The following is a 461,373-nucleotide window of genomic DNA, read 5'->3' as shown; positions in this document are numbered from 1 at the left end:
GCATTCCCGCCATGACTTCTTGGCGAATATTCAATATGGCTTTACGATAAACGGCATTACCCGATGCGCCAGCGGCGGACTCTAAGCCATCAATTAACGGCACACCTGCGGCAAAGGTGGTGGCTAAGGTGCGGGCGAAACGTGCCATGGCGCCTTTGTGTAAAATCGGTCCAATGGCTGGGATTTTAAGCACGGCTTCATCGACTCTATCCCGTAAAATTTGCGAGTTTCGATGTGCACGTACAAATAAAAATACACCGCCGACAATGGCAGCTAAAAAGATATACCAAGAGGATTGTAAGCCGCGGGAAATATGCAGTACCAGTTGCGTAAAGGCGGGTAGCTCTGCACCAAAGCCTTTAAAAATATCTTCAAACTGTGGCACCACAAAAAGAAGTAACAAAACCGTAACTAAAATAGCGACAATTACAACTGCAGCAGGATAAAACATGGCCTTCTTAATTTTTGATTTGAGCGCTTCCGTTTTTTCTCTGTAGGTTGCGACTCGATCGAAAACCAAATCGAGTGAACCTGAATGCTCACCCGCGGCGACTAAGTCTACATATAGTTCGTCGAAGTAACGTCTATGGGGGCGCATAGCATCGGATAAGGGAATACCCGATTGAATTTCGGTTAAAATAGTACCCAGTAATTCCCGCATTTTAGCTTTTTCATGGCCACGGCCGAGTAGTTCAAATGTCGTTACCAAAGGAACGCCTGCCGCCAACATAGTCGCGACTTGACGGGTCATCATGGCTATATCCATAGGGGTTATATTGGCTTCACCTAACTTAAATAGTGGAGATGACTGCTTACGAACGCTCTTAGGGTTTACTCCTTGTGATTTAAGCTGGCTACGGATTTCGGCTGCGGTAGCACCTCTAAGCTCTCCTGCCGTTTTTTTTCCATCGCGGTTAACGCCTTTCCATTCGAAGGTATAGATTTTGGGCTGGCTTTTTTGCTCGGCTTTCTTAGTTCGAGACTTTCTTGTTGTCGTTGCCGTAGCCATAAATTATCCCTGTAAATAAATCGTTCTAGATTTTTAGTTAACTGAACGCTGTGCTTGCGAAATAGTTTGGACTCTAAGATTCAAATATACGAGTAGTAATACGGTATTGCCTAAATTTTAGATATAAAAGATTGGATTTAGCCAAAACTGGTTACGCGATTGACTTCTGCAATACTAGTTACGCCGTGAATCACTTTCAATAATCCAGATTGACGTAAATCACGCATCCCTTGCGCTTTAGCTTGGGAGGCGATTTGTAAGGAGTTACCGCCTTCCATGATAGTACGCGCTATCTCATCGGACATCTTCATCACTTCGTAAATACCAACCCGGCCTTTGTAGCCTGCAGAGCAATGTTCACAGCCTACAGGTTTAAAGGTGGTAAAACCTTGTGTAATTTGTGTTTGAGAAAAACCTAAACGTAATAGTTCATGCTCAGGGATGATTTCAGCTTGCTTACATTCGGGGCAAAGTCGACGCGCCAAACGCTGGGCAATAATCAGGTTAACTGAGCTGGCGATGTTATAACCGGGCACGCCCATATTGATTAAACGGGTCAAGGTTTCGGCGGCCGAGTTTGTGTGCAAGGTCGATAGTACTAAGTGGCCAGTTTGTGCTGCTTTAATGGCTATCTCGGCGGTTTCAAGATCGCGAATTTCACCCACCATCACCACATCGGGATCTTGGCGTAGGAATGAACGTAAAGCGGAGGCGAAAGTCAGACCGGCTTTTAAGTTAATGTGGACTTGGTTTACGCCTTCAAGGTTTATTTCTACCGGATCTTCGGCGGTAGAAATATTACGCTCTTCAGTATTGAGAATATTTAACCCAGTATAGAGTGAGACGGTTTTACCTGAGCCTGTTGGGCCGGTCACTAAAATCATACCTTGGGGTTTTGCTAACATCTCAAGGTAAAGTTTTTCTTGGTCGGGCTCGTAGCCGAGCTTTTCAATGCCCAATTGTGCGGAGGAAGAATCCAAGATCCGCATTACAATTTTTTCGCCCCATAAGGTCGGTAGAGTGCTGACCCGAAAGTCGATGGACTTAGTGCGGGAAAGCTTCATCTTGATCCGACCGTCTTGCGGTACGCGGCGTTCGGCGATATCAAGTTTCGACATTACTTTTAGGCGCGCTGATAAACGACCTGCAAGGCTTATAGGGGGTTCAGAGACTTCGTGTAAAATACCGTCGATGCGAAAACGAATGCGGTAGCGCTTTTCATAGGGTTCAAAGTGTAAATCCGAGGCTCCTTTACGAATGGCATCGGTTAGAATTTTATTGATATAGATAACAATAGGTGCATCATCACTGGCCTCGCCTGCGGACTCTTCATTACGTCTGTCAGTGTCGGTAATTTCAATGCTCGCCAGTGCCGCTTCATCCATGCCGCCTAAATCTAGGCCGCTGATGTCTTCTTCGAGGATTTTTTCTAGCGCTTTAGCCAATTTATCTTCTTCAACCAGAATCGCTTCGGCGTGCAGGCCTGCACTAAATTGGAAATCTTCGAGGGCGGCAATATTGGTCGGGTCGGATGTGCCTATATAGAGGCGATTTCCCCGTTTAAACAGCGGTAAGCAACGGTGCTTTTCAATCAGTTTTTTGTTGAGGAAGTCCTCAGGAATGGAAGCAAGATCAAACTCATTGAGATCGAGTAGTGGCGTGCCATATTCCTCATAGCACATCTCAGCAATGGCACGGGCTGAAACCAGTTTACTTTGAACTAAAGTGCTTACTAACGCTTGCTTATTTTGACGGGATTTTGTGATGGCATTCGCCATCTGCTCTTCATTTAGCAGACCTTTACGGATAAACAGGGTCGATAACCCCAAATGCAGGCCTGTAGATGGCATAGAGACTCCAGTTGTAAACAAGTGTTGAAATAATAACGTCTTTATAGCATTTTGTCATATTTAGTCTAATGAAAAAGTTATCCTTGGAACAAACAAATTTATGGGTGCGGAAGTTCATTGATATAGTGAGGTTTAAAATATTATTTGCTTAATTTTCAACTTCTTGCTGTGGATCCCAATCGTTGTGGCCATCGTGAGTCTAGGAGCATACGTATAGCAAGGAAGCTCCGAGATGTACCGTATGACATTAATTTCTATTTTTAGCAAAAAAACTTTAAAAATTTTGAATTTTTAAAGTTTTAATAAAAAGAAGAAGTTATAAATTTTTATAGTCTTAGGTGAAAATTATGGAAGTGAATTAACATAAATCTGTATGATAATTAGTAAATTATAACGTTATAGCCACTAATTTTTTGAGGAAGTCTGTATATGCAATTGGGAGCTTATTCTTGGGGATTATTAATTACATTTGCATGTATTTTCCTGCTCGGGACTGTATTTTCTTTTAACTTTTCTTATCATGTTGGTATCGACAGTGAGTATGATCTAAAGCGTTTTCTTGTTATTGGCTTTATTTGGTTTGCTTCGTTGGGGTTATGTTTTGTTAAGGATGTTGAGTTCATAAGGCTTTCAAGGTTGACCAAGGTGTCTTTAACGATTTTTTTTGTATTGGCTATTGTATCTGCTTTTTTCAGTAAACATCCCTTTTGGGGAATTGTTGAAATGACTAATGTTGGAATACTCATAATAGCATTTTACTTGTTTGCTTTGAGTATTAACTCAATGAAGCGTAGCACCTTGTATTTTACAGTTTATGTGGGAGTTTTATTTTTTTCTGTATTGACGTTTGCTAAATATATTTTATTTTTATTCTTTTCTTATGCGGATGCACAAAGTTTCGATATTCATGGCTTGCTTACGGGTTATGTGAATGTCCGCTTTTTTAACCAACTGCAAGTAATGGTGACACCTCTGCTTTTTTTGCCTTTTTTTGTTCAAGATTTAGCTAAGTTCAAACGAGTCTCTATAGTTTTTGTTGCACTACATTGGGCTGTGTTGTTACAGACTGAAGCCCGGGGAGCTATGCTCTCGCTCATGTTAGTGGCAGGCGTGCTGTTGTTTTTTGTAGATGCAAATACCCGCAAACAATTCATTTCGACAATGTTGCAAACCATGTTATTTGGTATCTGCATATGGCTAGTGTTTATCATCATAATTCCATACTGGTTGATGGACAGTGTAAGTTTTCAGATTAGAACTGGGAGTTCTGGAAGGTTAGATTTATGGCTGTATGTTCTTAAATCTATTCCCGAATGTTTGTGGTTGGGTTTTGGGCCGATGAGTTTTACTTGGGCTGAAGGTAAACCATTACCACATGCTCATCCACATAACTCTATAATGCAATTACTTTATGAATACGGCGTTATCAGCAGTATCGTTTGCATAGCTTGGGTATTGAGTCGAATTTATAAGAAATTACGATATTTATATCTAGCAAACGACGTCGAGATCATTCCTATTATTTATGCTCTGCTATCTGGGCTTTGTTATTCTTTGTTTTGTGGTGTGGTTGTTATGCCTTTTGCGCAATTAATGTTGATATTTGTGGTCGCGATGCAAGTGCAATATGGTACATGTCGTGGCTATAAAGCAAGTGTCGTAGTTAGGGTGTTATTGTTTTTAGTCGTGAGTGTTATGGCGTTTGTGTTATTGAACACTTACAAGAATGAAGAGTTGCTCCCTGCCTTATTTCCTAGGATGTGGGTGAATGGATTGCTTGGTTATTGATTTTTAATTTGACTATCTTTAGAATTAAAATTTGATAAGTGCAAGAGCGTTTCTTTTTTATAAAAGAATTAATCCAACAATTAGATATGTTTTTAATATGAATACAACCATCAAATAGCATCTAGTTAACTAAAGTAAAAAAGAACACCTTAACTAGCAAGGTGTTCTTTCACCAAACAAGCCGCTGCTAGCTACCTGCCACACATGATGCTGTTGCCATGGTGCACGTAATATTTTTAACGGGATCCGCTTGAGATATGTAAGTTCTTGTTACATCAGTAGCTGCAAATGTTGCTGGTCCACTTTTGCAAGCTGATTTAGCATATGTAGGTAGAGGGGTGATATCACCAATTACAGCAGCTGCATATGCTTTTTCGAATGAAGCAGCTTCTGATAAGCATGAGTTCACTTTGCCTTTATTGACATAATCTTTGTAAGCGGGTAATGCGATTGCTGCCAAGATGCCGATAATAGCGACAACGATCATCAGTTCGATCAGAGTAAAACCCTGAGCTTTTTTATTTAATGCTTTGTTTAAATTCATGGCCTTCATTTTTCTCTCCAGCTAACTATTTAGTGACTTACTGTGGTTGAATAGAGTGTTTAACCTAACCGCTGTTTTACTCTATAAATTGTGTTATCTCATCAAACTTTATTACTCATTTATGTCAATAAAATCATTTATATGATCTATGTAACATTAACAGTACACCGATGATCTTGAATGACCCATGTGTAATGACTCATGCTGATTTATCCAAGCTAGCTTTGCTAAATTAGCACTAAGTTAATGCTGGGTTAGCGCTTGTTTGAATAAATTGTTTCGGCAACCGCACCTTAGGCTAACGTTTTCAAAAATATGCCTCTCAAAAAACGTGAACTAGGCAATTTTAAAAAGAATCCCAGTGCTGACCTTAGGTGAGGTTGACCAAACGGCCATCTCGCCTTGGTAAAAGTTAGTACAAAGTTAGGTAAAAGGAAACAAAAATTAAGTATAAAGTACTAATAAAGTGTTGTTTTTGTATAAAAGGCTAACTTATCGACAGGTTAGGTTATAACAACTTTTTGACAATATCAGTTTAGCTGGCGTGTCTCTCTATGTTGTCAAATTGGTGACATAAAATGGTGACGGGGTGAGTGCATCGTGAGGGGGAATGCTGAGTATGATAGTGCAGGCAGGATTTCGCATTTGGTTTGCAGGAGCCCTACAAAAAAAATGCATTTCGCCTTAATATTTTATGAGTGGAATGTGCTTACGGTACTTTGCGAGAACATTCCACTACCAGCTAACATCCAGCGGTTTTAAGCTTTTAATCTGAGTGATAAATCTAAGGCGCGAACATGCTTAGTGAGTGCGCCAACTGAGATATAGTCCACCCCTGTTTTGGCGAATTCGGCTAAGGTATCTAAGGTGACATTACCAGAGACTTCGAGCTTAGCGCCGGCGCCTTTAGCTTTATATTGATTGTTCATTTCAACCGCTTCGACCATCTTAGTGATGTCGAAGTTATCTAACATTATGATATCTGTGCCAGAGTCGAGTGCTAAGGCGAGCTCTTCGAGTGACTCCACTTCGACTTCAACGGGTTTATTCGGGTACAAGCTGCGGGCGGTATCTACGGCTTGGCGAATACCGCCACAGGCCATAATGTGGTTTTCTTTAATCAAAAAAGCATCATATAAACCAATACGATGGTTTTTTCCGCCACCGCAGGTGACGGCATATTTTTGTGCCGTGCGTAGGCCTGGAATTGTCTTGCGAGTATCTAACAAACGAGTGTGAGTCCCCGCCAGTTTATCGACATAATGTTTGGTTAAGGTGGCAACACCAGAAAGTGTTTGGATAAAGTTCATTGCCGTGCGTTCGCCAGTGAGAATAGCGCGCGCAGGACCTGATAATTCACATAATAGCTGGTTGGGTAATACTAGATCGCCATCATCCACATGCCAATGCAGTGCGACTTCACCACCGAGTTGGTTAAAAACCTGCTCTGCCCATGCTTTACCACAAAAAACGCCTTCTTCACGGGTGATTAAAGTGGCTTCAGCGTACTTATCGGCGGGGATCAACATTGCAGTGATGTCGCCATAAGCGATAGCTTTGGTTTGATCGTTGATTTCGGTGCCACCTAAGTCTTCACTGAGGGCAGATTTTACTGATTGGCGGATATCGTTTTCTAACATAAGCGGAGTCCTTGCATTACGGCCTACTTGCATTTTAGGTTAAGATTACCACGGCCTTAGGTCTCACGGAACAGGTTGGAAGATTGAGCAAAAGGAGTAAGCTGCAGCCTTATTTAAATTGAGAGTGGATGGTTTGCTCCATGATCTCAATGTTAAAAGAGAGCTCCGTCAGTAAGTTCCGTGCGCAGGGTTTCTTCTTTGCTTGGAGGAATACTGTTAGAGTAAGCCAGTATATGTGGCATAGAGGATAAGCTCATCATGCGGTTTGATTCGGGTTGGTGTGATAGTGCGAGGCGTTGTGAGTCGCCACATTTTAATCAACGTCCCTTGAATGAAGTGAGTTTGTTAGTGATCCACAATATTAGTCTGCCCGCAGGCTGCTTTGGATTACCTTACATTGATCAATTATTTCAAGGGTGTTTAGATACTAATGCCGATTCCAGCTTTGCACCGTTGCAGGGGTTGCAAGTGTCGGCGCACTTTTTGATCCGCCGCAATGGCGAGCGTGTCCAATATGTAAGCTGTAATGACAGGGCTTGGCATGCTGGGGTGTCTCGTTATGGCGAGAGAGAGAATTGTAATGATTTTTCCATTGGTATTGAACTGGAAGGCACAGATGCTGAGCCTTACACTCCTGAACAATATCAGTCACTTATCGAGTTAACACAAGCCATACTGGTAGAATATCCATTGCTGAGTATTGAACGGATTGTGGGTCATTGTGATATTGCGCCAATGCGGAAAACGGACCCAGGGCAAAGTTTTGATTGGGAAGGATATTTAGGCAAGTTAAAGGAATATACTCAGGCGTTGCGCTCTTAGTTAATCACTTAACTTTTTGGATTTTAGACGTATTCCATATAAACCTAGACTATTTATGGACAAATTATAGAGGTACAGCCCATGGCATTATTTTCACTCTTGGTCGCCATTTTAGTGGAGCGACTTAAATTTCTTCCTTCATCATGGCAATTTGATCGTTTACTGCAATCCTATCAGACAACATTTTTTGGTGATAAAGCATCACTGACAAGCGTAATGATGGCGTTGGCGTTAGTGCTACCAGCCTTGTTGGTATATGTTTTATCTTGGTTAGTGGCGGGAATGTTTTGGGGCTTATTAAGTTTAGCACTATGGATTGTTGTGGCCGTGGTTTGTTTTAACCATCAGAAACAGCGTGATATTTTCAAAAAGTATATGCAAGCGGCTTGTCGCTCAGATGTCCAAGCTTGTTACCATTATGCCGCCGAACTCGATTGTAGCGAGTGTTTAGATGCTGTGTCCGAGAAAGACCTAGGTGCCAAAGTGGGTCAAAGTGTTGCTTGGATTAACTATCGTTATTATGGTGCCGTGGCGCTGTTTTTCATTTTTTTAGGTCCAGTCGGTGCAGTACTGTATTGCACGGTACGTTTTTATGCCGAAGAGAATGCCCGTAAATCTCTAGAGCTACCCTTAGTCAACGAAGTGATTACGATACTGGATTGGTTACCGAGCCGGATTTTCGCCTTTGGTTATGCCTTAAGTGGTCAATTTAGTGAAGGTTTAGCGGCGTGGCGCCGTAATGGATTGACCTTAAATGTGAGCGCTCGTACTGTGGTGGCTGAAACTGCATTAGCGGCACAACCTTTACCTGAGGTCGCAAGTGCACCTATATGTGTACAATCAACCTTAGCATTATTAGTGCTCAGTAAACGTAACTTTACACTTATTGTTGCAATACTTTCATTACTGACCATTTTTGGATTGGTGAATTAAAAGAAGGATGCTTCGCAGCGAGAATCGAGAACGCTTCGCTGCTAGGGCGTCGCTGTGCTCCTTCTAGTCTAGAATCTAGAGCCTAGAATCTATCCGCTGCGCTTTTTGCAGCGCCTAGTAGGGCGAAGCCCGTGCTTTTGTCAAATGGTCTGACCCCATAAACATTTTTTTCCGCTATGCTCTCTCTTCGTGAGTGCTTTTGATCGAGATCGCTTTTAAGGAGTGATCTTCAATCTGGACATCAAAACGCTGATTTGATAAAGTGCGCTCACTCAAAAAAATTGGTAAGACCAATTTACAACGGAGCTGAGCGCCTGATGGCCTATAGTAAAATTAATCAGCCAAAAATTTCTGATGTGATCATGGCGCAATTAGAGCAAATGATCTTAGAGGGGAGTTTACAGCCCGGTCAGAAGTTACCGCCTGAACGCGAACTGGCGATCCAGTTTGAAGTGTCTCGACCTTCTTTGCGTGAAGCTATTCAAAAGCTTGAGGCAAAAGGACTGTTAATGCGCCGCCAAGGCGGTGGTACTTATGTCAAAGAACAACTCTGGCAGACCCTTGCCGATCCTATTGTTGAACTGATGAATTCAGATCCAGAGAGTCAGTACGACTTACTGGAGTTCCGCCATGCCACCGAAGGCATGATGGCCTATTTTGCGGCCCTGCGTGGTACCGACGCCGATATGCAAAATATCAAGCGTATGATCCTCGAGGTGGAAGCCGCCACCGATATCGAACAAAAAGCTGCTGCGATTGTGCGTTTTTATCGTGCTGTGGCGGAAGCGTCACATAACGTGGCTATGTTACACCTCGTTCTTAGTTTAACCCCTGTGCTGCATCAAAATGTGGCGCAAAACCTGGAGCTTTTAAGCCGCCGCGAAGAAGCTTCTACTATGGCTAACGATCACAGACGGGCCTTGCTCGCTGCCATCGTTCGTCGTGATCCCGACGCCGCCAGAGAAGCCTCGAATGAACACTTAAGTTACATCGAAGAGGTGATGTTATCTGTGCGGGAAGAAGATAGCCGGTTGCAGCGAAGCTTGCGCCGTTTAAAGAGTGGCGCTTAAGTTCTGTGATTTAGCTGCCAGCTAAATCGGAATATGCCGCAAACACCATTCATTATCATGTATATAGAGAAGGACAGTGTCATGTCTGAAGATATGCTACAAGACGTAGATCCGTTAGAGACTCAGGAATGGGTTGATGCCCTGCAAGCCGTGTTGGAACAGGAAGGCCCAGAGCGCGCGCATTTTTTACTAGAAAAGCTGATCGATAAAGCGCGTCGTAATGGCACTCACTTGCCTTATAACGCCACAACGGCTTACCTGAACACTATCCCTGCGGGTCAAGAGCCGCACATGCCTGGCAACCAAGAGATGGAACGTCGCATTCGCGCCATCATCCGTTGGAACGCTTTAGCTATGGTGCTTCGTGGTTCTAAGAAAGATTTAGAATTAGGCGGCCATATTTCAAGCTTCGCCTCAAGCGCGACTATTTATGACGTATGTTTTAACCACTTCTTCCGCGCACCCAATGAAAAAGACGGTGGCGATTTAGTGTATTTCCAAGGCCATATCGCCCCTGGTATTTATGCGCGTTCATTCTTAGAAGGTCGCTTAAGCGAAGACCAACTGGCTAACTTCCGTCAAGAAGTGGATGGCAAGGGTCTGTCTTCATACCCACATCCAAAACTGATGCCGGATTACTGGCAATTCCCAACAGTTTCTATGGGCTTAGGTCCTATCCAAGCGATTTATCAGGCGCGTTTCCTGAAATATCTGACTGACCGTGGTCTGAAAGATTGTTCAGCACAAACTGTTTACTGTTTCTTAGGTGACGGTGAGTGTGATGAGCCAGAAGCCTTAGGTGCGATTGGTTTAGCGGCCCGTGAAGAATTAGATAACTTAGTCTTCATCGTTAACTGTAACTTACAGCGTCTTGATGGCCCTGTACGTGGTAACGGTAAGATCATCCAAGAACTTGAAGGCGAATTCCGCGGTGCAGGCTGGGAAGTCGTTAAAGTGATTTGGGGTCGTTACTGGGATCCATTATTGGCCCGTGATACAAGCGGTAAGTTACTGCAGTTAATGGAAGAAACCGTTGACGGTGAATACCAAAACTGTAAAGCCAAAGGTGGCGCTTATACTCGCGAACACTTCTTTGGTAAGTATCCTGAAACGGCCGAAATGGTGGCTAACATGTCAGATGATGACATTTGGCGCTTAAACCGTGGCGGTCATGATCCAGTGAAAGTGTACGCTGCCTTAGATCACGCACAAAAAACCAAAGGTCGCCCAACGGTGATTTTAGCTAAAACCGTAAAAGGTTATGGCTTAGGTGATGCGGGTGAAGGTAAAAACATCGCTCACAACGTGAAGAAAATGGGTATCGAGTCTATCCGTTACTTCCGCGATCGCTTCAATATTCCGATCCCAGATGACCAGTTAGAAGATCTGCCTTTCTATCACCCAGGTCCAGATTCTGAAGAAGTGAAGTACATGATGAGCCGTCGTGAAGCGCTGCATGGTAGCGTGCCACAACGTCGTCAAAAGTTCACCGAAGAGATGGAAGTGCCGTCACTGAAGATTTTCGATTCGATTTTACAGGGCTCTAACGGCCGTGAAATTTCATCGACTATGGCATTCGTTCGTGTTCTGACTGCTCTGCTGAAAGACAAGAAAATTGGCAAAAATATTGTGCCAATTATTCCTGACGAAGCTCGTACTTTCGGTATGGAAGGTTTGTTCCGTCAAGTGGGTATTTATGCTCACGAAGGTCAAAAATATATTCCGCAGGATTCTGACCAAGTTGCTTACTACCGTGAAGATAAAACCGGCCAAGTATTGCAAGAAGGGATTAACGAACTCGGCGCTATGTCTTCATGGGTATCAGCAGCGACGAGCTACTCAGTCAACGATACACCTATGATCCCGTTCTACATCTACTACTCAATGTTCGGTTTCCAACGTATTGGCGACATGGCTTGGGCTGCGGGTGACATGCGTGCTCGTGGTTTCTTAGTCGGTGGTACTTCAGGTCGTACAACGCTTAACGGCGAAGGTTTACAGCATCAAGATGGTCATAGCCACGTATTGGCGAACACTATCCCTAACTGTATTACTTACGATCCAACCTACGGCTACGAAATCGCCGTTGTGGTACAAGATGGTATCCGTCGTATGTACGGCGAAAATCAAGAAGATATCTTCTACTACTTGACCACAATGAACGAAAACTATGAGCAACCAGCCATGCCAGAAGGCGCGGAAGTGGGCATAGTGAAAGGTATCTATAAGTTAGAAACGGTTGCGGGCTCAGGTAAAGGCAAAGTTCAGTTAATGAGCTGTGGCACTATCCTTGAACAAACCCGTAAAGCGGCGCAAGCACTGGCGAAAGACTTCGGTATTACTGCCGACGTATTTAGCGTAACTAGCTTCAACGAATTGACTCGCGATGGTCAAGCCGCTGAGCGTTGGAACATGCTGCACCCAACCGAAACGCCAAAACAAGCCTATATCAGCCAAGTGATTTCAAGTGATGCACCTGCAATCGTCGCGACTGACTATATGAAGATTTACGGCGAACAGTTACGTGCTTATATTCCTACCGATTACAAAGTGTTAGGTACTGACGGTTTCGGTCGTTCAGACAGCCGCGAGAATCTGCGTCACCACTTCGAAGTGGACGCTAAGTTTATCGTTATTGCGGCACTGAAATCACTGGTTGATCGCAAAGAGCTGCCTGTCGATGTGTTAGCAAAAGCCATTAAAGAATATGGTATCGACGCTGACAAGATCAATCCACAGTACGCGTAAGAGGCAATGAAAATGGCTGAATTAAAAGAAGTTTTTGTTCCTGATATCGGCGGCGATGAAGTGCAAGTGATCGAAATTTGTGTGGCTGTGGGTGATACCTTAGCTGCAGAAGAATCGATTCTTACCGTCGAAAGCGACAAGGCGACTATGGATATTCCAGCGCCTTTCGCCGGTGTTTTAGCCGAATTGAAAGTGGCTGTGGGCGATAAAGTATCTGAAGGTACTTTGATTGCTATGATGCAAGCGGCGGGCGCGGCAGCTGCCGCTCCGGCTCCAGTTGCAGCACCCGCTCAGGCGGCACCAGCATCTGCTCCAGTTGCAGCACCCGTTCAAGCGGCTCCTACTGCTTCGGCTCAAGCCGTTGAGACCAAAGTGGTTGAAGTGACAGTACCTGATATCGGTGGCGACACTGATGTATCGGTTATCGAAGTCTTGGTTGCTGTCGGTGACAAGATTGAAGTTGATAGCGGTTTAATTACCCTAGAAACAGACAAAGCGACGATGGACGTGCCATCACCTTTCGCGGGTGTGGTTAAAGACGTTAAAGTTGCGGTTGGCGATAAAGTGTCGCAAGGCTCTTTAGTCATCATGCTTGAAGTGGGCGGCGCTGCACCTGCAGCCGCGCCAACTGTTGCTGCCCAAGCTGCTCCTGCCGCTACGGTAGCGCCAGTGGCCGCAGCACCAGCTGCACCAGCTGCACCAGCGGCAAGTGTGGTTGCGGTAAAAGAAATTCAAGTGCCGGATATTGGCGATGCTAGCAATGTCGATGTGATCGAAGTGCTAGTCTCTGTCGGTGATGAAATCACTGCCGACCAAGGTTTGATTACGCTTGAAACTGACAAAGCCACCATGGAAGTGCCTGCGCCATTTGCCGGTAAACTGCTGTCTTTGACGGTTAAAGTGGGTGACAAGGTTTCTCAAGGTAGCGTCATTGCGACGATTGAGACGACTTCTGTTGCAACAGCAAGTGCTCCAGCACCTGCTGCACAAGCGGCGGCTCCTGCTCCAGTGAGCGCGGCGCCCGTTGCTGCACCTGCAAGCCGTCCACCAGTACCCCATCACCCAAGCGCAGGTACACCTGTGTCTACCGGTGCGGTACATGCGTCTCCTGCAGTACGTCGTTTAGCCCGTGAGTTTGGTGTCGACTTGACCCAAGTGACAGGTTCTGGCCGTAAAGGTCGCATCATGAAAGAAGACGTGCAGGCGTATGTGAAATACGAATTGTCGCGTCCGAAAGCGACTGCTGCAACTTCTGTTGGTTCAGGTAACGGCGGTGGTCTGCAAGTGATCGCGGCACCTAAAGTTGATTTCAGTAAGTTTGGTGAAGTGGAAGAAATCCCATTAAGCCGTATCCAGAAGATTTCCGGCCCTAACTTACACCGCAACTGGGTAACTATCCCTCATGTGACTCAGTTCGATGAAGCTGATATCACTGAAATGGAAGAGTTCCGCAAGCAGCAAAACGATGTAGCGGCGAAGAAAAAAGCCGATTACAAGATCACGCCTTTAGTGTTTATGCTGAAAGCTGTGGCTAAAACGCTGCAACAGTTCCCTGTGTTCAACTCTAGCTTAAGCTCTGATGGCGAATCACTGATCCAGAAGAAGTATTTCCACATCGGTGTGGCGGTTGATACGCCAAACGGTTTGGTTGTGCCAGTCGTGCGTGACGTGGATAAGAAAGGCATTATCGAGTTATCTCGTGAACTGGCTGATATCTCTATACGTGCCCGTGATGGCAAGCTGAAATCTGCTGATATGCAAGGTAGCTGTTTTACTATTTCAAGTTTAGGTGGTATTGGCGGTACGGCGTTTACGCCTATCGTGAACTACCCAGACGTGGCGATTTTAGGTGTGTCTAAATCTGAAATTAAGCCTAAGTGGAATGGTAAAGAGTTCGAACCTAAATTGATGTTGCCGCTGTCACTGTCATACGATCACCGTGTGATCGATGGTGCCATGGCTGCACGTTTTAGTGTGACGCTGTCAGGAATTCTGTCCGATATTCGTACTTTGGTTCTGTAAGCATATAAGGCTGCTCATCTTGAGCAGCCTTTTGTTTATTGTGATCAGTATCAAACACAGGTTAAAATGCGCCCACCTTACGCGCTGGCGCATTTTCGGTTGGCAGGATAGCTCCTCCAACGGATTGAATGAGAATTAGAGGAAAACATGAGTAACGAAATCAAAACTCAGGTAGTGGTATTAGGTGCAGGTCCTGCAGGTTATTCTGCGGCTTTCCGTGCTGCTGACTTAGGTCTGGAAACCATCATAGTTGAACGTTTTAGCACTTTAGGTGGCGTGTGTCTTAACGTGGGTTGTATCCCATCTAAAGCCTTACTGCACGTTGCTAAAGTTATCGAAGAAGCCAAAGCGGTTGCCGCTCACGGTGTGGTCTTCGGCGAGCCAACTATCGATTTAGATAAGTTACGTGGCTTTAAAGAAAAAGTCATTGGCCAATTAACTGGCGGCTTGGGCGGCATGTCCAAAATGCGTAAAGTTAACGTGGTTAACGGTTTTGGTAAATTCACTGGCCCTAACACGCTAGAAGTGACTGCTGAAGATGGCACTGTGACTAAAGTGACTTTCGAGCAAGCGATCATTGCTGCGGGTTCTCGCCCAATCAAACTGCCATTTATTCCGCATGAAGATCCACGTATTTGGGATTCGACTGACGCATTAGAACTGAAAGAAGTTCCAGGCAAGTTGTTAGTGATGGGGGGCGGTATTATCGGTCTAGAAATGGGTACTGTGTACGCTTCTTTAGGTAGCCAAATCGACGTGGTTGAGATGTTCGACCAAGTGATCCCTGCGGCTGATAAAGATGTGGTTCGCGTATTTACTAAGCAAATCAAGAAGAAGTTCAACCTGATCCTTGAAACTAAAGTCACAGCGGTCGAAGCCCGTGAAGACGGTATTTATGTTTCTATGGAAGGTAAGAGCGCGCCAACTGAAGCAGTTCGTTACGATGCCGTATTAGTGGCTATTGGCCGTGCACCTAATGGCAAGTCGTTAGATGCTGAAAAAGCAGGTGTTAACGTTGATGAGCGTGGCTTTATCAAGGTTGATAAGCAACTGCGCACTAACGTACCGCACATCTATGCAATTGGTGACATCGTTGGTCAACCAATGTTGGCTCACAAAGGCGTGCACGAAGGCCATGTAGCGGCTGAAGTTATCGCTGGCATGAAGCACTATTTCGATCCAAAAGTCATCCCATCAATTGCTTACACTGACCCTGAAGTAGCTTGGGTTGGTCTGACTGAGAAAGAAGCGAAAGAGCAAGGTATTGCTTACGAAACCGCAACTTTCCCATGGGCTGCAAGTGGTCGTGCTATCGCGTCTGATTGCTCTGAGGGCATGACTAAGCTGATTTTCGACAAAGACACTCACCGCGTGATCGGTGGTGCTATTGTGGGTGTTAACGGCGGCGAGCTGTTAGGTGAAATCGGTCTAGCGATTGAAATGGGTTGTGATGCTGAAGATTTAGCATTAACCATTCACGCTCACCCAACACTGCACGAATCAGTCGGCTTAGCGGCTGAAATGTACGAAGGTTCTATTACTGATTTGCCAAACCCAAAGGCAAAGAAAAAGTAATTTAGCTGTCGATTAAAAAAGCGCTCACTTGAGCGCTTTTTTATTGCCTGTATTTTTTTGTAACTTTTATGTAAACAAGCGGGTGAATTGAAGGGATTGAGCTGCTACAGTACAGATATACCCAAGCGACCTCAAAATACGAGTTTCAGAGCGCCGAGGGTGCTTCAATTCAAGGCGCATCAATGAAAAAATGTAGCTACCTTTTGAATTGATGCAACACGGAAGTGGAGTGCCCTGGGTGCTCCGTCCCGGCGGGTTTTAACGCACTTTATGCGGTGTTGGCTATTTTTGACTTAGCCCACTAGGCCTGCAAATAGCCGTCTTGCCTAAAGTGCGTTAAATTCCCGCTGAATCCTGCATTTTGAGGTGGTTTGGGTATATGTATGAAGTAAGTTGTCACATGCAAACAAAAATAATTAGAACAATTCTGACATGTTTCATCCTTTCACTGATTAGCGTCCATTCGGCTTGGGCGGGCGGCTTTGTGCAGCGTGTTTTTACCGATAGAGACGGTTTAGCTGTCACCAGCATCCGAGGTTTAGCCTTAGATGACTATGGTTTTGTATGGGCAGCGACTGAGCAGGGCTTGTATCGGGTCAGTAATTCTAAGGTGCGGCGCATTGATAAAATTGGCACGGAATCACGGCTTGCGGATGACTTTTTAACGACAGTGGTGAACATCGACCGAGACAAGTTATTGGTCAGCACCAATGCCGCGATTTACCTTTACGATATAGTACAAAATCAATTTACCGCGTTTGGTTCTCCCTATCTATTCCCGCAGTTTCCAGGTGGTGCGCTGATCTCGGCAGCCCGCAAGAATAGCAAAACATGGCGATTATTAATTGATAATGGTCAGATCTATGAGTTTTCCCCTTCAAAGTCAGAACTGCGCCTTATTACTCAATTAGCTGTTAATCGTGACCTTCCTTGGCGCAAGTTATTGCTTATGCCCAATGGACACATGTTGGTTGCGGGGCAGTTGCAACTAGAGCTCCTCGATAACAAGGGCGAACGGCTGTTCCAATACTCTTGGACCGAATCTATGGGCAGTATTCTCGATATGTTGGAGGATACTCAACATAGGATCTGGATTGCGACAGGGCGTGGTGTTTATCAATTAGATCAAATCGCTCATCAAATTACACCTGTGCCAGAATTACCCGATTGGAGCACAGCGATCATTGAAGATGCTAAAGGGTATTTGTGGTTTGCCAGTCGTATTGGCTTGTTAAAATGGTCGCCTGAGACGCGGTTGATTGAGAATTATCAGCAAGAGTTGAAGGCTAAGGCCAACATGGAAACGCTGAAAGCCATGTTGTTTGATGATGCAGGCTTGATGTGGGTTGGAGGCTCTGGTGATGGATTGGCATTGTTAGCGTCACCGCCTGATTTCATTCTTGATACTTATGCGGCAGATGAACCCTATCAGCTGAGCGATGCCATGACTTGGTCTGTACATGCCAGTGATGAAGGGGTTTGGCTCGGTTCTTCTAGTTTAGATTTTGTTGCTAAGGGCAGTAAAAAAGCGGTTAACATTCCGATTGAGGGGTTTAATCCCCACGAAAGTATTTATGATATTAGTGAGTTTGAGGACCATTATTTACTGATCTCAACAACCAGTGGTCTTTTTGTTATTGATAAAGAGACCTTGCAAGGCAGCAGTTTTTCTAAATGGACTCACGGTCAGGATGACTTTAAAAATAAGCTCATATATAAAACTTATCGGGATCCCAAACTGAAAGGACGCGTCTGGATTGCGACTACCACGGGACTCTATTTTTGGGAAATGGGACTCTATGAGCCCCAGCCATTTGATATTGATAAGTCATCGAACGAATTTGATGGCCCTAAGCGGCCAGTGATCCGCACGATTTATCGTACCTCTGACGGTCGTCTTTGGGTTGGCGGTAAAAAAGTCTTTGGTTACATAGACAGTCAAAACGAGTTTCATGATCAACGGCACTTATTTAATGCTTTTGCGGCGCAACCAACGATTAGCCATATTGAAGAAATGTCCCCGGGAATTATCTGGTTTGGTTCCTATGAAAAAGGTTTGTTTGAATATAATCAGCAGGCGGAATCGTTAGTTTCACTGACTTCCGAATGGCAATTAAATTGTAGTTCAGTGTTTTTTATTCAAAAGACCCCTAAGTCAAATCTTGTGGGTTGTGCTGATTCTTTGATTCGTCAGGATATTCAAACTGGCAATATCGCCATGTTTAATCAACTCGATGGTTTGATTTCCGATGAAATGAACGAGGGCGCTTATTTTTATTCGCCAAAAACAGGCTTTTACTTAGGAACACCTGAAGGTGTGATGCGACTCGATGTCAATAGGCTGGTCAATCGTATAACCGATGACCATGTGATGCTTGAATCTGTCTCTGTGTACTATAACAACACGACAGAAGTATCCTTGTTGCCGCGTAACCTGATGACCATCAAACCCGATGCGAATATGGTGAGTTTTCAAATCACTAACTTAGATTACCTCGATGATTCGCCAATCCAATTTAAATACCGATTACGCTATCAGGATGAAGATAGCCATTATGTCTTGTTGCAGGGGGAATCTCAGATCAACCTCGCAGGATTAGCTGCGGGTGGCTATGTGTTAGATATTTTGAGTCAAGTTAATGGGATATGGTCAGATAAGCCGTTCTCTTATCCTTTTTATGTTGAGCAGCATTGGTGGTTATCCCAAGGTTTTAAAGGTATTTTGCTGCTGTTATTTTCAATTATTGCTTTAAGTCTTGCTTGGTATCGACAACGACAGATCAATACATTTAAGCAGATGAATCTGGCATTAACGGAGAGTGAGGACAGGTTAAGGCAGTCTTTGCGCGGCAGTGACTCAGATCTCTGGGAGTGGCATAAAAATACTCAGGCATTTCACCTTGATAATCGCGGTTCGGTGCTTGGTACGCATGCCAATGAGATTGTGGTGAGCTTAGATGATTTGCCTGTGCATCCGCAGGATAGGGAGAAAGCTCTCGCTCAGTGGGACAACATGATGGCGGGTGAGATTGACCGATTCGAGGCCGAATATCGCTATCAGCGTAAGGACGGTAATTGGGGATGGCTGAGGGTTAGAGGGCGGCCAGTTGCTCGCAATAAGCACTCAAATGAAATTGAACGGGTCGCGGGTATTTATAGCGATATTACTGTGCAACGCCAGCTAGAAGATGAAATTAATTTATTGGCGAAAGCGTTTGGCAATACCTCTGAAGGTGTGTTGATTTTAGATGTCGAAGGCGGTATTCGCGTTGCGAATTACGCTGCGCAACAAATTATTGGTATAGATTCTGACGACTTAGTCGGGCAACCATTTGCACAATTCGTACAGATGAATGACGGATTAGCATCGGAGATTAAGCAACTTCTCCGTGATAGTCAGTCTTGGACCGGAGAGCGGGAGTTAATCCGCGCCAATCAGCAACTTTGTCCTGTGTGGCTAAACGTGTCGGTGATGCAAAGCATTAACGGGAAAGTAACCCACTATGTGGTGGTATTTTCTGATATTACGGAGCGTAAACGTACTGAAGCCGATTTACGCCGTTTGGCTAATTACGATGTGCTTACTGGGTTGCCAAATCGCTCCTTATTTTCTAGCCGTCTATTACAGTCGATTCAAGCTGCACAACAAACAGGTGAGAAACTGGCGCTACTGTTTTTAGATCTCGATAGATTTAAGCATGTTAATGATTCCTATGGTCATAGCATGGGCGATGCTCTGCTGGTCGAAGCATCAAGCCGACTGCAATCTTGTATTTCCAGCGAGCATTTACTCTGCCGTTTTGGTGGCGATGAATTTGTGATTTTACTCCGCAATGCAAACAGCATTGACGATATTAACCATGTCGCCGAGCGCCTGTTGGAGCAAATTGTCGCGCCTTTTAAGTTATATGGTCGGGAATTTTATATTTCGACCAGCATAGGCATCAGCATTTGGCCCGACGATGCGGTGCAGCCAGAGGCTTTTATCAAGAATGCCGATCTTGCTATGTACCATGCCAAAGAAGAAGGGCGAGGCAATTTCCAATATTATTCCTCGGAGCGTAATGCTCAAGCCCTCTATCATTTACGGCTTGAGGCCGATTTACGCAAAGCCATAGAACGGCAAGAGTTCGAGCTTTATTATCAGCCGCAAATTGATATTTTACGTAACGATAAGCTCATAGGAATGGAGGCATTAATTCGCTGGAAACATCCGCAAGACGGCTTTATTCGTCCCGATATTTTCATTAAAGTTGCTGAGGCTTGCGGTTTAATTGTTGATATTGACCGCTGGGTATTAAGACAAGCCTGTGTGCAGGGGGCCAATTGGACTAAGCGCTATGGCTCGGGCTTTAAGTTGTCGGTTAATATTTCGGCGGTGCATTTTAGGCAGCCAGATTTTATTGAAGATATCCAAAGAATTTTACAAGAAACCCAAATGCCAACAGCATCTTTAGGATTAGAAATCACCGAAGGCGTATTGATGAAGGAGTTGCATGTCGCTAAAGACCATCTTACACGATTGAAATCTTTGGGGATCGAGGTTGCCATCGATGACTTTGGTACTGGGTATTCTTCACTGGCTTATTTGCGTAATTTTGAAGTCAATACCCTAAAAATTGATCGCTCCTTTTTGATTGATATCGCCACTAATACCGCAGATCAGGCGATTGTGAGCAGTATTATTGAATTAGCCCGTAACCTTAAATTAAATGTGGTTGCTGAAGGGATTGAGACGGTTGAGCAGTTAGAGCAAGTATTTAGCCGTGGCTGTTATATTATTCAAGGGTATTATTTTGCTAAACCTATGTGCGTTGATGATTTTGAGCGCTATTTAGAGACAGATAACAAAATCGTCTCTATTGATCATTAAGCTAGAAACATAGTCTATATTTGTACAGCTGATGGGGAATCGTCTTCAGTGGTGATGGATATTTTGTTTAGCGGTTTATTCAATTAAACTTCATCTGTTTGTATAAAGAGTACACAAACTTATCACTAGTCGGTCCAGATAAAATATGACTGACGGTTAAATCGATAAGTTTGTTAATATAACTCGGATTTTTATCCCATAAAAAGTAGCCTCACATGATGCGTCAACTACTCGCTTCTATTATTTTGTGTTTGTGTGTTACCCCGTCTTTGGCTGCAGAGCGCCTTAAAATTGGTGTCGTACTCAGTGGTGGTGGTGCTAAAGGCGCCGCTCATGTGGGCGTGCTCAAAATATTAGAAGAACATAACATCCCCGTTGATTACATCGCGGGCACCAGCATAGGTGCCTATGTCGCTGGCATGTATTCACTGGGTTACAGTGCGAGTGAAGTTGAAGCTATCATGATGGGGGTCAACTGGGACAGTGGCTACTCGGACACCATACCGCGCAATATTTTGAGCTACAGGGATAAACAGTTACGCGACCGTTACAATATTCCGTTAAACATTGGCTATAACGAAGGCCAAGTGAGGGCGCCAAGTGGTCTGCTACGTGGACAGACTATGTCACAACTTTTACGTCAGTCGACAGATCTGGTGCAGCAATTTGGTCATTTTGATGATTTAGCCATTCCCTACCGAGCGGTTGCAACCGACTTAGAAACTAGCTTACCTGTGGTGATTAGTCATGGCAGTATGGTTAAAGCTATGCAAGCGTCTGCAACTGTACCTGGTGCACTTCAGCCCGCACAAATTGAAGGCAAGTTATTGGTCGATGGTGGTATTGCTAATAACATGCCCGTCGATGTGGTTAAGGCCATGGGAGCCGATATTATTATCGCCGTCGATATTGGCTCGCCTCTGGTCAAAAAAGATAAGTTAGACAGTACTATCGCAGTGCTCGATCAGCTCTCTAATTTTTTGACCAATGCCAGCACTGAAAAACAAAAACAATTGCTGACAGATAAAGATGTATTGATCCGACCCGCGATTGACGCCCTCAGCACCACTGATTTCACTATTATGCCGCTGGCATTAACCCTTGGAAAAGAAGCCGCTAATGGTCAGCTTTATAAGTTGAGCAGTATGAGCGTGAGCCCTGAGGAATATGCCGCCTACGTCGAGGCTAAAAAAGCCAAAGGTAAATTATTAATGGCGGATGTACGTCATCCCATTAATGAAATCGTATTTGAAAACCAATCTAAGGTGAGTTTGAATCTCTTGACGGAAACCTTGAATATTAAACCTGGGCAAGCTGTATCTAAAGACGAGCTTAATGAGGCGTTAAAGCGTATTTACTCCCTCAATAAATTTGAACGTGTCGATGCTGAATTTGTAGAAGGTGAGGATGGCCGTATACTCACAGTCACCACTAAGGCTAAGTCTTGGGGGCCGAATTATTTCCAACTGGGCTTTAATTGGGAGGATGATTTTAATTCAGAATCTGCCATCAGTTTTGACATGGCTTATACCATGACTGATTTGACCTTTAATGGTGGCGAGTGGCGCAATGAGGTCAAACTCGGCATTGAAAAGTTGTTTGCAACTGAGTTCTATCAGCCTTTAGACAGGGACCAACAGTTCTTTAGCCGTGCCCGCTATCAATACGATACCCGTGATTGGGACTTATACGATAATAACAGTCGTATCTTAACCTTCGACAAGAAAACCCACACTATTGAATTAGGCATAGGTTATAACTACACCTTACAAGGGATGATTGAGTTAGGCTTAGTCGCAGAGAAGGGGTCGATAGTCAATGATGTTTGGCTAACGCAGGACTTAGATTTTAGTTCCTATGGTGCTTACTTTAGGTTCGGTTACGATAGCTTAGATAGCATTAGCTTTCCAACATCAGGTAATCGCGTAACCTTAAACGTTTACGTGCGCAATGAAGATTTCAATGACAGTATCGACGATAATCAAAACCAATTTAGTGTGCAAATAGAGGCCGACTGGAAAGGTGCCTTGAGTGTCGGTAACCACGCTTTTGTTGGTAAGGCATCAATTGCTACTAACAATAATGATGGGGTCAATACGCTGCATTTATCTGAGCTGGGAGGATTCTTAAACCTGTCTGGTTACCATAAAGACTCCATTATGGGCGCACATAAAGTGTTTGGGGCCTTTATTTATCAATATGATCTCGGGCGTGATGCACTAGGTATGACAGATTATCCTCTATACCTAGGTTGGAGCTTAGAGGCGGGGAATGTCTGGGACGAGCGCACTGACGTTACCCTGACCGATCTGATTTATGCATCGAGTCTTTATATCGGTACAGATACTTCCATGGGACCTGCGGCACTTGGTTTTGGGATCACAGATCTTGGCGATAAGTCTTTCTATTTATTTGTGGGTAAAAACTTCTAGTTTGATATTTGTGTAAAGAACTTAAGGGCATGACTGAGGTTGTGCCCTTACTTTTTGGTCGATGGAAAAACTATAAGCGTCATCCTTATGGAAGTTAGCTTGCCGAAATAGCTAAGAGTGTCGCTAAAGTGTCATATCCTTTTACAAAATCTTACTACTGTGAGGCGTGCCAAGATGCTAAGGTTTTGCGGGAAAAATAATAACTCTCAACGGAAGCTGGGGAAAACAATGAAGAAGATAAGCACACTGGCACTGAGTATCGCCTTGAGTTTAGGTTTAGCGGCTTGTAGTACTGAGCCTAAAACTGAAGCCGTCGCGGTGTCTGGCATTGAATTGCAAAACTTTGATGCCTCAGTTCGCCATCAAGATGATTTCTATTACAGCGTTAACGGAAAATGGTTGGCAAATACGCCTATTCCTGCTGACAAATCTAACTATGGCGCGTTTTCTGTGTTGTACGACCAAAGCCAAGATGCATTGAAGAAAATTATCGACGAAGCGGCCGCTAAAAAGAATCCTGCTGCAGGCTCGAATGAGCAGAAAATCGGTGATTTCAATGCTAGCTTTATGAATACCGATTTGCTTGAAACATTAGGTGTTACTCCGCTTAAGCCATTGCTGGCCGATATCGCTGCCGCAAAAACGCACGCTGACTTACCCGCTGTGATGGGTCAATTACTGACGACGGGTTCTGGTATTCCTTTTGGTTTTTACGTCAATAATGACGCTAAAAACTCAACTCAGTATGCGGTGTATTTAAGCCAGTCAGGCCTCACGCTACCGGATCGAGATTATTACCTTAAAGATGACCCTAAATTTGCCGCTAATCGTCAAGCCATGGCGAAGTATGTGACAGAGATACTGACTGAAGCGGGTTACAAGGACGCTAAACGTGCGGCTAAAAACGTCGCCGACATCGAAATGATGATCGCCAAAAGTCAGTGGAGCCGAGTCGAATCCCGTGATGCCAACAAGGCATACAACAAGTTAGATCGTGCTGAACTGCAAAAGTTAACCGGTCAATTCGATTTTAATGCCTTTGCTGCGAGTGCTGGCTTAGGCGATAAAGTGACTGAAGTGATCGTGCGTCAGCTCTCTTATTTTGAAAAACTCGGCGCCAGTTTCGAGACATTCCCAGTATCGGCTTGGCAGGATTATCTGGCGTTCCACTTAGTGGATAGCTACGCCGAGTTACTGAGTAAAAACTTTGTTGATTTGAACTTCGCCTTTAAGAGCAAAACCTTAATGGGTATCGAAGAGCAGCAGCCACGCTGGAAAAAAGCGGTTGATGGCGCCGACCAAGTGATTGGTGAGTTAGTGGGTGAAGAGTACGTTAAGCAATACTTCAAGCCAGAAGCTAAAGCGCGCATGGAAACCATGATCAAAAACTTGATCAAAGGTTTTGAAGTCAGCATTAATGAACTTGAGTGGATGACGCCAGAAACCAAAGTCGCCGCCCAAGAAAAACTGGCTAAATTTACCTACAAAATTGGCTATCCAGATAAATGGAAAGATTACTCAGGTTTAGATATTAAGGCTGACGAGTTAGTGGGTAACTACATGCGTTACGCTCAGTTTGAATATCAAGACATGATCAACAAGCTAGGCAAGCCAATTGATCGGACCGAATGGGGCATGACACCACAAACGGTGAATGCTTATTACAGTCCAGTTAAAAACGAAATTGTGTTCCCTGCTGCGATTCTGCAACCGCCATTCTTTAATATGGATGCCGATGATGCCGTTAACTACGGTGGTATAGGTGCCGTAATCGGCCATGAAATTAGTCATGGTTTTGATGACCAAGGCGCTAAATACGATGGTGATGGCAACCTGCGTGATTGGTGGTCAGATAAAGACAGAGAAGAGTTCCAAAAACGCGGTAAGCAGTTGTCTGCCCAATACTCAGGTTATGAGGCAATGCCCGGCAAGTTTGTTAACGGTGATTTGACCTTAGGGGAGAACATCGGCGACTTAGGTGGTTTAACCGTAGCGGCACGTTCGTATTTGATGAGCCTTAACGGCAAACCTGCACCTGTGCTCGATGGTTTAACGGGCGAGCAACGCTTCTTTGTGGGTTGGTCGCAAGTATGGCGCCGTAATTACCGTGATGAAGAACTGAGTCGTCGTTTGCTGACAGATCCGCATTCACCGAGCCATTATCGTGCCATGGGTACGCCACGTAACGTGGAAGCCTTCTATAAGGCCTTCGAGATGAAAGAAGGCGATAAAATGTATTTAACACCAGATGAGCGTGTGAAAATTTGGTAATACATTCAGTAGATTGAAATAAGAAAAGCCAGACAATGTCTGGCTTTTTTATTGATGACCATAATCTAGGATGCTGCCGATTAATGTCCGTAACCTAAGGATTCAATTTTTGTGACTTTATTATCAGTGGCATACAGGCGGCGCATTAAGCGTGTTGGTCCAAAGTCATAGGTCCATTCTTGATACTCAGTCGGCAACTTGCTGGGATCGATCACCCTGTCTCCGTTAGCGTTGAGATAAGTCGCGGGCAAACTGTATTCTCGAATATCACTGGGCGAGCCGCATTTATCCTGCACAGTCGTTAAAGTATCGCCCGTATTGATCACTTGTTGTTTACAGTGCATGGTCTCACCTGCACTAGCGGGTAAACAGGTGGACATGAGTATTAAACCCATGGGCAGTATTAAGGATAGGTACTTCACATTGCATTCCTTCTGGTGCATACACCATTCTGGCATTTATCCGTAGGGCAAAGACTAAGCTTATCCGCCCTGCAGAAACTCGGTGTGTTGTGACGTTATTTCGCCAAAATTGTTGCTAATGCCAACAAACTCTCGGCCTGATGATGGGCGATAATCCATTTAGCATCGCCTCTTTGTTCTGGCGCAGGGATCGCGACCGTTTGCATGTTGGCTGCTCTGGCGGCAATTAAGCCGTTAAAGGAATCTTCGATGGCAAGACAACAACGGGGATCAACATCTAACGCCTTAGCGCAATTCAAATAAACTTCTGGGTGGGGTTTGCCATAGGTGAGTCCCTCGGCCGATTGTACTGCCATAAATTTATCACTGAGTCCTAGCTTAGAAAGAACTGCCTCAATAATAGTGTAGAACGACGAGGTCGCTAAGCCGATTTTAAGGCCAAGCGCTTGGCAGTGATCAATCGCTTCGTGGACGCCCAGCATAGCTTCGCCGCTAACCAGAATTTCATTTGCAACTTTATCAACAATCGTTTGGCTGACCTTGGCATTATCATAGTGTGGCCAAGGTGCCTTGTGGTACCAATAATCGACGCATTGATCGATGCGTAAGCCCGTGGTTTGTTGAATAGTTTCTATCGTCACTGGCACGCCGAGTGCGGATAACACTTCATACTCGACTCGCTGCCATAGGGGTTCTGAATCGATTAAAACGCCATCCATATCAAAAATAACGGCTTGAATGCTAAGGGATGTCATTGGTACTCCGATGGACTAAGGAAATAACTGAGATATGCAGTAAATTAAGCCTGAGTGTAAGTTCTCGCACTGCATCTTAAAAGCCAAAATGCCGCAAGATGAGAAAAATTTATACCTATTTGCTCTGGGGCGCGGAAAATTGCTTGTTCGATTTAAAATTAATGAAACATTGTTAACTATTTGTAGTGTATGGTTTTTTGTCTGTTTTCAAACTATTGTCTAATTTCACTTGTTTTAATCTTCCCGTAAGTTGGCATTCGCCGCCGGATTTAGTCCTTATTTCGCTTTTTGCCGAGTGTGACCTGATTCATACTTTTGCAAAGCTGTAGTATACTGCAGGCCGGAAATACGGGTCGATCATGTCGGACTGTCAGCTTCAATTAAGAAGACGTGCAGTTTCGTTGTTAGAGCGCCAAACAAAGAGGAATGTTGCCGTGCTAGAAGCATATCGTAAACACGTCGCAGAACGTGCTGCAGAGGGCGTAGTCCCTAAGCCATTAGATGCACATCAAGTGGCTGAACTGGTTAAGTTAGTTCAAAACCCACCCGCAGGTGAAGAGGCTTTCGTTCTCGACCTGCTTGAAAATCGAATTCCCCCAGGTGTTGATGAAGCCGCTTACGTTAAGGCTGCTTTTTTAGATGCGGTTGCCAAAGGCACTGAGAAATCACCGATTCTGTCTGCTGAGCGTGCTACTGAGTTATTAGGCACAATGCAAGGCGGCTACAACATCGAACCTCTGATCGCGCAGCTGGATAATCCAGCGTTAGCACCTTTAGCCGTTAAAGCGTTATCTCACACTCTGCTGATGTTTGATTCTTTCCACGATGTGGTTGAGAAGATGGAAGCGGGCAATGAGTTTGCGAAGCAAGTGGTTGAAGCGTGGGCGAATGCAGATTGGTATTTAAGCCGTCCAAAACTGGCCGACAAAGTCACTCTGACAGTATTTAAAGTTTCTGGTGAAACCAACACCGATGACTTGTCACCTGCACCAGATGCATGGTCACGTCCTGATATCCCATTGCACGCGTTAGCTATGCTGAAAAACGCCCGTGATGGTATCGAGCCTGATGTTGCTGGCGCCGTTGGCCCAGTGAAAAAAATCGAAGCATTAAAAGCACAAGGTCATCCATTAGTATATGTGGGTGACGTTGTGGGTACGGGTTCATCACGTAAATCTGCGACTAACTCAGTACTGTGGTTTATGGGTGATGATATTCCATTCGTACCTAACAAGCGCGCTGGCGGTTTCTGCCTTGGCGGTAAAATTGCACCGATTTTCTTCAACACTATGGAAGATGCGGGCGCACTGCCAATCGAGCTTGACGTAAACAAGATGGAAATGGGCGATGTGATTGACATCTACCCATACGCCGGTGTGGTTAAGCGTCACGATAGCGACGAAGTGATTTCAGAATTCAGCTTAAAAACTGAAGTCTTGTTAGACGAAGTTCGTGCTGGTGGTCGTATTCCATTGATCATCGGTCGTGGTTTAACGGACAAAGCCCGTGACGTATTAGGCTTAGGGTTATCTGACGTCTTTGTACGTTCTCAAGATGTCGCTGATACTGGCAAAGGTTATACACTTGCACAGAAGATGGTCGGTAAAGCTTGTGGCGTAGCGGGTGTGCGTCCTGGTCAATACTGCGAACCTAAGATGACGTCTGTCGGTTCACAAGATACCACTGGTCCTATGACCCGTGATGAGCTGAAAGATTTAGCTTGTTTAGGTTTTAGTGCTGATTTGACTATGCAGTCATTCTGCCACACTGCGGCTTATCCAAAGCCAGTTGATGTGAACACACATCATACTCTGCCTGATTTCATCATGAACCGCGGCGGTGTATCACTGCGTCCAGGTGACGGTGTTATCCACTCGTGGTTAAACCGTATGCTGCTACCAGATACCGTTGGTACGGGTGGTGACTCACATACGCGTTTCCCAATTGGTATTTCATTCCCAGCGGGTTCAGGCTTAGTAGCGTTTGCTGCTGCGACTGGCGTTATGCCACTCGACATGCCTGAATCAGTATTAGTGCGCTTCAAGGGCAAAATGCAACCGGGTATCACACTGCGTGATCTGGTTCATGCTATCCCATTAAAAGCCATTGAACTGGGCATGCTGACCGTTGAGAAGAAAGGTAAAGTAAACATCTTCTCTGGTCGCGTACTGGAAATCGAAGGTCTTGAAACCTTGAAAGTTGAACAAGCTTTCGAACTGTCTGATGCTTCAGCTGAGCGCTCTGCTGCCGGTTGTACCATCAAGTTAGACAAAGAACCTATCATTGAATACCTGAACTCCAACATCATCATGCTCAAGTGGATGATCGCTGAAGGTTATGGCGATCGTCGTACGATTGAACGTCGTATCAAAGGCATGCAAGAGTGGTTAGCCAATCCTGAGCTGATGAGCGCCGATAAAGATGCTGAGTACGCTGCAGTAATCGAAATCGACCTAAATGACATCAAAGAGCCAATCCTGTGTGCACCAAATGACCCTGATGATGCCGTTTTACTGTCATCTGTTGCGCAAACTAAGATTGATGAAGTGTTCGTAGGTTCTTGTATGACCAACATCGGTCACTTCCGCGCAACCGGTAAGATGCTAGACAAGTTTGCTAAAACTCTGCCAACACGTCTGTGGATTGCACCACCGACTAAAATGGATAGAGATCAACTGACTGAAGAAGGCTACTACGCGATTTTTGGTCGTGTAGGCGCGCGCATCGAGATCCCAGGGTGTTCACTGTGTATGGGTAACCAAGCACGTGTAGCAGAAGGTTCAACTGTGGTATCGACTTCTACCCGTAACTTCCCTAACCGTTTAGGTACAGGTGCTAACGTTTACTTAGCCTCTGCTGAACTGGCTGCGGTTGCTGCACTGTTAGGTCGTCTGCCGTCACCTGAAGAATATCAAGAATACGCAAAAGAGTTAGACGCAACTGCGGCTGACACTTACCGTTATTTGAACTTCGACCAAATCGAGTCTTACACAAAAAAAGCATCGGAAGTGATCTTCCAGACAGCTGTGTAATCGATTGCCGTTAAGGTAACTTGATGTAAAAAGCCAGCGTAAGCTGGCTTTTTTGTGGGTTTGTTTTATTTCTACATCTATATGCACCAATGAACCCTATCATAGTCATGCTTTAGGCCTTACATCACAAACTCGCTACTTACTAATGGTCACGTGTTGTCGCCATTAAAACAAATCCATTTAAGCCGTTCCGTCGGTCAATCTCGCGCTTAGCCCCATTTAATCTTCATTTTAAAAGAGAAAGTCTTCTATTTTTATAACTACCAACAAATCATCTAATGGCTTTTGGCTATACATAATGCGAAATAAAGGCGCAGTCTTGGCTGAGTTGTGGATAACTTTGGGGGTAAGTGGTGGGTATCTTGTGGCTAGATTAGATAATTAGAATTAACTGCAAATTTCCTTAAAATAGGGGTTGCACAAAATCTTCTGCTGCCTATAATGCGCATCCACTGACACGGCAGACAGCGAAAGCAGGCTGACGAGTTAGGTTAAATTGAGTCGCTTTTAAGCACTTAATTCAAGCGCAGCAAGAAGTTGAAAAATACTCCTTGACGCGAAACGGGAAATGCGTAGAATACGCAGCCCTAGCCAACTGGAAGCGTTCAACGCTCAGTGTGGTACTCAAGTTCTCTTACGAATATTGAGTTGCTCTTTAACAAGATAAAACAAGAAATCTGTGTGGACACTCACAGGTGTTGAGTTAATCGAAACTGCTTAACCTTCGGGTTGGCAGTCAAAAATTTAAATCAATGTAACAATGAGTGTTCATAGTAATATGTACAGTTTGTTTCTTTTAGCGAGAAACAAAAAAATCAGAATTCATTGAGCCGCTGAAGTCGCAAGACGGAAGCAACAAAACTTTAATTGAAGAGTTTGATCATGGCTCAGATTGAACGCTGGCGGCAGGCCTAACACATGCAAGTCGAGCGGCAGCGCAAGGGAGTTTACTCCTGAGGCGGCGAGCGGCGGACGGGTGAGTAATGCCTAGGGATCTGCCCAGTCGAGGGGGATAACAGTTGGAAACGACTGCTAATACCGCATACGCCCTACGGGGGAAAGGAGGGGACCTTCGGGCCTTCCGCGATTGGATGAACCTAGGTGGGATTAGCTAGTTGGTGAGGTAATGGCTCACCAAGGCGACGATCCCTAGCTGTTCTGAGAGGATGATCAGCCACACTGGGACTGAGACACGGCCCAGACTCCTACGGGAGGCAGCAGTGGGGAATATTGCACAATGGGGGAAACCCTGATGCAGCCATGCCGCGTGTGTGAAGAAGGCCTTCGGGTTGTAAAGCACTTTCAGTAGGGAGGAAAGGGTGTAACTTAATACGTTATATCTGTGACGTTACCTACAGAAGAAGGACCGGCTAACTCCGTGCCAGCAGCCGCGGTAATACGGAGGGTCCGAGCGTTAATCGGAATTACTGGGCGTAAAGCGTGCGCAGGCGGTTTGTTAAGCGAGATGTGAAAGCCCTGGGCTCAACCTAGGAATAGCATTTCGAACTGGCGAACTAGAGTCTTGTAGAGGGGGGTAGAATTCCAGGTGTAGCGGTGAAATGCGTAGAGATCTGGAGGAATACCGGTGGCGAAGGCGGCCCCCTGGACAAAGACTGACGCTCATGCACGAAAGCGTGGGGAGCAAACAGGATTAGATACCCTGGTAGTCCACGCCGTAAACGATGTCTACTCGGAGTTTGGTGTCTTGAACACTGGGCTCTCAAGCTAACGCATTAAGTAGACCGCCTGGGGAGTACGGCCGCAAGGTTAAAACTCAAATGAATTGACGGGGGCCCGCACAAGCGGTGGAGCATGTGGTTTAATTCGATGCAACGCGAAGAACCTTACCTACTCTTGACATCCACGGAATTCGCTAGAGATAGCTTAGTGCCTTCGGGAACCGTGAGACAGGTGCTGCATGGCTGTCGTCAGCTCGTGTTGTGAAATGTTGGGTTAAGTCCCGCAACGAGCGCAACCCCTATCCTTATTTGCCAGCACGTAATGGTGGGAACTCTAGGGAGACTGCCGGTGATAAACCGGAGGAAGGTGGGGACGACGTCAAGTCATCATGGCCCTTACGAGTAGGGCTACACACGTGCTACAATGGCGAGTACAGAGGGTTGCAAAGCCGCGAGGTGGAGCTAATCTCACAAAGCTCGTCGTAGTCCGGATTGGAGTCTGCAACTCGACTCCATGAAGTCGGAATCGCTAGTAATCGTGGATCAGAATGCCACGGTGAATACGTTCCCGGGCCTTGTACACACCGCCCGTCACACCATGGGAGTGGGCTGCAAAAGAAGTGGGTAGCTTAACCTTCGGGGGGCGCTCACCACTTTGTGGTTCATGACTGGGGTGAAGTCGTAACAAGGTAGCCCTAGGGGAACCTGGGGCTGGATCACCTCCTTACCTATACGACTAACTTAATGTTTGTTGAGTGTTCACACAGATTGCTTGTTTAGCTTCTCTCAGGAGAAGTCAGAGCGAAACATCCCTCTTGCAGGTAGATGTTGTTCTTTAACAATTTGGAAAGCTGATAGTATTTAATTACATGAGTCTGTCATGTGATTAATTACAAAACGTTTAATGCGAAAGCATTGAACATGAGTTCTCAAACACTTTATTAAGTGTCTTGAATATTCAATAGTAAATTATTCTTTGCTGAATAGTTTACGTCTAAGGCGCGTCCACTTCTTTGGTCAGAAGTGAGACAAGTAAAACCAAGCTGGTCGCAATGCGACTCAGGTGAGTGAAACTCATTTGGGTTGTATGGTTAAGCGACTAAGCGTATACGGTGGATGCCTTGGCAGTCAGAGGCGATGAAGGACGTAGTAACTTGCGAAAAGCGTTGGCGAGCTAGTAACAAGCATTTGAGCTAACGATGTCCGAATGGGGGAACCCAGCAGCATAAGCTGTTATCGCAACATGAATACATAGTGTTGCGAGGCGAACGAGGGGAACTGAAACATCTAAGTACCCTTAGGAAAAGAAATCAACCGAGATTCCCCTAGTAGCGGCGAGCGAACGGGGATTAGCCCTTAAGTCAGTGGGGTGTTAGTGGAATGCGTTGGAAAGCGCAGCGGCACAGGGTGATAGCCCCGTACATGAAAACTAACCATTGATGAAAACGAGTAAGGCGGGACACGTGACATCCTGTTTGAATATGGGGGGACCATCCTCCAAGGCTAAATACTCCTGACTGACCGATAGTGAACCAGTACCGTGAGGGAAAGGCGAAAAGAACCCCTGTGAGGGGAGTGAAATAGAACCTGAAACCGTATACGTACAAGCAGTGGGAGCGGTTCTTGAGACCGTGACTGCGTACCTTTTGTATAATGGGTCAGCGACTTACATTTTGTAGCGAGGTTAAGCGAATAGCGGAGCCGTAGGGAAACCGAGTGTTAACTGCGCGTTTAGTTGCAAGGTGTAGACCCGAAACCCGGTGATCTAGCCATGGGCAGGTTGAAGGTTGAGTAACATCAACTGGAGGACCGAACCGACTAATGTTGAAAAATTAGCGGATGACTTGTGGCTGGGGGTGAAAGGCCAATCAAACCGGGAGATATCTGGTTCTCCTCGAAAGCTATTTAGGTAGCGCCTCGAGCGAATACCATTGGGGGTAGAGCACTGTTAAGGCTAGGGGGTCATCCCGACTTACCAACCCTTTGCAAACTCCGAATACCAATGAGTACTACTCGGGAGACAGACGGCGGGTGCTAACGTCCGTCGTCAAAAGGGAAACAACCCAGACCGTCAGCTAAGGTCCCAAAGTACTAGCTAAGTGGGAAACGATGTGGGAAGGCTTAGACAGCTAGGATGTTGGCTTAGAAGCAGCCATCATTTAAAGAAAGCGTAATAGCTCACTAGTCGAGTCGGCCTGCGCGGAAGATGTAACGGGGCTAAGCTAGTCACCGAAGCTACGGGTGCACAGTTTACTGTGCGCGGTAGAGGAGCGTTCTGTAAGCCGTTGAAGGTGAAGGGGTAACCCACGCTGGAGGTATCAGAAGTGCGAATGCTGACATGAGTAACGATAAAGGGGGTGAAAAACCCCCTCGCCGAAAGACCAAGGGTTCCTGTCCAACGTTAATCGGGGCAGGGTGAGTCGACCCCTAAGGTGAGGCCGAAAGGCGTAATCGATGGGAAACAGATTAATATTTCTGTACTTCCGCTAACTGCGATGGAGAGACGGAGAAGGCTAGGCTAGCGCGGCGTTGGTAGTCCGCGTTTAAGGTGGTAGGTGGTGTTCTTAGGCAAATCCGGGGACACGTACTTTAATGTACACACTGAGAGCTGATGACGAGGTCCTAAGGGACTGAAGTAGTTGATGCCATGCTTCCAGGAAAATCTTCTAAGCTTCAGGTTAGTGGGAATCGTACCCCAAACCGACACAGGTGGTCGGGTAGAGAATACCAAGGCGCTTGAGAGAACTCGGCTGAAGGAACTAGGCAAAATGGTACCGTAACTTCGGGAGAAGGTACGCTCCTGTTGGTGATGAGACTTGCTCTCTAAGCTGACGGGAGTCGCAGATACCAGGTGGCTGCAACTGTTTATCAAAAACACAGCACTGTGCAAACTCGCAAGAGGAAGTATACGGTGTGACGCCTGCCCGGTGCCGGAAGGTTAATTGATTGGGTTATCGCAAGAGAAGCTCATGATCGAAGCCCCGGTAAACGGCGGCCGTAACTATAACGGTCCTAAGGTAGCGAAATTCCTTGTCGGGTAAGTTCCGACCTGCACGAATGGCGTAATGATGGCCACGCTGTCTCCAGCCGAGACTCAGTGAAGTTGAAATTGCGGTGAAGATGCCGTATACCCGCGGCTAGACGGAAAGACCCCGTGAACCTTTACTATAGCTTGGCACTGAACATTGAACCTACATGTGTAGGATAGGTGGGAGACTTTGAAGTTGTGACGCTAGTCATGATGGAGTCGTCCTTGAAATACCACCCTTGTAGTTTTGATGTTCTAACCTAGGTCCCTTATCGGGATTAGGGACAGTGCCTGGTGGGTAGTTTGACTGGGGCGGTCTCCTCCCAAAGAGTAACGGAGGAGCACGAAGGTTGGCTAAGTACGGTCGGACATCGTACGGTTAGTGCAATGGCATAAGCCAGCTTAACTGCGAGACATACACGTCGAGCAGGTACGAAAGTAGGTCATAGTGATCCGGTGGTTCTGAATGGAAGGGCCATCGCTCAACGGATAAAAGGTACTCCGGGGATAACAGGCTGATACCGCCCAAGAGTTCATATCGACGGCGGTGTTTGGCACCTCGATGTCGGCTCATCACATCCTGGGGCTGAAGTCGGTCCCAAGGGTATGGCTGTTCGCCATTTAAAGTGGTACGCGAGCTGGGTTCAGAACGTCGTGAGACAGTTCGGTCCCTATCTGCCGTGGGCGTTGGATGATTGAAGGGAGCTGCTCCTAGTACGAGAGGACCGGAGTGGACGAACCGCTGGTGTTCGGGTTGTCATGCCAATGGCATTGCCCGGTAGCTACGTTCGGAATCGATAACCGCTGAAAGCATCTAAGCGGGAAGCGAGCCCTAAGATGAGTCATCCCTAGGAATTTAATTCCTCTAAAGAGCCGTTCGAGACTAGGACGTTGATAGGCATGGTGTGTAAGCGTTGTGAGGCGTTGAGCTAACATGTACTAATGACTCGAGAGGCTTAACCATACAACCCAGATGGGTTTTACAAAGAAGCCTTAGACAGAATACAGATACTTGATAAAGTTTGAACTCAAACAAAGAAAATCAGCTTTCCGAATTATTATTAACGTGAGCCAGAGATGGACACGGTAATAAACAGAATTTGCTTGGTGACAATAGCCTTGTGGAACCACCTGATCCCATCCCGAACTCAGAAGTGAAACGCAAACGCGCCGATGGTAGTGTGGGGTCTCCCCATGTGAGAGTAGGTCATCGCCAAGCGCCTAATTTAGGTTAACGTGTAGACGTTAAGCTAAAGGAGCGGTAGTTCAGTTGGTTAGAATACCGGCCTGTCACGCCGGGGGTCGCGGGTTCGAGTCCCGTCCGCTCCGCCAACATTAAGAGATAAGCCTCATCGAAAGATGAGGCTTTTTTCGTTATGGCGTTGCTGATAATTCGTGTCAGTGACGCACATGCTTCGGGCTCGAAGCACATGGTTATCCTCATACTCGGCCATCATGTAGATGACATCCTTACCAGAATATGAATTTTTTGTTTTAAAGCTAAACCTATTCTATTAATTAGCAAAATTTATCCATTCCCGAAAGCCCAACTGGTCATCCTCTGTAGCTCCTCAATGCATTCAGGCTATCGAGCATTACATAACAATATCCGCCACACCTATTGAAACAACGATTTGCCAATGTGTGCTGCCTTGGCCATGACTACGTCTGCTCTATCGGATTCAATTTGATTCAAACGGTTGCTGTCTAATGGCACTAGGACGTGTTCCTGTTGTAGCCCAAAGCCATGCTACTTCATTTTCAAAAAGGGTAGATAAGCGCACAGATGCAGCAAGGTGCGCTTAGGAAGGGGGGCTACTGGTTGTGCTCAGAATGTTTGCGATGGAGAACTTCAAGTAGTTCATCTTCGAGTTCGAAGCGTGTTTCCATGTTATGGGCGAGCTCAGATAGGTCTTTATCGAGTTGATATAATACGAAATCGTCTTGTGTTTCCGCATATTTATCGTTGAAATCTAATGCTGCATTCGTGGTTGGCGTGATTTTGGGCAATACTTGTTGCGCGAGCGTTTTGCTTGATTCGCCATATTCACTGCAGGCATTAACGACTTTATCATAGACCTCGAAATGTCCTTCGGACACATAGTCAACTAATAAGTCACAGAAAGATTTAACATGTTCGAACGAGGGAAGCGATTTTTCTGATTTACCGTAAGGAGGAAGCCCAGCAATTTGGCAGTAATGCACTAACAGTTTTCGACGGTTTTTTAGCCATTGATCAATAAGCTTATTTGAACCGCCCCACTTCTGTTCTGCTTTTTCGAGTTCTCTCAGCATGATGCATTCCATTTAAGTGCCAGCACATAACTCTAATGTAGGGACAAGTTGCTAATCGATCAACTCTTTTCATGCGAATTTGCGAGAATGACGAAATGGACAAACCAGCTGTTTCGTATCGAAAAATGCAAATAAAAAGCCCAACGATAGAAACCTATCGTTGGGCGAGTAAAGTTTATAGCAGGCTCGATGCGACGAGCTTCTTGATTGTTCTTGCTAGCGCAGACTTTTTATACCAAAGGCGGGGAACCGGCGCAACTTTTTTCTGTCTGAGTGTGACTTCGTTACGAATAAATGAGCAGTATGTTAGCTGGATAACATTTTCCGGTTTATGCGGTCAAATCGACGCCAATGATGGGGAATAGCTCACATAAATTTGCACATAAAGGTTACATTATTCGCGTAAATGCTAAACTACCGACCCAGCGGATCTCAATAAGACTAGGAACCAAGCCCAATGGCAGAATTAAAGAATGATCGTTATTTACGCGCCCTACTAAAAGAGCCTGTCGATGTGACCCCTGTGTGGATGATGCGTCAAGCTGGCCGTTATCTTCCTGAATATAAAGCCACTCGCGCTCAAGCGGGTGACTTCATGTCTTTGTGTAAAAATCATGAGCTTGCCTGTGAAGTCACGCTGCAACCTTTACGTCGTTATGATCTCGATGCGGCGATTTTGTTTTCCGATATCCTAACAGTGCCCGATGCTATGGGTTTAGGTTTGTATTTTGAGGCGGGTGAAGGCCCACGTTTCGAGCGCCCAACAGACACTATCGATGCGATCAAAAAGCTATCAATTCCAGATCCAGAAGATGAGCTGGGTTATGTGATGAAAGCCGTTAGCACTATTCGCCGTGAACTGAATGGCGCAGTGCCGTTAATTGGCTTTTCTGGTTCACCTTGGACCTTAGCTACTTATATGGTTGAAGGTGGTTCGAGCAAAACCTTCGAAAAAATTAAGAAGATGGCTTACGCTGAGCCAATGGCATTACACATGCTGTTAGATAAATTAGCCGATTCAGTGATCTTATACCTGAATGCTCAAGTCGCGAATGGCGCACAATCTTTGATGATTTTTGACTCATGGGGCGGTGCGTTATCGCATTCTGCTTACCGTGAGTTTTCTTTGCGTTATATGCAGAAGATTATTGATGGTCTGACGCGTTTTGCCGATGGCCGTAAAGTGCCAGTGACTCTGTTCACTAAAGGCGGTGGTTTGTGGTTAGAAGCGATGGCAGAAACTGGCTGTGATGCGCTAGGTTTGGATTGGACGGTAGACATTGCCGATGCCCGTCGTCGTGTAGGCCATAAAGTTGCATTGCAAGGCAACATGGACCCATCTATGTTGTATGCGCCAATTCCACGTATCGAAGAGGAAGTTGGTCATATTTTAGCGGGTTATGGTGAAGGTACTGGCCATGTATTTAACCTAGGCCATGGTATTCACCAGCATGTCGATCCAGAACATGCTGGCGCCTTTATCAAGGCGGTTCATGCGCAATCAAAGCAATACCATAAATAATTTTTGGTTTGCGAAACAGGCCCGCTTGCGGGCCTGTTTTATATCCGACATTTGAATTTGATAGCGTTGGAGCTTCTGGCGAAGGTATCTTTATGGATTAGCGTATGCGGTGGTTTCTATCGTCTGCGAGCTTAATGAGTCTTACTTTTAAACAACGACTTGAATTCCCTATATTCACATACTGATTATGTGTGAATTATCTTGATAAAAAAGTAAAACTTATAATCGTTTAATTTATAAATTTTAATTTAAATCAAAGGTATAAAATTGATTTAATTGCATGAAAATGTCTACTTTAGCAACGACTAAAGCGAAGTGATGTTTAATACTATTCGCAAATGAGATATGTTGCATGGCGCAGTGAAGGATTATGCAAGGCCGTCAATCAATTTAGTCATAACAAGCCGTGGTAAGAGATGCACATTGGCAAGAAAATAATGGTATTTATTGCGGGCTTTTGTCTCCCTGCGGTGGTAATTGTCTCCTATTGTCTTGGTTATTGGTACGACCATCGCGTCGAGCTATTACGTCAAGATAGTGCTAACCGTGAGCTTGCCAATATCCAGCAGCAGTTTCAAATTGATGTCGATCGCTTAACCTTTCTCACTAATATCTATGCCTTACCTTTGTCTCAATTAGATGAAGACCAACTTAAAAAGCTTGAATCCTCGTGGCGCGATAGCTCAATGTCAGCCAATCTGAGTTGGTATATTCTACGGCAGGGTGAATTGCACCCTTTTTTCCCCAATGAACGTCCCTTTGAGAATGATAAGTTACGAGAAATCGCCAATGCTATTGTCAGTGCCGATAAGCCCAGTGTTGCTGGCGCTTATTTGATGGGCAAGTATGCTTATGTCGTTACTTCCGTGGCTTCTGCGCCCAATGAATCTGTGCTGCTTGTACGCCAACTGACTGATAAAGACTTACTGGAATATGCTCAGGCCTTATTGGTGACTAAGGTGAGCATGAGCCATTCTCGCGAAGTTACGCCAACAGTTGATGGTGTGCACAGTGACGCGATTAACATTCCAAGTCTGTTAAAAGATAAGCCTGTCTACCTGCAAGTACTGTTTTCCGATGGTCCCTTTAGGGAGGTTAAATTTCAACTCGATTGGGTATCGCTCGGATTTATTCTCTTTGGTGTGTTTATTGTTGGTCTTGGTTATATTTGGCTGCGTTCGGGCTTACTCAAACCCTTTAAAAATCTGATGCATCAATTGGCGCTGGTCGATCCTATGTCTAGTGTCTATCAACCCGTTACAAGCGAGGGTAATGAAGAATTAGAAGTGCTCGCCAGCCGTGTTAATAGCTTGCTGGCAAGAATTTATCAGCAAAAAGAACGCGCGAAAATCACCTTAGAATCCATTGCTGAAGCGGTGATTTTGACCGATGTCGATGCCAACGTGATTTATATGAATCCGCGGGCTGAGTTGCTTCTCGATGTTGCTAGTTGCTATGCCATAGGTCAGAGCCTTGCGAGTCTGTTAAAGGCTGGGGAGCAGTTGAATCAGGCGGTTTTTACCTGCATTCGTCTCGAAGAATCAGCACCGCAGGTCGAGAAAATCAAGCTATTAACTGCTTCGCCTCGGATTATGGAGCGCAGTATCAGCAATCTGCGTAATCACGATAAAGAAATTGTTGGTACTGTCGTGGTATTGCGGGATATCACTCAAGAAGAGTTGCTTAAACACCAGCTACAAAAAAGGGCAAATTTCGATAGCATTACAGGGCTGCTAAACCGTCAGGCATTTGATGAGCAGTTACCCCAATTTGCCGCTTCAGCCAAAACTATCGCCGTTTGTTACCTCGATTTGGAGCAATTCAAGTTGATTAACGACAGCTGTGGCCATACTGCAGGCGATCGTATGCTTGCTATGGTGGCTAAGGCAATGCAGGCTTGTCTTGGGCCACAGGAGCTATTGGCGCGCCTTGGTGGCGATGAGTTTGGTTTAGTGATTTGTAATCGTAGTGCCTTATCTGTGGCGCAATTACTGAAGCAAATGATCGCGCAAGTCTCCATGCAAGTGTTGAACGATAAAAACTGTAATTATAAAGTTGGCCTCAGCATAGGTGTCGCTTTTGGTCGTGCGCCCTATATTGATGCTCAAGAATTATTGAAAGACGCGGACATTGCCTGCATTGCCGCTAAAGCTAAAGGTGCTAATCAAATTCATTTTTACGATGATAAAGATAAAGAGCTCACCTACCAAAGAAATGCGCCTAAGTGGGCGGTACGTATCGCGCAAGCGATTGAAGAAAACGAGTTGATCCTGTATTACCAACCGATCCGCGGACTAGGCAGTGGTCCGCAGCGACAACGAATGGAAATCCTGTTACGAATTCAAGAGCCCTGTGGCCGCATTTTGGCGCCTGCGCAGTTTATAGCCGCCGCTGAACGTTTTAAGTTGATGCCTGATATTGATAAAGAAGTCATCCGCAAAGCTTTTTTATGGTTGTCTTTGAACCCCGTGCTTTGGCCTGATCATTGTATTTCGATCAACCTTTCGGGCAATAGTTTAGGCGCCGAAGGTATGGTGGAATATATCGCCCAGCAACAACACATTTTTGATATTCCAAGCCAATGTATTTGTTTTGAAATTACTGAAACCACCGCGATCCAAAATCGCAATCGTGGTATGGAAATGTTGAAGCAGTTACGTAAACTCGGTTTTTCATTTGCACTGGATGATTTTGGCAGTGGTTTTGCCTCTTATGGCTATCTGCGTGAGCTGCCGGTGGATTATGTCAAAATCGACGGCTGTTTTATTAAGAATCTCGCCGTGAATGCTAAAGACTACGCCATCGTTAAATCGATTCAGGATGTTTGTCGGGTTATGGGAATCGAGACTGTTGCTGAATTTGTTGAGAATCAGGATATTATTGACAGATTGTTGAGCATAGGCATTAACTATGCGCAAGGTTATGCGATAGGGCGCCCGCAACCCTTAGCTAATTATCGTGAGCAATATGAGATGAGGCTTGCACAACGCGCGTGAAGGATTGCGCTTTTAGCGTGATTATGCCAATTTAGCAAAAGGCGTAATTAACATGGCGATAACAAAGGAATGACTATGGATGGACTCACTGGCAAGGTCGTGATCATCACGGGTGCCTCAGAAGGTATTGGTCGGGCGCTCGCAGTGGCAATGGCGCGAATGGGCTGCCAACTGGTGCTCAGTGCGCGTAATGAAACACGTCTTGCCTCACTCGCTTTAGAAATCGCTAATTATGGTCCGCCTCCTTTTGTATTTGCCGCCGATGTCTCCAGTCCTGAACAGTGTGAAGCCTTAGTTGAAGCTGCAGTTGCGCATTATGGCCATCTCGATATTTTGATTAACAATGCTGGCATGACTATGTGGTCACGTTTTGATGAACTGACTCAGCTCTCGGTGCTTGAAGACATAATGCGGGTGAATTATCTTGGTCCTGCGTATTTAACCCATGCCGCGTTACCGCACTTGAAAGCCAGTAAAGGCCAAGTGGTGGTTGTGGCGTCAGTCGCTGGATTAACGGGCGTTCCTACTCGCAGCGGTTATGCTGCTTCTAAACATGCTGTGATTGGTTTTTTCGATTCTTTGCGGATTGAATTAGTGGATGATAATGTGGCCGTAACTGTTATTTGCCCCGATTTTGTAGTGTCACAAATTCACAAACGTGCCCTCGATAGTGCAGGTAATCCTTTAGGTAAATCTCCGATGCAGGAAGCTAAGATACTGACGGCTGAGCAATGCGCTAATATGATGTTGCCAGTGATTGCAACTCGAGGCCGTCAACTGATTACTTCACTTCGCGGTCGTTTGGGGCGTTGGCTTAAGCTGATCGCGCCAGGCTTAATCGACAAAATTGCCCGCAGGGCGATCGCCTCCGGGCACTAAAGTCTTTGCCACTACAAGCTATTTGCCACTCTTATTGAGGTGCTTAATGATTGATTGTTCTGCCTCACTTTGGGTCGCTTTGTCCCCATCGATATCGATAGTCACAGTCGCGTTATGGCCCGTCATATCCTCTGCAATATGAAACCAATCTGGATGCCAGTAAAAGCTGGCTCCTTCTAGGGTTTGCCAGTTATGTACGCCTGATTTTTCACCTTGATAAATAAGATCTTTTATCGAATAACCCATATATTTACCCCATTAATTTCATGATTGTTAAAAATATAAGAAGCTAAATGGTGCACGTCATCTGAACCTAGGTATGTGCTTTACATCACATTTTCAGGTAAACATAAACCTCGCCAGAGCGAGGTTTATGAATAGCGTTAGTATCTTAGCTAGATTAAGATTTATTAGTGCAATTAAGGTTTAGCACACTGGGTTGGCGAACCCACGCCTTTCCACTGTGTAGTGCCATCAGTGAGTGACAGGGGCACAAAGGTTAAACCTTGGCTCATATTGGCGGGTGGCAAGTCGGTTTCTAACTCATACATGCCCATGGGGATAGCCCCTGATGTGGCATTGGCGGCTGTTTGCGCGGCCGCAAGGCTTGAGTAGCGCAGGCCTAACATATCGAAATGGCTGCGCCAATCTTTGCCTGTGAGCTGACTCAAAGACACCAGCATAAAGTCGTTGCCCGGAATATCTTTCACCGTTTTGCCACCGTAGACACTATTGCCTTCAAACGAAAATTGGCCAAAGCCCAGTTTGCTACGATTCGCTTCCCAATCACTGGCGTTATTCGCATATTTACCGAAAATACGACTGTGTTGATACAGCAAGGTAAAGAGATTAAAGCCATTGTTCAGAGTGGTGCCGTCACTGAGCGTCATGCCGTGAGCCTTAAGCGCCATTTGGATGTGAAACGCCATGCGATAACCGTTATGGACGGCATAAGCATTGCTGGCCCAAGGCGCAGTGTATCTGTCTTCACCAGCATCGAGCACCTTACAATTGGCGCCAAACACTACGCGTTTACCACGGGTGTCTGTTGTACCTGCGGCATCGGACATAAACACATAAAAGAGATCCTTGTGGTTCATGTGACCATCGGTCACTGTGCCTGTATTGCCGTCGCGCAGATAATGGGTTTTCCACTTCACCACATAGGGGAAGATATTGTTGGAGTTTTCCCCTGCGCGGCTGCCATAACCTGCCCAGTTATCACTCTCGCTTACCGCAGCATATTGCACATTGAGACGGTTAGTTTGTAGATTGTGGCCTAACTCATGGTTATCACCCCAACCCGTTGGGTCGATATTCCATGCTGCGTCCCAAGGGTTACCGCTACAACCTCCACCGCACTGGGCATTTTGGTCATAATTCGCGTGTTGAATGATAGTGCGGGTATGCAGACTATTATCGATACAGTCGTCGCCAAACAGTCCTTTGCAGGCCGCTAGCACATCGGCGGGTAAGGATTCACTTAAGCTCTTGCCTTGGATCTTAAGTCCCGCAAGGGTGTAAACGCTGTTGATATGGTCATCGACAATACTTTTGAGTAGCGCGTTTACATCGGGCACATCCCCGCCGATGGCGTTTAAAAAGCGGTCGCGACGCAGATGCTGCTCGGCACCATCGGTACGTAAGTCCACATGGGGTAATTCGGTATTTTGGATGCGATCGTTAAAGGCTGCTATTTCTGCAGGGTTTGAAAAATCCATAATGGTCGGATGTTTAGCCACATGCTCAGCGTTGACTTCGACACTTAACGCGCCGCCATCAGTACTCGAAGTATCACCACTGATATACAGATAAATCGGCCCGCCGTAGGGGGAAGAAAATTCAAGACTTTGTCCTTGAGCTAAGCGCAGGCGTTGCTGCGCCAACTCCAATGGACCGCGGTAGATTTTCTGCTCATAGGCACGGTTGGTATTGCGTCTGTGGTAGTTGAGTTTGATCTCCACATTTGCAGCGCTGCTATCGAGACGAGTCAGTTTAATGGTTTGTCCTGGCAGCGCATACCAGCCTGTGGTCGTCCATTGGCCTGCATAGGGTACGCTAATGGTTTTATGTTCTGTGACAGTCGCAGGATAAGTGTAGTGCGCATTGCTGCCCTTGCTGAGGTTAGCTCTGTCGGTAACATATTCACCTAAATCTGGCTGGGCTAAGTTATGGACGCGGGCATAGCTGACAGTCCAATCGGCAAACAGGGCCTGCTGCCACTGGGCGTATTCGCTGTAGGCTATGGGGTAGTCAATCTCGCTGCGATACTTATCGGCGAGCAGCAGTCCGGCCTTCATCAAGGGGAAGTCTGCTTTGGTAAACACATCGATAGCATGGTTATCTAAGGTTTCAGCATTGGCTCGATACCAATCGGCACCCGCCTTGAATGAGTCAACAAAGGCGGCAGTATTACAGCTCAAGTAATTACCGCCGCAGTCGTTGAGTACTGAGGTGTCGAAGCGGCCTTCGTTAAGCTTACCGAGCAGATTATTCACCTTGGCCAGGGCGGTGTCTTCGACCAAAATATCGGTCACACTGAGGTTATTGGCATTGAGTTTTGACCAGTAATTGCCAGAGGTAGAAAGCCCCATCTCAAGGTAAAGTGGCGACAGTATTGGGCTTTCATTACGCCAGTAGTTAGAGAGCAACAAGGGAATTCCTGCCGCTTTGGCCTTAGCGATCGCGGCTTTTATGCCTGCAAAACCGAGTGACTGACGGTCTATGTCACTAATGATAATCAGATCCGGTTTCAGTGTGTTGATACAGTTGCTTAACTCACTGTAGTCACAGGTATTTGCTGTATTAATGCTATGGGCTGCGGGGTAGTTGTTTGTAAGCCACGTGCGGATCCCTTCATTATGGGGAAAGTACCAACTGTCAGCCTTGCTCGGCATTTGGGCGGTCACTATGCTGAGGCCGTCGGTTTTATCGGCACCTTTGGTCAGCCAGCCTAAAAGATTTTTCAATAAAGTATCAGTTTGCGCCGAAGTGTTGACGGAAAACAGATTCCCCGCCATGGCCGCATATCTTTGCCCCTGTTGCTCGCCCGCCATCACTAACCCACGAACGGCGCTTGCCCCACTGCCATCGACATTTGATGGCAAGATAGTAAAAGTGTTCTCCGGCATAAAGCTCGAAAAGGTAATTGAGTCATGGGTTGGATGCCAAGAGATGCTGCTACCGACACCTTGATATAGCTGATTTATCTGGGCTTTACGTTTGATGTCGATATTAGCGAGTTCGGCGATGCTGAAATCAATTAACTCACTCGCACTGACAAGCCTGTGGTCTTGGTGCTTAATGGCATTTTCGGCATTACTGATAAATGTCGGCGTGATAGAGCAATCGGCCGTCATGGCCGCGGTGGTGTAAGTCAGCACATTGAGCGTGCCACCACAGCCAGTAATGCCCTCAAGCGTAAAGCTGGTATCGGCAGTAATGCTAAAAATAGCGCTTTTGCCAAACTCCACTTTTTGGCTGCTTGGACTCAGTGCGCCACCTATTACCGATAGGCTGCTGGCGGTGTATTGTACCAGCGCGGGAGGTTGGACTGGCGGCTGAGTGGGTGGTGTTGTCGGGCCAGCATCTTCTGAGCCGCCACCGCATCCGCTAAGCAGTATGGCAATGTAGGCATAAAGTAGTCTAATCCTCATGGGGAGTCCTTGATCTTTGTGTATTTAACATTTGGTTGACATTGTATCTTGTTGCTCCTGTTTTCAATAGGATTAATTACATAATTTTATTGAAAATCATTATGTTATATTTGACGCTTGTCAAGAAATAGGCACAAAAAAACCGGCTTCTTGCCGGTTTTTTAATAGAGATATTAATTAATCTTGCTGTTCACGTGCGATTGCGCGATAACCAATATCGGTGCGGAAATACACATCATCCCAGTGGATTTCATCAACCAATTTATAGGCGGCTTTTTGTGCTTCGGTGACTGTGTTACCCAATGCCGTCGCACACAATACGCGACCGCCGTTGGTAACGACGTGGCCGTTTTTCATCTCAGTGCCCGCATGGAAAACTTTGCCGTCGTTATCGCCAAGGCTGAGACCGTCGATGACATCAAATTTGCGATACTCATCTGGGTAACCGCCAGCAGCCAATACCACACCCACGGCTGCGCGCTCGTCGTATTCAGCGGTCACTTTATCTAACTCGCCACGGGTGGCCGCTAAACACAGTTCCACTAAGTCAGACTTTAACCGCATCATGATTGGCTGAGTTTCTGGATCGCCGAAGCGGCAGTTGTACTCGAGCACTTTGGCACTGCCATCGGGTGATATCATCAAGCCAGCATACAAAAAGCCTGTGTAGATATTGCCTTCTGCCGCCATGCCATCAACTGTTGGGCGAATCACGTTTGCCACAGTCCAATCGTGTACCGCTTGAGTCACCACAGGTGCTGGCGAGTAAGCGCCCATGCCGCCCGTGTTTGGACCATAGTCGCCGTTATCACGGGCTTTATGATCTTGGCTGGTCGCCATTGGCAGAATGTTTTTGCCATCGACCATCACGATAAAGCTGGCTTCTTCGCCTTTAAGGAATTCTTCAATGACTACGCGCGAACCCGCTTCGCCAAACTTGTTACCGGCGAGCATGTTATCAATTGCAGCATCGGCTTCGGCTTGGTTTTGGGCGATGATCACGCCTTTTCCGGCGGCTAAACCGTCGGCTTTGATAACCACTGGATAACCCGTTGTGGCCGTTAATTCACGCACGAAGGCTTTGGCATCGCTGATTTCAGTGCAGTTTTTATAACCCGCCGTAGGAATATTGTGGCGGGCTAAAAAGTCTTTAGTGAAGGCTTTTGAACCTTCGAGTTGGGCTGCGGCCTTAGTTGGGCCAAAAATCGCTAAACCTGCGGCGTTGAAGGCATCGACGACACCGATAACGAGTGGTGCTTCTGGGCCGACTATGGTCAGTTCAATCTTATTGGTTTTGGCAAAATCGAGCAGAGCAGGGATGTCGGTGGCGCTGATCGCCAGATTTTCAACATTAGGTTCTAGGGCTGTGCCCGCATTGCCGGGTGCTACGTAAACGGTATCAACTTGAGCCGATTGAGCGGCTTTCCAAGCTAGGGCATGTTCGCGGCCGCCGCCACCAATGATTAACACTTTCATGGTTAAAACTCCCACACATCGCAAAGGAAAAGGCCCTAATCGCGAGGGCCAAGTTTGATTTAAGTTGTTATCAATGACGGAAGTGGCGCATGCCTGTCATCACCATGGCCATGCCGTGCTCGTCTGCTGCTGCGATGATTTCAGCATCGCGCATTGAGCCACCCGGTTGGATGATGCAGCTAATGCCCGCAGCCGCTGCGGCATCGATACCGTCACGGAAGGGGAAAAACGCATCGGATGCCATTACAGAGTTCACCACTTCTAAACCTTCATCGGCAGCCTTGATGCCGGCGATTTTAGCGCTGTAAACGCGGCTCATTTGGCCAGCGCCGACACCGATAGTCATGCCGTCTTTGGCGTAAACGATGGCGTTAGATTTAACGAACTTCGCCACTTTCCAGCAGAACATTAAGTCTTTCAGTTCGCTTGCAGTAGGTTGACGTTTAGAAACCACTTTGATGCCTTCTAAACCGACCATACCTTGATCGCGATCTTGCACCAGTAAGCCGCCGTTAACACGTTTGTAGTCTAAGGTTTGGGTCTTAGTATTCCACTGACCACATTCCAATAAACGCACGTTGGTCTTCTTGGCAACCACATCGCGCGCCGCTTGGCTGACGCTTGGGGCGATAATCACTTCAACGAATTGACGCTCAACGATCGCACTCGCCGTCGCAGCATCTAATTCGCCGTTGAAGGCGATAATGCCACCGAAGGCTGAGGTTGGGTCAGTTTGATAAGCGCGGTTATAGGCATCGAGCAAGTCTTTACCTAAGGCCACACCACAGGGGTTAGCGTGTTTAACGATAACGCAGGCGGGTTCCAAGAATTCTTTTACGCACTCAAGGGCGGCGTCGGTATCGGCAATGTTGTTGTAAGACAAGGCTTTGCCTTGCAACTGAATCGCGGTAGCCACAGAAGCTTCATCAATTTTAGTGTCAACATAGAAAGCCGCCGCTTGATGGCTGTTTTCGCCATAGCGTAAGTCTTGTTTCTTCACTAATTGGGTGTTGAACGTGCGTGGGAACTTAGAATCAGCAAAGCATTCGTCCGTGCTGTGTGCAGGAACCATAGTACCGAAGTAGTTGGCGATCATGCCATCGTAACCCGCAGTGTGCTCAAAGGCTGCAATCGCTAAGTCGAAACGCGTCGCATGGGTCGTGCTGCCATTGTTAGCCGTCATTTCTGCCAGTACGCGTGAGTAATCGGCGGCATTAACGACTATGGTAACGTCTTTGTGGTTTTTTGCCGCCGCGCGCACCATAGTTGGGCCGCCAATATCGATATTTTCGATAGCGTCTTCTAAGGTACAACCGGCTTTAGCCACAGTTTCAGCGAAGGGATAAAGGTTAACCGCAACTAGATCGATGGCATTGATATTGTTATCGGCCATCACGCTTTCATCAAGACCGCGGCGCGCTAAAATTCCGCCGTGCACTTTAGGGTGCAGCGTCTTAACACGACCGTCCATGATCTCAGGGTGTCCTGTGTAATCAGATACTTCGATAACAGGCACGCCGTTATCCGCTAACAAGCGAGCGGTGCCGCCAGTTGATAACAGTTCCACACCTTGGGCGTGAAGTGCTTTGGCGAACTCGAGAATTCCGGTTTTATCTGAAACGCTTAACAGCGCGCGACGAATGGGTCTGGCATTATTTGCAGCAGTCATTTGGGTACAGGGTCCAGTTATTTTAGTTTCAAGGATCTTTCGGAAAACAGAACAGCCTTAACGCTGTACTGCTTTCCAAAAGTCCCTTGGTCCTATTTTTACTTTATTAGTTAACTTTTTATCCCTTCGTCACAGCGCGCGTATTCTAGCGTAAAACTCGATTTACGGGTGTTTTTTCTGCGTGATTTCACAATATTCATATCAGAACAAAGCGGCATTGCCATGTTGGCTTTCAGTAAAGTTAAAATTACCTCTTGACCTTGGAGTAGGCTCCAAGGTTTATACTTGCATTATTGAGTTGTATGCTGGAAATGATCCCTGAGTTGTGGGCTATTTCGCAAAGGATGAAGACATGTATCGTATTGGTGAATTGGCGGATTTATGTGAGGTGAAAGCCGACACGTTAAGATTCTACGAGAAGCACGGCCTACTCGCGCCGTCGAGCCGTACAGAGTCTGGCTATCGAGTATATACCGAGGCCGATGCTGCGCGATTACGCTTTATTTTACGGGCGAAAGCTGTGGGTTTTACCCTCAATGAAATCAGTGAATTGCTGTCAATTGAACTCGATAAATCTAACCGAGTCTGTGCCGATGTAAAAGGCATGGTTGATTGTAAATTGGCTCAAGTACAGGCCAAAATTGCTGAGCTGAATCATTTTCAAGCGAGTTTACAAAGCTTGTCTGATGCTTGCTGTGGTGGGCCACGTAGCGCCGAACATTGCTCTATTTTAGAGGCGTTGGAGTCCAGCACTGAGCGGGTACGCGTTGAGCATCAGTCTCATAATGTAAATCAGTACCAAGCGCACCAGAATCATCACGGCAAAGCCATTTATGAAGAGTCAGGGAATTAATTATGTTACTGAAGAATTTTATTGATCTGTTTTTAGACTCGGCGCCTTGGCTGTTACTAGGCCTGATTTTAGCTGGGCTATTAAAAGTATTCGTGCCAATGGCGTGGATGCAAAAGCAGCTAGGTGGTCACGGTTTTAAAACCGTAGTGAAAGCGGCGCTGCTTGGCGCACCTTTACCTTTGTGTTCTTGTGGCGTTATTCCCGCAGCAGTTGGACTGCGCCGTTCTGGTGCCTCTAAAGCAGCAACGACTTCCTTTTTAGTGTCGACGCCAGAAACGGGCGTCGATTCCATCGCGGTTTCTTATGTGTTACTTGGTCCCTTTATGGCAATCATTAGACCGATTGCGGCCATTACCAGTGCGATTGTGGCGGGCTTACTCGTTGGCCGCGATGACGACGATGGCAAGTCAGTGGTTAAGGTAGATACTCAATCAGATAAGCCATTAGAGGGTGAGGCGTCAGTGGCGTCTTGCTGTGCCTCAAAATCAGTGGCTCAGCCAGAGATGGTAAAAGCCGAAGCGGTTAAAAGCTGCTGCTCATCGACTACGCCTACGATAACGCCCGTAAAGTCTTCCTGCTGTGGTAATGACAATGTTGATGCACCTGCAGCCGAGCCAAAGCCGAAGATCAAAATGACGCCTATGGCGGCGCCGAGCTTAATGGCGGGTCCTTCAAGTGTTATGGCTGTTGGCGGTCAAACCATGGGATCTGTTCAAACTATGGGTTCTGTGGTTAAGGTTAACGCTGTTAAAGTAGAAAGCGTGGGGTCATGTTGTGGCAGTCAAACCACAGAGCCTGAAAAAATAGTGGTGGTGAAAAAAGGCGCTTGCTGTGGTGGCAGTGCTAAGGATGCTGAGCAGGTTAGTGCTAACACTGCAGGCGATAGCTGCTGTGCCTCTACTCAAGATATGGCGACTGAATTTAAGTCGCAATCGGTACTCAGTCGTATCGGAATTGGCCTTAAATATGCGGCAACGGATTTAGTGCGTGATACTACGCTGTGGCTGCTGGTGGGCTTATTTTTCGCAGCTCTGGTACAAACCTATGTGCCGGCTGACTTTTTGGCTAAATGGGGCGATGGCATTTTAGCTATGTTAGTGATGGTGCTCGTTTCTGTGCCTATGTATATTTGTGCGACCGCATCGACACCGATTGCTGCTGGATTATTACTGGCGGGTGTGTCACCGGGGGCTGTACTCGTGTTTATGATGGCAGGTCCGGCAACCAATATCGCGACTTTAGGCATAGTGGCTAAAGAGCTAGGTAAACGTGCGCTGTGGGGCTACCTTGGCGGTGTGATTGGCGTGGCCTTAGTGGCCGGTATGTTGGTCAATTATCTGGTTAATACCTTTGGTTTTGTGGTGATGCCACAAATTGGTGAAGAGCACCAAATGTTACCTCAATGGTTAGTGGCAACCTCTGGCATAGTGCTGGCGTTACTCATGGCAAAAGTGGTTTTTGAGAAGATCCCAAGAAGCTGGGTTCGCCGCAACGATTGCTGTTCTTAGTCGATTCATATTCCGCTAAGCAGTATCAAACACATAAACATCCCAGTGTTGTTGCTAACACTGGGATTTTTTATGGGATTGATTTGCAAACCTATCAGTATTTGTTTGCTTTTTTAACGTCGATAAACGTAGGCGGCCTGTCGGCTTCAGCCTTGTTAATCAATTAGGATGTGAAGGAGCTTATCTCCGCCAAGGTTAAGTTGCGCCATTTCCCTACATCGATATCTAAGGTCACTGCGCCAATTTGCGCCCTGTGTAGGGCAACCACTTTATTGCCCACGGCGGCAAACATCCTTTTGACTTGATGAAACTTGCCTTCGGTTAGTGTGAGTAGCACGGTTTTTTCATCCACTTGCTGCAGTGTTGCTGGCAGAGTGAGGGCGGTTTCGCCCTGTAGATTTAGCCCAGCGTCAAACTTTGCGGCTATGGCTGCAGTCGCTTCGCTGTCGAGTGGATCTCGCAGTTGGACACGATAGATTTTTTCGCACTGATATTGAGGCGAGATAATATTAAACGACCAGCGGCCATCGTCAGTCAGTAGCACTAAGCCTGTGGTATCAGCATCTAGGCGGCCAACGATGTGCAGGTCAAATGCGCGTTCGATATCGAGCAGATGAAATAGCGAAGGGTAGGCTCCATCCACATTTGAGCATAAGGTATTAGCAGGTTTGTGCAACATGATATAGCGAGATGGGCGTGGCGCTAGCGGCTTTCCATTAAGGCTGACAGTATTATTTTCATGCACTTGCATTGCGCAGTCTGTCGCGATAGCGCCATTGACTGTGATTGAGCCGCTAAGAATGGTGACTCTTGCGGCTTTGCGATCAAGATCTGTGCTTTTACAGAGGAATTTATCGAGGCGCATAGTGAAATCTCAGGAAAAACAATCAGCACAGGTGTTTAAGTAAGCTGCATTATCGCGACTTAGGGAGGATAAGCAACTGCCCTGTCTGAATGTTAAAACTAAGCGTACTGATTTTTAACATTATGACTTTTGTGGATCATCTTGCTGTTCGTTTTGTGTTGATTTGACCGCAGATGTTTTCTATTTGAGCCACTCGATGAGCATGTCGTTTACTAAGTGGCTGCTTATTGAGTCGCAGTGCAATGTATTTTATGGGACTTGTTAAGGCGAGGAAAAACTTGGTTTAGTATTAATAAGTAATTGAGCAAAAATGTAAATACTGCTCAGAATACAGCATATTCCTAAATAAATGAGTAAGCCGAACTCCGTTTGGCCAAAACTGCTGGCCACTAATGGGCCTATTACTGACCCCACCGAATAGCTCAGTAGCATCACTTGAGTCGCTGAAACAATTTGGCTAGCAGGCAAGTCGTCACAAGCTAAGCTGATTGCAATCGGGTAAAGGGCAAAAGCGCTGGCGCCAAGCAAGAGAAATCCAATAATCAGCGTCATATTTGAATGCTGAGTGATCAGTAATAATGCTGCGAGACCCAGTAGGCAAAAGCTTACTATCAAGCCACTTTTGTTAACTCGAGGAGATAAATAACTGACTAAAGGTTGTACTAGCATGCCACCCACTATGATGAGGGCCATAAATTGTCCTGTTTGCTGATCAAGCCCCATATCCAGTGCCACATAGATGGGAAGTAAACCATAGATAGGGCCAAGCAATAATCCAGAGACTAAACCCCCCATAATGGCAGGCTGACTTAGGTTTTTTAGCGCAGACAATGACATTGATTGTTGTTCGCTTACCTGAGGTTGACCGCGTTTTACCAGTAGCGCGGGTAAACTTGCCGCGGCTAATAATCCCATGATCACTAGGTAAGGTAGATTGCCCTTTGTACCTAAATAATCAATGGCTAATTGTCCTAAGGCAGTGCCTCCATAAAGCGCTGTCATATAAAGTCCAAGCCGCTTAGCGCGTTGCTTTTGGGTATCGGCCATTAATAGCCATGATTCAACAACCACAAAAATCCCTGCAACCGCAAATCCCGCTATAAGTCGAGAGGCTAACCAGACTCCACTTTTGGGGATTAATATCATAGCGACAACGCTGCAAAGAAGGATATTCAAAAAAAGGATAAAGGCTTTACTGTGGCCGATACGGGCAACAACAGGAGCAATACAAGGCGCCCCCAGTAATAAACCTAAATAAAAAATACTGGCCAGTAATGGAGCAAGTGAGGTGCTGAGTTCGAAAAAAGTGAGCGACAGTGGGATTAAGCTCATCAAGTAGCCTGATGCCAAAGCAAACAAACTTAACCCTGCTACGGGGACGAAAAGGCTGGGCTTTTGAGCCGACTGAGTTAAGGCAATTTTTTCCACGGGCGGTTCCGAAAACAGACAAATAATATACAGCGGGCGGGGTTGCGGTCGCGACTTTAGGCTGGATCGCTGACAGGGTAAAGTGAGTTAGATTGACTGTGGTGGTGAATAATATTTGTGTTTACGATTCATGTAGATATTGGGTTTTCTATGTTGCCTTGTTGCAATACGTTTGTGTTGGTCGCTTGCTGTTCACTGCGTCGCAGTTTTAGTGCACATTCAACGATATCTAGATTCGATTTAGCGCTACACATTCAATTTTGTGCCAAATTGGGGGAATAATATCTAATCCTACCAATGATCAGAAGGTATGATTAATTAGTTGATTATCACCTTGGTAAAAAGTGTGGCGTGATCTATATCTCAGTTTTAAACATTAATTAAATTACAACGTGGGCAAGGTTTTGTTCGATCTTTGTCCGTTTGAAATTTTAAAACAAAGGTGTCGATCAGAATTTGGTGATTATTGTCGCTAATCGGCCGTTTGTGCGTGCTAGCTCAGCAATAAATGTTGTTGCCAAGTGATAAAATTACAAAATAAACCGCTTTGCCAAGTGTGATCTATGCCCTAAATTTGCGTCAAAATAAAATGGTATTAAGGTTGTAACCATGTCTTTAACAGATTCAAGTACTGCTCCACCTAATCAAGCTCCCGTCAGCGAGGGGCTCGATAAGAAAAAAATGCTGATCCTAGTGGCTGATATTGTGCTGTTATTTGCACTTTATTACGGTTTACCTTTCGAACAAGGGGTGAATACTGGGCTGGCCATTTTGTTCTTCGCCGCGATTCTTTGGCTGACCGAAGCGATTCATATCAGTATCACTGCGATTCTCGTTCCTATACTCGCCGTATTCTTTGGGGTGTTTGAAACCAAGGAGGCGATGAGTAACTTTGCCAATCCCATCATTTACTTATTCTTTGGGGGTTTCGTCTTGGCTGCGGCCTTGCACCATCAAAAGATTGATACCCTCATAGCGCAAAAGCTGCTGCTAGCCTCTAAAGGCAAACTCAGTATCGCCTGTTTGATGCTGTTTGGAGTAACTGCGCTGCTATCGATGTGGATCAGCAATACCGCGACCACGGCGATGATGTTGCCATTGGCTCTCGGGATTTTGCAGCAGCTCGACCGCGAAAAATACCACAGCACCTATGTATTTCTACTGCTCGGGATTGCCTATTCGGCCAACATCGGCGGTATTGGTACTTTAGTGGGTAGCCCACCGAATGCGATTGCTGCGGCTCAAGTGGGCTTAAGTTTTAGTGATTGGCTGAAGTTTGGTATTCCAACCGTTATCCTCATGCTACCTATGATGTTGATTGCCTTGTATTGGTATTTTAAGCCTGATCTTTCTGCCAAATTCGATGTGGATGTTGAAGCTCAGAAGCTGACATTTCAGGGGAAATTTACTCTGCTTATCTTCCTGACTACCGTATGTTGCTGGATTTTCAGTGTACCGTTAGCTAAGGCATTAGGTGGCATCACTCAGTTTGATACCATAGTCGCCTTAGGTGCAGTTGTTTTACTCTCGGGCTTAGGCTTGGTCGGCTGGAAGAAAATTGAATCGACCACAGATTGGGGTGTACTCATATTGTTTGGTGGCGGTTTAACACTGAGCGCAGTACTAAAAACGACTGGCACTAGCGTATTTTTAGCTCACTGGATGACAGATATTTTCGGTAGCACTCACATGTCGTTGTTCGTCTTTGCTGTGATTGCTTTTGTGGTGATGTTGACTGAATTTGCCAGTAACACCGCCAGCGCCGCACTATTAGTGCCTGTATTTGCTGCGATTGCTGAGGCATTAGGCATATCGCCTGTGATGTTATCTGTGCTGATTGGTATTGCAGCTTCTTGCGCCTTTATGCTGCCGGTGGCGACACCGCCCAATGCTATTGTTTATGGTTCTGGCCATATCAAGCAATCGGAAATGGTGCGAGTGGGTATGATCATCAACTTTATTAGTATGATAGTCTTGGGTATTATCGCCCATACCTTCTGGGATATTTAACACTGACATAGTTCATGGCAACTTTGTGTTTCAACGTTGCCGCTATAATAGTATTCGCCTTATGAAGAGCATAGGGCGGATACTGATTTTGTTTTTAGCTGAGTTGTCGTAACGAGTTTTTGGGCTTAGTGTTTCGAAGCTTACTCTATGCTTATGTTTTGCACTTAATTTGAGGTTAAGTTGCGACTAAAAGTGTTTGCGCTATAAATTGCTTGATGTTGATAACGTAGATAAAAGATTTCTTTTACGTTGATGATATCAATCTGTTCAATGTCATTTTTATATAATACGGGAGTGGTATCGCCTTCAGTGACATTAACGGCTTGTAAAATAATAGGCTTATCTGTTGTGGCAAAAAACACTTCTGCTTGCTGTAAATTCTCGGAAAGATAAACATAAGCTGTCTGAGGCTCGGCAGAATTATGATCACTGCGAGTAAAGGCTATCCCTTGTTCGAATGGACGAATGCATTGCTTAGTGTCATCGTTCCAAGTCCCTCCCTTGTCGAGACAAGTATCAATTGTGAGATGTTGTTGTAAACCCCATCCTGTCACCACTAGCAAGAGTACTGCGCCCAGTAAGAACATTGCTTTTTTCAATTTTCGTTACCTTTACAAATTAGCTCGGCTGAGCGGTTGTATCTTAGCTCAATCCTCTTATTTATAGGCATTTAACCATTGGTTAAACGCTGAGGAGGGTAAAGCTCCGGCTTGCTGGGCGAGTATGTGGCCTTGTTTAAAAATCATTAAGGTTGGAATAGATTGAATATTAAATTGAGCCGCGAGGGCTTGCTGTTCTTCAGTATTGATTTTACCGAAGCGAAATTGAGGCTCCCATGTCTTAGCTGCTGCAGAAAATATGGGCGCAAAACTTTTACAGGGCCCACACCAGCTGGCCCAAAAGTCAACGACTAGGGGGAGCTCTGATTTATTGGCATGGTTGGCAAAGTTTGTGCTATTGAGTTCAATTGGCGCAGCCGTAAAGACACTGAGCTTACATTTACCGCAAGTGGGTTGTTGGTTTAAACGCTCATCGGGAACGCGGTTTAACGTATCGCAATGGGGGCAGGCAATAATCATGGCAAAGCTCCAAAATAAAACGTTTATACGACTTATATATTGGGCTAACCGACAGTAATTTAAAGGGCGAGTGATGATGTTATCGCCCATGATGACCTTATTATTAAGGATTAAGCAGTGAACCGAGCTGCAGAAATGTTTAGATTGCGCCGACAAGCCCGCTCGTCGGTGATAAAATCCTGCGCAAAGTTGAATATCACGCCCTAAGTGCGAACAAGAAAAGAGAATGAAGATATGACTGAATTAGAAGTAATCGATCTGCAAGTGGGCGAAGGAAAAGAAGCGGTAAAAGGTGCACTGATCACTACCCAATATCGTGGATTTTTGCAGGATGGTACCCAATTCGATTCATCCTATGATCGTGGTCAGGCGTTTCAATGTGTAATTGGTACTGGCCGTGTGATTAAAGGCTGGGATCAAGGTATTATGGGGATGAAAGTCGGTGGCAAACGTAAGTTGTTAGTCCCAGCTCACTTAGCCTATGGCGAGCGTCAAGTGGGTGCTCATATCAAACCAAATTCTGATCTCACCTTTGAGATCGAATTGCTCGAAGTGCTGACTCGCGACTAAGCGTGACAGGACTGCGAGAGTCTGTGTAAGCTCGATTGAGCCAATATGATTCTGGCTCATCTTGCACTCCTCGCTATGTTGCTTCGGCATAGGGTGATTTACACTAGACTCAATTTTCCCACTTAAAGGAAAGATATTTGTCGTGGCTTCGGATACTGCAGCAGAGTTAATTGCGCAACTTCAGGCTGAGATCGCTCAGCTAAAAAGTGAAAACGCTCATTTAGCAGCGTTGAATTATCGTGCCGAAGAAAAACTCTTTGCAGCCCTCGATGGTAATGGTTTATGTCTATGGGAACAGCATATTCCAAGCGGAAATTTAACCATATTTAACATGCGCTGGGGCGAAATGCTCGGGTTTAGTCCTGAAGAGTTTGCTGCCCATGTTGATATCTGGAAAAGTAAATTACACCCCGAAGATAAAGAATGGGTGATAAAAGCCTTTGAAGATCATGTGAATGGTCAAGCCGATTACTATCAAGCAGTTCACAGAATGCTACACAAAGATGGCAGCATAACCTGGGTGTCCGATCGTGGGCGTATTGTCGAGCGCTTAGCTGATGGAACACCACTGCGAATGATGGGCAGCCATATCGATATTACTCAAGAAAAGCGCTACGAAATAGATTTAGCCCGTTTAGCCCACAGTGATCCACTCACCAACTTAATGAATCGCCAAGCTATTGCCAAAGTATTCGATGAATCTTCGCAACCAGATATTCGCGGTGCGTTATTTTTTATCGACCTTGATGGTTTTAAAGCGTTAAATGACCGTCACGGCCATAAGTTTGGTGACAGCCTGTTGATGCACGTTGCGCATACTTTGGTATCTCACGCAGGTGAATTCGCGCAGATCGCACGGTTAGGTGGCGACGAGTTTGTGATATTACTGCCGTCATTTGATCGTGAATCTTTAGGGGCGCTCGCACAATCATTGCTCGATGTTTATCAAGATAAATTCCTGCTAGAAGGTTGTGAAGTAGAGGTAGGCCTGAGTATCGGTATTGATATATTTGGCTATGGTGATAGTTTTGCCGATAGTTGTGATCGCGCGGATGCCGCCATGTATCGCGTGAAACACCAAGGAAAGCATGGATATTGTTTTTATCAGTCGTCGGAATAATGTTCCAAGCCTGCTGATCTTAGTAATACTTAATTTAGATTTGATTACAGTGCCTTATTCGAACAAAAAACCACCTTTAATGGTGGTTTTTTGTTTTTTAGCTTTTTAAGCGTAGTGTCATCAGCTTATGGAGTTACAAAATTAAATGGTTGATGGCAACTGACACAATAGTTTTCAGATTTTTTGTGTACATGGTGGCACTTACTGCAATCAGTTTCGGTGTCGAAGTGGCGATTTTTATGGGGATTGGTTGGTTTTACATCCGCCGTTTTTTCCGCTAATTTCTTAGTGTTGTGGCATTGTACACACTTGAGCATAGGGACTGCTTGTCGTTCTTCTGCACCATGGCAGCTTGCACATTTAAGGCCTTTCGCCATATGAGTTTGATCGAGTAAAGTACTCTCTTTAGCGAACGCGCTGCCAGCGAAAATACCCAAAATAATAGCCAATATAATTGTTAAGTTTTTCATTGTTTGATCCCATTATTCATTTCACAGGATGCCAAAATGTGAGGCATCCATTATTGATGACTATGTGTTCTATAGCTTTGCTACATATTTGCCAGCTAAATAGCCGAAGGTGTAGCAGCGACCTAAAGACAAGCCAAATACCGTTAATGGGTAGTCAACGCCACCGTAGAAACCTGCTCCTAGGTTACCAACAATGAATAAACCTGGAATTTCCTTACCATCGGCATCAAGTACTTGGTGGTTGTCGTTAACGAGAATTCCTGAACATAAAGTAGAAATACGCATACGACGGTGAATACCGTAAAACGGTGGTTTGAGCACTGGTACCATTTTGCTTCTAGGTTTACCGAAGTCCTCATCTTTACCTTTTTTGCACAGCTCGTTATAACGGTTAACGCTGGCAACAAAGGTTTTTGGATCGCACTCTAACTTCACAGCCAATTCTTCTAATGTGTTAGCTGAATGGGTGTTGATCAAAGAGGGAAATACTCCTGTTTTCTCACCAGGAACTTCAGGCATATAAACTTTAAGCTCTTCAGGAGAATAGAGGTGGCCAGGCCAATCCTTCGCTTGCGTCATATAGTCAGAATCAAATACTTGTGAGTAATGCCCCGCATTCTGCTCATCTTTCAAGTAGTTATTCATTAGAGACATCTCAACCTTCTCATTCACAAAGCGCTCACCTTTACGGTTTACCGCTAAGAATGGCATGTCACACATGGAAGCCGGGCCGGCATCGAAGTCGTGCAACATTTTGGTATGTCCAACAGGTTCAATAACGCCGCCAGCCCAATAGGCCATAGCAAAACCGTCACCGGTACGATCCATTTGTTTACGTTCAAAGTTTTTCAGTTCGGGGATGAAGAAGTCACACATGGCTTTGTTATTTTGATAGTCGCCAGAGGACAGAATGACACCTTTCTTCGCCATGTATTTGTGGTACTTACCATCACGAGTTTGAGCAATGACGCCGATAACTTTTCCTGACTCATCCTGGATTAATTGTTGTGCAGGAGTATTAAAGAAAAACTTAACGCCTGCTTTTTCCGCTGTTTTAGCTAATGCGCGGATAGCATCACCCGTGGTGTAGGGTTTAGGGCCGCAGAAAGAAGTGATAAAATTTAAACGGTCATCAGTATCAGCAATTCCGCGAATACCGTGCTGCACTTTAGTTCCTTGGTCAACAATCTGGCCGCCACCTTGTTTAACTCTATCGATAACCCAAGTGACAGCTTCACCTGAATTGTAAGCCCATTGCTTAAGAAGACCGGGATGTGAACGGTGCGCGTTATCCGCCATTAAACGGCTAACTAAAGCTTCAATTGCTGATTTATCACTGTTTTTCAGGTCAATCCCTGAACCAGTGTTTCCTTGAGAGACTGGAATGGCTTGCTTTTGTAAACACGCAACGGTTGCACCACTTTCTCTGGCGGATAGAGCCGCAGGCACACCAGAGGCTCCAGCACCGACGACGACGACATCAAAGGTTTGGGTTGTTGCAATATCTTTATCAGCAATAGGTTTTGGCTTAGGTAGAAAATTGAGCGTTGCGCCGCCAATTTCGCCATATTCAGTGCCAACTTGAAGTGGTGCAGCACTCGCTGAAGCAATACCAAGACTTGCAAAGGCTAAGCCACCACTTCCCACTGCAGCTCGAGTTAGGAAACTTCTTCGAGATATACCATTCTGAAGCACGCTAGCAGTGTATTGATCGATTTCTTTCGGTTTCTGTGAATGCTCTTTACTCATTTTGATACTCCTTGGGTCCTCATTGCTAAGGTCGATATGACATCGTTAGCAACGACAATGGATCTGGCCATAACCGCATGTGATTTGTTTGCTTTAAAAACTAGAAGTGCAGTTGCGTGAAAGTGATTAAATTCTCATTCATTAACAACATACGTTTAAATGTATGACATATGACAATAAACCAAAAGAGGTATTAATTACATCTTTGCAGTGCTTCACAAAATGCTGGAGTTTTGAGCTGTTAATATGATTATTCTTTTTAAAACAAGCTAATGTAGGACTTTCTTTATTAAATAATGCAGTGAATTTTTTGATGAAGATAATTTTCTTAAATACAGTGATCAAAATAAAATATGTGTTGTTAAGCTATTTCACTACATATATTTAGTGTTCCAGGTTTGCGGGAGTTAATTGTGGTAATGAGGCGTTAGAGTCATCGTTATTTCTGCATCCGCTAAATAAGACACATGAAATAGCCATGGCTGGAATAATTAAGAAATTATTTTTTCCATTTTTGATCTCAATAATTAAGTCAACGCATTCACCGCAACGTTTAAATGGAGATGAAAATTTTGCGGTGTAAAAACCGGGTGTATCCAACAAGGCTGATACACCCATATAAGTTTTGGTGCAGGGGAGTTAAAACTGATGAACTATTTACCTAAGGCAAATTTATAAGTGACATATAAACGCAGATCGTCAAGATCTTCGGCTTGATCAAAATCGACCATGGCATAACGCGCCTTAAGACCTAGGCCCGATAACATGCCTGAAAATTTATAGGCGATTGAAAAGTTTGTTTCATTAAAATCTGACGCAGTCCCCTCTGGCACATCGTACTGCCCATAAAAGGCATAGGCTTCTAATCCACTCGCCCCTAATTTTTCAAAGTCATAGGCCAGCTTTAACGCGTTGACCTCTTCATTCGCCCGTGCAGATTGATATACCTGTTGAATGACCACTTTTTCATCGCCCCATGGGGTCAGCACTGTGTCATCCCCGGTTTTGGCGTACATATAAGTGAGATCTGCCCCCGCCAATTTGGCGCCAAGATGGAAGCCATATTGATAGGTATCGAGTGGGCCGCCGGTTTCATCACCTATTGCCTGTTGAGTTAAATAGGAAGGTGTTAAGTACAAATTCGTTGGACCAACATCAGCGGCTAATTTCACTTTGGCATAGGTTTGATTGAAAACATCTTCCATGCTGTAGTGCCAAAGATGGGCTTCAGTTTGGACTGTCTTAAAGGGCAATTGATATTTAGCACCTAGGGCATAAACTGGGTTATCGGCAACATCTGCCACAATACCCGCTCTTGCTAATTCGCTTTGTACCGCCTCTTTTACGGATACGAAGCTATTATCAGACCACCCCATGGAATCTGTAATATAGAGTGCTGATAACGTTAGATTGTCAACACTCTTATTTTCTGCTGAAAAGCCGCGAAAAGTTCGTGGGATCGCACGAATGTCATGGGGATTCATCATTGGTGTGCGCAGTTCTTGTGCACCTAATTTGAATTGAGTATCCCACCAATTACCTTGGACAAAATACTCCTGTAAACGGTTGACGTTGTCATGGTCGCCTGCGGCATCGCGAGCAACTAGGCCGTAGACGTCATCTGAATCATTGGTCCAAATGGGATTTGCAGATGCGAAGCTGGTCCCAAAACTGAGGCCATTCACTTTTGCGGTATTGTAATAAAACAGTCCGCCAAATGACGTATCGTGTTTAGTGTTCGTCGTATTATCAAAGTCACGGGTAAAATCGAATAAGCGTAATTCCCCTTTTAACGTACCTTGGCTAAACATTTGATCAATGCTGGTATCTGCTGTAGCAGGAATCGCTAGCGTAGATAGCACAAGCAAAGATAAATAAGATTTTTTCATCATCATCTTCCCTATTATTAGTAAGCCCTGATCAGAATTGTCTGAGCTAGTTAAAGAAATTATGTTTAACATTCTTAGGTTAAATGTATGACGTATGACTAATGTCGACAACGAAGTTAGGATGAATATGAGAAACTAGTTACGAAATTCGCACAGATGTTACTTGGATCAACAAATGTGAATGTTTTTTAATCACTAATGTAGGAAAGATGAGAGTACTTTTTCTGCGTTAATGCGGTTTTATGCTAGTATGGCGACACTAAGCATATTTGGGATAATCAAGTGCATATCTTCAAGCCAATTAAGCAGATAAGAGCATCGAGTGAAGTCGGGCAGCAACTGAAAAATGCTATTTTAGATGGCGAATATAAGGCTGGCGATAAATTACCCTCTGAGCGCGAATTAATAGAATTATTTCAAGTTAGTCGCACTGTGGTGAGAGAGGCGATCAAAAGCCTCGAAGCGGGTGGATTAGTGGAGATTCGCCAAGGTGCAACAGGTGGCGCATTTGTTAAGCACTTAACCTTTGAACGTTTAAGTGATGCTTGCCAAGATTTATTTCTAATGGGGAAACTTTCCCTTCCTGAACTGTGTCAAGCACGCATGCTGATTGAACCGCAAGTGGCTAGAATGGCTGCTAAAAATTGCACTCCAGAGCAAGCTAAAGCTTTGCAAGAGGCGAATAGTCATGAAAGTGACTCATTGGCTTATCCCGAAACTGTCATATTGCGATCTCAAGTACATTATTTGCTCGCTGAAATGTCTGGAAATCGCTTTTTAGAAGCGATCGTAAAATCCTTGTTGGTTTTATTAAGTAATCAAACGACTAAGTTTCAGCCACCGACTGATGAAATTCATCCTTTAGGCTTGCATGATGTCATTGTCGAAGCGGTTATCGCAAAAGATGGGGCGAAAGCTGAGGCCGAAATGTTTGCACACCTTGAGGATTTTAATCAGCGCCTAATAGAAATTGAGCGTAAATATATGGATAAACGCACTTAAGGCAAAGAGTTGCAACCCCATAGTTCAACCGCGGCTGTTTGTTTGTTGGGTACGCCAATCCAATGACTCATGGCTTGGCATTGCACTTTTCCTGAGATTTGAGTGAAGCAAAGTTCAAAATCCCCTGCTTCGGGTGTGCGACCTAAGCGCAACACAGGCAAAATGGGCAGTTTGGGCTGATAATGCCAGCTGCCATTTTTAAGATAGGCATCATCTGGGATTTCCATTCCAGCACCCGTACCTTTCACTCTTGCTTCGACCAACACTAATCCTTGTGGGGTGACGTTATAGTCTTCCTCCCAGCGAATTTTTTCTATGCTATGGTTCCATGCCAAGGTGAAGTTGTCTGTGGGCACTTGGGCCCACAGTGTGCCCGCTAGGCCTAAGCACAGGCCTAGCATCTGTTTACCTTCAATGGCTGATTAACAACCAATAATCTCAAGAGCTTATCCTTGCTCTGCAAGACGTTTGAGTTTGCGTGCTCGCCAGCTGTGTTGCACGATAAATAGCAGCGCGAGCCCAAAGCCAATTTCATCACTCAACGGCGTAGCAAGAATTAAGCTCGCACCTGCAAGGAAGCCGATAACGCGTTCCCACCAGTAGAGTTTTTGTAATAGATATCCGGTAAAGATGACGCCCCAAATACCAATACCCACAGTCGCTTTTAGCAAGACAAACCCTGTAGCTAACCAGCTATCACCTTGAAGCATCAAAGCGGGATCGTAAACCGCCATAAAGGGGATCACAAAACCTGCAATGGCGATACGGATTGCCCAAAGGCTGATCTTAAGACCAGATTCCTTCGCGATTGGCGCTGCGGCAAAACAGGCTAAGGCAACGGGAGGCGTGAGATCGGCCATGATGCCGAAATAAAATACAAACATATGCGACACAATCAGTGGCACACCGAGATCGAGTAATGCGGGAGCGGCAATCGAGCTAGTAATTATGTAGTTAGGGATCGTGGGGATCCCCATTCCGAGCACTAGGCAAGTGACCATAGTTAACACGAGTGATAAGAACAAGTTATCTTGGCCAACGGCAAGAATATAGCTCGCGAAGGTCGAGGCAATTCCTGTCAGTGACACTATGCCGATAATCACACCGACTAAAGCACAGGCGATACCCACAGGCACGGCATGACGGGCGCCTTCTACCAGTGCATGCAAGCAGATGGTGAGAGTATCTCTGCCGCCTTTAATAAACCAACAAATGGCGACTAATAAGGCGATAACCCCAAATACGACCCCGATCCCGAGTTGGAAGAAGCCAGCGCAAAGGATGCCAAGGGCAATCCAAAAGGCAATGCGCATTGCCATTGAGGAAAGCCGCAGTACTATGGCTGAGCCTAAAATTACTATCGATGTGAGGGCGAGTCCTACCATGCCTGAGAACAGCGGCGTTCTACCCGAAAACAGCAAGTAGACTAAAATAAACAAGGGGATAAGGAGATACCAACGCTCTTTAATTGCCGCCCATGGATTAGGGCACTGATCTTTAGGCAGGCCACAGAGATTGGCGCGTTTGGCTTCTAAATGCACCATCCAAAATACGGAGCAGAAATAAAGTAGCGCAGGGATCAATGCCGCTTTGGCTATCTCGATAAAGGGGACGTTAATGGTTTCGGCCATGATAAAGGCCACTGCGCCCATGATCGGCGGCATGATTTGGCTGCCCATACTCGATGTTGCCTCTACCCCGCCGGCGAAGGCTGGACGATAACCGAATCGTTTCATGAGTGGAATGGTAAATTGGCCCGTTGTGACCACGTTGGCAACACCTGATCCTGTAATCGTCCCCATCAATGCCGATGACACTACTGCAACTTTTGCAGGACCGCCGAGCTTGTGGCCAAATAATCCCATGGCAAAGTCGGTAAATAAACGGATCATTCCGGCTTGTTCTAAAAAGGAGCCGAAGAGAATAAACAGGAATATATACGTCGCCGATACATAGGTTGGTGTGCCGTATAGCCCTTCGGTACCGAAGGCTAATTGATTGATGATCTGATCGAATCCATAGCCGCGGTGCATTAAGTCACCGGGTAAATATTGGCCAAATAAGCCATACATCAAAAAGATGCTACAGATGATAGGTAGCGCCCAGCCCATGACTCGGCGCGCTGCTTCAAACACTAATACGATCAAAGTGATACCTATCACTATATCCGCATCGGTCAGATCGCCTGAACGTTGAATTAAGTCGGCTTCGAAATACCACTGATAAGCCGCTGTGGCCATACCAGCTAGACCGAGTAGCCAAGCGAGTGGCTGCCAAGGCTGAGATTTTCTTCTAGCGGGATAACTTAAAAAAACCACTAACAGTAAAAAGCCCACATGGGTGGCGCGCAGCACTTGAGTCGAGACGGGATGAAAAGCGGCAGTGATGATTTGAAAAATAGAAAAAATTAGGGCTGTATAAAATAGAGCCTTGGGCCAATCGCCAGTATTTGCGCTGAGACCTTGTTGGGGATCACTCATATTATGCCTCACAGCATTAGACTACAGAGATGATATAAACGAGATGCCGTTATTCAACGGCATCTCAATTGCTTAGTTTGGAATAGGATGCACAGATACCAGTAAAATTTAGAGTGCACCAACTTCTTTGTAATAACGTTCTGCACCTGGGTGCAGTGGTATTGGCAGATTTTTCGTCGCTTTATCTACGCTGATGGTCTTCGCGGCGGAGTGCGCGTTACCGAGTCGGTCTAAGTGCTCGAACATGAGTTTTGTCATCTGATAGGCTAAATCATCCGATACACCGCTTTGAGTCACCAGCAAATTTTGAATGGCGACGGTAGAAACGTCGGTGGTTTGGCCTTCATAGGTGGATGCTGGGATCACGCCATGTTGATAGGCGGGATTGTTAATCTTAGCGATCACATCTTCTGGAATTTCAACAAAGTTGATTGCCATAGTCGCAGCTAAGTCACGGATAGCAGCCATGCCGAGACCGGAAGATTGTAACGTGGCGTCCAATTGACGATTTTTGATTAGCTCAACGGATTCGGCATAGGGTAAAAACTCGACTTTCCCCATGTCTTCGTAACTTAGTCCCGCAGCCTTGAAAATCGATCTGGCATTGAGTTCTGTCCCTGATTTAGGGGCACCCACTGAGATACGTTTTCCTTTTAAATCGGCCAAGGTTTTAATACCAGACTCTTTATTGGCGACGATTTGAATGTAGTTAGGATAAGCCGAGGCAAGTACTCGGATTTTATCCAGCGGCGTTTTAAAGCCTGCATCAATATCACCTTGATATGCTGCTGCGACTGAATCACCTAAAGCGAACGCTAATTCACCACGACCCGCTTGCAATAAATTGAGGTTTTCTACTGAGGCTTTAGTTGCTTGAACTGAGGTTTTAGAACCTTCGATTCCTGTGCCGTAGAGTTGCGACAGCGCAACGCCAATAGGGTAATACACACCACTGGTGCCGCCTGTGAGAATGTTGATAAAGGCGGGGGCAGCAGCCATAGCGGCAGCACTGAGTGTGAGGGTCACTGCTGCGCCGACGGCGACAAAACGTTTTTTGATTTTCATTATGAAATATCCTTATTTTTTATAGTGTTATGTAGGGTCTTTCGAGCGGTAAATACCGTAATCAGCTCAATATAACTACATAAAACCTGAAAAAGGTCAATTAGGCTATAGTCGATAGCTGCTACTTTTGTATCATAAAACTGAGATCTGAGACTGTTTTGAGCAAGGTTGTATTGTGAGGTAAAACTTGGTTGGTTCAATGAAGCGGGCAATAAAAAGGGCTAACCTAAGTTAACCCTATTTGTGTTATTAGAGGACAAACCTCCTAATAACAAGACACTATTTAGTGTTATCTAAGAAACCTTTAGTTGCGTTTTTCGCATGTTTTGCTGCTCTTTTCTCTTTAGGAGACATCAGCGGTTGTTTCTTCGATTCTTTACGGTTTTTTTGCTCTTTACTCATATAAAACTCCATGTACTCTTTGGTTATTCATCAGGCTAATCATGTAAGCCGTACTTAATTGAACCTATTCCATGACGTCCTGATTGAAGCGAAATTTTTATCTCGAATTACAACATTTTAAATTACAAATATCTAAAATCATTGATAATTATCTGTGAATTTATTTGCCTCAATGAGCGATTACAGCAAAATAATCTTATCACCGAATTCCGTACCATGATCCATCTATCACTTAGAATAATTAATGCTAATGCTAGCGTTAACCTGTATAAGAAATATGCGAACAAGGACACAGTACCTCTATTTTCGTCATTGTTTGTGGTTTTAGTGTGCCCTAATTGGAGGCTTAACTAAGTACCATATGCCTAACGTCGGCTCGATTTACCTAACATGCCACCTAATATACCGCGCAAAATTTGTTTACCTAATTGGCTGCCAACCGTGCGTGCCGCTTGTTTTGACAAGGTTTCAGCTAACCCTTGGCGGCGCTTATTGCCAAAAATGAGTTCACTGAACCAACCTTGTTCTTCGGCTTTTTGGCCCGTTTGAGCATCACTTGCTGTGGATGTGGTGTCGCTGGTGGCGTTACCAACTCGTCTTTGGTTAAGGCGTTCGTAGGCCGATTCGCGGTTGATTAACTGATCGTATTTACCTCCAATCGGGCTTTGGACACGGACTTGTTGTAACTCCTCACTTGTGGCGGGTCCCATGCGGCAACGTGGCGGTGCGATGAGCGCGCGCTCGACCATAGTTGGCACGCCTTTGTCGGCTAACATAGACACTAAGGCTTCACCTACAGCGAGCTGGGATATGACGTCGCTAACAACCAGTTTGGGGTTAGGCACAAAGGTTTCTGCGGCGGTTTTAACGGCCTTTTGATCCCTTGGCGTGTAAGCTCGCAGGGCATGTTGAATACGATTACCTAATTGCCCGAGAATTTCGTTTGGGACATCATCAGGAAATTGCGAGCAAAAATAAACGCCTATGCCTTTTGAGCGAATTAGGCGCATGATCTGTTCGACGCGTTTTAATAAACTCGGTGGGCAACCCTCAAAGAGTAAATGCGCCTCATCGATAAAAAACACTAGCTTAGGTTTTTCGGGATCGCCGACTTCGGGCAGATTCTCAAATAATTCTGAGAGTAGCCAGAGTAAAAAACTTGAATATAAACGGGGTGTTAAAATCAGTTTGTTCGCTGCTAATAAATTGATAATGCCGCGCCCTTGCAAATTAGTGCGCATTAAATCTTCAAGCTGTAACGCGGGTTCACCAAAAAAGTCTTTGCCACCATCGCGCTCTAATCCTAGTACCGAACGTTGAATTGCTGCGAGGGATTGGGCGCTGATTAAACCATATTTGGCGGAGATTTCTTTGCGTTCCTCGGCAACTAAGGCCAGCATGGCCCGCAGATCATCTAAGTCGAGCAGTAATAACCCTTGGTCGTCCGCTAGCTGAAAGACTATGTCTAAAATACCGCTCTGGGTGTCATTCAATTCTAAAATTCGGCCGAGTAAGGTTGGGCCCATTTCGCTGATGGTGGTACGCAGCGGGTGGCCTTGAACGCCCGCTAAATCCCATAACACCACAGGGTTGGCTTCGTTGTGATAATCCTCAATGCCAATTTGAGTTGCCCTTTGTAATAGCTTTTCACTTGGAGTGCCGGCCATAGCTAGACCCGAGATATCGCCTTTAACGTCTGTGATAAAAACTGGCACGCCTTGGCGTGAAAAACCTTCGGCAATACTCATCAGCGACACGGTTTTGCCTGTCCCTGTGGCACCGGCAATTAACCCATGGCGATTGGCATACTTAAGATTTAAGTGAACCTGTTGTTCACCTTTTCCTATTAATAGCGTATTCAAAGGCATTCCTTAATGTTAACGGTAGGGCTTATATTGGAATCGTTGCAGCATCCTTATTTTAGCCACTGTGTATTTAATCCACTTTAGTGTCGTCGTTCATGCGTATAAAAATTCATCATTGAGTGTTGGCCTTAGCGTAATTTATGTCAACATGGGGCCTGAATAAGCTTGATATCACTTAGCAAAAATGTGTGATTGGCAATATGGGCGTTACCTATGAATGAGGTGTGTTATTTGGGTCATTCACTGAGGCGTGCTTGATGGTGAAATTCCCTTTGATTATGCTGCTCTTGTTCTTTACTGTGCTGACATCTGCTTGCGCCGAATTAGAGTGTTCTGCCAGAACTGATGTCGATCCCTATGAGCCCATGCGAGATAAACAGCGCTGTGTTGCCGAGGCGGATAAAAATCTCGACGAGTACCAAAAGGCAAAAGCAGCGGAAGAAAAACAACGGCTGAAAACGGCCATAGAACAAGCCACTCAAAAATCGTTAATTTAGAAAGGATATCTATGAAAGGTGCGGGCGGAACACAGGGCGGGACGGGACAATTTTTTATGGGTCTTGCCATGATGTGTGGCGGATTTTATTTATTGTTCAATGCAATACAAGTGAGCTCTAGTTTTGGACTGGGCTATGGCTTATATCGAGTGAATGCCTTTGGGCAAGGCATGTCGATCACCACAGGCATGGTGATGCTACCGTTTATTATCGGCATTGTGATGGTGTTTTTTGACGCTAAGAGTAAGTTAGCTTGGCTGCTGAGTTTAGGTTCGCTAACGGCCTTGATTGTAGGGGTTATCAGCTCGATTCAATTCCACTTTAAATCTATGTCGGCCTTTGAACTTATCGTGATCCTCGTTTTGGCCTTTGGTGGTTTAGGATTGTTTTTACGTTCACTGAAAGACGCGCCCACAAGCGATACACAAGCGAAATAATCACTAGACTCTTAAGCACTAGGCGCTAGAGTGCAAATACGAAATCAGAGTTGTGCATCTAAGCGACTTTAATAGCGGTTTAATGAAAGTTTTAACTACAGAGTGAAGGAATGCGATGCGCTGGCGTGACACTGACAGAAGCTCCAATATCGAAGACAGACGCGGCCAGCAAATGGCATCTGCGGGTGTGCCGAGTGCCTTGTTACTCAGGTTCTTGCCCTTTTTGCTGAGAACTAAACTTGGCCGCGTGGTGTTGCTCATCGGCGGCATTTATATTGCTTTTCAGTATTTTACCGGTGGTCTGTCACTCGACCTAAATACTCAATCTCATCTTAGCCAAGCTCAATCTAGTTCAACAACAGCGGTACAGGATGAAAATGCCCAGTTTGTGGCGGCCATTTTAGGCACCACAGAAACCGTTTGGGGCCAGTTGCTCAAGGGGCAATATCGAGAGCCTAAGTTAGTGCTTTATCGCAATATGACCTCCACTGGCTGCGGTATGGGACAGGCGCAGTCTGGGCCTTTCTATTGCCCCGCCGATAGCAAGGTGTATATCGATCTTAGCTTTCTTGATGAGCTTAAAACCTTAGGCGCGCCCGGTGATTTTGCCTTTGCCTATGTGATTGCCCACGAGGTAGGCCACCATGTGCAAAACCTGCTGGGCACTAGCGCTAAGGTGCGCCAAGCCCAGCAATCTGGCAGTAAAGTGCAAGCAAATCAATTGAGTGTCGCACTTGAATTGCAGGCGGATTGCTACGCAGGGATTTGGGGGCATTATGTTAATCAACAACTTAACTTACTTGAAGCGGGCGATTTAGCGGAAGGTATTGCCGCCGCCAGTGCTGTGGGTGACGATCGTCTGCAAAAGATGGCGGGTCGCGCCGTACAGCCTGATGCTTTTACCCACGGCAGTTCGGCGCAGCGGGTGAAATGGTTTAAGACAGGGTTTGATTCGGGTAATCTCGCCAGTTGTAATACCTTTGCGGCGAAGTGATTTTGTGTGATATCTCAAATACGTACCGAACAGAAATGCAAGGATAACTGAGTGGCCTTTAACGATACCTTTAGATTGAGCAGCCACGCGGTTATCACTAATGCGCAGGGACAAGTGCTGTTGCTTAAGGCCAATTATGGTAATTTTGCTTGGGGTTTGCCCGGTGGCGCACTCGAGCCCGGTGAAACGATTCACGAGGCCTTGGTGCGCGAATGCCAAGAGGAATTGGGGTTAAGTGTGCGGGTTAACTATTTGAGCGGCGTGTATTATCACAGCGCCTATCAATCCCAAGCCTTTATTTTTCGTTGTGAACTGCTATTGCCTGATGGGCCTGATGTGGCAAAAAATGTGGCAGAAGACGAGTCTCTGCCAATCCAATTAAGCCACGAACATTCAGAGTTTGCCTTCCACGATATCGACACCCTTAGCGCAGTTCAGCAGCAAAGAATTAAAGATTGCCTTAATTTCAACGGGGTTGTCATGAGCGCAAAGTTTTAATGCTTTACTGGCAAACCGCTGGCCGTTAATCGACTTGGGTTTGCGCGAGCAAGGTTTCTAAGCAGTGTTCCTTGATCCCGTAATAGGCTTTAATGTCAGCTATTTGCGCGAGGATTGCGGCGCTGTCTTTCTGATTGTGTTGTGGCTTTTTAACGGCCAAAATCATCTTATTCTTATTGGTATGTTCTAGGCTGATAAACTCAAACACCTTAGTCGCATAACCATTGGCTTCCAAAAATAGCGCACGTAATGAATCCGTCACCATTTCAGCCTGTTGGCCCATGTGCACCCCATATTGCAGCATAGGTTTAAACAATTCTGGACTGTGCATCTGCGGGCGAATTTGTTTATGGCAGCAAGGCGAACACATGATGATGTCGGCATTGGCGCGAATACCATAATGAATCGCATAGTCAGTAGCGATATCGCAGGCGTGCAGCGCGATCATCACATCGGTTTGCTTAGGCGCGTGGGTTCTCACATCGCCGCAGACAAACGACAATCCTTGATGATCGAGCGTTGCCGCCGTTTCATTACATAAATCGGCCAAGGCTTGGCGTAATTCCACCCCAGTCACCTGCGCATCATTGTGAAGGCTGTGGCGAAGGTAATCATGGATTGCAAAGGTGAGATAACCTTTACCTGAACCAAAATCGACCACATTGATTGGTTGGTCATTCTTGTGGGGTGAGGCTTCGAGTGCTTGACTGAAAACCTCAATAAACTTATTGATTTGCTTCCATTTACGCGACATCGCAGGGATAAGATTATGTTGGCTGTCCGTCACCCCTAGCTTGGTCAGGAAGGGACGTTCAATATCCACAAAACGCTTTTTCTCACGGTCATGTTCTAACGGCGCCGCGACGGCTTGTTTAATGTTATGTGTGCTGATTTGGACTTTACCTTTTTTGCTGATCTCAAGCTGAACTTCTGCCTGCGCCGTAGCTAAGTGGGCACTTTTAAAATCGCTACCGAGTAACAGTTTTATGCTAGCTAACCCTTCGTCATAACTCAGGTTTTTAGTGATGTGATTCGTCTGGTGTTGATACACAAACGACAGCACTGGCTCATTTTGCAAACTAATCGGCCGAATCGTGATGCGCTGCAGGCTTTTATCAGCCCCTCGGTACTTACTCAACAATAGTTTGATCAGACTATTCTTCGCCAAGCTGTCTGCCAAAAGCTGGTAAAAATCATCAAAAGAATTAAGCGCTGAATGGGACATTATTGTTTCCGAAAAAGTAACCAAGAAAAACAGGGTGAGTATTCTAACCGCGATCCGCCGCTACCTAAAGTTATTCTCACCGAGAAGGGGGGTTGAGTTTCGATACATTACTATCTATTTCAGGTAGTCGTGTTAAGCACAGCTACTCCTGTTACAGTCCCAACTCTTGTTTGAATTATTTAATCAAAGTCAAAGTCGTGGGGCTTCACCCCACACCCGACCAAGGAGGACTGCTCGTCCTATCCTCCTTGGATGCTCCATGACGCCCCCAACGGAGTTGAAAGCCCCTTGGGCTCATTGCCAAATTTGCTATCGCTTCCGAAGGATGCGTCCCTGCACCTGCGAAAGCTAGCTCGCCATCCATGGCGAGACTCACGCAATTTGTCATTTCGCCCTGCGGCAACTCCGAGGGTATGGCGTATTCCTTTGATTGTTGAGTTATCTGATTACCATTAACAGCAATAAAGAGTTGTGGATCTCCTGTTTCACCATGCTTCATAGTCGGTAAATAATGATTTGATTTTATACCGCCAAAATTTAGTGAGCCAAAGATAGAAACGGTAAACATCTTCTCGCTTTCTTGGTGTAACAATGTATTGAACGTGATGCGATAGCAGTGATAACTTACTGTCATATATTAATTTTGCCCTAAAAGTTTAAACCTACTCGTATCTTTGTTTGGGTTTAACTATAAGTACGGGGGAAACTCCCCTTAGGCATTAAAGTCAAAGGCGCAGTACAAGGAATATTATGAAACCGCGTATGTTCATTCTGTTAACAGCCATCCCTCTGACAATTGCTATTACTGGTTGCAGTGAAGAACTTGCAAACAAGAAAGCCGAGCAAGCAAAATTACTGCAGCAACATATAAGCTCAATTGTTTCTGCTTGTACAGGAACACTATCTTTATCAACTCAGATAACTGGCGACTTTGAAAATCCGGCCACAACAACAATAAGCTGTTCTGAAATGGATAAAAAAAGTGATTTTTTTCATGAAATGACCGAAAAGGACTTAGAGGTAATAAAAAACAATGTCAAAAAACTCAATTAGCCTTAATCAAGACGCTTAATGTTTACAAATTAAAGATTGGATAGGCATGTTTTCCATAATAGCAACTATATTGGTTACTTTTGGAATCCAAGCTTCAATAGATATGTCTGTTGAGATTGCCGCCCCAGTCTTGTTATTGCAATCCGCTATGATTTAGTTATACAAGCGGGAACAAAGATAAGGGTTAGTTGCTTTTTCGCCTTTTATCTTTGGCTGACAGAGATACTCAAAGGTTAATAGGATTAAGCACTGTCATGGAAGTGACCGTTGACGGCATGGATGCCGTCGTCGAGCCCTCAGGGATGAGTTAATGGCGTGTCACTGGAATGACAGTGCTTAATCGCTGAAACAGAATGATGAACACCCTCTCTATGAGTAATTAATACAGCCTTGCATTTGTTCAATTCCAACCCTAAAAACAAAGATCTGTTACCGAAAAGCTGGATTCCCGCCCACAAGCATTGCGTGAATGACAGTGCTTAATCAATGTAGTTCGACATCAGTGCAAATCAAGGTGCGGCATCATGTCATTCGTCTTGTGGCCCTTGTCTAGTGGATCAAGCGCGCAGGCGGGTTTTCTTCTGTTATAATGCCCCCTCGATTTTTTGGAGGCGAGAATGGACGTATCTTCTTTACTAGACGGCCTGAATGACAAGCAGCGCGAGGCTGTCGCGGCACCGCAATCTAGCATGTTAGTGTTGGCGGGCGCGGGCAGTGGTAAAACTCGGGTGTTGACCCACCGCATTGCGTGGCTGATGCAGGTTGAACAGCAGAGTCCTTACTCGATTCTTGCGGTGACGTTTACCAATAAAGCTGCGGCTGAGATGCGCGAGCGAGTTGAAAAAGTCGCTGGCACCAATATGGGCCGCATGTGGATTGGCACTTTCCACGGCTTGGCGCATCGTTTGTTACGCACTCACTTCCAAGATGCGGGTTTACCGCAAAGCTTCCAAATCCTCGATTCTGACGATCAAGTGCGCTTGATCAAACGTATTCTTAAAAGCTTGAATTTGGATGAGAAACAATATCCTCCACGCCAAGCTCAGGGTTATATCAATGGTAAAAAAGACCAAGGATTACGCCCTAAACATATCGATGCGGGCGGTTTTCCGCTTGAGCAGAATCTGCTAAAAATCTATCAGGTCTACCAAGAGTCTTGCGACCGCGCGGGTTTAGTCGATTTTGCCGAAATCCTATTACGTGCCCATGAGTTATGGCTCAATAAGCCGCACTTGTTGGCCCATTATCAAGACAGATTTAAGCATATTTTGGTGGACGAGTTCCAAGATACCAACGCGATCCAATATGCGTGGATCCGCGTGCTTGCCGGTCAAACTGCCAATGTGATGATAGTGGGTGATGACGACCAATCGATTTACGGTTGGCGCGGTGCTCAGGTTGAAAACCTACACCGATTCTTAAAAGATTTCCCGAGTGCGACCACGATTCGCCTCGAGCAAAACTATCGCTCGAAGGGCAATATCCTTAAAGCGTCCAACGCCTTAATCGCCAATAACCCAGAACGTATGGGCAAAGAGTTGTGGACGGATGAAGCCGATGGCGATCCGATTTCGCTCTATTGCGCCTTTAATGAAATGGACGAGGCGCGCTTTATTGTCGGTCGAATTAATGATTGGCACGAAAAGGGCGGCAACCTCAGTGATTGTGCGATTTTATATCGTTCTAACGCTCAGTCGCGGGTATTGGAAGAAGCCTTGTTACACAAAGGCTTAGCCTATCGCATTTACGGCGGTTTACGCTTCTTCGAACGCCAAGAAATTAAAGATGCTATGGGTTACCTGCGGCTGATTAATAACAAAGACGACGATGCGGCATTTGAGCGTGTAGTTAACACACCGCCTCGTGGCATTGGCGATCGCACTTTGGATATTTTGCGCTCCACGGCGCGCCAGCATGAGTTAACCCTGTGGCAGGCGAGTGTGCGTTTGCTCGACGAGAAAGTGCTCGCGGGCCGCGCAGCAAATTCTGTGCGTGGTTTCATGGACTTAATCATGACGATGCGTGAAGACACCCAAGATATGGTGCTGTATCGCATGGCCGATACAGTGATCCAAGCTTCGGGCCTTAAGGCCATGTATGAAGCCGAAAAGGGCGAAAAAGCCCACGCTAGAATCGAAAACTTAGAAGAACTCGTCACGGCGGCGCGTACTTTTGAGCTACCAGAAGAGCTGGAGGACATGGGCGAACTTAACGGTTTCCTATCCCACGCGGCGCTCGAAGCGGGCGAGGGCCAAGCCGATGCCTTTACCGATGCGGTGCAGCTAATGACACTGCATTCTGCCAAAGGGTTAGAGTTCACTATGGTGTTCATGGCGGGTGTCGAAGAAGGGATCTTCCCGAGTAAAATGGCGCTCGAAGAGGGCGATAGACTCGATGAAGAACGCCGCCTCTGTTATGTGGGCATGACCCGCGCCATGGAAAAACTCTACATTACCTATGCGGAATCACGCCGTATTTATGGCCGCGAAGATTACGCGCGGCCATCGCGTTTTATCAAAGAGATTCCGCCGCAATATGTGGATGAAATTCGTCTAAAGGCGCAGGTTTCAACGCCGATGGCGAATAATCGTTTTAGCGCCCCAAAATCGGCTGCCACAAACGATACGGGTTTTAACGTCGGCCAACGAGTCAATCACCCTAAATTTGGTGAAGGTAAAGTGACCAACTTTGAGGGCAGCGGTGCCCAAGGGCGAGTACAAGTGAGCTTTACTGACTTTGGCAGCAAGTGGTTAGTGGTGGCTTACGCTCGGTTAGAGGCGCTTTAATACCAGCCCTGAACGCGATGAATGTCAGCTTTTTATGACACGCTTTCAGGGCGTAAATTCGCATCGGGAGAAGCATGGGTATATGATGCTAATCCTGAAACCGAGTGGAAACTTGAGGGTATTGGGAGTACCTAGTTAATGAATTTAAAGCAGAAGTGGGATGTGTATTCCCGTCTTACTCGAATCGACCGTCCCATAGGTACGCTATTGCTGATGTGGCCATGCTTGATGGCGCTGATGTTAGCGGCGGGTGGTATGCCCGATCTTAAGGTATTGATCATCTTTATTATTGGCGTGGTAATCATGCGTGCCTGTGGCTGCATTATTAACGACTATGCCGATCGCGATCTCGACTCTTTTGTGGAACGCACTAAATCTCGGCCGCTGGCCAGTGGCGAAATCAGCACTAAAGAAGCCTTGATACTGTTCGTCATTTTAGGTTTATCTGCTTTTGGTTTAGTCTTATTACTCAATGGATTAGTGGTTAAATTATCCGTTGTTGGTATTATCCTCACTATCATTTATCCCTTCACTAAACGCATCACCAATATGCCGCAGATGTTTCTAGGCGTGGTGTGGAGTTGGTCTATCCCTATGGCTTACGCCGCACAGACGGGTGAAGTACCCATCGAGGCTTGGTGGTTATTTGCGGCCAATTGGTTTTGGACTGTCGCCTACGATACCATGTATGCCATGGTCGATAGGGATGATGATTTAAAGGTGGGCATTAAATCCACTGCGATTTTGTTCGGTAAATATGACCGCCAAATCATAGGTTTATTTCAGCTTGCTGCGCTGGCTTGTTTTATCGCCGCCGGTTGGAGCGCCGATCGTGGTTTACTCTATGGCCTAGGTTTACTGACTTTTGTCGGTTTTAGTACTTACCAGCAAATGCTGATCTTTGATCGTGAACGAGCCCCTTGTTTTAAAGCGTTTCTCAATAACAATTGGGCAGGACTCGCATTATTTGTTGGGCTGGGCGCCGATTATTTAGTTTAGTGAGCATCATTTTTGTTGTGGAAGATCCTGATGGATCATCCACTGATTCTGTGGCGCTAATATTTGTTCTAAATCAATCTGGTGGATGTTGTCTTGGGAGATGACCTTGATAACTGGGCTCACTCTGTGGGGATAAGGCGCACCTTCGAGTGCGCGCACCGCCAGATCGATGGCAATCCGAGCCTGCAATACTGGTGAGTCGCTGACCGTCGCGAGTAACTGTTTTTTCTGCACTAATTCTATGGTCTGTGCATTCGAGTAGAATGCGATGACTTTTCCCGTTTTATTCCTACGCCCGTCTAAATAGCGCGCCGCGAAAGTGGCGGCAACTGCATTGGCGATTACATAATCTACACTTTGTTTAGTAAGCACTTTTCGCACTAAATCAGCTTGGATAAATAACTCCGTAGTGCCAAACCCTCCTTCAATCGTGTCGAATTCTTGTTTGGCTGCCGCCCGCCTAAATCCTTGTTCTGCTGCCATAACCCAAGAGGCGTCCTTAGGCCCTGGAAACCAAGCAACTTTAAGTTTCGTAGGCGCTTTATCGACAGGGTCTCGTTGCTGCGATGCAATATACTCAATCGCCGCCGCAGACATATCTTCAAAGCTGACTAAGGAGCGACTCGTGAGTTTGTCGGTCGCGATACCATTCACTAAATCAATAACAGGAATACCCGCAGCAGAGAGTTGTTCGATATCCGCAATCAGTCCGTCAGCCGTATTTGCAGCAATAATATAGGCTTGAGCTTTGAGGGCTTGGCAATCATAGAGTTGTTGTTTTTGTTGCTCAATATTGTCATATCCTCCAGCATCATAAATGCCGAGAGTTACACCTTGGCGCTCGGCTTCCTGCGATAACCCAAAGGCGACGCCCCACCAATATTGGTCTTTACCATGAGGAAGTAAGGCGCAGATCCGCCATGCTTTATTGGCTTGAGTAAGTGGTGTGTATGCCGTTTTTTTGCCATCAGCAATCACATCGGCGGGATACCAAGTTGCCTGCACTGCAAAGGCGAAACTATAGAGGATTAAGGTGAGGCAAATCCTGAGGGAGTAAGCGAAGAATGCAGTAAAGTGCATAGGATCATCATGTTAAGTTAACAATAGATTAAGCATAGATGAATGATCCATAGTTGCTAAGTCGATGCTAAATAAAGCTGATTTATTCTTAATAACCAGTGCCATGAAGTGTTATGGCACTTTTATGATGGGCTGCAGAGTGGTTGAAATTGTAGGGGCGTATTACATTAGCAGGCTTTACGCTTTGACTTGTTCACTGAATGCTTAAGTTTACATTTCACGCTTCAGGCTTAATTGCCACAGCTGGTTTTTGCCATAGTGCTTAGTCTATAGTCATTGGCTTATAGTGGTTTTTTATGATCAATTTCATGCTTAGGTAACAAGGAATCGTTATGTTTATTCCGTCAGGATTTGCACGGGTTAGCCCGTATATGATGATCGCTGATGCCGATAGTTTAGTGGTTTTTTTACAGCAAGCCTTTGATGCTAAAGCGCTACATATTTCCCGTCGGGCTGATGGCAAAATAGCTAATGCACAGATGCAAATCGGCGACTGTTTATTTATGTTGAGTGAGGCGAGTGAAGCTTTTCCGCCTATGCCCGCATCCTATTATTTATATGTGGAAAATGCTGATAAAACTGTGGCTCAGTCACTCGCCGCTGCGGGTGAATTAGTGATGGAAGTGGCGAATATGCCCTATGGCGATCGCCAAGGTGGGGTGCGGGATCCCGTGGGCAATCTGTGGTGGATCTCCCAGCGTTTAGCCGCAGGGCCATATCAGGATTGAGCATCAAGTGATAACAAGTCAAAGGAGGTGATGTATGCCGTGCCAGTTAACCCGATTATTTGGAATCGAATTACCAATTATTCAAGCGCCGATGGCGGGTGTTCAGGGCAGTGCCTTAGCTATTGCCGTGTCGCAAGCGGGGGCGTTGGGATCTTTGCCCTGCGCCATGTTATCCCTTGAAGCCTTAGATACCGCCTTGACACATATTCGCACCCAGACGACTAAGCCCATCAATGTAAACTTCTTTTGTCATCATGAACCTGAACCGCAAGCAGCGAAACAAGCCGCATGGCTTAATCAACTCGCGCCTTATTTTTCTGAGTTGGGTGTCAATTCTGATAGCCAAACCGTGGGGGCACAACGCGCGCCATATACCAGCACCCAGGCTGAAGTGTTAGCTAAATTTAAACCTGAGGTGGTGAGTTTTCATTTTGGCTTACCGAATGAAGATTTGTTGCTGGAGATAAAGTCTTGGGGTTCAAAAATCATTTCGACAGCGACAACTGTAGAAGAAGCCCTATGGCTTGAAGCGCGTGGTGCGGATGCCATTATTGCGCAGGGTTTAGAGGCCGGAGGTCACAGGGGGCATTTTTTATCCGATGATTTAACCGAGCAATTAGGCACTTTTAGTCTATTGCCGCAAATCATTGCCGCCGTTGATATTCCTGTTATTGCAGCGGGTGGCATAGTCGATGCAAAGACAGTGCGCGCTGCTATGGCGATGGGCGCTTCGGCGGTGCAAGTGGGGACGGCATACTTACTCTGTCCCGAATGCACCACCAGTGATATTCACCGTGCCGCCCTGCAAAGTGAGGCAGCACAGCATACGGCTCTGACTAACTTATTCACTGGTCGACCCGCCCGTGGAATTATGAATCGTTTTATGGCAGAGCTTGGCCCCATCAATAATGCCGCACCGGATTTTCCGCTCGCCTCAAGCGCCGTCGCAGTATTGCGAAGCGCCGCTGAACAACAAGGATTTGGTGATTTTAGCCCACTTTGGTGTGGCCAAAATGCAACCGGCTGTCAGGCTATTCCCGCTGCAGAGCTGACGAGGCAATTGGCGTTAGGTTTGATGGTCTAAGATATTGTTGGATAGGTTATTAATACTCATTGTTATGCTCATCAAGACTTACATTTAATATGGCTAAATTAGCGGCTTGTTAGTTTATACTCGTCGTTTAAGGTTGGTTGTTGGTGAGACTACCGCTTCTTTGAAATTATGTTTTTTCTGTACAAATGGCTGCAAATCACTAGCCCTATAGTCGTGGGTGCGAGTGATCTATAGATTTAAGGAAAACAATATGTTGTTACGTAAAATCATTGTTATGTGCCTTGCCGTTATGAGTTTTGCTACGTTTGCGGGCAATAAAGCCTATCAAGATATTGCACTTAAAACCTATCCAGATCAGCAGCAAGTGACTTTAGCCAGTGTTGCGGGTGACAAGCCGATATACCTAAAGTTTTGGGCAACCTGGTGCCAACCTTGTATGGAGCAAATGCCGCATTTTGAAGCCCTGCAGAAGAAATATCAGGACAAGATTAATATCGTCGCGGTGAACATCAATATTAATGAAGAGCAGCCTAAGATTGCTGACGTTATTGCGCGTTTCGGGCTCACTATGCCCGTGTGGTTGGATAATGAAGGCGAGCTGGGTGTGGCTTTAGGTTTGGTCGGTACACCCTATAGTGTATTAATCAATCGTGCTGGTGATGTGGTTTACACTAGCCATGAGTCTGATGCCAATTTAGATAAATTTATCGATATGTTGGCGAATGGCCAAGAGTTGACTGCGCAGACAACGGAGGCACCCAGTGCCGAACAAACAGCTAAGTTACTGAAACCTTGGGAACAAGGTGAGCATTTACTTTTTTTCACCGCAACATGGTGTGATTGGTATTTGGCTGATAGCCGCCCAGAAATGTCTAAAGAGTGTATTGCCGTTCAAAAAGGTTTAAATAATCTCGCGCAAAAAGTGCCTAATAAAGCGTGGCACGGTGTGGTCAATCATTTGTGGACAGACAATAAAGCGCTCGAAGATTTTAAGCAGCTTTATCAAACTCAAGTCGATTTTAGTATCGATGAATTAGGTGTGTTATTTAATCATTTTAAAATCCGCAATATTCCTACTTTACTGTGGGTTAAGGATGGTAAAGTTATTCAGCGTATTACCGATTTTAGCCAGCCAGAGAAAGTAGTTGAGCAGCTTTCGGCTCAATAAGCTCATTCCAAATGTTAGGCCTTTGATAGATATCGAAAGGCCTTTTGTCTTCAAAGATTGAATAGATACACAGCTCAATATTCGGTGTTAAAGTCATTGCCCATGGGAAGCACTGCGCAATAAACTGATTCGTAGAACGAGTTGGTTAAGCGTTAACCTTGTTTGGTGTAATGCAGAGTGTTTTCCATTTTATCGTTGAATTTTATTGTGGGGGGTTTTAGCACTATGACGCCGATTTTCAGTAATGCCGCTATTGGCCGTAGTTTGTTGGTTTTGCTCTTGTGTGCTGGCGTATTCTTTTTTATCGATTTTTTAGTGCCCGCCTTAGCTGCATTGATTGTGTGTTTTTCAAGTTGGCCTCTCTATCAAAAACTATTGGCAAAATGCGGTGGTCGCTCGGCGTTGGCGGCAACCATTGCCCTATGTTGTATTGTGCTCGGGCTGATTATTCCGCTGGTGTTTGTATTTTCCTATGCGTTACAAGAGATTAGAACTTGGGTTGATTGGTTGGTGTTCACTAACCAACATGGTTCGCCCGTGCCCTTGTGGATCAAAGACTTGCCTTGGGTGGGTGAATGGTTAACTCTGCAATGGCAGCAGTTTATTGGTGAACCCCATGAATTAGGTCAAATTATCAGTGCCATTAGTGGCCAGAATTTGAGTGGCATTTCCCGTTGGGTGCTGCAATTGGGTTGGAATACTTTAGGGTTGTTGTTGACCTTACTTTTTATGCTGATCACTTTGTTTTTCCTCTATAAAGATGGTCCGCAAGTGGCTAAGCAGTTGGATATCGTGGGTGAGCGAGTGCTGCCTGCTCGCTGGCATAGTTTTTCCCGTGTGGTGCCTGCAACAGTTAGTTCTACCGTGATAGGTATGACGCTTATCGCAATTGGTGAGGGCATAGTGCTGGGGATTGCCTATTGGATTGCGGGAGTACCTTCGGCCGTGGCTTTTGGGGTGTTAACCGCCTTTATGGCCTTGGTTCCTGGCGGCGCGCCAACCATGTTTACCTTGATTTCACTCTACCTTGTCGGCACTGGCGATATGACGGCGGGGGTCGGCTTGTTTCTTTGGGGCAGCATAGAGTTGTTTATTGTCGATAAAACCTTAAGGCCTAATCTTGTCGGTGGGCCGATTAAATTGCCTTTCTTACCGACTTTTTTCGGTTTGATCGGCGGCGTAAAAACCATGGGTTTTGTCGGTTTGTTTGTTGGTCCAGTATTGATGGCCCTGCTGGTGGCTATTTGGCGTGAGTGGTTAAGGGAAGAGCCCGAAACGATAATGGGTAAACAGGAGGATAAATAGTCGCTAAAGCTTCATTTCTCTAAGGTATTTTTGCGCTCATCGGTGTAAAACCACCAAGGTTTAGGATCTTCACCTGCCATAAAACGGGTGATGAAGATAAACACATCGAGCATACAGGGGTCGTGTCTTTTGCCCGTTTTGTCGCACAGCGTTTGATACAGCTCGTAGGGGTTTCTATCTAACAACTGCTCAGGCTTATCTATGCCAAGCAAACGTAAATCCGCCGCACAGGCTTTGCCAATATTTGGTAAATCAGTCAATTGCTTAACCTCAGCACGCACGACTTTTGCTGGATTCATTTTTATCTCTTGGGGTGTAGTCATACTTGATAGATTAGTCTATTGGCCCACAGTTAACCGCGTTAACCTGTTAAGATATTTCGCCTTCCTTGGCAAAATTGGTGTAGCACTTCTAACGCTTTATTAAGGTTACAGTTTTTCTATATCAACATTTAAGCTATTAAGATGTTCAAGCAAAGCTGGATTGACATTATTATCCACTTTTCCGCCTAAGTACTTACCAAAGAAACGTTCAGTCGCAATTATCGAGGCGAGCTTGTTGGCACGTTTGATAAATCCATGACCTTCATCTTTGGCGAGTAAGTATTCAACGGGTAACGATTTTTGGTACATTTTTTTCGCAATATTATCTGATTCAACTTGAGTCACTCGCGGATCATTCGCTCCTTGGATAAGCATCAGCGGTGCTTTTATGTTATCGACAAAATTAATTGGGGAGCGGTTCTCCATATCTTGTTTTTGTTCAGGAATTAACGGGTCTCCCACTGATTCAAACCATTGACCTAAATAGGGGCGCCAGTAATCGGGGAAAGACGCCATTAGCGTGACTAAGCTTGACGGCCCCACATAGGCGATCACAGCTTGGTAAAGATCTGGCGTAAAAGTCGCGCCGGATAAAGCCGCATAACCACCGTAAGATGCGCCAAAGATCCCCAAGCGATTTTTATCCGCAATCCCTTGTTCAACCAAGTAATTTGCACCATCAGTTAGGTCATCTTGCATACTGCCAGTGCCCCAATTGTTATTGCCTAAGTTGAGGAAGTGTTTGCCAAATCCTGTCGATGCGCGAAAGTTTGGCTGTAACACGGCATAACCACGGTTGGCATAGAACTGAGCAATCGCATGGAAGTAACCAGAGTCTAACGCCCAGTAGTCCCGAGCCCAAGGGCCGCCATGGGGCAGAATGATGGTGGGTAAATTGCGCTGGTTTCCCTTTGGTAATGTCAAATAAGCCTGAATTTTTACACCATCCCTTGCGGTATAGACTAGGGATTGTCTTGGTGATAACAGTTCTGCTTGTATGCTTGGAGGAATATCCGCGAGTAAGTGGATATCACCATTAATGGCATTGTATTGGTAATCTAAGCTCGATGCCCTATCGCTCGCGACGTTGATCTGCCAGAGATTATTTTTCTCGTTACGTTCGGTAATGGTTATTTCAACATCTTGATCAAAATGCTTATTGATCACATCCCAGTGCTTAGCAAACTCAGTATCAAGTGGATAGGTTCTTAAGCGCCCGCCGTAATAGGAAATGGCTAAAGGTTCACCAGCATCGTTAAACAATACCTGATAAACATCCGCTTCATCGTTAGGATCTTTATGTAAGGTTTCATATTTTCCCGTCATAAGATCAACTTTGAGCAGTTGTTGTTTATCCCGCTCACCGATGTTGGCACTGATATAGGCGAGTTTTTTCGCATCGTTTACTTTTAAGATATCAATGCTTTCACCCTTAGCAGTGTGGATTATTTTACGCCAAGTGCCATCAATGAGTGTGTAGAGGCTATAGCTGTTATCTAGATTAGTGCTACTGCCAATAACGGGATGCCCTTGTTTGTTAAACTTCATTTGCACCAAGTTTAAGTTGTTTTCAAAAATAGGCGTTAGCTTGCCATCATGGGTGTTGAGCCAATAGATATCCATCCGACTCGATTCATCGTGGTTCGCCATCACAACCAGCTGCTCAGGGTTATCCTTGGGCTGTTCCATGACGCTGTATTTCACCTTGTCATTGTGCGTGAGTTGCTGCTCTTTTGGCGCTATTTTGCCTTGGGGAGTTTCAAAGCTGAGTTTAAAAATTTGGGTGTTTTCATTCCCCCCTTTATCTTTCATAAAAAAGAGTTCGTTAGTGTTTGATGACCATTCAAATTCTTTAATAGGTTCAATGGACTGCGTTAAGAGTGTCGCACTTGCAAGATCGCTTTTATCCGCCATTACATAAATATTGCTCGCACCTTGGTATTCCTTTGTGAAGGCTAACCATTTACCGTCGGCGGACATTTTTAAATGGTGAATATTTTGCTCATTGAAAAAATCTTCGATGGGAATGAGCGGCATTTGGGCTTGCTGGCTGTTAAGCCTATTCGTATTGGCTTTTTGCTCAGTGGTTGAGGTTGAGCAGCTTGCGAGTAGCATAGCGGCAATAGCAGCACTGCATAACTGGCTTGTGAAGGAGGGTAATCGCATTGTTGTAACCTTGAGTTGTTAAAAGTGACATCATGTTAATACGAAAATTAATTATCGTAAAACAATAAAATTATATTTCTTTGCAATATATTTTACCGAACGAGTATACTAGCCAAGGTTAGAGAGCGCTGGGATTGAATTAAATCTAGGATTGAGTGATGAATAAAAACATAGAAAAGTTAATAAAAATCAGTGCATTTTTCCGGTGGGTGATTTTGTTAGCCGCTACGATTGTGGTGGTGTATCTGGGTTATAGCTACTTAGTTCATGATGAGATACGTTTTGGATCGAATAATGGATTGTTCCAAGCGCTATGGGTATCGCCTGACGCGAGTCAAACCCTGTTGCTGTTAATGTTAAGTCCATTGTTTATCACGTTTTTACTGGGTGTTTATTGGCTGCAAAAATTATTAGCCTACTATCAAGACGGCTTGTTTTTTAGCGACGAAAGTATGCATTGTTATCTGTGGTTGGTTTGGCTTAAGGTTGCCGCCTTAGTGATAGAGATACTGCAAACCTTAGGCGTAGGTTACTATCATAAGTCGCTTTTTGAGGATACCCGTATCGACTTGGCGCTCGATTTTGGCAATATCACTACGATTTTATTGATGTTGCTGATTGTTTATTTGCTTAAAGCTGCCCGAGATTTTGAGGCAGAAAACAAAGAGTTTGTGTAATTTTGGACATTATCGTTAATTTAGACGTCATGATGGCGATACGGAAGGTGAGTTCTAAGGAGCTTGCCAAAGCGGTTGGCATTACCGAAGCGAATTTATCCCTGCTAAAACGTGGCAAGGTGAAAGGCGTGCGTTTTGAAACACTGGCGAGTATTTGTGAGTACCTGTCGTGCCAGCCTGGGGATATTTTAGAATATCGTAAGAGTGATACATCGGACTGAGTTCTGCCGTTTTAGCCTTGTTCAACACATCCTAGGACGCACTTAGTTAAGTGCTATCCTAGGCTTGCCGTGGTTAGGCTTTAACCAGTGTTGTCAGATCCGCTGGGCGGTAGTAAACCGATTTTAGTACCTTACCTTGGCGAACCACTTTACCTGCCATTTCCACATCTTTAGCGCATTTGGCTATGATGAAATCACCTTGCTGACTACCGACAATTTCAACACCTTGTTTGGCATAGAAGGCAATGGTCTCGGCCAGTTCTTGCTCGTTACGGCACACTTTACTCATATTGCTCGAGTGGACTTCATCCCAGCAGCTAATAAAGTCGATTTCACGGTTTTGAGCCACGCAAAGCAACAAGTCAATCAGGTAACTGATTTCGAGTCTGTCCGTCATTGCTTGCGCGCCTAAGTGCACTAGACGGCCCATTAATACGTATACAGAATCGACTATGGCATCGGCCTGTTCGATACGGCTATCGGCTTCTGCAAGTTCAGTTAACTCCTCAATAATCAGTGAAGTATGTAAGGTGTCGGCCTTGTCATCTAAAGAATCAACATCATTAACGGGCAAGTCGAAGGTGCTACGAAACTCACTGATATCACGATATAAGTGGTCATAAATAGGTTGAGTTAAGCGGGTGAGTTTCATCTGATTTGCCTTGAAATAAAGAGTTTGGCGGCAATTTTAAAGAAATGCGTCGCAGAATACAAAGATGGGGTAGAGATAAAAATACCCGCAGCCAAATAGGCGGCAGCGGGTTTCGGTAAATTTTGGCGGATGACCGAATGGAGAAATATATTGTGAGCCTGTGTTATTTGGTGATTATTGGCCGTATTTGGCAATCAGTTGATCAAGATAAGGGCCAACGTCTTTATCAGCCCAATCGAGATATCCCCGCACAAAACCGACAAGATTACCTTTAGCATCAAAAATATAACTGGCGGGTACGACATTCGCGGGAATGATTTGTTCTATGTTTTGCTCTGGGTCAAGCCAAGTGGCGTAGCCGCTAAAGCCATGTTGGTTAAGAAAAGGGCGTACATCTTTAGATTCTTCATCGATAGAGATTGGAATGATGGCGATATTCTTCCCTTGATACTGCTGCTTAAGTTTTTGGAGTTCTGGAATTTCCCTTAAACAGGGGGCGCACCAGGTTGCCCAAAGATTAACTAAAACCAATTTTCCTTGGTGCTGTTTTAGGGTTTGGGTTTGTCCTGATTCATCAATAAAGGGAACTTCTGGTACGCCGCGTGCGTGCTGCATTTCTATAAAACCAGTCATCACAAGGGGCTTAGGGAGGGGCTCTCCCGTACTGTAGAGTTTATTGTCTAGTGAGTGGGCTGAGCTGCTATTAGAAAACAGACCCAAACACACGAGTAGAACAAAGGGAAAATAGTGTAATTTCATCTGGTTATCCTTTACTTTTAAATAGTCGTTTGTGTTTTTCTACGGGTTACCAATGCGAGACACAACCCAACACCAAGCACTAATAACAGCAGTGGCCCAAACCAAAGTGCGAAGGTGGAGGCTTTAAATTCAGGTTGATAACGGATTTTTTGACCATAGCGTTGCACCATAAAATCGATAATCTCATCTTGGCTTTGCCCCTGTTCCAGCATCGAGAATATTTGTGCTTTGAGCTCGTGGGCGATTGGCGCCTGTGATTCAAATAGGCTCTGATTCGTCGCCATAGGGCAACGCAGCACTTTACTGATATCTATTGCCTGTTGCTGGTAGGAAAGGCTTGATATGGGCTGAGCTTGCGCAACGGATAAGCATGGAATCCCTATCCCACATAAGGTGATAGGGAGCAGTAAGACTAAAAAGCGCAATATTGGATTCATTAGGCAAGCGTCTCCTGTGGTTTGTGATGGGATAGGTTAACTAAGGTTGTTAAATCAGCTTGGTAGCTAAAATGGCGAGTAGGCCAAGCGGCAATCGCCCCACCTAGCATCATTAATAGCGCACCAAGCCAGATCCAACTCGCAAGGGGTTTATAGCTGATGCGGATAAGGTATTCGCTGTCACTTAATTGCAGCCCCATAGACACATAAATATCCCGCCAGAATCCATGATCGATACCCGCGTGGGACATTTCCATCCCATTGCTTTTAAAGGTTTGCCGTTGTGGTGTGATATAGCCTAAAACCCGTTCATCATTCGCGGTATCGCGGATACTGATATTGGCTTGAATGGCGGTAAAGCTGTTGGTTTCAACATTCTCAGTGCTTTCATACACTAAGATATAACTCGCCAAAGGCTTACCTTGACCAGGCCCCATTCGTAGCAGGGCTTCCTGCTCAAAAAAGGAGACGGATGTTGCTCCAATAATAGTGATAGCCACCCCAAAGTGGGCGAATAGCATGGCGACAAACCCTTGTTTTGATGACTTAACGGGAGGATTTAAGCCGTGCTCACTGCGGGTTTGGGTTAATTGCCGGGCATATACTCGTCTACCCAATCCCGAGGCTACCAATATCGTGAGCAATAAACACACCAGCAACCAAAGTGCCGCGGCAGTGCCAAGGAGTAAAAATAAGCTACTGCCCGAGGCGGCTTGTAAGCTTACCCAGCCTGCGACGGCTAATATCACTAGGCTAGGAATGAGCAGGGAAGTAATACGAGTCTTTGAGGCATTTTGCCATTGCGCTATTTGCCATTGCACTAAGGGCGCAATGCCCATTAACAGGACAAGCAAGAAAGTGAGGGGGACAAATATAGCGTTGAAATATGGGGCCCCCACTGAAAGTGTGCCTAAATCCAGTAGCTCATAGATCAAAGGGTAAAATGTGCCGAGTAACACGGAAAACGCGGCAACGACTAAGATAACGATCCCGAGCAGTAACAGCGTTTCCTTGCTAAAAAGCGCGAAAGTCACATCCTGTTTTAAATGGTGAGCTTTGAGCGCAAAAATCAGTAACGCAGCCCCAACAAAAATCACTAATAAGCAGAGGATTGACATGCCACGGGTAGGATCGGCGGCAAAGGCATGTACCGATTGCACTATGCCGGAGCGCACCAAAAAGCTGCCGAGTAAACTGAGTGAAAATGCCAATAAGCACAGCAGTAAAGTCGTCAGTTTAAAGCCATGAGTACGTTGAGTGAGAATGAGGGAATGCACTAATGCTGTTGCCACAAGCCAAGGAATAAAGGAGGCGTTTTCTACCGGATCCCAAAACCACCAACCACCCCAACCCAGTTCGTTATAGGCCCACCAAGATCCAAAGGCATTGCCGCCCGTTAGAAACACCCACGCTAATAATACCCAAGGTCGTAAATAGCTAATTTGGCGAGTATTAAAACCACCACCGAGCAGTGATGCTAACGCTGCGGCAAAGCAAACCGTAAGGCCTACATAGCCAAGAAAGAGCATGGGGGGGTGCAGTATGAGTCCTATGTCTTGCAAAATGGGGTTAAGATCTCGCCCTTCAATCGGAATGTTAGGTAATAAGCGGGCAAAGGGATTAGAGGTAAAGAGTAAAAATAAGTTAAAACCAAGGATCACTAATGCTAAAATGGCCAACAGCCTCGCAAAATACAGGGCGTCTTGGTACTTATCGCTGGCCTTATCCTGAGTGCAATCCGCCATCTTTATGCGATAACTGATGATCGCCCCCCAAAGGGCAATCGCAAATATCCAAAACAGCATTGACCCTTCGTGGCTGCCCCAAACTGCGGCCACTTTATAACCCAAGGCTAATTGGCTATTCGAGTGGTTTGCGACATAAGCAACAGAAAAATCATCAGTCATAAAGCAATAAATTAAGCAAAGAAGTGAAACAAATACTGAGGTAAATATGGCTCTAAAGAGTATCGGGCTTAATCCCACCAGATAGGCATTATTCTGCTTAACACCGATTAAGGTCAGTGCTGCAGAAAATAATGCCAATACGCTACTGATGATCAGTAATATATGTCCAATTTCTGGAAGCATAGTTGTCATTTATTATGCCTTAGAATAATGTGGTCGCGGTAATATAGTGTTTACAGTTGGCTATTTTACCAGTGTTATTTTCGCATGCTGATTTTTATTCAATTCGCTCATAAACTTGAGTTGTTTTCTTGTGATTTTAAATTTACATATAAGACCTTATTGGAAAAAGTCAGTTTAATCACAAGCTTTAATCACTGTTGATTTTAAGATTAGTCGAGTTTTGTATTTAATAATGTGATCTTATCCGTTATTAAATCATTCCTTTTTACGCTTGATGTTTTTTGAAAAGTAAAATGAATTTTTAGTTTTTTTTATAACTGAAATGTGCTTTTTAACTTCTAAAAAACAAATGACATTAATTTTGTAAGTTATTGTATTTTATTTGTTTTAGTTGATTTTATTCATCTTGATTTATCAGCGAAAATTTAGTGTGCTCTAGCTCTGATTTTTAATGGTTTTTTGCCTCCACCATGCTGTAACTGGTCAATTGTTTATGTCGTTCAGTGAGCAATTAGGTTCAGTGGAAAATAAAAAACTAATGATAATTAGGAGTGAATGATGAAACGATGGAAATCCAAAATAGCACTCAGCGTGCTGTTTTGTTTAGGTACTATCGTCAGTGTGGCCGGAATAGCATCAGATGCTAAACCGGGCGAGGTAAAGCCTGGCTATGGTAATAAACAACAGAGTGCGGAAGCTCAGGGAATTATGGCTAATCCCGATCTAACACTAGAGTCCCGTGGTGTAAGAACACTGCAGGATTATATTGTTCAGGAAAAAGAGTTGTTTGATTTTCTTTTTGAAAATCATCCGGTATTTAAATATGCCGAGCAAGGTCGTTTAAAAGGAACCTATAAGGTCAGTGACCGTGGTGAAGAATACTTACACGGTGGTGATAGCCAAAAATATAGCCAACATCAAGAGGGCAATCGCCCTATGGCATTGCAATATCGCCTCGGTGCCAAGTCGATTTTGGATTTCCCAAATAAGTTTGTTGGTCCTGAAAAATGTGGTGAGTGCCACGGCCCACAATATGAAAAGTGGAAACGTTCACGCCATTCAAAAACCTTACGTTTTCCGGGGAGTCATCCCGAAGTCGATAACGATTTAAACAAAACCATGTATGGCACTAAGGATACTTCTATCCTGCCAGACGGCATTACCCCTGATGCAATTTATGCGACGGTGGGAACACCAAGAACCAAATACGGCTTTATCGATAGCTACTTAGTACGCGGTACTTTCCATGTGAAAGACGGTTTACTCAAAGATGGTACTGGCACTATGGTCGCCGGTGGTAATCAATTCTCCCGTGGTTGGGCTGAATGGTTAACCCCTGAAATGGCGAAGAAAATTCAGAAAGTTATTCCTGAATTTCCAACTAAAATGGAAGATTTTGGCGCGAGTGGTTCACACCAGTGGGGTATGAGCTCCTATGGTGCTAAATACGAGAAGGAATTCTTATTCCAACCTGCGAGTTCCTATTGCGAAATGTGCCACACCTTTAAGTTTGATTTTAAAACTAAAGATGAGTTTTTTGCAGCCCTTGGTAATCCTAAAGAGCTACAAAAACATACAGTGTCACTCGGTATTACCTGTGAAGAGTGTCATGGCGCAGGTGGTCATTTAGACGGCGGTATCGGTGGTGGTATGCCTTCTAACTGTGAGCGTTGTCACCAGCGTTTTAACTTCGTAGAAGAGCTTGCGCAAACCCCACAGGGTAAAGAAAAACTGGAATATGCCTTTAACGTGAAGATGAAATCTTCGTGCCCATCTTGTGGTACAGAAGGTTCGCAAATGTTTGCCTCATCTCACTACGATAAGGGTATGCGTTGTTCTACCTGTCATGATCCACACGAAGTGACTGATGGTGATTGGAAATCCGGTATTACTAAACCAAAACTCATCAAAGAATGTACCGATTGCCATACGGCACAGGCTGAAATTGCTAGTAATACCAAGACCCACAGTAAACAAACTTGTCAAAGCTGTCACATGCCAAACATGGGTAGTTGTGAAAACTTCACCGCGATCCAGTTCCCTGATATGGCCGGTTTCGACAACGTTCGTAAGTCGCACATGTGGAAAATCGATGTCGATCCATTGCGTAAGACGCTTAACCCACCTGAAGGTAAGTCTCGCGACTCATCCACTAAGGGCTGGACTGTGGCGAAGGACGAAAATGGCCATAACTACCTCGATCTCATGTGGACCTGTGCTCGTACTTCCGCTTCTGATCACGATGTAGTGGATAACAAAGGCTGCCATAGCCAATTCCAATCTAAGTTGGGTGAGGGTCTGCACTTTAAAGATCAACAGCAAATCTACGGCAAAGTTCAGAAGTGGCAAAAACCAGTGAAAGAAACCTATGCCAAAGTAGAAAAAGCCCTTATTAGCATCGATAAGTCGCCCAATATGGCGAAGTTATCGGTAGAAGATAAGACACAAGTGCTGTTGTTGACCGATAAAGCTCAAGATGTCCTCAAGCTGATTAAAGCCGATGGTTCATGGGGTGTTCATGGTGCGCGTTACTCACAAAAACGCTTAGATGCCGCCTTGACCTATGTGACCCAAGCCCAAGCCATTATTGATGGTAATGCGCTGAGTGCGAAGAAAATATAGTTTAACTTGAGTCCTAGTTATCCCCGACACCTTTGGGTGTCGGGGAATATGAGAGCCTAATTATGCATAACATGCTTCGTCAAAGTGTAAGCCGAATATTGATGGTGTTGGCCTTAGGCGTGACTGCGATGCCAGTCATCGCCGGTGGTGGCTCAGAAATGTCTGAAGTGTCCTATAACGAAATCCAATTAAATCCCATTTCGATGATGGAAGCGGAAACCTTAGTCGGCAAGCAAGGCGTTTATTTTTTCGACGTAAATACACTGGAGATATGGGCAGAAGGTTTTATCCCCGGAGCAGTTTTTTTCAATGTTCAGAATTGGAGAGAGTTACTTCCAAAGAATAAAGATGCAGTCATGGTGTTTTACTGCGCTAACCGCCTTTGCACTAGCAGCAATATGGCGGCGAGAGAAACCATGAAGCTAGGTTACACAGGTGTGCGTCATATGGCCGATGGTATTTATGGCTGGCGTATGTCAGGTCGAGTAACAGAAAAACCTTAGTAACACACAGGACCGATGTTTTATCGGTTTGGTTTGCAGGGCCAAAAGGCGAAACCCACAGGGTTAACATTGTAGAGAACATAAAATGAAAACACGTATGCCAACTTCTTTTATCCCCAAAAGCATCACAGTGGCGACCTGCGCCGCATTATTTGTTTCAGTAGCCAGTTTTGCTGGCACAAGTTTGAAAACCGATGCAGATAAAACCTCTTACAGCATTGGCGCTTCCATTGGTAATTACATTTCTGGTCAAGTCTACAACCAAGTTGAATTGGGTTCAGAGGTGAATGTCGACTTAGTCGTGCAAGGTTTTGTGGATGCGCTTAAAGATAAACAGCAATTAACCGACGAAGAAGTGCTGACCTACCTGAACCAAAGAGCAGAACAACTCAATGCCGCAAGAACTGTCGTTGCTGAAAAACAAATGGCAGAAACTAAAAAGGCAAGTGCGGCATATCTTGCTGAAAATCAAAAAAAGTCTGGCGTTAAAGTTACCGCCTCTGGTCTTCAATACGAAGTCTTAACCCAAGGTAAAGGTCATAAACCCAATCCAGAAGATGTGGTCACAGTGGAATATGTTGGCACTCTTATCGATGGGACTGAGTTTGAAAATACGGTTGGACGTAAAGAGCCCACTCGGTTTGCATTAATGTCGGTGATCCCCGCTTGGGAAGAGGGATTAAAGTTGATGCCTGTGGGGTCTAAATACCGTTTTGTGGTACCAGCAAGCCTTGCCTATGGCACTGAAGCTGTAGGTATTATTCCTCCTGAGTCAGCACTTATCTTTGAAATTGAACTGAAAAATATTGAGAAACCCAGCGAAATGAAAGAGATGAAAAATAAAAAGATGATGCCTGCACACGGTTAATCAAGCTCCTAAAACGAGTTGTTTGGAGAGTGAAATGGAGACTGGAATGGTGAGCTTAGGACTAGGCATTGGCATCAGTTTACTGTTGTTTGTTGCTTACATTTATTGGCAGCACATGCGTCTAAACCTAGTAATGGGAATCGCACAGTTGCCAAACATGTCGAGCAAAGTGCCCTTTGCGATGGGAATCGTCCTAGTGCTGCTGACCCTTGCTATCTACAGTCAAACAGGCCGTTTTAGGGATTGGGATCAAGGTCGGCTTGATGAAAATATTGATTATTTAATGGCGGCCGAGATCACCAAAGCCAGTCGTTGGGCTCAGAGTGAGCCGCAAAATACCTTGGCACTTATGTCATTAGCTCAGGCTTACAATGCGGGAGGTTTGTACTCAGATACGGTGCTGACCTTAGATAAATTACTCGAAATAGGGGGAGAAGATGCCGAAGTGTTAGGGGCAAAAGCTAACGCGCTTTATTACCGCGAGCTTCGGCAAATGACACCTGAAACCCAAGAGGTGATTGCCAAAGCATTAGCACTTTCTCCCTTTGAGCCTCAAACCCATATGTTACTCGCGGCAGATGCTTACTTGCATGCTCGTAACCAAGAGGCCATTGACCATTGGCAGCTTTTGCTCAAACACAATGGGGACAGTATCAACCGTGAAGCAATCAATAATGCGATTGCAAAAGCACAAAGCAAAATGAATGAAAGATGAAACCCGTTTCTATCAACCCTCGCCGTAAAGATCTGTCCCTGCAAGGCATCTGGCGAGGTGTTGATATTTTAATAAAAGGATAAATAGGATGAAGAAATACTATGCATTGTTGCTGTTAGTGCCTTTGCTATTTGGCTGTAATAAAAGCGAGGCCACAGACCATGTTCATAAAGCCGAGATGATCCACGAGCATGACCGTTGTCATTTATGTGGCATGGTGATCACTAAATATCCCGGACCTAAAGGGCAAGTGCACCTCAAGGCTGAGAAAACGGTACCTAAGTTTTGTTCTAGCCGCGATATGTTTAACTTTGCATTACAGCCTGAAAATAAAAGACAAATTGATTACATGATGGTGCATGACGCGGGCACGACCGATTGGGATCAGCCAGACGATGGCGCCTTTATTGATGCTCAAAGTGCCTTCTATGTTTACGGTACGACCAAGAAAGCTGTGATGGGACCTGCCGTTGCCCCTTTTAGTACCAAAGCTGCCGCCGAAGCCTTTGCTAAGGAATACGGTGGCCGAGTGCTGAGATTTGATGACATCACCCTAGAACTGCTCGCGGGTGATAAATAAGGTTGTGATGATGAAGCTGCGTCTCGTCCTTATCTGGCTGCTGTGCTTTGCCTCTTTCGGTACTTGGGCAGCACTTATTCGGGTAACAGATACAGATTCACTCACTCTTGCCCTTAACAAAGCTCAAGAAGGTGACACCCTAGTGCTGGCCACTGGGGTGTATGAAGGCTCCTTTAAGGTGACGCAATCCATTTCGCTAAAGGGGGAAGTAGGCGCGACATTAGATGCACTGCGCCAAGGCAGTGCATTGGTCATTGAGGCGCCTCAGGTGAGTATTGAGGGGCTCAATATCCGCCACTGGGGACGGGATCTGTATTACCGTGATGCCGCCATTTTACTCAAAAAAGGGGCGGATAATGCGTTGATTAAGGGAAACCGCTTGGTGGGTGAGGGTTTTGGTATTTATGGCGAACAGCTAAATTCGCCCACCATCTCGGACAACAGTATTAGTGGCAACGGCGCCATTCATGTGCTTGATCGGGGTGATGGCATTTATCTTAAGCATGTTAATTCGCCACAAATTGACCGGAATCAGCTCATTTTTGTCCGTGATGGTGTGTATTTAGAGTCCGTTACCCACAGCCGCATTTATGAAAATCAATTCACTAAGCTGCAATATGGTATTCACTACATGTATACCCAAGCCGACGAAGCGTGGCAAAACCAAGCGATTGCCGTCGATGGCGGTTATGCCCTAATGAATTCAACCAATATTTACTTGCACCACAACCGTGTGACTCAGGCGCGGGACTTTGGCATTTTGCTCAACATTACTGAGGCATCCTATGTGCAAGCCAATGTTGCGAGTCAAATCCATAACCCTAAGGGCACTGTGGAGCTTGGCAATGAGGGGAAAGGTATTTTTATTTACGCCGCTCAACATAACCGTATTCAAGATAACGAGTTTAGCCACAGCGATACCGGGATCAGTATGGCCATGGGCGGAGAGGAAAATCGCCTTTGGCATAATCGTATTATGGCCAATCAAACCCAAGTTAAATATGTCGGAGAAACTCAACTTGAATGGAGTTATCAGGGGCAGGGGAATTACTGGTCGGAATATCAAGGTTGGGATCTGAATGGCGATGGATTCGGGGATATTGTCCATAGGCCGAATGACAGTTTAGATAAACTGTTTTGGCTTTATCCTGAAGCCAAACTGTTGATGGAAAGCCCCGTTGTGTTGTTACTGTGCTGGGTGGAACGCCAATTTAAGCCCCAAGTGACGAGCGGTATAAGTGATAGTTTTCCCCTAATGCAAAGTGGCGCGCATGTACTGATTGATGGAGGTTCGCGATGAATCATCAAACTTTGACCTGCTCAGCGAATAAGCCTGTAGTGAATGCTGATGTGGTTGTTAAAGCGACAAATATCAGTAAATGCTATGGCAAGTTTAAGGCACTGGATGATGTGAGTTTTGAGGTGTTAGCGGGTCAAGTGATCGCACTCCTTGGGCATAATGGTGCGGGTAAATCTACGTTACTCAAGCTTATTTTGGGATTACTTACCCCCACAAGTGGTCTGCTCCAAGTTCAAGGTCATAGTGTGAGCTCCCAACAGGTGCGGCAGAGTTTGTCTTTAGGCTATTTACCTGAAAATGTGAGTTTTTATGACAATATGACCGCCAATGAGCTGCTGCGATATTTCGCTAAGCTTAAGGGCGTTGCCTTGCCTAAAGTACATGAATTACTTGCTGAATTTGGTTTAGAGGCCGCTAAAGATAAGCGTTTGAGTACTTTTTCTAAGGGGATGCGGCAACGTCTTGGGCTCGCGCAGGCGATATTGGCTGAGCCTAAGGTACTGTTACTCGATGAACCGACAGTTGGCTTAGATCCCTTGGCATCGGCTTTCCTGTATCAAAAAATCGCTCAGCTCAGGGCGCAGGGCTGCGCCATTATTATCAGTACCCATGAGTTGGGATTAGTACAAGATCAGATGGATCGCGCTTTGATCTTAGGTCGAGGGCGAATGTTGGCTTCGGGAAGCTTAACCTCCCTGAGGGCGGCGACTCAGTTGCCAAATCATATCTTGTTGCATTTTCTATCTAATACTCAAAGGCAAGCATTGCTAGCGGATCCCATTTTAGCGGCATGTGTTAAGGCAAACGCGGGGCAGGGACTCACGCTCGCTGTGTCACAGGAGCAAAAGTCAGCCGTGTTAAATCACTTATTACAAAAAGTGCCCGTGGGGGATTTTTCTATTGAACCTCCTAGTTTGCAGAGTGTGTTTCATCATTACATGGAAAGTCTTTGCCCCCTTCAGTCGTCAAAAATACCCACAAAGACTATTAACATAACCGATATAAATCAGGCGATTAATTTGGAATCAGTCCTATGAACCGTTCCGAGGTTTTGCACCATCGTTTAAGTGCCATGAGTATAGTGAGCATCATAGCCGCCAAAGAGTTTAAGGATAATGTACGTAATCGTTGGTTATGGATGATGGCGGGAATCTTGTTGCTGCTATCTCTGTGTGTGAGTTTTATGGGCAGCGCTGTGTCCGGCAACTTAGTGGTATTTGAGCCTGCCCAAATCCTTTCTGGGTTAGTCACTTTATCGGTATTTATGCTCCCTTTAGGTGCGATTTTGTTGAGTTATGACAGCTTTGTTGGTGAAAAAGAATCCGGCACTCTGTTGTTACTGCTGACCTATCCATTAGCACGTTGGCATCTCGTGTGCGGCAAGTTTTTAGGCCATGCCTGTGTGATGACCATTGCCTGCATTTTGGGCTTTGGTTTAACAGGATTAATACTGATATCACTGGGCGATACTCAGACCCAGTTATCCATAGCTATTGGGTTTACCCATTTGATTATGAGCAGTATTTTACTGTCATTAGTGTTCGTGCTCTTGGGTTATTGGGTTAGCTTGTGTGTGCGAGAAAAAGCCAAGGCACTGGGGATATTACTCATTTTATGGTTTGTGCTTGTGCTGGTTTATGATCTTATTTTACTCAGTGCTGTGGTTGGAATGAGTGAGATGTTTAATCGTACTGTATTCAATCTACTGATTTTGTTGAATCCTACTGATCTGTTCCGTGCTTTAAATTTACTCGCGACTCCCTCGGATACACTCGCGGCTAAAAGTAGTCTCACTCTGCTTGCTCAAACTGGGCTTGGCTTACCCTTAATGTATGGTTTGCTGGGTGGCTGGATTGGTGCATTACTTTTGTGTTGTTCTTGGATCTTTAAATACCAAGAAATCTAGTTTAGCGACCTCTGTATTAGTCTAACTTTGTACTTATTAAACAATGACTAAACTGAGTATAGAGTCACACTCTTATATGTTGTTAAAAGGTAAAATTAACCATCTTGACTTGGTGATTGCATATCATCGTTTTCTTGGAAAGAAACAATGTCACATGATGATTGCATGTTGTTAGTGTAATCAAACTTTATCAGTATTGGCTGATCTTTCAGGCGTTTAACATGCATAAAATCACATCTTATTTAATGTTAGATGAACAGGCTAAGGAATTAGTCGATCATGTGAATGGGACAACCATCAGCCTGACTTTTTCCGAAACGGCCTTATTAGTGCTGCTGTTATCATCCACGAATGCCATTTTTACTAAGGAAGAATTGCTGCAGGTCGGCTGGCCTGAAAGGGTGGTTGCTCCTACCTCTTTAACACAATGCATCAGTACCTTACGTAAAAAGCTCGAACCCTATACCGAAGTGCAGCTTAAAACCGTGGCACGCCGCGGTTATCAATTGCATATCTCTGAACAATCCCATGTAAAGATGCTGGCGATCAATGATGCGAATGCAATTCGTGATGCCTTAGTGGGGGTGTCGGTTTGGACTAAAGTTGCTGGTATTGCCCTCTTGTGCGCTATCTTGGCAATCGTTTGGTATGTGAGCGACCATCATGCGGTGGTTAAACAGGTGGCTAAATGGCATGCCGATAAATATATCAGCCTCAATATTGGTGGCACGCTGGGGACGGCGCGAACCTTCTATATTGGTGATGAGGATCGTTTACATCCTTCATGGTGGCAAAAACATTTAGCGCCAGAGGGAAATCACATCAATAACCTTAATTACTTCAGTGCATTTACCTCAACAGATGGCAAAAATTATTCGATGGCGATTTGCCCTGAGCTGGACGCCGATGCCTGCAGTGGTCACGGCATCATCAATGTCACGGCGATAGATGCAAAACCCGCAGGATTAAATATGGCGGAGTTCATTCCGCTGAGCCAAATAATGGAGCAGCGCATTCGCTATAACCGTATTGTCCTCCCTGCGGATGATAAAGGAATGGGTGAGCTACTTGAGCATAATTACCATGCGGATATTTATTTTCCCGTCGCGGGCGAACTCTTAGTTCGTAACGATCTCAGTATGTCTCTGGTCTATGAAGGGCAAAATAAGGGTAAGTTTTATTCAACCTCCTGTATTACAGATCAAGATTGTTTAACGACGCCGATTAAATACACTATCCGCGGTGAGTTTGAGCAGTACCAGACCACAATTGATGACCTTAAAGTCGATGTTTTTCACGTTAAAGTGTTACAAAAAGAACTGACAAAACCGGATGAAGTCAGCCATTCTGCTATGCAGTTCTACCGTGAAATTCGTAAGCATGATATCCGTGATGAAGATTTATTTTATTATCGTGTTTATCAAAATGAGCACACGGCAGTATGGATCATTCCTCAGATGGGACAAGTGCTTGCGTGGACTCAGTACACTCAGATCAAATTATAAAGTAGTCGTTAGCCAAACTTGATTAAGCCGACATAGCGTCGGCTTTTTTGTGCCTGCAGTTGAGCGCGGTCGTGATGATGCTAAGCTGCGTGTTTCAGCGTCTGGCTCAAATTGTTTGCATTAACTTTCTATCATAAAAATTGGCTTTGTTTTACTTCTTCATTCAGTGCCAGTTACACTGCCAAACTTAGATAAATACAATAATAAAAGAGAGAGGAGTCATTCATGTCGGACCGTCTTATTCCCGTGCTATTACTGTCAACTTCAGTACTGGCTGGGCTCACTGCTTGCAGTGATAACACCACAGAAAACACAGTTAAAACCAGCGAAAACGCGCCAAAAAGTCAAGACGTTGCGGCTCAAATGCCGATTGGCATTAATGTCGCGGCTATGACGCCAACGGTAAAACCAGGGGATGATTTTTATACCTACGCCAATGGCGAATGGATGAAAACAACGATGATCCCCGCCGATCGCTCCAGCACTGGCGCTTTCCTCGTTGCCTTTGAAGCAACCGAAAAGCATAAAACCAGTTTGATTGCCGATCTGGTGAAAGCGCAACATGCGGCGGGGAGCGACGAAGCGCGTATCGCCGATTTCTACAAGGCTTACACAGATACCGCCGCTATTGATACCGCAGGAATGAAGCCTGCCGAGGCGGATATTGCCCGTTATGAGGCCATTGCGAGCAAGCAGGATTTATCTGCGGCGTTAGGCGGAAATCTGCGCGCCGATGTCGACCCTCTCAACGCGACTGACTTTTATACCGAAAACCTATTTGGGATCTTCGTCACCCAAGGTTTAGCCACGCCGGGCGAAGTCTTACCTTACTTTTTACAGGGTGGTTTAGGCTTACCTGAGCGCGAATATTACCTGTCTGCCGATCCTAAAATGGTCGACATTCGCACCGCTTACCGCGCTTACATTGAAACCTTGCTCAAAGATGCGGGTGTGAGCGATGCCGCTGTCCGTGCCGATCGTATTTTCGCCCTTGAAAACAAGATTGCCGCAGCCCACGCCAGCCGTGAAGCAAGCGAGGATTTTACTCAGTCTTCGGGGGTATGGAGCCGTGCTGACTTTGATGCTAAAGCACCGGGCATCGATTGGACTGCCTTTCTAGCGGCGGCGCAACTGGGCAATCAGCCTAAATTTGCGGCCTACCATGCAACGGCGATTACGGGACTTTCTGCGCTTGTGGCCTCTGAGCCTTTAGAAGCATGGAAAGATTGGCTCGTGTTCCACCATATCAACAGCCATGCTGATGTGTTGCCATCGGCAATCGACAACGCTTCGTTTGCCTTTAATGGCACTAAGCTTTCTGGCACGCCAGAGCAGCGCAGTCGCGATAAACGTGCCTTAGCGGCACTCGACCAATATTTAGGTGATGCCGTAGGCCATGCCTATGCCGAGCAATATTTCCCTGCTTCGGCCAAAGCAGAAGTCAGCGCTATGGTGGATAACATAGTGGCCGCCTTCGGTCAGCGAGTGGAAAAACTCGATTGGATGGACCCTTCAACCAAGAAAGAAGCCCTAGCAAAAGTGGCCACTATGGCGGTGGGCGTGGGTTATCCCGACAAATGGCGCAATTACGATAGCTATGCTGTGATTGCGACTAATGCCTACGCCAATGCCATCAATGGTGAAAAAGTAGAGTACAGCCATCAGCTAGCCAAGATTGGCAAACCAATGGATAAAGGCGAGTGGTGGATGACGCCGCAAGTGGTGAATGCGGTGAACTTGCCAGTGCAGAATGCGCTTAACTTCCCTGCGGGTATTTTGCAACCGCCATTCTTTGATGCTAAGGCCGATGCCGCTTACAACTATGGCGCGATTGGCGCTGTAATTGGTCATGAAATCAGCCATAGTTTTGATAACAATGGTGCGGCATTCGACTCGACTGGGGCTATGCGTAACTGGTGGACGCCCGCTGACTTTGCTCAATTTGATAAGCAAGGCGATGCGTTAGCGCAGCAGTTTGATGCTTATGCGCCTTTCCCTGATTTACACGTGAATGGCAAGTTGACCTTAGGTGAAAACATTGCCGACGTAGCAGGTTTAGCCGCCGCTTATGATGCTTACCACGCCTCGCTTAAAGGCAAAGATGCCCCAGTGATTGGAGGCTTTACGGGTGATCAACGCTTCTTTATCGGCTTTGCGCAAACCTGGGCCACTAAGATGCGTGACGAAGCCCTGCGTGCTCGGGTGGCAACCGATGGACATGCCCCTGGCATGTACCGCGCGCTAACCGTGCGTAACTTAGATGCTTGGTATACTGCATTCGATGTTAAGCCTGGCGATAAGCTGTATTTGGCTCCAGAAGATCGCGTTAAGATCTGGTAAGTTTACTGGGTTGATTTGAAAGGAAGGGGAACACTAACGTTCCCCTTTTTATTAACGATTTTGCAGTCGGTTGTAATCCAGCCACCCACATTCTATCGGGTGATTGTCGAAAAAGATCTGATTGAGTTCGTCACTAAAGGCCCAAAACTTCGGATCAGTACGGCGTACACCCACCATATCTAACAGTGCTTCATAGTCTTTTTCAGTTTGCATTTTCTCTATTGTCGCCACGACGTTAGGCAAGTCTTGTTCTTTCACTCGCCAAAATGCCTCAGGATAACTACCCAATAAGCCATGCACTAAAGTGACATCATCTTTAGCGGGTTCGCGGTTATTCGCCTCATTAAACAGGCTCGAAATATTCCGATGGGCGCTATTGCGAACTAAGGTAAATATCTCAGCTTTACCCGCTTTTTCAGGTTCGACCATGATCATGGTTAGTTCAGGTAACAGGGTCGCTTGTGTGCCTTTTAATCGATCTAATGTGTGTAAAAGTGCTTTGCTATGTATTTGCAAGCTACTATTTTCTATGTGATATCGATTGGGTTGAACCTTAGCAACCTTCTGTCCGAGTTTTTGATACAGCTCGCCCTTTAGATCGTCGCTAAAGTAGAGTACGCCCGTAGGCTGATGAAAGGTGTTGATATCCCCTGCGATAAAGGCCGTGAGCTGAGTACCTGCCCCTTGATACCAATCACTCAACTGCTTGCGTCTTTCCTCCTGCGGCAATAGGGTCAGGAAATTCGATTCCCCCTCCATCCGTAAAAAATCCATGTATAAGCGAGTTAATAGCTGGTGGCCGTAGTTACCATAAACATCGAAACCCGCGACCAATAAATAGTGGATACGCTCCAGCAAGGCATAATCGATAATCCAAGCCGTTTTGGGCGGTTCGCCGACTAAGCCTTTGACCACAGTGGCATTGTCGAAGTGACGAAATACTGTCAGGCTGGCATTATCATTGGTGTCGTCGCCATCCCAGAGTCCGTCTATGGTAAGGTGCTGGCCGTTTTTGAATTTCTCGTTCAAGAATTGATTACGCGCCCGCATATATTTGCCTTGCTTGGCGGCATATTTCACCCAAGTTACTGCGAGTGCAGTGCTTTCTTCCTCTGCAGGCATACGTAGATTTTCAAGTTGGGAATGGTAAAAGGCGCTAAAGTCAGTGTCGTCCATATAATCTGGAGTCACAAAGTACACCCAGAATCTATCGTTAATGACATTGAGCGCCACCTGACCACGGCACACTGGGCCTTTGATAAAGCCCATAATGGTATCTTGGGCGCGGGTCAGCATAAATCGATAGCGCGCACTGGCAGGAATTTGAATAAAGGCTTCAAAGGGATTGGCCGCAACGCTCGGCTTGTAGCTCGGCAGTTGAGTGACTGAGTAATCCGCATCGATAAACCATTGTTGCCAGTTATCCAGCAAGCCGGTATTCAAAGCGTAGGGGATATGGGTTTTATCGACTATGGTTGCCCGATAAGGCCGAAAGCGGTAATAGACTCGCTCCACCTTAGGATCATCGAAGGGACGACGGGAGGCGATAATATCTAGCGCTTGCCCCGGCGGCGTCCGAGAACGCACTAACTCGAAGAATAAAGGCTGGGCGTTTGGTTGATTCAAAGACTCAAAATATAAATGGAAGGCAAACAAATGCTCATAAATGTAACGTGCACTTAATTGGCTTTTTAAACTGTCGCCGTTTAAAAACTCTTCCCAGTGGGTTATTTCTGCAATAAATTCAGGTGTAAGCGCTTGTGCAAACGGCAGTGGCGCACCTTGCTCGAGCCAGTGCATCAACACTTGATGTTCATTAGCATTCAGTGCTGGCAAGCCATAAGGCATACCTGCAAGGGGCTGGCTTTGCTCGTATTTGTCCATTTCCTCTAGGCTGGCGCATTGCTGAACTCTGTCTAGGCTGAAATCAAAACGCTTATCTAAAATCTTGTCTTCGGGCAGGGGATGCATTTGCTTAAGCGTGAGCATTCTGGCTAATACTGAGGCTTGGGTATTAGCTTCTGGGGTTTGATCGCGCTCGTTTAGCATGGGGTAAAACCCGCGTTGACGCCAAGCTTCTGGGGTAAAGGCATCGACAAATAAGCGATTAGGTGTGGCAGCGACTAAGCGTGTGCCTTGGTAGACCTTTTCCTTACTTGCCCCACGCTCTATACCTTCGCTTGAGGTCATTTTTAACTGACAGGGGGCATCGTAACAGGCATGACATACCACGCAGCGGCTATTGAGAATAGGCTCAACTTGTGTGTGCACAAACTCGGCTTGTTGAATAAATTGGCCGTTCAGCTGTGCATTTTCGACGCGTTTTTGCGGTGAGCTAGTGCCAAACAGAGCATTGAAATCGATTTGCGCTACGCTGGCACAACCCGTCGCCAACAGCACTGCGACCAACAACAACCTCTTCCATCCCCCTTTTATCGCGCCCATTCACCGCTCCTTCATTTGTCACATGCTATTTAGCAGAGTTAGGCTTTTTAGCCCACTGATAAGTATCACTTTAGCAGAAGAGTGTGTTGGATTTGAAATTTGCAGCCAGATGTTGTTCAAGGAGTTTACTTAAGTTGCCCTACAGACTTTTGGTCGCTGCTCGAAACTTGGGTAAGATAGCGGCTATAAAAGCGTACCTGTGATGGCTGTATTAATTGCACCAGTATTGTTGTGGCAATAACAAAAGGATGAAGTATGACTGCTGATAACCGCTATTTTTACGAACCGAGCAAAGGCCATGGCCTTGCACACGATCCTTTAAATGCGATTGTGGGGCCTCGACCGATCGGCTGGATTTCATCACGGAATGCCGAGGGGCAACGCAATCTCGCACCTTACAGCTTTTTCAATTGTTTCAACTACAAACCGCCCATCATTGGCTTTGCCAGCACAGGCTGGAAAGACAGTGTCGCCAATATTGTCGAAACAGGGGAGTTTGTGTGGAACCTCACCACTCGCGGCTTAGCCGAGCAGATGAATCAAACCTCCGCCATGCTGCCACGCGGTCAAGATGAGTTTAGCTTTGCCGGACTCACGGCTAAAGCAGGCACCATTGTTAAGGCAGACTTAGTGGCTGAAAGCCCAGTAAACTTCGAATGCAAATTATCCCAATGTATCCAGTTAACTGCCGCTAATGGCGACAAGATCGATACTTGGTTAGTGTTAGGAGAAGTGGTGGCCGTGCATATCGCCAAGCATTTACTCAATGCCGAGGGGATTTATCAAACCGCCCTTGCCGAGCCCGTATTACGTGCCGGCGGCCCATCGGCTTATTATGGGATCTCAGAAGATCTGCGTTTCGATCTACATAGACCACAAGTGTAGCGGCTGCTCAGTCGCCGCAGGGCTTTGGGTTTTTAAACTTCGTTTGAGTTTTTGACTTATGAGTTTTGGTATCTCATGGCAGAGCAATCTAAAGCTTTTTTTAAAATCAAAGTCAAAGTCGTGGGGCTTCACCCCACACCCGACCAAGGAGGACTGCTCGTCCTATCCTCCTTGGATTCTCCAAGACGCCCTTAGCGAAGTTACATGCATTAGATGCTAGCTTCGTGCTTATTCGAAAATAGCTAACGCTTCCGATGGGGCGTCCCTTCCCCCCGAAAGCTACGCAGACGTCCTGTCTGCGTCACGCTATTTTCTTCAACGCCCTTCAGCAACTTCGCAGGGAAGGTGTATCCCTTGAAATCTGGCGTTGTCTTCTATTTATTAAAGCAAAAAGAGTTGTGAGTTTCCCGTCTATTCTATGAATTTTCAGAGCTTAGAAGTAAAGATTCGACAACTAACTTTAATGTTCTCCACCATACATAAATTGCGGCATTACTTGATGATGAACCATCACACAAAAGTCCATGAGCTAGATCATTTCTCAAGTTTGGGCCTCTTGGATCTGTTAATAAAACTTTAAACTCAAAAAGTAAGTTTTCATCAAAAATATCCGTAGCCTCCTTTTTGTCTAATAATGTGCTTAGCCCAACTTCCATTTCTATACCATTCAGATCTAGAGTTGTCGTTAATATGTCATGTGATTTAAGGATAACTCTAACCAAGTTTTCTAATTGAGGGGTCAAAAGATATATTGCTGATGAGAAATCGAATTCAAATCCTTCGTGCAAAGACTTCGCAAATAAATACTGTCTATTACTAGGTATTAATGGTGATTGATGACACAAGTCTAGCAGTAAACCAAATGGTATTCTATGCTCACTTAAAAGTGTTTTTAGTGCTGGTAATATCTGTATGTCGATAATAAAGTCAATTTTATTGTATATATTTTGAAATACTTGATTCATAACTGAATCATCTGAAGATTCGCTATCCTTGCAAAATCCATAAGCTGTTGTTTTTGATATTATTCTCGCATCATTTGAGAACTGTGTACTTGGCATTAGGCTTGTAAGTATGTTTTGTGACATAATTTTTTTGTTTCATCAATAATATTATTTCTTTTAAAGCTTTCTGCAATAGTTACAAATTTATATATAGCCTCTACTACACTGTCAACATTACTTACATAACTTGAGCATGTGCTTGCAATGCTAGACATCTCATGAATATCTTCTTGTGAAAAAGTATGGCTTATCCTAACCATCTGGTTTATAGCATTCGTATTAGCTTCATTAATGCCTAATCTAAGCTTGTTTATTTCATATTCAACACCTAATTTATCACGATATATAATTGGTATTTTTCTAAGGACTTGAATCGCATTGTTGTAAAATTCACTAGCAATAGCGCCTGAATCACTGAGCCTATTATTACCTTCTTTTGCCCATGATTTCGCAAGATGAAATAAGGAGTTATTTGATTTTTCTGATTGATCAGATGATGCATATAATCTTGATGATAGCTCTAAGTATGCCCTTGCTGAAAGGTGGTTAGAGAGAGCTAAATATTCGAGACCTTTTGAATATGTTTTATCTGCAAAATATTTTATTCTTGAGTTATTGAAGCCAAGATCTAAATAAAAGTCACATAGCCAAAGATACATAAATCCGTCTTTTTTCTCATATTGTAACAAGGCTTTAATTAGCTTTTCTTCAATTACAGATAACTTGTCTTGACCACTGCTTCTTAACTGGATAGCTAATCTTACTCCTCGTTCATAAAAGTGGTTCACTCCAAATTTCCATGATTTTTCATCAATTTCTCCTGAAGAGTAACTATCTATAGCATCATAGGCATAAGTTAAATTTTTGGGGCGAATTAAAAGCCATAAGATATCAGTAATTCGAGATTTTAATTCTGGGATTACAATGGGTTTCAATAAGTATCTTAATAAAGTCAAGTCATTATTGGTTAGGTTTTCTATGCTAAATGACTGATTGAATAGTGGGGCGTATGGTGCATTTATACTGTTTGGTTTGAGTTTTAATGAACTGATAGAACCTAATAGATATAGTATTTTTGCAGATCTTAGATCTCCTTCTTTTTCCGCGCATTCTGCTAATTGATATAATTTGTAATACTGTGAATCGATTATTATATTTTTAGGAATGATTTCAAATTTGAAATTATCAATAAATTCGCTAGATACATCTAGCTCGTCTGCATATTTACGAGTGTCCATTCAAGCAGTCTCTATATTTTTCTATTTATGATCTAGCTAGACTTTATCACAATCTTGCTTTAATCGTATTTAAATAGAAGATACAGTTACTGATAGTATTGGCTGCAGGTTACACCAATCCCCTGGGAAGTTGCTGCGGGGCGTTGGAATAAATTGCGTGAGTCCGGTCATGGATGACCGGCTAGCTTCCGTAGGTACAGGGACGTTGCCTTCGGAAGCGATAGCAATTTATCCATAAGACCAAGGCTAGTATCTAATGCATGTAACTTCGCTAGGGGCGGCAAGGGAGTTCCAAGAGGGGATTGCTGTTGATCCCCTCTTGGTCGGGTGTGGGGTGAAGCCCCACGACTTTAATCCAAACGAAGTTTGGGTAAACTCAATTGACCGCCATCTGCAAGATAGAAAAACAAAACCCCAGTAAAAACTGGGGTTTATTATTTGCAGCTCAACTGGCAAAGGTTAGCCAGCCAAGCTAACAAATTATCGCATTATTTGATAAACGCGAACGCATCACCGTAGAGATGTGCTTCTTCTACACCAATCTCACGGAAGATTTCCCGTGCTGCACCCACCATATCGAAACGACCGGCGATATAGATGTCGTAGCCATTTAAGCTGACAAAATCTTGTTTGATTTGCGCTAACAGATTGGCGGTTTTGCCTTGCCAATTGGCTGGCGCTTCTTCGATGACTGGGACGAAGTGTAACCAAGGGTGAGCGTCGTGCCACTCGCGGGCGATGGTTTCAAAATACATAGCATCTTGGGTGCGACAACCCCAATACAGCATAGTTTCAACCTGTTGGCCGAGGGCGATTTGGTGCTCGATGATACTTTTAATGTAAGAGAAACCTGTGCCGCCGGCGATTAACAGGCGAGGGCGAATGCTTTCGTGACGCAGGTGGGCTTCGCCGCCTGGGGCTTCGATATCGATAGTGCTGCCATCAATAGCGCAGGCTTTCAGGCGCTCGACCACTTGCATTGGGTAGCTTTCACTGACGGCTGCGCCAATGTGTAATTCGATCAGCTCGGCGTTTGGCGCTGATGCGATAGAGAAGGGGCGTTTATCTTTTTCACCCATGACAACACATAAGTATTGCCCCGCTTGGAAATCGAAGGCGGTTTCAGGCCTTAACAATACTTGATATACGGCATCGTTAAATGGGTTAACTTTCTCTATCTTACAACGTATGGTTTTCATCAAACTTCCTTTGCACCTTTCTTCAACAGTATGTGTCTAGGTGTCGCTTTAGAGGCCTGTTATTGGCCTATTCTCTTGGCTAAAGCCGATACTTGAGTAATGGCTTAAGCTGAATTATAGGGTTGGGCTGTCGTCTATGCCTAACTCATCCCAGATTGAGTCGATCTTTTGTTTTACTTTTGGATCCATCACGATTGGCGTGCCCCATTCGCGGTTGGTTTCACCTTCCCACTTATTGGTGGCATCGAGTCCCATTTTTGAGCCTAAGCCCGCAACGGGTGAAGCAAAATCGAGGTAGTCGATCGGGGTGTTTTCGATCATCACAGTATCGCGTTTAGGGTCCATGCGGGTGGTGATCGCCCAGATCACATCCTGCCAGTCACGGCAGTTCACATCTTCATCCACTATGACAATAAACTTAGTGTACATAAATTGGCGCAGGAAAGACCAAGCGCCCATCATCACTCGTTTGGCATGTCCCGGATATTGTTTGCGAATGGAGATCACTGCCATGCGGTACGAACAGCCCTCAGGTGGCAGATAAAAATCAACGATCTCAGGATATTGCTTACGCAAAATCGGCACAAACACTTCGTTTAATGCAACCCCCAGCATGGCAGGCTCATCCGGTGGACGGCCAGTGTAAGTGCTGTGGTAGATGGCATCTTTACGCTGAGTGATGTGGGTAACGGTAAATACTGGAAACTTATCGGTTTCGTTGTAGTAACCCGTGTGATCGCCGTAGGGGCCTTCTTCCGCCAGTTCCTCAGGATCGATATAGCCTTCGAGGATGATTTCACTGGTGGCGGGCACTTCTAAGTCGCAGCTTAATGCCTTACAGACTTCGGTACGTTCACCGCGCAGTAAACCGGCAAAAGCGTATTCGCTCATGGAATCGGGGACTGGGGTGACGGCGCCTAAAATGGTCACAGGATCGGCGCCGAGTGCGACCACAACCGGATAACGCTCACCGGGGAATTGTTGTTTAAAATCAGCAAAATCTAACGCGCCGCCACGGTGGGACAACCAGCGCATAATCAGCTTGTTTTTACCCAGTAATTGTTGGCGATAAATGCCTAAATTCTGACGACTCTTACGCGGGCCTTTGGTGATGGTTAAGCCCCAGGTCACCAGTGGCGCGACATCGCCCGGCCAGCAATGCTGAATAGGCAATTGGGTTAAGTCGACCTCATCGCCGGTTTTGATCACTTGTTGGCAAGGCGGATTACGCACTGTCTTTGGCGGCATATTCAAGGCTTGCTTGAACATAGGGATCTTAGCGATCGCGTCTTTAAAACCGCGTGGTGGCTCAGGTTCCTTTAAAAAGGCTAACAGTTCGCCCACTTCGCGCAGGGCTAATGGGTCGTCTTTGCCGAGTGCCATGGCCACACGTTTTGGCGTACCGAACAGGTTTACCAACACGGGCATGTGATGATTTTTGGGATTTTCAAATAATAGCGCAGGGCCTTGAGCGCGTAATACGCGGTCGGCGATCTCTGTCATTTCTAAATGAGGATCAACTGGGTAGCTAATGCGTTTGAGTTCGCCATTGGCTTCTAAGTGATCAATAAAGCTGCGTAAATCCTTAAAACTCATGTGGAAATAGCCTCTGCGGTGAAAATCCGTGTGGCGCGCACTATAGCATTTTTCTGTTTTAGGGTTAACCAATTCAGTGATCTTCAAGCTTAGGAAGCGTAAAATGGTTACCAGTAAGTCGCGATAGATCTCGCTTACGCCCTTTATTTCGAGGTTTATATGAATATTCCTGTATGGTTTGCTCAAGAAAAGTGTGTTCAAAGTCAATCACATGGCGCGGATAAGCGGTCGCTAAAGTGCTTGGTTTTATCGCTTGCCGTGGGGATCTCACTTTTGGGGGCGCTCAGTGTGCCGACTGTCGCGGTGGCCGGAAATAGAGGCTATTCGGATCAAGACGAACGCCACGGTCATCGTGATAGCTACAGTCGTGGCGATAGTCATTACAACAATCGTCATGACAATTATTACGACAACCGCCATGTGCGCAAAGATAATCGCCATTATCGTCCCTATTATCGACCTTATTACCCTTGGGGTTTAGGACTGGGTTTAGGGCTCGCTACGGGGTGGGGATCGGGTTGGAATGTCGGTTACGGTGTGAACACCCATTGGAACAATGATTGGGGTTGGAATACGTCGCGTGATGCCTACGCTCGAAATTACTGGAACTCGCCCTATTCGGGCATAGGTTTGTCGATTCCTATGGCCTATGACGATGAACCTGTGGCGATTTCTGCACCTGTACGGGTAACAACCAGTATGCAGTATTCTGCGAGTGAAGGCCGTATGGTGTCGAGTATGCCTGCAAATCTGGCCGGCCAATCGACTGGGCAACTGGTGTCGCAAACTAGTAACGGCACAGGCAAAACAGTTGCAACTCCGCGTCCTCGCGCACCGCACAGTGTGTCTAGCTTGCCGAGCAATGCTAGGGTTGTGCAGCAGGATGGTCGTACACTTTACGAGTGGCAAGGAACGCTTTACGCCTACGACTGGAACAGTCAAACCTATCAAGAACAGTTAGTCAGATAGATTTACATTAGGTAAATGACTGAGAAATTGGAGCCCCTTAGTGGGCTCCAATTTATTTATCATCTTTTATTATCTTTTTATTAGGGTCTGTTGATCTTTCGAGAGTGATTTTTAGACAGCATGGCAAGACGTTATAATTTGCTTCGCCAAAAGTAACCATAACCTCAAGCCATGCCAAGACTTATGCTAACCGATGCACGCTGGGAAAAGCTATTTCATTTAATGAAAAGCACAGGCCGTGTTTATGACAAACCTGAACATAGACAAACATTCGAAGGTATTCTTTACCGCCTTAGAACAGGTATCCCTTGGCGAGATTTACCTAAAGAGTTCGGTCATTGGAGCACGGTCTTTAGACGGTTTCATTTATGGTCTAAGAAAGGCGTTCTAGCACATTTATTCAAGGCCTTAGCCAACCTTGCTGATATAGAATGGGTCTTTATTGATGGCTCGATAGTGCGGGCTCACCAGCACAGTGCAGGTGCAGCGACGCTAAGTAATGAGAGTATTGGTAAAAGTCGAGGCGGTAATTCAACCAAAATTCACTTAGCCGTCGACAGCGGAGGATTACCGATTTATTTCGAATTATCAGAAGGCCAAAAACACGATATTACACACGCCCCCAGCTTAATTGAGCACCTGAAGCAGGTTGATACCGTCATTGCAGATAAAGGTTATGACAGCGATGCTTTTCGTGAACTTATCGCAAATAAAGGCGGGAAATCTGTTATTCCAAGGCGCCGCTATAAGAATACACCTCAAGAAAGAGTCGATTGGTGCTTATATCGGTATCGACATTTAGTGGAGAATGCTTTTGGAAGAATTAAGCACTATCGAGCAATATCAACAAGATATGACAAGCTAGCAAGAAATTACGCCAGTATGGTGTCACTGGCGTTTATGTTAATGTGGCTGCCGATGTATTGCTGAACAACATTTGTACAGCAAAGATCAACAGACCCTAGTTATTTATTAGCTAGTTGTCGTTTTATAGCATAGCGGAGAAGAGGTTTGAATACTGTTAGAAATCAGGCTGCCCAAAATCAGCATAAGGGCGCCAGTACATTATGGGTGTTACTTGCTTTAGCACTCGGAACATTCGCTTTAGGCACTACAGAATTTGCTTCCATGACCTTAGTGCCTTATATCGCGAGCGATTTAGGGGTAGAGGTTGCACATGTGAGTTATGCCATTAGTGCCTATGCGCTGGGGGTTGTGGTCGGTTCGCCAATTATCATGGTGCTGGCCGTTAGGGTCAGACGGCGAACACTCTTGATTGCTTTAGCCGGGTTAATGGCGGTGGCCAATGGCTTAAGTGCGTTAGCGCCATCATTGAATTGGTTAATCTTTTTTCGTTTTCTCAGCGGCTTGCCCCACGGCGCTTATTTCGGCGTGGCTATGTTGCTCGCTGCCTCTTTAGTGCCGCCAGAAATGAAGGCCCGCGCCGTATCGCGGGTGATTATTGGCCTTACGCTGGCGACGATTATCGGTGTGCCGTTTGCGACTTGGATGGGGCAAACTGTGGGCTGGCGCTCGGGCATTGGCATAGTGGCAATTCTGGCGACCATTACCGCGATAATGGTGTATTTTTTAGCACCTAATCAAGCAGTGCCCGCTGATGCGAGTCCCAAAAAAGAGCTACAAACCCTTAAAAATCGTGAAGTCTGGCTGACGCTCGGTATCGCGGCCATTGGCTTTGGCGGTATCTTCTGCGTGTATACCTATCTGGCTGAAACCTTAATCCAAGTGACACAAGTCGAGCCGTTTAAGATCCCAATCATGATGGCGGTATTTGGTATTGGCGCAACACTCGGGACATTGGTGTGTGGTTGGGCGGCGGATAAGTCGGCCTTAGCGGCGGCGTTTTGGTCGTTAGTGTTAAGCACTGTGGTGTTGGCGATTTACCCGAGTTTGACCGGACATTACTGGGCGCTGATGCCCGTGGTATTTTTTGTCGGTTGTGGGTTAGGGCTTGCCACTATTGTGCAAGCCAGATTGATGGATGTGGCGCCAGATGGGCAAGCCATGACAGGCGCTTTAGTGCAATGCGCCTTTAATCTTGCCAATGCAATTGGCCCTTGGGTGGGCAGTTTAGTGATACTGTCTGGACAAGGCATTGCCGCGACAGGTTATGCGGCGTCTTTGTTGTCATTGGGGGGACTGCTGATGTGGTGGCTGACCCATAGAGAAAGCCGTCGCGTCGTTACCCTAAACACAGCGAACTGCGCCGACTAGCGAGTGCTAAGGAAGAGACGCAGTGGTCATATTCTGCGTCTCGAATCCGCACATTTAGCCCCTTTGTATGGTGATATCGGCGATATAACCATGCTCTGTGGCAACCAAGGCTTGTTTGAGCATGCCCGCCGCTTCATCGGCGGACATAAAGCTTGAGGTATCTAAAGCCTTACCGCTACTGGGCCAAAAGCCTGTGTCCATGCCGCCGGGATACACGGCAATCAACTTCATTGGGCTTTGTTTAAGCTCTAATCGCACCGACTCGATAAATCCCCGCACCGCCCATTTTACCGCGCAGTAAGTGGATTCTCCCGCCTTGGCGGCCAGTGCTGCGGTGGACATGACCACAACCACAGTGACTGCTTGATCTTTATAGCGTTTCACTAATTCCCGCACTAACAGAATCGTCGAAGTGACATTGTTATTGAGCAGGCTTTGGATATCGCTCGCCCCTTGGGTTTCAATTGCACCAAAGTAGCCGCTGCCCGCGCAATGGATCACGGTTTTAGGGGCTTGCGTTAGGCCATCGAACAGGGCTTCGAGACTCGATTCACTGGCGAGATCGGCGGTGATAGCAGCGATCGTTTTGTTGGAGAAAGGCGTTAATGCATTGGCGACGGTTTGCAGGCGCTCGGCATGGCGACCTGTGAGTGTCAGTGCTTCATTCTCTTTGGCGTAGAGCGATGCGAGCGCCGCGCCTAAACCACTGCTGGCGCCGGTAATTAATATCATAGTGACCTCGGTTAATGCTGTCTTGGTTTGAAAACCGCATCTTAAATCTAAGTGCGCTTCAATTCATGGGAAGGCGAGCGGTTAGATTAAGGTAAATAGTGGCTGATCGAATGCCACTTCATCGCCGTCTTTGGCCCAAATAGTGCTGACCACGCCATCGCGCTCGGCTTGGATGGGATTCATCATTCTCATCGCTTCGATAATGCAGATCACTTCACCTTGGCTCACACGTTGACCGACTTTAACCAGCGGCACATCATCGAGTTCTGCCGCCGCGTAAAAAGTGCCGACCATAGGTGAGACTTGTAAAAAACCTTCTGTACTTGGCGAAATGCCTGTCTGCTTTGCCTGTTCATTCAAAGGCGCCACAGGTGCTCTGGGGATCGCTTGCTGTGATTGCACATTGGCTGGCATAGGGCTGTAGCGGGTGATGCGAATTGATTCTTCACCTTCGGTGATCGCCAGTTCTGCTATGTCAGATTCTTGTACTAACTCAATGAGTTTTTTAATTTTACGAAGATCCATTGCCATTTATCTGCCCTTGCAAAGCACGCTATTGAATAGAATTTACTGTGGCTGGTTGAGCCGCTTAATGGCCGCCGCCAGCGCAAACTCATAACCCTGTGAACCGAAACCGCAAATCACACCTATCGCCTTATCGGAAAAATAGGAATGGTGGCGAAAGGCTTCACGGGCGTGCACATTGGATAAATGCACTTCAAAGAACGGAATTGCCACCCCAAGCAGGGCATCACGCAGGGCGACGCTAGTATGGGTAAAGGCGGCGGGATTGATAATAATCATCTGGGCATCGGTTGCATGAATCGCATTGATTAGCTCAAATTCGGCGTTGGACTGAATATGCTCGAGCTCAACTCCCGCCAACTTTGCCTGCTGGTTTAACTCCGCCACTATGTCGGCTAAGGTTTGATGACCGTAAACGCTGGGCTCGCGGCGGCCTAAGAGGTTGAGATTGGGGCCATTGACGAGCAAAATTTTGTGACTCATTGCGCTTTCCTTTACGACATACCTTGGGATTAATGCTGGGATTAAAGTTGGAAAAATTTATTTCAGTTTTCTACATAGGCCATTAACTTAACCTGTTCAAATCGATTTTGCATTATTCGTTAGTCAATTGTGTGCGAGCTGATCATGTGCGAGCCGATTATACCTTTGAAATCCTGTGCCATTGTTGGCTGTCAGTTGAGTTAATTGTCATCTAAGTTAACTGTCACCTAAGTTAATAGTCACTCTTCTGTTGACGCATGGCCTTAGTGGCACCTTTTTGTTTCTTGGTCTCTAATCGCCGCGTTTGGCTGCCTTTAGTGGCGCGGGTGGGGATGCGTTTTTTCTGCACTTCACCGACACTGGCAACCAAGGCGATAAATTGCTCCAAGGCTGTTTGGCGGTTGGCATCTTGGCTGCGGCTCGCTTGGCATTTGATGATGATTTTGCCGCTTTTAGTGATGCGGTGATCCGCCTTGTTGAGTAAGCGTTCTTGGTAAAACTCGGGTAATGATGAGCTTTTAATATCGAAAATCAGCTGCGCAGCGGTGGACACTTTATTTAAGTGCTGGCCGCCTGCACCACTCGAACGGATAAATTGCCACTCGATTTCATTTTCCTGAAGTTCCACACGGTTTGAGATTTTTATCATGGCAAACTTAGGCATTTTTCAGCATGGATTGAGAAGCCATCAATAATGACTTATGGCTTTCCAATAGATTTGTTATCATCGGACGCATTCTTTGCCGCTGCATTGGCTAAAGCCATTGCCTGCAAAAGTGTTCTCGATTCGGAGTGCCTCTATGTTATGCCAAATCCCCGATATTGCTAAGGGTGTTATCAGTCTTTTTGCCAGTGGCCGACTATCCTCCACCGATTATCGGACCCGTTTACAGCCTGCGATTAAGAGTTATCGTAAGGATTGGGGCCAAGTTTGCCTGTATATTGAGGCGGATGTGTTACTCGAAGGCTGGGAATTTGAGTCGCTGACCGGTAGTGGTGAAGTTCAGTTACCGAATTTTGAAGCCTTAGTGTTTGTGGGCGGCCCTGATTGGGTAGGAAATGCGGTGCGCTTACTCGGACCTTTTATGCAGGGCGAAGTGGCTTGGTTTCCACTCGAACAGAAAGCCAAAGCGATTGCTTGGATCACTAAGCGTTCGAATATTTAATGGTCTAATTTAGGCCATATTTACAAGGAATTAAGTATGTCATTATTGAAATCGGGCTCTTTTTCTTCGCTGACAGTTTCTAAGGTCAGTGCGATTGCGTTAGTGTTGGCATTTACCGCTGGACTGAGTGCCTGCGCGCCAGAAGTGGGCAGTGATGCTTGGTGTAAACAGATGAAAAATAAGCCGTCTGGCGATTGGACTGCTAACGAAGCCGCTGATTATGCTAAGCACTGTGTATTTAAATAAGCACTGTGTATTTAAATAAGTGCTGTGTGTTTAAATAAGCACTGAGTGTTTAAGTCAGCGTTAGCCTTTAGAGATCACAGCTTGAAAGACTTTGCTTGCGAGCTGTGAACTTATGTTTATCATACGGGTCAGATGTTCGGTTATCCGTTATCCGTTATTTGCTATAGGTGATATTTGAATTCTACCGCTAAGCCATTTTTTACTCGAATGGTGACCCTACTGATAGCCATTATCGTGCTGCAATTTGCCGGCGCGAATTTGGGTGCGCATCAGTTACATGCGGGCAATGGCGCGGAAGAAGCTGAGAATCATCCCCATCTGCAATTTAGTGCTCAAGTGACCACTTTGGCTCAATGTATTGAGTGTGTTTGTCCAAGCGAGCAAGCCTTAGGTTTTGCGGACTCCACGGGTGTCACCAGTAATCACGCGGGTGAAAACCAAAGCAACGGATTTCATTCCCACTTAGTGAAAACCACTGAAATACAAGATTTTGATCTATGCCTCGACTGCCAATGCCATGGCGGTCATGTGGCGCTGTTATCTCAGGCTGTGAGTCAGCCTGTACAGGCGTTAGAAAGCGTCTATCTGCCTACCGATGTATCCTATTTTCCGCCTGAAAATTTACCTAAATACCGCCCTCCTATCGCTTAATTCTCCAATATTCGGCTTATTTCTCGGCTTAGGACGATTGATTCATCTGATTGGATCTCATTCTATTTTGCCGCGTGATAAGCCCGTTATGTTCATCCCTCAAAAGATACGCTTGAACTGATGCTCGCAGCGTTAACTGTTGGAGCCGTCATTGGCTTTTTAGCCGTTACTGTATCGCTTGGCGGGATGATTCGATCGGCGCTTATTTGCCATGTCCAGAACGATATGATTGCTTTGCATTGAGCTATTTAAATGAAGCTCACATCTAGCCGTTTCGCTTTGGGCGCAAAAGCCAGCCGATCCACATTTGATATTGTTAGGATTTGCGATGAAAAAAACGATTCTCGCCCGTACTTTAGTTTGTCTGTTTAGATCGGGCTTGTTTAGCTGCGGATTAGTATTGGCCGCCGGATTGGTAGCCTTTGCCCTCGCGGCAGAAAATGACTCTCTTGAAGTCAACGTCCTTGAAGTCAAGGTCCTTGAAACCAAAGCCTCTGAAGCTAATGCCCCTGAAATCAAAGCCGCTGAAGTTGAGGCATTTAAGGCGCAATCACTGGGCTTACCCGCCAAAGAAACCGACACGGCACATGTCAACTTTGGCCAATGGTTGCCTGAGTTACTCACACAGTTCAATCAGTTACCTGAAGTTCAGGCACAGCTTGTAAGGCAGCAACAGGCCAAACTGGCCATTCAGGCGGCAGATCGCGCTGTGTATAACCCAGAACTTGGGCTTAATTATCAAAATGCTGATACAGATGCTTATAGCTTAGGGCTGAGTCAAACCCTCGATTGGGGTGACAAGCGCGGCGTGGCGACACAGCGTGCCGAGCTTGAAGCGCAAATCCTTTTAGCGGACATAGGGTTAGAGCGTAGCCAAATGTTAGCCGAACGCTTGCTGGCCTTGGCAGAACAGGCGCAAAGCCGTAAGGCGCTGACCTTTGCCGAGCAGCAATTAAGGTTCACCAAGGCGCAGCTCAATATTGCTGAGCAGCGATTGGCGGCGGGGGATTTATCCAACGTCGAGCTGCAATTGATACAACTCGAAGTCGCCTCGAATACTGCCGACTACGCCTTAGCCGAGCAGGTGGCCTTAGTGGCCGATGGCAAAGTAATTGAATTACTGGGGGATAATAATTTCGCTTTTAGTGAGTTTATCAAAGAGATCCATTTCTTTGTGACTCAGACTAAGCAAGCGCCAGCGGCCGAGTTGGGCACCTCTACATCAGCCTTGCCAGCCTTGGCGAGTGCTTATCAGCAAGTGCTGCTCGCCAGAGTTAATGTCATGCAAGTCAAAGCGGAAGCTTCAGCTGACCCGACTATTAGCCTAGGCGCTGAAAAGGAGGGCACGGACAATAAGCTCGGTGTCGGTGTGTCGATTCCTCTACAAGTTCGCAATAACTATAGTGAGTTACAAGCCGTAGCCGATAAGGGCATCGCTATCGCGGAGCAAGGTTATCTTGCCCGTGAGCGAGTGCTTACCGCTAAGCAGAAACAATTCCTCTATGCCTTACCGCGTTTACTCGAATGTTACCAAGACTGGCGCGAGTTAGTGCAAGTGTCAGGTGCTAAAGCCGCTAAATCCTTAAGCCAACAATGGCAGGCGGGGGATGTGAGTACTAGCGAGTACTTACAGAGCCGTCGGCAGTTAGCCGCCAGTTATTTGGTGGGCTTAAACCTAGAAACGGCTATCTATCAAAGTTGGTTAAATTGGATGGGCGAAAGCGGCCAGCTTATGCCTTTTATCGAAAAGCTCATTATAGAAAAGCTAAATGCAGCCCCTTCGATAACATCTAATGCCGCCGCACGCACAGTAAACCCATGAGGTCACAATAATGAATTCAAATACTCACCACGAAAATGTCCTTCAACTGGATGCTGTAACGGCGCCTGAAAAGCGTCGGTTTAACCTATCAAAAATCGCTCTCGCATTATTCGTGCTGAGCACGCTGGCCTTTCTCGCTCAGCCTGTATTGGCTGGCGGTGATCACGCACCCGTCGCTAAGGAAAGCGGCGATTCGGTAACGCAAACGGCGTCGACGGATGAACACGGCGAACAAGCGCTGAAATTGACCGAAGCGCAGCAAGCCTTGGCGGGGATTAGCTTATTACCTTTGTCGAGCGATAGCTTGAACCTCGCCAATTTGAATCTCGATATTAGGGCGACGGCAACCTTAGTGGTGGATCGCGATCGAACCGCGACCCTTGCGCCGCAGCTCGATGTGCGTGTGTTGGCGCGCCATGTAGTGCCGGGACAAGAAGTGAAAAAAGGTGAGCCTTTACTTACCTTGGGTGGCGCAGCCGTTGCGCAGGCACAGGCGGACTACATTAATGCCGCTGCCGAATGGAGTCGAGTCAAACGCATGAGTGAAGGTGTGGTTAGCGTCAGTCGGCGGATGCAGGCGCAGGTGGATGCCGAACTTAAACGGGCGATTTTAGAGGCAATTAAGATGACGCCTGCGCAAATTCGTGCACTGGAATTGACGCCCGAAGCCATAGGCAGTTATCAACTCTTAGCGCCAATTGACGGTCGAGTGCAGCAGGATATCGCCATGCTAGGTCAAGTTTTTAGCGCGGGCACACCCTTAATGCAACTGACCGATGAATCCTATTTATGGGTTGAGGCGCAGTTAACCCCAACTCAAACTACGTATATCCAGGTTGGCAGTTCAGCTTTAGTGCAAGTAGGGGATAAGACGTTGGCAGGTAAGATAATCGGTCGCTCCCATGAACTCGATAGCGTAACGCGCACCGAGCAAGTGCTGGTGAGTATGCCCAATCCTGATCATGTGTTGCATGCGGGGCAATTTGCTGAATTGTACTTTGCTGGCTCTACTACCGATCCAAACGGCAGTGGCATAGTGCTGCCCGATGCGGCGTTGACCCGTGGCGGCGATGGCGATTGGCAGATTTTTATTCAAGATGAGGATGGCTTTGAGTCCATTGAGGTAGAAGTGGTGCAACGTCAACGCGGCTTGAGTCTAGTGCGTGGACCTGAGCTTGAAAAAGCCCAACAGGCACAGCTCAAGGTTGTGGTGGCTGGCGCGTTCTTCTTGGCATCCGAGCAGGCGAAAGCGGGCTTTGATATTCACGCCCACTAATATGAGCGCCCTCATTTTGGAGATTTTCTATGTTGCAAAAGTTAATCGAAGCCGCGATTAAAAATCGGCTGTTAGTGGTATTGGCTCTGCTCGCCGTGATTGTGGGCTGTGTGGCCATGCTACCAAAGTTGAATCTCGATGCCTTTCCTGATGTGACGAACGTGCAAGTGACCATCAATACTGCGGCCGAAGGCTTAGCCGCTGAAGAGGTGGAAAAACTTATCAGTTATCCGGTGGAATCGGCCATGTACGCCTTGCCAGCCGTGACTGAGGTGCGCTCGTTATCGCGTACTGGCTTGTCGATTGTGACTGTGGTATTTGCCGAGGGGACGGATATTTACTTCGCTCGTCAGCAAGTGTTTGAACAGTTACAGGCGGCGCGGGAGATGATCCCAAGCGGTGTCGGAGTGCCTGAAATCGGCCCCAATACCTCGGGATTAGGGCAGATTTATCAGTATATTCTGCGTGCAGAACCTAACTCTGGCATTAATGCCGCCGAGCTGCGTAGCTTAAATGATTATCTGGTGAAGTTGATATTGATGCCCGTGGGCGGCGTGACTGAAGTCTTGTCTTTTGGTGGCGATGTGCGCCAATACCAAGTGCAGGTCGACCCGAATAAACTGCGTGCCTATGGCTTGTCTATGGCGCAGGTGACCGAAGCGCTAGAGAGCAATAACCGCAACGCTGGCGGTTGGTTTATGGACCAAGGCCAAGAGCAACTAGTGGTGCGCGGCTATGGCATGTTGCCCGCAGGAGACGCGGGATTGGCGGCGATCGCGCAGATCCCTCTGACCGAAGCCAGCGGTACGCCAGTGCGTATTGGCGATATCGCTCAGGTGGATTTCGGCAGCGAGATCCGTGTCGGGGCAGTGACTATGACGCGCCGCGATGAATCTGGCCAAGTGCAAAATCTCGGTGAAGTGGTGGCTGGTGTCGTGCTCAAACGCATGGGGGCAAACACTAAGGCGACGATTGACGATATTGGTGCACGGGTGAGCCTTATCGAGCAGGCCTTGCCCGATGGTGTGTCCTTTGAGGTGTTTTACGACCAAGCGGATCTGGTCGATAAGGCTGTGACCACAGTGCGCGACGCGCTGCTAATGGCCTTTGTGTTTATCGTGGTGATCTTGGCGTTGTTCCTCGTCAATATCCGCGCGACCTTGCTGGTGCTGCTGTCGATTCCAGTGTCTATCGGGCTCGCACTTATGGTGATGTCCTATTATGGTCTGTCGGCAAACCTGATGTCGCTCGGCGGCTTAGCAGTGGCGATTGGTATGTTAGTCGATGGCTCTGTGGTGATGGTAGAGAATATTTTCAAACACTTAACCCAACCGGATCGCCGCCATTTACCTGAGGCGAGGGCGCGTGCCGATGGTGAGGACGATCCCTATCACAGTGAGGAGGATGGCGCTAAAGCCAGTGGTGATGTCAGTGAATCGAATATGGTTATTCGGATAATGCTCGCGGCAAAAGAGGTGTGTAGTCCAATCTTCTTCGCCACCGCCATTATTATCGTCGTATTTGCGCCGCTGTTTGCACTCGAAGGCGTTGAAGGCAAGCTGTTCCAGCCGATGGCGGTCAGTATTATTTTGGCTATGATGTCGGCGCTGCTGGTGGCGCTGATCGCCGTGCCAGCCCTTGCCGTGTATCTGTTTAAGCGCGGTGTGGTGCTCAAACAAAGTGTGGTTTTAGCACCGCTGGATGCCGCTTATCGCAAGCTACTCACGGCAACGCTTGCTAGGCCAAAGGTGGTGATGCTCAGCGCCTTGGTGATGTTCGGCTTGAGTCTATTATTGCTACCAAGGCTGGGTACCGAATTTGTGCCTGAACTGGAGGAAGGCACGATTAACTTGAGGGTGACGCTGGCACCGACGGCGAGTTTAGGTACTTCGCTCCAAGTCGCACCTAAGCTTGAGGCTATTTTGCTAGCATTTCCCGAGGTGGAATATGCCTTGAGCCGCATTGGTGCGCCTGAACTGGGCGGCGATCCTGAGCCTGTGAGTAATATTGAAGTCTATATTGGCTTGAAACCGATAGCAGAGTGGCAGTCGGCAAGCTCGCGCTTGGAACTGCAACGCTTGATGGAGGAAAAGCTCAGCGTGTTCCCCGGACTCTTGTTGACCTTTTCGCAGCCGATTGCGACTCGGGTAGATGAATTACTTTCGGGGGTAAAAGCCCAGCTAGCGATTAAAATCTTCGGCCCTGATTTAGCAGTATTGTCACAGAAAGGCCAAGCGCTTACCGATCTCGTCGCGAAAATCCCCGGTGCCGTGGATGTGTCGCTTGAGCAAGTGAGCGGCGAGGCGCAATTGGTCGTGCGCCCCAAACGCGAGCTATTGGCACGCTACGGCATCAGTGTTGATCAAGTGATGAGCCTCGTCAGCCAAGGTATTGGTGGCGCGAGTGCAGGGCAAGTGATCGATGGCAATGCCAGATACGACATCAATGTGCGACTCGCGGCCGAGTTTCGCCAAAGCCCTGATGCGATTAAAGACTTATTACTTAGTGGCACAAATGGCGCCACAGTGCGCTTAGGGGAAGTCGCCAGCGTTGAAGTGGAAATGGCGCCGCCGAATATTCGCCGTGACGATGTGCAGCGCCGTGTTGTGGTGCAGGCCAACGTGGCGGGACGCGATATGGGCTCGGTCGTGAAAGATATTTATGCCCTAGTGCCAAAGGCGGATTTACCTGCGGGATATACAGTGATCATTGGCGGCCAGTATGAGAATCAGCAGCGAGCGCAGCAAAAGTTGATGCTAGTGGTGCCGATTTCTATCGCCTTGATTGCCTTGCTGTTGTACTTCTCCTTTGGTTCATTCAAGCAAGTGTTGCTCATCATGGCGAACGTGCCCTTAGCTTTGATTGGCGGCATAGTGGCCCTGTATGTCAGTGGTACTTATTTGTCTGTGCCTAGCTCTATTGGCTTTATCACGCTATTTGGGGTGGCGGTGCTCAACGGTGTGGTGCTGGTGGATTCGATTAATCAGCGCAGGCAAAGCGGCGAAGCACTCTATGATTGTGTTTATGAGGGCACGGTTGGGCGTTTACGACCCGTATTGATGACGGCACTGACCTCGGCCTTAGGTTTGATCCCGATTTTATTGTCGTCGGGTGTCGGCAGTGAGATCCAAAAGCCCTTGGCAGTGGTGATTATCGGTGGCTTGTTTAGCTCGACGGCGCTGACCTTACTCGTCTTGCCGACCTTGTATCGCTGGTTATATCGCGGCGATAAGCGCATTGATGAGCTCGGTTAATCACAAGTAAGCCGTCATCGTGGGCAATAACTTGTTATGTTTCGGGTTATTGCCTTCGTTGTAGACAGGGTTATCACATTGACTAAAAGGCTTAAAATCAGCGAGCTATCGCGCCCTGGTTGGGCTAGTCTTAGAGTCGACATTAAGGACATTCATTTCTGGAGAACATTATGATTGCGGTAATTTTTGAAGTCATCCCGACAAAGGAAGGGAAGGAAGAGTATCTGCACGTGGCGGCTGAAATGCGCCAATATTTAGAAGGCCGCAAGGGATTGATTTCGATCGAACGTTTTCAGAGCTTAACCGACGATGGCAAAGTACTAAGCCTGTCGTTTTGGGAGGACCAAGCCTCTATTACCCAATGGCGCAATCAGATGGCCCACAGCATTGCCGAGCAAACGGGTATAGTGCCCTGTTTGTTTAACTCTTATCGCATTCGGGTGGCAGAAGTAGTGCAAGATTACAGTGAAACTGTGCATGTTGAAGCTGAGTAATCACTTATCTCGCTGAGGTAAAAACAAAACCCATCTCTAGAGATGGGTTTTTTATGCGTGACACTTAAGTTTGAGATTATTTTTCTTGTTGAGCTTTCAATAGATCGCGGATTTCAGACAGCAACTCTTCTTCTTTGGTCGGTGCTGGTGGCGCTTTAGGCGCATCTTCTTCCTTGCGTTTTAGGGTGTTAATGGCTTTTAAACCCATAAAAATGGCGAAGGCGATAATCGTAAAGTCGATAATAGTCTGAATGAATTTGCCATAGGCAATGACCACAGAAGGCGCATCGCCTTGAGCTGCCTGTAGCACTATGCTCAAATCACTAAAATTCACGCCGCCTAGGATGATGCCAATTGGTGGCATGATGACATCGGCCACGAAGGACGAGACGATTTTGCCGAATGCGGCACCTATGATGATACCAACGGCCATGTCTATCACATTGCCACGGGACGCAAAAGCCTTGAACTCTTTAATTAAGCTCATTAGGTTTCCTCCAAAATTGAGATTAAATGTTAAATTTTATTGTGCAAACTGTATCAGGAAAACCTAAGGTCTTTTGCAGCCTGTTACCTTGCCAAGCTTATAGGGGCTTATGGATTAAGGCAATTCTGACATAGAGGATTTATCCTCAAGGCAATGATTTACACTTTACAAAGTAACAATTGTTACTGTTTGGGGTATTCGATTTATTCATCTAGATCGGCATGGCCGATAAAATCAGGGACTTCTAAGACTTGCGATCCCCAACGTTTAAATAGGGAGCTATAGATGAATTCGATAAAGACGCGGTATTTTCGCGGTAGATACGCCCGCTGTGGATAGCTAAGCACTACCTTAGTTTGCACCATTGGATAGTCATCTAGTAGCGGGATTAAATCGCCTTTTTCTAATGCGACTTGGGCTATGATGGATGGCACCGCAGTGATCCCAAGCCCCGCTATGGCGGCCTCGCGAGCGAGGGTGACATTGTTTACCGTCAGTTGAGTCCTGGGCTCGGCGACAATCCAAGTTTTGCCATCGAATAATTTCCACGCACCTTCGATATGCGCCGACTGCAAGCGAATCGCTTTATGTTTGGCTAAGTCCTGTGGCACCTTGGGTGTTCCATGGGCAGCTAAATAAGCTGGGCTTGCCATAAGCGATTTATGGGCGTTGACTAAGGCATAGCTTTGCAAGCGAGTGTCGCCAGAATCGGCAATTTGAAATAACAGATCTATGCCTTCTTCTATCACATCAACCTTTCGATTGGTGAGTTCAGCCTCTATGGTGATTTCGGGATAAAGCGTTAAAAACTGCGCGAAAATCGGCCCTAAAAACAATTGGCCTAATTCAATTGGGCAGACAATTTTTAGATTGCCTTTAATCAATTGCTGTTGGGCGCTGAGCTGATTTTCGGCGCTCTGCAGATCGCTGAGGATCTTATTGATCCTGTTGTAATAACTCGATCCAGCTTCGGTGAGTTTTAGGGCTCTGGTGGTGCGAAACAGCAGTTGTGTGCCAGTATCGGCTTCGAGCTCGGCTATCTTGCGACTGACGGTTGCCTTAGTGAGCCCAAGGGCTTTAGCTGCGCCAGTAAAGCTACCTTGTTCGACCACTTGAGCGAAAATTTGCACGCGATTGAGATCCATCATTGTTACACCTGTGAAACAGTGGGTTGATTTTTTACTGACTAATAAACTTAGTGAGACAGTAGTACACTAGATATCACTAATCAAGGAGTCATTCATGTCCAAAAGTAAACTCATTATCGCCGTTCCACTGTTACTCGCTGCAGTTGCGGGAGGCGGTTATTACTGGTGGACACAGGTACGTTTTATCGAAACCACGGATAACGCTTATGTTGAGGCCGATATTTCCCATATCAGCGTGAAAGTGCCCGGCTACGTTGTGTTAAGCGATGTAACTGATAACCAGCATGTGCAGAAGGGTGAGTTATTAGCTCAGCTGGAAGATAACCAGTTTAGTGCCAAAGTGAGTCAAGCTGAAGCCTCACAGGCGAGTGCGAAGGCGGACTTGCAAACTTTAGCCGCAAAGGTGGAGTTGCAACGGGCTTTAATCACTCAAGCCAGCGCAGGCGTGGTAGCGGCAAAGGCTGATAAAATACGGGCACAACAGCAATTGAGCCGTTCGAAAAAGCTCAAAGTCAGTAATTACAGCTCCCAAGATGATGTCGACCAACTACAGGCAGGATTTGATTCTGCCGCCGCCCGCCTCGATGAAGCTCAAGCCGTGTTAGTGGCAAAGCAACGGGAGTTAGCGGTTTTTAATGCCCAATTAGATCAGGCGGGTTCAGTAGTAGAGCAGGCCGATGCGACTTTAGAACTGGCGAAAATTCAATTAAATGATACCCGCGTGACCGCACCTTTTTCTGGGGTGATTGGTAAACGTGGCGCTATGGTGGGGCAGTACGTGCAGCCCGGCCAAGCACTCTACAGTTTGGTTCCGGATGGGGCAGTGTGGATCACGGCGAACTATAAAGAGACCCAGATCCAACATATGCAACCAGGACAGTCGGTGCAGGTCAGTCTCGATGCGTTTCCCGACAAAACCTTTATAGGTGTTATCGATAGTCTGTCACCGGCGTCCGGAGCCAAATTTAGTCTATTGCCAGCGGAAAACGCTACAGGTAATTTCACTAAAATCGTCCAGCGTATTCCCGTGCGTATTCGCTTAGATTTGTCTGAGGAAGAAGCACACATGCTACCGGGCTTAAGTGCGGTCGTGAAAGTGGATACGGCGTCGGGTACTGCAATATCGGCAATCGCTGCAAATACAGGTCGTTAGTATGAGCGCAACTGGCTCTATCACTGCGTCTGCCGATATGGAGGCGCAGGGCATCAGTGTACCTAAAAAGCCTACCGATTATGAGCGTGGCAGTCGCCGTTCATGGATTGCGGTATTTGGTGGTTTGATCGGCGCCTTTATGGCGATCCTCGATATTCAAATCACCAATGCATCGATGAAGGAGATTCAAGGCAGTCTTGGGGCAACGCTCGAAGAAGGCAGCTGGATTTCAACCGCGTATCTGGTGGCTGAGATGATCGCGATCCCGCTTTCTGGCTGGCTCAGTACGGGATTGTCGGTCAGGCGTTATCTGTTATGGACCACGGCCGCCTTTATCTTTGCTTCCGTACTTTGTTCTATGGCGTGGAACTTAGAGGCCATGATCGCCTTTCGGGCGCTACAGGGCTTCTTTGGCGGTGCGCTTATTCCGCTGGCCTTTAGGCTTATCCTTGAGTTTTTACCCGATAACAAGCGTGCCGTCGGCATGGCGTTATTTGGCGTGACGGCGACCTTTGCGCCTTCAATCGGCCCGACCTTAGGCGGTTGGTTGACTGAGCAATTTAGCTGGCATTATCTGTTTTATATCAATGTGCCACCGGGTTTGTTGGTGATGGCCATGTTGGCCTACGGTTTAGAGAAGCAGTCGGTCGTTTGGGATAAGCTGAAGAATGTCGATCTGGCGGGCATAGTCACTATGGCGCTGGGTATGGGTTGTCTTGAAGTGGTGCTCGAAGAAGGTAACCGCAAGGACTGGTTTGGTTCAGAACTCATTCGTAATCTGGCCATTATTGCCGTCGTGAATCTGGTGTTATTTGTTTGGATCCAGTTAAGGCGTAAAGAGCCGTTAGTGAATTTGCGCCTGCTCGGTAAGCGTGATTTTGTGCTCTCTACCGTGGCGTATTTTTTACTGGGCATGGCATTATTCGGTGCTATTTATTTGATCCCGCTTTACCTATCGCAAGTCCATGATTACACACCGTTAGAAATTGGTGGTGTGATTATGTGGATGGGATTTCCGCAGCTATTGGTCTTGCCCTTAGTGCCGAAATTGATGGAGCGCTTCGATAGTCGTTATCTCGCTGCCTTTGGCTTTTTAATGTTCGCTATTAGCTATTACATGAATAGCCAGATGACCGCAGATTATGCCGGACCGCAGATGATCGCCTCGCAAGTAGTGCGGGCATTAGGTCAGCCTTTTATTCTGGTGCCAATTGGAATGCTTGCGACCATGCATTTAAAACCCCATGAAAATGCCTCGGCATCGACGGTATTAAACGTGATGCGTAACTTAGGTGGTGCTTTTGGTATCGCGCTGGTGGCGACCCTGACTGACACTTTGTCGCGCGGGCATTTGGCTCATATTAAGGAATCTTTACCCGCAGTGAGCACACAAGCACAGGATTATTTAACCCAAAGCGCAAGCATGTTGCAGGCGGGAGGTTCAGATCCCTATACCGCTGCCGCGCAGGCGAAAGCTTTACTGGGCAAAACCATGAGTCAGCAAGCTTATATTCAGGCCTATAACGATGTGTTTTACATCATGGGCGCTCTGCTACTCATCGCCGTATTCGCTGTGCTGCTGATCCGTAAACCGACAGGGCCTGTGGCCCACGATGCCATGGTTGAGTAATAACGTTTTTCGTTATCCTGTTGTTGCCATAGATTTCCCCAGATCTATTGGTTTGCGCAACAGCTTTGCGCCTTAGTCCTCACGGATTAAGGCGCTTTTTTATGGTCTTTATGCTGTGGTAGACTCAAAGCTCTTTTTCGATGATTTGCAGAGGGATATCGTTTGCAGTGGCAAAATCTTACATTTAATCAATTAAATGCCAATAGGCTATACGACATATTGAAGCTAAGAGTCGATGTGTTTGTGGTAGAGCAGACCTGTGCGTATCCAGAGCTTGACGATAAGGATAGGCATCCAGAAACCCAGCATTTATTCGGCTTATCGTCAGACGGGGAACTGCTTGCCTACGCGCGTATTTTACCGCCGGGGTTGAGTTATCCAGAGGCGAGTATCGGCCGTGTGGTGGTATCGCCAGCGGGTCGAGGCAAAGGGCTAGCCATGCCTTTAATGCAGCACGCCATCGAATCTGCACTGACGACATGGCCCGACGCGGGGATCCAAATCGGGGCTCAAGATTACCTCAAAGCTTTCTATCAAAAACTCGGCTTTGTCGCCTGCTCTGAGATGTACTTAGAAGATGGTATTCCCCATTTAGATATGCGCTACCAATCAGCATAAGCGGCTATCAATATGAGTTATCTACATCAATTATCAACATAAACGATCAACAAAATCTTGGCACATAAACATTCAATATTAAGCCAATAAGGAACTGAGATGTCGACTTCAACGGACTATAGAATCAATCAACAACAAATTGCCTGCGTGGCGAGTTTTCTGGCTAAAGAGGGCAAAACCGAAGCGCTAATCTCTGCGCTCGCGAGCCTTATTCCTGATACGCGCCGTGAAGCGGGTTGTATTCGTTACGAACTCAATGTGAGCCGTGATGAACCACGTCGCGTGACGTTTGTAGAGAAGTTTGTCGATATTGCCGCCTTTGATGAGCACTGCGCTAAAGATGCAATTCAACACTATTTCCACCAAGTGATGCCCGAATTAGTCGAGTCATACCATGTGGAAACCTATCATCAAGTGATTGTTTAGCCATGAGATAAACGATTAGGAGCTTGCAGTGTTGATTAATGCTATCGAGCCAGTATTTAGATCTCTATCCGAATGGATCTCATTGATACTGCAAGTGACTAATGGCCGCAGCTGGAACCATTGCACTTTAACTCTTTAGTGCTAAAAGGCGTATTAGGTAAGGATAAGGCGAAATTGCTGGCTTAAGTTGCATTTGTCATCAATGTACCTGGTATTTATCTACGACAAGAATGACAAGCTGGACTTTGATTGTTTGACTTCACTGGGATTAATAAAGCTGCCTTGCTACTTTGCTTAATTGAACCCATTTTAACTTCATCGCAGAGTGAGTTTTATATCCATTCCAATCTAAAAAGCCGAGTGGTTTATCACTCGGCTTTTAATATATCTTAGATATCGTTTTATTTAGTGAAAAACACTAATGTCCAAGGGACTACGTATGCTTGGAGTACTGTGATCACGCCAATGAAAGTACAGAAAAATAGACTGTGCTTTAGCGTAAAGCGGAAAAGATCTGATTCTTTACCCGCCAATCCCGTTGCAGCGCAAGCAACGGCAATAGATTGTGGCGAAATCATTTTGCCCGTTACTCCTCCCGTAGTGTTTGCGGCGACTAATAACTCCGGTGTTACACCTATTTGGTTTGCTGTATTGGCTTGCAGCGCACCAAATAGGGCATTTGATGAGGTGTCTGAACCTGTTAAAAACACACCTAACCAACCTAAGAATGGCGAAAAGAAGGGGAATGCTACGCCAGTGCCTGCGAGCACGAGTGCTAAGGTTGAAGATAGACCTGAATAGTTTGCGACAAAGGCAAATGCTAATACTAATCCAATTGACAATATCGGGAATTTTAATTCAATTAAAGTGTCTTTAAAGGATGTCAGTGCATTACTTACTGACATTTTAAGGACCACAATTGAGATCATTGCTGCGATTAAAATTGCTGTTCCAACAGCGCCTAATAAATTAAGTTTATATATTGCTGCATAAGGGGTTTCCTTAGCGACAATAGGTGCACTTTTGATAACGAGATTATGTAAGTAAGGTACTTCAATACTGATAGTGGCAAAACTTAATGCCAGTTGTACATCTTTAAGACTCCACAGGGTTACAATCGCTGTGAGAATAATAAATGGAGACCATGCTTTAAATATCTGGCTATTAGAAAAAGTAGATTTAGGGGTAGTAACTCTTTGTTTCATGCCTGAGAAAGTGAATATTTCTTTTGGTTGCCAGACTTTTAAAAATAACGTTAAACAAATTAGACTGACTAACGCCGAAGTAATATCGGGTAATTCGGGGCCGATAAAGTTTGAGGTTAAAAATTGGGTGATCGCAAATGAAACGCCTGCTACTAATGTTGCGGGCCAAGTTTGACGTATTCCCCTGATGCCATCCATCATTGCGATGAGCCAGAAGGGGACAATAATCGATAATATTGGCAACTGACGGCCAGCGAGTTGTCCAATATGGAATGGGTCTAGTGATGAAACCTGACCTGCTACGATAATTGGGATACCCATAGCTCCAAAGGCGACGGGTGCCGTGTTTGCGATTAAGCAAAGTCCTGCTGCATACAATGGATTGAATCCAAGCCCGACAAGTAACGCAGCTGTAATAGCAACAGGTGCACCAAAACCAGCAGCACCTTCGAGGAAGGCTCCAAATGAAAAGCCAACCAATAGCATTTGTAATCGTTGATCTTCCGTGACTGAGATGACTGACGAGCGAATAACCTCAAATTGACCTGTTTTAACGGTGATTTTATATAAAAATACTGCGGTAATAATAATCCAAGCAATTGGCCATAGCCCATAACTAAAACCATATATAGCAGAAGAAAGCGCGATACTAATAGGCATTTTGTAGGCGAGTATCGCGACTGCTAAGGCTATTAATAAGGTTAATGCCCCAGCGATATAGCCTTTAAGTTTTAACACAGTTAAGGCTAGGAAGAAAAACACAATAGGCAGTAAAGCAACCATTGCGGTTAGCCACAAGCTACCGAGTGGCGTGTATGTTTGGGTCCAGATCATAGGGAGGTTTCCGTATTGTTATAATATGTTGATAAATCGTGTTGCAGTCGCAACATAGCAGATACTAGTGTTTAGTGATGTAGGATCAATCTTAAATGTTGTAATAAGTGATATGAGTCACGAGATGTGTGGATAAATGATGACGGGGAAATACCTAAATAATAATAAAGTAAAATATTGACTGTTTTAGCTATATTCACCAAACATCTAATTTAGGTTGTATTAATATTTATTGTGTTATCAAGATTATTTTTTTGAGTCGTGAAATTAACTAGAGTATTGAGATTTTATGAAAAACTAGGCTGTACTTTTTTAGTTTTTTGGTAGTGTTTATAACAGATGGTTTATAAATATTTGTTTATATTTATATATAGAAATTAATAGCAATCAATGTAATGCAACTAATAATGCAGTTATCTTATTGTGGCCTGAATTGAGCTATAGATGTTGCCATACTCTTGTCTATGAGTTTGCTTGGCTGGAAATTTACCTTGCTATATGTGGCTGCGAGTATGACAGTAGGTTGAAATTTTTAATTTTGCAGCACAGTTCGTTAAGGAAGTAACATGAAACAAGTCAAAGTATTAGGCAGTGGTTGCGCTAAATGTAGCAAAACCGCTGAGATGATTGCGGACATATCAGAAGAAATGGGTGTGGATGTGATTGTAAAAAAGGACACAGATCCTCAAAGCCTATTGAAATTTAAAGTGATGAAAACCCCTGCGGTAGTGATCGATGGTGAGCTCATACATAGCGGCTCAGTACCGACGCGCGATGAAGTTGAGGGGTGGTTAAGGGACTAGCTGTTGTAAATACAGGCTTATATTAGGTTAGAAAGCGCTTAAGCTAAAAATGCACACCATTGTCATCCTGAATCCTTGGCAATGGTGGTGTAATATCATCAGTATACGATTAATGATATTAAATATAATGTTTTTAAAAACAATGCATTGATGCTTTGTGTAGTAATTTTATTATGGGGTTTTATTGGCAACGGTTTAGTCGGCATTGCATTATCTGGGCGAGTTTATTAAGTCTATGTTGTATGAGATTGTTTGCAGATTTCGACTTCTTTTATCAGTATCACTGCTATGATTTTGATTCAGTGACCTCGTCAAGTTGCGGGATGAGTGCCAATGCAAAAGTGGCTTAGGGTATTAACACGTTTCTACAGTTGGTTATTTTTTACTGCACGTCTGTTTCGTTTAGGGCTTTTTCTAGCGCTAAGTTTATTCGCTTTGCCTTTGTTTGCTGCTCAAACATCTCCCGGATTAACCCAAGTATTAACGCCCGCTACGGATTGGAAAAACTCCGCTTATATCACCCAAGCATTTAGTGAAGTCGCCCTACAAAATGAGTATGACCTTGCTAAACATAGCGTGCGTAAGTGGCGCATACCGGTACGAGTGTTTATTGAGCATCAAGTGGGTGATAAGGCGCTGCACACTCAATTAGTGTTGATGCACTTAACACACTTAGGCCAGATTACCGGCCTCGATATTCAACGGGTAGATACGCTCTCTGAGGCGAATCTGCACTTAGTTTTTACCCGTCAATCCCTATGGGCAAGTGAGGTGATGCGCTTAATGGGACCGAGCTCGGCGAAAAATGTCCATGGCTCTGTGTGTATGGCAAAATTTGCTCTCAATTCACGGCAAGAGATTGAACGTGCTTGGATTATTATTCCTGTAGATCAAGCCAAAATGCACGGTAAGTTAGTGGCTTGCGTAGTGGAAGAGATAACCCAAGTGCTTGGTTTACCCAATGATTCAGAGAAAGTATTTCCCTCCATCTTTAACGACAAAACCCCGCAGGACTTACTCACTGGACTCGATTTCATTTTGCTTAAATTACTCTATAGCCCAAGTATTAGCGCTGGAATGACGGCGGCAGAAGTCAAACAGCCTTTGCAGATCTTGCTCGAACAATGGCTGCGCGATGGCACTATTGCTAACGCTGGCAAAACGGTACGTCAAGGTCAGTTGTACCCATTGTTAGGTTATTGATGACTAAGCATTACAGCTAAAGTTGACATTGCTCGCATGTGACTAATTAATCCTTTTTGTTTTAGGAATAAGGGCATAGTCTATCTTTATATGAGATAAACACCTTGGAGGGACACCATGCGAATGACATTGCAGTTTTTAGGGGCGACAGAGGAAGTGACGGGTTCGTGTCATTTACTCTCGGTTGATCATGAACACTTATTGCTCGACTGTGGTTTGATCCAAGGCGGTAAATCTGATGAGTTGCGTAATCATGATCCCTTCGCATTTGATCCTGAGTCTATTTCTGCTGTCGTGCTTAGCCATGCCCATATCGATCATTCTGGGCGTTTACCACTCTTAGTCAAAGCGGGTTTTGATGGGCCTATCTACACCCATAAAGCCACGGCAGAGCTGTGCGCCATCATGCTCAAAGATGCGGCTATGCTGCAGACCCGCGATACCGAAAGAGTCAATAAAAAGCGTGCTAAACATGATCTTGAACCCCTAGAACCGCTATTCACCGTTGAAGATGCTGAACTCGCGATAACCCAATTTGTACCATTGGAATATGGTCAAGTGACTCGGGTTATTCCCCATGTGGATATTTGCCTCTCAGATGCAGGGCATATTTTAGGTTCCGCCTTAGTCGAATTGTGGTTAGGTGAGGGAAAATCACAGAAGAAAATCGTCTTCAGTGGCGATCTTGGCCGTGCAGGTATGCCGATTTTACGTAATCCTACCTTAGTGGATACGGCAGATTTAGTCTTAATGGAAAGCACCTATGGCAATCGTTTTCACCGCAGTTGGACGGATACCTTAGCCGAATTGAAAGCCATTTTTGCTAAGACAGTCAACGAGAGCCAAGGCAATATATTGCTGCCCGCTTTTTCGGTTGGACGAGCACAGGAGTTATTATATCTATTTCATTTATATGCTAAAGAATGGGATCTCGGCCGTTGGAAAATCTGCCTAGACAGCCCGATGGCAATTGAGGCGACCCGCGTCTACGTTAATAATTATCCGCTGATGGATGAGGACTTTAAACGCTTTACCCGCCAACATCCTGGGCAGCATCCGCTGTTGTCGAATGTCGAATTTATCCAAACGACCGAAGAGTCGATAGCGCTGAACGATGTGCATAAGGGATTGATCATTATCGCAGGGAGCGGCATGTGTAACGGTGGACGTATTCGTAGCCACTTAGAGCATAATTTATGGCGCCCAGAATGTGATGTGATTATTTGTGGTTATCAAGCGCTTGGAACACCGGGGCGTGCCCTCGTCGATGGCGCTGAGGAACTGTCTATTCATGGTAACAGCATTAAAGTCGCGGCTAAGTTACACACAGTGGGTGGACTTTCAGCCCATGCGGATCAAGCAGAGTTATTACGTTGGTATCACCATTTTGAAGGCCAGCCGCCGTTAATTTTAGTCCATGGAGAACCCGAGGCGCAGCATGGATTAGTCGATGTGATTAACCAAGATCCTCAGACTAAACCAAAGGCTATAGCAATCGCGACCCAGGGTGACCGATTGGATTTAAATGCACTGCCGCAGTTAGTGTGGAAGCCTTAAAAGATTTGAAAGTGCAAGTTCAAAAGTTGGGTCGAAATGCCATTATCTTCTACACGTGTGGCAAAGCGAGCTCGCGATGAGTTGTATTTTGAATGTAATGGTGAAGGTTTTTCTATCGAAGATTAGCGTTTAGTTTTATAAAAAAGCTCACATAGTTGTGAGCTTTTTTATTTTAAATCAATCAGGTTACTGTATTAGTCCGAGTTGTTGTCAAATTCAGTATCATCGAGTAACTCAAAGGTCGGGACGACATTCGGTACGTCTTTAAATAAGCGTGTGAAATGGCGCTGTACACCTTTCAAATCGATTCCTGCTAAACCTGATGCAAAACCAAACCAAGCATAAAGGCCACTAAAGTTATCAAACATGGGCGGTAGATATTTAGGCGTAGTCAGAATGCCCTCTTGGCAAGCTTGGTATAACACGGGGATATCTTCAATCGCTAATTTACCGAGGAATAGCATAGGGATGAGTTCAGGAAGGCCTGAGGTGATGGCGCTGCGGATAAAGTTAATGTTTTCCACATAACCACGCACATAGGAAATATCCTTAGTGAAGAAACTGCCGCCTTCCACCATGCCCCCACGGAAAACCCTTTGAGTGACACGGTAACTGTCTGTCGCACTTAGATTCAATCCTCTGAAATAATTGAATACCTCTATAAAGTCAGCACCATTTTCAGCCATATCGACTGCGGCAACACGGTCACTAATTCGCCGAGCCCGTCCTGGATTTGAGCTTAGCGTCAGCATTTCCAGTAAAACGGCTAGACCTTCTTGGGTTGCTGCTACGCGGGGAGAACCGACACTGAGCCAAGTGGCGTGGGGTTGAGCTCGGCCGTTTAGCGTTGTGCCGACATGCACCCAACCTTCGTGAACTTCATATACATTAAGATCCGATTCGCTGAACATTGCTTTGCTATTGAGCTTAACAGTGTCGCCACCGACTGCAGCGTCAGAGACGATACCGTCACTAAGGCGTACACGCATATCATCGCTATGAAAGTACTTTTCTAAACGTTGGCTGAGCACGTTAACCGCTTCTGGCGCGCTAATAATTTTAGGGTGGTGTTTATTCATGTGCCTCGCCGCGGGCAGCGAGAAAATGTAGCTGAGTTTATCGCCTAACTGGCGCAAGGTATGGCGATCGCCATGCAGTTTATGGCTAGCACTGCCGTACAATTCTTGGCTGAGCTTACCAAAGGTTGGCGTGCCTCTATTCCCCAACATATCAATGACAAGGCGATACTGATCGACGTTTGCCACTAATATTTTGCCGAGTTTGTCTCGTTTACCCAAACGTCTATGGATGTCCTGCTTTAGGGAAGCTAGCTCAGCTTGGGTTTTAACAGGATCAAAAGGTAAAGCAATGTTTTGATAGAACTCTTGCTTGATAGCCGGAAGTACCGTGCCCTTATTGGAGAGAAAACGTTCCTCCATTTCCCGCGGCCATTTAATGGCATCTAAGATTTTTATTGGCGTTTGAATGCGAATTAATTCATCGGAAAAACGGCGTAGATCTTGTTGATATTGGGCTAACGACTCAGACATTCCCGTATATCCTGCAGGTAATTTCAGCGAGAGAGATGTGGCTAATCATAGCCTTAAACCTCATTTATTCATATTGATTCGCAGGCTAGCTGAGAAAATATACCGATTAAATAAATTAGCTGTTATCGATTTTGTGAATCATTTTGGTGCACTTGTTACAATTCTAGCGCTATGTCTATGGGACATAAATAAGTAACCATCTGTTTAATAATATTTTATTGATATGACATTAAAGCTGCTTTGTTCTTGATATAGAAATAGATTGGTTGGAGCAAACATGGCCGCGATGAGTTATTTGAGTGTGCTAAGGCTGAATGCTTGTTAATCAAAACTCAAGCTGACAAGAGTGGTAAAAATGACCGTGATGACGCGATATTAAATCTGGAGGTTAGTGAGCTAGAGCAGAGTCACACCCAGCACTGTTGGCTGGGTGAGATATTCGATTTTAGTGGGCCAAAACTCAGTGAGTTCGAAACAAATGATCACCGACTGAGATCATCATCCCATTATTTTGACCACTAGATAGCGAGATAGAATTGGCTAGAAAAAATCGTCATCTCCTAATGCACGTTTTAACTCCGCCCGCTCGAGGTAGTCTTCTAAACGCTTTTTGACTTCGCGTCTATGCTGCATTGCCTCGGCGGCTTTGCTGTTTCTTGGTGTGGTCATTGCCTCAAGTTCAGTATCGTTGGGCACGACTTCAGTAATATGAGCCATAACGAATTCCTCTTGTTGTTCCTAACGACTTTCTAACTAAAAAGAGTATGGTAGAAAAGCAAATAATTTTGTGAGTTAGGGTGAAAAATTCTTCCCGTGAGTCGGATGATTCAGCTTACCGCTGTTTGGCGTAGGCACTAGACTGCAATTGAATATTTGATTAATTTAGTTTTTGCTTATTTTGTGATTAAGAGCACGGTATCGTCATAGATATATTCGCGTTAATTCCGAGTTAAATAGTAGGATAAACTTGAATTTAGTCATAATTACAACAACACTTGTACCTGTGTTTGTTGTTAATCGTTTGCTAGGGAATTGGCTTACATGGACAAGGATCAGTTTTCTAAATCACTCCCCCCATCTAATAATATCTACTTTAGCGTGCTGAGCTCTAGCTGGCTGATGATAGTGGCTGCCTTACTTTTCATGGGGATCTCTTGGTATGTGCTTGAGCAATATCTTAGGGATAGAGGTGAAGAGCGTTTCGAAAATAGCGTTCAAGAATTAACAGAAGCCGTGAATCGCAGAATGCTTGCCTATGAGCAAGTCTTACGTGGTGGCGTTGGCTTATTATTATCGTCGAGTAATGTGACACGTCAGGAATGGCAAACTTATGTCATCAATGCTCATTTATCTGAGTATTACCCAGGTTTTCAAGGTTTTGGCTATGCTCAGTTACTTCAACCTGAAGCATTAAGTGCACACATCCAAGAAGTTCAAGCTGAAGGTTTTAAAGACTATAAAGTTTACCCAGAAGGAACGCGTGATCAGTATTGCGTGATTGTGTACTTAGAACCCTTTGATTGGCGTAATCAAAGAGCCTTGGGTTATGACATGTGCTCCGAGTCTAATCGATATAAAGCCATCACTCGCGCTATTACCACTGGACTGCCGACAGTTTCTGGCAAAGTCGTATTAGTTCAAGATACTTCTGATGATGCGAAAGCGGGCTTTTTAATGTATTTACCGCTTTATCAAGGCACCACAACAACAGAGGCTGAGCGTAAACAGCACGTGTTTGGACTTGTGTATGCAGCGTTTAGGATGGATGACCTCATGCAAGGGATTATGGGGGAGCGATTCTCAGGCTTGAAACTTGCCATTTATGAAAGTCCGCAGGCAAGCGCTGACAGTTTAATGTTTACCAGCAGCAAAGTGGCCCCGAATGAGCAGGATGTGTTTTATCACTCGCAGACTGACTTAGTTGGAGGGCAGTTGTGGCGTTTAGACATTTCATCACAATCGCGTTTTATCTCGAGAGCGGAACAGACCCAAGGTATGTGGCTCCAATTTATCGGTTGTGGTTTTATTTTGGCATTGTTTTACTCAGTGTTAATTATGGCGCGTAATCGATATAAGGAGTCTTTACTGACTTCAGAGTTAATTGCTAACGAAAAACGCTTTAGATTAGTAATTGAAGCCTCTCCAAGTGCGCTATTTATGGTGGATAAATCTGGATTTATTACTTTAGTGAATACCCATGCTGAACGTTTGTTCGGCTATACCAGAGACGAGTTACTCGGTCGTTCCATCAATATGTTATTGCCCGAAACCCTAAGGGATGCTCATCAGCAGCACATGAGTAACTATTTAGTGCAGCCTATTGCGAAAAATATGTCGATGCGGGATGACCTGTTTGGCTGTTGTAAAGATGGCAGTCGACTCGCAATTGAAGTGGGGTTAACGCCTATTCATTTTAGTAATGGCATTTCTATTCTCGCGACAATTAACAATGTCTCTGAACGTAAACGTATTGAAGTTCAGCGTGCAGAACATATGCTTGAGCTTGAGCGTATCAATCAAGAATTAGACAGGTTCGCCTATATTGCTTCCCATGATTTGAAATCCCCATTACGTGGTATCGAGCAGCTAACCTCTTGGTTATCTGAGGATTTAGTCGATAACACCAATGAAAATGTACAGAAATACCTAGGGCTTATCCAAAGTCGTATTCATCGAATGGTGTTATTACTCGATGGACTATTGATGTTTTCTCGGATTGGTCGTGTCGATACCGAAACCACTGAAGTGAAAAGTCGGCAACTGGTTGAAGACATGTTTGCGCTCGTCGCGCCGCCACAGGGATTTGAATTAGTCCTAAAAGGTGAATTTCCAAATTTTTATACCGTAAGACCATTGTTGGAATTAGTTATACGAAATTTAATCAGTAACGCCATAAAACACCATGACTTAGGTACAGGTGTGATTACGGTTTCATGTGAGGCGGTTGATCAGCAGTATCGATTCAGTGTGATAGATGATGGTCCGGGGATATCAAGCTCATATCATGAAAAAGTCTTCGAGATGTTTCAAACACTTAAACCAAGGGATGAAGTTGAAGGCAGTGGTTTAGGCTTATCACTTGTGAGGAAAACGGTTGAAAGTTTAGGTGGAGAGATTCAGCTTAAATCGCAGGGCCGAGGTTGTTGTTTTTGCTTTAGTTGGCCTAAGCAAATAGTGAAAAAGGAGCTTCTATGAGCGCAGCAAATCACTATCAACAGGTCACCATTTTATTGGTTGATGACGATGACGTGGATTACATGGCCGTGCAGCGGGCGATGAGACAATTGAGGTTACTCAATCCCTTAGTGCGTGCTCGGGATGGGATCGAAGCATTAACTATTCTAACGAGTTTAGACACGATCAAAGGTCCGTATCTTATTTTGCTGGATCTTAATATGCCAAGAATGAATGGGTTTGAGTTCCTTGAGCGAATACGTTCAGATCCTTCTCTTTCTTCGTCTGTCGTTTTTATGCTCACCACGTCGAGTACCGATGAAGATAGGATGAAAGCCTATAGCCATCATGTGGCTGGTTATATGGTTAAAACTGATATGAAAGATGGTTTTAACAATATTTTTAATATGCTTGAAGGTTACTGGCGAATAGTGGAGCTCCCATCCGCATAAGGTGAGTATATGGATTTACTACTGATCGATGATGATGAAGTTGATAGAACTGCGATCATCCGAGCACTCAGACAGTCAAAGTTGACTTTTAATGTGGTCGAAGCAAATTGTGCATTTGATGGTTTAAATCTCGCATTAGAACGTCATTTTGACGGTATTCTATTGGATTATTTATTACCCGATGCTAATGGCTTAGAAGTGTTGATCAAGCTCAATGCCATGACGCAAGATCAGACCGTAGTCGTTATGCTGAGTCGCTATGAAGATGAGAAACTGGCTCAGCGCTGTATTGAACTAGGGGCACAGGACTTCTTGCTTAAAGATGAGGTCAACTCGCGGATACTAACCCGTGCAATTCGTTATGCGAAACAAAGATCTTCAATGGCGTTGGCGTTACGTAATAGTCACCAAAAACTAAAAGAGCTAGCTGAACACGATTCGTTGACTAAGCTGGTTAATCGCTATGGTTTTGAACTTTGTCTTAATCGAGCGATAGCAAGGGCCAAACGTTGTCACGACTATTTAGCCGTTATCTTGCTCGATTTAGATGATTTTAAAGCGATCAATGACACTCTAGGCCATCAGACGGGGGATATTCTTTTAGTTAAAGTAGCCGCTCGATTAAGTGAAGTATTACGAGATGGCGACATTATTGCCCGTTTAGGTGGGGACGAATTTGTCGTGCTAGTCACTGATAATGATTATAAATATTTCCCTATGATTGTGGCTAATCGATTGCTCAAAGTGTTTGAGGACGTATTTTGTCTCGGTGATAACGATGTGCTTATTGGTGCCAGTATCGGTGTGGCTTTTTATAATGAAGCGGCTTCGAATAGTTCTGAGCTGATGAAATGTGCCGATATTGCCATGTATCGCGCTAAAAAAATGGGCCGAAACCAAATTCAGTTTTACTCAGAAGCTTTAGATAAAGAGGTGCGTTACCGTAATCATATCGAGTCGAGTTTGCGTACTGCCTTAAAAAGAAATGAATTTAAGGTTCATTATCAAGCGCAAGTGAATGCGAAAACCCATCAGCTGGTGGGGATGGAAGCCCTTATCCGATGGCAGCATCCTGTAGACGGCATTATCACCCCAGATCAATTTTTACCCATAGCCGAAGAAATTGGATTAATGGAGGACATTGATGATTGGGTGCTTGAACAAGCCTGTATTCAGGCACAGGTTTGGTTAACCCAATTACAGCCAACAGGGAGAGAATTTACCATTGCCGTTAACCTGTCTGCATCGCAAATTGGAAATGAGAACCTGTTTGATAAAATAGCGAATACGCTGACTAAGACAGGACTTCCTGCTGTAGCATTAGAGCTTGAAATTACTGAGAATTGCCTTATTGAAGATCCCCATGAACATGCCAAAATGCTCGATAGAATCGCCGAGTTAGGGGTGCGTTTTGCCCTTGATGATTTTGGGACGGGTTTTTCGTCCTTAGAACATATCAAATTGTTTCCCATTAGCGTGCTGAAAATCGATAAAAGCTTTGTCGCTTCCTATGATAAGGATGATAAAGACACTCGTTTGCTCGCTGCATTACTTAACTTCGCCCATGGGTTTAATGTCATATCAGTAGCTGAGGGCGTTGAAACAATTGAGCAGGCTGAGTTTTGTACTTCTCGCCATTGTACTGTATTACAAGGTTATTTGTTTTCTCGTCCCTTAGATGCAACGGAGTTTGAGGCTAAGTATATTCTGCCGCTGTTAATTTAAACGAGTTCCGAATGTGATAGGTCTTGAAGTATTTCATTAGCATAATGATTTCGTCTGGTGAGGAATATTTTCTTGCATTACACTGAGCAATAGACAAATATCAGCCCCTTTTTCTGTCGCTGTGCTTTTGGTGCCGCAGAACGGTTTATTCACTCATGCTTAAGTTGGTCACTCAGCAATGAAAATAGGTATTTTATCCCAATTCCCCCAGTTGTATTCGACACAACGTTTAGTCGCGGCTTGCCAAAGTCGTGGACATGAAGCTGTCGTGATCAATACGCTGAATTGCTACATGAATATTAATTCTATTAAACCTAGCATTCATTATGAAGGTACTGAATTAATTGGGTTTGATGCCATCATTCCGCGTATTCATGCTAGCGTGACTTTTTATGGTTGTGCCGTTGTTCGTCAGTTTGAAATGATGGGCGTATATGCCGCGAATGATTCAATCTCCATTGCGCGTTCGCGGGACAAATTGCGGGCACTGCAACTACTTTCCCGCAAAGGGATTGGCATGCCAGTGACGGGTTTTGCCAATAAGCCAAATGATATCCCAGATCTCATCAATATGGTGGGCGGCGCTCCGTTAGTCATTAAATTACTCGAAGGCACTCAAGGGATTGGTGTCGTACTCGCTGAAACTAAAACGGCTGCTGAGAGCGTGATTGAAGCATTCTTGGGGCTCAAAGCGAATATCTTAGTACAGGAATACATTAAAGAATCCAATGGTAGTGATATTCGTTGTTTTGTTGTCGGTGACAAGGTTGTTGCTTCGATGAAGCGTCAAGGCCCCGAGGGTGATTTTCGCTCAAATCTGCATTTAGGGGGTTGTGGTGAGGTGGTAAAAATCACCTCTGTTGAGCGTAAAATGGCTATTGCCGCTGTGAAGGCGATGGGATTGGTTGTCGCGGGAGTCGATATTTTACGTTCTAACCGTGGCCCACTGATCCTTGAGGTTAATTCGGCGCCTGGCATTGAAGGGATTGAGCAAACAACAGGGATTTCAGTGACTGAGCCCATTGTTGAGTATATCGAGAAAATGGTTGCGGCCCGTAAAACAAACCGGTCAATTATTGCCTAATAGGTGATAGTGATAAAACGACGCCACTTTTTAAGGTGGCGTTTTGTTATGCTTAGAGCCTATAGATCAAAACTGTAGGAATATCCGAGTACTAGTTTGGCATCATCATCGGTGAGATCGGTATCAGAGACCATAAATGACACTGTGCCTATACTGGTATCAGCGCTGAGAGTCACGTTATAGTCGGCATAATTATCTTCGCCAAACCAAGATTGGACGACATCACCGTTTGAGTAACCATAGTGCACTGATAAACTCAGCTTTTCAGTGAGAGGAACGGATACCGTCGCGGCAAGATAACTGAGATCTTTATTATCTAAAGGATCGGCGGCCAGATCGTCACCGGCATTGATGACTTGGGAGTAAGCCAGTTCGAGCCATTTCCACGTGACAGCAGCATGGAGCTCACCAAAATCAATACTGCCCGGCGCGTCTGGATAGGCGTAGTAGAGATAGCCAAAGTCGTAGCTGATGTCTTCGGTAATACTGCCGCCATAACCCGCATATAGATCAAGCTCGTAGCTAGTATCATCACCAAAATCCACATTCGATGCCCAAGTTCCCGCATAAAATCCAGAATCGTGGCTGTAGTCAAGGCCACCTTGGATTGCGACCGCATCTTTAGTTTGGGTCGCACCGCGCCATAGATAATTAGAGGTACCGCCAATGTTGCCTGATACGGCTGCAAAGGCGTTGCCTGCCAGTAACATTCCCGTCGATAAGGCCAAAACGCTGTACAGTGATTTCTTCATGCTCATCCCCTCGATTGACTTATTTATCGATTCACCATTGGCACACTCAAAGTCAGCTGTGGTCATTAGTGCATCTTGGTTTTTTTCTAAGGAAGGATTTGCTAATCACATGCCACTATTACAATGCCATGTAAAACAAGGTATTAGAACTCGTAATGTTAATGAAATGTTTTTACTTGCCAGTTTGTGGGGCAGAGGCGCACTTTTGTTGTGCAAAAAACATTCAGTACTTCACTGGGATTGGGCAAAAAAAAACGCCTCACAATGGAGGCGTTGTATTGAATTTTATAACTTAGTTTACGCTGTCACGTAGGGTTTTACCTGCTTTAAACTTAGGCACTGTCGCTTCAGCAATTTGAATTTCTTTACCCGTTTGTGGGTTACGGCCAGTGCGAGCGGCACGAGTCGCTGTTTCAAAAGAACCGAAACCTACGATGGAGATTTTGTCACCATTTTTCATTGATTCGGTAATAGCTGCTTCAAAAGACTTCAATGCGCGTGCTGCTTCTACTTTCGTTAGATCGGCATTTTCTGCAATTTTGGCGATTAGTTCAGTTTTGTTCATTTTTATTGTCTCTTCTTTCCGTAGATTTATTTGAAATAAGCGTGCCTAACATGCCATAAGGTTTAGCACTTGGAAAGCCTTTTGCGTCTAGCGTGCAGCAGGATGTTCAGTAAAGCGCAGAATATTTACTCAGTTCGTGATTTAAGTTTTATTCTGGTTTTATTCTTCTAACAGTTGATAGAGTAATTTTTTAACAAGTTTGGGTTCAAAGGGTTTGTCACATAAGGCATTTACACCCGCTTGGGACACATTGCTGAGGTGGGTATCGTTGGCTTCGGAAGACACCATCAAGATGGGAATGTGTGATTGTTGGCTTTCATTGCGGATAAATTGTGTCAAAGCTAGCCCATCTACACTCGGCATATTGTAATCAGTGATCACTAAGTCGAACATATTGTGTTTCATTAACGCTATGGCTTGCGCGCCATCCTCGGCCTCGGTAATTAGCTTCATCCCTAAGTTACCAATCGTGCGTTTAATGACGTTTCTTGCCATACGGCTATCATCGACCACTAATACACGCACATCTTGTACATCGAAATTACTCAGGTCGAGTTCATCGTGGCTGAGTAAATCAATCGTGGCATTCAATGCTGTGCCTAAATGGTCGGCACTGAAGGGTTTAGGTAGAATCGCTACTACACCCGATTGGCGGAATATTTCAAGTTGCTCACGGCGGCACTCACTCGAGACCAGCATAAATTGGATATCTTTGCAGTCAGCGTTGGCCCTTAAGTAGCCCAAGAGATCGATGGCAGTGCCATCATCGAAATGCATGGCGCTCGCAATAAGGTCAGGTTTATGGCGAGCAATAATATCTTTAGCGGCTTCTATGTTTTCTGCGGTTTGAATGCTGAGAATGCCTTCTTGTTGTAAGCGCTGAATAATAATTCGACGCTGTGTCTCTGAAGGTTCTACTAAAAGAATGGAAAGTTCACTGGGCGATAAATGGCTCATAGTCTACTTCAAGTTAAGAGTCGTAAGTATTTTACTGGGTCGCTAAGCTACGCTATTGATAACAGCTTAGCAACAAAGTCCATTACTGAGTTTGGCGGGTCAAATAGTGTCTCGTGACCTTAGAAAATGCGATCCAATACTGCACGAGTAAAATAACAATAATGCTCACTGTGAGTGGCAACATAGGAATGTTGTGGCCAGAAACAACTACTTTTACATCCTCAGGGGTAATGCGATAGGCAATAATTGCTGTAATCCCCAGTGCCGAGAATCCTAAGGTTTGCATGCCAATATAAATCTTCAACACTAAGCTAGACCACGGCGCCCGTATGAGTATGCCAACGAGCACGGGGAGGACACCTAGGGTGAATACATCAAGGGATTGAGTCATCACAGTACGCCAAAGTGCAGCAATGCTGAAGAGGCAATATAACGTGATCAGTAGTATAAGACGTTTAGGCATAGATTGAAGTGCACACCAGTAGCAAAGAAGATGAGCAAGTGTAGGAAATGCCCTAATCCGAGTCCAGTATAACCGTAATATCGTGTAGAATATGCCTTTTTGCTAGAGGCTCTAATAGGTGACGTTTATGACAGAAGTTGAGTTTTGGGGTTTAGTCACGCGAACGGAAGCGGCGCAATCACAGGAGTCTTTGACTCAAGCACTGAAGCAGAAACTTGCCGAATTGAGTAATGAAGAGTTAAAAGCTTTCGATAAAATCTTTGGTCAGCAGATGCGCCGTAGTTATCTGTGGTCTGTTTGGGGGGCGGCTTACATTATTACGGGCTGTGATTCTGAATATGCTTTTGCCGAGTTTAGGTGTTTTTTGATTTCACTCGGTAAAGAAATTTTCGAAGGTGTGGTTAATCAGCCTGACACCCTAGCACGTTTAGCCGCTTGGCCAGAGCGAGATGCCTATGCTTACCCTTTTGTAGATGAATACGACCTTATCGCAGGGCAATTATACGAAGATAGAACCAGTGAGGAACTGCCCTTTATGCCATCGGGCAAGGCGACGCCCGCGGGTAAAAAATTTAGCACTAAGCCCAAGGATTTAAAGCGGCAATACCCTGAGCTGAGTGCCCGTTTTCCATTTTAGTCTTGGCAATACCTTATGAGCGTAAGCAAGCGTTGGTAGTGACATCGAAGGTCATGCCGTATTTAGGGCAGATGTCGCTCATAAACTCATGTTCTTGCGCGGTTAATTGTTGACTAAAATCTTGCTTAAGCTGCTCTGTCATTTGATGTTCAGCCGCATTTTGCATCTGAGCCAATTTGCTCAAATGAGTGTTAACTGCCTGTTGCTGGCTGATGGTCAATGGCGCAGCTTGGCTTGAAATACTTGCGCTAGTTCCGATTGTCAGCAGTGCCAATAAAGCGAGTTTTCGTGAATATGGGTTGAATAGATAAGCCGTTTTTAGGTTCATAGGTAAGCTCCAAGTTAAAAATTACGTTTAACACGTTAGTTCTAAATCGTGCATCCTTAGATGGTAAAGAAAACGAGTTGTACTGTGAGGAGTGGAGTTTATTGTATAAATATTGAACCTATGCTGAATGGTTAGTTAGTGCTCATTCTTCATTTCTTCGCATTGAAATCCTTGCTTACGAGTATCGAACTGGCACATAGATCCACATTCCCAAGGCACATTGTCGTAGAAGGCAGATTGTTCGCGTGCAAAATCGCGGCAAGTATTATAGCTGTCAAAGTTATCGGTTTTTTTATATTTTCCTGAATCATAGCCATGGTTGTAGATAAAGGCTGACCAAGTTTTAGGGCCAGTATTTTTGTCACTCGGGGAGATAAACCAAATCGCACTTACGACGCAGGTAAACAGGATAAGAATGAACACAGGTACAACAGGGAATTTCATTTTTTATTAAGTGGGCAATGTAAACAATAGCGGAAGGATAACGCTTTTTTTGTCGTTATGCGCGTGAAATGTTCACAAATTGATAACTATGCACTTACTTGGTGCAATTTCGATACAAAAAGATACGTATCGGTTGTGATGGTTAAATAATATTTACTTAATTATACAAAAGCTTACGACACATTTGCTGTACTTATATCAGTTTTGCGTTAAGCTCTAGTTCAGGTTAGATTTTGTACTGTGGTTCTCAGAAAGTTATCTAGGCCTTGGAGGCAAACATGAAAATTCAGTCCCTTTTACTCGCAGGTGTATTAAGTTGCAGTGCGGCTTGGGCGGCCGATGAAGCGCCTGTGGATCCCGTCACCGAAGATGGTGTGGTTAAAATTGTTTGGCAAAGTCCTAAAGATTATCGCGATATAAAATCATCAGGGGAGCTCCAATCCCGTTATGAGAAGCGCTTATTTGAGACCTTAACTGAAAACATCAATAAAGAAGCCGCAAAGATTTTAAAACCAAATCAAAAGCTTGAAATGACCATTACCGATGTTGATCTTGCGGGTGATATGCGTCCAACATTTGGTGCGACCGCCAATGATTTACGCATTATCAAAGACATTTATCCGCCACGTATGACTTTTTCTTATCAAGTCTTAGAAAATGATAAAGTGATTATCGCGGGCGATGAAAAACTGTCGGATATGGGGTTTATGGGGGGGATCCAATCTTTAAATGATAAACCTTTTATGTATGAAACCAAAATGTTAACCGAGTGGTTAAAGAAGACGATTGCACCACAACTTTAATGACTCATATCGGGCGGTAATGCTGAGGATTTAAGCTGTTTAGCTATGCCGTTAGTGCCTGAGTGTCGATAATTAGATGATTTTCTAACAGGTAAAATCCATTATTTGCGGATTTTGCCTGTTTTTTTGCCCTAGCGCTTAAGGTCGATAGACTATGTTCATGGGCGTTAAAGGTGAGTGCGGGTGGTAAAATGCCTACACACAGACTGATCAATTGATGGTAACAGGCTTCACCTTTTCTATCGTCGGCGAGCATTTCCTGGGCCAGCCAGTGATCTGCGCTATAAAACAAATGCTTATGGGTTTCAAAATCCGCTAGAATTCGCTGGCAACGGCTGATCATATGCTCACAGGTGCTGATAATTACAAAGTCATCGCCGCCGACATGGCCGACAAAACAATTGTCGCTTTTATACTTCAGTAACAGATTCGCCACTTCACAAATCACTTCATCGCCACGGCAAAATCCATAAATATCGTTATAGGGCTTAAAGTTACACAAATCAAAATAGGCTAGATAAAAATGTTTCTTTTGGATCTTAAGGCGTTTTAATTCCTCTTGAATGGGCACATTGCCCGGCAAGTCTGTCAGAGGATTCGCATGGCGGGCCATCTTAATTCTGTGCTCTGTGATCCTTTGCAGTAAATCTTTGGTGTGACCTATGCCGAGTAGTTTACCACGGCGAAGGATAATGAACTGTTGCGCGACCGTATTAGCACTCTCTGAGGTCAGTAATTGACTTACGGTGGATAACGGTTCGTTGGCCTCAATCTGGATGACTTGCGGGTCCATCACTTCACTCACAGCATGATTTTCATGTAAGGCGCGACCATAGGGTGTGCTGAAGAGTTCAAGTAAGGTCGCGCGGCTGATAATACCGAGTGGCAACAGGTTATCTACCACTACAACCGCCTGTAATGCAGGTTGCGAGATAAAGGTGTCACTTAAAAATTTGAGTTTAAGTGTGGGCACTACGGTTATGGCACTCGTGCACAGGCTCTCGGCCGATTCGCTGTATCTAGGTTGAATTTGAGTATTGCTTGGCACTAAGGTCGCTTTCATCGCACGGCAGGGGAGCACTTCTGGACGACCGAGTAAGTAGCCTTGGCAATAGACGATACCCAGTTGTTTGAGTACGGCTAATTCCTCTTGCGTTTCAATTCCTTCGGCTATCACTTTGCAGGTTAAACTTTGGCATAACTCCACAATCGAGCGGACAAATTCCTGTTTGACGGGAGTCGAATCAATCTGATGGATAAAGTGACGGTCGATTTTGACATAGTCAGGTGACAATTCTGACCAGAGTCTCAGACCCGAATAACCTGCACCTAAGTCATCGATCGCCGTTAAAAAACCTTGGCTACGATAGTGATTCAAGCAGGATTTGAGTAAATCGATATCATCGGCGGGGTATTGCTCTGACAGTTCAATCACAACCTGTGATGGCGCTATGCCGAGTTGTTGCAGCAGTTGTAAGGTCATGCCCTTGGGGTGGGCGGGATCTAATAATGCCTTGGGCGAGATATTTATAAACAGCTTGCCTTGAAACTGGCGCAACTTAAATTGCTCGAGTGAAATACGGCGACAAAGGGTTTCTAGCTCGCTTAATTTACCTTGATGTTCGGCGGTCTGAAATAGCGGGACTGGGGAGTATAACGGGCTGTGTTCAGGGCCACGGCTTAACGCCTCAAAACCATGAATTTTATGTTCTAATATATTGAAAATTGGCTGAAATAAGGGACTGATTGCAGCTTTAGAGATTATTTTATCGAGCTCTTTAGCCAGATCTAAACTTGTCATTACGTCAGCCCCTTCGTCTATGTGAGCGGAGTCTATGACTTAGAAATGACAAAATGATGACAGTTTTGGGGAAGCTTAGTGCTATCTATCTGTGTTGGTGGGCTTGATTAGATATGCTATGGAAAGAGCTGAAATCTAAGATGAGTTTCAGCTCCTAATCTCGGTTTAGCTTTGCTTCTTAAAGGCCTGCAACGTTTGCAGTAATGCGCCTAACTGACGCACATAGGTTTCGAGTTCTTTAGGATCGAGCGTTTGATGTTCTTCCATGCGAGTTAAGTCATCGACCAACTCTTGCACATAGGGCAGAAAGCGATTACTCGAAGCGATAAAACCTTGTTCTGCCGTGAATATGCTGGTGAAGTTTCCATGGCCAGCTTTCTTTAGCTCATCTAACTTAGCGTCGGCGTCTATGGCTTGGCGATAGGCGATTTGAAGATTTTCTTTCAGTTGCTCTATAACCTTGGTATGTGGCATAACAGCGTCTCATTGCAAAATTTGCAGGAATTATAAGGGGCAAAGGATATGGCAACAAGCCAATGGCGACTAATTGCATCAATCAGTTTTCTGGCGTTAGCGGGTTTGAGCACAAAAGTGGTGGGTGCAGAAACCGATAAACCACCATTTTATCAAGTGCAATGGCAAGGCAAGAGTGCGTATTTGCTAGGTTCGATTCATATTGGACGTGCCGACTTTTATCCTTTACCCACCCAAATTGAAACCGCGTTGGGTAAAGCTAAGGGCTTAGTTGTAGAAGTCGATATCAATAAAGTCGATAGCACAGCCTTACTGCAACAATACGGCCGCGCCGATAAAACTAAGGGTTTAGATTGGCAGAGCCGAGATAAGCAAACGGTCGAGAGCATGACGCCCTATTGCGCGGCCACGGCAAATGTTTGTCAGTCGATACAATCTTTTGCACCTTGGCTGCAGGCTACTCAAGTTAACTTATTGCGTTATAACTACTTAGGTTACAGCACGGATTATGGCGTTGATATGCAGTTGATGGCTCGATATGCGACTTTGCCTGTGTATCCGTTGGAAACTGCAGAGTCACAATTTCAATTGTTAGCGTCTTTTAATAGTCAAGAGCAGTGGTCTATGGTGCGTGAGGCGATTAGTGCATCGGATGCGGAGCTTTTATCGTTAATAACGGCTTGGCGTTCAGGTAATGAAACTGAGCTTGATACCATAATGCAGGAGCAAATGGGCGGCGAGGGCGACACTAAAATGCTAGAGAAAATCCTCTGGCAGCGAAATCATGTGATGGCCGATGGCATTATAAAATTAATGGGCTCGACTGACGTGACTTCACCTTTGTTTGTGGTGGTTGGTGCTGGCCATGTGGTGGGGGATAAAAGCGTGGTGCAATTGCTAGAGCAAGCAGGCGCCAAAGTGAGCGCCTGCTGGAAACAGACTTGTCAGTAATTGTTTAGGCAGCGCGTTTGTAACGACGCGCGCTCACACTGCAGAGCTTTGCCCTAAAAAGTGCACATATCGGCCGAGGGAAATATAGGGTTCGCGTTGCGAGTACTCCAGCTCCATTTGTAGCAGCTTGTGATAGTCGAAATCCGCGGGCTGACTCTTTTTCAAATAGTCGTGGATTACACGCACGCCAGACTGGCTGATGAGCGACATTCGCCACTCGCTAAACCAATCTTTAACTTCTTGAATATAAAGCGGATGAGTGGGAGTTAGTCGCACTTTCTTCTTCACTTTTAAATCAGCGGCGACGTAATCGAAATTGCCCGACACTAAAGCATGAAAGCGCATGGCTTCTTTGTTGTAAAACATCAAAGAGAATAATCCGCCGGGTTTTAGCATAGTAAGTAAACCCGCTACAGTGGGCTTAGCATCCGTTAACCATTCAACGACCGCATGACACAGTATGATATCGAAATAACCATGGTTATCGACCGATAATGCTTGGATAGGCGCATGGATAAGCTGGATAGCTAATGGTTCAGGGGAGGCATCAATTTGTTCTTTGGCTTGAGCCAGCATCTCAGCAGAGATATCGCAGAGTACAACTTCGTGGCCGAGGCGCGCTAATCTTTGGCTAAAATAACCAAAACCACCGCCCGCATCTAATACTCTGAGTTTTTTATCCCCCAGTTTTGCCAGCGCGGGGACGAGGTCGCGCCATAGCACTGCGGCACGTATTTCGCCCTTGGGCGTACCATAGATGTTTTTCGCAAATTTTTGCGCGAGCTTATCAAAATTCTTATCTTGCACGTGATAACTAGGTTAAAGAGAGTGGAACGATAGTGTGGCACAGTCGTAAATTTTTCGCACTCTGGAGATGTTATTGCCGAGTTGAGATGGATAAATTTGCATCGTTAATTCTTAATGTATTGATTTTATTGGTAGTAATTATTCCTACTAAACTTAGGGATACACAGAACTCTGTGCTCTGGGTTATAATCACGCCGTTTTCACCAAACCTGACTCTATATACCCAAGCGACCTGAAGATACGAGTTTCAGAGCGCCTAGGGTGCTTCAATTCAAGGCGCATCAATGACAGAATGTCGGCCACCTTTTAAATTGATGCAACACGGAAGTGAAGCACCCTAGGCGCTCCGTCCCGGCGGGTTTTAACGCACTTTATGCTGTGTTGGTTATTTTGAACTTAGTCCACTAGGTCCGCAAATAACCGCAATCGCCATGGATGGCGTGAATGCCATTTATGCAGGAGCAATAAAGGGCCTTGCCTAAAGTGCGTTAAATTCCCGCTGAATCCTGCATTTTCAGGTTGTTTGGGTATAGTTGTCCATTCGGAGAGTCAGCATCAGCCCTTATTAAGACGCAGCACTGCCTGTTTTACACTCGTTATCAGCTTGATTGATCAGACGTTACTCGTCTGTGCGGGGTAATTTATGGCAATGTATTTTTGTGCCAAGGGATAGTTAATTAAAAGGTACTCAGACTTGAATAATGCATATTGTGTTGAATTGAACGCGATGCCGTCGCTGTTTTCTCTTTATCGCAAGATCTTCTTTGGCCGTAAGCCTGGTTGGGATCAACAGCCGTTGCCCCAAATCAAGGTGACCGCGCCGCATGTGACTGTGTCTGAAGCTAAAGTAAGCCAATATGCGCAGGTGTGTGGTTTTCAATTTGACGGTAAAGTTCTACCGCCAACCTATCTCTACGTGATGGCATTTCGCCTGCATGCGGTGATCTTTACCCACGATGGGATCACTTTCCCACTGCTTGGCATGATCCACCTAAAGAACCGCATTCAAGTGTATCGGCCTGTGACGGTTGACGAGACTTTCTCCCTCGAGTGCGCCTTGACCACGAGCCGCGAGACGGATTCTGGCTTAGAGTTTGAATTTGTGTCTAAGGCGTTTGTCGGTGAAGAACTCGTCTGGGAATCGCTATCCACCTATTTATATCGTATCGATGTTGCTGGGCGTCGCGTTCGCCCACCTAAAGCCATTGATATGGCATGGGAAACACCACAAAGCTGGAGTTTGAGTGAAGATTTAGGTCGTCGTTATGCTAAGGCATCTGGCGACTATAACTTGATCCATCTGCATCCTGTGCTTTCAAAGCGTTTTGGCTTTGATCGAGTGCTCGCCCATGGCATGTGGTCTAAGGCCCGTTGTTTAGCAGAGTTGATGCCAAGTATTGGCGATCGTCCATTCACTGTGGACGTGACCTTTAAGCTGCCACTTTTGATGCCTGCCGATGTTGGATTTGGCTATGAGCAGAATGCTAATAATATGGTATTTGAATTACGTGACAGCAAAGGCCGTCGCCCACATTTAAGTGGCGATGTGCAGTTTTAAGCCGCACTCAATAATACATACAACCACGGCGCCTTCTGGCGCCGTTGTTGTTTATGGTTGTTGCTTTTGAGAAACAAAAATCAAGGTACGCTGTGACCCATAGATGCCTGCCAGATACTGAACCATTGCTGGCGTCGAGCTGGATCTCATTTGAGGCAACGGCACTCTTGAGCCGCTCGGACGCAGGGCAGATTATTTGATGCAGATTAAGGAATCGCTCATTAACCCTTTCGACGGCTATATATCTTAAAGCCAATCACCTAATATCCGCCCTATTCAATGAGTGTTGTGCTTAGCAACCCCTCATACTAAACCAAAGCGTATTTGAAAGGGAGAAATCGACGCATGCTGACAGATATGGATATTTCGAATCGCGCTAGCCTAAAAGACATTAATGAACTGGGCGCCGACTTAGGTCTATTACCCGAAGAGATGATGCAATTTGGTCACACTAAAGCCAAGGTTGAGCTCAGTGTGTTGCAGCGTTTAGCTGGGCAGCGCAAAGGCAAATTGATTATCGTCACCGCAGTCACGCCTACGCCCCACGGTGAAGGTAAAACGGTGACTAGCATTGGCTTAACGCAATCGTTAAATGCCATAGGCAAAAAGGCCTGTGCCTGTATTCGCCAGCCCAGCATGGGGCCTGTATTTGGGGTGAAAGGTGGCGCTGCGGGTGGCGGTTATGCGCAAGTGGTGCCCATGCAGGAGATGAATTTGCATCTCACGGGTGATATTCATGCCGTGAGCAGTGCCCACAATTTAGGGGCTGCGGCGATTGCGGCGCGGCTATTTCATGAAGCGCGCTTAGGTAAGGCGGAATTTGAGGCGCAATCTGGGCAAGCGTTTTTGGATATAGATCCCAGTGAGATCCGTTGGCACCGAGTGGTCGATCATAATGATCGCTGTCTTAGGCAAATCCAGGTGGGCTTAGGCGATAATAACGGCCCAGAGTACGAATCCAGTTTTGATATTACCGCCGCCTCTGAGTTGATGGCGATTTTAGCCTTAAGTCATAATTTGGCGGATATGCGGGCGCGGATCGGTCGTTTAGTGTTGGCATTAAATACCCAAGGGCAAGTGATTACCGCCGAAGACTTAGGTGTCGCTGGTGCGATGACGGCCATCATGGCGGATGCGATAAAGCCGACGTTAATGCAGACTTTAAATGGTTCACCTTGCTTGATCCATGCGGGACCCTTTGCCAATATTGCCCACGGTAATTCATCCATTATTGCTGATGATATCGCCCTCAGACTGGCGGATTTTGTGGTGACTGAAGCTGGTTTTGGATCAGATATGGGCTTTGAAAAGTTCTGTAATATCAAAGTGCGTCAATCGGGTCAGGTGCCGGCTGCCGCTGTGCTGGTCACCACCTTAAAAGCGCTGAAGGCCAATAGTGGTTTGGTGTCTGAGTCAGATATCAATCTACCAGATCAGGCTCGACTCGAAGCAGGCTTTGCAAATTTAAACTGGCATATCAACAATGTGGCTCGCTATGGTATTCCTGTGGTGGTTGCCATTAACCGTTTCGCCACTGATACTGATGCCGAGTTGCAATGGCTAACTGCGGCTGTTAACGCGAGCAACGCCTTTGGCTGTGAGGTTAGCGATGCTTTTAGTCAAGGGGAGGCGGGCGCTGTCGCCTTAGCGCAGACTGTGGTTCGCGCCGCTGAAACCGAGAGTCAGTTCAAGCTGTTATATTCAGATGAAGCCTCATTGGAGGCTAAGTTATCCACCTTAGCCGAGGTAGGGTATGGCGCAGCGGGCGTTAGCCTTTCTATCGAGGCCAAACAACAGGCGCAGCAGCTGACTGTATTAGGTTATGGACATTTGCCCCTGTGTATGGCCAAAACGCCGTTATCAATTAGTCACGATCCTAGCTTAAAGGGCGTTCCTCAGGACTTTGAGATCCCGGTGCGGGGTTTAGTCTTGCATGCTGGTGCGGGGTTTATCACCGCCTTGGTGGGGAATGTGATGACTATGCCAGGACTAGGGCTAAAACCGGGTTACTTAAAAATTGATATTGATGCGCAAGGTGAGATAGTCGGCTTAGGCTAACACTGATGCAGAGATTTATAGGCCAGAGATAAAAATAAGGGCGAGCTCATTGCAACGCCCTTCTTCTCTCGTTTAACGCTGGTTTAAAGCGGTGATTTCGAGGTTTGATAGATATGCACATCACGCTGTGGGAAGGGAATACTGATCCCTTCGGCGTCAAAGCGCATTTTCACTTCGCGGGTAATGTCCCAATACACTTCCCAGTAATCTTCCGGTTTTGCCCAAGGGCGAACGATAAAGTCGACCGAAGATTCGCTCAATAGATGTAGTTTAATCGTCGGTTCTGGTAATGGTTGTACCTTAGGATGCGCTTCGACGATAGACTTGAGAATCGCTTCAGCCTGTTCGATGCTGTCGCTATAACTGATCCCAAAGGTCATATCGACTCGACGTTGATGCTCAGCTGTGATGTTGTTAATTGTGTCACCCCAAATCTTATTATTAGGAATAATAAGACGTTGGTTATCCATGGTTTTAATCGTGGTGGAGACAAGGCTCATGTGACTGACGCGTCCAGTGACGCCAGCGGCGTTGATCAAATCGCCCACATCATAGGGACGGTAAATTAAGATCATCATGCCTGAGGCGAAATTCGACAGGGTATCTTGCAGGGCAAAACCAATAATAACACCCGCGATACCAAAGCCTGCGAGCAAGGGACCAAGTTCGATCCCAAGCTGTGAAAGGGCGATTAATAGCCCGATAGTAAAGACGGCTTTACCTGATAGCGAGGTGAAGAAGTCTTGTAATAACTTACTTAAATTCAACTTAGAATTGCTAACGGTATTTTTTACTATCTGTTTGGCTAACTTGCCGGCGAGACCCGCAATAAACAAGATCAAACAGAAAACAAATAACTTAAACACGACGGTTGGGCCGTGATTAATCGCTTGTTCTTGTGCCGTATTTAGCCACTGCTCAACGAGACTTGATGCCACATCAAAGTTCAACACATCTTGAGTTATATCACCTGAAACACTAAAGAGTGTCTTTTTCAGCGCGGCGGTATCATGGCCTAAGGCGTCGAGTAGGCTGATGTCGATATTTAAGCTCTGACTATTCTGTGCTAAGCGTTCCTTTAGCATCATTACGTGGCTGGTTTGCGCCGAAGTGACATCTTTACCTGCATTGGTTGCGATATCGATTGCTGCTTGTAGTTGCTGCTGGGTATAAGTCACTAAACTTTCTAGCGTATCGGCACGTGCTACTAAAATTTGCATCAGTGATTTTTGTGCTTCGCTAATATCTTGGCCAACTTGTTCGAGCCAAGTGAGCGTCTCGAGTTGTTGCTTGTAATAGGTGTCTTTTTCTAATTCGCGCTTTGATATTTCCAGCAGAGTCGCATCATCTGTGCTCGAACCTAATTGCTGTTCTAATTTACTAATGTTGTCATCGATATAAGCATCAATTTGTTGGATGTAGTTAAGTTGTCCTTGGATTAATGGTTGCAGAAAAGCTTTGTCGATTGGCGTTGCTTCGAGCAGATCTTTAATCTTATTACGTAACTGTAAGGTTTTGTTTTGAATTCGATATTCAACAATTGTCTTCAATTCGCCTTTGGCATTTTTTAGTTTACGTATATCCGTATCGATAGCCTGTTGCAGCATTGCCAGTTCTGTCTTGAGCGTTACAGGAGTGCTGGATGGGCTTTCGGTTGCAGCGACAGGTTCAGTTTGCGCTTGGGATGAAAGGCTGAGTAGTGGTATTAGCAGGGCAAACACGAGAGCGAGGTAGCGGTGCATAGGAGTGATCTTAAGTAGAAATATGTCTGAGTATGATAGATGTTGCCGGATTTACTGTAAAATATCTGTGAGTGAAATAGCCCTTGGAATTAAACTTTTTTAGGGTGGGGTTGATTTGAGCTTAACCTTGAGTGCGGTGCTTTATCTGCTTTTTCCGACATTTTGGGTATTTACAGGCCGAACTCTAGTCGGTATCTGCTAAACTTGCGCATCGTTATTTAGGAATCGTGTTTTCATGTTGTGTTCCCATTGTAATCAGTACATCAAGGTCAGTGACATTAGCCAGCAAAGAGGCAAAGGTTTCGACGCTCAAGTGCGTTGCCCCCATTGTTCGGCTTGGTTAGGCCGCAGTCCAACATTGGCTAAACTCAAGTTATTAGGATTTTATTTGAGTGTATTTACGGCGGGATACAGTTACTTTGATGCCTCTGTGCGGTATTTTGCGATCCCTGTAATGATTTTTTCGTTGATGTTGTTGTTTGTGAGCCATTTTATGGATCAAGTCATCACCATTGAAGCGCCAGAGCAGGTCGATGATAGCGATCAAAGACAGAAGTATCGTTAGGCTAATAGTGGATTCGTCATGGATAGGAAAATCGGCGGTACAATTTTCCAGAGACGAACATCATTTGAGCGCCTTTAGCAGGCGCTCAAAATGCAACGAAGAGGGTTTAAGGGGTGAACTGCAGCCGCGTCTTTGTTTACTGCACGACTTGTTCTTGGCTCGTTAAGGAGTGCTCAACGTAATAAATACCACCAAATATCACCGCGCTGAAGATGACTATCCCTAAGATAAGCCCTAAGTTTTCACGAAAAAATGCTAGCATAATAGTTGCCTTTAGGTGGATAAAACGGAGCCATATCGAGCTTGATTTCGTCATTGTGCTCGCAGACATAAAAACCAAATACACTATAGTTACACTCACTTAAGCTAATCTTAAATGCGTTTTTTTACCTGAGTTCTCGCAAGATCCTACCGCTATTGATACAAGGAGTTATTGGTAAGACTGGGTACCTCAAATATCTTGTAACCTTTTGCAAAGCGATTACCTTATTGCAACTTGCTATGGCACTGACATAGACTTATGCAACTTTTTAACTATGGGGACGACTGAGTGAGACTTAAAAGTCACATTAGACGCACAATTTCGATATGGCTTGCTGCCGTACTGATATTGCTGTCTCTTGCTGCCTCAGCCCATAGTGTGACCCATCTTGATGATGGCGCTAAGACTCACTGTACCCTGTGCTTCCATCAACACCAACTCAACAAGATTTTATTGACCCATCCGCTGACGCTGAATTTAGCTATACAGCATTTCGATGTGGTCGAATTTATTTTACCTTCCTCTATTTTTAAACACGTCAGTGTTTATCGCAGTCGTGCGCCTCCCTTCGCTCTCTAAATCAACTTAAAATTTTAACTTATTGTATTTCTTGATGACTTTATATCAGTCGTCGAGTGCTAGTTGTATTTTGGAGATATCATGACTGTTTTAAATACCCGAATTTCTTTGGTGGCTTTGGCGTGTGCGCTCGTTTCGCCTAGCTTATTTGCAGAAGACTCGAGCTTGACCAACCCTAATATCAGTGGTGTGCTAAATGGATATTATCAGACGGGAGAGCGCCCATTAGCCGAGAGTCCAGATGGCTTTGGTTTAGGTGAAACTGAACTGGCGATGAGTGCCAATATCGATGATATGTTTTACGGTAAAATCACCGCAGTAGTTGAAATGCATGACGGTGAGACTGAACTGAATCTGGAAGAAGCCTTTATTCAAACCATGGCGATGCCAGCGGGTTTTTCTATCCGTGGTGGCCGTTTCTTATCGGACATTGGTTACCTCAATAACCAACATTTACATACTGATTCCTTCACCGACCGTCCTGTGGTTTACCGTGCATTCTTAGGGGGACATTATTTTGATGACGGTATACGTTTTAACTACGTAGCGCCGACGGACTTGTATTGGACCATGGGCGTTGAAGCCTTTAAAGGCGATAGTTTACGTGCTGCCGATGAGCATGGTGAGCGTGAGTTTAAGAAGGTCGGTGTTTATACCTTGTACTCAAAAATAGGTGGCGACATAGGCGATAACAGCTCATGGCAAGCGGGGTTGAGTTACTTGCGCAACGAAAATGGCCAAGTGACTGCCCATGAAGAAGGGGAACATGAAGATGAGCATGCCCATGGTGATGAGCACGAAGGTCATAGCCATGCCGCATCTTACACAGGTAAAAATACCTATGGTGCTGATTTTGTTTATAAGTGGGCGCCTAACGGTAACTACAAATATCAAAATCTCACTGTGAGCGGTGAGTACTATCGCGTGAGCGATTTTACACCTATCGATTTACATCCTGAGGATGCACCGAGCCAAGATTACCACCAAGGTTGGTATCTGAGCAGTGTGTATCAATTCACGCCGAGCTGGTCAGCGGGGGTGCGTTATGGTGAAGCTGATACGCAAGAGCTCCATGGCGATCATTTTCATGGGCAAAAGTTGAAGGAATCTGAGGTGAGTTTGGCTTGGCATTCTAGCCACTTCTCGACGGTTCGTTTCCAGTATACCAATCAAAAGGGTACTAATTTCGATGGAATAGAAGACGATAACATCTTCACTATTCAATACATTATGTCTCTGGGGGCTCACGGTGCGCATCAATTCTAATTTAGCTAAATTGGCCGCAGTGGCCTTATCTGTCACTTATACTGGTTTGGCCCATGCCGAGCTGAATGTGTTTGCCTGTGAACCTGAATACGCGGCATTGACCAAGGAGCTGGCTCCAACGGCTAGCATCTATTCGGCAACGACGGCATTACAAGACCCTCACCAAGTGCAGGCGCGCCCGAGCTTGATCGCCAAAATGCGTCAGGCGGATCTTGTGGTCTGCGCCGGTGCCGATCTTGAGGTGGGTTGGTTGCCTATGCTGCAGATGAAGTCGGCAAACGCAAAAGTGCGCTCGACCGAGCAAGGCTTATTTTTCGCTGCCGATCAAATCGAAACTTTAGATAAACTGGCCAGTGTCGATCGCAGCATGGGTGATGTGCATGCCCAAGGTAATCCACATATTCATTTTGACCCGACGCGACTGTTAAAAGTCGCCACGGCATTGAGTGCTAAGCTGACTCAGTTAGATCCTGCTGGTGCGGCCGATTATCAACAATCACTGGCAGATTTTACCACTCGCTGGCAAGCCGCAGTCCCGCGTTGGGAAGCGCAAGCTAAGGGATTACAAGGTAAAAAAGTGATCGCTTACCACTCAAGTTTTAGATACTTATTCAACTGGATTGGTATCGAGCAAGTGGCAGATTTAGAGCCAAAACCGGGTTTAGCTCCCACTAGCGGTCACTTAGCGAGTCTGCTGACGCGCGCCGAGCAGGGGGATATTCTGGCCGTAGTTGTGGCATCTTATCAGGATGAGCGCGGTGCAAAATGGCTGGGTGAAAAAGCGAACTTGCCCGTGGTAATGCTGCCTATGTCTGTGGGTGGTAATGATAAGAGCCAAGATTTATTTAGCCTGTATGACAGCGTGATTTCCCTCTTAAATGGAGTGAAATAAACCTATGTTTGATCTTGAGCTGATGTCGATTCTGTTGCCTGCATTGGCAGCGGGGATGTTAGTGTTGTCGACGCATATTGTACTCGGGAGACAAGTGCTTAAGCGCGGCATCATCTTTATTGATTTAGCGATAGCGCAAGTAGCAGCCTTAGGTGCCATCGTTGCTCACATGGACCACAGATTAGAAGACATGCCGTTTGCTAATGTGTGGATGCCAGCGCTGTTTGCCCTTGCGGGTGCAGGTTTTATCGCTTGGTTAGCTAAGCGGATGGCGGGTGAGTTAGAGGCTATGATTGGCTGCTTTTATGTCTTGTCTGCGGTGGCCGCAATGCTGTTGCTGGCAAACGACCCACATGGCGCCGAGTTGTTAAAGCAATTGATGTCAGGTCAGATCCTGTGGGTGAGTTGGTCACAACTGATTTTGCCGGCTGTGGTGTATTCACTGGTGTTATTAGCGATATTCCTACGCCCCCAGATGTTGGACGGGGCAGGATTTTATCTGCTATTTGCGCTAGTGATTACCTTATCAGTTGAATTAGTAGGTGTTTATCTGGTGTTCAGCACCTTGATATTGCCAGCTTTAGCGTTGAACAAGTACCGTGGTAAAGGTCGGCTATTTTACGCTTACCTCGTAGGTTTACTGGGCTATGTTTTGGGCTTAGTTCTGTCGGCGACCTTAGATCTCCCTAGTGGTGCGGCAATTGTCGCGACTTTGGCCGTGAGTGCCTTAGTGATCCGCTTTGTGTTAAGTAAAGTCTCACCTCAGGCAACTGAGCCTGAAATCTTACCCAAGCACCACGCTTAGTTCGATATTAATATTAAAGCCCATCGATACACTGGAGGTTCAGTATATCGATGGGCTTTTTTTGCTTGCTTGTTAGCAAGTCAGCTTACAGATGTAAACAATATATTGAGTCCCAAAGCCATGGTGGCTATACTGTCGCCACTTTTACAGTCGGAGTAAATCGTGCTTTTAATCGTCAGATCAATGTTGTTGGCGGTATCCTTGTTGCTTGCCTTTATTTTTGGTGGCTTAGTGTGTTTATTAAGGCCTCGCCATCGCGACAATGTACATATGTTCGCCAAGATCTTCTCATCGGTTGCGCCAATCCTTGGGATTAAAGTGATTGTTCGCCGGCACGAAGATGTGCAGGACGGCCCGTATATTTTCTTAGCAAATCATCAGAATAACTTTGATCTCTTTACTCATACGACAGCAGTTCCTAAAGGTACAGTGAGTTTAGGCAAGAAGAGTTTGGCGTGGATGCCGCTATTCGGTCAAATCTATTGGTTGTCAGGAAATATTCTTATCGACCGTAAAAACCGTCACAGTGCCTTTGATACTATGGCTAAAACGGTTGAAAAAATTAAGCAGAAGAATCTATCCGTATGGATTTTTCCTGAAGGTACACGTTCGCGTGGTCGTGGTCTGTTACCTTTTAAAGCGGGAGCTTTCCATACTGCAATCGCGGCGGGAGTGCCAGTGGTGCCAGTGGTTGCTTCGTGTCAGAGCCATATTAAGTTAAATCGCTGGAATAACGGTGTCGTCATCATCGATATGATGGCACCTGTGCCGACCGCAGGTTTAGATAAAGCCGATGTGAAAAACTTCTCTGCGCAAATCCATGCCAGCATGTCGGCGAGATTTGCTGAGATAAATCAAGAAGCGGCAGCACTTATGGGTAAAACTCTCGCGAGTGATGACGTATAATGCCAATTTGAGCCAGATTTACCTTAACGGAGACAAATCCATGTCTATTGAAAGTCAGTTAAAAGCCCAACTTGCAGAGAATCGTGACATAGTGCAAGCCCTGCTTGACGATGGCTCAGAGCCTGATGCGGAATATGTTATTGAGCATCACTTTTCATCGACCAATTTTGACCGTCTTGAAAAAGCGGCTGTGGATGCCTTCAAATTAGGTTTTGAGGTAAACGACGCTGAAGAAATGGAACTAGAAGATGGTTCAATTATTTTCTGTTTCGATGCTGTCGCGCACCACAAACTAGAAGTTGAATTACTGGATAAAGCCGCAGAACAACTGCTGCAATTAGCGGTAAAACAGAAAGTGGAATATGACGGTTGGGGCACCTATTTCGTCGGCGATGAAATGGATGACGAAGAAGATGAAGAAGATGAAGACGATGGTTTCCCTCATTAATTCGTTGGCGGATCTCTAGTTTAATCTTCACTTGTTTTAAATAAAAATGCCCATCATTGATGGGCATTTTTATTGGGTATACTTAGGATTTATTTGTTTTACTCGTATGTAAAACACTGCAGTTACGACCTTTTTGTTTCGCTTCGTACAGGGCTTTATCGGAGCAGGAGATCCAGCTAGAACTGCTGGTAATATGGGAGCCAATTTCACATACGCCTAAACTTACCGTCACAGTAATCTTAAGGCTTTCATACACTATGACGGATGCGGCGATTTTCTCCCTGAGTCGCTCGGTAAAGTTCATCGCATCTGCGCCGCTGGTTTTAGGCAATACAACCGCAAATTCTTCGCCGCCATAACGTCCTGCACAGTCGGTATCACGTAAGGATTGGCTGAGTAAGTGCGCAATATGCTGAATGACTTTATCACCCGCCACATGACCATAGCTGTCGTTGATATGTTTAAAGTTATCGATATCTATCATGACTAAACTTGCCATACCTGAGTAGCGGGCATACAAGTCGTACTCGTGGTCTAAGCACTCTTGCCAATGACGACGATTATGCAACTGAGTTAGACCATCGGTTTGGCTAAGGCGTTCGAGTTGCTCGTTGGCAGCTTTAAGTTGCAATTTGTTGATGGCGATATCTGTCACGTCATAAATAATCACACTGATATGGGTCACTTGTCCCGTGAGCGATGCCAGCGGCAGCAGGGTCACGTTCTGGTACATATAGTCTGCACGGCCTGTAATCGGGCGATAGTTTTTAAATTGGAAAACGTACGGACGTTGTTCCCAGCTGATAAAAGCACGGTTTTTAAGCATGAAAACCGATTCCATTTTCTGCTTTAACCAAGTGGCAGGCAGATCGGGGAAGCGGGTAAATAGGTTTTGACCTTTGATCGAATTAGGGGAAACACCGCTGTGATTCTCCATAAAACCGTTCCACAGCTGGATATTGTAATGGCGATCTAATACCACTAATCCCACCTCTATGGTTTGTACCATATCGATGAGCCAGTGTAGTTCGTTCATTGCGCTTTGGTCATTTGACATAGGATAAAATCCAACTGGTTAATCGAGTAAATAGCCGAGTTTATAGCTAAGTGTGGGGATAGAATCCTCGGTGAAGAGCAGTAGCAAATCGCATTGAATATTATGATCTTCAATCCGATAGTTGATCTCCATTGCCAAAGTTCGGTGCCATTTCTCTGAATTATCATGGATCAGATCGTTAACCGTGCAGTGCCGTCCCAACACGACAGGGTGAGCCTGACTAAATTTCATATCGAGCTGTTCAGAAATGCCGTTAAGGAAGGCGCCTATCAGTACGTTTCCAGTATCAATTAGGACTTCTATCTCAGTATTTTTGTCTTCTGGATTAGCTAATCCCATCAGCTTTGCCATGTCCTTAAAGCTGGAATCATGGAACAAGAGCAGGGCCTCTCCTGCAATACCCGCACCGATAAAACCTTGGCAGAGCGCGGATACAGTTGAGCTTTCTTCCGTGGCTTTGAGCGCCATGGTTAACTCACTGACTTCAAGCACGTTCACATTAGGGATAGGTAGTAACACGAATACATCGAGTAACTTAGCTAACAGATCGGCGGCGCGTCCCATGGCAACGTTGGCTATTTCTTGGCAAGCGTCGCGCATGTCGACTTTGATCATCGGGACTTCGTCGGTGAGATCTTTCTGCGTCAGCGTTAAGATGCCGTAATCTTGCAAAATGTTGCTGATGGCATCGGCACTCACCGGTTTTTGAATAAAATCTAACGCACCCAAGGCTTTAACTCGCTCGTGAGCTTTGATTTGAATATCGCCGGATACCACAATAATCAGCGCGGGTAAGTCCTGTTGCTGCACGGTTTGCAGTACTTCATAACCGTCCATTACAGGCATGTTGAGATCGAGAAACACCACTTCGCCTTTTCCAGCGCGGATAGCATCAAGGCCTTCGGCACCATTGGTCGCATAAGTTATTTCCACATCCCACTCTTTGGGTAGTGTGCGGGCCATTTGCTTACGTGCCATGGCGGAATCGTCACAGATGAGTACAGATATTGACATGCTGACTAGTGATCCTTATTTGCCCATTTATTGAAGATAACACTTATTTTTTAGGTCTGACTGACGAATTGCGTTCTTCGGGCAAGTCTGATTAATATCTTTTATATGTAACTTATAGATATCATTGATAAATTTATATTTTCTGATGGCATTAAAATTTGAATCATTGTTGAATCAAATCATGCAGAATCTTAAATCGAACTGGCTAATGTTGAGTAAATAACAAGGATATAGTGACTAAAAAAGGACTATAGAATCCATATATTGCTGCCCAATCATCCTTCGCAGCAGGTAGCATTGCGATACTGGTGTCGGTTATTAGCAGTTAAATAGCTAGCGGTTAAATACGCTTAATTATTGAGCTTGCTAAGGCTATCTAATCGAAAAATACATTAGGATTACTGCACGTAGTGATGACAGCCTAACATAAGTTGCCTTCAATCCATGATGGAATTGGCAATATTTTGACTCAAGTCAAAAAACAGGCTCATGTTATATCTTTTAGTGAATTATGCCAAACGTGTTAACATTTATTCTGGACTGACCAGTAACGGAATATTTCATGAGTGGCCAAAGTGTACAAGTTAAAATCGATGATGGCATCGCCTATGTGTTGCTTAATCGTCCTGAAAAAATGAATGCTATTAACTATTTAATGTTTAGTGAGCTTGACTGCGCGATTAAAAGTATTAAATCCAATCGTGCGGTGCGAGCCGTGCTCCTCTCGGGAGCGGGTGGGCATTTTAGCTCTGGGCTCGATGTCAAAAGCGTCATGTCGGCACCGATGCAGGCAGTTAAGTTACTGTTTAAGGGCTTACCAGGGAATGCGAATTTGGCACAGCGGGTGTCACTAGGTTGGCAAACCTTGCCTGTGCCAGTGATTGCCGTGCTTGAGGGCTGTTGCTATGGCGGCGGTATGCAGATCGCTTTAGGCGCAGATGTGCGTATTGCTAGCCACGACAGTAAGTTATCTATCATGGAAGCGAAATGGGGACTTGTGCCAGATATGGCGGGGTTAGTCGCATTAAGGCAAATTATGCCTAAGGATCAAGCCATGTTACTTAGCCTGACGGCAAAAGTGCTTGAGAGTCATGAAGCGCTGGCCTTAGGACTCGTGACACAAGTGAGTGAGACGCCCATGGAAGCGGCGCAACAACTGGCGCGGCAACTGATGCAAACCTCACCGGATGCGGCTGCGGCCATCAAACTTAGTATTAATCACAGTTGGACTGCTTCTATTCGTAGCCTGCTGTGCCGCGAGTCTATTAGTCAGATTCGGTTATTGTTAGGCAAAAATAGCAAGATAGCGGCGACGCGTCAGTTGAAAGATCCGCAGAAACCCTATCGGGATCGCCAATCGGGTTGGTAATACTATTTTGTCTGAATTAGCTTAAATCGCCGTTTTTACTGCGCGCCGCTCATTCGGGCTGAAAAGCCTTTAATCGCATTTAAGCAATTCTGCCATGCGCTCTCGTTATCTAAATTGAGCGCTAGGGTAGTTTGGCGATAGTTAGGGCTTTCTAAGGTCACCGCGAGTTTTTTGCGATTGTCGGCCGTCTCCAATGAGGCTGGGTGACCGTCTGGCGATTGAATATCTAAAATGGGCAGCGTGAGTTTTGCCAGTTGTTCTGCGAGTGCTTGATTACGCTGTTCGTCTTCTCGATAGGGATTGATGACGATCAGCACATCAGGATCGGCAATCTTCTTCTGGCTTAATAGGCTAATCAATAATCCTGCACTTTGGTCGGCGGTGATCAAAATACGTTTTCCCGCATAATCTGCACCGACGGCATCTAACTGCGACATGCTTTTGACGAGAAAATCTTCCTGCTCTTGCTGGTGCTTGCTGTTATCTTCGGGCTTGATTTTAGGGCTTGGTTTGTTGGACGGTGAGCTTAATTGCGCGGCGCCAGGCGAGGTCACTTCAGTAGCGGCGGTAGCAAAGTTAGCTGTGGGCATTTCAGTTGGCGGAGTTAAACTTAAGCTGGCCCAACCGGCAGGATTGATATTGCGGCGTACAAACGCCATCAATCCAGGCGCGTCTGCGGTACCATTGGTGGCGGGCAGGATTATCGCCGCACCGAGTTTCTTTTTACCTTCCCATGGTCGCACTAACAAATCGTAGGGCTGATTATCAATCGTGATTTGTTTAATTTCATTTGTGGGTAGATAGCTGTGATTCGACTTTTTGGCACTGATTTCGGCTGGCGCAGATGTTGGCGGAGTTGTTGTAGTGTCAGCCGCGTAGGTAGCGATGGTTGTGATGCCGAAAATGAGGCAAAAGAGGAGTGAAAGAATGCGCGGCATAGAATTGATAACCACCTGTGTAGTCTCATAAATTCATCAGTGTTTGAGTATAACCTGAACAATTACCAAAAAGTGAATTTTCCTCGCCAAAGAATTGCACTTGTCATTTAGTATAAAAAGCCACAGGGCATAAAAAAGCCCAACGCTGAGGCTGGGCTAATTGATTGAAACCTGCTGTTCCGCTTGGGTTTATACGTGGCTGACGAGCACCATACGGATCGCATCGAGTTGTAACTGGCTGGCATCCAAATAAGTGTTTAACTCTTGCATCTGATTACGCAGGTATTCCAATTCTTCCTCACGGATATTGGGGTTCACAGCCTTAAGTGACTCTAAACGATCAAGCTCTGCGCTCAGTTGCTGAGTCATTTTCTCTCTGGCTTGGGCTACCATTTCATCGACAACCACTTGAGCATATTCTTCACCCTTAGCAAATAACGGATGCAAAATAGGCTGAGATGCCGTGACTAACTTGCCGCCAATGTGACGATTCACTGCGCTTAATTGCTTATCGAAACTGGCGTAATCCACTTTAGCCGATAGATCGTTACCGTTTTTATCCAACAACACGCGAATGGGGGTAGGCGGTAAATAACGGTACAACTGGCTCGACTTAGGTGCAGAAGCATCGGCCATGTAGATGAGTTCTAAGAATAAGGTGCCTGCTGGCAGGGCTTTATTCTTTAGAATTGCGACGCTGGTGGTGCCAGTTTCAGAACCTGTGATCAGATCTAGCCCCGTTTGCACCAGCGGATGCTCTTGGGTGATCAGCGCAATATCATCGCGTGATAACGCTGTGTCACGATCAAAGGTCACTGTTACGCCATCTTCTGGCAAGCCAGGATAAGTTGGGAACATCATGTGCTCACTCGGGCGCAGAATAATCGAGTTTTCACCCTTATCTTCTTGATCAACACCGATAATATCCCACAGACGGATCATTGAGCCGATTAAATGAGTATCACCGTCACTTTGGGCAAGGCGGTTTACGATTGCCAGTGCCTTCTCGCCGCCGTGTGAGTTGATTTCCAGCAGCTTGTCGCGGCCTTGCTCCATGGCGTGCTTGAGTTCTTTATAACGGCTCTGGGTGTGATTGAGCAGGTTTGTCAGCTCGTCGCTGTCGTCACCCACAAGCACGTTTAGCAGATCTTCGGCAAATTCACTGTAAAGCACATGACCACTCGGACAAGTGAGTTCAAAGGCGTTCAGCCCTTGGTGATACCACTGCATCAAACGTTCTTGGGCGGTATCTTCAAGGTATGGCAAGTGAATTTGGATATCATTTTTCTGGCCGATACGGTCTAAACGACCGATTCGCTGTTCCAATAGATCGGGGTTTAGTGGCAGATCGAACAGCACTAAGTGGCTGGCAAACTGGAAGTTACGACCTTCAGAACCAATTTCAGAACAGATCAGCGCCTGTGCGCCGCCTTCCTCTTGGGCAAAGTAAGCGCCGGCTTTATCGCGCTCGATAATCGACATGCCTTCGTGGAATACTGTTGCTTGAATCCCTTCGCGGGTACGCAGGGCTTCTTCTAGGCTAAGGGCCGTTTCCGCTTGGCTGGCGATGATCAGCACTTTTTTGCTGCGGTGTGATTTTAAGAACTCGATTAACCAATCCACACGGGGATCGAACTTCCACCAACTGGCGCTGTTATCTTCAAATTCTTGATACAGTTTTTCAGGACTCAGGGCTTGCGCCGCTTTCGCCTCTAATGACTTGTGTCCGCCCATCATGCCGCTGACGCGTGCGGCTGTTTGATATTGATCTGGCATGGCGTGTGGGTAAGCGTTAAAGAAACGCTTTGGAAAGCCTTTTACCGAGGCGCGGCTGTTTCGGTATAACACGCGGCCAGTACCGTGACGGTCAAGTAATTCTTGCAGTAATTCGCTACGGGCGGCCTGTTGTATTTCGGCATCAATACCGTCGGCTTGGATTAAACGAATACTTGGGCTGATGTCTTTCTCGCCCAGTAATTCGGTCAAGCTGTTGATGGCGGCATCGGGTAATTTAGCGTTGCCAGCTAAGGCTTCGGCCGCAATGGCGACGTCTTTATAACTGTCTTCTTCAGCTAAGAAAGCATCGTAATCGTAGAAACGATCCGGATCGAGCAGACGCAAACGGGCGAAGTGACTCTCATGGCCGAGTTGATCGGGTGTTGCGGTTAACAGCAAAACGCCTGGGATGACTTCGCTTAATGCTTCAACCACTTGATAGGCGCGGCTTGGCGCTTCTTCGGTCCATTCTAAGTGGTGCGCTTCGTCAACGACTAACAGATCCCAATCGGCATCTAGGGCTTGATCAAGACGTTTTTTCTTACGCAGTAATTCGAGTGAACAAATCACTAACTGTTCTGTGTAGAAAGGATTGTCGTGATCGGCATAGGCTTCTACACAACGGTCTTCATCGAATACCGAAAAGCGCAGATTAAAGCGGCGCAGCATTTCCACTAACCACTGATGGCGCAGAGTATCGGGAACGATAATTAGAATGCGTTCGGCGCGGCCAGTAAGCAGTTGTTGGTGAATAATCAGACCCGCTTCAATAGTTTTACCTAAACCCACTTCGTCGGCTAACAGTACACGCGGTGCATAGCGACGGCCGACTTCATGGGCAATCCACATTTGATGCGGAATAAGTCCAACACGTGGACCTTGCAGACCAAGCAAATCCGATGAGGCCAGTTTGTGGCGCAACATTTGGCATTGATAACGCACACCAAAACGGTCGAGGCGATCGATTTGGCCAGCAAATAAACGGTCTTGGGGTTTGTTGAAACGAATATTGTGGTTCAGCAGGGTTTCACGCAGTGTAGCTTGCTCGCCTGTCTCACTGTGAATGCCGTGATAGATCACTATCCCGTCTTTCTCGGTCAATTCACTGACCGCAAGGCTCCAGCCTTCATGGCTTTCAACTGAATCGCCGGGATTGTATATAACGCGTGTCAGAGGGGCTTCTGCTCGGGAGAACATACGGTTCTCACCCGTGGCAGGGAATAATACAGTGACCATACGGCCTTCTACTTGAACCACAGTTCCTAAACCAAGCTCTGACTCGGTATCACTTATCCAACGTTGACCTAAGGCGAACGGCATCTTAAATTCTCATTTCTAGGCGGACTCTAACAAAGGGCGCGTATGTTATACCAATACTCGTGATATTTAAATCGCCCTCTCACCCGTTAGAGCCTAATTCCCAGAGTGCTAGATTACAAATTGTACAAGCGACAAAATTGTCGTGGCAGTACATGAAACTGTCACGCTAATGTCACATCCGCGGTTATACACTGCTTCGAGTCTGTAAGGTAAACAATGGTTGCTGTATTGTTATCTCGTGAGTTTGGTGCCAATATCAACTTAAGGTTTAAGTGCGAGTAAAGTGCTATCAACTTGAACCTTATGATCATTCTTTGCCATATGTTTAGCCAGTATTAGGAGCCGTATAACTTTTATTGAGACTCAAAAGTGTGTTTAAACTTTAATGAAGCACTCTGGAGGCGCCATGGAACAAGACGACAGAAAGTTGTTTGTACTGGATACCAATGTGTTACTACATGAACCTTTGGCGATCTATTCGTTTAAAGAGCACGATGTGGTCATTCCGATGACAGTGCTAGAAGAGTTGGACCAGATTAAAGATCGAAAGAGTGATGTGAGTCGTGATGCTCGGGTTGCTATCAGGGCATTGGAAGATACCCTAGGCGGTGAAACTACCCCTGAGCAGATTATCAATGGCGTCCCTTTACCCAGCCGAGAGGGTCATGCCGATGCCGTCGGTTCGCTCTCAATTTTCCCTGATCACCTTGTCGATTTTACCTTAGGCGCACTGCCTGGAGATGGAAACGACAATCGCATTATCAATACCGCGCTACATCTACAAAACCTACATCATCCCCGTACCGTTGTCTTAGTCACCAAAGATATCAATATGCGCCTTAAAGCCAAAGGTGCGGGTATTCAATTGGTTGAGGATTATCGAACTGACCAGTTGATTGATGATATCCGCTTCCTCAGTAAAGGCTTTTACCAGTTTGAAGGTAATTTTTGGGAGCACTTGAACAAGGTCTCCACCGAGCGCCACGGTAGACATACAGTGCATGAAGTACCGCTCAAAGACCTCGAAAATGATAATTTCTATATCAACCAATATCTTATCGACACAGAGTCTGATTTTTGCGGTCGTGTTATCGAGCGCACAGACACCCATTTACATATTTTAGATTTAGGCCGTGAGCGGGTGAAAAACCTCGAGGCATGGGGTGTTAAACCTAAAAACGTCTATCAAGGCATGGCATTGCAGGCGCTGCTCGATCCCGATATCGATCTGGTGATCTTAACTGGCCCAGCGGGTTGCGGTAAAACCTTGCTCGCCATGGCGGCGGCGTTGGAACTGGTGGTCGAGCGTAATCGCTACGACAAAGTGATTGTCACCCGTAACACCCCTGAAATCGCCGAATCTATCGGCTTCTTGCCCGGCACGGAAGAGGAGAAGATGATGCCGTGGCTGGCCGCCATTACTGATACGCTCGAAGTACTGCATAAGAATGATGTGAATCCCACGGGCAGCATGAATTACATCATGGAGAAGGCTAACATTCAGTTTAAGTCGATAAACTTTATGCGCGGGCGGTCGATCCAAAACTCCATAGTGCTATTAGATGAATGCCAAAACCTCACTGCCTCGCAGATCAAAACTATGATCACCCGTATGGGCGAAGGCACAAAACTGATTTGTTGCGGTAACTTAGCGCAAATCGACTCTAACTACTTAACCGCTGTTACCTCAGGTTTAACCTATATTGTCGAACGTTTTAAAGACTTTGAAGGCAGTGCCAACGTGTATCTGAATGGCGTGGTGCGTTCACGCTTAGCGGAATACGCCGAAGAGCATCTGTAAAGCAGGTCGGTTTAATTTTGGGTAATGACTAAGGCCTCTGATATGGAGGCCTTAATTTTATGGAGTAGTAGATTTTTAATCGACTTATCAGTGGTATGAGTAGGCTTTATCTGACAATTATTTTATGTGATTGGCAGTTCCTTCCTGCTACTATATGGAGCTCATAGTTTTTGCCGCAGTAGGCTGAAATTAAGCGCTGCAATCAAGGGTAGTGGATGAAATCGAGTGAGCCGGATCTCCAACTAAAATCGCCGATCCAGAAGAACTACAACCGTGCCGTTTTTTATACGTACATCGGCGTTATCGTCATGTCTTTGTTGACCGCATGGATGTTTTTCGACCGCCAAAAAGCACAGCAGATGGAACAGCGTGAAGAGCAGGTTCAGCGCCATGTATTACAAATCGATTTGCTACTTGAGTCGAGCATTAGAGCGGTAAAAAGCTTACGCAACGTTGCTGTGGATCATTTACGTTTGGGCGAACTCGTGCGTAAAGAACGCTTACCCCAATACGGTAAATTCAACGAAAGCGGCCAGTATTTTACCTTAGAACCTAGCTACGCCCAGAGCGGTGAGCCTTTTACCAACATGGGGAGGATTACTGGCGCGGGTTCCCTCGACGGCCGCGACGACAAGTTCTATCAAGAACTTGAGATGTTGTTTGAGCTGTCACTGTCCTTCCCCGTCGCCAAAGAAGCCGCCCCGAAAGCCTCGGCGATCTATTACCTGTCGAAACGTAGGATCATGTCCTATTTCCCTTGGTCGAATGACGATCAACGTTTTAGGGACGAATTACTCAACAAGAAACAGTTCCAATACGCCACCCCAGCAATGAATCCGCAGCGCAGTGTATTTTGGAGTGAAGCCTATGTTGACTCCACGGGCAAAGGCTTATTGACCACTTTAGGTGTGCCCATTTATTTGGATGATGAGTTCATTGGCTCAATCAACTTAGACATGACGCTTGCCTCGTTAGCGCGGCAAATTCGGGTTTACTTTAAGATGCCGGGCACAGTGATTTTGCTCGACCAACAGAACAATATTTTATCCCACAGCGATTTTGATAGCTCAGATATCAATCGGGTCTATCACATCAGCCAACGTATTCCCTCTGAGCTGCATTCTTTACCTGAGTCGGAATTGTTCGATGCCCACGATGGCATCATTCGTAACGGCTATTACATTCACTCGGTTGCCCTGCATAACGCGCCTTGGCGTTTACTGTATTTGCAGGATGAAGACGACCTATTCCAAGACTCGTGGGAAAAACTGCAGCTGACCTTTATTTTAGTGGTTATCGCCCTGTCGGTGTTGGTGACCATAGTGCATTGGCAGACGCGTCGATCTTTTGTGAGTCCAGCCTCGCGATTACTGTCGCACCTTGAAGGTTGCTCCCAAGAGCCACGTAAACCACCGGAGAAAATCACCCGTGGCTGGGAGCCTTGGTTCTTGTTGGTCAGTCGGATCTTTGAGGAAAACAAACAATATACCCACCATCTGGCTGAGCAGAATAAGCGGATCGATAAGCTAGTGGCGCGGCGTACTGAACGCTTAAAAGACACCACAGAGCGGCGTGAGCGCGAATATGCGCTACTGCGATCCCTGCTTGACTCGATTCCTGAAGCGATTGTCTTTAAAGATAAAGAAGGCAACTATTTAGGTTGTAACAAGGCGGCTGAACGCATGCTGGGTTACACAGAGAGCGAGATGATAGGTTTATCATCTGAGGATCTGACCTCGCCTGAAATGGGCATACGTATCCGCGCCGAAGACGAACAAGTCTTAAAAGATCGCACGCCGCTGCGCTACCAAGAAAAGGTCGAGCTTGCGGGCAAACCTGTGTTGCTCGATACCCTTAAGCTGCCTTTCTACAATCGCCGCGGCGAACTGCAGGGATTGATTGCCGTGTGGCGTGATGTGACGCGGGAATACGAATCCGCCGAACAATTACGCCTGTCCGAAGAGCGTTATCACTTAGCTATGGATGCGGTGGAAGATGGCCTGTGGGACTGGTATTTAGACTCTGAACAGATCATTTGTAACCCTGCGTATTATTCTATGTTGGGTTATAAAACCAATGAATTCCCAGCTTTAGTATCGACGATTGATGAATTATCCCACCCCGACGATCGTATTCGCGTCGAGGAATACCGTGCTCAGTATCTTGCTGATCCCGTCGGTGCTTTCGAAATTGAATTCCGTATGTTAGGTAAAAATGGCGGCTATCACTGGGTGTTATCCCGTGGTCGTGTGGTGGAGTTCACCGCCGAAGGTCAGCCCAAACGTATGCTTGGTACCCATAAGGATATTACCCGCCATAAGAGTAACGAAGTGGCGTTGCTTGAAGCCAAGCAAGACGCCGAACTCGCTAACCTCTACAAGAGTGAATTCTTGGCCAACATGAGCCATGAGATCCGCACGCCGATGAACGCCATTATCGGTATGTTGCAGTTGGCACAGCGCACCTCGTTAACTGCGCAGCAGAAAGATTACCTCGAAAAAGCTGGTTTCTCGGCACAATCGCTGCTGAGGATCATCAACGATATTCTCGACTTCTCTAAAATTGAGGCGGGTAAGTTGGAGCTTGAGCGGGTGCCATTCCCGCTGGATAAAGTGCTCGATCACGCTCTGGATCTCAATGCGCTCAAGGCACAAGAACAAGGCGTCGAATTACTCTTATATGCTCCAGTGACGGCGGGACTCATTCTTAAGGGCGATCCGCTACGTTTAGGCCAAGTGCTGATTAACCTGTTATCGAATGCGGTGAAATTTACTCAATCTGGCGAGATTGAGCTGGGTTGTGAAGATGTCGGCGAGCGGGATCATCGGATTACCTTGAAGTTCTGGGTGCGCGATACGGGTATCGGCATAGGTAAAGATCAACAGGATAAGTTATTCGATGCCTTCGCCCAAGCCGACGGTTCGACCACCCGTAAATACGGCGGCACTGGCTTAGGTTTGTCGATCAGTAAGCATCTGGTGTCTATGATGGGCGGCAAGATGCAAGTGCAGAGTGAGCTTGGGGTCGGTAGTACCTTTAGCTTCACCATCAGTTTTGAAATTGCCGAAGCCGCTAAGATTGAGCCTTTGGTCGTGCCGGAAAAACTCAATAGTCTACGCACCTTAGTCGTTGACGATAACCCGACGGCACTACAAATTTATTCGACCTTGATGCGAGATTTCCACTTCGACGTCGATACTGCCGCCAGTGGCGCCGAAGCGCTTTACAAACTGTCGCGGGCACCAATCGATCTGTTATTGCTCGACTGGATGATGCCAGAAATGGACGGTAGCGATGTGGTCAGTGCCATAGATACTATGGTCGCCGAAGGCCGCTTAGCGAAACGGCCTGTGATTATCATGATGACGGCCTATGCGGCAGAGCCCTTGCAGCATGAAGTCGATAGTGCCAATGTGTTTGCCGTACTGCAAAAACCCTTCAAGGCATCGAGTCTGTTCGATGAGATCATTGCCGCCTTTGCCGATGAACCGAGATTGAATGTGGTTCAGCCTATGGTTGAAGTTCAAGTTGAGGAAGGAGAGCACACAGGTTTAGTGCTGCTGGTGGAGGATAACTTTATTAACCAGCAAGTGGCCACCGAACTCCTTAAGAGCGCTGGCTACGAAGTGGTGCTGGCCGACAATGGTCAAGTGGCGCTGGATACTATCGACTCGCGGCCGTTTGATGCCGTGTTGATGGATATTCAAATGCCAGTGATGGACGGGTTAACGGCCGCAAGGGCATTGCGTGAGCGTTTTAGTGCCGATGAACTGCCTATCATTGCCATGACAGCCCATGCCATGTCGGGCGACAGGGAAAAGAGTTTAGCAGCGGGGATGAATGCCCACATCACTAAACCCATAGTGCTCAACGAATTATTTGAAACATTAAATCACTGGATCAAACACAAGAACCAGCATCAGAATCGTTAATTTATTTGCTCGGGGCCAGTGATGGCCTCGCATTATTTACTTTAAATCAATCGCTTGAGATAAGCAGTCATCAAAGATGCTTATGACATAAATGACTTAATAAGGTAAATAACGCAGCCAGCCGAATCAGGAGGAAAGATGAAACCCCAAAGTGTAGCCTTAGCCTTATTTATAGCGCTGTTAGGATTTCCCACCGTTACGGTCGCGGCAGCCGCGCCTAGCGCCAAGATCATTAAGCAGGGCCAAGAGGCGAAAGGGTTTCTTAATCTCTATTACGAGGAGTCTGAGGGAGAGCTATATCTTGAGGTCAATCGTTTAAATCAACCTTTTATCTTAGTTACTAGCCTGCCACAGGGCGTAGGATCAAACGACATTGGTCTCGATCGCGGCCAACTGGGTCAGACCCGTATGGTGCAGTTTGAGCGCCAAGGTCCCTATGTTTTACTCAAGCAACTCAATACTCAATATCGTGCGAATACCTCTGATGCCGCCGAGCAAAGAGCGGTTGAAGAAGCCTTTGCCGATTCTGTGTTATGGCAAGGCAAAGTGATTGAGGGCAAGCCAGATTTGGTAGCGATCAACGATCTGGTGCTCAATGATTTACACGGCGTGTCTTCCGTATTGCAACAAACAGAGCAGGGCAATTATCAGCTCGATTTGAGCCGTTCTGTCATCTTACCCAAAGGGATTAAATCCTTTGAGAAAAACGCCGATGTGGATGTGCAACTGACGTTCAAAGGCGATGTTGCTGGCGCGCAGGTCGCACAGGTAACACCCGATGGCACCTTAATGTCGGTGCGGATGCGTTATTCTTTTGTTGAGCTTCCCGATGAGGATTACCAGCCGCGGGCTTATCATCCTATGAGCGGTTATTTGTCCGATGAGTATCGCGATTATGCCACGCCCTTTGACCAGCCTTTAGTGCAGCGTTTTATCCTACGCCACCGTTTACAGAAAGTGCATCCGGGCCCAGCGCCAAGCGAAGTCGTTAAACCTATTACTTATTATCTTGATCCCGGTGTGCCAGAGCCGATACGTTCGGCCTTGCTCGATGGCGCGCGCTGGTGGGAGACGGCTTTTACTCGCGCCGGATTTATCAACGGCTTTAAAGTTGAGTTATTGCCTGTAGATGCCGATCCGCAGGATATTCGCTACAACATGATCCAATGGGTGCACAGGGCGACGCGGGGTTGGTCCTATGGCGCCGCGCTGACCGATCCACGTACCGGTGAAATCATTAAGGGTCAAGTCACGCTCGGCAGTTTGCGTGTGCGTCAGGATTACTTGATTGCTAAAGGCTTAACCGCAGGCTGGCAGGATAGAGTGGCGGCCGAGAAAGCGGCGACAGCCTTGTCGCTCGCGCGTATTCGCCAACTGGCCGCCCATGAAGTTGGCCATACCTTAGGGCTCGATCATAACTTTGCTGCTTCGACTAATCAGGATGCCTCTGTGATGGATTATCCCCATCCGAAAATCCAGTTGAAGGGCAATGATATTGATATTTCAGCACCTTACACTACAGGTGTTGGCCCTTGGGATGATTTTACTATCGCCTATGGTTATAGCGATCAAGGTGATGCCCGTACCCAACAAGCACTGCAAGTCGACTTGCTGGCCGATGTGGCGAAACGTGGCTTACGTTATATCGGTGAGGCCGATTCCCGCCAAAAGGATGCGAGTCAGGCCTATGCCAGTTTGTGGGATAGTGGTGACGATCCGATCGATCAGCTGGGTAAGTTAAATAAAATTCGTACTAAGGCGATTGCGGATTTCTCCAGTGCGGCCTTGTTACCCAATGAGCCACTGGGCGAGCTAGCCGATGCCTTTGCACCAATTTATTTGTTGACGCGTTATCAAATCGATGCGGTCGCGAAGTTTATTGGTGGTACTGACTATAACTATCAATCTATTGGTGAAGGCAGCCGCTGGAGCTATATTGCGCCGCAGTTGCAGTTAACGGGCTTAGACGCGCTACTTAACACTCTCGATGCGGCGAGTTTAACTGTGCCGCAAACCTTGCTCGACAGTTTAGTGCCAAAGGCGGGGAATTATCATGTTACGCGGGAATCCTTCAATTCAGGTCTAGGTGCAATTAACGACCCTCTCGGTATGGCTGAAGTGTTTAGCCGTCATACCTTGAGCTTGCTATTGATGCCTAAACGCTTGAATCGTGTCAGCCAAGCATCCATGGCCGATAGCGAGCAGTTATCGGTGACGACATTACTGGATAAGTTATTTGCGGCGACCTTGTATCAAGAGGATAAGCTCGCGCTGGTCGAAGGCGTATGGATGCGAGTGAACGCTGTGGTGATTGATGAAGTGCTGGCAACGCTGCACGATCCTCAAACCTCACCAGAAGTGAGGGCAGCGATCAACGATCGCGCTCAGTTTGTGATTAAGCAATTGAAAGCGAAGTCGAATCGAGCGAATGTGAGTCTTGCGGCGCACTATACTTGGTTGCAACAGGGTCTGGCTGCGGGTTTGACCGATGCTAAGGTTAAGCTTATTCCTATGCCGTTAACCCTACCGCCGGGATCACCGATTTAATCCGATGAACATAGGCGCCATTAGGCGCCTATTTCTTTTGGATTTTTCGGATAAAAGTGATCGGCTTTACGCTCTAGATGAGTAAAGCGGCGGGTGTTTTTGTAGGGCAGTTTCATAAAGCCCGATACGCCGTGACCTTGGATTTTTCCGACATGATGCAAGATGCGATCGAGGCTCGCGCGAAACGCTGCTTGCTTACGTGGATTGAGCAGCTTCAAGTAACTGTGAATTTTTAAGTGATTCGGCAGCGCCTCAAAAATGATGCAGCCTGTGTGGTGAATTTGGTTGATGCGGGCTAATTCTTCCATGATTTCATGGGGTAATTCGAGGTTCTCATCGGGATCTTTACCGTCTTCAAAATAAGAATGTAACCGCGACTTATCTTCTAAGGTGGGTACGTCACCGACTTCGAATGGCAACTGCAGTGCGGCACTGGCGACAAAAGGTTCGCTAGTGTCAGCTCGCTCGATATGCAGTGTGTCTTTGGCGTTAAAGAAACAGGCCTTAAACACCCCTATACGTTTAATTCCCCGCGCGAGATCCACCATATTGTTGACTGCAATGATTAACGCACTTTTTTGCTTTGCATCGTAAATCGCAAGATTGGAGTCGATAAACACGCCGGTTTCCTGCCAATGAATAGCCAGACCACCCACGATCGGATATTGCGCTAAACGACCCACTGCGGCGATAAAGCCTTTTTCGGTATCGCCCATGCCAGCGAGGAAGTTACGGTAATATTTTTCGAGCTGAATATCATCCATCTTAGCGATGGGATCTTGGGCGTTGTGTTCCTTTAAAAAGGATTTACGCGAACTGTAGCTGACGGTTTCAACATCTTTGTCGCGGGATTGTACCCATACAGGAATTTCACCCTGTAAATCAGCTTTGGGCAGTTCAGGTAAATGTAATCTGTGGCTGTGGCGCATACTTTTTAAAAAGTAATCGCCGGCAATGTTGCGCTGCTGCGGATCAGTGCTGAGCATGCCTTCTAAGGTACGGGCTAATTCTATCGGTAAGCCAATGCTGGTGGGCGAGATCACTTGTGCACCGAAGCGGCTTGCTTGCCCAGAAGCGAGGGCATACAGAGTCGCGGCAACTCCTTGCTCGTCAAAGCGCGGGCTGGAGAGTGCTCCATTGAGTTGCTCTTCGCCGATAAAGTACACATCACCCATGCGGGCGTTGGTATGTTGTTGATCGCTAGACATTAACGCCATCACATTGTCTTCGACGGGTTTGTTATGTTCATCCCGCTGCGCAAATACCGCTGAGCCCCAATCGATTAACGATAAGTGTTGTTGTTCAATATCGTAAACTAGATTCGAAGGTTTGATATCGCCGTGCACTAATGGCTTGCCCGTGCGCAGGTAATACAAGATATCGGCGAGTTGGCGGGCGATGCTCATGACCATAGCGGTCGGTAGGGCGCCCATGCGGCGGCAAAGTTGGTCGAGATCTTCCCCTTTTGCCCGTTCCATCACGAGTATTCCCTGTTTACCTACTCGCTCAAATTTGATCGCTCCCGGCACATTGGGGTGCTTGAGTAAGGAGAGCATAAAGGCTTCTTCTTCGAGCCGATCTTGAATATGTTGCGGCAAATTAATCCGTGAAAACTTAAACACATGGGCATCGCCCGCTTGATTGATACCCGCAAACACGAAACCGTAGGCGCCTTTACCGACCAATTCGATATCGGTATAACCTAATTTGCTCAGCTGTTGTTTACAGAGGCGGATCCACGCCTTGTGTTTACGGGCATCATTGGCTTTGAGCAAGTAAATGGATTGCTCTTCAGAAATATAAAAATGCTGCAGCTGCGGTGTTTGCAAATTGTGCTCCTTGTTTTGTTCATTTAACCAGTAAGCGGGGGAGATAATCAAATAGCGGGCGGCTTTATTTTAGTATTTTGAATGGCATTGATGATCAGCGTCAGGCGCGGCTTACCTAACCGATCATTTCGTCACTGACTTTGACTTACATCAAATTAAATCCTCGCGACTATAGGTAATCTTTGGGGCATTAGATGGAATCAATTTTTGTTAATTAACCCACAGACAAAGTGCAGCTAAGGAGGGCGTATGCCCACCCAATATAAAGCCTTGTTGATCGAACTTTTGGAATATCCGCGTAAGCGTATTTTACAGTCAATGGAAGTGACCCATTGCCCGCATGCGGTATTTTTTAATGATAGAGACGAGCAATGTTTAACGTGTCATCAGGGCATGGAATGTATCTGGATGAACCAGAATGACGAGCTGGTGGCCGTGAACGAAAAATCGATTGCCGAGTTAAAACAGCAGTTGTTGATCGCCGTGGACTTTATCGACTCATCTTTAAGCCCACATCATTTATCACGCCGTCAATGCCAATGCGATAACTGTGTTTGGTTGCGTAAAGTGCAAGCCACTTTAGATCAGTAAGTTAGTCTTTACATTGCCGAGTTTGCCGAATGGCAGGAGGTTTTGCATCCACTTTAAAATGTCATTAGAGTAAGGACAACATTAGCGAATAGAGATAAACCCATGGAACCCGGTTTTTGGCATGAAAAGTGGCAGCAGCAACAGATAGGTTTTCATCAGCAAGACATCAATCCTTTCCTCGTTAAGTATTGGCAGCAGCTTGCATTACCCGCAGATACTAAGGTTTTTGTGCCCTTATGTGGTAAGTCGCTAGACATGTGTTTCCTCGCAGAACAGGGGCATCAGGTCATAGGGTGTGAGTTGAATGAATTGGCTGTACAGCAATTTTTTAGCGATAACCAACTCGAGATGACGAAAACGGCCGTGGGTGAACACCAGCATTATCAAACCGAACAGATCAGCTTGTATCAGGGTGATATTTTCACCCTACCTAAGACTATCACCCAAGCGGTGACGGCATTTTACGATCGCGCGGCTTTGATCGCATGGCCAGAAAGTATGCGTGCACAATATGCCAAGCAGTTAGCGAGCTTATTACCTAGCGGCAGTGTCGGTTTATTAGTGACTTTAGATTATCCGCAAGAATCCCTTATCGGCCCGCCTTTTGCGGTATCCCCTACTTGGGTAGAGCAGCATCTGAGCGAGGATTTTGATATTGAAGTATTAGCGTCGCAAGATGTGTTGGCCGACAATCCACGTTTTATTAAGAAAGCAGTGCCTTGGCTTAATGAAGCGGCCTATTTGTTGAAACGTAAGTAGGCTTGACTCGGAAGTTGGATCTGTAACCCCATTGAATTATTCGCGGCTTTCGAGCTTGGAGTTCAGTGGGGCTTGTCATTAAAACATCATATCTAAAGATTAGGCTGGCAAAACTATTTAAGACGAAGTGACGAATAGAAAGCTTTGTTGTCGCGGGACTTTTTGGATTGAGTTTGCTTGAGTCAGCGTGGTTTTAGCTTGTCGGAAGTGTATTCGTTAGCGGGTTACCCATTACCACTCTATTCGCGATTCAATTTACGCGACTTCGTAATAATTAGGCTCAAGCTCTAGTTGATTTTGAATGATCTGCACCGCCATTCTGGCGCATTTACCACATTGATCGGCAACACCTAAGCGCTTTTTTACGTCAGCAAGCGAGCTATCGCCCTGGCTTACTGCGTTTTTAATTTGCGTATCAGTGATCGCATGGCAAAGACAAACGTACATATATTAGTCTCCAATCGAATTGCGCTAATTCTAAATGAAAACGCTTATCAAATGCAATCATGTTTTTTGGGTGATTTTCATACTTTAACGCTTTTGTTACATGGCGCACGTTTTATCGTCTATGCTAGGTGTGTTTTAGCATTAAAAAGCTAGGCAGTTTTAGAAGTAGGTTTAGGAATACAGAGTCAGGGTGATGATGCCTCACGGATGGATAACTCATGGATGAATAACGAAGAATTAATCAAAGATCCATAAGGTTTCATGAGAACAAATCTACCAGTTACACAGCGAGAATATGATTACCCAGCGGATTGGATTTTATTGTCGACCACGGATACTCAAAGTCATATCACTTACGCCAATCAATCTTTCTGTACCGTTGCCGGTTACGACCTCGATGCCATGCTAGGCAAGCCACACAACATGGTGCGTCATCCAGATATGCCTCCGCAAGCGTTTGAAGATCTGTGGCGATGCATCAAAAAAGGCGAGCCTTGGAAAGGGATAGTAAAAAACCGCTGCGCCAATGGCGATCACTATTGGGTCGATGCCTATGTCTCACCGATTTCAGTTAATGGCAAAGTCGTCGAGTTTCAATCAGTACGCACTAAACCCACACGCGATCAGGTTAAGCGTGCAGAAATAGCCTATGCGGAGTTGAACAAAAAGGGCAGCGTCAGTGCGTTAAAACGTACTTTGGATATGCCAGTTAAATTGCTGTTACTCGCATTGGTTGGCATGCTACCTATGCTTTACCTTGCTCTGCAAATTGGCTTAATGGGCTTTATTGCCCTAGCGATAAGTGTCCTAGTATTGCTGGTGGGCGGTAATCTGGTGCTGAATCGCTATTACGCGATAGTGGCTAAGGCAAAGCATATCTACGATAATCCGCTGATGGCGCATATTTATAGTGGAAGCAGTGATGATCTTGGCGCGATTGATTTAGCACTGCAAATGCAGAATTCAGAGCTTAAGTCGATTCTTGGGCGTGCATCGGATTCCTGTTATAACGTGTCAGAACAGGCCAAAATATCTGCCGCCAAGGGCAAACAAATCCAGAGTACCAGTCAGGCTCAACTGTCTGAAATAGAACAAGTTGCTACAGCGATGCAGGAAATGACCGCCACATTAGGCGATATGTCCTCCAATTGTGCCGATGCGGCGAGTGCCACGCAAATGGCATCCGCTGAAACCATCAATGGTGATAAAACGGTGTCGAGCACTATTCGCTCGATTCAAGCCATGGCGGAGCAACTGCAACAAACGTCAAAAGTGATTACTGAGTTAGAAGCCCACAGTAAAGATATTGGCACAGTGCTCGATGTGATTCAGAGTATTGCGGGGCAGACGAATTTGCTGGCATTGAATGCAGCAATTGAAGCGGCTCGAGCGGGTGAGCAAGGTCGTGGCTTCGCTGTCGTTGCCGACGAAGTACGGGCGCTGGCACAACGTACTCACGATGCCACCAAAGAAATCCACAGTATGATTAATCTGTTGCAGCAGGGGACGAATAAAGCTGTTATCAGTATGCAGCAAGGAGTGGTTGCCGCTTCCGAATGTATTTCAACGGCGGATTTAGCGGGTACGGCATTACGTACGATTCGTGAGGCCATTTCGACCATTACCGATATGACGCACCATATTGCCAGCGCGGTTGAAGAGCAATCGAGTGTGGCAAATGAGATGAATCGCAGCGTGGTGAATGTGTCGCAATTTACCCATTCTAGCCATCAACTCGGCAGTGAAATGGTCGGCTTGAATGACGAAGTGACTCGCGAGATGGATTCTCACTCGGTATTAGTCGAGCAATTCTTAAAGCGCAGCTTTAGGATTTAACTGACTAAAATTTAAGATAAAAAAGGCAATAGTCTGACTATTGCCTTTTCTTTTACTGATTTCTAACTCAATTTCTTATCTTTGATCTAATAACCTTTACTAAAGTCGACTCGATTCTGCAGTGGCTCACCCATGATGTAGCGGCGATAGTTTTGGCTAAAGATATCGACGATTTGTGCAGGATGGCTTGGCGCCGAAATATGCGGCGTGATCACGACATTTTCCCGTTCCCAAATAGGATGGCTATTGGGCAAAGGTTCCTGAGCAAATACATCGAGGATCGCTTGCTGACTAGGATTAGCGATAAGCTGGGTATTTAGCACATCGAGATCGAGTGCATCACCGCGGCCAACATTAAACAGCACTGCATCAGTTTTTAACATAGCTAACATGTCAGCATTGAGAAGATTGTACGTTGCAGGAGTGCTTGGCAGTAGATTTACAACCACATCGGCCTGTGTTAACACTTGGCCGCTTCTATGGCATCAAAACCTTCAACGGTATTACCGCTGCTATTGATACCAGTAACATGCATGCCAAAGTGTTTTGCCGTTTTCGCTAAATGCTGGGCTATTGACCCTGTGCCAAGCAAGAGCAATCGCATGCCCTGTAAACTTGAGTGGCGCTGCTGGGGTTGAATCAGCCACTGTTTTTGCTGTTGCTGCTGGCGATAAAAACCATGGCCGCGGATATGCGCGAGTAAATAGCCGAATAGATACTCGCTCATCAGCGGGCCGAAAATGCCTTTAATATTGGTGAGTTGATAGTCTTTTCTGCCCCTTGGACTCATCAGGGCATCTATGCCAGCAAAGCTTGATTGTAGCCATTGCAGATTTTTAGCATGGGGCAATAGGGGCGCGGCAAGTTTAGGTTCGGCTAACCAAATATCTGCATCAATTATGCTCGCAGGATTATCGTCGAGTAACGTTAAATCAGGGAGACTCTGCGCCTCAATCAAGTCGCGGTACTGTTGATTTGCCTTTGTTAGCAAGAGTAACTTGTGCCCCATGGCGTCTCCCTTTATGCTTGGTTATTGTTATTTTTCAATACGCTGTCGCGGCCACGCTGATGGATTGCGCTGCATCTTTTTAGGTTAAGTCTATGTTTGAGCAATTAGTCGCCATTATTGCCCAGTTAGGTAATATGCTTCGCCCTTGGGCCTTCGATATTGCTACCGCTATGGTGGTGTGTCTTATTTTGGTTTTTTCAGCGGATGTAAATCGTATCTTAAGGCGTCATTTGTTGGGGCATTCTTTTGTGCTGCGAACATTTGTTTTTATTATTGTGAATGCCTTTGGCTATGGACTATTGATCGTGAAAGCCACGCCTTGGGTGGCAAGACACATAGTGGCTATGCCATCCCATTGGATGTTTCTGTTAATTGTGGCCATGTTTATTTTTATCGGTTATTGGGCTCAGCGAAATAGCCAAGCTTAATATCATGATTATTTTGGCCGTTACTCAAAGTAGCCAGAGTAATTGGCCATTGCCTTTTGAGTTAAGGCTTGCATGGCGCGATCGGGGTAATTGCTGAACACGCCATCGACACCTATCTGCTTAAGCGCATGAATATCATCAATATGATCGACAGTATAAACATAAACCTTGGCACCTCGGTTATGGGCGTCGTCTACTAGCGCTTGGCTGATAAAACTCACATCTAAATGCAATGAATAGGCACTTAGGTCGCTTACTACCGCAGCCCCTTCGAGTGGAATACTGGCAAGCAGTGGTGCGACTAAAGCATCTGGCAACGCCTGTTTAAGTTCATACAGATAGGGGTGATTAAAAGAAGAGATCAGTAACTGCTCCTTATTAAAACCAAGCTGACTCATAGCCTTTGGATATAAGTCGATTAACGGCGTGACGGTATTAATGCCTTTTAACTCTATATTGACTATGCAGCGCCCCGCAATCAGTTCAAGTACTTGCCATAACGTCGGAATGGATTCACCTTTCACATTGATGCTTGCTAGATAGTCCTTGCTCGCTAAGTGAATGACGCCTGTGCCCGAGCTTTTATTATCGAGTCGTCTGTCGTGAAACACGACTAACTCACCTTCGACATTATGTACATCGAGTTCGACGGCTTGCGCACCCAATTCTAACGCTTTAGCCATGGCGGCTAAGGTATTTTCGGCCTGATAACCGCTGGCGCCGCGGTGAGCAAAAATAAGCATGGTCTACGATCCTATTAGCTTCTAATAATGCCTTGTTGCTCGCGATTTTGACCATTCTTAATATGGATTTCCATCTGCGGGTAGGCGAGTTCGAGATTGTTTTCTTTGAGTTTTTTAGTCACTCGTTTATGTAAATCATGGCGCAGTGGCCAGCGTGCCGACATATCTTTCGCATAGGCGCGCACTTCATAATCTTGGGTATGCTTACCAAAGCCTGCAAACCAGACTTCAGGTTCTGGGCTGGCAAGTGCATCTTCACACTCTTGCACCGCTTGATACAGGGTCGCTTCAACTTTGGCAGGGTCTGAATCCCGCGCCACCGACACATAAACAATGACCCGAGTAATAGGATCTGACAAGGACCAGTTGATCAGCTGCTCTGTGATAAAGGCCTTGTTCGGAATGATAATTTCCTTTCTATCCCAGTCAATAATGGTGGTCGCCCGAATTTGGATTTTACTGACTGTCCCTGTTAAATCACGAATTGTCACTGTGTCGCCAATCCGCACGGGTTTCTCAAACAAAATGATCAAACCTGAGATAAAGTTGGCGAAAATTTCTTGCAAACCAAAACCTAAACCGAGCGACAGTGCGGCAATCAGCCATTGAAGCTTAGACCATTCCATCCCGAGATTAGAGAAGCCGATTAATAGTCCGAGGAAAACCACCAGATAACGACTGACGGTTGTGATCGCAAAACCCGTTCCAGGCGAGAGATCAAGCCTTTGCAGGATCATTAGCTCAAGTAGGCCGGGTAAATTGGTGGCAATCATTAACGAGAAACCCACCACTATCAGCCCAAACATCAGTGATTTCATGGTAATGGGTAATTGTTGCTCTAAGCCATTCACACTGGTATTGGTCGTCCACAGCGTAATGCCATCGAGGAAAGAAAACAGCGCCGTATGGGTTTGAGTCCACAGACCAATCAAACTGGCTAAAAAGGCCAATAACAAGAGTGAACGCACTAGACCAAGGGATTGGCTCGAAATGGTTTCGAGATCGACCACGGGTTCTTCGTAGGTATCGAGTCCATCAACGGAAGGGTGATGCGTTTCGCCTTTTTCCCTTTGTGCTAAGCGCTCTGCACGTTTTGCCTTCGCGCGATCGAAGGCGATACGGCGGCGTTCGATTAACATCCACCGTTTGATCAATTGGTATAAGAGCAAGAAACCCAGACCCAGCACGATCGATAATTGCAGTTGTAACAGCATTTGGAAAGCGGTGAAGTAGTAACCCCTAAAGGCTAACACTGCGCTTAAAAGCGGCACAGAAATCAGCAAGGTCCAGAGCATTTTCTGAATGAGTTTTTTGTTTTTACCGTCTTTTTTGGCATCTGAGTTTTTACGGCTCAGGATTAAAATATCTTTGTATAACAAGAATAAAACGATACAGAAAATAATGAATGCGCCGCGGCCTATGCTATTACGCACCAGTGATGTGTCGAGCACTTCGGTAAAGCCCATCAGACCCAATAATGGGCTAGCAATCAGCACAAAGTGTCTGAGCCGTGATTGTCCCGCTTGGATGAGTTTTGAGGGGCGTTTGAAATGGCCCACGAGTACGCCTTTGTCGAGCGTCAGAATAAAGATGAAGCGATATAAGAGATACACTAAACCAATCGCCAGTATGCCCATACCCACTGCTTGCACAAAATTGCGATCGGAATGATAGAAAATCAATCCCGCCATGATCACTGGGAAAGGTTTTATCAACGCATAGCTGATACTGCAGGCGAGCGCTTTGAGAGTGTAAATGAATTTATCTTGGGTCACATTGCCCACATAAGTAGTGTAATGATTTAGCAAGCGATTGAATTTAGGAGTGATCAAGTCTTGTACGACTAAACACAGCACCAGCAATATGATCCACCAAGACCAATAATCGTTTTGTTCATCCCAGGCTTTTCCCAGTTCATCCCACTGTGCTTGTTGCACAAGCCAAACCGTGCTGCGCTCAAGATCCGTAAGCCATAACTTACTGATACTTGCAGCGTTAGGCACCCAGAATAAATGTTCGTTAAGGGTATTTTTGAGGGTGAGATTCTGTTGACTCAGTTGTTGGTAATTGACCTTCAGCTTGCCTAATTCACTCAAGTATTGGTCATAGCTTTGCATCAACTGCGAGATCAAACTCTGTTGCGAGTGCAGTAGTTTAATCTGCTGCTCATTGTACAAGCCGGGCTGTTCTAATTCTTGCTCATTGAGGGCTTGTTGCTGCTCTAAATGGTATCTGTCTAAGCGCGCATCGGCGATCAGCGTTTGCAGTTTTTCGTGATTAGGTGGTTTAGGCAGTGATTGCAACATCTGCAAAAAGCGCTCACCAAAGGCGGAGTTCATTTTGACCCAAGTGATCTGCTCTTGGATGTTTGCCAGTTGTTTGGCTTGGGATTGATATTGGGTTTCTGCCTGTTCCTGCTGTTCGACCACATTATTGATCTGCAAAGTTAACGTTTGCAGCTTTTGGCCGTAAATCTGGTTAGTGTCGGCAATATTACGGGTGATAGGATCGATAACTTTTTCGGTATTAACTAAGTTTTTGGCTAGGGTGGCATCCGTTTGTTGCTGACGTTGTTTATTGATTGCCTTGTTGATGGTTTCGATCAAGGCTTCTTGCTGCACCAGTTGTTGGCGGACTAGCTGTAATTGTAATTGCGTCAGTTCAATGCGTTTTTGGCTGCTGGCAAGTTCTGCTTCATCGGTGGCAAGGCTTTGTTCAAAGAAAAGTCGTTGAGTTTGCTGTAACTCTCCCGTTGGGGTATCTAGCGGGGCGAGTTCTGCTTTTTTGTTTTGGGCGACAGTTTGCCTCGCGCTGGCGATAACTGTAGGTAAGTCATTGTGACGTAGCAATAAATCGTTAACTTGTCGGCCAAGGGTGGATTCGCTTTCTTTAAGTTCAGACAAGCGGATATAGGCCATGGAAGCCTGCTGGCTGAGGTCAGTACCTTTTTCCAGAGATAAAGGCTTATAGGCGTCTTTCAGTGCTTGGTTAGTGCGCTTCTTATGTTGTTCAAAATCAATCTGCGCTTGTTGGAAACTGGCTGCGTTGGCGGCGAGTTTTTCTATGTTAATTTTTAGTTCGTTAATTTGTTCGTCAATGCTGAGATTTTGTTGCTGATCTTGCTTGTTCATGCCAAGACGTTTGTCCAACTGCAAAGGCGAATTGGCAAGTGCGGAAAATGTGAAAAAAGCAATAATGAACAATAAAATACGTGGCATATAGGCTAAAGACATTTAGGGGCGAAAGACGCTCCATATTAGCCAAATTGCGTTGAGATTGGTATGTTTCAGGCGTTCTTTTTTCGCCGCTGTGATTGGTGCGATTGATGGGTTTCGAAGATGGCGGTAGCGACTATGATAGTGCCACCAATTAGGGTGTTGAGATTGAGCTCTTCACCTAAAATGATCAGCGCTAACATGGCGCCATAAAAGGGTTGTAAGCAAGAGACTAGCCCAACCGTTTTGGCGCTGAGTTGCCTCAGCGCAGAAGTAAATAGCGCATGTGGCGCAGCGGTAAAGACAACGCCGAGTAAAATAATTAATCCCCACACTTCTAATGAGATACTGCCCAGTTCCGTTTGGTGCCAAGGCATCAGGAACACCACAGCGACCAAAGTTTGATAGAACATGGCATGGGGGCCGCTGTACTGGGAAAAGTAGCGTTTGTGCAATAAGTTACGGGTGGTGAACAGCATGGCGGACACTATGCCGATGGCAATGCCCAGCGTAGTGTCGTTACCTAAATTGGCTTCAGGGATGAGTAATATCACCCCAATCAGCACTAACACGCCACTGAGCATATCGTGTAATTTTATCTTATTACCTGTCAGCAACGGCTCAGCAATGACTGTCATCACCGGATAGGTGAAAAATGCAATCATGCCAATGGCGACCGACGATAATTGCATGGCCGCAAAATAAGTCACCCAATGCAGGCTGACGATAACCCCAAGCCCGATGGCGACTAGATAATCTTGTTTGCTTGCCAGCGTTAAACGTTTGCGGCTGAATTTGACTAGCAAACCTAACACAGTGGCGGCGACGATACAGCGTAGGAAGGTGATGTCGAGGGCGTTGAGTGGGATTAATTTAGAAAACAAAGCTGTGCCGCCAAATAGCAGCACAGCCAGATGCAATTCAATTAATCCCGAAGGTTTAGCAGAACTCAAGAAAGCTTAATCCGCTTGCTTAACGTCTTTCAGGTTAGCGAAGGCTTGTCCCATACGAGTCACTGCTTCGGCTTCGACACCTTCAGCAAAGGTCGCGATAGCATCTTTAGCAAACAACATCACTACAGTACTGCCTAACTTGAAGCGACCCATTTCCTCACCTTTGTCTAAGGTGATGGCATCTGGACCTTGGGTTGGATATTCCCAAGTGAAGACTTGCTTACCTGTCGGCGGTGTGACTGTGCCAGCCCATACGGTTTCAATACTGGCAACAATCGTTGCGCCAACCAATACCATGGCCAATGGACCTAATTCGGTTTCAAAAATCGCCACAACGCGTTCGTTACGGGCAAATAGACCGGGTACGTGTCTCGCCGTTAACGGATTCACCGAAAACAGTTCGCCAGGTACATAGGTCATTTTTGATAACGTGCCTTTAATCGGCATGTGGATACGGTGATAGTCTTTAGGCGCCAGATAGATAGTCGCAAAATCACCGCCTTCGAAGCGTTTAGCATCTTCGGCTTGATCGCCAAGTAAGGTTAACGAGGAATAGTGATGACCCTTAGCTTGGAAGATGCGACCGTTTTTGATGGGGCCTAACTGACTTACCGCACCATCGACGGGATGCACCATGATATCGGCGTCCATATCTAACGGACGAATACCGGGTTTAAGGGCGCGGGTAAAAAAAGCATTAAAGCTTTTATAAGCTTCTGGTTCGCTCTGCGCCGCTTCGCTCATGTCGATTTTATATTGTTTGATAAACCATTTGATGGCGGCAGTGGTCAAGGCGCCAGCTTCGGCTGCAGCGAGTTTACCCACTAAACGAGATAATAAGTGTTTCGGCAGCATGTACTGCAGCGCTATTTTGACTTTATCCAATTTCAATTCCTTTTCTTACTGCTCAATCTTTGCTGAGACTGTTGTTATTTATCAATAAGTCGTTATTCGTCAGTGGCCGCGCGGAAATGGCGGGCATGACGTTGTTCATCTAAGCTGGCGATAATTTTATGGTAATTATTAAAGCGATCTGCGCTGATCTTACCTTGGCTCAGGGCTTCTTGAAGTGCACAGCCGGGATCGTCACCGTGTTTACAATCGCGGAATTTACACGCGCCCAGATATTCGCGAAACTCGATAAAGCACCAGCCGACACGTTGTGCAGGAAGATGCCATAGAGCGAATTCGCGCACGCCCGGGGAGTCAATCAAATCGCCACCACTAGGCAAGTGCAACAGTTTAGCTGTGGTAGTAGTGTGTTGACCTAAACCTGAGTTGTCGGAAACATCGCCGATAATAAGCTCTGCATCGGGTAGTAATGCATTGATGATCGATGACTTACCCACACCAGATTGACCGGCAAACACGCTGACTTTATCTTTGAGTATGCCTTTGATGGTATCGATACCATCGCCAAGCTTGCTGCTGACCTTATAAACCGGATAGCCAATGTCTTTGTAGCGCTGTAGCGCTTCGTCGATTGCCTGCGCTTCATCGGGATTGAGCAAGTCAATTTTATTCAAAATGATGATAGGCGGAATATCGGTATCTTCGGCAGCCACTAAATAACGGTCGATGATCTGGGTGGTAAAGCTGGGTAATACCGAGGAGACAATCAAAATCTGGTCGATATTCGAGGCAATGATTTTCACGCCATCGTATAAATCTGGGCGTGTAAGTGATGAGCGACGTGGATGAACGGCTTCAACAATACCTGCGATGCCGCTATTGGCTTGGCTCTCAATGGCTAAGCGTACGATCACTTTATCGCCAGTCACTAAACTTGTGACGGCACGGCGAATATTACAGCGCACAATTTGGCCGCTTTCAGTTTCTATGTCTGCATGTTGGCCAAAACGTGAAATCACAGTACCGGGCTGTTCTTGCCCCAATGAACTATCCTGTAACTCTGGCGTATTTTTATCGCCACTATCACGATTGAGTCGCTTCTCGTGATTAGCGCGCATGCGGCGTAATTGACCTTGGCTTAGGGGTTTCTTTTTACTCACTGATTCGTCTTCGTCAATTAGGTGATTTTTTGTGTTGGAAAAAAGCAGTATGATACACGCTCTTGAATAAAAAAGCCTGAATTTAGGCTAACTGACACGATAAGGCTGATTTATGACGGCAGATGTAAATAATCTCATTTGGATCGATTTGGAAATGACAGGGTTAGAGCCCGACGTCGACAGGATCATTGAAATTGCCACTTTAGTGACAGATCAAGAACTCAATATTATCGGTCAAGGTCCGGTTATCGCGATTCATCAATCGGATGACGTGCTAGCTGCTATGGATGATTGGAATCAAAAGCATCATGGTGAGTCTGGGTTGATTGATCGCGTTCGTGCTAGCCAAGAAACCGAAGCGCAAGCCGTGGCTAAGACTATTGCCTTCTTAGAACAGTATGTTCCTAAGGGCGCCTCTCCAATGTGTGGTAACAGCATTGGTCAAGATAGACGCTTTTTAAATCGTTATATGCGCGAGTTGGAAGATTATTTCCACTACCGCAATGTGGATGTCAGTACGATTAAAGAGCTAGTGAAGCGTTGGAGCCCAGAAACTATGGCGGGCTTTAAGAAGCAAAACACTCACCAAGCACTGCAGGATATCCAAGAGTCGATCGCTGAATTGCAGTATTATCGCAGCAAAGTATTTAAAATTTGACCGATCAGTAGATAAATATGCAAGAAGGGGTTGCAGCCGCATGAATTTTTCATATAATGCGGCCTCAACTTTTTGATGCGAACAGAGATGTGCGGTCATTTAGATTGAATGCGACATTAGCTCAGCTGATAGAGGTTGATAGACGATACCTTTGTTAATGTTGAAGGCAAATGTAGCAGCGATACAAAAGGCGACATTAGCTCAGTTGGTAGAGCGATACCTTGCCAAGGTATAGGTCATCGGTTCGAACCCGATATGTCGCTCCAAATTAAAATTTAGTGATTTGCCAAATCATTAATACAGATTATGCGACATTAGCTCAGTTGGTAGAGCGATACCTTGCCAAGGTATAGGTCATCGGTTCGAACCCGATATGTCGCTCCAAAGTAAAACTTAGTGATTTACCAATCATTAATACAGATTATGCGACATTAGCTCAGTTGGTAGAGCGATACCTTGCCAAGGTATAGGTCATCGGTTCGAACCCGATATGTCGCTCCAAATTAAAACTTAGTGATTTACCAAATCATTAATACAGATTATGCGACATTAGCTCAGTTGGTAGAGCGATACCTTGCCAAGGTATAGGTCATCGGTTCGAACCCGATATGTCGCTCCAATTTCCTAAATATTCCACTATCAGATTACTCAATTGACATTAGATCAGTTGCGGACTTGATATGGCGATACCTTCTTTTTTGCCAAGGTATAGGTCATCGGTTCGAACCGTTCTTGATCAAAATCATGTCGCTCCAATTCCCTGAATCTTCCATTATCACATTACTCAATTGACATTAGCTCAGTTGCGGACTTGATATGGCTATACCTTCTTTTTGCCAAGGTATAGGTCATCGGTTCGAACCGCTCTTGATAAAAATCATGTCGCTCCAATTTCGATAAATCCCTCCAAAACTATTTTATCCAACATCATTTCAATCGTGTTGCTCATATTGCTATCACTTACAATGCTTAAGCCGTTAACTAAGGCATAGATTATTGCTCGACCACTTCCGATAAAATCATTTCGCTGTACTTCCGTTAACCCCCCCAACAGCGACTTTTTCGTGTCATTCCCTCAATTGGCTCATCTATATTTGTCTTGATTCACTGCCATCTACTTCAAGCACTCTATCTCAGATTCACCATGCACAACCAAAGACTTACGAATACCCTTTGGGAAAAGTGCGTTGAGATCTCTTTTGGCTTTTCTCTTTTATACAAAACAGTGTGATAGGATTTAGATGCGTGATCTATAGCGTGTTTCTTCAAGTTTTCCTAAATTAGATAGCTGCGCGAAAGTTAAATTATGACCTTGTTCAAATATTCGTAACGCTTTTACTCACATAATGGAATTAGACAAAATTAATAGCGCCAAGTAGTTGGCCTGACAATGGAGTGCATTATATGCGTATTCAACAATTACGTGATCTACTCGAGTATGTGGCAAATTGCCGCTTAGATATGGCGCAACTCTATGGCCGACTCAACAATCAAGCTGACTCGGCTCGTGTGAAAATGATGTTGGAGTATTTTGAATCACACCAAAAAACCATGGCAGAAAAACTGCGTGATTATATGGATGAAGCACCACATCGTATTCTTGATACTTGGTATAAAGACTTCACTTTTGAAGACTTTACTAAGCGTTGCCAAGATACTATGTTGCCCGCAAACATGAATGAAGATGATGTGCTCAACTTACATTTAGACCTAGAGAATCGTCTGATTGGTTTGTTAGAAAAAACAGTTAACTCAACCACGGCGGAAGATGCGCGCAATGCGTTAGCCAATTTGATCCGAGTAGAGAAAACTCAGCAGCAACGTCTAGTCCACAGTACGATTCGGATGGACGATATCTAAACCGTCATTTCTTCTTGATTCTCAAAGCCAGCTCAGCGCTGGCTTTGGTTTTTATGTCGACTTTGTATCGGCAACTTTTACTCTACTTTGCTCCATTTGGGCGGGTTTCTGCGCCTGAACTGATTTACGTCATAATTTCTCGCTGCTTTTTTTGCTACTTTCTTGATCTATTGGCTGATTTTTATTGGCCTTGCTCAATTCTGCCAAGACTTCTATGGTGAGATTACTCATTGTGAAATGGAGTCATTGGTGTCTAAGGAGATCCTTCATGGCACAAGATCTATCGCAATTTCCCAAAGCTCTATACACCCAAACACAAGTTCGCGAAGCGGAACTGAGTGCAGTGTCTCAGGGAGTATCTAGTCTCTATGAATTGGTCGAGCGTGCTGGCGCGGCGGCTTTTGAGTGTTTAGCGAAACATAGCTCCAAAGTCTTACCTGTGTTAATTCTTGCTGGCAGCGGTAACAATGGTGCCGATGCTTTAGTGTGCGCCCGTCTAGCCCGTGCCAGTGGTATGGACGTTTCTGTGATGATGACGTCAGCGGCAGGCACGCCTGAGTGTCAGCAAGCATTGACCCATTATCTTGCTGAAGGTGGAAAATTACTGCCGTTAGAGGTTGAACCTATTCTCGCAGCGAAAATCATAGTCGATGGTCTGTTAGGTACGGGGGTACGTGATGCTGTACGCGACGATATGGCTAAATATATCCGTGCCATCAATGACAATTCGGCTTGGGTATTGAGTCTTGATTTACCCTCTGGAGTCATTGCTGATACAGGCGCCGTAGTAGGTGTTGCTGTGATGGCGGATATCACCTTATGTTTTGGTGGTGTAAAGCAAGGTGTGTTAACAGGTAAGGCGCGGCATTACAGTGGCGAGCTTGAATTTGCAGATTTAGGATTAACGCCTTTCTTTGCTGAAGCGAGCGCACAAAGAGTTGGAAGAGAGACTCTTAAGGACTATTTTGCCGCCCGAGCACGGGATAGCCATAAAGGCCAATCGGGAAAAGTCACTGTCATCGGCGGTGATATAGGCATGGCTGGGGCTGTGAGACTGGCAAGTGAGGCTTGCCTACGTGCAGGCGCGGGATTAGTCACTGTGATCAGTCGACCTGAGCATCAACTGACGGTGAATGTCTCCCGCCCTGAACTGATGTTTTGGGGCTGTGATTTAGTCGATATGGAAGTGTATCTGCGCCTTGGTTGGGCGCAGGTTATCGTGCTTGGCCCTGGTTTAGGTAAGCATGATTGGGGGTATAACTTGTTTAAAGCCGTGGGCTTGAGTGATAAGCCTTGTGTTTTAGATGCCGATGCGTTGAATCTGCTCAGTAATGAACCAAGGCGCCAAACGAATTGGGTACTAACACCACATCCGGGCGAGGCGGCGCGTTTACTTGGTTGTACCGTGGTCGATATTGAACTGGATAGATTTGCCGCTGTTCGCGCGATACAGCAAAAGTACGGCGGTGTTGTATTGCTAAAGGGGGCTGGAACGGTCATTTTTGATGGTCAGCAAATGGTAGTGGCACCAGTCGGCAACCCTGGGCTTGCTAGTGGTGGGTGTGGCGATGTGTTATCTGGTATTATAGGCGCGCTCATGGCTCAGGGAATGGATAATATGCAGGCAACTGTGCTTGGCGTAGTCGTACATGGTTGCGCTGCCGATCTTGCGGCAATACAGGGAGAACGTGGCATGTTAGCGAGCGATTTAATGCCTTTTATTCGCCAATTAGTGAATAGTGATTTACTCTAGGCGGAATGTGAGACTTAAGCGGGGCTGGACTTTGTTATGTGCCCTGTGCCTTTTTAGGATTGAGTCGCTTCTCCATCAATAACAGCAGTGATATAAGCGGATATGACAGAGTTAACTTTTTTCTTAGACAACGAAGACGACACTATTGCGGTTGGGCAAAAATTAGCCCGCCATGTCCAAGCGCCTTTGACTCTGTATCTTACGGGTGATTTAGGAGCCGGTAAAACGACGCTGAGTCGTGGCTTAATTCAGGGATTGGGCCATAAAGGTGCCGTTAAAAGCCCGACTTACACTTTAGTTGAACCTTATGAGTTAGAAGGTGTCGAAGTTTATCATTTTGATTTGTATCGTTTAAACGATCCAGAAGAACTCGAGTTTATGGGGATCCGCGATTACTTTACGGATAAGAGTCTGTGCATTGTTGAATGGCCAGATAAGGGAGAGGGTTTACTGCCCGCTGCCGATGTCCATATGCATTTAAGTTATCAAAATAGTGGGCGAGAAATACGCATAGAGGCCTTGTCTGAGCCAGGTGAAAAGTTATTAAAAGCGATAAAATAAAAACTAAAATGATAAAAAATAACCCGTATTTTCAAATTATTATTCTTTCTTTATGTTCTTTTTTCTCTGTGGCGGCCCATGCTGCTAATCAGTTAGAAAGCGTACGTATTTGGGCAGCGCCTGAGTCAACTCGAATCGTGTTTGACTTGAGTGGAGTGCCTGATTACACCTATTTCTCTTTAGATGGCCCTAATCGTTTAGTGGTGGATTTAAAAAAGACCACTGCTAAAGTTGTGCTTAAAAATCTTGAAAACAACAGTAAGTTAGTTAAGGGCGTGCGGATCAGTAAGTCACCGACTAAAGGTGATTTGCGCTTAGTGATCGATCTCGTAAAGCCACTGAATGCAAGCTTGTTTTCTTTGCCTGTTACTGCGCCCTATGGCAATCGTCTAGTGGTTGATTTAGAAGATAAAACGTTAACTACGGCAACGGCTATCGTGTCATCTACACCCGTCAAAACTGTCACCCAAGCGGCGCAATCATCCCGCGATATTGTCATTGCTATTGATGCGGGTCATGGTGGCGACGATCCTGGCTCCATTGGTCCTTCTGGTGTTTATGAAAAAAAGGTCGCCCTAGAAATCGCCAGACGTGTTTCCAGCAAAATCAATGACACGCCAGGCATGCGTGCTGTGATGATCCGTACTGGTGATTATTTTGTGAATTTAAATAAACGCTCTGAACTGGCGCGCAACAGTAAGGCAGATCTGCTGATTTCTATCCATGCGGATGCCTTTACCTCGCCCAATCCACGTGGCGCCTCCGTATGGGTGCTATCAATGCGTCGTGCTAATAGTGAAATTGGTCGTTGGTTAGAGCAAAAAGAGAAACACTCTGAGCTGCTGGGCGGCGCGGGTGAGATTATCCAAAACACGGATAATGAACAGTATTTGGCCATGACGCTGCTCGATATGTCAATGAACAGTTCGATGGCAATTGGCCATTCTGTTGCGGGGGATATTTTAAAAGATTTAGGTGGCGTGACTCAATTGCATAAAAGTCGCCCTGAGTCCGCGAGTTTAGCCGTGCTGAAGTCACCGGATATTCCTTCAATCTTGGTTGAAACGGGCTTTATTTCAAACCCTAAAGAAGAGCGTTTACTGTCGAGTAGTCGCCATCAAGAGAGCATTGCCAATGCTATTTATAAGGGTGTGAGCCGTTACTATCACAACAATCCGCCAGCGGATACTTTGCTTGCCCAAAGAAGGGGAGGAAGCTCTAGCAGTGCTAAGCCAGCCAAAACCACAGCAAAAGCATCAGCAAAAGCATCAGCAGAAAGAACGCCTACAGCCTATGTTGGTGATGCGGTATCGACAAAGGTTAAACATAAGGTCCGTCGTGGAGAATCTTTATCTGCAATCGCGCAACGTTACAGTGTGCCTATGTCCAGCATCAAACAAGCGAATGGAATGAAGTCCGATGTGGTGCAGTTAGGGCAAACGCTAGTCATACCCCAGAGTTAAATAGGAAAGCATGATGGGCATTCAGATCCTGCCTCCGCAATTAGCCAACCAAATTGCGGCGGGGGAAGTGGTTGAGAGACCCGCTTCCGTAGTCAAAGAATTGGTCGAGAATAGCCTCGACGCAGGAGCGAGCCGAGTCGATATTGAAATCGACAAAGGCGGCAGCAAGCTGATTAAAATTCGCGATAACGGCTCTGGCATACCTAAAGATGAACTCGCGCTAGCCTTATCGCGCCATGCGACCTCAAAGCTGTACACTTTAGACGATCTTGAAGCGATCCTTAGTTTTGGTTTCCGTGGTGAAGCGCTAGCCAGTATCAGCTCAGTTTCACGTTTAACTTTAACTTCACGCACGGCTGAGCAAACCGAAGCGTGGCAAGCCCATGCAGAAGGTGCCGACATGGCAGTTAAAGTGATGCCCGCCGCGCATCCAGTAGGTTCGACGATTGAAGTGGTGGATTTATTCTTTAATACACCGGCTCGCAGACGCTTTTTAAAGAGTGACAAAACCGAATTTACTCATATCGATGAATGGTTAAAGCGCATTGCATTAGTGCGCGGCGATATCCATTTCACGCTGACGCATAACGGTAAGATAGTACGTAATTATCGTCCCGCCATGAATGAAGCCCAGTATTTACAGCGTTTGACGCAAGTGTGTGGCCGTCCATTTGCCGAGCAAGCGCTTAAGATTGAATGCCAACACGATGATTTGCGCCTCAGTGGCTATTTGCAGTCACCTTGGTCACCGGTTATCAGCGATACCCATTACTTTTATGTCAATGGACGCCTTATCCGTGATCGCTTGGTCAATCATGCAGTGCGTCAAGCCTTTGCCCAAAAAGCAGAACTTGAGCAACCCGGCTACGTGCTGATGTTGGATATCGATCCCCATCAAGTGGATGTTAACGTGCATCCCGCTAAGCATGAGGTGCGATTCCATCAGAGTCGCTATGTGCATGATTATATTCTGCAAGCATTGCAATCGGCGCTGGAAGAAGCAGGAGAGCTTAACTTCGTTCACTCTAGTTCTTTGGATGAGGTTGAAGATGTGCTTGTGGATGCTCCAACAAGCGCAGCTGAAATATCTGTTCCTTTTGCACTTGGCGCAGATTCAGCTCTAGTTAATGCGCAAACTGATACACTTGAGTCTGCTCAAGATTCAGTAGCCCCTGCAGTTCAAGTAAAGTCTCTAGGCGCAGGACGAGAAGGCGCCAGTTTTGGCACTCAAACCAATGCTTTTGGCAGCATGACAATGCCAAGAGACAGCAGCCGTGGCAGTTATTCTGTAGGTGAATCTCGACAACGTACTGAATTACCGTCAAAGGCGGCAATAGCAAGTTATGGTGCTTTACTGCAAACCCCTTCTTACAGTGTAAAAGATCAAGATTATCAGCCTGTGTTACCTATGCCATCGATATTAGATGGGCAATATTGGGTGATGACGTCGGAAGATAAACTCAGTCTATTATCAATAAAATCAGTAGCATTGGCGACGCGATGCCAAGACATTGAAGCTAAGCTAGCGACTGGGTTAATTGGTCAGCCTTTATTGATGCCAGTGTCTGTCGCAGCTGATGCGGATTGGCAGGCTGTGCTGACTGAACACGATACGCTGATCCGCCAATTAGGTTTAGAACTAACAATTCGTTACCAGCAGTTGATTATTAAAAAAGTGCCCCCATATATCAGAGAGAGCCAGTTAGCCAAAGTGATCCCTGAATGGCTACAATCACTACGTTTTGAAACACCTGCGCCGAGCGCATTGGCATTTTGGTTGGCAAAACACAGTTTAACGGGATTCGTTTCGGCACCAGAAGTCTGGGCAGCATTTTCGCAGTTAGCTGAAGAGAAAAAACAGCTTATTGCCAACAAAGCGATATTCTTACCTTGGCAATCGTGGCTAGAAGAGCAAGCAAGTGAATAAAGAATTACAGCCTAAAGTGTTATTTTTGATGGGGCCAACGGCCTCAGGTAAGACAGCTTTAGCATTAGAATTGGCCGAAAAGCATAACTGTGAAATTATTTCGGTCGATTCGGCATTAATTTATCGTGGTATGGACATTGGTAGTGCCAAGCCTTCAGCAGACGAACTTGCTCGCGGGCCGCACAGATTAATTGATATTCGAGATCCCAGTGAAAGCTATTCGGCAGCAGACTTTAGAGCCGATGCAATAGCCCAGATAGAAGAGATTGTCAGTATGGGGAAAACGCCAGTATTAGTTGGCGGAACCATGATGTATTTCAAAGCGTTACTCGAAGGTTTGTCACCTTTGCCGAGTGCGGACGAGGCCATTAGGGCTGAGATCCAAGCGGAGGCGGATGAAAAGGGATGGGAAGCACTGCATGACCAATTAAGGGAGATAGATCCCGTGTCGGCAGAAAGAATTCATCCTAATGATCCACAAAGACTTTCAAGAGCGCTGGAAGTCTATAGAATAAGCGGCAAGAGCATGACTGAGTTGACTCAGACCAAGTCTGCTCCCTTGCCTTATGACGTAGTGCAATTTGCTATTGCACCGCGCGAGCGCAAAGTGTTACATGACTTAATAGCGCAACGTTTTGCGATTATGCTCAAACAGGGCTTTATTGAGGAAGTCACAGAGCTAAAAGCCCGCGGAGACTTGCATTTAGACTTGCCTTCAATGCGTTGTGTCGGTTACCGACAGTGCTGGCAATACCTAGATGGTGAGTTTGACTATGATACTATGGTCGAAAAAGCGGTTGCTGCTACTAGGCAATTGGCTAAGCGTCAATTAACATGGTTGCGGAGTTGGCCAGAGTTGAATTGGCTTGAAAGTGGTGCTGAGGGGAATTTAGTTATACTTATGCGTCAATGCCGCTAGCTTATTAGCCCTTGCTGTATAATACTAAAACTAAACAAAAAACTATCACTGATATCGATTTATTTTATATAAATTAAAAAGGAAATAATAAAATGGCTAAGGGGCAATCTTTACAAGACCCATTTTTGAACGCATTGCGTCGCGAGCGCGTTCCTGTATCAATTTACTTGGTTAACGGCATTAAACTCCAAGGACAGGTAGAGTCGTTTGATCAATTTGTCATTCTGTTGAAAAATACAGTGAGCCAAATGGTTTATAAACACGCTATTTCTACTGTTGTGCCAGCACGCCCATTCAACGTTACTGGTCACCAAAATGCCCAAGGCGGATATGGTGCTCAAGATGATGCGCCTAGTGGCGAATAAGTATTATCTGAGGAGTTTGCTTCTTGTTTGATCGTTATGAGGCGGGAGAAACTGCGGTTCTTGTCCATATCGACTTTTCCGATGAGGAACGCCGAGAAGATTTAGTCGAGCTGCAGCTATTAGTAGAATCAGCTGGGGCAAGATCAGTCGGGGTGATTACTGGAAGTCGACGTTCACCGGATCGCAAATTTTTTGTGGGTTCTGGTAAAGCCGAAGAGTTAGCTGCATTAGTGGCGGCGACTGAAGCCAATGTGGTGATTTTTAATCATGCATTGAGTCCAGCCCAAGAGCGTAATCTTGAGCAAGTATGTCAGTGTCGTGTGCTCGACCGTACGACACTTATTCTCGATATTTTTGCCCAAAGAGCGCGAACTCACGAAGGTAAGTTACAGGTGGAGCTAGCGCAATTGCGCCATATGTCGACTCGCCTGATCCGTGGTTGGACGCATCTTGAAAGGCAAAAGGGCGGTATTGGTTTACGTGGTCCAGGGGAAACCCAGCTCGAAACCGATAGACGTTTGCTCAGAGGACGGATTAAAAATATCAACAAACGCTTAGAGCGAGTTGATAAGCAACGTGAACAGAGTCGACGTGCACGTAAGCGTAGTGATTTGTCGACAGTTTCATTAGTCGGCTACACAAACGCGGGTAAATCAACGCTGTTTAATGCCCTAACATCATCTGATGTTTATGCTGCAGATCAGCTATTTGCCACACTCGATCCTACGCTAAGAAAGTTAGATTTACCTGATGGTGCCGTGATATTAGCGGATACTGTCGGGTTTATTCGTCATTTGCCCCATGATCTCGTTGCTGCATTTAAGGCAACCTTACAAGAGACAAGGCAAGCTGAGTTATTACTACACATAGTTGATTGTGCAGATGAAAACATGGCGGATAATTTTGATCAGGTTCAATCTGTACTGAAAGACATCCAAGCCGATGAAGTCATGCAACTCGTGGTCTGTAACAAAATCGATTTACTCGAAGATGTGACGCCAAGAATTGAATATAACGACATAGGCAAACCCGTTCGAGTTTGGGTTTCAGCACAGAAGCGTTTAGGATTTGATTTGCTATTGAAAGCCATCACTGAGCTTATTGGTGAGGTGATTAAAGAGCTAACACTTAGAATTCCGGCAACTGCTGGACATTATCTTGGCCAGTTTTATCGACTGGATGCGATACAGCAGAAAGAGTACGACGATCTGGGGAACTGTATTTTGTCTGTTCGTTTATCGGACGCCGATTGGCGCCGATTAACAAAACAGAGTCAGGGTGAGTTAGAAACCTTCATCTTCGAAGATTCGATAGATGAAGCTGTTTGTTAATAATCTAATTTATTTCATCCACTTATGGAGTGCTAAATGGCTTGGAACGAGCCCGGTAACAAGGGTAATGATCCTTGGGGAAATAAAGGTGGTAACGACAAAGGACCACCGGACCTTGACGAGGTTTTTCGTAATCTTTCAAAGCGCTTTGGCGGCAAAGGAAATGGCTCAGGCCAGTCTTTTAGTTCGTTTAGCCTAATCATCATTCTTGCTGTTGCTGTAGTTGTTTGGGGACTTTCGGGTTTTTATACAATTAAAGAAGCTGAGCGTGGTGTGGCACTGCGATTTGGTAAACACGCTGGCGAAATTGGTCCTGGACTTCATTGGAAAGCCACATTTATCGACCAAATTTATCCCGTCGACATTCAATCGGTTCGCTCTATTCCTGCGTCTGGTAGCATGCTGACATCCGATGAAAACGTCGTGAAAGTTGAGCTTGATGTTCAGTATCGTATTTTAGATGCTTACTCATATCTATTTAGTGCCGTCGATGCGAACGCCAGTTTGCGTGAAGCGACTGACAGTGCACTGCGTTATGTCATTGGACATAACAAGATGGATGATATTCTGACTACGGGCCGTGATGCTATTCGTCGCGATACGTGGAAAGAGTTAGAGCGCATTCTTGAACCGTACAAATTGGGTCTTGCTGTTGTTGACGTTAACTTCTTACCGGCACGTCCGCCAGAAGAAGTGAAAGACGCCTTCGATGATGCGATTTCTGCCCAAGAAGATGAACAACGTTTTATTCGTGAAGCTGAAGCTTATGCCCGTGAAATTGAACCAAAAGCTCGTGGTGAAGTTGAACGTATGGCACAACAAGCGAATGCTTACAAAGAGCGTGAAGTCTTAGAAGCTCGCGGTAAAGTGGCTCGTTTTGAGTTGTTATTACCAGAGTATCAAGCTGCGCCTGAAGTGACTCGTAAGCGTTTGTATCTTGATACAATGCAGCAAGTGATGACAGATACGAATAAAGTGCTGATTGATGCTAAGAACAACGGCAACTTAATGTACCTACCGCTAGATAAGTTAATTCAGCAGAAGCCTGCGACAAATGAGCTGGAAGCTAAGCCACAGCAAAATGTTAATTCTTCATCTGTATCAACGACTCGCGCGAATGAACCTTTGAGTGGACGTCCATCCCGCGATGATCGTACTCGCCAAGGGAGGGAGTAATCTATGGGTAGATTAAGCGTTATTCTTATCGCCGTGCTCTTAGGTATTGGTTTGTCATCTTTAATGGTGGTGAATGAAGGCGAGCGCGCTATTGTGGCGCGTTTCGGTGAAATTTTAAAAGACGACGTTGACGGTAAGCAAGTCACCCGCGTCTATGATCCTGGTTTGCATCTCAAAGTGCCTGTGATCGATAAAGTAAAATTACTCGATGCCCGTATTCAAACACTCGATGGTGCAGCTGATCGTTTTGTAACTTCAGAGAAGAAAGACCTTATGGTCGATTCCTATGTGAAGTGGCGCATTATGGATTTCGAAAAATATTACCTGTCTACAAACGGTGGTATTAAGTCGAATGCAGAATCGCTATTACAACGTAAGATCAACAACGATTTACGCACAGAGTTTGGTCGTCGCACTATCAGAGAGATTGTTTCTGGTAAGCGTGATGAACTGCAAAATGATGCGTTATCCAATGCCTCAGAAAGTGCAAAAGATCTAGGTATTGAAGTTGTTGATGTGCGTGTAAAGCAAATCAATCTACCGGCTAACGTCAGTAACAGTATTTACCAGCGTATGCGTGCAGAGCGTCAAGCTGTGGCAAAAGAGCATAGAGCGCAAGGTAAAGAACAGTCTGAAATTATTCGTGCAACGATAGATGCCAATGTGACGGTGAAGATTGCCGAAGCTGAACGTAAAGCCTTAACCATTCGAGGTGAAGGAGATGCGTTAGCAGCGAAGATATATTCTGATGCTTACAACAAAGATGCTGAGTTCTTCGGTTTTGTTCGTAGCTTAGAGGCTTATCGAGCCAGCTTCTCAGGCAAGTCCGATATTATGGTGTTAGAGCCTGATAGCGAGTTCTTCAAGTATATGAAGAGCACTGCACCTAAGAAGTAATGCATTAAAAGTATTGATTTAATAGGTCCTGTTACTCAGGGCCTATTTTTTTATCTGGCGATTGTTAACTTAGTTTGAAAAGTCTGGGCTAATTTATATTAGCGATGCATGCTTTATGCCGATATCACAGACAAGAAGCTTAAAATATGATCCAAATGAATTAAAATGGGTTAATAGTTGGGTCTTTTTTAGGCTTTTTTTAAAAAACACGCAATCTCCCTAACTTACTTGCGTGTTTTCACTATGATCTGCTTCTAATTTTTAGCTATAATGAGCCCCGCTTCAAACTTCGATTTTTGACCCTAGTGATGACTAAGGGCTGAAAGTCTTTGAAATATAAAAATTCCAACACCCTCTGGGAGATAAGTGGATGAGCAATGCGCCAGTCGATACCGGACGTCGCAGATTCCTGACAGCCGCAACCGCCGTAGTAGGTGGTGCTGGTGCCGTCGCTGTAGCGGTTCCTTTCATCAAGTCATGGAATCCGAGTGCCAAAGCGAAAGCTGCAGGTGCACCGGTCGAAGTAAATATCAGTAAAGTAGAGCCAGGTCAGCTGATCCGTGTTGAGTGGCGTGGAAAACCTGTATGGGTTGTCCGTCGCACAGATGCTGTGATCAATGAACTGCCAACACATGATGATAAGTTAAGAGATCCTGCTTCTGCTGAGATGCAGCAGCCTGATTATGCAACAAATCCTTTGCGCTCAATCAAGCCAGAGTATTTTATTGCTGTCGGTATTTGTACCCACCTCGGATGTTCACCTACTTATTTGCCAGATTCATTTGGTGAGCAAGTTGAAGGTGTCACTTCTGGTTTCTTCTGTCCATGTCATGGCTCTAAGTTCGATATGGCTGGTCGCGTTTTCCAAGGCGTACCTGCTCCATTGAACCTAGTTATCCCTCCACATCAATATGTTGATGATGGCACCGTGATTATCGGTGTAGATAAAGGAGTGGCGTAATGGTTAAGAATTTAATTAATTGGATTGATGCGCGTATCCCAATGACGGCGACTTATAACCGTCACGTGGGCCAGTACGCTACGCCAACTAACTTTAACTTTTGGTATTTTTTCGGTTCGCTAGCGATGTTGGTATTGGTTAACCAATTACTGACAGGTATCTGGTTGACGATGAACTATGTACCAACAGCAGAAGGCGCATTTGCCTCTGTTGAATACATAATGCGTGATGTTGAATACGGTTGGTTGCTGCGTTATATGCACTCAACGGGTGCATCAGCCTTCTTCGTCGTGATCTATCTGCACATGTTCCGTGGTTTAATTTACGGTTCATATCAGAAACCTAGAGAACTACTGTGGCTGTTCGGTATGTTAATTTTCCTCGTGTTGATGGCCGAAGCCTTTATGGGTTATTTGCTGCCATGGGGTCAAATGTCATATTGGGGTGCGCAGGTAATTATCTCTCTGTTCGGTGCGATTCCAGTTATTGGTGACGACTTAACCCTGTGGATCCGTGGTGACTATGTGATCTCTGGCGCAACGCTGAACCGTTTCTTTGCGCTGCACGTTATTGCTCTGCCGCTAGTATTAGTCGTACTCGTGTTTCTACACTTAATTGCGCTGCATGAAGTGGGTTCTAACAACCCTGACGGTATCGAAATCAAGAAGAACAAAGACGAAAATGGCTGGCCAGTTGACGGTATTCCATTCCACCCATATTACACTGTAAAAGACATCATGGGCGTCGCGGGCTTCCTGATAGTGTTCTGCTATGTGTTGTTCTTTATTCCTGAAGGCGGTGGTTACTTCCTTGAAAAGCCAAACTTTGAAGCGGCTAACTCGATGAAGACACCTGAACACATTGCACCCGTTTGGTACTTTACTCCTTTTTACGCCATTTTACGTGCTGTGCCTGATAAATTGGGTGGCGTGATAATGATGGGTCTGTCGATTGCAGTACTGTTCGTATTGCCTTGGTTAGATCGCTGTAAAGTGAAGTCAGTTCGCTACCGTAGTACGCTACATAAGTTGAACATTGCTCAATTTGCTATATCTTTCATAGTATTGGGTTATTTAGGGGTAGTGCCTGCCACGCCGACGCTGACGATAGTTGCACAGGTGTTTACTTTCACTTACTTTGGTTTCTTTGTGGCGCTGTGGGTATACAGCAAGAATGAAAAAACTAAACCTGTTCCAGCGAGGTTGACACACTAATGAAAAAATTATTGATTGCATTAGTTACCTTGTTGCCGACGTTGGCTATGGCCGCGAGCGGACATAAAATTCATTTAGAAGATGCCAATGTTGATCTGCATGATAAAGCTTCTTTAGAGCGTGGTGTGGACCTGTTCCAACATTACTGTTCTGGTTGCCACAGCACTCAGTATCAACGTTATGAACGTGTAGCGACCGATATCGGTATCTCTGCGGATGATATGCGTAATAAGTATATGTTCACCGATGCTAAAATTGGTGAGTTGATGCAAAACGCTATTCCACCTAAAGATGCTGCTAAATGGTTTGGTGCTACACCGCCAGACTTAACTTTAGTTGCTCGCGTGCGTGGTGAAGATTGGGTTTATTCCTATCTGAAAGGCTTCTATAAAGATCCAAGTCGCCCATTTGGTGTGAATAACACAGTATTCCCATCTGTTGGTATGCCACATGTACTTGAAGAGTTACAAGGCACACCAGTTAAACAAGAAGATGGCACTATTGTGGTGACTGGCGGTAAATTGAATGCGGAAGAATACGACCAAGCAGTACGTGATATCACTGGCTTCTTAGTTTATTCGGCTGAACCTGTTAAGCTAGAGCGTCAAGCTATGGGCTGGTGGGTACTCGGATTCCTATTTATATTCTTTATTGTGGCCTACCTCTTGAAGAAAGAGTATTGGAAAGATGTACACTAGGCACCAATAACGGGTAAAATGTAATATCCGCATAGTGTAAACGGGGGGCTTTGCCCCTCGTTTACTTTTGTTTTATTTCGATTCTGGAGGGTATCAATGGCTGTTGCTGCCAACAAACGCTCTATCATGACACTGTTTTCAGGTGCTGATGATCTGTATAGCCATCAAGTACGTATCGTGTTAGCTGAGAAAGGGGTTACTGTTGATGTTTTACAGGTCGACCCTAACGAAATGCCTGAGGATTTGCTCGAAGTAAATCCATATAACTCAGTGCCAACTTTGGTAGACCGTGAACTCGTTTTATACGAATCACGCATTATCATGGAATATTTGGATGAGCGTTTTCCTCATCCGCCTTTGATGCCAGTTTATCCAGTGTCTCGCGGCCAAAGCCGTTTGATGATGCATCGCATCGATACTGACTGGTATTCGCTTGTTGACCGTATCCGTAAAGGTGATCGTGTTGAAGCGGCTCGTAAAGAGTTGACTGAAAGCCTGATCGCAATTGCGCCTATCTTCGGTGAAGTGCCTTACTTCATGAGCGAAGAATTTGGTCTAGCGGATTGCTACCTTGGCCCATTGTTGTGGCGCTTACCTGTATTAGGTATTGAGCTAGATAGCCGTGTAGCTAAAGATATCAAAGCGTATATGACACGTATTTTTGAGCGTGAATCGTTTAAAGCTTCTTTAACTGAAGCCGAACGCGAAATGCGCATGGGTATGTAATGAAACCTTTGACTCCAAATCGTCCTTATTTACTAAGGGCTTACTATGATTGGTTGATGGACAACCAATTGACTCCTCACGTTGTGGTTGATGCCTTTGTTGAAGGCACTCAAGTACCGCAGCAATACGTGAAGGATGGCCAGATAGTGTTAAATATCGCTGCTGGCGCAGTGGGCAATTTGCAAATTAGCAATGAGTGTGTGGAGTTCAATGCGCGTTTTGGTGGTGTTCCTCAGCAGGTGATGTTGCCAATGGCGTCGATTGTCGCTATTTATGCCCGTGAAAATGGTGCTGGCACTGTCTTCGATATCGAAGATGCTTACCTGATGGACGATGAAGTCGATTCATCTTTATCTGTTGTTGAAACAACAGATAAAGCGTTTGAACCGACAGATGAGCCTCCTAAGCGTCGCAGTCATTTAACAGTGGTTAAATAACTGTGGTGAAATGCCCAAGTCGTTTAAAAACTAAGCCAGTCTAATGACTGGCTTTTTTGTCGCTGTATTTTAATCCCCACAATTGGTTAAACCTTAAGTACAAGGTGTGATAGCATTTGCGCCCGCATTCATCCGTTAGATATGCGTTACCTTTACCCATTTAGACCAATGGATCTTGTATGTTGCTAATGATCGATAATTACGACTCTTTCACCTTTAACTTAGTGCAGTATTTTCAGCAGCTAGGGCAAGAGATAGTGGTTAAGCGTAATGACGAAATTAGCCTAGCCGACATCGAGGCGCTTGCGCCTAGTCATTTGGTGATTTCGCCCGGCCCTTGCACTCCCAATGAGGCGGGGATTTCCCTTGCGGCGATTGAGCATTTTGCCACGTGCATGCCGATCCTAGGTGTCTGTTTGGGACATCAGGCGATGGCGCAGGTTTTTGGTGCCAATGTCGTGCGTGCCGAACGGGTGATGCACGGCAAGGTCAGTGCAATTACGCACACTGGACAGCGGTTATTTAAGGGATTAAATCAGCCTTTAACCGTGACACGTTATCACTCGTTACTGGTTGATGCTGTGCCTGAAGGTTTTGTACTCGATGCTTGGTTTGACGATGCAATTCACGGCCGAGAAATCATGGCCATGAGCCATCAAGACTTACCGCTTTATGGGGTGCAATTTCATCCCGAATCAATTCTCACCGAGCAAGGTCTCGAACTGTTAGCCAATTTTTTAGCGCAACCGGCTGTGCCTGTATAATTTCCTCGCCTTAAAAACTCTCCACACTATCAATTTCTGTTACAAGATTTATCCTTCTTTTAAGCAAGTTTAGCGATTAACTATGCTATAACTGCCGCAAAACTACGCGAATAGGCAAAACCAGCAGATAAGTAGACTGGGTCATTTAGCCATTGCGATAACAATAAAAGGAAGGATAAATGAGAAGCGTAATGCGAAATTTGGGTTTTAGTGCGTTAGCGGTTGCCGTATTGGCTGGGTGTGCAGCGACATCGACTGAAACTGCAACTCCCGTAATAGCTCCGCCAGCATTCCAAGTTCTCTTAGCCCAACCGCCACAAGTTTCTCAGGCGCTTACGCTTAATCAAATTATGGCAAATCCTGATTGGATGGGGATCTTTGCCAAAGAGGCTTACTGGAGCGACGATAGCCAAAGCGTGCTGTTTGCCCGCCAAGCGAGTGCTTCACCTCTGCGTAGCTATTATCAGCAAGGCATCAATGACAGTCGCGCCGTCGAGCTAGCTCTCGATAAGTTACATGCCGCAGATCAGCATTTTGGTGTGTTTGATCGCACTAAGTCACACAAGGCTTACCTATATCAAGGCAACATTTTTGTTAAGCAATTAAGCACGGGTAAGATCTGCCAATTGACTCGCCAGCGCACCGCCATCGATGGTGTGCGTTATCTCAATAATGGCGATATTGCCTATTGGCAGGGCGACAATGTTTTCCAAATTCATCAAGATTCAGGCTTAGTCGAGCAACTTGCTGAAATTAAAATGGCGAAAGCACCAGAAGCGGTAAAAGAGCCGACGTCTTATATTGCGAAACAACAGCACAGATTGATTCAGTATGTAGCGCTGCAGCAAGAAAATGCTAAAGCTAAAGCGCAGTACCAAGATGAATTACAAAAAAACGATCCAACGCTCGCCGCCAGCACTTGGTATTTAGGCGATAGCGAAGTGGTGTCAGAGCTGAGTTTATCACCCGATGGACGCTATATTTTAGTCGCGCTTACAGATAAAAATTACACAAGTAGCAGCGAACACGACATCATGCCTAATTACTTAGGTAGCGAAGGTTATATCGACCCAGTGCCAGTGCGCGCGCGCGTGGCTGAAGATACGCCACCAGGGCAACGTTTTGTTGTGCTTGATTTAAACCAACATAAAAAAGTCGATATCACAATCGAGGGCCTTACTGGTTTTGATGAAGATGTGCTAGCCAAAGTGAAAGCTGAAAATGCTAAAGCGAAAGGCGAAACTTATCAAAGCACTAAATCGCCACGTAAAATTCAGTTGATGCAGGATTGGGGCTGGACTCAGAGTGCGATTCAATGGCATGAGTCGGAAAATAAATTAGCCCTGATGCTAGAAGCAACTGATAACAAAGATCGCTGGATCGCCAGTGTCGATCTTGCTAAGGGTAAATTCATTACCGAACATCGTTTGCATGATGATGCATGGGTGAATTACGACTACAACCAATTCGGTTGGTTACCGAATACGGATACCTTGTATTACTTGTCAGAAGAGTCCGGTTATTCGCAGCTTTATATTAAAGCTCAAGGCGAAAAGCCGCGTGCGTTAACCCAAGGCAAGTTTGTGGTGAGTGATATTACGCTGTCACCGGATGCCAATTACATCTATTACAAAGCGAACCAGAGTCACCCCGGTATTTATAATGTTCACCGCGTGAATCTTGCCACAGGTAAAAATGAACAACTAACTCAGTGGGATGGAAACTTAGATTACAGCTTAAGCCCCGATGGCACTCAGCTATTACTCAATGCCTCACGCCGTACTCAGCCTAATGAGCTTTATGTTCAACCCATTGGCGGCGAGTTAAAGCAGCTGACGTCTTATACCAGTGATGCCTTCAAAAATTACCCATGGCAAGCGCCAGAAGTGGTAGCAGTACCTTCAAATCATGGTGCTGGCAATGTGTACGCTCGAGTTTATCTGCCGCAAGGCTATGATAAGTCCCGCGCTGAGAAATACCCTGCGGTGATTTTCAACCACGGCGCAGGTTATCTGCAAAATGCTGACTATGGCTTTAGCGGTTACTTCCGCGAGTTTATGTTCCACAACCTGCTGACTCAACAAGGTTATGTTGTGATGGACATGGATTACCGTGGCTCTAAAGGTTACGGCCGAGATTGGCGCACCGCTATTTATCGCAATATGGGTCATCCAGAAGTGGAAGACTTAAAGGATGGCGTGACGTGGATGGCGACTCATACCCATGTCGATACTAAGCGTGTCGGGACTTATGGTGGCTCTTACGGTGGGTTCTTAACCTTCATGTCTTTGTTTACCGCGCCAGACTTGTTCCAAGCTGGAGCGGCATTGCGTCCTGTGGCGGACTGGGCACATTATAATGCGCCTTATACCTCTAATATCTTAAATACGCCTGATGTCGATCCTATCGCCTATGAGCGCAGCTCTCCTATTGAGCATGCCCAAGGATTAACGAAACCACTGCTTATCATGAGTGGCGTAATGGACGACAACGTTTTCTTCCAAGACAGTGTGCGTATGGTACAGCGCCTCATTGAACTGGAAAAACCAACCTTTGAAATGGCGATTTATCCTGTTGAGCCCCATGGTTTCCGTCAACCTTCTAGCTGGTTAGATGAATACCGCCGCATCTATAAGTTATTTGAACAAGAACTCAAATAATTCAGTTCGATTTCTTTTAAAGGTCTCCTAGTCGAGGCCTTTTTATTGGGTAACTGACTAGGAAATATCCGATATAACTCTTTGTTTGCGTTCTGCGACTTTGCATTATTGCTAAGATTAAGTGTATGTGCTGAAATTGTAATGATTTTGAGAGTTTGATTGTGTTGACGTCACTCGGGCATTAGCGATATAGGAAAGATTTATAGTGGCGATTTCGGTTGCGGGCGGTGTAAGACCCGGCAAAATTATAGAGATAGAACATAGACTCTATCAACAATTGATCCTCGGAAAGCAAAAAGCGAGCCCGACTCTTTTGGATGAACTCGACCTTGAATTAGAGGCCGATGCAAATAAGTTAGATGTTGAACGCGAAGCGATTTTGGTGCGTTTGATGAAACAAATTAAAGCTAAAGAAGTGTTTGAAGCCGTATCGAGCCAGTTGCATGAAACTGTCATTAACGCCATCGAGCATCAACTCGCGTCCCCTGAATCTGTTCTGGCTAAGTCAGATATCAATGAGTCGCAAATCCTCTTGCTGGAATTATTGCTGGCAAAAAATCTCGATGCAACGCGATTAAGACCACTGATCAGTAACTTAAGTTGGTTGTGCCGCGACTTAACCAACATGGTCAACAGCCCATCTTTTCGCGCTCGCCGGTCTCAGAGCTCAGATGTGCGGGTCACTGATATCAAATTAGTGATGAATTACATCGGTATCGAAAACCTTCGCACCATTATCCCTTACTTTTGTTTGCGAAATTGGCTTCCTAGTGGCAATGCTAAGTTGTTATGGACTACCCGTAAATTATGGCGCTACAGCATAGTCAGTGGCATAGCTGCAAATGCTTTAGCTCAGCTTCATAATACTGACTCAGCCTTGGTTTATAGTAGTGCCTTACTTAATCAGTTAGGCACATCCGTTGTATTGAGTTTAAGTGCCCGTTTATTCGATCAAACATGGGGATCTTGGATAAGAGAAGCCAGTAGCAGCCGTGATAAGGAAGTGTATGATGCGGTGATTGCCACTGAGTTTCCTGCTAAGGCCGTGTTTGAACAAGTGTTAAGCCATGGTCTTAAACTTAATTGGCAATTATTAGAGTTACTTAAGTTTGAAGCGAGTCCCTTAACTCGGTTGTTAAAGGAGTTAGATCAAACCTTAAGTTATCGAGAATTGTCGCCTCAGTCGGCATTAGTCGCACGGGCAAACTGTTATGCTAAAGTGGTATTGCTCGAAGAAATGCGTCAAATCGATCCCCAAGAAAAGCGCTTAATGTTTGATTATTATGAGTTAACTGAGCAAGAAGTACTGCGCTTAAAAGCACAAAACTATAGGAAGTTAGATCTGCTGTAATCCTCGGTCTGCTACGTAGCGCCATGATTGCGGCGTTTAAGTAGAGGAAGGGATATGCCAAGCTGGCAAGCATCTGTACTAAATACCATTTTATCCTATGTCGCTAGGCCATCCATCAGTCGTGGACAGGCAAAAATGCCCTTAGCGCAAGTGCGTGAAAAGTTGCTTGAGCTTGATAGACGTTGGCTTCCTTGGCCGGATAAGTTAGTCAGCGCTACCATCCCCTTACAACACTCAAACTTGTTACATTATGTGCTTCTCAACGAACCTCCTCGCCTTGGAAGTCTGTTTTATATCCGTGGCGGAGGCTTCTGTTTTAAAACGCCCCATGCCCATGCAAAACTGGTCGCAGATATCTGCCAGCGTTGTCAATTAGATGCTTATATTCCTGATTATCGTCTCGCTCCTGAGCATCCTTTCCCCGCACCATTTGATGATGTGCTTGAAGCCTATAGGCGGTTAATTGAGCTGAAAGGCACGGAGAATTTGATCCTCATGGGTGACTCGGCGGGCGGCAATTTAGCACTGAGTTTGTTGCTGGAATTAAAGCGCTTAGCCCTGCCTTTACCGACCGCCTGTATCTTGCTATCGCCCGCGTTAGACTTAGCACTTACGGGGGATACTGAGTTGATACTCGCAGCCGACGATCCCTTCTTTACCATAGAGGCATTGCTGCGCTTACGTGGCGCTTATCTTGCGGGGGCCGATCCTATGTCGGCAAAAGTGTCCCCCTTACAGGGAAACTTGGCAGACCTGCCGCCTATCTTAGTGATTGCGGGTACGCGGGAGTTATTATTACAGGATTCTGAACGTTTAGTCGCCCAAATAAAAGCCTGTGGTGGTGAGATAACGGGCTGCTTTTACCCTAACATGCCCCATGTGTTTCCTCTGTTCAATTTATTACCCGAAGCCCTTGAAGTGAGGTCGAAAATTGGCCATTTTGTGCTTTCACACTTGATTCGTTAAAATGGTGTAGTTATTCACATTCAGTGAATAGCTAGCAAAATGAGGGGCAAATAACTTTTTTTCTGACTAATTATGCTGCAAGCCATGGGCTTAACCGCTTGTATAGTTCTTAAACTGCAATCTTTATGCACTTTGGGTGGAAGTGCGTGGATTGATGTTTGTGAAAAACTGGTATTTTGATCACATTTTCGCTAATAATGGTTATTAATAGACACAAGCAATCCCAGTATCACTAACTCTAGATAAAGATACCTATGGGACTCTGACGGTGCAAGGCGCCGTTAAACAAACACAAAGGACGAAGAAGAATGAGCGTTGATATGAAGTTGGACCGTGCCCAGTTTGACGCAGTGATGGTGCCTAATTATGCGCCTGCTGCCGTGATCCCTGTTCGTGGCGAAGGAAGCCGAGTTTGGGACCAAGAGGGCAACGAGTTTATCGATTTTGCTGGCGGTATTGCGGTAAATTGCTTAGGTCACTGTCATCCAGCCCTTGTGAATGCCCTTAAGACACAAGGTGAAAAATTATGGCATCTATCAAACGTAATGACGAATGAGCCAGCCTTGGCATTAGCGACTAAATTAGTTAATAGCACGTTTGCCGACAAAGTGTATTTTGCCAACTCTGGCGCCGAAGCCAACGAAGCCGCATTAAAACTTGCCCGTCGTTATGCCTTAGAAAAACATGGCGTTGAGAAAGATGAAATCATAGCGTTCGATAAAGCTTTCCACGGCCGTACATTCTTCACCGTCAGTGTCGGTGGACAAGCTGCCTATTCCGATGGTTTTGGTCCTAAGCCGCAGAGTATTACTCACCTGCCATTTAACGATGTTGCCGCCTTAGAAGCCGCAGTAACGGATAAGACTTGCGCCATCATGCTTGAGCCGCTGCAAGGCGAGGGCGGTATTATCGATGCCGATCCTGCATTCCTAAAAGCCGTGCGTGAATTAGCGAACAAGCACAATGCACTAGTGATTTTTGATGAAGTCCAAACGGGTGTGGGCCGTACTGGTGAACTGTACGCTTACATGGGTACTGAAATCGTGCCTGACATCTTAACCACAGCTAAAGCGCTCGGTGGTGGTTTCCCTATCGCAGCTATGCTGACAACGGCTGAGATTGCTGAACATCTAAAAGTGGGCACTCACGGTTCTACCTACGGTGGTAACCCATTAGCCTGCGCTATCGGTAATGCTGTATTAGATGTAGTGAACACACCTGAAGTGTTAGATGGCGTAAAACATCGCGAGCAGTTATTGCGTGATGGTTTGAACAAAATCAATGAAAAATATCATGTTTTTTCAGAAGTACGCGGTAAAGGTTTACTCTTAGGGGCCGTTCTTAATGAACAATACCAAGGTCGTTCACGCGACTTTTTGGTGGCCTCTGTCGCTGAAGGCTTAATGAGCCTGATGGCGGGTGCTAACGTGGTGCGTTTTGCTCCTTCTCTGGTGATCCCTGAGGCAGATATTGCTGAAGGTCTAGCTCGTTTTGAACGTGCTGTGGCGAGCATAGCTGCCGCCTAAATGACCAAAGGAGTGCTGAATTTATTCGCACTCCTTTTTTGTCAGGGAATACTTACCTGCATCACTGCCTGTCTTTTTGAAGAGAGGTGCCTTGATGCACGGTAAGCCAAAGTGAGGAGACACTAAGATGTTAATCATACGTCCTATTCAGGCTGGTGATTTTGAGGCCTTATATCAAATTGCCGAAGAGTCTGGTCATGGTTTTACGTCATTACCTGTGAATGCGGATCTGCTCAGACATAAAATTGCTCGAGCAGAAGCCTCATTCGTCAAAGCCGTAGAGACTCCCTTCGATGAAGGTTATCTAATGGTGCTGGAAGATACCGATACCCGTGAAGTGGTGGGAACGTGCGCCATCGAAGCGGCGGTGGGAATGGAAGATGCGTTCTACCATTATCGACTCGGTACCGAAGTCTATCATTCTGAGCAAATTGACGTGCGTAACGAGGTCGAAACACTCACCCTTTGCCATGACTACACTGGCGCTGCTGAGATGTGTACGCTGTTTTTGCGTGAAGCATATCGCAAGGGCAACAATGGCCGCATGTTATCCCGCAGTCGATTTCTGTTTTTAGCTCAACATGCGAAGCGTTTTGGCGAAACTGTGATTGCCGAAATGCGCGGTGTAAGCGACGCTGAGGGGCATTCACCTTTTTATGGTTGGTTGCAAAAACACTTTTTAGGCATAGATTTTATTCAGGCGGATTATCTTTCTGGCTTAGGTAAAAAGGCATTTATGGCCGAAATGATGCCACGAAATCCTGTCTACGTTTGTCTGTTGCCTGAAGAAGCGCAGAAAGTGATTGGCGAAGTGCATACCAATACCCGTCCCGCATTAAGTTTGCTGCAGGCCGAAGGCTTTCGATGCCGCGGTTATGTGGATATTTTTGATGGTGGTCCAACGGTTGAGTGTCGTTTATCGGACATTCGCGGCGTGCGTGAAAGTCGTTTATTGACCGTCGATATTGGTGACATGGTCGAAGCCGACACTCAATTTATTATCTCAAATACCCAATTAGCCAATTACCGAGCGACGTCTGCTGCACTGGCCGTGGACGACAAATCCGAACATATCATCATTAGCCCTGAGCTGGCAGCGGGTTTGCTACTCGCAAAAGGCGATCAAATCCGTATTTTGGCAATGTAGGAATAACCAATGACACATTATATTCAAGGCCAGTGGCATGCTGGCAAAGGTCATGACGTGACCTCAATTAACCCTGCCAATGCACAATCTATTTGGACCGGTAAAACGGCCACTGCAGAACAAGTTAATGCCGCCGTTGATGCCGCGCGCGCCGCACAGTTTGATTGGTTTATGTTAGGTTTCGATGCGCGTTTAGCCATAGTTGAAGCGTATCGCACCCAACTCGAAGCCAATAAAGCGGAACTGGCTGAAACGATTGCCCAAGAAACGGGTAAACCTCAGTGGGAAACCGCGACTGAAGTCGGTGCCATGATAGGCAAAATTGCTTTATCGGCTGCGGCTTACAATAAACGTACGGGCACAGAAGCCAACGATACGCCAGCAGGACGTGCGGTTATCCGCCATAAGCCCCACGGTGTTGTGGCTGTGTTCGGTCCTTACAACTTCCCTGGTCATTTGCCGAACGGCCACATAGTCCCTGCGCTGCTGGCTGGGAATACCGTGATTTTCAAACCTTCAGAGCTCACGCCTAAAGTCGCCGAGTTGATGGTCAGCCTATGGGATAAAGCGGGTCTGCTTGCTGGCGTGCTTAACTTAGTCCAAGGTGAGGTTGATACGGGTAAGGCACTGGCTTCTCACCCGCAGCTCGATGGTCTGTTCTTTACCGGTAGCTCACGCACGGGTCATTTTTTACATCAACAATATGCCGGTCATCCAGGCAAGATTTTAGCACTTGAGATGGGGGGTAATAACCCACTGATCATCAAAGGTGTGCAGGATATTAAGGCCGCAGTGCACGATATTTTGCAGTCGGCTTATATTTCATCTGGCCAACGTTGTACTTGTGCGCGCCGTTTATATGTCGAGCAAGGCGAGCAGGGCGATGCGCTGATTGCCATGTTAGTCGATTCGGTTAAACAGATTAAAGTCGGTCCTTGGAATGCGCAGCCACAACCTTTTATGGGCTCAATGATTTCTGAAACTGCCGCTAAGGGTATGGTTGCGGCGCAGGCGAATCTGTTGAACTTAGGCGGCGTGTCTTTGGTCGAGTTGACCCATCTAGAAGCGGGTACAGGCTTAGTGTCTCCTGGCCTTATCGATGTGACAGCGATCGATGCATTGCCGGATGAAGAATACTTCGGACCTCTACTGCAGCTGGTGCGTTACAGTGATTTCGATCAAGCGATCAAATTGGCTAACCAAACGCGTTACGGCTTGTCTGCGGGATTACTTGCCGATAGCCGTGAAGATTATGACTATTTCCTCGCGCGTATTCGTGCTGGCATTGTTAACTGGAACAAACAAATCACTGGCGCATCGGGCGCGGCACCTTTTGGTGGCGTAGGGGCTTCGGGTAACCACAGAGCGAGTGCTTTCTATGCCGCCGATTACTGTGCTTATCCTGTCGCTTCGGTCGAGGCTGATGCCGTGAGTTTACCCGCGACATTAAGCCCAGGTTTGAGCTTGTAAGCGGGTAGAGATTTGACTTTTATGCGGTAAAGAATATGTGGGAAAGAGGAGGAAGGACTAATGTTCTTCCTTTTTAATAACAAGCAGTAACGTTACTTGAGTTTCTACTGTGGGTATGTGTGACGCTACAACAGTAGCATTTAGGTCGTTACATTTAGTGTTTGCGGCAAAATAACAGCAATAACCGCAGCACAATAAAAGGAGTTTTTATGCATACCGACATCAACGCGTTATTTGCCGCTCTGTGGCAAGACTATATTCAAATGACCCCTTCAGCGGCAAAAGTGCACGCGTTGTTGGGTCATGGTAAACCGATCATCAACGACCATATTGCCCTGCGTACTTTCAATATCGCTAAGGTGAATTTGGACGTGCTGGCTAAGCATTTCACTTCGCTAGGTTATGTACCTTGCGGTGATTATAAGTTTGAACAGAAAAAACTGATCGCTAAGCATTTTGAGCATCCAGACTCGACTCAGCCTAAAGTGTTTATCTCTGAGCTGTTGGTTGAAGAATTTAGCCCTGCGTTGCAAAAAACTATTCAAGGCTTAATCGCCCAAGTGGATGCTGCAGCGATAACGGCGGACAACTTTATTTACTCCGGCCGTCATTGGTCTTTAGATGCTAAAACCTATCAGGACTTATTAACTGAAAGTGAATATGCAGCTTGGGTAGCGGCTTTTGGTTATCGCGCTAACCATTTCACTGTGTCTATCAATCACCTCGATGGTTTTGAGACTTTAGAGTCAGTGAATGAAGCTCTGAAGCAAGCGGGCTTTGTGCTCAATAGTTCAGGTGGTGAGATCAAAGGTTCGCCAGAAGTCTTGTTAGAACAGTCTTCGACTATGGCTGATAAGATTGGTGTTGAATTTACTGACGCGACAGTGGAAATCCCAAGCTGTTTTTATGAGTTTGCGCTACGTTATCCTATGGCTAATGGCGAGCTCTACACAGGCTTTGTGGCGGCATCTGCCGATAAGATTTTTGAAAGCACCAATGTGAATAAAGCCTAACGTCCTCAAATTGCTTTCTGCATAAAAAAACGCCATCAATTCGATGGCGTTTTTTATGGATATTTCAAACAAGGTATTTAATACGATTGGCATAACCTGGGGCTAGCTAAATGTCAGCTCGATCCTCAATCCACCTAAGCGAGTGCTGTGATTAAACTGCAGCTCAATCTCGTATTGCTCGGCAATTTCTTTCACTATTGATAATCCTAAACCGTGACCCATTACAGACTCATCAAGCCTTGTTCCTCTTTGTGTGAGCTTATCTAGCTCATCATCAGCAACCCCTGGACCATCATCATCAATACAAAGGCAGAGACGCTCTTGCTGACGCGATAGCTGAATGCTGACTCGGCTCTGGGCCCATTTAAAGGCGTTGTCTAGCAGGTTGCCTAAGAGCTCCATGCCATCTTCCCTGTGAATAGGCAGTCTGAGAATATTGGGATCGAGTTCGAAATCACATTCAATGGACTTGTTGCGGTGAACCTTATTTAGCGTGTTGGCTAGGCTATGTAAATCCCTAGGGATCACCAATTGCGCTGCGGGGAGCATGTCGCCAGTGATCCTCGCGGCAGCCAGTTTTCGCTCGACCATCTTGTGAATCGAATCAAGTTGCTGCTGCAGGGCAATGGCAGTTTCAGGATCTTTGAGGCCAAGAGCTTCAACCTGTTGCTGCATCACGGCAAGTGGCGTTTTGAGCCCATGGCTCAAATTACCTAAGTTATTGCGGCTACGTTCAATTTGCTTGGCTGTGTACTCAAGTAGTTCATTATAGGTTTTTGCTAATGGTTGTACTTCGGGGGGAATATTATTGAGCTCAAGCGCGTTAATTTCCCCTTGTCTTAGCCGAGAAAGTGCGTGCTGTATGTGCTTAACTGGCTTAAAGGATTGACGTAGGATCAAGAATATCCCCGCGATCATAGCAACTAACATCGCCAGATTGACACCAAGCTTAGTGCCATAAACCTCGCTAAACACACGTCTACCGATACTCAAATCTTGCGCAACGGTTAAGGTGGCGCTGACATTGGCACTGCTGGAATTTAACCCTAATGATAACAACTGCATATCGTTATTTTTTGGCCCTTTAGCTTGCCAGACGCGGGTTTGATTCGGTGCCTGTGGCTCGATATCTAACTGCATATCCCACAGGGAGCGTGAGCGAATCACTTCATTTGGCAGGTTAAGCTGAAAATAACGGCCTGAATAGGCGGGCTTGTAGAAACTGGAAAGCTGGCTTTGATCTATGCTGATCTCCCCATCGTGGATATGGGTTGCCAGCATGATATGTTCGAGATCTTCTTCTAAGCGATTGATAATAGAGTCGTGGAAGGCCTGACGTAGCATGGACTCAAACAGTATCAGTCCAATCACAGTACCTAACACGAGTAAGCCAGTTAACCATAAACTGAGCTTAGTGCGGATCGAGATCATTCAATAATGCCGTGGAAGATGTAACCTTGTCCGCGACGGGTTTCGATCGTGGTTTTACCCAGTTTCTTGCGTAGATGGGTGACATAAACCTCGACCACATTACTCTCTTTTTCATCGTCAAACTGATAGAGCTTATCGGTTAGCTGCGTCTTAGATAACAGCTTCTTAGGTGACATGAGGAAGATTTTTAACAGCCTAAATTCCATTGCTGTTAGTTCATACAGCTGCTCGGCCACTTTTACTGTTTGTTCTGCTTCATCTAAAACCACGCCACCATAACTCAATTGTTTACTTGAGGTGTTTAGACGACCATGTGCACGGTGGATTAAAGCTTGGATTCGGGCCAATAATTCCTGGGCGTGGAAAGGTTTACCTAAGTAATCGTCGGCGCCAGCATTAAAACCTTCTACTTTTTCATGCCATTGGCTGCGGGCAGTCAGCATGATGATTGGAGTGCTGATCCCTTGATTTCGCCAGCCTTCGAGCAGTTCGAGGCCGTTGCCATCGGGCAAACCTATGTCTAAGATTACGCAATCGTATTGGGTTTCTTTGATCAGATAATCGGCTTCAAGCGCTTTGTCTGTAATATCGGTTACATAGCCAGCGAGTTTGAGTTGTTTCTCCAGCTCGGTGACTAGCATTGGGTTATCTTCAACGAGTAACAGTTTCATGTTTTCGACATTCGCTCGGTAGTGCTATTGATTGATCGGCTTGACCATTAGTCGCATCAATACTGAGATTAACGATTTGGCCACGCTGAACTTTGATTTGCAAATCATAGCGCCATTTATGATCTTCTTGATAGAGATGAGCATCAATTAGTTCACCTTGGCAAAATTGGTTTACTACGGCGAGTGTACCGTTTAAGGACAATATTTGCCCAGAGTTAACTAACGCCTTGGCTTGATAATGTTCTAATTCAATAGGTTCGGCATGCAAGATTATTGGATGCACCAGCGTGAATAGGCTGAAAAAACAGATTAAAAACAGCCGTTTCATTTGAGCTCCCCAATAAAAAATGGCCTAGAATTTATTCTAGGCCACTTTAATAAGGCAGGCTTAAATCAAGCTGAAGACTAACTTAACGGGTACCGTATACCACGATTGTCTTACCATGAGCTTGGATCAAATTCTGTTCTTCTAACATCTTCAAGATACGACCCACAGTTTCCCGTGAACAGCCAACGATTTGGCCTATCTCTTGACGAGTGATCTTAATCTGCATGCCATCAGGGTGTGTCATAGCATCAGGTTGTTTAGCCAGATGTAATAGAGTTTGAGCAATACGGCCTGCAACGTCTAAGAATGCAAGGTTACCCACTTTCTGGCTGGTACTTTGTAGGCGATAGGCCATTTGCGCAGACAGCTTCATCAGAATTTCAGGGTTAACTTGAATTAACTGTCTGAATTTCTTATATGAAATCTCAGCGATTTCACAAGCTTGCTTAGCACGAACCCAAGCGGTACGTTCGGCTTGTTCTTCAAACAAACCTAGTTCACCGATAAAGTCACCTTGATTCAGATAAGAAAGGATCATCTCCTTACCTTCTTCATCTTTAATCAATACCGCTACAGAACCTTTTACTATGTAATAAAGGGTATCTGAGTCTTCACCAGCATGGATAAGAGTGCTCTTTGCAGGGTACTTATGAATGTGACAGTGTGATAAAAACCATTCCAAAGTTGGATCAGGTTTTGGCTTACCAATCAGAGCCATGTTGGTGTTCCTCGATTGATTAAAACGAAAGTAAGAGTATTCTAAATAAGCATTTTACGTCAATTAAACTCACAAAAACTTGATGGAAGTCTTAGTTTAGAATAAGTGAATAAATGCAATTAACCATCTAAAATTAGAGCTTATTTTGCTACTTTAGTGATTTAAGTCAACTAAATCGATATGAAACTCGCTGGATTCACTTAACTCTGTCGAGTTAATCACATCTTACCAGTCTATTTCAGCAGTTTTATTATAGATTATGAATAAAATATGCCACTAAATTACACAATAACATGTTTCACTTTTTAAATTTGACATTCCATTTGGCTTAGCTTCCCCCATTATCCTGAGGTTTGTGTGTATTTAGGCTCGACTTATGGGGTTAATTCTGGCTAACTTTGAGGGCAGTTGTTTTTAAGAGAGGTAAGCAAGTGAAATACAGATTATGGGTTTTAGGTGCAGGTTTAAGCTTAACAATAGGGCTGAGCTCTGCGGCGCACGCATTTTCTATCCCGCAGCCAGCAGCTGAACTTGCGGCCAGTAAGTTTGTGCATATTCAAGTGACGGCAGAGCAAGGTGATGCCGATGCCCAATTTTTGCTGGGATTAATGTATCTCTCCGGACGTTTTGTGTCGCAAGAAGTGCCGACTGGATTGCACTGGATTTCACTTGCCGCCGAACAACAACATGAAAAAGCGCAGCAAACCTTAGCGGATCTGTCATTTGAAGGCCAATTGATCAAGCGTGACTTGTCAGTCGCTGAGCATTGGTATAAAGCGTTGAGTGAGCAGGGGAGTCGTTGGGCTCAATTCCGTTTAGGCTTTATTTATGCGTCTGGCGGTGACGGTGTGCAGCGCAACTGCGGTAAAGCGGTCGAGCAATTTTCCCAAGTGGGTGATGATGTTGCTTTGGGTAATGTGGCGTGGATTTTAGCAACTTGCCCAGAAGCAGAATATCGTGATGGCAATAAAGCGGTCGAGTTGTCCTTAAAATTACTCAAAGTGAATGAAAACGATCCTACAAATCTTGATAATTTAGCCGCGGCTTATGCGGAGTTAGGCGATTTTGGTGCTGCTATTTCGACGCAGCAGAAAGCGATCGAAGCGTTGAAAATGAATGCTGAAATGACTAAGACTGATGAGTTTATGCTGCGGTTACAAACCTACGAGCAAAAGCGTGCCTATCGCGAAACCTTACGTTTACTCGAATAGGTATTTCTTCATCATCGCTCTCTAGTTAACTGCTATTTTTATTCTAGTATTGATTAATGGATTGATTCATAAGTTTAAAAATAAAGCCTGAGTGAATACTCGGGCTTTTTGTTTTTGATTTAAAGCTCACCGAGCGCCCACGAATCTAGGATGTGATATTCGACACCCGTGCTTGTGCTTTTTGAATGATATAAATGCAAATTATCGGGCGTTAACGTCAGCGTATTCATACCTTTGAGTTGCAATAAAGCCGACTCATCTAGTGTCCATTGTTTTGCTTTTCTAAATAAACTGATGTGCGGGTAAAAGCTGTGCTCACTCCGATGTAATTGCAGTCGGTCGGCAATTTCTTGCGTCTGTTTAGCTAATTGCACTAACGGCGGCTCAATATCATCGCCTTTCAAGCAACATACTTGCGCATTAGGCCATACATCGAACCGGTTAAGCCGAACGCTAAATCTTGGTTTCACTAAGCGGTCAACCGCATCAAGGAGAGCGATTTTTTGCTTGTTGTTAGCTTGACCCATAAAGCAGAGCGTTAAATGCAAATTGTTGACACTCACCGCTTTCGCCTCAGGATTAAGGTGGCATATCAATTGCTGCTGCAATTCACTTAGATATCCCCTTTGGCTATCTGTGGGAGCGAAGCCGAGAAATAGCCTTTGTTGCATCGGTTTATCATCCTTTTGGAGGGCTTAATATGGATTATCTTAGCGAGCACTTTGACGTTAAGCGCATTTGAGCGTTAATCTAGCTGTTGAATTTATCAGCTAATTTGTGACTCAAGCAGACGTTTAATTCACTGTGAGCCTATACTTAATGCACGTCGATAATACCTTAAATGGATTTTTAGGTAAGGAAGATACTTTTCATGTCAGTAGGTTTAGCTAATCCACTCCAACAGGCTTTGGTCAGTATTTTTAGTGAATCCCCGCTAGAAACCTTAGAGCAGAATGTTGACAGAGCGCTTGAGACTATTACTTTGCAACTGCATTGTGACGGGGTATTTGTATTAACTGGAAGCCAGTCACTGGATCGTTTACGCACGCGTAATCTGTATTTAAAACCTCAATTTGCCCAAGGCCAACAAACCCGAGTCTGGCCCTTGGCACGAATGCCATTTTTTCGCTCTCTTGTCCGTACTCCGCGTCTATTAAATCTGGCTGATGTGAATACCTTGCCTGCCGATGCTCAGGCTGAGCGAGCTTTATTAAGGGATTGGGACGTCAAGAGTCTATTAGTATTGCCGCCAGTCGTGTTTGGTGAAACCCGTATTGCCTTGGGGGCCGTCAATTGCTCAGAATGTTGTGAATGGAGCGAAGAGTTTATAAGTGAGTTTAATCACGCCGCTGTGATGATTGGCTCTGCGATGGAATTGACGCGTATCGCTTTGAGCATGCTTGCCAGTGAACATAAATACTGTGAAGTATTCAACCAGTTGCCCTTAGCTTGCGCCTTGTTAGATAAGCATGATCAATTGACTATGCTGAATAAAGTCGCTCTGCAAACCCTGCCAATTCAACATGGCTATGATTTATTCGACATGGTGCGTGAGGAAGAACACGCCATGCTAACCGATACCTTACATGTGGTACGAGAAGGTGTGCTCGGCCAAGCTTGGTGTGAATTACCTTTAAAATCAATTCATCAATTAACTTGGTTGAAACTGAGTTTTAGCCAGATTAGCGGCGATAAAGATACTTTAGTCATGATTGCCGAAGATGTCAGTGAAAAGTACCGCTTAGCCGATGAGTTATCCTTCCATGCCAATTATGATGCACTTACGGGTTTACCTAATCGGCTACATTTTGAAGCCCTATTAGAAAACCTACTACACGCCCACGATGATATGCCTATTTGCGTGGCATTTCTCGATTTAGACCAATTCCAAGTCATTAACAATATCAGTGGCCACCAGGCGGGCGATAAACTGCTTTGCCAAGTCGCATTACGTTTGAAACAGCTCGTACGTAAAGGCGATATTGTTGCCCGTTTAGGGGGCGATGAGTTTGGTATCCTGATGCATTACTGCAATGTGGACTCTGCGAAACAGATTGCTAAGCGGATTTGTACCCAGTTAGCAAATCATGAGTTTATTTGGGAAAGTCGTAGTCACAATGTCAGTGTCAGTATGGGGATTGCTAGGCTAGATAAAAAATCCGCCGATATTTATACCGTCATGAGTCAAGCTGACGCTGCTTGTCGATTGGCGAAGGATCAAGGTCGTAATGGCTGGCATTTATACAGTGCGAGCGATCCTAAAATGAACCGTCTCTACACCGAGATGATGGCCTCTGTAGATATCGTCGGCGCACTCGCATTAAACCAATTTGAGCTTTATTTTCAAAGCATAGTGCCGTTAAACCGCGATGAAACTGGCTTACATTTAGAGATCCTACTGCGTATGGTGCAGACTAACGGCACTATAGTGTCTCCTGCTATCTTCTTACCCGCCGCCGAGCGATACAACTTGGCTTCTAAGGTTGATCTTTGGGTGATCGATAATTTGCTCAAGTGGGGTGGTAGTCATTTAGATATTTGGCAGCAATTGGATCTAGTGTCTGTGAATCTGTCGGCAACTTCTTTGGGCGATCATGAGTTTATGAATTGGCTAGAAATGCGTTTGATGGCCGAACCTGAGCTGGTGGATAAGCTTTGCATCGAGATCACAGAAACCGCGGCTGTGAGTCAGCTCGATCAAGCCACAAAGTTACTCGAGATACTTCGTCCGCTCAATTGTAAATTAGCCCTCGATGACTTTGGTGCAGGCTTTTCTAGCTTTGCCTACCTTAAGCGCCTCAATGTGGATTTTGTAAAGGTTGATGGCCAATTTGTCGTCAATATTTGCGAAGACTCTGCGGATCAGGCGATCGTAAAATCCATCTGCCAACTTGGTCAAGATATGGGGTTTGATGTGGTTGCTGAATTTGTCGAATCCCAAGAAATAGGTTGGAAATTGCAAGCCTTAGGCGTCGACTATGCTCAAGGTTACGCCATCAATAAACCGATACGCTTAGCTGAACTACAGTCAGGGCTCAGTCAACCTTGGCTCGAAAAGCGTGAGATTTTTGCTCCCTATCCACAGCTGTAATCTTGGGCATGGCAGCCTTGAGCTGTTACTTATGTCAGCACTGACTTGATAATGTTTGCTGCGAAATGGTACTCAAAGCCGATTGTTAGTACACTGACGCCCTGTGTTGGCCGCTGATGTCTTTTTCTTGAACTCTCTACCTATTCATAGCTTATTAGCACCGCTGCGCGCGGCTTTTTCTCGTCACGCTCAAGTGATCCTCGAGGCACCGACAGGTGCGGGTAAATCAACGGCGTTACCTTTGGCTATGTTGGATTGGCCAGAAATCAGCGGACGCATTTTAATGCTCGAACCGCGGCGTGTCGCGGCGCGTAGTGTGGCGCACTATATTGCCAGCTGTCGCCAGCAAAAGGTGGGGCAAGAAGTCGGCTATCGCGTCCGCGGTGAAGCTAAAGTCAGCGCCAATACCCGTTTAGAAATTGTCACCGAAGGCATACTGACGCGAATGATCCAACAAGATCCCGAGTTAACTGGGATTGGAATGATCATCTTCGATGAAATTCATGAACGTCACCTCACCACTGATTTAGGTCTTGCCCTAGCGCTCGAAGTGCAAGCTTCACTGCGGGACGATTTAAAGATATTAGCTATGTCAGCGACTCTATCTGGTCTTGCCTTAGCTGAACTCATGCCTGAAGCGGTGACCTTGCACAGCGAAGGCCGGAGTTTTCCTGTCGACATCGAATATCGCCCTGTGCCAACTCAGCAGCATTGGATCGATCACCTCGGCCGCTGCGTGCTCGAACTGGTCTCGGCCAGCAGCAGTGCCGGTGTTGATAAAACGGCTGCCAATAATGCCGTGCTCGTGTTTTTACCCGGTAAAGGGGAGATCTTACGATTACAGCAGTTTTTGCGTGAGCGCTTAGCGGACGATGCCTTTTTGATTTGCCCTCTTTATGGTGAACTTTCAGGTGCCGAGCAAGATAGCGCGATCGCTGCAACTATAGATGGCAGGCGCAAAATTGTGCTAGCCACTAACGTGGCGGAATCGAGTTTAACTATTGAAGACATAGGGTTTGTCATCGACAGTGGCTATAAACGACAAGCGAGTTTTAACCCTAAAACCGGTGTCACCCGCTTAGGCTTGAAACGTATAAGCCAAGCCTCCGCAACTCAGCGTAGTGGTCGCGCCGGGCGTTTATCAGCGGGTGTTTGTGTTCGCCTGTGGAGCCAAGAAGAACATGGTCGCATGCTCAGGGTCGATGAACCCGAGATCAGCCAAGCGGATCTGGTGGCTATGGCCCACGATTGTGCTTACTGGGGCGCAAAATCCTTTAGCGACTTGATGTTGTTAACGCCGCCACCAAGTGTGCATGAGGCGTTGGCGTGGAAACTGTTACAAGATTTAGGCATGGTCGATGCTCAAAATAAACTCACTCCCCACGGTAAAGCGGCCTACGAGCTAGGGTGTCACCCAAGGCTTGCACATATGTTATTGGGCGCAAAAAGTTTGGGCGCAAACAATGGGGGAGTCAATAATGCTAACGAACAAGCAACGCAATTGGGCAGTTTGGCCTGCTTGTTGTCGGGGGTTTTAGAGGCGCGCGGTTTGCCTAAAAAGGGCGCCGATATCATGAATTACCTGCACTTTGCCTGTCATGGAGAAGCTGGGCAACAGGCAAAACAGTGGCAGAAAAAGCTAGGATTAGCGGCGGATTTGTCTAAGATAGCGACCCATGCACACCACAGCGATGTGGGGTTATTATTAGCACTTGCTTATCCGGATCGTATCGCTAAGGCCCGCGGTGTTGAGGGCTACCAATTAGCCAATGGTACTGGCGTCGTGCTCGCAGCCGAAGATGCATTGGCGCAAACGCCGTGGATGGTGGTGGCGGATTTTCAAGAAACTGAAGGCAGAAACGCTGGGCGGATTTACTTAGCGAGTCAGCTTCAGCCAAGCTTGTTCGACGGCGAGTTAAAAGGTTTGCTGGACATTCATGAGATTTGTGGCTGGGATGAAGCTAAAGGTCGAGTGATTGCGCAGCGCCAATACAAGGTCGGACAAATTTTAGTAAAAACCGAGACGATTGCTAAGCCTGAACGTAAGCAAATTGTTGCGGCCTTACTGGGCTATATTCGCCAGCAAGGATTACAAATCCTCAATTGGAACGCTAACTTAGAGCAATTTCAATATAGGCTCAAACTGGCAACTGAGTTTGACGTGGGCAGTGACTGGCCCAAGGTTGATGATGAAGCATTATTAGCGAGCCTAGAAACTTGGCTGGCGCCTTACCTCGAAAATGTGAATAATCTGCCGCAATTAGTTAAGCTCGATTGCTTTGGTTTTGTGGCAAACTGTTTGAGCTGGCAGCAGAAACAGCGACTTGACGAGTTATTGCCAACCTCCTGGCCGTTAGTGACTGGTACCTCTGCGCCAATAGCATACGACGAGTCTGGGCGTGCGCTACTGCGTGTACGTCTGCAAGAAACCTTTGGCATGGCGCAGAGTCCTATGTTGGCGCAGGGCAAACTAAAGGTGACGATGGAATTACTCTCTCCGGCCCAGCGTCCATTAGCCTTGACGGCAGATTTAGCCAGCTTTTGGCAGGGACCTTATGTGGAAGTTAAGAAGGAAATGCGCGGTCGATATCCAAAACATCTGTGGCCAGACGATCCTGTGAATACACTGCCGACAAAATTTACCAAGAAGAAAACCTTGGGTTTAGCTCAGCCCTAGCACCACGCCGCTGGTTTTATAACATTTTGTTATGAAACACTTTGATTCGCACCACGTTAGCTTTGTGCCTATGGCTGATGTCTTTAAATGCATGAATGATGAAGTAGATATGACAACTAAGACGACAAAAAAATCACCCGCTTCCCGTCGGGCTAATCATGGCCGCGGTTTATTTCGACGAATTTGGTCTATCAGTTGGAAATTAGGCTTGGCTGGATTAGCTGTAGTGACTTTTTACAGTATTTATCTTGATCAAATTATTGCGCAAAAATTTGAAGGCCAAAAATGGCATTTGCCCGCGCAGGTGTTTAGCCGCTCTATGGCGCTGTACCCCGGTGCGGCAGTCAGCCATCCACAAATGATGGCTGAGCTTAAGTTGCTCGGCTATCGCAAAGTCGCTAACCCACGCCAAGTGGGAGAGTTTTCGGCATCGAGCACTCGTATTGAATTGTGGCGTCGACCGTTTTTGCATCCTGAAGGCGATCAAGTCGAACAAAGAGTCATGATCAGCTTCGACAGCAATGGCATCAGTTCGGTCACTCGAGTCTCAGACAAGCGTCAACTCGCCGTATTCCACCTTGAGCCTGTATTGCTCGACCGTATTATTACTGGCGATGGTGAAGACAGGCTGTTTGTGCCGACCGAAGAAATGCCAAAGTCGATCGTGCAGGCGTTACTGCTGGTGGAAGATCGTAGTTTTTATGAACACCATGGTGTGAATCCCTTCGCGATTGCGCGCGCGGCTTTTGTGAACATCAGCGCCGGTCGCACTGTGCAAGGTGGCTCGACGTTAACTCAGCAGTTAGCGAAAAACTTTTTCCTTTCGAGTGAGCGTTCCTTGCTGCGTAAGGTGCGCGAAGCCTTAATGGCGGTCATTATTGATTTTCGTTATAGCAAAGACGAAATCCTCGAAGCGTATCTTAACGAAGTGTATATGGGGCAGGATAAATCCCGCGCCGTCCATGGTATGGGTTTGGCCTCACGTTTCTATTTCGGCCGTCCTATCAGTGAGTTGACTATTTCCCAGCAGGCATTCTTAGTGGCTGCGATTAAGGGACCGTCTTACTACAATCCATGGAAATATCCGGATCGTATTCAAGAACGCCGTGATCTAGTATTGCGCTTACTCATGGATGCGGGGGATTTAACCACGGCTGAGTACAAGGTGGCGGTAGAGTCACCCTTAGGGATCCGTAATCTCAATAAACCAGCACACCAGAAATTGCCGTCCTTCTTCGCTCTGGTAAAACAGGAAGTGAACGAGCGTTATGGCGATGCGCTATTAAAGCAATCTGGGGTGAAAATCTATACCACGCTCGATCCTATGGCCCAAGAAGCCGCCGAAATTGCGGTGACTCAAACCCTCAAGAGTTTAGATAAGAGCAATAAATCATTGCAGATTGGTATGGTCGTGACCGACAAATACACGGGCGGTATTGCGGCTATGGTCGGCGATAAAACCCCAGGATTTGATGGCTTTAACCGCGCGGTTGAAATTCGTCGTCCTATTGGCTCGTTAATTAAGCCTTTTGTGTATGCTACGGCTTTGGCACCTAATAGCCAATTTACCTTAGCGACACCTCTTAAAGATCAGCCTATTACCTTAAAAAGCGAGCAAGGTAAGACATGGTCACCACAAAACTTTGATAAGAAGTTCAGTGGTCAGGTGCCTTTGTTAACGGCATTGAAAAAGTCGATGAACGTACCGACGGTAAACCTTGGGATTGCTGTGGGTGTGGATGCGGTCGCAACAACATTGGCTAAATCGGGTTGGCAGGAGCCGTTAAACGAGTATCCCTCCATGTTACTCGGCGCCGTCAATGGCTCGCCATTAATGGTAGCGCAAGTGTACCAAACCTTAGCTGATAGCGGTGTTTATCGTAAGTTAACCACAGTGACCGCTGTGCTAGATTCTGATAAGAACCCATTGCCAGTGACGCGATTGCCTAAAGAGCAAGCTATAGCACCTGAGACAGATTTCTTAATTCAATTTGCTATGCAGCAAGTAGTGAATACGGGAACGGCAACGCGTTTAGGTAATGCCTTCCCTGGCGTTGGACTTGCGGGTAAGACTGGCACCAGTAACGACAGCCGCGACTCTTGGTTTGCGGGCTTCGATGAGCGTAATGTCGCCGCCATTTGGGTTGGTCGTGACGATAACGGCAAAACCAGTTTGTATGGTAGCAGTGGTGCCATGGCCGTGTATCTTGCCTTCTTAAAGGAACGTCCACCTATTAGTCTGCGCTCAATCCCTGTGAACGGCGTAGTGAAGGGCTTTTTTGACCGAGATACAGGTGTTGCTAAGGAATCCACTTGCAGCAATGTCGATGCGCTTCCTGCATTAGCTGCGACCTATCGTCCAGTGAATAACTGCGGCGACCCTTTGCAGTGGTGGCAGAAAATTTTCTAGGTTAATAGGGTCGATAATGGGCCAATAACGCACTTATGCGTTGGATATAAAACCTTTTAGTCAGTATAACCTGCGCCGATGGAAGTGGTGTGATCGAGGGCAAACTCGGGGCGCCAATCTTCCCTTTGCACGGGACGTTAATCCAAAGTGAGAAATGACATGTTTAAAACCGCTGCTGCTGTGCATATTTTAGTTAAACACAAAGAACAGGCTGAGGATATTGTTAAGCAGCTGAATAATGGTGCTAATTTTGCTGTGCTCGCTAAGCGTTTTTCCTCTTGCCCTTCGGCCAAAAAAGGTGGCGATTTAGGCGAGTTCAAAAAAGGCCAAATGGTGCCACAGTTCGATAAGGTTGCATTTTCAGGTGAATTACTGGTGCCACATATAGTGAAAACTAAGTTTGGCTGGCATGTGGTTAAAGTGCTGTATCGCACTTAATACCCCAGTAATAAGCGCATCTTCACCGAACGTTATTTTCGACTAATCAAATAGATTGGAAGATTAGGGAGCGATCAGCATGAAATTTAGTTTTAACACCGAAGATGCGAGTCAAGTTTGCGTAGGAGCTTTTGCCCTTGCGGTCCCCGTTGCATTTTCTGAGGAAGCGTGGCATCTCGGTGAGACTTTACCTTTATTGAATATCGGTATGCTTTTTAGTTTATCGCTGCTCTTTCTTGGGGTATTCACCTATCACAGCGTGTTCCAACAGAATATTGCTTCCCGCGTTCCTGTGTTTATTTTTCGTATCGTGGTGGCGTATTTGCTCACTGCCCTCGTGGTTTTCCTCGTGCTACTTTGCCTCGATAAAGTGCCATTTTTTGAGGACCCACTAACCTCTATAAAACGGATCATAGTGATCACTATGCCAGCCTCTATGGGCGCTATTGTTGTGGATAGTTTTGATAAAGAATGACACTGTTTCGCTAAATCTCATGACTTTTGTCACTGGTTGATTGTGGTTGTCTTGCGCATACTTATTTCCATGTTCTGACTTTGACATTGATTAAGCGTCATAAGCAGATCTAAATTTTGAGCTTGATAACGATAACGCCAATAGATAAAGGAAATGACTATGAACACTGGTGCCCTCGCTTTACTTATCCCAATATTTGCAATTGTTGGCGGATATGTGGTCGCTATAATGAAAATTCGCAACAAACAAGGTGTGTCGACGCGTGAGCAAGTGGCAGAAAACCAAGCTTTTCAGACCGAGTTAGCCATCCTTCGTCAGCGTATCGAAGTGCTAGAGCAGTTAGCCACTGACGATGGTTTTCAGTTAAAGCGTGAATTTAAAAAGGTCTAACGATTTATTCCTTGGCTTATCGGTGGCTAGGCAATACTTACGTTTTAGATGTTATTTGTTCTGACAAGGTATTGCTCGCCAAACGATAAATGATGTTGAGTTATTTTAAATGAGTCACGAGTGATGAAAATGGCCTTATTTAGCTAACATTTCTGCGGCATTATCGGCTGTTATATGTCGCGTTATCACGCCATAAAGGCTCTATCTTGCATAAAATTCCGCCTAATATCTGCAGAATAAACCTGAAACGTCAACAGATCCTGATACCCCTGTCATTTGTTTGGCTTTACAAATGTGGGCAGGGTGTTACTTTGTACGCCTTACGTGGGTCAAGTCATCGGGTGAGTTAAATACCTAATTTAAGGTAAACTCGTGATAATTTTGTTATCCATCCCTGTATTGAGTTATTACAAATAGAGTTTATATGTTTCTAGCGCCTTATTTTTCTAAGCAAAATCAAGCTATTTCCGTTTCAGCACAACAAGCCAGTGACTTCGCGAAGAAAATTGCGCAGGACTTTAATCCTATCCACGATGTGGGGGCAAAACGCTTTTGCGTACCGGGAGATTTACTGTTTGCCCTAGTATTGACTCAATATGGTTTGAGCCAGAGCATGAAGTTTAGCTTTGCGGGTATGGTGGGTGATAGCGTCGAACTGCAATTCCCTGAACAAGTGAACGAGAGTTTTTCGATTCGCGATAGTCGTGAAAAAACCTATCTTAATGTCAGCCGTCATGGCGATGTGAGTTGTTGCGATGCGCAGACCGAATCCTTTATTCGTCAATATGTTGCTTTCTCTGGGCATAATTTTATCGATATTCTGATCCCTTTGATGAAACAACATCAAGTGATGATCAACCCAGAACGGCCTTTAGTGATTTACGAAAGTATGTCGTTTGACTTAACCACTCTCGATTTTGTGCAAGTGACCTTATCACTCGTTGGCCAAGATTTAAAAATCGACGGTAAACGTGGCGATGTGACATTGCATTTTGAATTACACAGTGGCGACACTTTAGTTGGCACAGGTATAAAAACCTTAGTGATGAGTGGATTACGTGCTTACGATGAGGTTCTTGTACAGCAAATGCGTGCCACCTATGAAGGTCGTAAAACTGATTATTGATTGACGTAAAAGCAATAGGTTGGCGTTTTGTCTTTTAGATAAAGCGCCATGCAATCCTTGATAGCGCGATTAAATGCTAGCAATTAATTGTTATTGACTGATAGCTGCGACACGATTGCTGAGACGTTTTCCGCGCCGCTACGTATTTCTCCCATCACCAATGTTACCTCCGCTAACTGTTGTTTTCCTTCCAGTGCAATACCTTCAACTTCGTTCATCATGCTAGTTGCACTTGTGGTGAGTTGTGTATTTTTAGTGACGACGGCGGCAATCTCACTGGTTGATTTACTGGTTCTGGAAGCAAGCTGCCTCACTTCATCGGCGACAACGGCAAAACCTCGGCCTTGTTCCCCCGCTCGTGCGGCCTCAATTGCGGCATTTAATGCCAGTAAATTAGTTTGATCGGCAATCGAACTAATGGTCGCGACTATGGCTTGAATACTTTGAGATTGTTCATTGAGTTGAGTTATCGCCAAGGTCGCTTTATGGGTTTGCTCGGCAATAGCATTAGAGGTATTTACCGTCGCATTGAGTAAATGTACGCCTTGTTCTGCTTGCTCGACGGTACGTTGTGACGTGGTCAGTGCAATATTGGCGGCTTCACGTACAGCGTGGCTTTGCTCGATCCGCTTGCTGATATCGCTCGCAAATTTAATCACTTTAACCACTTTACCTTGCTCATCCATAATAGGATTGTATGCCGCTTCTAACCAAATCGAATCGCCATAAGCATTTTTACGTTCAAAGAGACCGCTGCTATATCGACCTTGCTTTAGATCGTCCCAAAAGTGTGGATTTTGTCGATAAAACTCATCAAAACAGAAAATACGATGGTGTTTACCAATAATCTGCTCTTTGCTAAAGCCCATTGTCTTTAAGAAGTTAGTATTGGCTTTCAAAATCGTGCCATCGGTAGTGAATTCAATAATGGCTTGCGAGCGATTCAAGGCATTAAAAATGGCCGCTTGGTCGTCAAGTTGATGCTTATCTTGGGTGATATCAACGGCTGTTTTCATTATTTTAACGACTTTACCTGCCTGTTTGATTGGGAAGTAAGTGGCTCTAAGCCAGATCTCTTGGCCATTTTTATTCACTCGTGCAAAATTGCCTTCCTGTGGATGACCTGCTTTTAGATTGCTCCAAAATTGCTGGTAGGTAGCAGAATTACCATAAGCCGCCGAGCAAAATAGCTTGTGATGTTGGCCTACGACTTCATTAAGTGAATAACCTACCGTTTTTAAAAACAACGCATTAGCATCGAGAATAATTCCATCAGGCGTAAATTCTACTGTGGCAATACTGTGCTTAATCGAGTCGATGATCGACTCCGCCTCTTGGCGTTTACTTTCGCTCACTTCTAGGCTTTTACGTAATGAAGAGTTGAACACTGAGATACTCCTGATGAGTCTAACTGACTCAAAAACTGCAGTTCTTTATTGAAAGCTCGATATTTCGAGCTAGATATACAGATAAATATAGCTGTGATTTTAATATGTGGTTTATTTCTATGAAACGCGTGATCGGGATCTATATACCTAGATTGAGTAAAAAAGATCACTATTCCTCGGTTTATTCGCGAATAGGCATAGCTAGAAAGCATTAATGATGCGATTAGGCTTAATCAGATTGAATTAAGGCCATAGAAAAAGCTGCCAAAGGGCAGCTTCTTAAGTGTCATCTATGCTCGGCGGTTAGCTTAGTTTTTCAATCTTAGCTGGCAGCCCTTGTCTGGCCGAAGCGCCACTTGCCCAATCCACCAGCGGGTAGCGGCCGTGGCGACTCGGATCAAACAGATTCAAGTCGTTCATATTGATGCCGACTCGGATCAGCGGATTGGCGGCGATTTTAAGGTTGTCGATCACTACGTCCCGCGCGCCGAGTTCCTTATGGCCATAACCGTGTTCGATAGCGATGCAGTCAGGGTGCACTCCGGCAACACATTCCACTAAGGCAATCACGCTGCCGTTGGGCGTGCTGATCTTGACCGTGTCACCTGTGCTGATCCCAAGTCGACTGGCGGTCTTCTCGTTCAGCCGCACCGGATTATTAGGGTGCACTTGGCGCAAACGATCCGAGCCAATACTCATAGAGCTCATGGTGTGGGATTTGTAACTACTGATCAGCAAAGGCCATTGTGATTTATTAAACGCCTTATCGAGCGGTGTGCCATTGGCTAAGGCGGGTTGATATAAGCGCGGACAGCCACTCATAAATTCCCCTGTGAGACTGTTACGCCGGCTACCCACTTCGGGATTCCACAGCATCATAGGTTTTGGCCAAACCTTGGTTGGATTACCCACTTCATCCCGCGCACCGCTCATATTTTCAAAGCGGCCACCGCGGGCAAATAAGTAGCTGACTTTTTTAACTTCATCTGGCTTGAGTCTGGCATTGAGCTCACTTTGGATACGACTCACACCGCTAAGATACATGTCCTCAGCGTTAATATCGGCGACGGCTTTACCCAAATAGGCCACGTTGGCGGCGCCGTAAAGTGAGTAATCCGCTGCGCGCGTTAACGGATGTAAGCTGCCATCGGCGGCCTTAACGGCATTTTCGCCAAAGCCGGGTAGTGCGAGTTTTATTGCCACTTGGCTTAAGAAAGACTCCATGCACACCACATCACCACTGGCCATCTTTGTGACCCTTGGTTCGACAATCGGCCAGCGACCTGTCGTTTCCTTCGTCAGAGTCCCATGCCACGAAGGGCTCCAACCCCATGACTCGTAAGTTAATGTGTCGGGCACGATATAATCCGATAGCGCCGAGGTTTCGTTAATAAAGCTGTCGATACTGATAAACAGTGGCAGCACTTTGGGATCTTTCAGTTGTTCACCAATGGCTTCACCTAGGCCCGCTTGACCATAAATCGGATTGCCCATGTGGTTAATCCATGCTTTGAGTCGATAGGGATAACCGTGCACCGCCGCCGTTAAATGTTCGCCAAGCAAGGGCGATGAAATCGGAAACCAAGGCTCCTTTGCAGGATAAGGCGATTCGCCCGCTTCGACTTTACGGCGATACTCTGAGGTTTTCTCGTAGGGGAATTTAGATCGCGATAGGAATACGCCCTTAGGCTCGACCATGCCGTCAAACTCTTGCAGATTATACCTTGGGCCTTTACCAAAGGCGGGAAAGGAACCGCCGGAAGCTAATGCGCCACCTTTTAAATTGATGTTACCTATCATGGCGTTGAGCATCATGATTGCCCACGCGCTATAAAAACCATTGGCGCTCATTGTGCCGCCGTGGGAGATCACTGCGGCCTTAGTGCCATGGCTGGTAAATTTATCCGCGAGGGCGATAATTTGCGCCTCGCTGATATCGCACTCCTTGGCATAGTGTGCCATCTCGAAGCTCTGCGCCGCTTCACTTAACAGTTGGAAGCTAGATTTAACCGCAATCACCCCCTTAGGTGTGTCGACGTTTTGGTCCACGTCGAGCTTGGCTTTCAGGCTTTGGCTCGCCAAAACTATCTTGCCACTCGCGGCATCGACAACCAACTGCGAGTCTTGCTCGCCGTAGGCTTTGCCGTCGAAAGGTAAGCCAAGATCGCTGGCAAAGAGATATTGGCCATATCTTGAATGGGTAGGTTCGCTGACGATCAAGAAGCCTGCGTTACTAAAACCACGGTAACCTGATGCTTTTGCGGCATCGACATTGGGCGCACTCAAAAAATCGGCGGCATAGCGCTGGTTATCAATAATCCAGCGCAACATGCCCATGGCGAGTGCCGAGTCGGTGGCGGGGCGGATCGGCAGCCAAGTATTGTTACCCGCGCAAGGTTGATTCGAGGTATTGGGTAGCATGGGCGACACCACCACATAACTGAAATTGGTGTTATTCACACGCGCGTTAGCCAATTGTCTTGCTTGGCGTTTAAAGGGATTGCCCGATTGCTGCGGTGAAGTGCCGATAAAGAGTAAAAATTCGCTATGGTCCCAATCGGGTTTCAAGTGGGCGTATTTTTTCAAATCATCCAATAAAGCGCCCGCTCCAGCACGGTAGGTAAATCCACAGTAAGCGCCGTGGTTGGCAAAGTTGCGCGTGCCAAAGCTGTTGAAGGTGAAGCGTTTGATAATGGCATCGCGGCCTTCATCTGATGCGTTTGAGACCAGTAACTGATTAGCTTTAGGGCCGTATTCTGGATTATTGGCGTCGAGCGGCGTGGCGATATCACGAATCGCTCTTAAGCCTTCGACTTGGCCCTCACCAAATAAATCACCACCTTCGACGACTTCATTCAGCAATTGCTCAAAGCTAATGCTCTGCCATTGGCCGCTGCCGCGCTTACCCACGCGTTTAAGACATTGGGTGACGCGATGTGGGCTATCTAATTGTTCTAGCATGGCATTACCGCGGGCGCAGGCGGTGGAACGTCCTTGTAGACCCTGTTCTTGAAAGGCGCTAAGCCCAACAAAGGCGGTTTTGATCGGTGTATCGAAATCGATATGTTCCCGCGATGACAGCGGGTGATAAGGATTACCGCTGATACGGATGATTTTATCGGTTTTTTGATCGATACGAGCGCGCACGCCGCATTTGGTCCAGCAACCTAAGCACATAGTATTGGCTATGCGTTGATCGTCATTGCTGATTAACTGGCCTGACTGTAAATCGACTTTGTATTCAGGTGCTAAGGAATTGCCATGCAGCGGATCTTGGGTTGGTTTTCCTGAGGTACCATTGACGACACCTTTACCTATTTGCGCTAATGTATGGCTATAACCCGCGGCAAATAATCCCACACCACCCGTTACAGCGGCCCCTTTGATAAAACGACGTTTACTCTTATCCATGATGGACTCCTTAATTCTGTAAACTAATTGGGTGCTCAGCGAGCAAGTTTTGCCGCAGGCGTGTGGCGAATAAGTTCGGAGACCAGCGCCATTAATGCTAACCAGAGGCCGAAGGTCCCAGCTATGCCTAATAGCCCTTCGGGTCCCCAAGGCAGTTGATAGAGATAAGTCCCTGCGCCGTATTTAGGATCGGTTTGCGCTTGAATTAGCACTATCCAGCGAAACCCCCACGCGAGATGAATAGCTGTGAGGCTGACGACGAGCATTGCCACATTGGGTAAGTGACGAATGGCGAGCATCAGTGCCAGCACGGCGAGTGTGACCAGTACCCAGATTGCAGCAAGTTGCCAGCTTGGGCTGGTTTCAAGCAATAATGCGGCTTCAGGGGCCGAGCCCTTATCGAATAACGCCCAGCCGATAAGGCATAGGGCGAATAGACCAAAACTTGCTCTTACCCAGAGTAATAGGCTGTCTTGGGTGCGCTGTTGGTAGCCCTTTAATAGTCGATTCAGTACCACCAAAGTGCCGCAGGCGGCGAGCAGGGCACTCATTGCCATCAAAGGTGGCAGCCAATAGGTATGCCACAGTGGCCGCGCCTTAATGGCCATGGTTTCCATGCCAGTGTAGAGGGCAATACTGCAGGCACTCAGGGCCGTGATCAGTGCGATCGGCTTGATGAATTTGTCACTGTTCCAATCACCGAATCTCAATAATTGGCCTATTTTATTCACCCAATCGGAGTCTTGATTCGTGGTGCGCTTAGGCAGATATTGACGCAGTAGCAGCCAAGCAAACACTGCGCTGGTGCCCGAGAATACGGGCAGTAAAAAGGCGCCATACCACATCCAAGAATCAGGGCGAACTTGCGCATAAAAATGCCAAGCCCGCAGCGGTTGGTGTAAATCGGCGAGTAAGGCGATAGGAGCGACTATGCCCGCGGTTAACATTAAACAGGCGCAGAGCTTCAGCAATCTGTCATCGGGTTTGGGTTGGCTAAACAAGTGTATTGTCGCTACCCATACGCTGGCGTAGGCGAGCCCCATCATAAAAAAGTATTGCACTGCCCAAGGTAGCCAAGTAATAGCGATATCTGGGGTAAAGATTTCTTTAATGACCATGGTGGATCTCCTCGCCAGTATCGGTAAGTAAGGTTCTAACGGGGGCTTGGCCGCTAATCTTGTCCTCAAAAGCGCTGCTCATGCCGATGTAGAACACCCGTGGCGCAGTGTTGGCCGTCGGTTTGAGCACCTTGATATCGGTTTTGTTGGTGGCGAGCAGTTGGCTTATCTGGCTGTTGGGATTATTTAGATCGCCAATCACACGGGCTTCTCCTACGCAGGTTTCGACACAGGCGGGCAGTAACCCTGCATCTAACCTGTGGGCGCAGAAGGTACATTTGTCGGCGGTATTGGTGTCGTGGTTGATAAAGCGCGCATCATAGGGGCAGGCTTGCACGCAATAGCCACAACCAACACACCATTCATTGTTGACGACCACTATGCCGTCCTTGCGCTGGAAGGTCGCGCCCGTAGGACAAACTGGGATGCAGGGCGGGTTTTCGCAGTGATTACAAAGTCTTGGTAGCATTAAAAACGCAGGCGGAGTGGTATCTTCCTGCTGCGAGACTTCATACTGCTGCACTGTGGTGCGAAATTGCCCGAGGGGTGGTTGATTCTCGATAGTGCAAGCGACGGTACAGGCTTGGCAGCCCACACAGCGGCGCAAGTCAATTACCATACCGTAACGTTTACCCACTTGGCCTTCGCTGGCACTGTGCATTTGAGGGCTGCGCTTATCATCCTGTGCATACACTTGCACGACAGGGATGAGTGCGGCGCCAACACTGACGCTGGCCATTTTGCCGAGAAACTGGCGTTTACTCTTGTCCATACAGATTTCCTTCACTACTTGCAGATGGTGAATAAACTGGCTCATAGACCTAGAGTTAAGGTTTATGGCGAGGTTTACAGGCATTCTGTAAAAGGGGAGGCGGCATAACTATAGTGGTTTTCCACATATCGGGTGTGGACTTGATCTAGCGCAACAAATATCCGTTAGAATAGCCTTCAAAATGCTAGGGTTTTATTTTTTGTTACTTGAGTTTGGCCTTTTCTTAGCTTGAGTTGGACTTGATTTTAGTTTGAGTGAATGGGGATAAAGGATTGCACTTCATGTTATTGAGGATGATGAAAACGGTGTTTCGCTTCGCTGTATCGGTCAAGTGGCCGTTATCGATTCTAAGCACTCCACATTCCGTGGCAATACCGAGAAAAAAGCCAAGGAACGCAGTGTTATTCCTATGCTTGCTGGCTTCAGTTAAGGTGTTTGCTGCGGAGCCACTGAATCAAAGCGTACATTCGGGCTTAACTGACCCTGAGGTTGTTGCTCAAGTTGCTATCGAAGAGCCCAGTTATCAAGTGGTCGATGTTGGCGTGTTAGCCATCCGCGGTTATAAGGCAACCATCAACCGCTGGCAACCTTTGATGGGGTGGCTCGAAACCCAAATTCCCAACAGTTACTTTAGGTTACATCCTCTCACCCTCGATGAGCTAGCTAAGGGCGTTGAAACCCAAGGGCTCGATTTTGTGATCACCAACCCAGGGCAATCCGTGTTGCTGGCGCGGCAATATTCCCTCACTTGGTTGGCGACCCTGCGTAGTCCGTTAAATAATGGCGCGGCAATGCAAGTGGGTTCGGCGCTGGTGGTGCGCGCCGATTCACCCTATCACACCTTAAGTGATCTTAAGGGGCGTCGACTCGGGATCGTATCGAAAAATGCCTTTGGTGGTTACTTGACCTTAGTGTACGAAGCGCAGCTAAAGGGCATAGATTTGCCTCGCTTTGTGGGTGAGATTATTCCGCTGGGGTTTCCGCTAGACAACTTGATTTATCAGTTAGATAACAAAAAAACTTCCACAGAGCGACATCAACAGTTAGATGCTGCGGTCGTGCCTGTGTGTCAGCTTGAGCAGATGCAAACGGAAGGTCTTATTAACATCGCCCATTATCGAGTGATCGATAATCAAGCGCCTGCGGGATTTAATTGCCAAGTCTCGACCCACCTTTATCCCAACTGGTCTATGGCAAAGACCAATCGCGCCTCCCAGTCTCTGGCTAAAAGTGTGACTCAAGCTTTGCTGGCGCTGCCTGAAGATCATTTCGCCGCTAAGTCTGCCGATTCTGCGGGCTGGACCACGGCCGTGAGTCAGCTTGCGATCGATCAACTGCTTAAAGATCTCGATATGCATCCTTTGCAGGCACCATGGTGGCAAAGGGCGTGGCAGTGGATCAAGCTACATCAACAATGGGCTTGGCTTGTTTTGGGGATTTTGGTTTTACTCAATGTGTATCATTTTTGGCTTGAATACCGCTTTAGTCGCCGCGGCCGTGAGTTGATTAACACTCAGCGTCAGCTCAATGAAAACCGCGCGTTACTGGAACATGCCCAGCGTATTGCAATCGCGGGCGAGCTTGGCGCGAGTCTCTCCCATGAACTCAATCAACCTTTGGCGGCGATTGGCCATTATTGTCATGGCGCCGAAGTGCGATTACAGCGGGGGATGAGCCCTGAGGAGTTGCAATCTGTATTGGCGCTGATCCAGCAGGAAGTCACGCGCGCCGACAATATTATCAGTCGCTTACGTAATTTATTGAAGAAGCGACCTGTGTCGAAACAGCCTTTGTATTTGCATGAGTTGGTCAATGATACTGTGCCGCTGCTTGCCTATGAGTTTGAACAACATCAGATAAACCTTGCCGTCAATGTGAATGGTGAACCTTATTTACAGTCCCTCGATGAAGTTGGTATGCAGCAGTTGTTGCTTAACTTGCTGAAAAACGCCTTTGACGCCTGCGTTCAGCGGTTAGAGCTTGAATCCAGTGGCACCGAACAGAGCATCACGCAAAAGCCATACACACCCACGATCGATATCGATCTTCGCTATCAAGAATGCACGCTCTTGCTGACAGTCACAGATAATGGCACAGGGTTAACCGAAGAGACCAGTCTGCTGATGCAAGCATTTTATTCCACTAAATCAGAGGGGTTAGGTTTAGGCTTAGTGATTTGCCGTGATATTGCCGAGAGCCATGGTGGGACGTTTAGCCTAGAAAGCGCTATGGGTGGCGGTTGCCAAGCGCAGGTGGCTATACCGCATAAACCTGAGCCCAATGGAGCACAATAATGAGTCTTGCCTTACCTGTGTATTTAATCGATGACGATGACTCAGTGCGTCGTTCTTTGCGTTTTATGCTTGAAAGTTATGGCCTTAAGATCACCGACTTTGATAGCGCCGAAGCCTTTTTTACCGCCGTAGACTTAACACTACCGGGTTGTGCGCTGGTCGATGTGCGAATGCCGGGTTTGAGTGGTCAGCAGTTGCACCTTGAATTAGTGGCAAAAAATAGTCCGCTAGCGGTGATTTATCTCACTGGCCATGGCGATGTGCCAATGGCGGTAGATGCGCTTAAATTAGGTGCGGTGGATTTTTTCCAAAAGCCCGCCGATGGCGCTAAGTTAGCCGAGGCGGTCGTCAAAGCGCTGGAACATACCAAGGCGCATCATCAAGACAATCAGTATTTTGAGACTTATCAAGCGCTCACGCCAAGGGAGCGGGAAATACTCAACCTGATTGCCCAAGGCCTGAAGAACCAAGAGATCGCCGATAGCCTCTGTATTGCCATGCGCACGGTCGAGATCCACCGAGCCAATTTGATGAAAGGCATGCAAGTGGGATCGCTGGCGGAAATGATGCTGATCTACAGTCGGATTGCCGAACGCCTGCGTCTTGAATAAATCCGCTGGAATTTACCTTTTATCGCGCTAATTGCCGCTTTGTTAGCCGCCTATTTTGGCTAAGTTGTCGTATCATTGGCCGTTTGATTTGAGCCTAGCTATAGGGTTATGTTTTTGCTGAGCAATGGGCTGAGATGTGAGCCAAGGCATTAGTGCATCGCCGCTTAATTGCCAATACACTGTGATTGCCTTATTTTAGGGGCACTATTTTTAGGCCACGATTTTTAACATCACTTTTTAGTCACTTTTTTAAAGTGTTTATTTACAGTGACGATTTTAATGTCAGTGGCCCTCTTGGATTGTTTTCTCTTATTTGTGTAGAAGCTTCTGCAGCTTAGATAAGACTCTCCTGTTTGCATAAGGAATGAAATGGCAAGCTTGATTCGTATTGTGCTGATTGATACGCACCTTCCGGGCGTGGTGGAACTCGCCCTCAATGGTCATACCAACATTTGTGGTACTAACGCCTCGGGTAAAACGACATTACAACGTCTAGTCCCTGTTTTTTATGGTGAATACCCAAGCCGCGTGGTGCCTTCGACCCGCGACAGTTTCGAGCGTTGGTATTTGCCACACGATTCAAGCTACATCATTTACGAATATCAAAAGGCCGATGGCTTACTGTATCAAGCCGTGTTGGCCTCGGCGGGCGATGGTAAGGGCGTTAACTATCGCTTTATCGCTAAAGGTTTTGAGCTAAGCGATTATATTAAATCGCAAAATGGCGACACTATTCTGTGCCACACCATGGCGGAATTAGGCCGTGATTTAAAACGTGCCGGCATCGCGACCACTAATTTGCTTAATACCCGTGAATATCGCGCCATTATTCAAAACGATCGCACCCTATTAAGCACGGGCAGCAACCGCAGCGAACTACGCGGTTATGCACGCCAATTTGCTCTGTGTGAGGGTGAGCATTCCCTGCGCCACATCGAAAAACTCGCTAAAGCGGTGCACTCCAAAGAAGGCAAGATGGAGACGGTCAAATCCATGATCGCCGCCATTTTAGAGGAGGACGGGGTTAATCCGCCCAGCTCACGCTTAAACCCACAGCGCGTTGAGGCGTGGATCCGTGAGAGCCAACTTATCCAAGGCTTTGAAGTCATTCGTCCTGAGTTTGAAAAACTCGAGCAAGAATTTAACCAACTGCTCAGCGCCGAACTGCGTTTATCGAGTCTGTCCCGCGGTTATCGCAACGATGAAACCTTAGAAGCCGATCGCCAAGATATTCAGCAAACCTTATCTAAAGAGCTGAATTTAAAACTCAGATTGCTTGATGATGAATGGAAAGAGCAGCGCGATGAGCTCAATCTCGATTTATCGGCAGCTAAGGGCGATGTGGCAAAGTGCGAGTATGAGCTCGATGCCATTGAAGATCAGCATGCTGCCTTTTTAGATGCCAACATAGAGCAAGCCAAGGCCGATCTTGAGATGCTGCCGAACTGGCGCACCGATGTTGAAAACCTAAGTGAACGCCATAAGCTGCAAACCGAGAAGCACCAAGACATTGAGGCGGCGTACAATGCCCGTCGCAGTAAGATTGGCGAGCAGTTAAACCGCGAGCTTGAAGGTTTGCATGCCGACCAAGACAAGCAGCGTGAAGCCCGCGATAAACAACGTGAAGTGGCGCGCACCGATATTGACGCCCTAGAGCTGCAATGGCGCAACCAAATGGATGCGGGCAAGGCTAGCTTTAGCGAGCAGGAATACCAATTCAAACTCACTGCCGCCGAGCTTAAATTACGTGTCGATGGCGTGACTTACACTGAAGAAGAAAAGCTGAGTCTCGCAATTTTCGATGAGCGTATTCACTGCGCCGACGAAGAACAAGAAAGCTGCAATGCCAAGGTTGAGCGCTTAAGCAGTGATGAGCGCAAGCTCAGAGCCAAACGTGACCAAGCCAACGAAGCCTTGCGTATCGCCACCTTAAGGGTGAATGAGCGTCAAACTGCGCTGGATGAACTGCACCACATGCTGTTCCCGCAATCCCACACCCTATTGGAGTTTCTGCGTAAAGAATCCCAAGGCTGGGAGCAAAGTTTAGGGAAAGTGATCGCGCCTGAACTACTGCATCGCACTGATTTACATCCAAGCTTAGTGACTGAATCGAGCGAAGCTTTCTTTGGCGTGCATTTAGATCTTAAAGCGATCGATGTGCCTGAATATGCCGCCTCCGAACAAGAGCTGCGTATTCGGTTAAGCAAAGCCGAAGAAGCCCACACTAGTGCCCAAGAAATGCAGGCCGAGGCCGAATCTCAGCTGGTGGCCATTAATGGCGAGTTGGATAATCTCAGCCGTGAACTGACCTTTGCCCGCACGGCGTACAAAAATAGCCGTGACGATCTGCGTCGCCTATTTGATGAAAAGCGCAGCGAGCAAGAGAAAATCAACAAAGCATTGAGCGAGCGCAAAGCCCATGCGGGACAAAGACTGACTCAACTCGATGGTGAGCTAAAACAACTTAAACATCAGCACGAACTCTGGCTCGAAGATCAAAAAGAGCAAGCGCTCGAAGCGCGCATGGAAAAGAATGCCTATTGGCAGGAAGTCATCGGCGCGCTCGACAACCAACTCGGCCAAATTAAAGCGACTATTGAAGGACGCCGCGAAAGCGCCAAAATCGAGCAGAAAGCCTGCGAGACTTGGTACAAAAACGAGCTTAAATCCCGTGGTGTGGATGAGGATAATATCCTCAAACTCAAGCAACAAATTCGTGATTTAGAAACCAAAATCAGCCGCGCCGAGCAGCGTCGCAGCGACGTACTGCGCTTCGACGATTGGTATCAACACACTTGGCTTGCGCGCAAACCTAAACTGCAAACTCAGCTTAGCGATGTGAAGCGCGCGGTATCGGAAATCGATCAACAGCTTAAGGCGAAAACTCAGGATGTTAAGGCCCGCCGTCAACAACTCGAAACCGAGCGTAAAGCGTCCGATGCGGCGCAGGTTGAAGCTTCTGAAAACTTAACTAAATTACGTGCCGTGATGCGCAAATTGGCCGAGCTTAAGTTACCGACCAATAACGAAGAAGCCCAAGGCAGCCTAGGCGAGCGTCTGCGCCAAGGTGAAGACTTGCTGCTGAAACGCGATTACCTGATGGGGTCAGTGAAGCAATATGTGGAGCATTTTGACTCAGTGATCGCCAGCAAGTCAGGTTCGGGCCTTGCCGAAACCTGGGAGCGTGCCCGAGAAGAATCGAGCTTTATCAACGACAAAGGCATTCGTCTGCTGGATTACCGTAAGTTAGTGCCACAGCTTGAGCAATTGCTGAACGTGATCGTGCCGCAATCGATTACTGCGCTGCGTGAGCAAGGACGGATTTTTGGTGTCGACTTAACTGCCTTCTACGATGTGTTAGCCGATATCGACCGCCGCATTGCCTCCCAAAGTGCGCGTATTACCCGCGAAGTGGGCGAAGAGTTATTCCTCGATGGTGTGTCTGAATCGGCTGTACGTATTCGTTCGCGTATCAGTGAGTTAGAGTTCTGGCCTGAGCTTGAGCAGTTCGTCAAAGCCTTTAAGCATTGGAAAGCCGATGGCTTTAATGGCTTGCCCGATGAGGATTATACCAACAGTATGCGCCGCGCCTTAGACATTATCGGTCGCGCCGCATTAACGGGGGGAATCTCTAAGTTACTGGAAATCGAGCTGCGCCTCAAAGAAGGTAACAGCGATTTGATCATCCGCACCGACAGACAGCTTAACGAATCCTCAAGCCACGGTATGGCGTATCTGATTTTGTGTAAGTTCTTGTTGGCATTCACGCGCTTGCTGCGTGGCCGCGCCGATGTGACCATTCACTGGCCAATTGATGAGTTGGGCACTTTGCACCATACCAACGTGAAGAAGATTTTCGATGCCTGCGAAAATAACAATATTTGTGTGCTGGGCGCCTTCCCGAACCCTGAGTCTGAGGTGCTGAACTTGTTCGCTAATCGTTACATTATCAACAAACAAACTAAGAAGTTGCAGGTGGTGAAGCCTAAGGTCAACCCAATAGCAGACATGTTGAACAAGCGTTTGTCGAAGGAGGCCATCTAATCATGCTTGAATTAAAACAAACCAAGATGTTGCAGCTGGTAAAACCTAAGGCTAACGTGAAAAGCGCAATTGCCGACATGTTGAACAAGCGTTTGTCGAAGGAGGCCATCTAATGAGTGATGCAACCCAAACCGTATTAGTTGGCACTGGCGCTTTGATTGAGCTGTTACTCAAGGGCGAGTTTATTTGCCGCACCACCAATGAAGAAGGCTGGCGCGCCCTTAAAAATAGCAGCACCCGCGAGCGGGTTGAAGCCTACTTAAACCAGATCAACCGTACCGTGGCGTCTGCCGCCGAAGGTGATGTGTTCTTCTGCGGTTATTTGCAGCTCGGCGATGCCGAACGCAAAGTGATTTCATCGCAGTTTAAAGATATCTGTCAGGCATTGATCCCGCTGGTGGAATGGTTGGTATTAGTGCAAGAAGCCAGTGGCCAAGATGCGCCGCTGAGCGAAGGTGCGCCCGTGCGTTTAACCGAGCTGCAAAGCCGTATCGAAGACACGCCGGCGTTCCGTGAGCAGTTAGCCAAACTCAGCCAATATCGTCTATTTGGCTCGACCAGTACCAACAGCGATGCGCAAATCAAATTAGTCTTCAAACGCTTAGTCGAACTCGGCTATTTAGTACGACCCAATGCGGAGAAGCAAATCTATATCGCCACGGGCAAGCTGGATTACCTGTATGAAGTCATTCGTTTTATCGATGAAACCGAAGGTTTAAGCCTAGAAGCGCAGGCAGAAACGGCGACTCAGCGGGACTTAATCTAATGTTGGCACGATTAAACCTAGGTAAAAGCTGCGACCAAGGAGGCCGTGATGAGCAGTAACTTACATCAGGCGGGGGTTAAGCTGCTCAAGCAGTTAGGTCGCCATGCTGACATCATTATGGACGCCTATTTAGCGGGCTCTCTTAACGAGGATGCGCACGATCCAAGCGTGGTCGAAAAGCTTAAACAGGCAGGGATTTTATGGCGGCCAGAGCCAGATCAAGAGCTGCGGCTTAAGCGTTCTGTGCGAGCCTTGCTTGAAGAAGGCTTAAGTGACGAGCGCAATCGCCAAATCGACTCTAATGTCGGTTCGGCCTTAGCGACCATTAAAACCTTGGCCGACCATTATAAAGAGGCGCGTCATAGCTCAGACTACAGCGCGGCCGAGGCCTACTTGTCTGATTTGAGCGAGCATGTTTATAGTTTCGCCGACAGTCTGCGTTATTCGATCCGTGTGCTCTGGGGCCGGATCAACAACGAGTTCGGTTACGTCGGTACGATCAACGCTAAGATCCGCGAAAACGAATTAGCCCAAAGCCAAGTGTCTGAATTACTTAATGGCTTAGAGATGTTCCAGTTTAGTGAGCTAGGCGAAATTGCTGGCGATATCCGTGAACTGCGCAAGCTCTTAGTGACGACTTTGCAGGAAACTATGAGCGACTGCGCCCAGGAACTGAGCGTAGTGCAGGGGCGTTTACTCGAACTCTTAGGACGCTTCAGACAAATCCGTGGGCGTACCCGTTTGCTTAAGGGCTGGTTACTCTACACTGACTTGCATCCGGATTATCGTCCTGCAGACCATGTGTCCCACAAGGAAATCCCGAGTCTATTCAATCGCGCCGAAATCTTGCTCGCCCCTGCATCGGTAGATGTGCACAACGCCAGCCAAGAACTGGAGTTGATGGGCATAGTCGCGCACATTAAAGCTATCAGCCGTCATCCCGTGATTGCGGCGGTGCGTGAGCATGATGTGTCCGTTTCTATCACCCAAAGTGAAGACTTTGATGTGCCGGATAATCCACTCAAACAAGCGGTGGATGAGTATTTCGTCGATGTGATTGAGTCTGGCCTGCGCCAATCGGCGCTGGAATATCTGGCGGATAAAGCGCTGCCTTGGGACGCCGAAAGCTGGATTTATCAAGTGATTGGTGGCTACGAAGGTCTGCCCGATGAACACAAAGCGTATTTTGAGCTTGAGCCCTTGGGCGAACCGCATCCCATCTATAGCGGCAACTTTATTATTCGCGATGTTGAGTTATGGCTCGCCTAGGCCAGCAACAATTACAACTGTTGGAGAACGCTTTTATTAAGCGTTCTCCCAAGGTTAAGCTCACGGCTAACTGGCGCGCGATTCATCGCGAGTTAGAAGTGGGTGAGTTAGACGGATCCGAAAAGTATCTGTGTTTTGCGCCCAAAGATTTTGAACTGCTAAGGCAAAGCGTGTTGGCGTTAATGGGGCTTGATTTAAGGCAGCTTGATTTCAATGTCGATCGCATGGCGATGTCCGCCAAAAGTCACGATGAAAAGCTCGCTAAGATCCGCCCCGAAGCCGAATACGTTTTGATGAAATATCTAGGTTTCGAATCTTCACCAACTGGGATTTCAACTCGCACATCACTGCGAATTCCATTGGATGAAGCACAAAAGCATTGCCATGAACTCAATGTCGCAGCCATCCTAGTGGTTGAAAACTTAGATGTATTTGATGTTATCCATCAAGCGCGTTTGCCACAGGATTTAACTCATGTGATGGTTATCTACCGTGGTAGCGGTCATCATTCCCCGATTGGCGTGCGGCATTTTTTGCAAGCGATGGCAGATAAATTGCCGATCATTGCCTTTACCGACTTAGATCCCGCAGGACTACAAATCGCCCATACCTTAACGGGCGTGACCCACTGCCTTGTGCCACAACTTGTGCTGACAGCACCTGCTGAGTTATTGGCGAGAGCACAAATTAATTCTACTGATGATTTCGACAAGCAAGCGAAACAGGCTAAGTATTTGCAAAATGCCGAGTTAAAGCATTGGCAAAAATTAGCCGTTTGGTTAAATCAACACCGTATTAGTATCAAACAGCAACACCTGCTGGCTCACGGACTTGAACTAGTGTTAGTGCCATATATTTAGTTGTCATCCATTTCATCTCTCTGCTTTACTGTAATTAACTGGTTTTAAATCCTGTTATAAATTTAAATTCAGTTATTAAGTCTGAGTTTTATTTGGCTTTTGTTTCTTATATGTTTAATTTGATGTTATTTGGTGTTTATTTTGTTTTTTATACTGGTTTAAATATATTTCGTTAGTGCTCAAATATTGTGCTGGTAAATTTTTTATGTTTTAAAATCAGTTTATTACTGTTTTTCTGTGATAGTGTTAACTTAATTCAAGATGAAAAAATGAAATTTATTCATTGAATTAACGGCTAGCATGTTTCACTATCCCCGCCTGAGCCAAAAATGGATTGGCAATTGTGCTCATCATGGAAGATGAATAACAAATAAATGACCTTTCTGGGGAAATCACAAGCATGATGAAATCACTTTCGACGCGGATCTTTATTGGTCTGTTTGCCGGCCTTATTTTCGGCACAATAGTGCAATACTTCTTAAACGATATCGGTTTTTTCTCGGGTAATTTAGTCGAGCTTGCCGGTGGCGTTGGTACTATGTTCGTCAATATGATCATGATGCTGGTTGTGCCACTCGTGTTTGTGAGCATCGTTTGTGGTGTCTGTGAGCTGCAAGATCTCAAAAGTTTTGGCCGCTTGGGCGGTAAGACCTTCGGTTTTTATATCATCAATACCTTTGTCGCAATCGCGACCGCATTATTCGTGGTGCTGCTACTCGAACCCGGTAAAGGTGTAGATATGGGCAGCACGGATGGCGTAGCGATTACAGCAACTGAATTGCCAAGCCTGATGGCGTTGGTGATCGACATAGTCCCACGTAATCCTGTGACGGCTTTTATGTCGGGCAATATGCTACAAGTGATCTTTATGGCCTTGTTGCTTGGCGGTGTGATTAAGTCCCTTGGTGAGCATGTTGCGGGTGCTGTCCAAGGTTTTCAAACCGCCAATAAAATCATGATGAAACTGATTTCTGTGGTGATGAGTCTTGCGCCCTATGGTGTATTTGCCTTGATGTTTAAACTCGGCGCGACCTTAGATGCAGGTGTGTTTATGAGTGTGGTTGAGTATATGGTGCTGATCCTCGCGCTGCTGCTACTGTGGATTTTTGTGGTTTATCCTATGGCAGTGGGGATATTTACCCCAATTTCAGCCAAAACCTTCCGCGAGAAGACCCAAGAGCAAGTGCTGTTTTCACTCTCGACCGCAAGCTCAAATGCGACTATTCCCGTGACCATGCGTACTTTAACTGACAAGTTAGGCGTGAACCGTGCTGTTGCTGGTTTTGGTGTACCGCTGGGTGCAACCATGAACATGGGCGGTGTGGCGATTTATATCACTATTGCGATTTTCTTTGTTGCCAATGCTTTTGGCATGCCCATTACCTCTGAGCAATTGCCTTCGCTGTTATTTAGTGTCTTCCTATTATCTGTCGGTGCGGGCGGTGTTCCCGGTGGCGGCATGGTGATGATAGGTGTGTTAATCCATCAAATGGGATTACCGATTGAAGCCTTTGCGATTGTGGCAGCGCTGGATCGTATTATTGATATGGTGCTGACGTCCTGTAACGTGGTTGGTGATACTGCGGTGTTGACCATAGTGGATCAAACCGAGAAAGTGCATCAGCTTGAGTCGGCGAAGAGTTAATGTGCCATTAAGTCGTATTTTATAAAAACAAAAGCCACTGAAAACAGTGGCTTTTGTTTAATATTCTCTATGCTGGTATTGATGCGTTGATAGGTTGGCATCAACTATGTTAGCCCATTACTTAGTGCGAGTAATTTTATCTAGATAGCCCATGGCAAAGGCTGATAATACAAAGGTGATGTGTATTAACAGATACCACATGATTTTGTCGTTATCGATATTCTTCACATCCATAAAGATTTTCAGTAGGTGAATAGACGAAATCGCCACAATCGACGCCGCCACTTTGTTTTTCAGTGAGCCAGAATCTAATTTACCCAGCCAACTTAGCTTCTCACTGTCTTCGCCCACATCCAGCTGCGAGACGAAATTCTCATAGCCAGAAAACATCACCATCACAATCAGGCCGCCCACGAGGGTGATATCAATCAAGGACAGGGTCACCAGCACTAAATCCACTTCAGTCATCTCAAAAATGATCGGCAGAATATGGAAGATCTCTTGGAAGAATTTAATGCCTAAGCCCAATAAAACAAAGCTGAGTCCCAAATAAATTGGCGCCATAATCCAGCGCGATGCATACATTAATTTTTCAAATATTTGTTCCATAATCCATTAAACCCTTTATCTAAAATGCGGTAAAAAATCGAGTCACTAATGACTAAAACAGTAACATAATGCACTTTATGCGCGCTATTACCCAATCACAAGGGCGTGAGTTATATGCTGTTATTGTGTTTTTTTTGTAACCTCTGTGGTTATTTAAACCCTATGTTAGGTGTTAGTAGCGCCACATCGTTTAATTTGCACTGCCTTTGATATGTCTGATCGTCGCTTTTTTCAACCTAATACTAAGCAAATTCAGCCATGGATGATCATTTTTCTTGGCATTTTAGGGCTTTGATGAAGGAAGTGACATTTGTCATCCTAGATTGCTGACAACTCACACTGCCGTGATGGACATTTTACGCAGATACTTAAGTCATCTAAACAAGGAGGCTTAATCATGCAACATAAATCACTGGACCAACAATTAATCGAATACCGTCAACAACGTGCTTTAGCTATGCCCTTATCTGGCATGATTGTGTGGAGCCTACTGTTTGTATTGAGCTTTGTATTACCTCCTTCGCAGTTGGTGATGGCGGTCTTTATCGGTACTGGTTCTATTATCTACCTTGCCATGGGTATTTCGCGGCTGACAGGCGAGAATATCTCGTTTAAGAAAAGCGCTGAGCGTAATTGGTTTGAGACTATGTTTCTCGCTGCGATGGGGATGAGCTTTTTAACCTTTAGCATCAGTATTCCCTTTTTTATGGAAAATTATCTAACTTTGCCTTTCGCCCTTGCGGTGCAAACAGGTTTAATGTGGTTAGTCCACGGTGTTTTAGCTGCGCAAAAGGTGGCCATAGTGCATGCGATAGTGCGCACTTTAGCCTGTGTGGCAGCTTTCATGCTCTGGCCCGAGCTGAGCTTTCAAATTCAGCCTCTAATCGTGGTGTTTTGTTATGGTTTTTCAATTCCTGTGATGCAGCGCCGTTGGAAGATTCAGCAAAATCTGTGTGCTAGCAATTAGTGGGTTATCTTTGGGATATTGTGTAGATTTTGGCTTTGCGGCCTAATGGCCGAGGTGAATCAAAGTCGTGGGGCTTCACACCTGACGCTTAATCAAGAGTCTAACAAGGTGATCTCGCCCTAGATCGATTTGTATGTCTGCCAGCGCACAGAGCTCAAACTGGTGTTATTGCATTATGGTTATTACCCTGCACTTTTTGCAGTGTGAAGGAGCTTATAATGCAAACCATGAAACTTACGTTCGTTACCGCTGGTGTTGTACTCGTTGGTAGTTTGCTGCTTAACGGTTGTGATAGTGGCAATGTGAATACTCAAACAGGTACACCAGACTTAACTGTAACAACCGAGGATGGTACTGGTGATGATATTAAAATTGCCACAGCAGTTAATACTGCGTTGATCGCTGATCAGCAGCTACAAAATTTAGATATTCAGATAGAAACCCGCAAGGGCGATGTCACCATTTCCGGCAATGTAAATAGCCAAGCTCAGAAAGACCAAGCTGAACGGGTGACGGCAGCAACCTCTGGTGTGCACTCGGTAAATAATCGGTTGGAAGTAAAATAGCAATGTCAGTAAAGCCGCCTGTTTGATGTATTCAATTGACAGACGACAAACAGGAGCGGCAGCTCTTATCTGGCTTTAATTCACCGCTTATGCCACAAAATACCAATCCCCGCCAACCATGCTGCGGGGCGTTGGCCTTCTTGATTTATAAATGTGTGAGTCCAGCTATGGTCACTCACGCTGGCCTTGTGGCTGCTGTGGCAGATTTGTGCTTTGGAGTTTGTACCCGTCGTGACTTTCTTTGCGCCACATTTCGCACTTGCTACGTAGCTTTTGGCTTTGTGGCCTTACGGCCGAGAAAGTCCTAGGGCTTCACCCCTGACGTTTAATCAAGAGTCGACCAAGGAGGACTGCTCGTCCTATCCTCCTTGGATTCTCCAAGACGCCCCCAACGGAGTTGAAAGCCCCTTGGGCATTTAGCGTCCTTATGCTATCGCGTCAGACGCTCGTCCCTGATTCGACTGACGCTATCTCGGCATCCATGCCTCGATCACGCAACGAACGCAAATGCCCTGCGGCAACTCCGAGGGGAGTGTAAACTTCTGTGATCTCGGTGTTGGCCGTTAATCCCAAAAGAGTTATGCCTGTCCAGATTCTATTTTCTTAATGGCCCAATAAATTTCCCAATGTATTTTAGCTTGCCAGAGTTCATAAGCCAAAAATGTCATAATAGTAGCGAACATCATTAAGAAACCTTTTAATAGGTCTGTTTTGACACTATTAAATTCGAGATGCTGTGATGCTACAAATAAAGTGATGTTATTATTCTCTAGTGTATCGCTGCTAACTACACGTTTTAAAGCATTTAAATAACCGCTATTTTCAAAGGCGAAACTACTTTTCTTGAAGTATTTGATATCACTAGTTGATGTTTTATTACACTTATGAACACTATCACTGATTAGCTTGTCTATTTTTTCACTTGGGTGTTTTTCTGTTTTTTCAACAGAAAATGGGTAGTTGAAACCTGCCCAAAATTGGCCACTGCTATCAAGGCTAATAACACAAAACACATCTATCGCTTTACCATATTTTTGTGATGGACTTAATTGAATGTGTACTGATTTCTGTCCAGATAAATCTACCGTATTGATGTTGAAATATATAGGCATTCCTTTTTCTTGCCATTCGGTTAGATTATCTAACTCTGATAGCCTTGATAAACCCAATGAACTTAATAAAAAAGCAGATATTAATAAAAGTGACTGCAGTGAGAAAATTGATACCCACATTGAATTTTTATATCTTGGCTTTTTAAATTCAACAAATGAAAAAGGCTTTTTTATCAAGCTAGTCGAGAAATATGATACTAAACCTGAAATGCAGAATAGGCTCACAATCCCATTCCATTCAATGCTAGTTAGATAGGTTTGATAGAAGTGACTATGACTAATTAACTCGGATAGATACTTTGTGAAGAATATAGATGATAAGAAAAACAATAGCGTAATGCAGCTCATATGCAGTAGCACTGGTAATAAAAAGTACCTCAACTTAATTTGATAGGGCTTCATGTTCGGTGTAGTAGACAAAATTATGAGTATCCTAATTGATTTCGTTTAGATAACCCTATAAAGATTATCACAATCATTACAATGTAGTGTGTAGGCTTCTTTAGCTTTAGTTATTTTCGTTTGTGTGCTTTGGCACTGTGGACAGGCTTGTTTCATTGGCGTGTTTTTAGTGCATTGGTTGCATTTGATGTAGTAACCAAACTTACCGTACATTGGGGTGTAGTTTGTTGATTCTCCGCAATGTTTACAGCTAAGAATGCTGTGTGTGACAGATTGAGTTATTGCAGGGGGTTTAGCTTCAACTGCTTTGTTAACTTCAAAGTGTGCAACAGGCTCATTGATTTGTTGTGTCTGCGAGAGCGTTATTTCATTGGTTGATTTATGTGGTTCTATATGTCGATCGATTAAGAAATTGGTAATGGAATTGAGTTCTTGTTGATTAAAGTCGGGGCGGGTGTCGCTTACATTTATAATGCGCATGAACTTACTTTTAAGATTCATGATTTTTTCAAGTTTATCGACTAAAAACTCTGTTTTAACTAACAACTCAGAAATGGCCGTTGGCATAGTATCTCTGTTGATTACCGCATCACTTGAGACCGCGCACACATGGTTCCAGCAACGCATACCAAAACTTTGTTGTCTTATACCAAGTAATTTTCCTAGAATTTCACTTCTATGCTGTTTTAGCATTTCTTTAAGCAGTGCTTGTTGTAGTTCAACTTGCTTGATAGGAGATGGCATACCAAACCATTTACTTCCGTGACTACGCGTCCATTCACCCTGTTGGTTCACATCCACATGGCCTTTTATACTTTTAGATTCAATTAAAACAAAGCCGTAGGGGTAAATAATTAAGTGATCAACTTGCGCGGTTTCGTCATTAAAGGTGAATCGAAAATCATTGATGACCAACACTTCTGGATGATCTTTGAAGGCGCGGCGTAAATAGAAGGCAACATCCTGTTCTTGTTTTTGACCCGCAATCGTTTGTGGTGTTTGGGTATTTTGAAGTGATTTGGTTTTTAGAATCATTTATCAACAGCATCCATTCATAACTTGATAATAATCAGCCTCATAATACCCACTTTGCAGTTCAAAGATAAAGACAAAAATAGCTAATCATTAACGCTGGGAGTGTCATTATTGACTATCAGATATACACAGGGTTTAGCTGGATTAAAAAAGATGGTTCAGGAACCAATCTTTTGGGATTAACAGCTAACCCTGAGATTGAAGAAGTTCATCTTTCCCTGCGAAGTTGCAGAAGGGCATTGAAGACTCTTTATTAAAGGCAAAAGAGCAAATAGGCTTCATTTTTATGCCTTGATTACTTTCCAATAACTCTAGTGTTTGAGGAATACACCATCCCCTCGGAGTTGCCGCAGGGCGAATAGACAAATTGCGTGAGTCTCGGCATGGATGCCGAGCTAGCTTTCGCAGGTGCAGGGACGCATCCTTCGGAAGCGATAGCAGATTTGGCAATAAGCACAAGGGGCTTTCAACTCCGTTGGGGACGTCATGGAGCATCCAAGGAGGATAGGACGAGCAGTCCTCCTTGGTCGGGTGTGGGGTGAAGCCCCACGACCTTCTCGGCCGCAAGGCCGTATAAATAACAAAAAAGCCACTGTGGTCAGTGGCTTTTATCCTAAAAATCAAAATCTAAGCGATTCTGCTTAGTCCAGACTTGGTTCTTCGCTGTAATCAATACCGTGGTAGCTCAGGCAAGCGTCGACTTCGTTGCTGCTGCCTAGGATGACGGCAACACGTTGGTGAATGTGCGTTGGTTGAATATCCAAAATGGTTTCATAACCGGTAGAAGCCTTACCGCCAGCTTGTTCGACTAAGAAGGCCATTGGGTTGGCTTCGTACATCAAGCGCAGTTTGTACGGTTTTTTAGGATCTTTATTGTCGGTTGGGTAAGTGAAAATACCACCGCGAGATAGCACGCGGTGTACATCGCCAACCATGGCCGCAATCCAGCGCATGTTGAATGATTTTTCGCGTGGGCCAATTTTACCGAGCAGTAAATCGGCAATATAGGTTTGCATTGGCGCTTCCCAAAAACGCTGGTTCGACATGTTAATGGCAAACTCTTGGGTATCTGGGCTAATGCTCATGGCGGCGTTAGTCAGTAAAAACTCATTGGTTTCTGGATGCAAAGTAAAGAGTTGCACGCCTTGGCCTGTGGTCAATGCCAGCATGGTCGATGGACCATAAAGTACATAACCTGCGGCTAATTGTGCGCGGCCAGATTGTAAAAAACTAGTTTCAGTCAGCTCGCCAGCAGGCGCGGGCAGGATAGAGAAAATGGTGCCTACTAACGAGTTGATATCGATATTAGATGAGCCGTCTAGCGGATCGAAACACACTAGGTATTGACCATTTTGGCTGACTTCAACCACATGATCTTCTTCTTCCGACGCCAAACCACGCACTGTACCGTCAGCTTTTAATGCATCTTTGAGCATGTCGTTGGTGATGATATCCAGTTTTTTCTGGGTTTCACCTTGGACGTTTTCTTGCTCAGTCGCGCCTAACACGCCCGCAAGTGCACCGTGGCGAACGGCATGGCTAATGGCTTTTGAGGTGTCGGCTAAGGTTAAAATTAGGTGGGAGAGGGAGTCGTTCACTGCCTGTGAGGTCAGGTGCTGGGCCAGAGTCTGCATGTTATGTCCTTTAGAGGTTCAACAATGAGGTCAATTTCGTTATTTGCCGCGAATGATAACTCAGTTAGTCGACAATTTCAGCGATGTTGCTGATGCTTTTAGCGAATATTAAGGCTTTTTGGGATTATTTGGATTGAGCTTGGCGCAAGGGCCTAATTTGTATCGGCATATTGCATGCTCTTTCTATTTATAGGCGGCCTCTGGCACAATGTCGGCTTGTTTTTAATCGCTGACATCTTAGGCGATTATGCTCCCAAGGAATAATAATGATTAAAAATAGGTTAACTTGGTTCCCTGCGTGCTCACTTAAGGTGCGCGCCGTTCCCCTACTGATAGCGAGCCAAATGGCCATGATTTCGACAGCTATGTTTTCAATTACCCCAGCTTTTGCAATGGAAGGCGGCAAACTGCCACTGACGATTGAGCGAATGAATGCCTCGCCCGCATTAGCGGGCACCAGTCCTCGTGGTTTGAAATTGTCACCCGATGGTCAGCGTGTCACTTATCTTGCGGGCCGTAAAGACAATCAAAACTTTTATGATCTCTGGCAGATGGATGTAAAGACGGGTAAATCTAGCCTATTGCTCAATGCCGATAAGTTGGCAAGCAATGAATTATCCGATGAAGAAAAGGCCCGCCGCGAACGCCAACGTATTTATGGCGAAGGCATTATGGAGTACTTCTGGGCCGATGATAGCCAAGCGCTATTAATTCCGGCTGCTGGTAATCTGTATTATTTTTCATTAGTGGATAACAGAGTCAGCCAACTTCCCATTGGCGAAGGGTTTGCCACAGATGCGCGCCTATCACCCAAGGGACATTTTGTGTCTTTCGTGCGGGATCAAAATCTGTATGTGTTAGATCTGGCGACCAAAAAACTCCAAGCTATGACGAGCGATGGCGGCGGGGCGATTAAAAATGCCATGGCCGAGTTTGTCGCTCAGGAGGAAATGGATCGCATGACAGGTTATTGGTGGGCGCCCGATGAATCGGCCATCGCCTTTACCCGTATTGATGAGTCCGGTGTCGAGCAAGTAACCCGTAACGAAATCTATGCTGATGGTATTAAACTTACTGAACAGCGCTATCCCTATGCCGGCAAAAACAACGTCGATATCGCCCTCGGTGTGGTCACGTTAAAAGATAAGGCTATCAATTGGGTGAAGTTGCGCGAAGAGAACAGCGAAGACAAGAGCAAAGATATTTACCTGCCGAGGGTCGATTGGCTGCCCGATAGCAAACATTTGTCGTTCCAGTGGCAGAGTCGCGATCAACATAAGCTAGATTTGCAACTGGTGGCGTTAGATTCACTGACTAAGCCAAAAACCTTAGTGAAAGAACGCAGTAACGCTTGGGTGAACCTCAATAACGATCTGCACTTCTTAAAGCAGCAGTCTGCCTTTATTTGGGCGTCTGAGCGCGACGGCTTTAATCATCTGTATCTTTTTGACTTAAAAGGCAAACTTAAAACCCAATTGACTCAGGGCGAGTGGGCAGTCGATGCGTTGGAATACATAGATGAAACCGCTGGTTGGGTATATTTCACTGGCCGCAAAGATACGCCAATCGAGAAACAACTTTATCGCGTGCCTTTAGCGGGTGGCAAGGTTGAGCGGGTAAGCAAGCAAGCGGGCATGCACGACCCTGTGTTTGCCGACAATCAAAGTGTGTATCTGGATTATTTCAATAGCTTATCTCAGCCACCGCAGATCAGTTTACACGGTGACAAGGGCCAGCAACTGGCTTGGGTTGAGCAAAATGAAGTCAAGCAAGGCCATCCTTTATATGACTATGCGGGTCTGTGGCAAATCCCTGAATTTGGTGAACTGAAAGCCGAAGATGGCCAAGTGTTACAAACCCGTTTATTCAAACCTGTTCCCTTCGATGCGAGCAAGAAATACCCTGTCGTAGTGCGGGTTTACGGTGGGCCGCACGCACAGTTAGTGACCAACAGTTGGAGCGAGCAGGACTACTTTACCCAGTATCTGGTGCAACAAGGCTATGTGGTGTTCCAGTTGGATAACCGCGGCAGCGCCCACAGGGGCACAAAGTTTGAGCAAGTGATTTATCGTCACTTGGGCGAAGTTGAAGTCAAGGATCAAAAAGTGGGAGTGGACTATTTACGGAGTCTGCCATTTGTCGATGCCGATAATGTGGCAATTTACGGCCACAGTTACGGTGGTTATATGGCCTTGATGAGTTTATTTAAGGCGCCGGATTACTTTAAAGCCGCGATTTCGGGTGCACCTGTAACCGACTGGCGCTTATATGACACCCATTATACTGAGCGTTACTTAGCCCATCCTGAGGGGAATGAAAAGGGTTATGAAGCCAGCAGCGTGTTTCCCTATGTGAAAAATTATCAATCGGGTCTGTTGATGTATCACGGTATGGCCGATGATAACGTCTTGTTTGAAAACAGCACTCGGGTTTATAAGGCGTTGCAGGATGAAGGGAAATTATTCCAGATGATCGATTATCCTGGATCTAAACATTCGATGCGTGGCGAGAAAGTACGTAATCACTTATATCGCTCACTGGCAGATTTCCTCGATAGGCAGTTGAAAAACGCCAAATAGCAGGCATAAAAAAACCAGATCCTAGGATCTGGTTTTTTTGAATCGATTCTTATCAAACCAATTAATGCGGATGTCGCTTAGCGGGCGATTAGCCTTCTAAGTTACCGCAAAAACGATAGCCTTCACCGTGAATAGTCGCGATGATTTCTGGCGTATCTGGCAAGCTTTCGAAATGCTTACGGATACGACGGATAGTCACGTCTACAGTACGATCGTGTGGCTTAAGTTCACGGCCAGTCATTTTCATCAGTAGATCGGCACGAGTCAAAATTTTGCCTGGGTTTTCAACAAAGTGCAGCATAGCGCGGAACTCGCTACGTGGCAGTTTGTAAGATTCACCCTGTGGGCTCACTAATGAACGGCTGTTGATCTCTAAGCTCCAATCATTGAAGCGGTAGTATTCTACTGAGCTCTTTTCTTCGACTTCAGCGCCAGCGCTGTTGACACGAGTCAGAAGGTTACGAGCACGAATCGTTAATTCACGTGGGTTGAACGGCTTGGTAATATAATCGTCCGCGCCAATTTCAAGTCCAAGAATTTTGTCGACTTCGTTGTCACGACCTGTCAGGAAGATAAGACCGATGTTGTTGATTTCACGTAGTTCACGTGCCAACAATAGACCATTCTTACCTGGCAAGTTAATGTCCATAACGACCAAGTTAATTTTGTTTTCCTGCATAGCCTTATGCATTTCTGCGCCATCATTGGCCTCAGTTACCACATACCCTTCTGCCTCGAAAATACTTCTCAGCGTGTTACGGGTAACGGCTTCATCTTCAACGATCAGAATGTGCGGATTTTGCATATTATTTACCTAAATTTTAATCAGTTTATACTAACCAATAAGAGCAACTTACTTCGGGCTCTTATATTCATAAAAGCGTTGATACTTCCTTGAACTGCTTTGTGCTCAAAAGGAAAATCTTTACGGTGACATCTATATCTGGATGTAGATTAAGTGCACGTTTAAGTGTAATACGAGAAAACGTAATCAGTACCAACTTCGATAAGCAATAGTTAGAATAAGTTCCTTAACTATTGTTTTTTTTAAATGTTTAAAAGACAAATCAAATGTAGAACAGATTTTAAACAGATGCCCGGTCAGTTCACGTTACTTTAAGCGATATATGTAACAAACTGTATTGAACGATAAGCATCTTGCTCAATCTGTTTCAACTCACCAGTACGTACATTGTACTCGTTTTAGTCATTTGTTAACAAATGAAATGTTAACAAATTTTAGGTGAGCAGGGGTTTTTACCATGATATTTACTTTAGCTATTGATTAGTATAACTAATGTATTTCTTATTCCTGTGAGCCAGTTCACGCCTCTTTGGATTTTACAATCACTCTGCTACACTAGCTTGGGTTCATTTTTCGACTAGACTACCAATGGACAATACGACTCAAAATTTGTGGCAATGTTACCAAGCGCCGTTGTTTTTGCTGACTCAAGCATTATCCTGTGATTTTTCCTTTGCTGTTATTACCGCTCATAATCCTGCTTCAAAGCTTCTCTTTCCTAGCCAAAACCGTTTACTCGATCGCCAACTTCTTCGTGAAATTGAATTACTCGGTAGCCCTTATCGTGCTTTAGTGGGCGCAGCACCGGATTTATCCCACATGGAAAAAAGTTGGGCCGTGTTTATCGATAGAACGATGGCATTGCAATTGGGTAAGAAATTTAATCAATATGCGATTTATGTTGTCGAACAAGGGGATGTGAGCTTAGTGCCTTGCACCTTGGATGGACATGATGAAGTGTGTTTAGGCAAATTTAGAGATTATGTGCAGCTGGTATACGAGCTACCCGATTTGAACACTTAGTTGTTTTCAAAAGATTTTATTTAAATTGTTCATTTGTTATGAAATTAGCATTGACTTCATTAGGGGTTTATTGCTACTTTTTTCGTCCCTTTCCTAGGAAAGGAACAGAAGAGGAGCGTTAACTAGGTAGTCGGTCAGAGGAGCACAAACTCCAGCGATGACTGATGAGGGAGATTAACGCCGAGGCATAGATATGGTTGCTGCATGTTTATGTCGGTCGCTCAGGCTGAATCCTGACGATTGTCACCTGTAATTGGTGGAGAGCTTCTGGTGACGATTGCTGTTTCCCTTCTTTTGGGGTGCGTTATCATTGAGCACCAGGCTCTTCGAACGAAGTCAGTTCGGAGTGTGATCATGTTAGTTAATCAATATCTTATTCAATCTGCATTTATTTGTTGCCCTACGTGTTTCACGGAGGTGCGCTAATGTCCCTCGTTGTCGCAAAATTTGGTGGCACCTCAGTCGCCGACTATAACGCTATGAATCGCTGTGCCGACATAGTGTTAGCTAATCCTCATTGCCGTTTAGTTGTGGTCAGCGCTTCGAGCGGCGTGACGAATCTACTAGTGGAATTGACCCAAGAATCGATCAACGACGATGGACGATTACAGCGATTAAAACAAATTGCCCAAATTCAATATGCGATTTTAGATAAGCTCGGTCGTCCTAATGATGTGGCCGCCGCATTAGATAAATTATTGAGTCGTATGTCGGTATTGAGTGAAGCGCTTGCATCACAACGCAGCAAAGCGACCATGGATGAGTTGTTGTCCCTCGGTGAGCAATGTTCTTCAGCGTTGTTTTCGGCTGTGATCCGTGAGAAAGGTGTTAACTCAAGTGCCTTCGATGTGCGCCGAGTATTACGTACTGACAGTCACTTTGGCCGCGCCGAACCTCAGGTCGAGCAGATTGCGACTTTAGCTAGTGATTATCTACAGCCACTGTTAGCGGAACAAGTGATTGTCACGCAAGGCTTTATCGGTGCCGATGACGCCGGTCAAACGACCACGTTAGGTCGCGGCGGTAGTGATTATTCTGCTGCGTTGTTAGCCGAAGCGCTACGCGCCTCAGCGGTCGAAATTTGGACTGATGTTGCGGGGATTTATACAACGGATCCTCGTTTGGCGCCCAATGCCTTTCCGATTGCAGAGATCAGTTTCAATGAGGCTGCCGAGATGGCGACCTTTGGTGCCAAGGTATTGCATCCAGCGACTATTCTTCCTGCCGTTCGTCAGCAAATTCAAGTGTTTGTAGGTTCAAGTAAAGAGCCTGAAAAAGGCGGGACTTGGATCCGTCACCAAGTGGAAGATGCGCCCGTATTCCGCGCTGTGGCTTTGCGCCGCGATCAAACTCTGTTAAATCTGCACAGCTTGCAAATGCTGCATGCGCAGGGCTTTTTAGCGGAAACCTTTGCGACATTAGCGCGACATAAGATCAGTGTGGATTTGATTACCACATCAGAAGTGAATGTGTCTCTAACCCTAGATAAAACTGGTTCAGATTCAAGTGGTCAAGGTCTGTTGAGTGAGGCATTGCTACAAGAATTATCACAGCATTGTCGTGTGCGAGTTGAAGATGGATTGGCCTTAGTGGCGATTATCGGTAACCGCATCGCGACGACGCCGGGTATTTGTCGTCGTGTGTTTGAAGTGTTAGAGCCACACAATGTGCGGATGATTTGCCAAGGTGCCAGCCCACATAATCTGTGCGTGTTAGTGGCAGAATCGGAAGCGGCGCAAGTGGTTAAATCGCTGCATCAAAATCTATTCGAAGGCGTTTAGTATGTTGCCGACAACATCGTCTCTGCAAATCGGGGAGCTTGCCGCAGGGCAAGCACTCACTTTGCCTATCTACCATTTCAAGCCGAGTGACGATAAGGCAACTGGCCCCAAAGTGTATATTCAGGCCAATGTCCACGGTGCTGAAGTACAAGGTAATGCGGTGATTTATCAGTTGATGAAGCAGCTTGAACACTGTGATATCCGCGGCGAAATCACCTTAGTGCCATTGGCGAATCCACTCGGGATCAACCAAAAAAGTGGTGAGTTTACCCTTGGCCGATTTGATCCTATTACGGGCGCGAATTGGAATCGTGAGTATTTGAATCATGCTATTGATTTGCCGACTTGGTATGGCGAACATGCCAAGCTGAGTGATAGCGAGCTGCTCCAAGCCTATCGCAGTACTTTGGTTGAAGCCTGTCAGCAAAAATTGCGTCATGAATGGGGCATTACTACTGGCCATAGGCTCGCGGTTAATCTGCAGATTATGGCCCATGGCGCGGATATAGTGCTCGATCTGCATACGGGTCCTAAATCCTGTAAACATTTGTATTGTCCCGAATATGACTTAGCTGCTGCGCAGTTTTTGTCGATCCCTTATACGCTCATTATCCCCAATGCCTTTGGTGGCGCCATGGATGAGGCTGCGTTTTGTCCTTGGTGGCAATTGAGTGATTTTGCAAAATCTCAAGGGCGCGATTTAGGAGTTGCAGTGTCAGCGTTAACCTTGGAATTGGCGAGCCAAGAGCGCGTCTGTCTTGAGGATGCACGGGTCGATGCCCAAGGGATTCTGGCGTATTTAAGCCACCGAGGCGTGATCGCTGAAACCCTTGCACCTGCTAAAATGCGCCGTTTTGGTTGTTACCTTAAAGACTATAAAAAGTATCACGCTCCGAGCGCGGGTTTAGTGGAATACCTCGCGCCTGTGGGCGAGCCATTAACCGCCGGCAAACCCTTAGTGAATTTGCTGCGTATGGATTTATACGGCACGGCGGGTGAGCTAAAAACGGTTAGTTTGCCGCAGGACTGCGTGCCTATTTTGCACTTTGCTTCGGCGTCAGTGCACCAAGGAACTGAGCTTTATAAAGTGATGACCAATGTGTTTGAGTTGCCGACATTCCAGCCTAAATCATAAAAATTAGCTCGTAAGCATTAGCTCATAACAATTAGCTTAAGGAACTGAGAGAAAACAACGCCAATCCTAATCGATTGGCTTTGTTGTTTTAAGGTAGCTATAACCACTTAAATCGATAAAACAGCGCCATTTGCAGGGCGACGAGTGAGATTAATATGCCGCAGAAGGTGGCGAAGGCCCAAGTGTTGTCCGCGCCCGGTATTCCGCCAATATTGACCCCAAGTAAGCCTGTTAAAAAGCCCAACGGTAAGAAGATTGCTGACACTAAGGATAAGAAGTATAAGCGTTTGTTGAGTTGCTCCGACTGCTGACTGAGTAATTCTTCTTGAGTCACATTGGCCCTATCGCGTAGGGCATCGAGATCTTCAATAGTGCGGATAAGTTTATCGTTTGTTTCCCTCAGCTTGAGTCGCTCAGTATCTTTAAATAGGCTAAATTGCTCAGAAATCATTTTCGAGAATGCTTCGCGCTGTGGGGCTAAATAGCGGCGAATGGCCACAGTTTGACGGCGCAGTTCGGCGATATCGGTACGTAAGTCTTTCACATTGCCTGAGACGACTAGCTCTTCTAAATCAGAGAGCTGTTCTTCCAATTTATCAATAAACTCGACTTTACGATTGGTCAGTCGCTCGCAGATTGCGACGATAAAGTCCCCCGTAGTTGTAGGCCCATTGCCCTCAAGGATTAGCTCGGCGACATCTTTGACCGACTGTAACTCGCGATCGCAGGTGGAAATGATCCGCTGTTTATCGGCATAGATACGCACAGCCACCATGTCTTCGGGAGCAGAATTGGGGTTGAGGTTAACGCCGCGTAATGCGAGTAATATGCCTTCACCTGTAATCACAGCGCGGGGACGAGTGTCTTGGGCGAGTAGGGCATCACTTTCGACCTTAGGCAGACCGCTATTGAGTATCCAGTGGCGTGCCTTTTTATTACGATAGCGAAGGTGTAACCAGAGTAGGCCATCCTCAGGATCCCATTTTTCGATCTGTTCTAGGCTCAAGGTGGAACCCGCTTGGGCGCCGCTTAGCACTAAACTGTAGATAAACCCTTCGTGCATATCGCATTCCATTTAACTTTCAAAATCATCCAAACAAACTAACTGATTTTGCCATGAAAATGAAGTCAGTACTTATGCTTAACGACATGAGACAAACGTAAATTGACATAAATTTGATGTGCTGAGGGATGCAAGCAACTTAGCCAAGGATAGGTTAAAATTAGCATTAGTAGGCTTAGATCAAAGAGACAATAAAATGGAATACGAATTTCGGCGTAACAGTTTAACTGGCACTTTTTTGGCTAGCTTTAGCATGGATCATGAAGTGCTTGGGCAATGGTTTACGGAAGAATTAGGGACTGAGTTAGCTAAAATTCAGCAAGTGTTGGGTGTGATAAAAGAAATTCAAGCCGATAAACGAGGTTCATGGCGTCTTGTTGGTAATGATTTTACCTTAGAGTTAGAGCGTGAACAGGCGCGAGTCTTTGCCAATACCTTAGGCTTTGAGCAAGAATATGAATTGGAAGAGGCTATGTCACTCTATGATGCTGAGTCAGAAGCTTATTGTGGCCTTGAGGATTTTGAACAGGCGCTATTGAGTTGGCAGCAATTTATTGAGAAAGGTTTGTAATCATTTATTTAATCTCTATTTGATAAAAACATAAAGGCAATCATGGGATTGCCTTTATTGTTTGCGTGATACCAAGCTCATTTTCGTATCTTTAATTATTAAGGTAGCGCACCGCCATTTCGGTTCTCGATTTAGCATTGGCTTTACGCAGTAGGTTTTTCACGTGCACTTTAACAGTGCCTTCACTAATGTGTAAATGCTCTGAAATCATGCGATTGCTTAAGCCTTCCGCCAGTTGCTGTAGAATTTGCAGCTCCCTTGGGGTTAGGCTCGAAATCCATTCTTGTTCATCGGTCGCATCTTTAAGTTCGTAAAGGTATTCCTCGACTTCATCGCTGATCACCCTGTGGCCAAGCATGGCATTTTTGAGTTTTTCGAGCAACAAATCTGGCTCAGTATCTTTAAGCAAATAGCCGTCTGCTCCAGCGCGAAGTAAACGGATAACATCCTGTTTTGCATCTGAAACGGTGAGAATTACTATGCGTGAGGTAACACCTTCTTGGCGCATGGCGTTGAGGGTATCTAGGCCTGTCATGCCTTTCATATTCAGATCGAGCAATATGATGTCGGGTTCATCGGTGACCACTGCGGTTAATGCGTCTAAACCACTACCGGCTTCGCCAAATAGGCTGAAGTCAGGATCTGAAGCGATGAGCTGGCAGATGCCTTTGCGCAAGAGGGGATGGTCATCGACCACCAGTACTGAATAAGGTTTACCCATTTGAAGGCTCCTGTTGAGATGGGAAAATAAGCGTCACTCTAGTGCCACTTGACCCTTTGCTGTGCTGCACAAGGTTTAATGGGCTGTTAGGTTTGAGTGCGTCGTCTTGTGCATTGCATCCTTGCTCAGTTGTGGTTGCCATAGCAGGTTTAAATCTCTTTAAATCATTGTCGCTGAACACGACTTTACCTGAAAGCTTACTGGCTCGTTCATGCATTATACCTATGCCAAAATGTTGATCTCGTTCTTTTAAATGTCCAATACCTATGCCGTTATCACAAACATCAATATTGACCATACCCTCGTCATCCTTATAGCAATGGATGTTAATGAGGCTGGCCTCAGCATGTTTGATGGCGTTTAACGTCGCTTCTCGCGTGATCTGCAGTATGTGGATGTGTTGCTTTGCCTCTAGCCATTGTGGCGCAAGTTTATAGTCTAAGGTTATCTTTATATTCGTCTTTGTCCTGAGTTGCTCAAGCATAGCCTCTAAAGCACTTTTTAGATCGGGCTCTTTAATTGTGAGCCTAAAGGTGGATAGTAACTCCCTGAGCTGCACGTAGGCAGTGCTTACACCTTCGTTGATTTCGGTTAGCTGCGCCTCAACGATTGGACTGCGGCAACTGCAATCTAAGTTTTTGCGTAATAAGCTAATTTGGATTTTTAGGAAAGATAGCACTTGACCTAAAGAGTCGTGCAGCTCCCGGGCAATTACGCCACGTTCCTCCATTAGCGCCAGTTGCTGTCTTTGCTCTGTGGCATTGTGGATCACGATTGAGCGCGTCAACATAATTGCGAAATTGTTAAACAAGGCGATATTGGGTGTTTGGTCGGCAATTAACTCTAAATAGCCTAAATTAGCCTGCTCAAATTGCAGTGGGAAACGGGTGCTCTCTTGAGTCATATCTGGCCAACCGCCATCGGCCTCAATCACTTCTAACTCTTGCTCTGGGTATTGAATGATGAGTCTTAGGTAGTCGAGTGATTCATAGCCTTTTAACTGATTCAGCGCCGCCTTGAGAGCCTTGTAATCGAGTTTATTTGCGTTTAATGTCAGTAGGTTATCATATAAGAATGCCAGCTCGTTGTTGGCCCTTGTCAGCGCTAAGGTTTTTTCTGCTACCTGCGATTCTAAGTTGCCATAAAGCGTCGCGAGTTCCTTCGCCGTTTTTTGTAGGGCATGGGTCAGCGCTGTAAGTTCAATATATTCGGTCTCGGGCATTTCTATTTCAAAATTACCCTTAGAAATCGTGTTGGCCGATTCCATCAGTTTTTGCAGCGGGATCACCACTTTCTTCTTTGTAAAACGCACGGCCACAAAAGCGATAATGAGCATGACGCCTAAGCCTAATATTTGGCTGGCGGCAAGGAGCCTGAGTTTAAAGGCGGCGTAGTGCTCCATCTCAAGCACCAGTAAATCAATGGTATCAACAAAGTCCTTCAGTGAGGCGACATAATCGCGGGAGTTTTCTTGTTCTATGTAGTGTTTCATCACCAGCCATTTATCGATGACAAGCTGATATTGAGCGGCAATTTCTGGCGGACTAAACCAACTTTCCGAGGGCTTTAATGTGTCGGAATTGAGCGTATTTTCGAATTCGGTGATTTTATCCTGCGCAGCATCACTGCCTGAGTTGGCGTAAAACATTAACCGATAGCTTTGCATCCTCAGCGACCCTGAGGCATTAATCGCCTTGGCGTCGCCTAAGCTGTAGGACAAATTGATGATAGCAAAAGTCGATAAACTACTAGAGAGCAGAATAAGGACTAACATTAATCCTAAGATTTTTGAGGTTAGACTACCTCGTTTCATTAATCCGCTGTTCATTTTGATGGCCGCTGTTATGGCACTTTGCAGTGGTTTTTACATTAGAAAATAATGTAATACATTAACAAAAGTATAGAAATGTGAACAACAACACCTTTACATTTTGATCTAGCGCAAACTTCAACCTAGATACCCCCTAAGAGGTATATTTTTAGCAGGGTTAAATCACTAAGTTTGACCATGGAGATGTCGTGATTTACAACAATAATGCAACACGGAGATGAGATGATGAAGAAGATGACAGGTAAGTCCTTTGCACTGAGTGCACTGGTTGCCGCCAGCTTCATGGCAGCGGGCGCAATGGCGAGTGATAAAACAGAGCCTCGCAACGAAGTTTATAAAGATAAATTTAAGAATCAATATAATAGCTGGCATGATACCGCAAAGAGTGAAGAACTTGTCGATGCGATTGGGCAGGATCCTAATATGGTGATCCTGTGGGCTGGCTATGCATTCGCAAAAGATTACAACGCTCCTCGCGGCCATATGTATGCCGTGACCGACGTGCGTAATACCCTACGTACTGGTGCGCCGAAAAATGCGGAAGATGGTCCATTGCCTATGGCATGTTGGAGTTGTAAGAGCCCTGATGTACCTCGCTTGATTGAAGAGCAAGGCGAAGATGGTTACTTCAAAGGTAAGTGGTCAAAGGGTGGCCCTGAAGTGACAAATACCATTGGTTGTGGTGATTGCCATGAAAAAAGCTCTCCAAAGTTACGTATTTCACGCCCTTATGCAGACCGTGCTTTTGAAGCTATAGGTACACCTTTCAGCAAAGCGTCTAAACAAGATAAAGAATCAATGGTATGTGCTCAGTGCCACGTTGAGTATTATTTTGAGAAAACTGACGACAAAAAGAATTTTGTTAAATTCCCTTGGGATATGGGTACAACAGTTGAAAAAATGGAAGTCTACTATGACTCAATCCAATTTTCTGATTGGACACACGCCCTTTCTAAGACACCAATGTTAAAAGCCCAGCATCCAGAGTATGAAACTTGGAAAATGGGTATTCACGGCATGAATAATGTGAGTTGCGTTGACTGTCACATGCCAAAAGTGACCAGTGCTGAAGGTAAGAAGTTTACCGATCATAAAGTGGGCAATCCATTCGACCGTTTTGAAGAAATCTGTGCAACTTGCCATAGCCAGACTAAAGAGTTTTTGGTTGGCGTGACTAATGAGCGTAAAGCCAAAGTCAAAGAAATGAAGTTGAAAGCGGAAGAGCAATTAGTCAAAGCACACTTTGAAGCAGAGGCTGCGTGGAAAGCTGGCGCAACTGAAGAAGAAATGAAACCCATACTGACAGATATTCGCCACTCACAATGGCGTTGGGATTTAGCGATTGCTTCCCATGGTGTTGCAGCTCACGCACCGGATGAAGCATTGCGTATTCTGGGTACTTCGGTAAGTAAAGCTGCTGATGCTCGTGTGAAGTTAGCGCAATTACTCGGTAAAAAAGGCATCACAGATCCTGTTGCGATTCCTGATATCTCTACTAAAGCTAAAGCACAAGCAGCCTTAGGTATGGACATGAAAAAGATGAATGCTGAGAAAGAAGCATTTAAGAAAGACATGTTACCTAAGTGGGATGAAGAAGCGAAAAAACGCGAAGCCACTTATAAGTAGGTTTTAATCAATCGCGGTTGAGTTTTCGATATGAGCTAACCCCTCATGCAAACAAAAGCCCTCGCTGATTCAGCGGGGGCTTTTTTATGGAAAAAAATATCGAGTAATGTCAGGCGTTGGTCATGCTGGCTGAAGAAATATCACGGGCTAAATTGCTATTTGATCAGTTTTAATAACGCCCTAAACCGCTCGCCTTGGGCTTGATGTTGTAATTCAAATAATAGCGATTCCACGTTAGTTAATAGGGCGCCTCTGGCCGTCATCATTTGGATCCCGAGTTGTTTATTCTCAGCACTGCGTGACGATACGCAATCGGCGACTAAATGCACCGAATATTGCTGTTCGATAAGGTCACAACAGGTTTGGTAAACACACACATGGGTTTCAATACCCGCGAGTATGACGTGTTTGCGATTCGTCTTAGTTAATGCCTTTGCAAACGTGTCACAGTGCCAGCCGCTAAAATGCTGCTTAGCAATGGGTGAGCTGGTTTTCGCAAGTAAGGTTTGCAGCTCAGGGCTAGTTGCTCCGAGTTTATCGGGTAGCTGTTCTAACCAGAGTATGGGAATTTCAAATAATTGTGCACCTTGAATTAAGGTCTGTAGTTGTTGGTGCAGCTTGTCACTGTTATCCATGATTTGTGCAAGTTTTCCCTGCACATCGACGATAACGAGAACACATTCTTCAGGTTTTAACATCGGGCCTTCCTTCTGCGCTTGATGATTGTCTTAGTGATGATCTTCGCTTTTGTCTAAGAGCTTGTGTTGTGATGCTCAGATTTCATCTCGATTTACGCTTCCCCCAGTAGACCCTAATTTAACCTTGTTACCAATAGGCCTAAGGTCGAATAGCTGTCGCACTTAAACTGCTCACTAAAAGAGTGCATCGCACCAGTTAGTGCTCGATTATGGTGCATTTTTAACCTTGAAAAATAGTGTTAAACAATTTAAACCAATAATAATCAATAGATTAAATTGTTGGCCTAATGATTGAATTACCTTTGATACAAGTTAATAACAATCGCGTGTTTTTGGAGGTCAGGATGAAACTAGTCAGCGCTATCATCAAGCCGTTTAAGTTGGATGATGTCCGTGAAGCTATCGCCGGAATTGGTATTGAGGGCATGACGGTGACCGAAGTGAAAGGTTTTGGCCGTCAGAAAGGGCATACAGAGTTGTATCGCGGCGCCGAGTATCAGGTGGATTTTTTGCCAAAAGTAAAACTAGAAATTGCCACTAAGGCTGAAAATCTCGACATGTTGATTGAGGCCATTACCACTGCGGCCCATACGGGGAAAATTGGTGACGGTAAGATCTTCGTCGTTGATTTAGAACATGCTATCCGTATCCGTACGGGTGAACTTGATACTGAAGCGCTATAAGGGGCTGACAATGGAAGAATTAACGAAATTAGGCGGCACAGTCACTGAACTACGCTTTGCACTCGATACCTTTTACTTTTTGATTTCTGGCGCTTTAGTCATGTGGATGGCGGCGGGATTCGCCATGTTAGAAGCGGGTTTAGTTCGCTCTAAAAATACCACTGAAATTTTAACTAAGAACGTTGTGCTGTACGCGATTGCCTGTGTGATGTATCTGTTGGTTGGCTATAACATCATGTATGTGGATAACACTGAAGGTGGCTGGTTACCGTCAATTGGCACCTTAATTGGTTCGCAATCAGCAGATGCGAGCCATGCATTAGAATCTGACTTCTTCTTCCAAGTTGTATTTGTGGCAACGGCGATGTCAATTGTCTCTGGTGCTGTGGCGGAACGGATGAAGTTGTGGGCTTTCTTGTTCTTCTCTGTGGTGATGACAGCGGTTATCTATCCAGTAGAAGGTTATTGGACTTGGGGCCAAGGTTTTATCGCTAAACTGGGCTTTGTAGACTTTGCCGGTAGCGGTATTGTGCATATGACGGGGGCGACCGCGGCGATTGCTGGCGTAATATTGCTCGGTGCGCGTAAGGGTAAATACGGGCCTAACGGCCAAGTGAATCCTATTCCAGGCTCTAACTTGCCAATGGCAACCTTAGGTATGTTTATTCTGTGGATGGGCTGGTTTGGCTTTAACGGCGGATCGCAATTAATGGTGTCGGATGCGGCGAATGCAAGCTCAGTGGCGAAAGTGTTTGTGAATACTAATACTGCAGCGGCTTTTGGTGCCATCTCAGCTCTTATCGTGTGTAAGATGATTTGGGGTAAAGCGGATTTGACCATGATCCTTAACGGTATTTTGGCTGGATTAGTGGCGATTACGGCAGATCCTCTCTCGCCTTCATTGTTAATGGCGGGTGTGATTGGTTTAGTGGCGGGCGGTGTGGTGGTGTTCTCGATTGTGGGCTTAGATCGCATTAAGATTGACGATCCCGTCGGTGCGATTTCAGTACACGGTGTGGCTGGTTTCCTCGGCTTAATGTGTGTGCCATTATCCAATGCCAATGCAACTATTACCGGACAGTTGACGGGGGCAGCGATCATTTTCACTTGGGTATTCTGCTCATCATTTGCTGTCTGGTATGTGATTAAGATAACCATGGGGATCCGTGTTACTGAGGAAGAAGAATACAACGGTATGGATGCTTCTGACTGCGGTATTGATGCCTATCCTGAGTTTGTTACGGTCAAAAATGCGGGCTGATTAAACTTGCACATTAATGCGTGATTCACCTTGATGCTTAGCTTGGATCGAGGGATAGTGAAGCAGAGCCTAGGCTCTGCTTTTTTATGGGTAATCACTGTGATTGAAGTTTTAGCACAGGGTCATAAGCTTAATTACTGAGCAATTCTGTTTTCTTGCATAAATTAAGGAGTGTTCTATGAGCTTGAATATAAAAACAATAGGTCAATTTTCGCGACTAAGTCTTATCGTCATTTCTGGCTGGATATCGGTTTCTGCCTTTGCAGGAGAAGTGATCGTTAATCGCTCAAGTGAGCCTGTCGATGCCTTTGCCGTGCGTGATCAAGTGCTCAAGGATTTTGAATGGCAGGAGTCGCTTCGTCGCCAGCAGCAAATCCAAATTCTGCAGGCTTTACCCTCAGGTTGCGTTACGGTCATGAAACCCTATCGACATTTTACCTGTGGAGAGCATAACTATCGGCCGTATCATTATCAGCAGCGTGAGTTATACATAGAAGTTGACCGACCTTCACAATAGTTAATTCATTAAATTATTTGCGATTATTTTCAATCGATCGCGATTATCATTTTTTGTAACCATTTTATGTCGTCTTTTTCGCCATTTGTAATAAGCTCAAATAGGAGCTAATGGTGTGGGAGGGCGTATGTCGAAACTATTCCGAGCCGTATACTTGAGTACGATCTTGAGCGTTGTATTCAGTCAATTGTTTGCTTGTAGCTCGACGACCATTGAGCCTAATCCGTCGGATCTTGAGTCGTTACTTGCCGATTCACTGTTTACCCCTGTGGCCGATATTCCTTCTGTTGCGGATATTTTTTATCTGCCACCCGAGGTAGTGACAGACGTAAAACGTCGCTATGGGATATACACTTTTTCACATAATAACAACATGTTAGCCAACGAGTGGTTAGCTAGTTATATCAATGCGAGTCAAACCAATAGCGCTAACATTGATTTTCGATATCAAGATAATCTGACCCAAATTGCCCGTGAAACCTATGCCCAAAGGGCGGGTAATTGCATGTCTTTAGTGGTCATGACTTCTGCGTTAGCGGACATATTGAATGTGAGTGCTGAGTATCAAGATATTGCGATAGAACCGGTATGGGATAAGCAAGGTGATTTCTATTTAATCAATGGGCATGTGAATTTACGCTTACTTCCACCTGAAAACGCACATTCAGTTTATGTGTCATCTACCGCAGTTTTAGTGGACTTTATGCCAGAGCGAGCTCTACGGGGATACGGTAAAACCCAAGTGGATCGGCAGACCTTAATCAGCATGTTTTACAACAATATGGCGGCAGAGTCTTTGGTGAACGGTGATTTAGACAGGGCCTATGCCTTGATTAAAGTGGGTTTAAAAGTCGGCCAGTTTGTTCCTTCACTCAACACGCTCGCCATTATTTACCGGCATAAAGGTGATGAAAAGCGGGCCGAACAGGTTTATCGCTATGCACTCAAGTTTGATGCGAAAAATCTGACAACGCTTTATAACTTAGCCTTGATTTTAGGGGAGCAGGGGCGGCTTGATGAATGGGCCGAAATTAATAAAGTGCTTGAATTAGCACGAATACGTAATCCCTATTATTACTATGACATGGGGCAGCAAGCTTATGATGAGCATCAATACGACGAGGCCTTGGCTTGGTATCAAAGGGCGTTGGCAAAAGCGGATTATCGTCATGAGTTCTTCTTCGGTTTATCTAAAACCTACTGGGCGCTGGGGGACGAAAAGCGTGCCAAACTGAATATGGATAAAGCCTTGGCTTTGAGCCGAGATGAGTCAGAGCGTCAACGCTATCAGAGCAAGTTACAAGTCATGTTACAGCATTAGCATTTGCCCGCTCTTTTCTATAGAGCGCTGGCCATCAATTAAGCTTATTACGGGTAAACATCTTTGCTTGCTAACATAGGGCGCCTAAATACACTTGCAGCAAATATGTTTATTCCTTTTTATCCGCCATATTCGATTTTGTTAATCAAGGCTGTGAGTTAGCTGGCATATTTGAATTTTTATTTTTTTAAAATATATTAAAACAATAAGTTATATTTGATTTTTTGAAATGGAGACAACTTGGTTGCATTGGCGCCTGAGACTCGATAAATTGAACTCAGTATTGCAGTTGAGATCCCTTATCGCAGCGATAGAAATAGCCTAAAACACCAGCGTTGGAGCAGTAAAATTATGTATTACCAAAATGATGACGTTCGCATTAAAGAAGTAAAAGAGTTACTTCCACCTATCGCGATTCTTGAACGATTTCCTGCTTCCGAAAAAGCCTCTGCGACTGTGTTTAATGCGCGTAATAGTATCCATAATATTCTGGCTAAGTCTGATGATCGTCTATTAGTGGTGATTGGGCCTTGTTCTATCCACGATCCCAAAGCTGCGTTGGAATATGGACAGCGTTTGGTCTCACTGCGTGAACGTTATAAAGATCAACTCGAAATTGTGATGCGAGTGTATTTTGAAAAACCAAGAACCACAGTGGGTTGGAAAGGGCTGATTAACGATCCTTACATGGATAACAGCTTTAAACTCAATGATGGTTTACGCACCGCCCGTAAATTATTAGTGGATTTGAACGACAGCGGTATGCCAACCGCGGGTGAGTTTCTTGACATGATCACCCCACAATATATGGCTGATTTAATGTGCTGGGGAGCCATTGGCGCCCGTACGACAGAATCTCAAGTACACAGAGAGTTAGCCTCGGGTCTTTCTTGTCCGGTCGGTTTTAAAAATGGTACTGATGGCACGATTAAAGTTGCTATTGATGCGATAGGTGCTGCCAATGCACCACACCATTTTTTATCTGTGACTAAGTTGGGCCATTCGGCGATCGTTTCGACTAAGGGCAATCCTGATTGCCACATTATTTTACGGGGTGGCCGCGAGCCCAATTATAGCGCGCCGCATGTCACTGAGATTAGCCAGCAGTTGTTAAAAGCCAAGCTTGCCGACAACATCATGATCGACTTTAGCCATGCGAATAGTAGTAAAGAGTATCAACGTCAGTTAGTGGTTGCTGAAGATGTTGCTGGACAAGTGGCGGCGGGAAATACTGCTATTTTTGGTGTTATGGTAGAAAGCCATTTAGTGGAAGGTCGTCAAGATCTTATTGAAGGTCAAGATTTATGCTATGGGCAGAGTATTACCGATGCGTGTATTGGTTGGGATGATACCGAGCGTCTGTTAGCCATTTTGAATCAAAGCATTATCGAACGCCGTCAGGTTTAATTGTCTGCTCGAGCGAACATAAATCGCAACTATACCTGAGTTAGCCGTTAACGATTGTGGGTTAAGTAAAAACAAAGGCGCTATCCCGGCGCCTTTGTTTTATCTATTTATTGCTTATTTCAACAATGTATTCATTTGCTTTGGCTAAGCTACCAAAGGCGGCAATAAGGTTGTTTCTACCTTTATCTTGTATCTCTGGATTGCCTGATTCGATCATCATCCACACCCAAGTTTGGATCAGTGGTAATGGCGGGTATTGAACTTTAGCGGAATCCAACATAAAGCTTCCTTTGATCTTAATTTAATTTGTTTATCTTAATATTCTCGCTAGAACTTGGGCGTATGAATCGCAAAATCTAGCGCGTAGAGGTTAACAAATTCTATTGATTTGTATAACCGCCTCCATGGCATTTTGGGCAAAACGGCAAAAATAATCAACAGCAGCAACTTTGTGCCAAGCCTTCTTCCATTGCACTCTTATCCTCTTACATACGGCTCTGAGGTTAAGTAAAACGGTACATGCCTGAACACAAATCAGTATAAATTCATTTATTGTGAATACGCCAGTGTAATGCGTAAGTATGATGTTTTGGCTTTAAATACAATCAAAATAGCAGATGAGTATGTCGTGAATAAGTCTATTTGTCTGTCAGGAAAATCTGATTGATTTTATTCAGACTTTGCTAGTTTCGCTTAGCTTATGTCCGGTGTGAACTGTTACAATTGGCATAACTCATTCAAGGTTATGTCCTATGCGCCCAACGTTATATTTTGAAGGTCCAGTCGATAAATTAAACTGGCACGTCATGAAACTGCTTTGGCCTTACTTATTGGAATACAAAGGCCGTATTGCGTTGGCGATGTCATGCCTCATCATCGCTAAGCTGACCAGCGTGGCTCTGCCTTTTATTCTGAAGCATTTGGTCGACACCTTAGATGCCGATAAAACTGCGCAAGCCCTCAGTGTGCCCGTAGGATTAGTGTTGGCCTATGGCGCGGTACGTCTACTAACGGCGATTACGGGGGAGATCCGCGATACCTTGTTTGGCCGCGTAACAGAGCGGGCGATCCGCCGTTTAGGTTTAGCGGTATTCGACCATTTACACCGACTTGACCTCGATTTTCATCTAGAGCGCAAAACCGGCGGCCTATCCCGCGATATTGAACGCGGCACCAGCGGCGTGAGTTTCCTCATGCGTTTTATGGTGTTCAACATAGTGCCAACCTTGCTCGAAATTGTCATGGTGATTGGCATTTTCTTCTATAACTACGGGATTGCGTTTGCGGCAATCACCTTTATTGCTGTGTTGGCTTATATTATTTTTTCTGTGGTCGCGACCGAATGGCGTACTGAGTATGTTCGTGATGCGGCCAAGGCTGACTCGTTATCGAATACCCGCGCCATCGACAGCTTGCTGAACTATGAAACGGTAAAGTATTTTAATAATGAAAAGTATGAGTCGCAGCGCTATGACCAAGCGCTTGAACAGTGGGAAGTCGCCAAACGTAAAAACCGCTTATCTTTGTTTGCGCTCAATGGTGGACAAGCTGTGATTATCGCTTTGGCGATGACGGCTATGATGGCGCTGGCGGCATACAGAGTTACCTATGGCGATATGACCTTAGGTGATTTTGTGTTGATTAATGCGTTTATGATGCAGCTCTTTTTACCCCTTAACTTCTTAGGTTTTGTGTATCGTGAAATTCGCGGCGCGTTAGCCAATATTGAGCGCATGTTTAGCCTGCTCGATAAACATCCTATGATAGTCGACTTACCCCAAGCACTCGATTTTCAACCCACTAAGGGTGAATTGATATTTGAAAATGTTAATTTTAGCTACGATGAGCGGCAAATTCTGCGGGACGTGAGCTTTAAGGTTGAAGCCGGTAAAAAGGTGGCTGTTGTAGGTGATAGTGGTGCAGGTAAATCGACCCTGATTAAACTGCTATTTCGATTTTACGATGTGGACCAAGGTGCGATTAAAATCGATGGACAAGATATCCGCCATCTCACCCAAGATGCGCTGCGGCGTGCCATTGCCATAGTGCCGCAGGATACTGTGCTGTTTAACGATTCATTAGTCGAAAATATACGTTATGGTCGCCCAAGCGCGACGGATGAAGAGGTGCGTAACGCGATAAAACTGGCGCACTTAGAGCAATTTATTGCATCACTTGCCCTTGGTTGGGGCACAAAGGTGGGTGAGCGCGGCTTAAAGCTATCTGGCGGAGAAAAACAGCGGGTCGCGATAGCAAGGGCAATTTTGAAGGGCTCGCCCGTGCTGGTGTTTGATGAGGCAACATCTTCACTTGATAGTCGCTCCGAGCAAGCTATTTTGTCGGCACTGCGGGAAGTCGCTAAGGGGCACACTAGCCTAGTGGTGGCTCATAGGCTATCGACCATAGTCGATGCCGATCAAATAGTCGTATTAAGCCAAGGAGAAATAGTTGAGCAAGGTAATCATCAGACTTTGCTGTTGGCAAATGGTCTCTATGCCAAATTATGGCGGATACAAAATGAGCAACAACATACTCCTCTGAGCAGTTAATAGCGTAATACAGTTCAGTCTTTATTCAGCTTCGGCTCTCTATACTCAATGCCAACACATCAATCGGAAGAGATCTGGCATGGAAAATATTACACTGAGAGCTAATATTGAAGGCAAAGAAGAAAAAGTCGCCACTGATTGGTATGCCATCATGGCGACATTGAAAAAACGTGGTGTTGATTATGATTCATTGCAACGCATTCATGCTGAGTTGAACGCGGGCCTGTTGGTTACAACTCGGCGACTTACCTTGGCTAAAGTCAATCCAGAAATGGTGCTGGCAGGTGTGATCCGCGATATGAACGCGCCGACAAGTGACTTTATGGGTATGCGTTAGGTGTGTTCGCTAGTGCTTTAGTACAGTTTAGGTGAGAACGTCCGAGAATAGAGGTGAGCCTCTATTCTTGATGCTCTAGAGAGACTCCAGAGATAAAATATGGCTGAATTAAGCTACGCCGTTCAGCTTCCCCGCTTTCCAACCTTCACATAAAAGATTCAATTTAGGTACTGACTCATCTATCAAAGTGAGTCGAATGATCTGCCCTTCGCGAAAACACACCAGTTCACCTTCGATCTCGGTCAGGCGATTACAGCTCTTACAGCTAGTGCTTACAGTTTTACTGGCGGGCAGTTGGCTTACGAAGCTAGATTTCAAAGTGTTTCCTTAAGTTCAATTGTGGGTAAGACATTTGAATAATGTCTCACGTCACGGATCTTACCTCTTTTGTGATACGCATTCAAATATACCTTATGTAAACCCTATATAGACGAAAGTTGTATTCGCCATTAACCGCGAGGGTTCGCGGCTACTTATCCATATGTGCATAGTATTTATCGAGTGAAATGGATAAACCGCTATCGAGTACAATTCGGACATGTGAGGGTTTGAGTTGTCTTGGTTCTGTCACTCCGCAAGAGTGCGCAATTAAGGCTAAGTCATGGTGTAAATTATGATTATAGTTAGCAACACGAGCCGATTTATCCCTAGGATCGAGTCCTTGTTGTAGCTTGGGATTGTGCGTTGTGATGCCCGTTGGGCAGGTATCTCTATTGCACTGTAAGGCTTGAATACAACCGAGGGCGAACATATTGCCACGGGCCGATGCGATGAAGTCGGCACCTAATGCCAAAGCCCAAGCGACTCTTGATGGCACTATGAGTTTACCCGAAGCGATGACTTTGATACGTTTACGCAAGCCTCGTTGGATCAAGACATTAACTAGGATAGGTAAGCTTTCCTTCAGTGGTAATCCTACATAATCCATTAAAGGTTGTGGTGCTGCGCCTGTGCCGCCATCGGCACTGTCTAAGGTAAAGAAGTCGGGGGCAGAGTCTTCGCCACGACGTTCAATTTCATCACATAAATCTTCGAGCCACTGCACGTCACCGAGTACGGCCTTAATGCCCGTTGGTTTACCTGTAACTTCACGTACTCGTTCAACCATATCCAAAATATCGTTCACGGATTTGAACTCAATATGACCATTAGGGCTAATAGAGTCATAACCCTGAGGAATACCGCGAATATGGGCAATTTCAGCCGTGACTTTGATCCCAGGTAAAATGCCACCTTTACCCGGTTTAGCTCCTTGACTCATTTTAATTTCGAACATTTTGACTTCGGGATGAATGGCTATCGACTTGAGCTTTTCATCGTCTAAATGTCCGTGCTCATTACGTACACCGTATTTGGCCGTTCCAATTTGAAAGACGATATCGCAGCCACCTTTTAGATGATAAGGGCTCAAGCCGCCTTCACCTGTGTTAAGCCAGCAACCCGCCTGCGCTGCACCGTGGGAAAGGGCGGTAATTGCTGGGCGCGATAGAGCCCCAAAGCTCATGGCTGAAATATGACAAATGGCTTGAGTCGTATAGGGTTGGCGGCAATTGGTGCCAATTGTCAGTGGATGAATGGGTGTGATCTCTTCATCTTGGGTTGGGAAGGCGGTATTCATAAACATAATGGTACCGGCGTTATCTAAGGGGCGAGTCGAACCAAAGGCGATAGTTCTATCGACATTTTTAGCCGCGCGGTAAACCCAACTGCGTTCTGCACGGTTGAATGGTAGTTCTTCTCTGTCTTGGGCAAAAAAGTATTGTCTAAAGAACTCGCCTTGTTTCTCGAACAGATACCGAAAGCGACCAATTACAGGATAGTTATGTCTTACCGCTTGTTTGGTCTGCATTTTATCTGCGATATACATGTAAATAACCGCGAGTACTGCGAGTCCTATTACAATTAAAAACAACCCTGAAAATAGATCGAGTCCCCACATAAACCAATTGAGTTCACTCATGTTATTTATCCTTATTCTTGTCCGTAACGGGTGGCGATCAAGCTCGCAGGTTGGTCATCATTAAGAGAGAGTAAAAACAGCTGGCTATAGTCATCTTCACTTATCGCTTGGATCTCAGGTCCACCAAGGGCTTTAATGATCAGTGGGACAGTGTTTGAATGCCCAACGATGAGTGTATTGCCCTTTACAGCATGCACTTGTTCAACAATGTGTTGGATATGTCCTTCGATAGGTTTGGCTGCTTCTACTATCGTCACAGGTAAATGGCGAGCCTCGGCGATGGGCGCGAGTGTTTGCTGGGTTCTTAGGTATTGAGTCGCAATAAGTTGCGAAAGCGGCGTGCGGCTCAAGGCAGTGATCAGTGATGTTGCGCGCATTTCTCCCTTGGGTGATAACTGCGGGTTATTGGCTGGCGTGTCGCCTTTTTCGGCATGTCTGACTAAAATAATTAGTCTGCTCTCCGCATGAGCTTGGCTAATGGGAGTAAAGCCGAGGCAAGTGAATATGACGAGGATTGTTAGCAGGCTAAAGCGTTTTATATTGATACCCAGATTATGCTTAAAATAGTGCTTAAGGATTAGTGTAAACCCGTGAAAGCGGAAATGACTCAAACTGCGGCCTGCTGCCATGGTGTAACATCCTTTTCTATTGGCTTATGTCTAAGCTCAGCGATAGTAATGATCTGCATTGCGGTGGGTTGGCGCTTTATGCACCTTATTAAAGAATGAACCCACTTAATTTATGTGGGCCTTATCATGGCCTTGTGGTCAGATGGTACTTCAATTCTAAAAATTACTAAAGCTGGTTAAATTTTGGTCGATAATTAAGTCGACCCGAATTGAATGGATAGTCATCATGGAAATCAATAAACCCCCTCAAGTGCAAAGTACCCCTTTGCCACAGAAAAAATATGCTGAAAACGCGGCGTCTAAGGGCACCGAAGTGAGTGATTCGAAGGACGCGAAAGCCACAGAAGTAACCTCGAAGCAAACTGCGCAGCAAACGAGTAAGCAGCTGATGAATCAAGCGATTTTATCGGCACAGCAAGATGTGAATATCAAGTCAGGCGATCAGTCTATGGCCTTGCTTTATCGCGCAGCGATAGAGTCGATTAATAAAGAATTAGCGCCCACTATGGGCGAGAACGCGATTCAGACGGCTTACGATAATGGCGTAGATACTTCTCCAGAAGCGACTGCAGATCGTATCGTGAGTTTTGCGACGCAGTTTTTTAGCATTCACCAACAACAAAATTCGGGTATGAGTCTAAGTGATCAACTCGATAGCTTTATGGGGATTATTGGCGGTGCCATCGACAATGGCTTTAAAGAGGCTAAAGATATTCTGTCCGGCCTTAAAGTATTGCAGGGTGATATTGCCGATGGTGTCGATAAAACCTACAGCTTAGTGCAAGAGGGGCTGCAAGCCTTTAGAGATAGCTTTAACAAGAAGACTGATGAGACAGTATCGAGTCCGAGTTAATACCTCAGTATTTTCAGTTCTATATTCAGCGTTATAGTCATAAGCCCCTTATATAAGGGGTTTTTGTTGTGCAGAAAAAAGTCTATGCTGGAAGCCTATTTAACGTTTCGCTTGAGGGCAAGTTATGTGGATTAGGGGACAAGTGATAGAACGTATTGATTGGAGTGATAAGTTATTCTCATTGCGCATTGCTGCCGAGTTAGCTCCATTTATTCCTGGTCAGTTTATCAAGTTAAGTCAAATGCAAGATGATAAGCGTGTGGCTAGAGCCTACTCCTTAGTAAATTCTCCCGATAAACCCTATGCCGAGGTGCTCGCCGTTGCAGTAGAGGATGGCCTGTTATCGCCTCAATTACACAACCTTGCAATAGGCGATGAAATTGAAATTACCTCAACCGCGACCGGTTTTATGACCTTAGCTGAAATTCCTAAGGGTGAACTCCAAGGGAAGCATTTGTGGTTTTTAGCCACAGGAACAGCAGTAGGGCCATTTTTGTCTATGCTCGACACCGATGAACCTTGGGAGCGTTTTGAAAAAGTCGTGCTTGTGTATGGCGTGCGCGAAGCACAGGATTTGGCATATCTTGATAAGCTGCGTAATTTAGAACGCAAATACCCTGAACAATTTACATTAGTCTTGAGTGTGACCCGTAAACCCTTTGCCGATGCTTTGCAGTGTCGCATTCCCGAGGGGATAGTCTCGGGTGAAATCGAAAAAAAGGCAGGATTAACCTTAAACGCAGCTGACTCTCAAGTTATGATCTGCGGCAATCCGGGTATGATTAATGGTGCGCAAGCCGCTTTACTCGATAAAGGGTTAGTGAAGAATTTACGCCGTGCTCCTGGGCAAATTACCGTTGAAAAATACTGGTAATCTCAATTTTACATAGAAGGCGAGAGTAAACTTGTTGCCGTTCTTGCCCCTAAAAAGCCATAGCGTTTAATGCAAACAAAAGGAAATTTTTGATGAAGTTGTTAAGTTCTCAAGCTTCGCCCTATGCCCGTTGTGTAAGAGCCTTAATCCAGTATCTAGGGATTAACAATATTGAAGAGCAGTTAGTTAATCCCTTTGAAAACAGCGCAGAATTACTCGATGCTAACCCGTTAGGACAGATCCCGTGTCTTATTACCAACGATGGTGTTGCACTATTCGATAGTGAAGTGATCATGCGTTACCTAGATACAGAGCTTGGCGATCGTAAGATGTTTGGGATCTCAAATAATAACTGGGTGCTGGAGTGTCAGTATTCTTTAGTCAAAGGCTTAATCGATAGCGCGGTGAAATTACGCCAAGAGCAAATGCGTGAAGAAGAAGGCGTGAGGTCAATATTTTGGACTGCACGTTTTGAACAAGCACTGCTGCGCGGCCTTATGCAGATTGAGCTTCAAACTGTGATCACCCAAACCACGATTCAAGCACCGCAATTAGCCTTGATTTGCTTACTCGATTATGTGGATTTTAGACATCCAGAGCTAGATTGGCGTAAGGTTGCACCTGCGACAGCACTTTGGTTCAGTGAAATGCGTGATTTACCTGCATTTATTCAAACTCGTCCCCAATAATCCGCAGAGGATGCTCAACCGTCGGTTGCGCGTCTTCCTTTTGGCCTATCACGGCGATTTTGTTCACCAAAAGCGCCGAATAACTCACGAGTAACCCCATATTCTACTCTGCGATCATTGCCTAGTTGGCGCCTGTCTTCATGATGTTGATAGCGGCATTGGCAGTTTGCCATAGTGCATTCTTCCATCGGAATTTCGGGCGCATCTTTTGATAAAAATCGTTTTCCAGAAAGCGCTTCAATCTGCTCACAGCAACTGCCGTTATTCACTATGCTCACACTGTGAAAACTGTGAGTCTTATTAATGCTGGGATCAGCAGCTTGAGAAGAGTGTTTATGTCTTTTGGGACGACTATTGAGTTTGAATAAGCCAAATAGCGCAATTGCGGCTACGCCTAGCAGCAAAACAGTTAACATAACGCCTCCTGAAAGCATTTTTATCAAATTAAGGTTCAGTTTAGTTTGATTTGAGATAATCTCAAATTTTCAGATTAATACCATTAAAAACATAAAGTTAATTAGCTGCTTGCTCTCAAGTTCTGTATCTATTACTCTTGCGAAACTGATAAGCATTATCATTAATGCGTTAGTGTTCAAATTTTACTGAACACGTCATCACTTTGGGGAGAATTCGGTAATGAAATGGGTAACTTGCGCGGCTGTTTTTGGGTTAATGTCGGTTGGGCATTCAGCGAATGCAGATGATAAATTAACCGTTTATTCTTATCGCCAAGCTTTCTTGGTGGAGCCTATCCTGACGCGTTTCACCGAAGAAACTGGCATAGGTGTGAATTTGGTATTTGCTAAAGACGGTATTGCCGAGCGTCTCGTCCGTGAAGGCCGTTTATCCCCAGCAGATCTTGTGCTGACGTCTGATTTTTCACGTTTAGTTGAATTAGTGGATAAAGATCTAACCTCTCCAGTCAAAAATCCCCTGCTAGAGAGCAATATTCCTGCGCAGTATCGCGATCCCGATGGCCAGTGGTATGCCCTGACTATGCGGGTGCGAAATCTCTATACAGCCAAGGCTCGTTTAGGCCTGCAGCAATTGACCTATGAAGAATTAGCCGATCCCAAATATAAAGGAAAGATTTGTACTCGCAGTGGTAAGCATCCATACAACATAGCGTTAGTCGCATCTATGATTGCTCATCACGGTGAAGCTGAGGCAAAAACTTGGTTACAAGGCGTGAAAACTAATTTAGCCCGCAAACCTCAGGGGAACGACAGGGGGCAAATTGCCGCAGTAAAAGAAGGTGTGTGTGAGATCGCCATTGGTAATAGCTACTATTACGGCAATATGTTGCAGGATCCTGAGCAAAAGGCGATTGCCGAAGCTGTGACGCTCAACTTCCCGAACCAAGCTGACCGCGGTGCCCATGTGAATGTGTCTGGTATGGTACTCACTCGCCATGCGCCTAATAAAGCCAATGCGATCAAATTGATGGAGTTCTTATCCGCCGATGTGGCTCAGAAGGCTTATGCCGATGTGAATATGGAATATCCAGTGAAAGCCGATGTGGCACCTTCATCTTTAGTGGCTTCATGGGGTAAGTTTAAGTCAGATCAATTGCCCATTTTTAAGTTGGCAGAATATCACCAAGCGGCGGTTAAGCTATTAGATGAAGTGCAGTTTGATCTCTAGCTCCAGTACTAGCGACAAAATGCAGATTTAGGTTATCAGCGCCAGTGATTGGCGCTGTGACGTTTTAAGGATTGACATGATTTTAGGATTAGCCAGAAGCTGGTCGCTTGCTGGTTATGCCGTGGCCGCCTTGCTGGTATTGCCACTATTTGCGTTGATATTTCAAGCTTTTCAGCCTGACGAAGCCGTGTTTGGGCACTTGATGGCAACGGTTCTGCCGACATATATCATTAATAGTTTATTGCTGATTTTCTGGGTGAGTCTGGGGGCGTTATTACTCGCGTTACCTTGCGCTTGGTTGATGGCTCGTTGTGACTTTGTAGGCAGGCGATATTTGCAATGGGCGCTATTATTGCCCCTCGCTATGCCTGCGTATATTGTTGCCTACGTCTATACCGATTTACTCGATTATGCGGGGCCAGTGCAGCGCGGTCTTCGTTCGATATTTGGCTGGGACTCACCGCAGGATTATTTCTTCCCCGATATTCGTACCTTAGGCGGCGCGGCGTGTATGTTGTCGCTGGTATTGTTTCCCTATATTTATCTCTTGGCGCGTACCGCTTTTATGGAGCAATCCTTAAGTTTGGCGCATGCTTCGCGCATTATGGGCTGTTCACCGTGGCAAAGTTTTTGGCGTTTATCTTTGCCTATGGCAAGGCCTGCGCTCGCCGTTGGGGTGGCTTTAGTGGCGATGGAGACGGCCGCTGATTTTGCAACGGTTAACTATTTTGCCGTGCCCACCTTAACGACAGCCGTGTACGACACTTGGTTGGGTTATGGCAATTTGACCGCCGCCGCTAAGTTATCGGCGATTATCTTGCTGGTGGTATTTAGCCTGATTGGATTTGAGCGTTTTGCCCGTCGTAAACAGCAGTTATTCCAAAAACAATCACGTATACAAGTCACTGACTTGTATCGACTCTCGATGACTCAAACCTTGGTCGCACTCAGCTTTTGCGGCATGCTATTGCTATTAGCCTTTCTGTTACCTTTCGGGATTTTATTATCCTATGCCATTGGTTACTTTGAACAAAGCTGGGATAAGAGTTTCTGGCAATTGAGTCTTAACAGCCTCAGTCTTGCGCTGATCACCAGTTTACTCTGTTGCTTAATCGCCTTACTGCTTATGTTCGTTCGCCGGATAAGCCCAAGACAGAGTGATGCTTTGCCCTCACGGTTAGCTTCGACGGGCTACGCCTTACCAGGCACTGTGCTGGCTATTGGGGTATTAGTGCCTTTAACTATGCTAGATTTTGCGATTAACGATCTGGCGGATCTTGTCGGCATCACAGGTCCTGGTCTTATCCTTACAGGCAGTGTGATGGCATTGATTTTTGCTTTTTGTGTACGTTTCGTGGCAATTGCGATTGGCAGTGTTGAAAGCAGTTATAAACGCATCTCGCCATCGCTAGACATGGTGAGCCTGACCATGGGGCAAACTCCTAGGCAACTTTTGCGGCGGGTGCATTTGCCTTTACTTGCTAAGGGATTATTTGCGGGCGCTTTATTGGTGTTTATCGAAAGCATGAAGGAACTGCCCGCTGCGTTATTGCTGCGGCCTATCGGTTTTGAGAATCTTGCAACTTATGTATTCCAGTTTGCATCCGATGAAAAACTCGAGCACGGCGCATTAGCTGCTATTGTGATTGTACTGGTGGGTTTAGTGCCGCTTATTTATTTAAACCGTTCATTGGAGCATCACAGCTGATGACAAGTACGCTCAAGCTTAAGCAAATTCATAGCGATTATCAGGGCCAGCAAGTACTTAAAGGTTTGAGTTTAACGCTCGCCCAAGGGGAAATCCTGGCGTTGTTAGGCCCAAGCGGTTGTGGCAAGACGACCTTATTGCGTGCAGTTGCTGGATTACAGGCCATAAGCCAAGGTGAAATCCAGATTAATGGCCGCATAGTGAGTGGCGATAGCCAGTTTGTACCTAGCGAGCAGCGCGGCATCGGCATGATTTTTCAAGACTATGCGCTTTTCCCTCATTTGACTGTGGCGGAAAATATCCTCTTTGGGGTGGCTAGATTGTCGGGCGCAGAACGTCAGGCACGTTTGGATGAAATGCTAGCCTTGGTCAAACTTGAAGGGTTGGCACAGCGTTATCCCCATGAATTATCTGGCGGTCAGCAGCAGCGAGTTTCGATTGCGCGGGCACTTGCCTATGAGCCGCAGTTATTGCTGCTCGATGAGCCTTTTTCCAATATTGATGCCCAAGTGCGCTACGAGATGATGGCGGAAATTCGCAGCATCTTAAAACAGCGTAATGTCAGCGCGGTGTTTGTTACTCATAGCAAGGATGAAGCCTTTGTATTTGCAGATACTTTAGCCATCTTTAATCAAGGCATCATAGTGCAGCATGGTAGTGCCGAAGCTTTATATGCCGCCCCAAACAGCCGCTATGTGGCGGACTTTTTAGGTAGCGGTAATTACTTACCTGCAGCAGTGTTTGATGGGCACAGTGTTGTCACTCCCATAGGTCATTTAACGAGCCTCACGCCATTAAATTTGCCGAGCGAGTTCAGCGGAACAGTATTCTTGCGACCACAGCAATTGACGCTCAGCGCCGATGAACAGGGCGTTGGTACTATCACTGAGCGACGTTTCTTAGGCGCCTTTTGTCATTATTGGGTCAAAATTGAAGCCGCTTCCCATGCTTATTATGTGGAGGTGCGTAGCCAAATGATGCAGCTCACTATCGGCCAAAAAGTTGGGGTAACGACTGAGCCGCATTCGCTCGTGTTGTTTGAATCTTCAGCATATTCAAACTGTGGGGACCCAATCTAAGCGATGAGTATTTATTCAATGCTGATATAGCATAGCCAACTAAAGTACGACATTTTTGCTTACGTTAAACTTGGGTCTATGCGGTATTGGTTGGTGATATTTTCGACCATCCTTGCTACTTTTATCCTCCGGTTTTGGAGGAATTATGATAAAAACAATAAATTCAATTTGCACCCTCGTTATTGTAGCAACGGCAATATCGTCTTCAGGAGTGATGGCCATGGATAGGATCACAGGTAAAGCCTTCGCAACGCGATCAGAAGTGTATGCAACCCAAGGGATGGCGGCGACCAGTCAGCCTTTAGCCACGCAAGTCGCTATTGATATACTCAAACAGGGCGGCAGTGCGGTCGATGCAGCGATTGCCGCTAACGCTATGTTAGGATTAGTCGAGCCAACGGGCTCGGGTGTCGGCGGGGACTTATTTGCTATCGTTTGGAGCGCAAAAGATAAACGCCTCTATGGTCTAAATGCATCGGGGCGCAGTCCCAAATCCTTAAGTTTAGAAAAGCTTAAATCCCTCGGATTAGACTATTTACCGCCGCTTGGACCTTTGCCTGTTTCTGTACCGGGCACTGTGGACGGTTGGTACGAGCTGCATAATAAGTTTGGTCAATTAGCTATGGCTGATAACCTCGCGCCTGCAATTCATTACGCCCGTGATGGTTTCCCTGTGTCAGAGTTGATTGCCTATTACCTTGATGGCAGTGGTAAAAAACTGGCTAAATTCCCCGGTTTTAAAGAAACCTATATGCCTAATGGTAAGATGCCTACCGTAGGGGAAATCTTTAAAAATCCCGCGCTTGCTAACACCTATGAGAAAATTGCCAAGGGCGGTCGCGATGCTTTCTATAAAGGTGATATTGCCAAAAATATTGATAAGTACATGAAATCCCAAGGTGGTTATTTAAGTTATGATGACTTAGCGAGCCATACTAGCGACTGGATAGATCCCGTTTCGGTGAACTACCGTGGTTACGATGTGTGGGAACTGCCACCTAATGGTCAAGGCATTGCGGCGCTACAAATCTTAAAAACTATGGAGCCCTTTAATGTGGCTGCCATGGGCTTTAATAGTCCTGAATATGTTCATTTATTTGTCGAAGCAAAGAAACTCGCCTTTGCCGACAGAGCTAAGTTTTATGCCGACATGGCCTTTAATAAAGTGCCCGTTACCGAGCTTATCTCACAGAAATATAACTATGATCGCGCTAAGTTGATTGACCCTACAAAAGCCGCCAAAAGTGTCGATGCGGGTAATCCAGCGTTGCAACATGGCGATACTGTGTACCTGACTACTGCCGACAAAGATGGCAACATGGTGTCACTCATTCAGAGTAATTACCGTGGTATGGGGTCAGGGATGACACCGCCGGATCTCGGCTTTGTGCTGCAAGACCGCGGGCAAATGTTTGATTTAACGGAAGGGCGTTTTAATACCTACGCACCGGGCAAGCGTCCATTCCATACCATTATTCCTGCTTTTGTGACCAAAGACGGTAAACCTTGGCTGAGCTTTGGGGTGATGGGCGGCGCGACTCAGCCACAAATGCACGCGCAGATTGTAATGAATCTGATTGATTTTAAAATGAACTTGCAAGAAGCGGGCGATGCCCCCAGAATTTTGCATATGGGGTCAACCGAGCCCACAGGCGAAGTGATGAATGATGGCGGCTACGTTAGTCTGGAATCAGGTTTTCCGGTAGAAACCCGTCGTGAGTTGATTAAGAAAGGCCATGTGCTGCGTGATGGACTTGGGGAGTTTGGTGGCTATCAAGCCATTGGATTTAATGCCGAAACCGGCGTATATCGTGCGGCCTCTGAGAGTCGCAAGGATGGTCACGCCGCAGGCTATTAACACTAAGATAAATGCTAAGGTAAACTCAACACTGAGTGAACCTGACGTCATTGATTCGATTTAACTGATTGGCGAGACTTTAATGGTCTCGTCAATTTTTATGTTTAAGGGTCTGGGGTGGGATAATGCTCCGCTATTGGCATTATCATAAACAGATCAGAGCAAACTGTGCGTTAGTTAATGTCATTTTTAGGTAAAGTTGCGGATAATATTGCCGAAAATGAATTTAGAAAAAGGGTGATAACCAAATGGATATTCAAAATATGCCGCGTGAACAGTTGGGTGTGTGTGCAGAGGGAAACTTACACAGTGTCTATTTGATGTTTAATGCCAATGACAATGTCGAGTCGCAATTACGTCCCTGTCTTGCCAACGTTGCGCAGTATATTTATGAGCTGACAGATCAATATTCCGACAGTGCATTCAATGGTTTTGTTGGTATTGGTGCTAATTATTGGGATAGCCTCTATCCTACTGCTCGCCCAGAACTGCTTAAACCTTTCCCTGCGATGCAAGTGGGCAGTCGTGAAGCACCTGCAATTGAATATGATTTATTCGTGCATATTCGCAGTGATCGTTACGATATTCTGCATTTAGTGGCGAATGAAATCAGCCAAATGTTTGAAGATTTAGTGGAGTTAGTTGAAGAAGAACGTGGCTTTAGATTTATGGATAGCCGTGATTTAACCGGCTTTGTCGATGGTACCGAAAACCCTAAGGGGCGCCACCGCCAGGAAGTGGCACTTGTGGGTGATGAGGATACTGAGTTTAAGGGTGGCAGCTATATTCATGTGCAAAAGTATGCCCATAACTTGAGTAAGTGGCATAGATTGCCAGTTAAAAAACAAGAGGATATTATCGGCCGTACTAAGCAAGATAATATCGAGTATGAATCTGAAGATAAGCCACTGACCAGCCATATCAAGCGCGTTAATCTTAAAGATGCCGATGGTAAATCAATGGAGATCCTGCGTCAGAGTATGCCCTATGGTTCGCTGAAGGAGCAGGGATTAATGTTTATCTCTAACTGCCGCACGCCAGAACATTTTGAAAAGATGCTGCATAGTATGATGTTTGGCGATGGCGCAGGCAATCATGATCACTTGATGCATTTTACTAAGGCGATGACAGGTTCATCTTTCTTTGCCCCCGCACTAGATTTTATGCTGCAGTTCGACGAATAAGCTTTCTATAATCAAGCCGGATTAGCATCAATCGAGACGCACTTAAGCTAACGCCTAAGTGCGTTTTTTATGCTAATGCGCGGGAACCCATTTTTTGATATCGAGCTGCCATTGCAGGGCGGTGAAATCGATAAAGGCGCGCACTAGATTTTGCTGATAACTGCGGGACAAATATACCGCCCACAGGGTTTGGCCTGGTGTCGTAAATTCGGGTAAGACTTCTTTGAGCTGACCACTGGCAAGGTATTGGTTAGCCAAGTCACAGGGTAAACGCACTATGCCATGTCCACGTAGCGCTGCACTGACCAACACTCCCATATCGTTAGCCCTAAGATTCCCTGTAACTTTGACGTGCTCGGCTTGCAGTTCTTTTAGAAAAGGCCAGTTTTGTTGCGCTGAGTGTATGAGGCAGTTGTGGGCCAGTAGATCAATGGGTTCGAGGAGTGGCGTTGCGCTATCAAGATAGCTCGGCGCCGCGCAAAGTACCGCATCTATGGTCATCAAACGCCGAGCTATGAGATTCTCATCGGGCTGCTCAGTATAACGTAGCGCCACGTCGACTCTTTCATCTACCAATTGCGCAAAACTGTCCGACATCACCAGTTGAATGTTGACCTTAGGATGCATTTTAATAAAGCGATCGACGACATCAAACAGACTGTGCTGCCCAAGGCCAATAGGTGTAGCGATACGAATACTGCCTACCAGTTCACTGTTATGGCTGTGGGCACGGCTCTCCATGGCCGCAACTTCACTTAAGATCCGCTGGCAAAATTGTAGCGCTTCCTCACCCTGCAAAGTCAAGCTGGCGCTGCGCGTGGTGCGGTGTAATAAGCGTAAACTCAACCACTGCTCCACTTCTTGAATATGACGGGAAACCTGCAGGCGGCTGAGGTCTAAATGTTCGGCAGCTTTGGTAAAGCTGCCACAGTTTGCGACTTCGACGAAACTGCGTATTGCGGCAATTTTATCCACATTAGTATCCTATATTGAAACAATCATGCTCAATTATTGATGTTTATTAGGTGAAAAACTGCAAGTAAACTGGATCCAATGTAAATCATCTGAGTGGGACAATGAAATGAAAATCGCAATTTTAGGTGCAACGGGTTGGATTGGTGGTGCAATTTTAAAAGAAGCACAGAGTCGTGGACATCAAGTGACAGCGTTAGTGCGTGATCCAAGCAAGTTATCCGTGGCTGACGTGGCAGTACGTGCCGTGGATTTAGAGCAGCCATTGGTCGCCGATACCTTTGCTGGCGTAGATGTCGTGATTGCCGCCGTTGGTGGCCGCGCCCAACAAAATCATGGTCTAGTGGCGAGTACGGTTCAGCATTTACTGGATGTGCTGCCTAACGCTAACGTGCCACGTTTATTGTGGGTCGGTGGTGCAGGGAGTTTAGAAGTGGCGCCGGGTGTGACGCTGGTATCTAGCCCAGATTTCCCCGCAGCATATAAAGATGAGGCGTTAGCTCAGGGTGAAGCCTTGAAGGTATTCCGTGCGGCGCAAACGGCAATCAATTGGACGTTTGTGAGCCCAGCCGCTGAGATTTATCCCGGTGAGAGTGAAAGCCCGTACCGTCTTGGTGGCGACAGCTTCTTTACCGATGCTAATGGTCAAAGCCGAATCTCTGTAACAGATTACGCAAAAGCCATGGTAGATGAAGCCGAAAAGGGCGCTCACCCAAACCAGCGCATCAGTGTGGCTTACTGATATCGTTATAGTTGAGTTAGATATTGTGAGTTAGATATTGTGCTGGAATGTGTAACGTAATCGGGACAATGGCCAAATAACCAGCGCTATATTGCACTTCAAAATGTACAGATAAAATAGAACAGGTCAGCTCACTGACCTGTTTTTTTATTCTGCGTAATTGAATAAAGATTTGATGGTTTCTAAGGTATCGGCGATATCTTGGATGCTCGATGGGCAAATAAAGATAGTGTCATCACCGGCAATCGTACCCAAAATGCCTTCTGGTTTACCGATAGAATCCAACAAGCGGGCAATCAGCTGCGCGGCACCTGGGCTAGTTCGCACGACGATCATAGCTTGGTTGTGATCGACGTCGAGTACCAAATTCTTCAGTGGGCTACCCGCGGTGGGTACGCCTAATTCGGCAGGTAAGCAATACACCATCTCTTGCTTAGCGTTGCGAGTCCGCACTGCGCCGAACTTGCTGAGCATGCGTGACACTTTTGATTGGTTAATATTACCAAAGCCTTCAGCTTGCAAGGCGGTGACGATTTCACTCTGAGAGCCAAAGCGCTCTTCTTTTAAAATCGACTTAAAAATTCTAACAAGGTCATCCTGATTCTTGGTCGTTTGCATAATATTATTATTCGTTATTCAAAAAAACAGGCCCATTTTGAATATTTTTAGAAAAATTGTCAACAAATAACCAGATTGGTTGAATAAAAATTCACTAAGCCCCAGTGGTTAAGCGTTTGCTGGGGGCGTAAAAATCCCAATTTGAGTAATTGTTCTACATTGCTTCTGCGTTATTCCGGAATTCTTTTGTCCCACGACTAAGGGATAATTGAAATTGTTGTGACATTCCAGTAATGTGACGCCAACGCAAATTAGATCCATGTCACACATATCCGAGAAATAACGGAGATAACTATGAAAGTTGCTGTACTTGGTGCTGCTGGTGGTATCGGCCAGGCTCTTGCCCTACTGTTAAAAACTCAATTGCCTGCGGGTTCACAATTGTCTCTATATGATATCGCACCGGTAACTCCGGGTGTTGCGGTTGACTTGAGCCACATTCCAACTGCTGTTGAAATCAAAGGTTTTGCTGGTGAAGATCCAACGCCTGCCCTAGTGGGTGCTGACGTTGTTCTAATTTCTGCTGGTGTTGCACGTAAGCCTGGTATGGATCGTTCTGATCTGTTCAATATCAATGCGGGTATCGTTCGCAACCTGATCGAAAAAGTAGCGGCAACTTGCCCTACGGCTTTGGTTGGCATTATCACTAACCCAGTCAACACGACCGTAGCTATCGCTGCTGAAGTGATGAAAAAAGCGGGTGTTTATGATAAAAACCGTCTGTTCGGTATCACGACATTAGACGTGATCCGCTCTGAAACTTTCATCGCTGAATTAAAAGGCCTGAACGTTGCTGACGTTAAAGTGAATGTGATCGGCGGCCACAGCGGCGTGACTATTCTGCCATTACTGTCTCAAGTTGAAGGCGCGACTTTCACTGACGAAGAAGTGGCAAGTCTGACGACTCGCATCCAAAACGCGGGTACCGAAGTGGTTGAAGCTAAAGCCGGTGGCGGAAGCGCTACTCTGTCTATGGGTCAAGCGGCTTGCCGTTTCGGTCTGTCTTTGGTTCGTGGTCTGCAAGGCGAAGCTAACATCGTTGAATGCGCTTATGTTGACGGCGGCAGCGAGCATGCTGAATTCTTCGCACAACCTGTACTGTTAGGCAAAAACGGTATTGAAAAAGTACTGCCTTACGGTGAAGTGAGTGCATTCGAAGCTAACGCTCGTGATTCTATGTTAGATACGCTGAAAGGCGATATCAAACTAGGCGTTGATTTCGTTAAATAATCTTTCGGATAATCTTTTTAGATTATGACGAATTAAAAACGGAGCCATGAGCTCCGTTTTTTTATGCCTGGGTTTTATACTTTACTAAGCTAATTCAGTTGATCAGCGGCGCTTAGTGGGAATTTGGCAGTTATCATCGCAGCGGGCTTTGCCCGTCAGTAAATAAGAGATGCGATATCTGTGTTTTGCGAATCTGAGATAGCACCAATCGGCCACAGTTTTAATCACGGGCAGGCGTAATAGTTGGATCCAAGCGCGTGTTTCTGTCAGTGCCCACGCTTTGCAAGTGACATCTAACCCGAGTAACACTTCGCCCGTTGCGGTTTCGCCATGGAGAATCGTATTGGCGTAGTCTCTATCGATATGGCTGAAGCGCTCACTAAAGTCTGGCGCATTTAAATCTTCAAGCGCAATCAAGTTCTTCGGATCGCGCGCTTTCAGTTGGCGCATCTCGGCGCTACATAATGGACAATTTCCATCGTAAAAAATCCGCAGTTCCATCGGTATTACCTCTGATGACTTGATCACAATACTTGGTCTAAGCTCTTGGCTTGAGTACTTAAGCTTGGTTTTCTTCTACCCTATACGCAGAAGAAAGGGTTTTAGATCGAGGTGATTGTAGAACGGATCAGCATCTCATTTGGCTTTTTGTTAGGTTAAATTCAAATGAGTGCAGTAACATCTTGGTTATTCATCAGTTTAACTTGATTGCTGATTTTTAAGCGAACAAGGTAAAGCCTGACAAATAACGACTCAAAAGGATAGGTATGACATCTCCCATCATTATCACTGGCGTGGGTAAACGCATAGGTTACGCCTTAGCCAAACATTTTCTTGCCCAAGGTCAGCGCGTGATTGGTACTTATCGCAGCCATTACGCTAGCATTGATGAGCTTACCACCTTAGGTGCGACCCTGTATCCCTGCGATTTTTATGACGATGCCCAAGTGCGAACCTTAATTGCTGAGTTAGCTAAATTGCCGCAAATTCGCGCCATTATTCACAATGCCTCTGACTGGCTGCCTGATCCTGTGCTTACAAAGAATGAATCTTTAAAGAGTACCACTTTTGCGCCGAGCCAAGTGCTGCAGCGCATGATGCAAGTGCATGTGAGCGTACCCTATCAGTTGAACTTGGCCTTAGAGGCGCAGCTACGTGCGCCTGCTGGCGATGAAATCGGCGGCAGTGATGTGATTCATATTACTGACTATGTGGCAGAGAAGGGCAGTCAGAAGCATATCGCCTATGCCGCCAGTAAAGCCGCGCTGCACAATATGACGCTATCCTTTGCCGCCAAATTTGCGCCCGAGGTCAAAGTGAATTCGATTGCGCCTGCGATGATCCTATTTAATGCAGGAGATGATGTTGCCTATCAGCAAAAAACCTTAGCCAAAGCGCTGTTGCCGAAAGAGGCGGGGAATGAGGAAATTATCGACTTAGTGGAATATCTGCTGAATAGCCGCTACGTCACTGGTCGTTGCCATAATGTCGATGGTGGCCGGCATTTAAGGTAGAGAAGGCTCTAGAACGCCACTGCATGGCTGTAGAATCTAGCTTCTAGATCCTTCTTTTTCAAAATGTCAGTACCCGACTTGGGGTGATGATGAACGGTAAAGGCACATCCCAATACTCGCAGGGTAAACTCGTCACTTGCTGACAGTCGTGGGCGTAACCCATAGGCAAAGGTTTACCCTTAAGCTGCCAGTTCGCCAGCGTCCTATCGTAATAACCGCCGCCCATGCCCATGCGATTGCCCATTAAATCAAACGCCACTAATGGTGTGATAACCACATCTAATTCTGTCACTGGGATAATGGCGCGCACATCTAATTTAGGTTCTAAGATGCCGAATTGATTCGCCTGCATGGGGGTGTCTGCGGTGTAATGCAGGAATAACAATTGTCCGGCATTGAAGGGATGCAACCTAGGCAGATAGGTGTTTATGCCCAACTGCCACAGCGCAGCGATCAGCGGCGGCGTGGCGAGTTCGCCATCATGGGTGAGATATAATCCCACATGTTGCGCTTTGTTGGTCTGCAATGCATCGAGCATTCGCTGGCAGGCGTTTAAACTTGCTTGGGTTTGTTCTATTTCGGAGAGAGATTTACGGGCGGTGCGAATGGTTTTGCGTAACTGATTGCGGCTTTCTTTTGTATGGAGTGCGATATTTGCCGCATAGCTTGCGACATCTACGGCATCAGCGATTTCTACGGCAAGGTGCGCCGTGTCGCTTTTGGCATTCAAATGAGAAAGTTTGGAAGATGTAGACATAGAATTAAGATGCTCCCCAGAATGCCGCTACCGGTGTAGCCCTTGAACCGTAGGTTCAAGGCGGGTAAATGATTACCTCCTAAGGCTTCTCGGTACAAGCCGAGCATGCACAATGTCAGTAAAGCATTCACCCTGAGATAAAAATTATCGGCACAGGGACATTACCAGTTGGCATGCATCCCAGGGAGCAAAACGGTATTGAATCGCTAAAGCATTGGTTTATTTAAATAAGCCAGTTTAGCCATTCACTGTGCGTCAGTTGGTTTAACTCAATGAGTGTTAAATCACTAAGGTGCACAGTTTAAATCTATTTAGTTGAACGCTCAACTAAGGCACTTTCGAGGGTCGACTGCAACAAGCTGATCCTGTCGTCCATCTGTTGCATGTAGTGCTTATTTTTTTGCTTTTCTTGGAACAACTCGTGTCCAATATTCAGCGCCGCCATGATCGCAATTTCTTCACGGCTTAGGCTATTGGTTCGGGTTTTTAACGCACTGAGTTGTTGTTCAACTCCCAACGCTACCGTACGTAAGGCATCCTCTTGACCTTTCGGGCAAGCGATAGAGTAGGTGCGCCCAAGTAGGGTAATTTCAACAGCACTGTTACTCATGTCGCGGGTGATCCTTTCGTTAGCCTCTTAGGGCGGACTATATAGGGCTGATCTTAAAAGTGCAAGGTAAGCCGCAAATGGATTGGTCTTTGACGGTTTTGTTTGCTGTTTGTGTGAGCAGTTGGATAGTTTTTTATCAGGGCGTGGCCGATTTCGCCATTATTGGGATTCAGTATTGGTTCAAGTCTTTATCTCTGCTAGCATTGCTGCTGGAAAAATCTTATTGGGATCTGATATGGCAACCCCTCCTTCGTTACGTATCGACAGCTTAAAACTCGCCTTAGATGCGGCTGAAATCGGCCAGCATCCGGTAGAAGTTCACGGTGCTTTAGTCGGTTTAATCTGCGGTGGTGTAGAGCAAACTGGCGACACTTGGATCAAGCCTTTATTCGACCTGATGAACGATGGTCAACCTTTGCCAGCGCAGTTGCACCAATTAGTGTGTGATTTGTTTAACGATTCAGTGACGCGTTTAGTGGATTTTGAATTTGGTTTCATGCCGCTGTTGCCTGAAGAAGAAGAGCCGCTCAGCCAACGTGTTGAAGCCTTGTCTCTGTGGACCCAGAGTTTTTTGACTGGCATGGCGATTATTCAGCCGAAACTGAATCAAGCCTCGGCAGAAGTACGTGAAGTGATCAAAGACTTGGCGGAAATTGCTCAAGTGGAATTTGATGTTGCCGACGATGAAGAATCCGAAGCCGCTTACACTGAATTACTCGAGTTTGTACGTATTGCAGCCATCATGTGTTACTCGGAGTTTGGTCCTGAGCTTCCCCATGGTGAGGCTGACGATACTGCGGTTGTACATTAATTTACCGCAGTTGTTTAATGTTCAATAAGTTAACACAGTAGTGGCTTCATTAGATGTCAAAGGTGGGCAAACCTGCCTTTGAGTCCATAGCACTGGTGTTTTTGAGTGCATAGCATTGATGTTTACATCTTTTCTGTTTACATGCCTTAGTGTTATGCCAAAGCTTGAATGAGATCCCCATGACGGCCACAAATCACATGGATACTTCAGTTCAACACGTCGACATCGCGATTGTAGGCGGTGCGATGGCGGGGGCGACCCTAGCGTTAGCTCTCGCGCGTCTTTCTTTATCCGCAGCTCGGCCACTTTCTATCGCCTTAATCGAAGCGCACCTTCCCGATAAGCAACACCCCGGGTTCGATGCCCGCTCTATTGCTATCGCCCACGGTTCTATTTTCGAATTATCCCGTTTAGGTTTATGGCAAAAGCTCGCCCATTTGGGCACGGCGATTGAAAATATCCATGTGTCGGATCGCGGCCACTTTGGCATGACAGAACTCAATGCGGCGCAGTTTCATTTAGATGCCCTAGGCCAAGTGGTTGAGCTTAAACGGGTTGGCCAAGTGCTGTTTAACGAGTTGAATAAGAGTAATGTCAAACTCTATTGCCCCGCCAAGCTTGCCCAAGTAGAACCCGCCGTTGAAGGTCACACCTTAGTGCTCGATACGGGCGAGCGAATTCAAGCCAAACTTGTGGTCGCAGCCGATGGTTTGCAATCCAAAGTGCGCAGCAGTTTTAATTTGCCCGTGACCCAAGTGGCCTTTGAGCAAACGGCCATTATTGCCAATATTCAAACTGCCGATTTGCCAACCAATAGGCCTCACAAACATTGGGCCTATGAGCGCTTTACCCAAACAGGTCCCTTAGCGTTGTTGCCTATGGCCGATATTCAAGGTCAACCTCGCTTTTCTCTCGTGTGGGCGCTCGATGATGCGCGGGCTAAACAGATGCAAGACGCGCCTAAGGCTGAGTTTTTAGCGGCGCTGCAACATGCCTTTGGTTATCGTGCGGGCACGTTTATCGATGTCAGCGTGCGCCATGCGTATCCGCTTAATTTGTCCTATATGCCAAGGCCTATTCATCACAGATGTGTGTTTATCGGCAATGCGGCGCAGACACTGCATCCGATTGCGGGGCAAGGGTTTAACTTAGGGTTGAGGGATGTGGTGAGTTTGCTCGAGGTGATCCAAACGGCGCTCGCGCAGGGTGACGATATCGGCTCCGCCGCTGTGACCCATGCGTACCTTAATGCCCGCGAGCACGACAGAAACAGCACTATCCGAAATATCGAATTTTTAGTCCGTGGCTTTTCAAACCAATATTGGCCGATGGCGCTGGGGCGTAACTTAGGATTACGGCTCTTGTCTTGGTTTCCGCCACTGAAAACCCCCGTCGCTCAAAAGGCAATGGGCTGGAAATAACTCAGTAATTTACTGGTATCGCAACGCGAAAAGGATGTACCCATGTTAAGTTCACAAGCCTATGACATCGCCATTGTGGGTGGCGGCATGGTGGGACTCGCCACCGCGATTGGATTGGCGCAGGCCGATCTGAATGTCGTCGTTATCGATGCGGGCCACACCGAGGCCGTGAGCGGCGAGCCGCGTTTACGGGTGAGCGCCATCAATAAGGCGAGCCAGCGCTTGTTAGAAAACTTAGGGGCATGGAGTTATTTAGACACTTCCCGCGCCACGCCTTATCAAAAAATGTCGGTGTGGGATAAAGACGGTTTCGGTAAAATTGCCTTTGATGCCAACAGCATCAGCGAAACCAGTCTCGGCGCGATTATCGAAAACGATGCCATTAGCTTTGCCCTCGCCAAACGCGCAAGTGAGTTTGACAATATCACCCATATTCAAAACCAACGCTTAGAGCGCATTGCTTTTGGTGAGCGCGAAGCTTGGTTGACCCTTGCCAATGGCGTCGATTCTGAAATAGAAAGTGTCAGTGCTGCACTTGTGATAGCCGCTGATGGCGCCAACTCTTGGGTGCGCGAGCAATGCAAGATCCCGCTGACCTTTTGGGATTATGGCCACCACGCAATCGTCGCAACTATTCGTACCGAAATGCCACACCTTGCCACCGCCCGCCAAGTGTTTTTGCAGGACGGCCCGCTAGCATTTTTACCTCTGTATGAAGACAATCTCTGCTCCATCGTTTGGTCGGTGCCGCCCGAGCGCGCCACTGAATTATTGGCAATGGATAAAGTGCAATTCGAGCGCAACTTAACCGCGGCTTTCGACGGACGTTTAGGGATTTGCAAGCTGGAAAGCGAGCGCCAAGCCTTCCCATTACGGATGCGTTATGCCCGCCATTTTGCCCGTCACCGTTTAGTATTAGCAGGCGATGCTGCCCATACTATTCATCCGCTGGCTGGCCAAGGGGTGAATCTCGGCTTTTTAGATGCGGCCAGCATTATCGAAGTGATCAGCGAATTACAGCAAGCGGGTAAAGATATCGGCGATTATGCGCAGCTGCGTGCACTTGAACGTTGGCGCAAAGCCGATGCAATGGAGATGATCGCAGCGATGGAGGGCTTTAAACGCCTATTCGAAGGTTCAAACCCAGTCAAAAAGGCGATTCGCGATCTGGGATTAAATCTCGTTGATAATGTCGCTGGGCTGAAAACAGTGTTCATACAACAGGCCATGGGCAATAAGTCGGCACTGCCTAAGTTGTGCCGTTAGCCTAGGTTGCGCTAATGTGATCAGAATTGCCGAAAATATCTGTATACCCAAACAACCAGAAGATACGAGTTTCAGAGCGCCTAGGGTGCGCCAATTCAAGGCGCATAAATGAGAAAATGTCGGGCACCTTTTGAATTGATGCAACACAGAAGTGGCGCGCCCTAGACGCTCCGTCCCGGCGGGTTTTAACGCACTTTATGCTGTGTTGGTTATTCTTAACTTAGCCCACTAGGTCTGCAAATAGCCGCCTTGCCTAAAGTGCGTGACATTCCCGCTGAATCCGGCATCTTCGGGTTATTTGGGTATATATATTGAGTGCAAGCTGCGCAAATCTGGCCTTCGCATGTAAAAAAATTACATGTTGAAGATGAGAAAATCTAATGACAATGGCTTCGGATTAGAAAAATCTCCTGTATACAAATTTGTGACGCAAGGTATAATTTCGCCGCATTTTAGACCCTAGTATCTACACCCTACACTAGGCAGAGACCTGAAAAAGGCCGCAAAAAGGGATAACAATGGCTAACAAAACTATTCTGTTTAACAAGCACTTAGAATCAAACGCTAAGATGGTCGACTTCCACGGTTGGGATATGCCCCTCAACTATGGTTCACAAATCGAAGAACACAACGCTGTGCGTCAAGACGCGGGTATGTTCGACGTATCCCACATGACTGTGGTTGATGTGATAGGTAGCGACGCTGGTGCATTTCTACGTAAGTTGCTGGCGAACGATGTGGCTAGACTTAAAGTGCCAGGTAAAGCCTTATACAGCGGCATGTTAGATGACAATGCCGGTATCATCGACGACCTCATCACTTATTACCTCACTGACACTAACTACCGTGTGGTAGTGAACTCAGCGACCCGCGAAAAAGATCTCGCTTGGATCGCCAAGCAATCCCAAGGTTTTGATGTCACTGTGACTGAGCGTCCTGAGCTGGCGATGATTGCCGTTCAAGGTCCTAACGCAAAAGCGAAAGCCGCGGCCGTGTTCAGTGCCGAGCAAAACGCCGCCATCGAAGGCATGAAACCTTTCTTCGGTAAGCAAGCTGGCTCACTGTTTATTGCGACTACGGGTTACACAGGCGAAGCGGGCTACGAAATTATCGTCCCAGAAGATGAAGCCCAAGCCTTGTGGCAAGCATTGTTAGATCAAGGGGTTAAACCTTGTGGTCTCGGTGCCCGTGACACGCTGCGTCTCGAAGCCGGTATGAACCTTTACGGCTTAGACATGGACGAAACCATCAACCCATTGGCCGCCAACATGGGCTGGACTATTGCATGGGAACCAAACGACCGCGACTTCATCGGCCGTAAAGCCCTCGAAACACTTCGCGATGCCGGAACCAGCAAACTTGTTGGTCTAGTGATGGAAGAAAAGGGCGTGTTACGCCATGATATGCCAGTATTTTTCACCGACTCAGCCGGTGCAGAGCAACAAGGCGTGATCACCAGCGGGACTTTCTCGCCAACATTGGGCTATTCTATTGCGATGGCACGTGTTCCTAGTTCGATTGGGGATACTGCGGAAGTCGAAATGCGTAAAAAACGTGTGGCTGTTAGAGTAGTGGCGCCAAACTTTGTGCGCAACGGTAAACAAGCATTTTAAAAAAAACGGAACAAGGAACAAGAACAATGAGCAATATTCCGACAGAACTGAAATACGCCTCTTCACACGAATGGATCCGCAAGGAAGAAGACGGTAGCTACACAGTAGGTATCACTGAGCACGCCCAAGAGCTGTTAGGTGACATGGTTTTCGTTGAACTCCCAGAAGTTGGCGACACTGTGACTGCGGGTGAAGACTGTGCTGTAGCTGAATCAGTAAAAGCGGCGTCTGACATTTATGCCCCCATTTCTGGTGAAGTGATTGCCGTGAACGAAGCGCTGGAAGATTCGCCAGAACTCGTTAACAGCAGTGCTTACGGCGAAGGCTGGTTCTTCCGCGTAATGCCTTCTGACGAATCAGAAGTCGACGCTCTGCTGGATGCTGAAGGCTACCAAGCTGTCATCGACGAAGAATAATCGTCGACGCTAACGAAGCCCTAAGGGGCTTCGTTTGTTTTAGCGCAAGATTGACATAACAACAGTCCGTTAATCAGTACCCTACAGTTCTGAATTTCGGCAAATCTGGAACAAGGTTTATCATGACCAAGCAAACCCTCACTCAGTTAGAACAGCACGATTTATTCCTACGTCGTCATATCGGCCCAGATAGCAGCCAACAGCAAGCCATGCTGAACTATGTTGGTGCTGAGTCTCTGGACGATCTGACCGCGCAAATTGTGCCTGAGTCGATCCGTTTAAGCCAAGATCTGAGCATTGGTGATTCCTGCGGCGAAGCCGAAGGCATTGCTTACATTCGTGGTTTAGCGAAACAAAACCAAGTATTTAAGAGCTACATAGGTATGGGTTACTACGGCACTCAAGTGCCAAACGTGATCCTGCGTAACGTATTTGAAAACCCAGGTTGGTACACGGCTTATACGCCATATCAGCCAGAAATCGCCCAAGGCCGTTTAGAAGCCATTCTAAACTTCCAACAAGTGTCGATGGACTTAACGGGTTTAGATTTGGCTTCTGCTTCTTTATTAGATGAAGCAACTGCTGCTGCCGAAGCAATGGCGCTGGCAAAGCGCGTTTCTAAAGCGAAAAAAGCCAATATCTTCTTCGTTGCCGATGATGTGTTCCCGCAAACCTTAGACGTAGTGAAAACCCGCGCTGAGTGTTTTGGTTTTGAAGTGGTGGTTGGCCCTGCATCTGAGGCCGTTAACCATGAGCTGTTTGGTGCTTTGTTCCAATATACTAACCGTTTTGGTCAAATCACTGACTTCACTGAATTATTCGCAACTCTGCGTGCGAAGAATGTGGTTGTGACTGTCGCCGCCGACATTATGTCTTTGGTATTACTGAAATCACCGGGCGCTATGGGTGCCGATGTGGTATTTGGTAGTGCACAGCGTTTTGGCGTGCCAATGGGCTTTGGTGGTCCACACGCGGCCTTCTTCGTTGCCCGTGACGAGCACAAACGTTCTATGCCTGGCCGCATCATTGGTGTGTCAAAAGACGCCCGTGGTAACCGCGCACTGCGTATGGCAATGCAAACTCGTGAGCAACATATCCGCCGCGAAAAAGCCAACTCAAACATTTGTACTGCACAAATTCTGTTAGCGAATATGGCGTCTTTCTACGCCGTATTCCACGGCCCAGATGGCCTGAAAACTATCGCATCACGTATTCACCGTTTCGCCGACATTTTAGCGGCAGGTTTAAAAGCGAAGGGCGTGAACTTAGTCAACAGCACTTGGTTTGATACTGTTAGCATCAAAGGCTTAGATGTTGCTGCCGTCAATGCACGCGCACTGGCTGCTGAAATGAATCTACGTTTCGATGCCGATGGTATTGTGGGCGTGAGCTTAGACGAAACCACATTACGCACAGATATCGAAGCCCTGTTCGATGTGATCTTAGGTGCCGGCCATGGTTTAGATGTTGCCGCGTTAGACGCGCAAATCGTTAGCCAAGGTAGCCAATCGATTCCGGCGGCACTCGTGCGCCAAGATGCGATTTTAAGCCACCCAACCTTCAATCGCTATCAAAGCGAAACCGAGATGATGCGTTATATCAAACGTCTCGAAAGCAAAGACTTAGCACTTAACTACTCGATGATTTCACTGGGCTCATGCACCATGAAGTTAAACGCAGCGGTTGAAATGCTCCCTGTGAGCTGGCCAGAATTTGCCAACATGCACCCATTCAGCCCACTGGTTCAAGCCAAAGGCTTTACTCAGTTGATTGAAGAGTTGTCGACTTGGTTAGTGAACATCACAGGCTACGACGCTGTGTGTATCCAACCTAACTCTGGCGCTCAAGGTGAATACGCTGGCTTGTTAGCCATCAAGAAATACCATGAGTCACGCGGCGATGCGCACAGAAACATCTGTTTGATCCCGCAATCTGCCCACGGTACTAACCCGGCATCGGCGCAATTAGCCGGTATGCAAGTGGTAGTTACGGCCTGTGACAAGCAAGGTAACGTCGATTTAGAAGATCTGAAGACGAAAGCTGCCGAAGTGGCTGAAAACCTGTCTTGCATCATGATCACTTACCCATCGACCCACGGTGTGTATGAAGAATCTATCCGCGAAATTTGCAACATAGTGCATCAGCACGGCGGTCAAGTGTACTTAGACGGCGCTAACATGAACGCTCAGGTCGGCTTAACGTCTCCTGGCTTTATTGGTGCCGACGTATCACACCTTAACTTGCATAAAACCTTCGCGATTCCACACGGCGGTGGTGGTCCAGGTATGGGCCCAATCGGCGTCAAATCACACTTAGCCCCATTTGTTGCGGGTCACGTTGTGGTTAAACCGGGCCGCGTTAGCGACAACAACGGCGCCGTATCAGCCGCACCTTACGGTAGCGCTGGCATTCTGCCGATCAGCTGGATGTACATCAAGCTGCTTGGTTCAAAGGGCCTGAAAAAGTCGACCCAAACTGCGCTGTTAAACGCTAACTATGTGATGAAGAAGCTGTCTGAACACTACCCAGTATTGTTCCGTGGCCGTAACGATCGCGTCGCGCACGAATGTATTATCGACCTACGCCCACTGAAAGAAGCCTCAGGCGTGACCGAAATGGATATCGCTAAGCGTTTGAATGACTACGGTTTCCATGCACCAACCATGAGCTTCCCTGTTGCGGGAACCCTGATGATTGAGCCGACGGAATCTGAGTCTAAGGTGGAACTCGATCGTTTCATCGACGCTATGGTGTCAATCCGCGCTGAAATCGCCAAAGTGGAATCGGGTGAATGGCCTGCGGACAACAACCCGCTGCACAACGCACCGCACACTATGGCCGATATCATGGACCCAGAGTTCGATACGCGTCCATACAGCCGCGAAGTGGCCGTGTTCCCAAGTGCAGCAGTACGCACTAACAAGTTCTGGCCAACCGTGAATCGTATTGATGATGTCTATGGCGACCGGAACTTAATGTGTTCGTGTGCACCATTATCAGACTACGAATAATTAATAATGGCTACTTGGCCTAGATAATTCGGCGTCAGCCAACACTTTTCGCTACTCATTGACACCAGTCAACTCCGTGGCGAAAAGCATCGGCTTCCTTGCCTTATCGTCGGCAGTAACGCCATTATTATTCTTCGGCTTCAGTGAATTTTTAGCATGAAAAAGCGACCGAAAGGTCGCTTTTTTCAATAGTGAACTTACTTATCTAAGTGATAAATATGGGAAAAATATTAAATATTCTAGTGTATTCAATTTTATCGGTGTTATTTTTTATTATATTAGCGAATATCAAAGCACTTAATAATGCTTATGGGTTATGGGTTGAACTGTACAGTAATGTTCCTTATTTCTTTCAGTGCAGTTTAATAGTTTTTGGTGGTTTTTTATCAACAAAAATATTTACAAAATTAGGTGCTTATTATGTTGAGTTTGATAATGAAACACTAGAAAAGAAACAGCAAAAAGGTGTATCTGTATTACGAACAAGTGTTTTGTTTTCGATGTTGTTTTTTATTCTAATGAATGCATATTTGAATTCTTTAAATTTTTTTTTAATACAGCTTTAATATTTTCATTTTTATATTTAGGTAAGTTGATTGCTTGTCCTGAGTATTTCATTTTTTATGCAAAGAAAATTATTTATATATATAATTACCCAAAATTAATAAAAAGGAAAAAGTGTCACTCTGGAGAATGTCTACTAGAAAAACCTATAAGTACACTCTCTGAAGATAAGTATCAACGTGAGCAAGTGATAATGCGCTTAAAAGGGTATTTAATAGGAGTTCCTGAACCTAGTGCTATTTTTAGGCGAATTGCTTTAGTTGGTCCATTTGGTTCTGGTAAGTCTAGTGTGCTAAATATGCTTGAACATCAAATCAACATGGAGCAAGAACTAGCAGAGTTAAAGCAAAAATGGTTGTTTGTTCATTTTGATGCATGGGGCAGAGCTGACCATACTGGTGGAGTACAAGGGGTATTATTAGGAAGTATTATTAATGCCATTAGTAAGGTCGTTGAAACATCATCAGTTCAGTCTATTCCAAGTAACTATATGACTGCTCTAAGGAATGTAAATGCGACAAAATTTATATTTGATCTTATTGATAATAACTATTCTCCAACAGAGCAGTTAACTAAACTCAATAGATTGTTGAAAAATAACAATTTTAAAGTGTGCGTTTTTATTGAGGATATGGACAGAAATGAAGATCCTCGCAGGGCGATAAATTCAATTGCTCCCTTGTTAAACAATTTTAGGGATGAACATCAAATTAGTTTTATTTTTACTTTGGGTTATAGTTCTGAATCTTCTGATATAATTTCTCGTGTTACTGATTATCGAGAAGACTTACTTCCTATTGATATAAAAACTCAACTCACATCTTTCGTTAAGGCTCAGCATGCTTGTGCTGAAAATGTTGAATTATTTTATGAGCTTGAAAGCGGAGGCGGGTCAAATTGGCTTCTACGGAATGGTCAATTTATACCTTCAACTGGTTTAGTTACTGTAAATACGCATAACATTATAAACGTTCTAGATGATGTAATTGAAACGGCTAGAGATTTTTCTGCGATAAAAAGAGAAGTTGAAAGTAAATGGCAATGGTTACGAGGTGAAGTGAATTTCGATGATTTGTTAATAGTGACAACTTTAAAAATAACTGATCCTATAGCGTATGATTTCATTGCTGTAAATATTAAACAATTACAGGATGGGGGGAGTGAAACTGGGAAATTGCTTGATGATCTGTGGAGTAAACTTACAGGAATTAAAAATAGCGAATCAGGTAAAAAACTAATAAAGTATATTTTTCCTTTATGGTCGTCTGGCAGTAATAATGCTAGTTATATGCGGTGTCAGTCTTTTTCATGTAAGTATTCGTTTAAAAATTACTGGGAAGTTTATTTAAAATCTGGAAGTGCTCAAATTTTAGATTATAGCGACCAAAAGTTATTTTTGGATATGAAGAATTTTGATCTTTACAAGGAAATGAAAATTGCAAATTTTATTGATCGAATGGTTGGTAGTGAAGAATTTATAAAATATATTAGAGTCTTTTGGTCTTGTAGGGAAAGTTTTTTTGGATATAATTTTTGGAACCGAATTTTCGATGCTGTTCAAATGAAATCAACGCAAGTAAAATACTTATTAAGTAGTCGAGATAGTGAACCAGAGCATGGAGAGGCTTATAAACAGTGTCAGGCTTTGATGTATATATATTCTATTTTTATTGACAGAGAGAATGAGCGTTCGAGAAAACATATTTCTTGGGCTTTAGAACAATCTATTTATTATTTTATACGTTTGAGTCGTAAATTTTCGAGTGATTTTTTTAAAGATATCTTTTTTAAAGAAATAAATGAAATTCAGTTTTTGAAGTTGCTTGATAATAAAAATGATTGTATATCGGAACTGTTTTCAATTTTTAAACTTGCATCTCTTGAAGTTGAGCCTCGTGATGACGACATACCGAAAGTTACTTCTAGTCCTGATGATGAAATTCATTATAAAAAACTCTGCTCTTGGGTTTGCAATCTTAGTGATAATGAAACTAAGGAATGTTTTTATTATGAAATATTATTCAAAAACGTTGAATTTAATGCTAATCAGTCAAGTTATTATGTAATACATAAAGTTTTAGATATAGGAGTTTTGAGATTATTGACTAAAGATAATAGATCTGATCTTTATTATATTTCTCGTTCGGCTACTAAACCTCATTGGATTGATTCCGTAGTAAGTAAACTAGAAAATTATCACAAGTATTAAATGGGGTCGGAATAGTAAATTATGTCACCATTGTTCATCGCGCCTCTCAAACACTATGGGATGATTTACTTCTTCTGAAATACGCCATTTTTAATAAATTAGCTCAATCTTTTGCTTTATATGTCGTATTTGCCATGTTTCATGGCACTAGTTCAAACAATGTTAGCTACTAGAGATGTAGGTGAGCCAAAAGAGTATTATATTGTTGGTTTATTATGGGTGGTCATTTATTTACTATTTGCAATCTGCTTACAAAAAATGTTCTCAAGCAATAAGTCCACCTATCATACTCAAACTATAAAATCAAAAAAACTATCTCGTGCTTAGTCATGTAAAGTGTGCCACTCATTTTAAATCTTTTTTTAACAATTATTCATCTGGATTTTCAGCGAACCATCTTATAGAAGTCATAATACTGTGGTATACATTATAGATAAAAACTAGACAGCTCATTAATATTAAATTTAATAACGATTGGATAATTGAAAGCATAAATATTAGTAGGTAAACTAAATAGGTCGTGGAGTCATAATTTTTTATGAATATTTGGATTGAGGTTGAGTCGAGAGTAATCTTTGTAAAAAATATTATTACACAAATTATTGTGATTTCAATAATTACTTTTATGAAAACCAAATGTATATACATAAGATAAGACATCTCATAACTTGGATGTCTTATCATTGCTAAAGCAATGTTTAATTTTTTATCGGTTAATGTTGCATAAATTGAATATCCTGCAAGAATAAATCCAAGTATTGATATTCCCCAGTTTATCAAGTTTTCAGAATATTCAACAATTTTGCTTGCAACCGCATTTGCCTCGGTGTTACTGTCAAAGTTGACGGTTGTTATCAATACTAAAACTATAAAAAACGCTTTTATTAATAACTTACTAGTTTTTATCTCTCTAGTTTTTCTGTAAAGTTTAACGAAACTGTTTAGTGAGGTTATTTCTTCTATAAAGTTAGTATGTTCTAGCTCTTTTGTCTTTTTGAACTTCATAATATTCTCATTTAAACGTATCCATAATGTATTTTAATTTCCTTTTAATTTCATTTAAGTCTGTAATTCTGGGTTCTGTAATTATTCCGTCTTTTACAAGGTTCATAAATGATTCATAGACAGACTTCACAAGCATAGTTGGTGAATCAGTAATTTCATCAATATTTTTTGTAAGTTTGAAATCCTCCTCAGTACCATTTAATTTATCATCTTTCATATCTGTTCCGTTTAGGTTTAGAACAATGTTACCATCTTTCACTGCCTCTCTTGATAAATTTGCTACATCCTCGTGTGGAAGGGTTTTCTTTGTACCGGATGGAGTGAATTCAATCTTTGAGTTAGATTGATTTAGTTGTCCTTTAATATTCCTCCATTGCTTAAAGAAGGGATTCATGTCCGCCTCATCATTAGGGGTAATTAACTTTAATGTAAATTTTTTAATAAGCTTCATCCCTTTAATGAACTCTGTAATGCTCGCGTCGGATGACAGTGGGACAAGGGTTATATCTGGCTCAGGATAACTTATTTGTAAATTTTTCTTTTTTGTCACTTTATAGTTACCATCGCGTTCTTTTCTAATCTCTTGCTCTGCTTTATATATGCTGTCTATTAAGTTATTTCTTTCTATTTTTATAAAATGCTCTAGAGTAACTTTAAAACTCTCCGCTGAAGGTGAGTCAGTTTGTTCTTTTATGTGAAATAGTCGATGATCTCTAAGTGAAAGTATAAATATTGATGATGGAGCGTTTGGAACGAACAATGGTTTTTCAACTAGTTCGTCGCCTTCCATTACTTGTTCTCGCTCAAATATAGTATCTTTGACATGTCTACCAAAAATAAACGGTATCATTTCACCTTCAAATTCAAGATTGATAATTGTTACACCATAAAACTTATAGTTTGTTTCTGCGCGAGTTCTTGTATGTCCCTTAGTAAAAGCAGGGTGTACAAAATCAATGTATTTATCTAAAAGTTTATGATTCCCAAAATGGCAAACTAAATTCCAAAACTCTAAGTTATAACTTTTCTTCATTTCTCATCTCTAATTTTAATTAATTTATACTATGATATTTTCTTGTTTCTATTACTTCCCCACCTCGATTTTACTTAGGCATCTTTGGGCGACTTGGTAGATGATGGTGTCGACTTGTTGCTGGGTAAGATCTTGGGTTCGCAGGGTTGGGATCGTTCCGACTAATTGTTTGTGGTTGAGGATCGGGAACGGTGGTTTTGATTGACAGGTAACATACCAGCCAGGGAATACGAGGACTGGGGTTGAGGTGACTGGTGTCCCTGTGGCTTTGGTTAACCATTGACTGACCCACTTGGCCTGACGTTCGGCTTGTTCGATTGGCTTGGTTTCTGTCCACGAGGGGAAGTTTAAGCGCCCGTCTTTGTAAAATACTTGATAGCCTTTTTTACCAGAGCCTGGGCCAGTTCCATTGGTTTGGAGTAGGTCTTTGTTCCGTTTATGGCGGCCTTTGGTTTCAATGGCAAATACGCCATTTTTGCCTACGACAAGATGGTCGATATTAAAGCCGTCGGCTTGGACATCGTGAAACACTTGATAACCCAATGCTTGTAAGCCTATGAGCTCATTGGCTGTGGCAATTTCTGCTGTATGGCCGAGGCGTAATTTGATGAGCTTGGAAAAGAGTTTCCAGGTTTTAATGCCGAAGTAAATTACTCCTATTAAACCTGTTAAGGCGAACAACCAAGGGAATTTTCCGACTGTGATATGCGCTTGGATGCTGCTGGCGGCAAATGGAAGGCAAACAATCAATAGTCCCATCATCATGCAGCCGATTAAATCTAATTGCAGATCATGGATTTGCTCTTGTAAGCCATAGGCGGGGATACGGGTCAGTTGCTCACGATCAACGGGCAGCTTGACGGTTGCATCGCGATGTTTGAGCAACACATACATCACACCCACTGTGACAAGAAGGCCAGACAGAAGTATCCCGTAGGATAAAAGAATGCTGCTGAAATCGGTCATTTACGTCCCTGAAGTAATGCGAGTCAATAGTTAACCCGATGACATAACCCGCTAATAAAATGTACTTATTATTTTGGAAAGTGGTGGCAGACTTGTCTGCTTAGAGTTTGGGCGCACATTGCTGATTTGCTTCTTCTTCCCTAAATGGCGTGCTCGATGATTGAGTTCGAGTTTGCCCTGCATTTTCCTGAGTGCTCACACTTTAACCCGCTCAATACGGTTTAATCAATGCGTTTTATCACAAAAACGTATTTTAAATAACAACTTGTATACAAGTTACTCTGGGGAAAAGATCTGATAGGCATCATTTGTCGCGTCGCGTTTTTAGATTCTGATATTTTTCCTTACTAAACTTGCAGATCTACACAAGTGTTAAACAAGATTAAGCACTTCATGTAAATAACTGCCCCTAGTAAGGATATTTTATATTGCCTCATCGGACCAGTTTCAAGTGTCAACATACTAATTATAATATTTTTTTGAGTTTTTTATCATTATTCTCCCATACTTAATATTTATTCTGATATTGGCTGTGACAAAACTTATTAGTCTGTTGAATGACTAGGTTTCTCAATTTTAAATTTATGGCCAATTTATGTGTGTTGATTTTATTTTTTTTAAGGAAATGTATGAATAAGGCTTTATTATTTTTTTCATTAACCCTACCTTTTTCAGCTGCTTGGGCTGCTAATGAAACGTTTAGGGATGATATGGAGAGCCAAACTAGCATATTGGAAACGCTTAGATCTGCGGATATCGATGAGATAGATGATATAGATGAGACAGATGGTCCAGATAACCATTTGGAAGCTGGTCACAGTCATACTTATATTCGTTGTTGGTATCGATTAGATCAAACGCATAATAATCCTGCAACTGAACATAGGTGGGCAAAGCAAAAGGACAGTGATGAATATTATTCTATTCAAGGTGCTTGGAGACATAAGCTTTCGGGTAAAAATATGTTTTATACAGAGACGTCACAAGATGAAATCATGCAACGGTGTGTCGATACATTAGGGGTTTCAAACAACGAAGTCGCAGACATTACCTTCTTTGCTGCTAATGAAAAATTGTCATTTAATCAGACTATCTGGACGCAAGATAAGGCGGATCAAGGGAATAAAATTAACAAAATTATCGCATTTGGTGATAGTTTGTCTGATACGGGAAATCTATTTAATGGTTCTGAGTGGCGATTTCCAAATCCTAACTCTTGGTTTTTAGGGCATTTTTCTAATGGATTTGTATGGCCGGAATATTTAGCTAAATCGCAGAATATTCCTCTGTATAATTGGTCTGTTGGCGGGGCCGCAGGTATTGATGAATATAAGATTATTCCCGGTTTAGGTCATCAAATACAATCCTATTTTCATTATTTAAAAAAGGCTGAAAATTACCAGCCTGCAAATACGTTATTTACACTTGAAATTGGCCTTAATGATTTTATGAATTATAATCGTGAGGTTAAAGATGTGAGTCAGAACTTAAGTGATGGGTTAAAACGTTTAGTTGATGAAGGCGGAGCTCAGCATATTATTTTATTCACATTGCCTGATGCTACGCGCGCACCACAGTTCAAGTATTCTACTCAAGATAATATTGTAAAAATAAAATCAAAAATTGAAGAGTTCAATGGCTTTATTAAACAGCAAGCTCTGTTGTATCAAGCAAAAGGTATAGATCTTGTGTTGTTTGATGCTCATTCTATCTTTGATGAAATTATTCAAAATCCTAAAGAGTATGGTTTTGTTAATGTCACAGATGCTTGCTTAGATATCAATAGAGATAGTAGTAAGGATTATTTGTTGTCACACAGCTTAACAAAAGATTGCGCCTACTATGGCTCTGATAAGTATCTGTTTTGGGGGATCACTCATCCAACGACTGCAGTGCATAAAGTTTTTGCGGATAAGATTATTGAAACAGGTTTTTTTAATCGTCATTAACAGAATAGTCGGCGAGTAAGATATTGTGGTTAAATATATCTCTAAATAATCAATAATATGGAGGTAAGCCAGTCAAAGCTGCTTTACCTCCATGAGTCAATTGAGTCAGTTATAATTTAAGCCAGTAAAGCCACATCTTTTTGCATTTTTTAGCACAGCTTTTAAATTGCCCGAATAATGCTGATACTTTGAACTGTGGTGAAATCATGTTACTTGACGTGTTGCTCGCCGAGTAGAATGAGCTGCTAAGTAGTATTAGCTAGCTTATGCTTTGTTTTATTGAAGGAATTGCTCACAAGGCCAATCGTGAAGACAAGTATTAAAGATGCGTTTGGGGAAGGCCGCTTTAAATCTCAAGCGCTGTTAGACGAGTAAGCGCTGCCCGCTTACATGATGTACATGAATTCAAAAAGCAGCATAAGGGTAAAAAATCGAGTCAAGCTTAACATCCTCAAACTCAGGATGTGTAGTGTTCATGGATTTAGTTTATGTTTAGTCCGCGGTCAGTATGATTGGCGACTCTTCAGCTGCGTGAGCTTTTGCTGGTAAGGCTGCATGTATAGTGCTGCGAATAAGCTCTAGCTGATAGCTGCGTTTGGCATCGAAGCGGATTAATGGCAGTTTGGCGCTTTCGCAGGCTTGCTCGATGAGGAGGTCGCGTTGCTGAGTACGTGTTTGCTTATGGCTTTTATCGTCGAGTTCGATGGCGGCGATAACTTCAAGTGTGTTTTTGTCGCAGAGTAAGTAATCGAAGTGCTTGGCTGAAATTCTATTAAAGGCAATTTGCCAGTGTTTGCGGTTCATGCCTTTTTCTGGGGTGATAACGTCGGCGATAAGCACTTTGCCCAGAACTCGGAATTGTTCGCCTACAGCTTGATCTAATATCCCGAGAAAGGAGCGTTCAGCACTGGAAAATAGGGCGTCTTGTTTACGGTAGCGATAGTTATTATCTGAAGATGGGATAAGCAGATTAGTGAAAATGCGTAAGAGTAGCGGCACGAAAATGATAATCGCCAAACCCAGCCCGATAAGTATTAATTGATTCGAATTCATCATTACATCCTTGTTTAGTATTGTCATTGTAACTTGCTAAGTACATATCCGTTAGCTGCTAGTACTTTTATGCCAAAAATAATGAGTCTTTGAGTGTAGTGATTACATCTTGTTAGCCACTACATCAACAGTCGTACCGATATTATCAGTACGCATACGTCTTAACGATAAAACGCTTCAACTGTGCCTTTTACTGTGAGTAAAAGAGGTTGGCCGCGACGCTCTAAGATTCATTATTGATGGCCATTTATTTTAATGTTTTATGCACTTTAGTTTTCGATTTTTTGAGTTATGCTAAATGCAACATATAAATTTGCGGGTATCTCTATGTATTTTAAAAGTATCCTTGTTTCGTTGCCTTCTGTTTACGCAATTTTGTGTGTGCTTGGTTGTGGTTTTTTCGCGGGCATCATTGTCGCCGCTGAGCTGCAATCGGCTACTTTTTCTAACGTGTTGCGTGCCGATTTTCGGCATCGTCCTCCGGAGATGGTGCTTGATGAGCGAACTAATACTATGACGAGTCCGTTAAAGGATATTCTTGAGGAAGCGGCGGCTAAGGTCGGTTATCGCGTCGAATGGAGCGCGCGTCCTTTTGCTCGCAGCATTCATGAGTTGCGGGTAGGCACGGTCGACATTGTGCCGCGCACGATACGAGACGAAGAGCGAGAGGCATTTGTACGGTTTCTTGGTCCTATCGGCACTCAGACTCGCGATATTTTGTTTCTCGTAAAAGCCGGCGAGGAAGGACGGATTAAGTCCTATGAGGATTTGTATCAGCTTACTGTAGGGGTTAAACGGGGCACAGTTTATTTTGAGCGTTTTAATACGGATCCCGCGCTACGTAAAATTGAGTCTACCGATGATGAAAACATGGCTCGCATGTTTATCATGGGGCGTTTCGACACTATGGTGGTGCTCGATCGTGCCGCCATTGAGAATGCCTTCAAGCAGCTCGGTTACGATCGTTTTAGCTATGCCGATTACCGTCAGTCAAATCGGATCGAACATTATTTTGGTATGTCCCGTAACTCTACCCATGCTGCTATTTTCGATGAACTTAATCGGGCGCTGCTTGATATGGCTGCATCGGGCCGTGTAAAACAGATTTACCAGGCCTATGGTTTAGCCGCAGAAGTAGAATAGGCAAACAAAAACGGCCAATATTAATTGGCCGTTTTTGTGATCTAGCTCTTTGCAAGCTTAACGATAAAAGGCTTCAACTGTGCCTTTTACTGCGAGTAGCAGTGGTTGGCCGTGGCGGTCCATGATTTATTGCGGATGACCATTTATTTTGTCTTTATTTTGTCTGCCATTTATTTTTTTATAAACAAAATGCTTGCTGCGATAGGGATGATTTGTTATTACTGGCGCATGAAAAAAATATACGTAAGCGCAATTAACACCACCACTACCACCACGAGAATTCTCGGGGGGTAGTTTTTTGCGTCTTTAAAAAAACCCTCTGAGCGAAATCGCCAGAGGGTTTTTTTATACCTTGGTTTTGTATTTCGCTCAGATTTTACTCAGGAGAGAATGATGAAAACACATCGCGAAATTGCAGAACAACTTGACCTATTTCACTCTGAACCACAGGCGCCGGGTATGATTTTTTGGCACCCGAATGGCTGGGCGTTATTCCGAGATATTCAAGAGCACATGAGGCGCGTGTATCGCCGAAATGGTTTTGAGGAAGTGAACACGCCTGTTTTTATGAAGAAGGAGTTATGGCAAACGTCTGGGCATATGGACATGTTTGCAGAGAACATGTTTTTCGGTGGCGGAAAGGAAAACATGGATGAATATGTTTTAAAACCTATGTCTTGTCCTGCCCATATTTTGCTGTTTAAGCGCGGGGTACATAGCCATAGAGATTTGCCACTGCGACTATTTGAGTTTGGCTTGGTGCACCGTAATGAATCCTCAGGCTCGTTAAATGGTTGCCTGCGCGCACGCCAGTTCACTCAGGATGATGCCCATGTTTTTTGCTGTTGGTCTCAGGCAGAGGAGGAGATACGTGGTTTTCTCCAGCGTGCAAAGCAGGTTTATGGTGATTACGGCTACCATAATTTAGACGTAAAAATATCGACTAAACCTGAGAAGGCATTAGGCAGCGATGAGCAATGGTGCCGAGCACAAAAGCTATTGGATTCAGCCTGTCAGATTGAGGGCTTTGATGCCGAGTATCAAGCTGGCGAAGGGGCTTTTTATGGTCCCAAAATTGAATTGTCACTGACAGATTCTATGGGAAGACGCTGGCAGTGTGGCACTATCCAGTTTGATTTCAATTTGCCTGAAAGATTCGATGTTCAGTACACAAATGAGCAAGGTGAATTCGAACGGCCAGTGATTATGCACCAAGCTATGTATGGCTCTATCGAGCGTTGGTTGGGGATTCTCTTGGAAGTCTCACAGGGTAACCTTCCTGTTTGGTTACATCCTGTACCTGTTGCTATTGCCTCTGTAAATGAATCAAACAGCCAATTTGTCCGTCAGTTAGCCGCACTATGTTTAGCACGAGACATGCGAGTGTTGGTTGATATCAGTCAAAACTCAGTTGCCCGCAAAATGAAACGCTTTCACAAGCAAAAAGTGCCTTATATCTTAACGGTTGGGGATAAAGAAGAGGCCGAGAAGTGTGTGTCAGTTAAGTGCCGCAAAGACGGTGTGATGACTCATATCCCTCTTGCTGAATTAGCTGACTATCTTGCGGATAAACTATTGCGCAAACAATAACCTAAGGAAGGCGGTGTTTGTTATCTAAGGCTAGCTAGGGTTCCCATCGCTAGCCTTTACTCATTTTATGATCCGGCTCTTTGCGCTAAAGCTTAACGATAAAAGGCTTCAACTGTGCCTTTTACTGCGAGTAGCAGTGGTTGGCCGTGGCGGTCCATGATTTATTGCGGATGACCATTTATTTTTTGTTTAAATTTTTTCAAAGGTAACATTTTTAGGAGGGAAACTATTAGGTAATGATCCTGATCTTATTTTTCTTAACAATAAACCAGTCAATAGAGAGGTTATATTTTCATCAAAATATTCTACATCTGGCGATCTAGATGCGATTATTGCAGTGCCCCATGTCTCACTGTCTTTTAGATCGGAAACAACCCAAAATATGCAATCACCATTATCCGTTACGCCTACTGGTAAAAGGCCATTAATGTCTGGATAGAGGTTATATTTAAAATACTCTGGGTCTTCATTATTAAGGTAATTGAAATCCTCAATGATTGATTTCTTCTGCTCAAAAAAATCAAGGTCACAATTCGTAGTAAATGGATTGAATATCGCTATAAAATCGGCAATTCTTCCTGTGCCATAACGATTAATAAACGCAATGTAATCCCGGGGAAAACTAAGACCTTCATCTATAGAAGGCCAAACGTTACCAATCCCAGATTCATTAGGGAAGTTAGGGGGAACTAAAATGCTATTTAATACAGATAGGGTCATGATCTACATTCCACGAGGATTAAGAAGAGTAATGCTTTCAAAGAAACCACCACTACCTTGAGCATTCACTGTTATACCTGCCGGTATTCTGGAAGGACCTTTATATATTGGAGTTACCGAGACATCAACTATTTCTCCTCTCTCTCTAACGCTTTTCTCTAGCGAATCCCCAAATAAACTTAATGATATTCAAATAAGTAGGCATGCATAATGCTATTTGATTTAATCCATTTCGCCAAAAACCGACTAGATAGCTGTTCCGAATAGTCGTTCACTGCACTGGTGCAGTTTCAGCAAGTAGTATTGAATTAGTATCATTTGCTGCTGGGCAAACAAAAACGGCCAATTAGATTGGCCGTTTTTATGATCCAGCTCTTTGCACTAAAGCTTAACGATAAAAGGCTTCAACTGTGCCTTTTACTGTGAGCAAAAGAGGTTGGCCGCGACGGTCTAAGGATTTGCTTGGCACTTTTACCCAACCTTCACTGATGCAATATTCTTCGACATCAAAACGCTCTTTGCCGTTGAGCTTAATACCGATATCGTGCTCGAAAATTTCTGCCACATGGTGTGGGCTGCGTGGGTTAACGGAAAGGCGATCCGGTAAAGCAGGTAATGATGTTGTGTCGGTCATGGTCGTGATCTGTCGTTGTCTATAGTGAAAAAGCGTGCGCTATTGTAGGCAATCCCAGCGCAACGCTCAAGACTTTAACTGTGACTGATTACGCGCCTTGCGTTACAAGGTTCGGTTGTCCTGTTAGGACACCGCTGTTAGGACACTGCTGTTAGGACACTGCTGTTAAGACACTGTGCCGCAGCTGGAAAAGGCTTTCAGCACTCGGCCGTTTTCTCTGCCCATGACTGAGCGCAAATAAACCTTGGCTAATGTGTCGGCATTGATTGCACTAAAACCGGAAAAATAGTCCTGATAGCTCGCTAACGATTCGCTTAATACCGTTGGGCTGACAATGTTTATTCGCTGCTGTGCAGGTAATTCTCCCGCGACGGCGGTAACAAAATGCTCAAGTGCGCCATTGATTGTGGCGGCACTGATGCCATCTTTTACTGGGACATCGGCAATAATGCCACTGGTTAGCGTAAAACTGCCCCCAGCGTTGAGGTATTGGCTACCTATTTGCACTAACTGTATTTGCCCCAATAACTTACTTTGGAGCCCTGTGTACCAGTCTGCTTGGGTCATAGCGTTGAAGGGTTTAAACACGACATCACCCATGGCCGAAATTATTGCATCGACTTTACCGATTTTTTCTAGCCCTTGATGAAGTGAATGTTCATCCCGAATGTCTATCAGGACATCCCCCGTTGTTCGCCCTACCTGAATAACTTCATGCTGAGTTGAATGAAATAAACTGACTATGGCTTGTCCGATTGTGCCTGATGCACCCACTACGACTATTTTCATGACATGCTCCTAAATTGAATACGAATTGAGGATAGTCTGGTTAATTAAATAGAAAAAGCGCATATAATCACCACATTGTTTCGTTAATGGGTTTAATTGATGAATCTCACTCATCTGCAGTCATTTATGCTGGTTGCCAAAATGCACAGTTTTAGCGCTGCGTCTGAACAACTCGGCGCTTCTAAAGGCTTAGTGTCGCGGCATGTTAAATCCCTTGAAGATGAAATGGGTTGTCAATTACTCCACCGAACCACTCGGCGAGTATCAATGACCGAAGCAGGGCAAGCGTTATATGGTAAAGCCTGCGAAATCGAGAGGCTAGCCAATGAAGCTGGACGTTTAGTGCAGGATTTAACGCAGGACTCCTGTGGCACTTTAAAATTCACCGCTCCAACGGAACTGGGCAAAAAATTGCTGAGTCCTATGCTGCTTCAGTTTATTGCTGAGTATCCTCAAGTGAAACTCGAACTGTGTTTTGAGCAGAATATTCAAGATGTTGAGTTCGGCAAGTTTGATCTCGCCTTAAGAACAAGCATTGCGCACAGCGATAATCTGATCGCCAGATATCTTGGCAGAATTCGTCATGTCTTAGTGGTTTCGCCCGCACATCCCGCAGCCGCCGAAGTTCGTCACCCTGATGATTTACGCCATTATCGTCTATTGTCTTCGGGCGAAACTCAGTGGGTGTTTGAACCGCTCGCAGGGGACAGTCTCACGCTCACTTTTGAGCCTGCACTGTGCAGTTCAAACTATGCCACTACGCATCAGCTTACTTTGAGTGGTACAGGTATCGCTAGCCTGCCTTATTATTTGGTAGAGGAGGATATCGCTCAGCACAAACTCACTTTGCTCGTTCCCCAATGGCAATGCTATCCACATGAGTTGTATATGGTTTATGCCAAGCAGAGCCATTACCCAAAGAAACTGCGCGATTTACAACATAAGCTACAAACTTGGTGCGAAACTCACTCAAAATATGTGGGTTAATGAGTAAAAGCATAATCGCATCAAATCTTATCCGGCAGAGGGCGGAGCTTTTAGAATAAAGTGAGTCAGAGTACACTGCCGCGCATTGAATTTTTGTATTTGAATGTAAAGTCGAGCGGGCTTTTACTTACCCATGCAGGCATAAAAGAGCGGCGATGAACCAAGCGTTATGAACGACGACATTAGTATCTCGCTGCCCTCGCTTATTCATCGAATTGGGCGGGAGGCGGTTAAACAAGCTCAAGCGATTGCAACCCAATATGATTGCGAGCTTAAGCGTGTGCGGCGTTCGAGGAATTGGTGCATGGTTGGCGCGGCGATCAAGATCCAATCCTGCAGTGCTCGTTTACAAGCCGAGCAGCTACAGGCAGAGCAGTTAACGGCCAAAGATGACCAGTTTGGTTATCTTATCAAAAAGTTGGAGTCAGCCTTGCTGCAACATGCGGATAAGCTAGAGCCCTTAGACGCTAAGCTGATTCGGCTTATCACAGACAATCCTGCGATTACCTTAGGTGAGTTGATGCAATTGACTCAATGCACAGTCACAGAGGCCAGATTGGCACGTTTTCAAGCTGACTCTTGGTAGTTTGTCTGCTGAGTGTTTTTGCTTTGAAGGTTTATTTATGGCTTGTTGTTTCTAACACTTTTAATTGATTTTCGATTTGCTCGGCTTCAGCGGTCAGCATTGAGTAGGATCTAATATCGCCTTTTCTCTGGGCATGCATAGCTTGTTCAAGCTTGGCGTTATATTGCTGAGTTAATTTTTTTAAGGGATTTTTCTTAAATATTGAGAACATGGCCATTTCTATTGGATTGGGTATTTGGACTTATATACGTAGGCAATGGGATTTAAGTTTTACTTTTTGAAATTAAAAAATCCCACGATCCCACAATCCTTCAATTCCACTGCCATCGGCCTCAGCAAGGCTGAGACCTTATCTTACATTTGCAGCAAACTAATGGGTTGCTATGTCTTATTTAGCTTACAACCCATTGAAAATATTTTAAATCTTAAACTGACCGACGAGCTTACCTAAGTTAATTCCTTCCTGCGACACGGTCTGGCTGACTCTGGCAGCATCTTCGCTGGAATGGAGTAACTCATTCACTATCTCTTGGATGGCGAACACATTACGGTTGATTTCTTCGGTTACAGAGCTTTGTTCCGTGGCCGCCGTCGCAATTTGGGTGCTCATGTCGTTAATAGCCGTGACCGCCGATGTCACTGAGCCTAGGCTTTCAGAAATTGCACGGGAAGAGTCTACCGAGCGCACGCAGCTTTGCTGACTTTCTTCCATCGTTTTTACTGCCAGTGCGACAAGCTTGTGCAGTTCAGTTAGCATCTCATTGATTTCCAAAGTGCTTGATTGGGTTCGGCTCGCTAAGTTACGCACTTCATCGGCCACCACGGCAAAGCCTCGGCCCTGTTCTCCGGCGCGGGCAGCTTCGATGGCTGCATTTAATGCCAATAGGTTAGTTTGCTCAGCAATACCGCCAATCACTGACAGCACGTTGTTGATTTTTTTAGACTGTTCGCTCAAAGATTGAATACTGCCCGCCGCATTGTTGATTTGCGCCATGAGAGCCGAAATTTCTTCTAAAGAAGCATCGACGCAGCGCTGAGCATTGGCTACATCGCCAGTGGCAGCGTGAGTCGCTTCAGCCACTTGCGTAGTATTTTGCGCTACTTCGCTGGCGGTGGCTGACATTTCAGTGATGGCGGTAACCACTTGATCAGTTTCATTGTTATGGCTGATGAGTTGGCTCGACATGACTTTGGTTTGATCGTGAATCGCGTTGGCGGCGGTTTTAACTTTAGCCGTCGCGTTTGCCACATCGCCTATGATGGTTTGGAGTTTATCGACAAACAGGTTAAAGGATTGGCCGAGTTGTGCAATTTCATCTTCACCTTTCACAATAAGACGTTTGGTTAAATCGCCTTCGCCTTTAGCGATATCGTTTAAGTTATTCGCCATATTTTTAATTGGTGCGACCATACGTTGGGCGGTGATCAGAATAACAACGGTAGTAATCGCGGCGAGTAACAGCGCAATTAACAGAATGGCATAGGATTTTTCGATCATCTGCTCAGTGACCGTCGCACGATAATCCTCAACGACAGTGTCGATATCATCGATATAGACTCCCGTGCCTAGCATCCAGTCTGTGCCAGGGATCATCATGGAGTAACCGATTTTTTCAATTTGCTCATTGGTATTGGGTTTTTGAAAGTAGAACGAGAAGTTACCGTCCCCTTTTTTAGCGGCATCGAGTAAACCGACAATGATTTTAGTGCCGCGGGGATCTGTCATATCAATTTTATTTTGCCCTTCGAGGTTAGGCATGACGGCATGGAACAGGTTTTTACCTTGGGAGTCGTAAATAAAGAAGTAACCAGAACTGCCAAAACGGATATCACGTAGCGCTTGGTTTACATTGCCATTTTCTTTTAAAGACAACTGATACTGCACTATTCCTGCGGCAATTTCGGTGGCTTCTTTTATTTGTGTTTTACGTTCACCGATGAGCTTAGTTCTAAAGGTCGTCACTTCATCTGCAAGGGCGTCTTTTTCGACATAGTAAGAAACTGTCATGAGTACGAACAAAGTAAAAATTAAAGGGAATAACGACAACAGCAGTAATTTATTACGTAGGCTGAAATTAGACATGCTTGACGACTCCATGATGAACATCTCTTTTATTGCAGGGCAGTATAGCTAATTTCCCGCATTCTTAAGTGCTTAAGTTAACAAAAAATTAATGGAAATCGATAAAATGCGCGCTGTTGATTTATTCCAAAATCGTTAACTATGCTGTGAATCTAGGCCTTTCTTTTGATCTTTATCAACACTTTATGGGCCCAATGAGTTCACTATATTAGCTAAAGTTGATGCAAAATTAGCTAGAGCTGGTGCAGGCTGGTGTAGATAGTGGCGAACAGTAAGGGCAGGGTTGTGACGAATGAAAAGCTGATCCTAACGTTGAAAATCTGCATTAGTGTGGGTATTTGTCTTATTGCGCTGGGCATCTACTTGCATAACTTTAATGAAACTGTTGAGGCGATGGGCGTGCAAGGGATTATTATCAGCGCTATGTGTGTCGCCTTTGGCATGGCGTTGTCATTACCGACTAAGATGTATTTAACCTTTCTGTTGGTTAAACGAGAAACTGAAAAACATCCATAATGTGTTTTTGCACAGAGTGTTACTCTGCGACTCATTGGTTTCCTCGCCTTCTTGAGACTCAATCTAAGTACTCGCTTAACTCTGCTATTCAAACCGCCAAGCTCAGCCGTAAATGCCCTGATTATGGTTTTTAACATAATTAACCCAAGACTAATGGGCCAAAAACACCGATAATTCCCCCCTTAATGACTCATTACCAATGACGCGACTTGGTCGATGGGCTGCTACAGACTCGCATATTTAGTGGAAATCATATTCAATGGAAATCAAAGTTAATTTTCTCGACAATCTTAGACTTGAAGCCAAGTTTGATGATTTTACCGTGACCGCCGATCAGCCAATCCGCTACAAAGGTGATGGTTCTGCCCCTAGTCCGTTTGACTATTTCTTAGCGTCGTCAGCCCTGTGTGCGGCCTATTTCGTGAAGGTATATTGCAAAGCCCGTGATATTCCAACGGATAACATTAGACTGTCGCAGAATAATATTGTTGATCCAGAAGATCGCTACAATCAGATTTTCCAAATTCAAGTTGAGTTACCCGAAGATATTTCGGAGAAAGATCGCGAAGGTATTTTGCGCTCGATTGACCGTTGTACCGTTAAAAAAGTGGTGCAAACTGGCCCAGAATTTAAAATTGAAACCGTTGAGAACCTAGATTCAGACGCCAATGCCATGTTAATGGGTCAGCCTAATGGCGCATCGAGCACCTTTATTCTGGGTAAAGATCTGCCGCTGGAGCAAACCATTGCCAATATGACGGGCATGCTCGCCGATCTTGGAATGAAGATAGAGATCTCATCATGGCGCAATATCGTGCCGAATGTGTGGTCACTACACATTCGTGATGCGGCTTCGCCAATGTGTTTCACCAATGGTAAAGGCGCGACCAAAGAAAGCGCGCTGTGCTCGGCACTCGGCGAGTTTATTGAGCGTCTGAATAACAACTTTTTTTATAATGATCAATTCTTCGGGACTGAAATCGCCAATAGCGAATTTGTGCATTATCCCAATGAAAAGTGGTTTGCGTTAGAGGAAGATGATGCGCTGCCAGCGGGTATTTTGGATGACTATTGCTTAGAGATTTATAATCCAGATGAGGAGCTTTGCGGCTCGCACTTGATTGATACTAACTCAGGTAATATTAAGCGCGGTATCTGTGCGATTCCTTACACCCGTAAATCTGACGGTGAAACGGTTTACTTCCCATCGAACCTGATTGAAAACCTGTTCTTAAGCAATGGTATGAGTGCGGGTAATAACCTGCAAGAAGCCCATGTGCAGTGCTTGTCAGAGATTTTTGAGCGCGCTGTAAAACGTCAAATCATTGAGCAAGAAATTGTTCTGCCCGATGTGCCTATGTCTGTACTAGAAAAGTACCCAAGCATCCTCGCGGGCGTTAACGGTTTAGAGGAGCAAGGTTTCCCGGTTGTGGTTAAAGATGCCTCACTCGGCGGCCAGTTCCCAGTGATGTGCGTCACCCTGATGAACCCGAAAACTGGCGGTGTATTCGCCTCTTTTGGCGCGCACCCAAGCTTTGAAGTGGCGTTAGAGCGTAGCTTAACTGAATTGCTGCAAGGCCGTAGCTTCGAAGGCTTAAATGATGTGCCAAAACCGACCTTTAACAGTATGGCGGTTAGCGAGCCAGAAAACTTTGTTGAGCACTTTATTGATTCAACAGGAGTGATTTCATGGCGCTTCTTTAGCAGTAAATTTGATTATGAATTCTGCGAATGGGATTTTTCTGGCACTAGCGAAGAAGAAGCTGACGGCCTGTTTGGGATCTTAGAAGCGTTAGGTAAAGAGGTGTATATCGCCGAGTTTACCGATTTAGGCGCATCGGCGTGCCGTATTTTAGTACCTGATTACTCTGAGATTTATCCAGTTGATGATTTGATTTGGGATAACACCAACAAGGCGCTGGCGTACCGTGAAGATATCTTAAATCTACATTCGTTAAGCACTAAGCAATTGGCTAATTTGGTCAACCGTTTAGAAGAAAGCCAACTCGATAACTACACGGATATTCGCACCTTAATCGGCATTGTATTTGATGAAAATACCGTGTGGGGAAAACTGACGATTATTGAGCTTAAGATCCTGATTTATTTGGCACTCGGTGCACATGAAGACGCGATTGAGCTGGTCGGTGAGTTCCTGCAGTTTAACGACAATACCGTTAAACGTGGCCTGTTCTACCAAGCCATGAATGCTGTGCTGGAAGTGACCTTAGATGAAGAGTTAGAACTTGATGATTTTATCCATAACTTCAACCGTATGTTCGGTAAAGAAGTGATGGACAACGTCGTTGGCTCAGTCACAGGAAAAGTGCGTTTTTATGGCTTAACTAAGACCAGCATGCAGCTCGAAGGCATTGAGCCGCATTTAAGATTGATTGAAAGCTATAAGAAGTTGCATCAAGCCCGTAAAGCTGCGAAAGACCTGAATTAATTCTGTTATTTGGCATTAGCTTAATGTGTTTAAAAGCGAACCTTTTGGTTCGCTTTTTTGTTTGTTGCTCTTTTGATTCGCGCTTCTTATGAGCACTTGTGGCTATCATTTATTAAGGGCGCTTGTTATTGCTATGTGTGGTTTGAAATGTTCAGCCCGCTTAGGCTGTATTTGATATAACTCGATTTTTACCGTTACGTTTAGCTTGATACAAGGCCGCATCGGCCCGCTTAAGCGTTTCTTCATAGGACTTATCCAATGGTTCGATAGAGGCGACTCCAATGCTTACGGTGGCAAACAAGCCATTGACCGCATATTTTTGCAGTTCAGTGTAAAAGCAATCGCAGAGGTATTCTGCAAATTCAACCGCTTGCGAATGCTCTACCCCAGGTAGGGCAATCACAAATTCATCGCCACCAAAACGATACGCGCTATCGGTTTTTCTAAATTGAGTTCGGCAGGTTTCGGCAACTGCGATGATGATTTGATCGCCTGCATAGTGACCCAACTGATCATTGATGGACTTTAAGTGGTCTAAATCGAGGATCAAGATTGAGGTGGGAATACGGTGGCGCTGAAATATATCGAATTGGAAGGTTAAATCACGTTCTAAGCGGCGACGGTTATAAAGCCCTGTCAGTTGATCGGTATCGCTTAGTTGACGAAGTTGCAGTTCAAGCTCATGCCGCTTGGAAATATTACTGGCGACCCAAAGCACCACTGGCTCATCATCAACCAGAAAGTCTAGTGCTTGAATGCGTCCCTCAAACCAAATGGGTTGTTCAGGGCCTATATCGGGTAAGCCTTTGACATCTTTATTGCTCAATTCATATTCTTCGATCAGTAATTTTCGGCTGGTTAATGCACTTTCGATAACCTGTAAAAAGTATTTGAGTTTATCAGCCTTTAACACATCGCTAAGATACAAGCCGATTAGGCCACTACCATCGTGGTAATAACGGTCATCTTTACCACCGAAGACGGCAATGTATTTACCACTTTTTGACAGAACAAAAGTAGGATCAGGAAGTGCATCAAGGACTAAAGCCATTTCTTCTATTTTGATCATCGATTAAAATCCCTGTGGAAAATCACCCAACCTTAAGTCCGCGTGTCCAAGTCATCATAGATAAACTACTCTTTGGCGCTTTAGCCGCGAATGCATCCTGCGAACTCATTACAATTTAGCTGCTTTTGTGGGTAACAACAAACCATAACAATATGCCGTACAATTTATTTGTCGTCGCGATTTTACCAAGGCATCAGAGCGTTCGATGGCGCAGAGTTGTATCCCTGTTGAGGCTTAAAACCTAAGCCCTGCAATCGTATCTTGAACTTTAGCGTTTGTGCTTATGTTCAAAAAGCTTCATTGCAGTGCTTAGTGGACAGATGATTTTCGAGTAGAATCTAGGGCCTTAATTGTGGTTTTAATTTTACACAGGGATTTATAATGCATACTGCAGATGATTTTATTAAACATTTAGCGCTAGAGCAGCATGTTGAAGGCGGTTATTACCGCTCATCCTATCGTTCAGAAACGGCATTTGATCAGACTCGGGCATTATGGAGCAGTATCTATTTTTTGCTGCGTACGGGAGAGGCTTCCCATTTCCATCGTCTGACAGCTGATGAAATGTGGTATTTCCATGCGGGGCAATCGCTGACGATTTACATGATTGATCCTGATGGGGGGCTAACGACGGCGCAATTAGGGCTTAATATAGCTGCGGGCGAGCGGCCACAGTTTTTAGTCCCTAAGGGCTGTATCTTTGGTTCAGCCATGAATCAAGATGGTTTTTCATTAGTGGGTTGCATGGTATCGCCCGGTTTTACCTTTGATGATTTTGAGCTGTTTAGCCAACAAACTTTGTTAGCCCAATATCCACAGCATAGTGACATCATCCAACGTCTGAGCCGTTAGGGGGGGCTAAAGTCAGTTAAATTTAGCCAGTTGATTCGTTAAATGGTAACTTGGCTGACATTGCCTCATTCGGCTAAACCAAGGTCGCTCAGAGTCATTAAATTTGACTCAATAGTAAGATATCCCCGCGACAAGGCTTGTCTATTGGCGTTTAACCACGTAAAACATGCTTTTTGGCGTACCTCTATGTACCAAGTGTTATGGAGTAATTGAATTTGGAACACTTAGTGTGGGAGCTCGATCCTGTATTAATCTCGTTTATGGGACTAAAAATACATTGGTATGGAGTCCTGTTTGCTCTTGCTATTACTGCTGGTTTTCAGGTGATGAAGCGGATTTATATCAAGGAAAATCTCGATCTTGAGTCCCTTGATAATTTACTGATTTATTGTGTGGTTGGCATTATTGTGGGCGCGCGTTTGGCCCATTGTATGTTCTACGATCCGACTTATTACTTTGCTCATCCGCTTAAAATCTTGGCGATTTGGGAAGGCGGACTCGCCAGCCACGGTGGTGGTTTAGGCGCGATTCTTGCCTTGTATTATTACCAACGTAAAGTGAAGCTACCCTTCCTGTTTTTGTTGGACAGACTCGCTATCGCCACTGCCATTTTTGGCTTTTTTGTGCGTATGGCAAACTTCGCCAACTCAGAGATTTTAGGCGATCCTACGACTCAACCTTGGGGCATTATATTTGCCCGTGTCGACATGTTGCCAAGACATCCAGCACAGCTCTATGAGGCTTTCGCTTATTTAGCTATCTTTATTGGTCTGTATGCTTTGTATCAATACACGCAGATTAAACAAAGACATGGGGCTATTTTCGGCCTGTTTCTGGTGTCGGTGTTTAGTGCGCGAATTGCGATTGAGTCGATTAAAGTTAGCCAAGCGGCTTACTCTGAAACTTTCTTAAGTGCGGGACAACTTTTGAGCTTACCGTTTTTAGCCGTAGGTATAGTCTTGTTGTTCTTGGCGTATCGAAAGAAAACCGTTTAAATCTGAATATCAAACGGTTAAAAAAGGCTTTCTATCTAGATAGAAAGCCTTTTTTATGAATGAATTAATCATCAAGTATGACGTTAGGCTGTCTTCACTATATTGGTCACCTGCACCATGGCATCCCGAGCGGAACGGCTCACGCCCGAGAGTTGGAAGAAGCCATGGATGACGCCAAGATAACGACGGCAGTGGGCATTGACGCCAGCCTCTAATAGATTCTTAAATAGCTGTTCACCTTCATCGACGAGTGGATCGAATTCGGCGGTGATGATATGGGTTTCGGGTAAGCCTGCTAAGTCATCACGGCGTAGTGGACTGGCTTCGGCATCGGTTCTGGGGTGCCAATCTAAATACAGATCGAAACCTGTTAGCAAGGTGTCGCGGGTGATGATGTATTTCTCGCCATTGTCGCTATAGCTTTGGCTCTTCGCGGTGGCATCGAGCATAGGATAGATAAGTACTTGTTTCTGTGGCAACCATTGCCCTTTGGCTTTTAAACGTAGGCAAGTGACTAGGGCTAAATGGCCGCCGGCGCTGTCGCCCATTAGGGTGATCTTGGTGTTATCACCGCCCCATTGGTGGCAATGTTGATAGATGACTTCTGCTGCATGGCAGGCATCGTCGTGGGCAGCGGGATAAACATGTTCTGGGGCGAGGCGATAGCGAACGGCGATCACCAGTGCGCCAGAATCATTGGCGAGTTTTCGCAGTTGTTGATTGTGGGTTTCAACGCCGCCACTGACAAAACAGCCACCATGGTAGTAAATGACGATAGGTAAATTGTTTGCCGCCGAGGGTTTGAACAGAGTTAATTCTGCGCCATCGATGGAAATAGATCTAACCTCGAACACCTCTTCAGGCTCACCTGCGAGTACAGTGCTGGCGATATAACCTTGCCTACGTTGCTCAATGGTTTGCTCTCGCACCGATGGGCAACCCGCCGCGATAAACTCGCTAACCAATTGTTTAATTCCCTCTTCTAAATAGAGTTGGCTCATTTAATACTCCCTCAATTTTTAGTGCGCTCGGCTGTTCTGCAATGGGCTGAGTTTATCGGCAGCTTAATTGAATTGGTAGCCTAGATTCACACTCAGCCATGAGCTCTATCATGATTGCGGAAATTAACTTTGGTATTAACTTAGTAATGAATACGGTTGCAGTCGGCATCTTTTTCACTATTACAGATTGAGTTGTAGGGTATCTTGTAAGAAAATTACCAACTTAATTGACTGTCAGGCTTAATGCGCTTAAATGTCCGCCTGATTGTGCGTTAGATAGCACTTTGATGTCTATTTGTGAAAGTGGGTTTCAGTCTATTGGCTAAAATATAGGTTGCCAAGATGCTGTTTGAGCGACACATTGAGCCAGCGATCACACTCGTTATTCGTTCTCTATTTGCAGGAATCTTTCGTGGCAAAAGCACCCAAAACATTGCAACAGCGCATGGGCATAGTTGCCCTGACGTGGCCGATTTTTATCGAGACCTTGTTGCAATCTCTGCTTGGGATCAGCGATATCTTTATGCTGAGCCATTATTCCGATAATGCGGTTGCCGCGGTGGGACTAACGACTCAGTTGATGTTCTTCATGATGGTCATGTCCATGATGGTGAGTACGGGCGCAAGTATTTTGATTAGCCAAAGCAATGGGGCAGGCCAACCGCAGCAGGCTGTCGATATCGGGGTGGCGAGTGTCGTATTGAGCTTGGTATTAGCCTTGGTCATGGGCGCATCTATGTTCTTTGGTGCTAAGAGCATTATCGGCTTATTTGCGCTTGAGCACGATGTGGCTGGTTTTGGATATGACTATTTAGTGATTTGCGGCAGCTTGAGCATAGGGCTAGTGATGAACATTGCCTTCGCTGCTATTTTGCGTAGTTACGGTTTTACCCGCTCGGCCATGTTAGTCACCTCGAGCACAGGCTTAATGAACGTGATCGGTAATTATATTGCCCTGTATTCACCCTTTGGTTTACCTGTTTATGGAGTAACTGGGGTGGCGATATCGACAGTGACCAGCCAGATCATCGGTGCGTGTATCATGTTGATGGTGATCCGGCATAAGCAAATTCCGCTGCCACTGCAAAGACTTAAGCTTTTACCGCGCAGCACTTATTGGAGTGTGATGCGTATTGGCCTGCTCAATGCTGGCGAGATGCTGTCTTACAATGTGGCTCAGATGACCATCATCTACTTTATCAGCCAGATGGGCACTTTATCGCTCACGGCCTACACCTATGGCTTGAATATTAGCCGTTTTATCTATTGTTTTGCGGTAGCACTCGGGCAGGCGACGCAAATTCAGACTGGATACTATGTAGGTAAACAATGGTTCGATGAAATCACCACTCGGGTGCAGCGTTACTGTTTGGTGGGCTTTGTCGCTTCACTGACCATAGTATTAGTCTTCTACTGGCAGCGATTCGTTATTGTCGGCTGGTTGAGTGAAAACGAAGAAGTCATCCAATTAACAGCGTTATTGCTCGCAGGTTCTATCGCCCTTGAAACTGGGCGAGTGTTTAATCTGGTAATTATCTCGGCGCTCAAGGGCGCCGGTGATGTGGCGTTCCCTGTGCGTATAGGTCTTTTTAGCATGTGGGGTATTGGGGTATTTTTTGCTTGGTTCTTTGGCTTGCATTTAGGTTATGGCGTGTTGGCTGCTTGGCTTGCCGTTGCGGCAGATGAGTGGGTGCGTGGATTGATTATGGTGCAGCGTTGGCGCTCGGGTCGCTGGCAGCGTTTTACGCGTATTCCGCCAGTAACCCTAGCTTAAACCGCGCTGATAACAAAAGGTCAGCACTTATTGGTTGCCCCATTTGCCCGATTTCAGTAGTTCATTTTTAAATTGTAGATACCTTGGATGCCCTTCATAGGTTTCGATTTCCATAGTGCTGTAGGGGGCAAAAATAGCCCCTGGAATTTGGCATCCTCTAGTAAGAACGTCTTCTAATGAGGGCATAAAACATTCTTTAATCGGGTCAAAATGGATTTTATAACTGGCATAGCCGCGCTCAACAAATCTATCGGTTATGGTTTTGAATAGCTGTCCAAAAGGTGTATCGAGCGTCTCTGGCGTGGAGTAATAAAAGCCTTGTCCGTACCAGTAGAGTAATAAGGCGGTACCTGCGTCGCAGAGTGGATGTTCGATAATCGCCCTGACCATGTCGGGATCATCGTTATCCCAATTCAAGTTGGCCGCGACAAAATGCAATTCCTCCATACTTTGTAAGTCACTGATACAGGTGATTTGCGTCGCCGCTTTGCCAAAGTAGGTACTGTCTTGATGTAAAAAGTCGTAATCGGGATCGGCGAGTAATTTGGCGAGTTGTTGTTGATTGGCAAAACAGCCAAATTCTGCGCATTCATAGGCGCGAATAAATTGTTCCTGGGAGAGTAATTTAGCCAAGGGAATCCTTTCTTTTTATAGAAAATACAGTTTATAAAAAATACAACGCCAGCCTTTACGTAGTAAAAGGCTGACATAGAAGAAAAGGAGCGTAAAACGTTACGCTTGCTGTTGCAGTAGGGTACGGCACAGCTTAATAAAGTCCGATGAAGTGACGATACCGAGCACTTTTTTATCGGCATCGACGACGGGCAGGCAACCAAGTTTGTTCTCGATAAAATATTCCACCACCACAGTTAAGGGCTCGTCGGCGGTGAGATGCTGATACTCTTTATCCATCACTGTCGTGATTGGCGTGTATCGCTCTTTACGTTCGAGCGCGCCTTGGCCGTACTTGTTCAACATAGTCATCACGCTGGCGATCATCTTTTTATGGGTGAGTACGCCAACGAGGGTGCCATCAATTTCAGAAATCACGGGTAAGTGGCGTACGCCACGGGTTTGCATCAGATGGTGGGCATCTTTCAAGCTGGCGCCATCGCTGATGCAGATGACTTGATCACTCATAATATCGCTGACTTTCATTGTTAAATTCCTTTTCTTGCCATTCTTAGGCGTGCATTTAACACGCTGCGTTAGCTTGCACCGATGTTAGCAGCTTCTCTGTAAGCTACGCCAGTCCTGCATAAATAAAGTACGCCATTCAGTATAAGTGTTTGAATTGATAGATATCATAAAAGGCTGACAAAGATGTCACAAATATGTAACAGTGATATCTCACAATCGTGGTCTTATTAGACCTCATACCAGTGAAGCCTTATCTAACAAGGAATAATAATAATGAATCGTACCGTAACTCGTCGTGATTTTTTGGCTATGTCGGCCAAAGGTGTTGGTGTTGCTGTGATCTCTTACGGCTTGATGGGCTGTAGTGATAGTAATGATGATAATTCTGTACCCGCGCAATTTTTACATGGAATTGCCAGTGGCGATCCGGCAGTCGATGCCGTGATCCTCTGGACCCGTGTCACGCCTGAGTCTGAGGGCGATGTAAAAGTGAGTTGGCAAGTGGCAAGCGATACGGCCTTTAGTCAATTAGTGACCACAGGTGAGACTGTCACTAATGCGAGCCGTGACTACACGGTTAAGATTGATGCCCGTGGTTTACGTGCCGGGCAAACCTACTTTTATCGCTTTATGACGGGTGATAAAACCTCAGTTGTGGGTAAAACCCGCACTCTGCCTGAGGGTGACGTAAGCTCAGTCAAATTAGCCGTGATGTCCTGTGCTAACTTTCCTGCCGGTTATTTTAACGTCTATGAGTTAGCGGCGGCGCAGGATGATTTAGATGCTGTGGTGCATTTAGGCGATTACATCTATGAATATGCCCGCGGTGGTTATGCCAGTGAGCATGCTGCCGAATTGGGCCGTGAAGTGTTACCGGCCAATGAGTTGCTGACGTTGAGCGATTACCGCACTCGCCATGGTCAGTACCATACCGATGCGAGTCTGCAAAAGTTACACGCGAAAGTGCCTTTTATTACAGTGTGGGATGATCATGAAGTGGCCAATGATACTTGGCGTGATAGTGCCGAGAATCACAACGAAGGCGAAGGGGATTTTGCCGTTCGTAAAGAAGCTGCACTACAAGCTTATTTCGAGTGGTTACCGATTCGCCCATGGCGTGAAGGGAACCATGAAGAGATTTACCGCAGCTTCAGTTACGGCAATCTCGTCGATCTGCATATGCTGGATACTCGCGTATTAGCCCGTGATAAACAGCTCGATTATGCCGATTATATGGATCCTACCACGGGCTCGTTTGCGGGAGATCGTTTCCTTGCTGATGTCACTTCGACCACTCGCACTATGCTGGGGTTGACGCAATTATTATGGCTGCAGGGCACATTGCTACAGTCGACAGGCAAGTGGCAGGTACTGGGACAGCAGGTATTAATGGGTAAGATGTCATTGCCGGCGGCGATTGCCACTCAGCAGATGAGCATTCCCCAATTTGCCATGTTAGGGGCTTTAGCTAAGTTAGCAGCCCGTGCGGCGGCAAATGATCCCACGCTGACCGCCCAAGAGCTGCAATATCTTCAAGCCAATCAAGTCTTACTCACGCCAGAAGTGATCGGACTGCTGCAATTACCTGCAATCCCGTACAACTTAGATGCTTGGGATGGTTATGCCTATGAGCGTGAAGTGATTTTAGGTACGGCTAAATCGAAAAATCTTAACCTAGTTGTGATCGCGGGTGACACCCATAATGCATGGGCAAACGAGCTTAAAGACGTGCAAGGCGATACTGTGGGTGTTGAGTTTGCGACTAGCTCAGTATCATCGCCAGGCCTTGAATATTACTTGAATCTGCCAGCGGAACAGATCCCCGCGACCGAGGCGGCAATCGTCGAGTTAGTGCCAGATCTTAAGTACGCTAACTTAAAAGACCGAGGCTTTATGACGCTCACCTTTACTGCTGATGAGGTGCGCAGCGACTGGCATTATGTGGATACCATTTTGTCGAAGGATTTCCAAGTCGCAACGGCCCGTGGTTATAGCGCTAAGACAAAAGTAGGCGAGCATGTGATTACGCCTATCGTTTAATGCGGTATTGTTCGCTTGTTTATCGGCCACCTTAGGGTGGCCTTTTTGTTGCTTTTGGCTTTAAAAGGCAAAATAAATGTCTGTTGTCACGCAAGTTCTTACTATTACTGCAGCACATCGCATTTTTTTGGTATAAAATTCGCTCCCAAAATTCGGCGGCTGCCTACACTTGCTAAGGCAAAGCTGTTCTAGTGTTTTGGGAACCTTTACCCGCCGAACAGACCTTACAGGGGTCATAAGCTTTAACGACCTAAGAATAAAATCAATGTGATGGGGACTGTGTCATGTCAGAAAAGTATTTTGTTACCGCGCAGCAATTGCTGGAAGATTCATTTTTATTAGCTTCGCAAGTGTATGAGAGTGGCTTTCGTCCGCAATTTATCGTGGGTATTTGGCGTGGCGGTGCTCCAATCGGGATCGCGGTACAGGAGTTTTTCGATTTTAAACAAGTTGAAACCGATCACATTGCCGTGCGTACCTCTTCTTATTATGGGATTGGCACCGACAAACAAAGCAAAGAAATCAAAGTGCATGGCCTGCATTACATCGTTGAAAATGCGAACGCGAGTGACGGTTTGTTGATTGTGGATGACGTGTTTGACTCTGGCCGTAGTATTCATGCATTAAAAGAAAAACTCAGCCAACTGATGCGCTTGAATATGCCAACCGATATCCGTATCGCTTGCCCTTATTACAAGCCAAAAAATACCGCAGTGCCTTTAAAACCCGACTATTACATTCATGCCTCTGAAGACTGGTTAGTTTTCCCGCACGAAGTTACAGGTTTAACGCCTGAAGAAATTGCCGAAGGTAAGGGCGATTTAAAGAATATCCAGCACCTGTTTAAATAGCTTGCTCGCGGGCGAGATAAAGACTATTTTCGCAATAAAAAAATGCGTTAACGATTAATCGTTAACGCATTTTTGTTTCTGTTTTAAAACTTATAAATCCATACAGTTAGCATAGTAAGTCACTGTGGCGGGCCAGTCGGAGAACACTCCAATCACGCCGACATCTTTCGCAAGTACATCAAGTAATTCAAAGGTATCGCCTTCATTATCTATCGCTTCGGTAATGCTTTGATAGTAAAAGCCGCCGCCATTTTTTAATAAACCAGAACGTTCTAGCGACCAAGTGATGATCTTAAGCCCTGCGCCTTTGGCGGCCTTAGCGTATTCCGAAGGAATGATCTTTTTGTCCGCATCTAAGGCGACTAATACCCAGAGTGGCGGCGCAATAATTTCGACGCCTTGGGTCTTTAAATCCGCCATTGATGGTGACCAAGTGGCAGAGTTCTGCGGATCAAAGGCGCTGTTATAATCGTATCTGTCATCGAGAAACACGGCTTGCTTCGCAAATTCAGGTGCGTTGGCGACCCAGTATTTGATGTCATCCAAAATAAATGATTGGGGGAATACTTGCGAAACATCGACGCCCGCCGCTGTGTATTCATCTAACATTTTTTGCGCGTAATCCTGCTGAGTAAAACCATCGAAGGGCATAGATACGCTGGCGGCTTTTAGCTCAGGCGTCATCTTTACACCGGCTTTTTTAAACATTTCAATACTTTCTGCGTGGGTCATCAAGGTGCCATTGCCAGCATAAAGATCGGTGCGCCAGCTTGGGGTACCATTGATGAATTCGGCCGCAGTGGTCGCTTTTGGATTGTTGCCTTCCATCTTACCCTTGAGAGTTTTAAATTCGGCGAGGGTGATATCGCTAGTGCAACAGGTTGCCGATGCGCTGACGCCATTGGCGGGATCAGCTGGAATGAATGGGCTCGAACATTTATTGGCAAGTTCAGGTATGGCTAAAATGTTGGTCGTGCTAGCAAGATCGCACTGTGAGTGGCGGCAAACTAAAGCTTTATCGGCGGTGAAGGTGACATCACACTCGACTATGCCTGCGCCCGAATCGATAGCCGCTTGGTAGGATTCCTTTGTATGCTCAGGGAATTTCATTGGCGCGCCACGGTGACCTATGGAAAATTCGCTGCGATAAAAACTGTCAGTGGTGCATTGTTCTAAGCGGGTTTTAAGTGTGCTGTCTTGCATCTGACGTACGAGGAATAAGGGTCTTTCTCCCACTTGAGCAGGAACGGGTTTGCTGGTGGGTGGCGTGACTGCGGCGTTATCATCGTCATTATTGCAACCGGCTAATAAAGCGCTCGTGGCAATTAACAGGCCGAGTGAGAGCGACGAAATAGGGTGTAGTTTCATCAGATTTACCTATGAGTAATGATGTAAATTATTAATATTAATCAGAAACTCTAAAGTGTTAATGTGACTGAAAAAGCCTATTTGTATGACATAAACAAGAATATATACCGTTTGCACGACGATTATCTAAGGCACGCTAGCTTACAATAAACTGCCTTAGACAGAGGACGGTCGGGATATATGCACAGTGTTGCTTTAGATGTGAGTATTGACTCCACTGAGCGAGTCGATGAAACTGGCATGAATATTTTCATCTGGGCGATCTTTCTGGGCCGAAATCAAGTACACTGCGCTCCTTTTGTTTTATGATGAGCGTTTGGTTCGCTTGATAAGACAAACGTGACAAGCATCATTTAGGAAATAGAGCAGAATGAGCAAGGGCAAAAAATACGATTTTCGCGTGACACAGGGCGACAACGGTTGGAAAACTGAAATCACTCGTCGCATGACATCAACTAAAACAGTTGTGTCTAAGAGCCACGATGGCTTTGCGACTGAAGCCGAAGCGCAAGCTTGGGGCTTAACTGAATTACAAGTGTTTTTAGGCACGTTAACTGAGCGCAATAAACGTCGTTCAGAGAAACAAGCTAAAGCAAAATTAGCCGCAGCATTAGCGGCTGAAGCGGCTACTGATGCCGAAGATCTTGATGAAGATGATTTCGACGAAGAGTAACACTCATTCGTTTAACCTTGTCTTATCAAGCCAGTGTGATCGTAAGGGAGCGTTCAAAGCGTTCTGAAACGTCACTCTGGCGATGAACAGCAAAAGGCAGATCTTAAGATCTGCCTTTTGTGTTTTTGTCGCTCGCGAAACTGTGCATATCAATTCATTTCATTCTATTTCCTCGTTTCTCTTCATACACACTGTTCGGCTGGACTGATCTACTGATGCTGTCATTAGCTTGTTTTTATCGCATTTAGTCGGGATTACGTACCCTATACCATTAATAATTAACGATAACTATTATCATTTGATTTACTTAGATGCTGCTCTGTGCTCATATGTAAGTAATTCGAACGCACGTTTAACTTTATCAAGGTAAGGGAACTCCTATGAAACTACTTCAATCCAGTTTATTGCTGTGTTTGTCGGCTTCGGCAACCCTGAGTTATGGCCAAGCCTTAGATGGAGAGGCGTTACGCTTACTACAAGCGTCGCTAAAGGATTCGACTTTGGATGCACAAGCGCAGTTAACCAATACTAAGCGGGCATTGGCGTTAGATTTAAGCCATCAATATGCGCAGCTCGCGCCTATCTTACAGACTGAAATAAACCAGTATCAGTTGGCAGTAAATGCCGATGATATTCTGTCTCAGCATAGGCTCAATGATAATGTGATCACCAAAGCCGATGCATCAATTCGCCGAGTGAAGGGCTTAAGTGCCAAAGCGGATTCTCTGGTGCAAGTGCGTCTAGCGGATGAAGCCATGTTAACCCCATGGCAGCAAGGTGAGTCTCCTTTATTTGCCTATGAGCCCGATGGTGACGAGAGTCAGTGGGATTATATTGAAGCCTTTGATATTCATGGGCAAGTGCATCAATTAGACGTGTATAACCTGCCGCAGCAGCCAGTGTTTGTGGTCGGTATCGATAGCAAAAAAGCCTTTGTGGCTGGCTTAGAGGTGATGCGGGCGACATTTGCCGAGGTGCAGTCAGCGAAAAAAGAGGGCGCGCTACTGAGCCGTGCGCAAACACAGGCGGTAGCTGACAAGCCGATTTCAACCACAGTGATCAAACAAATATCCTTGAAAGATGACCATGAGCCGTGGATTTCTGGTCGTGCCGAAATTTACGGCATAGTGACTGGGGTTGATCCAAGCCGTGAAGAGCCTGTGCTCGATATCGTCGAAATGCCCTATTTAGATTATGCGGATACGACCTATTATCCGAATCAAATCACCATACATTGGGAGCGTTATCGTTGGGCGGCTGCGGACATGATCTTAATGGAGCATGACGATGGTACTAACTATAAAGTGTTGGCCACTAAGCTATTGGAAGCGGCGGAGCAGATCTTAAAGTCGATCCCCGATCCTGAAGCTCAGGGTTATGCGCTGATCCCGCAAATCACCAATGGTATTTTAAGTGTGATGCCGGATGCTTGGTTCACCAATGACGATGACTTTGTCGACGCGTATTACACCTTACAGGAAGGGGTTGAATATCCTAACTTGAACGGAGCTAACGGTAATGCGGTGACGAGCTTTGCGCCATTAGTCATCCAACCAAGACCATGATGGATTAGTGCGGCTAAATGCAATGGCTGAAATGTAAAAGCGGATCCTAAGATCCGCTTTTTATTGGCTAACTTAAGGTAAGGCTAGGCTATTCCTTTAAGCTTTTAACTTGAAACTGCCTTGCATAATCGCCCAGTGACCTGGGAAGCTGCAGAAGAATTGGTAGGCTTCGGTAGCGCTCATACCGGCAGTGCTAAAGGTGATAGACGTTGATTCGCCACCGCCCACTAAATCTGTGTGTGCGATAACGCGCGTATCACCCGCTTTGACATAGGCTGCATCAGGACCTGCACTCATACCTTCGGTCGCTACGGCTGACATATCGGCTGCCTTAGTTAATACCCAGTTATGGCCCATCGCTGCTTTTGGCAAAGTGCCTGAGTGGGTTAAGGTTAAGGTCACTTCTTTACAGCTTGCAGGTACAGACAGCTCTTTAGTGTCAAATTGCATTGCATCAGTGGCGGCAATTTTCAGTTCACATTCGTTGGCACTCGCTTGGCTAGCGAATAATAATCCTAGGCCGATTAGGCTAGTGCTGGTCACGTTACGTAAAGCTGTGCTTTTTGCTTTCATCTGGTACTTCCTTATTTGAACAAGGGTAGCCGAGCCGTTTTGACTCGGACATGCACCTGCTAGCATAAGCAATCTTCATTAAATGGGAATGAAATCAGCGTGTAAATTATGTATATGCAACTTTAGGTTGAAAGCTTGCATCGTTATTGGCGGCAAAATTGTTAGCGGTAAACATAGGTGAGTACTTATTTGGAGTGAACTAAGTACTCAGGAACTATTATTTATGTGTTTGATTTATAGATTATAATTTTTTGTTCTAACGCAGGGCGTCTACTTCAGAACTTCTTACGTTTTTAGTACGAAAGCTCCTGTCGATAGGGAATCGCACGTTGTGCACCTGGGCGAGTGACAGTAATGGCACTGGCTGCATTGGCAAATCCCACGGCTGCAGCAATCGACATGCCCTCGCTTAAGCCCACAACTAAGGCGCCATTGAAGGTATCCCCTGCGGCGACTGTGTCTATGGCCTGCACTTCAAACGCAGGTATTAGCCCATTAAAACCTGGGCTGCTGATATATGCGCCACGGCTACCTAAGGTTATGACCACAATCTTTACTCCCTGCTGGTGGAGAAGTTGCGCTGCCATTTGTGCATCATCAATATGGTTGATCTCAACTCCCGTTAAGGCTTCTGCTTCGGTTTCATTGGGGGTAATAATATCTACCCACTTGAGTACATCTTGGCCAAGTGCCGTCGCTGGAGCAGGATTTAGTACAGTCGTCACGCCAAGATTCTTGGCTATTTGCAGCGCCTTTGCCACTGTGGCAGCGGGCGTTTCCAATTGTGCTAACAAGTACTCCGCATTAGCAAACAGAGCGTAATGAGCTTCTAAGTCATCGGGTGAAAGGCTGGCGTTGGCACCTGCGGCAACGCCAATCGTATTCTCACCGTTATCACCGATAAAAATCATGGCAGTGCCAGTGCTCAGTCCGGCTATTTGGCGGATCCCTTCCGCGCTGATGCCATCTTTCATCCAGCTTTGACGCATATCATCGCCGATACTGTCTTGGCCGAGGTGACAGATAAAATCAGTGCGTGAACCTGATTTGGCTAAGCGCGCGCAGGCGACGGCTTGGTTGGCCCCCTTACCGCCCAGTTCGAGGCGATAATCTCGGCTCATTAAGGTTTGCCCTGCAGCGGGCAGGTACTCAAATTTCATCACATGGTCGGCATTTGCACTGCCGATAACGAGTATCTGGCTCATAGAAGACTCACTGTCATTTTTATCTGCGATTGAGATAAGTTGCATCATAGACGCGTAAACTGTCTACCAGTAAATCGACAAAGCCTTGCCTATCGATCCCAAACAGCACAGTCGCATTGGCGGCTTTACCTGTTAGCTGATAGCGATCGACCACTGTCATGCCTAAGGTCAACTCACTTTGGGTTTCAATACTTACCCAGCAATCTTGCGCCTCAAATAGCTCAGGTTTGAGCAACCAAGCGATAGTGCAGGGGTCGTGCAATGGCGCACCAATAAAGCCCCATTTAGGATCTCTGTGGTAAATCATAAAGAAATCCAATAATTCGGCGACGCACTGAGCAATTGGATTTTGAATCGCGCGAATGCGTTCTATGTCTTCATCCATGATTTGCGCCTGATGAGTCACATCGAGCCCACACATAGTAATGGGAATACCGGATTTAAAGACAATATCGGCGGCTTCGGGGTCGACAAAAATATTAAATTCGGCGGCAGGCGTCCAATTACCGACACCGGCTGCACCGCCCATTAGCACTATGCGTTCGATCTTGGCGTGTAATTCGTGGTGGCTGGCGAGCAAAAGCGCGATATTGGTGAGTGGTCCTGTGGGAATTAAGGTTACTGGCTGATGACTTTGGCGAATTTGCTGCGCCATTAATTCAACTGCGGTAATGGCTTGAGGACTAAAACTTGGATTAGGCAATGCAGGGCCGTCGAGTCCGGTTTCACCATGAACATTGTCGGCAATGATTAATTCGCGAGCTAATGGCTTGACGGCGCCGCCAGCGACAGGAATATCACTGCGATTTAATAAGGTTAAGATCCGCAGGGCATTATTGAGCGTTTTATCCGGCGTTTGGTTACCGGCGCTGGTGGTGACGGCCAGTGGAACCAGCTCTGGATGGGCGAGAGCTAAAATGAGCGCAATAGCGTCGTCATGGCCGGGATCGCAATCCAGAATAATAGGGCGAGTCATACTGTTATTCCTTTAAACAGCGGTGATGGGTGCTTAGAATAGCATGCCATCAGTTAGGCGCTAGCCTGTGGAGGGGACTTGCAGAGTAAACTGTGAGCATTTTCGTCTTTTTATCAACAAGCTGCTAGAATTCTGCCCATTTTTGACACTAGGCGATGTTAGGTAAATCCATTCTCGCTCTGTTCGCTGCACAACATTGAATGACATATCCAAGCAAATACAAGGAAATAAGTAATGCTCACTTATCGAATCACTTGGCCTAAGGCTTTACTCGCGGGCATGGTTGCCATGCAGATCTCTGGCTGTAGCGATCCTCAACCTATGGCCGTTCTGGAAAGTAATAACGAGTCATTGCTGCAGTTTGATAACGGCAAACTGCTCCAATTTAAGGAAAATCCGAGTCCACAGTATCGCCATATTCCCTGTGATTTACCCGCAGTCGAGACTGTGGTCACCAACAGTTCGGCCTTTGCGGCGTTAACACAATCTGGTGAGGTGATCACTTGGGGTGACAGTTATGCTGGCGGTGATAGCCGGGAAGTAACGGAGCAGCTTAAGCAAGTTAAGCAAATCGTCCCAGTTAAGGACGGGTTTGCCGCGCTACGTCAAGATGGCACTGTGGTGTACTGGGGCAATGCGGGGAAATATAGCCTCGACAAAGCCCTACAAAACCGCATGATCAATATTACCAAGTTGTTCGCCAATCAAGAGGCCATTGCCGCCCTTGATGCCAATGGCAAGGTGCATACTTGGGGTTATGGCCCCTACGGCGGCAATAGCTTACATGTGCAGGATCAATTAGTTGATGTTGTCGATATCTTCGCCAGAGGACGCAGTTTTGTCGCCCTCAAAAAAGAAGGTAGCGCGGTGATTTGGGGGCAGGTTGAAGAGTCGACCAATATGAAAAAGTTACTCCCGCAGCTTACGGATGTAGCGAAGATCGAATATTTTCAACACACCTATGCCGCCTTGAAAAAGGACGGCACTGTGGTGAGTTGGGGTTGGCGCAGTGATGCTTACTCGATCCGCAGCGCCTTAAAGGATGTGGCGAGTATGACGGCAAACAATTGTGCCTTTGCGATTTTAAGCCCTACGGGGGATGCGCATTTTTGGGGCGATGGGATTAACTGTGGTGTCGATTGGATTAAAAAAACCAATATCACAGGGGTAAAAGAGATTATCAGCATCGGCTCAGGCTTTTTATTACTGCGGGATAAGGCCGTGCCGCAAATAGTGGCCGACGATACTGATTACGCTCATATGTTTGGGTTTCACTATGCCCAAGAGATTCTTGATAAATATTGGCAGGAAGGCAGCATCATTACCCAAGGGCCTGCCTCCTTTGTGTTTACGCGTCCCGATGGCAAAGTGGTGCCTGTTGGTTATCGCGCCAACCGTGAAAATGTGGAGAAGTTGATTGCACGTATTCCGCGCCTTACTTGGTTAGATGGCGCAAATGACGGTTATGTTGGCATCAGCGAAAAGGGGGAGCTGGTCTCTTGGTCGATGAATTTGCCAATGTTCGACAAGTCGCCAGTGCAACCTGCTGACTCGTTAGTGATTAAACCGCTGGATTTTACTCCCGTTGCCCAATGCGAAACCCCTGAGCAGCGTCAGGCGATTTTTAGCAAAGACAGACCAAAACCTGCGGCAAAAAACTGGGATGGTGTTTTCTAGCTCATGTGAGTTTTCTCGCTAACTTGAGATTAATGGACTTTCATCCGTATAGACGTCTATAATGCGCGCGCTCAGGTCTGATATGCTCTGAGCCTTGTTGGGCGTTAACAGATTGTACGCCCTTTGAACCTAATTTTGAGTCAACCTTCTGTGGTGCTTACGATGATAGTGTCGTGAGATAATCGGGAAGCCAGTGAAATTCTGGCACTGCCCCCGCAACGGTAAAAGGTGAGAGAAGACCGCGTTTGATTGGTGTGTTCAAGAGTGAACCCGAAAGTCAGAATGTGAAAGGTCAGTCTCGCGTTAATCTAACTTTTAATGGATTAACATAGCCTAAGTCCGGAGACCGGCCCTAAAGGTGTTTTTGAGATTTCGGTGGGCAGATCTCAAAATGCGATAATCACCGTCAGTATTTACGACTGAATTAACGGTATCGTGGCGTCAATGCCCCGTTTTCCTTGCAGGAGTTAAAGGTAAAATGGGAACAAATCCAACAAAAATCGCGCTGCTGATCGGCAGCCTTTGCAGTTTTTCAATTATCGCGCCCGTTATGGCGGCTGACGATACCAGCACAGCTAAAGTTGACGAGCATCTTGTCGTGATCGGCCGCTCTGATAAGACCCCCTTAAATATTGCCGCCAATGTGAATGTGATTGATGCAGCCGCGATTGAAATGAGCGGCGCGACTAATTTGACCGACGTCTTACGCGGTCAAAGCGGTATTCAAATTTCGGATAACAATATTGGAACTAGCTTTGCGATGCGTGGTTTTAGCGCCAGCACTGCCGTTAATAACACGCTTATTTTACTTGATGGTCGTCGTCTCAATAATATCGATATCGCCGCACCTAGCCTTAATGCCATTCCGCTTAATCAAGTGGATCGTATTGAAATTTTATCGGGTAGTGCAGGTGTACTTTATGGCGATCAAGCCGTGGGTGGGGTGATTAATATTGTCACTAAGTCCCCTGAAAATACTGGCGGCAGCGTGCAGTTATCTGGCGGTAGTTTTGATACCTATGAAGGTCGTGGTGATGTGTCTGGCGCGATCAACAAAGATTGGCGTTACTTTTTCACCGGTAGTTACAACCAAGGTGACAACTATCGCCAGCATAATGCCAACGAAACCGGCTCTATTCTTGGCCGCATTCAATATAAAACAGCCACAGACTCGTTCTTTGTTGAAACCAGCTACTACGATAACGATCGTGAAAATCCGGGCTCGCTTACTGAAAAGCAATTTAAAGACGATCCCCGTGCTTCATCAAATAAGGTAGAGTATGCCCACGAGATGACCACTGCGGCGCGAACGGGTTACCAGCATCAGCTTAATCAAAACTGGGCGCTGGCGGCTGATTTAGATTACAGCGATACCTTAGTGTCTTCTCTTAATTGGGGGGCGAACAGCCATAACACACGCTCACTGTTAATGTTTAGCCCTAAAGCGTTAGCGAATTACAGCACGCGTCAAGGCGAGCTAAACCTAGTCACAGGTTTAGACATCAGCCGTGGTAAGGCTGATTTTGACACTATGGCGCGCAGTAATGTGCAGCAAATGCAAAGCGCCTATCTACAAGCTACAGTGCCTTTAAGTCATACTTTAAGTTACGTTGTGGGTGGACGATATGCGCGGGTGACCGATGAGTTAGTCGATGGCAATGTCTATCCTAATGGCATGGATTTAGACGAAAATGCCCACGCATTCGAACTGGGTTTAAATTACCGCCCAACTGCGGAGCACAGACTCTATGTGCGCGCCGATGATAACTTCCGTTTTGCCAAAGTGGATGAGCAAGCTTATACATCGCCGGGCGTATTTGGCTTAAAGCCGCAAACAGGCCGTTCCTATGAGGCGGGTTGGGATTGGGCTGTCGCTAGTCAAACCCTGCGAGTCAGCCTATATCGTCTCGATTTAGAGGATGAAATTGTTTATGACTCGAGTGCAGTTAAACCCATAGGTGGAAATTTCAACGGCGCAAACGTTAATGCCGACGCTTCTCTTCGTTATGGCGCGGGTGCCGATTGGGATTGGCAGGTGACTAAAGCGCTGCAGCTAGGGCTGGAATATAACTATACCGACGCCGAATTTACCGATGGTGCTAACGATGGCAAAGAGCTGTCTTGGGTGGCAAAACACACGGGACGCGGTTATGTCAGCATGGATTTTGCTGAGCATTTCCAAGTATTTGCCGAAGCTATCTACACGGGGGATCGTTTTATCGAAGGCGATAACGCTAATCAAGGTGATAAGCTAGCAAGTTACGTGCTTGGTAATTTAGCCTTGAATTATAATCGTGATGCTTGGCTTGCCAGTCTGCGTATCGATAATGTATTCAATAAAGATTATGTCAGTGCAGGTTATTACGGTGGCGATTGGGGGGATAGTTACTATTCTGGTCGAGGTCGCGATATTCGTTTCACTGTGGGCTACCGCTTCTAAATATTAATGAGCTATCTAATAACAAAGCCAGACTCAGTCTGGCTTTTTATTTTTTACGCTGAGTTCAAAGAATAAATCTTAAAATAGGTATAGTCTTGAATATCGTTTTAGTAGAGTGGTTTAATTGTCGTTATCTATAGTGTGTTAGCGGGCAGTCATCACTAAATAGGAGTAATTTATATTTTACTCTGCTGTTTATGGCTGAAATTCTTAGTATTTTAGGTATGATGTGAGCTGTAACCGAATCATCTTATTGTTAATAAACAGGTGTAAAGTGTCTTATGACTGATCTTGAGCAACAGGTTTTTACTCAAGTTAGAGCTATCATAGCGAACGAAGAGCAAGTGATTGGCCGCCGAGGAATTCTAATTCCACTCAAAAAAGCGATCCTTGCTGAAGGCGACATTCGTAATGTGATTGACATTATCTCGAGCGATCCCGCATTGGCAGCGCACATGCTTATGCGCAGTAATTCCGCACAGGCTGCTGTAGTGGAAAATCACAAAACTCGTTCGTTGAAAGAAGCTTTGATCCGCTTAGGTCAAGTTAATATCTATCGCTACGCTTTTACGTTCTATTTAAAAGAACGCCTCGATGAACTGCCACAGCCCTATAAAAAGTTGGTCCAAGGTTATTGGAAGCTGACTGAAGATATTGCAACGGATGCGGTAGATAGCTTAGCGGATATGGAAGGTGTGGAGGTTGATGCTGACGAAGTACAAACCTTAGCTCTGTTCAGTGTGTTCGGCCAAATTATCGCACTGACCGCATTTGCCTATTTAAATGCTAATGCCGAACAGTCATTTCCTTTAAGTGTGATTAAGTCATTGATTGATAATCAACAACAGACCTTAACCATCGAAGCGTTCGAGGCGTTAGATCTCGATCAGGATCTGCGTCAAGAATTTATGATCGCCCATAATTTGCGTCAGACCCGTAATCCTAATTCATCAGGGTTGATACTGCGCCGTGTCTTGTCTATGCGTGGATTGTTGATGAATCCGCTGTAATTTGTCGATGCTATGAAATAGTCATTTGACTCAATAAACAAGCCTGCATTCGCAGGCTTTTTACTCTATGTCACCCGCATTAATTCGTCTTCTGCTGGCGGGATAAACCTTCCCTCGCCACCAGTTGTAACCAATTTTGGATCAATGCAGAGTTAGCACTGTGGCGGCGATAGGCACCAAATAGCGGTCGTTTCAGGCCTTCTTGGCCGAGTTTTACCGTAGCGAGACTCAGTCCATGTCCTTCATTAATCGACCAGCTTGGCAGTGCGGCTATGCCGTCTTTACAGGCGATGCGTTGCAATAACATCATGGTTAAATCACAGGTTTTTTGCTCGCCCGCCTCTATGCCCGCAGGCTCTAAAAAGTGGCGATAAATATCTAAACGTGTCAACGGCACTGGATAACTGATAATAGGCAAGTGTGCTAATTGCTTAGGGGTGACATAGGCTTCTTTCGCTAAAGGATGATCCTTAGCAACCACTAACTTCACTTCAAAATCAAACAAATGCTGGTAGGCGAGTGAATGCCCAGGCACAGGATCTGAGGTTAATACAATATCCAGTTCACCCATTTCTAAGGCATTGAGCGAGTCGAACAGATGACGGCTCGACAAGTCTAACTCGGCTGCCGGATGATCTTGCCTAAATTGCTCCATTACAGGCATTAACCAGCGAAAACAGCTATGGCACTCAATGCCGACACGCAACTGATTGGTTTCGGTTTCCAGCCCATTCTTCAAATCTGTCTCTGTTTCTAACACCTTAGGCAAAATTTCTTCGGCCAGATGCAGCAGGCGTGCACCTTCTTGGGTGAATGACAGTGGCTTACTCTTACGCACAAAAATGGGCGAGTTAATCCTTTGCTCCAGCTCCTTAATCTGGTGGGAGAGGGCGGATTGAGTGACAAAACGTTTTTTGGCTGCGCCCGCCAAACTGCCGCTTTCTTTCAGGGCCATTAAGGTTCGCAGGTGTCTTAGTTCGATCATGTTCACTCCAAGTGAATTTCGCTCATGTTGTGCTTGAAATCAATTCGGTTGCTGGCATAGAGACTAACACAATAAACTTCTAGACGTCCAGACGCCCATTGTTATTTATCAAGGCTGAAATGCTGAAAAGCGCCAAGAGAAAACAATCTGGTGGGTGCAAGTGCCGAATATGGCTTATCTCAAATAAAGGAAGATAGAGTATGCAATTAAATAGTCTTGGGTTTCCCCGTATTGGGCGTCGTCGTGAATTGAAATTTGCCTTAGAAAAATACTGGCGTGGTGAGAGCACTCAGGCGCAATTGCGTGAAGTGGCGAGTGAACTTCGCCGCACCCATTGGCAGTGGCAAACGGCTGTTGGCATTGAGCAAGTTCCCGTAGGTGATTTTGCCTTTTATGATCAAGTGCTGACCTTAAGCGCGACTTTAAATGCCATTCCTGATCGTCATCGTGGTGAAGGGGCAATCGATCTCGATACTTTATTCCGCGTTGCCCGCGGCAGAGCGCCAACGGGCCAAGATGCGCCAGCCTCTGAAATGACCAAGTATTTCAATACTAACTATCACTATCTGGTACCTGAGCTTAGCCAAAACCAAGAGTTTTCGATTGCCTATGAGCAGTTTTTTGAGGAAGTCAGCGAAGCGCAAGCGCTAGGCTATAAAGCCAAACCTGTGCTACTCGGCCCTGTTAGCTACTTGTTCCTTGCTAAAACTGTGGGCCAAGAGTTTGATAAGTTAAGCTTATTACCCAATTTATTAGCTGCTTATGCTGACATTTTGGCTCGTTTTGCTACTCAGGGAGTGCAATGGGTACAGCTCGATGAGCCCATTCTCGCATTGGAATTGGATGGCGAATGGCAAGCGGCGATCACTGAGGCGTATCAAGTCCTCAGCACTGCGAAGGTGAAGATCCTTCTTACCAGTTATTACGGCGGTATCGCACACCATCAAGCGCTGGTATCGGCCTTGCCGGTCGCGGGGTTGCATGTCGATTTAGTCACTGCGCCGGATCAATTGGCAGTCTTTGCCAATGCGCTTGGTCAAGATCAAATTCTGTCGGCGGGTGTGGTCAATGGTCGCAACGTGTGGGCGGCAGAGGTGGATTTGATTGCCGAATGCATAGGCGCGGTTGCCCGTGATCTCGGAGATCGCTTGTGGATCGGTACTTCTTGCTCACTCCTGCACAGCCCTGTGGATTTAGAGGTGGAAGCCACGCTTGAGTTCGCGCTGCGTCAACAACTCGCGTTTGCGAAGCAAAAATTACTCGAACTGGCCAATGTGCGCCAATTGCTACTGGCACCTGAATCTATCGCGGCAAAAGAGATTGTGCAAACCTGTTTGGCACGCCGTGAGGCGAAAGCGCAGGCCGCCGACAGTCAAGTGATTGCCCGCGTTGCCGCGTTGACATCTGCCGATTATGAGCGCGTCAGTGATTTCAGCGTACGCCAAGCAGTGCAGCAGCAGAAATACCGTTTACCTCTGTTGCCGACCACCACCATTGGCTCCTTCCCACAAACACCTGCAATCCGTGGACTACGCAGTCGTTGGCGCAAGGGCGATCTGAGTGATGCACAATATACAGAGCAATTACAACAAGTCACCCGCGATACTATCGACCGCCAGCTTAAACTCGGTATCGATGTACTGGTTCATGGTGAGGCCGAGCGCAACGATATGGTGGAATACTTTGGTGAGCAGCTTGCGGGCGTTGGCTTTACCAAAAATGGTTGGGTGCAAAGTTATGGCTCACGCTGTGTTAAGCCGCCGTTGATCTATGGTGATGTTAGTCGTCCAAAGGCGATGACGGTCGATTGGGCCGAGTTTGCCCAAAGTCTCACCGACAAGCCTGTAAAAGGCATGCTGACTGGCCCTGTGACGATTCTGCATTGGTCATTCGCCCGTGAAGATATCGGCCGTGATGTGATTGCGACTCAGCTGGCGCTGGCGATCCGTGATGAAGTGGTGGACTTACAAAATGCCGGTATTGGTATTATACAAATCGATGAGCCCGCCTTCCGTGAAGGTCTGCCATTGAAACAAAGTGAGTGGCAAGCCTATTTAGATTGGGCGGTGAATGCCTTTAAACTCAGTGCTGCTGGGGTGATTGATGAGACTCAAATCCACACCCACATGTGTTACAGCGAGTTTAACGATACGATTGCCGCGATTGCCGCCATGGATGCCGATGTGATTACTATCGAGACTTCGCGTTCACGGATGGAGTTACTCAACGCCTTTGAAGATTTTGAGTATCCCAATGAAATCGGCCCAGGTGTGTATGACATTCATTCGCCAAACACCCCAAGTGTGGAGGCCATGGTGCACTTAATCGAGAAAGCGGCGCAAAAAGTGCCCGTACGTCAGCTGTGGGTCAACCCAGATTGTGGCCTAAAAACCCGTACTTGGGATGAAGTCGAACCCGCTTTGAAAAACATGGTCGATGCCACGCGAGAACTACGTCGCCGCCTTGGTTAATATTATGCTTGAGTGAAATATTTTTTTACTGAGTTTATTGAGTTAGTAACAGCGGATGCTTATGCATCCGTTGTTTATTGCTTGCCGATTGACTTAAGCATCTCGCGGTAAGCCTTTTTCGATAATGCGAACCATGCGCTCGGTTTTGCGGCGGGCTTTTTGTTGTTCAGTTGCTGCGCTTTCAGCAAGGCGCGATTGCTGGGCATTAAGCGCCCATTCAATATGCTCACGCACTATCTCATCGATATCTTCGCTGTGATTGCGGGCGTTAAGTGCGGCAATAATGCTTGGGCTCGCGGGAGCGTTACCCAGTGCTACTGCAATATTACGTAGCCAACGTTTATGTCCAATGCGACGAATGGCGCTGCCTTCAGTTTGTTTAAGAAACTCGGCCTCGCTCCAAGCAAAAAGGCTGAGAAGGTCAGGTTGCTTTAACTGCGGACGAATATGAAAGTCAGTTTCTTCAGTCAGCGGCGCTTGGCGATTGATGGGACACGCGAGTTGGCAATCATCGCAGCCATAGATGCGATTGCCCATGAGTGGCCTAAATTCTTCGGGAATAGCGCCCTGCAGTTCAATGGTGAGATAGGAAATACAGCGTCTGCCATCGACCACATAAGGTTCTACGATTGCACCCGTTGGGCAGGAGGTGATGCAGGCGACACAAGTGTTACAGCCTTCTTGAATGGGAATATCCACAGGTAGAGGCAAATTGATCAGTAGCTCACCTAAAAAGAACCAACTGCCAGCCTCATTGTTGAGTATGAGTGAGTGTTTACCTGTCCAGCCTATACCGGCTTTTTCGGCTAAGGGGCGCTCAAGTACAGGAGCTGAGTCAACAAAGGGGCGAAAGTCAGCGGCATCGAAACCGAGAGACACTAACTCTGCACTGATTTGATCTCCGAGCTTTTTAAGTCGAGCGCGGATCAACTTGTGATAGTCGCGACCTCCGGCATAACGTGAAATATAACCTAAGTTGGGATCGGTAAGATTCGTTGCAAAGCCAGCTTCGGGTGGCAAATAGTCCATTCGTACGGAGATCACCCGCACTGTGCCCGGATGCAGTTCTTGCGGGCGAGCGCGCATCATGCCATGGGTAGCCATATAGGCCATTTCGCCATGAAAACCTTTGTCTAGCCATGCTTGGAGTTTGGCTTCTTCAGCGGTTAAATCCGTATCGCAAATGCCAACCTGCGCAAATCCGAGTGCTTTTCCCCACGTTTTAATTTGCAGAGCGAGCCGCGACAGCATGCTGGCATAGGATTGGCTTGGGGTTTGATTGGCTAAAGTTGACATGAATTGATTGCAGCGAGGCTCTTGGCTAGGTGGCAATATGATAGCAGTTTTCACTTATTGAGGACGAGTTTACTCAGAAGGGGGCGTGAGGCGATATTTTCTTTGGGGTATTTGTTTATTTGCTGTTGGGATTGAGTCTATGATTAGGTCTAATGTTTATCGTTTGGTATTCGTATGCTGAGTGCGTTTCCCCTTAGGGTGTGTTTTCTTGCGATGAGCTTATTAGGCCTGATGCCTAATCTTGTTTTTGCGGCGCCTGAGAAGTTGAAATTGGTGACCGAAGCTTGGCCTCCCATGAGTTACGAGCAAAATGGTGTGCCGCAAGGTTTTGCGGTGGACTTAGTCAATACCTTGCAATCAAGACTGGGTCAGAGTGAAAAAATTGATGTGTTACCTTGGGCCCGGGCGTATTCGATTGCCAAAACCTCAGCGAACGTTTTACTTTTTGCTACGTCAATTAATGATGAGCGAGCTGAGCAGTTTGATTTTATCGGTCCTATTGCGACCAGTAAAATTGCATTGTACGCAAGGGCGGCAGATCCTATCGCTCTCGATCAACTTGCTGAACTTCAATCGACAGATATTGTGGGGGTTTATCGGGAATCGGCGGGTGCGCAGTTGCTACAACAAGCGGGCGTGGATAATTTGCTGGTGGCGAGTTTTCCGCAGCAATCGGCGAAACAGTTGCTGTTTTCTCGAATTCGTTTTTGGTGCCAGGCGGATCTTGCGGTAAAGCAGATACTCGAAGAAGTGGGTGCGAGTGAGACAGATATCCGCCAAGTGTTTGTAGTATCGGAGATTAATCTCTATTTAGCTTTTTCTAAAGGGACATCGGCGGCAACCGTTATCAGTTGGCAAGCAGAGCTTGAGAAAATGAAAGACTCAGGTGAATTTAGTCGTCTGTATCAGACATGGTTTGGCACTTTGCCACCGCCATTACAACATCAAGTGTTTTGGCATAAGGCCGTTTAATTCTCTCTTAAAGCCTCATTCTTGGCTGATTTCACACAATTTCTGCCCGCATTTTTAGCCTCATAAAGAGCATTGTCGGCTCGCTTTAGCAGGGTGGCAAAATCTTTATCTTGATATGCATCTTCCGTATTATTTTGTGGTTCTAAAGTGGCGACACCAGCACTAACGGTCAATTTAAGTTCTGCTGGTAAATTCTGTGCGCTAAGGCGGCTAATATGGTTCTGCAATTGATGCGCCAGCGCTAACGCACCTGTGGCATCAGTGTTAGGCAATAGGATTAAAAACTCTTCACCACCGATGCGGCCAACGAGGTCTTTATTACCCGATAAGGCTCGGCCTGCATTTGCAATGGTCATAAGGGCGCGATCGCCTAATTCATGGCCGAAGTTATCGTTGATTTTTTTGAAGTGATCCGCATCAAAAATAATCACTGAAAAAGGGCTTTGATGTTTTAAGGCTTGCTGAAAATATTTCGCGGCTTGGGCATAAATATGCCGACGATTAGGGAGTTTGGTAAGGTAATCCGTGAGGGCAATAACTTGCAGTTGGCGATTTCTATGTACTTGTTTATAAGCGAATATAGACACTATCGTCAGGATAAAGCCCGCTAGTAATAGGATAATGTGTTGCAGTGATTTGTTCTTTTCGAGTAGCGCGAGCTCTTGTTCTTTAAGGTTTTGGTTTTCAATCAAGCGTTGATTTTCAGATTCAATCCGACTGGTATCAAACTTGACCTTTAATTCTGTCGTATGATGGGAGAGAGAATTGCCATCGACTTTTTTTGTTAGGGTAACAAATTCTTGCAGCGCTCCGTAGGCGGCAGATAAATCATTCATAGCCACATATATGTTACTTTTAAGCTGCAGCAGTTGAGTGAGTCCCCGATTATTCTGCAGAGTGCGAAAGGCTTTTTCCCCTTGCTCAAGTTCGGTAAGCGCCTCTTTATAGCGAGCTTGTTGAAACTTTATATCGGCCATAAAAAGCTTCATGAAGCTGTAATCGGTCAGATCTTTTTCATTAATAACAGTATCGGCTTCGATTAAATACTTTTCGGCTTCGTTTAGACGATTGAGTTTGATTAAGCTGTAGGCAATATTCGTTGCCATAGTTGCTGCCACTTTTTCCTGCTGATGTTCCTTGAAGTATTGATAACTTACTAAGAAATTATCTACGGCCTGTTGATGTTCACCGAGTTCATCTAAGGCAAGGCCAATGTCCGAGTTGACATACATTGCCTGTTCTTGGTTATTGTTTTTTAGATAGAGAGCTTTGAGTTTGGTGTAATAGCGGATTGCACTTTGGGGATCGCCATAACGTCTAAAACTGGTAGCAACATCGGCAAGGTTAATGTTAGCCCAACCGCTTAAATTGAGTGATTCATAGAGATCTTGTGCAGTGACGAGATCGTCTAATGCCGCAGAAAAATCGCCAATATAAGAGTAAAGTGCGCCGCGAATGCTGCGCGAGTCGGCGATTAGCTTAAGGTCTTCATGCTCATAGGCACGTTTAACACTGAGATTATAGCCTTCCATCGCGCCATCCATATCACCACTTAATTGCAGAAACCAAGAGCGGCAGAGCGTGAGGTCGGTAATGAAATGGGGGGAGGCGGTTGGCGGAATATTGCTCAGTGCTTGGTTAGTATTTTTAAGTGCCAGTGCAATAGCGGTGTCGTTTTCTGTATTCTGATCCCAGCATTTAAGCAGTTGCAGCTTTTCATGACGGGTGACATCGTCAGTTGAAATTAGTTTGCTTAATAACACTAGATTGCTTTCGATTTCTTCACGGGTCATAGGGACGCCGCTTTCAAATCTTGCAAATATTTTATCAACCTGAGTTTTTTCTTCTGCCATAGTGTTGCTAAGCGGCAGTAGAAGCAGCAATAAGGAGAATGATAAATACCTAAGTTTATGTAGCAAAAAAGATTCCTGTTCGCATTAAAATCAATAGCTAATTATTAGCTTAGCATAACTTGTTTGTTCATTTTTAATATAGATGTATAGCAATTTTGCATTCGGTTAATGATCAAGGTATAAACTCCGCCTTGGTTATTATCCCACAAAGGAATCACCCTTGAAGAAATTACTCTGTGCCGCATTATTCATGATGAGTGGCACTAGCTGGGCAGGCTCAGATTTAGAAACCTCTGGCGATGTATTGCATTTATTATTACCCGCTACTGCGATGGGCGCGACCTTGTTTTATGAAGAGGGTTATGACGGTAGTTGGCAGTTAATTCAGGCAGCGGTGTCGAGTCGGTTAATTGTTGAAGGTCTTAAGTATAGTGTGAGTAAAGACAGGCCAGACGATAGTGGCGATGATTCGTTTCCATCGGGTCATACCTCAGACAGCTTTATGGCGGCGACGTTTATTCAGCAGCGCTATGGTTGGCAATATGGTTTACCTGCCTATGTTGCCGCATCTTATGTGGGTTACACACGAGTGGCGAGCGACCAACATTATCTCGAGGATGTGTTAGCTGGCGCGGCGATTGGAGCGCTGGCGGGTTGGTATTTTACTCAACCCTATGAGGGGATTACAGTTACGCCGATTGCGGGTAACGGCGTTTATGGTTTATATGTGAGTGGTCAGTTTTAAGACTATTTTTTGGGATGTGAATCGAGATTTTTATGAGCGAATTATCAGCTGTTTACCGCGAAACTGCCGAGCAGATTTCTTACAATGTTGCGAATAAAGTATTACCAATGGCTAAATTACCGGGTGACTTATTAGCAGCGTACCAAGGTTTGTGTGCCGAACTGTTGGAAGACAGGGAAGGTAAATTTAGCCAAGCTTGGGCATCTTTACCTGCCAGTGCACGTAATCTAATGGAACAAGCCGCATTCCACGGTTTCTATATCGCGAATGCTTGGTTGCAATTGAGTCGTGTCGCCCAAGAAATTTCTGAGCAAGCCGATACCGATAGTGCAATCCAAGAGCAAGAATATAATGGCATTTTTACGCGCTTAGCCGATGAATCGCTCAAAGAAAGCCTACGTAAGTTGAAGAAAGCGCGTACCGATCGCGCTTTGCTCAATAGCTTTAAACAGGTGATGGCACCTTAGTGTTCTATTGAAATGAAAAACTGTGCCTGAAATGAAAAAGCCCGTTACTGCAAAGTAACGGGCTTTTTGCTGGCTAGCACAAACGCTCAACTAAGCTGTTTTACTGCAACTTGAGTCGCGGCAACGCTATGCTTAGAACGAAGTGCGTTTGTAACGGCGATATTCTGGACTCCAGAAATTGCCTTCAATCGACTGCTGTAAGATCTCATCGCTCATTGGCAGCGTTAACCCTTGTTCAACTGCGACTTTACCTACGGCGAAAGCAATATGCTTACTCACCGCATGGATATCTTCGAGTTTAGGCAGTAGTGGACCTGTACCATCGATTGCCAGTGGCGAACATTCGGCAAGTGCGCGACTTGAAGCCATCAACATGGCATCGGATACGTGACGTGCGCCAGACGCTAATACGCCTAAGCCAATACCTGGGAAGATAAAGCTGTTGTTGCACTGGGCAATTTCATAGGTTTCACCATCGACAACCACAGGCTCGAATGGGCTGCCCGTAGCGACGAGTGCTTGACCTGAGGTCCAATGCAAAATGTCCTTCGGTGTCGCTTCTACGCGGCTGGTGGGGTTCGACATAGGGAAAATAATCGGCCGAGCACAATGGCTGTGCATAGCACGGATGATTTCTTCGGTGAAGAGTCCTGGAACGCCAGATACCCCAATCAGCACTGTCGGCTTGGCGTTGTTAACCACATCGAGCAGTGAAATATTGTCGCTGAAATTGCTCCAATTTTGGATGTTGGTGCATTTCTGCGCCAATTTTTGCTGGAATGGCAACAGGTTAGGCATGTTGTCGAGCAATAAGCCCCAACGGTCAACCATACACACTTGAGTGCGAGCTTGCTCGTCGCTGATCCCTTCAGACACCATTTGTGCCACGATAGCTTCGGCAATACCGCAACCGGCACTACCAGCACCAAGGAAGGCGATACGTTGTTGATTCAATTCAGTGCCCGCAGCCTTACACGCGGCGAGCAAGCAACCAACGGCAACCGCAGCAGTACCTTGAATATCATCGTTAAAGCAGCAATAGCGATCCTTATACCGCTCTAGGATCGGCATGGCATTCTTTTGGGCAAAGTCTTCGAACTGGATCAAAGTATCCGGCCAACGCACGTGGACGGCTTGCATAAAGGCTTCGATAAACTCGGCATATTCTTCGCCACCGATGCGTGGATGGCGCCAACCCATATACATAGGATCTTCTAACAACTGCGGATTATCTGTACCTACATCTAAGGTAATAGGCAGGGTATAAGCCGGACTGATACCGCCACAGCTAGTGTAGAGTGACAGCTTACCGATAGGGATCCCCATGCCGCCAATACCTTGATCGCCAAGGCCTAAAATACGTTCACCATCAGTGACTACTATGATTTTAACTTTTTGACGAGTCGAGTTATTGAGGATGTCATCGATCCTATCTTTGTTCGGATAGGAGATAAACAAACCACGGTTGCGGCGATAGTTTTTCGAGAAACGTTCACAAGCTAAACCTACCGTCGGCGTATAGATGATGGGCATCATCTCGCTGATGTTATTTTGCACTAAACGATAAAATAAGGTCTCGTTTGTGTCTTGGATATTACGTAGGTAAATGTGCTTGTCTAAGTCGTTATTGAAACTTCTAAATTGATCGTAGGCGCGAGAAGCCTGCTCCTCAATCGTTTCAATGGCATAGGGGACTAAGCCTTCGAGGTTAAAGAAAATACGCTCTTCTTCAGAAAATGCACTGCCCTTGTTAATCAGTGGGGCTTCAAGAATGGCAGGTCCTGCAAACGGAAGATAGAGGGGGCGTTTATTATCGTCCATGGGTAACCTTTTGAGTTATTGTTTAAGTGGTCAATACGTGCTGTAAGTCACGTAAGGTTATCATGAAATGTGATCTTTGTTGTCCGTGGAACGAGGTATTTGTGGTTTTTTTTGCAGCAGTAAAAAAGTCAGCTGTTTTAAACAGGATTTCTGAGGTTGTTGAGATGGAATTGTTAAGGTCTTGTTTATATCCAAACAAGCTCAGGTGTAGATAAAAACGGATATAAAAAAACGCAGCCTAAGCTGCGTTTTATGTCATAAGTTTAGCGTTATACGCCGCGATACTTAAGTGATAAGCCGCGGATAAAGTTACGCAGTATTTGATCGCCACACTCTTTAAAATTCTTGTGGTCTGGATTGCGGAACAGGGCGCTTAGCTCTGATTTTGACATTTGCACTTCGGCTAAAGCCAAAGCTGCTACTATGTCTTCCTCACGCATTTCGAGGGCAACTCTCAGCTTTTTAAAGATGAGGTTGTTGTTTAAACGTGAAACGGGCGCTGGAATTTCTGCACCTTCACGTAGACCGCGCTTCTCTATGATAAGACCATCTAAAAACTGACATAAGGTCGTGTCGTTACAAGCTTTATAACCTTCTTCCTCTTCTTTACGTAGAAGATCAATCATCTCTTCGACAGGCACTTCTCTTCCAGCTTTAGCAAAAATTTTAATCATTTTTGCATTGCTAAAATCAAACACGAAGCGCAAACGGCGCAAAATATCATTATTAATCATGGTCATCTCTTGGCGCGGCTGCGCTATCTGGTTTAAGAGCCCGCATTATATACCCAAACCACCTTAATTGCAGAATTCAGCGGGAATTTAATGGCAGTTAGTTAAGGCCATTTATTGCTCCGGCATAAACATTCTGGGCAATTAACCTTTAATGATGTTGTACCAATAGATAAACAGTGCCGCGAAAATCAGTAGATAAATCAGGCCAAACCAAGAGAGGAGTTTCATCTTAGTGCCGTATCTATCGGCCTCGGGGAGCTGTTTGCTGGTCATTAAGCGGTAATTTAACCAAGCAAAAATGACTGTGGTCATAAAGGCCAAGATCATCACAAACTCGAGTAACGGTAAGAGTGCACCTTTAAAGAAGAGGATCAGCAATAAGCCAAAGGCACTGATGGCGAGCATAATCCCAGTGAGGCGTTTGTCTGAACTGGTCTTTGAGGTGAGTAACTGCCAGCCCATATCTAAGGTACGGCTATAGCCATCAATCACTGTTACTGTTGTGCTGAAAATACACAGAAATGCCACAATACCAATAAGATAACGACTCTCGCCGCCCATCACTTGGCTGTAAAGATTAATCAATTGATTAGCAAACTGTGCGCCGGAATCTGAAAAGTGTTCGCCACTGCCGTGCATCACTAAAGCGCCCAAGGACAAAAACACGATCGCGAGGATCGCAGTGATGATATAGCCTAAGTTAAAGTCGAGCAGTGCCTGCGCTTTCGTGACCGTCTGGCTTTTTTGTTTTTCGAGCAACCAGAGAGAATTCCAAGCGCTGACTTCAATCGGTGCTGGCATCCAACCCATCATGGCGACCAAAAATCCCACATGGGCCCATTGCCAAGGTGAAGGAGAGACAAAATTGCTCGCTAATGGTTGAGCGTGATCCCAAGCCAAGGCCACGGCAATTAAGGTGGTTAAGGTTAGGGCGAACATGATGATCTTAGTGAGTCTATCAAGCAGTTGATAATGGCCTAAAATCAGTAAAGCCAATGAACTCAGCAATACCAGTAGGGCTAACCAATCGATGGGGAGCGGAATAAATTGGGTCAACATAGCGGCGGTTAACATGCACACCCCTGCTGTACTGGCAATGGCGGCGATCACATTGAGCCCAGTAAACAGCAGTAAGTAACCTCGGCCCTGTTTTTGGTAGCCGTGCAGTAGACTCTCTCCTGTGGCAGCTGTGTAGCGTGCGCCAGCTGCAAAGAAGGGATACTTAAGTAAATTCACCCCAAGAATAACCCAAGCCAGTTGCCAACCAAATTCGGCGCCCGCCCGAGTCGAGGCGACTAAATGGGATGCGCCAATCGCCGCGGCGGCCATAAGTACACCTGGGCCCATGGCTTTAATGCCGAGAGTTAGGTGTGTCATCCAAGAAGATGAAGGAGAAGTTACTGAAGATTCTGTCATGTCGTTATTAAAAATGCCTGTTGAAAATTAATCTGGGGAATCGAACACTCCATCATGCTAAGGCTGCGCTCATGTAAAAGCTGCGCTAACGCTAAGTGAGTGGCTCAACATTAAAGGTAAAGTGATTGAACTAAAAGTCGTTTTATTCAATTTATCTGTTTAATTTTTGGCTGAGTAAAGTTTCAATGCGTTTTAAGCTTGCAGCCATTTCGACTACGATTTGTAATAGCGTATTATCTGGCTGTGCCGATGGGATTGTTGGGTGCAAGGGTTGGGTAAGCCGTTCTTTTTGTTCTAATACGCGGGTTCTAAATTGAGGCGCATCGACTATGCCGACTAAGCTTATCAATGCGCCTGTGCCCGATTGCCCTGCGGTTTCTACCGTGAGTTTATGCAGACCAAATAGGCGCATAATTGGGCCTTGGATCAATGCCATATCGGTAATTTTGTCCAAAGGCACAGTGTTTTCAGTACGAGTTAATATGCCCCTCCTGACAATAAGTTTATTGCTGGTGAGCTCGGCACTCATATTGCGAATATAGCGGCGAGTCCCCCACAGCCCGATTGGAAACCAAAGCAATAACAAGGGAATACCTATTATGCTCAGGCTGAAATAGGCGGCCCCTGAAAGCAACCAATACAGACCTAAATGGGTTTCAAACTCTGCTTGATAAATAATCTTGTCTTCCATCTTTCTTCCTTTAATTCTGATATTCAAATACTGCGACTTGTCTTGTAGGTTGAATTTTTAGTGCCTAGACCTTCTTTGATTCTCGTATGAGAAAAATACACTGTCTCAAATGTAACAAAAGTTTAACTTTTATTTCTCTGCCATTGACTTTGGTTTGTAACTCATTACCTTGTGTATTGTTAATTTAGGGTTTTCTTATTGTTAAAATAATTTTAATGAGATAAATAAAACAAGGGAAATGTATGAACAGACCTCAGATTCTACCCAGTGCTTGTGCAATCGCAATTGCTATGGCATGTGCGCCAACAGTGGCCCATGCTGCCGATAAAGGTGCAGAAAAAGTTGAACGTATTGAAGTAACGGGTTCCCGTATTAAACGTACCGATATTGAAGGCCCTTCCCCTATTCAATCGATCAGTAAAGACGATATTGCCAATATGGGATTTGATAACCTGCAGCAATTACTTGAACGCATGCCTGCCAATGGTGCTGGCGCGTTTTCTACCCGAGGAAACAGCCAAGATTCAACCGCCAACGGCGGCGCATCTATCAGTCTACGTGGTTTAGGCCCAGACGCGACCTTAGTGTTAATTAACGGTCGTCGTGTTGCGGCGAGTGCTTTTGCCGAAGGTATCACTAATTCCTTTGTTGATATCAATAATATTCCGGTATCAGCTATTGAACGTATCGACATACTGAAGGATGGTGCATCGGCTATTTATGGTTCTGATGCGATCGCGGGTGTGGTTAACATTGTTCTGAAAAAAGATATTGAAGGCATTGAGGTCAATCTTGGCTACGGTGATGCTTCAGGCACTGGCTACGATGAAACGACAGCGAATATGGTGTGGGGGATGAAGTCCGATAAGGGCAGTGCTTCCGTTATCCTCGACTATTTCAAAAATGACACTTTAGCTGCGACTGATTTAGGACGTTTTGGTGTTTCAAATCAATCACCTTATGGTGGTGAAGATTTTCGTTCTTCCCGTGGCTTTCCTGGGTATTTCTATGTTGATGGTGTTAAAACTATCGACCCTGCTTGTCCTGCTGATAGTGCAACCGCGAGTGGAAGTTGTTTATTTGAGTACGGCTCATACAATTTTGTTGCACCGGCTGCGGAGCGCGTAGGGGCTATTGGCCAATTTGACTATCATTTTAATGATGATTTAACAGCATTTTTAGAGTTAGCGGCGCAGCACAATACCTCAATCGCAGGTGGAGCACCGACACCACTTGACGAGGATGCTGGTTTAACTGTACCTGGATCTCACCCGAATAATCCTTGGGGGAAAGATATTGAAATTGGTCGCTTCCGTACGGTTGATGCGGGGGCGCGACGTTGGGATATTGAATCCGATAGTTTACGTTTAGTTGCTGGTTTACGCGGTGTAGTAAAAGAGTGGGATTGGGAAGCTTCTGTTCAAAAAGGTCGCAGTGAGTCGACTCAAACGGGTGATCGCAGCCAAGGCTGGGTAAGAACAGATTATTTGCAACGTGAAATTGATGCGGGTCGTTACAATCCTTTCGGCGGCACGATGAACTCACAAGAGGTCATTGACGCTATTACCACCAGTTTAGTACGCCAAGGTTTGTCAAACATGACATCTTATGCGGCTAACATATCTGGTCAAGCATTTACCTTGGCTGGTCGCGACATCATGATGGCGGCGGGAGCTGAATATCGCGAAGAAGATGTCAGTGATGTGCCCGATGAGCAATTCCAACGTGGATTGATTTTTGGTACTGAAGCTGTCTCTGCGGCGGCATCCCGTGAGCAATATGCCGCTTATATGGAATTATCTATTCCAGTCACGGATAACTTCGAGTTGCAACTCGCTGGTCGATATGATCATTACAGCGATTTTGGTTCAACGACTAACCCTAAAGTCGCCTTTCAATGGGGAGTGACTGACGAGCTAACGGCGCGCGCGTCTTGGTCTACGGGCTTCCGTGCACCCTCGTTAGCGCAGATAGGTCTTGGTCCATCTCGCGAAAGTAGTTTCTTTGTCGATACTTACCGTTGCGCTGCCGATAATGTTGATTGTGAAGCCTTAGATTACAACACTGAATTTGAAGGTAACTCTGAGCTGGATGCTGAAGAATCCGAAACTTGGAACGTCGGTATGATCTGGGCGCCGAGTCAGACGTTTGATGTGGGTTTTGATATCTTTAGCATCACGCAAGACAACAAAATTGATAAACAGCCATTAGGCGATATCTATACTGCAAATTGTAACGATCAAAATAGCACAGTGTGCGAGCGCTTAGCGCCACAGCTAGGTCAAACTTTAGGTCCGATCAGTATTATCCATTCAAGCTTTATCAACTTAAGCTCTCAAGATGTACAAGGGATGGATGTCTCTAGTCATTATGGTTTTGAGTTAGATAGCTATGGGGATTTGAAGTTTGGCTTAGAGTACAGCTACTTACATAATTTTGAGGAAGATGGTCTGGATTACACGGGTGAGTATAAGTTCCCTCAACATCGCTGGTTACTCACCACTAACTGGACTATGGATAATTTTGCCGCCAATATTAATTTGAGTTACATCGGTGAATTTGAAGATACTCCAGATATCAATTTCGATGGTGTACTTGATTTTGAAAGTAATAAGTCTCGTATGATCGACTCTCAATTATTGGTCGACATGTCTGGTACTTATCGCTTCAATGAAATGTTCAAGCTGACACTAGGCGTGAACAACGTATTTGATGAAGAGCCACCATTTGCTATCGGTGACGGTGATACGGATCTCTACGGCTATGTTATTTCAGTACATAATCCTATGGGCCGCTACATTTACACTAAATTCACGATGAACTTCTAACTACCGCTTAGCGTCATTTAATTCGGAATGGCGCGTCATTTATGATGGGGGGTGTGATCTCTAATAAAAAAGGCCAATAATGATATTGGCCTTTATTTTTATAGGGTTAAAACTTGTGACGGTTGAGTTTATAACTGAGTCGCTGCCCACTTTGCGCGACTTTCACGGCTTTCACTCATTTTGGTCGGTTCACGGAAGGCTTTGTAGGCCTCCACGTCGAGAGCCACTAGGCTGACGTCGACTTCTAGGACCAGTTTGCACTCTTTCTTAATGCGCCAAGCTGCAGTGTTGTACAGCTCAGTAAAAGGCAGTGAACTTAAGAATTCGGGGTTGTATTGTGTGTAAACCGCTTGAGTGGGGTAGACCACGAAGGCTAAGTGACGTTTAGGTTCTTTCTTAAATAGTTCTTCGATACCATCGCAGGTGTTGAGCACTTGCATCTCAATGATGTCATCAATATCAAGCAGTTTCTTTTGCGCCAGCTCAGGTGCCAGTTGTTCACCGCTTTCCCAGGCGAGTACATCGGCTTCGCTATGGTTAGTCAGAGCACCAACTTGAGCCACGCTTAAGCTGAGTGACTGGCGTAAGTAGCTCATTTCGATGGCATTCAAGCCAATGTTCTTAGACATAATCGTGTTCTCAATGCAATAAAAGTAAAATTAGTATTTGATCTTTAACCAGATTTCTTCAACCCATTCCCAAAACGACTCCCAATAGATATCGGTAAAGTCGCCGTTTTTCCAGAAATGTACTTGACCATCTTGGTCGATACAGTAAAAAGCATCACCCAGCTGACATATGGCAATCATGTCCCTTGGCATACCGATGGACCACGCATAGCAAGTCACTTCGGGCAGGTAGGTGTGCGAGTAGGGATCCGATGCTGTTACTGGCTCTATCGTGCCGTAAATTACATCACTGGCATACAACAGGTATTCTTTTAGCTCCCTTGGCAATGAAATCAGGATTTGCTCTTCGACTTCGACGAGCTGCTCAAATGTGGGTAATTCGAGTGGTACAGGAACAGTTTCGCTGCGTTCTTGGAGTTGCTCAATAATGTCGTGCATGGCATTTCCTGCTGATAGGGCTATGGCGCGGGATTATATACTTAAAAAGACGTTCGATGCGAGAGAGTGCATTTTTCAGCTTATTTTTAATATGTTTTTTCAGGCACTGTAAAATATAAAAAAAGGCGCTGGCACCTTTACAGATAACCAGCGCAAGAGTGGAAGCTTTTTAGTTAAGCGACTGAGGCTCTTAATAAACTGGCTTCATCAACCCGTTTATAGTTAAGCCATGCCTTGTGGTACAACTTATGTGATTCTTGACGTAATTGGGCAATCTGCGCGAGTTCAAACTCACTTAGTGAACGTTGTTGTTTACGAGCATTGGCCTCAATCCTTTGTACTTTTTCATATACCTTGTGTTCAGGACCATTTTTGATATCAGCGATATCCTGTAGGTGTAACTGCACTTCAGCAATCATGCCTGATTGGGGTAAGCGTACCAGTAGATTGAGATCGCGATAGCCAGAGGCTTTAGGTTCAGCAAAGCGGTTTTTTTGTTTCACAACTTGGGTGTGCTCATTCAAAGTTTGGTAGGCATGCATCAGATCTTGAATGCTGTCGGTCACAATACTTGCCCTTGCAAGGTCGGTAATTTGGCTGGCATCACCGTTAAATTTTGTGGCCACTTTATCGGCAGCTCTTTGGTAACTCTTTACTGGCGGAACAATCACTTGTGCCTGTGAATAATGGGCAATATTGGTGAGTAATTGGGCGAGTTCAGCTTGTGCATCATAGGCTTGGTGATGGAGCACGGATAAGTCATTCGAGGATTGATGAGGCGCATCGAAGGTCTGACTGCTGAGTGCATATAGACCTTGTAGGTCATGGCTTGATGCCTGTCTTGCACTGTAATTACCACGTTCTGCTTTACTGTCACTAATGTCGAGAGGATTTGCTACACCAGCGCGGCTTGATAATAAGAGTAGAAAAATAAAAAAAGTACGAAATAACTTAGTCATGCGGCCTACTTCCTTATGGGTGAGTTATTCAGGTCACGCACCCACCATAGGCTTCTATTGCTTAATTAAAGCTGAACCAACCATGAAGACTTGTTCATCTTGCGCATGGGGCTCAGTGGTTTAAGGAAATAAAAATGGCGCCACCTGTAACAGTGAGCGCCATTGTTGGCCAGCTTATGCCACTGAACAGTGATTTAAATTTGGCTTACCAAATTTTTACGCGTTTCTCTGGTGCGATATACATAGCATCGCCAGGTTTTACATCATATGTAGTGTAGAACTCAGGCATGTTAGATAGTGCACCCAGTGCGCGGAATTCCGCAGGTGAGTGTGGATCGGTCGCTACGCGGTTACGCATTGCTTCTTCTTTAGCTTTTGCGCGCCAAATTTGCGTGAAGCCGATGAAGAAACGTTGATCGCCCGTTAAGCCATCGATAACAGGTGCATCTTTACCGTTAAGCGATTTTTTATAAGCACGATAAGCGATAGTCACACCTGACAAGTCACCAATGTTCTCGCCTAAGGTTAAGCTGCCGTTGACATGCAGATCATCAAACACTGCGTAACCATCGTATTGTGCGATTAGCGCTTTGCCGCGAGCAGAGAACTCTTTCAAGTCTTGCTCTGTCCACCAATCACGCATGTTGCCTTCGCCATCGAATTTAGCGCCTTGGTCGTCAAAACCGTGGCCCATTTCATGGCCGATCACCGCACCAATACCACCGTAGTTGACTGCATCGTCAGCCGCCAAATTGAAGAAGGGTGGTTGCAGAATGGCAGCAGGGAACACGATTTCATTCATGGTTGGGTTGTAGTAAGCGTTAACCGTTTGTGGCGTCATGTGCCATTCGTCTTTATCGATTGGCGCGCCCAGTTTGGCTAGTGATTTAGCATGTTCAACTTCGCTGGCACGCATAGCGTTACCGACTAAGTCGTCTGCCTTGATGGTCAGCTTACTGTAATCTTCCCATTTGTTCGGGTAACCGATTTTCGGGTTGAATTTTGCTAATTTATCCGCCGCAGCCACTTTAGTGCTGTCGCTCATCCAAGTTAATTCTTTGATGCTGTCGCCGTAAGCACCACGCAGGTTTTCAACCAGTGCTTGCATACGGTCTTTGGCTTCTGGAGTGAAGTGACGTTTGACATACACTTTACCCACAACTTCACCAAGAACGCCATTGACGGCTGCAACGCCACGCTTCCAACGAGGTTCTTGTTCTTCTTGACCATTTAAGGTTTTAGAGAAGAAAGCGAAGTTTTCATTGTCTAACGCTTCACTTAGATTGCTCGCCGCGTGCGTCAGCACTTGCCATTGCATATAGGTTTTCCAAGTGGCTAACTCAGTCGTTTTTAAAACTTCGTTTAACCCTTGGATATAGCTAGGTTGGTTAACTATGATATCAGTTTGCTTGTCAGCGCCAAGAGCGGCTAAGTAGCCTGCCCAATCGATATCCGGTGCCAGTGTTGGCAGATCTTTGACTTGATATAGATTATAGGTCTTAGTGCTGTCGCGGTTTTCAACCACATCCCAGTGCTTGGCAGCAATGGCCGTTTCTAAGGCTAAAATAGCTTCAGCACTGGCTTTAGGATTAGCAAGACCCGCAAGGGTAAACATTTTTTCGATATGGGCGACATATGCCTTACGGATATTAACGAAGCGTTCTGATTCGTTAAAGTAGTAGTCTTTCTCTGGCAGGCTTAGGCCATATTGATAGAGATGCGTTGCGTAACGGCTAGAGTTTTTCGCATCGATATCGATATAAAATGCTATTGGGGTACCCGCGCCAGCGATTTGGCTGTGGGCGAAGTACTTCACTAATTCATTCTTATCTTTTAAGGCATTAATAGCATCAAATTCGCCTTGGATTGGTGTGACTCCCAGTTTATTGAGTGTCTCAGTATCCATAAATGAACGATATAAATCGGCTACTTTTTGCTCGTCTGTACCAGCGGCGAGATTGGGCGTTGCAGCCACTTCTTCGATAATAGCTTTTACGTCGTCACGTGATTTTTCACGTAAATCGTAGAAAGTGCCAATGCTAGTGCGATCGGCTGGGATCTCAGTGTTTTTTAGCCAAGTGCCGTTAACGTATTTATAGAAATCGTCTTGTGGACGAATCGCTTTATCAAAATTAGCAAATTCAATTCCAGAACCTAGTGCTTGAGTCACTGCCGCTGCGGTGGCTGTTTTAGCAGTTTCAGGTGCTTTAACTTCGGCAGCCTTGTCATTACAGGCAGTCAGGCCTGCGATAAGTGAGGCACACAGTCCCCCAATGAGTACTTTTCTCATGTTGTTTCCTTCGAGTTTATTATTGTGCCCATTATTGGGGCTGTTATTTTGGCAAAATGGGATTGCTTCAGGCGCAATGAACTATGTTAATGCCTTACTAGGAATCGAAACAAGGTCATTACAGTGTTTATCGTGGATTTATCTTGAGTGATATGTAACTAAAGGTTACCAGTGAGCATATTTAAGTCAGTCGCTGCAAAGTTACCGTATGCAGGCCTTTTCAGGTAAGTGAGCACTTCGATTTATCATTTTAAAATAGGGTTAATTCAGTTGCCTAATTAGTTTTGCAGGGTTACCTGCAACCACTGTTTTGGCTGCGACATTTTTAGTCACTACGGCGCCAGCACCGATGACGGCATCATCACCAATATTGATTCCTGGCATTATGATTGCGCCGCCGCCAATCCATACCCGTTTACCGATGTGAATCGCTTTAGCGGTTTCCAAACCTGAGCAACGTAGCTCGGCATCAAGTGGGTGACTTGAGGTATAAAACTGTACATTGGGGCCAATCATAGTCTGTTCATCAATAAAAATGGGGGCATTATCCTGTAAGGTGACATTGATATTGATGAACACTCTGTCAGCAAGAGTAAGATTAATGCCATAACTGATAAAAATCGGCGTGGAGATAGTTGCGACTGGCGATTTAAGGGGTATAAGTTGTTGGCAGAGTTGGGCGTACTCAGTGCTATTTTGAGCAATCGTTTGATTTAATTGTCGATTCAGTCGCTGCTGTTGTGCTCTTAAACTTAAGAGTTCGCTGTCAAGACAATCATATTCTTGGCCTGTGATCATCTTTTGGAATTCAGTCATAGCATCTTTCCCTATGGTGATTACTGTCAATGCGTAAGGGCTAAATAGAAACACAGCTCGTGTTGAGCAGCAATTCTTTGCCCTTTGAACGGGTCGGCTTCATAATACGGCAGTTTTCTTTATTGAAGTTGAGTATTAACGTGCGTTTAGACAAATTTATCTGTGAGAGTACCTCATTGACTCGCTCATTAGCGAAAAAAGCCCTGCATCGCGGTGATATTACTTGTGATGGCTTAGTCGTTAAAGACTCGGGTTTTAAAGTGACTGAAGGTATGTGTGTTTGCCTTGAAGGCGAGCCGATTGTCTTAGTGGGCGAGCGTTATTTAATGCTTAACAAACCGGTAGACACTATTTGCTCGACGATAGATGAAACCTACCCTTCGGTATTGAGCTTAGTGGATGTACCTAAGCCAGAAACTCTGCACATTGCTGGTCGTTTAGATGCCGATACTACAGGGCTAGTGTTGATTACCAGTGATGGTCAATGGTCGCATAAGATCACCTCACCGAAGAAAGAATGTGGCAAACGCTATTTAGTGCAACTCGCTGAGCCTGTGGATGCTAGTTTGATTGCGGTATTTGCCGCTGGCGTTGAATTGCGCGGTGAAGATGGTCTAACTAAGCCAGCGTTACTGGAGATTATTGATCCACAATTAGTGCGATTAACCATCACCGAAGGTAAGTATCATCAAGTGAAGCGTATGTTTGCCGCTGTGGGCAATCATGTGCAAGGGTTGCATCGTGAAAGTGTAGGGCAAATTGAATTAGACCCCACCTTAGCACTGGGTGAATGGCGATATTTGACGGCTGAAGAGATAGCTTCAGTCTGATGAGTTTGATATAAAAAATGCCGCCCGAGTTTTACTTTGGCGGCATTTTTATTTGTGCTAAATAGCTTTTATTACTGTTTCTTTAAAATCAGATGACCGCTGATGGTATTCATCTTCACGTTGGCTGCACCAGAGCCTGTTTGGAATGATAACTCTGTGCTTGGTACATATTTTTGTTTTTGCGGTACATCTTGGGTTAAACCGTTGTTGATTTTTCCACCAGGACCACCATTTAAGTTGAAGCTTGCATCGGGAACATCATTAAAGATCACGGTAATATCGCCACTCACACTTTCTAAATTCGCTTTGTTGAAGTTTTTAGCGAGTGACACTTGTGAATCTCCGCTGACGGTTCTGAGCTCGATTTCCTTGGTGACACTAAAGTTAGCATTCACTTCACCTGAGACTTGTTCAATCGTGACTTTTTCTGCTTGAGTGTGGCTTTTTAAGTCACCGCTAACGAGGCGATAATTCATTTCTCCTTTACTGTCAGTGTCCTGAATCGTGCCGGATACGGTTTCTAATTTGATTTTTCCATCAAGTGCTTTGGTCGTGATATCACCAGAGACTGTATGTAACTCAGGTTTACCACTTAAGTTGTTGGCGTTGATATTGCCGCTTACCGTATTCAAATCTAGTTCACCTTGAGTTTCGGCAACTTGCAGATTGGCAGAGATGGTATCTGCACTGAGTTTAACCGTTTTTGGGACTTTAATGGTGAGCTGTGATCCTTTGTCATTATTGCCATTATAGTGGCGAGGCATCTTGTCTTCGATATTGAGACTATTTCCCTGTTGCTCAAACACAAAGCCTTCGCTCAATTCATCTAATGTGCCAGTGACACTCACTTCACTCTTATCCCATGTTTGAATGGTCACATCACCGCGTTGGACTTTGATCTGCAGTTGAGTGTCGCTGCTGACACTTAACTGTTTATCAACGCTTTGTGCTGCTAACACATTGCCCATTAAGCCTAAACAGAGTGTCGAAACCAATAGGCTAGCTTTAGTGAGATTGCGGTTGCTCATAGGGTGTTTCCTTGTGTCGAGTTTCTAATGGGTAATTTTTGGCCCTGTTGTAATAGGTCGAGCTCACGCTGCTGCACCCAAAGCCAGAGTTGCCAAAGTTGTTTATCGGTTGGATTCGCTTGTAAAGCTTGGTAAATCTGTGTTGCCGCGAGCCTTAGCTCAGTTAAACCTTGCTCAACGGGTGCGCTGAAACTGCTCGTTTGCCACATTAGCGCATTTGGCGCCTGTTCTAGGTTGTCCACTTGCGCTTGGTGTGATGTTGCAATTTGGGTGAGTAATAAATGTAAGGCCGCATCCCCTGGTTGCTCTGGCATAGCTTGGTTCTGGGCAAGCTCTGTCTGCTGCATTATGAATGAGTTGAAATAGGGCAATTGGGTATATCCCAATGCCGCTAGAATAATAAACGAAGCCGCTATCGCCCAAGCGTGACTCTTCTGGGATTTGTACGTTTGGGCTATCAGCGTTTTATCCATGCGTTTTTCAATGCCTTGCCACAGATCATGTGTAGGCGACATCTCTTTGGGCGCGCTATTGATCAATTGCTCAAGCTGTTGTTCACGGGAAAGCGGCGTTAACGTCATTACAGCATCTCCTGTAGTAGTTGCTTAGCTCTATGGTATTGGGTCTTGCTGGTGCCGACGGCAATGCCAAGTAAGTCAGCGATTTCATCATGTTGATAACCTTCGATTGCACAGAGTACGAAAACCATGCGAGCGCGTTCTGGCAGTTTGAAAATTAACTTATCTAATCCGCTATAGCTGCTATCAGAGCTTAAGGGCTCAGTTTCATGTTCCAGCGGAATAAATCGTGACCAAAAGGACTTTTGTTTACGAATGCTGCTCAATGCTTGATTGACACAAATACTGTGTAACCAAGTGGAAAACTGACTCTCACCTCGAAATTGTGGCAACTTCTGCCACACTAAAATAAAACACTCTTGGGTAATTTCTTCGGCCATAGCGCTATGGCCGCAAAGGCGCAGTGATAGGGCGTAAATACGTTGGTAATGGCTTTGATACAGCAACTTGAAGGCAGTTTTGTCTCCTTGGCTCGCTAAGGTGACCAGTTCAAAGTCAGACATTGAGCCATTGAGTGGGAGGATCCCTGCTGTCACTGTAATTTCCTGCCATAATGATTGAGTGTTGTAGTTTTGACGCAGTGGGCGCTACAAAAGGTTTGGAACCTTAAAAAATATATTTTATTTAGATCAATTATCCAGCGTAACATTTTTGTAATTTGTAGTAGAATTCGCCCGAAAAAGTACTGCTAAGCTAATGAAGTAATTCATTTTATATCAATTGATATTATGACACTTACATCTGCTTTGAGACGGTATATTTAACGTAATTAAAACGAAATACTTTGTAGTAACGGTAGGGTATCACCTTGAAGAACTAAGTTAAAAATAATGCGGTACTCACAGTATGGGAGCTTAAATCGACAAGCTATCAAAGTATTTGATGTGAACTTTTAATGTATTGCTATGTTTGCGCTGTTAAAGGCTTAATTTCCAGCTATCTTTTTAAGATAGATTATATATTCGGGGACTTTCTATGCTAATCCGCTCAAAGTTGTTACTCAGTGCTGCAGTGTCTATTTCGGCACTAATTGCCATGTTTGGATTACAACTCTATTCAAATTCGGTGAAATCGGAACTTTCTAACGCGGCTCAAAGTGTGCTTGATTTAGAGCGCGACGTCTTAATTTTGCGTAAAAATGAAAAGGACTTTTTCGCTCGCAAGGATTTGAAATATGTCGAGCTGCATAAGCAAAGCCACATGGCTATCGACAGTATTGTCCCTGAGTTAGAGAAAGTCTTTAAAGAATATGGGGTATCGACTGCCTCACTTGAAAGTTTTGACCGTAATTTAAATCAGTATCAAGCCGCTTTTTCTGAAGTGGTGCAGCTACAACAAGAGATTGGCTTAACACCTAAAACAGGTTTGTACGGTACGTTACGAGCTGCGGTGCATAACGTTGAAACGCTACTCAAGGAATTTGATCAGCCCGCACTCGAAGCCGCAATGCTGCAACTTAGGCGTAACGAAAAGGATTTTATGCTGCGTCGTGAGCTAAGTTATGTCGAAACCTTCGATACTAATATTGGTAAGTTTAATGACAAGCTTCGTGCCTCGAGTATCGATATTGATACTCAACGAAAAATTGAAGAGCTTATTACTCAATATCAAAAGGATTTCAAAAGCTTAATTAATAAAGAACAGCAGCTTGGTTTGACCGAAAATGACGGTACTATGGCGCGAGTTTTAGCTGCAAACCAGCAAACTGAGAGCAGTACGAGTGACTTGAAAAACTTAGCTCTTAAGGCCATTGATGATGCTGAGAGTAGTAGTGTTAATGTCGGTATTACTGTGTTTATCTTTATTGCGTTACTACTATCAATCATTACCTACTTGATTATCCGCAGTATTATCGCGCCTGTTGAGCGTATCACGCAGATCATTTCTCGCATCGAGGTGAGTAAAGATCTGACATTGAGGTGCGATGCCTCCACCCAAGATGAACTTGGTGAAATTGCACAGCATTTCAATAGCATGGTGAGTAGCTTCCAACAACTGATTGAGCAAGTGATTGAGTCGGTCGCAACGATTAACACTTCCTGTAAACGTGTTTCAGAAAATGCCATGCTCGCCTCCGAAGGTGTGGGTCAACAACTTAATGAGACCGACATGGTCGCAACAGCAATCACTGAGATGGGCGCAACGATTGAGGAAATCGCTAAAACAACCGAATTAGCGGCATCAAAAGCGGGTCAGACCCACGATAATGCCCAAAGTGGTCAATTAGAGGTTGAGCAAACGATACATAAAATCCAGTCACTTGCTGAGCAGTTGAATAGCTCAGCAGCGGTCGTTAACGAATTGGAACGTGACAGCGAGACTATCGGTAGCGTGCTAGATGTGATCCGCGGCATTGCTGAGCAGACTAACCTTTTAGCCTTGAACGCCGCGATTGAAGCGGCGCGTGCGGGTGAGCAGGGCCGTGGTTTTGCTGTGGTTGCCGATGAAGTGCGTAACTTAGCGATGCGGACGCAATCGTCAACCCAAGAGATTGCTAACATCATTCAAACCCTGCAGACGCGTACCCGATCGATTGTGCAATTGATGGAATCTAGCCAAAAACAAGGCGTTGAAAGCGCTGAACAAGCGGCAAGTGCTGGCGCTTTATTGAAGCTTATCAATAACGACGTGCGTAATATTATGGACATGAGCACTCAAATTGCGGCGGCTATTGAAGAGCAAAGTATGGTGGCGGCTGAAGTGAACAAGAACGTGGTGGTGATCCGCGATATCGCTGAGGAGTCATCCCATGCGGCAGATGCAAATGCGTCCGCATCGGATGAGCTTAAGGCGCAGGCTGAGTTCTTATTCCGTGCGGTCAGTAATTTTAAAATCTAATATTTAAAAGCCAACTCTAATCTGATGAGCAAAAGCTAGCTTAAAAAATACATTAATAAAAACGCACTCCGAGGAGTGCGTTTTTATGTCTGAGTGATGAGCTCTGCAAGCTTAGTGATTCGTTAAAACAGCAAACTGTGCATTGTACAACTCAGATTAGTCAGAACGTTCAGTAACAGAACTATTAGTGACGGAACTATTAGTGACGGAACATGGCAGAAATAGACTCTTCGTTGCTTACGCGACGAATTGCCTCAGCCAGTACCGCAGACATAGTTAACTGAGTTACTTTAGCCACTTTCAACATTTCTGGGCTTAAAGGAACAGTGTCAGTCACAATCACTTCATCAATCACTGAGTTAGCGATATTTTCAGCCGCTTTGCCAGAGAACACTGGGTGAGTTGCGTAAGCAAATACGCGGTTCGCACCATGTTCTTTTAAGGCTTCAGCCGCTTTACACAGAGTGCCGCCTGTGTCGATCATATCGTCAACGATAATGCAGTCACGACCTTGAACATCACCAATGATGTGCATAACTTGCGCAACGTTCGCTTGTGGGCGACGTTTATCAATGATCGCTAAATCAGAATCATCCAACAGTTTTGCTACTGCGCGAGCGCGAACAACACCACCGATGTCTGGAGAAACAACGACTGGATTATCTAAGTTCTTCGCTAACATATCTTCTAGTAGCACTGGGCTACCAAATACGTTATCAACAGGAACGTCGAAGAAACCTTGGATTTGCTCAGCGTGCAGGTCACAGGTCAGAACGCGGTCAACACCCACGCTAGACAGGAAATCGGCAACCACTTTTGCAGTAATAGGTACACGGGCGCTACGAACGCGACGGTCTTGACGAGCATAACCAAAGTAAGGAATAACAGCTGTGATACGGCCAGCAGATGCACGGCGCAGCGCGTCAACCATCACGATGAGTTCCATCAGGTTGTCGTTTGTCGGCGCACAAGTGGATTGGATGATGAACACATCGGCCCCACGTACATTTTCGTTAATTTGGACACTGATTTCACCATCGCTGAAACGACCAACCACTGCGTCTCCGAGTTTGCAAAATAGACGATCGGCTATCTTTTTAGCGAGACTGGGGGTGGCGTTCCCAGCAAAGAGCTTGATGTCGGGCACTGTATGAACCTCAGGCGTTTGCTTTATATTTTAGTGGCTAGAGTAACGACGATGTAGGGACGGGAGGAACCCGAGGCGTTATCGTTAAGTGGTTACTCTAGAAGAAAGTAGTTTAAGGGTGACTGAGTCGCGTGATGAGCGGCGAAAGATTCATCCCTTGTGCAACAAATCCTTGCATTTCAGACGGTAATTTCGCCAAGGCTGCGAGAGCTTGTTGCTTTTGTGTGAATTCCCCGAACACGCATGCGCCTGTTCCTGTCATTCTCGACGGCGCATATTCTAGCAGCCAGCCTAATGCCTTGGCAACTTGAGGGTATTTAGAAACGACTAGTTTTTGACAATCATTTGCCCAAGGTTGGTTCATTAAGGTATCTATGGCCAGTTTCGGGGTATCACGTGGTAAAAGTGGATCTTGGAATACTTCAGCGGTGGATACATGGGCATCGGGTGCGATGATTAAGTACCAAGGCTCACTCGGATTTACCGCTTGTAAGCGTTCACCTACACCTTCGGCAAAAGCGGCGAAACCATGAATAAAAACAGGAATATCGGCACCAAGTTTAAGGCCGATTTTAGCCAGTTCTTCGGTCGATAATTGGGTGTTCCATAACGTGTTCAGTGCCACTAAGGTGGTGGCAGCATCTGACGAGCCGCCACCTAAACCTCCGCCCATGGGTAGACGTTTATCCAACCAGATTTCGGCGCCGCCAGTATAGCCTGTGGTTTGTTGTAATGATTTTGCGGCTCGCAGAATTAAGTTATCGCTATCGGCGACAACATTAGAGATATTGGAGTGCAAAATCAGTTCTGCGGTTTCAGTGATCTTAAAATCGAGCATGTCACAGTAATCAATAAACTGAAACAAGGTTTGCAGTTCATGATAACCATCTGCGCGGCGACCATTCACGTGTAAGAATAAGTTAAGCTTGGCTGGTGCTGGCCAATGGCGTGAAATTGCTGCGGGCATGCTAAGGTTTCTCTTCGAGTATGATTGCAGGCTTGCCGAGGGCTTGCCATTGATTCAATTGTAGTTTGAGTTGTAAGTCACCACGCTCAAGCTTTAATTGATGGGGCACGTTGGCGCCGCTCTGGGATTGCCAACTTAAAAATGTGACCTGCCAAGGCGGTGGGGTTTGAGTGTTTGTGAGCTGTTTAGGTTTGCCTTGGCTATCGCTTTCAAGTACTTGATCATTCTGGCCAACTTGACCAGTGATCCACAAAGGTAAATCGGCCAAGGGGATGGACCAACCGCTGACTCGCTCGAGTAAACGCTGGGCATTATCGTCGCGAAAATCTTTGCCATCGATATGTAAATGGGCAGAGTTCGAGGTTGAATTAAGCGTCAACACAGTTGTACCTAGCATAGTCGTGAGTGTGAGTTCATCGCGATCTTCACTGTGGCGCCAGTAGATATTGGCACTGAGTTTATCGTCGGGAGTTTTTATCGCTAGTTTTCCCTGTAATTCCCAAGCTTTGGCTTGGCGCGCATCATTGACTGTGATTGGGCTTAAGTCAGTCATCGGCGGCAAGGTTTCACACCCCGCCAGTAAGAGTAGGGCGCTTAAGGTAAAACAAGAGAAAATGGTTTTTGTGAGGCGCTTCAAATTATTCATCTATGACTGATATACCAAAGTCCTTATGATACGAGGGCTTGGAAAGAATACCAATGCCAAACGTAAAATTTCCATCGGCGGTCACTTAGATTTGCTCCCTTGGGGCAAATTTTGCCTTACCTATTATTGATAGAAAATTTAGGTAAGAAGTTAGACCTTTATTCGGTTTTGTTAAGCGTATTCTGTTTTTAGTTGGGCCAATTCAGTAGAATGCCCTTATTAAGAGAGTCGCCAAGAATCTAGAAAGAGTCAGATGAGCCTTGTAGCAATCGGTATTAACCATAAAACAGCCACGGTAGACCTGCGTGAGAAAGTCGCCTTCTCTCCGGACAAAATTCATGACGCTATGAAGAGTCTGGCCAGTCGTACACGCTCGGGTGAAGCCGTTATTGTCTCGACCTGTAATCGCACTGAGTTGTATTGCAACAACGGCGATGAGGCCGACATTATTGCGTGGCTTGAAGAATATCACGGCCTAGATCATGAGGATGTAGCACCTTGTCTCTATAACTATCACGGTCAAGATGCCGTCAGGCATTTGATGCGCGTAGCCTCTGGGCTCGATTCTTTGATCCTTGGTGAGCCGCAGATTCTCGGTCAAGTAAAGCAAGCGTTCGTTAAGGCCAAAGAGGCTGGTACGGTTGCGCTAACCATAGATAGACTCTTTCAGAATACTTTTTCAGTCGCTAAGAAAGTCCGCACTGACACTGAAATTGGCGCCGCCGCAGTTTCAGTGGCATTTGCCGCGGTAAGCATGGCGAAACATATTTTCTCATCGATATCGACCACTAAAGTGCTGTTAATTGGTGCGGGTGAAACCATAGAACTGGTTGCGAAGCATCTTAAAGATAACGGCGTGGCTTCAATGGTCGTAGCAAATCGGACGTTAGAACGTGCCCAAGGCATGTGCGAGGAGTTTGGCGCAACAGCAATTACACTGGCGCAGATACCAGATTATCTCCCAAAAGCCGATATCGTGATATCCTCTACCGCCAGCCCTCTGCCTATCCTAGGTAAAGGCATGGTCGAAAAAGCGCTAAAGCAGCGTCGCCATCAACCTATGTTATTGGTTGATATAGCAGTTCCCCGGGATATTGAGCCGGAAGTCGCCGATTTGGATGACGCGTTTCTGTATACAGTGGACGACCTGCATAGCATTATTGAACAGAATATGGCTTCTCGAAAAGAAGCCGCCGAGCAAGCTGAAGTAATTACTGAAGAACAATCTTTCCTATTTATGGATTGGATCCGTTCTTTAGAGTCGGTCGACAGTATTCGCGAGTATCGCAGCCAGAGCATGGCGGTAAAAGATGAGTTAGTGGAACGCGCCTTGAATAAATTAGCTCAGGGCTCAGACACTGAGCAGGTATTGATTGAACTAGCCAATCGCCTGACCAACAAACTTATCCACGCACCGACACAGGCCCTCACGGCAGCGAGTCGTCAGGGCGATTTGAATACTCTCGGTCAGTTAAGATCAGCGCTTGGATTAGATAAAAACTAAGGTTAGCGAGTTAAATGAAGGAATCCGTTATCCGCAAGCTGGAAGGCTTGCTCGAGCGCAATGAAGAAGTCATGGCTTTGCTGGGTGATGCTAGCGTCATTTCTGATCAAGACAGGTTTCGTGCGTTATCGAAAGAATATGCCCAGTTAGAAGACGTTGTTGCTGGCTTTAAAGCCTATCAGCAAGCGCAGGCCGATCTCGATTCTGCCAAAGAAATGCTGGAAGAAGACGATGCTGAAATGCGTGAAATGGCGCAGGAAGAGATGAAAGCCGCTAAGGCCAAACTCGAGCAGCTCGAAGACGAATTGCAAATTCTATTATTGCCAAAAGATCCTGACGACGATAAAAATGCGTTCGTTGAGATCCGCGCTGGTGCTGGCGGCGATGAAGCGGCTATTTTCGCCGGTGACTTATTCCGCATGTACAGCCGTTATGCTGAAGCAAATCGCTGGCAGATCGAAATCATGAGCTGTAACGAAGGTGAACATGGTGGCTTTAAAGAAGTGATCATGAAGGTCAGCGGTGAAGGCGTATACGGCAAACTTAAGTTTGAATCCGGCGGCCATCGTGTACAGCGTGTGCCAGAAACCGAATCCCAAGGACGTGTGCATACTTCAGCGGTTACTGTTGTGGTACTCCACGAAGTGCCTGAAGCCGAAGCGATTTTAATCAATCCAGCCGATCTGAAAGTCGATACTTATCGTTCATCGGGCGCGGGTGGTCAGCACGTTAACAAAACTGACTCAGCTATTCGAATCACCCATATTCCTACTGGGATCGTGGTGGAATGCCAAGATCAACGTTCGCAACACAAGAACCGTGCCCAAGCCATGAGTGTACTGGCCGCACGTATTCAAGCTGTTGAAGACGAAAAACGCCGTAGCGCCGAAGAATCGACCCGTCGTAGTCTGGTTGCCAGTGGCGATCGCTCCGAACGTGTACGTACTTACAACTTCCCGCAAGGCCGCGTGAGCGAACACCGCATCAACTTGACCTTATATCGCTTGAACGAAGTAATGGAAGGCGATCTCGATGCTATTTTATTGCCTCTGATGCAAGAGCATCAAGCCGATCAGTTAGCCGCACTGGCTGACGAGCAGGGGTAATTTTGTCAGATCAATCTAGCATAGCCGAAGCCCTGCAATGGGCTTATGTGCAGTTAGCATCAACCTCTGAATCCGCTCATCTGGATGCAGAGGTTTTGTTGTTATATTGCCTCAATAAAAGTCGCAGCTATTTATACACTTGGCCTGAAAAATCCTTGACGGTTGAGCAGTGGAAACGCTTCCAGCAAATGGTACAGAAACGCCAAAAAGGCGTACCTGTGGCACATATTGTCGGTGAGCGCGAATTTTGGTCGTTGTCTTTTATCGTCAACGACACCACTTTGATCCCACGTCCTGATACGGAAATTCTGGTTGAAACCGCCTTGAACATGCCGCTTTCTACCTACGCCAAAGTGCTCGATTTAGGCACAGGCACTGGGGCGATTGCGCTGGCGTTGGCGTCTGAGCGTGAGTCATGGCAAATCACCGCGGTCGATAAAGTCGATGATGCCGTGGCTTTGGCTATCGCGAACCGCGAGAACTTAAAGCTGCCACAGGTCGAAATTCTCCAGAGTGACTGGTTCAGTGCCGTAAAGTCGCGAGACTTTGATTTAATCGTCTCAAATCCGCCCTATATTGATGAAGCTGACGAACACTTGCACCAAGGTGACGTGCGTTTCGAGCCCCAAAGCGCGTTAACCGCCGCCGAGGAAGGCTTTGCCGATCTTTATTATATTGCCAACACAGCTCGAGATTACTTAAAGCCTAACGGCTATATCCTGCTCGAACATGGTTTTGAGCAAGCTGTAAAACTCCGGGCTAAGCTTATCGAACTGGGCTATGAAAATGTTGCCACAGTGCGAGACTTTGGCAGTAATGACAGATGCACTATGGGTAAATGGGCTGAGTAATAACTCTGCTTTAAGTGAAGATATTTACCCAGTTATACCGATTTATCGAACGCCATTGGTTATTGCCAATGGCGTTTTTGTTTTCGATAGGGCGACCTTAAGTTGGTGTAAGGTGAAGATCCTAAACCTTAAACATCACAACGCTTTCACCATAAAGAATTTACTGCCGGTTTCTGGGTAGGCTTGTTGTATCCATTGCACGCGATAGCCGTGGCGATCATAAAAGGGCTTAGCTTGAAAATCTAAGGTATCGAGTAGGGCAAATTGGCAGCCGCGCGTTTTTGCTTGGCTTTCTGCCTCTAATAGCAAGCGCGTGCCGATTTTTTGGTGTCTTAGGGCGTCATCGACCCACAGGTAATCAATTAACAACCAATTACCGAAGGTTTTACCGCTGATCCCTGCTAACAGTTTACCTTCGGAGTCCTGTAGTTTGAGTCCGAGATTTTTACGGCTAAGCCCCTGCCATTGGACTTGGTTGAACTCGACAATTTTTTGTTTTACAGCGTCGGAGAACTCGGTTGATTCATCATTAATTAAGCTTAAATTCATCGTCACTTCTCGTTTGATTTTTTATGATGTTAGCTCTGAATATCTAGGCTGATAGGCATTGGTATGCCGCCAAGGATTAGGGTAAACTAGCGCCTTTGTCACTGGCCATAAGTATCGTAATGGAAACTTTTTACAGTCTATATCCTGCGGTTAAACATCTGCATTTTACCTTTATCGCGTTGAGCGTGTTACTGCTTACCGTGCGCTTTGTCCTGCATCTGCGCCAATCGGCTCTGATGGAGAAGAAGCTGCTCAAGATAGCGCCCCATGTTATCGACACTTTCCTACTGCTGTCGGGCTTAACTTTGTGTTTTATGATCCAGCAATTTCCTTTTGTGGATCCTTGGATGACCGAAAAAATCGGTGCTGTAGTTGCTTACATTGTCCTAGGCGCCATTGCCATAAAAGCGAACAGAAACAAATTGTTCAAAGTGTTTGCTTACTTAGGCGCGATTGGTTGGTTGGTTTATGCTGCAAAATTGGCTCATTTTAAACAAGCGGTATTATTGGGTTAATGGGTAACTACACTCTGCAAGATGGCATTTCATTGCCCGAGTCGGCATTGGATGTAGGTGCGCACCTTGGATTTTCTAAACTTGAAGCCGCTAAATGGGCTTGGTTTGAAATGGCGGGAGCCGTATTAAGTCATTACTTGGTTGATCAACAACAGCGTTTTAATGCGCTGTTGCATTGGTTTTACGAGGATTTAGGTTTTTGTGTTCGTGAGAACTACTTCAGTACAGAGGCGGCAGATTTAGGTACTTGCTTAATTAGTCGCCAAGGTAATAGTACAACGCTGGCGACGGTATTGATGTTGCTGGCGAAGCAGTTAGATCTTGAACTCGAACCCATATTGCTACCTGGCAATACGGTTCTGCGTTGTAAGATTGGCGGTGAAGTGAGTTATTTGGATCCTTTAACGGGCAAGGAACTCACCCGTCACCAGTTGCACGTGTTAGTGCGCGGCGAGTTAGGTAATGCTGCTGAGCTTAAGGCAAGTTACTTAAAGCCTGCAACGGTGAAAAAACTGCTGACGCGTATGCTGCATGAGCTTAAGGCGGGTTGCATAGTGTCGCATCAATTTGAGGCAGCGATGGAGTGTTGTAGTCTGCTGTTGCAATGGCATGTTGACGATGTACATTTGAATCGTGAGCGGGCATTTATTGCACAGCAGTTGGGTTGTATTAATGTGGCCGCCGCCGATCTGCAGCATTTTGTTGATAATAGTCCTCACGATCCCGTGATCGAGATAGTGAAGATGCAGCTCAAAGAATTAAACGAACACGCCGAGGTTTATCACTAAAGCAGAGCCTTTCGGGGCTCTTCTTATTTATTCAACTTTTATTAACGAATTCAATCCGCAAAAATAATAACACTGGGCAGATGGAAGTTTGACCCAGGGACTTAAAAGTTAAGTCTCTAATAAAAATAATAACTGTATCAACAGGGAGAAATTAGCATGACAAGCACGGCTTTAGTGACGAACGATGCCACGGCGTTAGGAATACTCGCGACAATTCTAGGTTTTGTATTTTATACCAGTAGCAGTAGTCATCCTTTTTGGCAGAAGTTTTATCGTTTTATTCCCGCTCTTTTATTGTGCTATTTCTTGCCATCGTTATTGAATACCTTTGGGGTAATCGATGGTAATACCTCACAACTGTATTTTGTAGCATCCCGTTATTTGCTGCCAGCTTGTTTAGTCTTATTGATTTTAAGCGTTGATTTAAAAGCTATTTTAAGTTTAGGGCCGAAAGCTTTGATCATGTTTTTAACTGGCACTGTCGGTATCGTTATCGGCGGCCCTATCGCCTTGTTGCTGGTGTCGGTTATTGAACCTTCTTTAATTGGGGTCGATGGCCCCGATGCGGTATGGCGTGGTATGACGACCTTAGCGGGGAGCTGGATTGGTGGCGGCGCAAACCAAGCTGCAATGAAAGAAATTTATGACGTGGGCGGTAATATTTTCTCTGTGATGGTGACAGTCGATGTGATAGTCGCCAATATTTGGATGGCAGTACTGCTGTTTCTGGCCTCAAAAGCGAAAGAGATCGATGCTAAAACCGGTGCGGATACTTCTGCTATTGAAGCGTTAAAAGATAAAGTTGAGAAGTATCACGCTGAAAATGCACGCATTCCTAATCTGCGCGATCTTATGCTGATTGTCGCTGTAGGCTTTGGTATCACAGGTATTGCTCATATCGCCGCTGATTTTCTGGGGCCATTTTTTGAAGTGAACTATCCTTGGACTGCAGATTACAGTTTAACCTCTAAATTTTTCTGGCTAGTGGTGATAGTCACAACGATTGGTTTGGCGATGTCATTCAGCCCAGTGCGTCATTTAGAGGCGGCGGGGGCATCAAAAGTGGCTTCAGCCTTCCTTTACATCTTAGTTGCGACCATTGGTCTACATATGGATGTGAGTAAGGTGCTTGATACGCCATTGTACTTTTTAATTGGTATTGTGTGGATGATCGTTCACGCAAGCTTTATGTTATTGGTGGCTAAGCTGATTAAAGCCCCGTTATTTTATATGGCCGTAGGCAGCCAAGCGAATGTGGGCGGTGCTGCGTCGGCCCCTGTAGTTGCGGCGGCATTTCACCCCGCATTAGCACCCGTGGGCGTACTGTTAGCCGTATTAGGTTATGCGTTAGGAACCTATATGGCATGGATTTGTGGTCAAATTTTACAGTTAGTTGCGGTATAACCGCCTTAGCTCCTATTCACCGCTGGGAAAGGTTCCAGCATTTTAGAGAGAAGTTGCGATGAGTAATAAAATCATAAACCTAGGTTCAATCGAGATTGCCAACGATAAACCTTTCGTGTTGTTTGGTGGCATGAATGTGCTTGAGTCTCGCGATCTTGCTATGTCGATTGCTGAAACCTACGCCGAAGTGACTCAAAAGCTGGGGATCCCTTATATATTTAAGGCGTCTTTTGATAAGGCGAATCGTTCTTCGATTAACTCTTACCGCGGTCCAGGTATGGAAGAAGGCTTAAAGATTTTTGAAGAGATTAAAAAGACCTTTAATTTACCTTTGATCACCGATGTGCATGAAGTGCATCAGTGTGCGCCAGTGGCAGAAGTAGTTGATATTATTCAGTTACCTGCATTTCTAGCACGCCAGACTGATTTGGTTGTCGCGATGGCAAAAACTGGCGCTATCATCAATGTGAAAAAGCCACAGTTTTTAGCACCACATGAAATGCGCCATATCATCACTAAGTTTAACGAAGCGGGTAATGACGAGATCATCCTGTGTGAACGTGGTTCAAGCTTTGGATATAACAACTTAGTCGTTGATATGTTGGGCATGGATGAGATGAAGCAATCTGGCTACCCAGTGATTTTTGATGCGACTCATGCGCTGCAACGCCCTGGTGGTCGTGCAGATTCAGCGGGTGGACGTCGCGCACAGGCGACCGAGTTAGCGCGCAGTGGTATGGCGCTGGGTTTAGCGGGTCTATTCATTGAGGCGCACCCCGATCCTGATAACGCTAAGTGTGATGGCCCATGTGCGCTACCTTTGCATCAGTTAGAAAATTATCTGAAGCAAATGAAAGCGATCGACGATTTGGTGAAATCCTTCGAGCCAATCGATACCAGTAAGTAATCGCAAGCTAAGACTTAATGAATTAGTGACTTAATCCCAAAGCCTCGACTCGTTCGGGGCTTTTGTTTTTCAGTCGAGGAATGTGATTGGTATAGCCCCGTAGCTATCTGAAACATTAATGTTTTATGATGGGCTTTGCCTAACAATCTTGTTTTTATAGCCGATCAGATTCTTTACGGAATACCTTTATGTGGATCTTACTCACTTTGCTGGCGGCATTTATGCAGGCTTGGCGTAATGCGTTTCAAAGCCAGCTGAGTAAAGAAGTGAGTGTTGCGGGCGTGACCTTAGCGCGTTTTATTTGGGCTGGGCCGATTGCCGCCGTGTATTTGGCGAGCTTATATCTTTGGCAGGATGTCGGAATCCCCGATTTTAGCGACCGTTTTATCGGTTTTATTCTCGGAGCATCGGCGATGCAAATTCTCGCGACGGGCTTGATGGTGAAATTGTTCAAGCAACAGAACTTTGCCGTTGGTGCTGGGTTAGCCAAGAGTGAAGCTGTGGTCGCGGCGATCTTAGGCACAGTGTTTTTTGGGACGCATTTATCCCTTTTAGGTTGGTCGGGAGTGTTGTTGGGGGGTGTGGCAATTTTTCTCATGAGTGCCAAACAAGGCCTGCGAAGTCTGTCGCTCAATACGGTATTGATTGGTTTAGCCTGTGGTACTTCGTTTGCGCTGACATCGCTTTGGGTACGAGAAGCGAGTTTATGTTTGAATATTGGTTTCCCCCATAGCGCAGCTTGGGTGTTGCTATTTGTGATAGGCCTACAAACTTTGCTGTTAGTCAGTTATTTGTTGCTTAAGGATAAATTTACGCTGATAGCATTATGGCAACGACCTAAGTTGACTTTACTGACAAGCATCGCCAGTTGTTTAGGTTCTATCGGTTGGTTTAGTGCTATGTCGTTGCAGGCTGTGCCCTATGTTAAAACTTTAGGTCAAGTTGAAGTTTTCTTTATGATCTTGATTGCCACCTTTTGGCTGAAGGAAAAAGTAAAGATAAAAGATATGCTAGGGTTAGTCTTAATCGCTATCGCCGCCATTTTGGTGATGTGGGAATAGACTAAATTAATAGAAGGTATGCTGGTTTTTTAGACTAAAATAGAACTCGATTCAGTGTGTTTATATCAAGCAAACATTCGCTGAGATACAAATATACACACGTCTTGCTCCATAGATTTTGATACTATTTTTAACCGAGCGCAGTGCGAGTTAAGGATATATGCGAAAAAAGTTAGCAAAATTAAATCTGCCATTATGGCAATGGCTGGCAGTCATATTGTTTCCAATTGGAATTGCTGCTGTCGCAAGTTATCTCTCTGCACAGTATTTTGTTGAAGATAAAGTCAAAGGTGTGGGGGCTATTTATGTGAGTCATATTGATACTTTGGTGTCCCATGCTAATGAAATCAGCCATTATGCATTGGCATTGAAGGATTCTGAGTGTCAAGAGTTATACAACTATATGTTGTTCCAACCCTACTTTCGCTCGGCTTTAATATATGATTCACAACATGTTTATTGCTCTTCTAAAACCGGTGATATTGATACTCCCCTGAGCATTGTTAGTGCTACCGAAAATCTTGAAATATCTAACCAGTTTATTATTACGGGCACGCCTTTTATGCCTGAGGTGCCCGCGATAGTGTCATCTAAATGGGACCCTAAATCTAAACACGGCGCTGCTGTCATTATTGAAGGACAATATTTATTAGATTCCTTTGTACAGCCCGATGTGTTTCCTAGCGCAGTTATCAATGTCGCTTTATCCATCAATGGTAAAACGATTCCTGAATCACTCGAGTTTATCAAAAATGAGGTAATGACTTTAGATTCTGAGGATCATCGTTTTTCGGTGTTACTAGAAATGTCACCTGCTTTTTTTAGGCATTTTTTTTGGATATTTTTTGCTATCTCATTACCCTTTAGTATTATTTTGATTACGGGTTCTATCTTGTTTGTGCTCTATTCACGGTTATCTCGTCACTCCCTTGCTGATGATATTCGTAGCGGGATAGAGAACGAAGAGTTCTTTTTGGTTTATCAACCTGTGATCTGTGCTGAGGACGGTAAGGCCAAAGGAGTCGAGGCATTAGTGCGTTGGCAGCACCCACAAATGGGCTTAGTACGGCCTGATTTGTTTATTCCTATCGCCGAAGAGAGCAAGTTGATTGTTCCATTGACCAATTATATCTTCGAAAAGGCATTAAAAGATTTTGCTAATATGAAGGTTGAATCGGGCTTTAGAGTCGCGTTTAACGTGGCGCCAGAGCATTTTACCCAAGATGATATCGAGTCGAAATTTATTCATCTGCGGGATTCTTTGGATCGTATTGGCGTTAAGCCTTTAATCGAAATCACCGAACGGCAATTATTAACGCCGGATATTTGCCAGCGCATTGAAAGCTTACGCCAGTTGGGGATTTTAGTGGCTATCGATGACTTTGGTACTGGGCAAACAACCTTATCTTTGTTACAAACCATGCCATTAGATTACTTGAAAATCGATAAATGCTTCATCGATACCATAGGGCAGGATTCCGTGACTTCCCACGTGCTCGATACCATTATTGAGCTCTCTCATAAGATGAATTATGTGGTGGTGGCTGAAGGGGTTGAAACCCAGGAGCAGGCAGATTATTTGACCAGTCGCCAAGTCCATTTTTTACAAGGTTATCTCTTTGCTAAGCCGATGAAGTTGGGGGATTTAAAGTTATGGTTAGTCGAACATTTCAAAAAGTAGCATCATGATGTAAGTCAGCCATAAGGGCGCCTTGGTACCCTTATGGCTATTCAACTGTCTTAACTAAAGGTTCTGGCTAGAGGTTCTGATTAAAGGCTATAACCCGTTTCTTCGTGTTCCGATAAATCTAAGCCGTTAACTTCTTGTTCTGTGCTGACGCGAAGGCCGCCAAGTAGCTTACGGATGATCACAAACAGCAACCAAGTGACCACCGCAGTATAAGTGAATGTCGCCGCAACCCCGATAATCTGTACCCCAAGTTGGTCTATCATAGTGTCGTTCACTGCCGCAAAACCGTAGCCGCTAAAGACGCCTAATTGGGTCGAGCTAAATACTCCTGCCAAAAGGGTACCGAGAATACCGCCGACACCGTGCACGGGGAAAACGTCTAAGGAGTCATCGATTTTAAGTTTCTGTTTGATATAAACCGTTGAGTAAAAACACACGATTCCACCGAGTAAACCTATGACTAAGGCGCCTGCTGGGCCAACATAACCTGAGGCGGGAGTGATAGTGCCTAAGCCCGCTACCATACCTGTGACTATGCCAAGGGCGCTGGGTTTACCAAACTTAATCCACTCAATTGCCGCCCATGTCATCGCGCCCATAGAAGCGGCGAGATGAGTGGCTAGAATCGCCATGGCTGCGGTGCCGTTAGCGCCGAGCGCACTGCCACCGTTAAAACCGAACCAACCCACCCACAGCATGCCCGCACCTGTGACTGTCATCGTCAGGTTGTGCGGCATAATGGCCGAGTTTAAAAATCCTTTGCGTGGACCTAGCACTTTAGCGGCCACGAGCGCAGCAACCCCTGCGGTGATATGCACCACGGTTCCGCCCGCGAAATCATACAGTCCTAGCTGTGCTAACCAGCCACCGCCCCAAACCCAGTGGGTGATCGGCGTATAAACCATTAATAACCAAGCACCTGAAAAGATAAGCACAGCTGAAAACTTCATTCGCTCGGCAAAGCCACCGATGATTAAAGCTGGCGTTATGATGGCAAAGGTCATTTGAAATAGCATAAACAGCGGCTCGGGAATATCCCCGCTAAGACTATCGCGACCAATACCTGACAGTAGTGCTTTGTCTAAGCCACCGATGAAACTGTTACCTGTGTCGAATGCGAGTGAGTAACCTAGCCCGAACCATAAAACTGACACTAGGGCGGCAATAGAGAAGCATTGCATCAATATTGAAAGCACGTTTTTACTGCGAACTAAACCGCCGTAAAACAAGGCTAATCCTGGCAGGGTCATCAACAACACTAATGCGGATGAGCTTAAGATCCACGCTGTATTTGCAGCGCTAAATTGACCATCATCGGCGACGGCGTTCATCGTCAATATACTGAATAATATCAATAGGTATTTAATACTGAGTCTGAAGCTCACTAGCATCATAGGGCATCAACTCCTTCTTCCGAAGTGCGAATGCGCACCACTTGTTCTAACGAAGTCACAAAGATTTTGCCATCACCCACTTTGCCCGTATGGGCTGCAGCAATAATGGCATCAATAACGGCATCTTCTTGATCGGAATGAATGGCAACTTCGAGTTTAATCTTAGGTAAAAAGTCCACTGCATATTCAGCACCACGATACAATTCCGTATGGCCCTTTTGGCGGCCAAAACCGCGTACTTCAGTGACTGTCATGCCATGGACGCTGAGCTGGGTTAAAGCTTCACGTACATCGTCTAATTTAAATGGTTTAATGATTGCGGTGACCAGTTTCAATTTTCTCTCCAACAAGCTGCAGACTCAATTTATTGGAATAAAGCAGGAATTAGGCCATATAGATAAAGCATTTATTATCATTGCGTTAACATTAAAACGCACCGAAATAGCTTAAAATTTTGGTGCAAAACAGTGCAAAGCAAAGTTAATCTGCCCTGATTTGGTGCGTATTGTTGGTGCAAGGTAAATTTGCTTGACTAGCATGAGTGCAGCAAAAGCCGAGTGAGTATGGCGCTAGGGTAATTCGCGTTTTAATGTGGTAAATAAAAAGTGAGGATTCAGCAAAAAATTAAAAATTATTTAAATTAAACATACTGTTATATTTAGTTTTGTTATGTGAGTTTTCTTGCTTAAGCTTCTAGCTGTTTGATACGCGCCCAGAGGTCAGCATTAACTGGCGCACTTAAACCGTGCGCTTGTGCACGCTCACAGATATAACCATTAATTTGGTCTATCTCAGTTCGTCTTTGGTGTGCAATATCTTGGTGCATCGATGAGGAATTCCCCGCAGTGAGGCGGATCACCTGATAGACCCTGTCGTGTAACAATTGTTTATCGAGAGGCACGCCCTCGAGTGTGGCAACCGTGACTAACTCGTCGAGAATGCCTTTAATCATGTCACTAAAACCTGGCTCGGCGAGTGTGCCATTAGGACATTGATATAGTGCTGTAAGTGGATTAATCGCGGCATTAACGGCGAGTTTCTGCCATAGACAAGGCACAATGGCATCCACCCATTCACTGTTTGGGATAGCCGCCAGTAAAGCATTGCGATAATGCTCAGTGAGCTCTGTACCTGCAAAATGCCCAAATTGAGTTAGCCCTTGTCCAGTTTGCCTAATTTGCCAACGGGCTTGACGTAACACCCCTTGGGAAGTTGTCCCTAGGCTTAGCCCTCTGCCATCAGCTTGCGCATCAATTAGCGGCGCTAGGGCTAAATGAGGTCCCATTCCATTGTGTAACAACAAAATGTGGCATTGTCTGGGCAGTTGGTTGAGTAAGGGCAAAAGTGCATCGAGCACTTGATAGGCTTTGACGCAGACAATCACGAGGCGGATATTATCGAGCGCATTGGCCGCTAAGATAGGCACAGAATACTGGAGTGCTTGTGTTTTCTGTTGATTATCATTGGCCGGCGCTAATGGAGTGACGCTAAGTGTCTGCTGTATAGATGCAATTGAATCGCGGCCGATAAGACCAACACCCATGCCCGCTGTCGTCAGTTGGTGGCAAATAAGCTGTCCAACGGCACCAGCACCTAAAATCGCAATATCCACCACGCGATTTATGTTCACAGCATGAGTCATATGTGTAGCCTTAAGGTATCTGTTATCAGTACCAGTTTGAAGCGCCTGAGTTAATCTTCTCGTAATTGCGCTGCGCGGAAGTATTTGCCATAGGCCCAATTGCAAAAGTAAAACAGTGCAATACCCGAAAAGTCGGCAATAACATCACCCACAGAAGCGCTACGGTAGGGCAAACGTGATTGCACTAACTCAATTAAAATGGCGTAGCTTGCCAGTGTGAGAGATAACCAATACCACTTAGGTTTGAAAGCAAGATAGGTGAGATAGGAGAGGCAAAAAAAGCTCCCAAGATGGCCTACCTTGTCGATATTCGGAATACTTTGCGAATAGGTTGGTCTGGAAAATACCAGATAACTGATCACGACAAAGGCTACGGCTAAAGCCAGCTTAAATAGGGTATTTTTAGTTATCACAAATATGTTTGTATTAGCTTAGAGTGGGGCAATGATAGGAAAATGTGTGGCTAAAGTCACCCATGATTACGCTTTTATTCTAGGCTTTACCTTCAACTTAGGCCTGTGTGTGGGTAAACTAGCTGCATATTAATTTGATATGGGACATAAAAACTATGCCTTCAATGGATATTGTGTCAGAAGTGAATGAAGTTGAACTGCGTAATGCGGTTGATAATACTAAGCGTGAGCTGGCGACACGTTTCGATTTTCGCGGTAAAACGGCTGACGTGGAATATAAGGACCATGTGGTCACGTTAACCGCTGAAGATGACTTCCAATGCCAACAATTAGTGGACATTTTACGTATGCAACTGAGCAAACGTAATGTGGATCCGTCTTCGATGGAAGTCGATGAGAAAGCCATCCACAGCGGTAAAACCTTCTCCCTAAAAGTGAAGTTTAAAGAAGGTATAGAAACCTTAATTGCTAAAAAACTGGTCAAGCTAATTAAAGACAGCAAACTTAAAGTGCAAGCGTCTATTCAGGGCGAGAAAGTACGAGTTACAGGTAAAAAACGTGACGATTTACAAGCTGTCATGGCGTTGGCACGTGAGTCTGAGTTAGGCCAGCCTTTCCAATTTGATAACTTTAAAGATTAATCGAGCAGAATTGGTTTAACGTGATGCAGTATCGCGTTTGCCATTTCGTCTTTAAATGTAAAAGCCCTCACACTAAGGTGTGAGGGCTTTTTTATATTGATGACATAAGTGCTATGAGACCTTAATCCGATTTTGTTGGTGCACTTTTTGACGAATCATCCATTAATGATGTGCTTGGATGCGGCGCATACTTGTTGACTAAGACAACCAAAAACAACACTGGAAAGCCAATAACACTGGCGGCGACAAAGAAGTTCACATAACCAAATGCGTCGACATAAGCGCCCGAGAAGCCCGCGATAAATTTAGGGAAAAGCAACATAATCGAAGACAGTAAGGCATATTGCGTTGCACTGTAGCCGTTGCTAGTGAGACTCGAGAGATAGGCAATAAATGCCGCCGTGGCTATCCCAGCGCTGAAGTTATCCACTGAAATAGCAAAGGTTAAAAAGGGCACGTTGTAGCCAATCACTGCCTGCCACGCGAATAGCAGATTGGTTACGGCAACCAGTAAGGCCCCGAGGAAAAGGATTTTCATAGTTCCGAAGCGAGCTAACAGAACGCCGCCAAAGGCTGCGCCGACTAAGGTCATGATCAGGCCATAGATTTTACTTAAATAGGCAATTTCTTCCTTAGTGAATCCCATGTCCACATAAAAGACGTTCGCCATAATCCCCATCACAATATCCGAGATCCGGTAGCAAGAAATCAGTAATAAGATAAGGATAGCGCTGCGGCCATAGCGTTTGAAAAAGTCGATAAAGGGTAAAATACTGGCCGTATATACCCAAGATATGCCCGCTGCGATAATTCTAGGATAACGTGCACTTAAGCGTTGTTTTAGCGCTAATTCAGTGGCATCGGCGGCGCGGGTATCGACTTCGGGTTCGCGGCTAAAAAGCGTGGTCAAAATCCCAACAGACATCAATCCTGCCATAATCAGGTAAGAAGTTTGCCATGCCACTAAGTTGTATGCTGTGTTACCGGGTTCAACCCAAGCCGCTATGGTGAGTGCGCCTGCGGTGGCGATAATCATGGCGCTGCGATAACCCACTTGATAGGCCGCTGCTAGTGCGGCTTGCATCTTTTCTGGGGCTGATTCAATCCGAAAGGCATCAATAACAATATCTTGGGTGGCTGAGGCAAAGGCGACCATTAACGCGAACAGTGCCAAGCGCTCGAGATCTTTGAGAGGGTCACTAAAAGACATGCCTAAGATGGCACCAACCAATAACAACTGAGCGAACAGCATCCAGCTACGGCGGCGGCCTAGAAATCGAGTTAGCAGCGGCAATGAAAGCCGATCGACTAAGGGTGACCAAGCCCATTTAAACGCATAGGCTAAGGCTATCCAGCTGAAATAACCGATTGAAGTGCGATCAACACCAGCTTCACGCAACCAAAAGGATAACGTTGAAAATACCAGCATTAATGGTAGACCAGCAGAAAAACCCAGTAATAACAGGATCAAAACCCGCTTGTGATAATAGACACTGAGGGCATCGAGTGTACGTTGAATAAAACCTGTTGCGGACATAGGCATGAGTCTAAGTGTTTAATCCGCTTAGCTTACGGGTAAGGTGCCATAGGGTTCAAGGGCTAATGGTATTCCTTTTACTTTGGAGTCCCGTTTAGCACTATAAGATGGTTGAATATGGCTCGAGAGTTAACTGCTTGTAGCTAAAAGTTTACCGCTTATCTTTATCGCTAGCATAGATCTTGATAGTAAGGAGATCGTAATAATGTACACACGAGGAATTGGTTTACGAAATAAAAAAGGCCCTATTACAGGCCATTTTTTATCGATAGGAATGCTGAACTTAAGGTCTTATCCCGATGCATCCCTGCGGCACTCGGCCGCCTAAACTCAGGTAGTCACAGCAATCATTTACTTGCTTACGCAGATATTGATTACCGCGGATCACACAGTCAGGCCACCTGTTAAAGCTGTGGAGCAAGTGCCAAAACACTTTTTCAGTTTCCGTTTGCGCTTCGCCAGTCGAATTCAGTTGCTGCCATTCTTCTAACGTGTCCCATAAGTAAAGTTGCACTTCATGGAAGTCGAGTTCTTCACTCAAAAACGCTTTTCCATAGAAGGCGAGTTGGGGCGCTTTATTATCGATGAACTCAGTTGCCGTCATCGTTTGCCTCCTTTCTGTTTACTATCACAGTATAGATGCAAAATTAGCGCTTTTGCTCGAAATTATATTTTGATTACTGTTTTGGTAATAACTTGGCTTTTTTCAATATGATAGGGGTAACAGGAACATCGGGCCAATTGAGCTTAGTGTTAGTTCCTGTCTCAACGACAGCCATAGCTTCGAGGACAGTTTTACCTTCAATCACTTCACCAAATACGGCATAACCCCAACGACGTTTAGAGGGATCGAGCTTAGTGTTGTCGGCTACGTTAAAGTAGAACTGACGAGTGGCTGAGTGCGGCTCGTTTTCACGTGCCATGGCGATCGTGCCCATGCTATTTGTTAGGCCATTTCCTGATTCGTTGACTATCGGCTTACCCTCAGGCAGCTCTTCATACTTGGGGGTGAGTCCGCCGCCTTGCACCACAAAGTCACTGATCACGCGGTGAAATATTGTGTTGTCGTATTCGCCTTTAACGACATGAGTTAAAAAGTTATCGACAGTGATTGGTGCACGAGTTCTATCTAGCTCGACCACGATTTTGCCTAAGCTAGTATCAAATTCGACTCTGGGATACAAGGTATCGGCCTGAATGTCGAGTGCGAGGCTATGATGACTCATAAAGATGAGTAAGAGGGCTGATATCCAACGGAGCATATTGATTTCCTTATAATAAACTGACGCTGTTATTTTTGTAGAAACTGATTAAGCTCAGGATCGTTTAGAATCTCGCCGGTAAGTTGGCCGAGCAATTTGTTCATATCCAGTTCTAAGGTTGCAAAATCGGGCGTTAAAGGACCTTTTAAAGTGCCTTTGGCTTTATAGCGTTTAACCAGCTCTTGGGTGGAGTTTTTGGCTTGAACTGCGATTAACACACTGTGTTTTGCCTCATAGCCAAAGGTCTTTTTAGTGATATCCATTTGCAATTCTTCTAATTGAATTTGCACTGAATTAGTTGCGCTTGGGTCGATTTGGTAGCCTGCTTGAGCAAAACCTGCGCGGAATACTTCATCAAGTAACAGTTTAGGCGGTTCGCTCGGGCCAACTAAACGTGTTTTTGTCCCTTCTTCAATAAAACGAGCAACATAATCGACTGTGCGTGTATCTACCGTTTCAAGAGCGATAGGTACAAGTTGCGCCGTTTGTTGGCTGATATTGGGCACTTGAGGGCTGAAAGCCATATGAGTCGGATTTTGGCTGGCACAGCCCGCGAAGAGCAGGGGGAAAGTCAAGGTCAGTAATAGCCGTTTCATGGGATCTCTCGTACAAGTAAAAGTGGCTACAGCATACCAGAAATCACTTTTGATGCCACAGAACAGCGTGATTCAGTTGAGGTACAGCTTTTATTGCTAATATCTTGTGCTCATTATTCACATCCGTGTTTTCTGTGCATTCACATCATTTATTCGCATAGTTACAAGGCATGGAAGGCAGGTTAAATATGGAAAAAATATCATTCACTTCGTTATTTGTTGGCCTGATGCTGGCGTCAGGCATGATGAGCTCCAATGCGCTCGCGGGCGATTCTGCCCATATACTGGGTGGTAGTTTAGGTTACGGTACCCAAGAATTTGAAACTAAGAACGGTAAATATGATGCGGGTGACACCTTAACCAGCGACTTATATTACCGCTATATGCTCAACGAGCATTTTGGGTTTGAGGCGGGTTATTTAGCGGGTTCAGGTGGGGTGGCGAGTGCGCTTGTTAGCGTCATCAGTGAGATAAAAGATTTACGTTACCAAGGTGTTAGAACCGCCGCTTACGGTGAGTATGCTTTGTCTCGTGGTAACAGCCTGTATGCCAAATTAGGCGCTGCTTACACTCAAGTCAGCTATGAGATAGATAAACAAGATATGGACTCGGATGATGTCGGTTTTTATGGCGCTGCAGGCTGGCAATATCGATTTAAGTCAGGATTCGGTTTGAATTTGGAATACCAATATATCCCGATGAAAGAGCTTGAATTACAGGGGATCAACTTTGGTATTAGCTACCGATTCTAATCTTTCCTTATCCAACGATTAAAGCGCCTTTAGGCGCTTTAATCGTTTTACAAACAAGGAATTTAAAACATTAAACCGAATACTGGCTGGCAACAAAATGACAACATTTTGTCCTTGCACTCTTTTAATGCAATGGGGGACAGGTTAGAGTAAAAATTCGATGTTTAGAATGAGAGAGCATAGATGCTCCCGCGTCCTTTTTGTAAGGCTTAGTCATGTTAACGATAGCAACGCAAATCGCCCCAGATAACCTGATCAATCCGAAGGGGTTACCCCATTTCGGTCATTTCGATGGCATAGTCAAAACCTTAGGTTTAGCGGACTTTGCCTATTTCGATACTATGGATAAACCTGCTTCAGCGTGGGCTAAGCATTTCGATTATAAACAATTTCAGTTTGTCTCTTTGGTCACGCCGCGTTATGTCCTAGGCATCGCGCTTGCCGATATTGCCTACGTCGGCAGTGCTTTTTGTTATTTATACGACATAAAAACCAACACACTCACCCAGCTTGATTGGTTAAAACCTTTGAGGTTTGGCTATCAGATGACACCATCGCCAGCCGAGGGCCGAAGTAGTATTGGCCGTAAAGGGGCGCAGTTAAGCTTTGAGATTGTAGAGGGCGGTTGGCGGTTAGTGATTGATACTAAAAATATTCAAGCCGATGTGACTTTACACTCAGCCCCCTTAAGTTTGCCTATGGCTATGTGTAGTCCTACTGGATACAACGGCTGGACTTACACACAAAAGCATAATGGTTTGACCGTTAAAGGTAGTTTGACTGTGGGTCATGAGCCGCAGCCGCTGAATCAAGCTTTAGCAGGCTATGACTTTTCAGCGGGTTACATGCGCCGTGATACCAGTTGGCGCTGGGCGTCAATTAACGCGCGGATCCATGAGGGCATTATGGGGCTTAATTTAGCGGCGGGTGTTAATGAAACTGGGGCTACTGAAAATGTCTTTTGGATTAATGGCGAGCGTCATTTACTCGGGCCAGTGCAATTTGAGTTTGATCGCCATGCCACGCTCGGCGCCGAGGTTTGGCGAGTCTACAGTCAAAATGGCCAAGTGGATTTGCAGTTTGCGGCGCGCAATTGTCGCAGTGAAAAGCGTAATTTGCTCTTGCTTAAGAGTAATTTCCGCCAATTCATCGGTCATTTCAGTGGCACGATTACCGATAATCAAGGGCACAGTTACCAGTTAAATAATGTTCTGGGACTCGCCGAAGATCACTATGCTCGCTGGTAGCTAACGGCGACTAACGGATCGCAGCTGCCTGCGTTGTGGCGTTGAATGCGGTTTATAGAATGTAGTCAGAGTTTTTATAAAAGTAACAATAAAAATAATCATAAAATAAAAATAGAACAGGATGATCTTATATGGATATCGCCTCGCTGATCCAGCACCCAGAATTGTTACTGCTGGTGCTTGCACCTTTGTTTTTCGTGTGTATTTTGCTGGAATGGTACTTTGGCGATAAAAGACAAAAGCTACCGTTAAGTGCACGTTATCGCGGCCAAGAAGTGCTGTGTAATTTCAGCCTCGCGGCCATGCACCAAGGTGCCGATCTGTTCACTGGTTTGCTGATCGCTAAGCTGTATTTGGCGATTTTTGGTTGGAAGTTATTCGATATTGAAATGGGCCCATTGAGCTTTATTGCCTTGATGGTCGCGCAGGACTTTTGTTATTACTGGTTCCACAGGGCGAGCCACAGAGTCCGCTGGATGTGGGCGGCTCACGTGGTGCATCATAGCTCTGAGAATATGAATTTTAGCACTGCGTTTCGTCAGAGTTTAATGTATCCCTTTGCAGGCATGTGGGTATTTTGGTTACCGCTGGTGGTCATAGGTTTCGATCCAAACTGGGTGGTGTTTGTGGTATTACTCAATCTGGGATTGCAATTTTTTGTGCATACCCAAGCGATTAAATCACTCGGACCGCTGGAATGGGTCTTCAATACTCCATCACATCACAGGGTGCACCACGGTCGTAATCCCCAATATATAGATAAAAACTATGCGGGTGTGTTGATTATTTGGGACAAGCTGTTTGGCACTTTTGAGCCCGAGGTAGAGACTGTGATTTACGGCATCACTAAGCCAGTGAATAGTTTTAATCCCTTTAAAGTGACTTTTAGTGAATGGCGAGACATGTTTGCAGAGGTCACAGCGACAGGCTTGAGTGTTAAACAACGACTGCGTATCTTGTTTGCTCCACCTTCCAGCAGTTTAAAAAGCGAGGAATAACAATCCACTGCATTTTCCAAGTTAAATAGCGCAAATGGCTAATAGAGTCTTGAATTTAGCCTTGCTAGCATATATTCCGTTTTTTGCCACTGTTTTGGTGTAAAAATGTACAATCCCATACTTTGGTGGTACTTTTTGGGGTAAGGAGTTTAACTCGGGAGGACTTATCATGATGGATGAACCTCGATTATCCGCGGAGGAGCTTGCTTGTTTTAGCGAACTTTTTTCGCCGACTCGTGTGGGCACAGCCTTGACTAACGATCCCCTAGTCAATCACGTGCTCACAGTCACAACTGAAGTACCGCAAGTTATCGCCTCGATTCTCGGTAAGGCAAAACTCACTCTATTGGCCGAAGTCGGACCCTATAAACTCTGGTTTCCGCTACTGATGAAAGTGGATGACTTTGGTCAGTTTCAACCCACTTTAGGTGTACCTGAAGTGCTAGATGCCTCGGGAGTGGAGCGCAGTTGGCGGTTAACTCAAGCCGATGATGTGTGGATATTCGACCACGATCAAGGTGAGCAATGGTCTGTTGCCTCGCTATCTAGTTCTGGCATGGCCATTCGTGCTAAATCACAGCAGCAATTTAAACAATTGTTAGGCAGTAAAGACTTGCAATTACAATTGCCCAATGGCGAGACTATGCGCGTCGATATCGAGCCTATTCGTAGCGAGAAAGGTCTGGCTTTCGTTAAGTTTCAGGCCGAAACCGAAGAGCGTGAAGCGTTGCGTCAATTCTTATTTAGTCGCCACCGTAGCCAGCACGCTCAGCTCTACCGAGACTTACGCTATACCCAAGCAACCTGAAGATACGAGTTTCAGAGCGCCTAGGGTGCTTCAATTCAAGGCGCATCAATGACAGAATGTCGGCCACCTTTTGAATTGATGCAACACGGAAGTGAAGTGCCCTAGGCGCTCCGTTCCGGCGGGTTTTAACGCACTTTATGCTGCGTTGGTTATTTTTAACTTAGCCCGCTAGGTCTGCAAATAACCGCCTTGCCTAAAGTGCGTTAAACTCCCGCTGAATCCTGCATCTTCAGGTTGTTTGGGTATAGTCCCCTGCATTGCGACAGTTTTCGGCCTTGTGTTAGTTGACCTGTTATCTAAAAATCTCAGTTCTGCAGCTCAAATGTGAAATCTACTGATTTTGAAACTGTCATTTGTGATTGCTGTGCTTTTCCCCGATTGTTACCTGCCAATCTGCCGCTCGATGGATTAGAATGGCGGTGAATTCAACACATCAGAGCGAGCGGTATGCACGTACATATTTTAGGGATTTGTGGAACCTTCATGGGTGGTCTAGCGTTATTGGCTAGGGCAAAAGGGCACAGAGTGACGGGCTCGGATGCCAATGTCTATCCTCCAATGAGCACGCAACTAGAGGACCAAGGCATTGAGCTTATTCAAGGTTTTGATCCTAGCCAGCTGGGTGAAGCTGGGCACTATCCTGACTTAGTTGTCATTGGTAATGCCATGAGCCGGGGTAATCTTTGTGTGGAAGCTGTGTTGAACATTGGCATCCCTTATACCTCTGGCCCGCAGTTTTTAGCCGATCATATTTTGCCAGAGCGTTGGGTGCTGGCAGTGTCTGGCACTCACGGTAAAACCTCGACATCTAGCATGTTAGCCTGGATTTTAGATGATTGTGGTTATGAGCCTGGGTTCTTAATCGGTGGCGTACCGCAAAACTTTGGTGTGTCGGCACGTTTAGGCAAGACCGCTTTCTTTGTCGTTGAGGCTGACGAATACGACAGTGCCTTCTTCGATAAACGTTCGAAATTCGTGCATTATCATCCGCGTACCTTAGTGATCAACAATCTTGAGTTCGATCATGCCGATATTTTTGCCGATCTGGCTGCGATTCAAAAACAGTTTAACCACTTAGTTCGCACCGTTCCTGGTGAAGGCAAGATCATTTGGCCCGCCGATTCCCATGCCGTTAAGCAAACGATTGATATGGGTTGTTGGAGTGAGCAAGAAACCTATCATTTAGCCGAATCGACCAGCGGTTGGTATGGCAAAGCGTTAAGTGATGATTGCCATCGCTTTGAAGTATTTTTTGATGGCGAATCTCAAGGCATTCTCGAATGGGATTTGATTGGTCAACACAATATTGAAAACGCCATGATGGCCATTGCTGCCGCACGCCACGTGGGCGTTAAGCCGAGTGCTGCAATTGAAGCTTTAGCTAAGTTTATGCCACCTAAGCGTCGACTCGAATTACTCGGAACCGTTAATGGTGTGAGCGTATACGACGACTTTGCACACCATCCAACGGCGATTGCGACCACGTTAAAAGGCATGCGGGCTAAGGTTGGGCAGAGCAAAATTACTGTGGTACTCGAGCCGCGCTCAAATACCATGAAGAGCGGTGTCCATAAAGACACTTTAGCTTTTTCTATGATGCAAGCCGACGAAGCCTTTTTATATCAAGCCGATACCATCGACTGGAATATGAAAGAAGCCATGGAAGCGGCGGTGATCCCTGTGACTGTGTTACATCAAATTGATGATGTGGTCGCTAAAGTCGCAGCAACCGCCAAAGCAGGCGACACCATTGTGGTGATGAGTAACGGTGGTTTTGGTGGGTTACATAAGAAGCTGTTGGCCGCATTAGAACAGGCTTCAACTGTAGAGCAGGTTAGCTAAGATGGCCTACACAAAGTCGACTAAGGCGATTAGCTTAGCTTGGACGGGCGCCTCTGGTGCTCCCTATGGGCTTAAGTTACTCGAGTGTCTGTTGGTATCGGGTTATCAAGTGTTTTTGATGATCTCCAGTGCCGCTCGGGTGGTATTGGCGACGGAACACGGCTTACAGTTAAGCGCCAACAGTGACAAAGCCCATGCCCAGCTGTTGGCTTTGCTGCACGAAAAAGGCGTGATTATTGCTGGCGAGTTAGTGGTATTAGGCAAAGATGAGTGGTTTTCGCCGCCTGCATCGGGTAGCGCTGCACCTAAACAAATGGTGATTTGTCCTTGCTCTACGGGGACGTTAGCGGCAGTTGCTACCGGAATGAGTAATAATTTACTCGAACGCGCCGCCGATGTGGTGATTAAAGAGCGCGGCCAACTTATCCTAGTACCGAGGGAAACTCCTTTTAGTGCCATACACTTAGAGCATATGTTAAGCCTTTCTCGCCTCGGCGCGACCATTATGCCCGCTGCACCCGGCTTTTATCACAATCCCAAATCGGTAGAAGATCTGGTAGACTTCATGGTCGCTCGAATTCTCGATCATTTGGGCGTTGACCATGCATTAACGAGTCGCTGGGGTTATGACAAACAGTCTAACCGCGACCTCGACAATTGAGACTTATATGAAACACACCACCGAAGTGATGATCTCTGCTGAAGAGATAAGCCAGAAATTGGATCAAATGGCCGAGCTAATCAATGCCCATTATGCCCACAGTGAACGTCTGCTGATGGTAGGCTTGTTAAAAGGCTCAGTGGTCTTTATGGCTGACCTATGTCGCCGCATTAAAGGCCATGTTGAAATCGATTTTATGTCGGTTTCCAGTTATGGCAATACTATGACCAGCTCACGGGATGTGAAAGTGCTGAAAGATGTGCAATCTGATATCGCCGGTCGCGATGTGCTGATTGTGGAAGACTTGATTGACTCAGGTAATACGTTAAGTAAAGTGCGCGAAATGCTGTTGCTGCGTGAGCCTAAGAGTCTTGCACTGTGCACCCTGTTGGATAAACCTGAGCGTCGTGAAGTGGATGTGAAGGTTGATTTTATCGGTTTTACTATCCCTGATGAGTTTATCGTAGGTTATGGTATTGATTATGCCGAGCAGTATCGCAATCTACCTTATATCGCCAAAGTCGTACCACTCGATTAAGTGTCCGATACAGTTTAAAACTCCCGCAACAGGCGGGAGTTTTGCTTTTTGCGGCAATATAAAAAGCATTAATGATTGAATCATTAAATTTTTTCTTTTCAATCAATTAGCTAATTTTTTGCTTTAGTTCTGCAACCCATCATTGTAATTGTGTTTTTTAGCACCATCTTATTACTTTCTAATGTGTAAGGATCGGTACAAATATGGCGAATATTACCCATGCTCTGGTACTCGAAGGGCTTAAAAAAACCTATAAAGGCGGCGTAGAAGCGGTCAAAGGCATTAGCCTCACCGTCAATCAAGGGGATTTCTTTGCCTTGCTCGGCCCCAATGGTGCGGGTAAATCCACCACGATTGGTATTATTAGCTCCTTAGTGCAGAAGAGTTCAGGTACGGTCAAAGTCTTTGATTATGATATCGATAAGCAGCTAGAACACGCCAAGCTCTGCATTGGTTTAGTGCCACAAGAGTTTAACTTCAACCAGTTTGAAACCGTGCTGCAAATTGTGGTGAATCAAGCGGGTTACTATGGTGTGCCAAAACCTATCGCCCTTGAGCGTGCCAAAAAATATTTAAGTCAACTGGATCTGTGGGAAAAGCGCAATAGCCCTTCGCGAGAATTATCTGGCGGCATGAAGCGACGGTTAATGATTGCGCGCGCTCTGATGCACGAACCTAAATTATTGATTTTAGATGAACCTACCGCAGGTGTGGATATTGAACTGCGCCGCTCTATGTGGGAGTTCCTCAAACAAATAAACCAGCAGGGCGTGACGATCATCCTGACCACTCATTACCTTGAAGAAGCGGAAATGCTTTGCCGTAATATCGGCATTATTGATAAAGGTATTTTAGTGGAATGCACTAGCATGAAGGCGTTGCTGAGTAAGCTGAATATGGAGACTTTTATTCTCGATCTTCGTCGCGATACTGAAACGGCTCCCGTGCTCGATGGCATGGCTTGTCGCTTAACCGACTCTCATACCTTAGAGGTGGATGTAGCGAAAGAGCATAATCTTAACGATGTCTTTAGCCAATTGAGCGCAGCTAATATTGAAGTGCTATCGATGCGTAACAAGTCTAATCGGTTAGAAGAACTCTTCGTCGAACTCGTGAAGAAAACTCAGGGAGCCTCAGCATGAATCAGCTCTACTTTATTGCCTTTAAAAGTATTTTAAGTAAAGAGATCAATCGTTTTACGCGAATTTGGATCCAGACCTTAGTCCCGCCAGCGATTACCATGACCTTGTATTTTTTGATTTTTGGTAACTTAGTCGGCAGCCGGATTGGAGAAATGGGCGGCGTATCTTATATGGAGTTTATCGCCCCTGGTTTGATCATGATGTCGGTGATCACTAACTCTTACTCGAATGTTGCTAGCTCATTTTACAGTGCCAAGTTTCAACGTAATTTAGAAGAGCTGATGGTGGCACCTGTGCCCCATTATGTGCTGATTGCTGGCTACGTAGGCGGCGGCGTGGCGCGCGGTTTGTGTGTTGGCCTAATAGTGACGCTTGTGGCCATGTTCTTTGTCGACATTAGCTTGCATCATGCCGGTTTAGTGGTTATGACGGTATTTTTAACCTCAGTGCTATTCTCATTGGGTGGCTTAATTAACGCTGTTTTTGCCAAAAGCTTCGACGATATCAGTATCATCCCCACCTTTGTGCTTACCCCATTAACTTACCTTGGCGGCGTATTTTATTCCCTGTCACTCTTGCCCCCATTTTGGCAAGGCGTATCGGCACTCAATCCTGTGGTTTATATGATCAACGTGTTCCGCTATGGCTTTTTAGGCTTCGCCGATATCAGCGTGCCATTATCCATCGCCATTATGATCGGTTTCTGTGTCGCACTTTGGACCTTAGCGTATTACTTAGTCTCGCGCGGAATAGGCCTGCGTTCCTAGACATATTTCTTTAGAGCGTAATAGAAAAAGGGAGCCATTAAGGCTCCCTTTTTAGTGTCAACAACTCGTTACTTCATACGACGACGCATTGCCGCCAGTGGTAACAATAAGGCGGTTAACCAACCTAATGCTCCGCCATCATCTTTTTTAGCTGGAGGTATTGGTTTTGCCGTTACTTTAACCGTTACTGTACTAGGATTGCTTTCTAATTTTCCGTCAGACGCTGTTACTGTAAAGACCAGATCTTGTGCTCCACTAGGTGCGGTGAAACTTATTACCTCTCCACCATTGGTGAAGGTCACTGGAGTTCCACTCGTCTGAGTCCAAGTATAAGTCAAAGTATCTTGATCTATATCCGCGCCATTAGCTTTTGCTGTTAACACAGAACCTTCAACACCAGTTGAACCGACTGGAGCGACTGTTGGTGCGTCATTTACATTTTTTACGTCAATGGTCACAATTGCCGCAGCGCCAGTATTGCCATCTTCGTCTGCAGATGTATAGCTAAGCATATCCGGACCAAAGTAATTCTCTGCAGGTGTATAATCAATTCCACCTGTTGAATTGATTGAAGCAGTGCCGTGTGAAGGTGCTTGTACAATAGCTAAGCTGCCTAATGCTCCTTTTGGCATGATATCAATAATGCGTTGGGCATTTGCCGTAATGCCATCACCTGTAATTGATACTCGAGCAACTTTCATATCTGGTTTGATATCATTTTTTAAGACATCAATTGAGACTAAAGCTTCTTCGTTGGTTTCAATTACATCAGCTTGTCCAACATTGAGTGATGTCGCTGTAACATCGTAGTTAATAGTGACATTTCCTGCCGTTGTATTCTTTAAGGTTAATGCATCACCTGTAGAAATATTGCCACCTGTACCATTAAAGTTATAAGTCGTCCCAATAGTACCGCCTACGTTTTCAGCACCAATAGTGACGTTTGCAGGTATATTTGGAATATTGATATAGTTGAAGACAACCTCTTCAGTATCACCTGTCCTAATCCAAACACTGAATGTATAAGCTGTACCAGATGTGTCGCCATAGAGTTGGCCTTTATTCCACTCTAAAGCTAACCATTTCACTCCTGCGCCATCTGTGAATACTCCAACGGCTAAATCACCGCCACCAGTATCGCCGACAGACTTATCTGATAAGTCGAAATCAGACCAGAATGGAGCAAGGATGTTATTTGGGTTACTACCATCTGGTAATTGTTTATTTGCAAAAGTACCACTTGCACTTCCGCCTCCAACAATCGCTAAACCATTGTCTGATATTGTTATTTTGCTGTAGCTCACGCCGTTGTATTTAAAGCTTGGAACTGTAAAAGTAAAGGCTTGTTCATCACAGCCTTCAGGACAAGTTATGGGAACAACACCTAAGCCAACGATACTTGGAAATCTTTGAGCACCTTTGGTTGTTGCCATTTTAGGTAAATTTAGTTGGCCTACCCATGTCACTAAGCCCAAATCTTCATTTACCTGCAATCCATTTTGTGTTGCACCTGCTAAAGTGATTTTTACATCATCTTTTGAGGTTAGTTTAGTGCCTTTAGGTGCTTGCGCTGTTACTGTGACTGTATTTGCAAATACATTATTGTTCACAGTTGCAACCAATGGGATCACGTCACTCGCAGTAATATCTGTTTTGGTTGTTAGTGTAGAAATTAAGGATGCATTACTTGATTCTTTAGCCAAAACAGCTAGAGGTAAATGAGCATTTTGTAACCCTTCCGCGCTGTTGATTAATATGTTTCCGAAGATCCACTCGCCATATTCAGCGAAAGTTGAGTCAACGGTTACAGTAAACGTGGCAGAGGCTCCTGCGGCAAGCTCTAAGGTAGAGGGGGATACTGTGATGCCTGTGCTATCTGATGAAGTTGATAAGCTCCAAGATGTCGTTGCATCGCTTTTGTTATAGACAGTACGAGTGAAGGTGCATGGACCAACGCAAGAGTCTGAAGCAATTGAAGGTTTGTCAAAGGTTAATACTGCCTTGGCTGCAGCATCTAAATCCATGCGACCTGCACCCATGTCAAATGGAGTTGCTGGGGTTGTTGCATCATCATCGAGAATGTCTTCATATTTAGCCGTAGAAGTGAGAGCCGTTTTTATATCATTTGCGCTCCACTCTGGGTGCAGTTGGCTCATAAGAGCTGCTGCACCTGCAACATGAGGGCTTGCCATACTGGTGCCAGAGATCATATTAAAGTCTTCACCACCATCATCAGGAGAAAAAGCTGACAGAATGTTGGTACCAGGTGCTGCGATATCCGGTTTAAGAATATTTTGGTTGCCATCAGGACCGCGTGAACTGGTGCTATTTAGATTATCAGCAAGTTCAGTAACCATGATGCGTTTAGTTTTTGCAACTATAGTACCAGTTGTTGCAGTATCTCCCATTGCTTCGATTACAGCTAAACCTGCATCTTTCGTAATCATGACTGCAGGGAATGGTTCGCCAGGCATAGACATAGTCGTCGGTGCACCTGCCGCATTGTTATAAACTACAAGGGCTTTAGCGCCTGCAGCTTTTGCGTTTGTTGCTTTCAATGAAAAGTTACATGTTCCGCGAGAAATCAATGCAATGCCATCTTTGAACGAATCAGCAGCAAAGGCATCACAACCATTGGCATTTTCAGCATCTAAATTAAAGGCCGCAATCACTGGAGCGGTAATATCTTCTGAGAGCACTGCATCAGAACTTGGAATAGCAAGTAAATCATCACCACCGGTATTAAAGCTATTAGCGAAAAAACGCCCTGTTGTAGTGTTAGCAACAGTTATTCCTGATTCAATACAAGCAGGGCAGCCGATAGTTTGAGGACCATTACCATCGTTACCGGCAGCGCTAACTACAACAACCCCCGCAGCTTCTGCAGCTTCAAACATGGTTTTGTATGGGCTGCTAGCTGGATCACTACCAGCACTCCCCCCCCATGAGTTGTTGATTACATCTGCGCCATCATTAACAGCATGTTCTAAGGCTTCCATTAACATGATGTTTGAACCACTACCACCAGTGCAGTCAGCTTTACTATAAAGAGCTTTATAAACCATTAAGTAAGCAGCTGGAGCAACACCTGATAACTCAACAGGGATTTCTTTGAAGGTTGTTGATACTTTATTGCCAACGGCGGTTCCTGCTACGTGAGTACCATGGCCACCAAAACCGAGTGGGCTCATGTATTCATCAGCGCAAACAGGGAATGTAGGTTGCGACCAACGCGCAACGATCAGTTTGTTATTACAGAAAGATGCATCAACAGTCGAGCAATAGTCATCCGATGGTAAATTTCCACTTGGTGCGGTAAAGCCAGCGTCAGTAAACATGGGGTTTTCAGGACGAATGCCACCATCAATGATTGCGACTTTAATTCCTTTACCTGCATTTTCCATCCCAGAAACTGCTTCCCACATTGCTTGGGAATTAATAACTTGGTGAGAAGCATCCATGTTTATTTCATACATGGTTTCTGGATAGACTGATTTAACACCTGGCATTTGAGCCAGTTTTTCAGCGGTTAATCCTTGGCCAACAACAGTGACACCATTAAATAATGTTTGAAAATGGCGTTCTATTTTTGCATTAGGTACTGTTTTAGCTAGAGCAGAAGAAAAATTGTTCTGCTCTTTTGTAAGATGATTGGCGTAGCTTTTTACTTCAGATGACTGTACGTTGATTTTTTGACCTTTTTTTGCTGAAGCTGTTGCAGCAAACGAGCCAATACCACCTTGGTATTTAGCGAGTGCAGGAGATTCCATTTCAACAATAAAACGTTGTGGTGCACCTAAATTTGTTGTTGCCACTTTAGGTTTGCTAAATTTATCGTGAGATGTGATCTCGGGTGAGTAAGGTTTAAATGTAAATTCACTGTTAGCAATAGCTGCGCTTGAGAGTAGTGCAGCAGAGATAGCGATCGATAGTTTTGTCTTCACAACTTCTTCCTTGTCAATTAATGCTTTCAGCACTTTATTAAACGTGCCTGTAGCTGAATTGTTATAGTTTCTGCTGCGCTCTTTGGCGGCAGCAATGAAGTTGTAACACAAAAGTATCGTATGGTTAACACTTTTGCGGTAAAAAAGATGTTAATCACACTTTGGTATTTGTTATGTTGTTTGTAGGTGTTTGCTGTTTTTCCTGTTTAAGGTTTAACCGCTCTGACGATTGGGTTTTGTAGGCTGATCAAGGTTTCTGTCGACTGGATTTCATCGATAGATTGAATGCGATTGATGAGCACGTGTTGTAAGCCGTCGATGGATTGGCACATGACCTTTACGAAAATGCTGTAGTTGCCTGTGGTGTAATAGGCTTCGACGACTTCTTCGAGAGCGTTGAGTTTGGCGATAGCGGCGGGGTAATCGCCAGCACTTTTAAGGTTGATACCGATAAAACAGCAAACGTCATAGCCTAGGGCTTTAGGGTTTACCGTGATCTGCGCACCTGTAATGATCCCCGCTTGCTTCATTTTTTCTACCCGAACATGGATAGTGCCGGCGCTCACGCTAAAGCGTTTAGCGAGTTCGGCAAAGGGTGTGCGGGCATCCTGCATTAGGGCTTCGAGGATATGATTATCGAGTTGATCGCGCTGAAATGCGGTATCCATAAATAAACTCTCTATAACGTAGTGAATTGTCATAAAGTTACGTTTTTTTATGGAGAATTGCTACCGATTTTGCCCGTATTATTTGATTTTAGTGATCATTGTTCGCCCAAAGGCTCACAAAAAGGGACTTTTGCGCTAAAAGTCATACTGACACCCGAGTAGGGATGTTTGATGGTGAGCTCTGCTGCATGTAGTAATAGTCGAGGCGCTAAGGATTTTGCCAGTGAGTCGGCATAAAAACCATCGCCTAAAATCGGATGTCCTAGCGCCATCATATGCACCCGTAATTGGTGTGAGCGGCCTGTGATTGGCATCAGTTTAACCAGCGTTGAGCGTTTGGCGCGGCTCATTACTTGGTAGTGAGTCAAAGACGGTTTGCCAACAAGATGATCGACTTTCTGTTTAGGGCGATTTGGCCAGTCGCAGATCAGTGGATAATCAACGCTGCCAGTGTCATTTTTGAAATGGCCTGCGACCCTTGCATAATAGGTCTTACTGGTTTCTCTATCGTGGAACTGACGTTTTAATTCCCGCTCGGCGCTACGAATAAGGGCGACAACTATCACGCCTGAGGTCGCCATATCGAGGCGATGGACGATTTGGCAATGTGGATGCTCTGCTTTTACCCGGGCATAGACACTGTCGTAATGGGCGGGGTCGCGACCTGGCACAGACAACAATCCTGAAGGTTTGTTGATGACGATAATGTCTTTATCTTGATAAAGAATATCGAGCCAAGGAGTGGTCGGTGGTTGGTAAATAAAATCAGTCATAAATAGTGCCTATTCGTCAATGCGGGGCAAAGATACTCTGCTCGGCTTGAGGGTGCAAGTGTGAGGCCCAAAGATCGGCTGTGCCATTATCCTCGCTGGCAAAAGTAAAGCGGATTAGTTGATGATTTGCTGATAGAGCTGTATTTGAGTTTTTGTTATACTCCCGTCCTTTTCGTTAATGATAATTTTGAGTCTGTGAAGCCATGAGCCAGCCAGAGATATACACTCCCGAGAATCTTTCTCACGTCCATAACCGTCTTGAGTTATTGGCGCCTGCAAAAAATGCTGACTACGGTATCGAAGCCATACGCCATGGTGCCGATGCGGTATACATAGGTGGTCCTGCGTTTGGTGCGCGGGCAACGGCGGGTAACAGTGTTGAAGATATCGCGCGCCTGTGCACTTATGCTCATCAATACCATGCTCAGGTATTTGTCGCCCTCAATACCATTTTGATGGATAACGAACTGGCCGACGCCGAAAAACTCATTTGGCAATTGTACGAAGCGGGAGCTGACGCGCTGATTGTGCAGGACATGGGCGTATTACAACTCAATTTGCCGCCGATTGCCCTGCATGCCAGTACCCAAATGGATAACCGCAGTCCAGAAAAAGTGGCGTTTTTAGAGCAAGTTGGTTTTTCTCAGGTGGTGCTTGCCCGTGAATTGGGTTTGAGCCAAATCCGTGATGTCGCCGCGCATACTAATATGCAGCTCGAATTCTTTATCCACGGTGCTTTGTGTGTGGCTTACAGTGGCTTATGTAACTTGAGTCATTCCTTTAGTAACCGCAGTGCTAACCGCGGTGAATGCTCGCAAATGTGCCGTCTGCCGGGCAATCTTAAAACCCGTCAAGGGGATGTGTTAGCGCAGAACGAACATTTATTGTCTTTAAAAGACAATAACCAAACCGAAAACCTTGAGGCGCTCATCGATGCGGGCATTCGCTCGTTTAAGATTGAAGGTCGCTTAAAAGATTTAAGTTACGTTAAAAACGTCACTGCGCATTATCGCCAAAAGTTGGATGCGATTATGGCGCGTCGTCCTGAGTTTAAGGCTTCGTCCCACGGCCGCTGTGAACATAGTTTTACCCCTGATCCTGAAAAGACCTTTAACCGTGGCAGCACAGATTACTTTGTTAACGAACGTAGCCAAGGAATTAAAGATTTCCGCTCGCCCAAATACATAGGCGAAGAAGTCGGTAAAGTGGTCAGCATAGGTAAAGACTTTATCCAAGTGAGCTCGACCCATGAGTTTAATAACGGCGATGGCTTAGCGTTTTTCCCCGCGAATTTTGCTATGGCAAAACAATCCGATGACAAGCTGCAAGGCCTGCGGGTTAACCGTGCCGAAGGGTTAAAACTGCATATATTGCAGGTGCCAAAGGATTTAAAGGTCGGCATGACTTTATATCGTAACCATAACCAAGCCTTCGAAGCCCTGCTATCGAAAGAATCTTCTAAGCGGATTATCGGCGTCGATTTACGGTTGAGCGACACCCAAGATGGACTGGCGCTGACCTTGACGGATATCTATGGCCTTACAGCCACAGTGAATTTAGTGGTCGAGAAGACGCCTGCGACAGATGTCGATAAGACCTTACAAAATACTCGCACTCAGCTAGGTAAGCTCGGCAGTACCGACTTTGTTGCCCGTAGCATCAGTATCGATACGGCCCAAGCTTGGTTCTTGCCCGCATCAGTGTTAAATGGTCTGCGCCGTGATGGTGTGGCCGCCTTAGAGGCTGCTCGTGTGCAAGGCTATGTGCGTCCACTGCCGTGGAAGCATAATCAAGATGCAGTCTATCCCGTCAAGCATTTGAGTTACTTAGGCAACGTTGCCAACGAAAAGGCCAAGGATTTTTATCAACGCCATGGCGTGATTGAAATCCAAGATACCTATGAGAAAAATGGCGTCACTGAAGACGTGCCATTGATGATCACTAAGCATTGCTTACGCTTTAACTTCAATCTGTGTCCGAAAGAAGTGCCAGGGATCAAGGCCGATCCTATGGTGCTTGAAATCGGCAATGATGTGCTCAAGTTGGTATTCGACTGCCCTAAATGCGAAATGATGGTGGTCGGCGAAAACCGTCAAGTGCGAGGCCGGAAGCACCTTTAATATTTGTCATTAGGAGCATTGTCCGAGTGCAATGCTCCTAGCACCTATTCAGCTTGCATCCGCGCACTTACAACAGCTTACCTTTCATTGATGTTGCCCTCACCATTGCCACTCTCATATTTTCATCAAAGCCTTATATTGCACATGCGGTAATGAGCAGATATCTTATTGAAAATAATATCAATAATAAGGGATGTTAAAATGGGATTGTTAGACGGTTTACTCGGTAATGCTGCTGAGGTTGATTTACAGGAATTAGCCGAGGAATTAAGGCCTATCATGGGCATTCAAGAAGAATTAAAACTCGCCTACAAAGTGATCCGTGATTTGTTTATTTTCACCAATAAACGCCTGATCTTAATTGATAAGCAGGGACTTACAGGCAAGAAGGTTACTTACCATTCAATACCTTATAAATCCATTACCCATTTTGAAGTGGAAACGACAGGGCATTTTGATATGGATGCCGAGCTTAAAATTTGGATCTCAGGCCAGAGCGAACCTTTAGTCAAAGAGCTCAAGCGTGGCACGGATGTCGTGGGTATTCAAAAGACTATTGCCACTTTTGCACTTTAGTTTTTTTGCACTTTAGTTTTAGTGCCGTGGCCTAAGTTTTAGTGCTGCGACTTAGATTCATTTAGTGCTATCAAGCTTGGAATTGTTATCGCAAGCTAACGGTTAATTGTGAGTAAGGTAAGCCAAGTTTTATCTGGGCTTACCTATCCTCGCTATCGAGTGTGATTCAAATCTGCTTGATTAATTTAACACTATCCTACTTGTGCTAGTGGAGTGCTCTATCGGTTCGCCCGCCATAGTATAGGTTTCGGAAAGCTTGAGTTTGCCTTGCTCATCGTATTGATTGTGGATGCCGACCCAGAATTGCTCCTGTCCCTGAATTTGTAAATTACCTTCTTCGGCAATCTGGCGATTGGGATGATAGCGTTTCATTGCATAAAGCTTGCTTTCATTATCAAATTTTAAGTGATAAGCCAATATGGGTTCTTCGGTGTGAGCGGCGACATCTGCTATTGTTTTATCTTCTCGCTGTTTTGTCGTGGTATTGCCATTGGGTGCGTGATACTTCTGACGAGATAAATATGCGTTATTTCTACTATTGCTAGCATGATGTTCGCTGTCATCCGTACGGTTATTTGGTCCGTTACTTTGCCCATCAGCATCGTCTTCATCATAGTCATAACTAGGATTTTCTGGGCTATCCCATTCAGGTTCTTCATCTTCCTGAGTTGCTATATTTTCATGAAAATCAAAGTAGTGACGGCTTTCTATCAGTTGGCCTTGTTCATCTAGCCAGGCTTCGCGGTACACTTTTCCTTGGGGCGTAAAACGTTGCCAATGGCCGATATCGAGGTAACGACCATTAGTAATTTGGATTGTGCCCGTTTCTAAAATTAAACCTTGAGGGGACAAGGATTTAGAGCTAAATAAATCCCCTTGCGTACGGGTGAGTAACCAGCGAATGGCGCCATCTTCATAGTATTCGATGCGAGTATCGGCAATACCTTCTTGATAGTATTCCCTTTGATTATTATCAAGATTATAGCCGCAGCGGGTATCCGAGTGACTCTGATAGGATTCGAGGATCCCTTTGTTATTATAAAAGCTGGACTCTTTGAGGTAGCCTTGGCCATCACGAACTTCATATTCAGAAATTGTACGTATCGTGCCATCTTCATAAAACCAGCGAGCTGTGCCATCACGGTTGCCCTGTGTGTGCGGTAAGTACATCTGAATTTGCTGGTTTTCGTGGTATTCAATAAAAGGGGCTACCGAGATATTATTTTTATATTGGCCTTCGGCCGAAAGCACGCCACTTTTATAATAGCTTCTAAATAGACCTTCCCTGAGTCCCTTTTCAAGATAGATCTCAAGGGCGAGTTGACCATTGTCATGATACCAAAGGGCCATGCCTTGTTCTTTGCCATCCTCAAAATAGATTTTTTCTTCAATTTGGCCATTGGGATACCATTTTACATGTTCGCCATGTAATTGGCCTTCGGTATTGAAGGGTTCACGCCATGCAGGCTTACCTGAGTCGTAAAACTCTTCAATGACTTTGCCCGTCACATCGTTACACACTTTTTGTTTAATTGCTCCATTGGGATGATACCAAACGGCTTCATATTCATAGCCTTGGTTGTAATATCTTTCAGCTTCTAGTGAACCATCAGGGTAATATTGTTTTTCAATTCCGTGGATAACATCTTGCACTAAGGGCCGGATCAGCTGTATTTGTCCAGATTCATAGTAGCGAGTTAACGTATTGATATAATAGCTATTGCTATCTTGTTCGGCGGTTTCTTTAAGCTGACCATTGCCATAAAAGTATTGAATAAATTGGCCTTGGGGATGGCGATCTTCTATTTGATTGATCTTGCCCTCATGGTCGTACCACGTTTGTGTTCCAAGTTGCTGATCATTAATAAAGTTGCCTTCAAATAACAGAGTTCCTAGGGCATTGAATTGGCGGGTCACGCCATTACGTTCGCCAAAATAGTTTGAATCGACGGCTTGGGTAAGCCCTGGGCTTTGGGTGATGATTCTAAGTATACCCGCACCATCTTCAGTATTGAGTTGGTGAAAAGTGCGGTGCAGTTGGCCTGTTAGGCTGGCGTAATCTTGAATATCGCCTTGCACTATATTGTCTGCATCGAGGGTAAAGTGGCTTATCAATAATGCATCGAGATTGTTAAGCTCAACTTGCCACAACGCCTTTATTTGGCTGTTCTTTTTTGGGGTGATACTGCACACTTTTACCTTGTCGAGCCAAAAGTGCTGCTCGGGGAAAGGGAATTGATTGCTGATTTCGAGGCTGTCAAATTCGGTATGGTGGAATTCGCAGCATTCATTGACGTTTTCCCAGCCCAAGAGTTCTATGACTTGGGGCGTATCGTAGTGATAGAGAGTTAAGCCGTGGTCGGCATTTTCTTCGCAAGAAGTCGCGTCTGCCTTTGTCACATGAATTTTTAAGCTGAAATGACGCTGGAATAGCGGCGCAGCAACTGACGGTTCCTGCGTTAAATCTTGTTCTTGGCTGAGTGTTTGTGATTCAGTTTGAAGATGAATGTCTTTTGGATCGCGGCTAGTTTGGTTTGAGGGAAATAACTTGGCTTTGAGTGCGCGAAACAACGACATTGGGGAAAATCTCCATATCCATATGTAAAACAATAAGCTTATCTGAGGAATACTCATGGTAACTGAGTATTTTTGTGCGCATATCATAGCGGTTTATGGATTCGTTTCTCAATGCTTGATTGCTCAAAATACCGTTTAATCAGAGTGGCACATTAATAAAAGCAGAGGAATAAAGACAAAATGCTTGATAACTTTTTTGCAAAATTACCCACAGATTTATCGGCGGAAACTTTTGAAAACAGGCGGGCAATAACACTGTGACCATTGAGCGCATCGTTTCCAATGGGCAATATACCCAAGCTACCTGAAGATACGAGTTTCAGAGCGCTTAGGGTGCTTCAATTCAAGGCGCATCAATGACAGAATGTCGGCCACCTTCTGAATTGATGCAACACGGAAGTGGAGTGCCCTAAGCGCTCCGTCCCGGCGGGTTTTAACGCACTCTATGCCGTGTTGGCTATTTTTAACTTAGTCCACTAGGTCTGCAAATAGCCGCCTTGCCTAAAGTGCGTTAAATTCCCGCTGAATCCTGTATCTTCAGGTGGTTTGGGTATCTACCCGAAGCTCAATGGTACGATCAAACTCAACATGAATGGGTGATGCTGCTCAAAGGCGAGGCGACACTCGAATTTGAACAAGGTGAACCCGTTACGCTAACTCCAGGTGACTATTTAACGATTTCGCCCCATCAAAAACATCGAGTCGCTTCGACTTCTATAAGTTCAGAAACCCTATGGCTCGCGGTATTTTACGATTGATTAAGGCTATAGGTTAACGATTCTGCCATAGCCAACTGGGCGTATTGAGTAAGTCTTGGCCTTGGATCTGCGTTTGGCCTAAGATTTTGTCTAAGGCCAAGGTATTGCAGTGTTCAAATTGACTTAAGGCATTAATAAGCCGATTAGCATGGGAAACCACCCACAACTGGCACTCTTCCGATACCTTAGCGATTAAGCGTGCAAGCGCAGGTAATAAGTCGGGATGTAGGCTAGTTTCTGGCTCGTTTAGCACCATAAGCTCTGGCGGCCTTGGGGTGAGTAGGGCGGCAATTAATAGCAAATAACGCAAGGTGCCATCCGACAATTCACTGGCATTGAGTGGCCTTAATAAGCCATTTTGATGAAATGCGAGTACTAAAATACCGCCAGCTTGGGGCTCAATGCGAACTTTAGCTCCGGGAAACGCATCGCTCACTGCATGATCAAAAGCCGCTTTATCACCTATCTCAAAAATGGTTTGAATTGCTGATGCAAGGTCGCGCCCATCGTGGTGCAATACTGGCGTGGCTGTACCTAATTGTGGACGACGGGCTGGCGCTTCTGCATCGGTTCTGAAGTGATCGTAAAAGCGCCATGCGCGGATACTATCGCGAAGTTTTAGCACTTCAGGGCTGCGCTCTGGATCGGCAAGTTCGGTAAAAATACTGTCGCCGGTTTGCAGGTGTGCGCCTAAGGTTATCCAGCCTTGTCCGTCAGCACTGCGACTCTTCACCATAGGACCACGGCGCTCAACCAATACTGTTGAGGGTCGATACTTAGGCCCGTTCCAAATGGCTTCGCGCTTGATTTGTGGATCTAAGCCAAACAGCGTAGTGGCGTCGGGTTTGGGTAAACCGAGTTCAATAAGATAGCTAAAATCTTCGCCAGCAAATCCAAGCTTTAGGCGTTTTGGCGCTTGCCTGACGGTGGCTTCAATGGCGGTGTCGCCTGCTAGCATACTTTTGGTGGGGTTTTCTGGTCCCGCCCAAAAGCTGGAGTCGAGTCCGCCTTCTTGGGCTAAAGCATTGACAACGCCGCCTTGCGCCGTTTGTGCGAGTAAACGTAGTGCCTTGTATAGATTCGATTTACCACTGCCATTCGCCCCTGTGATCAAATTGAGTTGCCCTAGGGGTAAGACGATTTCACGCAGAGAGCGATAATTGAAAATAGCGAGTGTGGTCAGCATAGAATATCCAAGACTGAAACAAGCTGATAAGCCAGTAAATTTATCGACAAAGTAAATTAAACATGACGATAAAACAATGGCATTTACAGTAGCACTTTGTTGAGCACTCTTTGCCAGTTACCACCCATAAAACGGTCGCGGTCAGTAGATTTAAAGCGTGCCTTGGCTAAGGCATCGTCGATACGGCTCATGCGATCGATATGATTCAGCTCGGGGATTACTACATGCCTTGGCTCTGCATCAAAACCTAGCACGCCTTTCGCCCTCAGGCTGTACCACCATTCTTGATATTCTTTAATGCCTTTGGCGTTGTCATTGCCGAGTGCCAGTAGGTTTTCTTGGCCTCGGAGCGGGAAGTCATTAGCGATTGCCACGCAGTCCACTCCACCAACACGCATAACGTATTCCAGTTGTCGAATATAATCATCAATCGTGGGCACGGCATTATTGGTAAGCCAGAAACTCATCATAAATACGCCGAATACGCCGCCGCTATCGCCGATGGCGCGGATCACTTCATCGGGGGAACAACGGGCATGGTTTACTATACCGCGCGCTGCGCCGTGGCTTTGCACTATGGGTGATTTAGTGATTTTTGCGACATCTAAAGCGGTTTGAGCGCTGGAGTGACTCACATCGACTAAGATATTGGCGTGATTGAGTTTGGCGATAAGCTCGTGCCCGTGGGCCGTGAGTGGTTTATTGAGTCCGCCACTGGCATCATTATCTAAGGCGCCACCGGCAAAGGTATTGCCGTAATGGTGGGTGAGCTGCAGTACGCGTAGCCCTTGTTGATGAAACTCATCTACCCGCGCCCACTGGTTAGCTTCGCTGTCTTCTTCGACACAATCTGCGCCTTGGATTTGAAAGTATACCGCAGTGCGTTGGCTGTCGCGTGCACGTTGAATATCTTGCCCCCTCAGGCCTTGCAACAAAATATCGGGATGATCACTTACCCGTTTAGCGGCCTGCTTAATGCTTTCCATGCAAGCTTTATAAGTGCGTTTGTAGTTTTGAGTGCCATCGGCTTGTTCTATGGTCTCAATCGCCGAAATATCGCAAAGATAGGCATCGAGCTTAGCGGCAGTTACATCACTTAAGTCATCGGGAAGGAAAGATAAACCATCGACATATATCCGCCTCTGTGCGGCGGCAAAGCTAGGTAAACTGGCGAGTGGACTTAACAGAGTTGCTGCGCCAAGACCTTTAAGGAGTGTACGACGGTAGTGATTGACTGCCTTGATGGGCATGCTCGGTTCCTATCAATAACGCAAATGTAACTTCTTTATACCTTTTTAGGGCGTAGAAGTCTTTGATTAAATCCCTTTTTTGGCCTTTACCCCTGAGCTAGAGTTGTGATTATTTGTTGTTGCCGAGTGGTTTCAATTATCGCTTGTCGCAGTAAATGAAAACCCTCGGGTTATGATTATCGAGTGGCTTCAAGCATTGCTTTTGCCAGTGAGTTAAGGCCGTTGGTGCGCGATGGGCTGAGCTGACCTTCTAGGCCCAATTGTTTGAAGTAAGCTGTAGGATCAAATGCTTGGATTTCAGCGCGGCTTTTGCCATGGCAGGCACCAAGTAATAATCCGATCAATCCCTTAACGATGCGGGCATCGCTGTCGGCTAAATAATAGTGTTTGCCAGCCTGTTCTAGATGGTAAATCCACGCATCACTTTCACAACCTTTTACTTGAGCGGCCTCGATGCGAAGCTCAGGGCTTAAGCTTGGTAAGTCTTTCCCTAACACCATAATTTGGCGATATCTTTCCTGCCAGTTAGGGGCATTGGTAAAACGCGCCAGTAAGGTTTCGGCATCTTGCACTAAATAGTGAAAATCGGCTTCATTTGGCATAGTCATGATTGAATCTGTCATAGGGCTAAATCCTGTCTCACTTACTTGAGCGTATGAATGGCGTGGTTCAGTCGTTAAATGCTGGATTACAGCAGCAAGTCTTTTACCGAGGTTAACGCGGCAATAAAGCGGTCGATATCGTCTTTATTGGTGTAGATACCGATAGAGGCGCGGCAACAGCCCTTAAGATTCAGGCTCTGCATTAATGGCATGGCACAATGATGGCCACAGCGAACGGCAACCCCTTGTTGGTCCAGTAAAATGCCTACATCTTGGTGATGTTCACCGGCAAGATTAAACGCGACTACACCGATATTGTCATCAAAGGCGCCGTATAAATGCACTTCACCGAGCGCGCGCAATTGGCTTTGTAAATAGTTAATTAGTTCTGCTTCATAAGCTTGAACCTGCGGCATGAGCTCGGTTTGTAAAAATGTAATGGCCGCGCCCAAACCTATGACTTCAGCAATCGGCGGCGTGCCCGCTTCTAAGCGATTCGGCAGGTTGCCAAATTCTGTCGCTTCAAAACTCACGCGTTTAATCATCTCGCCGCCAGTTAATAGTGGCGCGAGACTATCTAACGCGTCGAAACGGCCGTAAAGCACGCCAACACCAGTGGGACCATACATTTTATGCCCTGAGAAGACGTAAAAATCACAATCGATTTCAGTCACATCCAACGTTAAATGCGCAACTGCCTGTGCGCCATCAACTAAGGTGATAGCACCTTGTTTTTTCGCTAACTGCACTAGCTGAGCCACGGGATTGACTGTACCTAGGGCGTTGGAAACATGGCACAGGGCGACGATTTTAGGCTTTAACTCGAGCAAGGTTTTATAGGCGATGATATCTAAGCGGCAATCCTGACAGAGCGGGATTGGTTTAATGATTGCCCCTGTGCGTTTCACCAGTTCCTGCCAAGGCACTATATTGGCGTGGTGAGCGGCGGCGTCGATTAATATCACATCGCCAGCGCTTAATTGGGCAGTCAGTCCAAAGGCGACTAAGTTGATTGATTCTGTGGTGCCGTGGGTAAAAATGATTTCTTCGCGGCGTTTTGCCTTCAAAAATTGCTGCAACTGATCGCGCACTTTCTCATAGCTTAAGGTCGAACGCGCTGATAACTGATGCGCAGCACGGTGTACATTGGCATTGTCGTTAGCGTAAAACTGCGCCATGGCATCTAACACCATTTGCGGTTTCTGGCTGGTGGCTGCTGTGTCGAGATAACATAGGGGATAACCATCAAGCAGTTGATTTAACGCTGGGAATTGCGACCGAATCTGAGCATTTAGCTGATATGCCTCAGATGAGCTAAGTGTCACTGTGGTATCAGGTATAGCATTCGCCGAGGCATGGGCTGTTTCAATGTCAGCCGTTGTATTCGTCGCTGTGTGAGTCACAGTATTTGGCGTAGGCGATGCAGGTTGAGTCATGGGCGAGGCTAAGGGCAATGAAAAAGGCCATGGGATCTTCTGTGATCTGCCATGTGAATGCAAGTTTTAGCGGTTTGTTGAGGCGTTGGTATCGGACAGTGGTATTGAACGCCTAATTTCACTAAGGTCTGTTCAAACTGTTGCCTAATAGATATTTCGCACGCCTTAAACGGTTTTAGACTCTAACGCATCATTGAGCTTAGCTATGATGCGATTTTTCTAATGTTTAAGTTTTTCTTTTAAATTCAGCTAATACTTTACGCTTAATTCATCCACCGAAAGTTAAAACTCCGACTATCCTAAATTGGACGTCCTTCGTTGTCAGTGTTTTGCTGGAGAGTAGTTTTATGGTGAAGCTTTTAAAAGACTTACGGATTAAACATAAGATGATCGCCCTCGTTGGGGTGATGTTAGTGCTGATCTTGATTTTGTCTGGATTTAGTCTGTTGAAGATGCAGCGTGTATCGGAGGAAATTCATGGCATTGCAGAAGAGAATATTCCATTAGTCAGGCTATCGACTGACATCACCATTAAGCAGCTTGAAAGCTCTGTCATTCTAGAAAAAGCGTTTCGTGCCGCGGACATTGAAACCGCATCGAGCCAGCAAATTTTAGTGGCTTTTATTGCGGATGTAGTTCAGCACAATGAAGACATTAGCAAGGAGTTGCTCTCGACTCAAACCATGCTTGGCGAGGCATTAAAAAACGCTAAAACTCCTCAAGTACGTGAGAAAACACAGCAGCTAAATCAAGATATTGACACGATCATTCAACATTTTGCAGATTATAAAGTCCTGCTTGGCACCGTTATTTCGGGAATTCAGCAAAAAGAAGACCATACAGCTTTAGCTAAGCGGGTTGAATCTTTAGAGGAAGCGCAAAATGTGTTTAATGCTGAGCTAAGTCAATTCGTAGAACGTTTAGCACTGATGACCCAAACTGCAGTTTCTGTGACTGAGGAAGAAGAACTCTGGGCGATTTATGGCTTAACGATTATTTCGATAGTGTCTTTAGTCATAGGATTATTGATTGGTATTGCTTGCAGTCAATACATGGTCAAATCTATCAATCGGTTACGTAATTCTGCCGCCATGATGGAAAAGGGCAACTTTAACCAAGAGTTACGTGTCGATTCCAAGGATGAATTAGGCGAACTTACCGTCAGTATGAATCAAATGGCGTGGACTTTAAGTAAAACTGTTGGCCAAGTGATTGCTCGAAGTGAAGAAATTGCCTCTATGGTGACTGAGCTTAATGCGGTGGCCGAGAATAATCGTGAGGCTATGTTGAGGCAGCAGGATAACACTGACCAAGTCGCCGCCTCTATGACCCAAATGGCAGCAACGATCACTGAAGTGGCGAGTAGTGCAGAAACCGCTTCTTATTCAGCGGGACAAGCCGAGCATAAAGTGAAAGAAAGTTGTGAGGTTGTCGATGCGAGCGAAAAAATCTCGAAGCAGTTGGTTGCCAGCGCCCAGTATTCGAATCAACTTATTCAACAGGTTCAGGCGAGTACGGGAAAAATCCTCAACTTTGTTTCTGTGGTCGATGCGATAGCTGGGCAGACGAACTTATTAGCTTTGAATGCATCGATTGAAGCGGCGCGGGCTGGAGATCAAGGTCGTGGGTTTGCTGTGGTCGCCGAAGAAGTGCGGGCATTGGCAACGCGCAGTCAAACGGCCACGCAGGAGATCAGCGATCTTATCCAAACACTCGTGAAAGATGCTAAGTCTTCAGTTGAATCCTTCGCCAATAACGATAAGCAAATCAGTGAGTCATCACTGCTCGTTAATCAAGCCAAGCAGCACTTATTTGAGATTTTAGATGCGTTGACTGAACTGACTCAGGCTAATACTCAAGTCGCGACCGCCAGTGAGGAGCAAGCCGTGACCGCCGAAGATATTAGTGAGCGCATTAATGCGATTCGTGATTCGGGTGAGTTGGTACTCAGCAGCGCTAACGAAACCGCGAAAGCCAGTGAGTCACTGTCTAAGCAGGCTAATTCATTGAGGGAAACGATGCAGCAGTTTAAGGTGCGAGTTGTTTAAATGTATTAGCCCATAATTCAGTGTGCTAACGACGACAGCGGTTAACTTAACTGCGCCACTTCATCTTAGCTTGAGCCTCATTTGTGCCTTAACTCAATGTGAGGTGAGTATATCCTCAAACAATTTGAAGATGCAGGATTCAAGTTGTTTGGGATATAGGTCTATCTTGTTATCCGACACACAATTGCCGTAAAAATGATACTGGTTGTGCAGTGACTTGCAACAAACTGTTGTAATATGTAGCGCTAAATAACGACTAAAAATGTGAATTAAATGGGCATGCGTATTCTTTGGCTTCTTGTGTTAACGCTGAGCATTCTTCCTCGAACTGCTGCTGCATCAGATATTGCGAGCAGTGTTACTGGAGGAACTAATCGCCTTGCTGACGGCGGTGATTTTGAGCTAGGCATGAGTGTTTACGGGATTAATCAAGTCGATGTTCGGCAAACGGATTCTGGTTCTGCACAGTTGTCGCTGTTAGTCAGTGGCATGTACCAGTACAAAGGGCTGTTTGTTGAGATGATCCATCAATCTCAAGATGGCATTAATCTGGGGTTTAATCTTTGGAGCTCAGAGGATTGGTCATTAGAACTGCTATTAGCTAACTTACAAGGTTCTTGGTCCCGTCCTGATGTGGATCCCAGTACGCTGGATGAAGCTGGCCGCAATGCTTATCTACTATCGGAAGATTCTCTCTATGTTGGTGCCGGTTTTCGTGCCACACGTTATTGGGGCGATAACTATGTTTTTCAGTATAGGTTAGTATCTGATTATTATGATGATCAAGGTATTCAAAGTTCTGCCAGATTGGGTAAGTCCTGGCAGGTTCGTAATTGGAATTTTCACGTATTGGGGAGCGTAGGTTACTCATCTGCCACCTTGAATCGCTATCTTTTTGGGATCAGTAAGGAAGAAGCCACTGAACGCTTTCCTGAGTATCGACCGGATAGCTCTTTCAGTTACGGCATGGAGTTAGGGGTTGCCTATCCGCTGAGTGAAAATTTTGTCTTTCGGGCCATGTATCGCTTCAATGTGTTATCCCAAGAAGTGACCGACAGTCCCTTCAATCAAGCGAGTTATACATCGTATTTTAATGCTTCTCTTAGCTATGTGTTTTAGGAGGAGGGCATGAACCGATTTTATCAATTGTTAGCGGTAGTGATGCTGAGCGCGCCTTTTTGGGCTTGGAGTCAGGATGATGCCGTTATTTTTACCGCAACCCCAGAACGCTGCATTGCACTGCATAAAGGGCAAACTTGCTATCAAGATGTATTGTTTCGATGGCAGACACCTGCGAGCGGCGAGTACTGCCTCATACTGACAGACCGTCAGCACCAGTTAACCTGCTGGACTGGCAAAGCTTTGCAAGAATATCAATATAGTTTTGAAGGGGATAAAACGGCGACTTTTAGTCTTATCCGTAATGATGATGTGCAACCGCTCGCGCAAGTTAAAGTGGTCGTGACATGGGTTTATAAGGCCCCTAAACAGAGTCAGTCCGGTTGGAGGTTATTCTAATATGTCAGTTGCAAAGCATATCTTAGTCGTAGAGGACGATACCTCACTGGCAGAGTGGATCAGTGATTATTTACTGGATCACGGTTACGGAGTCACAGTGGCCAGCCAAGGTGATTTTGCCTTAGAGATGATAGCCGATGAGATGCCTGACTTAGTGCTACTTGACGTGATGATGCCGGTTAAGAATGGCTTCGATGTGTGTAAGGAGGCCAGGGCATTTTATACTGGGCCCATTTTATTTATGACCGCTTGCGTTGAGGACGGCGATGAAATCCGCGGGTTAGATGCCGGTGCTGATGATTACCTCACTAAGCCGATTCGACCACAGGTGCTGTTAGCGCGGATAAAGGCCCTGTTACGCCGAGTGAGTGATGAGGAGCAAAAGCAGCAATTAGTGTTTGATTCTTTAGTGTTAAATGCGACGGCAAAGTCAGTCACCATTGATAAACAGCCGCTGGATTTGAATGCCAATGAGTTTGATGTCTTGTGGCTGCTGGCATTGAAGGCGGGCACGATAGTGAGTCGCAATGAATTGGTGGCTCAACTGCGGGGCATTGAATACGATGGCCTAGACCGCTCGGTGGATATTCGCATATCGCGCTTACGCAAGAAGTTGCAGGAAGCGTTGAGTCAGCCCTATAAAGTCAAAACCATTCGTGGCAAGGGATATTTGTTTTGCCGCGATGAGGCCGAGCAAGCTTTATGAAGAAGTTAATGACTTCTCTGGTGCTGGTCGTGCTGGTGGCCATTGCCAGCCTAGGCTGGTCGATAAGTGAGTTTGCAACACTTATTGATCCTGATAATGAAACGCCTAGCCCAGCAACTCACCTCGCGGCATTAAAACTGCTGGGCGGCTCACTGGCGCAAACGTTAGATAACGATCCCGCCCCCAATAATGCGTTTATAGACAACTGGAATCAGCGAAATGCAGATCAATTGTCTTTGGTGAATGAAGCGGATTTTGTCTTACCCTCAGCCCTAAAGACAGAGTTTTATTCAGGGGAATCATTACTGCTGGAGTCCGATGATGGCATCTCTTTGCACTATTTATTGCCTAAAACGGGTCAGGTGCTGAATATCAATACCCAGATAGTGACGCCAGCCGATGTGAGTTTTAACGCGAATAAGCTGTATACCATGCTTTTTTATGGCGGTGTGGTGGTGATTTTGTTGGTGTGGGTGTCTCCTTTAATCCGCCAACTGGTTAATCTCAGTAAGGTGACTCAAGCATTTGGTATGGGAGAATTACAGCAGCGAATTGTGGTCAGTAAAGCGTCCTACATAGGCACAATAGAAAGTGAATTCAATCGCATGGCAGATCGTATCCAGCAATTGATCGATGATAATAAATTGCTTAGTCGGGCAGTTTCCCATGATTTAAAAACTCCGATTGCGCGGCTGCGATTTGGTATTGCGGCGTTAGAAGAAACCCAAAGCGAACAACTTAGGGTGAAGTATTTTCAGCGATTGAACCGCGATCTGGACACTATGGAAGAGTTGGTCATGACACTGCTTAGCTATGCCCGTCTCGATGAGGCGAATATCCAACCTGATTGGCAACCTATTGAGCTTAATACTTGGTTGCTGGAAAAGTATCAAGGCCAAGTATACCCAGGGTTTTCAGTGGAACTCATCACCTGCCCAATACCGTTGAACATCAAAACAGATCCTAAGTACTTGTCAATGCAGGTGAATAACTTGCTCAGTAATGCGCTGCGTTTTGGCCGTGCCAATATCCGGCTGATGTTGGCATTGGAAGATGGGATTGCGTGGTTACACGTTGACGATGATGGCCCTGGCATAGATGAACAGGAATCTGCTCAAGTGATTAAACCTTTTGTGCGTGGTCAGCATAGCCGCGGAAATTCCGGTCATGGCATGGGTCTGGCGATTGTCGATAGAATTGGTTGTTGGATGGGTTCCCCATTACGTATTGGCCGTGCTCCTGACTTGGGTGGGGCTCGCATGTCACTAAAATTCAAGGCTGAAGTTTAAAGTTGGGGTTTAATACGATTGGTATAATGCGAGGTTTGAGCCGTTTTTGTCTGTTTCTTTAACATGAGCTGAAGCGAGCAATGCGGCTAGGCCTACGTAATCTAATCTGCTGTGTTGATTTAGAGATAGAGGCAGAATGACTCAACTCACTATACGAATGAGTGCCTAACGAATTGGTGCTGAACAGGGGGATTTATACATAAAACGCACCAGCCTTGATACCTAACGAGAATCTAGACTGGTGCATTTTTGATGAGCAATTAACTTTTCACATTGACATTGTTAAGTATGTAATCTGTTTCATAGATGCGGGAACTCGCATTTTCTGGCTTGCTATGTAAACCTGTGACTTCGACCATGACAGAGGTTTCTTGATTCATCGTCGAACTCCCCCACAAGATATCCTTACTCGCGCTCGCTCCTACTCCAAACTGGCCAATTGCATCACGATCGGTTTGTTCGTGAGTAAAAGTGAAGTAGTTATAACCCGCTTGTTTGCATAACTCTGCTGACTTACGCATGACGTACTTTCGGGCCAATGCGCGGTCAGTGTTGGTATTGCCAACAAAGCTTATCTGCCAGCTATCGGGTGCAATCTGTGCGGTTTCAAATCCTTTACCGAAAGACCAAAATTGCTTTTCGGTATCGTAGGAAGTGGCACAAGCTGAAAGCATCAGAGCTAATCCAGCACATAAAAACGTTTTTCTGATAAGTGTCATGGTCTTGTCTCGTCAGGTTGTTTAGAAGCTATAGTTCACGCCAAGGGTAGTAACCCACTGGTTGTTACTGTCTATTAGCGGAGAGTCTGCCATGTTGGCACCTATGTGCGAGTAACCTGTGGCTTGAGTAATATCTAAATGCTTAGTGACTGGAATAACCAAAGCGTAGCCTAGCTTATATGCAAAGGTGCCGTCGGCTTGATAGGCAGGGCGCTGCGCCGTAGCTTCAGATGACGTCACACCTGTGTAGTAGTTTGCGAAGTCTTTACTGAAGTAGTGCACACCCGCATAAGGCACCAGATCACCGAAGCCTACATTTATTGGATGGTAATAGGTGATATCAGCCTGAAAACCATCATAAATATTGGTGACATCGTGTTGGAATTTGGTCGATAACGTGCCATTTCCTAAATGAATGTCGGCGTTTAAACCCAGATCGCCACTGAATTTGCGATCCTTCATGCCCGTTAAAATATCCGCATCATCGGCATCAAAGCCGGGATTGGCAACGGCAAAGATACTGAAATTAACGGCACTATCGTTCGTGCCAAAAAAGCGATAGTTGATGCCGGACAGATCGGCGTTGAAGTCTTCACCGTGGTAGCCGCCATTGAGGTAGGCACCTGTCTGGTGATCTTGACCCTTATAAAACTGACTACCAGTAGCAACACCTGCGCCAGCAAAGAACTGATCTTGATGACTATAGATATTACCGTTACGAATGTAGGTATTGCTTTCAGCAAGAGCGTGGCTTGACATCAAAACACTTGTGATTACAAAGCAAAGTTTTTTCATTTTTTGATCCTTAAGACATCTGTCTAGTGACTGTGATGCCACTATATTTCACTTCTTAAAAGGACTCTGTATCCGAATGTAACCTAGACCATGTATCGCAGCCTTCTCGCATCGTCTGGCGCTGGTGAGCTCGTGGAGCTGAAGACTATGACCTTTTGCTAAGCAGGAGGGATAAACAAGACTAGGTCATAGATAGCTTTGATTGAATAGAGGAGAGGGTGCTGTGATGAGGTGATATAAAGGTAAAAAGTTATGCCTCTAAAGCTATTTTAAATCAATAGCATCAGGGGGATTTGACCTGATGCTATTGGTAGTCATTCAAATAACTCGCCGACTAAGCCTAGGGGCTAAGGGCAAGGTAATCTAAATTGATCGGACAGTTGGTTTAATCGTACTAATAGCTCTGGCGATAAGGTGACTTTTAAACTGTCGATGTTTTCTTTCAGTTGATATAAGTCGGTGGCGCCTATGATATTGGAGCCGACAAACTTACGTGAGTTAACAAAAGCTAACGCCATTTGTGCGGGCGTGAGTTTGAACTCGCGGGCCAAATCGACATAGGCTTTTGTCGCCTCCAGAGCCATTTGCGAACCTGTATAGCGGGCGAAACGCTTAAACAAGGTCAGGCGCGCGCCTTCAGGCCATTGGTCGTTGCAATATTTTCCCGTCAAGGCGCCAAAGGCCAGTGGCGAATAGGCCAGTAATGGCAAGTTTTCGCGGTGACTGATTTCGCTCATGCCGACTTCGAAACTGCGATTAAGCAAGTTATAGGGATTTTGCACACTCACAATACGCGGCAAGCCATGTTTTTCGGCGAGTTGCAGGTACTTCATCAAGCCCCAAGGCGTTTCGTTCGACACACCGATATAGCGCACTTTACCTTGGCGGATCACTTCGGCGAGCGCTTCTAGGGTTTCAAGTATCGGTGTTTGATGTTCATGCTCTTGTTGATCGTAAAACAGTTCACCAAAGAAGTTGGTATTACGGTCAGGCCAATGGATTTGATAAAGGTCGATAGTGTCTATTTGGAGGCGTGCTAAAGATGCATCGACCGCTTGGTGGATGTTGTTCCAGTCCAGCGCCATATTTTTGCGAATGTAATCACTTTTACCCCCCGGTGCGGCAATTTTAGTGGCGATCACTAAGTCGTCTCGGTTACCGCGGGCCTTAATATATTGCCCTAGGATACGCTCGGTTTCCCCTTGGGTTTCCGGCTTAGGTGGTACGGGATACATTTCCGCCGTATCGATAAAGTTGATGCCATTGCCTATGGCGTAGTCCAGCTGTGCAAACGCTTCGGCTTGGGTATTTTGTTCGCCCCAAGTCATAGTGCCCAAACAAATTTTACTGACCTCAAGATTAGAATGCGGTATGCGTCTGTATTCCATCTATTTCTCCTACGGAAACTCTCTTAGTTTGAGGCTACCAAGCTTTTGCTGTAAAGCAAAGGTTAAACCATAGGTTGAAATGTTAGTGCGCTAAAAATAGCCAGCAAGTTTAGCCATCCTGCCCCATTTTGAGGCATGCCATTGGCTGAAGTTTGTTCGCTGAGTTGCTCTTTTAACGGTTTTAGCGCTTTACTGCACTGAAATGGAGATTTTGGCTTATTTTTGTAAACCTTAGGTACTACTAAATCAGTAATGACGTATTTATGAATAAATTGTTATAAAACTACATTTGCAGATTACAGTAAGTAAGGATGTGAATCTGTGTCACAAAATTGCGTAAATTTACGTATCTAACTTACGAATTTGCAGCGGAATGTGACGCCAATATCGGAATCTGCGTTAACAAATCTCTACCCTAACTTTATCTAAAAATTTTTCATGGTTGATATTTGTGATGGCAGATTTTTCAAACCAAATTGTAACGATCAAAAAAGGCCTCGACTTGCCGATTGTTGGTGAGCCGCGACAGGTCATTGAACTCGGTGCTAAGCCATCCCAAGTGGCTGTTCTGGGAGAAGAGTTCGTTGGGCTTAAGCCGACGATGTTGGTCGAAGAGGGTGATTTTGTTCAAAAGGGCCAAGCCCTATTTGAAGACAAAAAAACGCCTGGTGTGTTGTTCACTGCACCTGCTAGTGGCCAAGTCGTAGCAATTAACCGCGGCGAGCGTCGAATTCTACAATCAGTCGTCATTCGTTGTGATGACGGTGAAAACCGCGATGGGCAGATTTCCTTCGATATCCATCAAGACATCGCCGCTCTCCCTCGGCCAACCGTTCAAGACCAGTTGGTGAAGAGTGGTCTATGGACTGCCTTGCGTACTCGGCCTTTCTCGCGCGTGCCTGCGCTCGATAGCACGCCAGCAGGTATTTTCGTCACCGCTATCGATACTAATCCACTGGCCGCTGATCCGCGTTTGATCATCGCCGAGCAAACCGAAGCTTTTAAAGCTGGCTTGCTGGTGTTGAGCCGTTTAACCGAAGGCAAGGTTTACCTGTGCCAGGATAAGGGCGAAGCGATTGTTAAAGAAGCATTACCACAACTTGAGGTGCGCCGTTTTGATGGTGTTCATCCTGCGGGTTTAGTGGGCACTCATATTCACTTTACCTTGCCAGTGAGTTTAGAACGTCAGGTATGGCATATCGGTTATCAAGATGTGATTGCCTACGGCAAGTTATTCCAAACCGGTGAGTTGTATACCGACCGCATCGTCGCCTTAGGTGGCCCGAGCGTGCTGAACCCGCGCTTACTACGCACTCAGTTGGGCGCTGAGCTAAGTGCCTTAGTGAGTGATGAAATCAAACCTGGCCATAACCGCGTGGTATCGGGATCTGTGTTATCTGGCCATACCGCGGCGGGCGTACATGACTTTTTAGGCCGATTCCACAACCAAGTATCAGTGTTGAGCGAAGATTCGCAGCACCATGTTCTCCCTTGGGTGCGCGGTGGTTCTGACAAATTCTCCATCACTCGTGCCGTAACATCACGTCTGTTTGGTGCGACTAAATTGTTCGAGTTTACGACTCATCAGGGCGGTTCTGCTCGCGCCATGATGGCTTTTGGTCAGTTAGATCGCGTGATGCCACTGGATATTTTACCCACCTTACTCGTTCGAGACTTAGTGGTGCGTGATACCGACGAGGCGCAAGCCTTAGGTGCATTGGAGTTAGATGAAGAAGATCTGGCGCTGTGTACCTTCGTATGTCCCGGCAAATATGACTTTGGTAAAGAATTACGTGCCTGTCTAGATGTTATTGAGAGGGAAGGTTAATGACCAAACAAGTGAAAAAACCTGATTTACAGGACGCCTCTGATTTACAACAAGAGTACTACGCAACGGGTAAGTCGATGAAGGGCTTTTTGCGCTCACTCGTCATTGCCAACGGTCGTAGCACTAAGGGCCAAGTGCATGTGCGTGACGCGATTGACGTGAAACGTACCATGACGCTAGTCGGTTTGTGTTTACTGCCCGCCATTTTATTCGGTCTATATAACATTGGCCTACAGGCACAGCTTGCGCTCGCGGGCGGATTATCGACACCAGATATTTGGAAGTTAGAAATCTTTAATACCCTGTTTGGCAGCCTTAGCCAAGACACTGGGATATTAGGTTTATTCCTCTATGGTCTTAGTTTTTATCTGCCGATTTACCTGACAGCACTGCTCACCAGTTTGTTTTGGGAAGTGGTGTTTGCGCGGGTTCGTGGTCAAGAGTTGCACGAAGGCTTCTTCGTGACGGCCCTGCTGTTTACCTTAATCTTGCCAGTATCGACACCGTTGTGGCTGGTGGCCATGGGGATTTCCTTTGGTGTGGTTGTGGCTAAAGAGCTGTTTGGCGGCATGGGATATAACTTCCTTAACCCTGCGCTGGCGGGCTTGGCTTTTATCTACTTCGCCTATCCATCTGAAGTTTCAACCATTAAACAGCTCGTTGCCGTTGATGGTTTCTCTGGTGCAACAGCGCTGGCACAAACCGCAGCGGGCAAGTTGAGTTTTGCCGATTACTCTTGGTTTAGCGCCTTTAGCGATCCTAACTGGTGGAACAACTTTTTTGGCTTTACCGTGGGCACGATTGGCGAAACCAGCACCTTAGCGATTTTGATCGGCGGTTCATTATTGCTGATCAGCCGCTTAGCGGATTGGCGCATTGTGCTCGGTGTGTTGCTGGGCATGATAGCGACAGCAACGCTGTGTAATTACATCGGTTCTAGCAGCAATCAAATGATGGCAATGCCGTGGACTTGGCATCTTGTCACTGGCGGTTTTGCGTTAGCAATGATGTTTATGGCCACCGATCCTGTAACCACTTCGTACACTCGTCAAGGCAAGTTTGCCTACGGTGCTTTGATTGGTTTTATGACTGTGCTTATCCGTGTCGCTAACCCCAAAATGCCTGAGGGCGTGATGTTAGCCATTCTGTTCGCCAACCTTTGGGCGCCGCTGTTCGATTATCTGGTGGCCCGCGCCAACATCAAACGGAGATTAAAACGTCATGGTATTTAAGAAAGATACTGTGGTGGGGACCATGATCTTCACCATCACGCTCTGCCTCCTGTGCTCTTTTATGATCACAGGCACAGCAGGCATATTGAAAGAACGTAAAGTCGCCAAAAAACGTGACGAAGTGCAGCGCTATGTGTTGATGGCCGCCGATGTGAACTTAGGTCAGGGCAATGAGTTTAGAGAGATTTTTGCTAAATCCGTTAAGCCATTATTGATCAACTTAGATACAGGCAAGGTGGACTCAGACGCTAACGTCCTCGATTTCGATGAGCGTATGGCGGCAATTAATCCTGAGACTTCAAGTGCGCCGAAAAAAGATATCGCCAAGATTAAAACCCGTGCGAACGATGCCCGCGTGTTTAAAGTGCTCGATGCCAACGGCAAGTTAGACAGCGTGGTTGTGCCTTTCTATGGCAAAGGTCTGTGGTCGATGATCTACGGTTATGTGGCGGTTGAACCCGATTTCAACACCATTAAAGGGCTAGTCGTGTACGAACACGGTGAAACCCCTGGTATCGGCGATTTTTTAACTGATCCTAAGTGGGTGTCACTATGGAAGGGTAAGCAATTGTTTGATGAAAAAGGCAAGTTTTCGATACGTCTTGTGAAAGGCGGCGCTAAAGAAGGCGATATTCATGGTGTCGATGCGGTGAGTGGCGCGACCATGACGGGCCGCGGCGTGCAGCGCGCAATGGAGTTTTGGTTTGGCGTTGAGGGTTTTCAAACCTTCTTCAATCAGCTGAAAGCGACGGCCACGCAGGGTGAATTGCAAGGTGAGTTGGGAGAGGCAAAATGAGCAACACTTTATCCATGCGTGACATGTTAACGGGGCCAGTGTTTGCCAATAACCCCGTCGCGATGCAAGTGCTGGGCGTATGTTCGGCACTGGCGGTCAGTAACTCAATGCAAACCGCTGTGGTGATGACACTGGCAGTGACCTTTGTGTTGGTGTTTTCTAACCTGATTATCTCTGCCATCCGTAACTTTATCCCGACCAGTGTGCGGATTATCGCGCAGATGACGGTTATCGCCTCCTTAGTGATTATCGTCGACATGGTTCTGCAGGATGTAGCCTATGAGTTATCTAAGCAACTTTCTGTATTCGTTGGGTTAATTATCACTAACTGTATCATCATGGGCCGTGCAGAAGCCTTCGCCATGAAGTATCCACCGCATTTAGCGGTCGTCGATGCGCTTGGTAATGCGACAGGCTATGGTTTGATTTTGATCAGCGTCGCCTTTGTACGCGAGCTGTTAGGGACGGGTAATTTATTCGGTCACCCTGTGTTTACCACCATCGAAAATGGCGGCTGGTACTTGCCAAATGAGATGTTCAAGTTACCACCGAGCGCCTTCTTCCTGATTGGTGTGTTGATCTGGACTATCAATGTGATCCAGCGGAAACGGGGTTAAGGAGCAGATATGGAACACTATATAAATCTATTTTTGCAGGCCACTTTTATCGACAACATGGCGCTGTCGTTCTTCTTGGGCATGTGTACTTTCTTGGCCGTGTCTAAAAAGGTGTCAACCGCCTTTGGTCTAGGTGTTGCCGTGATTGTGGTGATGACCTTAGCCGTGCCGTTAAACCAGCTGATTTACGTCAAAGTGCTCGCACCTGGCGCTCTGTCTTGGGCGGGATTACCCGGTATCGATTTAAGTTACCTGCAACTGATCACTTTCATTGGTGTGATTGCGGCGTTAGTGCAAATCCTTGAAATGTTTTTGGATAAGTACATTCCTAGCCTGTATGACTCCCTTGGGATCTTTTTACCTTTGCTCACAGTGAACTGCGCGATTTTTGCCGGGGTGATCTTTATGGCGAACCGTGATTACAACTTCGGTGAGTCAGTGGTGTTTGCGATGGGCTCGGGTCTTGGTTGGGCGGTGGCGATTGTACTGCTGGCGGGACTGCGCGAAAGAATGAAATTCAACGCGATTCCTGAAGGCTTACAAGGTATTGGTATCACCTTTATTACTACAGGCTTGATGGCGCTGGGCTTTATGTCTTTCTCAGGGATCTCGCTGTAACGCTACAGTAGGCGAGCCAAGAATTGAGAAAGTGAAACCAGATTCTTTTTAGAAAAGAGCTAGAAAAGGGTAATACGATGGAAATGGCAATTGGCATAGGCATGTTCACGCTAGTGGTCTGTCTATTGGTGATAGTGATTCTAATCGCCAAAAAGAAATTAGTGGCTACGGGTGAAGTGACGATCAGCATCAACGAAGATGCCGAAAAAAGCATTCAAGTTGCCGCGGGTGACAAGTTACTCGGCGCTTTGGCGAGTCAGAGTATTTTTATTCCGTCTGCCTGTGGTGGCGGCGGAACCTGTGGTCAGTGCCGAGTGAAAATCAAATCGGGCGGCGGTGACATTCTGCCGACTGAAATGGGCCATATCACCAAGAAAGAGGCTAAAGAAGGTTGTCGTCTCGCCTGCCAAGTCTCAGTGAAAACCGATATGGAACTTGAACTCGACGAAGAAATCTTTGGGGTGAAGAAGTGGCAATGTCAGGTGATCTCCAATGATAACAAGGCGACTTTTATCAAGGAGTTATTGCTTGAGTTACCCGAAGGTGAAGATGTTCGCTTTAAAGCAGGGGGTTATATTCAAATTGAAGCGCCAGCCCATGTGGTGAAATACGCTGACTTTGATATTCCTGAAAAATACCGTGGCGATTGGGACAAATACGGCCTGTTTGACATTGTCTCTACCGTTAATGAAGAAGTGTTGCGCGCTTACTCTATGGCCAACTATCCCGATGAAAAGGGCCGCATTATGCTGAACGTGCGGATTGCGACGCCGCCATCGGCTAATGTGCCAGCGGGCAAGATGTCATCTTACATCTTCAACCTGAAAGCGGGCGATACAGTGACCATTTCAGGGCCATTCGGTGAGTTCTTTGTGAAGGAAACCGATGCAGAAATGGTGTTTATCGGCGGCGGTGCCGGCATGGCACCTATGCGTTCACACATTTTCGATCAGCTTAAGAGTAAGAAAACCACACGTAAAATGAGTTTCTGGTACGGCGCTCGTTCGACCCGTGAAGTGTTTTACCAAGCGGATTTCGATGCCCTAGCGGCCGAGAATGACAACTTCGTTTGGCATGTGGCGTTATCTGAGCCATTGCCTGAGGATAATTGGACTGGCTACACTGGCTTTATTCATAATGTGATTTATGAGAATTATCTTAAAAATCATAAGGCACCAGAAGACTGCGAGTACTACATGTGTGGTCCTCCAATCATGAACTCTTCAGTGATTAAGATGCTTGAAAGCCTAGGCGTTGAGCCAGAAAACATCCTACTCGATGACTTTGGTGATTAGGTTGTAAGTGAGTAATAAAAAATCGCGTTAGGCCCAGCTTAACGCGATTTTTGTTTATAGGGCTTTTTATCATTTTGCAGTTTTTAGCTTTCGCATCTTGATGCTATTTAGCACCTCACCTAGCTAAAGGATTTGCCGCCGTGGCGGGTTAAATAGCTCACCATGCGCTCACTCTCAGCGGTATAGCATCCCATGCGGAACTCACCCTGCCAGTAAGCAATATCGAGCGGATGATATCCCTGCGAGTTTGGATGATTCACATTGGCCCCCGCATCCACCAATAATTTGAGCAGTTCAAAAGACTGCAACTCACAGGCATGCAAGAGTGCCGTCATCCCGCCATTGTCCACGCCTTCAAGATTAGCGTCATTTGCAATAATGCGCTTAACAGCAAGCGTATCTTTGGCTTTAACCGCATCGATGAGTTCAGTGCTCATTTGATCGCTATTTAACCTCATCCAAAGGATTTAATTTAAGTGGATTTAGCCTAGGTTTCTTTAACTTGTGGGCGAAACTCCGTAAGCTGAATAGCTTATACCTAAATGCTTATATCTACAGGTATAACTTATCATGGATGTAATAGTTGTAGGATAGGAGGCTTGTTTGAAAAAGTTAGCAGTAGTATCACTTATCTGTTTCTCCCTCAGCGCATGCTCTTCACTCAATGAAGTTAAATTGGATTCTCAATCGGTATCCAGCTACATAGGTGAAAAGGTCAAAGTCACCACAATATCTGGCGAACAAATGGAATTTCAAGTCGAAAGTGCAACGGAACAGCAGATCGAGGGAGAAGGGCAACTAGTCAAAATTGAAGATATACAGACGTTGGAAGTTGAGGAGTTTAGCCCACTAAAATCGATATCACTTTCTGCAGGCTTATATATGTTAGGTGCGATAATTATTACTATTGTCGTTTTATAGCCATTTTGAATGTGTATTCGCTGCAACTTGAGATATTCAGTCTACAAACTGGGGCAGACTGCCACTTGGTTTATACTGCTCGGATTAGCTTCGTCGCCCTAGGTATCACTTTGGTGTGTCATTTTTATATGGAATATTTCCTTTATAATTCAATTGTAAAGATTAAATTGTATTATCCATAAAAAGCGCTTGTGATAAGCTTGCTTTTTTCTAGCAGGCAGCATTATTTGTTAATTACGTTAAGGATAACCCATGCGTTTGAGTGTTATCAGTACCCTGTTGACTGGTTTTTTATTATTCCCAAGTGCCAATAGTTTTGGTCTGTTATTAGAAACAGGTGCTGAACAAGAGCAAATCGGGCAAGGCAGTAACTCTATTGCCGTTGAAAGCCAAACCGCATCTTCAGTATCGAAGGTGGCGGAGATTAAGACCTTAATCCAAGCCGCGATAAAGGATTCGCCGCAGCCATTTAGTGGCAGTGTTATCCTGCTTGAGCAGGGCAAGCCGCAGCTTGAACTGCAAAAGGGGGAAGGTATTAGTCAAGATTCGCGCTTTGTGATGGCATCGCTCTCTAAGCAGATTACTGCAACCTTGATATTGCAGGCACTCGATGCGGGGAAACTCGACTTAAACCTATCGCTTAATCATTATCTTTTTGGTGATGCTGAAGGGAAGAATAAGGCGCTAAAAGGCACTGTGGCGGGGGCAAATCCAAGTGCAGATGCACTTAATTCCAGTCGATATGACGAGCGGATTACGCTGCACCAACTGCTAACGCATACATCGGGTGTCGATAAACTGGGTAAGGCCAATCGATTCGAGCCGGGAAGCCAATTTGAATACTCCAACTTCGGTTATTCACTTTTAGGGCAAGTGCTTGAGAAGGTCAATCACCAATCCTTTGCCGAGCAAGTGGCGCAGTTTGCAACGCGATACCAGCTTAATGGCTTGAGTGCTGAGCTTGGCAGTATTGAGACTATTCGCGCCAAAGTGCCTTCACTCGCCGTAGGTTTACAGGAAAGCGAGGTGATTGCCCCTGCTGACTTAGTGCTTGATGAAGCTTTGTTGCCCGCAGGGGGATTAATTGCTTCAGCGCCAGCTTATGCCGCCTTTCAGCATCTATTACATTCTGGCAAGTTGATGAGTGCAAAGAGTTATCAACGGATGACAACGGCGTATACCGAGATCCAATTCTTATGGCCGAATATGCGCTATGGCTATGGGGTGAGGATCAATAAGGACGATGGTCTCATCGAATACAGTCATACGGGCTATTTATCTGGCTATATGTCGATGACACTGCATTATCCTGAATTCAATTTGGATCTGGTGATGCTGGAAAATCTATCGCTAAATCTTAATGATCGCGCTCGAGTATTTGAACTGCATAATCAGATACGTCAAATCATTCGTAGCCAGTTACTGCTTATTAAAACATCACTTGCACAGTGATTTGAGTAAACTGACTACTGACATAAGTGCCCTTATGCTGATATTAAGCACGGTACTTTAGTACTTAAAAGATTACTAAGATATAGTTTCTGCGGGAGATAGTGGCTACTATCTCCCGCGTTAAGGGAATAAATATAGTCTTTTACTACTTAATGTCGCCATATTTAATTGAATCACGACTATCTGTTTCATATATCATTTCATATTCATAGTTCAATGAGTCTAACAAGCTAATTATATAATCTTCGGATTTAATTCTTTCGTATCCAGGAAAATCTTGGTGGAAAATGATACTCAATAACCAGCTGCATTCAGGTTTTGATGGTGCGAAAGTATTTTCATCAAGATCTACATTGGGAAATAATTTAATGAATGTGCCTGTCTCTTTATTTAGATTCCAATGGTAATGTTTTATCCTGAATGGTAAAAAACTCTCAAGCATAGTAGGGTTCTTAGCTGTAGATGTTTTTCTATCTATTAATGCTAGAAATTCTTTGAGTTTATTATGAATTGTTTTTTCATCTTTACTTGTTGATTTTATACCAAATAGTACTTGATGTTTCATATGGTTGAATCTCCTCATTGAATAGATTTTATCGGCACTGGTGTCTTTTAAAGAGCCATTTTCTTTAGTTAAGGGTGTAAGTTTGTTAGCTAACAGAGAATTTAAACTCTATTTTAATTATTAACGTCCCTAACAAAGAGACGTTAATCTGTGACTTACAGTTACCAAAAGCGCTTTCTAAGTGCGGTCTCGATATCAATCTCAACCCTAAAGTACTGCAAAATAGTCCAAACTGAATCGACTAAGGCTTCGGTAAGCGCTGGATAATCATCCTCGATAATTCCGTTAATTTCTTCGACGGTTTCATCGATATATTCTTGAACACCTTCCTCAAATTCGGCCTTTGTCGCTTGATTGCGGAAAAAGCTAAAGTTGTCGAGCTTTTCTATCAATTGATCAATAAGGACTCTTACTGAATTGAGTTGCTCAACTGTGATCGTCGGATCGGTGGCGATCAGTTTAAAAAAGCTCTGCACTTTGGTTTTGAGATCAAATAGCGTTGGGATTTTATCTCGATTTGCCGCCGCATTACTCACCTCTAATTTGGTTTGCTTGACGGGCGCTGGTGTCACATTCCCCTCAGATGCTTGCGGATTGGCCGTCATAGGCTCGGCATTGCTCGAAGCTGTTGCTGGTATTGCGCGATTGTGGGCTATGGTTGTGGGGGCTGGCGGTATCTCGCGCCCCAGTGTTTGTAGCAGGCGGCGCTGGAAATAGCTTTGCGGCAGGGCTTTGCTGAGTGCTTGCTCAAGCTGAGTTTCACTGTAGGAGGCTATCTGCAGCAGCGCTTCGAAAATCTCTTTATATTCTTGCTCAATAGCCGCTATTAGCGGGCTATTGCCTAAGCTATTGGTCACGGTTAAGTCGGCGCCATATTGCTGCAAAAGTCTTAAGATCCGCACAGCTGTTGATTCAAAGCGGGGGAACTCGATTGAACTGCCGCCTATCACAGCGCAAAGGGCAGGAGTGGTGTCTTCACCATTGATGGCATTGGGGTTGGCGCCATGTTCGAGTAGCGCCTCTACGCAGGACTGCGCGCCGTAGTAACTGGCGCACATTAATGGCGTAAATTGCTCATCCACCGAGAATTCTTCTAACTTTGCTCCATGGCGCAGTAATAGTTCTACGGTTTTTCGCCGCATAGGGCCGGTAATTTCATCCCACCAGTAGGTCGAAATCGCCTTGTGTAGAATGGGCGAATTATCGTGGCCACAATGGGTAAAAATATCCCCGCCTTGGTGAATGAGCCATTCAAGTAGTTGGATTCGACAGGAGATAGCCGCCGCGGACACATAGTTAGTGTTGTAGATATTGGTGAGGCTTAAATCCAGCCCCTTGGTGAGCAGATATTCCATCACTTGGATAAGCGTTGCTTGATCTTCTTTCCCTGAACCACGCTGGCAGATAGTGAGTAAGGTTGGTTCATCCACCGCCCCAAATTTTTTATTGATATCCATACCATATTGCAGGAACAGATCGAAAAACTCGGGCAGAAAGGTTTTCTTTTCGACCATTGGATAAACCAATAGTCGTAAATTCGACCAGACTAACATCTCATAGGGTTTACCCGTATTCACAAATTCGGCATTTGGATTAGCGCCATATTTGAGCAAGAGTTCAAGGGCTTGGTAGATGTAACTCCGTTTATTCGGATCGGTAAATTGGGCATTATTAATATATTGGTTGAGCAAGGGTGAATGGTCGGCATCAGGCGGTGTCATCCTATAGATGCGATTGATATCGACGGTGGCCTTAATCAGTTTTTCGATAATCCTAAGGTCAAATTCTGAGGTCAATGCCGCATAGACCAAACTTTTGGCGTGAGAATCGGCTTTGAGCTGCGGATAATGGTCTAACAGGTATTCAGTGTAGTCTTGCGCTTTGGCGTAAACGCATAGTTCGAGTAAATTGGCATCATCCCAGAAGCTGCTATCGTTGGCCATAATATAGCGTGACTTTTTAAATGCAGGGAAGCGTTTAACTAAGGGAGAAAATGTTTCTACTCCCCAAAATTCGCTCGAAGAAATAATGTTTTCAATTAGGCTTAATTTGCCAATGTCTAATGGGATATCTTTATTAATGATATGCAGGAACAGATCTTTATTGCGTTCATCATATAATATTTCTAGTGGGTGATTTAATTCACCATTGGTCCAAAAGCTCACCGGTTTATTGATATCTAAGTTAGCTGCAAATAGAAGATCGATCATGTCTCTACGTTGATGGTCTTGATAGATATATTGCGGATTAGGATGAAATAGATAGTTGAGCCAGCAATTATTATATTGATTTTGAAAGTAAAGATTTGCACTAGAGTCTAGGTATAGGGTAACGAGTTCTGAGTTGTTATATTCAATAGCCGAATGCAAGGCACTGAAACCATTACATTCGATTTTAGCGCCTTTGCTGAGCAAGTATTTTATAAGCACTAAATCGGACTGAGGACTGCAAGATAGTGGAACTAATATATTGCAGGGCGAAACATTGAGATCAATAAAGTTGAGATCTCCACTATCGGCAAGAAATTGATCAACTTTCTTTATTTTAGCCGAGGTCGAAAGCGTGTTATCTAGGCATATTTCCCGAAGTGTGAGTTTCTTATCACTAAAAATCCAACTGAGCATAATGTTCCCTATTTAATGCCGTTAACAAAATGATATCAAACACCTTTCAATTTATTAAAAATTGAGTGAGGTAAAATTGCCATATATTAATGCATTTAAGTTAAGAAAAACTATGCCCTAAGACTGATAATTAAAATGATCCTGTTTGAATAACATTTTGTGATACAAATTGATAATGCCAAACAAGTTGCATGATGACATGTTTGGCATTGTTACTTTGATTGGAATTCTGCTTCATATCCTATTGATTAAGATCTAGCAGCATCGGCATTTCGCAGGCGTCGTGGCCTGTGTTCCCTAGGGGAGCCGACAGATGTACAAAGCCTAATTTCTCATAGAGTTTTACGGCTTCATTTAGTACAGCGGTGGTTTCTAAATAGCAGCTTTGATAACCCGTTTCGCGGGCGAAATCGAGTGCCATTAACGCTACGCGTTTTGCGAGTCCTTTGCCGCGGATTTCTGGCATAAAGTACATTTTTTGCAGTTCGCAGACGCCATCATTGTTAGCTAAAGGCGCAATACCGGCGCCGCCTAAAATGCGGCCCTCTAATTCAATAATCCAATAGTTGGCGCCCACTTGGGAGTAGATCTGGCTTAGGCAATCTAAGGTCGGGTCCGCCACGCTATAGCCTTTATCCGCGGTTAAGCCGTATTCGGCCGAAACATCGCGGATGACTTTGGCAATTGCGGCATCATCTTGGGCTGTGGCTTGGCGAATGTGACAACCACTTTGCTGCTTGGCGTTATGTACGGCTTGGTTATATAACACGAGGGCCTCTTCGATTTGTGAAGTTTGCAATGGAGTCAGTTGGGCTAAGATCCCTTGGAATAATTGATTCTGCTGAGTATCCAATTTAACGAGTAATTTCTTACCCGCAGGTGTCAGTTGCACAACTAAGCAGCGACTGTCCCGTGGGTGCACCTGACTCTGGGCAAGATGTTTATCGATCAAATGCTTGATAGCGCGGCTCGCATTGGACTTATCAATGCTGAGTTTGCTTGCAAGCTCTTTGATGGTCAGGGGCTGCTTGCCTATCTCAAACAGGGCATGGGCTTGCACGGGCGAAAGGGGTAAATCCCCAAAGGCGGCGTTGAGCATGCCTAAATTTCTCACCAGATAGCGAGACAAATGCCTGAGTTGGGTGGATGAGCCTGGCTCAGTCGTTTGCTTAGTTTGAGTCACAGGCTTCGCAGGATCTTGAGCCAATGGTGCGTCTGTTTGAGCCATAGTCGAATAGGTTTGGTTGCATGTCACAACTAAGTTAGCGGGCTTTAACTCCTCTTGCAACATATTAATAACAATCTGCTGTGTAAATATCAGGATTCAATAATGGCGCCATGGCGAGAATAATCGCTTGGGTGTAATTACTTTCACGGGTCGCATGGCCGTGGGTGAGTAAACCTATGGCACCGCCTTTTTGCTTAATATTGATTGTATTGAACAACCTATCCATGACATCCCCGAGTTCTCCCCCCGCTTCTAATGCCCGATAAACTTGCATTGGCAAAGGTAAAATCGCACTGCGGCCAATGGCAAGCTGGTCTTTATGGCCAATCGCGATATAGGCGAATGTGGCAGGGCCAAAGTCGAAACAATCGACACCGCCTTCCATCGCAAAATAGTAGTCGGCTTTAGTCTCTTGCGGGTCCTGCTGTTGACAATAGCGCACCCGATTGATCGCCCCTTGGCGAGTGTCGAGATCTGTCATTGGCTGCGCCGCAACACCTGAAGGCGCATCCATACCGCTAGCTTCTATGATGCTCTCAGGGAACAGTTGTGCCATGGCATTAGTTGCCGCGTTGATTTTTACAGGGTTTTTAGAACCCACTTTTATCTTAATAATGTTTTGTTGCATATAAGTTATTTATTTTGGATTTTAATGTGGACGCTCGTTTGAATCATTGCTTAAATGGTCTGAGGTGTCTAAGCGTTTGGGTTTTCTATTCTGCCACAGTCGTCGGCGAAGCTCAGTAAAAAAGCCAACAGTAGGGGAGGCAATAGCCAGCCTTAGGGACTAGGAAGCGACATGCAACTATTGCTCCTTCAGTAATTTGGGCTGGAATAGGCAGTAAGGCTATGTCATTGAAGGAACCAAAACCAAGAGATAATAATAATGAAATTCAACAAACTCGTGATTGCTATGGGAATGGCCTGCGGTGTAATACTGACCGGCTGTAACGATAGCGAAGATAGCACTACGCCTACCGAACCTGAAACTCAACTGCAAACTTTTGCCCCCAATGGTTTACTCAAAGCCAGTATTCGCCGTACGACCTATGGCGTGCCGCATATCCAAGCTGACAACTTAGAAAGTTTAGGTTTTGGCAGCGGTTATGCGCAGGCACAGGACAACTTATGTGTATTAGCCGATGGTTTTATCAAGGCGAACTCACAGCGTTCTATGTACTTTGGTCCCCATGCGTCGATTGACTTCACTACGGGTCAACCTACGGCGGAAGATAACGGTAACCTTATCTCAGATTTTGCCTATAAAGCGCTAAAGATCAGAGCGCAAGCCGAAGAAAAATGGCCGAAATTTAGTGAAAACTCTCGGGCACTTATCCAAGGTTTTACCTCTGGTTATAACCAATATCTTGCTGATGTCGAAGCAGGCACACAAACGGCAGAACCTTTCTGTGGCGGTCAGCCTTGGGTGAAACCCATAGTGCCAGAAGATGTGGTGACTTATTTGTTTTCTATCGCCTTATTACCGGGCGCAGCTAACTTTCTCGATCTGATTTTTTACGCTAACCCAGGAGATGCACAGGAATACATGCCGCGTATCGTTGGGCCTGCGCCTAGCCAAGACCAAACTGCGTTTGTGGCCGATATGCAGTCTAAGTTGATTGCCCGCGCGGCTCGTATCACGACACCAGAGACCAATCCCCGCGATTTAGGTTCAAATGGTTGGGGTTTAGGCAAGGATAAAACCGAAAATGGTAAGGGCATGGTGCTAGGTAATCCGCATTTCCCGCATACGGGTAACCTGCGTTTTTGGCAATCCCATATTACGATCCCAGGGCATTTAGATATGATGGGCGGCTCGTTAGTGGGTATGCCAGGACCGATTAATATTGGTTTCAATAAAGATCTCGCTTGGACTCATACCTTCTCTACTGCTGAGCATTTTGTGATGTATAACCTTGAGTTAGTCTCTGGTGATCGGATGCAGTATTTGTTTGATGGTAAACCTATGCCGATCACCAAAGAGACAGTATCGGTTCTAGTGAATGCAGGTCCTGCGGGCATGCTGATCGCCGAGAAAGATATTTATACTACGGCCAAAGGCCCTATGGTCGAAGCTCCTCCCGCTTTAGCGCCTTTCGGTTGGGATGATGGCAGTGCCTTTATGATCCAAGATGCCAATATGGGGACTATGGACCCTGTTGACCATTGGTTAGCCATGAACATGGCGACGAACAAAGAAGAGTTCCAACAGGCATTTAAGGACTACGATGGTGTCATCTTCAATAACACTATGTACGCAGATAAAGAGGGCAATGCTTTCTATATCGACGACTCAACTGTGCCAGGATTATCCGAATCGGCAGTCGTGTTGTTAAAAACCTCACCGGATATTAAAGCGGCTAAGGCAAAAGCCGGATTTACGATTTTACCCGGTAACACTTCACTGTTTAGCTTCGATGCTCCTACGCCCTATGAGCGTGCGCCCAAGCTTGAGCGCAGCGACTTTGTGCAAAACTCCAATGACTCCTTTTGGTCGACCAACTTGAATGAACCGCTGACTTACTTCTCGCCTATGTACGGCGCAGAGGCCGGACAGCTATCACTACGTACACGGATGGGCTTGAGTTTAATGCAGGATGCCGCGGGGGCTGATGGCAAGTTCAGCTTGGAAGAACTCGAAGCGGCTGTGCTGTCGAATCGCAGTTATCTCGCCGAGTTAGTGCTGCCTGACTTGATTGCCCAGTGTGATGCCCAAGGCAGTACACCTGTGGTGGTGTCGGCGAGTTTATCTAAGGATATCTCTTCGGCTTGTGCGGCATTAAAGGCGTGGAACGGTAAGCAAGATAACGACTGTAAAGGTGGTGCTTTACTACGTGAATTTGCCCATCTATTCAGCCAAACAACCATGTTGACTCAAGGATTCGATCCCGCTAATGCGGCAACGACACCTAAAACCTTGACTACGGATGGCAGTGCCTTAAAGGCCTTGGCTCACAGTGCGCTTAACCTTGAGGCCGCAGGCTTTGCCTTAGATGCGCCATTAGGGGATGTGCAATTTGTGGAGAAATCTCTGCCAGATGGAACGCCAAGCGGGTCGCGTTTACCTTGGCCGGGTAGTCATAATGCTGAAGGTGGATTCAACGTGTTTTCAACCAGTTTGTCGGGTGATGACACTTTGATCCCGCAGCACAAATATGCAGCTGCGATGGATGTGGTCACTGGCAAGGCAATGAGTTCTGGCTTAACGGCGAAAGGGTATCAAGTGCGTTATGGTTCAAGTTGGATGATGGCGGTGAACTTTACCGACGAGGGGCCTGTGGCGCGGGGGATTTTAACTTACTCTGAGTCGAGTAATATCTTAACGCCTGCGTTTGCCGATCAAAGTATCTTGTACTCGAGTGCTAAAAGCTTCCGTCCTTTGTTGTTCAAAGAGGCTGACATAGCCCCAGCTGTAGTGTCGACAACTGAGCTGACACTACAAAAACCATAAGTTAGATTTTGCGCTTTAATCGTTAGCGGCTCACTTCGGAGTTGAATCCGGATGAGCCGTTTTTTATGCGTGTTTGCGACTGATAGCGATTTGTAAAAATTTAACATTAACGACTGTGATCTCGATCTACCTTAGGTGCGAGTGTGTAGTGGCGCGTCTCGTTTTGTTGATTTTTGTGACATATGCCCGGTTAGCTGTTTTTCTCGGCGCTTATGCAATGTCACTGGATTTAGCTTGAGGTGAATATCTTGTATTTTTAAGTGGCTTTTTATGTATATGTTTTGATGCTGCATTGAAAACTTATTACATTAAATCAGCGATCTAGATCTCAATATCAGTTTATTATGAAATTCCCTTACATAAAGCCGTGTCAGATCAACTTTTATGGGCTTTTTTTGGTTATCCTTAGCGCGAATTTATTATGCTAGTCACACCGTAAGGTAACTTTTATATGCAAAAAGATGCGACCAGTGTTCTTGGAACACCTCAAAGCACACAGAATCTAGATTCAACGAAACACTTACCTTGGACTCGCCAAGACACGACTTGGATGTTGAGTTTGTTCGGCACTGCCGTTGGCGCTGGAATTTTATTTTTACCTATCAATGCGGGCATGGGCGGCTTTTGGCCTCTTGTGTTAATGGCAGTGATCATCGGTCCTATGACCTATCTTGCCCACCGTGGTTTATCTCGTTTTGTTTGTTCATCAAGCATTCCTGGTAGCGACATTACTCAAGTAGTTGAAGAGCATTTTGGTGTTGGTGCGGGTAAAGCCATTACCGTACTGTATTTCTTTGCTATCTACCCGATTGTATTAATTTACGGTGTGGGTATTACCAACACTGTTGATAGTTTTATCGTCAATCAGTTAGGCATGGCATCGCCACCACGCTTCATTCTATCGGGTGTATTGATCCTCGGTATGATGGCTGTCATGGTCGCAGGTGAGAAATTCATGCTCAAAGTGACACAATTGCTGGTGTATCCGCTGGTGGGTATTTTGGCCTTTATGTCTATCTACCTGATCCCAGAATGGAAAATGGATGCTTTACTCGTTGTACCAGAAGCGGGTGCATTTTTAGGCACAGTTTGGTTAACGATTCCAGTTTTAGTGTTTGCCTTTAACCATTCTCCAGCGATTTCACAGTTTTCTGTGTCATTGAAACGTGACCATGGCGCGAATGCTTCTCGCAAAGCTGATGTTATTTTACGTAATACTTCCATGATGTTAGTGGGCTTTGTGATGTTGTTTGTGTTCTCTTGTGTGCTGTCATTATCGCCAGCACAATTGGCCGAAGCGAAAGCTCAGAATCTACCGATTTTGTCTTATCTCGCCAACGTGCATTCAAGTGGTTTTGTGAGCTACTTTGGTCCATTAATCGCCTTTATCGCGATTGTGTCTTCTTTCTTTGGCCATTACATGGGCGCGACAGAAGGCATGAAGGGGATTATTGTTAAGCAGTTAGACACGAATAAAAAAGGCATTTCAGAGCAAAAAATCAACAAATTTATTCTGGTGTTTATGTTTGTGACGATTTGGGCCGTGGCAATCAAAAACCCAAGTATTTTGAATATGATTGAAGCTTTAGGTGGCCCAATTATCGCGGCTATCCTGTACTTGATGCCTATGTACGCTGTATACAAAGTGCCAGCATTAAAAGCGCACCGTGGTCGCATCAGCAATATCTTCGTGGTTATAGCGGGTTTATTGGCAATGACGGCTATTCTGTTTGGCTTCTTTCGTTAAGTTTTAATCTTAGTAGGAACGCGGTTTGAATGTGAATCGTGAGTCGTAAAAAGAAAAGGATCGTGCCATTGGCCCGATCCTTTTTTATTACGTATAAGATTTGAATCGCTTATTTTTCTTCGTACATTAAGTAGTAACTCTGCTTCATCCCTAACGCTTGATAGGTCTGCTGTGCGGCGAGGTTTTCTTGTTCTACATATAAACGGAAGCTTGCGGCACCACCATTGGCTTCGGCCAGTTGTTTGACTTCGCTGTAGAGTTTGGCATAGATGCCTTGGCGACGATTTTTCGGGCGAATATACACACTCTGGATCCAGTAATAATCCTTCGCACGCCAATCGCTCCATTCAAATGTCACCATGAGCGAGCCGACTAGCTCACCTGCGATTTCAGCGACCAGGTAAAACCCTTTTTGCGGGCTCTCAAGTAGCGTGCCCACACCTCGAGTCAGTGTCGCTTCATCTAAGGCTAGGCCTTCGGTTTCTTGGGCCATGGCCTGATTAAACTGCACTAAGGCGATTAGGTCTTGAGCCTTAGCTTTACGAATCAACATACTACAACTCCTAGGCGGTTATTTGGCAATACCGCTCTTGTTTAGTAAACAACATTTTGTGATTCACTTTATCATGGAACGACGAGGGATAACGAGTTTGGCAGTGGCAGGCTAGGCACTGATATTATTTATTACTGCGGATATTTGTACGACTAAAGTCTTATCTGCTAGGCTTATCTTTAGTGTCCTTTCGCTGAACTAAGTGAGTTAATGATGGGATTTATTAAGTCTACTCGCCGCTATAAACTTAAAATTTTACCCGTCTATGATATTGCTGCTGATGAACAGATAAATCATCTTCTGCATTTTATTTTAACGCTGTTGAGCTTCGGTTTATGGGGTTTAGTTTGGTGGTGGTTGGTCTTAAAAGCTAACGGTAAGTCCGACTTTATTTTCAGTGGTTTTGATGACGATTATTGGAGTTATTTGATTGAGCGTGAGCAACCGCCTGCGTCGCTTTATCGTCAGCAAATAGCACCAAAAAAAGTCACAGAATATTTTGATGCTTAAGCAGGAAAACTAACATCTCAGCGGCCAATTTAACAAAGTTGGTTTGGTTAATATTACTGATTTTAAGGCGGTTTAGCTCAACGTGACCCAGATCATCCCTCGATTAAAACCCCTCTGCTAGACTCGGCGATTGCCCCATTTAGACTGAGAAACTAGCGCGCTAGTTTTGGTCTTTGCCCCATCATAGTTTCGAATTCAAGGTTATCAATATGACAAAACAAAAGTCGTCAGCATTAGGCCGTGTTTGGTCTCGCTGGATGTCAGTGCCGCTGTGGCTGCAAATTGTTATCGGTATGGTGCTAGGTATTTTAGTGGGCATCATCTTTGGCGAGCAAGCGACTCACTTAAAGCCGATAGGCACCTTGTTTGTTAATTCCATTAAGATGCTGATTGTGCCATTGGTGTTTTGCTCACTGATTGTGGGCGTTACTTCGATGCAAGATACGAACAAGATGGGGCGTATTGGTTTTAAATCTTTTGCATTTTATCTCTTTACCACGGCTATCGCGATCACTATCGGTTTAATTGTCGGTTATGTTCTTCAACCCGGTGCTGGTTTAGGTTTGTCATTGGCAGAAGGCGCGACTCAAACTGCCAAAGAAATACCTTCTTTAGTCGATACTTTGATCGACATAGTGCCGACGAACCCTATTGCGGCTTTAGCAAGCGGACAAATTTTGCAAGTTATAGTATTTGCGATTGTTTTAGGTATCGCCTTAGTGCTGATTGGCGAGCATGGCAAACCTGCAATTAAAGTGTTCGAAAGTTTAGCTGAGGCCATGTATAAAATGGCCGACATGGTGATGAAGCTCGCACCCTACGGTGTATTTGGGCTAATGGCTTGGGTAGCGGGGGAGTATGGGATTGATATGCTCTGGCCACTGATCAAAGTTATTATTGCTGTGTATCTTGGCTGTATTATTCATGTGCTTGGATTCTATAGTTTTTTACTGCGCGGATTTGCAAAGTTAAGCCCGCTGCAGTTTTTTAAAGGGATTAGCAATGCCATGTTAGTGGCGTTTACCACATCGAGCTCTGCGGGCACGCTCCCTGTGAGTATGAAGTGTGCGAGTGAAAATTTGGGGGTTCATAAGAAAATCTCTAGCTTCGTATTACCGCTAGGCACAACAATCAATATGGATGGCACAGCATTATACCAAGGGGTCACAGTGCTGTTTGTGGCACAGGCGTTTGGTATCGACCTGACTGTCGTCGATTATCTCACCATTATTTTAACGGCGACGTTGGCCTCTATTGGTACTGCGGGTGTGCCCGGTGCGGGTTTAGTGATGTTGACTTTAGTACTCACAACCGTAGGGCTTCCCTTAGAAGGGGTGGCATTGATTGCGGGAATTGACCGTATTTTAGATATGGTGCGTACTGTGGTAAACGTCTCCGGTGACTTAGTGGCGACGACTGTCATTGCAAAGTCTGAAGATGAGTTGGATATGGCGCATTATAATGCCGACATAGATCAAAGCGCCGTAATAGCCGAACAGAATATCGCCCTCGAAATTGCAGCGGCTAAGAGTGTCAAAGCATAGGGACCTTTTATTGCTGGTTCGTTAACTAAAAAACCGCCATTGGCGGTTTTTTTATGCTGACAAGTTTTATGGTTACTTCATTTGGCTTAACACTAACACTGGCTTGTCGTCGCTGTTAAGTAAGGTAAGTCGGCCTTGCACTAATTTTGCTTTGGTAACTAATGGCATAGCTTGCATCACTTTGTGCTCTTGCTGCATTAGGGCATCCACACAGGCTTTCATTGTGCTACCGGCAGGAGATAGCTTAAGCTCTTCGCCTTGCTGAGTATATTGACCGAAAAAGTTATTGCAGCTGTTGTTGCCGTGTAATTTACCTTCTGCCTCAAAGGTGATTTGCGCTGGGCTGTAATCGATAGTCGGTTGGCCTTGAACCATTTCAATGTGCCAGCGGCCTTCTAATGGAATGGTATCATTTGGGGCTATATCGGTACTTTGGCAGGCTGTGATGCCTAAGAGTAATGCACCTAAGATGAATGTTTGTTTTAACATCGTTGCGGTTCCTTTTTCCATGATTATGGCCATAGTGTGACAAGTTTTTCGTAAGATCTAAAGGGGTTTATATGACAGGCTCATTTAAAAGTACTCTGAATTTGTTGAAGTTTTTACATTGGTTAGGTGTATTGATGCTAGTTTGTGGACTTGGGTTTTATATGTTGACGCAATGGAGTCTAGAGATAAGCGGCATGTTATTGATCTCAAGTCTGATTGGTTTAGGGTTGGTCTTAATGTCACCCTATCCTGTGGTGCTGTTTATCCAATGGGCGAAGCGCCAAGATGAGCATTCCAAGTAATTTTGTATTGCCTAATTAAGCCTAAATTTCATTAAATCAAAGCTCTGCCGAATCTGCGGCGGGATTATCGTACAAGCTTGAGTCAATGGCGGGTTCTACTGGCGTGTCTGCGGCTTGTGGTACAGGTGGGCGCATTGAATCGAGTTTACTCCGTGCGAGTTCCATCATAGGTGCAAGTTTAGCGCTGGATTCTGGGGTAAAAAAACTGTAACTCACATCGAGTTTTAGCTGATGGTTTTGTTGTTCTAGCTGTTTTTCCACCCGCTTCATAATATGTAGAACATCCCGTTCACCATCCACAAAAGCAAGTACCACAAATTGAGTGCTGTTGTAATGGGCGGCAACGTCAGCGGTTCTTATCGTATCTTGGATCAACTTGCCTAACAGCCTGTGGTGATTATCTTCGAGGGGGATGGGCGTGTTATCCGGACTCAGTAATTCAAAGAAGATGATGCCTGCATGGGCACCAAAGCGGCGGCCTAAATTGAGCTGTCTTGGCGCCATCATCAAGAAGCCGTAATGGTTGAGCATGCCGGTTTCTTGATCGCGCATCGAAAGGGATTCAATGCGATGGTTCTGGCACAGCAGAGATAATTCCTGCTGCAGCAATATCTGAAACGGTTCGAGCATAGCGGCATTGGCTAGCGGGTCTGCCATATGTGGGTTGAGTACGCACAGGGCGCCAAATTGGCTACCATCCGGCCAAGCGATAGGACGTGAGAGAATGTGCTGAATGCCATCAAAATCCCGTGGTAAATCATCCAACATAAAGCTGCCGAGGTTTTGATATAAACCGTCGGGTTGGCTATTTTGTATCTGTTTAAAAAGTTCGAGTTCTGCGGAGTACAAAGTGCCCGCGGTAAATTGTGGTGTTTCAGTGATTGCACTGACAATGATCTCAAATCCTGCGCTGGTCTTTTGGAATATAAAAACCGTGTTAGCGTTGTAATAGCTGTTGATTAGCTCACATTGGTGCATCCAGCGAGTAAGATTCACTTGTTGATTGTCGCTATCAAGTAAACTCAAGTTGGGATTAATGGTTTCTGGCAACATACAAACGCCTAACTATGGCTAAATATCCATTAAGTTTGGGAAATAAAAGGATATTTAGCAAATCAAAGCCCTAAATATTGCCTTGTTCTTGCTGTGCCTATTAACCCAACCGAGTATACTGGCGGGCCGAAATTGGGGCCAAAGCCGAAATAATGCTGTGAGAATACTGTGAAAATTAGACTAGCCTTACCTCAAGATGTTGATTTATTAGCGATGCTAGAGAAAAAACATCTTAATGATGAATTAGCTTCCGCCAGTATGGGGTTACAAGGGCAAGCTTTTTCCCACAGTGAATTGAGCGAATTAGTGCAGCACCATTGGGTCGTGGTGGCGCAGGTTGAGCAGCAGATCGTCGGTTATGTGATTGCAGGCCGTTGGGGATTTTTCGAACATTGGTCCATTTACCGCACTTTGTTGAATCGTTTAGGGCAACTCGATTGGGATGGACCTAAATTAACTAAGGTCAATTCTTGCCAATACGGGCCGATATGGGTGCAGCAAGCCTACCGTGGGCAAGGGATTTTCGAGGCATTAGTCCGTGAAATTCGTCGCCAAGTTGCTCCGCATTTTAGCTATATGCTGACCTTTATTGCTGAAGATAATGAACGTTCCTTTGCCGCTCACTCTGGTAAAGCGCACATGCAGGTGGTGGATTTTTTCACCGTTTCGGCAAGGGATTATTATTTAATGGCGGCAAAGACCCAAGCTTAGTTGTTCGACGATAAGAATTAAGGGTTAAATCTCTACTGATATCAATAACGGAGATAAATACATGCATGTGCAATTTGTTGAGTCATTATTAGCGACTTATGCCAAGGTCAATTTATCGGCTTGGGACAGCTTGAGGTTAGTCTTATCTGAATGCGCTCACCATGAGTATGAGGCGAGGGGATTTGAAGTCGAGTTTTTATCTGACTTAGGTGCATTGCAACATTATTGGGTACAAGTGGGAGATATTTGGCTCGATTGTGGCCGAATCAATGCCTATTCTGCGACGATAACGCAACTGAGCGATGCGCAAGTCAGCCGCACGAATACGAAAAAGGCGCTAGAGTGCGCTATTTTATCCCAAGAGCAGATCGGTCTACTCTGCATGCAAAATGCCCATTTCGATCATTGTTAAGTGCGCTTATTCAGCCTGTATCTCAATCGTTTTTTGATTAATATTTCTTCATTAGAAAGTAGCGCTCAGGGGTTGTGGTGACTATGCCTATGATCTCAAAACCTTGTTTCTCATAGAATACTGGGGCTTGAATCGATAAGGTATCCACTTGGGCTACTAGGCAACCGCGTTGTTTCGCCTCTGCTTCTGCAAGTGCCATCAGTTTACGCCCAAGCCCTGCGCCTCTGGTTTGCTCATCAACCCAGACGACATTGATTAAGAAGTTTTTATAGATAGTTCGACCACCCACACCACCAATCAACTTGCCAGCTTCATCACGTGCAATGACAGTCAAAGGTACTGATTTCTCTGGTCCTAAGAGCCCAGCATTATATTGCCGAACGCCGTCTACCAGCTCATCCACAATCGCGGTATTTTCTTCACTCATAACTTCAAAGTTCATGTCAAAAACTCTTTCTGGAATGTGATTACTTTATAAACGTAAAAGGTATTTATTAAGATTTTACATCGGTTGATGAAAATTCGGGGCCAGTGTTATCTATACAAATGGCCATATTTCGTAATATAAACAGATGATACTTAGCCTATAACATTTTTCAGTGCTGATACCACTCTGAAATGGGATGAAGAATTCTCTTCGGTATAGACGATCATCAAATGATGTTCATCAATACTGCCCAATTTTAGCGCCGTAAGATTGCTGGATAAATAATGAAATTAAGTTTTTCTCCAAGCGACCCTTTCAGCACCAATAGGCTCTTTTTACCACTTGGCTAGACTCGTAGTACATCGGCATATCTTCTCACTTTATCTGCATCTTCTTGTCCGTGGCATCGTTATCCCCTTGTATTGGAAACCTGCAATTAAGCCCTGTTCGAAATAGTAAGGCATAAAATGTAACTATGGTTCAGATAACGCGATGGCTCAGATAATGCGATGGGTGGTTAAGATAAAACGGCTTAAATAAAGCTTTTAGACAAAGTGTTTACTTCTTTTAAATTCATATTTTTCAATCGATTAAATATCTTTTTTGCGGTGAATGGAGGGGTTTAGCCCCCCTTTGTCGTGTAGTTCATTCAAGCGATGAATGTAAGCAAATTACGATCAATTTCACTAAACGTAAATGTTATTTCTGTTGTATTCAACTTTTGATTGATCTCACTAATGTTAATCATTTTCATTCGCGAAATCATTTGTAGGTTACATTTGTAAACTAAGTTTACTAAACAGGAGAGGTTTATGTTATTTCGTCAAACTTGCTTGGCAGTTGCCATTACCGCTGTATTTGCGGGTAATTTTGTCCAAGCCGAAGAGGCTCCCGACAGAAAAATGGAAGTTATGGTTGTTACTGCCTCTGGATATGAACAGAAATTGGTTGATGCACCTGCCAGTATTTCTGTTATCACCCAAGAAGATTTGATGATAAAACCTTATACCACTCTCCTAGATGCAGTGCGTGACTTGGAAGGGGTTGATATTGGTGAAACCCGTGATAAAACAGGGCAAGGTACCATCAGTCTACGCGGTATGGGATCTGACTATACCTTAATCCTTGTCGATGGTAAGCGTCAGAATAACCATGGTGATATTTATCCAAACAGTTTTGGTGGCAATCAATTTGGTCATGTACCACCACTTGATGCTATTGATCGAATTGAAGTTATTCGTGGGCCAGCATCAACGTTATACGGTGCAGATGCTCTAGGTGGTGTGGTGAACATCATCACTAAAAAAGTGGGCGACGAATGGTCTGGATCTATCACTCACAGCCGAACTCATCAAACCAATGATGCCTATGGCGAAGATATCACTACCGATTTCAGCGTGATGGGTCCCCTCATTAAAGGCGTTCTTGGGTTATCTATTCATGGCAGTATTTATGATCGAATGGGGTCTACACCAGAGTATGCACCAGTAGATTATCCCAATGGAGAAGTACGCACTCGTTCACTCGGTTTTGGTGGTGGCGGTAAAACCGTCGATAACGAAAATCATATGTTAGGTGGGAGTTTAAGTTGGACGCTAAATGAACATCACAAAATTTGGTTTGATTTAGATTCCTCATCTCAAGATTATGATAATACGCCACTGATCAATGATAACGGTGAACGCGAGTATCCGCTTGGTACTGTTGATAATATCGATAGTCTCTGGATTGCCAGTAACTTCTGTAAAGGCGGCGTAGGTTCCCGTGAGGCTGCTTGTCTAGCCAGCGGTGGTGAATGGGCAAGACGATCAAATCCGCGAGCGGGTTACAGCGAGACTCAAAAATTTACCCGTGATGCTTGGGCGTTAACCCATGAAGGTGCTTGGGATTTTGGTACAAGCTTTGTGTCACTATCCTATGTAGGCACACAAAATAATGGCCGCACACTGCCATTTACCACTGCTGAACGAGTATTACTACTGCAGATGATTGATGGTAAAGGGGATTACACCGGCATGACTGAAGCCGAACGTAAAGCGATTGCTGAATCCACTTTCCTGCCTAGACCTAAACGCGAAATGGCAAGTAATCAATATACGCTTGATATGAAACTCGATATTCCATTTGAAGCTGCAGGAAATCATGTCGCAGTGACGGGGGCGCAGGTGATTCGTGGTGAGTTGAAAGACGGTGTATTTGGTATGGAAGAAGGTACGCCGGGCGCAGTACAAGAACACAATATGTGGTCTGTTTTTGCTGAAGATACATGGAGCATGACTTCTGATTTATCTGTTACTGCGGGTTTACGTCATGATGATCATGAAATATTTGGCAACCAACTCAGCCCACGTCTATACGGCGTTTACACCATTAATAATGAGTGGACTGTAAAGGGTGGGGTGAGCACAGGTTTTAAAACACCTAAAACCACACAATTGTATGATGGTGTCGTTGGCTTTGGTGGCCAAGGAACCTCACCGCAATTTGGTAACCCAGATCTCGAAGCTGAAACCAGTGTGTCCAGCGAAGTCGCCCTGTATTGGTCCCATCCAGATGGCCATAATTTTAACGTCACTATCTTTAAAAATGACTTTGACGATAAGATTGCTTCACAACCCTGTGGTAAAGGTACGAGCATAGAATGTTCCGATGCGGGTGAATATGCTGATTTAGGTTATGCAGTCAGTAGCAAAACAGTCAACATAGATAAAGTTACTATTCAAGGTGCTGAGCTCGCGGGACGTTGGGAAATTCTAGATGCCTTAACGTTAAATGCTAATTATACCTACACAGATAGCGAGCAGAAAAGCGGTGCAGAGCAAGGCCGTCCACTCGGGAACAGTGCCAAGCATATGGCAAACGCGACATTAAAATGGGAGTTGACCGACTCATTTAACGTATTCTTGACCTCAGAATACCGTGCTAAACGTTATCGCTCTTGGGATATCATTAATGATGCTGCACTCTACTATAAAGGTTATAACGTGTTCCATCTTGGTGGTTCTTATCAGGCGAGTGAGTTTGTCACCTTCAACATGCGAGTAAATAACTTGTTTGATAAAGATTTTACTTCATACGATATTGTCTTCACCGAATGTAGTGACACTAGCACCACTTGTGTCTCTGACGATAATGGCCAAAACGGATACACAGCATCTTACGTTGATGATTTTAATAACAAAGATAAGGCCCGTAACTTCTGGGTTGGTATGAATGTACGTTTCTAAACTAATACTCTGTGCATTAGTCATTATTTGATATTCATGGGCGATAGATAAAACTGAGAGTTACCCGTTTGATAAAGGTATCCACTATCAATTAAACAATAGGGTAACTCTCATTACTCATTACTCATTACTCATTACTCATTACTCAGTGCACCTGCACTGTGCTGGTGAGTCCGCACTATCGAGCCATCAATAAAGACCCATTCCGTGTCGGCCATTTTCGCTAAAGCTTTGAATAAATAGGCCTGAATGTCTTTTTAGACCATAAATAAAACCGTCTAAAGACCGTACTCCAATGGCTCAACTCTTTGGGTAAATCTTGCCAAGGGATACCTGTTAGAAGGTGGTAAAGAATGCCTTCGAATATTTGTCTATAGTTCAGGTTTATCATAAACACGGCCTGTGCTGTTCATTAAATGAAATAGCGTTTCCCTGCGTGCATTGGTTAGTATCAATCTTGGCATGCTCTCTAAAAATCATTCTCGAAAGCTCAATAGACCCTAGATGAAGTCAGAAAAATTAAAGGTGCTAGCGTATAAGCCTACAGAATCAGCCATTGTCCGTTTGGATAAGTACCAATATAACCAAAGGGTATTCTTCCACAGAGATACCAAGATAGGCGTTCACTCGTAAAGGCTGAAAGTTTAACGTCAGCTAGGAGCAGTGTTGCGAGCGTATTAGCGTCATCGGATGTCAGCGCGCATATTTCTGCAACGGGAATAATTTTCCAAGTGGAGAGGTAAGCTGACTTAGAAATTTCATCGACTTCGCTGTCAGAAATCCAAGCATGCACATCATTTACTACTGCCTTTGTTTTTAACGAATTTGCCAAGTCATGGTCTGTTACACACAGGCTTTCATAGTGGATTTCGTAAGGTGTTTCAAAAAAGGCTTCAGGATCGGATTCAAGAAAAGCGGCGATCTCCTCTAATGTACCGTATGTCTTTGCTGTTTCCTCTGGCAGACCTACGTTGGCTGCCCATGCACAAGATTGAAGTTGCTGTAATAAGATGGCGTTATCGGTCATGGGATCAGTGCACTCTAATGGTCTGTGTATATGCTGCTTTTTATCTTGCCATATTTGTCTTAGCACTATTAATCTAACTAAATGTCAGACATAAAAAAACCGCTGGATAGCGGTTTTTTTATGGGTCTTAAGTGTAAAAATTGAAATGAATTAAGACTATAGACCCGCGTCAGCGCGCAATATTTCGGCTTTATCAGTCGCTTCCCATGGGAATTCGCTGCGACCAAAGTGGCCATAAGCGGCGGTCGCTTGATAAATTGGACGTGCTAAATCTAGCATGGCCGTTAAACCGTATGGGCGCAGTTCAAAGTGTTGACGCACTAACTTGATCAGCACTTCTTCAGACACCTTACCGGTACCGAAGGTCTCGATGCTGATAGAAGTCGGCTCTGCCACACCAATAGCGTAAGACACTTGGATTTCACAGCGA

General features: G+C 45.5%; 387 protein-coding genes, 5 tRNA genes, 3 rRNA genes, 1 other RNA gene, 5 pseudogenes and 2 riboswitches (2 of these 403 running past the window's edge). Of the genes and pseudogenes, 234 read left to right on the top strand and 167 right to left on the bottom strand.

Annotated elements, in window-relative coordinates:
* Nucleotides 1–1,009 carry the 5' portion of a type II secretion system F family protein gene (locus CKQ84_RS05425; RefSeq protein ID WP_105250408.1) on the bottom strand. The gene continues 263 nt to the left of window position 1, outside the view, so 1,009 of the gene's 1,272 nt are visible here — the first part of the coding sequence; its start codon is at nucleotides 1,007–1,009; the stop codon falls past the left edge of the window.
* Nucleotides 1,010–1,146: 137 nt separating this feature from the next.
* Nucleotides 1,147–2,859 (bottom strand): type IV-A pilus assembly ATPase PilB, encoded by a 1,713-nt coding sequence (pilB, locus tag CKQ84_RS05420; RefSeq protein WP_105250407.1) that lies wholly within the window; start codon nucleotides 2,857–2,859, stop codon nucleotides 1,147–1,149.
* A gap of 429 nt (nucleotides 2,860–3,288) precedes the next feature.
* Between pilB and CKQ84_RS05415 the strand changes: the two genes are divergently transcribed.
* Nucleotides 3,289–4,647, top strand: coding sequence for an O-antigen ligase (locus tag CKQ84_RS05415; protein ID WP_105250406.1), 1,359 nt, complete (start codon nucleotides 3,289–3,291; stop codon nucleotides 4,645–4,647).
* A gap of 187 nt (nucleotides 4,648–4,834) precedes the next feature.
* On the opposite strand, the gene CKQ84_RS05410 is transcribed toward CKQ84_RS05415, so the two are convergent.
* Together CKQ84_RS05410 and nadC are read right to left on the bottom strand one after the other, a co-directional pair.
* Nucleotides 4,835–5,200 carry a type IV pilin protein gene (locus tag CKQ84_RS05410; protein WP_105250405.1) on the bottom strand — a complete coding sequence of 122 codons (366 nt, stop codon included), beginning with the start codon at nucleotides 5,198–5,200 and terminating at the stop codon, nucleotides 4,835–4,837.
* Nucleotides 5,201–5,949: 749 nt separating this feature from the next.
* Nucleotides 5,950–6,831: a carboxylating nicotinate-nucleotide diphosphorylase gene (nadC, locus tag CKQ84_RS05405; protein ID WP_105250404.1), complete on the bottom strand. Its 882-nt coding sequence runs from the start codon at nucleotides 6,829–6,831 to the stop codon at nucleotides 5,950–5,952.
* 258 nt (nucleotides 6,832–7,089) lie between these two features.
* Here nadC and ampD point away from each other — a divergent pair, with 258 nt between their 5' ends.
* The 9 genes from ampD to CKQ84_RS05355 all read left to right on the top strand — a co-directional run bounded on the left by ampD (nucleotide 7,090) and on the right by CKQ84_RS05355 (nucleotide 25,577).
* Complete coding sequence (ampD, locus tag CKQ84_RS05400; protein ID WP_105250403.1) at nucleotides 7,090–7,653, top strand: 1,6-anhydro-N-acetylmuramyl-L-alanine amidase AmpD; 564 nt, start codon at nucleotides 7,090–7,092, stop codon at nucleotides 7,651–7,653.
* An 81-nt stretch (nucleotides 7,654–7,734) separates the two neighbouring features.
* Nucleotides 7,735–8,586, top strand: a complete 852-nt coding sequence (gene ampE, locus CKQ84_RS05395) for a beta-lactamase regulator AmpE (RefSeq protein WP_105250402.1) — start codon at nucleotides 7,735–7,737, stop codon at nucleotides 8,584–8,586.
* 317 nt (nucleotides 8,587–8,903) lie between these two features.
* Nucleotides 8,904–9,656: a pyruvate dehydrogenase complex transcriptional repressor PdhR gene (gene pdhR / locus CKQ84_RS05390; protein WP_105250401.1), complete on the top strand. Its 753-nt coding sequence runs from the start codon at nucleotides 8,904–8,906 to the stop codon at nucleotides 9,654–9,656.
* 81 nt (nucleotides 9,657–9,737) lie between these two features.
* Complete coding sequence (gene aceE, locus CKQ84_RS05385) at nucleotides 9,738–12,404, top strand: pyruvate dehydrogenase (acetyl-transferring), homodimeric type (protein WP_105250400.1); 2,667 nt, start codon at nucleotides 9,738–9,740, stop codon at nucleotides 12,402–12,404.
* 12 nt (nucleotides 12,405–12,416) lie between these two features.
* Nucleotides 12,417–14,426 carry a dihydrolipoyllysine-residue acetyltransferase gene (gene aceF, locus CKQ84_RS05380; RefSeq protein WP_105250399.1) on the top strand — a complete coding sequence of 670 codons (2,010 nt, stop codon included), beginning with the start codon at nucleotides 12,417–12,419 and terminating at the stop codon, nucleotides 14,424–14,426.
* Nucleotides 14,427–14,573: 147 nt separating this feature from the next.
* Nucleotides 14,574–16,001: a dihydrolipoyl dehydrogenase gene (gene lpdA / locus CKQ84_RS05375; RefSeq protein ID WP_105250398.1), complete on the top strand. Its 1,428-nt coding sequence runs from the start codon at nucleotides 14,574–14,576 to the stop codon at nucleotides 15,999–16,001.
* A 379-nt stretch (nucleotides 16,002–16,380) separates the two neighbouring features.
* Nucleotides 16,381–20,874, top strand: a complete 4,494-nt coding sequence (locus CKQ84_RS05365) for an EAL domain-containing protein (RefSeq protein WP_173913157.1) — start codon at nucleotides 16,381–16,383, stop codon at nucleotides 20,872–20,874.
* 215 nt (nucleotides 20,875–21,089) lie between these two features.
* Nucleotides 21,090–23,306, top strand: coding sequence for a patatin-like phospholipase family protein (locus CKQ84_RS05360; protein WP_173913156.1), 2,217 nt, complete (start codon nucleotides 21,090–21,092; stop codon nucleotides 23,304–23,306).
* A gap of 228 nt (nucleotides 23,307–23,534) precedes the next feature.
* A complete protein-coding gene (locus tag CKQ84_RS05355) occupies nucleotides 23,535–25,577 on the top strand; it encodes a M13 family metallopeptidase (RefSeq protein WP_105250397.1) in 2,043 nt (680 codons plus the stop codon).
* Between the two features lie 80 nt (nucleotides 25,578–25,657).
* On the opposite strand, the gene CKQ84_RS05350 is transcribed toward CKQ84_RS05355, so the two are convergent.
* Complete coding sequence (locus CKQ84_RS05350; RefSeq protein ID WP_028759308.1) at nucleotides 25,658–25,999, bottom strand: DUF2845 domain-containing protein; 342 nt, start codon at nucleotides 25,997–25,999, stop codon at nucleotides 25,658–25,660.
* 95 nt (nucleotides 26,000–26,094) lie between these two features.
* Nucleotides 26,095–26,754 (bottom strand): hexitol phosphatase HxpB, encoded by a 660-nt coding sequence (gene hxpB / locus CKQ84_RS05345; RefSeq protein ID WP_105250396.1) that lies wholly within the window; start codon nucleotides 26,752–26,754, stop codon nucleotides 26,095–26,097.
* 434 nt (nucleotides 26,755–27,188) lie between these two features.
* Between hxpB and acnB the strand changes: the two genes are divergently transcribed.
* The 5 genes from acnB to CKQ84_RS05320 all read left to right on the top strand — a co-directional run bounded on the left by acnB (nucleotide 27,189) and on the right by CKQ84_RS05320 (nucleotide 35,825).
* Nucleotides 27,189–29,786, top strand: coding sequence for a bifunctional aconitate hydratase 2/2-methylisocitrate dehydratase (gene acnB / locus CKQ84_RS05340; protein ID WP_105250395.1), 2,598 nt, complete (start codon nucleotides 27,189–27,191; stop codon nucleotides 29,784–29,786).
* Between the two features lie 864 nt (nucleotides 29,787–30,650).
* Nucleotides 30,651–32,192, top strand: a 16S ribosomal RNA gene (locus CKQ84_RS05335).
* A gap of 362 nt (nucleotides 32,193–32,554) precedes the next feature.
* Nucleotides 32,555–35,457, top strand: a 23S ribosomal RNA gene (locus CKQ84_RS05330).
* Nucleotides 35,458–35,596: 139 nt separating this feature from the next.
* Nucleotides 35,597–35,712: ribosomal RNA gene (gene rrf / locus CKQ84_RS05325) — 5S ribosomal RNA — on the top strand.
* Together the 16S, 23S and 5S rRNA genes with 1 tRNA gene alongside form the textbook arrangement of a ribosomal RNA operon.
* A gap of 36 nt (nucleotides 35,713–35,748) precedes the next feature.
* Nucleotides 35,749–35,825: transfer RNA gene (locus CKQ84_RS05320), tRNA-Asp, on the top strand.
* Nucleotides 35,826–36,308: 483 nt separating this feature from the next.
* Here the strand turns inward: CKQ84_RS05320 and rsd are convergent.
* The gene (gene rsd, locus CKQ84_RS05315) at nucleotides 36,309–36,788 is read right to left on the bottom strand and encodes a sigma D regulator (RefSeq protein ID WP_105250394.1); all 480 of its coding nucleotides are present in this window, start codon (nucleotides 36,786–36,788) and stop codon (nucleotides 36,309–36,311) included.
* Nucleotides 36,789–37,245: 457 nt separating this feature from the next.
* On the opposite strand from rsd, the gene hemE reads away from it, so the two are divergent.
* From hemE to CKQ84_RS05295, 3 genes are all read left to right on the top strand, one after another.
* A complete protein-coding gene (gene hemE, locus CKQ84_RS05305; protein ID WP_006079904.1) occupies nucleotides 37,246–38,310 on the top strand; it encodes a uroporphyrinogen decarboxylase in 1,065 nt (354 codons plus the stop codon).
* Nucleotides 38,311–38,726: 416 nt separating this feature from the next.
* On the top strand, nucleotides 38,727–41,306 hold the full coding sequence (locus CKQ84_RS05300; protein WP_105250392.1) for a bifunctional diguanylate cyclase/phosphodiesterase: 2,580 nt from the start codon (nucleotides 38,727–38,729) through the stop codon (nucleotides 41,304–41,306).
* Between the two features lie 75 nt (nucleotides 41,307–41,381).
* Nucleotides 41,382–42,185, top strand: coding sequence for an SDR family oxidoreductase (locus CKQ84_RS05295; protein ID WP_105250391.1), 804 nt, complete (start codon nucleotides 41,382–41,384; stop codon nucleotides 42,183–42,185).
* An 18-nt stretch (nucleotides 42,186–42,203) separates the two neighbouring features.
* On the opposite strand, the gene CKQ84_RS05290 is transcribed toward CKQ84_RS05295, so the two are convergent.
* The 4 genes from CKQ84_RS05290 to purH all read right to left on the bottom strand — a co-directional run bounded on the left by CKQ84_RS05290 (nucleotide 42,204) and on the right by purH (nucleotide 48,986).
* Nucleotides 42,204–42,431 carry a hypothetical protein gene (locus CKQ84_RS05290; protein ID WP_105250390.1) on the bottom strand — a complete coding sequence of 76 codons (228 nt, stop codon included), beginning with the start codon at nucleotides 42,429–42,431 and terminating at the stop codon, nucleotides 42,204–42,206.
* A gap of 173 nt (nucleotides 42,432–42,604) precedes the next feature.
* Nucleotides 42,605–45,841: an ImpA family metalloprotease gene (locus CKQ84_RS05285; RefSeq protein ID WP_105250389.1), complete on the bottom strand. Its 3,237-nt coding sequence runs from the start codon at nucleotides 45,839–45,841 to the stop codon at nucleotides 42,605–42,607.
* Nucleotides 45,842–46,018: 177 nt separating this feature from the next.
* Nucleotides 46,019–47,317 carry a phosphoribosylamine--glycine ligase gene (purD, locus tag CKQ84_RS05280; protein ID WP_105250388.1) on the bottom strand — a complete coding sequence of 433 codons (1,299 nt, stop codon included), beginning with the start codon at nucleotides 47,315–47,317 and terminating at the stop codon, nucleotides 46,019–46,021.
* A 70-nt stretch (nucleotides 47,318–47,387) separates the two neighbouring features.
* Complete coding sequence (purH, locus tag CKQ84_RS05275; protein WP_105250387.1) at nucleotides 47,388–48,986, bottom strand: bifunctional phosphoribosylaminoimidazolecarboxamide formyltransferase/IMP cyclohydrolase; 1,599 nt, start codon at nucleotides 48,984–48,986, stop codon at nucleotides 47,388–47,390.
* 352 nt (nucleotides 48,987–49,338) lie between these two features.
* Between purH and zntR the strand changes: the two genes are divergently transcribed.
* Together zntR and CKQ84_RS05265 are read left to right on the top strand one after the other, a co-directional pair.
* A complete protein-coding gene (gene zntR / locus CKQ84_RS05270; protein WP_105250386.1) occupies nucleotides 49,339–49,839 on the top strand; it encodes a Zn(2+)-responsive transcriptional regulator in 501 nt (166 codons plus the stop codon).
* 2 nt (nucleotides 49,840–49,841) lie between these two features.
* Nucleotides 49,842–51,347, top strand: coding sequence for an SO_0444 family Cu/Zn efflux transporter (locus CKQ84_RS05265; protein WP_173913155.1), 1,506 nt, complete (start codon nucleotides 49,842–49,844; stop codon nucleotides 51,345–51,347).
* 163 nt (nucleotides 51,348–51,510) lie between these two features.
* Here the strand turns inward: CKQ84_RS05265 and CKQ84_RS05260 are convergent, their stop codons facing one another.
* Nucleotides 51,511–52,212: a pseudouridine synthase gene (locus CKQ84_RS05260; protein WP_105250384.1), complete on the bottom strand. Its 702-nt coding sequence runs from the start codon at nucleotides 52,210–52,212 to the stop codon at nucleotides 51,511–51,513.
* A 261-nt stretch (nucleotides 52,213–52,473) separates the two neighbouring features.
* On the bottom strand, nucleotides 52,474–53,640 hold the full coding sequence (locus tag CKQ84_RS05255; protein WP_105250383.1) for an MFS transporter: 1,167 nt from the start codon (nucleotides 53,638–53,640) through the stop codon (nucleotides 52,474–52,476).
* Between the two features lie 609 nt (nucleotides 53,641–54,249).
* Here CKQ84_RS05255 and CKQ84_RS05250 point away from each other — a divergent pair.
* The gene (locus tag CKQ84_RS05250; RefSeq protein WP_105250382.1) at nucleotides 54,250–55,650 is read left to right on the top strand and encodes a DASS family sodium-coupled anion symporter; all 1,401 of its coding nucleotides are present in this window, start codon (nucleotides 54,250–54,252) and stop codon (nucleotides 55,648–55,650) included.
* A gap of 164 nt (nucleotides 55,651–55,814) precedes the next feature.
* On the opposite strand, the gene CKQ84_RS05245 is transcribed toward CKQ84_RS05250, so the two are convergent.
* Complete coding sequence (locus tag CKQ84_RS05245) at nucleotides 55,815–56,249, bottom strand: hypothetical protein (protein WP_105250381.1); 435 nt, start codon at nucleotides 56,247–56,249, stop codon at nucleotides 55,815–55,817.
* Between the two features lie 57 nt (nucleotides 56,250–56,306).
* Nucleotides 56,307–56,729 carry a thioredoxin TrxC gene (trxC, locus tag CKQ84_RS05240; RefSeq protein ID WP_105250380.1) on the bottom strand — a complete coding sequence of 141 codons (423 nt, stop codon included), beginning with the start codon at nucleotides 56,727–56,729 and terminating at the stop codon, nucleotides 56,307–56,309.
* 234 nt (nucleotides 56,730–56,963) lie between these two features.
* Between trxC and CKQ84_RS05235 the strand changes: the two genes are divergently transcribed.
* Nucleotides 56,964–57,299, top strand: a complete 336-nt coding sequence (locus CKQ84_RS05235; protein WP_011845636.1) for an FKBP-type peptidyl-prolyl cis-trans isomerase — start codon at nucleotides 56,964–56,966, stop codon at nucleotides 57,297–57,299.
* 142 nt (nucleotides 57,300–57,441) lie between these two features.
* Complete coding sequence (locus CKQ84_RS05230; protein ID WP_105250379.1) at nucleotides 57,442–58,419, top strand: sensor domain-containing diguanylate cyclase; 978 nt, start codon at nucleotides 57,442–57,444, stop codon at nucleotides 58,417–58,419.
* A gap of 125 nt (nucleotides 58,420–58,544) precedes the next feature.
* On the opposite strand, the gene CKQ84_RS05225 is transcribed toward CKQ84_RS05230, so the two are convergent.
* The 3 genes from CKQ84_RS05225 to CKQ84_RS05215 form a co-directional block, all read right to left on the bottom strand.
* Nucleotides 58,545–58,889, bottom strand: a complete 345-nt coding sequence (locus CKQ84_RS05225) for a cytochrome c3 family protein (protein ID WP_105250378.1) — start codon at nucleotides 58,887–58,889, stop codon at nucleotides 58,545–58,547.
* A gap of 69 nt (nucleotides 58,890–58,958) precedes the next feature.
* Complete coding sequence (locus CKQ84_RS05220; protein ID WP_105250377.1) at nucleotides 58,959–60,638, bottom strand: FAD-binding protein; 1,680 nt, start codon at nucleotides 60,636–60,638, stop codon at nucleotides 58,959–58,961.
* Nucleotides 60,639–61,291: 653 nt separating this feature from the next.
* The gene (locus tag CKQ84_RS05215) at nucleotides 61,292–62,530 is read right to left on the bottom strand and encodes an OprD family outer membrane porin (RefSeq protein WP_105250376.1); all 1,239 of its coding nucleotides are present in this window, start codon (nucleotides 62,528–62,530) and stop codon (nucleotides 61,292–61,294) included.
* Nucleotides 62,531–62,809: 279 nt separating this feature from the next.
* Between CKQ84_RS05215 and CKQ84_RS05210 the strand changes: the two genes are divergently transcribed.
* Complete coding sequence (locus tag CKQ84_RS05210; RefSeq protein ID WP_105250375.1) at nucleotides 62,810–63,529, top strand: FadR/GntR family transcriptional regulator; 720 nt, start codon at nucleotides 62,810–62,812, stop codon at nucleotides 63,527–63,529.
* On the opposite strand, the gene CKQ84_RS05205 is transcribed toward CKQ84_RS05210, so the two are convergent.
* The 5 genes from CKQ84_RS05205 to CKQ84_RS05185 all read right to left on the bottom strand — a co-directional run bounded on the left by CKQ84_RS05205 (nucleotide 63,526) and on the right by CKQ84_RS05185 (nucleotide 69,338).
* Nucleotides 63,526–63,930 (bottom strand): DUF1850 domain-containing protein, encoded by a 405-nt coding sequence (locus tag CKQ84_RS05205; protein WP_105250374.1) that lies wholly within the window; start codon nucleotides 63,928–63,930, stop codon nucleotides 63,526–63,528. The genes CKQ84_RS05210 and CKQ84_RS05205 overlap by 4 nt on opposite strands.
* Before the next feature lie 45 nt (nucleotides 63,931–63,975).
* On the bottom strand, nucleotides 63,976–66,009 hold the full coding sequence (locus CKQ84_RS05200; protein ID WP_105250373.1) for a TRAP transporter permease: 2,034 nt from the start codon (nucleotides 66,007–66,009) through the stop codon (nucleotides 63,976–63,978).
* Nucleotides 66,010–66,117: 108 nt separating this feature from the next.
* Nucleotides 66,118–67,074, bottom strand: a complete 957-nt coding sequence (locus CKQ84_RS05195) for a TAXI family TRAP transporter solute-binding subunit (RefSeq protein WP_105250372.1) — start codon at nucleotides 67,072–67,074, stop codon at nucleotides 66,118–66,120.
* Nucleotides 67,075–67,353: 279 nt separating this feature from the next.
* Nucleotides 67,354–67,476 carry a hypothetical protein gene (locus CKQ84_RS24140; RefSeq protein WP_105250371.1) on the bottom strand — a complete coding sequence of 41 codons (123 nt, stop codon included), beginning with the start codon at nucleotides 67,474–67,476 and terminating at the stop codon, nucleotides 67,354–67,356.
* 365 nt (nucleotides 67,477–67,841) lie between these two features.
* Nucleotides 67,842–69,338 carry a helicase HerA-like domain-containing protein gene (locus tag CKQ84_RS05185; protein WP_105250370.1) on the bottom strand — a complete coding sequence of 499 codons (1,497 nt, stop codon included), beginning with the start codon at nucleotides 69,336–69,338 and terminating at the stop codon, nucleotides 67,842–67,844.
* Nucleotides 69,339–69,598: 260 nt separating this feature from the next.
* On the opposite strand from CKQ84_RS05185, the gene CKQ84_RS05180 reads away from it, so the two are divergent.
* From CKQ84_RS05180 to CKQ84_RS05165, 4 genes are all read left to right on the top strand, one after another.
* Entirely contained in the window at nucleotides 69,599–69,838 is a 240-nt protein-coding gene (locus tag CKQ84_RS05180; protein ID WP_105250369.1) for a hypothetical protein, read from the top strand.
* A gap of 11 nt (nucleotides 69,839–69,849) precedes the next feature.
* Nucleotides 69,850–70,275, top strand: a complete 426-nt coding sequence (locus CKQ84_RS05175) for a hypothetical protein (protein WP_006084327.1) — start codon at nucleotides 69,850–69,852, stop codon at nucleotides 70,273–70,275.
* 115 nt (nucleotides 70,276–70,390) lie between these two features.
* On the top strand, nucleotides 70,391–71,269 hold the full coding sequence (locus tag CKQ84_RS05170) for a neutral zinc metallopeptidase (protein ID WP_105250368.1): 879 nt from the start codon (nucleotides 70,391–70,393) through the stop codon (nucleotides 71,267–71,269).
* Between the two features lie 51 nt (nucleotides 71,270–71,320).
* On the top strand, nucleotides 71,321–71,767 hold the full coding sequence (locus CKQ84_RS05165; protein WP_105250367.1) for an NUDIX hydrolase: 447 nt from the start codon (nucleotides 71,321–71,323) through the stop codon (nucleotides 71,765–71,767).
* Between the two features lie 25 nt (nucleotides 71,768–71,792).
* On the opposite strand, the gene CKQ84_RS05160 is transcribed toward CKQ84_RS05165, so the two are convergent.
* Together CKQ84_RS05160 and CKQ84_RS23845 are read right to left on the bottom strand one after the other, a co-directional pair.
* Nucleotides 71,793–72,992: an SAM-dependent methyltransferase gene (locus tag CKQ84_RS05160; RefSeq protein ID WP_105250366.1), complete on the bottom strand. Its 1,200-nt coding sequence runs from the start codon at nucleotides 72,990–72,992 to the stop codon at nucleotides 71,793–71,795.
* Nucleotides 72,993–73,197: 205 nt separating this feature from the next.
* Complete coding sequence (locus CKQ84_RS23845) at nucleotides 73,198–73,560, bottom strand: hypothetical protein (RefSeq protein WP_173913154.1); 363 nt, start codon at nucleotides 73,558–73,560, stop codon at nucleotides 73,198–73,200.
* 182 nt (nucleotides 73,561–73,742) lie between these two features.
* Between CKQ84_RS23845 and CKQ84_RS05150 the strand changes: the two genes are divergently transcribed.
* From CKQ84_RS05150 to ubiA, 3 genes are all read left to right on the top strand, one after another.
* The gene (locus tag CKQ84_RS05150) at nucleotides 73,743–74,045 is read left to right on the top strand and encodes a hypothetical protein (RefSeq protein WP_105250364.1); all 303 of its coding nucleotides are present in this window, start codon (nucleotides 73,743–73,745) and stop codon (nucleotides 74,043–74,045) included.
* A gap of 617 nt (nucleotides 74,046–74,662) precedes the next feature.
* Nucleotides 74,663–76,831, top strand: coding sequence for a DNA helicase II (uvrD, locus tag CKQ84_RS05145; RefSeq protein ID WP_105250363.1), 2,169 nt, complete (start codon nucleotides 74,663–74,665; stop codon nucleotides 76,829–76,831).
* A 138-nt stretch (nucleotides 76,832–76,969) separates the two neighbouring features.
* The gene (ubiA, locus tag CKQ84_RS05140; protein ID WP_105250362.1) at nucleotides 76,970–77,830 is read left to right on the top strand and encodes a 4-hydroxybenzoate octaprenyltransferase; all 861 of its coding nucleotides are present in this window, start codon (nucleotides 76,970–76,972) and stop codon (nucleotides 77,828–77,830) included.
* Nucleotides 77,831–77,836: 6 nt separating this feature from the next.
* On the opposite strand, the gene torT is transcribed toward ubiA, so the two are convergent.
* Nucleotides 77,837–78,910, bottom strand: coding sequence for a TMAO reductase system periplasmic protein TorT (torT, locus tag CKQ84_RS05135; RefSeq protein ID WP_105250361.1), 1,074 nt, complete (start codon nucleotides 78,908–78,910; stop codon nucleotides 77,837–77,839).
* Nucleotides 78,911–79,242: 332 nt separating this feature from the next.
* Here torT and CKQ84_RS05130 point away from each other — a divergent pair, with 332 nt between their 5' ends.
* The 4 genes from CKQ84_RS05130 to CKQ84_RS05115 all read left to right on the top strand — a co-directional run bounded on the left by CKQ84_RS05130 (nucleotide 79,243) and on the right by CKQ84_RS05115 (nucleotide 83,165).
* The gene (locus tag CKQ84_RS05130) at nucleotides 79,243–79,638 is read left to right on the top strand and encodes a VOC family protein (protein ID WP_105250360.1); all 396 of its coding nucleotides are present in this window, start codon (nucleotides 79,243–79,245) and stop codon (nucleotides 79,636–79,638) included.
* Between the two features lie 34 nt (nucleotides 79,639–79,672).
* Nucleotides 79,673–80,722: a nitronate monooxygenase family protein gene (locus CKQ84_RS05125; RefSeq protein WP_105250359.1), complete on the top strand. Its 1,050-nt coding sequence runs from the start codon at nucleotides 79,673–79,675 to the stop codon at nucleotides 80,720–80,722.
* 220 nt (nucleotides 80,723–80,942) lie between these two features.
* Nucleotides 80,943–81,860: a thioredoxin family protein gene (locus CKQ84_RS05120; RefSeq protein WP_105250358.1), complete on the top strand. Its 918-nt coding sequence runs from the start codon at nucleotides 80,943–80,945 to the stop codon at nucleotides 81,858–81,860.
* A 225-nt stretch (nucleotides 81,861–82,085) separates the two neighbouring features.
* Nucleotides 82,086–83,165 (top strand): AI-2E family transporter, encoded by a 1,080-nt coding sequence (locus CKQ84_RS05115; protein WP_105253004.1) that lies wholly within the window; start codon nucleotides 82,086–82,088, stop codon nucleotides 83,163–83,165.
* 11 nt (nucleotides 83,166–83,176) lie between these two features.
* On the opposite strand, the gene CKQ84_RS05110 is transcribed toward CKQ84_RS05115, so the two are convergent.
* Nucleotides 83,177–83,464: a helix-hairpin-helix domain-containing protein gene (locus CKQ84_RS05110; protein WP_105250357.1), complete on the bottom strand. Its 288-nt coding sequence runs from the start codon at nucleotides 83,462–83,464 to the stop codon at nucleotides 83,177–83,179.
* A gap of 129 nt (nucleotides 83,465–83,593) precedes the next feature.
* Nucleotides 83,594–85,654, bottom strand: coding sequence for a prolyl oligopeptidase family serine peptidase (locus tag CKQ84_RS05105; RefSeq protein WP_105250356.1), 2,061 nt, complete (start codon nucleotides 85,652–85,654; stop codon nucleotides 83,594–83,596).
* Between the two features lie 158 nt (nucleotides 85,655–85,812).
* On the opposite strand from CKQ84_RS05105, the gene CKQ84_RS05100 reads away from it, so the two are divergent.
* Together CKQ84_RS05100 and CKQ84_RS05095 are read left to right on the top strand one after the other, a co-directional pair.
* The gene (locus CKQ84_RS05100) at nucleotides 85,813–86,331 is read left to right on the top strand and encodes a DUF2975 domain-containing protein (RefSeq protein WP_063883683.1); all 519 of its coding nucleotides are present in this window, start codon (nucleotides 85,813–85,815) and stop codon (nucleotides 86,329–86,331) included.
* Between the two features lie 2 nt (nucleotides 86,332–86,333).
* Entirely contained in the window at nucleotides 86,334–86,552 is a 219-nt protein-coding gene (locus tag CKQ84_RS05095; RefSeq protein WP_063883682.1) for a helix-turn-helix transcriptional regulator, read from the top strand.
* A gap of 73 nt (nucleotides 86,553–86,625) precedes the next feature.
* On the opposite strand, the gene CKQ84_RS05090 is transcribed toward CKQ84_RS05095, so the two are convergent.
* The 4 genes from CKQ84_RS05090 to CKQ84_RS05075 all read right to left on the bottom strand — a co-directional run bounded on the left by CKQ84_RS05090 (nucleotide 86,626) and on the right by CKQ84_RS05075 (nucleotide 90,499).
* Entirely contained in the window at nucleotides 86,626–87,204 is a 579-nt protein-coding gene (locus CKQ84_RS05090; protein ID WP_105250355.1) for a nucleoside triphosphate pyrophosphohydrolase family protein, read from the bottom strand.
* 174 nt (nucleotides 87,205–87,378) lie between these two features.
* On the bottom strand, nucleotides 87,379–87,963 hold the full coding sequence (locus CKQ84_RS05085) for a TlpA disulfide reductase family protein (protein WP_105250354.1): 585 nt from the start codon (nucleotides 87,961–87,963) through the stop codon (nucleotides 87,379–87,381).
* A 17-nt stretch (nucleotides 87,964–87,980) separates the two neighbouring features.
* The gene (locus tag CKQ84_RS05080; RefSeq protein WP_105250353.1) at nucleotides 87,981–88,400 is read right to left on the bottom strand and encodes a cytochrome c-type biogenesis protein; all 420 of its coding nucleotides are present in this window, start codon (nucleotides 88,398–88,400) and stop codon (nucleotides 87,981–87,983) included.
* Complete coding sequence (locus tag CKQ84_RS05075; RefSeq protein WP_105250352.1) at nucleotides 88,400–90,499, bottom strand: heme lyase CcmF/NrfE family subunit; 2,100 nt, start codon at nucleotides 90,497–90,499, stop codon at nucleotides 88,400–88,402. The genes CKQ84_RS05080 and CKQ84_RS05075 overlap by 1 nt, the downstream gene beginning before the upstream one ends.
* A 549-nt stretch (nucleotides 90,500–91,048) precedes the next feature.
* On the opposite strand from CKQ84_RS05075, the gene sirA reads away from it, so the two are divergent.
* From sirA to CKQ84_RS05025, 10 genes are all read left to right on the top strand, one after another.
* Nucleotides 91,049–93,112, top strand: a complete 2,064-nt coding sequence (sirA, locus tag CKQ84_RS05070; protein WP_105250351.1) for a dissimilatory sulfite reductase SirA — start codon at nucleotides 91,049–91,051, stop codon at nucleotides 93,110–93,112.
* A gap of 62 nt (nucleotides 93,113–93,174) precedes the next feature.
* Nucleotides 93,175–93,615 carry a rhodanese-like domain-containing protein gene (locus CKQ84_RS05065; protein WP_105250350.1) on the top strand — a complete coding sequence of 147 codons (441 nt, stop codon included), beginning with the start codon at nucleotides 93,175–93,177 and terminating at the stop codon, nucleotides 93,613–93,615.
* An 85-nt stretch (nucleotides 93,616–93,700) separates the two neighbouring features.
* Complete coding sequence (locus tag CKQ84_RS05060; protein WP_105250349.1) at nucleotides 93,701–94,483, top strand: FKBP-type peptidyl-prolyl cis-trans isomerase; 783 nt, start codon at nucleotides 93,701–93,703, stop codon at nucleotides 94,481–94,483.
* Nucleotides 94,484–94,517: 34 nt separating this feature from the next.
* Nucleotides 94,518–95,198: a nitrite reductase gene (locus CKQ84_RS05055; RefSeq protein WP_105250348.1), complete on the top strand. Its 681-nt coding sequence runs from the start codon at nucleotides 94,518–94,520 to the stop codon at nucleotides 95,196–95,198.
* Nucleotides 95,199–95,286: 88 nt separating this feature from the next.
* Nucleotides 95,287–95,778 (top strand): nitrous oxide reductase accessory protein NosL, encoded by a 492-nt coding sequence (locus tag CKQ84_RS05050; protein ID WP_105250347.1) that lies wholly within the window; start codon nucleotides 95,287–95,289, stop codon nucleotides 95,776–95,778.
* 10 nt (nucleotides 95,779–95,788) lie between these two features.
* Nucleotides 95,789–97,078, top strand: a complete 1,290-nt coding sequence (gene nosD / locus CKQ84_RS05045) for a nitrous oxide reductase family maturation protein NosD (RefSeq protein WP_105250346.1) — start codon at nucleotides 95,789–95,791, stop codon at nucleotides 97,076–97,078.
* Complete coding sequence (locus tag CKQ84_RS05040; RefSeq protein ID WP_105250345.1) at nucleotides 97,075–98,115, top strand: ABC transporter ATP-binding protein; 1,041 nt, start codon at nucleotides 97,075–97,077, stop codon at nucleotides 98,113–98,115. Before nosD ends, CKQ84_RS05040 begins: the two co-directional genes overlap by 4 nt.
* Entirely contained in the window at nucleotides 98,112–98,984 is an 873-nt protein-coding gene (locus CKQ84_RS05035; RefSeq protein ID WP_105250344.1) for an ABC transporter permease, read from the top strand. Before CKQ84_RS05040 ends, CKQ84_RS05035 begins: the two co-directional genes overlap by 4 nt.
* 221 nt (nucleotides 98,985–99,205) lie before the next feature.
* The gene (locus tag CKQ84_RS05030; RefSeq protein ID WP_105250343.1) at nucleotides 99,206–100,489 is read left to right on the top strand and encodes a winged helix-turn-helix domain-containing protein; all 1,284 of its coding nucleotides are present in this window, start codon (nucleotides 99,206–99,208) and stop codon (nucleotides 100,487–100,489) included.
* A 225-nt stretch (nucleotides 100,490–100,714) separates the two neighbouring features.
* The gene (locus CKQ84_RS05025; RefSeq protein ID WP_105250342.1) at nucleotides 100,715–102,829 is read left to right on the top strand and encodes a M13 family metallopeptidase; all 2,115 of its coding nucleotides are present in this window, start codon (nucleotides 100,715–100,717) and stop codon (nucleotides 102,827–102,829) included.
* 51 nt (nucleotides 102,830–102,880) lie between these two features.
* On the opposite strand, the gene CKQ84_RS05020 is transcribed toward CKQ84_RS05025, so the two are convergent.
* Nucleotides 102,881–105,274: a fatty acid cis/trans isomerase gene (locus CKQ84_RS05020; RefSeq protein ID WP_105250341.1), complete on the bottom strand. Its 2,394-nt coding sequence runs from the start codon at nucleotides 105,272–105,274 to the stop codon at nucleotides 102,881–102,883.
* A gap of 255 nt (nucleotides 105,275–105,529) precedes the next feature.
* On the opposite strand from CKQ84_RS05020, the gene CKQ84_RS05015 reads away from it, so the two are divergent.
* Nucleotides 105,530–106,159, top strand: coding sequence for a flavin reductase family protein (locus CKQ84_RS05015; RefSeq protein WP_011845657.1), 630 nt, complete (start codon nucleotides 105,530–105,532; stop codon nucleotides 106,157–106,159).
* 416 nt (nucleotides 106,160–106,575) lie between these two features.
* On the opposite strand, the gene CKQ84_RS05010 is transcribed toward CKQ84_RS05015, so the two are convergent.
* The 4 genes from CKQ84_RS05010 to ubiD form a co-directional block, all read right to left on the bottom strand.
* Complete coding sequence (locus CKQ84_RS05010; RefSeq protein WP_158682990.1) at nucleotides 106,576–107,124, bottom strand: DUF4209 domain-containing protein; 549 nt, start codon at nucleotides 107,122–107,124, stop codon at nucleotides 106,576–106,578.
* Nucleotides 107,125–107,219: 95 nt separating this feature from the next.
* On the bottom strand, nucleotides 107,220–108,401 hold the full coding sequence (locus tag CKQ84_RS05005; RefSeq protein ID WP_105250339.1) for a hypothetical protein: 1,182 nt from the start codon (nucleotides 108,399–108,401) through the stop codon (nucleotides 107,220–107,222).
* A 488-nt stretch (nucleotides 108,402–108,889) separates the two neighbouring features.
* A complete protein-coding gene (fre, locus tag CKQ84_RS05000) occupies nucleotides 108,890–109,600 on the bottom strand; it encodes an NAD(P)H-flavin reductase (protein ID WP_063883664.1) in 711 nt (236 codons plus the stop codon).
* Nucleotides 109,601–109,714: 114 nt separating this feature from the next.
* Nucleotides 109,715–111,196, bottom strand: coding sequence for a 4-hydroxy-3-polyprenylbenzoate decarboxylase (gene ubiD, locus CKQ84_RS04995; RefSeq protein ID WP_105250338.1), 1,482 nt, complete (start codon nucleotides 111,194–111,196; stop codon nucleotides 109,715–109,717).
* Between the two features lie 159 nt (nucleotides 111,197–111,355).
* Here ubiD and CKQ84_RS04990 point away from each other — a divergent pair, with 159 nt between their 5' ends.
* The 3 genes from CKQ84_RS04990 (at nucleotide 111,356) to CKQ84_RS04980 (ending at nucleotide 114,400) form a co-directional block, all read left to right on the top strand.
* Nucleotides 111,356–112,165 carry a hypothetical protein gene (locus CKQ84_RS04990; protein ID WP_105250337.1) on the top strand — a complete coding sequence of 270 codons (810 nt, stop codon included), beginning with the start codon at nucleotides 111,356–111,358 and terminating at the stop codon, nucleotides 112,163–112,165.
* Between the two features lie 171 nt (nucleotides 112,166–112,336).
* Nucleotides 112,337–113,095, top strand: coding sequence for an IS5-like element ISSod6 family transposase (locus CKQ84_RS04985; RefSeq protein ID WP_011071076.1), 759 nt, complete (start codon nucleotides 112,337–112,339; stop codon nucleotides 113,093–113,095).
* An 81-nt stretch (nucleotides 113,096–113,176) separates the two neighbouring features.
* Nucleotides 113,177–114,400, top strand: a complete 1,224-nt coding sequence (locus tag CKQ84_RS04980; protein WP_105250336.1) for an MFS transporter — start codon at nucleotides 113,177–113,179, stop codon at nucleotides 114,398–114,400.
* Between the two features lie 54 nt (nucleotides 114,401–114,454).
* On the opposite strand, the gene CKQ84_RS04975 is transcribed toward CKQ84_RS04980, so the two are convergent.
* The 4 genes from CKQ84_RS04975 to arfB all read right to left on the bottom strand — a co-directional run bounded on the left by CKQ84_RS04975 (nucleotide 114,455) and on the right by arfB (nucleotide 116,804).
* Nucleotides 114,455–115,132 carry an SDR family NAD(P)-dependent oxidoreductase gene (locus CKQ84_RS04975; protein WP_105250335.1) on the bottom strand — a complete coding sequence of 226 codons (678 nt, stop codon included), beginning with the start codon at nucleotides 115,130–115,132 and terminating at the stop codon, nucleotides 114,455–114,457.
* A gap of 81 nt (nucleotides 115,133–115,213) precedes the next feature.
* Entirely contained in the window at nucleotides 115,214–115,663 is a 450-nt protein-coding gene (gene accB, locus CKQ84_RS04970) for an acetyl-CoA carboxylase biotin carboxyl carrier protein (RefSeq protein WP_105250334.1), read from the bottom strand.
* Between the two features lie 36 nt (nucleotides 115,664–115,699).
* Nucleotides 115,700–116,140 carry a type II 3-dehydroquinate dehydratase gene (aroQ, locus tag CKQ84_RS04965; RefSeq protein WP_028759381.1) on the bottom strand — a complete coding sequence of 147 codons (441 nt, stop codon included), beginning with the start codon at nucleotides 116,138–116,140 and terminating at the stop codon, nucleotides 115,700–115,702.
* 232 nt (nucleotides 116,141–116,372) lie between these two features.
* A complete protein-coding gene (gene arfB / locus CKQ84_RS04960) occupies nucleotides 116,373–116,804 on the bottom strand; it encodes an alternative ribosome rescue aminoacyl-tRNA hydrolase ArfB (protein ID WP_011787977.1) in 432 nt (143 codons plus the stop codon).
* 136 nt (nucleotides 116,805–116,940) lie between these two features.
* Here arfB and CKQ84_RS04955 point away from each other — a divergent pair, with 136 nt between their 5' ends.
* From CKQ84_RS04955 to CKQ84_RS04925, 7 genes are all read left to right on the top strand, one after another.
* The gene (locus tag CKQ84_RS04955; RefSeq protein ID WP_105250333.1) at nucleotides 116,941–117,306 is read left to right on the top strand and encodes an STAS/SEC14 domain-containing protein; all 366 of its coding nucleotides are present in this window, start codon (nucleotides 116,941–116,943) and stop codon (nucleotides 117,304–117,306) included.
* Nucleotides 117,307–117,342: 36 nt separating this feature from the next.
* On the top strand, nucleotides 117,343–117,552 hold the full coding sequence (locus CKQ84_RS04950) for a DUF3012 domain-containing protein (protein WP_028759383.1): 210 nt from the start codon (nucleotides 117,343–117,345) through the stop codon (nucleotides 117,550–117,552).
* Between the two features lie 207 nt (nucleotides 117,553–117,759).
* Nucleotides 117,760–118,203, top strand: a complete 444-nt coding sequence (locus CKQ84_RS04945; RefSeq protein ID WP_105250332.1) for a hypothetical protein — start codon at nucleotides 117,760–117,762, stop codon at nucleotides 118,201–118,203.
* A gap of 328 nt (nucleotides 118,204–118,531) precedes the next feature.
* Nucleotides 118,532–120,025 (top strand): TolC family protein, encoded by a 1,494-nt coding sequence (locus CKQ84_RS04940; RefSeq protein ID WP_105250331.1) that lies wholly within the window; start codon nucleotides 118,532–118,534, stop codon nucleotides 120,023–120,025.
* 10 nt (nucleotides 120,026–120,035) lie between these two features.
* Nucleotides 120,036–121,301 carry an efflux RND transporter periplasmic adaptor subunit gene (locus CKQ84_RS04935; RefSeq protein WP_105250330.1) on the top strand — a complete coding sequence of 422 codons (1,266 nt, stop codon included), beginning with the start codon at nucleotides 120,036–120,038 and terminating at the stop codon, nucleotides 121,299–121,301.
* 29 nt (nucleotides 121,302–121,330) lie between these two features.
* On the top strand, nucleotides 121,331–124,555 hold the full coding sequence (locus tag CKQ84_RS04930) for an efflux RND transporter permease subunit (RefSeq protein ID WP_105250329.1): 3,225 nt from the start codon (nucleotides 121,331–121,333) through the stop codon (nucleotides 124,553–124,555).
* Nucleotides 124,556–124,725: 170 nt separating this feature from the next.
* Nucleotides 124,726–125,049 (top strand): antibiotic biosynthesis monooxygenase, encoded by a 324-nt coding sequence (locus CKQ84_RS04925; RefSeq protein ID WP_025008611.1) that lies wholly within the window; start codon nucleotides 124,726–124,728, stop codon nucleotides 125,047–125,049.
* A 76-nt stretch (nucleotides 125,050–125,125) separates the two neighbouring features.
* On the opposite strand, the gene mscL is transcribed toward CKQ84_RS04925, so the two are convergent.
* Both mscL and CKQ84_RS04915 read right to left on the bottom strand, forming a co-directional pair.
* Entirely contained in the window at nucleotides 125,126–125,536 is a 411-nt protein-coding gene (gene mscL / locus CKQ84_RS04920; RefSeq protein ID WP_105250328.1) for a large-conductance mechanosensitive channel protein MscL, read from the bottom strand.
* 203 nt (nucleotides 125,537–125,739) lie between these two features.
* Entirely contained in the window at nucleotides 125,740–126,684 is a 945-nt protein-coding gene (locus CKQ84_RS04915) for a LysR family transcriptional regulator (protein ID WP_173913153.1), read from the bottom strand.
* A gap of 94 nt (nucleotides 126,685–126,778) precedes the next feature.
* Here CKQ84_RS04915 and CKQ84_RS04910 point away from each other — a divergent pair, with 94 nt between their 5' ends.
* From CKQ84_RS04910 to CKQ84_RS23980, 5 genes and pseudogenes are all read left to right on the top strand, one after another.
* Nucleotides 126,779–127,837, top strand: coding sequence for an HlyD family secretion protein (locus CKQ84_RS04910; protein ID WP_105250327.1), 1,059 nt, complete (start codon nucleotides 126,779–126,781; stop codon nucleotides 127,835–127,837).
* Between the two features lies 1 nt (nucleotide 127,838).
* Nucleotides 127,839–129,467 carry a DHA2 family efflux MFS transporter permease subunit gene (locus CKQ84_RS04905; RefSeq protein WP_105250326.1) on the top strand — a complete coding sequence of 543 codons (1,629 nt, stop codon included), beginning with the start codon at nucleotides 127,839–127,841 and terminating at the stop codon, nucleotides 129,465–129,467.
* Between the two features lie 162 nt (nucleotides 129,468–129,629).
* Nucleotides 129,630–130,085, top strand: coding sequence for a GNAT family N-acetyltransferase (locus CKQ84_RS04900; protein WP_105250325.1), 456 nt, complete (start codon nucleotides 129,630–129,632; stop codon nucleotides 130,083–130,085).
* Nucleotides 130,086–130,184: 99 nt separating this feature from the next.
* On the top strand, nucleotides 130,185–130,511 hold the full coding sequence (locus tag CKQ84_RS04895; RefSeq protein WP_105250324.1) for a putative quinol monooxygenase: 327 nt from the start codon (nucleotides 130,185–130,187) through the stop codon (nucleotides 130,509–130,511).
* A gap of 28 nt (nucleotides 130,512–130,539) precedes the next feature.
* Nucleotides 130,540–130,638, top strand: a pseudogene (locus CKQ84_RS23980) (radical SAM protein); the annotation flags it as partial.
* Nucleotides 130,639–130,912: 274 nt separating this feature from the next.
* Here the strand turns inward: CKQ84_RS23980 and CKQ84_RS04885 are convergent.
* A complete protein-coding gene (locus tag CKQ84_RS04885; protein WP_105250323.1) occupies nucleotides 130,913–132,550 on the bottom strand; it encodes a lactate permease LctP family transporter in 1,638 nt (545 codons plus the stop codon).
* 566 nt (nucleotides 132,551–133,116) lie between these two features.
* Between CKQ84_RS04885 and CKQ84_RS04880 the strand changes: the two genes are divergently transcribed.
* The 3 genes from CKQ84_RS04880 (at nucleotide 133,117) to CKQ84_RS04870 (ending at nucleotide 136,113) form a co-directional block, all read left to right on the top strand.
* Nucleotides 133,117–133,353, top strand: a complete 237-nt coding sequence (locus CKQ84_RS04880; RefSeq protein ID WP_028761824.1) for a thioredoxin family protein — start codon at nucleotides 133,117–133,119, stop codon at nucleotides 133,351–133,353.
* Between the two features lie 333 nt (nucleotides 133,354–133,686).
* Nucleotides 133,687–134,556 carry a DUF2927 domain-containing protein gene (locus CKQ84_RS04875; protein WP_105250322.1) on the top strand — a complete coding sequence of 290 codons (870 nt, stop codon included), beginning with the start codon at nucleotides 133,687–133,689 and terminating at the stop codon, nucleotides 134,554–134,556.
* A 117-nt stretch (nucleotides 134,557–134,673) separates the two neighbouring features.
* Nucleotides 134,674–136,113 carry an MBL fold metallo-hydrolase RNA specificity domain-containing protein gene (locus tag CKQ84_RS04870; RefSeq protein WP_105250321.1) on the top strand — a complete coding sequence of 480 codons (1,440 nt, stop codon included), beginning with the start codon at nucleotides 134,674–134,676 and terminating at the stop codon, nucleotides 136,111–136,113.
* Between the two features lie 194 nt (nucleotides 136,114–136,307).
* Here the strand turns inward: CKQ84_RS04870 and CKQ84_RS04865 are convergent, their stop codons facing one another.
* Both CKQ84_RS04865 and CKQ84_RS04855 read right to left on the bottom strand, forming a co-directional pair.
* The gene (locus tag CKQ84_RS04865) at nucleotides 136,308–137,663 is read right to left on the bottom strand and encodes a flavohemoglobin expression-modulating QEGLA motif protein (RefSeq protein ID WP_105250320.1); all 1,356 of its coding nucleotides are present in this window, start codon (nucleotides 137,661–137,663) and stop codon (nucleotides 136,308–136,310) included.
* 540 nt (nucleotides 137,664–138,203) lie between these two features.
* Entirely contained in the window at nucleotides 138,204–138,380 is a 177-nt protein-coding gene (locus CKQ84_RS04855; protein ID WP_006079984.1) for a PA3496 family putative envelope integrity protein, read from the bottom strand.
* Between the two features lie 324 nt (nucleotides 138,381–138,704).
* Between CKQ84_RS04855 and CKQ84_RS04850 the strand changes: the two genes are divergently transcribed.
* The 4 genes from CKQ84_RS04850 to rimK all read left to right on the top strand — a co-directional run bounded on the left by CKQ84_RS04850 (nucleotide 138,705) and on the right by rimK (nucleotide 144,098).
* A complete protein-coding gene (locus CKQ84_RS04850; protein ID WP_105250318.1) occupies nucleotides 138,705–140,858 on the top strand; it encodes a CHASE domain-containing protein in 2,154 nt (717 codons plus the stop codon).
* Nucleotides 140,855–141,289, top strand: a complete 435-nt coding sequence (locus tag CKQ84_RS04845; protein ID WP_105250317.1) for a response regulator — start codon at nucleotides 140,855–140,857, stop codon at nucleotides 141,287–141,289. The genes CKQ84_RS04850 and CKQ84_RS04845 overlap by 4 nt, the downstream gene beginning before the upstream one ends.
* Nucleotides 141,290–141,298: 9 nt before the next feature.
* Nucleotides 141,299–143,014, top strand: a complete 1,716-nt coding sequence (locus CKQ84_RS04840; RefSeq protein WP_105250316.1) for a bifunctional diguanylate cyclase/phosphodiesterase — start codon at nucleotides 141,299–141,301, stop codon at nucleotides 143,012–143,014.
* A gap of 178 nt (nucleotides 143,015–143,192) precedes the next feature.
* Nucleotides 143,193–144,098: a 30S ribosomal protein S6--L-glutamate ligase gene (rimK, locus tag CKQ84_RS04835; protein ID WP_105250315.1), complete on the top strand. Its 906-nt coding sequence runs from the start codon at nucleotides 143,193–143,195 to the stop codon at nucleotides 144,096–144,098.
* A gap of 59 nt (nucleotides 144,099–144,157) precedes the next feature.
* On the opposite strand, the gene CKQ84_RS04830 is transcribed toward rimK, so the two are convergent.
* The 4 genes from CKQ84_RS04830 to CKQ84_RS04810 all read right to left on the bottom strand — a co-directional run bounded on the left by CKQ84_RS04830 (nucleotide 144,158) and on the right by CKQ84_RS04810 (nucleotide 146,835).
* Complete coding sequence (locus CKQ84_RS04830) at nucleotides 144,158–144,850, bottom strand: TorF family putative porin (protein ID WP_105250314.1); 693 nt, start codon at nucleotides 144,848–144,850, stop codon at nucleotides 144,158–144,160.
* A gap of 292 nt (nucleotides 144,851–145,142) precedes the next feature.
* Nucleotides 145,143–145,415 carry an HU family DNA-binding protein gene (locus CKQ84_RS04820; protein WP_006079990.1) on the bottom strand — a complete coding sequence of 91 codons (273 nt, stop codon included), beginning with the start codon at nucleotides 145,413–145,415 and terminating at the stop codon, nucleotides 145,143–145,145.
* A gap of 159 nt (nucleotides 145,416–145,574) precedes the next feature.
* Complete coding sequence (locus CKQ84_RS04815) at nucleotides 145,575–146,372, bottom strand: response regulator (protein ID WP_105250312.1); 798 nt, start codon at nucleotides 146,370–146,372, stop codon at nucleotides 145,575–145,577.
* An 82-nt stretch (nucleotides 146,373–146,454) separates the two neighbouring features.
* Nucleotides 146,455–146,835: a hypothetical protein gene (locus CKQ84_RS04810; RefSeq protein ID WP_105250311.1), complete on the bottom strand. Its 381-nt coding sequence runs from the start codon at nucleotides 146,833–146,835 to the stop codon at nucleotides 146,455–146,457.
* A gap of 127 nt (nucleotides 146,836–146,962) precedes the next feature.
* Between CKQ84_RS04810 and CKQ84_RS04805 the strand changes: the two genes are divergently transcribed.
* Nucleotides 146,963–147,472, top strand: coding sequence for a DUF4240 domain-containing protein (locus CKQ84_RS04805; protein ID WP_105250310.1), 510 nt, complete (start codon nucleotides 146,963–146,965; stop codon nucleotides 147,470–147,472).
* A 13-nt stretch (nucleotides 147,473–147,485) separates the two neighbouring features.
* Here CKQ84_RS04805 and CKQ84_RS04800 read toward each other — a convergent pair whose 3' ends face one another.
* Complete coding sequence (locus CKQ84_RS04800; RefSeq protein WP_105250309.1) at nucleotides 147,486–147,800, bottom strand: hypothetical protein; 315 nt, start codon at nucleotides 147,798–147,800, stop codon at nucleotides 147,486–147,488.
* 135 nt (nucleotides 147,801–147,935) lie between these two features.
* Nucleotides 147,936–148,244, bottom strand: coding sequence for a hypothetical protein (locus tag CKQ84_RS04795; protein WP_105250308.1), 309 nt, complete (start codon nucleotides 148,242–148,244; stop codon nucleotides 147,936–147,938).
* Nucleotides 148,245–148,522: 278 nt separating this feature from the next.
* On the opposite strand from CKQ84_RS04795, the gene CKQ84_RS04790 reads away from it, so the two are divergent.
* Nucleotides 148,523–149,047 (top strand): DUF3016 domain-containing protein, encoded by a 525-nt coding sequence (locus CKQ84_RS04790; protein WP_105250307.1) that lies wholly within the window; start codon nucleotides 148,523–148,525, stop codon nucleotides 149,045–149,047.
* A gap of 43 nt (nucleotides 149,048–149,090) precedes the next feature.
* On the opposite strand, the gene CKQ84_RS04785 is transcribed toward CKQ84_RS04790, so the two are convergent.
* Together CKQ84_RS04785 and CKQ84_RS04780 are read right to left on the bottom strand one after the other, a co-directional pair.
* Entirely contained in the window at nucleotides 149,091–150,848 is a 1,758-nt protein-coding gene (locus CKQ84_RS04785; RefSeq protein ID WP_105250306.1) for a GGDEF domain-containing protein, read from the bottom strand.
* A 165-nt stretch (nucleotides 150,849–151,013) separates the two neighbouring features.
* Nucleotides 151,014–151,322: a prephenate dehydrogenase gene (locus CKQ84_RS04780; protein ID WP_105250305.1), complete on the bottom strand. Its 309-nt coding sequence runs from the start codon at nucleotides 151,320–151,322 to the stop codon at nucleotides 151,014–151,016.
* Between the two features lie 48 nt (nucleotides 151,323–151,370).
* Here CKQ84_RS04780 and CKQ84_RS04775 point away from each other — a divergent pair, with 48 nt between their 5' ends.
* Nucleotides 151,371–152,273, top strand: coding sequence for a TraB/GumN family protein (locus CKQ84_RS04775; RefSeq protein ID WP_105250304.1), 903 nt, complete (start codon nucleotides 151,371–151,373; stop codon nucleotides 152,271–152,273).
* Between the two features lie 33 nt (nucleotides 152,274–152,306).
* Here the strand turns inward: CKQ84_RS04775 and CKQ84_RS04770 are convergent, their stop codons facing one another.
* Nucleotides 152,307–153,080 (bottom strand): methyltransferase domain-containing protein, encoded by a 774-nt coding sequence (locus tag CKQ84_RS04770; RefSeq protein WP_105250303.1) that lies wholly within the window; start codon nucleotides 153,078–153,080, stop codon nucleotides 152,307–152,309.
* A 727-nt stretch (nucleotides 153,081–153,807) separates the two neighbouring features.
* Here CKQ84_RS04770 and CKQ84_RS04760 point away from each other — a divergent pair.
* Nucleotides 153,808–154,638, top strand: coding sequence for a MaoC/PaaZ C-terminal domain-containing protein (locus tag CKQ84_RS04760; RefSeq protein ID WP_081729006.1), 831 nt, complete (start codon nucleotides 153,808–153,810; stop codon nucleotides 154,636–154,638).
* An 80-nt stretch (nucleotides 154,639–154,718) separates the two neighbouring features.
* On the opposite strand, the pseudogene CKQ84_RS24175 reads toward CKQ84_RS04760, so the two are convergent.
* Nucleotides 154,719–154,816: pseudogene (locus CKQ84_RS24175) on the bottom strand (oxidoreductase); the annotation flags it as partial.
* A gap of 167 nt (nucleotides 154,817–154,983) precedes the next feature.
* On the opposite strand from CKQ84_RS24175, the gene CKQ84_RS04750 reads away from it, so the two are divergent.
* Nucleotides 154,984–156,696 carry a formate--tetrahydrofolate ligase gene (locus tag CKQ84_RS04750; RefSeq protein ID WP_105250302.1) on the top strand — a complete coding sequence of 571 codons (1,713 nt, stop codon included), beginning with the start codon at nucleotides 154,984–154,986 and terminating at the stop codon, nucleotides 156,694–156,696.
* Nucleotides 156,697–156,779: 83 nt separating this feature from the next.
* Here the strand turns inward: CKQ84_RS04750 and CKQ84_RS04745 are convergent, their stop codons facing one another.
* Complete coding sequence (locus CKQ84_RS04745) at nucleotides 156,780–158,438, bottom strand: mechanosensitive ion channel family protein (protein ID WP_105250301.1); 1,659 nt, start codon at nucleotides 158,436–158,438, stop codon at nucleotides 156,780–156,782.
* A gap of 235 nt (nucleotides 158,439–158,673) precedes the next feature.
* Between CKQ84_RS04745 and CKQ84_RS04740 the strand changes: the two genes are divergently transcribed.
* Nucleotides 158,674–159,003: a hypothetical protein gene (locus CKQ84_RS04740; RefSeq protein WP_105250300.1), complete on the top strand. Its 330-nt coding sequence runs from the start codon at nucleotides 158,674–158,676 to the stop codon at nucleotides 159,001–159,003.
* Between the two features lie 136 nt (nucleotides 159,004–159,139).
* Here the strand turns inward: CKQ84_RS04740 and CKQ84_RS24135 are convergent, their stop codons facing one another.
* Nucleotides 159,140–159,265 carry a hypothetical protein gene (locus tag CKQ84_RS24135; protein ID WP_105250299.1) on the bottom strand — a complete coding sequence of 42 codons (126 nt, stop codon included), beginning with the start codon at nucleotides 159,263–159,265 and terminating at the stop codon, nucleotides 159,140–159,142.
* A 288-nt stretch (nucleotides 159,266–159,553) separates the two neighbouring features.
* On the opposite strand from CKQ84_RS24135, the gene CKQ84_RS04730 reads away from it, so the two are divergent.
* From CKQ84_RS04730 to rraB, 6 genes are all read left to right on the top strand, one after another.
* Complete coding sequence (locus tag CKQ84_RS04730) at nucleotides 159,554–159,844, top strand: ABC-type zinc uptake system zinc chaperone (protein ID WP_105250298.1); 291 nt, start codon at nucleotides 159,554–159,556, stop codon at nucleotides 159,842–159,844.
* Nucleotides 159,845–159,925: 81 nt separating this feature from the next.
* Nucleotides 159,926–161,110: a hypothetical protein gene (locus CKQ84_RS04725; RefSeq protein WP_105250297.1), complete on the top strand. Its 1,185-nt coding sequence runs from the start codon at nucleotides 159,926–159,928 to the stop codon at nucleotides 161,108–161,110.
* Nucleotides 161,094–162,002 carry a metal ABC transporter solute-binding protein, Zn/Mn family gene (locus tag CKQ84_RS04720; RefSeq protein WP_173913152.1) on the top strand — a complete coding sequence of 303 codons (909 nt, stop codon included), beginning with the start codon at nucleotides 161,094–161,096 and terminating at the stop codon, nucleotides 162,000–162,002. Before CKQ84_RS04725 ends, CKQ84_RS04720 begins: the two co-directional genes overlap by 17 nt.
* Nucleotides 162,003–162,006: 4 nt before the next feature.
* Nucleotides 162,007–162,807 carry a metal ABC transporter permease gene (locus CKQ84_RS04715; protein ID WP_105250296.1) on the top strand — a complete coding sequence of 267 codons (801 nt, stop codon included), beginning with the start codon at nucleotides 162,007–162,009 and terminating at the stop codon, nucleotides 162,805–162,807.
* A 162-nt stretch (nucleotides 162,808–162,969) separates the two neighbouring features.
* Nucleotides 162,970–163,713, top strand: coding sequence for a 1-acylglycerol-3-phosphate O-acyltransferase (locus tag CKQ84_RS04710; protein ID WP_105250295.1), 744 nt, complete (start codon nucleotides 162,970–162,972; stop codon nucleotides 163,711–163,713).
* A 40-nt stretch (nucleotides 163,714–163,753) separates the two neighbouring features.
* Complete coding sequence (gene rraB, locus CKQ84_RS04705) at nucleotides 163,754–164,161, top strand: ribonuclease E inhibitor RraB (protein WP_105250294.1); 408 nt, start codon at nucleotides 163,754–163,756, stop codon at nucleotides 164,159–164,161.
* 82 nt (nucleotides 164,162–164,243) lie between these two features.
* On the opposite strand, the gene CKQ84_RS04700 is transcribed toward rraB, so the two are convergent.
* Together CKQ84_RS04700 and CKQ84_RS04695 are read right to left on the bottom strand one after the other, a co-directional pair.
* Nucleotides 164,244–165,218, bottom strand: coding sequence for a sensor domain-containing diguanylate cyclase (locus CKQ84_RS04700; protein WP_105250293.1), 975 nt, complete (start codon nucleotides 165,216–165,218; stop codon nucleotides 164,244–164,246).
* An 18-nt stretch (nucleotides 165,219–165,236) separates the two neighbouring features.
* Nucleotides 165,237–166,232, bottom strand: a complete 996-nt coding sequence (locus CKQ84_RS04695) for a response regulator (RefSeq protein ID WP_028759518.1) — start codon at nucleotides 166,230–166,232, stop codon at nucleotides 165,237–165,239.
* 562 nt (nucleotides 166,233–166,794) lie between these two features.
* Here CKQ84_RS04695 and CKQ84_RS04690 point away from each other — a divergent pair.
* Nucleotides 166,795–167,601 carry a crotonase/enoyl-CoA hydratase family protein gene (locus CKQ84_RS04690; RefSeq protein ID WP_105250292.1) on the top strand — a complete coding sequence of 269 codons (807 nt, stop codon included), beginning with the start codon at nucleotides 166,795–166,797 and terminating at the stop codon, nucleotides 167,599–167,601.
* A gap of 35 nt (nucleotides 167,602–167,636) precedes the next feature.
* On the opposite strand, the gene CKQ84_RS04685 is transcribed toward CKQ84_RS04690, so the two are convergent.
* Together CKQ84_RS04685 and rapA are read right to left on the bottom strand one after the other, a co-directional pair.
* A complete protein-coding gene (locus CKQ84_RS04685) occupies nucleotides 167,637–168,539 on the bottom strand; it encodes a DUF3530 family protein (protein ID WP_105250291.1) in 903 nt (300 codons plus the stop codon).
* A 189-nt stretch (nucleotides 168,540–168,728) separates the two neighbouring features.
* Nucleotides 168,729–171,635, bottom strand: coding sequence for an RNA polymerase-associated protein RapA (rapA, locus tag CKQ84_RS04680; RefSeq protein ID WP_105250290.1), 2,907 nt, complete (start codon nucleotides 171,633–171,635; stop codon nucleotides 168,729–168,731).
* 406 nt (nucleotides 171,636–172,041) lie between these two features.
* On the opposite strand from rapA, the gene CKQ84_RS04675 reads away from it, so the two are divergent.
* The 3 genes from CKQ84_RS04675 (at nucleotide 172,042) to CKQ84_RS04665 (ending at nucleotide 179,915) form a co-directional block, all read left to right on the top strand.
* Nucleotides 172,042–173,436 (top strand): PhoH family protein, encoded by a 1,395-nt coding sequence (locus tag CKQ84_RS04675; RefSeq protein WP_105250289.1) that lies wholly within the window; start codon nucleotides 172,042–172,044, stop codon nucleotides 173,434–173,436.
* A gap of 215 nt (nucleotides 173,437–173,651) precedes the next feature.
* Complete coding sequence (locus tag CKQ84_RS04670; RefSeq protein ID WP_105250288.1) at nucleotides 173,652–177,368, top strand: response regulator; 3,717 nt, start codon at nucleotides 173,652–173,654, stop codon at nucleotides 177,366–177,368.
* Between the two features lie 138 nt (nucleotides 177,369–177,506).
* Nucleotides 177,507–179,915 carry a zinc-dependent metalloprotease gene (locus tag CKQ84_RS04665; RefSeq protein ID WP_105250287.1) on the top strand — a complete coding sequence of 803 codons (2,409 nt, stop codon included), beginning with the start codon at nucleotides 177,507–177,509 and terminating at the stop codon, nucleotides 179,913–179,915.
* Nucleotides 179,916–179,935: 20 nt separating this feature from the next.
* Here the strand turns inward: CKQ84_RS04665 and CKQ84_RS04660 are convergent, their stop codons facing one another.
* A complete protein-coding gene (locus CKQ84_RS04660) occupies nucleotides 179,936–181,744 on the bottom strand; it encodes a protein kinase (RefSeq protein WP_105250286.1) in 1,809 nt (602 codons plus the stop codon).
* A 249-nt stretch (nucleotides 181,745–181,993) separates the two neighbouring features.
* Between CKQ84_RS04660 and CKQ84_RS04655 the strand changes: the two genes are divergently transcribed.
* Nucleotides 181,994–182,335 (top strand): hypothetical protein, encoded by a 342-nt coding sequence (locus tag CKQ84_RS04655; RefSeq protein ID WP_105250285.1) that lies wholly within the window; start codon nucleotides 181,994–181,996, stop codon nucleotides 182,333–182,335.
* 102 nt (nucleotides 182,336–182,437) lie between these two features.
* Complete coding sequence (locus tag CKQ84_RS04650) at nucleotides 182,438–183,094, top strand: thiopurine S-methyltransferase (protein ID WP_105250284.1); 657 nt, start codon at nucleotides 182,438–182,440, stop codon at nucleotides 183,092–183,094.
* 255 nt (nucleotides 183,095–183,349) lie between these two features.
* On the opposite strand, the gene CKQ84_RS04645 is transcribed toward CKQ84_RS04650, so the two are convergent.
* A complete protein-coding gene (locus CKQ84_RS04645; protein WP_076498521.1) occupies nucleotides 183,350–183,541 on the bottom strand; it encodes a bacterioferritin-associated ferredoxin in 192 nt (63 codons plus the stop codon).
* Between the two features lie 261 nt (nucleotides 183,542–183,802).
* On the opposite strand from CKQ84_RS04645, the gene CKQ84_RS04640 reads away from it, so the two are divergent.
* On the top strand, nucleotides 183,803–185,377 hold the full coding sequence (locus tag CKQ84_RS04640; RefSeq protein ID WP_105250283.1) for a PAS domain-containing methyl-accepting chemotaxis protein: 1,575 nt from the start codon (nucleotides 183,803–183,805) through the stop codon (nucleotides 185,375–185,377).
* An 86-nt stretch (nucleotides 185,378–185,463) separates the two neighbouring features.
* On the opposite strand, the pseudogene CKQ84_RS04635 reads toward CKQ84_RS04640, so the two are convergent.
* Nucleotides 185,464–186,386, bottom strand: a pseudogene (locus CKQ84_RS04635) (D-2-hydroxyacid dehydrogenase).
* A 92-nt stretch (nucleotides 186,387–186,478) separates the two neighbouring features.
* Between CKQ84_RS04635 and CKQ84_RS04630 the strand changes: the two are divergent.
* Nucleotides 186,479–186,814, top strand: a complete 336-nt coding sequence (locus tag CKQ84_RS04630) for a DUF3392 domain-containing protein (RefSeq protein WP_105250282.1) — start codon at nucleotides 186,479–186,481, stop codon at nucleotides 186,812–186,814.
* A gap of 20 nt (nucleotides 186,815–186,834) precedes the next feature.
* Here CKQ84_RS04630 and CKQ84_RS04625 read toward each other — a convergent pair whose 3' ends face one another.
* The 5 genes from CKQ84_RS04625 to rsgA all read right to left on the bottom strand — a co-directional run bounded on the left by CKQ84_RS04625 (nucleotide 186,835) and on the right by rsgA (nucleotide 193,737).
* Entirely contained in the window at nucleotides 186,835–187,557 is a 723-nt protein-coding gene (locus CKQ84_RS04625) for a glycerophosphodiester phosphodiesterase family protein (RefSeq protein WP_105250281.1), read from the bottom strand.
* 14 nt (nucleotides 187,558–187,571) lie between these two features.
* Complete coding sequence (locus tag CKQ84_RS04620; protein WP_105253001.1) at nucleotides 187,572–190,775, bottom strand: mechanosensitive ion channel domain-containing protein; 3,204 nt, start codon at nucleotides 190,773–190,775, stop codon at nucleotides 187,572–187,574.
* A 68-nt stretch (nucleotides 190,776–190,843) separates the two neighbouring features.
* Nucleotides 190,844–191,725: a DMT family transporter gene (locus CKQ84_RS04615; protein ID WP_105250280.1), complete on the bottom strand. Its 882-nt coding sequence runs from the start codon at nucleotides 191,723–191,725 to the stop codon at nucleotides 190,844–190,846.
* 6 nt (nucleotides 191,726–191,731) lie between these two features.
* Nucleotides 191,732–192,610, bottom strand: coding sequence for an archaetidylserine decarboxylase (asd, locus tag CKQ84_RS04610; RefSeq protein WP_028761759.1), 879 nt, complete (start codon nucleotides 192,608–192,610; stop codon nucleotides 191,732–191,734).
* 62 nt (nucleotides 192,611–192,672) lie between these two features.
* A complete protein-coding gene (rsgA, locus tag CKQ84_RS04605; RefSeq protein ID WP_105250279.1) occupies nucleotides 192,673–193,737 on the bottom strand; it encodes a small ribosomal subunit biogenesis GTPase RsgA in 1,065 nt (354 codons plus the stop codon).
* Between the two features lie 112 nt (nucleotides 193,738–193,849).
* Here rsgA and orn point away from each other — a divergent pair, with 112 nt between their 5' ends.
* The 28 genes from orn (at nucleotide 193,850) to CKQ84_RS04465 (ending at nucleotide 221,580) form a co-directional block, all read left to right on the top strand.
* Nucleotides 193,850–194,395, top strand: a complete 546-nt coding sequence (orn, locus tag CKQ84_RS04600; RefSeq protein ID WP_006080044.1) for an oligoribonuclease — start codon at nucleotides 193,850–193,852, stop codon at nucleotides 194,393–194,395.
* 190 nt (nucleotides 194,396–194,585) lie between these two features.
* A tRNA-Gly gene (locus CKQ84_RS04595) sits at nucleotides 194,586–194,661 on the top strand.
* 42 nt (nucleotides 194,662–194,703) lie between these two features.
* A tRNA-Gly gene (locus CKQ84_RS04590) sits at nucleotides 194,704–194,779 on the top strand.
* A 41-nt stretch (nucleotides 194,780–194,820) separates the two neighbouring features.
* Nucleotides 194,821–194,896: transfer RNA gene (locus CKQ84_RS04585), tRNA-Gly, on the top strand.
* A gap of 42 nt (nucleotides 194,897–194,938) precedes the next feature.
* Nucleotides 194,939–195,014, top strand: a tRNA-Gly gene (locus CKQ84_RS04580).
* Nucleotides 195,015–195,799: 785 nt separating this feature from the next.
* The gene (locus CKQ84_RS04575; protein ID WP_028761762.1) at nucleotides 195,800–196,255 is read left to right on the top strand and encodes a hypothetical protein; all 456 of its coding nucleotides are present in this window, start codon (nucleotides 195,800–195,802) and stop codon (nucleotides 196,253–196,255) included.
* 268 nt (nucleotides 196,256–196,523) lie between these two features.
* Nucleotides 196,524–198,008, top strand: a complete 1,485-nt coding sequence (locus tag CKQ84_RS04570; protein ID WP_105250278.1) for an NAD(P)H-hydrate dehydratase — start codon at nucleotides 196,524–196,526, stop codon at nucleotides 198,006–198,008.
* 102 nt (nucleotides 198,009–198,110) lie between these two features.
* Nucleotides 198,111–198,569 (top strand): tRNA (adenosine(37)-N6)-threonylcarbamoyltransferase complex ATPase subunit type 1 TsaE, encoded by a 459-nt coding sequence (tsaE, locus tag CKQ84_RS04565; RefSeq protein WP_028761764.1) that lies wholly within the window; start codon nucleotides 198,111–198,113, stop codon nucleotides 198,567–198,569.
* A gap of 8 nt (nucleotides 198,570–198,577) precedes the next feature.
* Entirely contained in the window at nucleotides 198,578–200,032 is a 1,455-nt protein-coding gene (locus CKQ84_RS04560; protein ID WP_105250277.1) for an N-acetylmuramoyl-L-alanine amidase, read from the top strand.
* A gap of 10 nt (nucleotides 200,033–200,042) precedes the next feature.
* Nucleotides 200,043–201,959, top strand: a complete 1,917-nt coding sequence (gene mutL / locus CKQ84_RS04555; RefSeq protein ID WP_173913151.1) for a DNA mismatch repair endonuclease MutL — start codon at nucleotides 200,043–200,045, stop codon at nucleotides 201,957–201,959.
* Nucleotides 201,952–202,878, top strand: coding sequence for a tRNA (adenosine(37)-N6)-dimethylallyltransferase MiaA (miaA, locus tag CKQ84_RS04550; RefSeq protein WP_028761767.1), 927 nt, complete (start codon nucleotides 201,952–201,954; stop codon nucleotides 202,876–202,878). Before mutL ends, miaA begins: the two co-directional genes overlap by 8 nt.
* Before the next feature lie 92 nt (nucleotides 202,879–202,970).
* Entirely contained in the window at nucleotides 202,971–203,243 is a 273-nt protein-coding gene (hfq, locus tag CKQ84_RS04545; protein ID WP_006084207.1) for an RNA chaperone Hfq, read from the top strand.
* Between the two features lie 23 nt (nucleotides 203,244–203,266).
* On the top strand, nucleotides 203,267–204,574 hold the full coding sequence (gene hflX, locus CKQ84_RS04540; protein WP_028761769.1) for a ribosome rescue GTPase HflX: 1,308 nt from the start codon (nucleotides 203,267–203,269) through the stop codon (nucleotides 204,572–204,574).
* Nucleotides 204,575–204,610: 36 nt separating this feature from the next.
* Nucleotides 204,611–205,750, top strand: coding sequence for an FtsH protease activity modulator HflK (gene hflK, locus CKQ84_RS04535; protein WP_028761770.1), 1,140 nt, complete (start codon nucleotides 204,611–204,613; stop codon nucleotides 205,748–205,750).
* A 3-nt stretch (nucleotides 205,751–205,753) separates the two neighbouring features.
* The gene (gene hflC, locus CKQ84_RS04530) at nucleotides 205,754–206,647 is read left to right on the top strand and encodes a protease modulator HflC (protein WP_105250275.1); all 894 of its coding nucleotides are present in this window, start codon (nucleotides 205,754–205,756) and stop codon (nucleotides 206,645–206,647) included.
* Nucleotides 206,648–207,017: 370 nt separating this feature from the next.
* Nucleotides 207,018–207,608, top strand: coding sequence for a ubiquinol-cytochrome c reductase iron-sulfur subunit (gene petA / locus CKQ84_RS04525; protein WP_006080059.1), 591 nt, complete (start codon nucleotides 207,018–207,020; stop codon nucleotides 207,606–207,608).
* Complete coding sequence (locus tag CKQ84_RS04520) at nucleotides 207,608–208,822, top strand: cytochrome bc complex cytochrome b subunit (protein ID WP_105250274.1); 1,215 nt, start codon at nucleotides 207,608–207,610, stop codon at nucleotides 208,820–208,822. Before petA ends, CKQ84_RS04520 begins: the two co-directional genes overlap by 1 nt.
* Nucleotides 208,822–209,520: a cytochrome c1 gene (locus CKQ84_RS04515; protein WP_105250273.1), complete on the top strand. Its 699-nt coding sequence runs from the start codon at nucleotides 208,822–208,824 to the stop codon at nucleotides 209,518–209,520. The genes CKQ84_RS04520 and CKQ84_RS04515 overlap by 1 nt, the downstream gene beginning before the upstream one ends.
* Nucleotides 209,521–209,616: 96 nt before the next feature.
* Nucleotides 209,617–210,246, top strand: a complete 630-nt coding sequence (sspA, locus tag CKQ84_RS04510) for a stringent starvation protein SspA (protein ID WP_006080065.1) — start codon at nucleotides 209,617–209,619, stop codon at nucleotides 210,244–210,246.
* Nucleotides 210,246–210,683 carry a ClpXP protease specificity-enhancing factor gene (locus tag CKQ84_RS04505; protein WP_105250272.1) on the top strand — a complete coding sequence of 146 codons (438 nt, stop codon included), beginning with the start codon at nucleotides 210,246–210,248 and terminating at the stop codon, nucleotides 210,681–210,683. The genes sspA and CKQ84_RS04505 overlap by 1 nt, the downstream gene beginning before the upstream one ends.
* 179 nt (nucleotides 210,684–210,862) lie before the next feature.
* Nucleotides 210,863–211,447: an aminodeoxychorismate/anthranilate synthase component II gene (locus CKQ84_RS04500; RefSeq protein WP_105250271.1), complete on the top strand. Its 585-nt coding sequence runs from the start codon at nucleotides 210,863–210,865 to the stop codon at nucleotides 211,445–211,447.
* Nucleotides 211,448–211,626: 179 nt separating this feature from the next.
* A complete protein-coding gene (locus CKQ84_RS04495; protein WP_105250270.1) occupies nucleotides 211,627–214,107 on the top strand; it encodes a prolyl oligopeptidase family serine peptidase in 2,481 nt (826 codons plus the stop codon).
* A gap of 205 nt (nucleotides 214,108–214,312) precedes the next feature.
* Complete coding sequence (locus CKQ84_RS04490) at nucleotides 214,313–215,458, top strand: HDOD domain-containing protein (RefSeq protein WP_105250269.1); 1,146 nt, start codon at nucleotides 214,313–214,315, stop codon at nucleotides 215,456–215,458.
* Nucleotides 215,459–215,512: 54 nt separating this feature from the next.
* Nucleotides 215,513–216,424, top strand: coding sequence for an alpha/beta hydrolase (locus tag CKQ84_RS04485; protein ID WP_105250268.1), 912 nt, complete (start codon nucleotides 215,513–215,515; stop codon nucleotides 216,422–216,424).
* 308 nt (nucleotides 216,425–216,732) lie between these two features.
* Entirely contained in the window at nucleotides 216,733–217,950 is a 1,218-nt protein-coding gene (locus CKQ84_RS04480; RefSeq protein ID WP_105250267.1) for an aspartate aminotransferase family protein, read from the top strand.
* A gap of 127 nt (nucleotides 217,951–218,077) precedes the next feature.
* The gene (gene astA, locus CKQ84_RS04475) at nucleotides 218,078–219,097 is read left to right on the top strand and encodes an arginine N-succinyltransferase (RefSeq protein ID WP_105250266.1); all 1,020 of its coding nucleotides are present in this window, start codon (nucleotides 218,078–218,080) and stop codon (nucleotides 219,095–219,097) included.
* Between the two features lie 9 nt (nucleotides 219,098–219,106).
* Nucleotides 219,107–220,567, top strand: a complete 1,461-nt coding sequence (gene astD / locus CKQ84_RS04470) for a succinylglutamate-semialdehyde dehydrogenase (RefSeq protein WP_105250265.1) — start codon at nucleotides 219,107–219,109, stop codon at nucleotides 220,565–220,567.
* Between the two features lie 209 nt (nucleotides 220,568–220,776).
* A complete protein-coding gene (locus tag CKQ84_RS04465) occupies nucleotides 220,777–221,580 on the top strand; it encodes a DUF1338 domain-containing protein (RefSeq protein ID WP_105250264.1) in 804 nt (267 codons plus the stop codon).
* Nucleotides 221,581–221,682: 102 nt separating this feature from the next.
* On the opposite strand, the gene CKQ84_RS04460 is transcribed toward CKQ84_RS04465, so the two are convergent.
* From CKQ84_RS04460 to crp, 4 genes are all read right to left on the bottom strand, one after another.
* Entirely contained in the window at nucleotides 221,683–223,011 is a 1,329-nt protein-coding gene (locus CKQ84_RS04460; RefSeq protein ID WP_105250263.1) for an ATP-binding protein, read from the bottom strand.
* On the bottom strand, nucleotides 223,008–223,682 hold the full coding sequence (locus CKQ84_RS04455) for a response regulator transcription factor (RefSeq protein WP_105250262.1): 675 nt from the start codon (nucleotides 223,680–223,682) through the stop codon (nucleotides 223,008–223,010). Before CKQ84_RS04455 ends, CKQ84_RS04460 begins: the two co-directional genes overlap by 4 nt.
* Nucleotides 223,663–224,010 (bottom strand): PepSY domain-containing protein, encoded by a 348-nt coding sequence (locus CKQ84_RS04450; protein ID WP_105250261.1) that lies wholly within the window; start codon nucleotides 224,008–224,010, stop codon nucleotides 223,663–223,665. Before CKQ84_RS04450 ends, CKQ84_RS04455 begins: the two co-directional genes overlap by 20 nt.
* Before the next feature lie 82 nt (nucleotides 224,011–224,092).
* Nucleotides 224,093–224,728, bottom strand: a complete 636-nt coding sequence (gene crp / locus CKQ84_RS04445; RefSeq protein WP_006080082.1) for a cAMP-activated global transcriptional regulator CRP — start codon at nucleotides 224,726–224,728, stop codon at nucleotides 224,093–224,095.
* Nucleotides 224,729–225,159: 431 nt separating this feature from the next.
* On the opposite strand from crp, the gene CKQ84_RS04440 reads away from it, so the two are divergent.
* Nucleotides 225,160–225,939, top strand: a complete 780-nt coding sequence (locus tag CKQ84_RS04440) for a tetratricopeptide repeat protein (protein ID WP_105250260.1) — start codon at nucleotides 225,160–225,162, stop codon at nucleotides 225,937–225,939.
* 119 nt (nucleotides 225,940–226,058) lie between these two features.
* Here CKQ84_RS04440 and thpR read toward each other — a convergent pair whose 3' ends face one another.
* Nucleotides 226,059–226,610, bottom strand: coding sequence for an RNA 2',3'-cyclic phosphodiesterase (gene thpR, locus CKQ84_RS04435; RefSeq protein ID WP_105250259.1), 552 nt, complete (start codon nucleotides 226,608–226,610; stop codon nucleotides 226,059–226,061).
* Nucleotides 226,611–226,810: 200 nt separating this feature from the next.
* Between thpR and CKQ84_RS04430 the strand changes: the two genes are divergently transcribed.
* The 7 genes from CKQ84_RS04430 to CKQ84_RS04400 all read left to right on the top strand — a co-directional run bounded on the left by CKQ84_RS04430 (nucleotide 226,811) and on the right by CKQ84_RS04400 (nucleotide 236,546).
* Nucleotides 226,811–229,030, top strand: coding sequence for a bifunctional diguanylate cyclase/phosphodiesterase (locus CKQ84_RS04430; RefSeq protein WP_105250258.1), 2,220 nt, complete (start codon nucleotides 226,811–226,813; stop codon nucleotides 229,028–229,030).
* A 103-nt stretch (nucleotides 229,031–229,133) separates the two neighbouring features.
* Nucleotides 229,134–231,707, top strand: coding sequence for an ATP-dependent helicase HrpB (hrpB, locus tag CKQ84_RS04425; protein ID WP_173913150.1), 2,574 nt, complete (start codon nucleotides 229,134–229,136; stop codon nucleotides 231,705–231,707).
* A gap of 91 nt (nucleotides 231,708–231,798) precedes the next feature.
* The gene (gene mrcB, locus CKQ84_RS04420) at nucleotides 231,799–234,117 is read left to right on the top strand and encodes a penicillin-binding protein 1B (protein WP_168827694.1); all 2,319 of its coding nucleotides are present in this window, start codon (nucleotides 231,799–231,801) and stop codon (nucleotides 234,115–234,117) included.
* A 159-nt stretch (nucleotides 234,118–234,276) separates the two neighbouring features.
* The gene (locus tag CKQ84_RS04415; protein WP_006084190.1) at nucleotides 234,277–234,555 is read left to right on the top strand and encodes a peptidylprolyl isomerase; all 279 of its coding nucleotides are present in this window, start codon (nucleotides 234,277–234,279) and stop codon (nucleotides 234,553–234,555) included.
* A 79-nt stretch (nucleotides 234,556–234,634) separates the two neighbouring features.
* On the top strand, nucleotides 234,635–235,030 hold the full coding sequence (locus tag CKQ84_RS04410; protein WP_105250257.1) for a DUF2391 family protein: 396 nt from the start codon (nucleotides 234,635–234,637) through the stop codon (nucleotides 235,028–235,030).
* A 159-nt stretch (nucleotides 235,031–235,189) separates the two neighbouring features.
* The gene (locus CKQ84_RS04405) at nucleotides 235,190–235,420 is read left to right on the top strand and encodes a hypothetical protein (protein ID WP_105250256.1); all 231 of its coding nucleotides are present in this window, start codon (nucleotides 235,190–235,192) and stop codon (nucleotides 235,418–235,420) included.
* A 424-nt stretch (nucleotides 235,421–235,844) separates the two neighbouring features.
* The gene (locus tag CKQ84_RS04400; RefSeq protein ID WP_105250255.1) at nucleotides 235,845–236,546 is read left to right on the top strand and encodes a DUF3581 domain-containing protein; all 702 of its coding nucleotides are present in this window, start codon (nucleotides 235,845–235,847) and stop codon (nucleotides 236,544–236,546) included.
* A gap of 83 nt (nucleotides 236,547–236,629) precedes the next feature.
* Here CKQ84_RS04400 and CKQ84_RS04395 read toward each other — a convergent pair whose 3' ends face one another.
* The 4 genes from CKQ84_RS04395 to dsrO all read right to left on the bottom strand — a co-directional run bounded on the left by CKQ84_RS04395 (nucleotide 236,630) and on the right by dsrO (nucleotide 243,235).
* Nucleotides 236,630–237,934 carry a PAS domain-containing methyl-accepting chemotaxis protein gene (locus tag CKQ84_RS04395; protein ID WP_105250254.1) on the bottom strand — a complete coding sequence of 435 codons (1,305 nt, stop codon included), beginning with the start codon at nucleotides 237,932–237,934 and terminating at the stop codon, nucleotides 236,630–236,632.
* 303 nt (nucleotides 237,935–238,237) lie between these two features.
* Nucleotides 238,238–241,345 (bottom strand): tetrathionate reductase subunit A, encoded by a 3,108-nt coding sequence (locus tag CKQ84_RS04390; RefSeq protein ID WP_105250253.1) that lies wholly within the window; start codon nucleotides 241,343–241,345, stop codon nucleotides 238,238–238,240.
* Between the two features lie 35 nt (nucleotides 241,346–241,380).
* A complete protein-coding gene (gene nrfD / locus CKQ84_RS04385) occupies nucleotides 241,381–242,463 on the bottom strand; it encodes an NrfD/PsrC family molybdoenzyme membrane anchor subunit (RefSeq protein ID WP_105250252.1) in 1,083 nt (360 codons plus the stop codon).
* Nucleotides 242,453–243,235, bottom strand: coding sequence for a sulfate reduction electron transfer complex DsrMKJOP subunit DsrO (dsrO, locus tag CKQ84_RS04380; protein ID WP_105250251.1), 783 nt, complete (start codon nucleotides 243,233–243,235; stop codon nucleotides 242,453–242,455). Before dsrO ends, nrfD begins: the two co-directional genes overlap by 11 nt.
* Before the next feature lie 281 nt (nucleotides 243,236–243,516).
* On the opposite strand from dsrO, the gene CKQ84_RS04375 reads away from it, so the two are divergent.
* The 7 genes from CKQ84_RS04375 (at nucleotide 243,517) to CKQ84_RS04345 (ending at nucleotide 254,724) form a co-directional block, all read left to right on the top strand.
* Nucleotides 243,517–245,529 (top strand): sensor histidine kinase, encoded by a 2,013-nt coding sequence (locus CKQ84_RS04375; RefSeq protein ID WP_105250250.1) that lies wholly within the window; start codon nucleotides 243,517–243,519, stop codon nucleotides 245,527–245,529.
* Nucleotides 245,529–246,140: a response regulator transcription factor gene (locus CKQ84_RS04370; RefSeq protein ID WP_105250249.1), complete on the top strand. Its 612-nt coding sequence runs from the start codon at nucleotides 245,529–245,531 to the stop codon at nucleotides 246,138–246,140. The genes CKQ84_RS04375 and CKQ84_RS04370 overlap by 1 nt, the downstream gene beginning before the upstream one ends.
* Nucleotides 246,141–246,509: 369 nt before the next feature.
* Complete coding sequence (locus CKQ84_RS04365; protein ID WP_105250248.1) at nucleotides 246,510–250,184, top strand: ATP-binding protein; 3,675 nt, start codon at nucleotides 246,510–246,512, stop codon at nucleotides 250,182–250,184.
* Between the two features lie 112 nt (nucleotides 250,185–250,296).
* Complete coding sequence (locus CKQ84_RS04360) at nucleotides 250,297–250,950, top strand: hypothetical protein (RefSeq protein ID WP_011790751.1); 654 nt, start codon at nucleotides 250,297–250,299, stop codon at nucleotides 250,948–250,950.
* A gap of 48 nt (nucleotides 250,951–250,998) precedes the next feature.
* Complete coding sequence (locus CKQ84_RS04355) at nucleotides 250,999–252,219, top strand: phosphoenolpyruvate carboxylase (RefSeq protein ID WP_105250247.1); 1,221 nt, start codon at nucleotides 250,999–251,001, stop codon at nucleotides 252,217–252,219.
* Nucleotides 252,207–253,079 carry a Wadjet anti-phage system protein JetD domain-containing protein gene (locus tag CKQ84_RS04350; RefSeq protein WP_105250246.1) on the top strand — a complete coding sequence of 291 codons (873 nt, stop codon included), beginning with the start codon at nucleotides 252,207–252,209 and terminating at the stop codon, nucleotides 253,077–253,079. Before CKQ84_RS04355 ends, CKQ84_RS04350 begins: the two co-directional genes overlap by 13 nt.
* A 400-nt stretch (nucleotides 253,080–253,479) precedes the next feature.
* Nucleotides 253,480–254,724: a dicarboxylate/amino acid:cation symporter gene (locus tag CKQ84_RS04345; RefSeq protein WP_105250245.1), complete on the top strand. Its 1,245-nt coding sequence runs from the start codon at nucleotides 253,480–253,482 to the stop codon at nucleotides 254,722–254,724.
* A 117-nt stretch (nucleotides 254,725–254,841) separates the two neighbouring features.
* On the opposite strand, the gene CKQ84_RS04340 is transcribed toward CKQ84_RS04345, so the two are convergent.
* Nucleotides 254,842–255,333, bottom strand: coding sequence for a TIGR00645 family protein (locus tag CKQ84_RS04340; protein WP_105250244.1), 492 nt, complete (start codon nucleotides 255,331–255,333; stop codon nucleotides 254,842–254,844).
* A gap of 397 nt (nucleotides 255,334–255,730) precedes the next feature.
* Here CKQ84_RS04340 and CKQ84_RS04335 point away from each other — a divergent pair, with 397 nt between their 5' ends.
* Nucleotides 255,731–256,300 carry a hypothetical protein gene (locus CKQ84_RS04335; RefSeq protein WP_105250243.1) on the top strand — a complete coding sequence of 190 codons (570 nt, stop codon included), beginning with the start codon at nucleotides 255,731–255,733 and terminating at the stop codon, nucleotides 256,298–256,300.
* A gap of 218 nt (nucleotides 256,301–256,518) precedes the next feature.
* Complete coding sequence (locus CKQ84_RS04330; RefSeq protein ID WP_105250242.1) at nucleotides 256,519–256,866, top strand: BON domain-containing protein; 348 nt, start codon at nucleotides 256,519–256,521, stop codon at nucleotides 256,864–256,866.
* A 578-nt stretch (nucleotides 256,867–257,444) separates the two neighbouring features.
* Here CKQ84_RS04330 and CKQ84_RS04320 read toward each other — a convergent pair.
* The 3 genes from CKQ84_RS04320 to CKQ84_RS04310 all read right to left on the bottom strand — a co-directional run bounded on the left by CKQ84_RS04320 (nucleotide 257,445) and on the right by CKQ84_RS04310 (nucleotide 261,049).
* Entirely contained in the window at nucleotides 257,445–258,203 is a 759-nt protein-coding gene (locus tag CKQ84_RS04320) for a hypothetical protein (RefSeq protein WP_254053162.1), read from the bottom strand.
* Between the two features lie 222 nt (nucleotides 258,204–258,425).
* Nucleotides 258,426–259,415, bottom strand: coding sequence for a nuclease-related domain-containing protein (locus CKQ84_RS04315; RefSeq protein WP_105250240.1), 990 nt, complete (start codon nucleotides 259,413–259,415; stop codon nucleotides 258,426–258,428).
* 641 nt (nucleotides 259,416–260,056) lie between these two features.
* Nucleotides 260,057–261,049, bottom strand: a complete 993-nt coding sequence (locus CKQ84_RS04310; RefSeq protein ID WP_105250239.1) for a class 1 fructose-bisphosphatase — start codon at nucleotides 261,047–261,049, stop codon at nucleotides 260,057–260,059.
* A 266-nt stretch (nucleotides 261,050–261,315) separates the two neighbouring features.
* Here CKQ84_RS04310 and CKQ84_RS04305 point away from each other — a divergent pair, with 266 nt between their 5' ends.
* Nucleotides 261,316–263,628 (top strand): S9 family peptidase, encoded by a 2,313-nt coding sequence (locus CKQ84_RS04305; protein WP_105250238.1) that lies wholly within the window; start codon nucleotides 261,316–261,318, stop codon nucleotides 263,626–263,628.
* Between the two features lie 88 nt (nucleotides 263,629–263,716).
* On the opposite strand, the gene arcA is transcribed toward CKQ84_RS04305, so the two are convergent.
* Nucleotides 263,717–264,433: a two-component system response regulator ArcA gene (gene arcA / locus CKQ84_RS04300; RefSeq protein WP_006080127.1), complete on the bottom strand. Its 717-nt coding sequence runs from the start codon at nucleotides 264,431–264,433 to the stop codon at nucleotides 263,717–263,719.
* Nucleotides 264,434–265,021: 588 nt separating this feature from the next.
* Here arcA and CKQ84_RS04295 point away from each other — a divergent pair.
* The 3 genes from CKQ84_RS04295 to CKQ84_RS04285 all read left to right on the top strand — a co-directional run bounded on the left by CKQ84_RS04295 (nucleotide 265,022) and on the right by CKQ84_RS04285 (nucleotide 268,372).
* The gene (locus tag CKQ84_RS04295; protein WP_105250237.1) at nucleotides 265,022–265,456 is read left to right on the top strand and encodes a DUF3293 domain-containing protein; all 435 of its coding nucleotides are present in this window, start codon (nucleotides 265,022–265,024) and stop codon (nucleotides 265,454–265,456) included.
* A 100-nt stretch (nucleotides 265,457–265,556) separates the two neighbouring features.
* Nucleotides 265,557–265,731, top strand: a riboswitch (Lysine riboswitch).
* A 150-nt stretch (nucleotides 265,732–265,881) separates the two neighbouring features.
* Entirely contained in the window at nucleotides 265,882–267,237 is a 1,356-nt protein-coding gene (gene lysC, locus CKQ84_RS04290) for a lysine-sensitive aspartokinase 3 (protein ID WP_105250236.1), read from the top strand.
* Between the two features lies 1 nt (nucleotide 267,238).
* Nucleotides 267,239–268,372 carry a succinylglutamate desuccinylase/aspartoacylase family protein gene (locus CKQ84_RS04285; RefSeq protein WP_105250235.1) on the top strand — a complete coding sequence of 378 codons (1,134 nt, stop codon included), beginning with the start codon at nucleotides 267,239–267,241 and terminating at the stop codon, nucleotides 268,370–268,372.
* 97 nt (nucleotides 268,373–268,469) lie between these two features.
* Here CKQ84_RS04285 and CKQ84_RS04280 read toward each other — a convergent pair whose 3' ends face one another.
* Complete coding sequence (locus CKQ84_RS04280; RefSeq protein ID WP_105250234.1) at nucleotides 268,470–269,435, bottom strand: zinc transporter ZntB; 966 nt, start codon at nucleotides 269,433–269,435, stop codon at nucleotides 268,470–268,472.
* 196 nt (nucleotides 269,436–269,631) lie between these two features.
* Here CKQ84_RS04280 and CKQ84_RS04275 point away from each other — a divergent pair, with 196 nt between their 5' ends.
* Entirely contained in the window at nucleotides 269,632–270,006 is a 375-nt protein-coding gene (locus CKQ84_RS04275) for a YacL family protein (RefSeq protein ID WP_105250233.1), read from the top strand.
* A gap of 91 nt (nucleotides 270,007–270,097) precedes the next feature.
* Here CKQ84_RS04275 and CKQ84_RS04270 read toward each other — a convergent pair whose 3' ends face one another.
* Both CKQ84_RS04270 and narQ read right to left on the bottom strand, forming a co-directional pair.
* Nucleotides 270,098–270,727 (bottom strand): response regulator, encoded by a 630-nt coding sequence (locus tag CKQ84_RS04270; RefSeq protein WP_105250232.1) that lies wholly within the window; start codon nucleotides 270,725–270,727, stop codon nucleotides 270,098–270,100.
* Nucleotides 270,720–272,555 carry a nitrate/nitrite two-component system sensor histidine kinase NarQ gene (narQ, locus tag CKQ84_RS04265; protein ID WP_173913149.1) on the bottom strand — a complete coding sequence of 612 codons (1,836 nt, stop codon included), beginning with the start codon at nucleotides 272,553–272,555 and terminating at the stop codon, nucleotides 270,720–270,722. The genes CKQ84_RS04270 and narQ overlap by 8 nt, the downstream gene beginning before the upstream one ends.
* Nucleotides 272,556–272,780: 225 nt before the next feature.
* Here narQ and nrfA point away from each other — a divergent pair, with 225 nt between their 5' ends.
* Nucleotides 272,781–274,184, top strand: coding sequence for an ammonia-forming nitrite reductase cytochrome c552 subunit (gene nrfA, locus CKQ84_RS04260; RefSeq protein WP_105250230.1), 1,404 nt, complete (start codon nucleotides 272,781–272,783; stop codon nucleotides 274,182–274,184).
* A 155-nt stretch (nucleotides 274,185–274,339) separates the two neighbouring features.
* On the opposite strand, the gene CKQ84_RS04255 is transcribed toward nrfA, so the two are convergent.
* Nucleotides 274,340–274,882: a hydrolase gene (locus CKQ84_RS04255; RefSeq protein ID WP_028761799.1), complete on the bottom strand. Its 543-nt coding sequence runs from the start codon at nucleotides 274,880–274,882 to the stop codon at nucleotides 274,340–274,342.
* A gap of 344 nt (nucleotides 274,883–275,226) precedes the next feature.
* Between CKQ84_RS04255 and CKQ84_RS04250 the strand changes: the two genes are divergently transcribed.
* The 5 genes from CKQ84_RS04250 to aroG all read left to right on the top strand — a co-directional run bounded on the left by CKQ84_RS04250 (nucleotide 275,227) and on the right by aroG (nucleotide 280,071).
* Nucleotides 275,227–275,565: a P-II family nitrogen regulator gene (locus CKQ84_RS04250; protein WP_028761800.1), complete on the top strand. Its 339-nt coding sequence runs from the start codon at nucleotides 275,227–275,229 to the stop codon at nucleotides 275,563–275,565.
* A gap of 10 nt (nucleotides 275,566–275,575) precedes the next feature.
* Entirely contained in the window at nucleotides 275,576–276,826 is a 1,251-nt protein-coding gene (locus tag CKQ84_RS04245; protein ID WP_028761801.1) for an ammonium transporter, read from the top strand.
* A 178-nt stretch (nucleotides 276,827–277,004) separates the two neighbouring features.
* Nucleotides 277,005–277,343 (top strand): hypothetical protein, encoded by a 339-nt coding sequence (locus tag CKQ84_RS04240; RefSeq protein ID WP_028761802.1) that lies wholly within the window; start codon nucleotides 277,005–277,007, stop codon nucleotides 277,341–277,343.
* A gap of 127 nt (nucleotides 277,344–277,470) precedes the next feature.
* The gene (locus tag CKQ84_RS04235) at nucleotides 277,471–278,664 is read left to right on the top strand and encodes a tetratricopeptide repeat protein (RefSeq protein WP_105250229.1); all 1,194 of its coding nucleotides are present in this window, start codon (nucleotides 277,471–277,473) and stop codon (nucleotides 278,662–278,664) included.
* A gap of 351 nt (nucleotides 278,665–279,015) precedes the next feature.
* A complete protein-coding gene (gene aroG / locus CKQ84_RS04230; protein WP_105250228.1) occupies nucleotides 279,016–280,071 on the top strand; it encodes a 3-deoxy-7-phosphoheptulonate synthase AroG in 1,056 nt (351 codons plus the stop codon).
* A 103-nt stretch (nucleotides 280,072–280,174) separates the two neighbouring features.
* Here aroG and CKQ84_RS04225 read toward each other — a convergent pair whose 3' ends face one another.
* Nucleotides 280,175–280,351 carry a hypothetical protein gene (locus CKQ84_RS04225; protein ID WP_105250227.1) on the bottom strand — a complete coding sequence of 59 codons (177 nt, stop codon included), beginning with the start codon at nucleotides 280,349–280,351 and terminating at the stop codon, nucleotides 280,175–280,177.
* Nucleotides 280,352–280,823: 472 nt separating this feature from the next.
* Between CKQ84_RS04225 and CKQ84_RS04220 the strand changes: the two genes are divergently transcribed.
* Together CKQ84_RS04220 and CKQ84_RS04215 are read left to right on the top strand one after the other, a co-directional pair.
* Nucleotides 280,824–282,620: an ABC transporter ATP-binding protein/permease gene (locus CKQ84_RS04220; RefSeq protein WP_105250226.1), complete on the top strand. Its 1,797-nt coding sequence runs from the start codon at nucleotides 280,824–280,826 to the stop codon at nucleotides 282,618–282,620.
* A 79-nt stretch (nucleotides 282,621–282,699) separates the two neighbouring features.
* Complete coding sequence (locus CKQ84_RS04215) at nucleotides 282,700–282,957, top strand: hypothetical protein (protein WP_105250225.1); 258 nt, start codon at nucleotides 282,700–282,702, stop codon at nucleotides 282,955–282,957.
* 108 nt (nucleotides 282,958–283,065) lie between these two features.
* Here the strand turns inward: CKQ84_RS04215 and CKQ84_RS04210 are convergent, their stop codons facing one another.
* From CKQ84_RS04210 to CKQ84_RS04200, 3 genes are all read right to left on the bottom strand, one after another.
* Nucleotides 283,066–283,275 carry a hypothetical protein gene (locus CKQ84_RS04210; protein ID WP_105250224.1) on the bottom strand — a complete coding sequence of 70 codons (210 nt, stop codon included), beginning with the start codon at nucleotides 283,273–283,275 and terminating at the stop codon, nucleotides 283,066–283,068.
* A gap of 151 nt (nucleotides 283,276–283,426) precedes the next feature.
* Nucleotides 283,427–284,917 (bottom strand): FMN-binding glutamate synthase family protein, encoded by a 1,491-nt coding sequence (locus tag CKQ84_RS04205; RefSeq protein WP_105250223.1) that lies wholly within the window; start codon nucleotides 284,915–284,917, stop codon nucleotides 283,427–283,429.
* An 11-nt stretch (nucleotides 284,918–284,928) separates the two neighbouring features.
* Nucleotides 284,929–285,546: a histidine phosphatase family protein gene (locus tag CKQ84_RS04200; RefSeq protein ID WP_105250222.1), complete on the bottom strand. Its 618-nt coding sequence runs from the start codon at nucleotides 285,544–285,546 to the stop codon at nucleotides 284,929–284,931.
* Between the two features lie 226 nt (nucleotides 285,547–285,772).
* On the opposite strand from CKQ84_RS04200, the gene CKQ84_RS04195 reads away from it, so the two are divergent.
* The 3 genes from CKQ84_RS04195 (at nucleotide 285,773) to CKQ84_RS04185 (ending at nucleotide 287,962) form a co-directional block, all read left to right on the top strand.
* On the top strand, nucleotides 285,773–286,399 hold the full coding sequence (locus tag CKQ84_RS04195) for a DUF5610 domain-containing protein (RefSeq protein ID WP_105250221.1): 627 nt from the start codon (nucleotides 285,773–285,775) through the stop codon (nucleotides 286,397–286,399).
* Between the two features lie 124 nt (nucleotides 286,400–286,523).
* Nucleotides 286,524–287,273: a ferredoxin--NADP reductase gene (locus tag CKQ84_RS04190; protein ID WP_105250220.1), complete on the top strand. Its 750-nt coding sequence runs from the start codon at nucleotides 286,524–286,526 to the stop codon at nucleotides 287,271–287,273.
* A gap of 92 nt (nucleotides 287,274–287,365) precedes the next feature.
* Complete coding sequence (locus CKQ84_RS04185) at nucleotides 287,366–287,962, top strand: glutathione S-transferase N-terminal domain-containing protein (RefSeq protein ID WP_105250219.1); 597 nt, start codon at nucleotides 287,366–287,368, stop codon at nucleotides 287,960–287,962.
* Between the two features lie 14 nt (nucleotides 287,963–287,976).
* Here the strand turns inward: CKQ84_RS04185 and CKQ84_RS04180 are convergent, their stop codons facing one another.
* Nucleotides 287,977–288,378, bottom strand: coding sequence for a hypothetical protein (locus CKQ84_RS04180; protein WP_105250218.1), 402 nt, complete (start codon nucleotides 288,376–288,378; stop codon nucleotides 287,977–287,979).
* A gap of 220 nt (nucleotides 288,379–288,598) precedes the next feature.
* On the opposite strand from CKQ84_RS04180, the gene CKQ84_RS04175 reads away from it, so the two are divergent.
* From CKQ84_RS04175 to CKQ84_RS04155, 5 genes are all read left to right on the top strand, one after another.
* Complete coding sequence (locus tag CKQ84_RS04175; RefSeq protein WP_105250217.1) at nucleotides 288,599–289,606, top strand: Fe(3+) ABC transporter substrate-binding protein; 1,008 nt, start codon at nucleotides 288,599–288,601, stop codon at nucleotides 289,604–289,606.
* A gap of 76 nt (nucleotides 289,607–289,682) precedes the next feature.
* Nucleotides 289,683–291,314: an iron ABC transporter permease gene (locus tag CKQ84_RS04170; RefSeq protein WP_105250216.1), complete on the top strand. Its 1,632-nt coding sequence runs from the start codon at nucleotides 289,683–289,685 to the stop codon at nucleotides 291,312–291,314.
* Nucleotides 291,314–292,393 (top strand): ABC transporter ATP-binding protein, encoded by a 1,080-nt coding sequence (locus CKQ84_RS04165; protein WP_105250215.1) that lies wholly within the window; start codon nucleotides 291,314–291,316, stop codon nucleotides 292,391–292,393. Before CKQ84_RS04170 ends, CKQ84_RS04165 begins: the two co-directional genes overlap by 1 nt.
* 145 nt (nucleotides 292,394–292,538) lie before the next feature.
* A complete protein-coding gene (ggt, locus tag CKQ84_RS04160) occupies nucleotides 292,539–294,251 on the top strand; it encodes a gamma-glutamyltransferase (RefSeq protein WP_105250214.1) in 1,713 nt (570 codons plus the stop codon).
* A gap of 248 nt (nucleotides 294,252–294,499) precedes the next feature.
* Nucleotides 294,500–295,435 (top strand): Dyp-type peroxidase, encoded by a 936-nt coding sequence (locus tag CKQ84_RS04155; RefSeq protein ID WP_105250213.1) that lies wholly within the window; start codon nucleotides 294,500–294,502, stop codon nucleotides 295,433–295,435.
* Nucleotides 295,436–295,507: 72 nt separating this feature from the next.
* On the opposite strand, the gene CKQ84_RS04150 is transcribed toward CKQ84_RS04155, so the two are convergent.
* Nucleotides 295,508–296,410 (bottom strand): LysR family transcriptional regulator, encoded by a 903-nt coding sequence (locus CKQ84_RS04150; protein ID WP_105250212.1) that lies wholly within the window; start codon nucleotides 296,408–296,410, stop codon nucleotides 295,508–295,510.
* Nucleotides 296,411–296,516: 106 nt separating this feature from the next.
* Here CKQ84_RS04150 and CKQ84_RS04145 point away from each other — a divergent pair, with 106 nt between their 5' ends.
* Entirely contained in the window at nucleotides 296,517–297,149 is a 633-nt protein-coding gene (locus CKQ84_RS04145) for an NAD(P)-dependent oxidoreductase (RefSeq protein WP_105250211.1), read from the top strand.
* A 147-nt stretch (nucleotides 297,150–297,296) separates the two neighbouring features.
* Here CKQ84_RS04145 and argR read toward each other — a convergent pair whose 3' ends face one another.
* On the bottom strand, nucleotides 297,297–297,767 hold the full coding sequence (gene argR, locus CKQ84_RS04140; protein WP_006080175.1) for a transcriptional regulator ArgR: 471 nt from the start codon (nucleotides 297,765–297,767) through the stop codon (nucleotides 297,297–297,299).
* A gap of 294 nt (nucleotides 297,768–298,061) precedes the next feature.
* On the opposite strand from argR, the gene mdh reads away from it, so the two are divergent.
* Entirely contained in the window at nucleotides 298,062–298,997 is a 936-nt protein-coding gene (gene mdh / locus CKQ84_RS04135) for a malate dehydrogenase (RefSeq protein ID WP_105250210.1), read from the top strand.
* Nucleotides 298,998–299,099: 102 nt separating this feature from the next.
* Here mdh and CKQ84_RS04130 read toward each other — a convergent pair whose 3' ends face one another.
* Entirely contained in the window at nucleotides 299,100–299,498 is a 399-nt protein-coding gene (locus CKQ84_RS04130) for a thiol-disulfide oxidoreductase DCC family protein (RefSeq protein WP_105250209.1), read from the bottom strand.
* Between the two features lie 266 nt (nucleotides 299,499–299,764).
* On the opposite strand from CKQ84_RS04130, the gene folM reads away from it, so the two are divergent.
* Complete coding sequence (gene folM, locus CKQ84_RS04125; RefSeq protein WP_105250208.1) at nucleotides 299,765–300,511, top strand: dihydromonapterin reductase; 747 nt, start codon at nucleotides 299,765–299,767, stop codon at nucleotides 300,509–300,511.
* Between the two features lie 58 nt (nucleotides 300,512–300,569).
* Here folM and CKQ84_RS04120 read toward each other — a convergent pair whose 3' ends face one another.
* From CKQ84_RS04120 to CKQ84_RS04110, 3 genes are all read right to left on the bottom strand, one after another.
* Nucleotides 300,570–301,268 (bottom strand): 5-formyltetrahydrofolate cyclo-ligase, encoded by a 699-nt coding sequence (locus CKQ84_RS04120; RefSeq protein ID WP_105250207.1) that lies wholly within the window; start codon nucleotides 301,266–301,268, stop codon nucleotides 300,570–300,572.
* Nucleotides 301,269–301,277: 9 nt separating this feature from the next.
* Nucleotides 301,278–301,458: non-coding RNA, 6S RNA (gene ssrS / locus CKQ84_RS04115), on the bottom strand.
* 117 nt (nucleotides 301,459–301,575) lie between these two features.
* Nucleotides 301,576–301,878, bottom strand: coding sequence for a cell division protein ZapA (locus CKQ84_RS04110; protein WP_105250206.1), 303 nt, complete (start codon nucleotides 301,876–301,878; stop codon nucleotides 301,576–301,578).
* 235 nt (nucleotides 301,879–302,113) lie between these two features.
* Between CKQ84_RS04110 and CKQ84_RS04105 the strand changes: the two genes are divergently transcribed.
* The 8 genes from CKQ84_RS04105 (at nucleotide 302,114) to CKQ84_RS04065 (ending at nucleotide 313,189) form a co-directional block, all read left to right on the top strand.
* Nucleotides 302,114–302,689, top strand: coding sequence for a UPF0149 family protein (locus CKQ84_RS04105; RefSeq protein WP_105252998.1), 576 nt, complete (start codon nucleotides 302,114–302,116; stop codon nucleotides 302,687–302,689).
* Between the two features lie 179 nt (nucleotides 302,690–302,868).
* Nucleotides 302,869–304,110, top strand: a complete 1,242-nt coding sequence (ubiH, locus tag CKQ84_RS04100; protein ID WP_105250205.1) for a 2-octaprenyl-6-methoxyphenyl hydroxylase — start codon at nucleotides 302,869–302,871, stop codon at nucleotides 304,108–304,110.
* Between the two features lie 42 nt (nucleotides 304,111–304,152).
* The gene (locus CKQ84_RS04095; RefSeq protein ID WP_105250204.1) at nucleotides 304,153–305,376 is read left to right on the top strand and encodes an FAD-dependent monooxygenase; all 1,224 of its coding nucleotides are present in this window, start codon (nucleotides 304,153–304,155) and stop codon (nucleotides 305,374–305,376) included.
* Nucleotides 305,377–305,894: 518 nt separating this feature from the next.
* Nucleotides 305,895–306,989 carry a glycine cleavage system aminomethyltransferase GcvT gene (gene gcvT, locus CKQ84_RS04085; protein WP_105250203.1) on the top strand — a complete coding sequence of 365 codons (1,095 nt, stop codon included), beginning with the start codon at nucleotides 305,895–305,897 and terminating at the stop codon, nucleotides 306,987–306,989.
* A gap of 26 nt (nucleotides 306,990–307,015) precedes the next feature.
* On the top strand, nucleotides 307,016–307,405 hold the full coding sequence (gcvH, locus tag CKQ84_RS04080; protein ID WP_011845766.1) for a glycine cleavage system protein GcvH: 390 nt from the start codon (nucleotides 307,016–307,018) through the stop codon (nucleotides 307,403–307,405).
* 122 nt (nucleotides 307,406–307,527) lie between these two features.
* Nucleotides 307,528–310,416, top strand: a complete 2,889-nt coding sequence (gcvP, locus tag CKQ84_RS04075) for an aminomethyl-transferring glycine dehydrogenase (protein WP_105250202.1) — start codon at nucleotides 307,528–307,530, stop codon at nucleotides 310,414–310,416.
* Nucleotides 310,417–310,634: 218 nt separating this feature from the next.
* Nucleotides 310,635–310,982 carry a hypothetical protein gene (locus CKQ84_RS04070; protein WP_105250201.1) on the top strand — a complete coding sequence of 116 codons (348 nt, stop codon included), beginning with the start codon at nucleotides 310,635–310,637 and terminating at the stop codon, nucleotides 310,980–310,982.
* Between the two features lie 26 nt (nucleotides 310,983–311,008).
* Nucleotides 311,009–313,189, top strand: coding sequence for a P-loop NTPase fold protein (locus CKQ84_RS04065; RefSeq protein WP_105250200.1), 2,181 nt, complete (start codon nucleotides 311,009–311,011; stop codon nucleotides 313,187–313,189).
* 369 nt (nucleotides 313,190–313,558) lie between these two features.
* On the opposite strand, the gene CKQ84_RS04060 is transcribed toward CKQ84_RS04065, so the two are convergent.
* The 3 genes from CKQ84_RS04060 to CKQ84_RS04050 are packed head-to-tail and all read right to left on the bottom strand — an operon-like array spanning nucleotide 313,559 to nucleotide 316,193.
* Nucleotides 313,559–314,194 (bottom strand): hypothetical protein, encoded by a 636-nt coding sequence (locus CKQ84_RS04060; RefSeq protein WP_105250199.1) that lies wholly within the window; start codon nucleotides 314,192–314,194, stop codon nucleotides 313,559–313,561.
* Between the two features lie 7 nt (nucleotides 314,195–314,201).
* Nucleotides 314,202–315,227, bottom strand: a complete 1,026-nt coding sequence (locus CKQ84_RS04055) for a hypothetical protein (protein ID WP_105250198.1) — start codon at nucleotides 315,225–315,227, stop codon at nucleotides 314,202–314,204.
* Between the two features lie 51 nt (nucleotides 315,228–315,278).
* Nucleotides 315,279–316,193, bottom strand: a complete 915-nt coding sequence (locus CKQ84_RS04050; RefSeq protein ID WP_173913148.1) for a nuclease-related domain-containing protein — start codon at nucleotides 316,191–316,193, stop codon at nucleotides 315,279–315,281.
* Between the two features lie 629 nt (nucleotides 316,194–316,822).
* Between CKQ84_RS04050 and CKQ84_RS04045 the strand changes: the two genes are divergently transcribed.
* Entirely contained in the window at nucleotides 316,823–318,142 is a 1,320-nt protein-coding gene (locus CKQ84_RS04045) for an SGNH/GDSL hydrolase family protein (protein ID WP_216822574.1), read from the top strand.
* A gap of 492 nt (nucleotides 318,143–318,634) precedes the next feature.
* On the opposite strand, the gene CKQ84_RS04040 is transcribed toward CKQ84_RS04045, so the two are convergent.
* Both CKQ84_RS04040 and CKQ84_RS04035 read right to left on the bottom strand, forming a co-directional pair.
* A complete protein-coding gene (locus CKQ84_RS04040) occupies nucleotides 318,635–319,195 on the bottom strand; it encodes a DUF2726 domain-containing protein (protein ID WP_105250197.1) in 561 nt (186 codons plus the stop codon).
* 161 nt (nucleotides 319,196–319,356) lie between these two features.
* Nucleotides 319,357–319,422: pseudogene (locus tag CKQ84_RS04035) on the bottom strand (DUF3297 domain-containing protein); the annotation flags it as partial.
* Nucleotides 319,423–319,522: 100 nt separating this feature from the next.
* Between CKQ84_RS04035 and CKQ84_RS04030 the strand changes: the two are divergent.
* On the top strand, nucleotides 319,523–320,338 hold the full coding sequence (locus tag CKQ84_RS04030) for an ABC transporter substrate-binding protein (RefSeq protein ID WP_251071007.1): 816 nt from the start codon (nucleotides 319,523–319,525) through the stop codon (nucleotides 320,336–320,338).
* Between the two features lie 393 nt (nucleotides 320,339–320,731).
* Nucleotides 320,732–321,928, top strand: a complete 1,197-nt coding sequence (thrS, locus tag CKQ84_RS04025) for a threonine--tRNA ligase (protein ID WP_105250195.1) — start codon at nucleotides 320,732–320,734, stop codon at nucleotides 321,926–321,928.
* A gap of 189 nt (nucleotides 321,929–322,117) precedes the next feature.
* Here the strand turns inward: thrS and CKQ84_RS04020 are convergent, their stop codons facing one another.
* From CKQ84_RS04020 to CKQ84_RS04005, 3 genes are all read right to left on the bottom strand, one after another.
* Nucleotides 322,118–322,648 (bottom strand): SMI1/KNR4 family protein, encoded by a 531-nt coding sequence (locus tag CKQ84_RS04020; RefSeq protein WP_105250194.1) that lies wholly within the window; start codon nucleotides 322,646–322,648, stop codon nucleotides 322,118–322,120.
* Between the two features lie 388 nt (nucleotides 322,649–323,036).
* Entirely contained in the window at nucleotides 323,037–323,282 is a 246-nt protein-coding gene (locus CKQ84_RS04010) for a DUF3297 family protein (RefSeq protein ID WP_006080205.1), read from the bottom strand.
* 165 nt (nucleotides 323,283–323,447) lie between these two features.
* Nucleotides 323,448–324,071 carry a short chain dehydrogenase gene (locus tag CKQ84_RS04005; RefSeq protein ID WP_105250193.1) on the bottom strand — a complete coding sequence of 208 codons (624 nt, stop codon included), beginning with the start codon at nucleotides 324,069–324,071 and terminating at the stop codon, nucleotides 323,448–323,450.
* 99 nt (nucleotides 324,072–324,170) lie between these two features.
* Here CKQ84_RS04005 and CKQ84_RS04000 point away from each other — a divergent pair, with 99 nt between their 5' ends.
* Both CKQ84_RS04000 and CKQ84_RS03995 read left to right on the top strand, forming a co-directional pair.
* Nucleotides 324,171–325,058 carry a LysR family transcriptional regulator gene (locus CKQ84_RS04000; protein WP_105250192.1) on the top strand — a complete coding sequence of 296 codons (888 nt, stop codon included), beginning with the start codon at nucleotides 324,171–324,173 and terminating at the stop codon, nucleotides 325,056–325,058.
* Between the two features lie 169 nt (nucleotides 325,059–325,227).
* A complete protein-coding gene (locus tag CKQ84_RS03995) occupies nucleotides 325,228–325,644 on the top strand; it encodes a ribosome recycling factor family protein (RefSeq protein WP_105250191.1) in 417 nt (138 codons plus the stop codon).
* A 31-nt stretch (nucleotides 325,645–325,675) separates the two neighbouring features.
* Here the strand turns inward: CKQ84_RS03995 and CKQ84_RS03990 are convergent, their stop codons facing one another.
* Both CKQ84_RS03990 and CKQ84_RS03980 read right to left on the bottom strand, forming a co-directional pair.
* Nucleotides 325,676–325,855 (bottom strand): DUF6435 family protein, encoded by a 180-nt coding sequence (locus CKQ84_RS03990; RefSeq protein WP_105250190.1) that lies wholly within the window; start codon nucleotides 325,853–325,855, stop codon nucleotides 325,676–325,678.
* A 207-nt stretch (nucleotides 325,856–326,062) separates the two neighbouring features.
* Complete coding sequence (locus tag CKQ84_RS03980) at nucleotides 326,063–327,727, bottom strand: methyl-accepting chemotaxis protein (protein ID WP_105250188.1); 1,665 nt, start codon at nucleotides 327,725–327,727, stop codon at nucleotides 326,063–326,065.
* 285 nt (nucleotides 327,728–328,012) lie between these two features.
* Between CKQ84_RS03980 and CKQ84_RS03975 the strand changes: the two genes are divergently transcribed.
* On the top strand, nucleotides 328,013–328,243 hold the full coding sequence (locus CKQ84_RS03975) for a hypothetical protein (RefSeq protein WP_028759369.1): 231 nt from the start codon (nucleotides 328,013–328,015) through the stop codon (nucleotides 328,241–328,243).
* Between the two features lie 259 nt (nucleotides 328,244–328,502).
* Entirely contained in the window at nucleotides 328,503–330,692 is a 2,190-nt protein-coding gene (locus CKQ84_RS03970; protein WP_105250187.1) for an OsmC domain/YcaO domain-containing protein, read from the top strand.
* A gap of 160 nt (nucleotides 330,693–330,852) precedes the next feature.
* Here CKQ84_RS03970 and CKQ84_RS03965 read toward each other — a convergent pair whose 3' ends face one another.
* On the bottom strand, nucleotides 330,853–331,761 hold the full coding sequence (locus CKQ84_RS03965) for a GGDEF domain-containing protein (RefSeq protein WP_105250186.1): 909 nt from the start codon (nucleotides 331,759–331,761) through the stop codon (nucleotides 330,853–330,855).
* 381 nt (nucleotides 331,762–332,142) lie between these two features.
* On the opposite strand from CKQ84_RS03965, the gene CKQ84_RS03960 reads away from it, so the two are divergent.
* Both CKQ84_RS03960 and lgt read left to right on the top strand, forming a co-directional pair.
* Nucleotides 332,143–332,613, top strand: coding sequence for a cupin domain-containing protein (locus CKQ84_RS03960; protein WP_105250185.1), 471 nt, complete (start codon nucleotides 332,143–332,145; stop codon nucleotides 332,611–332,613).
* A 215-nt stretch (nucleotides 332,614–332,828) separates the two neighbouring features.
* Entirely contained in the window at nucleotides 332,829–333,608 is a 780-nt protein-coding gene (gene lgt / locus CKQ84_RS03955; RefSeq protein ID WP_105250184.1) for a prolipoprotein diacylglyceryl transferase, read from the top strand.
* Nucleotides 333,609–333,691: 83 nt separating this feature from the next.
* On the opposite strand, the gene CKQ84_RS03950 is transcribed toward lgt, so the two are convergent.
* Entirely contained in the window at nucleotides 333,692–334,609 is a 918-nt protein-coding gene (locus CKQ84_RS03950) for an alpha/beta hydrolase (protein ID WP_105250183.1), read from the bottom strand.
* Between the two features lie 412 nt (nucleotides 334,610–335,021).
* Between CKQ84_RS03950 and CKQ84_RS03945 the strand changes: the two genes are divergently transcribed.
* Nucleotides 335,022–336,383: an MATE family efflux transporter gene (locus CKQ84_RS03945; RefSeq protein WP_105250182.1), complete on the top strand. Its 1,362-nt coding sequence runs from the start codon at nucleotides 335,022–335,024 to the stop codon at nucleotides 336,381–336,383.
* A gap of 27 nt (nucleotides 336,384–336,410) precedes the next feature.
* Here the strand turns inward: CKQ84_RS03945 and CKQ84_RS03940 are convergent, their stop codons facing one another.
* Nucleotides 336,411–337,016 carry a DUF4274 domain-containing protein gene (locus CKQ84_RS03940; protein WP_105250181.1) on the bottom strand — a complete coding sequence of 202 codons (606 nt, stop codon included), beginning with the start codon at nucleotides 337,014–337,016 and terminating at the stop codon, nucleotides 336,411–336,413.
* A gap of 99 nt (nucleotides 337,017–337,115) precedes the next feature.
* Nucleotides 337,116–337,541 carry an HPP family protein gene (locus CKQ84_RS03935; RefSeq protein WP_105250180.1) on the bottom strand — a complete coding sequence of 142 codons (426 nt, stop codon included), beginning with the start codon at nucleotides 337,539–337,541 and terminating at the stop codon, nucleotides 337,116–337,118.
* A 255-nt stretch (nucleotides 337,542–337,796) separates the two neighbouring features.
* Here CKQ84_RS03935 and CKQ84_RS03930 point away from each other — a divergent pair, with 255 nt between their 5' ends.
* Together CKQ84_RS03930 and CKQ84_RS03925 are read left to right on the top strand one after the other, a co-directional pair.
* The gene (locus tag CKQ84_RS03930; protein ID WP_105250179.1) at nucleotides 337,797–339,563 is read left to right on the top strand and encodes an alkaline phosphatase; all 1,767 of its coding nucleotides are present in this window, start codon (nucleotides 337,797–337,799) and stop codon (nucleotides 339,561–339,563) included.
* 284 nt (nucleotides 339,564–339,847) lie between these two features.
* A complete protein-coding gene (locus CKQ84_RS03925; RefSeq protein WP_028759331.1) occupies nucleotides 339,848–340,414 on the top strand; it encodes a phosphoribosyltransferase in 567 nt (188 codons plus the stop codon).
* A 90-nt stretch (nucleotides 340,415–340,504) separates the two neighbouring features.
* On the opposite strand, the gene CKQ84_RS03920 is transcribed toward CKQ84_RS03925, so the two are convergent.
* Nucleotides 340,505–341,782, bottom strand: coding sequence for a glycerophosphodiester phosphodiesterase family protein (locus CKQ84_RS03920; protein ID WP_105250178.1), 1,278 nt, complete (start codon nucleotides 341,780–341,782; stop codon nucleotides 340,505–340,507).
* 370 nt (nucleotides 341,783–342,152) lie between these two features.
* On the opposite strand from CKQ84_RS03920, the gene CKQ84_RS03915 reads away from it, so the two are divergent.
* Together CKQ84_RS03915 and CKQ84_RS03905 are read left to right on the top strand one after the other, a co-directional pair.
* On the top strand, nucleotides 342,153–342,455 hold the full coding sequence (locus CKQ84_RS03915; RefSeq protein ID WP_105250177.1) for a DUF3622 domain-containing protein: 303 nt from the start codon (nucleotides 342,153–342,155) through the stop codon (nucleotides 342,453–342,455).
* A gap of 380 nt (nucleotides 342,456–342,835) precedes the next feature.
* Nucleotides 342,836–344,020 carry a DUF3103 domain-containing protein gene (locus CKQ84_RS03905; RefSeq protein ID WP_105250176.1) on the top strand — a complete coding sequence of 395 codons (1,185 nt, stop codon included), beginning with the start codon at nucleotides 342,836–342,838 and terminating at the stop codon, nucleotides 344,018–344,020.
* Nucleotides 344,021–344,116: 96 nt separating this feature from the next.
* On the opposite strand, the gene azu is transcribed toward CKQ84_RS03905, so the two are convergent.
* The 3 genes from azu to rihA all read right to left on the bottom strand — a co-directional run bounded on the left by azu (nucleotide 344,117) and on the right by rihA (nucleotide 346,774).
* Nucleotides 344,117–344,593 (bottom strand): azurin, encoded by a 477-nt coding sequence (gene azu, locus CKQ84_RS03900; RefSeq protein ID WP_028759449.1) that lies wholly within the window; start codon nucleotides 344,591–344,593, stop codon nucleotides 344,117–344,119.
* A gap of 293 nt (nucleotides 344,594–344,886) precedes the next feature.
* Entirely contained in the window at nucleotides 344,887–345,798 is a 912-nt protein-coding gene (rbsK, locus tag CKQ84_RS03895) for a ribokinase (protein ID WP_105252995.1), read from the bottom strand.
* A gap of 19 nt (nucleotides 345,799–345,817) precedes the next feature.
* Nucleotides 345,818–346,774: a pyrimidine-specific ribonucleoside hydrolase RihA gene (gene rihA / locus CKQ84_RS03890; protein ID WP_105250175.1), complete on the bottom strand. Its 957-nt coding sequence runs from the start codon at nucleotides 346,772–346,774 to the stop codon at nucleotides 345,818–345,820.
* A gap of 234 nt (nucleotides 346,775–347,008) precedes the next feature.
* Between rihA and CKQ84_RS03885 the strand changes: the two genes are divergently transcribed.
* The 3 genes from CKQ84_RS03885 (at nucleotide 347,009) to CKQ84_RS03875 (ending at nucleotide 351,901) form a co-directional block, all read left to right on the top strand.
* Nucleotides 347,009–348,451 (top strand): hypothetical protein, encoded by a 1,443-nt coding sequence (locus CKQ84_RS03885; RefSeq protein ID WP_105250174.1) that lies wholly within the window; start codon nucleotides 347,009–347,011, stop codon nucleotides 348,449–348,451.
* A 134-nt stretch (nucleotides 348,452–348,585) separates the two neighbouring features.
* Nucleotides 348,586–348,821: riboswitch (cobalamin riboswitch) on the top strand.
* A gap of 108 nt (nucleotides 348,822–348,929) precedes the next feature.
* Nucleotides 348,930–350,891 (top strand): TonB-dependent receptor, encoded by a 1,962-nt coding sequence (locus CKQ84_RS03880; RefSeq protein WP_105250173.1) that lies wholly within the window; start codon nucleotides 348,930–348,932, stop codon nucleotides 350,889–350,891.
* Between the two features lie 281 nt (nucleotides 350,892–351,172).
* Nucleotides 351,173–351,901, top strand: coding sequence for an HDOD domain-containing protein (locus CKQ84_RS03875; protein WP_105250172.1), 729 nt, complete (start codon nucleotides 351,173–351,175; stop codon nucleotides 351,899–351,901).
* A 79-nt stretch (nucleotides 351,902–351,980) separates the two neighbouring features.
* Here CKQ84_RS03875 and CKQ84_RS03870 read toward each other — a convergent pair whose 3' ends face one another.
* Nucleotides 351,981–352,886 (bottom strand): LysR family transcriptional regulator, encoded by a 906-nt coding sequence (locus tag CKQ84_RS03870; protein WP_105250171.1) that lies wholly within the window; start codon nucleotides 352,884–352,886, stop codon nucleotides 351,981–351,983.
* A gap of 200 nt (nucleotides 352,887–353,086) precedes the next feature.
* Between CKQ84_RS03870 and metE the strand changes: the two genes are divergently transcribed.
* Complete coding sequence (gene metE, locus CKQ84_RS03865; protein ID WP_105250170.1) at nucleotides 353,087–355,357, top strand: 5-methyltetrahydropteroyltriglutamate--homocysteine S-methyltransferase; 2,271 nt, start codon at nucleotides 353,087–353,089, stop codon at nucleotides 355,355–355,357.
* Nucleotides 355,358–355,450: 93 nt separating this feature from the next.
* Here metE and queG read toward each other — a convergent pair whose 3' ends face one another.
* The gene (gene queG / locus CKQ84_RS03860) at nucleotides 355,451–356,653 is read right to left on the bottom strand and encodes a tRNA epoxyqueuosine(34) reductase QueG (RefSeq protein WP_105250169.1); all 1,203 of its coding nucleotides are present in this window, start codon (nucleotides 356,651–356,653) and stop codon (nucleotides 355,451–355,453) included.
* A 174-nt stretch (nucleotides 356,654–356,827) separates the two neighbouring features.
* On the opposite strand from queG, the gene CKQ84_RS03855 reads away from it, so the two are divergent.
* On the top strand, nucleotides 356,828–357,625 hold the full coding sequence (locus CKQ84_RS03855; RefSeq protein ID WP_105250168.1) for an ABC transporter substrate-binding protein: 798 nt from the start codon (nucleotides 356,828–356,830) through the stop codon (nucleotides 357,623–357,625).
* On the opposite strand, the gene CKQ84_RS03850 is transcribed toward CKQ84_RS03855, so the two are convergent.
* Nucleotides 357,622–359,478, bottom strand: coding sequence for a GGDEF domain-containing protein (locus CKQ84_RS03850; protein WP_173913147.1), 1,857 nt, complete (start codon nucleotides 359,476–359,478; stop codon nucleotides 357,622–357,624). The two genes, CKQ84_RS03855 and CKQ84_RS03850, sit on opposite strands and share 4 nt — an antisense overlap.
* A gap of 220 nt (nucleotides 359,479–359,698) precedes the next feature.
* Between CKQ84_RS03850 and CKQ84_RS03845 the strand changes: the two genes are divergently transcribed.
* Together CKQ84_RS03845 and CKQ84_RS03840 are read left to right on the top strand one after the other, a co-directional pair.
* The gene (locus CKQ84_RS03845; RefSeq protein WP_105250166.1) at nucleotides 359,699–360,223 is read left to right on the top strand and encodes a phosphatase PAP2 family protein; all 525 of its coding nucleotides are present in this window, start codon (nucleotides 359,699–359,701) and stop codon (nucleotides 360,221–360,223) included.
* Between the two features lie 32 nt (nucleotides 360,224–360,255).
* The gene (locus CKQ84_RS03840; RefSeq protein ID WP_105250165.1) at nucleotides 360,256–360,690 is read left to right on the top strand and encodes a DUF3069 domain-containing protein; all 435 of its coding nucleotides are present in this window, start codon (nucleotides 360,256–360,258) and stop codon (nucleotides 360,688–360,690) included.
* Between the two features lie 132 nt (nucleotides 360,691–360,822).
* Here CKQ84_RS03840 and CKQ84_RS03835 read toward each other — a convergent pair whose 3' ends face one another.
* The 4 genes from CKQ84_RS03835 to CKQ84_RS03820 form a co-directional block, all read right to left on the bottom strand.
* The gene (locus CKQ84_RS03835; RefSeq protein ID WP_105250164.1) at nucleotides 360,823–362,511 is read right to left on the bottom strand and encodes an NAD-dependent malic enzyme; all 1,689 of its coding nucleotides are present in this window, start codon (nucleotides 362,509–362,511) and stop codon (nucleotides 360,823–360,825) included.
* Nucleotides 362,512–362,780: 269 nt separating this feature from the next.
* Entirely contained in the window at nucleotides 362,781–363,245 is a 465-nt protein-coding gene (locus tag CKQ84_RS03830; protein ID WP_168824742.1) for a DUF1456 family protein, read from the bottom strand.
* Nucleotides 363,246–363,386: 141 nt separating this feature from the next.
* Nucleotides 363,387–364,661 carry an Nramp family divalent metal transporter gene (locus CKQ84_RS03825; protein WP_105250162.1) on the bottom strand — a complete coding sequence of 425 codons (1,275 nt, stop codon included), beginning with the start codon at nucleotides 364,659–364,661 and terminating at the stop codon, nucleotides 363,387–363,389.
* Between the two features lie 151 nt (nucleotides 364,662–364,812).
* A complete protein-coding gene (locus CKQ84_RS03820) occupies nucleotides 364,813–365,352 on the bottom strand; it encodes a PH domain-containing protein (protein WP_105250161.1) in 540 nt (179 codons plus the stop codon).
* Between the two features lie 242 nt (nucleotides 365,353–365,594).
* Between CKQ84_RS03820 and CKQ84_RS03815 the strand changes: the two genes are divergently transcribed.
* A complete protein-coding gene (locus CKQ84_RS03815; protein ID WP_105250160.1) occupies nucleotides 365,595–368,180 on the top strand; it encodes a TonB-dependent receptor in 2,586 nt (861 codons plus the stop codon).
* Nucleotides 368,181–368,308: 128 nt separating this feature from the next.
* On the opposite strand, the gene CKQ84_RS03810 is transcribed toward CKQ84_RS03815, so the two are convergent.
* The 5 genes from CKQ84_RS03810 to CKQ84_RS03790 all read right to left on the bottom strand — a co-directional run bounded on the left by CKQ84_RS03810 (nucleotide 368,309) and on the right by CKQ84_RS03790 (nucleotide 373,312).
* Nucleotides 368,309–368,809 carry a DUF4447 family protein gene (locus CKQ84_RS03810; RefSeq protein ID WP_105250159.1) on the bottom strand — a complete coding sequence of 167 codons (501 nt, stop codon included), beginning with the start codon at nucleotides 368,807–368,809 and terminating at the stop codon, nucleotides 368,309–368,311.
* Between the two features lie 30 nt (nucleotides 368,810–368,839).
* On the bottom strand, nucleotides 368,840–369,247 hold the full coding sequence (locus CKQ84_RS03805) for an SMI1/KNR4 family protein (protein WP_105250158.1): 408 nt from the start codon (nucleotides 369,245–369,247) through the stop codon (nucleotides 368,840–368,842).
* Between the two features lie 173 nt (nucleotides 369,248–369,420).
* Complete coding sequence (locus CKQ84_RS03800) at nucleotides 369,421–370,206, bottom strand: RelA/SpoT domain-containing protein (protein WP_105250157.1); 786 nt, start codon at nucleotides 370,204–370,206, stop codon at nucleotides 369,421–369,423.
* A 205-nt stretch (nucleotides 370,207–370,411) separates the two neighbouring features.
* On the bottom strand, nucleotides 370,412–372,496 hold the full coding sequence (locus CKQ84_RS03795) for a M13 family metallopeptidase (protein WP_105250156.1): 2,085 nt from the start codon (nucleotides 372,494–372,496) through the stop codon (nucleotides 370,412–370,414).
* 261 nt (nucleotides 372,497–372,757) lie between these two features.
* Nucleotides 372,758–373,312: a sugar O-acetyltransferase gene (locus CKQ84_RS03790; protein WP_105250155.1), complete on the bottom strand. Its 555-nt coding sequence runs from the start codon at nucleotides 373,310–373,312 to the stop codon at nucleotides 372,758–372,760.
* Nucleotides 373,313–373,389: 77 nt separating this feature from the next.
* On the opposite strand from CKQ84_RS03790, the gene rsuA reads away from it, so the two are divergent.
* On the top strand, nucleotides 373,390–374,142 hold the full coding sequence (gene rsuA, locus CKQ84_RS03785) for a 16S rRNA pseudouridine(516) synthase RsuA (protein WP_173248550.1): 753 nt from the start codon (nucleotides 373,390–373,392) through the stop codon (nucleotides 374,140–374,142).
* 71 nt (nucleotides 374,143–374,213) lie between these two features.
* Here rsuA and CKQ84_RS03780 read toward each other — a convergent pair whose 3' ends face one another.
* From CKQ84_RS03780 to CKQ84_RS03770, 3 genes are read right to left on the bottom strand one after another with little or no spacing between them, the layout of a single operon-like run.
* Nucleotides 374,214–375,170, bottom strand: a complete 957-nt coding sequence (locus CKQ84_RS03780) for a DUF4097 family beta strand repeat-containing protein (RefSeq protein WP_105250154.1) — start codon at nucleotides 375,168–375,170, stop codon at nucleotides 374,214–374,216.
* Nucleotides 375,167–375,751 carry an anti-sigma factor gene (locus tag CKQ84_RS03775; protein ID WP_105250153.1) on the bottom strand — a complete coding sequence of 195 codons (585 nt, stop codon included), beginning with the start codon at nucleotides 375,749–375,751 and terminating at the stop codon, nucleotides 375,167–375,169. The genes CKQ84_RS03780 and CKQ84_RS03775 overlap by 4 nt, the downstream gene beginning before the upstream one ends.
* Complete coding sequence (locus tag CKQ84_RS03770) at nucleotides 375,751–376,284, bottom strand: RNA polymerase sigma factor (protein ID WP_105250152.1); 534 nt, start codon at nucleotides 376,282–376,284, stop codon at nucleotides 375,751–375,753. The genes CKQ84_RS03775 and CKQ84_RS03770 overlap by 1 nt, the downstream gene beginning before the upstream one ends.
* Before the next feature lie 439 nt (nucleotides 376,285–376,723).
* Here CKQ84_RS03770 and CKQ84_RS03765 point away from each other — a divergent pair, with 439 nt between their 5' ends.
* Nucleotides 376,724–378,586: a methyl-accepting chemotaxis protein gene (locus tag CKQ84_RS03765; RefSeq protein WP_105250151.1), complete on the top strand. Its 1,863-nt coding sequence runs from the start codon at nucleotides 376,724–376,726 to the stop codon at nucleotides 378,584–378,586.
* Between the two features lie 199 nt (nucleotides 378,587–378,785).
* Here the strand turns inward: CKQ84_RS03765 and CKQ84_RS03760 are convergent, their stop codons facing one another.
* The 3 genes from CKQ84_RS03760 to lolB form a co-directional block, all read right to left on the bottom strand.
* Nucleotides 378,786–379,733 carry a ribose-phosphate pyrophosphokinase gene (locus CKQ84_RS03760; protein WP_006080255.1) on the bottom strand — a complete coding sequence of 316 codons (948 nt, stop codon included), beginning with the start codon at nucleotides 379,731–379,733 and terminating at the stop codon, nucleotides 378,786–378,788.
* 112 nt (nucleotides 379,734–379,845) lie between these two features.
* The gene (gene ispE, locus CKQ84_RS03755) at nucleotides 379,846–380,700 is read right to left on the bottom strand and encodes a 4-(cytidine 5'-diphospho)-2-C-methyl-D-erythritol kinase (RefSeq protein ID WP_105250150.1); all 855 of its coding nucleotides are present in this window, start codon (nucleotides 380,698–380,700) and stop codon (nucleotides 379,846–379,848) included.
* Nucleotide 380,701: 1 nt separating this feature from the next.
* Nucleotides 380,702–381,346 carry a lipoprotein insertase outer membrane protein LolB gene (lolB, locus tag CKQ84_RS03750; protein ID WP_028761677.1) on the bottom strand — a complete coding sequence of 215 codons (645 nt, stop codon included), beginning with the start codon at nucleotides 381,344–381,346 and terminating at the stop codon, nucleotides 380,702–380,704.
* 253 nt (nucleotides 381,347–381,599) lie between these two features.
* Here lolB and hemA point away from each other — a divergent pair, with 253 nt between their 5' ends.
* The 3 genes from hemA to prmC are packed head-to-tail and all read left to right on the top strand — an operon-like array spanning nucleotide 381,600 to nucleotide 384,807.
* Complete coding sequence (gene hemA, locus CKQ84_RS03745; protein ID WP_028761678.1) at nucleotides 381,600–382,850, top strand: glutamyl-tRNA reductase; 1,251 nt, start codon at nucleotides 381,600–381,602, stop codon at nucleotides 382,848–382,850.
* A gap of 14 nt (nucleotides 382,851–382,864) precedes the next feature.
* Entirely contained in the window at nucleotides 382,865–383,956 is a 1,092-nt protein-coding gene (gene prfA / locus CKQ84_RS03740) for a peptide chain release factor 1 (protein ID WP_105250149.1), read from the top strand.
* 2 nt (nucleotides 383,957–383,958) lie between these two features.
* A complete protein-coding gene (gene prmC, locus CKQ84_RS03735; RefSeq protein WP_105250148.1) occupies nucleotides 383,959–384,807 on the top strand; it encodes a peptide chain release factor N(5)-glutamine methyltransferase in 849 nt (282 codons plus the stop codon).
* Between the two features lie 135 nt (nucleotides 384,808–384,942).
* Here the strand turns inward: prmC and CKQ84_RS03730 are convergent, their stop codons facing one another.
* Nucleotides 384,943–385,356, bottom strand: a complete 414-nt coding sequence (locus CKQ84_RS03730) for a GNAT family N-acetyltransferase (RefSeq protein WP_105250147.1) — start codon at nucleotides 385,354–385,356, stop codon at nucleotides 384,943–384,945.
* A gap of 119 nt (nucleotides 385,357–385,475) precedes the next feature.
* Between CKQ84_RS03730 and CKQ84_RS03725 the strand changes: the two genes are divergently transcribed.
* From CKQ84_RS03725 to CKQ84_RS03700, 6 genes are all read left to right on the top strand, one after another.
* Entirely contained in the window at nucleotides 385,476–385,871 is a 396-nt protein-coding gene (locus CKQ84_RS03725; RefSeq protein ID WP_006080263.1) for a SirB2 family protein, read from the top strand.
* Nucleotides 385,871–386,659, top strand: a complete 789-nt coding sequence (locus CKQ84_RS03720; protein ID WP_105250146.1) for a SirB1 family protein — start codon at nucleotides 385,871–385,873, stop codon at nucleotides 386,657–386,659. Before CKQ84_RS03725 ends, CKQ84_RS03720 begins: the two co-directional genes overlap by 1 nt.
* Nucleotides 386,660–386,815: 156 nt before the next feature.
* Entirely contained in the window at nucleotides 386,816–388,063 is a 1,248-nt protein-coding gene (locus CKQ84_RS03715) for a DUF819 domain-containing protein (protein WP_105250145.1), read from the top strand.
* 58 nt (nucleotides 388,064–388,121) lie between these two features.
* Nucleotides 388,122–388,970 (top strand): 3-deoxy-8-phosphooctulonate synthase, encoded by an 849-nt coding sequence (kdsA, locus tag CKQ84_RS03710; protein ID WP_105250144.1) that lies wholly within the window; start codon nucleotides 388,122–388,124, stop codon nucleotides 388,968–388,970.
* A gap of 188 nt (nucleotides 388,971–389,158) precedes the next feature.
* Entirely contained in the window at nucleotides 389,159–390,031 is an 873-nt protein-coding gene (locus tag CKQ84_RS03705) for a DMT family transporter (RefSeq protein WP_105250143.1), read from the top strand.
* A gap of 160 nt (nucleotides 390,032–390,191) precedes the next feature.
* A complete protein-coding gene (locus tag CKQ84_RS03700) occupies nucleotides 390,192–391,712 on the top strand; it encodes an EAL domain-containing protein (protein ID WP_105250142.1) in 1,521 nt (506 codons plus the stop codon).
* Between the two features lie 89 nt (nucleotides 391,713–391,801).
* Here CKQ84_RS03700 and CKQ84_RS03695 read toward each other — a convergent pair whose 3' ends face one another.
* The 4 genes from CKQ84_RS03695 to CKQ84_RS03680 all read right to left on the bottom strand — a co-directional run bounded on the left by CKQ84_RS03695 (nucleotide 391,802) and on the right by CKQ84_RS03680 (nucleotide 395,170).
* Entirely contained in the window at nucleotides 391,802–393,115 is a 1,314-nt protein-coding gene (locus CKQ84_RS03695) for an ammonium transporter (RefSeq protein WP_105250141.1), read from the bottom strand.
* Nucleotides 393,112–393,450, bottom strand: a complete 339-nt coding sequence (locus CKQ84_RS03690) for a P-II family nitrogen regulator (RefSeq protein WP_105250140.1) — start codon at nucleotides 393,448–393,450, stop codon at nucleotides 393,112–393,114. Before CKQ84_RS03690 ends, CKQ84_RS03695 begins: the two co-directional genes overlap by 4 nt.
* 350 nt (nucleotides 393,451–393,800) lie before the next feature.
* Nucleotides 393,801–394,757 carry a ketopantoate reductase family protein gene (locus CKQ84_RS03685; protein ID WP_105250139.1) on the bottom strand — a complete coding sequence of 319 codons (957 nt, stop codon included), beginning with the start codon at nucleotides 394,755–394,757 and terminating at the stop codon, nucleotides 393,801–393,803.
* 50 nt (nucleotides 394,758–394,807) lie between these two features.
* The gene (locus CKQ84_RS03680; RefSeq protein WP_105250138.1) at nucleotides 394,808–395,170 is read right to left on the bottom strand and encodes a VanZ family protein; all 363 of its coding nucleotides are present in this window, start codon (nucleotides 395,168–395,170) and stop codon (nucleotides 394,808–394,810) included.
* A 155-nt stretch (nucleotides 395,171–395,325) separates the two neighbouring features.
* On the opposite strand from CKQ84_RS03680, the gene CKQ84_RS03675 reads away from it, so the two are divergent.
* Nucleotides 395,326–395,811 (top strand): YajQ family cyclic di-GMP-binding protein, encoded by a 486-nt coding sequence (locus CKQ84_RS03675; protein ID WP_006080274.1) that lies wholly within the window; start codon nucleotides 395,326–395,328, stop codon nucleotides 395,809–395,811.
* A 121-nt stretch (nucleotides 395,812–395,932) separates the two neighbouring features.
* Here CKQ84_RS03675 and CKQ84_RS03670 read toward each other — a convergent pair whose 3' ends face one another.
* The 4 genes from CKQ84_RS03670 to CKQ84_RS03655 all read right to left on the bottom strand — a co-directional run bounded on the left by CKQ84_RS03670 (nucleotide 395,933) and on the right by CKQ84_RS03655 (nucleotide 399,206).
* Nucleotides 395,933–397,348 carry an MFS transporter gene (locus CKQ84_RS03670; protein WP_105250137.1) on the bottom strand — a complete coding sequence of 472 codons (1,416 nt, stop codon included), beginning with the start codon at nucleotides 397,346–397,348 and terminating at the stop codon, nucleotides 395,933–395,935.
* A 283-nt stretch (nucleotides 397,349–397,631) separates the two neighbouring features.
* Entirely contained in the window at nucleotides 397,632–397,952 is a 321-nt protein-coding gene (locus CKQ84_RS03665) for a hypothetical protein (RefSeq protein ID WP_028761869.1), read from the bottom strand.
* Nucleotides 397,953–398,025: 73 nt separating this feature from the next.
* A complete protein-coding gene (locus tag CKQ84_RS03660) occupies nucleotides 398,026–398,610 on the bottom strand; it encodes a peptidylprolyl isomerase (protein ID WP_028761870.1) in 585 nt (194 codons plus the stop codon).
* Between the two features lie 29 nt (nucleotides 398,611–398,639).
* Complete coding sequence (locus CKQ84_RS03655; protein ID WP_105250136.1) at nucleotides 398,640–399,206, bottom strand: YajG family lipoprotein; 567 nt, start codon at nucleotides 399,204–399,206, stop codon at nucleotides 398,640–398,642.
* Between the two features lie 188 nt (nucleotides 399,207–399,394).
* Here CKQ84_RS03655 and CKQ84_RS03650 point away from each other — a divergent pair, with 188 nt between their 5' ends.
* The 9 genes from CKQ84_RS03650 to CKQ84_RS03605 all read left to right on the top strand — a co-directional run bounded on the left by CKQ84_RS03650 (nucleotide 399,395) and on the right by CKQ84_RS03605 (nucleotide 407,961).
* Nucleotides 399,395–399,958, top strand: coding sequence for a porin family protein (locus tag CKQ84_RS03650; RefSeq protein ID WP_105250135.1), 564 nt, complete (start codon nucleotides 399,395–399,397; stop codon nucleotides 399,956–399,958).
* A gap of 215 nt (nucleotides 399,959–400,173) precedes the next feature.
* Entirely contained in the window at nucleotides 400,174–401,205 is a 1,032-nt protein-coding gene (locus tag CKQ84_RS03645) for a DUF2804 domain-containing protein (RefSeq protein ID WP_105250134.1), read from the top strand.
* 131 nt (nucleotides 401,206–401,336) lie between these two features.
* Nucleotides 401,337–402,203 (top strand): sterol desaturase family protein, encoded by an 867-nt coding sequence (locus CKQ84_RS03640; RefSeq protein WP_105250133.1) that lies wholly within the window; start codon nucleotides 401,337–401,339, stop codon nucleotides 402,201–402,203.
* 169 nt (nucleotides 402,204–402,372) lie between these two features.
* Nucleotides 402,373–403,011, top strand: coding sequence for a hypothetical protein (locus CKQ84_RS03635; protein ID WP_063883553.1), 639 nt, complete (start codon nucleotides 402,373–402,375; stop codon nucleotides 403,009–403,011).
* A gap of 447 nt (nucleotides 403,012–403,458) precedes the next feature.
* Nucleotides 403,459–404,853 carry a UDP-N-acetylmuramate:L-alanyl-gamma-D-glutamyl-meso-diaminopimelate ligase gene (mpl, locus tag CKQ84_RS03625; protein ID WP_105250132.1) on the top strand — a complete coding sequence of 465 codons (1,395 nt, stop codon included), beginning with the start codon at nucleotides 403,459–403,461 and terminating at the stop codon, nucleotides 404,851–404,853.
* A gap of 1 nt (nucleotide 404,854) precedes the next feature.
* Nucleotides 404,855–405,514 (top strand): flavin prenyltransferase UbiX, encoded by a 660-nt coding sequence (locus CKQ84_RS03620; protein WP_105250131.1) that lies wholly within the window; start codon nucleotides 404,855–404,857, stop codon nucleotides 405,512–405,514.
* Nucleotides 405,515–405,521: 7 nt separating this feature from the next.
* Nucleotides 405,522–406,052 (top strand): hypoxanthine phosphoribosyltransferase, encoded by a 531-nt coding sequence (hpt, locus tag CKQ84_RS03615; RefSeq protein WP_028761726.1) that lies wholly within the window; start codon nucleotides 405,522–405,524, stop codon nucleotides 406,050–406,052.
* A gap of 203 nt (nucleotides 406,053–406,255) precedes the next feature.
* Nucleotides 406,256–407,194, top strand: coding sequence for an ABC transporter ATP-binding protein (locus CKQ84_RS03610; RefSeq protein ID WP_028761727.1), 939 nt, complete (start codon nucleotides 406,256–406,258; stop codon nucleotides 407,192–407,194).
* Nucleotides 407,191–407,961 (top strand): ABC transporter permease, encoded by a 771-nt coding sequence (locus tag CKQ84_RS03605; RefSeq protein WP_006080287.1) that lies wholly within the window; start codon nucleotides 407,191–407,193, stop codon nucleotides 407,959–407,961. Before CKQ84_RS03610 ends, CKQ84_RS03605 begins: the two co-directional genes overlap by 4 nt.
* Nucleotides 407,962–408,029: 68 nt before the next feature.
* On the opposite strand, the gene CKQ84_RS03600 is transcribed toward CKQ84_RS03605, so the two are convergent.
* The 3 genes from CKQ84_RS03600 to rluA all read right to left on the bottom strand — a co-directional run bounded on the left by CKQ84_RS03600 (nucleotide 408,030) and on the right by rluA (nucleotide 413,346).
* Entirely contained in the window at nucleotides 408,030–411,905 is a 3,876-nt protein-coding gene (locus CKQ84_RS03600) for a S8 family serine peptidase (protein ID WP_105252993.1), read from the bottom strand.
* A 206-nt stretch (nucleotides 411,906–412,111) separates the two neighbouring features.
* On the bottom strand, nucleotides 412,112–412,573 hold the full coding sequence (asnC, locus tag CKQ84_RS03595; RefSeq protein ID WP_006080290.1) for a transcriptional regulator AsnC: 462 nt from the start codon (nucleotides 412,571–412,573) through the stop codon (nucleotides 412,112–412,114).
* Between the two features lie 95 nt (nucleotides 412,574–412,668).
* A complete protein-coding gene (rluA, locus tag CKQ84_RS03590) occupies nucleotides 412,669–413,346 on the bottom strand; it encodes a bifunctional tRNA pseudouridine(32) synthase/23S rRNA pseudouridine(746) synthase RluA (protein ID WP_105250130.1) in 678 nt (225 codons plus the stop codon).
* A 203-nt stretch (nucleotides 413,347–413,549) separates the two neighbouring features.
* Here rluA and CKQ84_RS03585 point away from each other — a divergent pair, with 203 nt between their 5' ends.
* Both CKQ84_RS03585 and CKQ84_RS03580 read left to right on the top strand, forming a co-directional pair.
* Nucleotides 413,550–415,466: a U32 family peptidase gene (locus tag CKQ84_RS03585; protein ID WP_105250129.1), complete on the top strand. Its 1,917-nt coding sequence runs from the start codon at nucleotides 413,550–413,552 to the stop codon at nucleotides 415,464–415,466.
* A 201-nt stretch (nucleotides 415,467–415,667) separates the two neighbouring features.
* Nucleotides 415,668–416,042 carry a PH domain-containing protein gene (locus CKQ84_RS03580; protein WP_105250128.1) on the top strand — a complete coding sequence of 125 codons (375 nt, stop codon included), beginning with the start codon at nucleotides 415,668–415,670 and terminating at the stop codon, nucleotides 416,040–416,042.
* 180 nt (nucleotides 416,043–416,222) lie between these two features.
* Here the strand turns inward: CKQ84_RS03580 and CKQ84_RS03575 are convergent, their stop codons facing one another.
* A complete protein-coding gene (locus CKQ84_RS03575) occupies nucleotides 416,223–418,619 on the bottom strand; it encodes a toxin-antitoxin system YwqK family antitoxin (protein WP_105250127.1) in 2,397 nt (798 codons plus the stop codon).
* A gap of 515 nt (nucleotides 418,620–419,134) precedes the next feature.
* On the opposite strand from CKQ84_RS03575, the gene CKQ84_RS03560 reads away from it, so the two are divergent.
* The gene (locus tag CKQ84_RS03560) at nucleotides 419,135–419,377 is read left to right on the top strand and encodes a cupin domain-containing protein (RefSeq protein WP_317629671.1); all 243 of its coding nucleotides are present in this window, start codon (nucleotides 419,135–419,137) and stop codon (nucleotides 419,375–419,377) included.
* A 13-nt stretch (nucleotides 419,378–419,390) separates the two neighbouring features.
* Here CKQ84_RS03560 and CKQ84_RS03555 read toward each other — a convergent pair whose 3' ends face one another.
* From CKQ84_RS03555 to CKQ84_RS03540, 4 genes are all read right to left on the bottom strand, one after another.
* Nucleotides 419,391–420,563 carry an AAA family ATPase gene (locus CKQ84_RS03555; protein WP_105250126.1) on the bottom strand — a complete coding sequence of 391 codons (1,173 nt, stop codon included), beginning with the start codon at nucleotides 420,561–420,563 and terminating at the stop codon, nucleotides 419,391–419,393.
* A gap of 83 nt (nucleotides 420,564–420,646) precedes the next feature.
* Nucleotides 420,647–421,813, bottom strand: coding sequence for a membrane dipeptidase (locus CKQ84_RS03550; protein WP_173913146.1), 1,167 nt, complete (start codon nucleotides 421,811–421,813; stop codon nucleotides 420,647–420,649).
* Nucleotides 421,814–421,989: 176 nt separating this feature from the next.
* Entirely contained in the window at nucleotides 421,990–422,436 is a 447-nt protein-coding gene (locus CKQ84_RS03545; RefSeq protein ID WP_105250125.1) for a SufE family protein, read from the bottom strand.
* Nucleotides 422,437–422,501: 65 nt separating this feature from the next.
* Nucleotides 422,502–423,851, bottom strand: a complete 1,350-nt coding sequence (locus CKQ84_RS03540; protein ID WP_105252991.1) for an aminotransferase class V-fold PLP-dependent enzyme — start codon at nucleotides 423,849–423,851, stop codon at nucleotides 422,502–422,504.
* 347 nt (nucleotides 423,852–424,198) lie between these two features.
* Between CKQ84_RS03540 and CKQ84_RS03535 the strand changes: the two genes are divergently transcribed.
* The 5 genes from CKQ84_RS03535 to CKQ84_RS03515 all read left to right on the top strand — a co-directional run bounded on the left by CKQ84_RS03535 (nucleotide 424,199) and on the right by CKQ84_RS03515 (nucleotide 429,412).
* Nucleotides 424,199–425,899 carry a methyl-accepting chemotaxis protein gene (locus tag CKQ84_RS03535; protein WP_105250124.1) on the top strand — a complete coding sequence of 567 codons (1,701 nt, stop codon included), beginning with the start codon at nucleotides 424,199–424,201 and terminating at the stop codon, nucleotides 425,897–425,899.
* 279 nt (nucleotides 425,900–426,178) lie between these two features.
* The gene (locus CKQ84_RS03530; protein WP_028761859.1) at nucleotides 426,179–427,018 is read left to right on the top strand and encodes a MipA/OmpV family protein; all 840 of its coding nucleotides are present in this window, start codon (nucleotides 426,179–426,181) and stop codon (nucleotides 427,016–427,018) included.
* 9 nt (nucleotides 427,019–427,027) lie between these two features.
* On the top strand, nucleotides 427,028–427,417 hold the full coding sequence (locus tag CKQ84_RS03525; protein WP_028761860.1) for a DUF3019 domain-containing protein: 390 nt from the start codon (nucleotides 427,028–427,030) through the stop codon (nucleotides 427,415–427,417).
* A 1-nt stretch (nucleotide 427,418) separates the two neighbouring features.
* The gene (locus tag CKQ84_RS03520; protein ID WP_105250123.1) at nucleotides 427,419–428,123 is read left to right on the top strand and encodes a response regulator transcription factor; all 705 of its coding nucleotides are present in this window, start codon (nucleotides 427,419–427,421) and stop codon (nucleotides 428,121–428,123) included.
* Nucleotides 428,120–429,412 (top strand): ATP-binding protein, encoded by a 1,293-nt coding sequence (locus tag CKQ84_RS03515; protein ID WP_105250122.1) that lies wholly within the window; start codon nucleotides 428,120–428,122, stop codon nucleotides 429,410–429,412. Before CKQ84_RS03520 ends, CKQ84_RS03515 begins: the two co-directional genes overlap by 4 nt.
* Before the next feature lie 260 nt (nucleotides 429,413–429,672).
* On the opposite strand, the gene CKQ84_RS03510 is transcribed toward CKQ84_RS03515, so the two are convergent.
* The 3 genes from CKQ84_RS03510 to CKQ84_RS03500 form a co-directional block, all read right to left on the bottom strand.
* A complete protein-coding gene (locus CKQ84_RS03510; protein ID WP_028761861.1) occupies nucleotides 429,673–430,131 on the bottom strand; it encodes a hypothetical protein in 459 nt (152 codons plus the stop codon).
* A gap of 21 nt (nucleotides 430,132–430,152) precedes the next feature.
* A complete protein-coding gene (gene ompV / locus CKQ84_RS03505) occupies nucleotides 430,153–430,926 on the bottom strand; it encodes an outer membrane protein OmpV (protein ID WP_105250121.1) in 774 nt (257 codons plus the stop codon).
* A gap of 347 nt (nucleotides 430,927–431,273) precedes the next feature.
* Entirely contained in the window at nucleotides 431,274–432,314 is a 1,041-nt protein-coding gene (locus CKQ84_RS03500) for an NADP(H)-dependent aldo-keto reductase (RefSeq protein WP_105250120.1), read from the bottom strand.
* 454 nt (nucleotides 432,315–432,768) lie between these two features.
* Here CKQ84_RS03500 and CKQ84_RS03495 point away from each other — a divergent pair, with 454 nt between their 5' ends.
* The 6 genes from CKQ84_RS03495 to nqrF all read left to right on the top strand — a co-directional run bounded on the left by CKQ84_RS03495 (nucleotide 432,769) and on the right by nqrF (nucleotide 438,700).
* Nucleotides 432,769–434,142: a Na(+)-translocating NADH-quinone reductase subunit A gene (locus CKQ84_RS03495; protein ID WP_105250119.1), complete on the top strand. Its 1,374-nt coding sequence runs from the start codon at nucleotides 432,769–432,771 to the stop codon at nucleotides 434,140–434,142.
* On the top strand, nucleotides 434,142–435,374 hold the full coding sequence (locus CKQ84_RS03490; protein WP_105250118.1) for an NADH:ubiquinone reductase (Na(+)-transporting) subunit B: 1,233 nt from the start codon (nucleotides 434,142–434,144) through the stop codon (nucleotides 435,372–435,374). The genes CKQ84_RS03495 and CKQ84_RS03490 overlap by 1 nt, the downstream gene beginning before the upstream one ends.
* Nucleotides 435,364–436,170: a Na(+)-translocating NADH-quinone reductase subunit C gene (locus CKQ84_RS03485; RefSeq protein WP_105250117.1), complete on the top strand. Its 807-nt coding sequence runs from the start codon at nucleotides 435,364–435,366 to the stop codon at nucleotides 436,168–436,170. Before CKQ84_RS03490 ends, CKQ84_RS03485 begins: the two co-directional genes overlap by 11 nt.
* On the top strand, nucleotides 436,167–436,787 hold the full coding sequence (locus CKQ84_RS03480) for an NADH:ubiquinone reductase (Na(+)-transporting) subunit D (RefSeq protein WP_028761892.1): 621 nt from the start codon (nucleotides 436,167–436,169) through the stop codon (nucleotides 436,785–436,787). Before CKQ84_RS03485 ends, CKQ84_RS03480 begins: the two co-directional genes overlap by 4 nt.
* Nucleotides 436,788–436,796: 9 nt before the next feature.
* Entirely contained in the window at nucleotides 436,797–437,405 is a 609-nt protein-coding gene (nqrE, locus tag CKQ84_RS03475; protein WP_105250116.1) for an NADH:ubiquinone reductase (Na(+)-transporting) subunit E, read from the top strand.
* Between the two features lie 77 nt (nucleotides 437,406–437,482).
* The gene (nqrF, locus tag CKQ84_RS03470; RefSeq protein ID WP_105250115.1) at nucleotides 437,483–438,700 is read left to right on the top strand and encodes an NADH:ubiquinone reductase (Na(+)-transporting) subunit F; all 1,218 of its coding nucleotides are present in this window, start codon (nucleotides 437,483–437,485) and stop codon (nucleotides 438,698–438,700) included.
* A gap of 119 nt (nucleotides 438,701–438,819) precedes the next feature.
* On the opposite strand, the gene CKQ84_RS03465 is transcribed toward nqrF, so the two are convergent.
* On the bottom strand, nucleotides 438,820–439,137 hold the full coding sequence (locus tag CKQ84_RS03465; protein ID WP_105250114.1) for an ankyrin repeat domain-containing protein: 318 nt from the start codon (nucleotides 439,135–439,137) through the stop codon (nucleotides 438,820–438,822).
* A gap of 166 nt (nucleotides 439,138–439,303) precedes the next feature.
* Between CKQ84_RS03465 and CKQ84_RS03460 the strand changes: the two genes are divergently transcribed.
* Nucleotides 439,304–439,621, top strand: a complete 318-nt coding sequence (locus CKQ84_RS03460; protein WP_105250113.1) for a hypothetical protein — start codon at nucleotides 439,304–439,306, stop codon at nucleotides 439,619–439,621.
* 252 nt (nucleotides 439,622–439,873) lie between these two features.
* Complete coding sequence (locus CKQ84_RS03455) at nucleotides 439,874–441,073, top strand: serine hydrolase (RefSeq protein WP_105250112.1); 1,200 nt, start codon at nucleotides 439,874–439,876, stop codon at nucleotides 441,071–441,073.
* 145 nt (nucleotides 441,074–441,218) lie between these two features.
* On the opposite strand, the gene CKQ84_RS03450 is transcribed toward CKQ84_RS03455, so the two are convergent.
* From CKQ84_RS03450 to yjjX, 4 genes are all read right to left on the bottom strand, one after another.
* The gene (locus tag CKQ84_RS03450) at nucleotides 441,219–441,638 is read right to left on the bottom strand and encodes a hypothetical protein (RefSeq protein WP_105250111.1); all 420 of its coding nucleotides are present in this window, start codon (nucleotides 441,636–441,638) and stop codon (nucleotides 441,219–441,221) included.
* 161 nt (nucleotides 441,639–441,799) lie between these two features.
* Nucleotides 441,800–444,262 (bottom strand): ankyrin repeat domain-containing protein, encoded by a 2,463-nt coding sequence (locus CKQ84_RS03445; RefSeq protein ID WP_105250110.1) that lies wholly within the window; start codon nucleotides 444,260–444,262, stop codon nucleotides 441,800–441,802.
* A 241-nt stretch (nucleotides 444,263–444,503) separates the two neighbouring features.
* Nucleotides 444,504–445,553, bottom strand: a complete 1,050-nt coding sequence (locus tag CKQ84_RS03440; protein WP_173913145.1) for a bifunctional helix-turn-helix transcriptional regulator/GNAT family N-acetyltransferase — start codon at nucleotides 445,551–445,553, stop codon at nucleotides 444,504–444,506.
* Nucleotide 445,554: 1 nt separating this feature from the next.
* Nucleotides 445,555–446,118: an inosine/xanthosine triphosphatase gene (gene yjjX, locus CKQ84_RS03435; RefSeq protein WP_105250109.1), complete on the bottom strand. Its 564-nt coding sequence runs from the start codon at nucleotides 446,116–446,118 to the stop codon at nucleotides 445,555–445,557.
* A 258-nt stretch (nucleotides 446,119–446,376) separates the two neighbouring features.
* Here yjjX and CKQ84_RS03430 point away from each other — a divergent pair, with 258 nt between their 5' ends.
* Together CKQ84_RS03430 and CKQ84_RS03425 are read left to right on the top strand one after the other, a co-directional pair.
* Nucleotides 446,377–448,941: an acylase gene (locus CKQ84_RS03430; RefSeq protein ID WP_105250108.1), complete on the top strand. Its 2,565-nt coding sequence runs from the start codon at nucleotides 446,377–446,379 to the stop codon at nucleotides 448,939–448,941.
* 451 nt (nucleotides 448,942–449,392) lie between these two features.
* Nucleotides 449,393–450,688: an aromatic amino acid transport family protein gene (locus tag CKQ84_RS03425; RefSeq protein ID WP_028761640.1), complete on the top strand. Its 1,296-nt coding sequence runs from the start codon at nucleotides 449,393–449,395 to the stop codon at nucleotides 450,686–450,688.
* A 109-nt stretch (nucleotides 450,689–450,797) separates the two neighbouring features.
* Here the strand turns inward: CKQ84_RS03425 and CKQ84_RS03420 are convergent, their stop codons facing one another.
* A complete protein-coding gene (locus CKQ84_RS03420; RefSeq protein WP_105250107.1) occupies nucleotides 450,798–451,241 on the bottom strand; it encodes a GNAT family N-acetyltransferase in 444 nt (147 codons plus the stop codon).
* A 213-nt stretch (nucleotides 451,242–451,454) separates the two neighbouring features.
* Between CKQ84_RS03420 and CKQ84_RS03415 the strand changes: the two genes are divergently transcribed.
* Nucleotides 451,455–451,751 (top strand): hypothetical protein, encoded by a 297-nt coding sequence (locus CKQ84_RS03415; protein ID WP_105250106.1) that lies wholly within the window; start codon nucleotides 451,455–451,457, stop codon nucleotides 451,749–451,751.
* 209 nt (nucleotides 451,752–451,960) lie between these two features.
* Nucleotides 451,961–453,295 (top strand): dicarboxylate/amino acid:cation symporter, encoded by a 1,335-nt coding sequence (locus CKQ84_RS03410; RefSeq protein ID WP_105250105.1) that lies wholly within the window; start codon nucleotides 451,961–451,963, stop codon nucleotides 453,293–453,295.
* A 72-nt stretch (nucleotides 453,296–453,367) separates the two neighbouring features.
* Here CKQ84_RS03410 and CKQ84_RS03405 read toward each other — a convergent pair whose 3' ends face one another.
* Nucleotides 453,368–453,784, bottom strand: a complete 417-nt coding sequence (locus CKQ84_RS03405; RefSeq protein ID WP_105250104.1) for an META domain-containing protein — start codon at nucleotides 453,782–453,784, stop codon at nucleotides 453,368–453,370.
* A 71-nt stretch (nucleotides 453,785–453,855) separates the two neighbouring features.
* Between CKQ84_RS03405 and CKQ84_RS03400 the strand changes: the two genes are divergently transcribed.
* Complete coding sequence (locus CKQ84_RS03400) at nucleotides 453,856–454,086, top strand: hypothetical protein (RefSeq protein WP_028759411.1); 231 nt, start codon at nucleotides 453,856–453,858, stop codon at nucleotides 454,084–454,086.
* A 36-nt stretch (nucleotides 454,087–454,122) separates the two neighbouring features.
* Here CKQ84_RS03400 and CKQ84_RS03395 read toward each other — a convergent pair whose 3' ends face one another.
* A complete protein-coding gene (locus tag CKQ84_RS03395; protein ID WP_105250103.1) occupies nucleotides 454,123–455,139 on the bottom strand; it encodes a GGDEF domain-containing protein in 1,017 nt (338 codons plus the stop codon).
* A 168-nt stretch (nucleotides 455,140–455,307) separates the two neighbouring features.
* Between CKQ84_RS03395 and CKQ84_RS03390 the strand changes: the two genes are divergently transcribed.
* Both CKQ84_RS03390 and CKQ84_RS03385 read left to right on the top strand, forming a co-directional pair.
* On the top strand, nucleotides 455,308–455,850 hold the full coding sequence (locus CKQ84_RS03390) for a GNAT family N-acetyltransferase (RefSeq protein WP_105250102.1): 543 nt from the start codon (nucleotides 455,308–455,310) through the stop codon (nucleotides 455,848–455,850).
* Between the two features lie 61 nt (nucleotides 455,851–455,911).
* Nucleotides 455,912–456,262 carry a hypothetical protein gene (locus CKQ84_RS03385; RefSeq protein WP_105250101.1) on the top strand — a complete coding sequence of 117 codons (351 nt, stop codon included), beginning with the start codon at nucleotides 455,912–455,914 and terminating at the stop codon, nucleotides 456,260–456,262.
* 37 nt (nucleotides 456,263–456,299) lie between these two features.
* Here CKQ84_RS03385 and CKQ84_RS03380 read toward each other — a convergent pair whose 3' ends face one another.
* Nucleotides 456,300–456,704 carry a GNAT family N-acetyltransferase gene (locus CKQ84_RS03380; protein WP_105250100.1) on the bottom strand — a complete coding sequence of 135 codons (405 nt, stop codon included), beginning with the start codon at nucleotides 456,702–456,704 and terminating at the stop codon, nucleotides 456,300–456,302.
* 797 nt (nucleotides 456,705–457,501) lie between these two features.
* On the opposite strand from CKQ84_RS03380, the gene CKQ84_RS03375 reads away from it, so the two are divergent.
* Nucleotides 457,502–459,916, top strand: coding sequence for a TonB-dependent receptor (locus CKQ84_RS03375; protein WP_105250099.1), 2,415 nt, complete (start codon nucleotides 457,502–457,504; stop codon nucleotides 459,914–459,916).
* Nucleotides 459,917–460,053: 137 nt separating this feature from the next.
* On the opposite strand, the pseudogene CKQ84_RS03370 reads toward CKQ84_RS03375, so the two are convergent.
* The 3 genes and pseudogenes from CKQ84_RS03370 to metK all read right to left on the bottom strand — a co-directional run.
* Nucleotides 460,054–460,380 (bottom strand): annotated as a pseudogene (locus CKQ84_RS03370) (transposase); the annotation flags it as partial.
* 77 nt (nucleotides 460,381–460,457) lie between these two features.
* A complete protein-coding gene (locus tag CKQ84_RS03365; protein WP_105252989.1) occupies nucleotides 460,458–460,943 on the bottom strand; it encodes a hypothetical protein in 486 nt (161 codons plus the stop codon).
* Between the two features lie 156 nt (nucleotides 460,944–461,099).
* Nucleotides 461,100–461,373 carry the final stretch of a methionine adenosyltransferase gene (gene metK / locus CKQ84_RS03360; protein WP_028761631.1) on the bottom strand. The gene runs 878 nt beyond the window's last position, so the window shows 274 of its 1,152 coding nt (coding positions 879–1,152); its start codon lies off the right edge, out of view — the gene reads right to left on this strand; the stop codon is at nucleotides 461,100–461,102.

Origin of the sequence: Shewanella sp. WE21 (assembly GCF_002966515.1) — a bacterium.
GTDB lineage: Bacteria > Pseudomonadota > Gammaproteobacteria > Enterobacterales > Shewanellaceae > Shewanella > Shewanella oncorhynchi.
The sequence above is the reverse complement of the archived record's forward strand: the minus strand, read 5'-3'. Positions and strand labels throughout refer to the sequence as shown.

Excerpts from the sequence above, each read along its gene's own strand:
- pilB (WP_105250407.1), bottom strand. The coding sequence starts at position 2,859 with ATGCCATCTACAGGCCTGCATTTGGGGTTATCGACCCTGTTTATCCGT.
- CKQ84_RS05415 (WP_105250406.1), top strand. The coding sequence starts at position 3,289 with ATGCAATTGGGAGCTTATTCTTGGGGATTATTAATTACATTTGCATGT.
- CKQ84_RS05410 (WP_105250405.1), bottom strand. The coding sequence starts at position 5,200 with ATGAAGGCCATGAATTTAAACAAAGCATTAAATAAAAAAGCTCAGGGT.
- nadC (WP_105250404.1), bottom strand. The coding sequence starts at position 6,831 with ATGTTAGAAAACGATATCCGCCAATCAGTAAAATCTGCCCTCAGTGAA.
- ampD (WP_105250403.1), top strand. The coding sequence starts at position 7,090 with ATGCGGTTTGATTCGGGTTGGTGTGATAGTGCGAGGCGTTGTGAGTCG.
- ampE (WP_105250402.1), top strand. The coding sequence starts at position 7,735 with ATGGCATTATTTTCACTCTTGGTCGCCATTTTAGTGGAGCGACTTAAA.
- pdhR (WP_105250401.1), top strand. The coding sequence starts at position 8,904 with ATGGCCTATAGTAAAATTAATCAGCCAAAAATTTCTGATGTGATCATG.
- aceE (WP_105250400.1), top strand. The coding sequence starts at position 9,738 with ATGTCTGAAGATATGCTACAAGACGTAGATCCGTTAGAGACTCAGGAA.
- aceF (WP_105250399.1), top strand. The coding sequence starts at position 12,417 with ATGGCTGAATTAAAAGAAGTTTTTGTTCCTGATATCGGCGGCGATGAA.
- lpdA (WP_105250398.1), top strand. The coding sequence starts at position 14,574 with ATGAGTAACGAAATCAAAACTCAGGTAGTGGTATTAGGTGCAGGTCCT.
- CKQ84_RS05365 (WP_173913157.1), top strand. The coding sequence starts at position 16,381 with ATGTATGAAGTAAGTTGTCACATGCAAACAAAAATAATTAGAACAATT.
- CKQ84_RS05360 (WP_173913156.1), top strand. The coding sequence starts at position 21,090 with ATGATGCGTCAACTACTCGCTTCTATTATTTTGTGTTTGTGTGTTACC.
- CKQ84_RS05355 (WP_105250397.1), top strand. The coding sequence starts at position 23,535 with ATGAAGAAGATAAGCACACTGGCACTGAGTATCGCCTTGAGTTTAGGT.
- hxpB (WP_105250396.1), bottom strand. The coding sequence starts at position 26,754 with ATGACATCCCTTAGCATTCAAGCCGTTATTTTTGATATGGATGGCGTT.
- rsd (WP_105250394.1), bottom strand. The coding sequence starts at position 36,788 with ATGCTGAGAGAACTCGAAAAAGCAGAACAGAAGTGGGGCGGTTCAAAT.
- hemE (WP_006079904.1), top strand. The coding sequence starts at position 37,246 with ATGGCAGAATTAAAGAATGATCGTTATTTACGCGCCCTACTAAAAGAG.
- CKQ84_RS05300 (WP_105250392.1), top strand. The coding sequence starts at position 38,727 with ATGCACATTGGCAAGAAAATAATGGTATTTATTGCGGGCTTTTGTCTC.
- CKQ84_RS05295 (WP_105250391.1), top strand. The coding sequence starts at position 41,382 with ATGGATGGACTCACTGGCAAGGTCGTGATCATCACGGGTGCCTCAGAA.
- CKQ84_RS05290 (WP_105250390.1), bottom strand. The coding sequence starts at position 42,431 with ATGGGTTATTCGATAAAAGATCTTATTTATCAAGGTGAAAAATCAGGC.
- CKQ84_RS05285 (WP_105250389.1), bottom strand. The coding sequence starts at position 45,841 with ATGAGGATTAGACTACTTTATGCCTACATTGCCATACTGCTTAGCGGA.
- purD (WP_105250388.1), bottom strand. The coding sequence starts at position 47,317 with ATGAAAGTGTTAATCATTGGTGGCGGCGGCCGCGAACATGCCCTAGCT.
- purH (WP_105250387.1), bottom strand. The coding sequence starts at position 48,986 with ATGACTGCTGCAAATAATGCCAGACCCATTCGTCGCGCGCTGTTAAGC.
- zntR (WP_105250386.1), top strand. The coding sequence starts at position 49,339 with ATGTATCGTATTGGTGAATTGGCGGATTTATGTGAGGTGAAAGCCGAC.
- CKQ84_RS05265 (WP_173913155.1), top strand. The coding sequence starts at position 49,842 with ATGTTACTGAAGAATTTTATTGATCTGTTTTTAGACTCGGCGCCTTGG.
- CKQ84_RS05260 (WP_105250384.1), bottom strand. The coding sequence starts at position 52,212 with ATGCGCCTCGATAAATTCCTCTGTAAAAGCACAGATCTTGATCGCAAA.
- CKQ84_RS05250 (WP_105250382.1), top strand. The coding sequence starts at position 54,250 with ATGTCTTTAACAGATTCAAGTACTGCTCCACCTAATCAAGCTCCCGTC.
- trxC (WP_105250380.1), bottom strand. The coding sequence starts at position 56,729 with ATGATTATTGCCTGCCCCCATTGCGATACGTTAAACCGCGTTCCCGAT.
- CKQ84_RS05235 (WP_011845636.1), top strand. The coding sequence starts at position 56,964 with ATGACTGAATTAGAAGTAATCGATCTGCAAGTGGGCGAAGGAAAAGAA.
- CKQ84_RS05225 (WP_105250378.1), bottom strand. The coding sequence starts at position 58,889 with ATGAAAAACTTAACAATTATATTGGCTATTATTTTGGGTATTTTCGCT.
- CKQ84_RS05220 (WP_105250377.1), bottom strand. The coding sequence starts at position 60,638 with ATGAGTAAAGAGCATTCACAGAAACCGAAAGAAATCGATCAATACACT.
- CKQ84_RS05215 (WP_105250376.1), bottom strand. The coding sequence starts at position 62,530 with ATGATGAAAAAATCTTATTTATCTTTGCTTGTGCTATCTACGCTAGCG.
- CKQ84_RS05205 (WP_105250374.1), bottom strand. The coding sequence starts at position 63,930 with ATGCTAGGCCTGTGCTTAGGCCTAGCGGGCACACTGTGGGCCCAAGTG.
- CKQ84_RS05200 (WP_105250373.1), bottom strand. The coding sequence starts at position 66,009 with ATGAGTGATCCCCAACAAGGTCTCAGCGCAAATACTGGCGATTGGCCC.
- CKQ84_RS05195 (WP_105250372.1), bottom strand. The coding sequence starts at position 67,074 with ATGAAAATCAAAAAACGTTTTGTCGCCGTCGGCGCAGCAGTGACCCTC.
- CKQ84_RS24140 (WP_105250371.1), bottom strand. The coding sequence starts at position 67,476 with ATGAGTAAAGAGCAAAAAAACCGTAAAGAATCGAAGAAACAACCGCTG.
- CKQ84_RS05180 (WP_105250369.1), top strand. The coding sequence starts at position 69,599 with ATGGTGAAATTCCCTTTGATTATGCTGCTCTTGTTCTTTACTGTGCTG.
- CKQ84_RS05175 (WP_006084327.1), top strand. The coding sequence starts at position 69,850 with ATGAAAGGTGCGGGCGGAACACAGGGCGGGACGGGACAATTTTTTATG.
- CKQ84_RS05170 (WP_105250368.1), top strand. The coding sequence starts at position 70,391 with ATGCGCTGGCGTGACACTGACAGAAGCTCCAATATCGAAGACAGACGC.
- CKQ84_RS05160 (WP_105250366.1), bottom strand. The coding sequence starts at position 72,992 with ATGTCCCATTCAGCGCTTAATTCTTTTGATGATTTTTACCAGCTTTTG.
- CKQ84_RS23845 (WP_173913154.1), bottom strand. The coding sequence starts at position 73,560 with ATGTTTACCGTTTCTATCTTTGGCTCACTAAATTTTGGCGGTATAAAA.
- CKQ84_RS05150 (WP_105250364.1), top strand. The coding sequence starts at position 73,743 with ATGAAACCGCGTATGTTCATTCTGTTAACAGCCATCCCTCTGACAATT.
- uvrD (WP_105250363.1), top strand. The coding sequence starts at position 74,663 with ATGGACGTATCTTCTTTACTAGACGGCCTGAATGACAAGCAGCGCGAG.
- ubiA (WP_105250362.1), top strand. The coding sequence starts at position 76,970 with ATGAATTTAAAGCAGAAGTGGGATGTGTATTCCCGTCTTACTCGAATC.
- torT (WP_105250361.1), bottom strand. The coding sequence starts at position 78,910 with ATGCACTTTACTGCATTCTTCGCTTACTCCCTCAGGATTTGCCTCACC.
- CKQ84_RS05130 (WP_105250360.1), top strand. The coding sequence starts at position 79,243 with ATGTTTATTCCGTCAGGATTTGCACGGGTTAGCCCGTATATGATGATC.
- CKQ84_RS05125 (WP_105250359.1), top strand. The coding sequence starts at position 79,673 with ATGCCGTGCCAGTTAACCCGATTATTTGGAATCGAATTACCAATTATT.
- CKQ84_RS05120 (WP_105250358.1), top strand. The coding sequence starts at position 80,943 with ATGTTGTTACGTAAAATCATTGTTATGTGCCTTGCCGTTATGAGTTTT.
- CKQ84_RS05115 (WP_105253004.1), top strand. The coding sequence starts at position 82,086 with ATGACGCCGATTTTCAGTAATGCCGCTATTGGCCGTAGTTTGTTGGTT.
- CKQ84_RS05110 (WP_105250357.1), bottom strand. The coding sequence starts at position 83,464 with ATGAATCCAGCAAAAGTCGTGCGTGCTGAGGTTAAGCAATTGACTGAT.
- CKQ84_RS05105 (WP_105250356.1), bottom strand. The coding sequence starts at position 85,654 with ATGCGATTACCCTCCTTCACAAGCCAGTTATGCAGTGCTGCTATTGCC.
- CKQ84_RS05100 (WP_063883683.1), top strand. The coding sequence starts at position 85,813 with ATGAATAAAAACATAGAAAAGTTAATAAAAATCAGTGCATTTTTCCGG.
- CKQ84_RS05090 (WP_105250355.1), bottom strand. The coding sequence starts at position 87,204 with ATGAAACTCACCCGCTTAACTCAACCTATTTATGACCACTTATATCGT.
- CKQ84_RS05085 (WP_105250354.1), bottom strand. The coding sequence starts at position 87,963 with ATGAAATTACACTATTTTCCCTTTGTTCTACTCGTGTGTTTGGGTCTG.
- CKQ84_RS05080 (WP_105250353.1), bottom strand. The coding sequence starts at position 88,400 with ATGAATCCAATATTGCGCTTTTTAGTCTTACTGCTCCCTATCACCTTA.
- CKQ84_RS05075 (WP_105250352.1), bottom strand. The coding sequence starts at position 90,499 with ATGACAACTATGCTTCCAGAAATTGGACATATATTACTGATCATCAGT.
- sirA (WP_105250351.1), top strand. The coding sequence starts at position 91,049 with ATGAAACGATGGAAATCCAAAATAGCACTCAGCGTGCTGTTTTGTTTA.
- CKQ84_RS05065 (WP_105250350.1), top strand. The coding sequence starts at position 93,175 with ATGCATAACATGCTTCGTCAAAGTGTAAGCCGAATATTGATGGTGTTG.
- CKQ84_RS05060 (WP_105250349.1), top strand. The coding sequence starts at position 93,701 with ATGAAAACACGTATGCCAACTTCTTTTATCCCCAAAAGCATCACAGTG.
- CKQ84_RS05055 (WP_105250348.1), top strand. The coding sequence starts at position 94,518 with ATGGAGACTGGAATGGTGAGCTTAGGACTAGGCATTGGCATCAGTTTA.
- CKQ84_RS05050 (WP_105250347.1), top strand. The coding sequence starts at position 95,287 with ATGAAGAAATACTATGCATTGTTGCTGTTAGTGCCTTTGCTATTTGGC.
- nosD (WP_105250346.1), top strand. The coding sequence starts at position 95,789 with ATGAAGCTGCGTCTCGTCCTTATCTGGCTGCTGTGCTTTGCCTCTTTC.
- CKQ84_RS05040 (WP_105250345.1), top strand. The coding sequence starts at position 97,075 with ATGAATCATCAAACTTTGACCTGCTCAGCGAATAAGCCTGTAGTGAAT.
- CKQ84_RS05035 (WP_105250344.1), top strand. The coding sequence starts at position 98,112 with ATGAACCGTTCCGAGGTTTTGCACCATCGTTTAAGTGCCATGAGTATA.
- CKQ84_RS05030 (WP_105250343.1), top strand. The coding sequence starts at position 99,206 with ATGCATAAAATCACATCTTATTTAATGTTAGATGAACAGGCTAAGGAA.
- CKQ84_RS05025 (WP_105250342.1), top strand. The coding sequence starts at position 100,715 with ATGTCGGACCGTCTTATTCCCGTGCTATTACTGTCAACTTCAGTACTG.
- CKQ84_RS05020 (WP_105250341.1), bottom strand. The coding sequence starts at position 105,274 with ATGGGCGCGATAAAAGGGGGATGGAAGAGGTTGTTGTTGGTCGCAGTG.
- CKQ84_RS05015 (WP_011845657.1), top strand. The coding sequence starts at position 105,530 with ATGACTGCTGATAACCGCTATTTTTACGAACCGAGCAAAGGCCATGGC.
- CKQ84_RS05010 (WP_158682990.1), bottom strand. The coding sequence starts at position 107,124 with ATGAATCAAGTATTTCAAAATATATACAATAAAATTGACTTTATTATC.
- CKQ84_RS05005 (WP_105250339.1), bottom strand. The coding sequence starts at position 108,401 with ATGGACACTCGTAAATATGCAGACGAGCTAGATGTATCTAGCGAATTT.
- fre (WP_063883664.1), bottom strand. The coding sequence starts at position 109,600 with ATGAAAACCATACGTTGTAAGATAGAGAAAGTTAACCCATTTAACGAT.
- ubiD (WP_105250338.1), bottom strand. The coding sequence starts at position 111,196 with ATGAGTTTTAAGGATTTACGCAGCTTTATTGATCACTTAGAAGCCAAT.
- CKQ84_RS04990 (WP_105250337.1), top strand. The coding sequence starts at position 111,356 with ATGAATATTCCTGTATGGTTTGCTCAAGAAAAGTGTGTTCAAAGTCAA.
- CKQ84_RS04985 (WP_011071076.1), top strand. The coding sequence starts at position 112,337 with ATGCCAAGACTTATGCTAACCGATGCACGCTGGGAAAAGCTATTTCAT.
- CKQ84_RS04975 (WP_105250335.1), bottom strand. The coding sequence starts at position 115,132 with ATGATATTAATTACCGGCGCCAGCAGTGGTTTAGGCGCGGCGCTCGCA.
- accB (WP_105250334.1), bottom strand. The coding sequence starts at position 115,663 with ATGGCAATGGATCTTCGTAAAATTAAAAAACTCATTGAGTTAGTACAA.
- aroQ (WP_028759381.1), bottom strand. The coding sequence starts at position 116,140 with ATGAGTCACAAAATTTTGCTCGTCAATGGCCCCAATCTCAACCTCTTA.
- arfB (WP_011787977.1), bottom strand. The coding sequence starts at position 116,804 with ATGCCTAAGTTTGCCATGATAAAAATCTCAAACCGTGTGGAACTTCAG.
- CKQ84_RS04955 (WP_105250333.1), top strand. The coding sequence starts at position 116,941 with ATGTTATGCCAAATCCCCGATATTGCTAAGGGTGTTATCAGTCTTTTT.
- CKQ84_RS04950 (WP_028759383.1), top strand. The coding sequence starts at position 117,343 with ATGTCATTATTGAAATCGGGCTCTTTTTCTTCGCTGACAGTTTCTAAG.
- CKQ84_RS04945 (WP_105250332.1), top strand. The coding sequence starts at position 117,760 with ATGGTGACCCTACTGATAGCCATTATCGTGCTGCAATTTGCCGGCGCG.
- CKQ84_RS04940 (WP_105250331.1), top strand. The coding sequence starts at position 118,532 with ATGAAAAAAACGATTCTCGCCCGTACTTTAGTTTGTCTGTTTAGATCG.
- CKQ84_RS04935 (WP_105250330.1), top strand. The coding sequence starts at position 120,036 with ATGAATTCAAATACTCACCACGAAAATGTCCTTCAACTGGATGCTGTA.
- CKQ84_RS04930 (WP_105250329.1), top strand. The coding sequence starts at position 121,331 with ATGTTGCAAAAGTTAATCGAAGCCGCGATTAAAAATCGGCTGTTAGTG.
- CKQ84_RS04925 (WP_025008611.1), top strand. The coding sequence starts at position 124,726 with ATGATTGCGGTAATTTTTGAAGTCATCCCGACAAAGGAAGGGAAGGAA.
- mscL (WP_105250328.1), bottom strand. The coding sequence starts at position 125,536 with ATGAGCTTAATTAAAGAGTTCAAGGCTTTTGCGTCCCGTGGCAATGTG.
- CKQ84_RS04915 (WP_173913153.1), bottom strand. The coding sequence starts at position 126,684 with ATGATGGATCTCAATCGCGTGCAAATTTTCGCTCAAGTGGTCGAACAA.
- CKQ84_RS04910 (WP_105250327.1), top strand. The coding sequence starts at position 126,779 with ATGTCCAAAAGTAAACTCATTATCGCCGTTCCACTGTTACTCGCTGCA.
- CKQ84_RS04905 (WP_105250326.1), top strand. The coding sequence starts at position 127,839 with ATGAGCGCAACTGGCTCTATCACTGCGTCTGCCGATATGGAGGCGCAG.
- CKQ84_RS04895 (WP_105250324.1), top strand. The coding sequence starts at position 130,185 with ATGTCGACTTCAACGGACTATAGAATCAATCAACAACAAATTGCCTGC.
- CKQ84_RS04885 (WP_105250323.1), bottom strand. The coding sequence starts at position 132,550 with ATGATCTGGACCCAAACATACACGCCACTCGGTAGCTTGTGGCTAACC.
- CKQ84_RS04880 (WP_028761824.1), top strand. The coding sequence starts at position 133,117 with ATGAAACAAGTCAAAGTATTAGGCAGTGGTTGCGCTAAATGTAGCAAA.
- CKQ84_RS04875 (WP_105250322.1), top strand. The coding sequence starts at position 133,687 with ATGCAAAAGTGGCTTAGGGTATTAACACGTTTCTACAGTTGGTTATTT.
- CKQ84_RS04870 (WP_105250321.1), top strand. The coding sequence starts at position 134,674 with ATGCGAATGACATTGCAGTTTTTAGGGGCGACAGAGGAAGTGACGGGT.
- CKQ84_RS04865 (WP_105250320.1), bottom strand. The coding sequence starts at position 137,663 with ATGTCTGAGTCGTTAGCCCAATATCAACAAGATCTACGCCGTTTTTCC.
- CKQ84_RS04855 (WP_006079984.1), bottom strand. The coding sequence starts at position 138,380 with ATGGCTCATATTACTGAAGTCGTGCCCAACGATACTGAACTTGAGGCA.
- CKQ84_RS04850 (WP_105250318.1), top strand. The coding sequence starts at position 138,705 with ATGGACAAGGATCAGTTTTCTAAATCACTCCCCCCATCTAATAATATC.
- CKQ84_RS04845 (WP_105250317.1), top strand. The coding sequence starts at position 140,855 with ATGAGCGCAGCAAATCACTATCAACAGGTCACCATTTTATTGGTTGAT.
- CKQ84_RS04840 (WP_105250316.1), top strand. The coding sequence starts at position 141,299 with ATGGATTTACTACTGATCGATGATGATGAAGTTGATAGAACTGCGATC.
- rimK (WP_105250315.1), top strand. The coding sequence starts at position 143,193 with ATGAAAATAGGTATTTTATCCCAATTCCCCCAGTTGTATTCGACACAA.
- CKQ84_RS04830 (WP_105250314.1), bottom strand. The coding sequence starts at position 144,850 with ATGAAGAAATCACTGTACAGCGTTTTGGCCTTATCGACGGGAATGTTA.
- CKQ84_RS04820 (WP_006079990.1), bottom strand. The coding sequence starts at position 145,415 with ATGAACAAAACTGAACTAATCGCCAAAATTGCAGAAAATGCCGATCTA.
- CKQ84_RS04815 (WP_105250312.1), bottom strand. The coding sequence starts at position 146,372 with ATGAGCCATTTATCGCCCAGTGAACTTTCCATTCTTTTAGTAGAACCT.
- CKQ84_RS04810 (WP_105250311.1), bottom strand. The coding sequence starts at position 146,835 with ATGCCTAAACGTCTTATACTACTGATCACGTTATATTGCCTCTTCAGC.
- CKQ84_RS04805 (WP_105250310.1), top strand. The coding sequence starts at position 146,963 with ATGACAGAAGTTGAGTTTTGGGGTTTAGTCACGCGAACGGAAGCGGCG.
- CKQ84_RS04800 (WP_105250309.1), bottom strand. The coding sequence starts at position 147,800 with ATGAACCTAAAAACGGCTTATCTATTCAACCCATATTCACGAAAACTC.
- CKQ84_RS04795 (WP_105250308.1), bottom strand. The coding sequence starts at position 148,244 with ATGAAATTCCCTGTTGTACCTGTGTTCATTCTTATCCTGTTTACCTGC.
- CKQ84_RS04790 (WP_105250307.1), top strand. The coding sequence starts at position 148,523 with ATGAAAATTCAGTCCCTTTTACTCGCAGGTGTATTAAGTTGCAGTGCG.
- CKQ84_RS04785 (WP_105250306.1), bottom strand. The coding sequence starts at position 150,848 with ATGACAAGTTTAGATCTGGCTAAAGAGCTCGATAAAATAATCTCTAAA.
- CKQ84_RS04780 (WP_105250305.1), bottom strand. The coding sequence starts at position 151,322 with ATGCCACATACCAAGGTTATAGAGCAACTGAAAGAAAATCTTCAAATC.
- CKQ84_RS04775 (WP_105250304.1), top strand. The coding sequence starts at position 151,371 with ATGGCAACAAGCCAATGGCGACTAATTGCATCAATCAGTTTTCTGGCG.
- CKQ84_RS04760 (WP_081729006.1), top strand. The coding sequence starts at position 153,808 with ATGCCGTCGCTGTTTTCTCTTTATCGCAAGATCTTCTTTGGCCGTAAG.
- CKQ84_RS04750 (WP_105250302.1), top strand. The coding sequence starts at position 154,984 with ATGCTGACAGATATGGATATTTCGAATCGCGCTAGCCTAAAAGACATT.
- CKQ84_RS04745 (WP_105250301.1), bottom strand. The coding sequence starts at position 158,438 with ATGCACCGCTACCTCGCTCTCGTGTTTGCCCTGCTAATACCACTACTC.
- CKQ84_RS04740 (WP_105250300.1), top strand. The coding sequence starts at position 158,674 with ATGTTGTGTTCCCATTGTAATCAGTACATCAAGGTCAGTGACATTAGC.
- CKQ84_RS24135 (WP_105250299.1), bottom strand. The coding sequence starts at position 159,265 with ATGCTAGCATTTTTTCGTGAAAACTTAGGGCTTATCTTAGGGATAGTC.
- CKQ84_RS04725 (WP_105250297.1), top strand. The coding sequence starts at position 159,926 with ATGACTGTTTTAAATACCCGAATTTCTTTGGTGGCTTTGGCGTGTGCG.
- CKQ84_RS04715 (WP_105250296.1), top strand. The coding sequence starts at position 162,007 with ATGTTTGATCTTGAGCTGATGTCGATTCTGTTGCCTGCATTGGCAGCG.
- rraB (WP_105250294.1), top strand. The coding sequence starts at position 163,754 with ATGTCTATTGAAAGTCAGTTAAAAGCCCAACTTGCAGAGAATCGTGAC.
- CKQ84_RS04700 (WP_105250293.1), bottom strand. The coding sequence starts at position 165,218 with ATGTCAAATGACCAAAGCGCAATGAACGAACTACACTGGCTCATCGAT.
- CKQ84_RS04695 (WP_028759518.1), bottom strand. The coding sequence starts at position 166,232 with ATGTCAATATCTGTACTCATCTGTGACGATTCCGCCATGGCACGTAAG.
- CKQ84_RS04690 (WP_105250292.1), top strand. The coding sequence starts at position 166,795 with ATGAGTGGCCAAAGTGTACAAGTTAAAATCGATGATGGCATCGCCTAT.
- CKQ84_RS04685 (WP_105250291.1), bottom strand. The coding sequence starts at position 168,539 with ATGCCGCGCATTCTTTCACTCCTCTTTTGCCTCATTTTCGGCATCACA.
- rapA (WP_105250290.1), bottom strand. The coding sequence starts at position 171,635 with ATGCCGTTCGCCTTAGGTCAACGTTGGATAAGTGATACCGAGTCAGAG.
- CKQ84_RS04675 (WP_105250289.1), top strand. The coding sequence starts at position 172,042 with ATGGAACAAGACGACAGAAAGTTGTTTGTACTGGATACCAATGTGTTA.
- CKQ84_RS04670 (WP_105250288.1), top strand. The coding sequence starts at position 173,652 with ATGAAATCGAGTGAGCCGGATCTCCAACTAAAATCGCCGATCCAGAAG.
- CKQ84_RS04665 (WP_105250287.1), top strand. The coding sequence starts at position 177,507 with ATGAAACCCCAAAGTGTAGCCTTAGCCTTATTTATAGCGCTGTTAGGA.
- CKQ84_RS04655 (WP_105250285.1), top strand. The coding sequence starts at position 181,994 with ATGCCCACCCAATATAAAGCCTTGTTGATCGAACTTTTGGAATATCCG.
- CKQ84_RS04650 (WP_105250284.1), top strand. The coding sequence starts at position 182,438 with ATGGAACCCGGTTTTTGGCATGAAAAGTGGCAGCAGCAACAGATAGGT.
- CKQ84_RS04645 (WP_076498521.1), bottom strand. The coding sequence starts at position 183,541 with ATGTACGTTTGTCTTTGCCATGCGATCACTGATACGCAAATTAAAAAC.
- CKQ84_RS04640 (WP_105250283.1), top strand. The coding sequence starts at position 183,803 with ATGAGAACAAATCTACCAGTTACACAGCGAGAATATGATTACCCAGCG.
- CKQ84_RS04630 (WP_105250282.1), top strand. The coding sequence starts at position 186,479 with ATGTTTGAGCAATTAGTCGCCATTATTGCCCAGTTAGGTAATATGCTT.
- CKQ84_RS04625 (WP_105250281.1), bottom strand. The coding sequence starts at position 187,557 with ATGCTTATTTTTGCTCACCGCGGCGCCAGCGGTTATCAGGCCGAAAAT.
- CKQ84_RS04620 (WP_105253001.1), bottom strand. The coding sequence starts at position 190,775 with ATGCCACGTATTTTATTGTTCATTATTGCTTTTTTCACATTTTCCGCA.
- orn (WP_006080044.1), top strand. The coding sequence starts at position 193,850 with ATGACGGCAGATGTAAATAATCTCATTTGGATCGATTTGGAAATGACA.
- CKQ84_RS04575 (WP_028761762.1), top strand. The coding sequence starts at position 195,800 with ATGCGTATTCAACAATTACGTGATCTACTCGAGTATGTGGCAAATTGC.
- CKQ84_RS04570 (WP_105250278.1), top strand. The coding sequence starts at position 196,524 with ATGGCACAAGATCTATCGCAATTTCCCAAAGCTCTATACACCCAAACA.
- tsaE (WP_028761764.1), top strand. The coding sequence starts at position 198,111 with ATGACAGAGTTAACTTTTTTCTTAGACAACGAAGACGACACTATTGCG.
- CKQ84_RS04560 (WP_105250277.1), top strand. The coding sequence starts at position 198,578 with ATGATAAAAAATAACCCGTATTTTCAAATTATTATTCTTTCTTTATGT.
- mutL (WP_173913151.1), top strand. The coding sequence starts at position 200,043 with ATGATGGGCATTCAGATCCTGCCTCCGCAATTAGCCAACCAAATTGCG.
- hfq (WP_006084207.1), top strand. The coding sequence starts at position 202,971 with ATGGCTAAGGGGCAATCTTTACAAGACCCATTTTTGAACGCATTGCGT.
- hflK (WP_028761770.1), top strand. The coding sequence starts at position 204,611 with ATGGCTTGGAACGAGCCCGGTAACAAGGGTAATGATCCTTGGGGAAAT.
- hflC (WP_105250275.1), top strand. The coding sequence starts at position 205,754 with ATGGGTAGATTAAGCGTTATTCTTATCGCCGTGCTCTTAGGTATTGGT.
- petA (WP_006080059.1), top strand. The coding sequence starts at position 207,018 with ATGAGCAATGCGCCAGTCGATACCGGACGTCGCAGATTCCTGACAGCC.
- CKQ84_RS04520 (WP_105250274.1), top strand. The coding sequence starts at position 207,608 with ATGGTTAAGAATTTAATTAATTGGATTGATGCGCGTATCCCAATGACG.
- CKQ84_RS04515 (WP_105250273.1), top strand. The coding sequence starts at position 208,822 with ATGAAAAAATTATTGATTGCATTAGTTACCTTGTTGCCGACGTTGGCT.
- sspA (WP_006080065.1), top strand. The coding sequence starts at position 209,617 with ATGGCTGTTGCTGCCAACAAACGCTCTATCATGACACTGTTTTCAGGT.
- CKQ84_RS04505 (WP_105250272.1), top strand. The coding sequence starts at position 210,246 with ATGAAACCTTTGACTCCAAATCGTCCTTATTTACTAAGGGCTTACTAT.
- CKQ84_RS04500 (WP_105250271.1), top strand. The coding sequence starts at position 210,863 with ATGTTGCTAATGATCGATAATTACGACTCTTTCACCTTTAACTTAGTG.
- CKQ84_RS04495 (WP_105250270.1), top strand. The coding sequence starts at position 211,627 with ATGAGAAGCGTAATGCGAAATTTGGGTTTTAGTGCGTTAGCGGTTGCC.
- CKQ84_RS04485 (WP_105250268.1), top strand. The coding sequence starts at position 215,513 with ATGCCAAGCTGGCAAGCATCTGTACTAAATACCATTTTATCCTATGTC.
- CKQ84_RS04480 (WP_105250267.1), top strand. The coding sequence starts at position 216,733 with ATGAGCGTTGATATGAAGTTGGACCGTGCCCAGTTTGACGCAGTGATG.
- astA (WP_105250266.1), top strand. The coding sequence starts at position 218,078 with ATGTTAATCATACGTCCTATTCAGGCTGGTGATTTTGAGGCCTTATAT.
- astD (WP_105250265.1), top strand. The coding sequence starts at position 219,107 with ATGACACATTATATTCAAGGCCAGTGGCATGCTGGCAAAGGTCATGAC.
- CKQ84_RS04465 (WP_105250264.1), top strand. The coding sequence starts at position 220,777 with ATGCATACCGACATCAACGCGTTATTTGCCGCTCTGTGGCAAGACTAT.
- CKQ84_RS04460 (WP_105250263.1), bottom strand. The coding sequence starts at position 223,011 with ATGATCTCGATCCGCACTAAGCTCAGTTTATGGTTAACTGGCTTACTC.
- CKQ84_RS04455 (WP_105250262.1), bottom strand. The coding sequence starts at position 223,682 with ATGAAACTGTTACTCGTTGAAGATAACCCAATGCTAGTCACCGAGCTG.
- CKQ84_RS04450 (WP_105250261.1), bottom strand. The coding sequence starts at position 224,010 with ATGAAACGGCTGTTTTTAATCTGTTTTTTCAGCCTATTCACGCTGGTG.
- crp (WP_006080082.1), bottom strand. The coding sequence starts at position 224,728 with ATGGCTCTGATTGGTAAGCCAAAACCTGATCCAACTTTGGAATGGTTT.
- thpR (WP_105250259.1), bottom strand. The coding sequence starts at position 226,610 with ATGCAACAAAGGCTATTTCTCGGCTTCGCTCCCACAGATAGCCAAAGG.
- CKQ84_RS04430 (WP_105250258.1), top strand. The coding sequence starts at position 226,811 with ATGTCAGTAGGTTTAGCTAATCCACTCCAACAGGCTTTGGTCAGTATT.
- mrcB (WP_168827694.1), top strand. The coding sequence starts at position 231,799 with ATGAATGATGAAGTAGATATGACAACTAAGACGACAAAAAAATCACCC.
- CKQ84_RS04415 (WP_006084190.1), top strand. The coding sequence starts at position 234,277 with ATGTTTAAAACCGCTGCTGCTGTGCATATTTTAGTTAAACACAAAGAA.
- CKQ84_RS04410 (WP_105250257.1), top strand. The coding sequence starts at position 234,635 with ATGAAATTTAGTTTTAACACCGAAGATGCGAGTCAAGTTTGCGTAGGA.
- CKQ84_RS04405 (WP_105250256.1), top strand. The coding sequence starts at position 235,190 with ATGAACACTGGTGCCCTCGCTTTACTTATCCCAATATTTGCAATTGTT.
- CKQ84_RS04400 (WP_105250255.1), top strand. The coding sequence starts at position 235,845 with ATGTTTCTAGCGCCTTATTTTTCTAAGCAAAATCAAGCTATTTCCGTT.
- CKQ84_RS04390 (WP_105250253.1), bottom strand. The coding sequence starts at position 241,345 with ATGGATAAGAGTAAACGTCGTTTTATCAAAGGGGCCGCTGTAACGGGT.
- nrfD (WP_105250252.1), bottom strand. The coding sequence starts at position 242,463 with ATGGTCATTAAAGAAATCTTTACCCCAGATATCGCTATTACTTGGCTA.
- dsrO (WP_105250251.1), bottom strand. The coding sequence starts at position 243,235 with ATGGACAAGAGTAAACGCCAGTTTCTCGGCAAAATGGCCAGCGTCAGT.
- CKQ84_RS04375 (WP_105250250.1), top strand. The coding sequence starts at position 243,517 with ATGTTATTGAGGATGATGAAAACGGTGTTTCGCTTCGCTGTATCGGTC.
- CKQ84_RS04370 (WP_105250249.1), top strand. The coding sequence starts at position 245,529 with ATGAGTCTTGCCTTACCTGTGTATTTAATCGATGACGATGACTCAGTG.
- CKQ84_RS04365 (WP_105250248.1), top strand. The coding sequence starts at position 246,510 with ATGGCAAGCTTGATTCGTATTGTGCTGATTGATACGCACCTTCCGGGC.
- CKQ84_RS04360 (WP_011790751.1), top strand. The coding sequence starts at position 250,297 with ATGAGTGATGCAACCCAAACCGTATTAGTTGGCACTGGCGCTTTGATT.
- CKQ84_RS04355 (WP_105250247.1), top strand. The coding sequence starts at position 250,999 with ATGAGCAGTAACTTACATCAGGCGGGGGTTAAGCTGCTCAAGCAGTTA.
- CKQ84_RS04350 (WP_105250246.1), top strand. The coding sequence starts at position 252,207 with ATGGCTCGCCTAGGCCAGCAACAATTACAACTGTTGGAGAACGCTTTT.
- CKQ84_RS04345 (WP_105250245.1), top strand. The coding sequence starts at position 253,480 with ATGATGAAATCACTTTCGACGCGGATCTTTATTGGTCTGTTTGCCGGC.
- CKQ84_RS04340 (WP_105250244.1), bottom strand. The coding sequence starts at position 255,333 with ATGGAACAAATATTTGAAAAATTAATGTATGCATCGCGCTGGATTATG.
- CKQ84_RS04335 (WP_105250243.1), top strand. The coding sequence starts at position 255,731 with ATGCAACATAAATCACTGGACCAACAATTAATCGAATACCGTCAACAA.
- CKQ84_RS04330 (WP_105250242.1), top strand. The coding sequence starts at position 256,519 with ATGCAAACCATGAAACTTACGTTCGTTACCGCTGGTGTTGTACTCGTT.
- CKQ84_RS04315 (WP_105250240.1), bottom strand. The coding sequence starts at position 259,415 with ATGATTCTAAAAACCAAATCACTTCAAAATACCCAAACACCACAAACG.
- CKQ84_RS04310 (WP_105250239.1), bottom strand. The coding sequence starts at position 261,049 with ATGCAGACTCTGGCCCAGCACCTGACCTCACAGGCAGTGAACGACTCC.
- CKQ84_RS04305 (WP_105250238.1), top strand. The coding sequence starts at position 261,316 with ATGATTAAAAATAGGTTAACTTGGTTCCCTGCGTGCTCACTTAAGGTG.
- arcA (WP_006080127.1), bottom strand. The coding sequence starts at position 264,433 with ATGCAAAATCCGCACATTCTGATCGTTGAAGATGAAGCCGTTACCCGT.
- CKQ84_RS04295 (WP_105250237.1), top strand. The coding sequence starts at position 265,022 with ATGGACAATACGACTCAAAATTTGTGGCAATGTTACCAAGCGCCGTTG.
- lysC (WP_105250236.1), top strand. The coding sequence starts at position 265,882 with ATGTCCCTCGTTGTCGCAAAATTTGGTGGCACCTCAGTCGCCGACTAT.
- CKQ84_RS04285 (WP_105250235.1), top strand. The coding sequence starts at position 267,239 with ATGTTGCCGACAACATCGTCTCTGCAAATCGGGGAGCTTGCCGCAGGG.
- CKQ84_RS04280 (WP_105250234.1), bottom strand. The coding sequence starts at position 269,435 with ATGCACGAAGGGTTTATCTACAGTTTAGTGCTAAGCGGCGCCCAAGCG.
- CKQ84_RS04275 (WP_105250233.1), top strand. The coding sequence starts at position 269,632 with ATGGAATACGAATTTCGGCGTAACAGTTTAACTGGCACTTTTTTGGCT.
- CKQ84_RS04270 (WP_105250232.1), bottom strand. The coding sequence starts at position 270,727 with ATGGGTAAACCTTATTCAGTACTGGTGGTCGATGACCATCCCCTCTTG.
- narQ (WP_173913149.1), bottom strand. The coding sequence starts at position 272,555 with ATGAACAGCGGATTAATGAAACGAGGTAGTCTAACCTCAAAAATCTTA.
- nrfA (WP_105250230.1), top strand. The coding sequence starts at position 272,781 with ATGATGAAGAAGATGACAGGTAAGTCCTTTGCACTGAGTGCACTGGTT.
- CKQ84_RS04255 (WP_028761799.1), bottom strand. The coding sequence starts at position 274,882 with ATGTTAAAACCTGAAGAATGTGTTCTCGTTATCGTCGATGTGCAGGGA.
- CKQ84_RS04250 (WP_028761800.1), top strand. The coding sequence starts at position 275,227 with ATGAAACTAGTCAGCGCTATCATCAAGCCGTTTAAGTTGGATGATGTC.
- CKQ84_RS04245 (WP_028761801.1), top strand. The coding sequence starts at position 275,576 with ATGGAAGAATTAACGAAATTAGGCGGCACAGTCACTGAACTACGCTTT.
- CKQ84_RS04240 (WP_028761802.1), top strand. The coding sequence starts at position 277,005 with ATGAGCTTGAATATAAAAACAATAGGTCAATTTTCGCGACTAAGTCTT.
- CKQ84_RS04235 (WP_105250229.1), top strand. The coding sequence starts at position 277,471 with ATGTCGAAACTATTCCGAGCCGTATACTTGAGTACGATCTTGAGCGTT.
- aroG (WP_105250228.1), top strand. The coding sequence starts at position 279,016 with ATGTATTACCAAAATGATGACGTTCGCATTAAAGAAGTAAAAGAGTTA.
- CKQ84_RS04225 (WP_105250227.1), bottom strand. The coding sequence starts at position 280,351 with ATGTTGGATTCCGCTAAAGTTCAATACCCGCCATTACCACTGATCCAA.
- CKQ84_RS04220 (WP_105250226.1), top strand. The coding sequence starts at position 280,824 with ATGCGCCCAACGTTATATTTTGAAGGTCCAGTCGATAAATTAAACTGG.
- CKQ84_RS04215 (WP_105250225.1), top strand. The coding sequence starts at position 282,700 with ATGGAAAATATTACACTGAGAGCTAATATTGAAGGCAAAGAAGAAAAA.
- CKQ84_RS04205 (WP_105250223.1), bottom strand. The coding sequence starts at position 284,917 with ATGAGTGAACTCAATTGGTTTATGTGGGGACTCGATCTATTTTCAGGG.
- CKQ84_RS04200 (WP_105250222.1), bottom strand. The coding sequence starts at position 285,546 with ATGGCAGCAGGCCGCAGTTTGAGTCATTTCCGCTTTCACGGGTTTACA.
- CKQ84_RS04195 (WP_105250221.1), top strand. The coding sequence starts at position 285,773 with ATGGAAATCAATAAACCCCCTCAAGTGCAAAGTACCCCTTTGCCACAG.
- CKQ84_RS04190 (WP_105250220.1), top strand. The coding sequence starts at position 286,524 with ATGTGGATTAGGGGACAAGTGATAGAACGTATTGATTGGAGTGATAAG.
- CKQ84_RS04185 (WP_105250219.1), top strand. The coding sequence starts at position 287,366 with ATGAAGTTGTTAAGTTCTCAAGCTTCGCCCTATGCCCGTTGTGTAAGA.
- CKQ84_RS04180 (WP_105250218.1), bottom strand. The coding sequence starts at position 288,378 with ATGTTAACTGTTTTGCTGCTAGGCGTAGCCGCAATTGCGCTATTTGGC.
- CKQ84_RS04175 (WP_105250217.1), top strand. The coding sequence starts at position 288,599 with ATGAAATGGGTAACTTGCGCGGCTGTTTTTGGGTTAATGTCGGTTGGG.
- CKQ84_RS04170 (WP_105250216.1), top strand. The coding sequence starts at position 289,683 with ATGATTTTAGGATTAGCCAGAAGCTGGTCGCTTGCTGGTTATGCCGTG.
- CKQ84_RS04165 (WP_105250215.1), top strand. The coding sequence starts at position 291,314 with ATGACAAGTACGCTCAAGCTTAAGCAAATTCATAGCGATTATCAGGGC.
- ggt (WP_105250214.1), top strand. The coding sequence starts at position 292,539 with ATGATAAAAACAATAAATTCAATTTGCACCCTCGTTATTGTAGCAACG.
- CKQ84_RS04155 (WP_105250213.1), top strand. The coding sequence starts at position 294,500 with ATGGATATTCAAAATATGCCGCGTGAACAGTTGGGTGTGTGTGCAGAG.
- CKQ84_RS04145 (WP_105250211.1), top strand. The coding sequence starts at position 296,517 with ATGAAAATCGCAATTTTAGGTGCAACGGGTTGGATTGGTGGTGCAATT.
- argR (WP_006080175.1), bottom strand. The coding sequence starts at position 297,767 with ATGCAAACGACCAAGAATCAGGATGACCTTGTTAGAATTTTTAAGTCG.
- mdh (WP_105250210.1), top strand. The coding sequence starts at position 298,062 with ATGAAAGTTGCTGTACTTGGTGCTGCTGGTGGTATCGGCCAGGCTCTT.
- CKQ84_RS04130 (WP_105250209.1), bottom strand. The coding sequence starts at position 299,498 with ATGGAACTGCGGATTTTTTACGATGGAAATTGTCCATTATGTAGCGCC.
- folM (WP_105250208.1), top strand. The coding sequence starts at position 299,765 with ATGACATCTCCCATCATTATCACTGGCGTGGGTAAACGCATAGGTTAC.
- CKQ84_RS04120 (WP_105250207.1), bottom strand. The coding sequence starts at position 301,268 with ATGTCTACATCTTCCAAACTTTCTCATTTGAATGCCAAAAGCGACACG.
- CKQ84_RS04110 (WP_105250206.1), bottom strand. The coding sequence starts at position 301,878 with ATGAGTAACAGTGCTGTTGAAATTACCCTACTTGGGCGCACCTACTCT.
- CKQ84_RS04105 (WP_105252998.1), top strand. The coding sequence starts at position 302,114 with ATGGCAACCCCTCCTTCGTTACGTATCGACAGCTTAAAACTCGCCTTA.
- ubiH (WP_105250205.1), top strand. The coding sequence starts at position 302,869 with ATGACGGCCACAAATCACATGGATACTTCAGTTCAACACGTCGACATC.
- CKQ84_RS04095 (WP_105250204.1), top strand. The coding sequence starts at position 304,153 with ATGTTAAGTTCACAAGCCTATGACATCGCCATTGTGGGTGGCGGCATG.
- gcvT (WP_105250203.1), top strand. The coding sequence starts at position 305,895 with ATGGCTAACAAAACTATTCTGTTTAACAAGCACTTAGAATCAAACGCT.
- gcvH (WP_011845766.1), top strand. The coding sequence starts at position 307,016 with ATGAGCAATATTCCGACAGAACTGAAATACGCCTCTTCACACGAATGG.
- gcvP (WP_105250202.1), top strand. The coding sequence starts at position 307,528 with ATGACCAAGCAAACCCTCACTCAGTTAGAACAGCACGATTTATTCCTA.
- CKQ84_RS04070 (WP_105250201.1), top strand. The coding sequence starts at position 310,635 with ATGGGAAAAATATTAAATATTCTAGTGTATTCAATTTTATCGGTGTTA.
- CKQ84_RS04060 (WP_105250199.1), bottom strand. The coding sequence starts at position 314,194 with ATGAAGTTCAAAAAGACAAAAGAGCTAGAACATACTAACTTTATAGAA.
- CKQ84_RS04055 (WP_105250198.1), bottom strand. The coding sequence starts at position 315,227 with ATGAAGAAAAGTTATAACTTAGAGTTTTGGAATTTAGTTTGCCATTTT.
- CKQ84_RS04050 (WP_173913148.1), bottom strand. The coding sequence starts at position 316,193 with ATGACCGATTTCAGCAGCATTCTTTTATCCTACGGGATACTTCTGTCT.
- CKQ84_RS04045 (WP_216822574.1), top strand. The coding sequence starts at position 316,823 with ATGAATAAGGCTTTATTATTTTTTTCATTAACCCTACCTTTTTCAGCT.
- CKQ84_RS04040 (WP_105250197.1), bottom strand. The coding sequence starts at position 319,195 with ATGAATTCGAATCAATTAATACTTATCGGGCTGGGTTTGGCGATTATC.
- CKQ84_RS04030 (WP_251071007.1), top strand. The coding sequence starts at position 319,523 with ATGTATTTTAAAAGTATCCTTGTTTCGTTGCCTTCTGTTTACGCAATT.
- thrS (WP_105250195.1), top strand. The coding sequence starts at position 320,732 with ATGAAAACACATCGCGAAATTGCAGAACAACTTGACCTATTTCACTCT.
- CKQ84_RS04020 (WP_105250194.1), bottom strand. The coding sequence starts at position 322,648 with ATGACCCTATCTGTATTAAATAGCATTTTAGTTCCCCCTAACTTCCCT.
- CKQ84_RS04010 (WP_006080205.1), bottom strand. The coding sequence starts at position 323,282 with ATGACCGACACAACATCATTACCTGCTTTACCGGATCGCCTTTCCGTT.
- CKQ84_RS04005 (WP_105250193.1), bottom strand. The coding sequence starts at position 324,071 with ATGAAAATAGTCGTAGTGGGTGCATCAGGCACAATCGGACAAGCCATA.
- CKQ84_RS04000 (WP_105250192.1), top strand. The coding sequence starts at position 324,171 with ATGAATCTCACTCATCTGCAGTCATTTATGCTGGTTGCCAAAATGCAC.
- CKQ84_RS03995 (WP_105250191.1), top strand. The coding sequence starts at position 325,228 with ATGAACGACGACATTAGTATCTCGCTGCCCTCGCTTATTCATCGAATT.
- CKQ84_RS03990 (WP_105250190.1), bottom strand. The coding sequence starts at position 325,855 with ATGTTCTCAATATTTAAGAAAAATCCCTTAAAAAAATTAACTCAGCAA.
- CKQ84_RS03980 (WP_105250188.1), bottom strand. The coding sequence starts at position 327,727 with ATGTCTAATTTCAGCCTACGTAATAAATTACTGCTGTTGTCGTTATTC.
- CKQ84_RS03970 (WP_105250187.1), top strand. The coding sequence starts at position 328,503 with ATGGAAATCAAAGTTAATTTTCTCGACAATCTTAGACTTGAAGCCAAG.
- CKQ84_RS03965 (WP_105250186.1), bottom strand. The coding sequence starts at position 331,761 with ATGATCAAAATAGAAGAAATGGCTTTAGTCCTTGATGCACTTCCTGAT.
- CKQ84_RS03960 (WP_105250185.1), top strand. The coding sequence starts at position 332,143 with ATGCATACTGCAGATGATTTTATTAAACATTTAGCGCTAGAGCAGCAT.
- CKQ84_RS03950 (WP_105250183.1), bottom strand. The coding sequence starts at position 334,609 with ATGAGCCAACTCTATTTAGAAGAGGGAATTAAACAATTGGTTAGCGAG.
- CKQ84_RS03935 (WP_105250180.1), bottom strand. The coding sequence starts at position 337,541 with ATGAAAGTCAGCGATATTATGAGTGATCAAGTCATCTGCATCAGCGAT.
- CKQ84_RS03930 (WP_105250179.1), top strand. The coding sequence starts at position 337,797 with ATGAATCGTACCGTAACTCGTCGTGATTTTTTGGCTATGTCGGCCAAA.
- CKQ84_RS03925 (WP_028759331.1), top strand. The coding sequence starts at position 339,848 with ATGTCAGAAAAGTATTTTGTTACCGCGCAGCAATTGCTGGAAGATTCA.
- CKQ84_RS03920 (WP_105250178.1), bottom strand. The coding sequence starts at position 341,782 with ATGAAACTACACCCTATTTCGTCGCTCTCACTCGGCCTGTTAATTGCC.
- CKQ84_RS03915 (WP_105250177.1), top strand. The coding sequence starts at position 342,153 with ATGAGCAAGGGCAAAAAATACGATTTTCGCGTGACACAGGGCGACAAC.
- CKQ84_RS03905 (WP_105250176.1), top strand. The coding sequence starts at position 342,836 with ATGAAACTACTTCAATCCAGTTTATTGCTGTGTTTGTCGGCTTCGGCA.
- azu (WP_028759449.1), bottom strand. The coding sequence starts at position 344,593 with ATGAAAGCAAAAAGCACAGCTTTACGTAACGTGACCAGCACTAGCCTA.
- rbsK (WP_105252995.1), bottom strand. The coding sequence starts at position 345,798 with ATGAGCCAGATACTCGTTATCGGCAGTGCAAATGCCGACCATGTGATG.
- rihA (WP_105250175.1), bottom strand. The coding sequence starts at position 346,774 with ATGACTCGCCCTATTATTCTGGATTGCGATCCCGGCCATGACGACGCT.
- CKQ84_RS03885 (WP_105250174.1), top strand. The coding sequence starts at position 347,009 with ATGCTCACTTATCGAATCACTTGGCCTAAGGCTTTACTCGCGGGCATG.
- CKQ84_RS03880 (WP_105250173.1), top strand. The coding sequence starts at position 348,930 with ATGGGAACAAATCCAACAAAAATCGCGCTGCTGATCGGCAGCCTTTGC.
- CKQ84_RS03875 (WP_105250172.1), top strand. The coding sequence starts at position 351,173 with ATGACTGATCTTGAGCAACAGGTTTTTACTCAAGTTAGAGCTATCATA.
- CKQ84_RS03870 (WP_105250171.1), bottom strand. The coding sequence starts at position 352,886 with ATGATCGAACTAAGACACCTGCGAACCTTAATGGCCCTGAAAGAAAGC.
- metE (WP_105250170.1), top strand. The coding sequence starts at position 353,087 with ATGCAATTAAATAGTCTTGGGTTTCCCCGTATTGGGCGTCGTCGTGAA.
- queG (WP_105250169.1), bottom strand. The coding sequence starts at position 356,653 with ATGTCAACTTTAGCCAATCAAACCCCAAGCCAATCCTATGCCAGCATG.
- CKQ84_RS03855 (WP_105250168.1), top strand. The coding sequence starts at position 356,828 with ATGCTGAGTGCGTTTCCCCTTAGGGTGTGTTTTCTTGCGATGAGCTTA.
- CKQ84_RS03850 (WP_173913147.1), bottom strand. The coding sequence starts at position 359,478 with ATGGCAGAAGAAAAAACTCAGGTTGATAAAATATTTGCAAGATTTGAA.
- CKQ84_RS03840 (WP_105250165.1), top strand. The coding sequence starts at position 360,256 with ATGAGCGAATTATCAGCTGTTTACCGCGAAACTGCCGAGCAGATTTCT.
- CKQ84_RS03835 (WP_105250164.1), bottom strand. The coding sequence starts at position 362,511 with ATGGACGATAATAAACGCCCCCTCTATCTTCCGTTTGCAGGACCTGCC.
- CKQ84_RS03830 (WP_168824742.1), bottom strand. The coding sequence starts at position 363,245 with ATGATTAATAATGATATTTTGCGCCGTTTGCGCTTCGTGTTTGATTTT.
- CKQ84_RS03825 (WP_105250162.1), bottom strand. The coding sequence starts at position 364,661 with ATGACAGAATCTTCAGTAACTTCTCCTTCATCTTCTTGGATGACACAC.
- CKQ84_RS03820 (WP_105250161.1), bottom strand. The coding sequence starts at position 365,352 with ATGGAAGACAAGATTATTTATCAAGCAGAGTTTGAAACCCATTTAGGT.
- CKQ84_RS03815 (WP_105250160.1), top strand. The coding sequence starts at position 365,595 with ATGAACAGACCTCAGATTCTACCCAGTGCTTGTGCAATCGCAATTGCT.
- CKQ84_RS03810 (WP_105250159.1), bottom strand. The coding sequence starts at position 368,809 with ATGTCTAAGAACATTGGCTTGAATGCCATCGAAATGAGCTACTTACGC.
- CKQ84_RS03805 (WP_105250158.1), bottom strand. The coding sequence starts at position 369,247 with ATGCACGACATTATTGAGCAACTCCAAGAACGCAGCGAAACTGTTCCT.
- CKQ84_RS03800 (WP_105250157.1), bottom strand. The coding sequence starts at position 370,206 with ATGACTAAGTTATTTCGTACTTTTTTTATTTTTCTACTCTTATTATCA.
- CKQ84_RS03795 (WP_105250156.1), bottom strand. The coding sequence starts at position 372,496 with ATGAGAAAAGTACTCATTGGGGGACTGTGTGCCTCACTTATCGCAGGC.
- CKQ84_RS03790 (WP_105250155.1), bottom strand. The coding sequence starts at position 373,312 with ATGACTGAATTCCAAAAGATGATCACAGGCCAAGAATATGATTGTCTT.
- CKQ84_RS03780 (WP_105250154.1), bottom strand. The coding sequence starts at position 375,170 with ATGAGCAACCGCAATCTCACTAAAGCTAGCCTATTGGTTTCGACACTC.
- CKQ84_RS03775 (WP_105250153.1), bottom strand. The coding sequence starts at position 375,751 with ATGACGTTAACGCCGCTTTCCCGTGAACAACAGCTTGAGCAATTGATC.
- CKQ84_RS03765 (WP_105250151.1), top strand. The coding sequence starts at position 376,724 with ATGCTAATCCGCTCAAAGTTGTTACTCAGTGCTGCAGTGTCTATTTCG.
- ispE (WP_105250150.1), bottom strand. The coding sequence starts at position 380,700 with ATGCCCGCAGCAATTTCACGCCATTGGCCAGCACCAGCCAAGCTTAAC.
- lolB (WP_028761677.1), bottom strand. The coding sequence starts at position 381,346 with ATGAATAATTTGAAGCGCCTCACAAAAACCATTTTCTCTTGTTTTACC.
- hemA (WP_028761678.1), top strand. The coding sequence starts at position 381,600 with ATGAGCCTTGTAGCAATCGGTATTAACCATAAAACAGCCACGGTAGAC.
- prfA (WP_105250149.1), top strand. The coding sequence starts at position 382,865 with ATGAAGGAATCCGTTATCCGCAAGCTGGAAGGCTTGCTCGAGCGCAAT.
- CKQ84_RS03730 (WP_105250147.1), bottom strand. The coding sequence starts at position 385,356 with ATGAATTTAAGCTTAATTAATGATGAATCAACCGAGTTCTCCGACGCT.
- CKQ84_RS03725 (WP_006080263.1), top strand. The coding sequence starts at position 385,476 with ATGGAAACTTTTTACAGTCTATATCCTGCGGTTAAACATCTGCATTTT.
- CKQ84_RS03720 (WP_105250146.1), top strand. The coding sequence starts at position 385,871 with ATGGGTAACTACACTCTGCAAGATGGCATTTCATTGCCCGAGTCGGCA.
- CKQ84_RS03715 (WP_105250145.1), top strand. The coding sequence starts at position 386,816 with ATGACAAGCACGGCTTTAGTGACGAACGATGCCACGGCGTTAGGAATA.
- kdsA (WP_105250144.1), top strand. The coding sequence starts at position 388,122 with ATGAGTAATAAAATCATAAACCTAGGTTCAATCGAGATTGCCAACGAT.
- CKQ84_RS03705 (WP_105250143.1), top strand. The coding sequence starts at position 389,159 with ATGTGGATCTTACTCACTTTGCTGGCGGCATTTATGCAGGCTTGGCGT.
- CKQ84_RS03700 (WP_105250142.1), top strand. The coding sequence starts at position 390,192 with ATGCGAAAAAAGTTAGCAAAATTAAATCTGCCATTATGGCAATGGCTG.
- CKQ84_RS03695 (WP_105250141.1), bottom strand. The coding sequence starts at position 393,115 with ATGATGCTAGTGAGCTTCAGACTCAGTATTAAATACCTATTGATATTA.
- CKQ84_RS03685 (WP_105250139.1), bottom strand. The coding sequence starts at position 394,757 with ATGACTCATGCTGTGAACATAAATCGCGTGGTGGATATTGCGATTTTA.
- CKQ84_RS03675 (WP_006080274.1), top strand. The coding sequence starts at position 395,326 with ATGCCTTCAATGGATATTGTGTCAGAAGTGAATGAAGTTGAACTGCGT.
- CKQ84_RS03670 (WP_105250137.1), bottom strand. The coding sequence starts at position 397,348 with ATGTCCGCAACAGGTTTTATTCAACGTACACTCGATGCCCTCAGTGTC.
- CKQ84_RS03665 (WP_028761869.1), bottom strand. The coding sequence starts at position 397,952 with ATGACGGCAACTGAGTTCATCGATAATAAAGCGCCCCAACTCGCCTTC.
- CKQ84_RS03660 (WP_028761870.1), bottom strand. The coding sequence starts at position 398,610 with ATGCTCCGTTGGATATCAGCCCTCTTACTCATCTTTATGAGTCATCAT.
- CKQ84_RS03655 (WP_105250136.1), bottom strand. The coding sequence starts at position 399,206 with ATGAAACGGCTATTACTGACCTTGACTTTCCCCCTGCTCTTCGCGGGC.
- CKQ84_RS03650 (WP_105250135.1), top strand. The coding sequence starts at position 399,395 with ATGGAAAAAATATCATTCACTTCGTTATTTGTTGGCCTGATGCTGGCG.
- CKQ84_RS03645 (WP_105250134.1), top strand. The coding sequence starts at position 400,174 with ATGTTAACGATAGCAACGCAAATCGCCCCAGATAACCTGATCAATCCG.
- CKQ84_RS03640 (WP_105250133.1), top strand. The coding sequence starts at position 401,337 with ATGGATATCGCCTCGCTGATCCAGCACCCAGAATTGTTACTGCTGGTG.
- CKQ84_RS03635 (WP_063883553.1), top strand. The coding sequence starts at position 402,373 with ATGATGGATGAACCTCGATTATCCGCGGAGGAGCTTGCTTGTTTTAGC.
- mpl (WP_105250132.1), top strand. The coding sequence starts at position 403,459 with ATGCACGTACATATTTTAGGGATTTGTGGAACCTTCATGGGTGGTCTA.
- CKQ84_RS03620 (WP_105250131.1), top strand. The coding sequence starts at position 404,855 with ATGGCCTACACAAAGTCGACTAAGGCGATTAGCTTAGCTTGGACGGGC.
- hpt (WP_028761726.1), top strand. The coding sequence starts at position 405,522 with ATGAAACACACCACCGAAGTGATGATCTCTGCTGAAGAGATAAGCCAG.
- CKQ84_RS03610 (WP_028761727.1), top strand. The coding sequence starts at position 406,256 with ATGGCGAATATTACCCATGCTCTGGTACTCGAAGGGCTTAAAAAAACC.
- CKQ84_RS03605 (WP_006080287.1), top strand. The coding sequence starts at position 407,191 with ATGAATCAGCTCTACTTTATTGCCTTTAAAAGTATTTTAAGTAAAGAG.
- asnC (WP_006080290.1), bottom strand. The coding sequence starts at position 412,573 with ATGGATACCGCATTTCAGCGCGATCAACTCGATAATCATATCCTCGAA.
- rluA (WP_105250130.1), bottom strand. The coding sequence starts at position 413,346 with ATGACTGATTTTATTTACCAACCACCGACCACTCCTTGGCTCGATATT.
- CKQ84_RS03585 (WP_105250129.1), top strand. The coding sequence starts at position 413,550 with ATGAGCCAGCCAGAGATATACACTCCCGAGAATCTTTCTCACGTCCAT.
- CKQ84_RS03580 (WP_105250128.1), top strand. The coding sequence starts at position 415,668 with ATGGGATTGTTAGACGGTTTACTCGGTAATGCTGCTGAGGTTGATTTA.
- CKQ84_RS03575 (WP_105250127.1), bottom strand. The coding sequence starts at position 418,619 with ATGTCGTTGTTTCGCGCACTCAAAGCCAAGTTATTTCCCTCAAACCAA.
- CKQ84_RS03555 (WP_105250126.1), bottom strand. The coding sequence starts at position 420,563 with ATGCTGACCACACTCGCTATTTTCAATTATCGCTCTCTGCGTGAAATC.
- CKQ84_RS03550 (WP_173913146.1), bottom strand. The coding sequence starts at position 421,813 with ATGCCCATCAAGGCAGTCAATCACTACCGTCGTACACTCCTTAAAGGT.
- CKQ84_RS03545 (WP_105250125.1), bottom strand. The coding sequence starts at position 422,436 with ATGACAGATTCAATCATGACTATGCCAAATGAAGCCGATTTTCACTAT.
- CKQ84_RS03540 (WP_105252991.1), bottom strand. The coding sequence starts at position 423,851 with ATGACTCAACCTGCATCGCCTACGCCAAATACTGTGACTCACACAGCG.
- CKQ84_RS03535 (WP_105250124.1), top strand. The coding sequence starts at position 424,199 with ATGGTGAAGCTTTTAAAAGACTTACGGATTAAACATAAGATGATCGCC.
- CKQ84_RS03530 (WP_028761859.1), top strand. The coding sequence starts at position 426,179 with ATGCGTATTCTTTGGCTTCTTGTGTTAACGCTGAGCATTCTTCCTCGA.
- CKQ84_RS03525 (WP_028761860.1), top strand. The coding sequence starts at position 427,028 with ATGAACCGATTTTATCAATTGTTAGCGGTAGTGATGCTGAGCGCGCCT.
- CKQ84_RS03520 (WP_105250123.1), top strand. The coding sequence starts at position 427,419 with ATGTCAGTTGCAAAGCATATCTTAGTCGTAGAGGACGATACCTCACTG.
- CKQ84_RS03515 (WP_105250122.1), top strand. The coding sequence starts at position 428,120 with ATGAAGAAGTTAATGACTTCTCTGGTGCTGGTCGTGCTGGTGGCCATT.
- CKQ84_RS03510 (WP_028761861.1), bottom strand. The coding sequence starts at position 430,131 with ATGACACTTATCAGAAAAACGTTTTTATGTGCTGGATTAGCTCTGATG.
- ompV (WP_105250121.1), bottom strand. The coding sequence starts at position 430,926 with ATGAAAAAACTTTGCTTTGTAATCACAAGTGTTTTGATGTCAAGCCAC.
- CKQ84_RS03500 (WP_105250120.1), bottom strand. The coding sequence starts at position 432,314 with ATGGAATACAGACGCATACCGCATTCTAATCTTGAGGTCAGTAAAATT.
- CKQ84_RS03495 (WP_105250119.1), top strand. The coding sequence starts at position 432,769 with ATGGCAGATTTTTCAAACCAAATTGTAACGATCAAAAAAGGCCTCGAC.
- CKQ84_RS03490 (WP_105250118.1), top strand. The coding sequence starts at position 434,142 with ATGACCAAACAAGTGAAAAAACCTGATTTACAGGACGCCTCTGATTTA.
- CKQ84_RS03485 (WP_105250117.1), top strand. The coding sequence starts at position 435,364 with ATGGTATTTAAGAAAGATACTGTGGTGGGGACCATGATCTTCACCATC.
- CKQ84_RS03480 (WP_028761892.1), top strand. The coding sequence starts at position 436,167 with ATGAGCAACACTTTATCCATGCGTGACATGTTAACGGGGCCAGTGTTT.
- nqrE (WP_105250116.1), top strand. The coding sequence starts at position 436,797 with ATGGAACACTATATAAATCTATTTTTGCAGGCCACTTTTATCGACAAC.
- nqrF (WP_105250115.1), top strand. The coding sequence starts at position 437,483 with ATGGAAATGGCAATTGGCATAGGCATGTTCACGCTAGTGGTCTGTCTA.
- CKQ84_RS03465 (WP_105250114.1), bottom strand. The coding sequence starts at position 439,137 with ATGAGCACTGAACTCATCGATGCGGTTAAAGCCAAAGATACGCTTGCT.
- CKQ84_RS03455 (WP_105250112.1), top strand. The coding sequence starts at position 439,874 with ATGCGTTTGAGTGTTATCAGTACCCTGTTGACTGGTTTTTTATTATTC.
- CKQ84_RS03450 (WP_105250111.1), bottom strand. The coding sequence starts at position 441,638 with ATGAAACATCAAGTACTATTTGGTATAAAATCAACAAGTAAAGATGAA.
- CKQ84_RS03445 (WP_105250110.1), bottom strand. The coding sequence starts at position 444,262 with ATGCTCAGTTGGATTTTTAGTGATAAGAAACTCACACTTCGGGAAATA.
- CKQ84_RS03440 (WP_173913145.1), bottom strand. The coding sequence starts at position 445,553 with ATGTTGCAAGAGGAGTTAAAGCCCGCTAACTTAGTTGTGACATGCAAC.
- yjjX (WP_105250109.1), bottom strand. The coding sequence starts at position 446,118 with ATGCAACAAAACATTATTAAGATAAAAGTGGGTTCTAAAAACCCTGTA.
- CKQ84_RS03430 (WP_105250108.1), top strand. The coding sequence starts at position 446,377 with ATGAAATTCAACAAACTCGTGATTGCTATGGGAATGGCCTGCGGTGTA.
- CKQ84_RS03425 (WP_028761640.1), top strand. The coding sequence starts at position 449,393 with ATGCAAAAAGATGCGACCAGTGTTCTTGGAACACCTCAAAGCACACAG.
- CKQ84_RS03420 (WP_105250107.1), bottom strand. The coding sequence starts at position 451,241 with ATGTTGATTCGTAAAGCTAAGGCTCAAGACCTAATCGCCTTAGTGCAG.
- CKQ84_RS03415 (WP_105250106.1), top strand. The coding sequence starts at position 451,455 with ATGGGATTTATTAAGTCTACTCGCCGCTATAAACTTAAAATTTTACCC.
- CKQ84_RS03410 (WP_105250105.1), top strand. The coding sequence starts at position 451,961 with ATGACAAAACAAAAGTCGTCAGCATTAGGCCGTGTTTGGTCTCGCTGG.
- CKQ84_RS03405 (WP_105250104.1), bottom strand. The coding sequence starts at position 453,784 with ATGTTAAAACAAACATTCATCTTAGGTGCATTACTCTTAGGCATCACA.
- CKQ84_RS03400 (WP_028759411.1), top strand. The coding sequence starts at position 453,856 with ATGACAGGCTCATTTAAAAGTACTCTGAATTTGTTGAAGTTTTTACAT.
- CKQ84_RS03395 (WP_105250103.1), bottom strand. The coding sequence starts at position 455,139 with ATGTTGCCAGAAACCATTAATCCCAACTTGAGTTTACTTGATAGCGAC.
- CKQ84_RS03385 (WP_105250101.1), top strand. The coding sequence starts at position 455,912 with ATGCATGTGCAATTTGTTGAGTCATTATTAGCGACTTATGCCAAGGTC.
- CKQ84_RS03380 (WP_105250100.1), bottom strand. The coding sequence starts at position 456,704 with ATGAACTTTGAAGTTATGAGTGAAGAAAATACCGCGATTGTGGATGAG.
- CKQ84_RS03375 (WP_105250099.1), top strand. The coding sequence starts at position 457,502 with ATGTTATTTCGTCAAACTTGCTTGGCAGTTGCCATTACCGCTGTATTT.
- CKQ84_RS03365 (WP_105252989.1), bottom strand. The coding sequence starts at position 460,943 with ATGACCGATAACGCCATCTTATTACAGCAACTTCAATCTTGTGCATGG.